This window comes from Labrenzia sp. PHM005, from assembly GCF_006517275.1.
GTDB lineage: Bacteria > Pseudomonadota > Alphaproteobacteria > Rhizobiales > Stappiaceae > Roseibium.
In genome coordinates, this window is sequence record NZ_CP041191.1 from 862501 (window position 1) to 1315603 (window position 453103).

447 protein-coding genes and 3 tRNA genes (1 of these 450 cut by a window edge) are annotated in these 453103 nt (G+C 55.5%); 235 read left to right on the forward strand and 215 right to left on the reverse strand.

What is annotated here, in order from left to right; genetic code table 11:
- Positions 1–180 precede the first annotated feature (180 nt).
- The 6 genes from FJ695_RS03690 to FJ695_RS03715 form a co-directional block, all read right to left on the reverse strand.
- Positions 181–1350 carry a thiolase family protein gene (locus FJ695_RS03690; RefSeq protein WP_141184181.1) on the reverse strand — a complete coding sequence of 390 codons (1170 nt, stop codon included), beginning with the start codon at positions 1348–1350 and terminating at the stop codon, positions 181–183.
- Entirely contained in the window at positions 1347–2828 is a 1482-nt protein-coding gene (locus FJ695_RS03695) for an AMP-binding protein (RefSeq protein WP_141184182.1), read from the reverse strand. Before FJ695_RS03695 ends, FJ695_RS03690 begins: the two co-directional genes overlap by 4 nt.
- A gap of 28 nt (positions 2829–2856) precedes the next feature.
- Positions 2857–3411 carry a biotin transporter BioY gene (locus FJ695_RS03700; RefSeq protein ID WP_141184183.1) on the reverse strand — a complete coding sequence of 185 codons (555 nt, stop codon included), beginning with the start codon at positions 3409–3411 and terminating at the stop codon, positions 2857–2859.
- 138 nt (positions 3412–3549) lie between these two features.
- Entirely contained in the window at positions 3550–4161 is a 612-nt protein-coding gene (locus FJ695_RS03705) for an energy-coupling factor transporter transmembrane protein EcfT (RefSeq protein ID WP_141184184.1), read from the reverse strand.
- Complete coding sequence (locus tag FJ695_RS03710; RefSeq protein ID WP_141184185.1) at positions 4158–4934, reverse strand: energy-coupling factor ABC transporter ATP-binding protein; 777 nt, start codon at positions 4932–4934, stop codon at positions 4158–4160. The genes FJ695_RS03705 and FJ695_RS03710 overlap by 4 nt, the downstream gene beginning before the upstream one ends.
- A 156-nt stretch (positions 4935–5090) precedes the next feature.
- Positions 5091–6500 (reverse strand): PLP-dependent aminotransferase family protein, encoded by a 1410-nt coding sequence (locus FJ695_RS03715; protein WP_209010903.1) that lies wholly within the window; start codon positions 6498–6500, stop codon positions 5091–5093.
- Positions 6501–6594: 94 nt separating this feature from the next.
- Between FJ695_RS03715 and FJ695_RS03720 the strand changes: the two genes are divergently transcribed.
- The 3 genes from FJ695_RS03720 (at position 6595) to FJ695_RS03730 (ending at position 9504) form a co-directional block, all read left to right on the forward strand.
- Positions 6595–7191, forward strand: coding sequence for a LysE family translocator (locus tag FJ695_RS03720; RefSeq protein ID WP_141184186.1), 597 nt, complete (start codon positions 6595–6597; stop codon positions 7189–7191).
- Positions 7192–7501: 310 nt separating this feature from the next.
- Entirely contained in the window at positions 7502–8185 is a 684-nt protein-coding gene (locus tag FJ695_RS03725) for an ABC transporter substrate-binding protein (protein ID WP_141184187.1), read from the forward strand.
- Between the two features lie 389 nt (positions 8186–8574).
- Entirely contained in the window at positions 8575–9504 is a 930-nt protein-coding gene (locus FJ695_RS03730; protein WP_141184188.1) for a LysR family transcriptional regulator, read from the forward strand.
- A 28-nt stretch (positions 9505–9532) separates the two neighbouring features.
- Here the strand turns inward: FJ695_RS03730 and FJ695_RS03735 are convergent, their stop codons facing one another.
- Entirely contained in the window at positions 9533–10342 is an 810-nt protein-coding gene (locus FJ695_RS03735) for a 3-keto-5-aminohexanoate cleavage protein (RefSeq protein WP_209010904.1), read from the reverse strand.
- A 2-nt stretch (positions 10343–10344) separates the two neighbouring features.
- Positions 10345–11661 carry an aspartate aminotransferase family protein gene (locus FJ695_RS03740; RefSeq protein ID WP_141184189.1) on the reverse strand — a complete coding sequence of 439 codons (1317 nt, stop codon included), beginning with the start codon at positions 11659–11661 and terminating at the stop codon, positions 10345–10347.
- A 190-nt stretch (positions 11662–11851) separates the two neighbouring features.
- Here FJ695_RS03740 and FJ695_RS03745 point away from each other — a divergent pair, with 190 nt between their 5' ends.
- On the forward strand, positions 11852–12268 hold the full coding sequence (locus FJ695_RS03745; RefSeq protein ID WP_141184190.1) for a D-Ala-D-Ala carboxypeptidase family metallohydrolase: 417 nt from the start codon (positions 11852–11854) through the stop codon (positions 12266–12268).
- A 158-nt stretch (positions 12269–12426) separates the two neighbouring features.
- Here the strand turns inward: FJ695_RS03745 and FJ695_RS03750 are convergent, their stop codons facing one another.
- Positions 12427–12786 (reverse strand): ArsC family reductase, encoded by a 360-nt coding sequence (locus FJ695_RS03750; RefSeq protein ID WP_141184191.1) that lies wholly within the window; start codon positions 12784–12786, stop codon positions 12427–12429.
- Positions 12787–13277: 491 nt separating this feature from the next.
- Between FJ695_RS03750 and FJ695_RS03755 the strand changes: the two genes are divergently transcribed.
- The 11 genes from FJ695_RS03755 to FJ695_RS03805 all read left to right on the forward strand — a co-directional run bounded on the left by FJ695_RS03755 (position 13278) and on the right by FJ695_RS03805 (position 31639).
- Positions 13278–14711 (forward strand): adenylate/guanylate cyclase domain-containing protein, encoded by a 1434-nt coding sequence (locus tag FJ695_RS03755; RefSeq protein ID WP_209010905.1) that lies wholly within the window; start codon positions 13278–13280, stop codon positions 14709–14711.
- Positions 14712–14725: 14 nt separating this feature from the next.
- Positions 14726–15886 carry an acetylornithine deacetylase gene (gene argE / locus FJ695_RS03760; RefSeq protein ID WP_247653787.1) on the forward strand — a complete coding sequence of 387 codons (1161 nt, stop codon included), beginning with the start codon at positions 14726–14728 and terminating at the stop codon, positions 15884–15886.
- Between the two features lie 132 nt (positions 15887–16018).
- Entirely contained in the window at positions 16019–17602 is a 1584-nt protein-coding gene (locus FJ695_RS03765) for an ABC transporter substrate-binding protein (protein WP_141184192.1), read from the forward strand.
- A 72-nt stretch (positions 17603–17674) separates the two neighbouring features.
- A complete protein-coding gene (locus tag FJ695_RS03770) occupies positions 17675–18649 on the forward strand; it encodes an ABC transporter permease (RefSeq protein WP_141184193.1) in 975 nt (324 codons plus the stop codon).
- 12 nt (positions 18650–18661) lie between these two features.
- A complete protein-coding gene (locus FJ695_RS03775; RefSeq protein ID WP_141184194.1) occupies positions 18662–19606 on the forward strand; it encodes an ABC transporter permease in 945 nt (314 codons plus the stop codon).
- Between the two features lie 9 nt (positions 19607–19615).
- On the forward strand, positions 19616–21337 hold the full coding sequence (locus FJ695_RS03780) for an ABC transporter ATP-binding protein (protein WP_141184195.1): 1722 nt from the start codon (positions 19616–19618) through the stop codon (positions 21335–21337).
- Positions 21338–21963: 626 nt separating this feature from the next.
- Positions 21964–23544 (forward strand): HAD family hydrolase, encoded by a 1581-nt coding sequence (locus FJ695_RS03785; protein ID WP_209010906.1) that lies wholly within the window; start codon positions 21964–21966, stop codon positions 23542–23544.
- A gap of 86 nt (positions 23545–23630) precedes the next feature.
- The gene (locus tag FJ695_RS03790; RefSeq protein ID WP_141184197.1) at positions 23631–25427 is read left to right on the forward strand and encodes an IlvD/Edd family dehydratase; all 1797 of its coding nucleotides are present in this window, start codon (positions 23631–23633) and stop codon (positions 25425–25427) included.
- A gap of 162 nt (positions 25428–25589) precedes the next feature.
- Positions 25590–28052, forward strand: a complete 2463-nt coding sequence (locus tag FJ695_RS03795; RefSeq protein ID WP_209010907.1) for a PAS domain-containing hybrid sensor histidine kinase/response regulator — start codon at positions 25590–25592, stop codon at positions 28050–28052.
- 247 nt (positions 28053–28299) lie between these two features.
- Complete coding sequence (locus tag FJ695_RS03800; protein ID WP_141184198.1) at positions 28300–29223, forward strand: GNAT family N-acetyltransferase; 924 nt, start codon at positions 28300–28302, stop codon at positions 29221–29223.
- Between the two features lie 139 nt (positions 29224–29362).
- Complete coding sequence (locus FJ695_RS03805) at positions 29363–31639, forward strand: transglycosylase domain-containing protein (RefSeq protein ID WP_141184199.1); 2277 nt, start codon at positions 29363–29365, stop codon at positions 31637–31639.
- Between the two features lie 17 nt (positions 31640–31656).
- On the opposite strand, the gene FJ695_RS03810 is transcribed toward FJ695_RS03805, so the two are convergent.
- The 9 genes from FJ695_RS03810 to rph form a co-directional block, all read right to left on the reverse strand.
- Positions 31657–32502 (reverse strand): dienelactone hydrolase family protein, encoded by an 846-nt coding sequence (locus FJ695_RS03810; RefSeq protein ID WP_141184200.1) that lies wholly within the window; start codon positions 32500–32502, stop codon positions 31657–31659.
- Positions 32503–32684: 182 nt separating this feature from the next.
- Positions 32685–33557: a dienelactone hydrolase family protein gene (locus FJ695_RS03815; protein WP_168206257.1), complete on the reverse strand. Its 873-nt coding sequence runs from the start codon at positions 33555–33557 to the stop codon at positions 32685–32687.
- A gap of 13 nt (positions 33558–33570) precedes the next feature.
- On the reverse strand, positions 33571–33993 hold the full coding sequence (locus FJ695_RS03820) for a hypothetical protein (RefSeq protein WP_209010908.1): 423 nt from the start codon (positions 33991–33993) through the stop codon (positions 33571–33573).
- 63 nt (positions 33994–34056) lie between these two features.
- The gene (locus tag FJ695_RS03825; protein WP_209010909.1) at positions 34057–34788 is read right to left on the reverse strand and encodes a M48 family metallopeptidase; all 732 of its coding nucleotides are present in this window, start codon (positions 34786–34788) and stop codon (positions 34057–34059) included.
- 145 nt (positions 34789–34933) lie between these two features.
- The gene (locus tag FJ695_RS03830) at positions 34934–35359 is read right to left on the reverse strand and encodes a DUF2852 domain-containing protein (protein WP_141184203.1); all 426 of its coding nucleotides are present in this window, start codon (positions 35357–35359) and stop codon (positions 34934–34936) included.
- 165 nt (positions 35360–35524) lie between these two features.
- Complete coding sequence (gene phaZ, locus FJ695_RS03835) at positions 35525–37084, reverse strand: polyhydroxyalkanoate depolymerase (RefSeq protein ID WP_141188559.1); 1560 nt, start codon at positions 37082–37084, stop codon at positions 35525–35527.
- Between the two features lie 282 nt (positions 37085–37366).
- Positions 37367–38530, reverse strand: coding sequence for a radical SAM family heme chaperone HemW (hemW, locus tag FJ695_RS03840; RefSeq protein ID WP_141184204.1), 1164 nt, complete (start codon positions 38528–38530; stop codon positions 37367–37369).
- Between the two features lie 6 nt (positions 38531–38536).
- A complete protein-coding gene (gene rdgB, locus FJ695_RS03845; RefSeq protein WP_141184205.1) occupies positions 38537–39175 on the reverse strand; it encodes an RdgB/HAM1 family non-canonical purine NTP pyrophosphatase in 639 nt (212 codons plus the stop codon).
- A 13-nt stretch (positions 39176–39188) separates the two neighbouring features.
- Complete coding sequence (gene rph / locus FJ695_RS03850; protein ID WP_141184206.1) at positions 39189–39902, reverse strand: ribonuclease PH; 714 nt, start codon at positions 39900–39902, stop codon at positions 39189–39191.
- 173 nt (positions 39903–40075) lie between these two features.
- Here rph and hrcA point away from each other — a divergent pair, with 173 nt between their 5' ends.
- The 5 genes from hrcA (at position 40076) to trpB (ending at position 44277) form a co-directional block, all read left to right on the forward strand.
- Positions 40076–41143 carry a heat-inducible transcriptional repressor HrcA gene (gene hrcA / locus FJ695_RS03855; protein ID WP_141188560.1) on the forward strand — a complete coding sequence of 356 codons (1068 nt, stop codon included), beginning with the start codon at positions 40076–40078 and terminating at the stop codon, positions 41141–41143.
- Positions 41144–41205: 62 nt separating this feature from the next.
- Positions 41206–42015, forward strand: a complete 810-nt coding sequence (locus FJ695_RS03860; RefSeq protein ID WP_141184207.1) for a molybdopterin-synthase adenylyltransferase MoeB — start codon at positions 41206–41208, stop codon at positions 42013–42015.
- Positions 42016–42105: 90 nt separating this feature from the next.
- A complete protein-coding gene (locus tag FJ695_RS03865; RefSeq protein WP_141184208.1) occupies positions 42106–42336 on the forward strand; it encodes a DUF2798 domain-containing protein in 231 nt (76 codons plus the stop codon).
- A gap of 56 nt (positions 42337–42392) precedes the next feature.
- Positions 42393–43058, forward strand: coding sequence for a phosphoribosylanthranilate isomerase (locus tag FJ695_RS03870; protein WP_141184209.1), 666 nt, complete (start codon positions 42393–42395; stop codon positions 43056–43058).
- A gap of 13 nt (positions 43059–43071) precedes the next feature.
- Positions 43072–44277, forward strand: a complete 1206-nt coding sequence (gene trpB, locus FJ695_RS03875; protein WP_141188561.1) for a tryptophan synthase subunit beta — start codon at positions 43072–43074, stop codon at positions 44275–44277.
- A 48-nt stretch (positions 44278–44325) separates the two neighbouring features.
- Here the strand turns inward: trpB and FJ695_RS03880 are convergent, their stop codons facing one another.
- On the reverse strand, positions 44326–44514 hold the full coding sequence (locus FJ695_RS03880) for a hypothetical protein (protein WP_141184210.1): 189 nt from the start codon (positions 44512–44514) through the stop codon (positions 44326–44328).
- Between the two features lie 241 nt (positions 44515–44755).
- On the opposite strand from FJ695_RS03880, the gene FJ695_RS27945 reads away from it, so the two are divergent.
- From FJ695_RS27945 to FJ695_RS03900, 5 genes are all read left to right on the forward strand, one after another.
- Positions 44756–44926, forward strand: a complete 171-nt coding sequence (locus tag FJ695_RS27945) for a hypothetical protein (RefSeq protein ID WP_168206259.1) — start codon at positions 44756–44758, stop codon at positions 44924–44926.
- 168 nt (positions 44927–45094) lie between these two features.
- A complete protein-coding gene (gene trpA / locus FJ695_RS03885; protein ID WP_141184211.1) occupies positions 45095–45928 on the forward strand; it encodes a tryptophan synthase subunit alpha in 834 nt (277 codons plus the stop codon).
- A gap of 181 nt (positions 45929–46109) precedes the next feature.
- Entirely contained in the window at positions 46110–47069 is a 960-nt protein-coding gene (accD, locus tag FJ695_RS03890; protein WP_141184212.1) for an acetyl-CoA carboxylase, carboxyltransferase subunit beta, read from the forward strand.
- A gap of 139 nt (positions 47070–47208) precedes the next feature.
- Complete coding sequence (locus tag FJ695_RS03895) at positions 47209–48525, forward strand: folylpolyglutamate synthase/dihydrofolate synthase family protein (RefSeq protein WP_141184213.1); 1317 nt, start codon at positions 47209–47211, stop codon at positions 48523–48525.
- Between the two features lie 34 nt (positions 48526–48559).
- Positions 48560–49822, forward strand: a complete 1263-nt coding sequence (locus FJ695_RS03900) for a hypothetical protein (protein WP_141184214.1) — start codon at positions 48560–48562, stop codon at positions 49820–49822.
- A gap of 330 nt (positions 49823–50152) precedes the next feature.
- Here FJ695_RS03900 and FJ695_RS03905 read toward each other — a convergent pair whose 3' ends face one another.
- Positions 50153–51070, reverse strand: a complete 918-nt coding sequence (locus FJ695_RS03905; protein ID WP_141184215.1) for a bifunctional helix-turn-helix domain-containing protein/methylated-DNA--[protein]-cysteine S-methyltransferase — start codon at positions 51068–51070, stop codon at positions 50153–50155.
- A 78-nt stretch (positions 51071–51148) separates the two neighbouring features.
- Complete coding sequence (locus FJ695_RS03910; protein WP_141184216.1) at positions 51149–51610, reverse strand: Lrp/AsnC family transcriptional regulator; 462 nt, start codon at positions 51608–51610, stop codon at positions 51149–51151.
- Positions 51611–51744: 134 nt separating this feature from the next.
- Here FJ695_RS03910 and rocF point away from each other — a divergent pair, with 134 nt between their 5' ends.
- Both rocF and FJ695_RS03920 read left to right on the forward strand, forming a co-directional pair.
- Positions 51745–52680, forward strand: coding sequence for an arginase (gene rocF / locus FJ695_RS03915; RefSeq protein ID WP_141184217.1), 936 nt, complete (start codon positions 51745–51747; stop codon positions 52678–52680).
- Between the two features lie 10 nt (positions 52681–52690).
- Positions 52691–53782: an ornithine cyclodeaminase gene (locus FJ695_RS03920; protein WP_141184218.1), complete on the forward strand. Its 1092-nt coding sequence runs from the start codon at positions 52691–52693 to the stop codon at positions 53780–53782.
- Positions 53783–53871: 89 nt separating this feature from the next.
- On the opposite strand, the gene FJ695_RS03925 is transcribed toward FJ695_RS03920, so the two are convergent.
- The 3 genes from FJ695_RS03925 to pyrF form a co-directional block, all read right to left on the reverse strand.
- Positions 53872–54816, reverse strand: a complete 945-nt coding sequence (locus FJ695_RS03925) for an ABC transporter substrate-binding protein (protein ID WP_141184219.1) — start codon at positions 54814–54816, stop codon at positions 53872–53874.
- A gap of 21 nt (positions 54817–54837) precedes the next feature.
- Positions 54838–55680 (reverse strand): ABC transporter substrate-binding protein, encoded by an 843-nt coding sequence (locus FJ695_RS03930; RefSeq protein WP_141184220.1) that lies wholly within the window; start codon positions 55678–55680, stop codon positions 54838–54840.
- Positions 55681–55908: 228 nt separating this feature from the next.
- Complete coding sequence (pyrF, locus tag FJ695_RS03935) at positions 55909–56634, reverse strand: orotidine-5'-phosphate decarboxylase (protein WP_141184221.1); 726 nt, start codon at positions 56632–56634, stop codon at positions 55909–55911.
- A 237-nt stretch (positions 56635–56871) separates the two neighbouring features.
- On the opposite strand from pyrF, the gene hisB reads away from it, so the two are divergent.
- From hisB to coaA, 8 genes are read left to right on the forward strand one after another with little or no spacing between them, the layout of a single operon-like run.
- Positions 56872–57465, forward strand: a complete 594-nt coding sequence (hisB, locus tag FJ695_RS03940) for an imidazoleglycerol-phosphate dehydratase HisB (protein ID WP_141184222.1) — start codon at positions 56872–56874, stop codon at positions 57463–57465.
- Positions 57466–57494: 29 nt separating this feature from the next.
- Positions 57495–57998 (forward strand): DUF2628 domain-containing protein, encoded by a 504-nt coding sequence (locus FJ695_RS03945; RefSeq protein ID WP_209010910.1) that lies wholly within the window; start codon positions 57495–57497, stop codon positions 57996–57998.
- Positions 57995–58648: an imidazole glycerol phosphate synthase subunit HisH gene (hisH, locus tag FJ695_RS03950; RefSeq protein ID WP_141184223.1), complete on the forward strand. Its 654-nt coding sequence runs from the start codon at positions 57995–57997 to the stop codon at positions 58646–58648. The genes FJ695_RS03945 and hisH overlap by 4 nt, the downstream gene beginning before the upstream one ends.
- 17 nt (positions 58649–58665) lie before the next feature.
- Positions 58666–58953 carry a DUF1330 domain-containing protein gene (locus tag FJ695_RS03955; protein WP_141184224.1) on the forward strand — a complete coding sequence of 96 codons (288 nt, stop codon included), beginning with the start codon at positions 58666–58668 and terminating at the stop codon, positions 58951–58953.
- A 6-nt stretch (positions 58954–58959) separates the two neighbouring features.
- The gene (gene hisA / locus FJ695_RS03960) at positions 58960–59703 is read left to right on the forward strand and encodes a 1-(5-phosphoribosyl)-5-[(5-phosphoribosylamino)methylideneamino]imidazole-4-carboxamide isomerase (protein ID WP_141184225.1); all 744 of its coding nucleotides are present in this window, start codon (positions 58960–58962) and stop codon (positions 59701–59703) included.
- Positions 59700–60479, forward strand: coding sequence for an imidazole glycerol phosphate synthase subunit HisF (gene hisF, locus FJ695_RS03965; protein ID WP_141184226.1), 780 nt, complete (start codon positions 59700–59702; stop codon positions 60477–60479). The genes hisA and hisF overlap by 4 nt, the downstream gene beginning before the upstream one ends.
- 35 nt (positions 60480–60514) lie before the next feature.
- Positions 60515–60838 carry a phosphoribosyl-ATP diphosphatase gene (locus tag FJ695_RS03970; protein ID WP_141184227.1) on the forward strand — a complete coding sequence of 108 codons (324 nt, stop codon included), beginning with the start codon at positions 60515–60517 and terminating at the stop codon, positions 60836–60838.
- 50 nt (positions 60839–60888) lie between these two features.
- A complete protein-coding gene (coaA, locus tag FJ695_RS03975; protein ID WP_141184228.1) occupies positions 60889–61854 on the forward strand; it encodes a type I pantothenate kinase in 966 nt (321 codons plus the stop codon).
- Between the two features lie 74 nt (positions 61855–61928).
- Here coaA and FJ695_RS03980 read toward each other — a convergent pair whose 3' ends face one another.
- From FJ695_RS03980 to FJ695_RS04000, 5 genes are all read right to left on the reverse strand, one after another.
- Complete coding sequence (locus FJ695_RS03980; protein WP_141184229.1) at positions 61929–63617, reverse strand: methyl-accepting chemotaxis protein; 1689 nt, start codon at positions 63615–63617, stop codon at positions 61929–61931.
- Positions 63618–63936: 319 nt separating this feature from the next.
- Positions 63937–65625 (reverse strand): methyl-accepting chemotaxis protein, encoded by a 1689-nt coding sequence (locus FJ695_RS03985; protein ID WP_141184230.1) that lies wholly within the window; start codon positions 65623–65625, stop codon positions 63937–63939.
- Between the two features lie 161 nt (positions 65626–65786).
- Complete coding sequence (locus FJ695_RS03990) at positions 65787–67601, reverse strand: hypothetical protein (protein WP_209010911.1); 1815 nt, start codon at positions 67599–67601, stop codon at positions 65787–65789.
- A 113-nt stretch (positions 67602–67714) separates the two neighbouring features.
- On the reverse strand, positions 67715–68272 hold the full coding sequence (locus FJ695_RS03995; RefSeq protein WP_141184231.1) for an ActR/PrrA/RegA family redox response regulator transcription factor: 558 nt from the start codon (positions 68270–68272) through the stop codon (positions 67715–67717).
- A gap of 78 nt (positions 68273–68350) precedes the next feature.
- Entirely contained in the window at positions 68351–69697 is a 1347-nt protein-coding gene (locus tag FJ695_RS04000; protein WP_141184232.1) for an ActS/PrrB/RegB family redox-sensitive histidine kinase, read from the reverse strand.
- 183 nt (positions 69698–69880) lie between these two features.
- Here FJ695_RS04000 and secB point away from each other — a divergent pair, with 183 nt between their 5' ends.
- A complete protein-coding gene (gene secB / locus FJ695_RS04005) occupies positions 69881–70384 on the forward strand; it encodes a protein-export chaperone SecB (RefSeq protein WP_141184233.1) in 504 nt (167 codons plus the stop codon).
- Positions 70385–70550: 166 nt separating this feature from the next.
- Here secB and FJ695_RS04010 read toward each other — a convergent pair whose 3' ends face one another.
- Complete coding sequence (locus tag FJ695_RS04010; RefSeq protein ID WP_141184234.1) at positions 70551–72833, reverse strand: NADP-dependent malic enzyme; 2283 nt, start codon at positions 72831–72833, stop codon at positions 70551–70553.
- 235 nt (positions 72834–73068) lie between these two features.
- Here FJ695_RS04010 and mutS point away from each other — a divergent pair, with 235 nt between their 5' ends.
- Complete coding sequence (gene mutS / locus FJ695_RS04015) at positions 73069–75789, forward strand: DNA mismatch repair protein MutS (RefSeq protein WP_141184235.1); 2721 nt, start codon at positions 73069–73071, stop codon at positions 75787–75789.
- Between the two features lie 346 nt (positions 75790–76135).
- On the opposite strand, the gene FJ695_RS04020 is transcribed toward mutS, so the two are convergent.
- Positions 76136–77407 carry a hypothetical protein gene (locus tag FJ695_RS04020; RefSeq protein WP_141184236.1) on the reverse strand — a complete coding sequence of 424 codons (1272 nt, stop codon included), beginning with the start codon at positions 77405–77407 and terminating at the stop codon, positions 76136–76138.
- A gap of 250 nt (positions 77408–77657) precedes the next feature.
- Here FJ695_RS04020 and FJ695_RS04025 point away from each other — a divergent pair, with 250 nt between their 5' ends.
- Positions 77658–78842, forward strand: coding sequence for an MFS transporter (locus tag FJ695_RS04025; protein ID WP_141184237.1), 1185 nt, complete (start codon positions 77658–77660; stop codon positions 78840–78842).
- A 23-nt stretch (positions 78843–78865) separates the two neighbouring features.
- On the opposite strand, the gene FJ695_RS04030 is transcribed toward FJ695_RS04025, so the two are convergent.
- Together FJ695_RS04030 and FJ695_RS04035 are read right to left on the reverse strand one after the other, a co-directional pair.
- Positions 78866–79510, reverse strand: a complete 645-nt coding sequence (locus tag FJ695_RS04030) for a DUF2799 domain-containing protein (RefSeq protein ID WP_141184238.1) — start codon at positions 79508–79510, stop codon at positions 78866–78868.
- A gap of 172 nt (positions 79511–79682) precedes the next feature.
- Positions 79683–80204: a DUF2244 domain-containing protein gene (locus tag FJ695_RS04035; RefSeq protein WP_141184239.1), complete on the reverse strand. Its 522-nt coding sequence runs from the start codon at positions 80202–80204 to the stop codon at positions 79683–79685.
- A 22-nt stretch (positions 80205–80226) separates the two neighbouring features.
- On the opposite strand from FJ695_RS04035, the gene nth reads away from it, so the two are divergent.
- Both nth and FJ695_RS04045 read left to right on the forward strand, forming a co-directional pair.
- On the forward strand, positions 80227–81051 hold the full coding sequence (gene nth, locus FJ695_RS04040; protein WP_141184240.1) for an endonuclease III: 825 nt from the start codon (positions 80227–80229) through the stop codon (positions 81049–81051).
- Positions 81051–81566 (forward strand): GNAT family N-acetyltransferase, encoded by a 516-nt coding sequence (locus tag FJ695_RS04045; protein WP_141184241.1) that lies wholly within the window; start codon positions 81051–81053, stop codon positions 81564–81566. Before nth ends, FJ695_RS04045 begins: the two co-directional genes overlap by 1 nt.
- A gap of 18 nt (positions 81567–81584) precedes the next feature.
- Here the strand turns inward: FJ695_RS04045 and irrA are convergent, their stop codons facing one another.
- Positions 81585–82016 carry an iron response transcriptional regulator IrrA gene (gene irrA, locus FJ695_RS04050; protein ID WP_305778399.1) on the reverse strand — a complete coding sequence of 144 codons (432 nt, stop codon included), beginning with the start codon at positions 82014–82016 and terminating at the stop codon, positions 81585–81587.
- A 341-nt stretch (positions 82017–82357) separates the two neighbouring features.
- Between irrA and fabA the strand changes: the two genes are divergently transcribed.
- The 3 genes from fabA to fabI all read left to right on the forward strand — a co-directional run bounded on the left by fabA (position 82358) and on the right by fabI (position 85039).
- Positions 82358–82864, forward strand: a complete 507-nt coding sequence (gene fabA / locus FJ695_RS04055) for a 3-hydroxyacyl-[acyl-carrier-protein] dehydratase FabA (protein WP_141184242.1) — start codon at positions 82358–82360, stop codon at positions 82862–82864.
- A gap of 128 nt (positions 82865–82992) precedes the next feature.
- Positions 82993–84216: a beta-ketoacyl-ACP synthase I gene (gene fabB, locus FJ695_RS04060; protein ID WP_141184243.1), complete on the forward strand. Its 1224-nt coding sequence runs from the start codon at positions 82993–82995 to the stop codon at positions 84214–84216.
- Positions 84217–84226: 10 nt separating this feature from the next.
- Entirely contained in the window at positions 84227–85039 is an 813-nt protein-coding gene (gene fabI / locus FJ695_RS04065) for an enoyl-ACP reductase FabI (protein WP_141184244.1), read from the forward strand.
- Positions 85040–85104: 65 nt separating this feature from the next.
- On the opposite strand, the gene FJ695_RS04070 is transcribed toward fabI, so the two are convergent.
- A complete protein-coding gene (locus FJ695_RS04070; protein WP_209010912.1) occupies positions 85105–85644 on the reverse strand; it encodes an SH3 domain-containing protein in 540 nt (179 codons plus the stop codon).
- Between the two features lie 247 nt (positions 85645–85891).
- Between FJ695_RS04070 and FJ695_RS04075 the strand changes: the two genes are divergently transcribed.
- Positions 85892–86878, forward strand: coding sequence for a D-glycerate dehydrogenase (locus FJ695_RS04075; RefSeq protein WP_141184245.1), 987 nt, complete (start codon positions 85892–85894; stop codon positions 86876–86878).
- 230 nt (positions 86879–87108) lie between these two features.
- On the opposite strand, the gene dnaQ is transcribed toward FJ695_RS04075, so the two are convergent.
- From dnaQ to FJ695_RS04100, 5 genes are all read right to left on the reverse strand, one after another.
- Positions 87109–87828 (reverse strand): DNA polymerase III subunit epsilon, encoded by a 720-nt coding sequence (gene dnaQ, locus FJ695_RS04080; protein WP_141184246.1) that lies wholly within the window; start codon positions 87826–87828, stop codon positions 87109–87111.
- Positions 87829–87939: 111 nt separating this feature from the next.
- Complete coding sequence (gene coaE / locus FJ695_RS04085; protein ID WP_141184247.1) at positions 87940–88527, reverse strand: dephospho-CoA kinase; 588 nt, start codon at positions 88525–88527, stop codon at positions 87940–87942.
- Entirely contained in the window at positions 88524–89372 is an 849-nt protein-coding gene (locus tag FJ695_RS04090) for a shikimate dehydrogenase (RefSeq protein ID WP_141184248.1), read from the reverse strand. Before FJ695_RS04090 ends, coaE begins: the two co-directional genes overlap by 4 nt.
- Positions 89369–89962, reverse strand: coding sequence for a Maf-like protein (locus FJ695_RS04095; protein ID WP_141184249.1), 594 nt, complete (start codon positions 89960–89962; stop codon positions 89369–89371). The genes FJ695_RS04090 and FJ695_RS04095 overlap by 4 nt, the downstream gene beginning before the upstream one ends.
- Positions 89963–89985: 23 nt before the next feature.
- The gene (locus tag FJ695_RS04100; protein WP_168206260.1) at positions 89986–90840 is read right to left on the reverse strand and encodes a pyruvate, water dikinase regulatory protein; all 855 of its coding nucleotides are present in this window, start codon (positions 90838–90840) and stop codon (positions 89986–89988) included.
- Positions 90841–91265: 425 nt separating this feature from the next.
- Here FJ695_RS04100 and hemE point away from each other — a divergent pair, with 425 nt between their 5' ends.
- From hemE to FJ695_RS04150, 10 genes are all read left to right on the forward strand, one after another.
- A complete protein-coding gene (gene hemE / locus FJ695_RS04105; protein ID WP_168206261.1) occupies positions 91266–92294 on the forward strand; it encodes a uroporphyrinogen decarboxylase in 1029 nt (342 codons plus the stop codon).
- A 4-nt stretch (positions 92295–92298) separates the two neighbouring features.
- On the forward strand, positions 92299–92727 hold the full coding sequence (hemJ, locus tag FJ695_RS04110) for a protoporphyrinogen oxidase HemJ (RefSeq protein ID WP_141184250.1): 429 nt from the start codon (positions 92299–92301) through the stop codon (positions 92725–92727).
- 310 nt (positions 92728–93037) lie between these two features.
- Complete coding sequence (rho, locus tag FJ695_RS04115; RefSeq protein ID WP_141184251.1) at positions 93038–94303, forward strand: transcription termination factor Rho; 1266 nt, start codon at positions 93038–93040, stop codon at positions 94301–94303.
- A 114-nt stretch (positions 94304–94417) separates the two neighbouring features.
- Entirely contained in the window at positions 94418–95005 is a 588-nt protein-coding gene (locus tag FJ695_RS04120) for a GNAT family N-acetyltransferase (RefSeq protein ID WP_141184252.1), read from the forward strand.
- Between the two features lie 412 nt (positions 95006–95417).
- A complete protein-coding gene (gene mnmE / locus FJ695_RS04125; protein ID WP_141184253.1) occupies positions 95418–96761 on the forward strand; it encodes a tRNA uridine-5-carboxymethylaminomethyl(34) synthesis GTPase MnmE in 1344 nt (447 codons plus the stop codon).
- A gap of 297 nt (positions 96762–97058) precedes the next feature.
- On the forward strand, positions 97059–98945 hold the full coding sequence (mnmG, locus tag FJ695_RS04130; RefSeq protein ID WP_141184254.1) for a tRNA uridine-5-carboxymethylaminomethyl(34) synthesis enzyme MnmG: 1887 nt from the start codon (positions 97059–97061) through the stop codon (positions 98943–98945).
- Positions 98945–99601, forward strand: a complete 657-nt coding sequence (rsmG, locus tag FJ695_RS04135; protein WP_141184255.1) for a 16S rRNA (guanine(527)-N(7))-methyltransferase RsmG — start codon at positions 98945–98947, stop codon at positions 99599–99601. The genes mnmG and rsmG overlap by 1 nt, the downstream gene beginning before the upstream one ends.
- 19 nt (positions 99602–99620) lie before the next feature.
- A complete protein-coding gene (locus tag FJ695_RS04140) occupies positions 99621–100445 on the forward strand; it encodes a ParA family protein (RefSeq protein ID WP_141184256.1) in 825 nt (274 codons plus the stop codon).
- A 105-nt stretch (positions 100446–100550) separates the two neighbouring features.
- A complete protein-coding gene (locus tag FJ695_RS04145; RefSeq protein ID WP_141184257.1) occupies positions 100551–101456 on the forward strand; it encodes a ParB/RepB/Spo0J family partition protein in 906 nt (301 codons plus the stop codon).
- 109 nt (positions 101457–101565) lie between these two features.
- Positions 101566–102045 (forward strand): GNAT family N-acetyltransferase, encoded by a 480-nt coding sequence (locus FJ695_RS04150; protein ID WP_141184258.1) that lies wholly within the window; start codon positions 101566–101568, stop codon positions 102043–102045.
- Between the two features lie 67 nt (positions 102046–102112).
- Here FJ695_RS04150 and FJ695_RS04155 read toward each other — a convergent pair whose 3' ends face one another.
- The 7 genes from FJ695_RS04155 to FJ695_RS04185 form a co-directional block, all read right to left on the reverse strand.
- On the reverse strand, positions 102113–102745 hold the full coding sequence (locus tag FJ695_RS04155; RefSeq protein WP_141184259.1) for a LysE family translocator: 633 nt from the start codon (positions 102743–102745) through the stop codon (positions 102113–102115).
- Positions 102746–102838: 93 nt separating this feature from the next.
- Positions 102839–103879 (reverse strand): DNA polymerase III subunit delta, encoded by a 1041-nt coding sequence (gene holA, locus FJ695_RS04160; RefSeq protein WP_141184260.1) that lies wholly within the window; start codon positions 103877–103879, stop codon positions 102839–102841.
- Positions 103880–103897: 18 nt separating this feature from the next.
- Positions 103898–104464, reverse strand: coding sequence for an LPS assembly lipoprotein LptE (lptE, locus tag FJ695_RS04165; protein ID WP_141184261.1), 567 nt, complete (start codon positions 104462–104464; stop codon positions 103898–103900).
- Positions 104451–107075, reverse strand: a complete 2625-nt coding sequence (gene leuS / locus FJ695_RS04170; RefSeq protein ID WP_141184262.1) for a leucine--tRNA ligase — start codon at positions 107073–107075, stop codon at positions 104451–104453. The genes lptE and leuS overlap by 14 nt, the downstream gene beginning before the upstream one ends.
- A gap of 151 nt (positions 107076–107226) precedes the next feature.
- The gene (locus FJ695_RS04175; RefSeq protein ID WP_141184263.1) at positions 107227–107967 is read right to left on the reverse strand and encodes an ABC transporter substrate-binding protein; all 741 of its coding nucleotides are present in this window, start codon (positions 107965–107967) and stop codon (positions 107227–107229) included.
- 104 nt (positions 107968–108071) lie between these two features.
- Positions 108072–108806 carry an ABC transporter substrate-binding protein gene (locus FJ695_RS04180; RefSeq protein ID WP_141184264.1) on the reverse strand — a complete coding sequence of 245 codons (735 nt, stop codon included), beginning with the start codon at positions 108804–108806 and terminating at the stop codon, positions 108072–108074.
- 139 nt (positions 108807–108945) lie between these two features.
- Positions 108946–109263, reverse strand: coding sequence for a hypothetical protein (locus FJ695_RS04185; protein ID WP_141184265.1), 318 nt, complete (start codon positions 109261–109263; stop codon positions 108946–108948).
- A gap of 43 nt (positions 109264–109306) precedes the next feature.
- On the opposite strand from FJ695_RS04185, the gene FJ695_RS04190 reads away from it, so the two are divergent.
- The gene (locus FJ695_RS04190) at positions 109307–109978 is read left to right on the forward strand and encodes a YggS family pyridoxal phosphate-dependent enzyme (RefSeq protein WP_141184266.1); all 672 of its coding nucleotides are present in this window, start codon (positions 109307–109309) and stop codon (positions 109976–109978) included.
- 221 nt (positions 109979–110199) lie between these two features.
- A complete protein-coding gene (locus FJ695_RS04195) occupies positions 110200–110430 on the forward strand; it encodes a hypothetical protein (protein ID WP_141184267.1) in 231 nt (76 codons plus the stop codon).
- 105 nt (positions 110431–110535) lie between these two features.
- On the opposite strand, the gene FJ695_RS04200 is transcribed toward FJ695_RS04195, so the two are convergent.
- Positions 110536–111696 (reverse strand): pyridoxal phosphate-dependent aminotransferase, encoded by a 1161-nt coding sequence (locus FJ695_RS04200; protein ID WP_247653789.1) that lies wholly within the window; start codon positions 111694–111696, stop codon positions 110536–110538.
- 94 nt (positions 111697–111790) lie between these two features.
- On the opposite strand from FJ695_RS04200, the gene FJ695_RS04205 reads away from it, so the two are divergent.
- From FJ695_RS04205 to FJ695_RS04225, 5 genes are all read left to right on the forward strand, one after another.
- Positions 111791–112438: a GntR family transcriptional regulator gene (locus FJ695_RS04205; protein ID WP_141184269.1), complete on the forward strand. Its 648-nt coding sequence runs from the start codon at positions 111791–111793 to the stop codon at positions 112436–112438.
- 295 nt (positions 112439–112733) lie between these two features.
- Positions 112734–113726 (forward strand): TRAP transporter substrate-binding protein DctP, encoded by a 993-nt coding sequence (dctP, locus tag FJ695_RS04210; protein ID WP_141184270.1) that lies wholly within the window; start codon positions 112734–112736, stop codon positions 113724–113726.
- A 287-nt stretch (positions 113727–114013) separates the two neighbouring features.
- The gene (locus FJ695_RS04215) at positions 114014–114508 is read left to right on the forward strand and encodes a TRAP transporter small permease (protein WP_141184271.1); all 495 of its coding nucleotides are present in this window, start codon (positions 114014–114016) and stop codon (positions 114506–114508) included.
- On the forward strand, positions 114505–115779 hold the full coding sequence (locus tag FJ695_RS04220) for a TRAP transporter large permease (RefSeq protein ID WP_141184272.1): 1275 nt from the start codon (positions 114505–114507) through the stop codon (positions 115777–115779). The genes FJ695_RS04215 and FJ695_RS04220 overlap by 4 nt, the downstream gene beginning before the upstream one ends.
- A gap of 10 nt (positions 115780–115789) precedes the next feature.
- A complete protein-coding gene (locus tag FJ695_RS04225) occupies positions 115790–116662 on the forward strand; it encodes an oxaloacetate decarboxylase (RefSeq protein ID WP_141184273.1) in 873 nt (290 codons plus the stop codon).
- 111 nt (positions 116663–116773) lie between these two features.
- Here the strand turns inward: FJ695_RS04225 and rplT are convergent, their stop codons facing one another.
- The 3 genes from rplT to FJ695_RS04240 all read right to left on the reverse strand — a co-directional run bounded on the left by rplT (position 116774) and on the right by FJ695_RS04240 (position 118232).
- The gene (gene rplT, locus FJ695_RS04230) at positions 116774–117133 is read right to left on the reverse strand and encodes a 50S ribosomal protein L20 (protein WP_141184274.1); all 360 of its coding nucleotides are present in this window, start codon (positions 117131–117133) and stop codon (positions 116774–116776) included.
- 27 nt (positions 117134–117160) lie between these two features.
- Positions 117161–117358 carry a 50S ribosomal protein L35 gene (gene rpmI / locus FJ695_RS04235; protein ID WP_023002610.1) on the reverse strand — a complete coding sequence of 66 codons (198 nt, stop codon included), beginning with the start codon at positions 117356–117358 and terminating at the stop codon, positions 117161–117163.
- A 256-nt stretch (positions 117359–117614) separates the two neighbouring features.
- Positions 117615–118232: an FMN-dependent NADH-azoreductase gene (locus tag FJ695_RS04240; protein ID WP_141184275.1), complete on the reverse strand. Its 618-nt coding sequence runs from the start codon at positions 118230–118232 to the stop codon at positions 117615–117617.
- Positions 118233–118330: 98 nt separating this feature from the next.
- Between FJ695_RS04240 and FJ695_RS04245 the strand changes: the two genes are divergently transcribed.
- On the forward strand, positions 118331–119236 hold the full coding sequence (locus tag FJ695_RS04245) for a LysR family transcriptional regulator (protein ID WP_141184276.1): 906 nt from the start codon (positions 118331–118333) through the stop codon (positions 119234–119236).
- Positions 119237–119250: 14 nt separating this feature from the next.
- Here the strand turns inward: FJ695_RS04245 and FJ695_RS04250 are convergent, their stop codons facing one another.
- From FJ695_RS04250 to FJ695_RS04270, 5 genes are read right to left on the reverse strand one after another with little or no spacing between them, the layout of a single operon-like run.
- On the reverse strand, positions 119251–120243 hold the full coding sequence (locus tag FJ695_RS04250; protein ID WP_141184277.1) for an MDR family oxidoreductase: 993 nt from the start codon (positions 120241–120243) through the stop codon (positions 119251–119253).
- A gap of 14 nt (positions 120244–120257) precedes the next feature.
- Entirely contained in the window at positions 120258–121892 is a 1635-nt protein-coding gene (locus FJ695_RS04255; protein WP_141184278.1) for an acyl-CoA synthetase, read from the reverse strand.
- 1 nt (position 121893) lies between these two features.
- Complete coding sequence (locus tag FJ695_RS04260) at positions 121894–123015, reverse strand: dimethylsulfoniopropionate demethylase (protein ID WP_141184279.1); 1122 nt, start codon at positions 123013–123015, stop codon at positions 121894–121896.
- Positions 123016–123026: 11 nt separating this feature from the next.
- The gene (locus FJ695_RS04265; RefSeq protein ID WP_209010913.1) at positions 123027–123653 is read right to left on the reverse strand and encodes a DUF1326 domain-containing protein; all 627 of its coding nucleotides are present in this window, start codon (positions 123651–123653) and stop codon (positions 123027–123029) included.
- Positions 123654–123665: 12 nt separating this feature from the next.
- Positions 123666–124454 carry a DUF2182 domain-containing protein gene (locus FJ695_RS04270; protein WP_209010914.1) on the reverse strand — a complete coding sequence of 263 codons (789 nt, stop codon included), beginning with the start codon at positions 124452–124454 and terminating at the stop codon, positions 123666–123668.
- Between the two features lie 167 nt (positions 124455–124621).
- Between FJ695_RS04270 and FJ695_RS04275 the strand changes: the two genes are divergently transcribed.
- Together FJ695_RS04275 and FJ695_RS04280 are read left to right on the forward strand one after the other, a co-directional pair.
- On the forward strand, positions 124622–125347 hold the full coding sequence (locus FJ695_RS04275) for a FadR/GntR family transcriptional regulator (RefSeq protein ID WP_209010915.1): 726 nt from the start codon (positions 124622–124624) through the stop codon (positions 125345–125347).
- An 86-nt stretch (positions 125348–125433) separates the two neighbouring features.
- Positions 125434–125802, forward strand: a complete 369-nt coding sequence (locus FJ695_RS04280) for a thiol-disulfide oxidoreductase DCC family protein (protein WP_141184282.1) — start codon at positions 125434–125436, stop codon at positions 125800–125802.
- A gap of 9 nt (positions 125803–125811) precedes the next feature.
- On the opposite strand, the gene FJ695_RS04285 is transcribed toward FJ695_RS04280, so the two are convergent.
- Positions 125812–126402 carry a glutathione peroxidase gene (locus FJ695_RS04285; protein ID WP_141184283.1) on the reverse strand — a complete coding sequence of 197 codons (591 nt, stop codon included), beginning with the start codon at positions 126400–126402 and terminating at the stop codon, positions 125812–125814.
- A 263-nt stretch (positions 126403–126665) separates the two neighbouring features.
- Positions 126666–127379, reverse strand: a complete 714-nt coding sequence (locus FJ695_RS04290) for a DUF3299 domain-containing protein (protein ID WP_141184284.1) — start codon at positions 127377–127379, stop codon at positions 126666–126668.
- 109 nt (positions 127380–127488) lie between these two features.
- On the opposite strand from FJ695_RS04290, the gene FJ695_RS04295 reads away from it, so the two are divergent.
- The 3 genes from FJ695_RS04295 (at position 127489) to FJ695_RS28230 (ending at position 129340) form a co-directional block, all read left to right on the forward strand.
- Positions 127489–128313 (forward strand): methyltransferase domain-containing protein, encoded by an 825-nt coding sequence (locus FJ695_RS04295; protein WP_168206262.1) that lies wholly within the window; start codon positions 127489–127491, stop codon positions 128311–128313.
- Positions 128314–128397: 84 nt separating this feature from the next.
- Entirely contained in the window at positions 128398–129039 is a 642-nt protein-coding gene (locus FJ695_RS04300) for a septation protein A (protein ID WP_141184286.1), read from the forward strand.
- An 82-nt stretch (positions 129040–129121) separates the two neighbouring features.
- Complete coding sequence (locus FJ695_RS28230; RefSeq protein ID WP_141184287.1) at positions 129122–129340, forward strand: GDCCVxC domain-containing (seleno)protein; 219 nt, start codon at positions 129122–129124, stop codon at positions 129338–129340.
- A gap of 7 nt (positions 129341–129347) precedes the next feature.
- On the opposite strand, the gene FJ695_RS04310 is transcribed toward FJ695_RS28230, so the two are convergent.
- From FJ695_RS04310 to FJ695_RS04325, 4 genes are all read right to left on the reverse strand, one after another.
- On the reverse strand, positions 129348–129773 hold the full coding sequence (locus FJ695_RS04310; RefSeq protein WP_141184288.1) for a hypothetical protein: 426 nt from the start codon (positions 129771–129773) through the stop codon (positions 129348–129350).
- Between the two features lie 292 nt (positions 129774–130065).
- On the reverse strand, positions 130066–130251 hold the full coding sequence (gene rpmF, locus FJ695_RS04315) for a 50S ribosomal protein L32 (protein WP_008193743.1): 186 nt from the start codon (positions 130249–130251) through the stop codon (positions 130066–130068).
- Positions 130252–130432: 181 nt separating this feature from the next.
- Positions 130433–131155, reverse strand: a complete 723-nt coding sequence (mtgA, locus tag FJ695_RS04320) for a monofunctional biosynthetic peptidoglycan transglycosylase (protein WP_141184289.1) — start codon at positions 131153–131155, stop codon at positions 130433–130435.
- The gene (locus tag FJ695_RS04325) at positions 131142–132362 is read right to left on the reverse strand and encodes a cyclopropane-fatty-acyl-phospholipid synthase family protein (protein ID WP_141184290.1); all 1221 of its coding nucleotides are present in this window, start codon (positions 132360–132362) and stop codon (positions 131142–131144) included. Before FJ695_RS04325 ends, mtgA begins: the two co-directional genes overlap by 14 nt.
- Before the next feature lie 145 nt (positions 132363–132507).
- On the opposite strand from FJ695_RS04325, the gene FJ695_RS04330 reads away from it, so the two are divergent.
- A complete protein-coding gene (locus tag FJ695_RS04330; RefSeq protein ID WP_247653790.1) occupies positions 132508–133413 on the forward strand; it encodes a polyprenyl synthetase family protein in 906 nt (301 codons plus the stop codon).
- A 96-nt stretch (positions 133414–133509) separates the two neighbouring features.
- Here FJ695_RS04330 and FJ695_RS04335 read toward each other — a convergent pair whose 3' ends face one another.
- The 4 genes from FJ695_RS04335 to FJ695_RS04350 all read right to left on the reverse strand — a co-directional run bounded on the left by FJ695_RS04335 (position 133510) and on the right by FJ695_RS04350 (position 137317).
- A complete protein-coding gene (locus FJ695_RS04335; RefSeq protein WP_141184292.1) occupies positions 133510–134433 on the reverse strand; it encodes a prephenate/arogenate dehydrogenase family protein in 924 nt (307 codons plus the stop codon).
- A gap of 17 nt (positions 134434–134450) precedes the next feature.
- Positions 134451–135593, reverse strand: coding sequence for a histidinol-phosphate transaminase (gene hisC / locus FJ695_RS04340; protein ID WP_141184293.1), 1143 nt, complete (start codon positions 135591–135593; stop codon positions 134451–134453).
- Complete coding sequence (locus FJ695_RS04345; RefSeq protein WP_141184294.1) at positions 135590–136462, reverse strand: chorismate mutase; 873 nt, start codon at positions 136460–136462, stop codon at positions 135590–135592. The genes hisC and FJ695_RS04345 overlap by 4 nt, the downstream gene beginning before the upstream one ends.
- An 84-nt stretch (positions 136463–136546) precedes the next feature.
- Positions 136547–137317 carry a class I SAM-dependent methyltransferase gene (locus tag FJ695_RS04350; RefSeq protein WP_141184295.1) on the reverse strand — a complete coding sequence of 257 codons (771 nt, stop codon included), beginning with the start codon at positions 137315–137317 and terminating at the stop codon, positions 136547–136549.
- A 158-nt stretch (positions 137318–137475) separates the two neighbouring features.
- On the opposite strand from FJ695_RS04350, the gene gloB reads away from it, so the two are divergent.
- The 4 genes from gloB to FJ695_RS04370 all read left to right on the forward strand — a co-directional run bounded on the left by gloB (position 137476) and on the right by FJ695_RS04370 (position 139919).
- Positions 137476–138258: a hydroxyacylglutathione hydrolase gene (gene gloB, locus FJ695_RS04355; RefSeq protein WP_141184296.1), complete on the forward strand. Its 783-nt coding sequence runs from the start codon at positions 137476–137478 to the stop codon at positions 138256–138258.
- Positions 138259–138397: 139 nt separating this feature from the next.
- Entirely contained in the window at positions 138398–138604 is a 207-nt protein-coding gene (locus FJ695_RS04360) for a hypothetical protein (RefSeq protein WP_141184297.1), read from the forward strand.
- A 217-nt stretch (positions 138605–138821) separates the two neighbouring features.
- On the forward strand, positions 138822–139445 hold the full coding sequence (locus FJ695_RS04365) for a hypothetical protein (RefSeq protein ID WP_141184298.1): 624 nt from the start codon (positions 138822–138824) through the stop codon (positions 139443–139445).
- Between the two features lie 30 nt (positions 139446–139475).
- Complete coding sequence (locus FJ695_RS04370; protein WP_141184299.1) at positions 139476–139919, forward strand: cupin domain-containing protein; 444 nt, start codon at positions 139476–139478, stop codon at positions 139917–139919.
- A gap of 194 nt (positions 139920–140113) precedes the next feature.
- On the opposite strand, the gene ftsY is transcribed toward FJ695_RS04370, so the two are convergent.
- From ftsY to dapF, 3 genes are read right to left on the reverse strand one after another with little or no spacing between them, the layout of a single operon-like run.
- The gene (gene ftsY, locus FJ695_RS04375; RefSeq protein ID WP_141184300.1) at positions 140114–141511 is read right to left on the reverse strand and encodes a signal recognition particle-docking protein FtsY; all 1398 of its coding nucleotides are present in this window, start codon (positions 141509–141511) and stop codon (positions 140114–140116) included.
- A 27-nt stretch (positions 141512–141538) separates the two neighbouring features.
- Positions 141539–142807 (reverse strand): tRNA (N(6)-L-threonylcarbamoyladenosine(37)-C(2))-methylthiotransferase MtaB, encoded by a 1269-nt coding sequence (mtaB, locus tag FJ695_RS04380; protein ID WP_141184301.1) that lies wholly within the window; start codon positions 142805–142807, stop codon positions 141539–141541.
- Positions 142804–143715, reverse strand: coding sequence for a diaminopimelate epimerase (dapF, locus tag FJ695_RS04385; protein WP_168206263.1), 912 nt, complete (start codon positions 143713–143715; stop codon positions 142804–142806). The genes mtaB and dapF overlap by 4 nt, the downstream gene beginning before the upstream one ends.
- 332 nt (positions 143716–144047) lie before the next feature.
- Here dapF and FJ695_RS04390 point away from each other — a divergent pair, with 332 nt between their 5' ends.
- From FJ695_RS04390 to FJ695_RS04400, 3 genes are all read left to right on the forward strand, one after another.
- Positions 144048–145043, forward strand: a complete 996-nt coding sequence (locus tag FJ695_RS04390; RefSeq protein ID WP_209010917.1) for a LacI family DNA-binding transcriptional regulator — start codon at positions 144048–144050, stop codon at positions 145041–145043.
- 149 nt (positions 145044–145192) lie between these two features.
- Positions 145193–145627, forward strand: coding sequence for a YHS domain-containing (seleno)protein (locus tag FJ695_RS04395; protein ID WP_141184302.1), 435 nt, complete (start codon positions 145193–145195; stop codon positions 145625–145627).
- Positions 145628–145735: 108 nt separating this feature from the next.
- The gene (locus FJ695_RS04400) at positions 145736–146893 is read left to right on the forward strand and encodes a Xaa-Pro peptidase family protein (protein ID WP_141184303.1); all 1158 of its coding nucleotides are present in this window, start codon (positions 145736–145738) and stop codon (positions 146891–146893) included.
- 28 nt (positions 146894–146921) lie between these two features.
- Here the strand turns inward: FJ695_RS04400 and FJ695_RS04405 are convergent, their stop codons facing one another.
- Positions 146922–147827: a LysR family transcriptional regulator gene (locus FJ695_RS04405; RefSeq protein WP_141184304.1), complete on the reverse strand. Its 906-nt coding sequence runs from the start codon at positions 147825–147827 to the stop codon at positions 146922–146924.
- 111 nt (positions 147828–147938) lie between these two features.
- On the opposite strand from FJ695_RS04405, the gene FJ695_RS04410 reads away from it, so the two are divergent.
- Genes FJ695_RS04410 through FJ695_RS04420 form a run of 3 tightly spaced genes read left to right on the forward strand, consistent with a single transcriptional unit; the run spans position 147939 to position 150075 of the window.
- Complete coding sequence (locus tag FJ695_RS04410) at positions 147939–148241, forward strand: DUF1330 domain-containing protein (RefSeq protein ID WP_141184305.1); 303 nt, start codon at positions 147939–147941, stop codon at positions 148239–148241.
- 35 nt (positions 148242–148276) lie between these two features.
- Positions 148277–149245, forward strand: a complete 969-nt coding sequence (locus tag FJ695_RS04415; RefSeq protein ID WP_141184306.1) for an LLM class oxidoreductase — start codon at positions 148277–148279, stop codon at positions 149243–149245.
- 8 nt (positions 149246–149253) lie between these two features.
- Entirely contained in the window at positions 149254–150075 is an 822-nt protein-coding gene (locus tag FJ695_RS04420; RefSeq protein ID WP_141184307.1) for an SDR family NAD(P)-dependent oxidoreductase, read from the forward strand.
- Positions 150076–150078: 3 nt separating this feature from the next.
- Here FJ695_RS04420 and FJ695_RS04425 read toward each other — a convergent pair whose 3' ends face one another.
- The 9 genes from FJ695_RS04425 to ispG all read right to left on the reverse strand — a co-directional run bounded on the left by FJ695_RS04425 (position 150079) and on the right by ispG (position 156863).
- Positions 150079–150627, reverse strand: coding sequence for a thioredoxin family protein (locus tag FJ695_RS04425; protein WP_141184308.1), 549 nt, complete (start codon positions 150625–150627; stop codon positions 150079–150081).
- 29 nt (positions 150628–150656) lie between these two features.
- Positions 150657–151463, reverse strand: a complete 807-nt coding sequence (locus FJ695_RS04430; RefSeq protein WP_141184309.1) for a lytic transglycosylase domain-containing protein — start codon at positions 151461–151463, stop codon at positions 150657–150659.
- Between the two features lie 74 nt (positions 151464–151537).
- A complete protein-coding gene (queF, locus tag FJ695_RS04435; protein ID WP_141184310.1) occupies positions 151538–152005 on the reverse strand; it encodes a preQ(1) synthase in 468 nt (155 codons plus the stop codon).
- Between the two features lies 1 nt (position 152006).
- Positions 152007–152735 carry a 7-carboxy-7-deazaguanine synthase QueE gene (gene queE, locus FJ695_RS04440; RefSeq protein WP_141184311.1) on the reverse strand — a complete coding sequence of 243 codons (729 nt, stop codon included), beginning with the start codon at positions 152733–152735 and terminating at the stop codon, positions 152007–152009.
- Entirely contained in the window at positions 152732–153118 is a 387-nt protein-coding gene (queD, locus tag FJ695_RS04445; RefSeq protein ID WP_141184312.1) for a 6-carboxytetrahydropterin synthase QueD, read from the reverse strand. Before queD ends, queE begins: the two co-directional genes overlap by 4 nt.
- The gene (gene queC, locus FJ695_RS04450) at positions 153111–153800 is read right to left on the reverse strand and encodes a 7-cyano-7-deazaguanine synthase QueC (RefSeq protein ID WP_141184313.1); all 690 of its coding nucleotides are present in this window, start codon (positions 153798–153800) and stop codon (positions 153111–153113) included. The genes queD and queC overlap by 8 nt, the downstream gene beginning before the upstream one ends.
- A 146-nt stretch (positions 153801–153946) precedes the next feature.
- Positions 153947–154684 (reverse strand): DUF429 domain-containing protein, encoded by a 738-nt coding sequence (locus FJ695_RS04455; RefSeq protein ID WP_141184314.1) that lies wholly within the window; start codon positions 154682–154684, stop codon positions 153947–153949.
- Complete coding sequence (gene pdxY, locus FJ695_RS04460) at positions 154677–155579, reverse strand: pyridoxal kinase (RefSeq protein WP_141184315.1); 903 nt, start codon at positions 155577–155579, stop codon at positions 154677–154679. The genes FJ695_RS04455 and pdxY overlap by 8 nt, the downstream gene beginning before the upstream one ends.
- 21 nt (positions 155580–155600) lie before the next feature.
- Positions 155601–156863 (reverse strand): flavodoxin-dependent (E)-4-hydroxy-3-methylbut-2-enyl-diphosphate synthase, encoded by a 1263-nt coding sequence (gene ispG / locus FJ695_RS04465; protein WP_141184316.1) that lies wholly within the window; start codon positions 156861–156863, stop codon positions 155601–155603.
- A gap of 226 nt (positions 156864–157089) precedes the next feature.
- Here ispG and FJ695_RS04470 point away from each other — a divergent pair, with 226 nt between their 5' ends.
- The 5 genes from FJ695_RS04470 to FJ695_RS04490 all read left to right on the forward strand — a co-directional run bounded on the left by FJ695_RS04470 (position 157090) and on the right by FJ695_RS04490 (position 162002).
- A complete protein-coding gene (locus FJ695_RS04470) occupies positions 157090–157833 on the forward strand; it encodes a hypothetical protein (RefSeq protein ID WP_141184317.1) in 744 nt (247 codons plus the stop codon).
- Between the two features lie 55 nt (positions 157834–157888).
- Positions 157889–158788: a 4-hydroxy-3-methylbut-2-en-1-yl diphosphate synthase gene (locus tag FJ695_RS04475; protein ID WP_141184318.1), complete on the forward strand. Its 900-nt coding sequence runs from the start codon at positions 157889–157891 to the stop codon at positions 158786–158788.
- Positions 158789–158932: 144 nt separating this feature from the next.
- The gene (locus FJ695_RS04480) at positions 158933–159715 is read left to right on the forward strand and encodes a 3-hydroxybutyrate dehydrogenase (protein WP_141188571.1); all 783 of its coding nucleotides are present in this window, start codon (positions 158933–158935) and stop codon (positions 159713–159715) included.
- 40 nt (positions 159716–159755) lie between these two features.
- Positions 159756–160769 (forward strand): patatin-like phospholipase family protein, encoded by a 1014-nt coding sequence (locus FJ695_RS04485; RefSeq protein WP_141184319.1) that lies wholly within the window; start codon positions 159756–159758, stop codon positions 160767–160769.
- A 411-nt stretch (positions 160770–161180) separates the two neighbouring features.
- On the forward strand, positions 161181–162002 hold the full coding sequence (locus tag FJ695_RS04490) for a pentapeptide repeat-containing protein (RefSeq protein ID WP_141184320.1): 822 nt from the start codon (positions 161181–161183) through the stop codon (positions 162000–162002).
- A 72-nt stretch (positions 162003–162074) separates the two neighbouring features.
- Here the strand turns inward: FJ695_RS04490 and trpS are convergent, their stop codons facing one another.
- From trpS to FJ695_RS04525, 7 genes are all read right to left on the reverse strand, one after another.
- Positions 162075–163154 (reverse strand): tryptophan--tRNA ligase, encoded by a 1080-nt coding sequence (trpS, locus tag FJ695_RS04495; RefSeq protein ID WP_141184321.1) that lies wholly within the window; start codon positions 163152–163154, stop codon positions 162075–162077.
- A gap of 120 nt (positions 163155–163274) precedes the next feature.
- Positions 163275–164837 (reverse strand): murein biosynthesis integral membrane protein MurJ, encoded by a 1563-nt coding sequence (gene murJ / locus FJ695_RS04500; RefSeq protein WP_141184322.1) that lies wholly within the window; start codon positions 164835–164837, stop codon positions 163275–163277.
- 38 nt (positions 164838–164875) lie between these two features.
- Positions 164876–167710, reverse strand: a complete 2835-nt coding sequence (locus FJ695_RS04505; protein WP_141184323.1) for a [protein-PII] uridylyltransferase — start codon at positions 167708–167710, stop codon at positions 164876–164878.
- Between the two features lie 105 nt (positions 167711–167815).
- Positions 167816–168187, reverse strand: a complete 372-nt coding sequence (locus FJ695_RS04510) for a helix-turn-helix domain-containing protein (RefSeq protein WP_141184324.1) — start codon at positions 168185–168187, stop codon at positions 167816–167818.
- Positions 168188–168191: 4 nt separating this feature from the next.
- On the reverse strand, positions 168192–168758 hold the full coding sequence (locus FJ695_RS04515) for a Smr/MutS family protein (RefSeq protein ID WP_141184325.1): 567 nt from the start codon (positions 168756–168758) through the stop codon (positions 168192–168194).
- Positions 168759–168762: 4 nt separating this feature from the next.
- A complete protein-coding gene (locus FJ695_RS04520) occupies positions 168763–169974 on the reverse strand; it encodes a murein transglycosylase A (protein ID WP_209010919.1) in 1212 nt (403 codons plus the stop codon).
- Between the two features lie 4 nt (positions 169975–169978).
- Positions 169979–170716, reverse strand: a complete 738-nt coding sequence (locus tag FJ695_RS04525; protein ID WP_141184326.1) for a Tim44/TimA family putative adaptor protein — start codon at positions 170714–170716, stop codon at positions 169979–169981.
- A 192-nt stretch (positions 170717–170908) separates the two neighbouring features.
- Between FJ695_RS04525 and FJ695_RS04530 the strand changes: the two genes are divergently transcribed.
- Together FJ695_RS04530 and FJ695_RS04535 are read left to right on the forward strand one after the other, a co-directional pair.
- Positions 170909–171487, forward strand: a complete 579-nt coding sequence (locus tag FJ695_RS04530; protein WP_209010920.1) for an FxsA family protein — start codon at positions 170909–170911, stop codon at positions 171485–171487.
- Positions 171488–171605: 118 nt separating this feature from the next.
- Positions 171606–172640, forward strand: a complete 1035-nt coding sequence (locus FJ695_RS04535; protein WP_141184327.1) for an acyltransferase family protein — start codon at positions 171606–171608, stop codon at positions 172638–172640.
- Positions 172641–172683: 43 nt separating this feature from the next.
- Here the strand turns inward: FJ695_RS04535 and FJ695_RS04540 are convergent, their stop codons facing one another.
- Positions 172684–173442, reverse strand: coding sequence for a DUF1194 domain-containing protein (locus tag FJ695_RS04540; protein WP_141184328.1), 759 nt, complete (start codon positions 173440–173442; stop codon positions 172684–172686).
- A 208-nt stretch (positions 173443–173650) separates the two neighbouring features.
- Here FJ695_RS04540 and polA point away from each other — a divergent pair, with 208 nt between their 5' ends.
- Positions 173651–176620 carry a DNA polymerase I gene (polA, locus tag FJ695_RS04545; RefSeq protein WP_141184329.1) on the forward strand — a complete coding sequence of 990 codons (2970 nt, stop codon included), beginning with the start codon at positions 173651–173653 and terminating at the stop codon, positions 176618–176620.
- Positions 176621–176901: 281 nt separating this feature from the next.
- Here polA and FJ695_RS04550 read toward each other — a convergent pair whose 3' ends face one another.
- Positions 176902–177441, reverse strand: a complete 540-nt coding sequence (locus FJ695_RS04550; RefSeq protein WP_209010921.1) for a L,D-transpeptidase — start codon at positions 177439–177441, stop codon at positions 176902–176904.
- Between the two features lie 193 nt (positions 177442–177634).
- Here FJ695_RS04550 and FJ695_RS04555 point away from each other — a divergent pair, with 193 nt between their 5' ends.
- Both FJ695_RS04555 and FJ695_RS04560 read left to right on the forward strand, forming a co-directional pair.
- On the forward strand, positions 177635–178318 hold the full coding sequence (locus tag FJ695_RS04555; protein ID WP_141184331.1) for a response regulator transcription factor: 684 nt from the start codon (positions 177635–177637) through the stop codon (positions 178316–178318).
- Between the two features lie 68 nt (positions 178319–178386).
- Complete coding sequence (locus FJ695_RS04560; protein WP_141184332.1) at positions 178387–178884, forward strand: Crp/Fnr family transcriptional regulator; 498 nt, start codon at positions 178387–178389, stop codon at positions 178882–178884.
- A gap of 53 nt (positions 178885–178937) precedes the next feature.
- Here the strand turns inward: FJ695_RS04560 and FJ695_RS04565 are convergent, their stop codons facing one another.
- The 4 genes from FJ695_RS04565 to FJ695_RS04580 form a co-directional block, all read right to left on the reverse strand.
- Positions 178938–179555 (reverse strand): ATP-dependent Clp protease proteolytic subunit, encoded by a 618-nt coding sequence (locus tag FJ695_RS04565; protein WP_141184333.1) that lies wholly within the window; start codon positions 179553–179555, stop codon positions 178938–178940.
- A 39-nt stretch (positions 179556–179594) separates the two neighbouring features.
- On the reverse strand, positions 179595–179954 hold the full coding sequence (locus FJ695_RS04570; protein ID WP_141184334.1) for an SRPBCC domain-containing protein: 360 nt from the start codon (positions 179952–179954) through the stop codon (positions 179595–179597).
- Positions 179951–180265: a helix-turn-helix transcriptional regulator gene (locus FJ695_RS04575; RefSeq protein ID WP_141184335.1), complete on the reverse strand. Its 315-nt coding sequence runs from the start codon at positions 180263–180265 to the stop codon at positions 179951–179953. The genes FJ695_RS04570 and FJ695_RS04575 overlap by 4 nt, the downstream gene beginning before the upstream one ends.
- A gap of 81 nt (positions 180266–180346) precedes the next feature.
- Positions 180347–181168: a cyclase family protein gene (locus tag FJ695_RS04580; RefSeq protein ID WP_141184336.1), complete on the reverse strand. Its 822-nt coding sequence runs from the start codon at positions 181166–181168 to the stop codon at positions 180347–180349.
- A gap of 172 nt (positions 181169–181340) precedes the next feature.
- Between FJ695_RS04580 and FJ695_RS04585 the strand changes: the two genes are divergently transcribed.
- The 4 genes from FJ695_RS04585 (at position 181341) to speB (FJ695_RS04600) (ending at position 184900) form a co-directional block, all read left to right on the forward strand.
- The gene (locus FJ695_RS04585) at positions 181341–182867 is read left to right on the forward strand and encodes a YifB family Mg chelatase-like AAA ATPase (protein ID WP_141184337.1); all 1527 of its coding nucleotides are present in this window, start codon (positions 181341–181343) and stop codon (positions 182865–182867) included.
- Between the two features lie 95 nt (positions 182868–182962).
- Positions 182963–183280 (forward strand): heavy metal-binding domain-containing protein, encoded by a 318-nt coding sequence (locus tag FJ695_RS04590; RefSeq protein ID WP_141184338.1) that lies wholly within the window; start codon positions 182963–182965, stop codon positions 183278–183280.
- Positions 183280–183891, forward strand: a complete 612-nt coding sequence (locus FJ695_RS04595; RefSeq protein ID WP_141184339.1) for a GNAT family N-acetyltransferase — start codon at positions 183280–183282, stop codon at positions 183889–183891. The genes FJ695_RS04590 and FJ695_RS04595 overlap by 1 nt, the downstream gene beginning before the upstream one ends.
- Before the next feature lie 55 nt (positions 183892–183946).
- Positions 183947–184900, forward strand: coding sequence for an agmatinase (gene speB / locus FJ695_RS04600; protein ID WP_141184340.1), 954 nt, complete (start codon positions 183947–183949; stop codon positions 184898–184900).
- A 62-nt stretch (positions 184901–184962) separates the two neighbouring features.
- Here speB (FJ695_RS04600) and cysK read toward each other — a convergent pair whose 3' ends face one another.
- The 3 genes from cysK to dut form a co-directional block, all read right to left on the reverse strand.
- A complete protein-coding gene (gene cysK, locus FJ695_RS04605; protein WP_141184341.1) occupies positions 184963–185922 on the reverse strand; it encodes a cysteine synthase A in 960 nt (319 codons plus the stop codon).
- 142 nt (positions 185923–186064) lie between these two features.
- A complete protein-coding gene (locus tag FJ695_RS04610; RefSeq protein ID WP_141184342.1) occupies positions 186065–186724 on the reverse strand; it encodes an HAD family phosphatase in 660 nt (219 codons plus the stop codon).
- Between the two features lie 24 nt (positions 186725–186748).
- Positions 186749–187198, reverse strand: coding sequence for a dUTP diphosphatase (gene dut, locus FJ695_RS04615; protein WP_141184343.1), 450 nt, complete (start codon positions 187196–187198; stop codon positions 186749–186751).
- A 173-nt stretch (positions 187199–187371) separates the two neighbouring features.
- On the opposite strand from dut, the gene FJ695_RS04620 reads away from it, so the two are divergent.
- The 3 genes from FJ695_RS04620 to FJ695_RS04630 all read left to right on the forward strand — a co-directional run bounded on the left by FJ695_RS04620 (position 187372) and on the right by FJ695_RS04630 (position 189340).
- Entirely contained in the window at positions 187372–187791 is a 420-nt protein-coding gene (locus FJ695_RS04620; RefSeq protein ID WP_141184344.1) for a hypothetical protein, read from the forward strand.
- A 22-nt stretch (positions 187792–187813) separates the two neighbouring features.
- Positions 187814–188395 (forward strand): OmpA family protein, encoded by a 582-nt coding sequence (locus FJ695_RS04625; protein WP_141184345.1) that lies wholly within the window; start codon positions 187814–187816, stop codon positions 188393–188395.
- Between the two features lie 159 nt (positions 188396–188554).
- Positions 188555–189340, forward strand: a complete 786-nt coding sequence (locus tag FJ695_RS04630) for a class III extradiol ring-cleavage dioxygenase (protein WP_141184346.1) — start codon at positions 188555–188557, stop codon at positions 189338–189340.
- Positions 189341–189342: 2 nt separating this feature from the next.
- Here FJ695_RS04630 and coaBC read toward each other — a convergent pair whose 3' ends face one another.
- Positions 189343–190569, reverse strand: a complete 1227-nt coding sequence (gene coaBC / locus FJ695_RS04635) for a bifunctional phosphopantothenoylcysteine decarboxylase/phosphopantothenate--cysteine ligase CoaBC (protein ID WP_141184347.1) — start codon at positions 190567–190569, stop codon at positions 189343–189345.
- 30 nt (positions 190570–190599) lie between these two features.
- A complete protein-coding gene (locus FJ695_RS04640) occupies positions 190600–191817 on the reverse strand; it encodes a penicillin-binding protein activator (protein WP_141184348.1) in 1218 nt (405 codons plus the stop codon).
- A 203-nt stretch (positions 191818–192020) separates the two neighbouring features.
- Here FJ695_RS04640 and rsmI point away from each other — a divergent pair, with 203 nt between their 5' ends.
- From rsmI to gshB, 3 genes are all read left to right on the forward strand, one after another.
- The gene (gene rsmI, locus FJ695_RS04645) at positions 192021–192932 is read left to right on the forward strand and encodes a 16S rRNA (cytidine(1402)-2'-O)-methyltransferase (RefSeq protein ID WP_141184349.1); all 912 of its coding nucleotides are present in this window, start codon (positions 192021–192023) and stop codon (positions 192930–192932) included.
- Positions 192933–192936: 4 nt separating this feature from the next.
- Positions 192937–193323, forward strand: a complete 387-nt coding sequence (locus FJ695_RS04650) for a YraN family protein (protein WP_141184350.1) — start codon at positions 192937–192939, stop codon at positions 193321–193323.
- 109 nt (positions 193324–193432) lie between these two features.
- Positions 193433–194377 carry a glutathione synthase gene (gene gshB / locus FJ695_RS04655; protein ID WP_141184351.1) on the forward strand — a complete coding sequence of 315 codons (945 nt, stop codon included), beginning with the start codon at positions 193433–193435 and terminating at the stop codon, positions 194375–194377.
- Positions 194378–194406: 29 nt separating this feature from the next.
- On the opposite strand, the gene FJ695_RS04660 is transcribed toward gshB, so the two are convergent.
- Positions 194407–195006: a TetR/AcrR family transcriptional regulator gene (locus tag FJ695_RS04660; protein ID WP_141184352.1), complete on the reverse strand. Its 600-nt coding sequence runs from the start codon at positions 195004–195006 to the stop codon at positions 194407–194409.
- Between the two features lie 82 nt (positions 195007–195088).
- Between FJ695_RS04660 and FJ695_RS04665 the strand changes: the two genes are divergently transcribed.
- Positions 195089–195481, forward strand: coding sequence for a hypothetical protein (locus FJ695_RS04665; protein ID WP_247653791.1), 393 nt, complete (start codon positions 195089–195091; stop codon positions 195479–195481).
- A 37-nt stretch (positions 195482–195518) separates the two neighbouring features.
- On the forward strand, positions 195519–196286 hold the full coding sequence (locus FJ695_RS04670; RefSeq protein ID WP_371708973.1) for a DUF1772 domain-containing protein: 768 nt from the start codon (positions 195519–195521) through the stop codon (positions 196284–196286).
- A gap of 78 nt (positions 196287–196364) precedes the next feature.
- Here FJ695_RS04670 and hppD read toward each other — a convergent pair whose 3' ends face one another.
- A complete protein-coding gene (hppD, locus tag FJ695_RS04675; protein WP_141184353.1) occupies positions 196365–197477 on the reverse strand; it encodes a 4-hydroxyphenylpyruvate dioxygenase in 1113 nt (370 codons plus the stop codon).
- 125 nt (positions 197478–197602) lie between these two features.
- On the opposite strand from hppD, the gene FJ695_RS04680 reads away from it, so the two are divergent.
- Both FJ695_RS04680 and FJ695_RS04685 read left to right on the forward strand, forming a co-directional pair.
- Complete coding sequence (locus FJ695_RS04680; protein WP_141184354.1) at positions 197603–198070, forward strand: Lrp/AsnC family transcriptional regulator; 468 nt, start codon at positions 197603–197605, stop codon at positions 198068–198070.
- 138 nt (positions 198071–198208) lie between these two features.
- On the forward strand, positions 198209–198940 hold the full coding sequence (locus FJ695_RS04685) for a tellurite resistance TerB family protein (protein WP_141184355.1): 732 nt from the start codon (positions 198209–198211) through the stop codon (positions 198938–198940).
- A 102-nt stretch (positions 198941–199042) separates the two neighbouring features.
- Here FJ695_RS04685 and FJ695_RS04690 read toward each other — a convergent pair whose 3' ends face one another.
- Complete coding sequence (locus FJ695_RS04690; RefSeq protein ID WP_141184356.1) at positions 199043–200149, reverse strand: citrate synthase/methylcitrate synthase; 1107 nt, start codon at positions 200147–200149, stop codon at positions 199043–199045.
- A gap of 45 nt (positions 200150–200194) precedes the next feature.
- Between FJ695_RS04690 and FJ695_RS04695 the strand changes: the two genes are divergently transcribed.
- Together FJ695_RS04695 and FJ695_RS04700 are read left to right on the forward strand one after the other, a co-directional pair.
- Positions 200195–201394, forward strand: coding sequence for a citrate/2-methylcitrate synthase (locus FJ695_RS04695; RefSeq protein ID WP_209010922.1), 1200 nt, complete (start codon positions 200195–200197; stop codon positions 201392–201394).
- 109 nt (positions 201395–201503) lie between these two features.
- Entirely contained in the window at positions 201504–202367 is an 864-nt protein-coding gene (locus FJ695_RS04700; RefSeq protein ID WP_141184357.1) for an AEC family transporter, read from the forward strand.
- A 10-nt stretch (positions 202368–202377) separates the two neighbouring features.
- Here FJ695_RS04700 and FJ695_RS04705 read toward each other — a convergent pair whose 3' ends face one another.
- The gene (locus FJ695_RS04705; protein WP_141184358.1) at positions 202378–203220 is read right to left on the reverse strand and encodes an oxaloacetate decarboxylase; all 843 of its coding nucleotides are present in this window, start codon (positions 203218–203220) and stop codon (positions 202378–202380) included.
- Between the two features lie 282 nt (positions 203221–203502).
- Positions 203503–203973, reverse strand: coding sequence for a DUF1203 domain-containing protein (locus tag FJ695_RS04710; protein ID WP_141184359.1), 471 nt, complete (start codon positions 203971–203973; stop codon positions 203503–203505).
- Positions 203974–204150: 177 nt separating this feature from the next.
- Here FJ695_RS04710 and FJ695_RS04715 point away from each other — a divergent pair, with 177 nt between their 5' ends.
- The 13 genes from FJ695_RS04715 (at position 204151) to FJ695_RS04775 (ending at position 218679) form a co-directional block, all read left to right on the forward strand.
- Positions 204151–205761 carry a GMC family oxidoreductase gene (locus FJ695_RS04715; protein ID WP_141184360.1) on the forward strand — a complete coding sequence of 537 codons (1611 nt, stop codon included), beginning with the start codon at positions 204151–204153 and terminating at the stop codon, positions 205759–205761.
- 68 nt (positions 205762–205829) lie between these two features.
- Positions 205830–206591 carry a molybdate ABC transporter substrate-binding protein gene (modA, locus tag FJ695_RS04720; RefSeq protein ID WP_209010923.1) on the forward strand — a complete coding sequence of 254 codons (762 nt, stop codon included), beginning with the start codon at positions 205830–205832 and terminating at the stop codon, positions 206589–206591.
- Between the two features lie 44 nt (positions 206592–206635).
- Positions 206636–207343 carry a molybdate ABC transporter permease subunit gene (gene modB, locus FJ695_RS04725; protein ID WP_141184361.1) on the forward strand — a complete coding sequence of 236 codons (708 nt, stop codon included), beginning with the start codon at positions 206636–206638 and terminating at the stop codon, positions 207341–207343.
- A complete protein-coding gene (gene modC / locus FJ695_RS04730; RefSeq protein ID WP_168206264.1) occupies positions 207330–208427 on the forward strand; it encodes a molybdenum ABC transporter ATP-binding protein in 1098 nt (365 codons plus the stop codon). The genes modB and modC overlap by 14 nt, the downstream gene beginning before the upstream one ends.
- Positions 208428–208515: 88 nt before the next feature.
- Positions 208516–210252, forward strand: coding sequence for a sensor histidine kinase (locus tag FJ695_RS04735; protein WP_209010924.1), 1737 nt, complete (start codon positions 208516–208518; stop codon positions 210250–210252).
- Positions 210253–210256: 4 nt separating this feature from the next.
- Positions 210257–211591: a sigma-54 dependent transcriptional regulator gene (locus tag FJ695_RS04740; RefSeq protein ID WP_141184364.1), complete on the forward strand. Its 1335-nt coding sequence runs from the start codon at positions 210257–210259 to the stop codon at positions 211589–211591.
- A gap of 84 nt (positions 211592–211675) precedes the next feature.
- Positions 211676–212110 carry a carboxymuconolactone decarboxylase family protein gene (locus FJ695_RS04745; RefSeq protein WP_141184365.1) on the forward strand — a complete coding sequence of 145 codons (435 nt, stop codon included), beginning with the start codon at positions 211676–211678 and terminating at the stop codon, positions 212108–212110.
- A 1-nt stretch (position 212111) separates the two neighbouring features.
- Positions 212112–213029 carry an RNA polymerase sigma factor SigJ gene (gene sigJ / locus FJ695_RS04750; RefSeq protein ID WP_141184366.1) on the forward strand — a complete coding sequence of 306 codons (918 nt, stop codon included), beginning with the start codon at positions 212112–212114 and terminating at the stop codon, positions 213027–213029.
- 2 nt (positions 213030–213031) lie between these two features.
- On the forward strand, positions 213032–214255 hold the full coding sequence (locus tag FJ695_RS04755; RefSeq protein WP_141184367.1) for an MFS transporter: 1224 nt from the start codon (positions 213032–213034) through the stop codon (positions 214253–214255).
- Positions 214256–214512: 257 nt separating this feature from the next.
- Positions 214513–215520 carry a DctP family TRAP transporter solute-binding subunit gene (locus FJ695_RS04760; RefSeq protein ID WP_141184368.1) on the forward strand — a complete coding sequence of 336 codons (1008 nt, stop codon included), beginning with the start codon at positions 214513–214515 and terminating at the stop codon, positions 215518–215520.
- A 116-nt stretch (positions 215521–215636) separates the two neighbouring features.
- Positions 215637–216269: a TRAP transporter small permease gene (locus FJ695_RS04765; RefSeq protein WP_141184369.1), complete on the forward strand. Its 633-nt coding sequence runs from the start codon at positions 215637–215639 to the stop codon at positions 216267–216269.
- Between the two features lie 4 nt (positions 216270–216273).
- Positions 216274–217875 (forward strand): TRAP transporter large permease, encoded by a 1602-nt coding sequence (locus FJ695_RS04770; protein WP_141184370.1) that lies wholly within the window; start codon positions 216274–216276, stop codon positions 217873–217875.
- A gap of 156 nt (positions 217876–218031) precedes the next feature.
- Complete coding sequence (locus FJ695_RS04775) at positions 218032–218679, forward strand: MSMEG_1061 family FMN-dependent PPOX-type flavoprotein (RefSeq protein WP_141184371.1); 648 nt, start codon at positions 218032–218034, stop codon at positions 218677–218679.
- 104 nt (positions 218680–218783) lie between these two features.
- Here FJ695_RS04775 and FJ695_RS04780 read toward each other — a convergent pair whose 3' ends face one another.
- Both FJ695_RS04780 and FJ695_RS04785 read right to left on the reverse strand, forming a co-directional pair.
- Positions 218784–219065, reverse strand: a complete 282-nt coding sequence (locus tag FJ695_RS04780) for an SCP2 sterol-binding domain-containing protein (RefSeq protein WP_141184372.1) — start codon at positions 219063–219065, stop codon at positions 218784–218786.
- Between the two features lie 232 nt (positions 219066–219297).
- Positions 219298–220104 carry a MipA/OmpV family protein gene (locus FJ695_RS04785; RefSeq protein WP_141184373.1) on the reverse strand — a complete coding sequence of 269 codons (807 nt, stop codon included), beginning with the start codon at positions 220102–220104 and terminating at the stop codon, positions 219298–219300.
- A gap of 226 nt (positions 220105–220330) precedes the next feature.
- Between FJ695_RS04785 and FJ695_RS04790 the strand changes: the two genes are divergently transcribed.
- Entirely contained in the window at positions 220331–220627 is a 297-nt protein-coding gene (locus FJ695_RS04790; protein WP_141184374.1) for a YggT family protein, read from the forward strand.
- Positions 220628–220681: 54 nt separating this feature from the next.
- On the opposite strand, the gene FJ695_RS04795 is transcribed toward FJ695_RS04790, so the two are convergent.
- The 4 genes from FJ695_RS04795 to FJ695_RS04810 all read right to left on the reverse strand — a co-directional run bounded on the left by FJ695_RS04795 (position 220682) and on the right by FJ695_RS04810 (position 223340).
- Positions 220682–220873 (reverse strand): Trm112 family protein, encoded by a 192-nt coding sequence (locus tag FJ695_RS04795; protein WP_141184375.1) that lies wholly within the window; start codon positions 220871–220873, stop codon positions 220682–220684.
- 27 nt (positions 220874–220900) lie between these two features.
- Positions 220901–221578 (reverse strand): LON peptidase substrate-binding domain-containing protein, encoded by a 678-nt coding sequence (locus FJ695_RS04800; protein WP_141184376.1) that lies wholly within the window; start codon positions 221576–221578, stop codon positions 220901–220903.
- Positions 221579–221668: 90 nt separating this feature from the next.
- The gene (gene trxA / locus FJ695_RS04805; protein ID WP_168206518.1) at positions 221669–222613 is read right to left on the reverse strand and encodes a thioredoxin; all 945 of its coding nucleotides are present in this window, start codon (positions 222611–222613) and stop codon (positions 221669–221671) included.
- 208 nt (positions 222614–222821) lie between these two features.
- Positions 222822–223340, reverse strand: coding sequence for a prolyl-tRNA synthetase associated domain-containing protein (locus FJ695_RS04810; RefSeq protein WP_141184378.1), 519 nt, complete (start codon positions 223338–223340; stop codon positions 222822–222824).
- A gap of 242 nt (positions 223341–223582) precedes the next feature.
- Here FJ695_RS04810 and FJ695_RS04815 point away from each other — a divergent pair.
- The 4 genes from FJ695_RS04815 to FJ695_RS04830 all read left to right on the forward strand — a co-directional run bounded on the left by FJ695_RS04815 (position 223583) and on the right by FJ695_RS04830 (position 225743).
- Positions 223583–223657 (forward strand) — tRNA-Gly (locus FJ695_RS04815).
- Between the two features lie 520 nt (positions 223658–224177).
- On the forward strand, positions 224178–224549 hold the full coding sequence (locus FJ695_RS04820) for a hypothetical protein (protein WP_141184379.1): 372 nt from the start codon (positions 224178–224180) through the stop codon (positions 224547–224549).
- A complete protein-coding gene (locus FJ695_RS04825) occupies positions 224546–225106 on the forward strand; it encodes a TetR/AcrR family transcriptional regulator (protein WP_141184380.1) in 561 nt (186 codons plus the stop codon). Before FJ695_RS04820 ends, FJ695_RS04825 begins: the two co-directional genes overlap by 4 nt.
- 127 nt (positions 225107–225233) lie before the next feature.
- Positions 225234–225743, forward strand: coding sequence for a hypothetical protein (locus tag FJ695_RS04830; RefSeq protein ID WP_141184381.1), 510 nt, complete (start codon positions 225234–225236; stop codon positions 225741–225743).
- 51 nt (positions 225744–225794) lie between these two features.
- On the opposite strand, the gene ggt (FJ695_RS04835) is transcribed toward FJ695_RS04830, so the two are convergent.
- Positions 225795–227543: a gamma-glutamyltransferase gene (gene ggt / locus FJ695_RS04835; RefSeq protein WP_141184382.1), complete on the reverse strand. Its 1749-nt coding sequence runs from the start codon at positions 227541–227543 to the stop codon at positions 225795–225797.
- A gap of 186 nt (positions 227544–227729) precedes the next feature.
- Between ggt (FJ695_RS04835) and FJ695_RS04840 the strand changes: the two genes are divergently transcribed.
- On the forward strand, positions 227730–228077 hold the full coding sequence (locus FJ695_RS04840; protein ID WP_141184383.1) for a cytochrome c: 348 nt from the start codon (positions 227730–227732) through the stop codon (positions 228075–228077).
- 50 nt (positions 228078–228127) lie between these two features.
- On the opposite strand, the gene FJ695_RS04845 is transcribed toward FJ695_RS04840, so the two are convergent.
- Entirely contained in the window at positions 228128–229186 is a 1059-nt protein-coding gene (locus FJ695_RS04845) for an endonuclease/exonuclease/phosphatase family protein (protein ID WP_209010925.1), read from the reverse strand.
- Between the two features lie 27 nt (positions 229187–229213).
- Here FJ695_RS04845 and FJ695_RS04850 point away from each other — a divergent pair, with 27 nt between their 5' ends.
- Positions 229214–229606: a YchJ family protein gene (locus FJ695_RS04850; protein WP_141184385.1), complete on the forward strand. Its 393-nt coding sequence runs from the start codon at positions 229214–229216 to the stop codon at positions 229604–229606.
- A gap of 61 nt (positions 229607–229667) precedes the next feature.
- Here FJ695_RS04850 and FJ695_RS04855 read toward each other — a convergent pair whose 3' ends face one another.
- Positions 229668–230435, reverse strand: coding sequence for an SDR family NAD(P)-dependent oxidoreductase (locus FJ695_RS04855; protein WP_141184386.1), 768 nt, complete (start codon positions 230433–230435; stop codon positions 229668–229670).
- A gap of 110 nt (positions 230436–230545) precedes the next feature.
- Here FJ695_RS04855 and FJ695_RS04860 point away from each other — a divergent pair, with 110 nt between their 5' ends.
- Positions 230546–231109 carry a TetR/AcrR family transcriptional regulator gene (locus tag FJ695_RS04860; RefSeq protein ID WP_168206265.1) on the forward strand — a complete coding sequence of 188 codons (564 nt, stop codon included), beginning with the start codon at positions 230546–230548 and terminating at the stop codon, positions 231107–231109.
- Between the two features lie 6 nt (positions 231110–231115).
- Here FJ695_RS04860 and FJ695_RS04865 read toward each other — a convergent pair whose 3' ends face one another.
- The 4 genes from FJ695_RS04865 to FJ695_RS04880 all read right to left on the reverse strand — a co-directional run bounded on the left by FJ695_RS04865 (position 231116) and on the right by FJ695_RS04880 (position 238399).
- The gene (locus FJ695_RS04865) at positions 231116–234508 is read right to left on the reverse strand and encodes an error-prone DNA polymerase (protein ID WP_141184388.1); all 3393 of its coding nucleotides are present in this window, start codon (positions 234506–234508) and stop codon (positions 231116–231118) included.
- A complete protein-coding gene (locus FJ695_RS04870; RefSeq protein WP_141184389.1) occupies positions 234505–236214 on the reverse strand; it encodes a DNA polymerase Y family protein in 1710 nt (569 codons plus the stop codon). The genes FJ695_RS04865 and FJ695_RS04870 overlap by 4 nt, the downstream gene beginning before the upstream one ends.
- Positions 236096–237091 (reverse strand): ImuA family protein, encoded by a 996-nt coding sequence (locus FJ695_RS04875; RefSeq protein WP_141184390.1) that lies wholly within the window; start codon positions 237089–237091, stop codon positions 236096–236098. Before FJ695_RS04875 ends, FJ695_RS04870 begins: the two co-directional genes overlap by 119 nt.
- Positions 237092–237211: 120 nt before the next feature.
- The gene (locus tag FJ695_RS04880) at positions 237212–238399 is read right to left on the reverse strand and encodes a helix-turn-helix transcriptional regulator (protein ID WP_141184391.1); all 1188 of its coding nucleotides are present in this window, start codon (positions 238397–238399) and stop codon (positions 237212–237214) included.
- Between the two features lie 546 nt (positions 238400–238945).
- Here FJ695_RS04880 and rplS point away from each other — a divergent pair.
- Entirely contained in the window at positions 238946–239416 is a 471-nt protein-coding gene (rplS, locus tag FJ695_RS04885; protein WP_141184392.1) for a 50S ribosomal protein L19, read from the forward strand.
- A gap of 186 nt (positions 239417–239602) precedes the next feature.
- On the opposite strand, the gene FJ695_RS04890 is transcribed toward rplS, so the two are convergent.
- Both FJ695_RS04890 and FJ695_RS04895 read right to left on the reverse strand, forming a co-directional pair.
- Entirely contained in the window at positions 239603–240190 is a 588-nt protein-coding gene (locus FJ695_RS04890; protein WP_141184393.1) for an imm11 family protein, read from the reverse strand.
- Positions 240191–240380: 190 nt separating this feature from the next.
- Positions 240381–240968, reverse strand: coding sequence for an imm11 family protein (locus FJ695_RS04895; RefSeq protein WP_141184394.1), 588 nt, complete (start codon positions 240966–240968; stop codon positions 240381–240383).
- 1046 nt (positions 240969–242014) lie between these two features.
- On the opposite strand from FJ695_RS04895, the gene leuC reads away from it, so the two are divergent.
- The 6 genes from leuC (at position 242015) to FJ695_RS04925 (ending at position 250903) form a co-directional block, all read left to right on the forward strand.
- Positions 242015–243427, forward strand: a complete 1413-nt coding sequence (gene leuC / locus FJ695_RS04900) for a 3-isopropylmalate dehydratase large subunit (protein WP_141184395.1) — start codon at positions 242015–242017, stop codon at positions 243425–243427.
- Between the two features lie 293 nt (positions 243428–243720).
- Complete coding sequence (locus FJ695_RS04905) at positions 243721–244278, forward strand: HNH endonuclease (protein ID WP_141188578.1); 558 nt, start codon at positions 243721–243723, stop codon at positions 244276–244278.
- A gap of 380 nt (positions 244279–244658) precedes the next feature.
- Entirely contained in the window at positions 244659–246065 is a 1407-nt protein-coding gene (locus FJ695_RS04910; RefSeq protein WP_168206266.1) for a TadE/TadG family type IV pilus assembly protein, read from the forward strand.
- Between the two features lie 204 nt (positions 246066–246269).
- Positions 246270–247598, forward strand: a complete 1329-nt coding sequence (locus FJ695_RS04915; protein ID WP_141184397.1) for a pilus assembly protein TadG-related protein — start codon at positions 246270–246272, stop codon at positions 247596–247598.
- Positions 247599–247802: 204 nt separating this feature from the next.
- A complete protein-coding gene (locus FJ695_RS04920; RefSeq protein ID WP_141184398.1) occupies positions 247803–249209 on the forward strand; it encodes a TadE/TadG family type IV pilus assembly protein in 1407 nt (468 codons plus the stop codon).
- Between the two features lie 257 nt (positions 249210–249466).
- Positions 249467–250903, forward strand: a complete 1437-nt coding sequence (locus tag FJ695_RS04925) for a pilus assembly protein TadG-related protein (protein WP_141184399.1) — start codon at positions 249467–249469, stop codon at positions 250901–250903.
- Positions 250904–250976: 73 nt separating this feature from the next.
- Here the strand turns inward: FJ695_RS04925 and acs are convergent, their stop codons facing one another.
- The 14 genes from acs to FJ695_RS04995 all read right to left on the reverse strand — a co-directional run bounded on the left by acs (position 250977) and on the right by FJ695_RS04995 (position 261908).
- Positions 250977–252914 carry an acetate--CoA ligase gene (gene acs, locus FJ695_RS04930; protein WP_141184400.1) on the reverse strand — a complete coding sequence of 646 codons (1938 nt, stop codon included), beginning with the start codon at positions 252912–252914 and terminating at the stop codon, positions 250977–250979.
- 193 nt (positions 252915–253107) lie between these two features.
- Positions 253108–253506 carry a DUF1761 domain-containing protein gene (locus FJ695_RS04935; RefSeq protein WP_209010926.1) on the reverse strand — a complete coding sequence of 133 codons (399 nt, stop codon included), beginning with the start codon at positions 253504–253506 and terminating at the stop codon, positions 253108–253110.
- A 138-nt stretch (positions 253507–253644) separates the two neighbouring features.
- On the reverse strand, positions 253645–254352 hold the full coding sequence (locus tag FJ695_RS04940; protein WP_141184401.1) for a hypothetical protein: 708 nt from the start codon (positions 254350–254352) through the stop codon (positions 253645–253647).
- Positions 254349–254966: an urease accessory protein UreG gene (gene ureG / locus FJ695_RS04945; protein ID WP_141184402.1), complete on the reverse strand. Its 618-nt coding sequence runs from the start codon at positions 254964–254966 to the stop codon at positions 254349–254351. Before ureG ends, FJ695_RS04940 begins: the two co-directional genes overlap by 4 nt.
- On the reverse strand, positions 254963–255688 hold the full coding sequence (locus tag FJ695_RS04950) for an urease accessory protein UreF (RefSeq protein ID WP_141184403.1): 726 nt from the start codon (positions 255686–255688) through the stop codon (positions 254963–254965). Before FJ695_RS04950 ends, ureG begins: the two co-directional genes overlap by 4 nt.
- Before the next feature lie 171 nt (positions 255689–255859).
- Positions 255860–256360, reverse strand: coding sequence for an urease accessory protein UreE (locus FJ695_RS04955; protein WP_141184404.1), 501 nt, complete (start codon positions 256358–256360; stop codon positions 255860–255862).
- A 13-nt stretch (positions 256361–256373) separates the two neighbouring features.
- Positions 256374–256982 carry a glutathione S-transferase family protein gene (locus tag FJ695_RS04960; RefSeq protein ID WP_141184405.1) on the reverse strand — a complete coding sequence of 203 codons (609 nt, stop codon included), beginning with the start codon at positions 256980–256982 and terminating at the stop codon, positions 256374–256376.
- 63 nt (positions 256983–257045) lie between these two features.
- On the reverse strand, positions 257046–257816 hold the full coding sequence (locus FJ695_RS04965; protein WP_141184406.1) for a hypothetical protein: 771 nt from the start codon (positions 257814–257816) through the stop codon (positions 257046–257048).
- A 13-nt stretch (positions 257817–257829) separates the two neighbouring features.
- Positions 257830–259542, reverse strand: a complete 1713-nt coding sequence (gene ureC, locus FJ695_RS04970) for an urease subunit alpha (protein WP_141184407.1) — start codon at positions 259540–259542, stop codon at positions 257830–257832.
- A 34-nt stretch (positions 259543–259576) separates the two neighbouring features.
- Positions 259577–259990 carry a lysozyme inhibitor LprI family protein gene (locus FJ695_RS04975; RefSeq protein ID WP_141184408.1) on the reverse strand — a complete coding sequence of 138 codons (414 nt, stop codon included), beginning with the start codon at positions 259988–259990 and terminating at the stop codon, positions 259577–259579.
- A complete protein-coding gene (locus tag FJ695_RS04980) occupies positions 259990–260400 on the reverse strand; it encodes a lysozyme inhibitor LprI family protein (RefSeq protein ID WP_141184409.1) in 411 nt (136 codons plus the stop codon). Before FJ695_RS04980 ends, FJ695_RS04975 begins: the two co-directional genes overlap by 1 nt.
- A gap of 5 nt (positions 260401–260405) precedes the next feature.
- Entirely contained in the window at positions 260406–260717 is a 312-nt protein-coding gene (locus FJ695_RS04985) for an urease subunit beta (RefSeq protein ID WP_141184410.1), read from the reverse strand.
- A gap of 17 nt (positions 260718–260734) precedes the next feature.
- Positions 260735–261037: an urease subunit gamma gene (locus FJ695_RS04990; protein ID WP_141184411.1), complete on the reverse strand. Its 303-nt coding sequence runs from the start codon at positions 261035–261037 to the stop codon at positions 260735–260737.
- A gap of 16 nt (positions 261038–261053) precedes the next feature.
- A complete protein-coding gene (locus FJ695_RS04995; protein ID WP_141184412.1) occupies positions 261054–261908 on the reverse strand; it encodes an urease accessory protein UreD in 855 nt (284 codons plus the stop codon).
- Positions 261909–262280: 372 nt separating this feature from the next.
- Here FJ695_RS04995 and FJ695_RS05000 point away from each other — a divergent pair, with 372 nt between their 5' ends.
- The 3 genes from FJ695_RS05000 to FJ695_RS05010 all read left to right on the forward strand — a co-directional run bounded on the left by FJ695_RS05000 (position 262281) and on the right by FJ695_RS05010 (position 265605).
- Positions 262281–263684, forward strand: a complete 1404-nt coding sequence (locus FJ695_RS05000) for a D-alanyl-D-alanine carboxypeptidase family protein (RefSeq protein WP_141184413.1) — start codon at positions 262281–262283, stop codon at positions 263682–263684.
- Between the two features lie 196 nt (positions 263685–263880).
- Positions 263881–264183 carry a hypothetical protein gene (locus tag FJ695_RS05005; RefSeq protein WP_141184414.1) on the forward strand — a complete coding sequence of 101 codons (303 nt, stop codon included), beginning with the start codon at positions 263881–263883 and terminating at the stop codon, positions 264181–264183.
- Positions 264184–264366: 183 nt separating this feature from the next.
- Positions 264367–265605 carry a GTP-binding protein gene (locus tag FJ695_RS05010; RefSeq protein WP_141188580.1) on the forward strand — a complete coding sequence of 413 codons (1239 nt, stop codon included), beginning with the start codon at positions 264367–264369 and terminating at the stop codon, positions 265603–265605.
- A 110-nt stretch (positions 265606–265715) separates the two neighbouring features.
- On the opposite strand, the gene tesB is transcribed toward FJ695_RS05010, so the two are convergent.
- Complete coding sequence (tesB, locus tag FJ695_RS05015; protein ID WP_141184415.1) at positions 265716–266585, reverse strand: acyl-CoA thioesterase II; 870 nt, start codon at positions 266583–266585, stop codon at positions 265716–265718.
- A 133-nt stretch (positions 266586–266718) separates the two neighbouring features.
- Between tesB and FJ695_RS05020 the strand changes: the two genes are divergently transcribed.
- Genes FJ695_RS05020 through FJ695_RS05040 form a run of 5 tightly spaced genes read left to right on the forward strand, consistent with a single transcriptional unit; the run spans position 266719 to position 270471 of the window.
- On the forward strand, positions 266719–267957 hold the full coding sequence (locus FJ695_RS05020) for a ubiquinone biosynthesis hydroxylase (protein WP_141184416.1): 1239 nt from the start codon (positions 266719–266721) through the stop codon (positions 267955–267957).
- Between the two features lie 42 nt (positions 267958–267999).
- The gene (locus tag FJ695_RS05025; protein WP_141184417.1) at positions 268000–268872 is read left to right on the forward strand and encodes an SDR family oxidoreductase; all 873 of its coding nucleotides are present in this window, start codon (positions 268000–268002) and stop codon (positions 268870–268872) included.
- Between the two features lie 60 nt (positions 268873–268932).
- Complete coding sequence (locus FJ695_RS05030) at positions 268933–269130, forward strand: twin transmembrane helix small protein (RefSeq protein ID WP_209010927.1); 198 nt, start codon at positions 268933–268935, stop codon at positions 269128–269130.
- Between the two features lie 45 nt (positions 269131–269175).
- Positions 269176–269751 (forward strand): cob(I)yrinic acid a,c-diamide adenosyltransferase, encoded by a 576-nt coding sequence (locus tag FJ695_RS05035; protein WP_141184418.1) that lies wholly within the window; start codon positions 269176–269178, stop codon positions 269749–269751.
- 27 nt (positions 269752–269778) lie between these two features.
- Positions 269779–270471, forward strand: coding sequence for a rhomboid family intramembrane serine protease (locus tag FJ695_RS05040; protein ID WP_141184419.1), 693 nt, complete (start codon positions 269779–269781; stop codon positions 270469–270471).
- A 10-nt stretch (positions 270472–270481) separates the two neighbouring features.
- Here FJ695_RS05040 and FJ695_RS05045 read toward each other — a convergent pair whose 3' ends face one another.
- Together FJ695_RS05045 and FJ695_RS05050 are read right to left on the reverse strand one after the other, a co-directional pair.
- A complete protein-coding gene (locus FJ695_RS05045; RefSeq protein ID WP_141184420.1) occupies positions 270482–271621 on the reverse strand; it encodes an aromatic ring-hydroxylating dioxygenase subunit alpha in 1140 nt (379 codons plus the stop codon).
- Entirely contained in the window at positions 271618–272205 is a 588-nt protein-coding gene (locus FJ695_RS05050) for a TetR/AcrR family transcriptional regulator (protein WP_141184421.1), read from the reverse strand. Before FJ695_RS05050 ends, FJ695_RS05045 begins: the two co-directional genes overlap by 4 nt.
- 86 nt (positions 272206–272291) lie before the next feature.
- Between FJ695_RS05050 and FJ695_RS05055 the strand changes: the two genes are divergently transcribed.
- Both FJ695_RS05055 and FJ695_RS05060 read left to right on the forward strand, forming a co-directional pair.
- On the forward strand, positions 272292–273191 hold the full coding sequence (locus tag FJ695_RS05055; RefSeq protein WP_141184422.1) for a sterol desaturase family protein: 900 nt from the start codon (positions 272292–272294) through the stop codon (positions 273189–273191).
- A gap of 9 nt (positions 273192–273200) precedes the next feature.
- Positions 273201–273680, forward strand: coding sequence for a DUF2141 domain-containing protein (locus FJ695_RS05060; RefSeq protein WP_141184423.1), 480 nt, complete (start codon positions 273201–273203; stop codon positions 273678–273680).
- Between the two features lie 22 nt (positions 273681–273702).
- On the opposite strand, the gene FJ695_RS05065 is transcribed toward FJ695_RS05060, so the two are convergent.
- Both FJ695_RS05065 and FJ695_RS05070 read right to left on the reverse strand, forming a co-directional pair.
- On the reverse strand, positions 273703–274080 hold the full coding sequence (locus tag FJ695_RS05065; RefSeq protein WP_209010928.1) for an RT0821/Lpp0805 family surface protein: 378 nt from the start codon (positions 274078–274080) through the stop codon (positions 273703–273705).
- 18 nt (positions 274081–274098) lie between these two features.
- Complete coding sequence (locus tag FJ695_RS05070) at positions 274099–274869, reverse strand: hypothetical protein (RefSeq protein WP_141184424.1); 771 nt, start codon at positions 274867–274869, stop codon at positions 274099–274101.
- A gap of 156 nt (positions 274870–275025) precedes the next feature.
- On the opposite strand from FJ695_RS05070, the gene FJ695_RS05075 reads away from it, so the two are divergent.
- The 9 genes from FJ695_RS05075 (at position 275026) to FJ695_RS05115 (ending at position 281881) form a co-directional block, all read left to right on the forward strand.
- Entirely contained in the window at positions 275026–275568 is a 543-nt protein-coding gene (locus tag FJ695_RS05075) for an RNA polymerase sigma factor (protein WP_209010929.1), read from the forward strand.
- The gene (locus tag FJ695_RS05080) at positions 275565–276257 is read left to right on the forward strand and encodes a hypothetical protein (RefSeq protein WP_141184426.1); all 693 of its coding nucleotides are present in this window, start codon (positions 275565–275567) and stop codon (positions 276255–276257) included. The genes FJ695_RS05075 and FJ695_RS05080 overlap by 4 nt, the downstream gene beginning before the upstream one ends.
- A 276-nt stretch (positions 276258–276533) precedes the next feature.
- On the forward strand, positions 276534–277283 hold the full coding sequence (locus FJ695_RS05085) for an electron transfer flavoprotein subunit beta/FixA family protein (protein WP_141184427.1): 750 nt from the start codon (positions 276534–276536) through the stop codon (positions 277281–277283).
- Between the two features lie 23 nt (positions 277284–277306).
- Positions 277307–278239, forward strand: a complete 933-nt coding sequence (locus tag FJ695_RS05090; RefSeq protein WP_141184428.1) for an electron transfer flavoprotein subunit alpha/FixB family protein — start codon at positions 277307–277309, stop codon at positions 278237–278239.
- Between the two features lie 136 nt (positions 278240–278375).
- A complete protein-coding gene (locus FJ695_RS05095; protein WP_141184429.1) occupies positions 278376–279257 on the forward strand; it encodes a 3-hydroxybutyryl-CoA dehydrogenase in 882 nt (293 codons plus the stop codon).
- 9 nt (positions 279258–279266) lie between these two features.
- On the forward strand, positions 279267–280754 hold the full coding sequence (locus FJ695_RS05100) for an acyl-CoA synthetase (RefSeq protein ID WP_141184430.1): 1488 nt from the start codon (positions 279267–279269) through the stop codon (positions 280752–280754).
- An 82-nt stretch (positions 280755–280836) separates the two neighbouring features.
- Positions 280837–281040: a putative motility protein gene (locus FJ695_RS05105; protein WP_141184431.1), complete on the forward strand. Its 204-nt coding sequence runs from the start codon at positions 280837–280839 to the stop codon at positions 281038–281040.
- A 325-nt stretch (positions 281041–281365) separates the two neighbouring features.
- On the forward strand, positions 281366–281626 hold the full coding sequence (locus FJ695_RS05110; protein ID WP_141184432.1) for a hypothetical protein: 261 nt from the start codon (positions 281366–281368) through the stop codon (positions 281624–281626).
- Between the two features lie 42 nt (positions 281627–281668).
- Positions 281669–281881 (forward strand): hypothetical protein, encoded by a 213-nt coding sequence (locus FJ695_RS05115; RefSeq protein WP_141184433.1) that lies wholly within the window; start codon positions 281669–281671, stop codon positions 281879–281881.
- Between the two features lie 19 nt (positions 281882–281900).
- Here FJ695_RS05115 and FJ695_RS05120 read toward each other — a convergent pair whose 3' ends face one another.
- On the reverse strand, positions 281901–282563 hold the full coding sequence (locus tag FJ695_RS05120; RefSeq protein ID WP_141184434.1) for a TlpA disulfide reductase family protein: 663 nt from the start codon (positions 282561–282563) through the stop codon (positions 281901–281903).
- Positions 282564–282604: 41 nt separating this feature from the next.
- Here FJ695_RS05120 and argH point away from each other — a divergent pair, with 41 nt between their 5' ends.
- From argH to FJ695_RS05140, 4 genes are all read left to right on the forward strand, one after another.
- Positions 282605–283990, forward strand: a complete 1386-nt coding sequence (gene argH / locus FJ695_RS05125; protein WP_141184435.1) for an argininosuccinate lyase — start codon at positions 282605–282607, stop codon at positions 283988–283990.
- A gap of 117 nt (positions 283991–284107) precedes the next feature.
- On the forward strand, positions 284108–284335 hold the full coding sequence (locus FJ695_RS05130; protein ID WP_141184436.1) for a lipoprotein: 228 nt from the start codon (positions 284108–284110) through the stop codon (positions 284333–284335).
- Between the two features lie 49 nt (positions 284336–284384).
- Positions 284385–285659 carry a diaminopimelate decarboxylase gene (gene lysA, locus FJ695_RS05135; RefSeq protein ID WP_141184437.1) on the forward strand — a complete coding sequence of 425 codons (1275 nt, stop codon included), beginning with the start codon at positions 284385–284387 and terminating at the stop codon, positions 285657–285659.
- Between the two features lie 127 nt (positions 285660–285786).
- Positions 285787–288378 carry a TIGR02302 family protein gene (locus FJ695_RS05140; RefSeq protein ID WP_209010930.1) on the forward strand — a complete coding sequence of 864 codons (2592 nt, stop codon included), beginning with the start codon at positions 285787–285789 and terminating at the stop codon, positions 288376–288378.
- Between the two features lie 73 nt (positions 288379–288451).
- On the opposite strand, the gene FJ695_RS05145 is transcribed toward FJ695_RS05140, so the two are convergent.
- The 3 genes from FJ695_RS05145 to FJ695_RS05155 are packed head-to-tail and all read right to left on the reverse strand — an operon-like array spanning position 288452 to position 290378.
- Positions 288452–288847, reverse strand: coding sequence for a response regulator (locus FJ695_RS05145; protein ID WP_141184439.1), 396 nt, complete (start codon positions 288845–288847; stop codon positions 288452–288454).
- Between the two features lie 2 nt (positions 288848–288849).
- On the reverse strand, positions 288850–289410 hold the full coding sequence (hpt, locus tag FJ695_RS05150) for a hypoxanthine phosphoribosyltransferase (RefSeq protein WP_141184440.1): 561 nt from the start codon (positions 289408–289410) through the stop codon (positions 288850–288852).
- 2 nt (positions 289411–289412) lie between these two features.
- Positions 289413–290378 (reverse strand): zinc-ribbon domain-containing protein, encoded by a 966-nt coding sequence (locus FJ695_RS05155; RefSeq protein WP_141184441.1) that lies wholly within the window; start codon positions 290376–290378, stop codon positions 289413–289415.
- Between the two features lie 229 nt (positions 290379–290607).
- Between FJ695_RS05155 and ftsE the strand changes: the two genes are divergently transcribed.
- The 4 genes from ftsE (at position 290608) to FJ695_RS05175 (ending at position 293935) form a co-directional block, all read left to right on the forward strand.
- Positions 290608–291267, forward strand: coding sequence for a cell division ATP-binding protein FtsE (ftsE, locus tag FJ695_RS05160; RefSeq protein WP_141184442.1), 660 nt, complete (start codon positions 290608–290610; stop codon positions 291265–291267).
- 7 nt (positions 291268–291274) lie between these two features.
- Positions 291275–292321, forward strand: coding sequence for an ABC transporter permease (locus FJ695_RS05165; RefSeq protein WP_141184443.1), 1047 nt, complete (start codon positions 291275–291277; stop codon positions 292319–292321).
- A gap of 53 nt (positions 292322–292374) precedes the next feature.
- Positions 292375–293106 (forward strand): YdcF family protein, encoded by a 732-nt coding sequence (locus FJ695_RS05170; protein WP_141184444.1) that lies wholly within the window; start codon positions 292375–292377, stop codon positions 293104–293106.
- Positions 293107–293167: 61 nt separating this feature from the next.
- Complete coding sequence (locus FJ695_RS05175) at positions 293168–293935, forward strand: 1-acyl-sn-glycerol-3-phosphate acyltransferase (protein WP_141184445.1); 768 nt, start codon at positions 293168–293170, stop codon at positions 293933–293935.
- Positions 293936–293979: 44 nt separating this feature from the next.
- Here FJ695_RS05175 and FJ695_RS05180 read toward each other — a convergent pair whose 3' ends face one another.
- A complete protein-coding gene (locus tag FJ695_RS05180; protein ID WP_141184446.1) occupies positions 293980–294510 on the reverse strand; it encodes a gamma-glutamylcyclotransferase in 531 nt (176 codons plus the stop codon).
- A gap of 126 nt (positions 294511–294636) precedes the next feature.
- Between FJ695_RS05180 and FJ695_RS05185 the strand changes: the two genes are divergently transcribed.
- Positions 294637–295686 carry a DUF2125 domain-containing protein gene (locus FJ695_RS05185; RefSeq protein WP_168206267.1) on the forward strand — a complete coding sequence of 350 codons (1050 nt, stop codon included), beginning with the start codon at positions 294637–294639 and terminating at the stop codon, positions 295684–295686.
- Positions 295687–295706: 20 nt separating this feature from the next.
- On the opposite strand, the gene FJ695_RS05190 is transcribed toward FJ695_RS05185, so the two are convergent.
- A complete protein-coding gene (locus FJ695_RS05190; protein ID WP_141184448.1) occupies positions 295707–296168 on the reverse strand; it encodes a GNAT family N-acetyltransferase in 462 nt (153 codons plus the stop codon).
- Between the two features lie 152 nt (positions 296169–296320).
- Between FJ695_RS05190 and FJ695_RS05195 the strand changes: the two genes are divergently transcribed.
- From FJ695_RS05195 to FJ695_RS05205, 3 genes are all read left to right on the forward strand, one after another.
- Entirely contained in the window at positions 296321–297220 is a 900-nt protein-coding gene (locus FJ695_RS05195; RefSeq protein WP_141184449.1) for a DMT family transporter, read from the forward strand.
- Positions 297221–297295: 75 nt separating this feature from the next.
- Positions 297296–298180, forward strand: coding sequence for a CoA ester lyase (locus FJ695_RS05200; RefSeq protein ID WP_141184450.1), 885 nt, complete (start codon positions 297296–297298; stop codon positions 298178–298180).
- Between the two features lie 17 nt (positions 298181–298197).
- Positions 298198–298401, forward strand: coding sequence for a DUF1737 domain-containing protein (locus FJ695_RS05205; protein ID WP_141184451.1), 204 nt, complete (start codon positions 298198–298200; stop codon positions 298399–298401).
- On the opposite strand, the gene FJ695_RS05210 is transcribed toward FJ695_RS05205, so the two are convergent.
- The 4 genes from FJ695_RS05210 to FJ695_RS05225 form a co-directional block, all read right to left on the reverse strand.
- Positions 298395–299375 carry an ATP-dependent carboxylate-amine ligase gene (locus FJ695_RS05210; protein WP_168206268.1) on the reverse strand — a complete coding sequence of 327 codons (981 nt, stop codon included), beginning with the start codon at positions 299373–299375 and terminating at the stop codon, positions 298395–298397. The genes FJ695_RS05205 and FJ695_RS05210 overlap by 7 nt on opposite strands.
- A gap of 46 nt (positions 299376–299421) precedes the next feature.
- Positions 299422–300069: an outer membrane lipoprotein carrier protein LolA gene (locus FJ695_RS05215; RefSeq protein WP_141184453.1), complete on the reverse strand. Its 648-nt coding sequence runs from the start codon at positions 300067–300069 to the stop codon at positions 299422–299424.
- An 85-nt stretch (positions 300070–300154) separates the two neighbouring features.
- Positions 300155–302926 carry a DNA translocase FtsK gene (locus FJ695_RS05220; RefSeq protein ID WP_141184454.1) on the reverse strand — a complete coding sequence of 924 codons (2772 nt, stop codon included), beginning with the start codon at positions 302924–302926 and terminating at the stop codon, positions 300155–300157.
- Positions 302923–304146: an aminotransferase class I/II-fold pyridoxal phosphate-dependent enzyme gene (locus FJ695_RS05225; protein ID WP_141184455.1), complete on the reverse strand. Its 1224-nt coding sequence runs from the start codon at positions 304144–304146 to the stop codon at positions 302923–302925. Before FJ695_RS05225 ends, FJ695_RS05220 begins: the two co-directional genes overlap by 4 nt.
- Before the next feature lie 170 nt (positions 304147–304316).
- Between FJ695_RS05225 and FJ695_RS05230 the strand changes: the two genes are divergently transcribed.
- The gene (locus FJ695_RS05230; protein ID WP_141184456.1) at positions 304317–304976 is read left to right on the forward strand and encodes an SGNH/GDSL hydrolase family protein; all 660 of its coding nucleotides are present in this window, start codon (positions 304317–304319) and stop codon (positions 304974–304976) included.
- Positions 304977–304978: 2 nt separating this feature from the next.
- On the opposite strand, the gene FJ695_RS05235 is transcribed toward FJ695_RS05230, so the two are convergent.
- Positions 304979–305494 (reverse strand): hypothetical protein, encoded by a 516-nt coding sequence (locus tag FJ695_RS05235; RefSeq protein ID WP_141184457.1) that lies wholly within the window; start codon positions 305492–305494, stop codon positions 304979–304981.
- Positions 305495–305504: 10 nt separating this feature from the next.
- Positions 305505–305768, reverse strand: a complete 264-nt coding sequence (locus tag FJ695_RS05240) for a DUF1674 domain-containing protein (RefSeq protein ID WP_209010931.1) — start codon at positions 305766–305768, stop codon at positions 305505–305507.
- Positions 305769–305925: 157 nt separating this feature from the next.
- Between FJ695_RS05240 and htpX the strand changes: the two genes are divergently transcribed.
- The 5 genes from htpX to FJ695_RS05265 all read left to right on the forward strand — a co-directional run bounded on the left by htpX (position 305926) and on the right by FJ695_RS05265 (position 314382).
- On the forward strand, positions 305926–306885 hold the full coding sequence (gene htpX / locus FJ695_RS05245; RefSeq protein ID WP_141184458.1) for a zinc metalloprotease HtpX: 960 nt from the start codon (positions 305926–305928) through the stop codon (positions 306883–306885).
- A 145-nt stretch (positions 306886–307030) separates the two neighbouring features.
- Entirely contained in the window at positions 307031–308407 is a 1377-nt protein-coding gene (gene rsmB / locus FJ695_RS05250; RefSeq protein WP_141184459.1) for a 16S rRNA (cytosine(967)-C(5))-methyltransferase RsmB, read from the forward strand.
- Positions 308408–308627: 220 nt separating this feature from the next.
- On the forward strand, positions 308628–310418 hold the full coding sequence (locus FJ695_RS05255) for a heparinase II/III family protein (protein WP_247653844.1): 1791 nt from the start codon (positions 308628–308630) through the stop codon (positions 310416–310418).
- A 74-nt stretch (positions 310419–310492) separates the two neighbouring features.
- Positions 310493–312109: a bifunctional phosphoribosylaminoimidazolecarboxamide formyltransferase/IMP cyclohydrolase gene (gene purH, locus FJ695_RS05260; protein WP_141184460.1), complete on the forward strand. Its 1617-nt coding sequence runs from the start codon at positions 310493–310495 to the stop codon at positions 312107–312109.
- Between the two features lie 167 nt (positions 312110–312276).
- Positions 312277–314382, forward strand: coding sequence for a methyl-accepting chemotaxis protein (locus FJ695_RS05265; RefSeq protein ID WP_141184461.1), 2106 nt, complete (start codon positions 312277–312279; stop codon positions 314380–314382).
- A 36-nt stretch (positions 314383–314418) separates the two neighbouring features.
- On the opposite strand, the gene FJ695_RS05270 is transcribed toward FJ695_RS05265, so the two are convergent.
- Together FJ695_RS05270 and FJ695_RS05275 are read right to left on the reverse strand one after the other, a co-directional pair.
- On the reverse strand, positions 314419–315801 hold the full coding sequence (locus FJ695_RS05270) for an MFS transporter (protein WP_141184462.1): 1383 nt from the start codon (positions 315799–315801) through the stop codon (positions 314419–314421).
- A gap of 110 nt (positions 315802–315911) precedes the next feature.
- Positions 315912–320723 (reverse strand): NAD-glutamate dehydrogenase, encoded by a 4812-nt coding sequence (locus FJ695_RS05275; protein ID WP_141184463.1) that lies wholly within the window; start codon positions 320721–320723, stop codon positions 315912–315914.
- 92 nt (positions 320724–320815) lie between these two features.
- On the opposite strand from FJ695_RS05275, the gene FJ695_RS05280 reads away from it, so the two are divergent.
- From FJ695_RS05280 to leuD, 3 genes are all read left to right on the forward strand, one after another.
- Entirely contained in the window at positions 320816–321382 is a 567-nt protein-coding gene (locus FJ695_RS05280; RefSeq protein WP_141184464.1) for a peroxidase-related enzyme, read from the forward strand.
- A 96-nt stretch (positions 321383–321478) separates the two neighbouring features.
- A complete protein-coding gene (gene argC, locus FJ695_RS05285) occupies positions 321479–322429 on the forward strand; it encodes an N-acetyl-gamma-glutamyl-phosphate reductase (RefSeq protein ID WP_141184465.1) in 951 nt (316 codons plus the stop codon).
- 38 nt (positions 322430–322467) lie between these two features.
- Positions 322468–323073, forward strand: a complete 606-nt coding sequence (gene leuD / locus FJ695_RS05290) for a 3-isopropylmalate dehydratase small subunit (protein ID WP_141184466.1) — start codon at positions 322468–322470, stop codon at positions 323071–323073.
- Positions 323074–323245: 172 nt separating this feature from the next.
- Here the strand turns inward: leuD and FJ695_RS05295 are convergent, their stop codons facing one another.
- Positions 323246–324190 (reverse strand): alpha/beta fold hydrolase, encoded by a 945-nt coding sequence (locus FJ695_RS05295; protein ID WP_141184467.1) that lies wholly within the window; start codon positions 324188–324190, stop codon positions 323246–323248.
- Positions 324191–324278: 88 nt separating this feature from the next.
- On the opposite strand from FJ695_RS05295, the gene FJ695_RS05300 reads away from it, so the two are divergent.
- On the forward strand, positions 324279–324998 hold the full coding sequence (locus FJ695_RS05300; RefSeq protein ID WP_141184468.1) for a YafY family protein: 720 nt from the start codon (positions 324279–324281) through the stop codon (positions 324996–324998).
- Positions 324999–325005: 7 nt separating this feature from the next.
- On the opposite strand, the gene FJ695_RS05305 is transcribed toward FJ695_RS05300, so the two are convergent.
- On the reverse strand, positions 325006–325893 hold the full coding sequence (locus tag FJ695_RS05305; RefSeq protein ID WP_141184469.1) for a LysR substrate-binding domain-containing protein: 888 nt from the start codon (positions 325891–325893) through the stop codon (positions 325006–325008).
- A gap of 108 nt (positions 325894–326001) precedes the next feature.
- Here FJ695_RS05305 and FJ695_RS05310 point away from each other — a divergent pair, with 108 nt between their 5' ends.
- Positions 326002–327162 (forward strand): PLP-dependent aspartate aminotransferase family protein, encoded by a 1161-nt coding sequence (locus FJ695_RS05310; RefSeq protein WP_141184470.1) that lies wholly within the window; start codon positions 326002–326004, stop codon positions 327160–327162.
- Positions 327163–327530: 368 nt separating this feature from the next.
- Positions 327531–330323, forward strand: a complete 2793-nt coding sequence (locus FJ695_RS05315; RefSeq protein ID WP_141184471.1) for a bifunctional aconitate hydratase 2/2-methylisocitrate dehydratase — start codon at positions 327531–327533, stop codon at positions 330321–330323.
- A 138-nt stretch (positions 330324–330461) separates the two neighbouring features.
- Here FJ695_RS05315 and trmD read toward each other — a convergent pair whose 3' ends face one another.
- Positions 330462–331172, reverse strand: a complete 711-nt coding sequence (gene trmD / locus FJ695_RS05320) for a tRNA (guanosine(37)-N1)-methyltransferase TrmD (RefSeq protein WP_141184472.1) — start codon at positions 331170–331172, stop codon at positions 330462–330464.
- Between the two features lie 183 nt (positions 331173–331355).
- Here trmD and FJ695_RS05325 point away from each other — a divergent pair, with 183 nt between their 5' ends.
- On the forward strand, positions 331356–331877 hold the full coding sequence (locus FJ695_RS05325; RefSeq protein WP_141184473.1) for an antibiotic resistance protein VanZ: 522 nt from the start codon (positions 331356–331358) through the stop codon (positions 331875–331877).
- On the opposite strand, the gene rimM is transcribed toward FJ695_RS05325, so the two are convergent.
- The 5 genes from rimM to FJ695_RS05355 all read right to left on the reverse strand — a co-directional run bounded on the left by rimM (position 331823) and on the right by FJ695_RS05355 (position 335712).
- Complete coding sequence (gene rimM, locus FJ695_RS05330) at positions 331823–332380, reverse strand: ribosome maturation factor RimM (RefSeq protein ID WP_141184474.1); 558 nt, start codon at positions 332378–332380, stop codon at positions 331823–331825. The genes FJ695_RS05325 and rimM overlap by 55 nt on opposite strands.
- Before the next feature lie 43 nt (positions 332381–332423).
- Complete coding sequence (gene rpsP / locus FJ695_RS05335) at positions 332424–332810, reverse strand: 30S ribosomal protein S16 (protein ID WP_141184475.1); 387 nt, start codon at positions 332808–332810, stop codon at positions 332424–332426.
- 19 nt (positions 332811–332829) lie between these two features.
- The gene (locus tag FJ695_RS05340) at positions 332830–333153 is read right to left on the reverse strand and encodes a chorismate mutase (RefSeq protein ID WP_141184476.1); all 324 of its coding nucleotides are present in this window, start codon (positions 333151–333153) and stop codon (positions 332830–332832) included.
- On the reverse strand, positions 333150–334691 hold the full coding sequence (gene ffh / locus FJ695_RS05345) for a signal recognition particle protein (protein ID WP_141184477.1): 1542 nt from the start codon (positions 334689–334691) through the stop codon (positions 333150–333152). Before ffh ends, FJ695_RS05340 begins: the two co-directional genes overlap by 4 nt.
- 352 nt (positions 334692–335043) lie before the next feature.
- On the reverse strand, positions 335044–335712 hold the full coding sequence (locus FJ695_RS05355; RefSeq protein WP_141184478.1) for a DJ-1/PfpI family protein: 669 nt from the start codon (positions 335710–335712) through the stop codon (positions 335044–335046).
- Positions 335713–335792: 80 nt separating this feature from the next.
- On the opposite strand from FJ695_RS05355, the gene FJ695_RS05360 reads away from it, so the two are divergent.
- The 5 genes from FJ695_RS05360 (at position 335793) to FJ695_RS05380 (ending at position 339165) form a co-directional block, all read left to right on the forward strand.
- On the forward strand, positions 335793–336749 hold the full coding sequence (locus FJ695_RS05360; RefSeq protein ID WP_141184479.1) for a GlxA family transcriptional regulator: 957 nt from the start codon (positions 335793–335795) through the stop codon (positions 336747–336749).
- Positions 336750–336844: 95 nt separating this feature from the next.
- A complete protein-coding gene (locus FJ695_RS05365; protein ID WP_141184480.1) occupies positions 336845–337378 on the forward strand; it encodes an MAPEG family protein in 534 nt (177 codons plus the stop codon).
- Positions 337379–337413: 35 nt separating this feature from the next.
- Positions 337414–338046, forward strand: coding sequence for an exonuclease domain-containing protein (locus tag FJ695_RS05370; protein WP_247653793.1), 633 nt, complete (start codon positions 337414–337416; stop codon positions 338044–338046).
- Between the two features lie 285 nt (positions 338047–338331).
- Entirely contained in the window at positions 338332–338604 is a 273-nt protein-coding gene (locus tag FJ695_RS05375; RefSeq protein WP_141184481.1) for a hypothetical protein, read from the forward strand.
- 246 nt (positions 338605–338850) lie between these two features.
- On the forward strand, positions 338851–339165 hold the full coding sequence (locus FJ695_RS05380) for a hypothetical protein (RefSeq protein ID WP_141184482.1): 315 nt from the start codon (positions 338851–338853) through the stop codon (positions 339163–339165).
- Positions 339166–339177: 12 nt separating this feature from the next.
- Here FJ695_RS05380 and FJ695_RS05385 read toward each other — a convergent pair whose 3' ends face one another.
- The 3 genes from FJ695_RS05385 to ggt (FJ695_RS05395) all read right to left on the reverse strand — a co-directional run bounded on the left by FJ695_RS05385 (position 339178) and on the right by ggt (FJ695_RS05395) (position 343105).
- Positions 339178–340563: a multicopper oxidase family protein gene (locus tag FJ695_RS05385; RefSeq protein ID WP_141184483.1), complete on the reverse strand. Its 1386-nt coding sequence runs from the start codon at positions 340561–340563 to the stop codon at positions 339178–339180.
- A gap of 122 nt (positions 340564–340685) precedes the next feature.
- Entirely contained in the window at positions 340686–341390 is a 705-nt protein-coding gene (locus tag FJ695_RS05390; RefSeq protein WP_141184484.1) for a helix-turn-helix domain-containing protein, read from the reverse strand.
- Positions 341391–341509: 119 nt separating this feature from the next.
- Positions 341510–343105, reverse strand: a complete 1596-nt coding sequence (gene ggt / locus FJ695_RS05395; protein WP_141184485.1) for a gamma-glutamyltransferase — start codon at positions 343103–343105, stop codon at positions 341510–341512.
- Between the two features lie 137 nt (positions 343106–343242).
- Between ggt (FJ695_RS05395) and FJ695_RS05400 the strand changes: the two genes are divergently transcribed.
- Positions 343243–343674, forward strand: a complete 432-nt coding sequence (locus FJ695_RS05400; protein ID WP_141184486.1) for a heme-binding protein — start codon at positions 343243–343245, stop codon at positions 343672–343674.
- A 61-nt stretch (positions 343675–343735) separates the two neighbouring features.
- Here FJ695_RS05400 and phaR read toward each other — a convergent pair whose 3' ends face one another.
- Positions 343736–344320 (reverse strand): polyhydroxyalkanoate synthesis repressor PhaR, encoded by a 585-nt coding sequence (gene phaR / locus FJ695_RS05405; protein WP_141184487.1) that lies wholly within the window; start codon positions 344318–344320, stop codon positions 343736–343738.
- 312 nt (positions 344321–344632) lie between these two features.
- Between phaR and FJ695_RS05410 the strand changes: the two genes are divergently transcribed.
- Complete coding sequence (locus FJ695_RS05410) at positions 344633–345814, forward strand: acetyl-CoA C-acetyltransferase (protein WP_141184488.1); 1182 nt, start codon at positions 344633–344635, stop codon at positions 345812–345814.
- Between the two features lie 135 nt (positions 345815–345949).
- On the forward strand, positions 345950–346678 hold the full coding sequence (gene phbB / locus FJ695_RS05415) for an acetoacetyl-CoA reductase (RefSeq protein ID WP_141184489.1): 729 nt from the start codon (positions 345950–345952) through the stop codon (positions 346676–346678).
- A gap of 157 nt (positions 346679–346835) precedes the next feature.
- Here phbB and FJ695_RS05420 read toward each other — a convergent pair whose 3' ends face one another.
- The 7 genes from FJ695_RS05420 to FJ695_RS05450 form a co-directional block, all read right to left on the reverse strand.
- The gene (locus FJ695_RS05420) at positions 346836–347627 is read right to left on the reverse strand and encodes a carbon-nitrogen hydrolase family protein (protein ID WP_141184490.1); all 792 of its coding nucleotides are present in this window, start codon (positions 347625–347627) and stop codon (positions 346836–346838) included.
- A gap of 2 nt (positions 347628–347629) precedes the next feature.
- Complete coding sequence (locus FJ695_RS05425) at positions 347630–348427, reverse strand: ABC transporter permease (RefSeq protein ID WP_141184491.1); 798 nt, start codon at positions 348425–348427, stop codon at positions 347630–347632.
- Positions 348424–349284 (reverse strand): ABC transporter permease, encoded by an 861-nt coding sequence (locus FJ695_RS05430; protein ID WP_141184492.1) that lies wholly within the window; start codon positions 349282–349284, stop codon positions 348424–348426. The genes FJ695_RS05425 and FJ695_RS05430 overlap by 4 nt, the downstream gene beginning before the upstream one ends.
- A complete protein-coding gene (locus FJ695_RS05435) occupies positions 349284–350327 on the reverse strand; it encodes an ABC transporter ATP-binding protein (protein WP_141184493.1) in 1044 nt (347 codons plus the stop codon). The genes FJ695_RS05430 and FJ695_RS05435 overlap by 1 nt, the downstream gene beginning before the upstream one ends.
- Before the next feature lie 68 nt (positions 350328–350395).
- Positions 350396–351484: a PotD/PotF family extracellular solute-binding protein gene (locus FJ695_RS05440; protein ID WP_141184494.1), complete on the reverse strand. Its 1089-nt coding sequence runs from the start codon at positions 351482–351484 to the stop codon at positions 350396–350398.
- A gap of 89 nt (positions 351485–351573) precedes the next feature.
- Complete coding sequence (gene speB / locus FJ695_RS05445; protein WP_141184495.1) at positions 351574–352626, reverse strand: agmatinase; 1053 nt, start codon at positions 352624–352626, stop codon at positions 351574–351576.
- A 1-nt stretch (position 352627) separates the two neighbouring features.
- Complete coding sequence (locus FJ695_RS05450; RefSeq protein ID WP_141184496.1) at positions 352628–353896, reverse strand: aminotransferase; 1269 nt, start codon at positions 353894–353896, stop codon at positions 352628–352630.
- Between the two features lie 74 nt (positions 353897–353970).
- On the opposite strand from FJ695_RS05450, the gene FJ695_RS05455 reads away from it, so the two are divergent.
- The 5 genes from FJ695_RS05455 to FJ695_RS05475 all read left to right on the forward strand — a co-directional run bounded on the left by FJ695_RS05455 (position 353971) and on the right by FJ695_RS05475 (position 359920).
- The gene (locus tag FJ695_RS05455; RefSeq protein ID WP_141184497.1) at positions 353971–354927 is read left to right on the forward strand and encodes a LysR family transcriptional regulator; all 957 of its coding nucleotides are present in this window, start codon (positions 353971–353973) and stop codon (positions 354925–354927) included.
- Between the two features lie 126 nt (positions 354928–355053).
- Positions 355054–356055, forward strand: a complete 1002-nt coding sequence (locus tag FJ695_RS05460) for a Gfo/Idh/MocA family protein (RefSeq protein WP_141184498.1) — start codon at positions 355054–355056, stop codon at positions 356053–356055.
- Positions 356056–356058: 3 nt separating this feature from the next.
- The gene (locus FJ695_RS05465; RefSeq protein WP_141184499.1) at positions 356059–357633 is read left to right on the forward strand and encodes an acyl CoA:acetate/3-ketoacid CoA transferase; all 1575 of its coding nucleotides are present in this window, start codon (positions 356059–356061) and stop codon (positions 357631–357633) included.
- Positions 357630–358403: an enoyl-CoA hydratase/isomerase family protein gene (locus FJ695_RS05470; RefSeq protein ID WP_141184500.1), complete on the forward strand. Its 774-nt coding sequence runs from the start codon at positions 357630–357632 to the stop codon at positions 358401–358403. Before FJ695_RS05465 ends, FJ695_RS05470 begins: the two co-directional genes overlap by 4 nt.
- Positions 358400–359920, forward strand: a complete 1521-nt coding sequence (locus tag FJ695_RS05475) for an aldehyde dehydrogenase family protein (protein WP_141184501.1) — start codon at positions 358400–358402, stop codon at positions 359918–359920. Before FJ695_RS05470 ends, FJ695_RS05475 begins: the two co-directional genes overlap by 4 nt.
- Before the next feature lie 8 nt (positions 359921–359928).
- Here the strand turns inward: FJ695_RS05475 and FJ695_RS05480 are convergent, their stop codons facing one another.
- The gene (locus FJ695_RS05480; protein WP_141184502.1) at positions 359929–360978 is read right to left on the reverse strand and encodes a LacI family transcriptional regulator; all 1050 of its coding nucleotides are present in this window, start codon (positions 360976–360978) and stop codon (positions 359929–359931) included.
- A gap of 273 nt (positions 360979–361251) precedes the next feature.
- Here FJ695_RS05480 and FJ695_RS05485 point away from each other — a divergent pair, with 273 nt between their 5' ends.
- The 15 genes from FJ695_RS05485 (at position 361252) to FJ695_RS27950 (ending at position 377574) form a co-directional block, all read left to right on the forward strand.
- Entirely contained in the window at positions 361252–362496 is a 1245-nt protein-coding gene (locus FJ695_RS05485) for an ABC transporter substrate-binding protein (RefSeq protein ID WP_141184503.1), read from the forward strand.
- A gap of 53 nt (positions 362497–362549) precedes the next feature.
- Complete coding sequence (locus tag FJ695_RS05490) at positions 362550–363455, forward strand: carbohydrate ABC transporter permease (protein ID WP_209010933.1); 906 nt, start codon at positions 362550–362552, stop codon at positions 363453–363455.
- A complete protein-coding gene (locus FJ695_RS05495) occupies positions 363455–364327 on the forward strand; it encodes a carbohydrate ABC transporter permease (protein ID WP_141184504.1) in 873 nt (290 codons plus the stop codon). Before FJ695_RS05490 ends, FJ695_RS05495 begins: the two co-directional genes overlap by 1 nt.
- 4 nt (positions 364328–364331) lie before the next feature.
- Positions 364332–365441: an ABC transporter ATP-binding protein gene (locus FJ695_RS05500; protein ID WP_141184505.1), complete on the forward strand. Its 1110-nt coding sequence runs from the start codon at positions 364332–364334 to the stop codon at positions 365439–365441.
- A gap of 97 nt (positions 365442–365538) precedes the next feature.
- Positions 365539–367017: an FAD-dependent oxidoreductase gene (locus tag FJ695_RS05505; RefSeq protein ID WP_141184506.1), complete on the forward strand. Its 1479-nt coding sequence runs from the start codon at positions 365539–365541 to the stop codon at positions 367015–367017.
- Positions 367014–367775: a 3-ketoacyl-ACP reductase gene (locus FJ695_RS05510; RefSeq protein ID WP_141184507.1), complete on the forward strand. Its 762-nt coding sequence runs from the start codon at positions 367014–367016 to the stop codon at positions 367773–367775. The genes FJ695_RS05505 and FJ695_RS05510 overlap by 4 nt, the downstream gene beginning before the upstream one ends.
- Before the next feature lie 9 nt (positions 367776–367784).
- Positions 367785–369377: a GMC family oxidoreductase gene (locus FJ695_RS05515; RefSeq protein WP_141184508.1), complete on the forward strand. Its 1593-nt coding sequence runs from the start codon at positions 367785–367787 to the stop codon at positions 369375–369377.
- Positions 369374–369688 carry a Dabb family protein gene (locus tag FJ695_RS05520; protein ID WP_141184509.1) on the forward strand — a complete coding sequence of 105 codons (315 nt, stop codon included), beginning with the start codon at positions 369374–369376 and terminating at the stop codon, positions 369686–369688. Before FJ695_RS05515 ends, FJ695_RS05520 begins: the two co-directional genes overlap by 4 nt.
- 27 nt (positions 369689–369715) lie before the next feature.
- Complete coding sequence (locus tag FJ695_RS05525; protein ID WP_141184510.1) at positions 369716–370879, forward strand: dihydrodipicolinate synthase family protein; 1164 nt, start codon at positions 369716–369718, stop codon at positions 370877–370879.
- A 17-nt stretch (positions 370880–370896) separates the two neighbouring features.
- Entirely contained in the window at positions 370897–371913 is a 1017-nt protein-coding gene (locus tag FJ695_RS05530; RefSeq protein ID WP_141184511.1) for a LacI family DNA-binding transcriptional regulator, read from the forward strand.
- 236 nt (positions 371914–372149) lie between these two features.
- Positions 372150–373247, forward strand: coding sequence for a carboxynorspermidine decarboxylase (locus FJ695_RS05535; RefSeq protein ID WP_141184512.1), 1098 nt, complete (start codon positions 372150–372152; stop codon positions 373245–373247).
- A gap of 47 nt (positions 373248–373294) precedes the next feature.
- Entirely contained in the window at positions 373295–374533 is a 1239-nt protein-coding gene (locus FJ695_RS05540) for a saccharopine dehydrogenase family protein (RefSeq protein WP_141184513.1), read from the forward strand.
- A gap of 1224 nt (positions 374534–375757) precedes the next feature.
- Positions 375758–376738: a ParA family protein gene (locus FJ695_RS05545; RefSeq protein ID WP_141184514.1), complete on the forward strand. Its 981-nt coding sequence runs from the start codon at positions 375758–375760 to the stop codon at positions 376736–376738.
- A 13-nt stretch (positions 376739–376751) separates the two neighbouring features.
- Positions 376752–377276 (forward strand): hypothetical protein, encoded by a 525-nt coding sequence (locus FJ695_RS05550; protein ID WP_141184515.1) that lies wholly within the window; start codon positions 376752–376754, stop codon positions 377274–377276.
- A 43-nt stretch (positions 377277–377319) separates the two neighbouring features.
- Positions 377320–377574: a hypothetical protein gene (locus tag FJ695_RS27950; protein ID WP_168206269.1), complete on the forward strand. Its 255-nt coding sequence runs from the start codon at positions 377320–377322 to the stop codon at positions 377572–377574.
- 225 nt (positions 377575–377799) lie between these two features.
- On the opposite strand, the gene FJ695_RS27955 is transcribed toward FJ695_RS27950, so the two are convergent.
- Positions 377800–377961, reverse strand: a complete 162-nt coding sequence (locus tag FJ695_RS27955; RefSeq protein ID WP_168206270.1) for a hypothetical protein — start codon at positions 377959–377961, stop codon at positions 377800–377802.
- Between the two features lie 172 nt (positions 377962–378133).
- Between FJ695_RS27955 and FJ695_RS05555 the strand changes: the two genes are divergently transcribed.
- Positions 378134–378493 carry a hypothetical protein gene (locus FJ695_RS05555; RefSeq protein ID WP_141184516.1) on the forward strand — a complete coding sequence of 120 codons (360 nt, stop codon included), beginning with the start codon at positions 378134–378136 and terminating at the stop codon, positions 378491–378493.
- Positions 378494–378852: 359 nt separating this feature from the next.
- Here FJ695_RS05555 and FJ695_RS05560 read toward each other — a convergent pair whose 3' ends face one another.
- The 12 genes from FJ695_RS05560 to FJ695_RS05615 all read right to left on the reverse strand — a co-directional run bounded on the left by FJ695_RS05560 (position 378853) and on the right by FJ695_RS05615 (position 389158).
- A complete protein-coding gene (locus FJ695_RS05560) occupies positions 378853–379377 on the reverse strand; it encodes a 2,4'-dihydroxyacetophenone dioxygenase family protein (protein ID WP_371708974.1) in 525 nt (174 codons plus the stop codon).
- Positions 379378–379388: 11 nt separating this feature from the next.
- Positions 379389–380093 carry an SDR family NAD(P)-dependent oxidoreductase gene (locus tag FJ695_RS05565; RefSeq protein WP_141184518.1) on the reverse strand — a complete coding sequence of 235 codons (705 nt, stop codon included), beginning with the start codon at positions 380091–380093 and terminating at the stop codon, positions 379389–379391.
- Positions 380090–380722 (reverse strand): 2-dehydro-3-deoxy-6-phosphogalactonate aldolase, encoded by a 633-nt coding sequence (locus tag FJ695_RS05570; protein ID WP_141184519.1) that lies wholly within the window; start codon positions 380720–380722, stop codon positions 380090–380092. The genes FJ695_RS05565 and FJ695_RS05570 overlap by 4 nt, the downstream gene beginning before the upstream one ends.
- A complete protein-coding gene (locus FJ695_RS05575; protein WP_141184520.1) occupies positions 380719–381639 on the reverse strand; it encodes a 2-dehydro-3-deoxygalactonokinase in 921 nt (306 codons plus the stop codon). The genes FJ695_RS05570 and FJ695_RS05575 overlap by 4 nt, the downstream gene beginning before the upstream one ends.
- Complete coding sequence (locus FJ695_RS05580) at positions 381620–382291, reverse strand: RraA family protein (protein WP_141184521.1); 672 nt, start codon at positions 382289–382291, stop codon at positions 381620–381622. The genes FJ695_RS05575 and FJ695_RS05580 overlap by 20 nt, the downstream gene beginning before the upstream one ends.
- A gap of 18 nt (positions 382292–382309) precedes the next feature.
- Positions 382310–383338 (reverse strand): C-terminal binding protein, encoded by a 1029-nt coding sequence (locus FJ695_RS05585; RefSeq protein WP_141184522.1) that lies wholly within the window; start codon positions 383336–383338, stop codon positions 382310–382312.
- The gene (locus FJ695_RS05590) at positions 383331–383825 is read right to left on the reverse strand and encodes a lactoylglutathione lyase family protein (RefSeq protein WP_141184523.1); all 495 of its coding nucleotides are present in this window, start codon (positions 383823–383825) and stop codon (positions 383331–383333) included. The genes FJ695_RS05585 and FJ695_RS05590 overlap by 8 nt, the downstream gene beginning before the upstream one ends.
- Before the next feature lie 23 nt (positions 383826–383848).
- Entirely contained in the window at positions 383849–384637 is a 789-nt protein-coding gene (locus FJ695_RS05595; protein ID WP_141184524.1) for an SDR family NAD(P)-dependent oxidoreductase, read from the reverse strand.
- A 10-nt stretch (positions 384638–384647) separates the two neighbouring features.
- Positions 384648–385625 (reverse strand): ABC transporter permease, encoded by a 978-nt coding sequence (locus FJ695_RS05600; RefSeq protein WP_141184525.1) that lies wholly within the window; start codon positions 385623–385625, stop codon positions 384648–384650.
- Positions 385622–387157: a sugar ABC transporter ATP-binding protein gene (locus FJ695_RS05605; RefSeq protein WP_141184526.1), complete on the reverse strand. Its 1536-nt coding sequence runs from the start codon at positions 387155–387157 to the stop codon at positions 385622–385624. Before FJ695_RS05605 ends, FJ695_RS05600 begins: the two co-directional genes overlap by 4 nt.
- Positions 387158–387236: 79 nt before the next feature.
- The gene (locus FJ695_RS05610; protein WP_141184527.1) at positions 387237–388268 is read right to left on the reverse strand and encodes a sugar ABC transporter substrate-binding protein; all 1032 of its coding nucleotides are present in this window, start codon (positions 388266–388268) and stop codon (positions 387237–387239) included.
- A 20-nt stretch (positions 388269–388288) separates the two neighbouring features.
- Positions 388289–389158, reverse strand: a complete 870-nt coding sequence (locus FJ695_RS05615) for an SMP-30/gluconolactonase/LRE family protein (protein ID WP_141184528.1) — start codon at positions 389156–389158, stop codon at positions 388289–388291.
- Positions 389159–389643: 485 nt separating this feature from the next.
- Here FJ695_RS05615 and FJ695_RS05620 point away from each other — a divergent pair, with 485 nt between their 5' ends.
- From FJ695_RS05620 to FJ695_RS05650, 7 genes are all read left to right on the forward strand, one after another.
- Complete coding sequence (locus FJ695_RS05620; RefSeq protein ID WP_141184529.1) at positions 389644–390336, forward strand: GntR family transcriptional regulator; 693 nt, start codon at positions 389644–389646, stop codon at positions 390334–390336.
- Positions 390337–391878: a sugar ABC transporter ATP-binding protein gene (locus FJ695_RS05625; protein ID WP_141184530.1), complete on the forward strand. Its 1542-nt coding sequence runs from the start codon at positions 390337–390339 to the stop codon at positions 391876–391878.
- Complete coding sequence (locus tag FJ695_RS05630) at positions 391875–392864, forward strand: ABC transporter permease (RefSeq protein WP_141184531.1); 990 nt, start codon at positions 391875–391877, stop codon at positions 392862–392864. Before FJ695_RS05625 ends, FJ695_RS05630 begins: the two co-directional genes overlap by 4 nt.
- A 39-nt stretch (positions 392865–392903) precedes the next feature.
- Positions 392904–393899, forward strand: a complete 996-nt coding sequence (locus tag FJ695_RS05635) for a substrate-binding domain-containing protein (protein ID WP_141184532.1) — start codon at positions 392904–392906, stop codon at positions 393897–393899.
- A 56-nt stretch (positions 393900–393955) separates the two neighbouring features.
- A complete protein-coding gene (locus FJ695_RS05640) occupies positions 393956–394819 on the forward strand; it encodes a hypothetical protein (RefSeq protein ID WP_141184533.1) in 864 nt (287 codons plus the stop codon).
- A complete protein-coding gene (locus tag FJ695_RS05645; RefSeq protein WP_141184534.1) occupies positions 394816–395631 on the forward strand; it encodes an NAD(P)-dependent oxidoreductase in 816 nt (271 codons plus the stop codon). Before FJ695_RS05640 ends, FJ695_RS05645 begins: the two co-directional genes overlap by 4 nt.
- A gap of 162 nt (positions 395632–395793) precedes the next feature.
- Entirely contained in the window at positions 395794–396441 is a 648-nt protein-coding gene (locus FJ695_RS05650) for a GntR family transcriptional regulator (protein WP_141184535.1), read from the forward strand.
- Here the strand turns inward: FJ695_RS05650 and larB are convergent.
- The 4 genes from larB to FJ695_RS05670 are packed head-to-tail and all read right to left on the reverse strand — an operon-like array spanning position 396438 to position 399808.
- Positions 396438–397163: a nickel pincer cofactor biosynthesis protein LarB gene (gene larB / locus FJ695_RS05655; protein WP_141184536.1), complete on the reverse strand. Its 726-nt coding sequence runs from the start codon at positions 397161–397163 to the stop codon at positions 396438–396440. The genes FJ695_RS05650 and larB overlap by 4 nt on opposite strands.
- Complete coding sequence (locus FJ695_RS05660; protein ID WP_141184537.1) at positions 397160–397936, reverse strand: adenine nucleotide alpha hydrolase; 777 nt, start codon at positions 397934–397936, stop codon at positions 397160–397162. The genes larB and FJ695_RS05660 overlap by 4 nt, the downstream gene beginning before the upstream one ends.
- Complete coding sequence (locus tag FJ695_RS05665; RefSeq protein WP_141184538.1) at positions 397933–399120, reverse strand: LarC family nickel insertion protein; 1188 nt, start codon at positions 399118–399120, stop codon at positions 397933–397935. The genes FJ695_RS05660 and FJ695_RS05665 overlap by 4 nt, the downstream gene beginning before the upstream one ends.
- Position 399121: 1 nt before the next feature.
- Positions 399122–399808, reverse strand: coding sequence for a GntR family transcriptional regulator (locus FJ695_RS05670; protein WP_141184539.1), 687 nt, complete (start codon positions 399806–399808; stop codon positions 399122–399124).
- Positions 399809–399930: 122 nt separating this feature from the next.
- Here FJ695_RS05670 and FJ695_RS05675 point away from each other — a divergent pair, with 122 nt between their 5' ends.
- The 4 genes from FJ695_RS05675 (at position 399931) to FJ695_RS05690 (ending at position 404066) form a co-directional block, all read left to right on the forward strand.
- Positions 399931–400926, forward strand: coding sequence for a TRAP transporter substrate-binding protein (locus FJ695_RS05675; RefSeq protein WP_141184540.1), 996 nt, complete (start codon positions 399931–399933; stop codon positions 400924–400926).
- A 77-nt stretch (positions 400927–401003) separates the two neighbouring features.
- Positions 401004–401501: a TRAP transporter small permease gene (locus FJ695_RS05680; RefSeq protein ID WP_141184541.1), complete on the forward strand. Its 498-nt coding sequence runs from the start codon at positions 401004–401006 to the stop codon at positions 401499–401501.
- Positions 401498–402781: a TRAP transporter large permease gene (locus FJ695_RS05685; protein ID WP_141184542.1), complete on the forward strand. Its 1284-nt coding sequence runs from the start codon at positions 401498–401500 to the stop codon at positions 402779–402781. The genes FJ695_RS05680 and FJ695_RS05685 overlap by 4 nt, the downstream gene beginning before the upstream one ends.
- A gap of 4 nt (positions 402782–402785) precedes the next feature.
- Positions 402786–404066 (forward strand): lactate racemase domain-containing protein, encoded by a 1281-nt coding sequence (locus tag FJ695_RS05690; protein ID WP_141184543.1) that lies wholly within the window; start codon positions 402786–402788, stop codon positions 404064–404066.
- Positions 404067–404080: 14 nt separating this feature from the next.
- Here the strand turns inward: FJ695_RS05690 and FJ695_RS05695 are convergent, their stop codons facing one another.
- From FJ695_RS05695 to FJ695_RS05710, 4 genes are all read right to left on the reverse strand, one after another.
- The gene (locus FJ695_RS05695; protein ID WP_141184544.1) at positions 404081–405286 is read right to left on the reverse strand and encodes a lactonase family protein; all 1206 of its coding nucleotides are present in this window, start codon (positions 405284–405286) and stop codon (positions 404081–404083) included.
- Between the two features lie 86 nt (positions 405287–405372).
- On the reverse strand, positions 405373–407403 hold the full coding sequence (locus tag FJ695_RS28235) for an ABC transporter permease (protein WP_141184545.1): 2031 nt from the start codon (positions 407401–407403) through the stop codon (positions 405373–405375).
- A gap of 38 nt (positions 407404–407441) precedes the next feature.
- Entirely contained in the window at positions 407442–409019 is a 1578-nt protein-coding gene (locus FJ695_RS05705) for a sugar ABC transporter ATP-binding protein (RefSeq protein WP_141184546.1), read from the reverse strand.
- Entirely contained in the window at positions 409016–410140 is a 1125-nt protein-coding gene (locus FJ695_RS05710) for a sugar ABC transporter substrate-binding protein (RefSeq protein ID WP_141184547.1), read from the reverse strand. Before FJ695_RS05710 ends, FJ695_RS05705 begins: the two co-directional genes overlap by 4 nt.
- 239 nt (positions 410141–410379) lie before the next feature.
- On the opposite strand from FJ695_RS05710, the gene FJ695_RS05715 reads away from it, so the two are divergent.
- Positions 410380–410967: a MerR family transcriptional regulator gene (locus FJ695_RS05715; protein WP_141184548.1), complete on the forward strand. Its 588-nt coding sequence runs from the start codon at positions 410380–410382 to the stop codon at positions 410965–410967.
- Positions 410968–411199: 232 nt separating this feature from the next.
- The gene (locus FJ695_RS05725) at positions 411200–412288 is read left to right on the forward strand and encodes a site-specific integrase (RefSeq protein ID WP_141184550.1); all 1089 of its coding nucleotides are present in this window, start codon (positions 411200–411202) and stop codon (positions 412286–412288) included.
- Here the strand turns inward: FJ695_RS05725 and FJ695_RS05730 are convergent.
- Positions 412289–412365: transfer RNA gene (locus FJ695_RS05730), tRNA-Arg, on the reverse strand. It abuts the gene before it with no gap.
- A 270-nt stretch (positions 412366–412635) separates the two neighbouring features.
- Between FJ695_RS05730 and FJ695_RS05735 the strand changes: the two genes are divergently transcribed.
- Both FJ695_RS05735 and FJ695_RS05740 read left to right on the forward strand, forming a co-directional pair.
- Entirely contained in the window at positions 412636–413493 is an 858-nt protein-coding gene (locus tag FJ695_RS05735) for a hypothetical protein (protein WP_141184551.1), read from the forward strand.
- Positions 413494–413512: 19 nt separating this feature from the next.
- Positions 413513–414991 carry a M48 family metalloprotease gene (locus tag FJ695_RS05740; protein ID WP_247653794.1) on the forward strand — a complete coding sequence of 493 codons (1479 nt, stop codon included), beginning with the start codon at positions 413513–413515 and terminating at the stop codon, positions 414989–414991.
- A 76-nt stretch (positions 414992–415067) separates the two neighbouring features.
- Here the strand turns inward: FJ695_RS05740 and FJ695_RS05745 are convergent, their stop codons facing one another.
- The 5 genes from FJ695_RS05745 to FJ695_RS05765 form a co-directional block, all read right to left on the reverse strand.
- Complete coding sequence (locus FJ695_RS05745) at positions 415068–415943, reverse strand: RNA polymerase factor sigma-32 (protein WP_141184552.1); 876 nt, start codon at positions 415941–415943, stop codon at positions 415068–415070.
- 216 nt (positions 415944–416159) lie between these two features.
- On the reverse strand, positions 416160–416756 hold the full coding sequence (locus FJ695_RS05750; protein ID WP_141184553.1) for a CarD family transcriptional regulator: 597 nt from the start codon (positions 416754–416756) through the stop codon (positions 416160–416162).
- 454 nt (positions 416757–417210) lie between these two features.
- Positions 417211–417543, reverse strand: coding sequence for a ferredoxin FdxA (gene fdxA, locus FJ695_RS05755; protein ID WP_141188587.1), 333 nt, complete (start codon positions 417541–417543; stop codon positions 417211–417213).
- A 213-nt stretch (positions 417544–417756) separates the two neighbouring features.
- Positions 417757–418122 carry an RNA-binding S4 domain-containing protein gene (locus FJ695_RS05760; protein ID WP_247653846.1) on the reverse strand — a complete coding sequence of 122 codons (366 nt, stop codon included), beginning with the start codon at positions 418120–418122 and terminating at the stop codon, positions 417757–417759.
- A gap of 44 nt (positions 418123–418166) precedes the next feature.
- On the reverse strand, positions 418167–421247 hold the full coding sequence (locus FJ695_RS05765; protein ID WP_141188588.1) for a helicase-related protein: 3081 nt from the start codon (positions 421245–421247) through the stop codon (positions 418167–418169).
- An 822-nt stretch (positions 421248–422069) separates the two neighbouring features.
- On the opposite strand from FJ695_RS05765, the gene pyc reads away from it, so the two are divergent.
- Positions 422070–425510, forward strand: coding sequence for a pyruvate carboxylase (gene pyc / locus FJ695_RS05770; RefSeq protein WP_141184555.1), 3441 nt, complete (start codon positions 422070–422072; stop codon positions 425508–425510).
- Between the two features lie 13 nt (positions 425511–425523).
- On the opposite strand, the gene FJ695_RS05775 is transcribed toward pyc, so the two are convergent.
- From FJ695_RS05775 to FJ695_RS05785, 3 genes are all read right to left on the reverse strand, one after another.
- Complete coding sequence (locus FJ695_RS05775) at positions 425524–426033, reverse strand: GNAT family N-acetyltransferase (RefSeq protein WP_209010934.1); 510 nt, start codon at positions 426031–426033, stop codon at positions 425524–425526.
- Between the two features lie 48 nt (positions 426034–426081).
- Positions 426082–426837, reverse strand: a complete 756-nt coding sequence (locus FJ695_RS05780) for a glutamine amidotransferase (RefSeq protein WP_141184556.1) — start codon at positions 426835–426837, stop codon at positions 426082–426084.
- 83 nt (positions 426838–426920) lie between these two features.
- Positions 426921–427394, reverse strand: a complete 474-nt coding sequence (locus FJ695_RS05785; RefSeq protein WP_141184557.1) for a TerB family tellurite resistance protein — start codon at positions 427392–427394, stop codon at positions 426921–426923.
- Between the two features lie 310 nt (positions 427395–427704).
- Here FJ695_RS05785 and FJ695_RS05790 point away from each other — a divergent pair, with 310 nt between their 5' ends.
- From FJ695_RS05790 to FJ695_RS05810, 5 genes are all read left to right on the forward strand, one after another.
- Positions 427705–428967 (forward strand): imelysin family protein, encoded by a 1263-nt coding sequence (locus tag FJ695_RS05790; protein WP_141184558.1) that lies wholly within the window; start codon positions 427705–427707, stop codon positions 428965–428967.
- An 81-nt stretch (positions 428968–429048) separates the two neighbouring features.
- Positions 429049–430590: a di-heme oxidoredictase family protein gene (locus FJ695_RS05795; RefSeq protein WP_247653795.1), complete on the forward strand. Its 1542-nt coding sequence runs from the start codon at positions 429049–429051 to the stop codon at positions 430588–430590.
- Complete coding sequence (locus tag FJ695_RS05800) at positions 430590–431660, forward strand: imelysin family protein (protein WP_141184560.1); 1071 nt, start codon at positions 430590–430592, stop codon at positions 431658–431660. Before FJ695_RS05795 ends, FJ695_RS05800 begins: the two co-directional genes overlap by 1 nt.
- A complete protein-coding gene (locus tag FJ695_RS05805; protein ID WP_168206272.1) occupies positions 431641–432804 on the forward strand; it encodes a DUF1513 domain-containing protein in 1164 nt (387 codons plus the stop codon). Before FJ695_RS05800 ends, FJ695_RS05805 begins: the two co-directional genes overlap by 20 nt.
- A gap of 114 nt (positions 432805–432918) precedes the next feature.
- Positions 432919–435792, forward strand: a complete 2874-nt coding sequence (locus FJ695_RS05810; protein WP_141184561.1) for an AsmA family protein — start codon at positions 432919–432921, stop codon at positions 435790–435792.
- On the opposite strand, the gene phnN is transcribed toward FJ695_RS05810, so the two are convergent.
- The 10 genes from phnN to phnG all read right to left on the reverse strand — a co-directional run bounded on the left by phnN (position 435789) and on the right by phnG (position 443624).
- Positions 435789–436379 (reverse strand): phosphonate metabolism protein/1,5-bisphosphokinase (PRPP-forming) PhnN, encoded by a 591-nt coding sequence (phnN, locus tag FJ695_RS05815; RefSeq protein WP_141188591.1) that lies wholly within the window; start codon positions 436377–436379, stop codon positions 435789–435791. The genes FJ695_RS05810 and phnN overlap by 4 nt on opposite strands.
- A gap of 13 nt (positions 436380–436392) precedes the next feature.
- The gene (locus tag FJ695_RS05820) at positions 436393–437550 is read right to left on the reverse strand and encodes an alpha-D-ribose 1-methylphosphonate 5-triphosphate diphosphatase (protein WP_141184562.1); all 1158 of its coding nucleotides are present in this window, start codon (positions 437548–437550) and stop codon (positions 436393–436395) included.
- On the reverse strand, positions 437547–438296 hold the full coding sequence (locus FJ695_RS05825; protein ID WP_141184563.1) for a DUF1045 domain-containing protein: 750 nt from the start codon (positions 438294–438296) through the stop codon (positions 437547–437549). The genes FJ695_RS05820 and FJ695_RS05825 overlap by 4 nt, the downstream gene beginning before the upstream one ends.
- Before the next feature lie 268 nt (positions 438297–438564).
- Entirely contained in the window at positions 438565–439269 is a 705-nt protein-coding gene (phnL, locus tag FJ695_RS05830; RefSeq protein WP_141184564.1) for a phosphonate C-P lyase system protein PhnL, read from the reverse strand.
- A 2-nt stretch (positions 439270–439271) separates the two neighbouring features.
- Positions 439272–440060 carry a phosphonate C-P lyase system protein PhnK gene (phnK, locus tag FJ695_RS05835; protein WP_141184565.1) on the reverse strand — a complete coding sequence of 263 codons (789 nt, stop codon included), beginning with the start codon at positions 440058–440060 and terminating at the stop codon, positions 439272–439274.
- A complete protein-coding gene (locus tag FJ695_RS05840; protein WP_141184566.1) occupies positions 440057–440992 on the reverse strand; it encodes an alpha-D-ribose 1-methylphosphonate 5-phosphate C-P-lyase PhnJ in 936 nt (311 codons plus the stop codon). Before FJ695_RS05840 ends, phnK begins: the two co-directional genes overlap by 4 nt.
- Positions 440989–441417: a FosX/FosE/FosI family fosfomycin resistance hydrolase gene (gene fosX / locus FJ695_RS05845; protein ID WP_141184567.1), complete on the reverse strand. Its 429-nt coding sequence runs from the start codon at positions 441415–441417 to the stop codon at positions 440989–440991. Before fosX ends, FJ695_RS05840 begins: the two co-directional genes overlap by 4 nt.
- Entirely contained in the window at positions 441414–442535 is a 1122-nt protein-coding gene (locus FJ695_RS05850; protein ID WP_141184568.1) for a carbon-phosphorus lyase complex subunit PhnI, read from the reverse strand. The genes fosX and FJ695_RS05850 overlap by 4 nt, the downstream gene beginning before the upstream one ends.
- Before the next feature lie 4 nt (positions 442536–442539).
- The gene (phnH, locus tag FJ695_RS05855; RefSeq protein WP_141184569.1) at positions 442540–443151 is read right to left on the reverse strand and encodes a phosphonate C-P lyase system protein PhnH; all 612 of its coding nucleotides are present in this window, start codon (positions 443149–443151) and stop codon (positions 442540–442542) included.
- Positions 443151–443624, reverse strand: a complete 474-nt coding sequence (gene phnG / locus FJ695_RS05860) for a phosphonate C-P lyase system protein PhnG (RefSeq protein WP_168206273.1) — start codon at positions 443622–443624, stop codon at positions 443151–443153. The genes phnH and phnG overlap by 1 nt, the downstream gene beginning before the upstream one ends.
- A 136-nt stretch (positions 443625–443760) precedes the next feature.
- On the opposite strand from phnG, the gene phnF reads away from it, so the two are divergent.
- Positions 443761–444498: a phosphonate metabolism transcriptional regulator PhnF gene (phnF, locus tag FJ695_RS05865; protein ID WP_141184570.1), complete on the forward strand. Its 738-nt coding sequence runs from the start codon at positions 443761–443763 to the stop codon at positions 444496–444498.
- 18 nt (positions 444499–444516) lie between these two features.
- Here the strand turns inward: phnF and FJ695_RS05870 are convergent, their stop codons facing one another.
- Complete coding sequence (locus tag FJ695_RS05870) at positions 444517–445047, reverse strand: YdcF family protein (protein ID WP_141184571.1); 531 nt, start codon at positions 445045–445047, stop codon at positions 444517–444519.
- A gap of 242 nt (positions 445048–445289) precedes the next feature.
- Here FJ695_RS05870 and FJ695_RS05875 point away from each other — a divergent pair, with 242 nt between their 5' ends.
- Positions 445290–445775 (forward strand): twin-arginine translocation pathway signal, encoded by a 486-nt coding sequence (locus FJ695_RS05875; protein WP_141184572.1) that lies wholly within the window; start codon positions 445290–445292, stop codon positions 445773–445775.
- Positions 445756–446403, forward strand: a complete 648-nt coding sequence (locus FJ695_RS05880) for a ferric reductase-like transmembrane domain-containing protein (RefSeq protein WP_247653796.1) — start codon at positions 445756–445758, stop codon at positions 446401–446403. Before FJ695_RS05875 ends, FJ695_RS05880 begins: the two co-directional genes overlap by 20 nt.
- A 17-nt stretch (positions 446404–446420) precedes the next feature.
- Here FJ695_RS05880 and FJ695_RS05885 read toward each other — a convergent pair whose 3' ends face one another.
- Both FJ695_RS05885 and FJ695_RS05890 read right to left on the reverse strand, forming a co-directional pair.
- Entirely contained in the window at positions 446421–446948 is a 528-nt protein-coding gene (locus FJ695_RS05885; RefSeq protein ID WP_141184574.1) for a cytochrome b, read from the reverse strand.
- A 128-nt stretch (positions 446949–447076) separates the two neighbouring features.
- Positions 447077–448642, reverse strand: coding sequence for a CYTH and CHAD domain-containing protein (locus tag FJ695_RS05890; protein ID WP_141184575.1), 1566 nt, complete (start codon positions 448640–448642; stop codon positions 447077–447079).
- 313 nt (positions 448643–448955) lie between these two features.
- Between FJ695_RS05890 and FJ695_RS05895 the strand changes: the two genes are divergently transcribed.
- A tRNA-Leu gene (locus tag FJ695_RS05895) sits at positions 448956–449040 on the forward strand.
- A gap of 86 nt (positions 449041–449126) precedes the next feature.
- Here the strand turns inward: FJ695_RS05895 and FJ695_RS05900 are convergent.
- Positions 449127–450014, reverse strand: coding sequence for a LysR family transcriptional regulator (locus tag FJ695_RS05900; RefSeq protein ID WP_141184576.1), 888 nt, complete (start codon positions 450012–450014; stop codon positions 449127–449129).
- 131 nt (positions 450015–450145) lie between these two features.
- Between FJ695_RS05900 and FJ695_RS05905 the strand changes: the two genes are divergently transcribed.
- The 5 genes from FJ695_RS05905 (at position 450146) to FJ695_RS05925 (ending at position 452616) form a co-directional block, all read left to right on the forward strand.
- Entirely contained in the window at positions 450146–450625 is a 480-nt protein-coding gene (locus FJ695_RS05905) for an ester cyclase (RefSeq protein ID WP_141184577.1), read from the forward strand.
- Between the two features lie 128 nt (positions 450626–450753).
- The gene (locus tag FJ695_RS05910) at positions 450754–451332 is read left to right on the forward strand and encodes a YqaA family protein (protein ID WP_141184578.1); all 579 of its coding nucleotides are present in this window, start codon (positions 450754–450756) and stop codon (positions 451330–451332) included.
- A 14-nt stretch (positions 451333–451346) separates the two neighbouring features.
- Positions 451347–451871, forward strand: coding sequence for a disulfide bond formation protein B (locus tag FJ695_RS05915; RefSeq protein WP_141184579.1), 525 nt, complete (start codon positions 451347–451349; stop codon positions 451869–451871).
- Positions 451868–452122, forward strand: coding sequence for a hypothetical protein (locus FJ695_RS05920; protein ID WP_141184580.1), 255 nt, complete (start codon positions 451868–451870; stop codon positions 452120–452122). Before FJ695_RS05915 ends, FJ695_RS05920 begins: the two co-directional genes overlap by 4 nt.
- Before the next feature lie 59 nt (positions 452123–452181).
- On the forward strand, positions 452182–452616 hold the full coding sequence (locus FJ695_RS05925; RefSeq protein WP_141184581.1) for a metallopeptidase family protein: 435 nt from the start codon (positions 452182–452184) through the stop codon (positions 452614–452616).
- A gap of 39 nt (positions 452617–452655) precedes the next feature.
- Here FJ695_RS05925 and ppa read toward each other — a convergent pair whose 3' ends face one another.
- A protein-coding gene (gene ppa, locus FJ695_RS05930) for an inorganic diphosphatase (RefSeq protein ID WP_141184582.1) crosses the window boundary here: on the reverse strand, positions 452656–453103 show its 3' portion. Its footprint extends 92 nt past the window's final position; only the last 448 of its 540 coding nucleotides appear in the window; the start codon falls outside the window, past its right edge; the stop codon is at positions 452656–452658.

The window sequence follows — 453103 nt, forward strand, 5'->3', positions numbered from 1 at the left end:
GACCAGTTTTCCGGAATTTAGAGCGCAGCGCCCTCTCGCCAGCGACGTTGCCGCCGTCGATGGAGCGGGTTATACGCAGACCAATCGGAACGGTCAACAGCGGAATTCGAAAAAAATCAATTTTTGCGAAAAAAAATTCATAGATGGCATTATTCTCAATTATTACAGATAGTTATGCTTTCACCGATCACGCGACGGGTGACCTTCAACGAGAATTCCTGCAGATAGACCGCCAGCTGCCGCAATCAGCGCCATGCCCTGAAATTCATCAGCCAAGCCCTGCCTCTCTGCAAGCCGCATGGATTGAAACATCTGGACCATTAGGATGGCGCCGGACGCCCCTATTGGATGCCCACGGGCCAGACCGCCCCCCAGCGGGTTTAGAATCCGTGGGTCGACCGCCAATGTTTGAGCGGTGATCATTGCCTGGACAGCATAAGCTTCATGGATCTCGATTGCCGACAATTGTTCGATGCTCTTGCCCGTTTGAGCCAGAAGGTCTCGCGCGAGGCCGATCGGAACCAGTGCCGGATCGGCGGGATCGCCGCCGCGGCTTCCAGCTGCCATAATTTGAAGACCGGGCATCTGGAGGTCTCTGGCGAGGTCGTCACTGACCAACAGTACAGCCGCCGCAGCATCTGCTTCACAGGCGATTGTTCCGGCAGTCAGACCAATTGATTGATTTCCTGCGAGGACGGGGGCGCGCAGCGCTGTTCGGCTCGTAAGGCCGCGTGTAAAACTGTCAGTCTTTAGACCGCTGCCCGGACAATCCACCAGTCTCGCGCCAATGCTAGCGGCCGCAGCACGCGCTTTATCATGAGAACCAACGGCAAACTCCGCCTGAGTAGTCCGGCAAAGTTTATATTGGCCCGCAAGCGCGGCTGCGGCTTCTGTCAGGTCCGGATCGGAAAACGGAGGCGGCGCAAAAGGCGGGCGGCTATAGGCGACCGGCTCAGACACTGGCGCAAGGGGCCGATGCAGTCGCAGGGGTGCCCGGCTAAAACTCTCCGTACCTCCGGCTAAAACACAATCGGCAGCGCCCGATTCGATCAACCGGGCCGCCATGATGATCGCGTCCAGGCCGGAGCAGCATTGAGTATCGAGAGTTAAAGCGGGACCGGTTTCAGGTAATCCGGCACGAAGCGCGGCCATACGCGCCGGGTTGCCCCCAGCATACAGCGCATTTCCCAGAAGAACGTGGTCTACTGATGTGTGATCAAGGCCTGCGTCTTCAACAAGTTTGTCGAGGACTGGTGCTGCCAATTCATCGGCCTGAAGGTGACTGAGGCTGCCCCCCCTTGGGGCGACCGGAGTTCTACGTGCTGCAATGACAACGGCGCGGCGCGTCATAAGGCCTGGCTTTCCATCTGCCGGACCTCTGACTGTCCGCCGTCTAGACTGTCCTTTATCGCGGGAATGTCGGGTTTGCCGCCCGCGGTCAGAGGCAGTTTATCTCTGATGTGAAACCGCTTCGGACATTTGGCACGCCCAACACGTGCCCTGCAATGATCCGCCAGCGCGCGTTCAGGGTCTTCAAGAGTTGTTTTGAGTTCAACAACAGCTTCGAGCCTTTGACCACGCAATGAATCATCAAGACCCAAGACAACTGCCCCAGAAATATCCGGATGCTGGAGAAGGGCCGCTTCAATCTCTTCCGGATAGACATTCAGCCCAGAGGTAATGACCATCCGGTTCCCACGTCCGGATAAATACAAAAAACCATCCTCATCCAGAAAACCGTGATCTCCAAAGGTCAGCCAGCCGTCTTGCCACTTTGTTTCCGGCGCAGTGCCGCAAATATAGTCCCTGAAAAGAAGAGGGCTTTTCACCCAAACCGGTCCGGATACCCCGGCCGCTGCTGGATCAGCCGGATCACCAATGGCCGCTTCAACACCATCCGCCGGGCGTCCGACAGATCCAAGTGGCGTGTTTTCGCCGCTACGGGCAAAACTGATGAAACTTGTTTCAGACGCGCCGTAGAACTCTACCAACCTGGCATACGGGAACACTTTTCTAAGCGTGGCGCGGGCCTCTCCGGACCATTTGGCGCCGCTGCAAAAGACCAGGGGAACGCACTCCAGCGGCCCCGTCCTGCGCGCGGCTTCAACAATTAGCTGCAGTTGGGTCGGTGTTGCATAGAGCGCCGCGCCGCCGCCATCTGCCTGCAATTCGGCAAGAACCGTTCGCGGATCAAACCGCGGCATTAGCGTTACCGAGATCCCTCGATGAAGCCCATGCGCCGCGCCATAAAGATGGAGGGAATGGCTCACACCACCAGCAAGGACAATCCGGCGCGGGTGTATTTGGTCAAAATCAACATCACTCAGCCGGAAACTTTCCAGCCACGAGCGGTGCGACCTCACATACCCTTTTGGAAGGCCCGTCGAACCGGATGTGAAGCCGGCATAAAAATCGGAGCCTTCTGTTGGCGGAGTTTTTGGTTTAGGTGCCTTGGTCGGATCATTCGTGTCGGCCGCTTTTTGATTTTTTTGCCAGAGCGCCTGATATTCAGCGTCATCAATACAGAGGGTCGGCTGTGTTGCTGCGATCAACTCCTGAATTCGCGGCTTTGGCCAAGAAACCTCCATAATCATGGCAATCCGGCCAGCCCGCGCACAGGCAAAAAAACAAACGAGAGTTGCGGCGGGATCTGAAAGAAGAAGTGCCACGCGCGCGCCAGGCACAGTCTGCGCCAGGACAGCGGCCTCAAGCTTTTGGACCGCGTCAAAAAATCCGTTCCACGTCAAATTGGTGGACGCGCATTTCAGCGCGGCACTGTTCGGATGGTGCCACGCTGAAGTTTCCAGGTGTTCGCCGATATAGGCCATCCGGCGCTGGATCCCAAAGATCCCAGTGTTAAGACCGTGACAGGACTGCGCCTGGCAAACCACGTGCAATTGTCTGAGCAACGACGGCAGTAATCGCCACCTTGATCAAGTCGCCAGGAATGTAGACGGCGCTGCCCAAGGCCGCTTTAGCCAAAGACAAACCGGTCATGATCGAAATACCTGGAATGCCGAAGGCGTAGACAACCAGAATCCCGCCAACGGCCGCAGCGACTGCGGAGGACACCAGCATGCTGGAATTGGGTGTTGCGCGCATGATCAGTCCGGCAACAAACGCCCCAACCGGCCAGCCGATCAGGAAGCCGACGGACGGGCCGGCAAAAACCCCAAGACCGCCACGGCCACCAGCCAGGAATGGCGCGCCCAGCGCAACGAGGAACAGAAACAGAAGGACCGCAAGGCCGCCGCGGACCGGACCAAGCATCACGCCGGCGAGCATGACGCCGAGCGTTTGCGCAGTGATCGGAACACCACCAAGAAACGGAATTGCGACCGGCGGCAACAAACCAAGCGCCGCGATCAAAGCTGCATAAAAAGCAATGTGAACCAGAGAACGATCTGCCATGGGAGTTTTTACCTTCTTTCTCGACTTCGTTGTTTCATTGTTCAAGAACCCAGCACCCACATTTGCCCGGCTCCATTCCCTTTTCAGCTGGCCCATTGTCTTTGAATGATTGCGGCCTGCTAAATTTCTCCACACCCGTCAGCGGGGCGCCATTCCTTCCGATCCGCCCCGGGCTGCCAAAGCTTCGGACACATTGTCCGACATCTTAAGCGCCTGCAGCGCAAAAGGTGCAATCAACCGCCAAGATGTCTTTTGCCCGGTTCTCGCCTGGAAGGCTTCCCGCAACATCCCGAAAATCTCGATCAGGTGCGGCGCAAAGCGCAAAACCAGGGTCACCCCAAGTGCCGGCTTGCGGGCGGAAAACCCGAGCCACTCAAGCGGCCGGAAGAGCGGCATCACCGCAGCAAGCATATCATCCATACGCGTTGTCATCGAGACAAAGCTGGCCGCAAGCACCATAACGCAAAGCCGCAAAACAGCAGCGATGCCTTCCATAACCGTCCCAGACAACCAATGCAGCGCCAGAATAGCCGCCAGAAAGATCGAAAGCCCCTTGAGCAGCCGCAGCCGGTCGACACCGCCCCGCCCCAAGGACACATAGGCAGCGAGCACAGCTGCAAAACAGACCAGAAACACCCAGATGGTCTGGGTCTTGAACAACAAAAGACTGCCAATTGCCACTACAAGCAGCTTCAGCCCGGCAGGCAGGCGGTGCGCCCAACTTTGACCAGATAGGTAGACCGACATCATATTGCGGCCACCTCCATAAAGGTTCCGGACCGGCGTTCGATATCAGCCTGGTAAGCAGCAATCACCTTTGCAGCCGGACCATCCATCCTGACGCGACCGTCTTCCAGCCACAGTATCCGGTCAAACCCTTGAAGCAGGCTTATGTTGTGACTGACCATAACAATGCGCTGCGGCAGTGACATGAGCTTGTCAAAAATCCGGCGCGACGCAAGGGCATCCAGGCTTGTCATTGGTTCGTCCAGGACCAGGACACCGGGATTCATCACCAGAACCGCCAGAATACAAATCAGCTGCTTTTGTCCACCGGACAACTCGGCAAAGGGCATGGCGGCAAGGCCGCTGCAGCCATGCTGATCGAGAAATTCCAATGCTTGCGTCTGGGCTTCCTGTTTGGTGGCACCGAGCTGGGTTAGGCCGAAAGCAATTTCTTCTTCGACAGTTGGAAAAATTGCCTGATGATCCGGGTTTTGAAAGACAAAGCCGACATGGCGCGGCAGTTCGCTGCGCACGTCTGTTGCTTCGGCGCCAAACAACGTCACGCGGCCGCTGTCAGCCAAATGGAGCCCATTCAACAAACGCACAAAACTGCTTTTGCCAGACCCATTCAGACCAATCACCCCAATGCGGTGTTCATCAAGCGTCAGGCTGAGATCACGCAGGATCTCCCGGCCACCCAGCGTCAATCCGGCTTGATCGAACCGGGCATAGGGCGACGCGGTTGGATTGCAGGCTCCAGCAATTTTATCTTGTTTTTTTGAGCGCCAAAGCACCATCGGTTCCTGCCACGCACTAGCCGAGCGGCTGATATATTGCCGCTACGTTTGCGCCGCTTATCGTCTGGAACGCTATTGATGTCAAAACATCCACATCGATTCGGATGCAAACATCGCCGCTTTGACTAAGCCCTCCCCCTATAACAAGGCAGGTCGTTACCCCACAGGACGAGTAAGGTCCGGCGGCTCAGAAAACTCAGCAATTGTCGCTTTTATCCGCTCAAGTGCCCAGCGGAACCGCTCGTCGCTCTCTTCTGATCCGAAAGTGATGCGGATGTAGGGTGCAGGTTTTTGTCCTTTGGTTTGGAAATACCGGGCGGACAGCACCGAGATATCCTGATGCGACAGCGCGGCTTGAAGCGCATCGGGATCAACATCCGGTGGCAGAGCCAACCAGCCAAAGACCTTGTGACTGCCGCTTTGTAGGAAATGCGGTTCTAGAATCTTGCGGGCCATTTCAAACCGGACACTGTTAGCCCGCCGCTTTACACGCAAAGCCTTCGCCAGCTGACCTTCGCGGACCCAGCCCGAAATCAGCTCGGCCGTGATTGGCGATGCCATCCAGGTACTTTCACCGATTTTGTTTCGGATGGAAGCGCCGAAGGGTGCAGGAACGTGAACAAAACCGATCCGGCTGCCCGGAGAACAGACTTTTGAAATACTGGCAATGGAAGCGGTCCGCTCCGGCGCCAATGCGCCAAAAGCCGGCAAAGTTTCGGTGAGAAACGGAGTGTAGGGATCGTCTTCTATGATCTTCAGATCGTGCGCCCTTGCCACATCGACCAGGGCATTGCGCTCTTCGCAGGACATGGTGTGGGTTGTCGGGTTTTGCATATTGGGCATCAAAAAGACGCCCTTCACGAGGTGCAGGCTGGCTGCTTGCGCCAGGGCGTCCGGATCCATCGCCCCAAGACCTCCATCAGCCCGCTGCAAGGCAGGCACAGGAACAGCCTTCAAGCCGAGCGCTGCCAAGGAACTGAATATCGATGGATAGGTGAACTGATCGACCGCAACGGCATCGCCGGGCAGAAACAGCGCCTGACACGTAACCTGGATCCCGTGCTGAGCACCGCAAGTGACGGCGACCCGGTCCGGATCGGCATCCAGCCCATAGTCCTTAAACACCAAGACCCCGGTTTCCCGGTGCGCCATTAGCCCTTCCGACGGTACAAACCCATTGAGACGCTCAATCCCGTGCGTTTTCGCCATGCGAACCAACCCATCCGACAGGCTGGGATTGAGATGCGGATAGGCGAAATTGCGCGCTAAGTCACAACTGTCCGGTTCGCCTTCTTTCGGGATCAATGGCGAAATCTTCTGACTTTCCGGCGCCACATAAGTGCCGCGTCCTGTTTCACCTTTGACCAGCCGGCGGCGCTCCGCTTCGGCGTATGCTCGAGTCACCGTGCCCAGCGTTATGCCAAGTTGATAGGCAAGCTCGCGTTGCGGCGGCAGGCGGTCTCCTCGGGCCAAACTGCCCGCCAGAATATCCGCCTCCAGCGCATCGGCAATTGCCAGGTAAATCGGCCCAGAAGCCGTATCAATCGCAGGAACCCACATTGTCATGAGAACAATGTTATCATTGACCCATACATTTTTTCAAGTCAGTGGTTGTTTTGAGTACTTTGTATCGATTGTATCGAAATTGAATGAGTCCCTGATGGATATCGCCACCTTAACGGCCTTCGCCCTGTTTATCATCGTTATGACCGGCACGCCCGGCCCCGGAAACCTGACCTTCCTGGCCATTGGTGCCGCGGCTGGCTACCGTTCTGCATTCCCGGTTATTGTCGCATCACAAATCGGTTCGCTACCGCTAAAACTGAGTGTTGCGTATGGCCTTGGTCATGTGATGGCCAGTGGCGGGCCGATTGTATTGGCCTTCAAAGTCCTCAGCATGGCCTATATGACCTACCTTGCCTGGCGGATTGTGTCGTTGAGCGTAAAACCCAAAGGAGAAGTCTCTTTGCCCAGTTTCTGGGAGGGCCTTTTGATCCACCCGCTCAGTCCGAAGACTTGGGCCATGAACATGGTTGCCTTCACAACCTTTCTTGCTGGCAATGGTCTCAGCGTTCATGAAAATGCGATCATTCTGACCACCGGATTTGTACTCGGCGGGCTCGTGTTTCACTCTCTTTGGGCCCTGGCTGGGGTATCCATTCTGGCGATCGTCGGCGAAGGCCGTTTGATGCGGGCGATCACTGTGTTGATGGCCTTTACAATGCTCGCGGCGACCATTTGGGCGTTGATGCTGTAGTGTTCAGATCTTTGACTTGTCGGAGTCAACGGGAGCATAATCCAGTGTTACTCCGTCTGTCAGCTGAGGACTTAACTGCCTCGCGGACAGCTGGAGCATCTGAAGCCGATTGTTCGATATAGCAGAGACAATTCCAGTCGATTTTCAACGCTTCAAACGCCAAGTCCCGAAAAACTGCCAATTTATTGCGATCTGCACACATGCTCAAATACAGCTCTTCTGTCAGGTGTAGCTGAGGAACATTCAGTTGGGTCGCAAGCCTTGGTTCCAAACTCTTATTGCCGTTCCCGCAGTTTTTTTAACAGCGATAATGGCCACTGCAGACACTCGCACTCCAACGATCATTTTGGCGACAAACTACCCGCCGTTCGATATTGAGGAACCGGCAGATGGCCTGCACGGCTTTGATCATGAAGTCACAATGGAAGTCTTCAAACGCCAGAACGTAGATGCCAAAATCGTCTTTGTTCCGTGGTCACGCGCAGTCCATGAAACGGAAATCGGAAATCATCCCGGTTTGCTCACCTGCGCCCGCACCGAAGACCGGGCAAAACACTATCTTTTTAGCGACCCTATAAGCCAGGAAGCTTATGGAATATATTATCAAAACGGTTTTCCAGTAGATGAGATCATCGATATACCTGATCTTGCTGGCTACAGCGTTGCCTCTGTTTTGGAGTACGCACCGAATGCCACTCTGACAGACAATGGCGCAGTTCTTGTCGACATTCCCTCCGATGAAACAGGCTTCAAAATGCTGGAGCTCAGCCGTGTCGATTTTGTTTACACCGGCAAGGCAGCCGGGGACTACCTAATCAAGCAGCTCGGACTAAGAAATAAGTTTGCATTCAAGCCTTTTGTTGTCTGGGATTATCATCTTTGTTTTTCCCGCAAACACCCGCACTCAACCGAATTGAGGCAACGGTTTAATACCGGGCTGGCTGCAATCAAGGCCGATCAGACCTACACACGCATCCACGCCAAGTATCGCTAATCCAAGCCGCCTGACACCACCCCTGCGGGCATGTGCACCATCGGTTTTTGAGCCTTTACCGCCTCAGCCGGTCTATTTCCTGGTGCCATTTGTCTTCGAAACTGAGGCGCGCGCGGACGTCTGGTTCAAAGCCGATATCGCGGCGCAGGTCCGGCGGCAGGTCACAAATCTGGACCAGCTTCCGCCGCCCGGCCCAACTCGGTCCGAGGAGACTTTGAATAAGTCCGGTTAATACATTTTTCCTGTTTCCCTGGTCTTTCACAGGGATTGAATCTGCTCTAGGCATAGCTCAACTCGTTTTTTGAATTGCATTTGTACAATCAATATTGTTCCTCCATCATTGATTGACCAATGAAAAGACGATAGGCATGCATAAGGAGTATTTATGTATGGCACAGTCCCTTCCCCCTCTGCCCGCAATCCGGGCCTTTGAAGCCGTCAGCCGGCACCTGAGCTTCACCAAGGCAGGTGAGGAACTGGGCATGACCCAGGCAGCGGTCAGCTACCAGATCAAGCTTCTGGAAGAAAAACTCGGTTTTGCCGTGTTTGAACGGAAACCCCGCAAGATAGAACTGACGGCCAAAGGAGCGCAGCTTGCAGAAGGGGTTGTAGACGGTTTTGAAAGATTACGGACTGCGTTCGAGGATGTGCGCGGTACCCATGCAAACGAGCTGGTGATCAACAGCAACACGACCTTTGCAATGAACTGGCTGGGGTCACGTCTGTTTGAGTTCCAGATGCAAAACCCGGATCTGGCGGTCAGGATCGTTCCCTACGGGCCGTGGGAAAAACCAACCTTTGACTGTGCCGATGTGACAATATCGGCCTGTTTTCCGCCCCCGGAAGGTTCTGTCACCCTGCCGCTGGTCAAAGCTGAATTTACACCGCTGGTCGCGCCGGAACTTGCGGCCAGCATCGGCGGTATTCACACGCTAGAAGATCTTCTCAAAATACCGATCATCGATCCCGGCGATCCCTGGTGGCTCATGTGGTTCGCTGCTGCTGGAATGCCCGATCCCGATCTGAGCCGCTGGCCGGAATCCCGTATGGGATCTCAGGCGCTGGAGGCCAACCGGGCGCTGGCCGGGCAGGGGGCTGCGATCCTTACCCCCTATTTTTGCCGCGATGCCCTGCAGTCCGGACGGCTGATTCAGCCGTTTGAGCTGGTCTGCGAACACCCGAATGAATCTTGGTTGCTCAGTTATCCGCCGCAAAACAAAAACAGCCGGAAAATCCGGCTGTTCTGCGATTGGGTGGTCGCGGAGCTGAAAAAGGACGGACTTGCGCTTCCGGCAGGATCAGACGGACTGGCGGCGTAGCACCTACTCCTCTTGAATGAGGGAGGCCCTAAAGAACAGAAATATTCTTTTCTTCCAGCGCCGCCACCAGATCCTTGACCCTGTCAGCGTTGTCATTTGCACACGCGCCGTCGCGGTTCCAAAGACTGTTTTCAAATCCGATCCGTGCCTTGCCGCCCTTTTGAATGGCATGCACCAAACATTCTGTTTCCCGATGGCCGAAGGCACAAACCGCCCATTCGATCCTGTTGCCGTTGCGGCGGGCGTCCAGCAATTCCAGAAAAGGTTCCAAGTCCTCCGGCGTGCTTTGCTGATTGTCTGAATACCGGCCGAGGACGAGCAAAATCTGATGCCCATTTCCGGGAATGACGCCGCTTTCGACCAGATCAAAAAACCGGTCGAGATCCTCCGGACTATAAAGGATGTGCTGCACCGTACAGCCGTCCCTCAATACCTCTTCGTAAAAGGCTGCAGCGGCATCTGTGTTGTCATCCGGAATCATTTCTCGAACCGCGATCGAAACAAACGATGGCTTGACCGTCCGCACCAACTGCCGTTGCTCATCCGGCGTATATTTCCCGACGGCTTCTGTAGTGATTTGAACCTGCATATGCGGCGCAGCCGCTGCCAGCTCTGACAGCAATTCTTGATACCGGTCCGCGTCCAGAACATGGCCTCCGCTGTCATCACGGACATGCGCATGAATGGCGCCGGCGCCGGCCTTAAAACAAGCGACCGCAGTATCCACAGTATCCCGGATGGACATCGGCAAAGCCTGGTGATCGGCCTTCGTCCGGCGCGCACCATTTGGCGCCACCATGATCAATGGCAGCGGAGCCACTTGTTTCTCTAGTCTCATGATCAGAAAACTGCCTTGAACGCTGTTTGAAGTTTGTCAGTGATTTCGGAGATGTGGCTGTCGTCGATGATAAACGGCGGAGCCAGCAAGATGTGATCTCCGTTGACCCCGTCAATCGTACCGCCCATCGGATAACAGATCAGTCCGGCTTCAAAGGCCGCCTTCTTGAGCGCTTTGTTGATGCCACGCTTCGGATCGAAGGGGGCTTTTGATCCCCGATCTTCAACCAGTTCAATTCCCCGGAACAGTCCGCGTCCCCGGACGTCGCCGACATGGGGGTGCTGACCGAAAGCGTCTTTCAGTGCAGCATCCAGTTTGTCGCCGAGCGGTGCGACACCGGCGGCAACTCCACCGGTTAGTTTTTTCAAGACAGCGACAGCAGCGGCACAGGCTGTCGGATGGCCGATGTAGGTATGGCCGTGCTGGAAAAACCCGGTTCCATTCTCAATCGCTTCATAGATTTCTGAGGTACACAGCATGGCTCCGATTGGCTGGTAGCCAGCTCCAAGCCCCTTGGCGATGGTCAGGATGTCCGGAGCGATCCCGTCCTGTTCACACGCAAACAGTGTCCCGGTCCGGCCCATGCCGCACATGACTTCGTCCAGGATCAGAAGGATACCGTAGTGGTCGCAGATCTCACGGATCCGTTTGAAATAGCCTTCGACAGGAGCCACGGCCCCTGCCGTTGCGCCGACAACAGGTTCGGCGACAAAGGCCATGACATTTTCCGCGCCCAAACGCTGGATTTCGGTCTCCAGTTCATTGGCAACCCGTCGACCGTACTCATACGCTGTTTCGTCGTCTTGCCGGCCCCGGTACTCAAAACACGGAGAAATGTGAGATGTTTCAATCATCAACGGCGAAAATGGCTCCCGCCGCCATTGATTGCCGCCGGTCGCCAGCGCGCCGAGCGTATTGCCATGATAACTTTGGCGGCGGGCGATGACCCGGTGCCGGGAAGTCTCCCCCTTCTCCAGAAAATACTGACGCGCCAGCTTGAGCGCGGCCTCTACGGCTTCGGACCCCCCGGAAACAAAATAGACCCGGTCGAGATCGCCTGGCGCATGCTCAATCAATAAGTCAGCAAGCTGTTCGGCAGGTTCCGAGGTGAAAAAACCTGTGTGGGCAAATGCGATCTGATCCACTTGCCCCTTGATCGCCGCGATCACATCCGGATCGTTGTGACCGAGGCACGACACTGCGGCTCCACCAGAACCGTCAAAATACTTTTTGCCTGAATTGTCAGTGATGTAACAGCCTTCTCCACGCACTGCGATGGGCGGCTTGGCTTTGGTATGACGGGGAAAAACGTGAGACATTCTGGGGCACCTGACCAACAAAAGGCGCGCTGATAGAAAGCGCTTGTGACATTTGTATCAGAAATACATAGTGATTGAAACATTTGTTTCTAACGCCGGTTAACCACGTCTTTCATTAAAATTTTAATCAAATGCCCGGTAATTTTGCGGGTGGGGGACAGACATACATAAGATTGCAAGGCTGTTTGTTATGCGTCAGCGTTTTTTGGCCTGGACTGTTTTTTTGGGCTTGTCCGCCGTTTTGGTGGGCTGCGGCTCGGTTGCCGGTGTCACCGGATTGGGCTGGGCGACCGGCTCCCACAACTCCATCCACTACGACGATTCATCGTGGTGTGTTCCGCGCAAGCTGAAAAAAGTGTTGAATAAAGTCGCCAAACGGTACGGCAAGGTGACCGTGCATTCCACCAAACGCTGGTGGCTAGAAAACTGGTGGAAGGGGGGCGCCAAGGATTCCTACCATCTGAATTGTCAGGCGGTTGATTTCTCAGTTGGCGGCAATCCGTCGTCTGTGATCGCTTTTCTAAAGTCCCAACCGTCTGTTGGCGGTTACAAACACTATTCCTCAGGCCACTATCACATCGACACTGGTCCACGCCGGACCTGGTGAACGGTTCTGGCCTTCGCCCTGCCGTTTCCTCTATGCCTCGTAGGCATTTGCATTGACAGCACTTGCCGCTGTCCCGGCCTTGAGCCGGGACCACAATGCAATAGACCCCGGCTCAGGGCCGGGGAAGCCGTAGGTTTGAAAAGGCCGCAGCTTTTGCCTTATTTCAGCTCGCCCAACTCTAGAGCCATTTCCCAGGCCACAGCATCAAAGCCAATGAAGTTCTTAGACTCGCCTTCGACAATCGGCCGTTTGATCACAGACGGATTGTCGATCATCACTTCGAGCGCGCTTTTGGCATCCGTAACACCGTCCTGGGTTGCCTCATCAAGGCGCCGCCAGGTCGTGCCGCGTTTGTTCAAAACCGCGTCCCAGCCAAATTCACCAACAAAATTTGCCAGTTTGTCGGCGTCGACTCCCTCCTTCTTGTAGTCATGGAACGTGTAGTCCACACCCGCTTCTTCCAGGAATTTCCGCGCTTTTTTGACCGTATCGCAATTCTTGATGCCGTAGACCTTCATAGATCTCCATCCTGTAGCTGTTTGTTTGGCGGCACCTTTGCCTTTTGGCCGCACGGTTTCAAGGCTGCACGTCGACAATCCACGAACCGGTCACCATCTGCCTTGACGAAGGCGCTGCAAGCTGCACTCAATTGCAAACAATTTGCCGTTCACATCATCAGGCACCGATACAGGCATCCAAGTTCGTGACCGATTCTACTGCACTTTCAAAGCTGTCTCGAACAGTCAAAGCAGTATCCCGGCCCAGGCCCGGACAGGGAAACTGGCGTCAGAGGCTGAGGCTTTGGAGCGGTCTGATCCTGTTTTTGTTTTGCCTCAGCCATTTTTCCAATCACGCGTTGGGCATTGTCTCCGTCAATGCGATGGAGAAGGCCTCCCTTTGGCACTACTGGATTTGGCGCGGTCCAATAGGCGAGACAGTTCTTCTCATCGCCGCATTAACCCACGTCGTGCTAGCATTCTGGCGCACATTTAAACGGCGGACGTTAAAAATGCCGCCCTGGGAATTCACTCAGCTGGTTCTGGGCCTCTACATTCCCTGGACGCTGATCCCCCATGTGATTGTCACCATGGGACTGGCCAAACAAACGGGCTTCATTCCGAACTATCACCAGATGCTCACCATTCTTTGGCCGATGAACGCGTTCATGCAAGGCATTCTTCTGTTGGTGGTGTGGACCCATGCGATGATCGGGCTGCATTTCTGGCTGCGCCTTTATCCTATTTATCATCGGGTCAAATACGTGGCGCTTGCTGCGGCCATTGCCTGGCCGGTTCTAGCCTTGTGGGGGTTTGTCGAAGGGGCGCGGCGCCTCGCCTTGGCCAAAGACGTCAAAGTGAAAGTCAGTCAAGATCAATGGGATTGGGTATTCGTGCTGACAGATCAAGCCCGGGCGTTTTTCTTCAGCATTGTAATTTTCAGTCTTCTGGTGATCCTGGGCCGCTATCTGGCTGGCCGGTTTTCCCGAGGTGTTTCCATTTCTTATCCAGGCGGCCTGTCCGTCAAAGCGCAGCCCGGGGCATCGCTTCTCGAAATCAGCCGGATGCACGGTGTACCACTGGCCTCCGTCTGCGGTGGGCGCGCCCGGTGTTCAACCTGCCGCGTGAAAGTGATTGAGGGCCTGGATACCCTTCCGGAACCAAGTCCAGCAGAAACTACGGTTTTGAAACGGATCGGTGTCTCCGAAGATGTCCGGCTTGCCTGCCAAATCCGGCCGGCATCAAACCTTCAGGTCCAGCCTTTGGTGGCAGTCAAATCCCAAAATGGCCGTCAAACTCATATTCAAGACGCCTATTATTGGGGAGTTGAGCAGGATGTGGTCATCATGTTCGTTGACCTCAGAAATTTCACCAGCATGACCGAAGCGCAGCTGGCGTATGATGTGGTTTTTTTGCTCAATCAGTATTTGGACCGGGTGTCAGCCGTCATCCGCGCAGAAGGCGGCCATGTCGACAAGTTCATCGGTGACGGGATCATGGCGATATTCGGCATGCAGACCGGGCCGGAAACCGGCGCGCGCCAAGCTTTGAATGCGTGCCGGCGGATTGAAAAGGTGATGCAGGCTCTAAATGATGAGAAAGGCCCGCAGTTCCGCGACGCAATCCGGCTCGGTGTCGGTCTGCATCTCGGTCAGGCCATTTTGGGGCGGATCGGCGCCGCAGGAAGCGACGGTTCACGAGGTGGATTGACGGCCCTTGGTGATGTTGTGAACACAGCCAGCCGCCTGGAAACGGAAAACAAAAGCCACGGCAGCTTCCTGGTAGTTTCCAAGGCTGTAGTTGACGCAGCTGGCGCAACGGCACCTGAGGACAGCTTGTGTGAAATCAGCGTGCGCGGCAAAGAAAAACCGCTTGAAATCTTTGCACTTCAACAAATGGATGGTTTATTGCTGCCAGGTGAAGCGGGTACGGAAATACCCGTATAAAAATTGGGGCAAGCGTGCCGAATATCTATACGCCGAAGGAAATGCTGGCGAAACTTGTGTCGTTCAATACAGTTTCAAGCCACAGCAACCTCGAACTGATTGCTTTTGTTGAAGACTATCTTTCTTCGCATGGTGTTACATCTCACAAAGTACCGGATGAAACAGGCGAAAAGGCCGCCTTGTTTGCAACGGTTGGCCCTTCGGTAGATGGCGGTATCGTTCTGTCCGCACACACCGATGTGGTGCCCGTTGAAGGTCAAAACTGGTCCTCGGATCCTTTTACCGCCCGCGAAGAAGACGGCCGACTTTATGGGCGTGGCACAGCGGATATGAAAGGCTTTGCCGCGACTGTCCTCGCAAAGGTTCCCGATTTTCTCGCCGCGAGCCTCTCAAAACCGGTCCACATCGCGTTGTCTTATGATGAAGAAGTCGGCTGTTTTGGTGCGCCGCCAATGATCAAGTCGATGCTTACCAACGGGCCTCAGCCTGCCGCTGTCATTGTTGGCGAACCAACCAACATGAAGGTTGTCACAGGACACAAGGGCATCGCGGTTCTGAAAACCCAAGTTCACGGCCATCCAGTGCACTCCAGCCAGTTGCATCGGGGTGTTTCTGCGATTTCGGCCGCCGTTAAGCTGATTTCCTGGCTTGATGACCGCACAGCGGAAAACAAAGCCAAAGCCGATCCGGAATGCCCATTCGAACCGCCCTACACCACTTTACACTGCGGAACGATCCAGGGAGGCAAAGCCCACAACATCACGGCGCAGTCCTGCGAATTCATGACCGACATCCGGCTGCTACCGGGGGAAAACATCCATGACTGGATCAAAGCCTACCAGGATTTTGCAAAAACCCATGTTTTGCCGGACATGCAAGCCATCTCAAAAGATTGCAAGATCGACATAGATGTTCTGGCCACTGTTCCGGGCCTTTCCGAAGAACGTGATGGAACCGCTGAAGAATTGGTGCGCCGTTTAACCGGCGACAATGGTCATCATGTCGTGGTTTACGCAACCGAAGGTGGTCAATTCCAAGAACACGGACTTTCGACCGTGGTTTGCGGCCCTGGGTCTATTGACCAAGCACATCAGCCGGATGAGTTCATTGAACTTGCCGAATTGGACCGCTGTACAGTTTTTCTGGACGATCTGTGTGGAAAAGTTTTGCGCTAATGGGCTAAAACCGGTTTGATGGCTTTCGCTATCGCTGCCATAATTGGGATAATTTACGATCTCAATGGCCGTAAAGAGAAACCGAAGAACAAACAGTTCATGTAAGTGCTGAATAGCAACAAAGAGGGGACTATGAAAACCAAAACCAAAATGATTGCTGCGGCCGTAGCAACATTTGGCGTGGCATCTGCCGCGCAGGCGGAAACACTGAAGTTTGCGTTTCAAGGCACGCTGAATGCCCTGGACCCGTATAGCCTCAACGAAACATTCACGCTCTCCGCACTTGGCAACACCTATGAAGGTTTGACCCGCCGCGGCGCGGACCTTCAAATCGAACCGAGCCTGGCCGAGAGCTGGGAAGTTGTTGAGCCGAACCGCTGGCGTTTCCACCTTCGTAAGGGCGTCAAGTTCCACAATGGCAATGACTTTACCGCAGCTGACGTCGCCTTCTCTGTCGACCGTGTACGCTCTGAAGGTTCCGACCTCACCACCCGCGTTCCGGGTGATGCCAAAGTCGAAATCGTCGATGACTACACTGTCGATTTTGTCCTGACCGGTCCGAACCCGATCCTGCACTATGAGTGGGATACGTTCTACATCATGGACAAGGAGTGGACCGAAGCCAACGACGCGGTCAAAGTCACGTCTGCCTCTGACACCACACCGAACTATGCTGCACTGAATGCAAACGGCACTGGCCCGTTCAAATTGGTGAGCCATGAGCCGGGTGTTAAATCCGTCTATGAAAAGAACGACGGCTGGTGGGACACTGCATCTCACAATCTGGATACAGTTGAATTCACGCCGATCGGCTCCGATGCGACACGCGTTGCAGCACTTCTGTCCGGTGAAATGGACATGGTGTATCCGATCCCGATCCAGGACATCAAACGCATCAACGACAACGACGGCACAGTTGCTCTGACCGGTCCGGAACTGCGGACTATCTTCCTTGGTATGGACCAGATGCGCGATGAGCTGCTCTATTCCGACGTCAAGGGCAAGAACCCGTTCAAGGATGATAAAGTCCGCAAAGCGTTCTACCACGCGATCAACATCGAGGCGATCAAGCAGAAGGTGATGCGCAATCTTGCAACACCATCCGCCATCATGATCTCCCCGTTCATGTTCTCCAAAGCTGGTGACTTCGAACGGTATCCGTACGACCCGCAGGCTGCCAAAGACCTTTTGGCTGAAGCCGGATATGCCGATGGCTTCTCCGTTGGCATGGACTGCCCGAACGACCGTTACGTCAACGACGAATCGATCTGTCAAGCGGTTGCTGCGATGCTGGCCCGTGTTGGCGTCAAGGTTGACCTCAATGCCCAGCCGAAAGCGAAGTACTTCGCCAAGGTTCTGGCATCCGGCGGTTTTGACACTTCGTTCTACCTGCTCGGCTGGACCCCTGGTTCCTTCGACAGTTACAACATCCTGACCAACCTGATGCATTGCCGCGACGAAGCTGGCAAAGGCTCTCCGTTTAACCTTGGCGGTTTCTGCGATCAGAACATTGATGCGTTGACCGCTAAGATCCTGGTTGAAAACGATCCGGCAAAACGCGACGACATGATCGCGGAAGCCTACAAGATCTCCCATGACAACGCCTACTACATCCCGCTGCACCAGCAGGGTCTGGCGTGGGGCGTTGCCGACAACGTTGATCTTGTCCAGCGTGCGGACAACCAGTTCCACTTCCGCTTCGTCACAAAGAAGTAAGCGGTCTAAAACAATCGAGCGCCCCCGGTACTTCCGGGGGCGTCTTTTCTTGCCAAAATGTAAAGAGCCGAAATGATAGGTTTTGCAACACGTCGTTTGTTACAAGCGATGATTGTCATGCTGGTGGTGGCCCTGCTCGCCTTCACCATGTTCCGTTATGTCGGGGATCCGGTCAATCAGATGGTCGGGATCGAGACATCAATTGAGGAACGCGAAGCATTGCGCGAGCGGCTGGGATTGAATGATCCCGTACCGGTGCAGTTCTATCGCTTCATCAGCAAAGCCGTACAATTTGATTTCGGCACATCCTATCAGTTCCGCCAGCCGGTTTCCGAGCTCTTTGCCAAGCGCATTCCAGCGACACTTGAGCTCAGTTTCGCCTCCTTTATCTTCGCTCTCATCGTGGGGATACCAATGGGCATCTATGCCGGTCTCAACCGGGAATCGCCCATCTCAAAACTTTTCTTGTCCGTTTCGCTCGTCGGAATCTCGCTGCCGACCTTCTTCATCGGTATTTTGCTGATCTTCCTGTTCTCAGTGACTTTGCAGTGGCTGCCGAGCTTTGGCCGCGGCGACGTGGTTCAGGTCGGCTCCTGGTGGACGACCGGCTTTTTGACTGTATCCGGTCTGAAAGCCCTGATCCTGCCAGCGGTAACGCTTGGCATGTACCAGATGACCTTGATCATGCGTCTGATCCGCGCCGAAATGCTGGAAGTCATCCGGACCGATTACATCAAATTCGCACGCGCACGCGGCCTGCCAGATCGGCTGGTCAACTTCCGCCACGCGTTGAAAAACACAATGGTGCCGGTGATCACCATCACAGGTCTTCAGTTGGGCGCGATCATCGCGTTCGCCACCATTACCGAAACCGTCTTCCAGTGGCCGGGCATGGGACTGATGTTCCTGCAGGCTGTTCAGAACGTCGATATCCCGATCATGTCCGCATACTTGTTGCTGACCGCATTCCTGTTCGTTGCGATCAACTTCATCGTCGACATCCTTTATTTCTTCATCGATCCGCGTCTGCGGGTCGGCCGGCCATAAGGAGACTTGAAAATGGCTGATGTCTCCAACACAAACTCCGCACCGCAAGGCCGGCTGGCGAAGATGATCGACACCGATATCTTCCACTCGTTCCTGCGCTCGAAGGTAACCGTCGTCGCAGCGTTTATGACACTGCTGCTGTTCTTGTTGGCGTTTCTCGCGCCTTGGGTCGCCCCGCACAATCCGTTCGATCTGGCAACAATATCTATTCTGGACGCCCGGGTTCCGCCGGTCTGGATGGAGTTTTCCGATCCACGCTTCCTCTTGGGAACTGATGATCAGGGCAGGGATCTCTTGTCCGGCATCTTTTATGGTATGCGCATTTCGCTGATTGTCGGCTTCTGCTCAGTTCTCGCGGCAGCCGTCATAGGCATCACAGCTGGGCTGGTTGCCGGTTACATGGGTGGCCGGGTCGATGCCATCATCATGCGGATCGCCGATGTTCAGCTCACCTTCCCGGCAATTCTGATTGCGCTTCTGATCGATGGTGTCGCCGCCGGTATCTTTGGCGGAATCGACCGCGAAGTTTTTGCGTTCTACATCCTGATCGTGGCGCTCGCCTTGTCTTTCTGGGTGCAATATGCCCGGACGGTGCGCGGTTCGACGATGGTGGAAAAGAACAAGGAATATGTGCAAGCCGCCCGGGTGATCGGTATTCCGTCGGTTATCATCATGGCCCGCCATATCCTGCCGAATGTCATGGGACCGGTTCTGGTTATCGCGACCATCAATCTGGCCCTGGCCATCGTGACCGAATCCAGCCTGTCGTTCCTCGGTGTCGGTATGCCACCCACCCAGCCGTCGCTGGGAACGCTGATCGCGATCGGCAACGACTTCCTCTACTCCGGGGAATGGTGGATTGCGATCTTCCCGGGTATTGCGCTGGCATTGCTGGTGCTCAACGTCAACCTTCTGGGCGACTGGTTGCGTGACGCCCTCAACCCGAAACTGCGCTGAGGTGCTTCCGTGAACGTCCTAGATATCAAAGACCTTCGGGTCGAGTTCCCGGGCCGCAAATCAGTCTTTGTTGCGGTTGACGGGGTCAATTTGAGCGTTGAAGCCGGCAAGATCCTTGGTGTTGTCGGAGAATCTGGCGCCGGTAAATCCACCGTCGGCAATGCGGTGATCGGCCTCCTTCAGGAGCCAGGCCATATTGCCGGTGGTGAGGTCTACCTTCACGGCGACCGGATCGACGAGCTGCCTTATAAAAAAATGCGCAAACTGCGCGGCCGCAAGATTGGCATGATCTTCCAGGATCCTCTGACCTCGCTCGATCCGCTGCAGACGGTGGAATCCCAATTGGTGGAAACCATTCGGACCCACTTGCCACTCTCGGCCAAGGAAGCCCAGCAACGCGCCATTGAGCTCATTGATGCTGTCGGCATTCCCAATCCGGCGGAACGGATCAAACAGTATCCGCATCAGTTCTCCGGCGGGATGCGTCAGCGCGTTGTGATCGCGCTGGCACTCTGCGCCGAACCGGAACTGGTGATTGCCGATGAGCCGACCACGGCACTCGACGTTTCCATTCAGGCGCAAATTCTGGAGCTGATGAAAAAGCTCTGTGCTGAACGAAATGTCGCCATGCTGGTGATCACGCACGACATGGGCGTGATTGCCGACATCACCGACCATGTCGCGGTGATGTATCATGGTGAGCTGGTGGAATACGGTGAAACCAATCAGGTCTTGGGCGCCCCAGTCCACCCCTACACACAGAGCCTGATTTCGGCCGTTCCGCGCCCGGATATCAAAGTGGAGCGCTTTCCGGTGGTCAACTACATCGAAAAGGCTGGCACACCGCAAAAGCAGATCGACATCTCTACCCATTGGCTCGGACAGTCCCGGGACTACGAAAAGGTAAGCGGTCCGCTTGTCCAGATCCGTGACCTGGAAATGCGCTTTGAAACCAAGGGATCGATTTTCCCGTCACAGCGCCAGTATTTCCATGCGGTCAAAAAAGTCAGTTTCGATATTCATGAAGGCGAAACCTTTGGCGTCGTTGGCGAAAGTGGCTCGGGCAAATCCACGATCGCACGCGTGATTACTGGCCTTTATCACCCGAGCGGCGGATCGATCCTCTTCGGCAAGACGGAATTGACGTCACTGAAGAACCAGAAAGAAATTCTGGCGATGCGCCGTCAGATGCAGATGATTTTCCAAGATCCATATTCGTCGCTGAATGCACGCATGCGGGTCCGCGATATCATCGCTGAGCCAATCAAGTTCCACAAACTGGCCTCCAGCAACACGGAAGTTCGTCAAATCGTCGATGATCTGCTTGATCACGTTGGCCTTGGATCGGCGGCGGGTCAGAAGTTCCCGCACGAGTTTTCCGGCGGTCAGCGCCAGCGGATTTCCATTGCGCGCGCACTTGCGACCCGGCCCCGGTTCCTCATTTGCGATGAACCAACGTCGGCGCTCGATGTTTCGATCCAGGCACAGATCCTCAATCTTTTGAAGGATTTGCAGGAAGAACTCGGCCTAACAATGCTGTTCATCAGCCATGATCTCGCCGTCATCCGCCAGATGTGCAACCGCATCGGCGTCATGCGCAATGGCGAATTGTGCGAAGTCGCGGACTGCGATCAGTTGTTTGAGGCTCCACAGCACGAATACACGCAGCAGCTCCTCAACTTAATGCCGTCCATGGAACTGCTATCCCGGGCCAATCTGGAAACCGCCTAACCCGGCTTTTAGCAAGCGCTGTCCCGCGACCTCGTGGGACAGCGCATCTCACCTGTAAATCACTGATTCTGAGTCTTTTTTCAGATTCGCTCGAGTCGCTCTCTTGACTCCATCAGACCCGCCGATTCCCTCTTTCCCGGCTTTCGATAGTCACAATGGAGTGGCAGCCCGGCAATTCTTGCCGGTCAGAGTCACCGGGTCATATCAGTACTTTCCTTTTACATACTGAACACCGCTATCATTCCCATTTTTTTAATATTGTTTCTTTTCTTTTAGATTATTTCACTATAATTTTCGTATATTGACCATTTATTGACCTGTTATCAAAATAATTTTCCTGCTATTATTTGACCTTACTTTTTTTTGATTTGCCTTTTCTATTTCAAAAATAACTTCCACGAATTATGACTTATTTTCTGGATAGTTCTTCTTTGACCGAAAACCGCTGTAAGGTCTTCAATATCGATAATTATGCCGATGCAATCAGCGACTTAGAGATTGAGCCGCAGCTGGTCGCATTGCTCCAGCTCTAACCGTCCCGCATTTTTATTTCCTGCTCGCCAACCCGGCAGAAGTCTTCGGGAAGAGCGCAAATAACAGGGACGAAAATGCAACAGGTCGCGGCCATGCCAACTCAAACACTCATCGTGCTCTACCGGATGTTCTTTCTCGGCGGATCAGCATGTATTTTTGTTCTGGCAGCACTGATCTCAGATTTAACACCTGCTCTCCTGCCCGGCGGCACCCCTTTGAGCGGATCTATATCCGTTCCCGTACTTTGCGCTCTGTCATGCCTGCTTGCAGCTTTATGCCTTGCGTTTTCGTTCCCAGACCCGACCGGCCGCCGGCTGAGTTCTTTGACTTTTGCTGCAAGCTGCTTGCTTCTCGGTGCTTCGCTGAGCTTCTTACCAACTGCCATCGGCACAGCTTCCTCCGATCTGCTGGCTTTCAGTGCCGCCATTATGATGATCCTGCGCGTTCTGGCGGTTTGGGTTCTGCCGCCGCGCGGTGAACGGTGTGGCACACGGGAAGCATTCGTCTCTTCCCAATTGAGCATTTTATGCTGTGGTCTTTGGCTCGCGGTTGATCCGATCCAAGCTCCCGTAGCCGGCGCTGTCTGCCTCTTGCTGTCCTGGCCCTATCTGGCCGATGGCATCAATGCCTTTGCCGACAAGGTGTATCATGAGGCTGCCAAAGCCGCCGGACTTCGCAATGTGGCGCCGGGAACCTTTACCAAAGTTGCCACCGCACGTGACATCGTCATCGACAAGGCTGCCGTTATGTCTGGCCCGACCCTGACAGTGACGAATGTGATGGCCTTCGACAATGATCCGAGAACCCTTCTGGCTGTTGCAGCCTCTGCCGAAGCCGGCTCAGACCATCCAGTGGCCCATGCGCTCCGCCAATTGGCGGAGCAGTGGCAGGTCGACCTGAAACACCCGGACCGGATAGATCCGGCCCCAGGCCTGGGTGTTGTGGCTCTGCTGGGCGGTCAAACGGTTGTTGTTGGAACAACGGATCTATTGAACAAACTCAAGATCGACAGCTTTACGGCTGATGCCATTGCCAAATCGCTTGAAGCCGATGGCAAGACGGTTCTAAGGGTTGCCGTCGGTGGACGGGTCGTTGGTGTACTTGGACTAGAAGGCACGTTGCGCCAGGATGCAGGTGTTGCCGGAATGGCCTTGCGGGCTGAAGGATTGGTGCCTTGGCTTTATAGCGGTGATAGCGAAAAGACCCGGCAGGCCCTTGCTGAAATGCTCGGCCTGGAGCCCGTTGCGGACCCCAAACCCGGCGAATCTGCTAGCGAAGCGGCCTTCCGGACATTGGAAGACCACAACCCCCTGGTTCTTACCTTGTCACAGGACAGAACGTCCTTTGAACTCAGATCCTTCCGGCCCAGTGCCTCTGATGAAACCACTCCTGAAACCACATTGCTTGCAGTCAGCAGCACCGATGATATTGGCGCTTTTCCTGCGCTCAAAGAACTTGCCATGCGGCGAACGGCATTGGCAGTTCATGCCCGTCGGTTTTTGTCCGGCCTGTCCGTTATGTGCGGCATTTGCGGTGGCCTATTGCTGCTGCCTTTGTCGGCAACACCGGTGCTCTTTGCGGTGAATCTTGCCATTTTGTGGGGTTTTGCCCGCTTCTCAGTCGCCGACAGGTCCCAGCAAGTGGTCAATAATGCTTTGATTGCTGCGAATTAACTCGCACACCTTTCAAAAACCGCTGCCCCCTTGTATCTATCGGCTTAATATCTCCGCCGTAAGAAATACAGAGGGTGAGGCGCCAAATGAGCAATACCAAAAAGCCGAATTTCCGGTCCGCTGCCTGGTTCGACAATCCAGACAATCCGGGAATGACGGCGCTCTATATTGAGCGGTATCTCAATTTTGGCATTACCCGCGAAGAACTGCAGTCCGGCAAACCGATAATCGGTATTGCGCAGACAGGCTCCGACCTCTCACCTTGCAACCGCCACCATCTGGAGCTAGCCAAACGGATCCGGGAAGGCATCCGGGACGCAGGCGGAATTGCCTTTGAATTTCCAGTCCACCCCATTCAGGAAACCGGCCGGCGGCCCACAGCGACGCTTGATCGTAATCTTGCCTATCTTGGATTGGTTGAATTACTGCACGGCTACCCGATCGACGGTGTTGTGCTGACCATTGGCTGTGACAAAACCACACCGGCCTGTTTGATGGCCGCGGCCACCGTCAATATTCCAGCCATCGCACTCTCCGTTGGTCCAATGCTCAACGGCTGGCACAAAGGTGAGCGCACCGGCTCCGGCACAATCGTTTGGAAAGCGCGGCAAATGCTGGCAGCCGGCGAGATCGATTATCCTGGTTTCATGGATCTGGTCGCATCCTCCGCACCATCTGTCGGGTATTGCAACACCATGGGCACTGCAACAACCATGAACTCACTCGCTGAAGCACTCGGCATGCAGCTTCCAGGATCTGCTGCCATTCCGGCGCCTTACCGCGAACGCGGCGGAATGTCTTATGAGACCGGACGCCGGATTGTGGAAATGGCGTATGAGGATCAAAAACCCTCAGATATCATGACCCGCCAAGCCTTTGAAAACGCGATTGTTGTCAACTCAGCCATTGGCGGATCAACAAACGCACCAATCCATTTGAATGGCATTGCCCGGCATCTTGGAATTGAACTCACCAATGATGATTGGCAGGAAATCGGTCATGATGTGCCGCTGCTGGTTAATCTACAGCCGGCCGGTGACTACCTCGGCGAGGACTATTTCCACGCCGGCGGTGTTCCAGCAGTCATTTCCGAACTGCTGCGTAATGGAAAACTGCCGCATCCTGATGTCGTTACTGCAAACGGCAAAACCATGCGGGAGAATTGCGAAGGCATCACCACCGATCTACCGGACGTCATCAAGCCGTTCGAGACCCCGATGTTGGAAAAGGCGGGGTTCCTCAATCTGAAAGGCAATCTCTTCGACAGTGCGATCATGAAAACCAGCGTGATCTCGGAGGAATTCCGCAACCGGTATCTCTCCAATCCGGATGATCCTGAAGCCTTTGAGGGCCGGGCGATCGTCTTTGAAGGACCGGAAGATTATCACGATCGGATTGACGATCCTGCGCTGGAGATCGACGAGACTTGCATGCTCTTTGTCCGTGGCACCGGACCGATCGGATATCCGGGCGGTGCGGAAGTGGTCAACATGCAGCCGCCGACGGCCCTAATCAAACGCGGCATCACCGCCTTGCCATGCATAGGCGATGGACGCCAGTCTGGCACGTCCGGCTCGCCATCCATTTTGAACGCGGCTCCGGAAGCGGCGGCTATGGGCGGGCTAGCCCTCATCAGAACCGGAGACCAGGTCCGGATTGATCTGAACAAAGGAACGGCAAATATCCTGATTTCAGATGAAGAACTCACCCAACGCCGTGCTGATCTTGAAGCAAACGGCGGTTTTCAAGTTGCCGAGAGCCAAACGCCCTGGCAGGAAATCCAGCGTGGTCTGGTTGCCCAATTCGACAAGGGTATGGTTCTGGAACCTGCGGTCAAATACCAGGATGTCGCCAACAAAGGCCTGCCGCGGGACAATCATTAGTCTGCACGCAGCCAGGTTCGCCGAGCTCACCTGATGTCTAATCAGGTGAGCTCGGGATAATTCCTAGGGAGACATACGACCTCAGCATAACTGCCAATGAAACGTTTTTTCAAAGATTTACCTGCACTCTAGCTACAAATGAACTTGTAGAGAGTAGGGTTCTTGGGCAGTTACACCAGCAAGCAGGCAGCCAGCTCCGGGCAGGAAGCGGCTCCGATCGCGGAACAGAGCACCACCGAAGAAGCTGCTTTGAAGCACGCCGCAGTAGGTCCAGAAACTGACGCTGCGGACCTGGATGGGGCTGTCATCAACACCGGTTTAGACCGGACTGCTGAAATCGATGTAGATGAGGACATCGGGCCGGAGGTTGGACCCGGGCGGCGTGCCACGGACATTCCTGTCACCGCTCCGGCCAAAGCTCTGCAAACCCTTGCAACTGTGGGCCTGGTCGTCGGACTGATTGCTGCTCTCTTTCTCGTCGCAACCGATGGGGTTAACCGGTTCTTTGGTGTGGGACTGGCGTTTTTCGCGGGCGGATTGGCTGTATGGCGGCTGTTTGCCGACGACATGCACCGGTCCATCCGCTCTTTGCAGCACAAAGATGAAAAGATCCGCCGCCTGATGGCCCGCTGTGAGGAACTGGAGGACCGGGCCTGGGAATTGGGTGAATCCGATGAACGCCACGCCAGCATTCTCGGCACGCTTGGTGATGTGGTTATCCGCCGGGATCAGGACGGCACAATCACCTATGCCAATTCAGCAGCTGAAGATGTTTTCGGGCCGGACCATGCGCTTCAACCCGGCAGCTCAATGCAATTGCCGATCATTCATCAAGCAAGCCGTGAATTGTTTGACCTGGATGCACCGGAAGAGGTCAGCGAAGGGATTGGATTTGGCGACCTCCGCTTGAATACAGCGCAGGGCCAGCGCTGGTTTTCGCGGATCGACATTCCTGTTCGCGATACAGCCACCGACCGCCAGCTTGTTCAGACGGTTCTGCGTGATGTCACCGAGCGGCGCCTCATAGAAGAGGAGTTGCTGGCTGCCCGCCATTCGGCGGAAAGTTCCAATGAGGCAAAATCGCGGTTTTTGGCCACTGTCAGCCATGAGATCCGGACACCTTTGAATGGTGTTCTCGGCATGGCGGCGCTGCTGCGCGACACCCGGCTGACCAAGGAGCAAAGCGCTTATATCGAAGCTCTGGAAACCTCTGGCGAAACACTTCTTTTGCTCATCGATGAAGTTCTGGACTTTTCAAAGGTCGAGGCCGGCAAACTGGATATCCATGCGGTTCCGGTCAAGGTCGGAGCCCTTGCGGAAAGCGTCGTTGAATTGCTGGCTCCCAAAGCCCACGCAAAAGATCTCGAAATCGGAACGATGATCGACCCGCGCCTGCCGGAAAATGTCACGTTGGACGCGACCCGCGTCCGCCAGATTCTGTTCAATTTGATCGGCAACGGCGTCAAATTCACAGATACGGGCGGTGTTGCAGTCGAACTGTTCGGCCGGCAGAAACCGGAAGGTGGCAGTTTTATAGATCTTATTGTGCGCGACACCGGGATCGGCTTCGGCGCCGACGAGGCGGAAAGGCTGTTCCAGGAGTTCGAGCAAGTCGATCACGGTCCTGCACGAAAATTCGGCGGAACCGGCCTAGGTTTGGCGATTGCCCAGCGCCTTGCGCGTTTGATGGGCGGCGGCATAACCGCAAAACCAGCTGAGGGCGGCGGAGCGCTGTTTGAAGTCTCTTTGCCGATCCCCGAAAGCTTGAATGGCAGAGCGGATACAAGGCTCGACAAATTCGGCGACAAGGACATCGTTTTTGTCACCACCAGCCAGATTGAATGTCCGCTGCTTGCCCGGCGGCTTGCCAGCCACGATGCGAAAGTGTCGGTTTTGGCGCCTGGCAGTGAGGGGCTCGACGATGCACTGATGCGTGCTGATCTGATTGTTGTCGACAACGCCGCCTTGTCCGACAGCGCGGGCTGGCTTGCCACAGCCCATTTGAGTGGCTGTGCCGCTCCGGCCGTGGTTCTGATTTCACCGCCAGAGCGGGATCGTCTGGAACATCTGCGTGAAGCCGGCTACGCAGCCTATCTGATCCGCCCGGTGCGCATCGAATCGCTGGTTCAAGTCTTCTCCGGACTATTAGATGCAGAGTCGCCGGGCCATGCCTGGGATGTCAGCGCAGAACCGGTTCAAAATGGGTTCATGGCGAATCGCAATCCGGTGCCGAGCCGCCCCTTGAGACTGCTGGTCGCAGAAGACAACGATATCAACCGGCTTTTAAGCGAAGCCATGCTGCGCAAACTCGGTCATGTGCCGATTATGGTTGTCGACGGCGAAAAGGCTGTTGCCGAAGCAGCGACCGGATCCTTCGATGCAATCTTGATGGATTTGCATATGCCCGGCCTAGATGGCATCAGCGCAATCAAACAGATCCGGCTCGATGAGCATAAGACGGGCCGCCCGCAAGTCCCTGTTCTCATGGTAACAGCGGATGTCATGAAGGAGGCGCGCGATCGCGCTACTGAAGTCGGCGCTGCCGGATATCTGACCAAGCCGCTGTCTGTTGACGCCATCTCGGATGCCCTTGCCGAAATCAGCCGGATGAAAGCGACTGGCTGACAGCTCAAAAGCACCTATATGCCAATTGGATTCACAAGGTCCGCCTTGTGATATAGGCTGGTATTGAAAGACATGGGTCAAAACCCGATGTCATTCAGTTGTCGGAAAACTATGATCTACGGCATGACCAATCTATAGATTGCCGGAACACGAACGATATTCCGGCAAGAAAACCCGGTCGAGAACTCCCGCATCAAGGCGGCAGACGGGTTTCCAAATTGAAACGGCAAAGGGTGGACCGTCCAATATGCGCCAGAACCCATTTTCTCCCAGAAAACTGGTGCGGAAATTTACGCCTGCAGTGCGCCCGACCATAGCAATGCCGCGCAATGTTGTCAGGTTACCCGTAAAGACCGGCGAAACCCTTGGCCGAATTGGCTCTTTAGAGGTGCGCATGGCGCGCAACTTCAAGGAAGTCAAAAAAGCGCAGCGGCTGCGGTATGAAGTCTTCTATGAAGAAATGTCGGCCATTGCCGATGCGCAGGCTCTGGCAACCCGCAGGGATGCCGATCCCTTCGATGCCTATTGCGATCATCTTCTCGTCGTTGACCATGCCTCACTGAAGCGCAACAAACTCGGACGCCTGAAGCCGGAAATTGTCGGCACCTACCGGGTGCTGCGGCAGGAAATTGCGGATCAACATGGCGGATTCTATACGTCCGGTGAATATGACATCCAAGCCTTGATCGACGCCAATCCGGGCAAACGTTTCATGGAGCTTGGCCGGTCCTGTGTACTTAAGCCCTACCGGAACAAAAAAACGATCGAGCTGCTATGGCACGGACTCTGGTCTTATGTGCTGCGTCACAAGATCGACGTGATGCTCGGCTGTGCGTCGATTGAAGGGACCGATCTTGACGAAATCTCCGGCCAACTGTCTTTTCTCCATCACCATGCCCGAGCACCGGAAGAATGGCGGGTTCGGGCGGTCGAGGACCGGTTCGTGGACATGAACCGGCAACCTGCAAACGATATCAATCAAAAAGAAGCCTTGCGGGCTTTGCCGCCGCTGATCAAGGGCTACTTGCGCCTCGGGGCTTTCATTGGTGATGGCGCGGTCGTGGATCATCAATTCTGCACCACAGATGTCCTAATTGTCATGCCGGTTTCTGAACTGAACACTCGGTACGTCAACTACTACGGTGCCGACGCGAGCCGCTACGCCAGCTGAACACATACCGTGCGCTCGAATCGCTGATAATCCCTGCCAAAAACTGCAAGGCTTAACGCCCCCTTAAATTGCCGCATTCTAGGATCATGACCGGGGATATCTGGAGCTTTCCAGACACTTGGTTATGGGACGGTAATTGATGGCGCCACGGGCGAAACGCCAGGCACGGGTAGAGCCGACACTCGGCGCGGCCAGCAGCAGTCTGCTGGACCTGCGGCTGCGTCCGGACGACCGGCCCAGTGGCCCATCCGGCAAATCCCGGTCAAAGTCCAAATCCGGAACCAAGGCTAAACCGAAATCCAAATCCTCCGGATCTTCAAAGTCCAAAAAGCCGTCATCTGCCAAAGCCACCTCCCAGCGCGGCAAAGGTAAGGCGTCTGGCGGAAAATCCGGTGGACGCGGCGGCCGGTCCGGAGCCAAACGCCGGAGCCAGAAACGCAAATCCCGGTCGTCCTTTACACCGTTCCTCGGCCGGCTCATCAAGCGCGGCGTTTATTGGGGTGCTGTTCTCGGCATCTGGGCCACGATCGCCGTGGTCTGTGTAATCGGCTATTATGCCGCCTTCCTTCCGCCAACCTCGGAATGGCAGGTTCCAACCCGTCCGCCGAACATCAAGATCGTTGCCTCCAATGGCCAGCTGCTTGCCAACAGAGGCGATACCGGCGGTGAAGCTGTGCGGCTGGAACAACTGCCGCCGTATTTGCCGAATGCCGTCATTGCCATCGAAGATCGGCGGTTCCGGTCGCATTTCGGCATCGATCCCCTCGGTTTGACACGTGCGCTGGTAACCAACTTCACCACCGGACGGCTGGTCCAGGGCGGGTCCACCTTGACCCAGCAGCTGGCCAAGAACCTCTTCCTAGAGCCGGACCGGACGATCAAGCGGAAGATCCAGGAGCTGGTGCTCGCCTTTTGGCTGGAAGCTAAATACTCCAAGGATGAAATCCTGGAGATGTATATGAACCGGGTCTATCTCGGATCAGGTGCTTATGGTGTTGATGCTGCAGCCCGCCGCTATTACGGAAAATCCGCCCGGCTGATGACGATTGCCGAATCCGCGACAATTGCAGGCCTCTTGAAAGCACCATCGCGCTATTCCCCCGCGCGTAACCCGGATTTGGCTGAAGACAGGGCCCAGCTCGTTCTCGCAGCCATGCACGAAGAAGGTTACATCAGCGCCGAAGAAGCCAAGAACGCGCTCGCGGCCCCTGCAAAAGTCGTCCGCCGGCACACCACCGCCAGCGAAAACTATGCGGCCGATTGGGTTGTGGACGTGCTGCCGCATTTTGTCGGCTCAATCGAGGGCGACATCATTGTCGACACCACTATTGATCCGGCAATCCAAAGCGCTGCAGAAACCACGCTCCGCAATGCTTTGAAGGACTACCGCCAAACGTTCGGGGTTTCGCAGGGAGCGATTGTCACCATCGATACAGCCGGCGCCGTCAAAGCCATGGTCGGCGGGGCTGATTACTCCAAGAGCCAGTTCAACAGAGCCGTTTACGCCAAACGTCAGCCAGGATCTGCATTCAAACCGTTTGTCTATCTGGCTGCGCTGGAAAACGGCATGACCCCACAAACGGTGCGCCAGGATCAACCGATCACAATCGGCGGCTGGTCACCGAAAAACTATACCAAACAATACTATGGACCCGTGACCCTGACGCGCGCCTTGAGTCTGTCGCTCAACACTGTAGCCGCCCGGCTTGCCTATGAGGTTGGCGCCGGAAATGTGGCCTCCACGGCCAAACGGCTCGGTGTCAACTCAGATTTGAAGCGAAACCTATCGTTGTCGCTTGGAACATCAGAGGTCACACCACTGGAAATTGCCGCGGCCTATGTTCCATTTTCAAACGGCGGTTATGGTGTTCTGCCGCATATCATCCGGCGGATCAAAACCGTTGACGGTAAAACGCTGTATTCCCGGACCGGTGACGGACGCGGCCGCGTTGTCGAGCGGCGCGATGTCGGTAATATGAACCTGATGATGTCGGAAACGCTCCTGACCGGCACCGGGCGTAAAGCCAGACTGGAAAACGGTCGGCCCGCTGGCGGTAAAACCGGCACCAGTCAGGATTTCCGCGATGCCTGGTTCATTGGCTACACAGGCAACATGACCACCGCGGTTTGGTTCGGCAACGACGACAATTCGCCGACCAAAAAAGCTTCGGGCGGCAAATTGCCAGCCGTTGTCTGGAAAGAAGTCATGGACAAAGCGCACGCGAAACTGCCTGCCGCTGACCTCCCGGGCGTACCAAACGTGCCTGTCTCAGTGTCCGCGCCGAAACGTCCCGTTGCACCGCCGTCCAACACCGACGCAGAAAGTGGCCCCATTCCGCCAGCACCGCTTGGCGACAGCGGGGAACGAAGAGGTCCGCTGAACTTATTGCGCAACCTCTTCGGTGGTGGCGGTTAGAGCCTGGCGCTCTCGTTTTAGAGTTTTTCGTCGAAAAACACCTTAATGGTCTGGATGGCCGTTTGATGCGCGTCCGCCGCATATTTGAGCCAGTGCAAACGCCCGGTATCACCTGGAATACGGATCCCATCGCCCACATCCGGATTATCAAAGGCGTGGGTAGCACCAGGCAAAAGCGTCAAGTCGACTTCATGCTCGGTGTTTTCCGTTCCAGCCTTCAGCCTCTGGCAATCGGCCGCCGGGGTCCAGTCATCTTCTTCACCAATTAGTATTGAGACCGGACGGAAGAAGGTCCGTCCGGTAATGCAATACGGATAAAACGCCGCAACACTCTGGAATGTTTCTGGAAATCTTTCGCCAATACCGTTTTCACTGACAGCAGACAGTGCTGCGATGCCGCCATGGGACCAGCCGATCAAACCGATCCGGTCCGCATCGATGTCAGACTGTCTTGAAAGATACTGAAGTGCGCCATAAGCATCCAGCACACGGCCGGATGGAGATGCGGCTGCAATGCCACTGCCGCATTGGCGGACAATGCTGCGCGGGCGGAAACTGTCGACGATCAGCGCTGCAAACCCCGCATCATTTAGCTTATGCGCCCAATCGAAATGCGATTGCTGTATCCCGCTGCAGCCATGCATCAAGACGATGGCCGGATGCGGCCCTTGGCCAGACGGCAGCTTAAGATGGCCCCAAATCTGGTTCTCTGGCTCCGGTTTGGTGGTTTCACCGCCCGGCATTGCAGCAGCTGAAAAATGCACGACATCAAACCCGAAACCTGCCGATGCAGGCGCGGTTTGAAGGAAAAGGCCTGCAATAAGAGCAAAGCCAGCAGTTTTAATGATAGAAATGCGTTTCATGGGGGCTCCCAAACCTGCCCCCCAGCACGGTCTTTGGCGCGCCTCTCGCGCTTGGCAGATTTTACCAAATTGCGATCACTTGCTCAATCAAAGACGCAATTCCGGTTTATGCATCTTATAGGTGCAAATCCTTAAGCTTGGAGTATCACTCAGCAGTTGCTGTCCCGCTCTTCTGATCCTGATCACAGCCTCTCGCCAAGTAGTTGTTTTGTCCTTTGAACGGCTTTTTGGTGCGCCGCTCTATTGTATTGAAGCCAGTGTTTTTGCCCTGGGGCGCCTGGCACAAAAAAGCCCGATCCAAACATAGGATTGTCGAACCCATGAAACGCATCGGGATAAACTGTTAAATCCAACACATGCGAGTGGCTTTGAGTTTGTTTCTGTAAGTTCTCGCATGAGGCTGCTGAGGTCCAATCATCCGAAGCACCGATGATTACGGCCACCGGTTTCGTGAAACGCCGTGATGCAACACAGTGTGGATAGAGTGCGATCACTGTTTGAAATTCAGCAGGGAACGTCGCTCCGACACCATTGTCAGTAACGGCTGATAGCGCGGATATTCCGCCATGCGACCAGCCCATCAATCCGATACGGTCTGGATCGACGTCATTTTGCCCGCGCAGAAATTCCAGGGCACCATACGCATCTAATACACGTCCGGCTGGGGAAGCAGCCGTCGATCCGCCTCCACATTGTTGAATGAGACTGCGCGGCCGGAAACTATCAACGACCAGTGTTACATATCCATCCGCATTCAGCGTCTTGGCCCAGTCGAAATGCATCTGCTGAATGCCGCCGCATCCATGCATCAAAACGACGGCCGGGTGGGGACCTTTTCCTGCTGGACGTCCCAAATGTCCCCACAACGGATAGCCGTTACGGTCACCCTTTGTTTCTGAAGTCTTATTGACCTCTGCAGCAGGAAAATGAACAACGTCATAGTGTTCAAATGCAAATCCCTGCTGCTGTAAACCAACAAATGCAGCTACAAAAACTGCTAAGAAAAATAGATTTTTCACCCAAATCGAAAAACTCTTACGCAAAATTGTTCGCATATAATTTCCACCCTCAACACCTGTGACTATAGGTAAAGACCAGCGTATCAGTTGTAAAACGGCCAGTCGGCTGGCAACGGTTATAGACTTCCCGTGTGCCATGTACCGTCACTTGAAGCTGATCTTCCCGGACCGGACCTTCCACAAGATACTCCAAAGGTGTTCCGGGGCAGTATTTTGAGAATACCCGCGCGGTTCCTGAGTACCAATTTCCGTTTTTAATGCCGTTGAATAACAGTGTGCCCGGCTGAACACCCGCATTGGCTAGAACAGGTCTTGGAATTTCATAAGACAGCCAACGCTGATTTCCCTCCGCCTGCAGCCGCATAAGGGACCCATTATGGTTCCAGCAGCTGTCTGCGAGAGCGTCCGCCCCCGTGGCAAGCCCAACAGATAGAATTGCGCTGACAATCGCCGCATTTGCAGTGAACCGCATCTTTGCCTCCCAGCCATTTCCAGGATCAAGCGAACCACATATCCGGCAAAAAGCAACTGATTTTCAGCCGTAGCCGTGCAAGCGCAAACCGTGTTCTTTCAGCCAGACACGGGCCTCCGGCGTCTGCGGCGCAAGCTCTTCGCACAACCGCCAAAACCGGTCTGAGTGGTTCATTTCCTTCAAATGCGCCACCTCATGGGCGGCCACATAATCCAGGATGTCCGGTGGCGCCAGTATCAGGCGCCAGGAAAACGACAAACGGCCATTCGACGCGCAGGATCCCCAACGGCTTTTGGTGTCGCGAACACTGATCGCGGCGATTTTTTTGCCGATTTTGGCTGCATGTTCTTCCGCCCGGGCGGTCAGATCCGCTTTGGCTTCGCCCTTCAGCCAGGATGTGACTTTTCTTGGGATGTGGTCCTCGGCTCCGGGTACCAGAAGGGCGGGGGAACCGCAGTCCGCTTCACCTTTGGAAACAAGTCCGCGCAGCTTTCCGGTCGGCACAATCAGATGATCCTCACCGCGCAACGGCACAAAATCTCCCGGACTCAACGTGACTTGCTCCGGCCGGCCTTCAAGACGTTCGATCAGCCAACTAATGTGCTGGCGCGCAAAGCGCTCGGCCCGGGAAAGATCTCCCCCTTTTGGCACGGTCAATACCGGCCCGGAATGGTCAGCTGGAATGCGCAGCAAATACCGCTGTGCCCGTGCGTTAGCCCGCAGCCGGATCTTTACCGGCGTATCACCGGCATCAATTTCAATGTGGTCGGGCAAGGTGATTTTGCGGGCGCGCAATTTGGTTCCCATGGATGAAGAGCGAATCAGTTGCGGCTAGTTTATGCGAGAACACCGGCCGTTCAAAAGGACGAAAGCGGCGCCTTTGAAAGGCACCGCTCTCGGTCTGCCCGCCTGGGAGGAAGCGGGTCTGGGAGGATAGTTATCAGGCTGGATTTGCTTCTGCACCACCAGCCGGACGGCGGCGGTTGGCCATGAAGCGATCGAATTCTTCCTGATCACGCGCCCGGCGCAATTCGGTCATGAACTCATCGAACTCGGCGCGCATGGCGTCGATTTTCGCCCGTTCTTCTTCAAGACGTTTCAACTCACGCTCCCGGTACTCATCGAAAGCAAGATTGCCAGTCCGCCCATAAGAAGGTTTGTTCATTTGATCGAATGCTCCTTTCAGCGGGCTGCCCCGCCATTGATCTTTGGCATCGCGGGCCATGCCCTCGAACCGGTCACCCCACAAAATGTAGGCCAGCATGGCGAGGCCAAGCGGCCAGAATACCACAAACCCAAGCACCATCAGACCAACGGTCATCGGCGTCCAGGCGGGTTTAATCCTACAGCTTTTGGTCGTCGTCATAGTCCTATCCATTCAAGACATCCACGATTGAGACGTGGGGATTGATGGGCTGTCCTTCAAGGATTTGTGATCCAAATCACGTTGTGCGGTGCCGTCAAAACGAAAAAATCCCCGCTGTTGCCAGCGGGGATTCTTATGACCCCAACAAAAGATCTTTTTCTTTAGTCAGCTCACCGTTTCTGCAAGTGACTGCGCCTGAGCAATCCAGTTGTCCCGAGCCATACGGCCACGGAAATCCAATTTGGAATCAAGAGCTTCGATTTGCTCATCTGTCAACGACGCGATCTGCCAGTAATGAAAGATGCCGGCTTCGTTAAGCGCAGTTTCCAGCTTAGGTCCGACACCGCTGATCGCCTTCAGATCGTCTGCAACACCCTTCGGTTTTGCCAAAAGGATTTTTTCAAGCGACGCGCCGGCTGTTTTCGGCTTGGCGGAGGCCATTGTAGGATTGGCAGACGGTTTGGCCTTGGCAGGAGCCGATGGTGCTTCGTTGGCGCCTGCCCGGTTGGATTGAATAAAATCCATGACCCGTGGAGCAATCTCGGCTCGCCAGCGCGATCCGTTGAACACACCATAATGGCCGACATTCGGCTGCTCGTAGTGTGCCTTCATCTCATCAGACAGATTGACGCAAAGATCGTGCGCTGCCCGGGTCTGACCCCGGCCTGTGATATCGTCTTTTTCGCCCTCAACAGTCATCAACGCTGTCCGAGTGATCTTGGAACAGTCCACCAAACGGCCATTGTGCTGCATTTTGCCTTCCGGCAGGGAGTGGTCAATGAAAACCGTTTCGACCGTTTGCAGATAGAATTCCGCCGTCAGATCCATGACCGCCAGATATTCATCATAAAAATCACGGTGTTTTTCAGCGCTATCGCCGTCGCCTTCCACCAGATGCTGGAAGAAGTCCCGGTGTGCCGTCACATGACGGTCGAGATTCATGCCCATGAACCCGGAGAGCTGCAAAAATCCCGGATAAACATCCCGCATAAAGCCGGCGTGCGGGAATGGTACCTTCATGACAACGTTGTTCTTGAACCACTCTATGCCCTTGGATACGGCAAGATCATTCACCGCCGTCGGTTCGACCCGGGTGTCGATCGGCCCCCCCATCAAGGTCATGGTTGCTGGCACATAAGGATCTTCGCGATCCTCCATGACTGCAACAGCCGCCAAAACCGGAACGGACGGTTGGCAGACGCCCAAGACATGCGTGTCGGGCCCCAGGAAGTGCAACATCGAAATGATGTAGTCGATGTAGTCATCCAGATCGAACTTGCCTTCTTGGATTGGCACCATGCGGGCATCAATCCAATCTGTGATGAATACATCGGCATTCGGCATCAAGGCTTCGACCGTGCCGCGCAGAAGCGTGGCATAGTGGCCCGACATCGGCGCCACGATAAGGATCTTTGGATCGTTGCGGTGCGAAGTAACACCCCGCTCAAAGTGGATCAGATCGCAAAACGGACGGCCCCAAACAATGTTTTCCCTGACAGGAACACGGACACCACCGACGACGGTTTCATCCAAACCGAATTCCGGTTTTCCATAGCGCCGGGTGGTCCGCTCCAGAACTTCACAACCAGCTGCAATCGAGCGCCCGTAACTGGTGTGAGTCAGCGGATTCAGTGGGTTTTGGAAGTAGAGCCGGGTCATATCCGCCATTGCCCGCAGCGGTGCCATAGCGGCATGGTTCAGCTCATAAAGATGGTAAAACGGCAAAGGCGCATCTCCTTTGTTCACGCAGCCGCCGCCTGCCCCCTTATTGGCAAAACCTCAGCTGATTTGTTGCGGCCGGTTCTTCTTAACATCACCTATTGCATTGCAGCAGGATAGCCACAGTGGGCGCCTCCGGCAATAGTGCTATTTGGTAGGAGAGCGCAGAAATCTGCCAGTTTTCGCGTGAGTTGCGTGTTTAGCCGCCGAAATGACTGGTTACAGATGAAACAAGAACTGTATTTAAATCAAAGTGATAAATATAATTTAGCCGTTCAATTGTTTCGATCAAGCGGCCAAGTCCGCAACAACTGCATCCAAAACGAAAAAACCATCCCGTGTCGCACGCACACGGTTATCCCCGAGTTCCTCAACCATTCCATGATCGAGTAAGTCTTTCAGCCGCTTCGGATCAACGGATCTATGAGAGAAAGCCTCAAACCGTTTCAGGTCGATTCCCTCTGTAAGACGTAAGCCCATGAGCAAGAATTCGTCGCCCTGTTCCTCCTCGCTTAAGCCCGCAAACTCGATCATCCCGTGACCGTTCTGCTCGACTGCTTCCAGCCAAGTCTCCGGGTGACGCTCGATGGCGGTCGCCATCCGGTTGACACCCACTGTTAAGCGCCCATGGGCACCGGGACCGACACCGACATAATCACCGTAGCGCCAATAAACGAGGTTGTGGCGGCATTCCGCGCCTGGCCGGGCATGGTTTGAGACTTCATACGCGGGCAGTCCCTCCGCTTCCGTCACCTTCTGAGTCAGTTCATAAAACTGAGCGCCCAGTTCCGGGTCGGGCATCTTCAATTTGCCAGCGTGATAAAGATTGTAGAACGGCGTGCCTTCTTCGATCGTCAGCTGATAGAGCGACAGGTGATCGGCCGCCAGGCTGATGGCATCCTTCAATTCCGCTTCCCAACTGGCCAGCGTTTGATCTGGACGGGCGTAGATCAGATCAAATGACAGGCGCGGAAACGTCGACCGGGCAATCTCTATTGCCTTGCGGGCCGTATCCGCGTCATGCAAGCGGCCAAGGAGTTTCAAATCCGTATCGTGCAGAGACTGCACACCAAGCGAGACCCGGTTGACCCCAGCGGACCGGTAGCCTTTGAAGCGGTTGGCCTCGACCGACGTCGGATTGGCCTCCATGGAAATTTCCACGTGCTGGTCCAGTGACCAGCGATCGGAAATAGCAGTCAGGATCCGTTCGACCGTCGCCGGCTCCATTAAGGAGGGCGTACCGCCACCCAAAAACACTGACTGAACAGTTTTGCCCTGGGTCAGCTCTGCAAAATGGCTGAGCTCGCGCTCGAAAGCGGCCGCATAGCGGGCCTGATCCACTGGCTGATGGCGGACGTGAGAATTGAAATCACAATAGGGGCATTTGGCTGAGCAAAACGGCCAATGCACATAAATCCCAAATCCGCCCTCAGAAGCCGGGTTCGCCGCCACTTAAGTTTATCCTTTCAAACAAGCCTTAGAGAACATTTCAAACGCACGCGAGCGATGCGACAAAGCCGGTGTATCCGGCCCCCAGCCATGCTTTTCCTCAGAGGTCATTTCGCCAAAAGTGCGCTCATGCCCATCCGGCTGGAACACCGGATCATATCCGAAACCTTGAGTTCCGCGTGGCGGCCAGACGATTTGGCCGTCCACCTCTCCGCGGAAAAACTCTTTGTGGCCATCCGGCCAAGCAAGGCACAAAACCGCGACAAAGGATCCACGGCGCCGGTCCGGCGTTGTTGCCCCGGCAGACTGCAGCTTTTCCTCAACCGTGCGCATAGCCATCGCAAAATCTTTGTCCGGCCCAGCCCAGCGCGCCGAATAAATGCCCGGATCGCCGCCGAGTTCGGCGACACAAAAACCGCTGTCATCAGCAAGCGCCGGAAGGTTCGCCACCGTTGCTGCCGCAACGGCTTTGATTTCCGCATTGGCTTCAAAGGTCGTGCCGGTTTCCTCCGGCTCCGGCAATCCGAGATCACCGGCCGAGACCACCTCAAATCCATACGGTTCAAGCAACTCGTTGATTTCGCGAAGTTTGCCCTTGTTGTGACTAGCGACAACCAGCTTGCCAGGCTCCAGTTTGCGGTGGCTCATAACACTGTCATCCTCAGAGAATGCTCATCTTCTGCAAGTCAACCAGACGATTGATGCCTGCCTTGGCCAGACCGAGCAGTTGAGCGAACTCGTCTTCGGAGAACGGCTTGCCTTCCGCGGTGCCCTGAATTTCGACGATGCCGCCAGATCCGGTAATAACGAAATTGGCATCGGTTTCGGCGGTGCTGTCTTCATCATAGTCGAGATCGAGCACTGGTGTGTCCTGATAGATACCGCAGGAAATGGCCGCGATGTGATCCGTCAAAACATCGCCGGATACCATGTCCCGGGCCTTCATCCATTCGATGCAATCGCGCAAGGCTACCCAGGCACCGGTTATTGCGGCAGTCCGTGTGCCGCCATCGGCCTGGATGACGTCACAATCGACAGAAATCTGTACCTCGCCCAGTGCCTCCAAATCGACGACGGCGCGCAAGGATCGGCCAATCAGCCGCTGGATCTCTTGAGTCCGGCCAGACTGCTTGCCAGCACTTGCTTCCCGGCGCATGCGGCTGCCGGTTGCGCGTGGCAGCATGCCATATTCCGCCGTCACCCAACCTTTGTTCTGGCCGCGCAGCCAGGGCGGGACCCGCTCTTCAAGGCTGGCTGTGCACAAAACATGCGTGTCGCCGAATTTCACCAGGCAGGAGCCTTCAGCATGTTTGGATACGCCACGCTCAAGCGTGACAGCACGGAGTTCATCGGCAGCGCGTTTTGACGGACGCATGGCTCTCCCTTTCAACCTTTGAAATCGGCGAAGCAGCCAGCCCGCCTTATTTGTTAACGGCCTTGTAGACCTCATTTCCCGGCGGCGTAAAGGCCAAGCTTCACCTCTGGACCATTTTGCGCCTATATCTTGAAGAACAGGACTTTGGTTCGCCGGATCTCCCGGCCGCCGCGATGGAGACAAACACTTTGAGCCTCAGCGACCTCGACAGAAGATCCCGGGACATCTTCCGCTCGATCGTGGAAACCTATCTGGAGACCGGAGAACCCGTCGGCTCCCGCAATATCTCGCGCAATCCCAGCATTTCCTTGTCACCCGCCTCCATCCGCAATGTCATGTCGGACCTGGAGCACATGGGCCTTCTGCATTCACCGCATACCAGCGCCGGGCGTTTGCCGACCGAAATCGGTTTGAGATTTTTTGTCGACGCACTTCTGGAAGTTGGTGACCTCACCCAGGACGAGCGTCACCAGATCGATGTCCAGGTCAAAGCCTCCCAGCAGGCCAATTCAGCTGAACAGGTGCTGACCGAAGCCAGCCAGATGCTTTCGGGTCTTTCCATGGGGGCGGGTGTCGTTCTGACCCACAAGTCGGACATGCGGCTGAAACACATCGAATTCGTTCGCATCGAACCGTTGAAAGCGTTGGCCATCCTGGTCGGTGAAGATGGCACTGTCGAAAACCGTGTCGTAGACCTGCCGCCGGATTTGCCATCCTCCGCATTGGTCGAAGCGTCAAACTACCTCAACGCCAAAATTCAAGGCCGGACAATCGGTGAGATCCGGACCGAACTTGAAAAAGTGCGGGCCGCAGATCAAGCCGAGCTCAACCAGCTCAGCCAGAAGGTTATTGATGCCGGCCTGGCGGTTTGGAGTGGCGAGGACGGCATGAGCGATCCTGGAACCTTGATTGTCCGCGGCCGGTCCAACCTCCTGTCCGATCTGGAAGCGGCGGAAGATCTGGAACGGATCAAACTGCTCTTCGATGATCTGGAAAATAAAAGCGATCTGATCCAGCTTCTCGGACTTGCCGAACAAGGCGATGGTGTCCGGATCTTCATTGGCTCGGAAAACAATTTGTTCTCGCTTTCCGGTTCGTCTTTGGTGATCTCGCCCTACCGTGACAGCAATCAACGGATCGTCGGTGCGCTCGGTGTCATCGGCCCCACTCGGCTGAACTACGCCCGTGTCATTCCGATGGTCGATTACACCGCCCGCCTTGTGAGCAAGATTTTGGGCTAGGGCTTGAACAACCCCGCAACTCTCGCCCATTTAGTAATAAACTCCTCAAAACAGGCCTCACCATGCAGTCCTTATCGCCCGCCGAATTGGAACGTTATGCCCGCCATATTGTCCTTCAGGAGATTGGTGGCGCCGGTCAGCAGAAGCTAAAAGCGGCCAAAGTCCTGGTGATCGGTGCCGGCGGCCTTGGCGCGCCGGTCTTGCAATATCTGGCAGCAGCTGGGGTGGGCACGCTCGGTATTGTTGATGATGACACCGTGTCCCTTTCCAATCTACAGCGGCAGATCATCCACGACACCGGCCAGCTCGGCGAACCGAAAGTGGCAAGTGCGGCCGAAGCGATTGCCAAGCTCAACCCAAATGTCGAAGTGATGGTCTTCCCAACGCGGATCACCGGTCAAAACGCCATGGCGCTTGTCTCTGAATTTGATCTCGTGGTCGACGGCTCAGACAATTTTGACACGCGCTATCTCGTATCCGATGCCTGTTTTTTTGCCAAAAAACCCCTGGTGACGGCGGCGGTCGGCCAGTTTGACGGTTCGATCACGACCCTCAGGCCCTTTGAAACGAACGCGGACGGCGAACTTAACCCGACCTACCGTTGCTTGTTTCCAAAAAAACCGCGCGCGGGCCTCCTTCCAACCTGTGCGGAAGCCGGGGTGCTGGGTGCGCTCACGGGGATCCTGGGTACGATGCAGGCGATGGAAGTCTTGAAAGAACTGACCGGGACAGGCGAGGGGCTCACCGGCCGATTGATGATGTTCGACGCCAAAGCCTTCCGGATGGAAACCATCCGTTACAAACGCTCCCCGAAAAATCCGCTCAATGGTGACAATCCCAAAACCTGGGTCGAGCTGCTTGAACAAGGATAGGCACGCGTTGCGCTAAATTTGATCATTCCAAACACCCAGTTTTGACGCATAGTTCATCCTGAACTTCAAAAATCCGGATTCAAGAATATCATGCACCCAAGATTTGCCCCTTATCTCTTCGGCGCCATGCTGTCCGGATCGATGTCGTTCATTGTGTCCGGCATTGCCACCTTCCGCGCGATTGGTCCGCATCCTGAGTTTTTCAGTTTCTGGATTGAATCCTGGCTTTTTGCCTGGGCGGTCGCCTTTCCGGCGGTCCTGGTTTTGGCACCAATTGTCCGGAAAATTGTCGCCAAACTGGTCAAGGCGCCAGAAGAATAAGCGCCCCAGCCATCATCCTTTGACAAAGCCTTCCCCAGCGGCGATACCTCGAAGCCATGTCGGATATCAAAGTTAAAATCTGCGGTCTGTCGACCGAAGACACCATGGAAGCGGCGCTGGAGGCGGGAGCGGATATGGTCGGGCTGGTGTTTTTCCCAAAAAGCCCGCGCCATGTGAGCCTCATGGATGCTTGCAAGCTGGCCGATATGGCGCGAGGCAAGGCAGACATTGTCGCGCTGACCGTCAATATGGATTTGGACGGGCTATCGCGCATCAATGAGCTGGTGGCGCCGGACTATTTCCAGTTTCATGGAAGCGAAGCCCCGGAATCCCTGGCCGCAGCCAAAGTCATGCACGGAAAAAAAGTGATGAAAGCTATTTCGGTTGCCGGTAAATCGGATCTGGAACAAGCGCTTTACTACTCTATTGTTGCAGACAAGATCCTCTTTGATGCCAAACCGCCCAAGGGATCAGACATTCCCGGCGGCAACGGCGTTTCGTTTGACTGGACGATCCTGAAAGATCTTGACCTGAATAAGCCGTTCATGCTTTCGGGGGGATTGAATATGGACAATGTGGCGGACGCAATCCGTTTGAGCGGCGCCAAGGAAATCGACCTGTCGTCCGGCGTTGAACGCGAACGCGGTGTCAAGGATCCTGAATTGATCCGGTCGTTCCTGGCCAAAGTAAAAGATATTCAGGCGGAAGCGGGTAAGGAGTAAACGCGTGAACGATATGGCGAACAGCATCCGGACAGGTCCGGACGATCGTGGGCATTTCGGCATTTTCGGCGGCCGCTATGTGGCGGAAACCCTGATGCCGCTGATCCTGGATCTGGAAGCGCATTATAAAGCTGCCAAGAACGATCCGGAGTTTCATGCCGAAGTCGAAAAGCTGAACACGCATTATACGGGCCGCCCGTCGCCGCTCTATTTTGCCGAGCGGCTGACTGAAGAACTCGGCGGCGCGAAGATCTATTTCAAACGCGATGAGCTGAACCACACCGGATCCCACAAGATCAACAACTGCCTTGGCCAGATCCTTTTGGCCAAACGCATGGGTAAAACCCGGATCATCGCGGAAACCGGTGCAGGCCAGCATGGTGTGGCGACCGCCACCGTTTGTGCCCGCTTTGGATTGCCATGTGTTGTTTATATGGGTGCGACAGACGTTGAGCGGCAGAAGCCGAATGTCTTCCGCATGAAACTTTTGGGCGCCGAAATCGTTCCGGTAACCGCCGGTGCCGGCACCTTGAAAGACGCCATGAACGAGGCGCTGCGCGATTGGGTGACCAATGTCGACAACACCTACTATCTGATCGGCACGGCGGCAGGCCCGCACCCATATCCGGAGCTGGTGCGCGACTTCCAGTCGGTGATCGGCAAGGAGTTGCGCGACCAGATTTTGGAAGCTGAAGGCCGTTTGCCGGACGCACTCGTCGCCGCTGTTGGCGGCGGATCCAATGCGATTGGCCTGTTCCATCCGTTCCTCGACGACAAAGACGTGAAAATTGTCGGCGTCGAAGCAGGTGGACGTGGCCTGACCGGTGAAGAGCACTGCGCTTCTCTCAACGCAGGGAAGCCGGGGGTTCTTCACGGCAACCGCACCTATCTGATGCAGGATGACGACGGCCAGATCCTGGAAGGCCATTCGATTTCAGCCGGTCTCGACTACCCGGGTATTGGACCGGAGCATTCCTGGCTGAAGGAAATCGGCCGGGCGGATTATGTACCGATCATGGATGACGAGGCGCTGGAAGCCTTCCAGATGCTGACCCGGGTTGAGGGTATCATTCCGGCATTGGAACCAGCCCACGCCCTCGCTCAGGTGGCCAAAATGGCGCCGCAGATGGACAAGGATCAGATCATTGTCATGAATCTCTGCGGCCGCGGCGACAAGGACGTCTTTGCCGTTGGTGAAATGCTGGGCTTCGATCTCTGATCTAAATAGACTTACGAAATGATGGGCTGGGCACGTCAGTGCCTGGCCCTATTTTTTTTGCGCAGCAAATGCTTCTTCCAATAGCAATTGCCGGCCACGGGCATCCAGGTTTTGCATGTCCGTTTGCCGTACTGGGAAATGAGATCCCGCGAATGGCGTCTGTTTCAGACTTTTCACATGACGCCAGAGTTTTTCAGACAGTGGTTCCGGTGCAGGTTCGAACAGGGAATGGGCCATTTTCAGCTCCTTTTTCCGTTTGGCTCTTCACTCAACATAGGCGCACATAGTGCGCATTTCCAGATCAAATATCGAAATGAAGACCTGATCGGTGTTGAATGCATTTCTACGGGGCAGCTTTGCCCGAGTTCAGCAGCCACAGCATTGCTGCAATGCAAAAACAGCACTCGTGTCCATATCAGGGAAGATTATATTGAGCTCAAATAGGCAGGAGCCATGCCTACTTTGAAAGGATCTTCCAATGGCACTCCGTTCAGTTTCGCATTTTCTACATCAGGTCGGTCAGGCCCAACGTATGTCAGCTGATTATGATCGCTTACGCCAAATGAGCCCGGAATGCCTGTCGCGTATGGGTGTGGAGCGCAACGATATCGCAACCCATCTCTACAACAAGTACTTCGGCAACCGCTGATCCGATAGGACTGCGCGAAACGCCCGAAATTGCCGCGACGTCGACAATATGCAGCTTCTGAAAGCCATATCGGCAGTTCTTTGATTGACATCCCCTTGCCCGCTCCCCTACATCGCTTGGATGTTTTGCAGACGGACCCGTCTGCTGTATGGGCAAGAGGACAGCTGAATGACGGAAACGCGTATCGATCGCCGGTTTAAAGCCTGTGCCGAAGCGGGCCGCCCCGCATTGGTCACCTTTATTACAGCTGGCGACCCGGACCTTGAGACGTCACAAGCGATCTTGAATGCCCTCCCGGCCGCCGGTGCCGATGTGATAGAACTGGGCATGCCGTTCTCCGACCCAATGGCTGAAGGTATTCCGATCCAGCTCGCCAACCAGCGTGCGCTCGCCGCCGGGCACACAATGGATAAAACGCTGGACATGGTCCGCGCGTTTCGTAAACAAGATCAAGACACGCCGATCATTCTGATGGGCTACTACAATCCGATCTATGTTCGTGATCCGGTGAAATTCGTTCAGGTCGCCAAGGACGCCGGTGTTGACGGCTTCATTATTGTCGACGTGCCTGCTGAAGCGGATGACGAGTTCTGCATTCCAGCTCTGGACGCCGGACTGAACTTCATTCGTCTGGCAACCCCCACCACCGATGACAAGCGCCTGCCGGCCGTTCTGGCCAATACCTCCGGTTTCGTCTATTACGTCTCCGTGACCGGTATTACGGGCGCAAAAATCGCTGATACGGGCCGCGTTACGGCCGCTGTCAACCGGATTAAGGGTCATACGGATCTGCCGGTTGCGGTCGGATTTGGCGTCAAAACCGCAGAACAGGCTGCAGACATCGGCAAGGACGCGGACGGCGTCGTGGTCGGTTCTGTTCTTGTAAATGCAGTCAAGGACAGCCTGGATGCTAACGGAAAGGCAACGGACCGGACCGTAAAAGCGGTCGCCGATGTGGTTGCTGACCTGGCTTCTGGGTGTGCGCGGGCCCGCGCGGCCTAAAGCTAGATCAGCGGCTTTTCAGGTTGAATCGCTTGAACAGCCAAAAGCTGATCGATTTTAAGGTGGTAGAGCATCTTGTCTGCGTTCGCCTGAACACAGGATGCTCTAGGCCTTAAAAATGTACCTTTTCCAGCGGACACAGTCCGTTGTTGTGTAACTTTAGTAGACGGACGCGTTTGACGTGAACTGGATCAACTCAATTGTGCGCCCCAAGATCAGTGGTCTTTGGAAGAAGCGCGAAGTTCCGGAAAACCTCTGGATCAAATGCCCTGAAACGGGCGAAATGGTGTTTCACCGGGATCTCGAGGCCAATCTTTGGGTCATTCCAAGTTCTGGCCACCATATGCGTATGCCGGCACGCAAACGGTTGGACTCCTTCTTTGATGAAGGCAACTACACGCGCCTCGAAACACCGGATGTTACCGCCGATCCGCTCAAGTTCCGCGACAGCAAACGCTATACCGACCGGTTGAAGGATGCCCGTTCCAAAACCGGCGAAGAAGAAGCCATTCATGTAGCGCAAGGCAAAGTCAACGGTATGGACCTGACCGTTGCCATTCAGGATTTCGCCTTTGTCGGTGGATCTTTGGGCATGGCCGTTGGCGAAGCCATCCTTTCCGGAATGATGAAGGCGGTTGAAGACAAAACACCTTTTGTGATGTTCGCAGCTTCCGGCGGTGCGCGCATGCAGGAGGGGATCTTGTCGTTGATGCAGATGCCGCGCACCACAGCTGGTATCCAGATGTTGCGCGAAGCCGGCCTGCCATACATCGTGGTTCTGACCAACCCGACAACCGGGGGTGTCTCAGCATCTTATGCGATGCTCGGTGATGTGCACATTGCAGAGCCGGGCGCCATGATCGGTTTTGCCGGCCGCCGCGTCATTGAACAGACCGTGCGGGAAAAGCTGCCGGACGACTTCCAGACCGCTGAGTACCTACTTGATCATGGCATGGTCGACATGGTTGTGCCGCGTCAAGAAATGAAAGACACGATTTCCCGGGTTTGCGGTATCTTGATGAAACGCGAAGTCGAATTGCCAACAGTGGCGTTGGAAGCCCCGAAGGCTGAAAACAACAACGTGGAAGAGCCGACGCAGGACACCCAAGAACCGGAAAAACAGCCTGAAGTCGCTGAATAAGTGTAAGAATCTGACTGGCTGATGTCGCTTTTCAGCCATGGTCAGTCAGATCCGGGTGCTTTTTCGATTTCGCCTGCTGCTATGTCCTGCAGATGGCAAATAGCTAAAGCACGAAGTACAGGACCCTGCGGAGGGCCCCTTGGATCAAATCACAAGAATACTCGACCGGCTGCTAGCGCTGCATCCCAAAGAGATTGATCTCTCCCTGGGACGTATGCACCGCTTGCTCGACGCGCTCGGCTCGCCCGAAAAACGCCTACCACCGGTCATTCATATCGCCGGTACCAATGGTAAAGGCTCGGTGACGGCAACGTTGCGCGCCATTCTGGAAGCCTCCGGAAAACGCTGTCATGTCTATACGTCCCCGCATCTGGTCTCTTTCAACGAGCGGATCCGCCTGGGAACAGACGGAAAATACGTTTCTGATCCAGTGCTCTTTGATGCCTTGCAACGCTGCGAAGAAGCCAACGGCGGCGAAGAAATCACCTTTTTTGAGATCACAACGGCAGCGGCATTGTTGCTCTTTGCCGAACATCCGGCCGATGTCGTCCTTCTGGAAGTTGGCCTGGGCGGACGCTTAGACGCCACTAATGTCATCAATGAGCCGTTGGTGTCGGTGATCACGCCTGTCTCCATGGATCATGAGAAATTCCTCGGTGACGATCTCACCGTGATTGCAGCCGAAAAAGCAGGCATCATCAAACCGGGGGTTCCGGTGGTATCCGCTGAACAGGATCCGGACGTGCTCAAGGTGATCGAACGCCAGGCCGCGAGAAACAAAACCCGTGTCGATGTCTTTGGTCAGGACTTTGTTTCCCAGCTGGACCAAGGACGGATGACCTTTCAAGACGAAGACGGATTGCTGGATTTGCCGCAACCGGTTCTTGGCGGAAGCCACCAGTTCGCCAATGCTGCTCTGGCGATGGCCGCACTCAAAACAACGGGGTTGCTGCCAGACGAAGATGTCATCAGCACTGGGCTTAAATCCGTCAATTGGCCTGGTAGACTGCAGCCGCTTACGCACGGTCCGCTCGTCGATATGTGCCCGGAAGGGTCGGAAGTCTGGCTCGACGGCGGGCACAATCCCGGTGCTGGTGTTTCTATCGCCCAATTTATGGGCGAACAGGAAGAACGAGCTCCCCGGCCGCTGTATCTGATTGCCGGAATGCTCACGACAAAAGATCCTAGCGGGTTTTTCCGTCCGTTCGATGGGCTGGTCCGCCATGTAGGTACGGTGCCGATTGCGACCACCAACACGGCCCGTTCTCCCGAAGAATTGGCGGACCTGGCACGCTGTGCTGGCCTTGAAGCCACGCCGTTTCCCTCCCTAGACGCAGCCATAGCCGATGTGGCAGCTTGTGCCGCAGACGATGGCGAAGCCCCGCGGATACTGATTTGCGGCTCGCTTTATCTTGCCGGTGAGGCCCTTGCCCGGAACAATATGGCACCGGACTAAGCCTCACCCTCCGGTATATGGTGGAGGTTTTAGTATGCTTTTGTCCGGTCCGGCGCTCAAACGGGTCGCTGCAGGTTTGATGTTTGTAGGTTTTTTGACCGGACCTGCTCTTAGTCTGTCTGATCAATATGAAACGGCGCCAGAACAGGCTCCAGCTACGCTCCTTAACGGTAAAGACTTTGGCCCCGGCTATGCCATTCTTCCGCCGGTTCGCAGCAACGGCTTTTTCTATGCCTATCAGCTCCAAGCCAGCCAAGGTGTCGAAACGGTTCAAGGAACCGGACTTCTCAACCTGCGGCTATCGGAAATCAAAGCCTATGTCGCTTTGGAAAGCCTAAAAAAAGATACGAGCTTTCTCGAAGGCCTGAAACAATCGGCGCAAAAACCAGTCGATTTTGTTGAGAGCACCATTAGCGACCCGGTCGGCACAGCAAAAAACACCGTGTCAGGCGTCGGGCGCGTATTCGGCCGGCTCGGCAAGGGGGTGGAAGCCGCTGTGACCGGACAAGGCGGGTCTGCGACAGACATTGCAAAGTCTATCACCGGGCAGGCAAAAGCACGGCGCGAGTTGGCGGTTGAACTGGGGGTGGACCCTTATACCTTCGACAAGCTTCTGTCGGCCAAGCTCGATGAAACCGCCAGTGTGACCGCGGCAGGCAGCTGGACCGTGACTGCGATCACGGCGCTGATCCCCGGAGGGGTGTTTGTAAATGCGACCCGGACGGCTGATGATTTTCGGAATGTGATCGTCGACAGCACCGAAAATGAACTGCGCGAGCGGACAGCGGAGACTTTCCGCTCTGCTGGGATCTCTGAAACCAATATCCTGAAGATCGAAGCCAACCCACACTATACAGCGTCTGAAAAAGCTGCGATCGCCTATCAGCTGGCCGCAATGCCCGGTGTTCAAAACTTGGATCTGATTGCCGAAGACGTTGCAAAAGCGGCAGAGCGCAGTCCGGCCTATTTCCAACTACGCCGCGTCGTGCTTCTCGAAAACTACAACAGAACCATCTCCGGACTGGGCCAAATCCGTGACGTCGCCGGACTTTCAGTCGCTATCCGGCGCGACGGCATGGCGGCAATCGTGATGCCCTACGACATCGTTGCCTGGACACAAACAACGGCAATGACGTTTTCAAGCCTGCAGGAAGGGCTCAACCAGCTCCCCTTTCCGCCAACCGGTGTTGACTTGCTGATCACCGGAGATCTCACCCAAATGGCCGCGGAGCGCCTGACTGCCTATGGATGGCAGATCACTGGCAACTTTCCGATGCCGGACGGCCCGGTGCATTAGGCTGTTTTGCGTTATTACTTAGCCTCCCCGGCCTTGAGCCGGGGAAATCGCAGATTTGGCGAACTGCGCTCAGACCAAGATTTCTGATCGGACTTTAAGGGTCATCCCCGCCCCCGAGCGGGGATCTACTCGCGATCCCACTTGCCGCAGGTTATGCGTATTTGCGCAAAAGCTCTGCAAACGAGTGGATCCCCGGTCTCTGCTTCGCGACGCCAGGGATGACTGTCGCGAGTATGGTTACAATCCATCTCTTTCGGCACTCGTATGTATCACGAACTCCATTCGCCTCTCGCGCCGCAGTCTTCAACCATGACGGCCAACAAAGTTGTTTCAAACACACTCCAGAACCGGTCCGGAAAGGCCGGTTTCCCAGCCCAAAATGGCGCGTTTGCGGGTGAGGCCCCAGTGATAACCGCCAAGCTTTCCGCCTTTGGCGAGCACCCGGTGGCAGGGCACCACAAAGGAAATCGGATTACGCCCGACCGCAGATCCGACCGCCCGGGAGGCCTTCGGACTTCCAAGGCAAGCGGCAATATCGGAATAGGTGGTCGCTTTGCCCATCGGGATCTTTAAAAGCGTTTGCCAGACCCGGATCTCAAAGTCGGTGCCAATCATAACGATGTTCAGCGGCTGATCTTCCTGCCATTTCTCCGGATCAAACACACGGCCCGCATATTTGGCTGTTTCTTCTTGGTCTTTATGAAACGCGGCTGCCGGCCAGCGTTCACACATATCAGCAAGTGCGGTGCCTTCTTCGCCCGGATCGGCAAATCCCAACCCTGCCAAGCCCTTGTCTGTTGCCATGATCAGGACCTGACCGAACGGGGAGGGATGAAATCCATAGGCAATCTTCAACCCGGCACCCCGGTTTCTATAATCGCCGGGCGTCATGGCTTCATGGGTTACAAACAGATCATGCAGCCTGGAGGACCCAGACAAACCGACTTCGTAAGAGGCATCAAGCACGCTGGCGGTATCGCGCAACAACGCCTTCGCATGATCCAACGTGATCGCCTGCAAGAATTGCTTGGGGGTGAGCCCAGCCCAGCGTGCAAAAACCCGCTGCAGCTGGATCGGTTGCAATCCAGCTTCCTTGGCCAGCAACTCCAGCGTCGGCTGGTCCCGCCAATCCTCGGTGATCCGCTTCAAGGTCTGCCGGACGACCGCATAATTTTCCGCTGCTTCCTCACCAACTGAAATCGGCTGCGGATCTGAAGTGAACTGGGAAAGATCGAGTGCTTTGGTCATTGAAGAACCGTCTGTTTCTAAATCTGGTGCCACTATACTCTGCGCTAAACGCGGCAGCGACCCGATTTGCGAGGCAGATTACCCCAGCACATCCTTAAAAAGGTCTGCAGAGACGGCTGGTCCTTTCCGGGTGCTCAACAGTATGTTTGTTTCCGACCCTGAAATACCGTCTATCAACCGGATGCGGTGAAGGGCATCGTCAAAGGCCGCCAAGTCCCGCGTCGCAATTTCCAGGATCAAGTCCCACTTGCCGTTGGTGGAGTGGATCGCCCTGACTTCCGTCATGGCGCCCAGCGCCCTGGACACCGGATCGGTGTTCTGACCATCCACCTCGACCAGCGTAATCGCGCGGATCGGCAGGTCGCGCCAATCATCACGCAAAACCGCCGTGAACCCCAAGATCTCTCCATTGTCGGTGAGCTTCTCCATTCGGGACCGAACCGTTGCCCGCGAGACTTTGAGATCGCTTGCCAAATCGGACACGGACCGGCGGCCATCATGGCGTAAGAGCGAGATGAGACGGGTATCAAGATCATCCATTTTATCAATCCGGGAAACATGACTTATCAAATTGATAATTCTGACCGCACTTTTGATCAAGTGACTGGATTTACTCCGCCGCGTCAAATTCGCACAGTCCCCGCAATAAAACCTGGCGCAAAGGCACGCGGATCGTGGAGCAAAAGAATATCGTACTGGTCGGAGCACCGATTGAGGAAGGCGCAGGCCGGCGCGGCTGCGTGATGGGCCCTGACGCCTACCGAACCGCCGGCCTTGCCGATACGCTGGAAGCGCTCGGCCACTTGGTGACTGACGCAGGCAATCTCTGGCCTGAGAATGCCGAGGACGCCACACCGCCGAACGGTACAGTCAAAAACTTTGAAGCCTATGCCGGCTGGACCCGAGCGCTTTATAGGAAAGCCGCGGATCTGGGTTCTGGCGACAGTTTTCCGATCTATATGGGCGGCGATCATGCGATGGCTGCCGGTACCGTTGCCGGACACGCCAAATCGGCCGCCGAAAACGGTCGGCCTCTATTTGTACTCTGGCTCGATGCCCATTCTGATTTTCATACCCTCGACAGCACTGGAAGCGGAAATTTGCACGGCACGCCTCTCGCATTTGCCTGCGGATTGCCCGGGTTTGATGCACTTTTAGGGGCACCTTTACAGTATCCGGTGGCGCCAGAGCGGGTGGAAATCATGGGGGTGCGCTCCATCGATGACGCGGAGCGGGAGTTTCTTTTGAAACACGGCGCCGGTGTCTCGGACATGCGCCAGATCGATGAAGACGGGATCGGCGCCCTTCTTGAACCGTTTCTGGAGCGTGTGCGCACCGTCAATGGCCTTTTGCATGTCAGCCTGGACGTCGATTTCCTGGATCCTGACATCGCACCCGCTGTCGGCACTACCGTGCCGGGAGGCGCAACCTTCCGCGAAGCCCATCTTGTCATGGAAATGCTGCATGACAGCGGCCTCGTGACGTCGCTCGACCTGGTTGAGCTCAACCCGTTTTTGGATGAACGCGGCAAGACCGCTCGCCTGATGGTGGATCTCGCCGGCAGCCTCTTTGGCCGCCGCGTCTTCGACCGTCCGACACGTAGCTATTAAAGGGAATACCATGGCTGAGATCCGTCACAACCCGAACCCGTCCGACTTGGCATTTGTGCCCTTTGTCAGTGTCGACCACATGATGGCCAATGTCCGCGCTATCGGTCCGGAAACCTTCATGCGCGGCATCGCGGATTACATCGAACAGGATTTCCGCCGCTGGGAGAGTTTCGACAAGAAGCCGCGCATTCCGGCGCATGCACCGCAGGGTGTGATCGAGTTGATGCCGGCCAGTGATGATGAGTATTTCGGTTTTAAATATGTGAATGGGCATCCGGCTAACACCCGCACCGGTATGCAGACCGTCACCGGGTTTGGCGTCTTGTCTGAAATGTCGACCGGATATCCTGTTCTGTTTACAGAAATGACTATTCTGACTGCCCTGCGGACAGCAGCGAATTCGGCGTTGGCGGCCAAATACTTGGCACCGAAGGGATCAAAGACCATGGCCATCATCGGCAATGGCGCCCAATCTGATTTCCAGTGCCTGGCGTTCAAAGACATGCTCGGCATTACCGAAATCCGCGCCTATGACATCGAACCGGCTGCAAGCCTACGCCTTGCACGCAACCTGGCAAACTCCGGTTTGAACGTCACCATCTGCAAAACACCGGAAGACGCCATTGAAGGTGCAGAGATCATCACAACAGTGACTGCCGATAAACGGTACGCCACGATCCTGACCGACAACATGGTCGGCGCTGGCGTCCACATCAACGCGATCGGCGGCGATTGTCCGGGCAAGACGGAACTTCACAAAGATATTTTGCTGCGGTCGGATATCTTTGTCGAATTGACCGAACAGACCCGCGAAGAGGGTGAACTTCAGCAGCTCGATCCGGATCATCCAGTCACCGAGCTCTGGCAAGTCTATGCCGGCAAGGCCGAAGGCCGGACATCGGACAATCAGATCACGCTATTCGACAGCGTTGGTTTTGCGATCGAAGATTTCGCGGCCCTGCGCTATGTGCATGATCTTTTGCCGAGCATGGGCCATTACGAAAAACTCGATCTGCTGGCCGACCCGGATGATCCGCGCGATCTCTTTGGTATGGTGCTGCGGTCTGGCGCGACCAACGGTGATCAAGCCGCTGCTGGCTAAATCGAAAAAATTCTGCCACCGCATCTGCGGTGGCTTTTTTGTGATCTAAAGGCCCAGGGATTTAACGGCACCTCAACCAAAGTGAAAACTCAATTCAACTGGGGACCGCCTTTGCCGTCATAAACGCCGTTCGCCAGATCTTTCTGCATGGCATCGAAGCGGCCGCTTTCTTTCAGCTTCTTAAATCCTGCATTGAATTTTTCGATAAAATACTCTGCCTTGTCGCATTGTTTCGATACGATTAGGTGCAGGGTAGATTTTTCGAATTCCTTGGGATGGTACGTAATTGAGCCGGCTTCGTCTGGCGACAACGAAGCCCGAATTTGCGCCAGTCCGACAGTCAAATCATTTGGAAAGACATCTATTCGGTTCGCGGCCAATTTCCTGAAATTCGTTTCATCGTCCGCTACCCATTCAACATTGAGCTCATAGTTCTCAATACGGCTCATGAAATCGGTGCCGTAATCGTATTCCAGTGTTGTCCCAACCACGAGACCATAGAGATCGTCGAAGGTTTGCCATTTGAACGGCCTATCCTTGCGATGGAAAAACACAAAAGAGGTTTCACTGACCGCGTCTCCCAGAAGAAAACTCTCCAGCGTTTCTTGTGCAGGCCACCACGTTGCTGACGCATGCCAACTCTGACAGGTTTTGGCGATTTGATATGAGCGTTTCCAGGGAAAGAAGCCCCACTCAACATCAATTCCTTCCATTCTGAAGGCTTCGGCAACAATGTGCGAGTTCACCCCGAACTGATAACTGTGTTCCGACATAAACGGCTGCCACTCGCCGTTGGTTATCCGGATCGTTTCGGCGGAAAGTGGGGAACGCTGTACCTCCGCCGCACTTAGCAGCAACAGAGCGAAAACAACTCCCACCGTCCGCCGTACACAGCCTGTAACGTATCTAAGACTGGAATTGTCAAATGCCTTCATTTTCTGTCGGCCATACATATAGAACTCCAGCCTCTTCAGCGGGAAACTACGTAAGTAGCGCTTCCTGTGAATAGGACAACTTGCATTCGTACATACCAATGACTGCGATACTTAATTTCTTTAGTTCGTCCAGATGGACTCCTGACGGTCATATTTGCCGTTGGCCAAGTCTTTCATAATTTGATCAAAGCGCCCGCTTTCTTTTAGTTTTGCTAAGCCGGAATTGAACTTATCGACAAAGTGATCCGCGTTTTCGCATTTCTTTGAAACAATTAGGTGCAGCGTGCTGGCTTCGAATTCTTTTGGGTGATGCGTGATTTTTGCAGCATCTGCCGGGTCAAGTGCAGCCCTGATCTGCGCATAGCCGACCGTCGGATCATTTGGGAAAACGTCTATCCGACCAGCGGCCAGCTTTTTGTAACTGGTTTCATCTTCTGCAGCGGAATCTGCTTTTACCCTTTTGTCGTCCAAAAGGGCCGTAAGGTCGGCTCCGTAATCATAACCAAGCGTGACGCCAACCTTAAGCCCGGCAAGATCGTTAAAGTCGGCCCAGTCAAACTGCTTGCCTTTTTGATAAAAAAGGACAAAGGACGTTTCACTGATGGCATCTCCGAGATGGAAACTCTCCTTGGTTTCTTCTGTAGGCCACCAGGTCGCGGAAGCGTGCCAATCGTTGCAGGACTTGGTTGATTCAAAGGCCCGTTTCCAAGGAAAGAAGCCCCATTCAACAGTGATACCTTCTGCCTTAAAAGCCTCCGAGATGACGTGAGAGTTTGCCCCATATTGGAAACTGTATTCGGACATGAATGGCTGCCATTCGCCGTTCGTTATCCGAATTGTGTCCGCTGCGTCCGCCGAGCCGGTAAACGATGCAAGAAGACCCCCAGCAGCAATCGAAACCGCCAGTTTTGACGAAATGGTTTTGATCAACGTGCGTTGCGGAGCCGTTTTGACATAGTTCATTATTACTTCTCCCTGCTTTCCTTGAATTTGTAACCGCGTCCCGCACAGGCACTATTTGGCCATGCCAGCCGGAAGGGTGTCCGGCGGGCTGATGCTTGCGGAAAGGATAAATTCTTGGAAACAAATGGTTACGCCATGAAGCTGAAGATTCAGCCCTACGTGACGCTACGTAATCATTATCTACAGGGATATGTAAAATACGTTAAACCAATCGTAGACTCAGAGGCACTAAATCGAATTTTCGATTTCCTGAACTACGGCTTCCGCAGCTGCTTTCGGGTCATCGGCCTGCGTAATTGGACGGCCAATGACCAGATAATCACTGCCGGCCTTGATCGCATCAGCAGGCGTCATCACCCTGCGCTGATCACCGGCGGCGCTGCCGGCCGGACGGATTCCCGGTGTGACGATAACCAATTCATCACCAAGGATCTTGCGCATGTTTTTCGATTCCGTTGGTGCGCAGACAATGCCGCCCATGCCCGCAAGCTTGGCATCCTTTGCTCTGTCTTCGACGACACTTGCAATCGGACCTTTGTAGCCCGCGGCAACCAGATCGGCCTCATCCATGGAGGTCAGGACGGTCACTCCGAGGATGCAGAGATCCGGATTGCCTTCTTCCGCCAAGCCCTTCAAAGCTGCACGCATGGTTTTTGGATAGGCGTGGACCGTCATGAAGGTCATGCCCATCTTGGCTACGTTGCGCACCGCTTTGGTAATGGTGTTGTCGATGTCGTGTAGTTTGACGTCCAGAAAAATTTTATGGCCGCTTTCGGCAAGCTCGCGTGCGAACTCCAGCCCGCCTGCAAATTGAAGCTCCATACCGATCTTGTAAACACCGACTGTGCCTTCGGTTTTCTTGACCAAATCTTCCGCTTCGCAGACGGTTGGAACATCCACCGGCAACATCAGACGGTCGAGGGCAGATTTCGGGGCAAAGCGGCTGGTCGGCATGTCTATCTCCTGGCTACGGAATTGCCCGTTCCTATCACCAAGTCCCAGGCGGAACTACCGAATAAACGGAACGCCCCCGTGAGCTGTCTTCACGGATAGGCTGCTCGATATCCGATCAAAAGCTGGTCAGTCAAAGGAATATCGCGGCGTCGAAGCTTGGCTATTTTCTTAAAAGGTTCAGCCTGCTACAACAGCGCCGCCGGACAGCTTTGACGGCTCAAGAGGAGACTGCCTTTCATGCGCACAGCGAGCGTATCGCGCGATACCAAGGAAACCAAAATTTCGGTCGATATCAATCTGGACGGAACGGGCGCTTATGACGTTCAAACCGGTGTCGGATTTTTCGATCATATGCTGGAGCAACTTGCGCGACATTCGCTGATTGATATCAAAGTGCGCGCAGATGGGGACACGCATATCGATTTCCACCATACGGTGGAAGATACCGGTATTGCTCTTGGCCAGGCCTTGTCTCAGGCGCTGGGAGACATGGCCGGAATTACCCGTTATGCCGACACGCACCTTGCCATGGACGAAGCTCTGACCCGCTGCGCTCTCGATGTGTCTGGACGGGCGTTTCTGGTCTGGGACGTGACCTTTGACCGGGACAAGGTCGGCGACTTCGATACCGAGCTGTTTCAGGAGTTTTTCCAGGCGTTCGCCATGAATGCCGGGATTACCCTTCATATCGCCAATCTTTATGGGTCCAATTGCCACCATATTGCCGAAACCTGCTTCAAGGCCGTTGCCCGGTCCCTGCGCAAAGCGGTCGAGATCGACCCGCGTCAGGCTGACCGCGTGCCGACGACCAAAGGCCAACTGGGCGGCTAACGCCCGTATTCCAAGGAACGGACCGGCCCATGACCAGCTATGTTGTGATGGCTCCGCCCGAATTTGAAACCCTGGGCGGCGATCCGGAAATCACCGGTGACCTGCAATTCGTGCCGGACAGGTTTTCGGCGCTTGCCTTCCTGTTCTCAATTCCCTGGATGCTGGTCCATCGTATGTGGCTGGTGTTGCTTGGTTATCTTACCATCACACTGGTTATTGAAGCCACGGCCCTGTCGCTGGGCGGACCAGCTGCCGGCATAGCAGCCCTTGCTATTGCTTTTCTATTTGGCTTTGAAGCCCAGACGCTGCGCTGCTGGTCTTTGCAGCGCAAGGGCTGGCACATGCTGGGCGTTGCAGAAGGTGTGGCCAAAGAAGAGGCCGAACTCCGCTTTTTCCGCAATCGTGCGGACTTTGAACAAAATCCCATCAAGAGTGACCGGCAGAGCTCCCGGCCCGCCGCTGAACCGATTGTCCCAAGGATCGGCAGCGAGCAGGTCGTCGGCCTGACCCTTGGTCCGGAGACCCGTCAATGACAATTGCGATCATCGATTACGGCTCGGGCAATCTGCGCTCGGCCGAAAAGGCATTCGAGCGCGCGGCCCGCGCTCATGCCCATGTTCCTGATGTGATCGTCACCGCAGATCCCGAGCGCGTTTTGAAAGCCGACCGGATTGTCCTGCCCGGCGTCGGCGCCTTTGCCGACTGCAAGCGCGGCCTTTGGGCCGTTGACGGCATGCCCGAAGCCCTGGAAGAGGTGGTTCACAAACAGGGCAAACCGTTTTTTGGCATCTGTGTCGGCATGCAGCTGATGGCCAGCCGCGGCCTGGAATTTGAAACCATCGACGGTTTCGATTGGGTCAGCGGTGATGTCACCGAAATGAAGCCGACCGATCCAACCTTAAAAATCCCGCACATGGGCTGGAACACCATTGACGTGCGCCCGGAAAGCCATGCTGTGTTCAAGGGAATTGAAACAGGGCCGAACGGTTTGCACGCCTATTTTGTGCACTCTTACCACTTTTCCTGCGCCAATGACGCGGACCGGCTGGCGACCTTCGACTACGCCGGGACGTTCACCGCGATGGTGGCCAAGGACAATATGATCGGAACACAGTTCCACCCGGAAAAAAGCCAGCGGCTCGGCCTTGAGCTGATCGGCAATTTTCTGGACTGGACGCCATAACAAGAGGGGAGAAAACTATGGCAAAGGGGTATTGGGTCGCACGGGTCGACGTTCGCGACGCAGATCGTTATCCGGATTATGTGGCAACTGCAAAACCGGCCTTTGAGCGCTTTGGGGCCAATTTCCTCGCCCGGGGCGGAAACGCCAACACGATCGAGGGGCCTGGACGGGCGCGGAACGTTATAATCGAATTTCCAAGCTTCCAAGATGCCGTCGATTGTTATAACTCGCCGGAATATCAAGAGGCGGTCAAAATCCGCCAGTCATGTGCCGATGGCGAGATCGTCATCGTGGAAGGAATTTGAGATAAAATGATCCTGTTTCCCGCCATCGATTTGAAAGACGGCCAATGCGTGCGCTTGAAACTCGGCGACATGGACCAGGCAACTGTGTTCAACGACGATCCGGGCGCTCAGGCCAAAGTTTTTGAAGATCAAGGCTTCGAGTGGCTGCATGTGGTTGACCTCAATGGCGCCTTCGCCGGAGAAAGCGTCAATGGCGCTGCGGTCGATGCCATTTTGAAGTCGACGAAAAACCCGGTTCAACTCGGCGGCGGGATTCGGACGCTGGACCATATCGAAGCATGGCTGGACAAGGGCATCAGCCGAGTAATCCTCGGCACCGTTGCGGTCCGGGATCCAGACCTGGTCAAACAAGCCTGCAAAAAATTCCCGGGCAATGTTGCCGTCGGGATCGATGCCAAGGGTGGCTATGTCGCCGTTGAAGGCTGGGCGGAAACGTCTGAGCTAACGGCTGTCAGCTTGGCGAAGCAGTTCGAGGATGCAGGCGTTTCGGCGATCATCTATACGGACATCGACCGGGACGGCATCTTGAAAGGCCTCAACATCCCGTCGACCTTAGAACTTGCCCAAGCCGTCTCCATTCCTGTGATCGCTTCCGGCGGTCTGGCTTCCATCGACGATATCCATCAGCTGTTGGAACCCGAGTGCGCCATCCTGGAAGGCGCAATTTCCGGCCGCGCGCTCTATGATGGCCGCCTCGACCCAACAGAAGCGATGGACCTGATCCGCACCAGCCGGAGCAAAGCCTCATGACCCTCAAAGCCCGTGTCATACCCTGCCTCGATGTCAAAGACGGCCGTGTCGTCAAGGGCGTCAATTTCGTGGACCTCGTGGATGCCGGAGATCCGGTGGAAGCGGCCAAGGCCTATGATGCAGCCGGGGCTGACGAGCTCTGCTTTTTGGACATTACCGCCAGCCATGAGGGCCGGGACACGATCTATGACGTTGTGCGGCGGACCGCTGAGGCGTGTTTCATGCCGGTGACTGTCGGCGGCGGCGTGCGCACCGTGGAGGATATCCGCAAACTCCTGATTGCCGGGGCAGACAAGGTGTCGATCAACACGGCCGCGGTCAATAATCCGGAATTCGTCAAGGAAGCGGCAGAAAAATTCGGCGCGCAATGCATCGTCGTTTCCATTGATGCCAAGCAGGTCAATGAGCCCGGCGAACCGGAGAAATTCGAGATCTTTACCCACGGCGGGCGCAATCAAACCGGAATTGACGCCATTGAATTTGCCAAGAAGGTGGTCGCGCTGGGAGCAGGCGAACTTCTTGTGACGTCCATGGACCGCGACGGCACAAAGTCTGGCTATAATCTGGCGCTGACGCGGGCGATCGCCGATGCTGTGCCCGTTCCGGTCATTGCCTCTGGAGGTGTTGGCAACTTGGAGCATATGGTGGAAGGGATCCGGGATGGCCATGCAACAGCTGTTCTGGCCGCGTCGATCTTCCACTTCGGCGAATACACCATTCACGAAACCAAACAGCATATGACGGACGCAGGCATTGCCATGCGGATGGACGGCTGAATGCCGCATAAAAGTTTCCGCAAGGACATAGACCAATGACGAAGTTCACACTGGAAGACCTCGACGTCATTATTGCTGCACGTGCGAAGAGCGCGGACGAGATGTCCTATACGCGCAAGCTCGTCGGCAAGGGCGTTGCCAAATGCGCTCAGAAACTGGGAGAAGAAGCAGTGGAGGCGGCGATTGCCGCCGTCAAAGAAGACCGGAAGGAACTGACCTCAGAAGCCGCAGATCTGCTTTACCATTTGCTGGTGGTTCTGAATGTCTTAAATGTTCCGCTCGATGATGTCATGGCAGAGCTTGCAGGGCGCACGGGACAAACCGGTCTTGAGGAAAAGGCATCCCGCCAACAGGAGTGATTCCTGATAGGCTATTGCCAACCGGCCGCTGCAGCAGGGACAAAGTCACCATGGATCAAAAAGTCGCCACTGCGCTGGACATGGATTTATCCCCCTACCGGGTGTTCACAGAACGCCAGTGGTCACGCTTGCGGGCGGACACGCCCATGACCTTGACCGAACAGGAAGTTGCCCAGCTTCAAGGCCTCAACGCCCCGGTTTCCATGGAACAAGTGGAAGCGATCTATCTGCCACTGTCCCGCCTTCTGGCTTTTTATGCAGAAGCCACCGTTGGCCTTCACCAGGCGACCCAGGACTTTCTTGGAACACGGGACGGCAAGACGCCATTTATCATTGGTGTTGCTGGATCTGTTTCCGTTGGAAAATCGACCACCAGCCGCGTTTTGCGCGAACTTCTGGCCCGCTGGCCGGCCAGCCCGAAAGTCGATTTGATTACAACGGACGGATTTCTGTTTCCCAATGCCATTCTGGAATCCGAAGGCCTAATGTCCAAAAAGGGTTTTCCGGAAAGCTTCGACCGGCCGCGTCTGCTGAAATTCCTCTCCGATATCAAAGCCGGCAAACGCAATGTCCGCGCACCCGTCTATTCGCACTTCTATTATGATGTCATGCCAGGCCACACGGTCACCGTCGACAAGCCGGACATTTTGATTGTTGAGGGTTTGAACGTATTGCAAACGCGCGAATTGCCGAGGGATGGCCGGGCGGTTCCGTTTGTGTCCGACTTCTTCGACTTTTCTGTCTACATGGACGCCGATGAGGAACTGCTGCGGCAATGGTATGTCGACCGCTTTATGCGCCTCAGAGAAACCGCCTTCCGCGATCCCGGCTCTTACTTCCATAAGTATTCCCGCATCACGGACGAAGAAGCGGTCGAAACTGCCAATAAAATCTGGGCTGAGATCAACTTGTTGAATCTTCGGGAAAACATTCTGCCGACCCGCCCGAGAGCGGACCTGATCCTGACAAAAAATGCGAGTCACCGCATTTCCAAGGTGGCGCTGCGCAAGGTCTGAATACATCGACAGCTTACAAAAAACCCGCGAAGCCATGCCACGCGGGTTTTGTCTGTTTTGAGAGCTGAGGCGCTCTATGCCGCTGAACGCTTGCGCACTTCGCTTAAGAACGTCGCCACTTGATCACGCAGCATGCCGGCGTTCTGCTCTAGTTGCTGGGCTGATGCTTCAACGTTGCCGGCCGTGTCTTTGGTGTTTTCCGCAGCTGAGGCCACCGATTCAATGCTGGTCGTCACTTCAACCGTGCTGCGCGAGGCTTCCGTCGCGTTGGTCGCGATTTCCTGAGTCGCGACACCTTGCTCTTCGACCGATGAGGCAATGGAGGACGCAATCTCGTTCATGTTGTTGATGATCTCGGTCACCGAGGAAATCGCGCTCGCCGCATGGCCGGTCTCGTCCTGGATCGCCGTGATCTGGCTGGAGATCTCTTCCGTTGCCTTGGAGGTCTGGGTCGCCAGTTCCTTCACTTCCGATGCAACAACTGCGAAACCTTTGCCCGCTTCACCGGCACGGGCGGCCTCAATGGTCGCATTCAGTGCCAGCAAGTTGGTCTGCTCGGCAATGGCTTGAATGAGCGTGACAACCTCGCCAATTCGGCCGGCCGATTCAGACAGACCATCCATCCGCTGGTTGGTTGCTTCCGCTTCGCTGGCTGCTTTGGCAGCAATCTGGCTGGAAGATTGTACCTGGCGGCTGATTTCGCTGACCGACGCCGATAATTCTTCCGCTGCTGCTGCCACCGTCTCAACATTATGGGAAGCCTGAGAAGAAGCATTGGAAACAAATCCGCTTTGTTCGGTCGTCTGAGCTGCAACACCGGTCATGTCCGCTGACGCCGACTGGAGGTTCTGGACTGAGCTGTCGATCGTGCTCATCATTTCCATGATTTGCTGATCAAACTCACCGCTGAGTTGCTGGATTTCCGCACCTTTGCGCGCCGCATCTTCCTGGCTGGCATTTTGTTGTTGTTCAAGGTTACGGCGCTCAGTCTCGTTCTGGACGAAGATTTCCATCGCAGACGCCATCTGACCAATCTCATCGCCCCGGCCGGCGCCTTCAATGTCTATACCAATTTCACCCTCTGCCAGGCGATTCATGCTGTTTGTCAATTGCTTGAGCGGACGAACCGTTGCACGCACCGCAATGACCGCTATCGAAATGGCAATCGCTGCCCCAACAAGCCCAAGCGCGATGATGACCATGGCTGCATTCCAGTAGGCCGCGTCCAGATCGTCCATATAGACGCCTGTTCCAACCCACCAGTTCCACGGGGAGAAATCGGCGCCCCAGCCATATTTGGCGACAGGTACTTCGCTGTTGGCGCGCGGCCAATAATACAAAACAGAACCTCCGCCGGCCTTCGCCTTGCTGGTCAATTCCGCGATGATCCGCACGCCAGTTTTATCTTTGAAATCCATCATGTTGGTGCCCACAAGGGAAGCCTTAGGGTGCACCAGGTTGATGCCGTTGTAGTTGTAAGCAAAAACGTAATTGTTGCCTTCGAAGCGGATGGCGCCAATCGCCGCCTTTGCAGCCGCTTGAGCATCTTCGCGGCTCATCGCGCCGGTCGTTTCTTGCCCGTGATAATATGCAGCGATCGATACGGCGCTGTTCGAGATATCCTCGATTTTGGCGATACGTTCTTCAAACATTGCCGAATAAAGGCTGTTGAGACTGATCACACAAATCGCAAACGTGAAGAGCAAAATCGTAGCAATTGGGAGACTTATCTTCCAGGTGATGGGCCAGCGCGCAAAGGACATAACGAGCGTTTCCTATTTATCATATCTTCCCTTAAGGAAACTCGTTATCGTTGACTAAATGATTAATTCGCCCGCCAATTTATCAATATTATCTTTAGCTTGCGTAATATTACCTATGTAGTTTTGACATTTATCTCTGATCTATAGGTAAAACCAATCATAGGATGTTTTGTTATTATCTATGGTTGCTAATGTTTAAGCGACTATGACATCAATCTTATAGAATTAATGCGTATCGTCTGCCTTTAAATCGGAAAAACCCGCAAAGCTTGGCTTCGCGGGTTTTGACTGTGCCGATTTTGTTGAAAGCTGAGGTACGTTAAGCAGCCGAACGCTTGCGCACTTCGTTCAAGAACGTCGCAACCTGATCACGCAGCATACCAGCGTTCTGCTCCAGCTGCTGGGCCGACGCTTCAACGTTGCCAGCCGTATCGCGAGTATTTTCCGCCGCAGACGCCACTGATTCAATGCTGGTTGTCACTTCAACCGTGCTGCGCGAGGCTTCTGTCGCGTTGGTCGCGATTTCCTGAGTCGCGACACCTTGCTCTTCGACCGATGAGGCAATGGAGGACGCAATCTCGTTCATGTTGTTGATGATCTCGGTCACCGAGGAAATCGCGCTCGCCGCATGGCCGGTCTCGTCCTGGATCGCCGTGATCTGGCTAGAAATCTCTTCCGTTGCCTTGGAGGTCTGAGTCGCCAGTTCCTTCACTTCCGATGCAACAACTGCGAAACCTTTGCCCGCTTCGCCGGCACGGGCGGCCTCAATGGTTGCATTCAGTGCCAACAAGTTGGTCTGCTCGGCAATGGCTTGAATGAGCGTGACAACCTCGCCGATCCGGCCCGCAGCTTCCGACAGGCCATTCATGCGCTGGTTGGTCGCCTGGGCCTCATTGGCAGCTTTCGCTGCGATCTCACTGGAGGCCTGCACCTGGCGGCGGATTTCATTGACAGACGCCGACAGTTCTTCTGCCGCAGCCGCCACCGTTTCCACGTTATGAGCCGCCTGGGAAGAGGCGTTGGAAACAAATCCGCTTTGCTCGGTTGTTTGAGCTGCAACACCGGTCATGTCGGCTGAGGCTGACTGCAGGTTCTGAACGGAACTGTCGATGATGCCCATCATCTCCATGATCTGCTGATCAAACTCGCCACTCAGGCTCTGGATTTCCGCGCCTTTGCGGGCTGCGTCTTCCTGGCTGGCGTTCTGCTGAACTTCCAGGTCCCGGCGTTCGGCTTCGTTCCGAACGAAAATCTCCATTGCGGACGCCATCTGGCCAATCTCGTCGCCCCGGCCAGCGCCTTCAACCTGGATACCAGTTTCACCGTCCGCCAGGCGGTTCATGTTAACTGTCAGCTGTGTGAGCGGACGAACCGTTGCACGCACCGCAAACACTGCGATTGAAATCGCAATCAAGGCGCCAAAAACAGCAAGCGCAATGATAACGGTTGCAGAGTTCCAGTACGCCGCATCGAGATCATCCATATAAACGCCGGTTCCCATCCACCAGTTCCAGGCAGAAAAATCAGCGCCCCAGCCGTATTTTGCGATAGCAACTTCGCTGTTTGCCCGTGGCCAGTGATACAGAACGGAACCGCCGCCAGACTTTGCTTGTTTCGCCAGCTCCTGAGTGATTTTCAATCCGCTTTTATCGGTGAAGTTCGACATGTCCGTACCGATAAGCGCGGTTTTTGGATGAACCAAATTGATACCGTTGTAATCATAGACAAAAACATAGTTGTTGCCTTCGAACCGGATTGCACCAATCGCTGCTTTGGCTGCAGCTTGGGCTTCTTCTCGGCTCATCTTCCCGGCTTTTTCCTGGCCATGATAGTGCTTTGCGATGGCAACAGCACTGTTTGAAATGTTTTCAATCTTGCTGATGCGCTCTTCAAACATGGCCGAGTAAAGGCTGTTGAGGCTAACCGCACAAATCGCAATCGTGAACAGCAAAATAGTGGCAATCGGAAGACTGATCTTCCATGTGATGGGCCAGCGAGCAAAGGACATGGCGAGTGATTCCCTAAGTTGAACTGAATATTCACTAATTCAGAACAACTGACCAAAACCTTAAATTTTTTAGCCGGATAATGGTAAAAATACCAATATAATCAAAAATTTGCACCGATGTTTTGCTTGAAGGGAAGTTTCCTACACGTCAGTTTTGGATATTACCGGCGTGCACAGAACACATCCCGCAAACCAGGCCGGGACCAAGTCGCATTTTGGATTTGACCTTTGAGCACGTGTCCTTGTGATTCGAAGTAAAATGTATTTGCACTTCCCTGGCGCTGCAGGGTAACGGCGCCATACCCCATCTCGGCAACTGTGGCCGTCCGGCCATCGGGTGAAAACACGACATTCAGATCGATACCGGCGGTACATAGATAATCGGCAACATTGGCCCGGCCGGCCTGCTGCGGATAGATTTGCTGGTTTGCCCCGCCAACACTTCCTGGGGGAACAGGGCCTGAAGGAAATTGCCCACCCGCCGGCCCTGAAAGACCATTGGGATTGGCGAACCCGCGTGGAGCACCTTTCAGAACAACTTCCCGGTAGGGTGTCTGGCTGACATAGATCCCGCGGCATTGACCCGAGGCGCCCCGGACTGTCCAAGCGTGGGACATGTAGGTTTGCTGTTCCAGGATCTGGCCGGGCTCAAGGCGGGCATAACGCCGTTCGCCGCCGCGATAGTCCACCCAATTGATATCGACTGCTTCCTGACTTGCATTCCTGAAGACGATTTCACCCGGTCGTTCTGCCTCGACTGAGCGGATCCGGCCAAGCTCTGTGCATGCAAGATCCGATCCCGGATCCTGGCCTGGCGGCAAACCATTGTCGGAAACAATCTGTTGGGCAAGCGCACAGGTCGCCACAAACAGGCGCACTGGCGTTGCACTGCCTTTCAGAGAAACTGTGTACGCAGGCATACTCTCGACAGTGATCGACAATTCCGATTGCTGGATCAATGCCTGCCAAAGCGGGTCGGTCATCTCCAATGTGATTTCCGGTAAGGAAACACCCGCCTCGTTATTACTCGAGGACCCGAATGCATTGTAGGTGGCCGAAAAATCACCTGCTGTGATGAACACAGTCTGTGGCATGCCTTCTGTCAGACCAGCCGGGGCCTGCTGGAAAGTTACCGCCGCATAGCCCGACTGCGTGCCACATTGCGCCCGGAAGTCCCGGTCATCCGTCTGTGGCACCGTGTGCTGTAACAAAGAAAGAGCGCCAGGCTGACTGCCGGGCTCGGCAATCCAAGTGCGGGCATCGGATGCCGGAATCAACACCGGCTGAGAATTGGCCTGCCCAGGAGATCCAGTCTGATCAAGCCGGTTCTGGACAGCCGTTTCCAGACTGCCTGGCAAAGCCGCCGTATCGGTTTGGCCGCTTGGAACGGAAATTGGTGTGTCAACTTGTTCTAATGGTTCCAATCCGCCAGGTTGCGCGTCAACCGGGTCGAGACCAGAAGAGACGGTACCCTGATCTTGGCTATCAGACTGTCCAGACGGAACCGCAGTGACGGCTGGCGTCGACGTGACCGGTTGATCCGGCGCACTCGTCGACGGCCCAGCAGCAACACCAGACCCTGTGCCCACCACCCGCGCAACAGCGCCGGGCTTTTCATTGCTCGTCACATCAACGAGAAGAGTGCTGCCACTGCAAATATCTGCATCGCGGTGCAAGACACGGCTGTTTTCCAGCGTGATTTCAAGCTTGATTTCACAGGGCGGCAGCGAATTGCTGCTTCCCATGGTGTCGATGACAACACCTTTGTCGTCCCGATTGATAATCGGCCGGTACTTTTTGTTGAGCGTCACGGACCGGATTCCGGGCTCGGCCGGTTCAACATTGATCCGAAGTGTTTCAGGCGCCGATTGCGCCAACGCCGCGGTCGCAGCACCAATTGCCGCTAACCCGGTGAGAGCAAGAACACTGGACCGGAAGTACAAGGACATATCAGAACGGACAGCCAAACGCCGCATGAGCGATCTCCGTTGGAGCGCGATGGATGATCAAGTGCCGTTACTTAGTCAAAGTGGCGCCGAAAGGGCAAGCCTGCGTTCTTCTGCCAAGGCAACTTGGATCGAAGTCTTGCTTAGCGGGGCGCACGTTTTGCCAGAATACGCTGCAAGGTCCGCCGATGCATGTTTAGACGGCGTGCCGTTTCGGAAACATTGCGGTCACACAGCTCATACACCCGCTGAATATGTTCCCAGCGCACCCGGTCGGCCGACATGGGATTTTCCGGCGGCTCGGCTTTTTCCTCCGGCTTGCGGGCGAGTGCGGCAACAATATCATCAGGATCGGCGGGCTTTGCCAAATAATCGATAGCGCCCATTTTAACCGCTGTGACCGCAGTTGCGATGTTGCCATAACCAGTCAAGATTATTGCCCGCGAGTCCGGTCTGCGGGCCCGGATTTGCTGAATTACATCCAGGCCATTGCCATCTTCCAGCCGCATATCGACGATTGCAAACGCCGGTACTTTCTGGCTGATCTTGACCACTGCGTCCTGCAAGCCGTCGGCCGTTTCAGTAATAAATCCGCGTTTTTCCATAGCCCGTGCCAGGCGTTGCTGAAAAGGCTTGTCATCGTCGACAATAAGGAGGCTCTTGTCCTCTATAGTATCAAGCGAAGCAGTCGGATCTGTCATATTGCGCAACCGTTTTTTCTTTTACGCTAGTTTGTACCGGGTCGGATGACTCCATGCCCTAACACGTACAGCTGAACTCTATTTCGTGTGGTTATGGTCCGAAATCGCCATTTCGTCTACTGCCGGATGATTTTCATAGGTCTCGCGCGGCCAACTGATGCGGATATGAGCGCCGCTGTGGGCCGGAGTGCGGTTTTCCAACTGCACCCGTGCGCCGGTTCGTTCCAGCAATGTTTTGGCAATGAATATGCCGAGCCCAAGGCCTCCACCCGTACTGCCACTGCCCGATTTTCCGCTCCGGACTGAGACATAAGGGTCGCCGATTTTTCCCAGAACTTCCTGAGCGAATCCGGGACCATCATCCTCGATCGTGATGTTGAGCATCTTATCATCCCAATCAGCCGATACCGTAACACTGGATTTAGCGAAATCGATGGCATTTTCAAGCAAGTTGCCAAGACCATAGCGAATGGCGGCATTCCGGGTTCCGATCGGCTCTTGGCCCCTGCCGTCCAGAACCGTATGAATAAGCAAGCCTGTTCCGCGGTGAGGATCGATCACTTCTTCCAGAAGCTGAGACACCGGCATACTTTGATAGGTTTTATCCTCATCACTCGACAGACTGGTGAGCCTTTTCAGGATTGTGCGGCACCGTTCAGCCTGCGAGCGGATCAATTCAACGTCCTCGCCGCGCGGATCCTTCTCCTCAAATTCATCGGAGAGTTCCTTGGCGACCAAATAGATCGTCGCAAGCGGTGTTCCAAGTTCATGAGCTGCGGCTGTCGCCAATCCATCCAGCGCATTGAGATGCTGTTCGCGTGCCAGAACCAACTCCGTTGCGGCCAGCGCATCGGCCATCTGCCGGGCTTCATTTGCAACTCGGAAGGCATAAATCGCCATAAAACCAAGGGTCAGAACCAAGGCCACCCAGATGCCAACCGAGTAGACCACCGGCAATCGGAAGTCTTCACCAACAAGCCAGGGAAGGGGTAAATGATAGACCGCCAAAATGCTTGCGCAAATTGTCGCCAGCGCGCCAAGCAACATTGTGTGGCGGGCCGAAAGGCCGGCGGCAGATACCATCACCGGGGCCATCAACAAAAACGCAAACGGATTGCCCAGGCCGCCGGTCAGATACAAGAGGCCACTCATTTGCAGAATGTCGTAACCCAGCTGAAAAAGCGCCCCCCGTTCCGATAGTCTGGTGACCGCCGGAGCCCGGATCTTCAAGAAAATGTTGAGCCAGGCAGACAATGCTACCAGTGCAAACGCAGGACCTGCAGGCAACGGATAACCGAGCCCAACGTGCACCACCAGCAAGGCGATGCTCTGTCCGCCGATGGCAAGCCAGCGAAGACGGACCAGGGTATCGAGTTTCAAGCGCCGGTGCGGCAAAATGATAGTAGAAGCGGGATCGTCAGCCATATGTCCCTTTTGATACGGTTTTTCAGGGCTTGCAAGCCGCAGGAAACCGAGCAGCCCTTGTATCCGGCCCAGCGAAATGGTAGCCAGCCGTCAACAGCGGTTGTGGGCAGACGCGGACCTGCAGCCTAGCGGGCCTCAAGGCCCTCACCTATGAACAGCACCGCGCAACGGAATTAAGACACGATGACCGACACCAATGACGGCGGCGCAGCCCCGCAGGCGGAAGGCGCCGATGCTGCACCGGGCATGAACATCCTTGGCCAGTACATCAAGGATCTTTCGTTTGAAAACCCGAATGCACCGCGCTCCCTGATCCAGGGCGACCAGCCGAAACTCGACATTAACGTGAATGTCGGCGCTCAACAGGTCGGCGATGATCAATTCGAAGTTTCGCTGACATTGTCAGCCAAAGCTGAACGTCCGGATATGGTATTGTTCAACGTCGAACTGGTCTATGCAGGTCTCTTCAAGATCACTGGTGTGCCGGAAGACCATATGCATCCGTTCGTTATGATCGAATGCCCACGCATGATCTTCCCATTCGCACGCAACATCATGTCGGAAGCAACGCGCAACGGTGGTTTCCCGCCGCTGATGCTCGACCCAATCGACTTCGCCCAGCTGTACCGCCAGAACATGGAACAGCAAGCAGCGGCGCAAGGCGCTGGCGAGCAGAAGCCGAACTAAATTTTTTGCGATAGCAAAAACAAAGAACCCGCACCGGCTTAGCCAGTGCGGGTTTTTTATGTTCATTTGGCTGGCGCAGTCCCGAACCTGATCGGGGATTAAAAAGCAACGCCCGCAGATCCCGGCTCGAGGCCGGGAAAGCAGAGAAATTTCGGCGGCTATTTCTTTACGTCACATTGAACGCGGCAATTGCGGCCATGTTGACGATGTCGCTATCCTTGGCGCCAAGCGGCACGATCTGAATCGATTTGTCGAAGCCGACCAGAAGTGGCCCAATGACCGTGGCACCGCCCAACTCCTGCAACATCTTCGTTGAAATCGACGCAGAGTGGAACGCCGGCATCACCAGGACATTGGCCGGTCCGGTCAGCCGGCAGAATGGGTAAGCCGCCATACGGTCTGTGTCGAGGGCCACATCGGCAGCCATTTCACCGTCATATTCGAAATCAACCCGGCGCCGGTCGAGGATCTTCACTGCCTCAATAACCTTTTCCGAGCGCTCGCCCCGCGGGTGGCCAAAGGTGGAATAAGCGAGCATGGCGACGCGCGGCTCATAACCGAGCTTGCGGGCAACATGGGCTGCTTCTTCAGCGATATCCGCCAGCTCTTCCGAATTCGGCATATCGATTACCGCCGTATCGGCAACCAGAACGGTGCGCCCACGAGCCAACGCCAGAGAGACGCCAATCACGCGGTGACCCGGTTTCGGATCAATGGTCGCCCGAACCGTATCTAGCGCCACCGAATAATTCCGGGTGAGACCAGTCACCATGGCGTCGGCATCGCCACGCGCCACCATGATCGCACCCCAGAAATTCCGGTCGTTGTTTACCATGCGCTGACAGTCCCGCAGCAAGTAACCGCGCCGCTGCAGACGACCATAGAGATACTGGGCATAATCGGAATTTCGGTCCGATATCCGGGCATTCTGGATAGTAATACCCGGCCGGTTGATATCAACACCTGCCTGATCGGCCATCGATTGGATTTCGTCTTCGCGGCCAATGAGAATAGCTTCGCCCAACCCCTGACTGACGAAACTTGCTGCAGCCCGGATGGTCGGCTCTTCCTCACCTTCTGCAAACACAACGCGCTTCGGCTGTTGGCGGACCTTGGTAAAGATCCGCTGCAAAGTGCCAGCAACCGGATCTCGGCGGGCCGAGAGCTGGTGTTTGTAAGCTTCCATGTCGACGATTGGACGCTGGGCAACACCAGAATCCATTGCTGCCTGAGCAACCGCAGGTGGGATCGCGTGAATGAGGCGCGGATCGAACGGGACCGGGATAATGTATTGCGGGCCGAATTTCGGCCGGTTGCCGCGGTAAGCCGCCGCCACTTCATCGGGCACTTCTTCGCGGGCAAGTTCCGCCAAAGCAGTGGCACAGGCAACTTTCATATCGTCGTTGATGGTTGTTGCCTGAACATCCAGCGCACCGCGGAAAATGTAAGGAAAACCAAGGACGTTGTTGACCTGGTTCGGATAGTCCGATCGTCCAGTGGCAACAATGGCATCGTCCCGAACTTCCGCAGCTTCTTCCGGAGTGATTTCCGGATCCGGATTGGCCATGGCAAAGATGATGGGGTTCGGTGCCATCACGCGCAGCATATCCGGGGTCAGCGCTCCTTTGACCGAAACGCCGAAGAAGACATCTGCACCCTTCATGGCGTCATAAAGCGAGCGGGCCTTGGTTTCGACGGCATGCGCCGACTTCCATTGGTTCATGCCCTCTTCACGGCCTTTGTAGATCACGCCTTTGGTGTCGCACAGCGTGACATTCTCATTCGGGACGCCCATTGCCTTGATAAGTTCGATACAGGCAATCCCGGCCGCGCCAGCGCCGTTACAAACAACCTTGGCATCCTTCATGTCCCGACCGGTCAGATGCAGGGCATTGATGAGGCCTGCCGCCGCGATGATTGCCGTGCCATGCTGATCGTCATGGAACACTGGGATGTCCATCAACTCGCGCAAACGCTGCTCGATGATGAAACAATCCGGTGCCTTAATATCTTCCAGATTGATGCCGCCGAAAGACGGGCCCATGTAACGCACCGAATTGATGAATTCATCGACGTCTTGGGTATCCAGTTCCAGGTCGATGGAATCCACGTCTGCGAACCGCTTGAACAGAACTGACTTGCCTTCCATCACGGGTTTGGAGGCAAGCGCACCAAGGTTTCCGAGGCCCAGAATGGCTGACCCGTTGGAAATCACCGCGACCAGGTTGCCCTTGGTGGTGTAGTCGTAGGCACGGCTTGGGTCGTCCGCGATCGCCAGCACCGGCACCGCCACGCCAGGTGAATAGGCCAGCGACAAATCGCGCTGGGTCGCCATTGGTTTGGTCGGAGTGATTTCCAGCTTTCCGGGCCGTCCTTGCTGGTGAAATTGCAAGGCTTCCTGATCGGTAAAACTGACGTTTGTCTTTGATGACGGTTTATCGGCGGACATGTTGCGGGCGTTTCCTTATTTTTTGGCGCGTCTGACGGCGGGGTATGACCTTATCTCCGGAAAATTGAAGCCTCAACCCAGGGGATCTAATCCCTTATGCGGATCAAGGCTGGCAGACGGGTAACCGGAACCCGTCGGTCTCTATTCACAACAAACTCTTTCTCCGGCACGGCATTGAGCCAGTTAGACCGATCTGGCGCTTTCACTTGGGTGCGGCTTGTTCTAGGTATCGGGAATGACCCAGACGAATGCGCAAAAACCGGCTCCGGCAGACACCAAAGTCACGCCGATGATGGCTCAATTCATCGAGATCAAAACCGCCAACCCGGATAGTCTTTTATTCTATCGGATGGGCGATTTTTATGAGCTTTTTTTTGAAGATGCTGAAGTCGCAAGCCGGGCATTGGGCATCACACTGACCAAACGCGGCAAACACAAGGGCGAAGACATCCCAATGTGCGGCGTTCCCGTCCACGCTGCTGATGACTACTTGCAAAAGCTGATCGCGCTGGGCCACCGTGTCTCCGTTTGCGAACAGACCGAAGATCCGGCGGAAGCAAAAAAGCGCGGCTCAAAATCCGTTGTCCGGCGCGATGTGGTGCGCCTCGTCACACCCGGTACGCTCACCGAAGAGCGGCTTTTGGATGCGGGCACCAACAACTATCTGATGGCGCTCACCCGGCTGAAAGGCGGATCTCTGGCGGGCGATGCGGTCTATGGATTGGCTTGGATCGACATGTCGACTGGCTCGTTTCAAGTGTCTGAGACAGACCACCAGCGTCTTGCAGCCGATCTCGCCCAGGTCAGCCCCAAAGAACTGATCCTGGCCGACAATCTCTTGCAGGAACAAGAGCTGCGCCAGCAAGCCGAACTTTCCGGCGGAGCACTCTCACCGGTACCGCGCGCTTTTTTTGACAGTTCGACGGCGGCAGACCGACTGGCCCATTATTTCGGCGTCAAAACCCTCGACGGGTTCGGAACCTTTAGCCGCGCGGAACTTTCTGCCGCGGCCGGAATCTTGTCCTACATCGAAAAAACTCAGCTCGGCGAACGCCCGCCGCTCGACCCGCCAGTGCGAGAGGCGGGTGCCGGCCGCATGCTCATCGATCCGGCCACCCGCGCCAATCTGGAACTTGCGCGCACGCTGTCCGGCGAAAAACAAGGCTCGCTGCTTTCGACCATCGACCGGACTGTGACCGGCGGCGGCTCGCGGCTGCTTGCCAGCCGGCTCGCCGGGCCGCTCGTCAATGTCGACGCCATCCAGCGACGACACGATGCAGTTGCGTTTTTCCTTGAAAACGAAATCATGCGCGAGGGCCTGCGCCAGACCCTAAAAGGCGCGCCGGATATGGCCCGCGCGCTGTCCCGTATTGCTTTGAACCGGGGTGGGCCGCGTGACATTCTGTCGATTGCACAAGGATTGGCGGCCGCGCGGGCGGTTCTCGACCAAACCGGCGCAACGCCCTCCGAAATCCCTGCGGAAATAGCTGCTGCCCGGGCGAGCCTGGATCAGGCCCCGCACGATCTCGGCGCTGAACTTGTGGCTGCGATCAAGGAAGAACCACCGCTTTTAAAACGTGACGGCAATTTTATCGCCACCGGCTACAACGCGGATCTCGATGAATTACGCGCGCTGCGCGATGAAAGCCGCAAGGTCATTGCTAAACTGCAGGCTGATTACTCCGAAGAACTCGGTCTCCGGTCGCTAAAGATCAAGCACAACAATGTGCTCGGCTGGTTCATCGAAGCCCCGACCGCACAAACCGAAAAGCTGACGGCAGATCCCTCCCGCTTCATTCACCGGCAGACCATGGCAGGCGCCATGCGCTTCACCACGACGGAATTGGCGGATCTGGAATCGAAGATCGCCAGCGCCGGCGAACGGTCGCTTGCCATCGAACTGGAGATCTTCGACCGCCTGTCACAGGCGATCATCGATGCCGGCGATGCCATCAAGTCCGCGGCTCAGGGCCTGAGCATCCTGGATGTTTCTGGCGCCTTGGCCAAACTCGCCCAGGACGAAAACTATTCCCGGCCACAGGTCGATGACAGCCGCGCTTTTGACATCAAGGGAGCCCGGCATCCTGTCGTTGAACTCGCGCTCAAAAAAGCGGGCGGGGAGAGTTTTGTCGCCAATGACGCCAATCTCGGGCCTGAGGCCGACGAAGATATCGGCCATATCTGGTTGATTACGGGTCCGAACATGGCCGGTAAATCGACTTTTCTGCGCCAGAACGCACTGATTGCTGTTCTCGCTCAGATGGGGTCGTTTGTTCCGGCGATTTCCGCACAGATTGGTGTTGTTGACCGGCTCTTCTCCCGTGTTGGTGCGGCCGACGATCTGGCGCGTGGGCGCTCGACCTTCATGGTGGAGATGGTCGAAACCGCCGCGATCCTCAATCAGGCCGGTGACCGCTCGCTGGTGATTTTGGACGAGATCGGCCGGGGCACGGCGACCTTCGACGGGCTCTCCATTGCCTGGGCGACCATCGAGCACCTGCATGAGGTCAACAAGTCCCGCGCCCTCTTTGCCACGCACTATCACGAATTGACCGCGCTTTCCGGCAAGCTGGAACGGCTGTCGAATGCCACGGTGTCTGTGAAAGAGTGGAACGGTGAAGTGATCTTCCTGCACGAGATCGTGCCGGGTGCCGCCGACCGGTCCTACGGCATTCAGGTCGCCAAGCTGGCCGGCCTTCCGGCAACGGTCGTCGAACGCTCCAAACAGGTGCTTTCCCAATTGGAAGAACAGGACCGCAACGCGCCGTCACAAAACCTGATCGACGAACTGCCGCTCTTTGCAACGCTCGCCCCGCCGCCCAGCGCGGCAGCAGCCAGCCAAGAGGCAGACCCGATCCACGAAGCCCTCGGCGGCTTCGACCCCGACGACATGACCCCGCGCGAAGCTCTGGAAGCCCTTTATAAGCTGAAGGGATTGCAGGTCAGCGAGGGGTAGGGCCGTAACCAATCAACGCTGCCAGGAACAAACGGACTAAGCCATTGATCGGCTCTTGCCGGGCTGCAAAAGCCAAAAGGTCGTCTTTCATCATTACCTACTTGATCCGGCATGACGGGGGAAAGGGCGGAGCGCATCCTCTTTATTCACGCCGTCATCCCTGGCGCAGCGCAGCTAAGACCGAGGACCCACTCGTTTGCAGAGCGCCCTTGAATTGAACTCAAAATCTGCAGCAGGTGGAAAAGCGAGTAGATCCCCGCACGGGGGCGGGGATGACACACAGACGAATGTCGGTGCCCCTCGGTCAACTTATTGGCTGCGAAATGGCTATGTCCAGATGTGCCACCTATCCCGCCTGAACCGCTTGAATAATCTCCGCCAAAGCTTCGTCGTGGATCGGGGTGCCGTCTTCGCCCAGCGCGTCGAGCAGGGTCCAGTCGCCGTTGCCGGAAACTGCCAGGCACAGGGTCGCCGCCGGATGTCCGTCCCAATGATAAAAATAAAGATCCCCGGCCAGAATATCCGGCAGAAAGCGGGCAATGTTGTTGCGCATCCGCCGGTTTTCTTCTTCCAGCGCAGCACCGGTCTGAAGCGGGGATAGCTGAGAGGCTGCCGGAATAGGCGGTGGTGGAAACTCCCGGCTGCGTGTCGCGATGGTCGTCCAATGTGTCGACCACCAATTCAGGCTTTGCGGAGCTTTGGCGTCCCTTAGTGCTTTCAAAGCCGCCGGGCGCTCCGATAAGGTCAGGTTTCTGAGGCCAAAGTGTACCGTGTGCAGGATGCGGGCGAAGGAAAGACCCTTGCCCAAAAGCGCGCGTATATCGGCCTTTTCCGGCCAACCTGTCTCACTAAGTATCGCCTCGGTGACCTCGTCCTTTAATCGGACAAGGTCTTTGAGGTCCAAAGATCCGTTTTTGCTGTTGAGCGCGGATTTGATGGCCCGCCGCTCCAAAATACCGGATCCCGGCGGTATCTGCTCCAGGAGTGCCAGTATGGGTGCTTCGGGACACCGGCCGAGATACCGGCGCAGAACGGTTTCCCGGGTTGTCTCATCCAGAAAATTCGCAAATTGCTGACGCTGTTGAGGGCGGATCCGGCCAGCAGCACAAAACAATTCCAGCATCAAAGAAAGTGTGCCGAGGCGGCCAAGTGCCGTTTGCTGATGCACCTTGCGCCACAGTCCAGGCGCGCGGCGGAAAAGATCCATCAGCAGCCATTGCTGGTTGCCAAATGGGGCCGCCAGCCGGACCAGGATCCGAGGCAAGGTCGCGATGAATTCTTGAAGCGCCGTATCTGCGCCCGGTCCTGCGGCTATACCGGTGCCCAGTGTTTTTGGGTGATGGGCAAGAACACTTCTCAGCCCGGTCGTGCGGCCATAATCTGGCGCCTCAAAAACCGGCCAATCCGGCAGGAAATCCTCCGGGTCCCGATGCTGGCGCTGGATCTTGCAGCCAAATGGCTGATCCCAATAGCAATAGACGACCGCATTCTCGCCCGACCGCTCGGCCAGGCCTTCGTTGGTCCAGTCATAACTTGCATAGGTCGGCGGCAACGCCCGTTCCGGTTTTTCATCCAGCGCAAGCTGCTGCTGATCCGCCAAGCTCTCCTTTAATGCCATGTCGCTCTCTTCAGCGCTTATTCGATCAGGTAAACCCTGATCAAGCAGAGCCCCTACGGCAACGCTGCGGACGGATTCGTTTCCCGATATGCACAAGGCACCCCTGCGGTCGGCAAATTTTGCCGAGTTCAACCATATGAGAAGGTTGCTTCAGGGCGAAATGCTACTCCCAGTGATGACAGGCCTCTTGGAGTGCGCTAGAATTCGGATCTCTTCTTGGATTGCCTGACTAATTTCAGAAGGCGTTTTCGTGTTCAAATTCAAACCTTTGCCGCGTCAGGCCGCGCTGATCTTTGCGCTGCTTCTGACAAACAGCATTTGTATTTCCGCACTTGTTCCAATGATGGGCTTTTTCATCGTTGAAGGACTTGGGCAGGCACCGTGGCAGATCGGGCTTTATTCCGGATTGGTGTTGCCTTTGACGCTTGTTGCCAATCGCTGGTGCGGCGAGAGGTTGGATCACGGCGTTGCGATCAGAAAACTGCTTTTGATCTCTGTTTGCTCTTTTTTGGCCCTGACTGCGGTCCTGATACAGACGGCTAGCTTTTACGTTCTACTCGCCATCGCCCCTTTGATGAGCCTTGCCAACATGGGCTCTGGAACCATTTTCACATTCGGCCGACTTTATGCTGAAAAGCACGGTCTGGATATTGGCAAACTCAATTCGTGGCTGCGTATGGCGGTTTCGCTCGCTTGGATGATCGGCCCAGCCGCCGCCTTCAGCCTGTCTGCCACTTTCGGATTTACTACCGCTTTCGCGATCTCATTTGTTCTTGGTGTCTGTTATCTCATTCTCTGGCACGTTGTTGTTCCCAAAGAATTCCGGGCGCCACCGCGGCCGAAAAAAGACGCCCAGACTGACCCGATGAATTGGGGTCTGTTGATCGCCGCCACCATCTGCCTTGGTTTTGTGATCACCAATTCCCTGTTTCTATCGGCGATGCCGCTGTATTTTGTTCAGGAAACCGGACTGCCGGGTTCAACACCGGGTTTCGCCTTGTCGGTCAAGTGCCTTGTCGAAGTGTTCGTAATTTTCGGCTCCGTCCGATTGGCAGAACGGGTGGGGGTTCGTCCGGTGCTGTTTCTCGCCGCAGTTCTGGCCGTCATCAGCATGGTCTTGTTCTCCCACGCCACCACCTTGTGGCAGGTGCTCTCAATCGCCGTTTTGGAAGGAACCTATTATGGCCTGTTCGCGGGACTTTCGATCACCTTTGTGCAGAGCTTTGCGCCGGACCGGCCGGGCCGGGCAACAGCCGTCTACATGAACAGCTTGTTTTTTGGCGGGTTTATCGGCAGCGTTTCGATGGGTTTCATCGCAAGCGCCACCAATTTCAAAGTGGTCTTATATGTTGCCGCTGCCGCATCGCTTGTTTCCATGATCGTTCTTCTGGCAACAGCGCGGGTCCAGCCGAAAACTATCGAAGAGCGGGCCTGAGGCGAGCGGAGTGCTGTTAAAAACTATCCGCCGTAACCCGGTATGACCGCTGCGGCTTGCGCGTTTACTGCTTCGAGCGTCTCTTCATATTCGCGTTGCCGGTCCCGCAACCGCCATTTTAGATCCTGCTCCTCGAAACGGGCGTTCTGGAGATCTTGGCGTTTGTCGTTCCGGTCATTGCGGCAGTTCTGCAAATCCTCGCCGGATTTGCCGCCGCAACTGAAATCATCCAGTTCAGACCTCAGGCGCGTGATTTGCCGTTCTTTGGAGGACAACAGTGTTTCAAGATCGCGCACCCTGTCTTCTGCGGTCCAGATCCGGCGACCGAGTGCGTGACTGCTTTCAAAGGCGGCTGCCAGCTGTACAGGACAAATATTGTTCAATCGCTTGCCTTGGCGGCCAAGCGAAAATCCATTTTGCGGCGTGCAATAAATGAGGACGCCCTGGTTCCACCCGTTTCGATACAAAGCTGCATCCGGCGTTACTCCGTGGCGGCCGCAATCCTTGACGATTTTTTCAAACCGCGACAAATCATGACCGTTGGCAGCATCAGCTTGTCCAAGGGCTTCCCAGTCTCCAGCCACACACTGTTCTTGAGAAACGGTTTCACATCCGGCCAGCAGCAACAATGCGCCGAGAGCGCCAAGTATCCAGAAGCATTTTTTCATGAGCCAATTCCAGGAAGAACCCTAAAAAACAGTTTTTCAAGACTGCCGAGCTCTAGGGCATCCATGCCCGGAAAAACAATGGCTTGAGATGGCAAATACCAGAAATCTCACAATGTGTGTTCTGTGCACAACACAGGATAGCTCGGCTCATAGTCAAACAGGTGCCGGGTACTCAGACACCGCCGGACTTCGCCGTCGCCAATGCATTCGCCATCGCGCCAGCAAAGCTAGTGCGGTCTTCCGGATTGAGGAAGTTGCCCAAATCCACTGTTTCACCGCGGCTGGTGAGGGAAATCTTCGTTACGCCTTCGTCTTCGATCTTGTCGACAGACATGCGCACCCACAAAGGATTGAACCGGTATTCCAGCTGCCGTTTGCCAGGACCAACTTTGCGGATGAGAATTTCATGCCGCGAGAGGCGGATTTCTTCAAACTGACGGGCGGCCGCATAGTTTAGGCGGAACGCCAGCCAAATCAGTGCCATATCGAGACCGAAAAAACCAAAGACCGGCCAGGCGCCAATGCTCCAGAACAAGATGCCAGCAACAAAGCTGACCAGCCCCAGACACAGCATGAGGATCAAAAACCCGTTTGGCCCAAGCGAACGGTATGGCGTCAAGACAGCGGTAAAAAACGGCCGGTCGTCGCTTTCTGTATTGTCAAAACTGCTCTGATCTGGATTGTTCGGGGTCATGGAGAGGAATTATAGAGAGAAGATGACGCAAGCAAAGAGCCCGATTTCCGGCAAAACAGGCAAACGTTCCAGCCAAACCGCAAAACCCCGCAAAAAAGCGCCATCCGTCGACAACCCCGGCAAGGTTTTAAAACGCTCCCGCTATTCCAAGGCGGAGACCTACGAAATCTTCCAAAGGTTTCATGCGGACAATCCTGAACCGGAAGGGGAACTGGATTACACCAACGCCTACACGCTGCTGGTGGCAGTTCTCTTGTCGGCGCAGGCAACCGATGTCGGTGTGAACCGGGCGACCAAACATCTTTTCCAGATTGCCGATACGCCAGAAAAAATGGTCGCGCTTGGCGAAGACAAGGTGCGCGAGGAAGTCCGCACCATTGGGCTGTTCAAGACCAAAGCCAAGAACGTCATTTTGATGTCGCAGCAGCTGATCCGCGACCATGGCGGAAAGGTGCCGGAGGACCGCGAAGCGCTGGAAGCCTTGCCTGGCGTTGGCCGCAAAACAGCCAACGTGGTTTTGAACATCTTCTTCGGCCATCCGACGATTGCGGTCGACACCCACCTTTTCCGGCTCGGCAACCGGATCGGCATTGCGCCTGGCAAAACGCCGCTGGACGTCGAAAAGTCGATGGAAAAAGCCGTGCCGAAAGAGTTTTCCCTACACGCCCACCACTGGCTGATCCTGCATGGACGCTACATCTGCAAAGCTCGCAAACCGGAATGCAAACGCTGTGTGATCTATGACCTGTGCCGCAGCCCGGAGAAAGAAAAGTTCGATGCCGTGCCGGATATTGCAGAACGCACTGCGGTGATGGTCGCTCATGGAAAGACGAGGCTGACAGCTTGATGAAGGTTCCCGCGCCAACAGAACGGCTGCAGTTTCGTGAGGCTAGAGAAGCAGACGCTGCGTTCTTTTTCGAATTGATGAATCAGGAAAGCTATATTCGCGGGATCGCTGATCGCGGCATTACTTCGCAGGAAAAAGCTGCGGAGCATATTCGTGAAAAACACACTGCAAGTTATGAAAGAAACGGCTTTGGCCTTTGGCTTGTAGAAAAAACCGGCTGTAGAACACCCATTGGCATCTCAGGGCTCGTTGATCGTGAGGGCTTTGACATTCCCGATCTTGGCTATGGATTCCTGGACGCTCATACAGCTAAGGGGTATGCGCGCGAAGCCGCTTTGAGTGTGCTGGAATTTGCTGAAAATACTCTGAAATTGAGTGCTCTGTGCGCGATTGTGTCTCCAGATAACACCCGATCAAGTCATCTGCTGAAGATGGTTGGATTTACCTTCAGCAAACAAAACAGTTATCCGCCAACCGGCGAACCCATTGATGTATATCTCTGGAATGCACGCTAGCAGCGCGCAATTTGCGCCTTACCGCTTCTTGCGCAGCCGGACGACGACGTCAACGTGAACAACTTCCATGCCTTCCGGGATTTCCGGCAGCTGGCCAATGCTCACTTCGTCGCTTGGAATATCGATCACCTCATTTTCACCTTCGATGAAGAAGTGGTGGTGATCGGACACTTTGGTGTCGAAATAGGTCTTGGTGCCTTCAATGGCGACTTCGCGCAAAAGGCCAGCTTCCGTGAACTGGTGCAGCGTGTTGTAGACCGTTGCCAAAGACACCGGAACATCGGCCGCAACGGCTTCTTCATGCAGAAGTTCGGCAGACAGGTGCCGGTCGCCCTTTGAATAGAGCAACTCAGCCAGCGAGACCCGTTGCCGCGTTGGCCGCAAACCAGCGTCACGCAACATGTTGGTTACATCTTTCCCGGCCGTTTCGGTCATCATCTCGATCGTCATTCAGATCCGGTCCAAGTCTCGTTTGCCAGCTTTCAGCGCATCCCAGCCCGCTAGAGCGCGGTTTCGCTCAAGGTAAAAACCCCGGTACTGGCCTATATCTGCCATTTCTTGCACCTAACATGCAAGTTTTAATGACAAAGCCACTTTTGGCCTTGTCGTCACAAATCATGCAGCGCAGCAATTAATAAGTTCGAAAAACCGCAGAAAAAGGGGCAAACTTCACGCAAACGACATCTTTCGGTCATGGTTCCCCTGTGTTAGGAAGGCGCCACAATCGAAACGAAAACAAACCCATAACAAGCTCTGTTCAAAGAGACTTGCGGAAAAAAGACGGAAATTGAATGACCGATCGCCGCTCCAGCTACGACTACGAAGCTCTTCTCGCCTGCGGCCGCGGCGAGCTGTTTGGCCCGGGCAATGCGCAATTGCCTCTCCCGCCGATGTTGATGTTCGACCGGATTACGGAGATTTCCGAAACCGGCGGCGAATATGACAAGGGTTATGTCCGGGCAGAATTCGATATCAAGCCGGACCTGTGGTTCTTTCCGTGCCACTTTCAGGGCAATCCGATCATGCCAGGCTGTCTGGGTTTGGACGCCCTGTGGCAGCTGACTGGTTTTCATCTGGGCTGGCAGGGGCTTGAAGGCAAAGGCATGGCGCTCTCCACCGGTGAAATCAAGTTTAAAGGCATGGTCACGCCGGAAACAAAGCTCGTGGAATATGGCGTTGATTTCAAACGCGTCATGAAAGGCCGCTTGGTTCTGGGCATTGCAGACGGCTGGCTGAAAGCTGACGGCGAGCAAATCTACAAGGCAAAAGATCTGCGTGTGGGCCTGTCCACCGCATAAATGTGCCCAACAGGGCATCAAAAAGTTCCAGCCGGCGCTCCTGAATTGGGAGGCGCCGGTTCATCCATTCTAAGGGCCGGGCCATTTGGCCAGATATCTAAAGCCCATCGAAATGTTAGGAGACCGCAATGAGACGCGTTGTCGTCACCGGGATCGGAATCGTGTCATCCATCGGTTCCAATGCACAAGAAGTTCTGACAAGCCTGCGCGAAGGCAAATCCGGGATCAGCTTTGCGCCAGATTACGCCGAGCACGGCTTCCGCAGTCAGGTGCACGGCATGCCGGACGTGGATATTCCGTCGCTGATCGACAAACGTCAGCTCCGCTTCATGGGCGATGGCGCGGCTTACAACTACATCGCCATGCAACAGGCGATTGCCGACAGCGGTTTGGAAGAAAAAGACATTTCCAATGAGCGCACCGGCTTGATCACCGGATCGGGCGGTCCGTCCACGAAGAACCTCTTTCAAGCACATAAGATCGTCATAGAAAAAGGCTCACCGAAGCGCATGGGCCCGTTCATGGTGACCCGCGGCATGAGCTCGACAAACTCTGCCTGCCTGGCGACACCATTCAAGATCAAGGGCATCAACTACTCCATCACGTCAGCCTGCTCGACATCCGCGCACTGCATTGGTGCTGCGACCGAACAGATCCAGTTCGGCAAGCAGGACGTGATGTTTGCTGGCGGTGGTGAAGAACTCGACTGGACCCTGTCCTGCCTGTTCGACGCCATGGGCGCCATGTCCTCCAAATACAACGACACACCGGAAACCGCGTCCCGCGCGTATGACGCAACCCGCGACGGGTTTGTCATTGCAGGCGGCGGTGGTCTTGTTGTTCTGGAAGAACTCGAACACGCTAAGGCGCGCGGTGCAAAGATCTACGCCGAAGTCACCGGTTATGCGGCCAACTCCGACGGCTACGACATGGTGGCGCCGTCCGGTGAGGGCGGTGAGCGTTGCATGCGCCTTGCGACCTCCACTTTGGGCGACCGCAAAGTCAGCTACATCAACACCCACGGCACCTCCACGCCGGTTGGCGATGTTGGCGAAATCGAAGCGATCCGTCGTGTGTTCGGTGAAAACCAGCCGCCAGCGTCCTCCACAAAATCACTGACCGGCCACAGCCTCGGCGCAACCGGTGTTCAAGAAGCGATTTACTGCTTGCTGATGCTGCAGAATGACTTCATCACCGCGTCCGCCAATGTCAACGAGCTCGACCCGGCCCTGAAACCGGAAGAGATCGTAACAACCCGAGTCGACAACGCCGGTCTCGACACGGTTCTGTCCAACAGCTTCGGTTTTGGCGGCACCAACGCATCGCTTGCGATGTCGCGCTACCACGGCTGAGGAGCACCTGATGTCTAATTTGATGAAGGGCAAACGCGGCCTAATCATGGGCGTTGCCAACAATCACTCGATTGCCTGGGGCATTGCCAAAACCCTGTCCGAACACGGCGCCGAACTTGCCTTCACCTACCAGGGTGATGCCTTTGGCAAACGCGCCAAACCATTGGCCGACTCCGTCGGCTCGGACATTCTGCTGCCATGTGATGTTGAGGACATTGACTCGGTCGATGCGGTCTTCAACACCTTGAAGGAAAAGTGGGGCACCATCGATTTCCTGGTGCACGCTATCGGCTTTTCCGACAAGAACGAACTTGCCGGCAAATACGCTGACACCTCCCGGGAGAACTTCTCCCGCACCATGGTGATTTCCTGTTTCTCCTTTACCGAAATCACCAAACGCGCAGCTGAACTGATGCCCAATGGCGGATCAATCATCACCTTGACGTATGGCGGATCGACCAAAGTGATGCCGAACTACAATGTCATGGGTGTCGCAAAAGCGGCTCTGGAATCATCGGTCCGCTACTTGGCCGCCGACTATGGTTCTCAAAACATCCGTGTCAATGCGATCTCCGCAGGACCGGTCCGCACGCTGGCCGGTTCAGGTGTGTCCGATGCGCGGTTGATGTTCAACTTCCAGAAGCGCAATTCTCCGCTCCACCGGACTGTTTCGCTCGAAGAAATCGGTGGCACAGGGCTTTACCTTCTGTCGGAGCTTTCCGGCGGTGTGACCGGCGAAGTGCATTTCGTCGACAGCGGCTACAACATCATGTCCATGCCACAGCTTGAAGAGCTGAAAGCGCAAGAAACCAGCGCGGATTGATTTGGAACTTGCCTAGAAACAACAAAGGCGGCCGATTGGCCGCCTTTTTTATTGCTCGATTGTGATCAATCCTCGATCAGTTCGTCTGGATAGACACCGAACAACCTCGTCTGATCGAGCCAACCGTTGAACTCTTCACCGCTGACCCGGCACCAGCCGCCAGCGCATTCGCCGACGGTTGCCAGAACAAACGGCTCCAATTCCGCTACAATGTCCGCATCGGATTTGGACCGAACCCGAAGCGGCGTCCGGTTGTCCTTTTCCCAAGGGGTGACCAAAGCGGTCCGCCGGCCGGACAGGAGTGAGTGGAACACCCAGCCTTGTTTGCCTTCCCAATCGCGGATCCGGCGCCAGTTTTCAAATTCCTGGATGATTTCCACCGGAAGGCCCGACTGAACGAACGTCCAGGCAATGTCATGTTCGCGCGATGGGCCGAGCCGGACATTGACCCGATCCGATTTCAGACTGACGAACCGGGGAACCGGAAGCCCGGAGGCACCTGTCGTCGTGCCCTGCGCGAAGGCTTGCGACTGAAAAATTGTCGCACCAAAAACTACCAGCCCCAGGAAAAGCAATGAGTACGCGGTCGGGATTGAACGGGCCATATTATCGGTAAGTCCAATTGTTATCGGGCATCTGTTTAAGGCACACCTCTACAGAAAAGTGAACGCGAAAACCAGCTCGGCGAATTCAGCTCATCTGTTTGGCTGAGGATTACGCCATCTCCCTTGTTTCTGACGGATCATCTGTTATGGAAAAGGGAGTGGTGTCATCCGCTTGCGCCTCGCGCAGCGTCAAGGTGAATCCGTTGGGGTTAAGGATTCCTCAACGTAGCCCGAAAGGCAGTTAAGTATGGCGAAAAAGAAGCCTGTCGTCGTTGTGACCCGGAAACTTCCGGATGTGGTCGAAACCCGGATGCGCGAACTTTTTGAAACGCGCCTCAATGAAAATGACAGGCCCTTTAGTCAGGCCGAGCTGGTCGAAGCCGTCAGAACAGCGGATGTGCTGGTCCCGACGGTGACAGACCGGATCGATTCCTCGGTCCTGTCGCAGGCTGGTGAAAATCTCAAGCTGATCGCCAACTTCGGTAATGGTGTCGACAACATCGATGTGGTGACGGCCAACAACCGGGGCATCAATGTCACCAACACCCCAGGTGTTTTGACCGAAGACACCGCCGACATGACCATGGCGCTGATGCTGGCCGTGCCGCGGCGCCTGTCTGCTGGGATCCACGCGCTGGAAAGCGGCGACTGGGCTGGCTGGTCCCCAACATGGATGCTGGGTCACCGGATCTGGGGCAAACGCCTTGGCATCATCGGCATGGGACGGATCGGTCAGGCGGTCGCCCGGCGCGCCAAAGCCTTCGGCATGTCGATCCACTATCACAACCGCCGCCGTGTTCCTGCAGAGATCGAAGAAGAACTCGAAGCTACTTATTGGGAAAGTCTCGATCAGATGCTGGCCCGCATGGATGTGGTGTCTGTGCACTGCCCGCACACGCCAGGCACGTTCCATCTTTTGTCCGCACGGCGCCTAAAGCTGCTCAAGCAGGACGCCTATGTGGTCAACACTGCCCGCGGCGAAGTCATCGATGAAAACGCCTTGATCCGTATGCTGGAAGCCGGTGAGCTGGCAGGTGCAGGTCTTGACGTGTTCGAGCACGAGCCGGCGGTCAATCCAAAGCTCGTGAAACTCGATAATGTTGTCCTGCTGCCGCACATGGGTTCAGCCACAATTGAAGGCCGGATCGAGATGGGCGAAAAAGTCATCATCAACATCAAGACCTTCATGGACGGCCACCGCCCGCCGGACCGCGTCTTGCCGTCGATGCTGTGAGGCTCCGGCAATTCAGTGACTGCAAGTTCCGACCCCGGCCCAGCGCCGGGGTTTTTTGTTTGAGACTTGCGTCATTTACTCTGAAATTATGCCGGTCAAGCGAAGCGCGAACCGGTACCCACTCGTTTGCAGAGCTTTGAAAGGTATTACAAATTCTTTATGCAAACGGGTATGGGAGTAGATCTTGGATCTCCCTTTGGTCGGCCAGGACGACAACAAGGCAGCAATACTCAACCGCCGTATTTCTTCCAAAGCGCGCTGTCGCCCATGCCTTCGATGAAGGCTTGATGGGCAGCAAATTCATCACCCTTCAAAAGAGCTGCCAACGGCGCCGGACGTGGCCGGGCGTTGAAGGACCCGAGTTCTCCGGGTTCACTGGCGCCTTCAGCACTTGCTGACAAGACGTCTTCTTCATCCGGATCGAGGATCAAGGCCCGCTGTTTGCCGCCGATCATCTCCAAATAGACTTCGGCGAGAATTTCCGCGTCGAGCAATGCGCCGTGTTTGACGCGCTTGGAGTTGTCGATTCCATACCGCGAGCAGAGCGCGTCAAGGGAGTTAGGGCCAGTGGGGTGTTTGCGGCGGGCTATTTCCAGAGTGTCGATCACCTGGGTATTTGGAATACTCCGCCGGCCGCAGCGTTCCAGCTCAAAGTTTATGAAGCCCATATCGAAGGCTGCATTGTGGATCACCAGCGTCCCATCGCCGACGAATTCCAGAAATTCATCGGCAACTTGCTCAAACAGCGGTTTGTCGGACAAGAACTCTGCTGAAAGACCGTGGACCCGGAAGGCTTCTTCCGGCATATCCCGCTGGGGGTTAATATAGACATGATAGACGTTTCCGGTCGGAACGTGATTGATCAGTTCCACACCGCCGATCTCAACCAGCCGGTCACCGGTCCGCGGATTCAGACCCGTGGTTTCCGTATCGAAAGATATTTCACGCATTTTGCCGCCTATGTGCCTCTCATCCCATCTGCGCAAGCCCATGGCAGTTCCGCAAGATCAGCTAAGGGTTTTCCCCGGTCTTCAGCGATTTCCGGTCAAAACACCAACTTATCAGCCGATGTCAGTGACAGCTTTCAAAATGGTTTCGACGGACCGGCGGGCGGACTCCATTCCCAATCCGGTGTCGATTAGAAAATCCGCCCTGCGGCGTTTTTCTGCATCCGGCATTTGCTTGGCCAAGATCGCATTGAAACGTTCTTCGGTCATGCCGGGCCGGGCCAGCACCCGCTCTCTTTGAACGTCCGGATCCGCGGTCACGACGACAGATCTGGCTACGCGTTCGTCACCGTTCGTTTCGAACAACAAAGGAATGTCTAGAACAACAACAGCGTGGCCTTTGGCACGCGCCTTATCCAGGAATTTGATTTCTTCTTCGCGAACCAGCGGGTGAACGATTTTTTCAAGCCGTTTCATTGCGTCCGGTTTTCCCAGCACATGCGGCGAGAGCAGAGATCGATCGACGACACCATCAACGACCGTGCCCGGGAAGGCGGCTTCAATCAGCGGTGCAGCGCGGCCGGAATAAAGTGCATGCACGGTGGCATCAGAATCGTGGACAGGCACTCCGCATTCGGAGAACATTTTGGCCGTTGTCGATTTGCCCATGCCGATTGAGCCGGTGAGGCCAAGTATGATCACACCTTAACTCCCAAGTCTTCCAGCACCAAGGCCCTTAAGCCATCGTCAACTTCAGGCCGGACGCCAAACCAGCATTCAAACCCAGGCACAGCCTGATGGAGCAACATGCCAAGGCCATCAACTGTCGGGTTGCCGCGGCTGGCTGCCTGTTTCAATAAATCGGTTTCGAGAGGCACATAGACGATATCTGTCACAAGAGCTGATTTCGGCAGCGGATCGAGATTGATCTCCAAAGGCGCTTTGCCCGCCATTCCGAGAGCTGTCGTGTTTACAAGAAGATCCGCGTCTTCCAGAAGTGTCCCCAGTTTATCCCAAGGATGTGCTTTCGTTTTTGAACCAAATTGATCTTCAAGAACCTTGGCCTTTTCAAAGGTCCGGTTGACGATATGCACGGCTGTGATTCCACGGGATAACAACGCCCAGATGATCGCACGGGCGGCACCGCCAGCTCCCAAAACCACTGCCGTTCTGCTTTCAGAATCCCATCCAGGGGCAAGTTGATCGAGGTTTCCCAAAAACCCCAGACCATCAGTATTGGCGCCGCATAAAGCTCCGGTTTCATCGAGCCAGAGTGTATTAGCCGCGCCCATCGCCTTTGCTGCTTCGTCCAGATGATCACACGCCGCGAATGCCACTTCTTTGTGCGGGACCGTCACATTGGCCCCAACCAGGCCGGATGTTTTAAAGTCATTGAAAAAGGTTTTCGCTTCCTCCGGCGGCACGGCGACCCGGCCATACGCGCCGTCAAGGCCGTGTTTCTTCAGCCAATAGCCATGAACCAGTGGTGAGCGGGATTGATCGACCGGAAATCCGGTGATGGCTGCTTTTCTTTTTTGACTGCTCATGCCTCGATCTCTCCGAGCTCGCGCAGCTGTCCCAAGAGCGGAAGCATTGGCAAACCGAGGATGGTGAAATAGTCCCCGTCAATCTTTTCAAAGAGTTGCAGGCCAAGGCTTTCCAGTTGGTAGGCACCGACACTCGACAGCACAACATCACCGGCGGCGGCCAGGTAGTGCCCAACAAATTGAGGGGTGAGCGTTCGCATGGTCAGGCGCGCAGTGGACACATGCCGCCAGATGGCTTCGCCGTCCTTAGAAATCACAACAGCTGACAGAAGCTCATGGGTTTTGCCCGAAAACGCCAAAAGCTGGCGGCGGGCTTCTTCCATGTCGTCCGGTTTGGTCCGGCGCTCGCCTTCAAAAGCAAGGATCTGATCCGCTCCAATAACCAGATCTCCCGGCCGGCGGGCGCTGACGTCATTTGCTTTGGCTTCGGCCAAAACACTTGCCAGGTCTTCCGGCGGAAATCCGGCTTGCAACAAAGGCTCTTCAACAGCCCGTTCATCGACATCAGCCGGGTCCACGTCGATTGCGAGACCGGCGTTTTTCATAAGTTCTGCGCGGATCTTGCTGCCGCTTGCCAAAACCAGTGCCATAAATTCCTCTTGAACTGAAAGGCTTACTGTTGCTCTGCAACCCCGTTTTCGCGGGCTGTTTTATAATCTTTGAACAAGGTCATGATCTCGGCGGCTGTTTCTTCAACAGAGCGCCGGCTGACATCAATCAACGGCCACTGGTGTTCAGAACACAGACGCCGGGTCATATTGATCTCCTGGGAGATTTCCTTTCGATCGACATATTGATCGTTATAACCTTCTGAATTCAAAGACAAAACTCTATTTCTGCGAATTTGTTGGATCCGTTCTGCCGAAGCGATCAGGCCGACCACCATCGGATTTTTCAAGGATTTGACATTGTCCGGTAAGGGAATGCCGGGCACCAGAGGTACATTTGCAGCCTTGATCCCCCGATTGGCGAGATAGATGCAGGTCGGTGTCTTTGAGGTTCGCGAAATACCGAGCAGAACAATGTCAGCCGATTCCAAATCATCCCAAATCTGACCATCGTCATGCATCATGGTGTAGTTGAGAGCTTCCATGCGGCTAAAATACTCCGCATCCATCGCATGCTGGCCACCAATCCGATGTGTTTGCGTGACATTCAGATAGGACTGAAATACCGCAAACACCGGATCGAGAATGTTGACGAAGGGTGTTCCCAATTCGCGGCATTTTTGCTCAAGGCGGTGTGCAATCTCTTCATCGACCAGCGTATAGAGCACTATTCCCGGCGCTTTCTCGATTTCGCTGATCACCCTGTCCAACTGCTTGTGCGACCGCACTAGCGGATAAACGTGTTCGATTTCCTGGACATTTTCGTATTGAACCGTTGCCGCGCGGGCCACTGTCATCAATGTTTCACCGGTAGAATCTGAGACAAGATGCAAATGAAAATAGTGTCTCGTCTTATTCACGCTTTCATCCCCAGGCTTGTTGATGATTTGGGAGTTAATGTCTTTGTCTCCTGCCTAGCACGATTTTATACCCGCTCTGCCGAATTTATTAACAATGTCTAAACGCGCGGATAAGGTTTGCCGGCAGGCTGTGGGCTTGTGTGGATCAACAAGTGCCCTGTGACATTTCGACAGGCTGTCCACTGACGGCCAAATTCCTAACGAAAGGTAAACATCCTTTTAAATAGCTGTAATTGCGTTGTAAATTTTGTTATCGACTCCTGGGGAGTATCTGACGCCGGTTTCTGCTTGGAGTTTTCCCTGATTAGAAATTGAGCTAACGCATTGTGGATGAAAAAGGATCCCGGTAATCCACGCCCTAATAGAAAAAACAGATTCAAATATAGAATCTTATTAGATTTGAAATGTGGGAAAGGCGCGACCGAATGAAGTCCAAAGATAGAGCCGTGATGAAGGTTCTCTCCGGAGAAGAAATCTGGCCGCCACCCATTTGGATGATGCGCCAGGCAGGCCGCTATCTTCCCGAATATCGCGAAGTTCGAGCCAAGGCGAAAAACTTCCTCGACTTCTGCTATTCCCCAGATCTTGCAACTGAGGTCACTCTCCAGCCGATCCGCCGGTATGGCTTTGATGCAAGCATTTTGTTCTCGGACATCTTCGTCGTGCCGGACGCGATCGGATATCCTGTGAGGTTTGAAGAAGGACGAGGTCCTGTTTTGGAACCTCTCTCTTCAAAGCTGATCGATAGTCTCGAGCAGGATAAAGCTGAGGATCATCTCAAACCGGTCATAGAAACGGTATCGCGCCTCAGAGCGGATCTGCCTGAGGAAACGACGCTCCTCGGCTTCTGCGGCGCTCCCTGGACAGTTGCGTGCTACTCGGTGGCTGGTCACACCACACAAGATCAGATTGCGGCCCGCGTCGGCGCTTATCGCGATCCGGATTTGATGCAGCGGTTCATCGATGAACTAGTAACGGCGTCTATCCGTTATTTGATCCGCCAGCTGGATGCGGGTGCTGATGCGCTCCAGATCTTCGACACGTGGGCTGGCGTTTTGGACGACGCAGGCTTCAAGCGCTGGAGCATTGAGCCGACACGCAGAATTGTTGAAGGCGTGAAAGCTGCCCGGCCGGAGGCAAAGATCATCGGCTTCCCGAAAGCCTCATCTGCCAGAATGATGGCCTATATTGAAGGCACTGGTGTCGATGCGGTTGGCTTTGATTGGACAGCCCCCGATCACTTGGCTCTGGAAATTCAGAAGAAAGTTCCAATCCAAGGCAATCTTGATCCTATGCGGTTGGTTGCCGGCGGCAAGGCTCTGGAAGATGGCGTGCGCCATATCCTGGACACCTTCGACAAGGGACCCTTCATCTTCAATCTTGGTCATGGCGTGACACCGGATGCGGATCCGGAAAATGTGGCGCGTATGGTTGAGATGGTGAAGAAGGGCTAACCGGATGGATCTGTTTCTCTGGATCAAATCCCTTCATGTCATTTCGATCATCGCGTGGATGGCCGGGATGCTCTATTTGCCGCGGCTGTTTGTCTATCACGTCGACGCGGAAATCGGATCGGTTCAGTCAGAAACCTTCAAGGTGATGGAACGCCGGCTGTTAAAGGCGATCATCAATCCGTCCATGATTGCGGCCTGGGTGTTTGGGCTCTGGATGGCTTATGAACTGGAAGCCTGGACCGACGGTTGGTTTCACGCCAAATTTGCTTTGGTGTTTCTGATGTCAGGAGTTCATGGTCATTTGTCGAAATGTGTGAAGCAATTTGCGGCCGATGAAAACACCCGTTCGGCGCGCTATTACCGGATCCTCAATGAAGTGCCGACAGTTCTTATGATCTTCATTGTGATTCTGGTTATCGGCAAACCCTTCTAGGTTTAGGTTTGTAAGTCTGATCCGGAAAATTACGTAAGGAAAGGCAGTGTTCAAAAGAACGGCTGCCTTTTCTTTTAATCTATACAATGTGCCTAAAGAACTGGCAGAAATCCCGGCTTGCGCTTGCAAAAAAAAAAACGTATCTTTCGCGCACTTCGAATTGGTGACGCAACGTAGGTTATCATTCCGCGCTCACCGACAATCTGGACACAGCTAGACGTCTTTCAGATTCTTCCGGGCCATCCCATCTCCTTGGATCCGGAACGACCTTCCAAACCAATATCCATATCAACGTTAAGACCCCAACTCGATGCGGGAAATGAAACTTAAAGACCTAAAAGAAAAAACACCGACCGAGCTCCTGCAAAAAGCGGAAGAGCTTGAAGTCGAAAACGCCAGCACCATGCGCAAGCAGGAGCTGATGTTCGCAATCTTGAAGAACCTCGCGGCTCAAGATGTAGAGATCATCGGCGAAGGCGTCGTGGAAGTGCTGCAGGATGGATTCGGTTTCCTGCGCTCTCCAGATGCCAACTACCTTCCGGGACCGGATGACATTTACGTCTCTCCATCCCAGATCCGCCGTTTTTCCTTACGCACAGGGGATACCGTCGAAGGCCAGATCCGTAGCCCGAAAGAGGGCGAACGGTATTTTGCGCTTTTGAAGGTCAACACAATCAATTTTGAAGACCCGGAAAAAGCCCGGCACAAGGTACATTTTGACAACCTGACCCCGCTTTACCCGGATGAAAAATTCAAGATGGAGATCGAAGATCCGACCATCAAGGATTTGTCTTCCCGGGTGATCGATCTGGTTGCCCCGCTCGGCAAAGGTCAACGTGCTTTGATCACCGCGCCGCCGCGGACCGGTAAGACCGTCTTCCTGCAGAATATTGCAAAGTCGATTACCAACAATCATCCGGAATGTTATCTGATCGTGCTTCTGATCGATGAGCGTCCGGAAGAAGTGACGGACATGCAGCGGACGGTCGATGGTGAGGTTGTCTCCTCGACGTTTGACGAACCGGCATCCCGGCACGTGCAAGTCGCCGAGATGGTGATCGAAAAAGCCAAGCGTTTGACCGAGCACGGCCGCGATGTGGTTATTCTGCTGGATTCCATCACCCGCCTTGGCCGCGCCTATAACACGGTGGTTCCATCCTCTGGTAAGGTTCTGACCGGTGGTGTTGATGCCAATGCCCTGCAACGCCCAAAACGCTTCTTCGGTGCAGCCCGGAACATTGAAGAGGGTGGCTCGCTGACAATCATCGCGACGGCTCTGATCGATACCGGAAGCCGCATGGATGAAGTGATCTTTGAAGAGTTCAAGGGGACAGGTAACTCTGAAATTATCCTGGACCGGAAGATCTCCGACAAGCGGGTTTACCCGGCGATCGATATTCAACGCTCCGGCACCCGGAAAGAAGAACTTCTGGTTCCGCCAGAGCGGCTCAAGAAGACCTTTGTTTTGCGTCGGATCCTCAATCCGATGGGCACGGTCGATGCAGTTGAGTTCCTTCTCGACAAGCTCAAGCAGACGAAGTCGAACGACGATTTCTTCGACAGCATGAACACCTGATCATCTGTCATCGATTGAAAATACTGGCAAAGGCGCGGCTCATATCGGGACGCGCCTTTACCTTTTGTTAAGACCTGTTTCACGTGAATCCAACTTTGATTCGGATCCGAATTCATGCCGCCTGAAATCCACCTAGAAACCGACCGCTTGATCTGCCGGGGCTGGCAAGACGAGGACTTGGATCCTTTCGCCGAGATGTGCGCTGACCCGGAGGTGATGCGGTATTTCCCGGAGCCGATGACAAGAGAAACAACTGCTGCATTAATCGGTCGGGCGAAAGCGAAACAGGAAAGGGATGGGTTTTGCTTTGGTCCTGTCGAGACAAAAGCCGATGGTGAGTTCCTCGGTTTTGTGGGCTTAAGCATTCCGGCCTATGAGAAGCCTTTGCCGTTCGATCCTTGTGTCGAAATAGGCTGGCGGCTGAAACGTTCGGCCTGGGGAAAGGGTTACGCCAGTGAGGCCGCCGGGGCCTGGCTTCGATTCGGTTTTGAAACCATCGGCCTTAAGGAGATCGTCTCCTTCACCTCCAATAACAATCTGCCGTCACAGAAGGTGATGGAGCGGATTGGGATGCGTCGGGATCCTGCTGATGACTTTGTGCATCCAATGCTCGAGCCCGATCACCCTTTGGCGGCCCACGTACTCTACCGCTTGGATCGGCAACGTTGGGTGGGTGGCCAGGACAAGATTGAAAGCCGATAAGGTCGACCAATCGAAGTTTCGTAGATTCACGTGAAACATTTTTCTGGTGAGATTCGTTCAAGTCGACAGTTGATATGGGTAGGGCGGTAAAAGTGTTTCACGTGAATCTGAATTGAATCGGATACGGATCAAATCGACTAAATAGGACACTGCGGAATTCAGATGCCCTGAGATGTTTATGTCATTGCTAAAGACGGGTCCCACTATCGGCATGTTTGATTCACGTGAAACACGGCTAGTCTTCAAATTGAAGACGCTGAATTCGATTCGGCTTTGTAACGGTCTTTGTGTGTTTGGGATAAGGTCTCGCTATCTGCAAAGACACAACATCCTCTCTGTCCCCGGCTTTCGAACCTTTCGGCTTCTTGATAAAGAGGCGGGACAAAAACCGCTTTGAACATGGAAAGACTTAATGGCAGAGACAATCTATGCACTGTCCAGCGGCGCCGTCCCATCTGGAGTGGCGGTCATCCGGGTCTCCGGTCCTGAAGTCAAAACTGTTGTTGAAGCGCTGTGTGGGACACTGCCAGAGCCGCGTAAGACCTATCTTTCCAAACTCAAAGATCCAGAGACAGGGGATATCCTGGATGAAGCGCTGGTTCTCTATTTTGAAGGTCCGGCGAGTTTCACCGGAGAAGATGTCGCCGAGTTTCAATGTCATGGTGGCCGGGCTGTCGTGGCCGCCCTGTTGCGTGTCCTTGGCGGATTTGAGAACTGCCGGCCGGCGGAGCCAGGAGAGTTCACAAGACGGGCGTTTGATCGCGGCCGAATGGATCTTACCGAAGTGGAAGGCTTGGCGGATCTGATTGCAGCGGAAACGGAGAGCCAACGCAAACAGGCTGTCCGGCAGATGGGTGGGGCGCTCGGGTCACTCTACGAAGATTGGCGCAAGCGGCTCATTCACATGCGGGCAATGATCGAAGCCGACTTTGATTTTGCCGATGAAGAAGATGTGCCCGGCAGTGTCGCCGATGAAGTTTGGAAGGAAGCTGATCAGCTTCGTTTAGAAATTTCAGATCACCTGGAAAAATCCAAAAGCGGTGAGCGGCTTCGCTCTGGCCTGCAAGTGGTTTTGATGGGTGCTCCCAATGCTGGCAAGTCGAGCCTGCTCAATGCCATTGCCGGACGGGATGTGGCGATTGTCACCGAAGAAGCCGGAACCACGCGGGACGTGATTGAGGTTCATCTGGATCTCGGCGGGTATCCGGTCACGCTGGTTGATACCGCAGGTCTGCGCGAAACGGATGGGATCGTAGAGCGGGAAGGGATCCGCCGTGCCGAAGAACGGGGCCGTCAGGCGGATTTGATTCTGTGGGCAGTTGAGCCGGGCGGTGTGGAAGCGAATGTTGCCGGGCTACCGGCTGATGTAACCGAGTCGGTTCCGGTCTGGACAGTGCGGACAAAGGCTGATCTTGAGACTCTTCCGGAACAAGACTCTTCCGGAACAATCCAGCAAATTCCTGCATCCAGCAAATCTGAAGAGGGGATGAAAGCCTTGTTTGATGGCCTTACCCGTTTTGCAGAGGAAACAATCTCCCTTGGGGAAGCCCCATTGGCGACGCGGGCCCGGCATCGGCATTATCTCAATGATTGCCTGTCTGGCCTGCTTCAGGCCGTCACGGCGGACCATTTGCCGACTGAACTCAGAGCCGAAGATCTGCGCCGCGCCGCGGACAGCCTTGGACGGATCACTGGACGGATTGATGTTGAAGATCTTTTGGACGTGATCTTCCGGGACTTTTGCATCGGCAAATAGATTGTTTCACGTGAATCATTTCAGGCATTCTGAGGATCGATTCAGAACCGGAATATGTTTCACGTGAATCTGCCGATGTCATGAGTAAGCCGTTAGAGTGTTTCAGACTGCATGGCTGGCTCCCAGGCAAGAAAACCCTTTTGACCTTACGGCCCGGTCCGGCGTATAAAGGCCGCAAGTGAACCGGCTATAAGCTGTGTTGAAATCTCCGGCTAATGATCCGGATAAGATCCCGAAATTGAACAATTTAATTGCCGGTGAGCGCGGCGGGGCTGCGACCGGACAAGCGGTGAGACTATGAACGATCAGGTTCTATCGTTTGATGTGGTGGTGATTGGTGGTGGCCATGCCGGCTGTGAAGCTGCGGCCGCGGCTGCACGAATGGGTGCACGCACGGTATTGGTAACCCACAAGTTCGAGACGATCGGTGTGATGTCTTGCAATCCGGCTATCGGCGGACTGGGGAAAGGCCACCTGGTCCGGGAAATCGATGCGCTTGATGGATTGATGGGCCGGGTGGCTGATCAGGGCGGCATCCAGTTCCGCATGCTCAATCGGCGCAAGGGGCCGGCGGTTCGTGGCCCGCGGGCGCAGGCGGACCGCAAGCTCTACCGCGAAGCCATGCAGCGCGAGATTTCAGCTATTGAAAACCTCACGGTTGTTGAGGGTGAAGCGGACCGGCTTCGGTTCTCAGAGGAAGATGGTGGCAAATCGGTAACCGGCGTGATGCTTGGCTCAGGTCAGTTGATTGACTGTGGTGCGGTGGTTCTAACCAGCGGTACCTTTCTGCGCGGCCTTATTCATATCGGCGACAAGAAAATCCCGGCAGGTCGGTCGGGCGAAGCCCCGGCAATGGGCCTATCACAGTCCTTGGAAGAGATTGGCTTTGACCTTGGCCGTTTGAAAACAGGCACACCGGCACGGCTTGATGGCCGGACGATCCATTGGGACCGTCTGGATGAACAGCCGGGTGATGAGGATCCGATCCCGTTTTCCACGTTGACCGACAAGATCAGCACGCCGCAAATCCCATGTCATATCACACGGACCACACCGGAAACTCATCAGATCATCCGGGACAATCTTGACCGGTCAGCCATGTATTCCGGCGAGATCAAAGGCCGGGGTCCGCGCTACTGCCCGTCGATCGAGGATAAGATTGTCCGCTTTGGCGACCGGGATGGGCATCAGATATTCTTGGAGCCGGAAGGCCTGGACGACCACACGGTCTATCCGAACGGCATTTCTACATCGTTGCCGGAAGACGCTCAGATCGCTTTCCTCCGCACCATTCCAGGTCTGGAAGATGTGGAAGTGATCCAGCCGGGTTATGCCATTGAATATGACCATGTCGATCCGCGTGAATTGCGGGCAACGCTGGAAGCCAAACGTTGCCCTGGGCTTTATCTGGCTGGGCAAATCAATGGCACCACGGGATATGAAGAAGCAGGGGCTCAGGGTCTGGTCGCCGGTCTCAATGCGGCCTTAATGGTCGCCGGCAAGGCCCCCTTTGTTATTGATCGGTCTCAAGGCTACATCGGGGTGATGGTCGATGATCTCATCACACGGGGGATCACCGAGCCGTACCGCATGTTTACATCGCGTGCCGAATATCGCCTATCACTCAGGGCGGACAATGCGGATCAACGTCTGACGCCACTTGGCCAGGAAATCGGCTGTGTATCCGAGGAACGTCGTACTGCTTATAGTGCCAAGATGGCTCAGATAGAGGCGGCCCGGGAGTTGTTGAAAAGCCTGACGGTCACACCGAATGAGGCAACGAAAAAAGGTCTGCCGGTCAATCAGGATGGGGTTCGGCGGTCGGCCTTTGATCTTCTATCCTATCCTAATGTGACCTTTGACGGTTTGCTCGGCGTTTGGCCGGAGCTAGGTGAGATCGATCCGGCGATTGTTGAGCAGGTGACCACCGATGCGCTTTATGCGGTTTATCTGGAACGGCAGCTGGCCGACATCGAGGCCTTGAAGCGGGATGAAGCCTTGTGCATCCCAGATAGTTTCGATTACGAAGCGATCATCGGTCTTTCCAATGAAGTCAAACAAAAGCTCACCGACATTCGGCCGGCGACCCTTGGTCAGGCGTCCCGTATGGACGGTATGACCCCGGCAGCCCTGACATTGATCCTCTCGCATCTAAAGCGTCAAAGCCAGAAGGGGGCCGCTTAATGGCGCGCCCGGTGGTGTTGAATAGTTCTGGAGATGTTGTGCATAAGTTTGGGGATGTTTCACGTGAAACGTTGGAGCGTCTCCAGATCTATGTGGATCTGGTTTTGAAGTGGCAACCGGCACAAAACCTTATTGCGCCCTCGACTATTCCTGATATTTGGAGCCGCCATATCGCGGACAGCCTGCAGACTCAATGGAGTTATCCAGAGGCACGCACCTGGGTGGATATCGGTAGTGGCGGTGGGTTTCCGGGTATCGTGACGGCGATCCTACTGGCGGATGAACCAGATGCCCATGTCCATATGATTGAGAGCAATCAGCGCAAGGCTGCGTTCCTTCGAACAGCTCTTCGCGAGACCGGGTCAACCGGTACGGTGTATCCGGGCCGGATCGAATCGGTTGCGAAAGATTGGCGCCATGGTCCAGCCGACGCGGTTTCGGCGCGGGCCTTGGCTTCGCTAAAGCTTTTGTTTGAGCTTGCCGAGCCATTCACCAAACAAGGGGCAAAGGCTGTTTTCCACAAAGGTCAGGATTTCCAGCGCGAACTTGATGAAGCCGCTGACTCTTGGCAGTTTGATCTGGTAGAAAAGGAAAGTCTTGTTGATCCTTTAAGCCGGATGCTTGTCTTTTCAAATCTTTCAGCCCGGCCAAAGTAGCCAGGAAGGTGTCGTGGTAATGAGCTTGCTTCCCGATATGCCGCGCGTTCTCGCGCTTGCAAATCAGAAGGGCGGGGTTGGGAAAACCACCACTGCCATCAACCTCGGAACTGCCTTGGCAGCGATCGGGGAAAAAGTTCTGGTGATCGATCTTGATCCCCAGGGTAACGCTTCAACCGGTCTCGGCATTGAGCACCGGGATCGCGGTCTGTCGACTTATGAAATTTTGAGCGGTGATTGCTCGATGGATGAAGCCATCCGCGAAACCGCCGTGCAGCGGCTGTGGGTCGCGCCGTCGACCATGGACCTCTTGGGCCTGGAACTTGAAATCGCGTCGACCAGTGATCGGGCGTTCCGGCTGCGCAACGCAATCGAGAATCTGACCCATTCGCGTCTGTTTAAGGAAATCGGCTTCACCTATGTTCTGGTCGATTGCCCGCCATCCTTGAACCTTTTGACCATCAATGCGCTGTCCGCGTCGCACTCCATATTGGTGCCGCTGCAATGTGAGTTCTTTGCCCTGGAAGGTCTCAGTCAGCTTCTCAGCACGGTGGAGCAGGTTAAGTCCGCGCTCAATTCCGAACTCAGCATTCATGGCATTGTTCTGACCATGTACGACAGCCGGAACAATCTCTCCAGCCAGGTTGTTGCAGATGTCCGCGAGACCATGGGCGACGCTGTCTATGAGACGGTCATTCCACGGAACGTTCGTATCTCCGAAGCGCCATCCTACGGTAAACCAGCCTTGCTCTATGATCTCAAATGCGCAGGCAGTCAGGCGTATTTGCGGCTCGCCTCTGAAATCATTCAGCGTGAGCGGGAGCTGCGCAGCGTCGCAGCGTGACCCGAACCGAATCGGGTCCGAATTGACGTTTAAGAAGGGCCGGTCAGGCCACAATATTGGATCGATCCTTCTTAACTTATTGAAATAAAAAGAAAAAGGTGCGGTATGGCGGATAAGGACGTCAAAAACAAACGTTTGGGCCGGGGACTTGCGGCTCTGATTGGCGATTCGGCCCCGGAAGCGGCCGCACCACCGGAAAAAGTTACCCGTGACAGCCGCAAGGTTCCGATCGAGCACCTGGAACCCAATCCGCGCAACCCGCGCAAAACTTTCACTGAAAAAGATCTGGCAGATCTGGCTGAATCGCTCAAGGCCAAGGGCATTGTGCAGCCGATCCTGGTGCGTCCGGCTGCCGGCAAAACCAACCGGTTTGAGATTATTGCCGGTGAGCGGCGTTGGCGGGCGGCGCAACGGGCAGGGCTTCATGAAGCGCCGATCATCATCCGCGATGTGACCGATCAGGAAGCTCTCGAGCTGGCGATCATTGAGAACGTCCAGCGGGCAGATCTCAACCCGATCGAAGAAGCGATGGGTTATGAACAGCTGACCGCCGAGTTCAGCTACAGCCAGGGTGAACTTGCCAAGGTGATCGGCAAGAGCCGCAGCCACGTTGCCAACACCATGCGGCTTTTAAAGCTGCCAAATTCGGTAAAGGATTATCTGGCTGAAGGCTTGCTGACCGCCGGTCATGCGCGGGCGCTGATTACGGTTGAGGATCCAGCAGCTTTGGCCGAACTGATCGTCGAAAAAGGCCTCACAGTTCGCGATGCAGAGAAACTGGCGCAAGATCCGGACGCCCTTGCCAAACTCAAAGGGGATAAGGCGCCGAGTGAAAAGCCGCCAAAGGATGCCGACACCAAGGCATTGGAAAAGCGGCTCACTGACACACTTGGTTTGAAGGTCACCGTTGGTCACAAGCCAGGCAAGGAAACGGGCGACTTGAAGATCAAATACACCTCGCTCGAACAGCTCGATGAGATCTGTAAAAAACTCGGTGTTGAAGTCCGGTAAATTGCCTAAGATTTGAAACGTTGATGCCCTGTGGCTTAGCCGCAGGGCTTTTTTATTTGGCTCATCACGCTGGCAGTTTTTCAGCAAATTTATTCGCAGGGCAGCAAAATTGAACACCCAACGCATTTCCTATCGCCGGTCAAACGCTGACGACACGCAGGCTGTTTATAATCTCGTGATGGCCTCGGTACGACGGTTGGCACCCGTTCCTTATTCGCAGGAAGTTATTGATACCTGGATGGAAGGGCGCAGGGTGGAAGATTATCAGCCTGATTGTGCGCAGGGCCTAGTGTGGCTGGCTGAGGCCGGAGACCGGCCAGTTGGGTTTTCTCAAGGGGAGCCCGGTGCAGTTAAGCGGCTGTTTGTGGACGCCGATTTCGTCGGTTTGGGGATAGGTGCAGACCTCATGGAAAGGGCGCTGAAAGACGCCCTATCAGGTAACATGAAGACCATCGTAATAGAGGCGACCTTGAATGCGGTGCCGTTTTACAAAAAATGGGGTTTCGTCGAGGTCAATGAAGGCATTTTTCCCGGAAGGGAGGGGTTGCCTCCAATCCGGATTGTTCGCCTTACAGCTTGTTTTAATTAGGACTCTTGAGCCTCAACTTTCCTGTCCCATCGGCATTGCGGTTTGGCAAAGATGAACCGGGGTGGGATCAATTCCTTTCCGACAATGCCACTCGGATGGCCAGTCCGGCAAAGACCGATGCCAGAAGATACTGGCCGAGTTTTTTGAACCGGGTCTGGCGGCCGAAATGCTGGCGCAGACCATGGCTAAAAAGAACCACGGTTCCATTCACGATAAGCCCCGTTACATTCAAGACTGTTGCCAAGATAAGAACTTGTAAAAGAACCGGTCCAGCTTCCATGTGGAGAAACTGCGGGAAGAGGGCGAGCATGAAGAGCGCCATCTTCGGATTCAGTATGTTGGTCAAAAGTCCTTCAATGAATATGCGGCGGTGTGCGGTTTTTGAGATGGATTTGTCGATGGTAAAGGACGCTGCAGGGCTTCTGAAAGCTTTCCAGGCGAGAACTAACAAGTACCCGGCACCTGCCCAGCGAACCACCTCATAAGCCACTGGAACAGCAAGGAAAAGCTGCGACAGGCCGAGGCCCGCTGCAAGCGCGTGACAGTAACTTCCGGCCGCAATGCCGGCATAGGTTAGGAAACCCGATGACCGGCCCTGTGTGACGCTTCTGGAGGCGATGAGAAGCATATCCGGTCCTGGGGTCGCGGTCAGGACAAGGCAGGCGGTGGTAAAAACAATGAGCGTGGAGAGATCCGGCATCTGAGGTTCCTTCTGTGAAGCCGGATTCTCTGAATAACAGTTTTTCTCAGATAAGCAACGCGTTATGGCAAACCGCTGCACATTGGTTCGTGGCTATCGGCGCTGGCTGCGGACGCGGGCGGCCCGACCAACAGTTAGGAGTGCTTCGGAGAGAACCGGGACACCGAGATTGTCGTTCAGGCGGGAAATGCGAGTTGCTTCGCTCAAGATCTCCATCGCCCTTTCCAGATCCTTTAGGGTCCAGATGCGCAGCTGTTGGGTGAATTTCGGTTTGCGGCTGAAGAAGATCGGTGGGCGTTGACTGTCGACCACTTGCTGAGCGCTTCTTCCACCATCAATTTCGATTCGCATCCGGTGCAAATTCTGAAAATGTTTCAGCGCTTGATTGGCGATCACCGAAGCTTTTGACCCGGCATCGGTCAGCCGTTCGAGACCGTGATCCAGGGTCGACAGATCTCCGGCCGCGGCAGCGTCGATCAACTCGGAGGTTTCAAATGCCGATGCATCGCCGATGATGGCTTCGACATCTTCGCTGTCGATGCGTTCCTTTTGCATGGCATAAAGGCAGAGCTTCTTAAGCTCACCCCGGCTGGCCATGCGGTCACCGCCTAACAGACTGTGTAAAGCAGCGCGGGCTTCCCGTGAGATGGTTAGGCCAGCTTCCCGGGTCTCTTCATCGATCAAATGGTCAATGCCCCGGTCATTGTCGGAATAACATGGCAGGGCGACCGCGCGCCTGTGCGGTTCAATGAGTTTTCTGAGGCCGGCCCCTTTTTTAATGTCGCCAGCTTCCAGCACAACGAGCGTTTGCCAATCATCGAGCTTCAAGACTGGATCCACGGATGGGACAAGGTTTTTGCCGCTCGCATCCTTGACCCAGACAATCCGGCGTCCGCCGAACAACGGCACGGTCAGCACTTCGTCGATCAGCCGGTCGCTGTCGGAACTGAGCTCAGAGGCATCTATCTTGATCAGGTTGAACGGATCGCTGTCGCCTTCAGATGCTTTTGCCACAAGACGGCTGGCACGCTCAGAAACCAGACCTGTGTCTGGTCCAAAAATCAGCACAACACCGCCTGCGTCCGGGGGATTGGCGACAAACCGGTCAATCTCCGCGGCTTTTAGCGTGGACACAGGCTTTTGCCTCTCAGGTTAGGAGCCTTGATGGGTTGCGAAATAACCCGCAATCCGCGCCGTGATGTCTTCCGCGACTGCCTTTGCGACACGTTCTTCGGCATCCCGTGAAGCCCGCAAGTTGGCAAAGCGCTGGTTGGAGAAGTCGAACGAAGCCGATTGGAACGACCGGCCAGTCATCAGGGTTTTCTCGGTTGCCAGATCGCTCAGAACAAAAGACGCATTCATGGTGAGCGTATAGGCCGAAGGCACGTCGGAGAACTGTTCAACGGCGACAGAGGCCGTGCTTGTGTCTTTTAAGACAACGAGCCGGTATTTTTTCGAAGGAGCACTGGTTCCGCGTTCGAAATTGAACGTCAATTCATTGTAAAGGGTTCTGGCGGGCACATCGGTGCCGATGGAGGCAATGTCAATTGCCGCCATCTCATCGGAGACGACCGCTGAGCCGCTTCCAGCGGTTCCAACCGTGCCGTAGAGCGGGCGGATTTGACATCCGCCAGCGGTAAAGCCGAATGCAAGCAAGCCTGCCAGAACCAGGGTCCTAAAACCCCTGTCCGATTTGATAAACCGGTCAAACAACGACATTGACGATCCTTTGCGGCACCACAATCAGCTTCTTCGGCGACTTCCCGTCCAGCAGTTTCTGAACGAAATCCTGAGACAGGGTAGCTGCTTCGACCTCCTCTTTGGAAGCCTCTTTTGAAATAGTCAGCTCACCGCGTCGTTTGCCATTGACCTGAATCGGATAAGTAACTGTGTCTTCGGCCAGAAGCGCCGGATCTGCTTCCGGCCAAGCGGCTTCGGAAATCAGATTGTCATGGCCGAGCGCAGACCAGCACTCTTCCGCCAGGTGCGGCATCATCGGTGCCATCATCTGGACCAGGTAATCAACAGTTTCGCGAACCGCATATTCCTTACCTTTATCTTCAAGACCTTCATTGAACGCTTTGCTCAAGGTGTTGACCAATTCATAAAGCCGGGCCACCGCCCGGTTAAAACCGAGGCCTTCAAGATCATTGGAAACCGCTGCCAGCGTCTTGTGGGTCGCGCGGCGCAGATCTTCTGATTTGGCAGACATTGCCGGGACGGACGAACTGCGCGGCTCGGTCTTTTCCGTGATTTCACCTATCAAACGCCAGACACGCTGAACAAAACGCCATGCGCCTTGAACACCGTCTTCGGTCCAGATGACATCACGCTCTGGCGGGCTATCGGACAACATGAACCAGCGGGCGGTGTCTGCACCGTAGGTGTCGATAATGTCGGTCGGATCCACGGTGTTCTTCTTCGACTTCGACATTTTCTCGATCGAGCCGATTGCAACAGCGTCACCGCTGTCCAGCATGGAGGCGGTCCGTTTGCCGTCGATTTCTTCGATCTTGATCTCCGCCGGTGACACCCATTCACCGTTTGAACCATCACCGCCGCGGCGGTAGGTTTCATGGGTGACCATGCCTTGCGTGAAGAGACCTTTGAACGGTTCCTTCAAATCCAGCGCACCAACTTTCTGCATGGCGCGAGTGAAGAAACGCGAATACAGCAAGTGCAGGATCGCGTGCTCAATGCCGCCGATGTATTGATCGACCGGCAGCCAGCCAGTGGCCGCATCCGGATCGGTTGGTTGATCGCAGTCCGGAGCCGTGAAGCGGGCGAAATACCAGGACGAGTCAACAAACGTATCCATCGTGTCAGTTTCGCGCTTTGCCGGCTGGCCGCAGTTCGGGCAAGTGGTGTCGCGCCAGGTCGGATGCCGGTCGAGCGGATTACCGGGTTTGTCGAAATTGATGTCGTCCGGCAACTGAACCGGCAGGTTTTCATCTTTTTCCGGAACCACGCCACAGCTGTCACAGTGAATGACCGGAATCGGGCAGCCCCAATAGCGCTGACGGGAAATGCCCCAGTCCCGCAGACGGTAATTCACCTGGCGTTCAGCCTGCGGAGTGCCGTCGACACTGATCGCTTCCAATTTCTCCGCGACAGCATTCTTTGCATCAGCAATGGACATGCCGTTCATGAAATCGGAATTGAAGATGGTGCCGTCGTCTGTATAGGCCTCATCACCAACGTCGAAGGTCGCAGGATCGGCGTCCTTCGGCAGAACAACTGGTGTAACCGGCAGGTTGTATTTGCGGGCAAAGTCCAGGTCGCGCTGATCATGTGCCGGACATGCGAAGATCGCACCGGTGCCGTAATCCATCAGGATGAAGTTGGCCACATAGACAGGCAACTCGATAGAGGCGTCCAGCGGATGTTTGACCCGCAAGCCAGTATCGACACCTTTTTTCTCTGCTTTTTCAATAGCTTCTTCAGAAGTTCCGACACGTCGGCACTCCTCGATGAAGTCTTTCAGCTCCGGATTATCTTCCGCCAGTTTGACCGAGATCGGATGATCCGGTGACAGACCCATGAAGGATGCCCCGAACAATGTGTCTGGACGTGTTGTGAAGATTTCCAGTGTCTGATCACCAGTCGGTGCGGCCTCGATGAATTCAAACCGAACCCGCAGGCCTTCGGAGCGGCCAATCCAGTTCTTCTGCATCAGACGGACCTTGTCCGGCCAGCGGTCCAGAGTGTCGATCGCCTCCAGCAGATCTTCCGAATAATCGGAGATCTTGAAGAACCACTGGGTCAGCTCGCGTTGTTCGACCAAAGCTCCGGAGCGCCAGCCGCGGCCGTCAATCACCTGCTCGTTGGCCAAAACAGTCATGTCGACCGGGTCCCAATTGACCTTGGCGTTCTTGCGGTAAACCAGATCGGCGTCCAGGAACTTCAAAAACAGACGCTGCTGCTGTTCATAGTAAGCCACGTCGCATGTGGCGAATTCCCGGCTCCAATCTAAGGACAAGCCCATGATCTTGAGCTGTTCGCGCATGGCAGCGATGTTTTCGTAAGTCCAATCTTTTGGGTGGACCTTGTTCTGCATGGCTGCGTTTTCCGCCGGCATGCCGAACGCGTCCCAACCCATCGGATGCAAGACGTTGAAACCCTTTGCCCGTTTGTAACGCGCGACGACATCGCCCATCGCATAGTTGCGGACGTGCCCCATATGAATCCGGCCAGACGGATACGGGAACATTTCAAGCACATAATATTTGTCGCGGGGGTCGTCGTTGTGGGTGACAAAGACGTCCTTGTCGTTCCAGATTTTTTGCCAGCGCGCTTCAACTTCGCGCGCGTTGTACCGTTCCGTTGCCATCAAATGTGCCGTTTGTTCTTGCCGCCGGAGATCGCGGAAATCCTAGATATGTGCTTGCGGGACAGTCACCAGAATTCAAGCCCGCGGTCAACATGTCAAAAGTGAACTGTTTCTACCCAGCTGTTTAATCCGCTCAGCCGGACCCGTAAAGCTATTGTGTTTCGGAATTTGATCCAGAAACACTAAGCTTGGTCATGCCATCGTCCCAGATCTTCATCATGTGGGGCGCATCCGGGTGTTTCCGGCTAAACAGAATATATAAGGGAATGGTTCGAAACGGTTGGCTGCGGGTGATTTCTTCCGCCCGTTCGGATAAAAACTGCCGCTTTTGAATGTCGCCCGATATGTCGTTCTCTATATAGATATCAGCGCGGCCATGTAGCAGCATCTTCCAAGCTTGTTCTTCTGTGGCAACAATCTGAAAAACCACACCGTGCTTTTTCAAAACCGTTTCATACCAATAGCCTCCGACACCGACGACGGTGAGGGATTGTGATTTGAGTTCGTCGAAAGACATCGGTGTAAGTCCGGCTGGAAACCGGTCTTTTCGATAAAAGTAGACGTCATTGAGTTCATCGACGGGTTGTTTCGGGTATTGGTAGTCCACCTCTCGCTCTTGCAGATGAGACCAAGAAAAAGTTGCCGGAAATGTACCGGTCTTTGTCAGCTCCATCGACCGGCGCCATGGAAAAAACTGAAACGATACTTCATGTCCTTGAGAGCCGAATACGTCAGCGATTTTCTTGCTGTGCAGTCCGCCGCCCGGCAGTGTTTCCGAAACAAATGGCGGCCACTCACCAATAGCGAAGCTAAATTGTTCAGCCAAGACTGACTTAGCTGTTGTATTAGGCAAAACTAGCAATATAGCTAAAAGTGTCTTCTTTATTTTCATCGAGCCGACTCGGCTTATATTGTTTTATATTTATAATTATTTGAAATAAAAAAGTAAATCAATTGTGTATGTTGTTATCTGACTATTGTTCAGTACCAAGAAATCTAACGAACAGCAGGGTCTTCTGGATTTTCTTCAGACACTTGGCCATCCCATATCTCAAGCATTTTTTTGCCATGTGGATGGGTCTTACTGAACAGGATGTACAATGGGACCGTATGAATTGGCGGCGAATACGTTATTTCTTCTGCGGCGTCTCCCAGAAATTCTGCCTTTTGCCTGATACCGGCGTTATCGCCATCTATGAATATATCGGCCCGCTTATACTGGAGCATTGTCCAGGCTTGCGCTTCTGTGACCACTGTTTCGACGGATACTTTGGCCTCTTCTAGCGGTTTTTCGTACCAATAATTTTGAACTGCAACCACAGTCAGGCCGCGTTCGCGGATCTCGTCGAAAGTCAAGGCAGGTAACCCGTCTGGAAACCGGTCTTTCCTATAGAACATGACAAATTTGTTCGTTGTTATTGGTCGATCAGGTACAAAAAATCGTTTCGCTCGATCCTCAGTATAGACCCAGGGAAACGTCGCCGGTACAGATCCGCCTTCAACCACCTTCATGGCCCGCCGCCAAGGCATGAATTTGTACTCGGCAATGTGGCCAGCGCTCGCAAAGGCGTTGGTTATGATGCGGGCGTGTGTCCCGTAATGCGGCTCATCTGATCCGACGTAAGGTGGCCACTCACCGATAGCAAATGTGAATGTTTCTGCGCGAGCCGGGTTAGCCGATTGGATCAAAACCAGGGCAATCAACGCAAATATCCAAAACCGGAGCTTCATGGCAGCACCTACAACTTTGCTTCATATGTAGGGTACTGAAGAACAGTCGGTGAATCCACAATTTTGGAGATCAAACAGAGTAATCAATACTGTGAAGTTTAATTATGGTTATTGATACTCAGCCCTGTTTCTAATCCGTCTAATGCTCTGAAATGATGCATTTTATCGGACTAAAAATGCAGCCCCAAATGTCGAACATCTGTTTTCCATCTGAATGGGCTTTACTAAAGAGCATATGAAGCGGAACCTGATAAAATGGCGAGGAGCGAGATATCTCGGAAATGCTCTCGCCAAGGTGAGCTTTCATCTGCAATTTGCCAGTATCTGGGTTCTCGATCAGGATATCAAGCCGATCATGCAGCAACATAGTCCAGGCGTCTTTTTCTGTGATCGCTTGACGCACAGTGAGGGTCTTTTGTTTGCTTTCAAACAGTTGCGCCAGCCGCGTATCCGCCATATGGAAATCAAACTGTCACAACCGTGATTTCTGGGAGTATTTTATGAACACTGCTACGGACCGCCTTGCCAATGTCATGAACGATATTCGTGCAGCGGAAACCGAACACAGTCGTCCCACCGGCTCTGTGACATTGATCGCTGTTTCGAAGACATTCGATGCAGAGGCGATCCGTCCGGCTCTTGTTGCAGGTCACCGGGTATTTGGCGAAAACCGTGTGCAAGAGGCCATGGGTAAATGGCCGGGTCTGCGGGAGGAGTTTGACGGTATTGAATTGCACCTAATCGGACCGCTTCAGTCCAACAAGGCCAAGGAAGCGGTGCAGACCTTTGACGTCATTCATACTGTAGACCGGCCGAAAATCGCCAAGGCACTCAAGACAGAGATGGACAAACAAGGCCGCGATCTGCCCTGTTTCATTCAAGTCAATACAGGCGAAGAGCCTCAAAAAGCCGGCATCGCGCCAAAAGACGTTGACGCTTTTATAAAGGATTGTAAGGAAAACATTGGCCTGGCGATTGTCGGCTTGATGTGCATTCCGCCGGTTGATGAGGCGCCCGGTGAACACTTTGCGCTTTTGGAAAAAATCGCGGCGCGGAACGGCCTGTCTCAGATCTCCATGGGCATGTCCTCGGACTATCAGACCGCCGTTGGCTTTGGGGCAACCCATGTGCGCGTCGGTTCAGCGATATTCGGATCCCGCGATTATACTTGATCAGGTTGGCGCCGCATTCCAGGCAAATATCGCTATTTTTGACAATATTTTGACCTTGGAGTGACCAGACGGAAGGGTTGGTCACAACATTGCCCTGACACTTCCTTTACCCGGCCATTTCGCCGTCTGGTTTGGGACCGAGTGTTTCTCCCGCTCCGGTTCACCGGCCGCAGGGGTCTGGTGAAGCGACGGGGCGCACGACCAAAACTGGAGGTCAAATTATGTCCAAGACTTTTGCAGCTGCCGTTCTGATCGGCACTCTGACTGTGTCTTCTGCAGCTCTTGCAGAGGGCATTTCCTTTCAAAAGGCGGACAGCAACCAGGATGGGTTCTTAACCTTTGACGAAATCACCGTCGTAATGCCGGACATGTCCGAAGAGGTTTTCAAGACTGCTGACGTCAATCAGGACAATCTCCTGGACCCAGCAGAATTTGAGGCTGTTCAGCCTTAAGCGTTTGGGTGGGTAGCCCTTCTTAGACCGCGGAATGTGGTCGACCCGCCCATCACGGACCACCGCTGGAAGGTCACGCCGGCGGTGGTTCTGTTCTGAAGATCTTTAGACTTTCCAGGCTTTCCGGATGCGTTCGCGCAGATCCGTCATCCGGTCTACTGGTTCATTGGCAAAAACAAATCTCAAATACCGCCCAGCCCGTTCGTCCCGACCCCAGCCGGTCATGGGCGTTGCAGCAATGGCGCCGTCGTCGAACAGTTTTTTCGAAGCGTCATCAGGCTTTAATCCCAAAGCCATCGTGTCGATCAGCAGCGACCAGCCGCCATCGGGGATCAACACTGGAAGATCCTTCATTTCCGAAAGGATATGGTTTCGGCGGGTCCTCCATTCTGCGGTTGCAGCCGCAACGCCATCGTCGTCAGTTGTCAGGGCGGCGGCGGCACCGGGCATGGCGATGCCAACCTGGCAGACTACATTGGTCAGACTGACAAGGCCGATGTCATTCATGATTTCTTTCGGCCCAACCACCCAGCCGACCCGCCAGCCGATCATCCGGTATTCCTTTGATACAGACCCAACCGTGATCACGCGCTCAGCCATACCATCAAAAGATGCCGGATGGAGAACCGGTTCGCCGGTGAACAGGATCCGCTCCATGGCCGCATCATGTACGATCCAGGCATCGGCTATTTCTGCTGCCGACACGATCGCCTGCCATTCTTCCCGCGTATGAACGATCCCGCTTGGCATCGACGGGCTCATGGTGACGATCGCCTTGACTTTCGGATTAATGGCATCTTGCAAGGCATCGAGGTCGAGCCGCCAGCGGCCACTCGTAACAGTGAGCGGAATGAGCTTCGGGATGCCGCCGGACAAATGGATCCGGTTTAACAGACCAGCATAGGCCGGATCAGTGATAATCACTTCATCGCCCGGTTCAATCAAGGCCAGAAGAGAATTCAAAACACCGGAGAGGCCCCCGGCAGACACGATGCATTGGCTGTCGGGATCATAGGCAACGCCTGTTGTTTTCGAAACCCGGTCTGCTGCGGCTTGGCGCAGGTGATGGATTCCGAGAAACGGAAGATAGCTGTTTGCATCGTCCCGGGTAATGGCGGCGATTGTGGCGTCGATTGCTGCTTTTGGCGGAGCGATGTCCGTATCCAGATTTTCTAAGCGCAGCATTTCCGGATTTGCGGTCGCATCCGCCGCGTTTCCCATCCTGTCGACCCCGATACCCGGAATATTGGCCAGCCGTGAAACCATAATAGTATCCTTTATAGCAATTTGGATCCAATTAATGATATTGATAGGCAGAATGGAATTTGTGTGTCAAGCCGATGATTGCTAAAGGAGGCATATGAGCCAGGCACTTTTGAAACGCGGCGATCGCGCGCAGGACATTGAAAATAAAATCCGGGAGGGCATCATTTCCGGGACCTATGCGCCTGGAAGTGCACTGCGGCAGGAAGAACTTGCGCAACAATTTGAGGCAAGCCGTATGCCGATCCGTGAAGCTTTGCGCGCCTTGAGCGTAGAAGGCCTGGTGCAGCTGGTGCCGAACAAGGGAGCTGTCGTTGCACCGATCAGCGCAGCGGAACTCAGAGAAAATTTCGAAATGCGGGAGGCTGCGGAAACTCTCGCGATCCGCCTTTCGGTCCCCCATCTATCCAATGTTCAGATAGATAAAGCCGCACAGATCCAAAGGGACATTAAAGGTGCCGGAATTGCCGATTATGGGGCGCTCAACAAGACATTTCATTGCACTCTTTATGCTCCAGCCCAGCGGCCGCGTTTGTTGGCGCATATTCAAAGTCTGCACGATCTAGCTGAACGCTACCTGCGTTTCACTCTGAAATATTTTGACTATCAACCAAAATCGGCTGAGGAACATGACGCAATTTTGCAGGCCTGCTACCAGAGGGATGCGAAAGAAGCCGAGAGATTGACTTCCAAACACATCACTGAGGCGGGGAGTATCCTTGAAGAATATCTGGCCAATAATTAAATTTTTCGAATTTAATAAATAAGTTAAAATACTTGTAGGTCCGGTAAAAGCTACAAGGATATTGTTAAACGTCAGTATTTGTTCTCGATTAATCGAGTTTGATCTATAGTTTTAAAGAAACAATCGAAAGTTATTCAAAAGCAGAGTAAAGCTAAAGGGTCTAAAAACATTAGAAAAAATCAACAAACTTGGGTCAAAAGTACAACTGGAATAGGCTTGCAGTGAGTTGACCCCAACAAAACTGTTTGCAAAACTCCTTCCAAATAACAAAAAGAAATTTCAATGGGAGGAAAATATGAAAGCATTTACGTGGGCTCTTGGAGCCGCGATGGCACTTGGTTTGACTGCCGGGTCATCTTTTGCCGCAGATACCACCTTGCGGATATCGCTGCAGCTGCCGCTGAAAAGCCACCTCGGCCAGAACCTGGTTCTGTTCAAGGAAGAGGTGGAGAAAAACTCCAACGGTGAGATTGCGGTCGAAATTTACGATTCCGCGCAGCTTTATAAGGACAAGGAAGTTCCGGCCGCGGTCGGCTCCGGCGCCATCGAAATGGGCGTCGCGTCCCTCACCCGGTATGTGGGCGATATTCCGGCCGTCGACATTTTCTATCAGCCGTTCCTGTTTGACAGTGAAGAGAAAGTCCGCGCAGCTGTTGCTCCGGGGTCTTCCGTGCGCGGTCCGCTGGATGAAGCCATGAAGGGTACCGGATCAACCGTATTGTGGTGGCAGGCTTATGGCGGTGCGATCATGCTGTCGAACGGCGGTCCGATCAAAACCCCTGAAGATATGAACGGCAAAAAGGTCCGGGTTTTCGGCAAAACGCTGGGCGATTTTGTCACCGCGGCTGGTGGCGCGCCGACTCTGATTTCCGGTTCTGAGCAGTATCTCGCCTATCAGCGCGGCACGGTCGACATTGGCATGACCGGCGTTTCCGGTGTGAAATCCCGCAAGCTCTGGGAAGTGATGGACACCATCACCGTCACCAATCATGCAGACATTGAGTTCATCGTCGTCGTGAACACCGATTTCTGGAACGGTTTGTCCGACGCCCATAAGTCTGTCATTCAGGCCGCCGCCGTAACAGCGGAAAACGATGTCCGAGACCGCGTCTCTGACATCGAAGCCAGTGCCTATGCGGCCGCCGAAGAAAACGGTATGACGGTCTACAAGCCGACCGCGGAAGAAATTTCTGCGTGGAAAGCCGTCAGCCAGCCGGTCTACGACGCTTATGGCGAAAAGGCTGGAGATCTGGGCAAACAAGTCATGGATGCGGCCAGCAAACTTTAAGGATTGCTTCTAGTTGTTTGGTCGGGCTCGTCCCGACCAAACTCTTGGTAAATGGGGCTGAATAAAACTGGTCCCTGTGTTGTCATCCCTGCGTAGTCAGGATCCAGTAACCTCTTGAAGTGGTTATCTTCTCCGGTAATTCTTCTCACAGTGTACTGGATCCAAATCTTGGCTCCAGGGCGCCAAACCGGGATGACAATTGAGAAGCAAATGAACTTGGCAAACTATCTGGGCGGTCGATTTGCCGCCCAGTCTTTCCTTTGAATTCAAAGAATCTGGGAAATCTTATGAAGGCCTTTGCGACCCTCTTGATGGCGCTCGCCTGGATTGCTGCGCTCTTGTTTGTCCTTGCCGGCGGCATGCTCACTTTTGAGGTCACCGCTCGCTATCTGTTTGTCGCGCCGACGATCTGGGCAGCGGAATTATCTCAGCTCAGTCTGATCTGGGGGTCTATGATCGCGATGCCTTGGCTACTCGGCGCTGGGCGGCACATTGCCGTCGATGCCGTAACCAACCAGCTTAGCCCCGGCGCACAACGTATTTGCCAGGGCCTTGCTATGGTTTTCGTCGCAGGTTTCAGTGCAATCGTTGCCTGGAAAGGCGCCGGAATATTTTACGATTCCTTTGAGCGCGGGCGGACCACCGGCTCGATGCTGGACTTACCGACCTGGGCGTCGGAACTCGCAATCCCCGTCGGCTTTGGGCTTTTGTTTCTGCAGGCTGTGATTGAGCTGACAAAAGCGGTCAAAGGACCGGTTTCTCTAAGTGGAGCCGGACATTGACCACGATCCTTATTCTCGCAGCTCTTTTCACGCTGCTTCTCATCCGTGTCCCGGTCGCCTTCACACTTGGCGGTCTCGGTCTTGCCTTGCTTCTACTCGGCGGTTTCTCGCCGCTGATGGCGCCGCAGGCGATCCTGTCGACCCTCGATGGTTTCATCCTGCTCGCAGTGCCGCTGTTCCTCTTGATGTCCAACATTTTGCTGAAAGGCGGCGTCGGTAAAGATCTCTTTGCCGCTGTGCATGCCTGGGTCGGCCATTGGCCGGGTGGATTGGCGGTGGCAACCATTGTCTCTTGCGCAATCTTCGCGGCGATCTCCGGCTCATCGGTGGCAACAGCGGCCACCATCGGCACGGTTGCGATCCCGGAAATGATCAGCCGGGGTTATGAGAAGAAATTCGTCTATGGCCTTTTGGCGGCTGGCGGCACGCTCGGCATTCTGATCCCGCCGTCGATCCCGATGATTGTCTACGGCTTTGTCACCGAACAGTCTGTGATTGCGCTGTTCCTGGCGGGCATCGGCCCGGGTTTGTTGCTGGTGGCACTCTTCATCGCCTTTGCCATGATCTACGCCCGCTGGTTTGGCGGATACACGCCTGAACCGGCGGCAAGCGGCCGGGAACGTTTGGAAAGCACGATCCGTGCCCTGCCCTCTATGGTTTTGGCTGGGGTCGTGATCGGCGTCATCTACACCGGCATTGCCACCCCGACAGAGGCAGCCGCTATCGGCTTTGCGGTCGCGTTGTTGATCACAGGCCTTTACCTGCGCACCCTCACCTGGCAAGGCCTCAAGGAAGCCGCCTTTGAAAGCATGGTGACCACGGTTGCGATCCTTCTGATTGTCGCGGGTGCCAAAGTCTTCGGCAAGGCGATTACGCTTTATCGGATCCCGCAGGAGATTTCGGTGTTTATCGGCCAGAACATTGACACCCCGCTCGCCTTCATTCTGGTGGTCTCGGTCGTGCTTTTGATCATGGGGCTCGTTTTCGAAGCCCTCTCCATGGTGCTGATCATGACGCCGGTCCTGCTGCCGGCCGCGATGGCGCTGGGCTTTGATCCGATCTGGTTCGGCGTCTACATGGTGGTGATGGTTGAATGTGCGTTGATCACCCCGCCGGTGGGGCTCAATCTTTATGTCATCCAATCGGTCGCGCGCTCCAGCCTGTCGGATGTTTCCAAAGGGGTCCTGCCCTTCCTGGTTCTGATGTTATTGAGTGTTGTTGTGCTCTATCTCTGGACCGATCTGGCGCTCTACATACCGTTTAAACTCTAAAGGATGTTCCATGCCGTCTCCGGCTGACAAACTCCGCGCTCTTCTGGCGCAAGACATTCTCAATGTGATGCCCTGTTGCTTCGATGCACTGTCGGCAAAGCTGATCGAACAGGCAGGTTTTGGCCTGACCTTCATGTCCGGCTTTGCGACATCCGCCTCAAGGATCGGTCAGCCGGATCTGGGGCTCATGTCCTATGCCGAAGTGCTCGACCAGGCGCGTAATATCACCGATGCAATTGAGATCCCGCTGATCGCCGACGGCGACACCGGATATGGCAATGCGATGAACGTGCGCCGGACTGTGACCGGTTTTGCCAAGGCGGGTGCTGCAGCTGTGATGATCGAAGACCAGCTTGCGCCAAAACGCTGCGGTCACACGCCGGGCAAGGCCGTGGTTTCTCGTGAAGAAGCCTTTGACCGGATACGGGCAGCACAAGATGCCAAGGACGCCGGTGCCGACATTCTGATCCTTGCCCGCACGGACGCCCGTCATGATCACGGGTTACCGGAAGCAATTGACCGGGCTGCGAAATTCAAGGAGCTCGGCGCTGACATTCTGTTTGTCGAAGCGCCAAAGACAGTCGCGGAAATGCAAACCATCTGCCGGGAACTGCCCGGACCGAAGATGGCCAACATCGTGGAAGGCGGGGAAACTCCGGAACTCTCGCACAAGGAGCTTCGGGACATCGGTTTTTCGATTGCCGCCTACCCCCTCACCTTGATGGCGAGCGCCATGCAGGCGATGACCGGAACATTGGCCAAGCTGAAGGCAGACGAAGATCGGACACCGGATCTGATGAACTTCTCAGAGCTGCGGGAGCGCATCGGCTTCAACGACTATTATGACCTGTCTTCCAGGTACGAGACATCAAAGCGGGATTAGTATTCTAGGTTCCCGGCGTTGGCCGTTATTGAATGACAGTCATGTAGTCTCGAAAAGAAAAAAGCGCGGTCCCGGAAGACCGCGCTTTCAAAAAGTTGCTTTGCTTCAGCTTCAAGCAGCCAGAGCGCCTTGAGCCTGATCGACCAGAGCCTTGAAGGCTTCCGGCTGGCTGATGGCGAGGTCGGACAGAACCTTGCGGTCGACTTCAACGCCAGCCTTGTTCAGGCCGTTGATGAAGCTGCCGTAGGTCATGCCGTGCTGGCGGGTTGCCGCGTTGATGCGCTGGATCCACAAAGAGCGGAAGTTGCGCTTCTTGGCCTTGCGGTCGCGATAAGCGTATTGACCCGCTTTCTCGACGGCCTGCTTGGCGACGCGGATGGTGTTCTTGCGGCGGCCGTAGTAACCCTTGGCAGCCTTCAAAACTTTTTTATGACGAGCGTGGGCGGTAACGCCCCTTTTGACGCGTGACATCTAGGTGATCTCCTTAAAAGGCTGGCGTTATGCGTACGGCAGGAACTGCTTCACGATCTTTGCATCCTGATCGCTCAGCGTGGTGGTGCCACGGGCGTTCCGGATGAACTTGTTCGTGCGCTTGATCATGCCATGGCGCTTGCCGGCCTGTGCGGTTTTCACCTTGCCGGTTGCAGTCACTTTAAAGCGCTTTTTAGCGCCGGACTTCGTCTTCAGCTTGGGCATTTTGCATCCTTTCTTTGGTGTGCCTGCAAGCAGACACTTCATTGTTGGTGCATTCAGAGCCGACACGGCATGCCCTTGGTTGTTTCGACCTGGCCTTACATCAAGATGCAAAAAGACAGCCCAAAACGAGCCGGACGACTCTGGACCGGGCGCTTATATGGGAGGTTTTAGGCAAAAGCAACTGGAATCCCGGCAGAAACAAAGGATTCCTTATCGACCTGCCGGGCAATTTTGGTTCTGTCAGATTACAGCAAAGTTAGGCAGCCAATCTCGCAGTTTGTTTTGCCGACCTTAGCCGATCTTCAAACTGCTCCGGCGCTGCTGTTGCGGTGCCCTGAATATTGATGAACTCAATCTCCTTGATTCCGAGGAACCCCAATAGAAACTCCAGATAGGGCTGAACGAAATTTGCTTGAGAAAAGGGTTCACCGTCCAAATAGCCTTCAGATCCATAAGTGCAGATAATCACGGCGCGCCGGGCATTGACGAGGCCGTGAAATCCGGTCTCATCCATTGAGAACGTATGGCCAATCCTTGAAATCTGATCGACCCAGGCTTTCAGTGCAGCCGGAATGGTGAAATTGTAGATCGGAACGGCCAGAAGCAGGGTATCGGCGTCCTGCACTTCTTTGATGAGTTCATCGGACAGCTCAGTGGCGGCTTTTTGTTCGCCAGAAAGGTCATCCTGCGGCGCATAGAAACCTTCAATGGTTTCCTGAGCGATAAATGGGATCGAGCCATCGGCTACATTCCGGGTGATGACGTTACAGCCCGGGTTTTTCTGGCAGAACTCGGATTCAAACACATCGGCAATGGCCGACGAATGAGAGCCCTCCATACGGGAACTTGAATTGATGCGGAGTAATTGGGTCATGAAATTGTCTCCTGAGTGCGTGACAAAGACGACTTAGATTCATGCGACATTTTGAAAAATAGATCGAATTACACCGTAGCCGTGCATAATATGCATGAATGGAACTTTCGACACTCAAAACTGCGCTCTTGGTTCGTGACCTTGGAAGCTTTGCCGCTGTCGCCCGGCTCTTGGATCTGGATGCGTCCAGTGTCTCCCGTGTGATCGCACAACTGGAGCAAGACATCGGCTTCCGTCTGTTCCAGCGCAGCACCCGCAGTCTGGCCCCTACCGGCGAGGGCGAACTTTATCTCAACCGAATTGCACCCCTGGTGGAAGAGCTGGATGCGGCCGGTGATGAAGCGCGGACGACAGCGGTATCCCCACGCGGAACTCTGCGGATGACCGCAAGCATTTCTTTTGTTCAGGAGTGTCTGATCCCGATCCTGCCGGAGTTCCGGCAAAGATATCCCGATATCGACATCGAACTTCTGGCCTCTGATGCAAACCTTGACCTGCGGGCTGATGGCATAGATTTGGCCGTCCGCTTCGGGTCGATGCCCAAGGGTGACTGGATCGTCGCCAAGCTGATGACCACCAGCTATCGGGTTGTCGCATCACCGGGCTATCTGGAAACCGAGGGTCCAATTCCCCAGCCAGAAGACCTTTCAAACAGGGAATGCATCTGTTTTGCCATTCCGGGCTTCCGGACCACTTGGCAGTTCCGGAAAGACGGCATGCAGCCGGTTAGTGTGCCAGTTGGAGGTGCGACAGTGATCTCTAATGCCTTGTCGATCCGCTCCGCCACCCGTCTCGGCATGGGCGTGGCTCTGTTGCCCATCATGCTGGTTGAGAGGGATCTGAAGCGCGGGACCTTGGTGGATGTATTTCCGGACTATGCTTGCGCGGCCGCTACTTTTGAAACAGCGGCCTGGCTGGTTTATCCCAGCCGGTCCTATTTGCCCCAGAAAGTCCGGGTGATGATCGATTTCCTGAAAGAGCACTATGGGCGGCCAGTGGCCTGACCGCCCGAGTATTTTTAAGCGTTTACGTCAACGACGACGCGGCCCTTGACCTGGCCTTTCAGGATGTCCCTGCCGAGACCCGGAAGATCTTCCAGGGTTGCCGGCTGGATCATGCCGTGCAGTTTGTCGAGCGGCAGGTCTTTGGCGATCCGCTGCCAGGCGCGGACACGGTCGTCGTAAGGACGCATGACGCTATCGATACCAAGCAGGTTGACGCCGCGTAGAATGAACGGAATGACGCTGGCCGGAAGATTTGCCCCACCGGCAAGACCGATGGTGGCAACGGAACAACCGTATTTCATCTGGCCCAGGATGCGGGCGAGCATTTCGCCGCCAACAGCATCAATCGCGCCGGCCCAGACCTCTTTCTCAAGCGGGCGCTTGATGGTTTCAGATACGTCATCCCGCGGAACGATGGCGCTGGCGCCAAGAGACTTCAGGTAATCCCAAGTGCTTTCCCGGCCGGTAACTGCGTGTACTTCATAGCCAAGGTTGGCGAGAATGGCGACAGCGACGGAGCCAACACCGCCCGCAGCACCGGTGACCAGAACCGGCCCGTTTTCCGGTTTCAGGCCATGATCTTCCAGTGCCATGACGGCAAGCATCGCAGTGAAACCGGCTGTGCCGACCGCCATTGCATCGCGTGTGGTGAGGCCATCCGGCAATGGTACCAGCCATTCGCCCTTGACGCTGGCCTTTTGGGCATAGCCGCCCCACCAGACTTCTCCGACGCGCCAGCCGGTCAAAACGACCTTGTCGCCCGGTTTGTACCATTCGTCAGAAGACTCTTCGACAATGCCGGCAAAATCGATGCCCGGAACATGCGGATAGTCCTTGACGAGACCGCCACCTGGCCCGACACAGAGACCGTCCTTGTAGTTCAGCGTTGAATACTCAACGGCGACGGTGACATTGCCGTCCGGCAGCTGGTTCTCGTCGATTTCTTTGACGGCGGCGCTGGTTTTGCCTTCGTCGTTCTTGTCGACCACAAGGGCTTTGAAAGTCATGTGAAATTTCCTCGTTATACGGTTTCACTGGCGAGCGTCCGGGCTTCTTGCCGCAGGACAAATTTCTGGATCTTGCCGGTCGCCGTCTTCGGCAACTCGGTGAAGACGATTTTCTTCGGCCGTTTGAAGCCAGCCATGTTTTCCCTGCAGAAGGCGATCAGGCTGTCTTCGGTCTCTGGGCTGCCGTCTTTAAGTTCAACAAAGGCGCAGGGGACTTCGCCCCACTTTTCGTCGGGCAGGGCGACAACGGCCGCAAGAACTACATCCGGATGACGATGCAGAACCCCTTCGACCTCGACTGAAGAGATGTTTTCGCCGCCGGAGATGATCACATCTTTCAGGCGGTCGCGGATCTGCACATAGCCATTTTCATGTCGCACGGCGGCATCACCTGACTTGAAATGACCTCCGGAGAACGCTTCGTCCGTCGCGTCCCGGTTCTTGTAGTAGCCTTTCATGACTGTGTTTCCGCGAATGACGATCTCGCCCTGCGTTTCGCCGTCCCAAGGAACCGGTTCACCGGTCTCGCGATCAACGACATCGACGCTTTCGGTCATCGGGAAGCCAACGCCCTGCCAGGATTGCAGTTCCGCCTGTTCGTCAGCGGACAGGTTGTCCCATTCTTCGCGCCATAGGCACTGGGCAACATGGCCATAGGTTTCGGTGAGGCCATAGACCTGCATCACCTCAAAGCCGAGCGCCTTGGTGGCGGCGAGAACCGTTGCTGGCGGCGGGGCGCCGGCGGTCATGATTTTTACCGGACCTGGTAATAGTTTGCGATCCTCTTCCGCTGTATTGACCAACATGGAGAGTACAATCGGTGCGCCACCCAAATGGCTGACCCCATGTTCATCGATCAGGTCAAAGACCGCCTTTCCGGTCACTTGCCGGATGCAGATGATGGTCCCTGCCATTAGTGTCATGGTCCAGGCATGGCACCAACCGTTGCAGTGGAACATGGGCACGGAATAAAGATAGACCGGATGGCGCGGCAGTTCCCAGGCGATCGGTGTCCCCATCGCCATCAAGTAGGCGCCGCGATGATGGTAGACCACGCCTTTGGGCCTCCCGGATGTGCCGGATGTGTAGTTCAGCGCGAGCGCCTGCCATTCATCGGCCGGGCCTTGCCACGGAAATACCGGATCGCCGCCGTCAACCAGATTTTCAAAGCTCTCTTCACCGATCATCTCGCCGCCTGGCCCGTCTGGATCAGCAATATTGATGACCGGCAGAACCTTGCCGTTTATATCAAAGGCTTTTGAAATGACGCTACAAAACGCCGTATCGGCGATTACCAATTTGGCGTCGCTGTGATCGAGAATATAGGCGATTGTATCCGGTTCGAGGCGGGTGTTGATCGTGTTCAGCACCGCGCCGGTCAGAGGTACCGCATAATGCAATTCAAACAGTTCCGGGGTGTTGGCGGCCATGACCGACACCGTATCGCCAAGCCCAATACCCTTTTGTTTCAAGCTGGACGCAATGCGCTGGACACGATCCTTTACGTCTGACCACGTGTACCGCCGCTCGTTATAGACGACGGCGAGCCGGTCTGGAAACAGCGCGGCTGTACGCTCTAGAAATGACAACGGCGACAGAGGCACATGATTTGCTGTTTGTGGCGGTAGGGCGTCGTAGTGATCGCGCATATCAGTCGTCCTGATTTGAGAACGGCGTTTCCCAAACGGTCGCGGACCGTATTCCGTCCGGCGTTTCAACTTGAACTTTGGTGCCGTCGTCCCAATGAGTCATGCGTACCATGCCTATAGCGACATTCGTCCGGAAATCCGGTGAATAGGCGGCCGAACTGATGGTTCCGACTTTACGCCCGCCACCAATGATGGGCCAGAGCTCGTCACAAGACGGAACGGGATCGCCGTCAATGGCAAGGCTGCGGATTTGCCGAACCGGGCCTTCCACTGCAACACGCAGTAAAGCGTCCCGGCCAACACAGCCGATCGCTTTTTGGGTCTGACAGAATTTGCCCAAACCGCATTCATGGGGTGTGTTGTTGCGGGTCATGTCATTGCCATAGGACAACAACTGACTTTCAATCCGTTCAATTAGGTTTGGGCAACCGGCCCGGATGTTCATCTCCTCACCGGCATCCATGAAAGCGTCCCAGATCGGTTCGCCCCATTTGGTTCCATCGACATAGAGCTCAAAGCCACCCTGTTTGGAGTAACCAGAGCGGGCGAGAACCATCCGTTGGCCTTCAAACTCGACGTAGTCATAATGGAAGAAACGGATGGACCGGATGCGCTCGCCGAAAACTTTGGCGACCAGGTCTTCCGCTTTTGGGCCCTGAATTGCCAACGGCGAGACATCTGGCTCGTCGACATCGACCTCCAGACGGAAGGCATGGGCGAGACCCTTGATCCAGAACAGGAGGTCGCTGTCCGCGACCGAGACCCAATATTTGTCATCGGCCAGTTTGGTCGTGACCGGGTCGTTGAGCATGCCGCCCGTCTCGTCGACCATGGGTGTGTAGTAACACCTGCCCGGCGTCATCTCCGACAGGTCTCTGGGCGTCAGCATTTGCGCAAGACGCCCGGCGTCCGGTCCCCACAATTCGACCTGGCGTTCACAAGACACATCCCAAAGCTGGACATGATCTTTTAAATGCCGGTAGTCCTCTTCCACCGACTGAAAGACAGTCGGAAGAAGCATATGATTGTAGACGGTGTAAGCTTTAACACCGGCTTCGTGCACACGGCTGGAAAACGGAGTTTTGCGCGTGCGCCGGGAGATGGACAGAGACGGGACCTGCATGCCGGCTCTCCTTATGCGGCCTGTTCGGCCGCTGGGCCGGACCAGTCGATCTGGCAGATTTCCGCGCTGCGGCCGTCGAAATCCCAGACCCGGCCATAGGCGCGGACACGGCCCTGTGTCGCCGTTGCAACGGTGATGTCGGAGCCCATCCAGTATTCGGTGTTCTTCACCACGATGTCTTCGTCCGGATCAGACCCGCCGACCGGCACAACCTCGCCCTTGATCGCCTTGCCGACGATCAGACGGCGCTTTTTACCTTCGTTTTCGTAGGATACTGGTGCGCGTTCCGCGCCGAGGAATTCGCTGACCAGAACCTTGAAGAGGCCGGTTGTGCCCTTGGCCTGACCGGAGAAGATCTTCAGAAGACCGTCATAGGCAGCATCGGAAGCTCGATCGTCGATGTATGCAGCGGCTTTCCAGTTGCCACGCGCCATCAAGCCCGGGATTTCAAGTACCAGACCGACGTTCAGGCCAGATAGGTCCTCGCCCATATAATGGCCTTCATCGATGCGCACACCGGCCCACGCCTGACAGTAGCCTTCAGTCGGTGCGTGTTTGCCGAGCGACACCACGCAAGGGCAAAAAACGGTGCAGTTACAGTTGAGGATCAATTCCCCGCGGATGGCCCATCCGGTCATTTCTCTCTCCATTTATAGGTGTTTTATAAGTTCTGTTGTGAGTGTCAGGATTGCAGCTCCGAGCAGTGCGAAGCCGACGGGAGCGGTGAGATAGCGGCCGAGCTGCGGCAGCTTTTCAAACGTCATCAGCACCATCGCAAGGCCCATGAAGGCGAGGTTCATGGTGCCCGCGACAAAGGCGAGCAGCATCAGGGCCCAGCAGCAGCCGAGGCAGACGGCACCCAAATGCAGGCCCATGCTGACCGCGCCGGAAAGCCCGTCCTGCCATTTGCCCATGAAGAACATCAGCGGGCTATGGCACTGGTTGAGGCAGGCTTCCTTCAGTTTGCTGAACTGATATGCGCCGGCGAGCGCCAGAAGTGCGGCGGTTAGATAGACTTCAGAGCTGCGGCCGAACGGATCGAGCCAGCCTTGCGTATCCAGTGCGGCCTGAAGCAATGCGGCGGGGATCGAAAAGCCGATCCAGACAAGCAAGTATCCGGAAAGGAGAGCTGCAAAGCCAGACATGCTGGCGCCCTGCGTGTGGGTCAAATCCAGATAAGTTTTCAAGGCAGGGGCAATGGTCGGCGCCATCATCGCCAGCGACATCAATCCCCACATGGCGATCAGGCCTGGGAGGCTGGTTTCCGCCGCCGGGCGGCACAGCGAGGCAAGGTAATCAAGACCAAGCGCCTGCCAGCCCTGAGGCAGATCCAAATTTGGCTGCATCAGGAACAAGGCTGCCCACGCGCTCAAGACCGCAACAAAAAACGCGATCCAGGCCACTTGGCGCCGGTCAAAAGCGTGAAGGGCGATTTGCACCCAATGTCCTCCCAGTTTGTTGTCAAAAAGGCTGCTCGCATTGAATACAAAAGTCAAATATTTAATTGTCAGACATTTAAAATAATTACATTGACCCTGTTCCTGTGCGCGGCCTAGTCTTGTAGAAATGTCCGCAAATGGCTCGCGGGGCACAAAAGGAGACACCATTGGCAATCGAATACCAGGCGATCCGCAAGGAGGGGCTGTCGACCCAGATTGCCAATGCGATCCGCAAAGCCATTATGGATGGCGCCCTCAGTGTCGAAGAGCGATTGCCCAGCGAAACGGAATTGGCCGATAGATTTGGTGTCTCGCGGGCAACAGTACGAGAAGCCATGAAGCGGCTCGCAGCTCAAAACCTGATCCGCTCCGAACGCGGAGCATCAGGCGGGGCGTTCGTCAACCGGATCACCTTTGATGAAGCGCGTGACGATCTGGTCAGCACAACCCGGCTGTTGATCGGTATGAACGACATCCCCTTCGAAGATGCCATCGAAGCGCGTTACCTGCTGGAAGCATCTTGTCTGCCGCTTGCCTGCGAAAACCGCGGCAATGAAGAACTCAACGCAATGTCAGACGAGATTGCTCTCCAAGGCGGCGATCTTTCGGATGAAGATTTCTGCGATTCCGACGTCCGCTTTCATTCAACGATTGCTAAGGCGACTGGAAATCCGCTGCTGATGTTTCAGGTGGCCGGAGCCATTGAGGCCATGCAGCCCTTGATGAACATGCTCGTCTACCGCTTACGGGATAAAAAACACATTGCCGGCCTGCATGGCCAAATGCAGGCGGCGTTGAAAGAGCGAGATGCGGCGGCCGCCCAGACGATCCTTGATGAGATCGCCGCTTATACCCGTCAGCTAGCGGCTCTGCGGCGTAAACCGAAAGATTGATCCTTCCTAGTTTGAAGCCCCACCGCTAGTGATCCATTCAGCGGCCCATTCCGTAGACGGATCAGCACCTATTTGGGAGCAATAGGGTGATAACGGTCTACTACGATGGCAAGTGCGGCCAGTGTTCGAGAGAAATCAGTTTCTTCAAACGGCGCACGCCAAAACAATCAATCGTGTGGCATGACATTGCCAACGAGCCGGACCAACTGGCTGACACGGGCCTTAGTCAGGCGGATGCGCTGATGTTCATGCATGTGCGTGACGCGGATGGTGTGATGCAGAGCCAGGTTGATGCGTTCATTGTCCTCTGGCGGCAATTTCCGGGCTGGTCATTGCTTAGCCGGCTCGTCGCTCTTCCCGGCGTCTACCATCTAACCGGTGTTCTTTACCGCGCCTTCGCAGAAATTCGCTTCAACCGTTATCCGCATTGCCAGGCGAGCTTGGACCAGGCGTGAGCCTGCGGGCTACGTACTCTGATCAGCAGTCAGCTGGTCCAAATGTTTTTCGATCTCGGTGATCACCGCCTTGGACGTCGGCTTGGCCGGAGTTGCGAACCAGGAGACCAAAGCGCCGTCGGGTCCGATTAGATATTTATGAAAATTCCAATTTGGGCGGGCAAGAAACCCAAGTTCGCGGACGGCCCATTGATAAAACGGATGGGCAGCCTTGCCGCGTACAGATGTCTTTGCGGTCATCTGGAAGGTTGCACCGTATTTGGCTTCGCAATAGGCGGCGATGTCGCCGTCTTTCCGCGGTTCCTGGCCACCGAAATCATTGGACGGGACGCCCAGCACCACCAGTCCGCGGTCGGAATATCTTTCGTGAAGTTCCTGCAGTCCAGAGAGCTGGCCGCTGAAGCCGCAAGCCGTCGCTGTATTGACGACCAGCACAAGCTTGCCTTCAAACTCCTTCATTGGCAGGGATAAACCGTTTGCGAGCTCAAAACTATACTCATGGGCACTGCCGCTCTGAGATGCCGTATCGGCGGCAATGGTATTGCCTGTTAGGGCAAGAAAGCCGGTAAGAACTGCGGCGGCGGGGGCGAACCGGGGCATCGGCAATCTCCTCAACATGATTTCTCGATTGTCGTACGGCTGATCACCGATCTCAGTTCACCTGCCTGTGCTGGGCAATGAGTTTTCCGGAACAGTCTGCTGCTAATGGTGCCACAAAACAAATGGCTTTGCGGACTGAGCAATGATCGATTGCCCAGAAATGATTTTGTTCCAGTAACTTAAATTGGTGATAGCAAGTCGTCGCGACTTACAGCCTAAGACTCAGGCGTCTTTTGGGGCGCTATTTATGAATGTCAGATAGCCTAGTTTGGGCGTCTGAACGTGCGAAAACTGCGCTGATCGGCAGTGGAGCCAGTGTCATTGATCGGCCGGATCTCGGAGACGTCCATGTCGAAGGCCGCTGTGATTGTCACTTGGCCATCCAGCAAGGTGATCGTCTGACGGGATAGGTTCATATCGAGCCGGCCGCTTAAAAGGACAGGTTTATAGAGTTCGGCTTCGGACCAGTCGTCTTGAAGCTTATAATAGATCGTCTGATTGGGGGGCGGCGCCGGAACATGACTGCACATGCCATATCCTGAGACCAAATAGCCGTACTGGGCCGATCCATCTGCACCTATGACCGGGATAACATAGCCGGTGATTGCGATATCTTTGCCGACGAGATCCGGATTGCCCTTCAATAATGCTTCGGCCTTCTTTTTGGCGACAGCCTCCCGCTGCGCCAACAGAAGATCCGTTTCGATCCCCGCATCCGTCAGTTTCTGTTCTTCTTGCCTCAAGCGGGTTTCTGCCTTGGACCGGTCATCATCAGTGAGATCGCCGCGTTCAAGCAGTTTTCGTAGACGGTAGACCGCGGCGATCGATCGAAGGTCCGTGAGGAAAAGCGCTTCGAAAGGGTCTTCGAAGCGGGCGGCTGCCGGGTCTTTCAGGTCAATCCAATCAATTGGTGTCACCGCCACTGCTGGAAAAGCGGTAAGCACCGACATCAAAAGGATCAGTCCATATCTCATCATTCCTGTATTCTATCCGGGTCACTATGGACTCGCCAATCACATAATGAGTGGTGCAACTGCAATTAAGGATTGCGAAACCTATACAAACACTTCAATTCTCAGAGGGCTCATGAAATACTTCGCACACGCTTACCAAAACGCGGATGCCTCCTCCGATGCCGAGTTGGACGAGATGCGAAACCTCCTTGGTATCATGGCCGCGCATCCGGATTTTCAGGCGTACAAGAGAAATTCCTATGACGCCCTTGACCTGAAACCAGATGCCAAGGTTGCCGATGTTGCCTGCGGTCTGGGATTTGATCTGCCGTACCTTAAAGACCGTGTCTCTGAGGGGACCGTGACAGGGTTTGACCTCAGCGAGAAATTTCTTGCCGCGGCAGAGTCCCGGATAAATGCGGTGAATGGCAGGGCCGATCCATCGATCCTCTTTAAACAAAGTGATATCCAGACCATCGACAGCAAGCCGGGTGTGTTCGATGCCGTCCGCGTCGATCGCTCTCTTCAGCATGTATCCAGCCCGGAAACAGCAATATCGGAAATGCTGCGGATCGTAAGACCGGGCGGGATACTCTGCGCTGCTGAACCGGATTGGGGCAGTTTTGTCATAGGGTCCAGCTACCCGGAGATCGCCGATAAGGTTGTCAGTGCTTATGCGCAGGCCTTGATCAATCCACGGATCGGCCGGGATTTGATCGATTTGATTGGTTCGCGGACCGCTCTAACTCATCACAGTGTTCATCCGCTTTTGCTGAAAACACTGCCTGATGCCAGCCGGATCTGTGTTCTTGAGGACATTACCGCCCGGTGCCAAGAGGCGGGCACAATCACCTCAAAAGAAAGAACTGCCTTTTGGCAGGATCTTAAGGAGCGCGATGCTTCTGGCCGGTGTTTTGCGCTTCTGAACATTCATCTTGTCGCTGGGCGCAAACCCTGATTTCCGGCGTTCTTGACCTCTTGAGGCTTGACCCGGCCGCCCCCATGTCCCTATGTCCGGACATCGACATGCCGGAGAGCTTAGATGGAATTTGAACGCGCCCCGAACGACCCGACCCGCAAGGAGCTGTCACCGCTGCTAAAACTGGCGCTGGAGCTTGGGCCACTGGCCGTCTTTTTCCTGTTCAATTCCCGGGGCGAGCAGATCGCCGAAAATTTTCCGGTTCTGCAAATGATCGGTGAGCCGATATTTCTGGCGACCGCGGCCTTCATGGTGGCGATAACCGTTTCGCTGGTCGCTTCGCTGTACCTCACCAAACGTTTGCCGATCATGCCGCTGGTCTCCGGCGTGGTGGTCCTGGTCTTTGGCGCCCTAACCCTGTGGCTGCACGATGAGCTCTTCATCAAGCTGAAGCCGACCATCGTCAACTGCCTGTTCGGCGCTATTCTTCTGGGCGGCCTTTTGTTCGGCAAATCCCTGCTGGGTTATGTCTTCGACAGTGCTTTCAAGCTGACCGATGAAGGCTGGCGCAAGCTTACCTTCCGCTGGGGTCTGTTCTTCTTTGTGCTGGCGGCCATCAACGAGATCGTCTGGCGCAGTTTTTCGACGGATTTCTGGGTCAGCTTCAAGGTGTTTGGCGTCATGCCAATCACCCTGATTTTTACGCTCACACAGCTACCACTTATTCAAAAACACGCGATTGTTGAGGATGAAGAGGGCGCTTGAGTTTGCTTCACGTGGTAGGATCTGATCTTCCCATCGGCCTTGGAAAATTAATTCAAGGACTGGATCAGAGTGATACTGCTCCATGGACAAGCCAGATTGCCAATCGACAATCACGTGCCCCAAATGCGGGGACTCGCGATTGGAAACAATGCCTAAGAATGCGTGCCAGTGGTATTATGAATGCACTGCTTGCGGCGTTCTTCTGAAATCAAAATCTGGCGACTGTTGTGTCTTTTGTTCCTATGGAACGACACCCTGCCCACCCATTCAGGCAGGGAATGCCTGCTGTTTGAATCCTTAGTCGGTCTTCAGTGCATCTCCCCGTGATGACCAAAAGCAACGTCGCGGCGGGCGCCGGTGATGGAGATGGAAAAGCCGGCGATCACGTCGATCAGCGCGATCACCATCAAAATGAAAAAGACGGATGTGGCCGCTTGTGGAACGATCAGGAATTCCACCAGGAAGGCGACGAACACCAGCACCGACAGCATGTGATCGACGACGGCGGCCTTGCCAATCCGCGTGGCTTTCAGGATTTCGATGAACAGGAAGAATAGCCCGGCCGTGATCAGGAGATCGCTGGCGAGCAATTGGAACGTGGTACCCGACGCCATTCCGATCGAAAACACCGGATTTGACCAGAAACCTGGATCAGCAGCGCCGGAGGTAAAGGCAAAGCCGTTGTAAATGAGCAAGGCAAAAAGGGTGAATGGCAAAGCGGAAAGTAGGCGCATATTCGGTTTCCATCGGTTTTGATACCAAACATGGACCGTTGCTTTAAAGGCGGACCAAGCCGGGCAGTAAAAATTGTTGTGTGGCGGGAGGACGTGACCCCTCGCGGCCGCATTCGGCCGGCACTACCGACTTTGCGCCACCACATCAGAACTATAGTGTTATTGCGCAGCAGACCAAAAAAGAAAAAGGCCGGCCTGTCGGAACAAGGCCAGCCTCAATCTTGTTTTGCCATACGGCGATCCTGCCAGATCAAGTCATGCTTTCTAGGCGAAGCCTGAAAGCACAAAAATCTTAGGCGTCGTCCTTAGCGGACAGGATCTGACGGCCCCGGTACATGCCAGTCTTCAGATCAACGTGATGCGGACGGCGAAGTTCGCCCGAATCCTTGTCTTCGACATATGTCGGCTGCTTCAGGGCGTCCGAAGAACGGCGAAAACCGCGCTTCATGCGCGAGGTTTTTCTCTTTGGAACGGCCATTTTGTTTTTCTCCGTGGTCCATAACCATGCGGCCCGGACCGGGTAAGCCCGGGGCGTGGCTGCACGCAGGTGTTCGAATGCGCGGCGTTATACAGGCAACGCCAACGTTTTGCCACCCCATTGATGAAATTTTCTTTGGCTTTGATACGTCAGTCTTTTGCAGAGTGCCAGCCACCTGGCGTTATTTCCCCAGAACGCACTCAAAAATGGGTCCGGCGCTGCGGACTCTGGCGATGTTTTTTGACGATAACCGCCGGTGTCCGGCAGACGGGTTTGCCGGATTGCGGCCGCGCGGATTGGGCAAGGCCGTGGCAAGGCGGGCGGCTTGTGTCTGGCTTAGCCCCTTTGCCGGTTTGCCGAACCAGGCATGGGCGGCGGCTTCCGCGCCAAAGATGCCCTCGCCCCATTCGGCGATGTTCAAATAAATTTCCAAAATGCGTTTTTTGGTCAGAACCGCATCCAGCATCAAGGCGAGCGGTATTTCCATGCCTTTGCGGATGTAGGACCGGCCGCTCCATAAAAAGAGGTTTTTGGCTGTTTGCATGGTGATCGTGCTGGCCCCGCGCGGTCGCTCGCCGTCCCTCAAGGCTTCCACCTGGTTCTTCAGCGCGCCCCAATCCACACCATGGTTGAAACAAAATCCGCCGTCCTCAGATGCGATCACCGCTTTGATCAGATTGGGGGAGATGTCTTCAAGTGAAACCCATTGCCGGTCCACCCAAAGCAATTGCACATACCGAGCGAGCATCAATGTGCTGACCGGAGGGACCACGGAATACATCACGGTGAGAACCGGCGGCAAAAGGATGAAGATCACACCGAGCTGAATTATACGTCTGCGGACGGTTTTCCAGGAAAACCATCCGGACGTTCCCTTGCGTGTCTTGGCCTCAGCCCGTGCCATTCAATTCCCGTTCATTGTCGACGATGAAGTCCCGGATGACCGGTACGGCATCGCGTTCCTTGGACAGAAGAAGCTGCATAACCATGTTTGATCCATGCAGGAAGCCCAACTCGGCTGCGCAGAGATAAAACTCCCACATCCGGCAAAAGCGTTCGTCATAAAGATCCGCAGCTTCCTGCCACTTCTCTAAAAACCGGATGCGCCAATCCCGGCAGGTATAATAGTAGTGCAAACGCAAGATTTCTGCGTCGCAGACCCATAACCCAAGCCGTTCGGTGGATGCAAAGACTTCCGACAGCGCCGGTACATAGCCGCCGGGGAAAATGTATTTGCGAAAGAAGGGGCCGGTTGTTCCTGGAGGGGTCATGCGGCCGATAGAATGGATCACCGCAAATCCGGTGTCTCTCAGGCATTCCCGGACTTTCATGAAGTATTCGTCCTGATGGCCGATGCCAACATGCTCCATCATGCCGACAGATATCACCCTGTCGAATTGGCCTTTGAACTCGCGGTAGTCTTTCAGGACGAAGGTCACCTTGTCTTCGACCCCTGCTGCACGCACTCGTTCTTCCGCGATTTTCACTTGCTCCGGCGAGACATTGAGGGACGTTACTTTGGCACCTGCTTGGGCCATACGGATGGCGAGCGATCCCCAGCCTCCGCCAATTTCCAAAACCTCCATGCTGGGTTTGAGATCCAATTTGGCAACCAAGTGGGTCAGTTTGGCGTCTTGTGCCTCTTCCAGGCTGTCCTCAGGTGTTTTGTAGTAGGCACAGCTGTAGTTCAGCCCGTCATCCAGGAACAATCGGTAAAGGTTAGTCGATAGATCATAGTGATGCCGCGCCTGCTTTTTGGCCCGGTCGACGCTGTTGGCTTGTTGCCGCCGCCTGAAGGCCTTCCAACCCTTGCGCAGCAGTCCTTGAACCGGGTGGGCGCCAAGCGGGGCACGATTGATGGAAAACAAAAACAAGAAATCATAGCAGGTGGCGCCCTCTTCCATGGTGAGGGTCCCCTCCATATAGGCTTCGCCTGCCGCGAGCTCCGGGTTGAGAAACAAAGATCTATAAAGCTTCTTGTCGTGCAACCTGATCGTCACTGTTGGTCCGTTTTCACCGGATCCGAATTCGTGAAGCCCACCGTTCACATCATAGACCCGCATCCGGCCATTCTTGATGAAGGTACGGAGTAAGCTGGACAACAATTTCATACGTCAAATCTCCAGGAGAATGAGGCCTGGCGGCCAAAGAAAAGCAAAAGCGGACAAATTCCAAAGACAAGCCTTGACGATACAGCGAATTGGCTTCAGGGAAACCCCAAGTGTGAAGACTGTGAACTCGGCCTTGGAGCCTCGTGTGACATTTGACCTTAAAACCCATCTGGCAAATCAAGCCGGACGTGTGGAAACGGCCCTGGACACTCTGCTGCAAGAGGCGGTCAGCGACGGAGAGATTTCCAGACCGCAGCGCTTGATTGCCGCCATGCGCCACGGTGCGCTCAACGGCGGCAAGCGGCTCCGGCCGATATTGGTTATGGAAACCGCAAAACTCTTTGGTCGGTCGGACGATGGTGTGGTTCAGGCGGCTTCCGCACTGGAACTCATTCACTGCTATTCGCTGGTTCATGACGATCTTCCAGCGATGGACGATGACGATCTGCGCCGTGGCCAGCCGACCGTGCATAAGGCTTTTGACGAAGCGGCGGCCATTCTGGCCGGCGATGCGTTGCTGACGCTCGCGTTCGACGTCATCACAGAAGATGACATCCATAGTGATCCCGCTGTCCGCCTACGGCTGGCCCGGGAATTGTCGCGCGCAGCCGGGATCGGCGGCATGGCCGGTGGCCAGATGCTGGATCTGGAATCGGAGCACCGGGAGCGCTCTGAAACTGAAATCCGGCATCTGCAATCGATGAAGACCGGAGCACTGCTCCGCTATGCCTGCCGTGCCGGCGCCATTTTGGGGAATGCACCGGAGGACGATGTCGCACGGTTGACCCGGTTCGGTGAAATCATCGGCCTTGCATTCCAGTTGGCAGATGATCTTCTGGATGTGGAAGCCAGTCCGGAAGTCATGGGCAAGGCGACCGGTAAGGACGCGGAAGCCGGCAAAGCAACGCTCGTTGGTCTGATGGGCATTGAGAAGACGCGTGCGGAATTGCAGGCCTTGCTCAATGAAGCGCATTCACTGCTGGAAGCTTATGGCGATAGGGCGGCTGTATTGCATTCGTTGGCAGATTATGTGGTCAACCGGGACAGTTAAGTCGAGGTGCTAGCCTTCCCGGTCAAATGATGCGCAAACCGAGATCCACGTCTCACGACGACGGGAAAAGCGCAGTAGCCCCGCGTTAAAGCGTGCCTAATCGCCCGCGTGTCGGCCAAAGTCTGGCGCGTCGGTTTCCTGACCGGCTTCAATGATCGAGCGGCGGATGCTGCGGGTTCGTTCAAACATCTCAAACAGCTTGTCACCATCGCCCCAGCGGATCGCGCGCTGAAGGGCCGACAGGTCTTCTGAGAACCTCGACAGCATCTCCAGGATCGCCTCTTTATTGTTGAGGCACACGTCCCGCCACATGGTCGGGTCGGATGCGGCCAGCCGGGTGAAATCGCGGAAACCGGAGGCAGAATATTTGATCACTTCGGATTTGGTGACTGCTTCCAGATCATCGGCGGTGCCGACGATGTTGTAGGCAATCACATGCGGCAGATGAGAAACGATGGCCAGCACCAGGTCGTGGTGTTTGGGGTCCATCTGATCAACATCCGATCCGCAGCCCTGCCAAAACATTTTCAGTTTTTCTAGAGCTGCTGGGTCGGTGCCTTCCGGAGGCGTTAGAATACACCAGCGCTGGTCGAACAGCGTCGGAAAGCCGGCATCTGGGCCGGACTGTTCAGTACCCGCGATCGGATGGCCCGGAATGAAGTGCACGCCCTCTGGCACATGCGGGCCAATCTGCTCTACCACAGATCCTTTTGTGGAGCCGGCATCTGTCAGGATCGCACCTTTTTTCAAAGCCGGAGCAATCCATTTGGCGACAGCCTCATTGGCACCGACCGGCACACATAAGATGACAAGATCAGCGCCTTCGACCGCAACCGCCGCATCGAGTGAATAGCTATCGCCAAGGCCAAGTTCTTCCGCACGCCGAAGCGTTTCTTCCGACCGGGTCGAGATCGCAATTTCTTTCACAAGGCCACGCTGGCGCGCAACTTGGGCAAGAGATGACCCGATCAGGCCAATGCCGATCAGGGCCATACGCTCAAAAATGGGGGCGTCTGTCATAAGGTCAGTTTTTACCGTCAGGCTTGCGCCAGGAAGTCTTTGAGGTGGGCGACCACAGTCCGGTTTGCTTCTTCGCTGCCGATGGTCATACGGATTGCATTCGGCAATCCATAATTCCCCACCATCCGCAACACGCAGCCGCGCTCCAAAAGGTAGGCATCGGCATCGGTTGCCCGCTTTCCGTCTTCATCGGAGAAGTGGACCAGAACGAAGTTGCCGACGCTCGGCGTGACTGTGAGGCCGAGTTTTTCCAGTTCTTCTGTGACCCAAGGCAGCCATTTCTCATTGTGTTCGACAGAGTCGGCGACAAATGTCCGGTCGCGGACCGCGGCCGCTCCGGCGGCAATCGCTACACCGGACATATTGAACGGACCGCGAATCCGGTTCATGGCGTCAATGATATGGGCCGGGCCAAAGCCCCAGCCAATGCGCAGATTGGCAAGGCCATAAATCTTTGAGAACGTGCGGGTCATGACCACGTTTTCAGTGGTTGCCGCAAGTTCAATGCCGCTTTCATAGTCGTTGCGGCGGACATATTCGCCGTAAGCTGCATCGAGAACCAGGAGCACATTTGACGGCAGGCCTTCGTGCAGACGTTTGACCTCCGCGAATGGCAGATACGTGCCCGTCGGGTTGTTCGGATTGGCCAGGAAAACCATTTTGGTTTTTGGAGTCACCCGTTCCAGGATCGCATCGACATCGGTGGTCAGGTCCTTTTCGGGTGCAACAACAGGTGTCGCACCGGCGCCGCGGATCGCAATCTCATAGACCAGAAACCCATGTTCGCAGTAGATCGCCTCATCGCCTGGGCCAAGATAGGTATTGGCCAGCATGCTGAGGATTTCATCTGATCCGGCGCCGCAGATGATCCGGTCCGGGTTGAGGCCGTAGACTTCGCCGATGGCGTCACGCAATTCAGACGCATTGCCGTCCGGATAAAGTTCCAATGCCCCGGTCACGGTGCTGAGCGCGGCAGAAACGGTCTTGCTGGTGCCAAGCGGCGTTTCGTTGGACGAGAGTTTATGAAGCGTTTTACCGTTCGACCCTTTTGACTTGCCCGGAACATAAGGCGCAATGTCCAAGACGCCCTGTTTCGGCTGCGGGCGGTTTTCGGCACCTGCCGGATTTGCTTCATTCACTGCAATCGTCATGTCATTCATCCCAAGTCCCCGTTTTCTGCGGGGTCAAACACATCTTCCGGATCACTGCCGCTATCAATCGGTGCGGCATAGCCACCAACACATCTCAAGACATCCGGCGCGGCACCCGCTTCAAGGCAGGCCGCCAGGACAGCGTCTTCGGGCAAGTCTCCAGTTACGGCCAACAGCGCATCAACCCCGTTGGCTGACCGGTAGAAACTCAAAACCTCGATCCCTTGGTCCATCAATCTTCCTGGCAGACGGTCGGACCACCGCGCGTCATAAACCGCAATGTCCGGCTTGTCGATCATACTGTCGGACTTTGCCAGCACCAGAGCTGGTAAATCGGCAGGCCGTTCGTCCATCAACACGAACGGCAGACGTGCGCGGATTTGTGCGCCGCTGTCATTAAGCCCGCGCCACCAGGGCAATTCTGCCCGGTCACTTAAAGCCACCAGGCCGATGTCGGACGCAGAATCGGTAACGGCTCCCGCAACATCCGCCGCATCACTTCCTGGGACCAACTCAACGGCAAAACCGAAATAATAACGAGCAAGGTCCAGCATGCCGACAAGGTCTGCGGTGCCATCCAGATGAACGGTATTTTCCTTTGACAGTCTGGACCCGGCGGACAGGATCGACCGCCAGACCGCTTCCATGGTGGTCAATGGCAGATCGCCATGATGACGCTCGGCCAGATGCCGCATCACTTCGGCATCCCGATCCGGATCAAAGGCCTTCTCAACCAGACCGGCTTCGGACTGCAACGCGCGTAATTGCTCAGCTGCTTGATTGCGCTCCAGCACTGCTTCGTGAATCCGGGCGTCAATATCGTCTATGCGGGCACGGGCAGTTTCCCTTGATGCGCCGCTGTCCGGGCTCGGGGGCATGAAAACTTCCTCAGGATCGACCAACTGCGGCCGATAGTCATAGGCATCCGGCCGACCAAAGGCAAAAGAAAACGGAAGTGTCTTTTATCTGATATCTGATTGTGTCCGTCGCACCGGCTTCAACCCGGTTGCCGCACCATCTGGAATGAACACCGGACGCAAAACTCCAAGCCGACTTTTTTTTCCATCTGCGGGCAAGCTACGGAAAACGACTTTTTCCGCTTCCATAATCAAGATACCGGCAAATGCTGGCCAGAACCGGTGACCCAGTGCTTCCCAGGTCCGTGCCGCCCTTTGGATGCCAATCGAGCGCGATGGGGGCATGAACAAGGCTTCAGAATCGTCCGTGACATTGAATTGGCAGTTTTTCAAAAGCTCTTTGAGTTGGCGGCCAGAATATGGCCGGCCGTAGCCGAAGGGTGAGAGTTCCGAACGCGCCCAAAGGCCGCGCCGGTTGGGCACAACCGCGATCAAACGCCCGCCTGGGGCCAGAACCCGCCAGGCTTCTCTCAGCATGGCAGATGGATCGGAACAATGATCCAGCGCGTGCACCAGCATGATCCGATCAAAGGTTGCATCGTGAAACGGCAGTGCGCCGTCTTCGATTAGGGCACAGGCGTTGTCTTTTTCCCGCGGCCAGTGAATGGCGCCTTGCGGTGCAGGCATTGCTGCGACCAGCCGGTCGGCGGAACCAAGATATGGCCGCATGAACGGCCCTGCATAGCCTATCCCTAAAAGGCTTTGTCCCTTTATATCCGGCCACATGCGCTCCACTGGCGCGCCGATCAACCCCCGCAGCAACTGGCCCAGTGGTAAATCATAAAAGGCACGCAGATGAACAACGTCGAGATACATATAGTCCGCCCGAAGGATAAACGCGCCGCGATTGAACAGTGATCCGCGCCATAGCGCAAGACTTCTGATTAGGGTTGCCGTCCGCCTTCCACTCTTGCTCCGCGGTTCGGTCTTTGCCACTGTGCAGCGAAACTAAATATTCGGCCAAGGAGCCTTCCATGTCCCTCAGCGGCACCACAGAAATCCATCAGTTCACGTGTTTGGATGACAACTTCGGTGTTATGATTCACGATACCGGCAGCGGTACAACGATCGCAGTCGATGTCCCCGATGCCGCTGCCTATGAGGCCGCATTGGCGGAAACCGGTTGGAATCTGACCCATATCCTGATCACCCATCACCATTGGGATCATGTGCAAGGATTGGGCAAGCTCAAAACCCAAACAGGAGCGACCGTCATCGGGCCCGAGAGGTCACGGCAAAAGATCCCCGAATTGGACAAGACAGTCGAGGACGGAGACGACGTTCTGTGCGGGCCTTATGAAGTCAAGGCGCTTGCCACACCGGGGCATACGCTCGATCAGATCTCCTGGTACATTCCCTCGATCAAGGTGGCGCATACCGGTGATACTTTGTTCGCGCTTGGCTGCGGCCGGGTGTTTGAAGGCGACAAGGAGATGATGTGGGCTTCACTCGTAAAGCTTTTGCATCACCTCCCGGACGACACCACGATCTACTGCGGTCATGAATATACCGAGGCCAATGCCAAATTCGCTCTGACAATCGAACCTGAGAATGCCGCACTTCAAGCCCGTGTGAAAACTGTGTCCGGCCTCCGGGCCAGCGGGAAGCCGACCCTGCCGACGACAATGGCTGAAGAGAAGGCTACCAATCCGTTCCTGCGCGCTGGTGAAGCCTCTGTTGCCGCTGCGCTGGGCATGGCAGGGCAACCGGCCGAAGCGGTTTTTGCTGAAATACGCACCAGAAAGGACAATGCCTAATACGCGTGCATTGGTGCAATGACGTGTTTTGCAAACACATTTTTTAGCGGTTCCATCAAGATTCTTTGAGCGGACCGCTAAAAACCACAAAGACATGCCCCCATATCACATTTGTTGTGAACCTGTAGGGGCAGAAACCATGACGATTGACCGGTCTTTAGACCATTCCGGACGGACTCCGGAGCAGCGCGCCCAGGATGTGGTGCAAAGAATTGCCAGCCAGGCCGAACCGATTCCGCTCACTCAGGGCGGTGGCCACAAACTCGACATGCAAGTGCTTTACGCCGAAGTCGTTGCCGCCTTGCGCGAAACAGTCGACGACCTGGCTTTTTGTACGAAGAATTGAACTCTCGTTAATCGCGATTTGGTAATTGCAACAGCAATAGGGAACACCTATTGCTGGCAATTCGGCTATCTCGACGAAAACGAATAAAATGCGCCCGTATCAAAAGACGCTTCTAAAACTCTACCCAAATTATTTCGGCGTTACTTTTATTTTTCTAATATTTCTGTATCCGCCACCTGTTCTTATACATTATTTTCTCTATTCGAATATCGAGGAAATGGATAATTCTACAAAGTATATGTTTTTATATACGCCAATTGCGCTTCCTGTGCTCACTTACTTGCTTTATGTCATTATCACTCAAAGTAAGAAATTCTTGAAGTACCCTTCGCTTCTTGTGTTGGACGACGGTCTTCGCTTCATGACTGCACAAAGGAAGTATTTTTGGGCATGGGAAGACCTTAAAGAGTTCAAACTTCTCTCGCATCGGTCGAAACACAACGATCCCCGGAAACACTATTTTCTTCTAACCAATTTTAAAAACAATCGAGCGGACATCGACCTTGCGAGTTCTCATTCAATTTCGCGAGCTGATATTTATCTGGATCTCAGTGATTTTTTCCGCCAAAGGAACAAAAAACGGGCCTACCGATTGCTCAGCCTTTTGAACGAAAACATAAAAAAGAATTCTGCCAAACCATTTTCAAATAACCAACGACTTTTTGGAAACGGACCGTCCTATCAACCAGTTCCAAAGGTAAACGACCGGAGCCTGATCTATTTGTCGCTTCTGTTCATGGTCGGGCTACCAGTCTTGATTTTCTATCCGATGATCATTCTAAAATTTGATCCAAACTTATATTCGGTGCAAATCATTCGCGCCTTCTTGGGTGTCAGATGATCAATGGTAATTTCAAATCAGAGATGTGGAATGCGCATTCAACTAAGTCCTGAAGCTGACCAAATCAAAGACCTCCTGAAATTGCAGCCGCATCCTGAGGGCGGGTTTTACGCGGAAACATTCCGCGATGATGTGACGGACGCCAATGGCAGGGCGGCCTCAACCCTGATCTATTTTCTGTTGCCGGAAGGGGTTTTGTCGCGCTGGCATAAGGTGGATGCGGTCGAGACTTGGCATTTTTATGCTGGCAGCCCGCTGGAACTTTCCATCAGCACAGACGGCCAAACAAAAGAGATCTTCACCCTTGGCACAGATATTCTGGCCGGCGAACGCCCGCAAGGCATCGTGCCGCGTGACGGCTGGCAACAAGCCCGATCCCTCGGCGCCTGGACCCTCGTCGGCTGCACTGTTGCGCCAGGCTTTCAGTTCGAAGGGTTTGTGATGGCCCCGGAGGGGTGGGAACCGGGGCTGTGATTATTTTCCAGGCGTCATTCTTCGCCTGGTGTCATCCCCGCCTTGTGCGGGGATCCAGTTATTTCCAGAGCATCAGGAAATTATCCTGAACAGATTTCGGCTTTCACGGACTATCTCCAGCATAGGAGGCTGTTGATAGGTGGATTGGATCCCCGCACAAGGCGGGGATGACCGATACGGAAAAAAGCTCCGCCTTACGCCAGCCCGGCAATCGCCGATGCAAAATCCTTGGCCGAAAAAGGTTCGAGATCCTCAACGCCTTCGCCCACACCGATGAAATGGACCGGAAGGCCGTGTTTGGCGGCGATGGCCACAAGAATGCCGCCGCGTGCTGTGCCATCGAGCTTGGTCATGACGAGGCCCGTGACTCCAGCGACCTTGCCGAAGATTTCGACCTGATTGAGCGCGTTCTGACCAGTTGTGGCATCCAACGTCAAGAGACAGGTGTGCGGAGCGTCAGGGTCATGTTTTTTGATCACGCGGATGACCTTTTCCAGTTCATCCATCAGCTCGGCCCGGTTCTGCAGCCGGCCGGCGGTGTCGATCAGAAGCACGTCGACTTGCCTTTCGGTCGCTTCCTTCATGGCATCAAAGGCAAGCCCGGCCGCATCTGCGCCAGTATCGCGCGCAATAACTTCCGCTCTTGTGCGCTCACCCCAGATTTTGAGCTGTTCAACAGCTGCGGCCCGGAAGGTGTCGCCCGCCGCGAGCATCACCGTCTTGCCCTCTTCATGCAATTTCTTGGACAATTTGCCGATTGTGGTTGTCTTGCCCGTACCGTTGACGCCGACCATCAGAACCACATGCGGTTTTTTACCCGAATTCAGATCGAGTGGTTCAGCGACCGGGGCCAGAACCTTTTCGACTTCTTCGGAAAGAATTTCGCGGACATCTTCAGGAGAAATTTCTTTGTCATAGCGCCCATCCGATAGACGGTCGGTGATCGCCATTGCCGTATCAACACCGAGGTCGGCCTGGATTAAAATATCCTCCAGCTCCTCCAGCATTGCGGCATCAAGCTTGCGCTTGGTGAAGATCGACGAAATGCCTTCGGTCAGCGACGATGAAGAGCGCGAAAGGCCCTTTTTCAGCCGTTGGAACCAGGAGAGTTTCGGTTCTTCTTCTAAAGGGGCAGCCGGAACTTCTTCTGAAACTGATTCTGTTACCGGTTCGTTTTGAAGTTCAGGTTCTTCAGCTGTCGCCTGCTGTTCCTCAGTTGGATCTGTCTCGCCACCTGAAGGGGCTTCAGCGGCAGCAGGATCGGTCTCGAGTTCTTCCTCTGCAACTTGAGAGCCTTCGTCCGTCTCCGGACCAAGGTCAGCAGAGATCTCAACTTCAGGTGCGATCGGCGGAACCGGTGCCGGAATATCCGGTGCAAGCTCTGGGCCTGTATGTGCGGTTAGGACAGTATCCTCACTGCTCATCGCAGCAACAGGCGCCACTTCCATCTCGACAGATGCGGTCGTGTCATCGGTGGTTTCGGGAACAGCCTGGCCGTCGGCCTGCGTTTCAACGGCTGCAGTCTCCGGTTCTTCCGGCGTATCCTTGCCGCCAAAGAGCCGCCCAAAAAAACCGCGCTTTTTCTCGCTCATAAATCCGCCTTAAAACTCGGCCGCTGATTATGCTGCCTTTGAAAGGGCTTCGCCCAACAGATGGCGCCCGGTATGGCCGATAATCCTTGTTTGCACAATCTCACCGGCAGTGCCGCCAGGCAATTCGACTTGCGTAAACTGTTCGGTGCGGCCCAGACCTTCTTTTTCGATCAGAACCGGACGCAAGCGGCCAACTTCTGCAGCCAAGTGTTTCGCCAAAGCTTCCCCGCCTTTGGCGCGGAGCCGGGCACCGCGGTCTTTGATGATGGATCGATCCAGCTGCGGCATGCGCGCGGCTGGCGTACCCGGGCGCGGCGAAAATGGGAAAACGTGCAAATGGGTCAGGCCGCATTCATCGACGATCTTGAGCGAATTTAAAAACATCTCTTCAGTCTCGGTCGGGAACCCGGCGATAATATCGGCGCCAAAAACCACATCCGGACGCAGTTTGCGGACGTCTTCGCAAAAGCGGATCGTATCGGCGCGCAAGTGCCGCCGTTTCATCCGCTTCAGGATCATGTCGTCACCCGCCTGCAGCGACAGATGGAAATGCGGCATCAAACGGTGATCATCGGCGATCACGTGCATCAGATCGTCATCTGCCTCAATGGAATCGATGGACGACAGGCGCAGGCGTTTCAGATCCGGCACCATTTTCAGGATCTTCGCGGTCAGGGTGCCGAGTTTCGGTTCACCCGGCAAGTCAGCGCCATAGGACGTGATATCAACGCCGGTCAGCACGATCTCGTTGTATCCGTTGCCAACCAACCGTTTGATCTGGTCGATCACAACGCCCATCGGCACAGAGCGGGAATTGCCGCGGCCATAAGGAATGATGCAGAAAGTGCAGCGGTGATCACAGCCGTTTTGCACCTGGACAAACGCGCGGGCACGGCCGGTCAAACCATCAATCAAGTGACCGGCGGTTTCCTCAACGCTCATGATGTCGTTGACGCGCACCTTTTCGGTTTCTGAGATGCCAAAGGCAGCAACATCGGCGTAGGACTTGCGCTCCAGTTTCTCGGTGTTGCCTAGAACCAGATCGACTTCGTCCATATTTGAAAACGTGTCTGTTTCGGTCTGTGCGGCACACCCGGTAACGATCACTTTGGCGTCCGGATTGTCGCGCTTGGCCTTGCGCACCGCCTGGCGCGCCTGGCGGACAGCTTCATTGGTAACGGCGCAGGTATTGATGAGGATGGCGTCTTTGAGACCGGCGGCCTCCGCTTCACGCTTCATCACCTCCGACTCATAAGAATTGAGCCGGCAGCCAAAAGTTACGACATCAATGCTCATGAGGCCGCTTCCGCCTCTTGAACCGCATCCCCCTCGGCCGTTTTGCGCCAAGCGAGTGTTTCCAGATCAACTTCGCCTTCGAATTCAACTTCCGTTAGGCCAGTCATCAGGACGTGATCGTCACTTTCGCGCCATTCAATCCCGATCGGACCGCCGGGCAAATGGATCGTGGTTTTGCGCCCGGCTTTGCCGTCACGAGCTGCCGCAACACCCACGGCACAAGCAGCCGTGCCGCAGGCTAGGGTCAGGCCGACGCCGCGTTCCCAGACTTTTACCCGGATCTGATTGTCATCGTAGATGTGGGCCAGCGATATGTTCGCAGCTTCCGGAAACACTGGATGGTTTTCCAGAAGCGGGCCGACCTTCTCAAGGCCATAACCTTCAACATCGTCGACCCAGAAGATGGCGTGGGGATTGCCCATATTCACGGCGGCTGGCGTATGCAGTACCGGATCATCAATCGGTCCGATCTGCAGTTCGATCGCGCGGGTGTCGGCAAATTCTTCGGCCAATGGGATCTGATCCCACTCCAGGCGCGGCTTACCCATGTCAACCGTGACGCTCTGCGGAGCATCCGCATCAAACGCATGCAGCAGTCCAGCATTGGTCTCTATGGTGACAAAGTCCTTGCCGCTCTCTTCCATCAGCAAACGGCCGATACACCGCGTGGCGTTGCCGCAGGCATCGACCTGGCTGCCATCCTGATTGTGAATGCGCATGAAGGCATCGACACCGCATGTCGAACGTTCCACCGTGATCATCTGATCGAAGCCGATGCCGTTTTCCCGGTCGCCCAATTTGGCAATCTGACCCTTGGTCAAGCGCAGCGGTTTTTCGCGGGCATCCCAGACCACGAAATCATTGCCAAGGCCATTCATTTTCAAAAAGGGTCTGGTTTCAGACGCCATACCGGGTGCACTTCATCTTGAGGGTGTCGGGAACATGGCGTGATTAAACCCGCTCATTCCGCCTTATATGGCGGAATTCTAAAGAAATTACCAGATCTCTTACCCGAAAGGGTTAGCGGTGCAGACCTGCAACTGGAGCATAGATATCCTAGTTGGGCGCAGCATCTGCTTCTGTCCATCTTGTGTTGGTCAAAATGGCGGGTCATTCTGTTAACGGCCGAATTGAAATGCTTCTGGTCCGGTCTTGAATGCATCCCAAAAAGCGACATGTGTCCGAAAGACCGTCAAAGAGTGTATAAAACCGGGATGGGCATTTTTAAAAGCTGGTGGCCATGCCGAAATTGATAGACACAGCAGGAAACGCAATAAGCTATTTGATGGGCCGCTTTGGTGACCTGAAGAGCAGCGGATCGGCAAACGGCAGTTCCTCTATGGAGGATAACTACTCCAATGCCGGTCAGTCAGTGAGGCCGGACCCTGAGGAGCGCCCCAAGCGGCAATCACGCGGCAATGTTATCGGCCTGATAGTTCCCGACATTACCAATCCGTTTTTTGCGCATCTGGCGAAGAATATCGAGATGGAAGCCGCGTCACGCGGTGGGATGGTCATGCTCGCCAATTCGCACGATGATCCGGATATTGAACGTAAACAAGTCCGCGCCATGCATGATTGGCCAGTCACCGGAGTCATAGTCGTTGCAGTGTCCGACGCCAGCCGGCCCTATGAAGCCAGCATTCCGGTCATCTCTTTGGATCGCCGGTACGGCAGTTATCCTCTCGTCGCTACTGACCAGCGGGATGGGGGCCGAAAAGCCGCTGAGCATCTCTATGAACTTGGACACCGGACCATCGCCTACATCGCGGGGCCTGAGACCATGGAAGTTGCCCGCGAACGCCGGGACGGGTTCGTTGAACAGATCAATGATCTCTCCAGTCCTGAAGACCCGATCGATCTAACACTTCATTCAGGGGATTTTGCCTTTGCCGCTGGAGAAACGATCGCCCGTGGTATCTTTCTTAACGTACGAAAAGGTGACCGGACCACAGCCATAGCCACTGCAAGCGACCAGCAAGCAATTGGCGTGCTGCGATGTGCACGCGACCTCGGTATTCATGTGCCTCAGGACGTATCGGTTGTTGGGTTTGATGACATTACTCTGGCTTCACTGGTGGTTCCGCGATTGACTACATTGCGCCAGCCCATCGAAGCGATCGCCTCCCGGGCCGTCGACCAGGTTCTAGCGAAAACGCAACAAAAAACAGACTATGCCATTCGCGGATCTTTGATTGTCCGGGAATCGTCGGCGCAGGCCAGCCGTTGGGAATAACTGCTTGTTTTGCGTCGCATTGTTTCGAGGAATGTCGTCTTTGTTTTAGGCATCTTTTGGGTTTGTCATGGTTTCTCACAAGAATTTGGATTGCATGTCAGCAGTCTGCACGTCATCTGTTGAGCAGCATCTATTTTGGAAGACAGGCCATGACTAATCGCCGGCAGATTTTGGGGCTAGTTGCAGGAAGTGCAGCCACACTGGTGATTTCCGCTGGCCCCTCTTTTGCCAAAGATCCGTTGGCGCTCACCGGATATGATCCGGTGTCCTATTTTTCCGGCCGGGCTCCCGTTAAAGGTACTTCTGACTTCACGGCCAACCATCGCGGTTTGACCTACCGGTTTTCTTCAACTCAGAACCGGGATGCATTTACTGCTGACCCTAAGAAATATGCGCCCCAATATGACGGCTACTGCGCCTACGGCGTCTCGCGCGGCTACAAGGTTGGCGTCGATCCGCTGGCTTACAAGGTCGTAAAGGGCAAGCTTTACGTCAATTACTCCCGCTCCGTTCAGCGTACCTGGAGCCGGGACATTCCCGGGTACATTGCAAAAGCCGAAGAAAACTGGCCAAGTCTGAATTAGGTTTCACGCCGAACTAGGTCGTTGCCATATAAAAAAACTCGGTCAAGAGACTTTGGGCCTGTGGGCATCCTCCAGTCGCTAGACCTTGTAGCGCTGGAGGATACCAGAATGCTGGAGGAAGCAGTTGCCCGAACCACGGTTCTTCAATCCCGCATGGCGGACCTTGGCATTCACCACGCCGTATTCACCTCCGAAAGTGCTATCGCTTATCTTGCCGGGTTCTGGGGGTACCTGGGCATTGAATTCGGCCGCCCGACTTTGCTTGTTGTGCCATCTGATGCGACACCGATTGTCATTACACCGCTGATGGAAAACGAGATGGTGCGGGAAATGACCTGGATAGATGACGTCCGTACCTGGGAAGACACTGGATCACGTAGCTGGACAAAAGCACTTGCCGATGTGCTGCCAGAAAAACCTCCTGCGATCTGGGTGGAGGCGCTGGATTTGCCAGCCCGAGTAAGGACGTTTTTCGATGATCAATTTCCGGCGATACCGCTGCGCGATATTGGGCCGGTTTTGGGCGTCCAGCGGATGATCAAGTCACCCCTTGAAATTGAGGTGATGAAACAGGCTGGTGAAATTGCGGGCGCCATGATGCACGCAGCGCATGCGTCTTTGCACGCCGGCGCGCGGGAATATGAAAGCGCACTGGCCGTGATCGAGGCGGGCACACGGAAAGCGGCAGGGTTTCTGACAGATCGCGGTTGGGAGCGGTTTATCTCACCTATGATCCACGACCTGCAGATCCTGCAAAGCGGGAAAAACACCTCAATGGTTCATGGCCGGGCATCGGTCAAAGCGTATGAGCGTGGCAATCCGGTGTATTTCTGTTTTTGCAATATGGCACAGTTCAAGCAGTACAAGCTCGGATTTGACCGCATGTTTCATATTGCAGAAGCCACCGATGGCGCAGTCCGGGTTCAACAAGCAGCGATCGATGCGCAGCAAGCGGCTCTGGCAGCGATCAGGCCAGGGGTCCAGGCTCAGGACGTCGCGGCCGCGGCCAATGAGATTTATGCAGAACGGGGATATGTAACCGGATATCGCACAGGCCGCTCCATCGGTGTTGCCTACCTGGAAGCCCCGGAATTAAAGGCAGGCGATCAAACAATCCTAAAACCCGGCATGACCTTTGCCGTTGACGGCGGCATATCAGTAGAAGGCGAATCTGCCGGTCGGATTGGTGACAGCATCGTCGTGACGGAGACGGGCTTCGACTATCTCACAAACTATCCGCGTCATGTGATGGTCACTGACAGTTGACCAAACTGCCCTGATGTTACTGACAAATCTAATCCAGCCATGCTGGCGAACCGGCGATCTTTTCAAGAAGGAAATCGATGAAAACCCGCACCTTTGCGGTTAAGACGTTGGACTTGGGATAGAGCAGCCACAATACGGTTGGATCATCAACGATGTAGCCCGGCAAGACCCGGGCAAGTAATCCCGACTTCAGCTCTTGATGCACACTCCAAAGTGAATTGGCGGAGATACCAGCGCCGGCAACGGTCGCCAATTTCTGACTAAGACCGTTGTTCATCATCAGGCGGGTATTGCTGCCCCGTGTGTCGAAGACACCTTCGGCATTGTCCGGTCCGAGCAAGCGCTTTGAATTGCGGATGCCAAAGCCAATCAGTTGGTGGTGGTCAAGGTCTGTTGGTGTTTCCGGAACGCCGGCCTTTGCCAGATAATCGGGTGATGCGCACAGGATCCGGGTATCGTCGGCCAGTTTTCGTCCTTTGAGGCTGGTGTCTTCAATAGGCGCATTGCGCAAGGCGAGATCGAAGCTGCCCTCAATCAAGTCATACTTGGCATCGGACAAACGCAGATCGAGGCGAATGCCGGGATACCGCTCCAGAAATTCTGGCAGCAAAGGCACAATATAAAGCTGGGCGAAGGTGCTGGGAGCGGTAAAGCGCAAGGTGCCGGTCGCATCCGGTTTTCCGTAGCCAAGCGCCGCCCGGGCAGCCTCCTCCTGGGCCAGTATTTCCTTCGCATAGGGCAGAAATTCTGCGCCTTCTTGCGACAGAGAAACTTTTCGGGTCGACCGGTGCAGGAGATCAGCGCCAAGCGCTCGTTCCAGTTTGGCAAGGCGTGCGCTTGCGATCGACGGAGCTAACCCCAAAACCTTGCCGGCTGCGCTGATATTGTTTTTTTCCGCTGCCAGTACAAACAAGCGCAAGCACTCAGTATCCATCCAATTATCCTGAAAATCAGAATACTGAAGTCATTAATACCTAGTTTATATCAAAATCAAAAGAAATATCTTGAGCTCACCGAACACAAATCCGCTCAGGAGGTGATGGATATGAGTTTCTATTCCGTTTTGGCCGTAACCCCGACAACCGATGCATGGGTTGCCGACTACATCGGCCCAGCGAACAAATTGGTCGCCAAACATGGCGGTAGATACCTTGCCCGCACCGCAACTCATGAACAAGTTGAGGGAACAGAAGATCCTGCGGCGTTGCGGATCATTCTTGAATGGCCGTCCCGGGCGGCCGCCCTCGCCTTCATGAACGATCCTGAATACGTGCCACACTTGGAAGCGCGGACAAACGGATCAAAAAGCTTCCATTATTTGATCGAAGGAAAAGACGATCTCGCCTGAGATCTCAACTGTTCCATCATAGCTGGGTGCAAATCATGCTGAAGACGACCCATGACCGCGGATTTCGATCTCTGAACACGGCTTATAATCAAGTGTTTAAAGCGAACCGCTTGAGCCTTGGTCTGGTTTTGCCGATTGAGAACTACGGGATGAACCCGGTTCCAAGCATGACAATGCATCTTGAACGCGTCCGGCTGGCCGAGCGGCTCGGATTCGCTGCCATCTGGCTTCGCGATGTGCCGTTTAATGTGCCGTCTTTTGGCGATGCAGGGCAGTGCTTTGATCCGTTCGTCTATCTTGGGTACTTGGCCGCTGCGACGGATCGGATCGCATTGGGCGTCGCCAGCATCATTTTGCCGCTGCGCCATCCAGCTCATGTCGCAAAAGCGGCGGCGAGCGCCGATGTGCTGTCAGGCGGCCGGATGTTGTTGGGCATTGCATCTGGTGACCGGCCGGAAGAGTTTCCGGCACTCAACGTTCCATTCACAGACCGCGGGGCGGCCTTTCGGGAAAGCTACGATTACATCCGCAGGATGGGAGAGCATGCGCCCAGCTTTGAAAACAGGTTCGGTACACCTGGCGGCGATATTGATATGTTGCCTAAGCCTGTAGCCGGGCAATTGCCGATGCTGGTAACTGGCGGCAGTCAGCAAGATCCGGATTGGATTGCGCAAAATGCTGACGGTTGGATGACTTATCCCCGCAACATTCGGCAACAAGCCGAAGCAATTGAAGCGTATAGAGCACGGATCGAAGCCTCCTGCGAGCCGGACAAACCAGTGATGCAGCCTCTGTATGTTGATCTGCAAGACAACCCTGATGCGCCCGCGCGGCCAATTCACCTTGGTTTCAGCGCTGGAATACACGCTCTTCGGGCCTATCTGAAGTCCGTTGAGGCGGTTGGTGTAAACCATGTTGGTCTCAACCTGCGTTTTAACCAGGCAGATACCGAAACCACCTTGAAACGATTGGCGGATGAATTGCTGCCCGATTTTCAGTCATGAGGATCCCCATGCAAAAAACTATTCTCATAACCGGTGCCACCGATGGGATCGGACTTGAAACTGCCAGGCTACTCGTTGCCGGTGGTCATAAGGTGCTCCTTCATGGGCGCAATTCAGACAAATTAGCAAAGGTTGACAAGGATCTGAGCGCTTTGTCTGACGCAGGCCCCATCGAAACATATGTGGCTGATCTTTCAGATCTGGCACAGGTCGGCGTCCTCGCGGGGGAAATCGCCAGCCGGAACGACCAGCTGGATGTCCTGATCAACAATGCAGGCGTTTATCGCACCAATCAGCCATTGACCGATAACGGTATGGATGTACGTTTTGTGGTCAATACGATTGCGCCATATTTGTTAACGAGAAAACTGCTGCCGCTGATGTCTTCTTGCGGGCGGATCATAAACTTGTCGTCCGCAGCCCAAGCCCCAGTGAATCTTGATGCGCTTTCAGGCCGCCGTCAGGTTGCCGATATGGAAGCCTATGCACAGAGCAAACTCGCCATCACCATGTGGACGAGAGAACTTGCAAAAGAACTTGGTTCCAATGGCCCGGATGTTCTGGCCATTAATCCGGGATCTTTGCTTGCAACCAAGATGGTCAAGGAAGGATTTGGCGTCTCCGGCAATGATATCGGGATAGGCGCGGATATTCTGGTGCGGGCCGCCTTGTCAGAAGAGTTTGCCGGACGGTCGGGAAGCTACTTTGACAATGATTCCGGTCGGTTTTCTGATCCGCACCCAGCTGCTTTGAATGGACAGAAATCAGAAGATCTTGTGGCGACGATAAAGGCGTTGGTCGATGATTTGGTGATTGGCTCGCCTCAATGAATCTCAGGCCCACTTGATCGAGCATCCCATGGACGGGATTTGGTCCTTCGGTCCATTTCCCGTCTCGCCGATCAAACGCATGGCGGTCAGAAGCTCAGGCGACCGATTTGACGCATCTCCCATGCGGGCATCATCCAGACGCCCCCGGTATTGCAACTCACCTTCGGCGTTTAACCCGAAAAAGTCTGGGGTGCATACCGCACCATAAGCCTTGGCGACACTCTGGTCCTCGTCGATCAGATAGGGAAAAGAAAAGTCATGTTCCGCAGCGAAGCGGACCATGTTTTCAGGGCTGTCGTCTGGGGATGCCCGGTAATCATTGGACATGACAGCCAGAACTCCAAACCCGTCCGCCTGCAAAGCTTTGGCGTCGCTGGCCAGCCGCCCGGCAATTGCTTTGACATAGGGGCAATGATTGCAGATGAAGGCTATCAAAAGGCCTTTCTCCCCGGCTTGGTCCGACATGGTGATCGCCGTTCCTTGCGGATCCTTGAGAGTGAAGTCAGGGGCCTTCCAGCCGAAATCACATAGAGGCGTATCAAGTGCGGGCATCGCTGTCCCTTTCCAAGTCCTGAAGGAAGTCAGTTGCCGATTTTTTCGGCCATCACCGAAATGGTTTGAACGTACACACTTGCCTTGTTCCATTTCTTCAAAACATTGTAGTTCGCCGTACCCGGCCCCCAGCTTTGTCCGCGGCGCCAACCTTTTTTGGCTAGGTAGTTGGCAGTAGAGCCAAGCACGTCGGGCACGGAGCGGATGAGATCCCGACGGCCGTTGCCGTCATAGTCGATGGCGTATTTCATATAGGATGAGGCCAGAAACTGCGTCTGCCCGATTTCTCCAGCCCAGGCTCCGCGCATTTCAGACGGCTTCATGTCACCGCGCTGAACGATATGAAGGGCCGCGATCAATTCATTTGAGAAGAACTGTGACCGGCGGCAATCGTAGGCAAGGGTTGCCAGCGAGCGCATCACCGACATATTGCCGATGTAACCGCCATAATTGGTTTCAAGACCCCAGATCGCCAGAATGACCGGAGCCGGTACACCAAACTGTTTTTCAATCCGCCGGAAAATCCGGCCATAGGTTTGGCCCAGTTTCTGACCACGCCGGATCATCGCGTTGTTGACCCGCTTGGCGTAGAATTGTTTGAAGCTCAGCTTGAAAGACTTTTGGTTGCGATCAAGGCGGATGACCTTGGAATTGTAAGTCACGCCGCTCAGTGCCGATTTGGCCACTCTCGCCTTGATACCATACCGCTGAGAATTGGTGATTAGGTTATCGCGCCATTCGTTAAAACCGGCGGAACTGTTGCCGCACTTGGCATGGACGGCGGTTGTTGCAGATAGAATAAGTGTTGCGGCAAAAAAGAGTCGAAGCGGGCGCATGAAATTCTCCCAAACCAGATAGGCCTGAGAAAACGCTAACACACCCGCTCTATTTCCCTAAGGGCAGCTTTTGATTATCCACGCCCCCGGTATGGCTGAACGCCCTGCTCGGGGATCCAGACGCCTTCCGGAGCTGGTCCGGTCTGATAAAAAACGTCGATCGGGATGCCGCCGCGCGGGAACCAGTAACCGCCAATCCGCAGCCATTCCGGATCGAGCAGATCAACCAGGCGTTTGCCGATGGAGACGGTGCAGTCTTCGTGGAAGGCGCCGTGGTTGCGGAAGGAGCCGAGGAACAGCTTCAGCGATTTGCTTTCAACCAGAAACGCATTCGGCACATAATCGATCACAAGGTGGGCAAAATCAGGCGCGCCCGTGATCGGGCACAGGGACGTGAATTCCGGCGCAACAAAGCGGACCATGTATTTGGTGCCAGCCTGCGGGTTCGGAACTTTTTCAAGAACCGCCGTGTCCGGATCATCGGGCAGCTCGGTGGATGCGCCGAGCTGGGTGAGATTTTCGTAAATACTGTTGTTGCTCATCTCAAACGCCTCTCAAGTTGCCCCAGATCAGGGTGTGGAGCTGCGGCAGAACCGTCGGGGTGAACCAGCGGTCGCTGGAGACCTTGTCTATCAGCCAGCGCATGCGCTCCATGATGCCGTTGATGTCGATCGGATCATCGGTTGCTGTCGGGCTTGGCGGCGTGTGATTGCCGGGCTGCAGGTAGAGCGGCAGCTCGGGATAACGGGTTGCCAGATCCCGGGCATAGGCATAGTCCGCGTCATCGAAGATCACGGTTTTCAGCACTGTCTGTGTTTCAGGGCCAGCCGCCTCAACACATTCCGCAAGTTTTTGCCAATCGGTCTCCATGCCGCTGGACGGCGGTTTGGGGCTCAATGTCAGGACATCGAGTGCCGCAAACCAGTCCTTGGCGATGCTGCCCTGGGTTTCTAGAGCAAACCGGTAGCCGTCCCGCTTGCCCAGTTCAATCAAGGAACCAAGCGGCTGGATCGCCGGATTGCCGCCGGAGAGCGATATCATCAGCGGTTTGCCGCCGCTCAGGATGTCGATTTGCATCAAGATCGCCTGCGGTGTCATCGGGTGCCATTCGTCCCGGTAGGCGCTGTCGACGGCGTGCAGCGTATCGCACCAGGTACAGCGGTAATCGCAACCGCCAGTGCGCACAAAAATGGTTGGCTGACCGATCAGGGTGCCCTCACCCTGGATCGTCGGGCCGAAGATTTCATTGATGCGGATGGTGCCGATGGTCATGACCAAGCCTCCACAGGAACGTAGGAAATTGGCCGGTATTCGGCGCAAGTTTTTGGGGTTTCCCGAACACGGACCGCAGTCGTTTCGGCCCATTTTGCCGCACACCAGTCAAAGAGGTGTTTGGCTATCCGTTCGGCGGTTACACAGTCATCCCCCAAAACGTCGTTAAGATGCCGGTGATCGAGCGTGTCATCGATGTAGGTTTTCAGCGCTTTCAGCTCGTTATAGTCGCGCACAAAACCCACTTGGTTCAGCTCTTCCGACATCAGTTCCACTTCAACAATGTAGTTGTGTCCGTGGAACCGGGCGCAGGGGTGATCGTCAGGCAGGCCCATGAGCTGATGGGACGCGGAGAAGTGAAACTCCTTGGTGATCCTAAACATCACATGCTCCCTTCCAGAAATCGGGATCCGCATAGGTGGTCGGATCGTCGACCTTGGCCAGATGGAAGGCTTCCCGCCGTTCGACACAGGTGCCGCATCGCCCGCAATGGATCTCGCCGCCCTTGTAGCAAGACCAGGATTTGGTGTGGTCCACGCCGAGCCGCGCGCCCTCGGCGGCTATATCAGCTTTGCTGAGATGCACATACGGCGTGTAGAGCTTGATCTCGCCCATGCCTTCCAACGCATGGCGTTGCATGACTTCAAAGCTCTCGGTGAAGGCCGGTCGGCAATCCGGGTAGATGAAATGATCGCCGCCATGGACAGCCGTTGCGACAGCTTCTGCACCCCGGGCCGAAGCAATGCCATAGGCAATGGTCAGCATGATCGCGTTGCGGTTCGGCACAACGGTGATCTTCATGGTGTCTTCGGCGTAGTGCCCATCGGGCACATCGATATCATCGGTGAGCGCCGAGCCGGAGAGCTGGCGGCCGATATCGGAGATATCGATCAGGATATGTTCGGTGTTGAGCGTTTCGGCACAGGATTTCGCATAATCCAGTTCCTTCTTGTGGCGCTGGCCATAGTCGAAGGAAAGGAGGCCGATCAGCTCGTTTTCTTGCGCAACCTTGTGCGCAAGGGTGACGGAATCCATTCCGCCGGAACAGATGACAAGTGTTTTCAACGTTTGGTCCCTTGTTTTCGCTGTGGACGTTCGTTGAAACGCCCGTCACCGGGTAGGCTGCGACCGGTGGCTCACCATCACGGCAAGCGGCGCGCCTTATAACAGGCTTTTGCAAAAAGGGAAGGATTTTTGCGGGGTTTAGGACTTCACGCCCAGATCGCCATGCGGAGTCCCTTGCCGTCGCGCAGATAGTTTGCCGGGAAGGGTCTGGCCTCACCAAGCAAGATCCGTTCGGCAATCAGGCTGTTGGCGGCGGCATCCAGAAGATCGTCGCGGCCACAGCCTTTGGGTGGTTTTTGATTTAGAAAATCCTTCGGCAGGCCTTTGGAGACCAGAAGATCCCGGCGCTGGTCGAGACCGTCAGGATTGGCCCGGCTCTTTACCTTCTTCGGCAAGCTCATCTCGGCTTCGCCGTTGAGCCGCCAGAAGGCCAGTTCTGGATGAACTTCATAGATGCGGCTTTCAAGCTCCGGCGTCATCAAAGCGTCGATTTCCCGGATTTTGGGGAACAGATAAAAGCACTGCTTGGAGACTTTCCGGGGCGGCTGGGACGTGCGGAGTGAGATTGCGCAAGAGGCTTGGTAGTCCGTTTCATACACCGAAGTACGCGATGGCACCGAGAACACCGAAGACTGACGCATACCGAGATGTTTGCGGACCGCTTTTTCCGCACCGCGCCCATTGGGCCCGAGCATATCGGGCAAGCCGATCGGCATATCGACGGCAATGATCTTGAGCTCGGGCTGATACCTCAGCAGATCAGAAAACTCCGAGAAGAGGCGGAGTTTCAGGTTTTCAGCATCATTCAAGTTCCGTAGAACAGCGATCCAACCAGCCTTACAGCCGTCGACCCCGGCAACCCAAATTGGCGCGCCCTCAGGCACGAGCCCTTGCTTCCATCACCCGGCGTGTGTTGACCAAGGCCAGAGCCTGCACCACCGACTGCTGTTCTTCTGCAAACAGCAATTCATCCGCACCTTTTTTGACGCTTCTTGCGACCAGCTCAAAGACAGATGCGGAAGCGCGTTTCAGGGCTTCCTCATCGTCCAAACCTGCAAGGTGTCCGGCGAGGAACAACCCGGCCATCAGATCGCCCGTTCCGTGAGGTGGATTGGGAATGGCGGCATGTTCGGCAGCAACGGCACCCTTCGACCCTACCAGCAAATTGGCGATCGCATTACGCCGCAGCGCGGGGGACGACGTCACCAGCACCCGTTCGTTGCCCAGAGAGCGGGCTGCCGATAGGGTCTCCAGCTCACTGGTCACCTCCCGGCCGGTCAACCAGCCAAGCTCGAAGGCATTGGGTGTGACGATATCTGCCAGCGGCACAAGATCATCCCGGATCGCCTGTGCAGTGGCCTTAGGCACATAAAGCCCGCCGCCTGAAGCGCTCGTATGATCCCCAAGAACCGGATCGCACAAATACGGCGCGTCCGGATTAACCGCCTTCACAGCCTTGACCAGTTTGGCAATGGCATTGGCCTGCTCCGGGGCTCCGAGATACCCGGTTATGATCCCGCCGAGCTGGCCAAGTTTGCCGGAAGTAGTTAAATCTTCAGCAATCGCGTCAAAATCTGCTGTCGGCGGAACAATGCGCGTTGCCATTCCGTGGCCGGGATGCCAGGGCAACAGGATGGTGGGCAGGAACCAGACAACATGGCCGATCCGCTCCAGCGCAAAGGTCAGCCCCCGGCCAGAAATTCCGCCGCGCACCACTTGCGAAGTAATGACGAGGATCGGCTTTTTCACAGGCTCGGATCCGCCATGCGGCTGCATCATAGCAATCTCTTTCGGACTAAATCATTCGGCCGCGTCCGGCGTGGACGTTTTGCCAGTGCCATAGCGTTTTTCGATGTAATCGAGAACCATCTGCTTGAAGTCATCCGCGATGCCCTCACCGCGCAAGGTGGTGGCCTTTTCGCCGTCAATGAAAACAGGTGCGGACGGTGTTTCGCCAGTGCCAGGCAGGGAAATGCCGATGTCGGCATGTTTGGATTCACCCGGTCCGTTGACGATACAGCCCATGACCGCGACGTTCAGGGCTTCAACACCCGGATACTGCTCCCGCCATTTCGGCATGGAGTCGCGGATGTGATCCTGAATGTCTTGTGCCAGTTCCTGGAAGACAGTGGAAGTCGTCCGACCGCAGCCCGGACAGGCAGCCACCACCGGTACAAAGGCTCGGAACCCCATGACTTGAAGAAGTTCCTGGGCCACGTGCACTTCCCGGGTGCGGTCACCGCCTGGTTCCGGGGTCAAAGACACGCGGATGGTATCGCCAATGCCCTGCTGCAGTAAGATGCCCATGGACGCCGCGGAAGAGACGATGCCTTTGGTTCCCATACCGGCTTCGGTGAGGCCGAGGTGAAGCGCGTAGTCACAACGGCGGGCGAGATCTGCATATACGGCGATCAGATCCTGCACCTGGCTGACTTTTGCGGACAGGATGATCTTGTCCCGGCCCATGCCAAGGTCTTCGGCGCGCTGCGCAGACAGCAAACCGGACTGGATGATGGCTTCGCGCATGACCGCGCTGGCGGAGACAGGCGTGGCGCTCTCTGCGTTTTCATCCATCAGTTTGGTCAGAAGTTCCTGATCCAGAGAGCCCCAATTAACGCCGATGCGCACAGCTTTGTCGTGTTTTTGCGCGATATCGATGATTTGGGAAAATTGCGTGTCGCGTTTGGCCTTGAAGCCGACATTACCCGGATTGATCCGGTATTTATCGAGGGCTGCAGCGCAGTCCGGATAATCGGTGAGCAGCTTGTGGCCGATATAGTGAAAGTCGCCGACCAGCGGCACGGTCACCCCGATCCGCTCCAGCCGTTCCTTGATGTAAGGCACTTGGGCGGCCGCTTCGGCTCGGTCGACCGTGATACGAACGACTTCGGATCCGGCCCGCGCAAGGGCAGACACCTGCGCAACCGTTGCATCGGCATCCGCCGTGTCGGTGTTGGTCATGGATTGAACGACGATCGGCGCATCACCGCCCACCATGACGGAACCAACCTTCACGCCCACGGATTTGCGGCGGGGCAGTTGTTTTGCGAAATCATCAATCATGGCGGATTTGACCGGTTATCTATCTTAAGCTCCCATATGTGGAAGCGACCCTTGAATTTCCAGCGCATCAATAGGGGCTCTTCTGAAAAAGGGCAATGGCAGCGGGCGGCTTTGCCATATCGATCAAGCAATGGCCAGCCTTGCGTCAGGTTTGCCAGGCACTTATGACGAGTGCAGGTAGTGGCGGCTGATTGCACACCAGATATCTGAATAAGGCTCAGAACACATGTTGAAACGTTTGCTGGGTGACAGCGTCGCTCTTGTCTTTGGTAATCTCGAAACCGTCTTCAAGGTTTGCGGCGCCTGGTTCGTCGTTCAGATGATCGTCTTTGGGGCTGTAGCTGCCTTGGGGCTCCAAGGAACAGCGGCATTTGTTTTCGGATTGATACCAATTCTGATTGTGTCCTTGGCGGCCTCTGCCAGCATTGCTGTTGCCTGGCATAGGTTCGGCCTTCTCAGTGAATACCCAGGCTCAATTCATCTCAAATTGGGGCCACTAGAAGCCCGCTTTATTCTGAAGTCCCTGATGCTGACCTTGATGATGCTGGCTTGCGGGCTTGTACTCGGGATATTTCATGCGCTGACAGGGTCAGCCTCAGTGACCGGGGTGTTGGCAATCATTTTTTTGATCGTTGGATTGCCGGTTTTTCTTCGGTTCTCACTTATTTTGCCGGCCACGGCGGTTGATCACGACATTGGACTGGGCGATGCCTACCAGATGAGTGCAGGGCTGGGGTGGCGGATGTTTTGTGCGATTTTTTTGCTGTCGCTTCCGTTTGCACTGATCGGCGAAGCATTGGCTTATCTTTTGGAACTGTCAGAAGGCGGTCTACCGGTTGTTCTGATCCAATTGAAGGTCCTGATTTTGAATGTGCTCTCACAGATCATTCTAATGGTGTTGAGTATCTCAGTTCTCACAAGCGGTTTCCGGATTGCAATGGAGCGTGAAGCAACAATAGCTCAGGCCTAGCAGTTTCCGTGTGACTGACTATCTTGAGTAAGAACCGGCAATTCGGGGGTACGAGATGTTCATTACAGTGTTGGAACGGTCGCTGGCTTTAGCGCAGCACAATGTGGCGACACTGTTCAAAACTGGCTGGGCCTACATTCTTGTCCTGGTGGCACTCAATTTCTCGATTGGCTCGTCTCTAATGCCGGAGGAGGGCTTCAAGACCATCTCCTATATGACCGAACCAGTTGAAACTGTTGATGAAGGTGCGCTGCGGGCACTTGCCGGATTTGCCAATCTTCTGGTCGGTTTTTCCATTGCGATTGCCTTTGTGCGCCGGATCTTGATCGATGCCCGGGATTTCCCCCTCTATGTCGGGCCAAGGACGTTCAAAGTCATCATCAACCAGATCGTGTTGAACCTGATTGGCGGGCTGTCCTTGGTCCCATTGGCGATCCTCGCGACGATGCTGGCTGCGGTAACCGGTGGGTTCGGTCTCCTGGCATTTCTGGCCGCCCCTTTCATTGCCTTGATGGTGATGCAGAAATTCTCGCTTGTCCTCCCGGCCGCAGCGGTTGATGACCCTCTCACCTTCAAGGAAAGCTGGCGGGCCACCAACGGCCTGGGTTGGGCGATGGCCTTTGCGGCGCTGGTCATGAGCCTGCTGGCTGCAGTTCTGGTCGGCGCATGGGCGCTGTTTCTGAACCTCACAGAAATGGTTCTTGCGGCCGATGCGCTCTGGCAGCAGATCAGATCAGCGGTCTTTCCCATGGGCACCATGTTGATCCTTGTGTGGGTGTTCTCCAGTCTGCATGCCACTTTTTACGGCCTGATCCGCGAACGGTTTGCCACACGCATTGGATTGAAGGCCGAAGATCTCCAGCAGTTTGAGGAGACCCGGAGCGCAGCTGAGGTCCGGAACCGCTCCCGGGCGCGCAAAGCCTTGGCGGGTGCACGGCGGGTGCGCCGGCGCTGACGTGTAATTCAAACGGATCTGACGCCCAGTTGATCCTGTATTGCCCCGATTGGGGCCTTAACGCACATTCTCATGTTGCAGTGCGGTGAAAACTGGTCAAAAGTCCCGCCAGCACATTTCAATCAATTTCCGGAGGATTTCATGATGCTCGCCAACAAAACCGCCGTCGTAACAGGGTCTACATCCGGGATTGGTCTCGGCTGTGCCCGCGCTTTTGCCGAGCAAGGCGCCAATGTTGTCATCAACGGCCTTGGCGATGCGGATGAAATCGAAAAGACCCGGGCGGCGATTGAAGCTGATTTTGGTGTCAAATGTGTCTACTCGCCTGCGAATATGCTCAAGGGAGACGAGATCGCTGGCATGATCAATGATGCCCGGAAAGACTTCGGTTCGGTAGATATTCTGGTCAACAACGCCGGCATCCAGCACGTGTCTCCGGTTGACGAATTTCCGATCGACAAATGGGACGCGATCATTGCGATCAACCTGTCTTCCGCTTTTCACGCAATCCGCGCGGCTTTGCCGGGTATGAAGGAAAAAGGCTGGGGCCGGATTATCAACACTGCCTCCGCGCATGCATTGGTCGCCTCACCCTACAAATCAGCCTATGTGGCCGCCAAACATGGTATTGCCGGCCTCACCAAAACCGTTGCGCTGGAAGTCGCCGAACAGGGCATCACGGTCAACGCGATCTGCCCAGGATACGTCTGGACACCGCTTGTTGAAGCGCAGATCCCGGACACCATGAAAGCACGCAACATGACCGAGGAAGAGGTCAAGAAGGACGTGATGCTGAAAGCTCAGCCGACCAAACAGTTCGTGTCTATCGAACAAGTCGCCGGATATGCAGCGTTTCTGTGTTCGGACACTGCCTCTTCCATCACCGGCTCGGTTTTGCCGATCGATGGTGGCTGGACGGCGCAGTAAGTATTCGACCTAAATGTTGCCCGCAGGAGCCGGTTGACCCATGTCAGACCCAAAGAAAATCAATCTGGCCCTTCAAGGTGGAGGTGCTCACGGTGCCTTCACCTGGGGTGTGCTCGATTGGTTTCTAGAGGACAGCCGCTTTGTGCTGGACGGCATTACCGGCACATCTGCAGGCGCAATGAATGCGGTCGTTTTGGCCAGCGGTCTTGAATCGGGCGGCGAAGACGGCGCGCGGCAGCATTTGGAAACCTTCTGGCGCGAAGTCAGCGATGAAGCGCGCCATAGCCCCATACAGCGCTCACCGTTGGATGTGCTTCTGGGGCATTGGAGCCTCGATTACTCGCCGAGCTATCTTTATTTCGATGTGCTGTCCCGGTTTGCATCGCCGTATGAATTCAATCCGCTCAACTACAATCCATTGCGGGATGTGGTCGCTCGGATGGTGCACTTCGACAAGGTGCATTGTTGCTCCGGCCTCAAACTCTTTATTGCTGCGACCAATGTCTTTACCGGCAAAATCCGGGTGTTCAGTGAAAAAGAAGTGACGCTCGACGCGGTGATGGCCTCGGCTTGTCTGCCGCAGCTCTATCAGGCTGTTGAGATTGACGGTGAACCTTATTGGGACGGCGGATATATGGGCAACCCGCCGCTCTATCCTTTGTTTTACGAGACCGGCACGCCGGATGTGGTGCTTATTCAAATCAATCCGATCGAGCGCCGCGAAGTACCGCGTACGGCCCGGGAAATCGTCAACCGTCTGAATGAAATCACCTTCAATTCCACACTCCTTCGGGAATTGCGGGCGATTGATTTCGTCACCCGGCTGATCGAAGACGGTAAACTCGATCAGAACGAATACACCAAAGTGCATTTGCACCGGATTGCAGCTGATGAACTGAAACCGCTCCAGGCATCGTCCAAAATGAACGCGGAATGGGAGTTTTTGACACATTTGCGCGATGTCGGACGCCAAACGGCCAAAGATTGGCTCGACCGGCACTTTGATGACATCGGTGTACGGTCGACCATCGATCTACGCGAGGAAATCTCGTGAAGAACCTTTTCGCCACGGCCGGGGATTAACCGGCCATTAAGGCTGTTTGCACGCCGCCTCGCAAATTGCAATGCAGCACATCTGAACAATCTCTAAACAATTTCAGCATCTTGTGCTCGGTTATGCGTCCGAATCTATATCTTGCGCCGAATGGGCTGAAAACCAATTGGCAAGGCTTTTGCTCCATATAGGGCACGCTGATTGTCAGGTAGTGCGTCGTCAGCGATCTGAAAGATGGAAGAAGCAGGCACTTGCGACCCCGCCTGTTTCTTCCCTTTCGCCCAACGCGCATTAAATTCCCTTGATCTTATTGCCGTAATTTTAGACTTTTCCGAGTATCTGCTGGATTGTGGCCCTTCAACTGCGGTTGAGCGTGCTTATGTCTTAAGGAACGCGGATAAAGGATCTGGAATGACACATCTGGTTTCAAAATGTTTTGCGGGAAGTGTTGCTGTTCTGGCTGTTGCTGGATCTGCCTGGGCCTCTGACATGGATCCGCGCGCATCGGAAATGATGGTAAAGGGCGGTTGTCCGGGCTGTAATCTAAATCTGGCAGAGATGCGCGGGTTCTCACTTAAAGAAGCAGACTTCAAAGGCGCAAAACTGCGGGAAGTCGATCTGAAAGAAGCTAAAGTCCCAAACTCCAACTTCAGAGGTGCAGATCTCCGGCGGACTGAGGCCGAGCGGGCTGATTTTTCCTCGAGCGACTTTACAGATGCAGCCATGCGGGCTGTGGATCTGGAGAAAGCCAATTTAACGAGCGCGACATTTGAAGATGCGGATTTGCGTGATGCAGATTTGAATGCAGCGCAGCTAACAGGCGCAGATTTAACTGGCGCCGACTTGCGCAATGTCACACTGATCAGAGCGATTGCTCAAAATGTCTCCTTCGAGGGCGCCAAAATGGATGGCGCAAATCTGGAGCGTGTTGATCTGTTGAACGCCAATTTCCGCAATGCGCGGATGCGTAACGTTAAGCTGGATCGGGCAAAAGCGATCAATGCCGATTTTTCCGGCGCAGACCTTTCCGGCGTTCGGCTGGTGAGCAGCAATCTGGCTGGCGCCAATCTGACAAATGTAAATTTCGAGGGTGCGCTTTTGCGCAGAACCCGGCTGAAAGGAGCTGATCTGACCGGCGCTTACAATTTGGATCAGGACCGGATTCTTGGGGCTTGCGGCGATGAAACCACCAAGCTGCCTTACGGCATCACACTGGAAGCGTGTTCCTACTGATCCTGTCTAAAGTCTAGATAAAAAGGCCGGGCTCCTGTTTTGGAGCCCGGCCTTTTTCATTGCGTATCTTATTCAGCGGACGTCGAGAAAACCGATGATTTTCCGAACGTCCTTCAAGACCGGCTCGGCAATCGCAGACGCGTTTTCTGCGCCCTCTTTCAAAACCTGATCGATCTGTGCCGGATCGCTGGTCAGGCGGCGCATTTCATCAGTCATTGGAGCCAGTTTGGCAACTGCAAGGTCGGAAAGAGCCGGTTTGAAGGCGGAGAACTGCTGACCGCCAAACTCTTTCAGAACCTCTTCTTTGCCTGTTCCATTCAGAGCCGCATAAATGCCAACCAGATTGTCGGCTTCCGGGCGTCCTTCCAGACCGCCGGTTTCGCTCGGCAATGCGTCCGGATCGGTTTTGGCCTTCTTGATCTTCTTGGCGATGGCATCCGCATCGTCTTTCAGATTAATGCGCGACAGGTCCGACGGATCGGACTTGGACATTTTTTTTGTGCCATCCCGCAAAGACATGATCCGGGTCGCCGGGCCGGCAATCATCGGCTCAGTGATCGGGAAGTACAATTCGTCCGGCAATTCCGGCGACGGCGTCGGGTTCGGAATACCGATGCCAAGATCTTTAATCCGATCCCCAAAGTCATGATTGAACTTCGTGGCGATGTCGCGCGTCAGTTCCAGATGCTGTTTCTGATCGTCACCAACCGGAACATGGGTGGCCCGGTAGGCCAGAATGTCAGCGGCCATCAGGTTTGGATAGGCGAACAGACCAACAGACGCGTTTTCCCGGTTCTTGCCAGCCTTTTCTTTGAACTGTGTCATCCGGCTGAGCCAGCCCATGCGGGCGACGCAGTTGAAAATCCAGGCAAGCTCCATGTGCTCGCGAACCTGCGACTGGTTGAAGATGATCGATTTTTTCGGATCAATCCCTGCGGCTATATAGGCAGCGGTCACTTCGCGAGTGGCACTGGCCAGCTCGTCCGGATCCGGAAATCCGGCTGTGATCGCATGCGAATCCACGACACAGAAAATCGCCGGCATCTGGTCCTGCAGCGGAACCCAGCGCGAAACGGCGCCAAGGTAGTTGCCAAGGTGGAGATTGCCAGTCGGCTGAACGCCTGAAAAGACACGGGGCTGGAACGCCGTCATTTTTGTTCCCTTATTGGTGCGGCCGGTTGGAAGGGCGCTGTGAGTGTTTGGGCGCGACGGGTTTAGGCCCGACTGTGCATTGATGCAAGCGAAGAAGAGTGAATGTGTTGCGTTTGCGTCTTAGGTGTTGCGCCGCTTCAACGATTTAGCGAGGCCAATCAGATCGCTGCCGCCACTTACCTGGGCAAAGAGCGCGAACGTTAGAATCCCGGTTAGAACGAGAAGCCCGAGACTGACAACACGCAACAGAAGCCAGCCGTTGCTCAGGTATGGCGCCAGGATGTCAGCTGCAAAATGGATGACGACGCCCATTAAAAGGCTTGCCAGTAACACTAGAGCCAGCTTTTTCAGAACTGTGACATCCGGGGCAAAGTGACCCCGTTTCCATAATACGATGATCAGCAGCCCCGTGTTCACCCAGCCGGCTAGCGTGGTGGCGAGCGCGATGCCGACGTGTTGCAGATAGGGAAAGAAGGCGACCGACAACAAAACATTCACAATCATGCCGACGGCCGCGAATTTCATGGGGGTCTTGGTGTCTTCGCGAGCGAAATACCCAGGTGAAAACACTTTGTTGAGCACAAAGGCGGGCAGCCCGATCGAGAACGCCATCAGGGCCGCTGCTGTTCCCTCAACAGCAGTTTCATCGAACCGGACCCGCTGGAAGAGAACCGAGACGATCTCGTGGGGAATGACCGCCAGCGCAACAGCAGCAGGCAAGGTCAGCACCAAGGAAAACTCTAAGGACCGGTTGAGAGTTTTTTGATAGGCAGTCGTTTCACCAGATCGGAGTTGCCGGGTCAGGCTCGGAAGAAGAACGACACCAATGGCTATGCCGATCACACCGAGGGGCAGCTGATAAAGCCGGTCGGCATAATAAAGCAGCGCATTGGCGCCTTCCTGTAACGACGCGATAATCTGGCCAACAGCGATGTTGATCTGGGTGACACCTCCGGCAACAACGCCTGGAATGCCAAGGGCGAGCAGGCGTTTGGCCGATTTGGTGTAGCGGGGCCGGTAAACTGGAATTTTAAAACCAAGGCGCTTCAGATCAATGACGACAACAGTGAGCTGAACAATCCCACCCACTGTGATGCCAATTGTGAGGATTACGCCGAGTGTCGTGCTGTCCTCGACACCAAAATAAAGAACTCCTCCAAGCACCAGCCCCATCACGACATTCAGCATCACAGGGGCGAAGGCCGCTGCTGCAAAACGCTGATAAGTGTTCAAAATGCCGCCGATAAAGGCGAGCAAAGACATGAAGATCAGATAAGGAAAGGCGATCCGGGACATCAAAACCGTCAGATCGAATTTCTCCGGATCCGACGCGAACCCCGGTGCCAATCCCCACACAACAAATGGCATAAAGATTTGAGCCAGCGCCGTGAGGGCCAAAAGGCAGAATAGAAGTGCAGCGCCGATTTCCCCGGCAAAACGGCGGGCGCCCTCTTCACCTTCCTCTTCGACGGTCCGTCCGAAGAGCGGAATGAACGCGGAGTTGAAAGCCCCTTCGGCAAAAAGCCGGCGGAACAAATTGGGCAAACGGAACGCCACAACAAAGGCGTCGGCGACTGGTCCGGCACCGACTGCAGCAGCCAAGAGCACATCGCGGACAAAACCAAGGACGCGGCTCATCAAAGTGGCCCCGCCGACTGTCGCAAAATTTCGAACCAGGTTCATGCCTGCAAGGCTCCAGGGTGTTCAGATCTTGGCGGGATTTAAGATGCTTGTCGGCGGAGTTTGCGCGCAACGGGCGCTGCCGGATCCAGCTCGACAACACCGTCCACAGCTGCGCATAGCCGTTCGCGGATGATTTCCTGGCGGCCAATATTGGCGATTTTCTGACCCGTCAGATCAGTCACATAAAACACATCGACAACCTTTTCGCCGAATGTCGAAATATGAGCTGAGCCGATGTTGAGATTGAGCGTCGCGATCGAACGGGTGAGGTCATAGAGAAGACCTGGGCGATCCAGACCGGAAATCTCAAGAACCGTATAATCATCTGATAGCGTGTTGTTGAGCAAAACTTCGCTGGCAACCTTGAAGGCTCTCATCCGGCCTTTTACGGAGCTCTTCTTGGCCACGGGCTCCGGTATACGTTCCTCACCCCGCAAGGTTTTTTCAATCAATCCGGCTATGCGCTCACCGCGGCGCCGTTCATCCTCATCATCTGGCAACTCGCGGCCGATGAAAATCGTATCGAGAGCAAACCCGTCGGTGGTGGTGTCGATCTGGGCATCGACAATGTTGGCACCTGTCGAGTAACAGGCCCCGGCAATCACCGACAGAAGACGCGGGTGGTCCGGCGCCATGATCGTCAGTTCGGTAACGCCCTCAAAAGACCGTGGGGTCACATTGAACGACAGTTGTTCGCCCTTTTGATCGGCCTCGTGCAGCAATTCGGCATGCGCAACAAGCCGGTCATGTTCGGTTCGCAGCCAATAGGCTGGATAGTGGCGTTTGAGGTAGCTTTTCCGGCTTTTTTCCGGCCAGTGATCCAGTTTGGCGACCAGTTCTTCCTTGGCCTGTTCAATGGCCTGGCCATGGGACATTTTTGAATGACCGCCGGTTAAATGCGGCTCAGCGGCATAATAGAGCGTGCGCAACAATTGGCCTTTCCAGCCATTGAAGACGCCGGGTCCGACGGCTCGGATGTCGGCCACGGTTAGGATCAGCAGCAGTTTCAACCGCTCGTGAGACTGCACGGTATTGGCAAAGTCCTGGATCGCCTTGCGGTCGGACAAATCGCGAGACTGTGCAATCGTGCTCATGTCGAGATGGTGTTCAATCAGCCAGGCAACAGTTTCGGTTTCCGCACTGTTCAGGCCGAAGCGCGGGCACAGCTTGCGCGCCACTTTGGCTCCAGCGATGGAGTGATCTTCCGGCCTGCCTTTGGCAATGTCATGCAAGAACATCGTCACATAAAGCAGCTTGCGGTTCTGCAAAGAGCGGATCAACTCGGTCGAGAGGGGGTGATCTTCGCCGGAATCGCCACGCTCAATTTCAGACAGGACGCCAATTGAGCGGATCAAATGCTCATCCACTGTGTAGTGGTGATACATGTTGAACTGCATCATTGCGACAACCTTGCCGAATTCGGGCACAAACCGGCCAAGTACGCCGGTTTCGTTCATCTTGCGCAAGATCTTTTCCGGTGTGTTGCGCGAGGTGAGCACCGACAGGAACAAGCGGTTGGCTTCCGGGTCGTTGCGCAGATCGTTGTTGACCAGCTTAAGCGAATGCCGGATGAGCCGTGTCAGGCGTGGATGCATCTTGTAGTCGTGTTTGTCCGCCAGCTGGAACACACGCAGGATGTTGACGGGGTCTTTCTCGAAAATCGTATCGGCAGTGACGCTCAGCCGGTTGTTTTCTACGGTGAAACCCGATGCGCCTTTGACCGGCTTTGGCGCATGTTCCGAGCGGCCAACCCTCAGGCGGCGCATGATGCCTGAAAATCCACGTCCACGCGGATCTTTAACATGCTCGTCTTCCAAGGCCGCGCACAGGATCCGGGTCAGATCCCCAACTTCCTTAGCGACCAGGAAGTAGTGCTTCATGAAGCGTTCGACATCCTTCATACCCGGATGCTGGGTATAGCCAAGCCGAACCGCGATCTCCCGCTGGACATCAAAGGACAGCCGTTCTTCCGGGCGGTTGGTCAAGAAATGCAGGTGACAGCGCACGGCCCAGAGGAAATCCTCTGCCATTTTGAAACGGGATTTTTCGGCCCGGTTCAAGACACCGATCTTCACCAATTCAGACTGGCTGGAAACCTGGTAGTGGTATTTGGCGATCCAAAAGAGGGTGTTGAGATCGCGTAGGCCTCCCTTGCCTTCCTTGATGTTTGGTTCAACCAGATACCGCGACGTTCCCTGGCGCTGATGGCGCTCGTCCCGTTCTTTCAGTTTGGCCGCAATGAACTCAGAGCTGGTGCCCTCGACCACTTCCTTGTCATAGCGTTTGATCAGTTCATCAAAGAGCGGCTTGTCACCCCAGATGTAGCGAGCTTCCAGAATGGCGGTCCGGATCGTCATATCCGACTTTGACAAGCGGATACATTCATCGATGTTGCGGGTCGCGTGGCCGACTTTGAAACCGAGGTCCCAGAGCATGTAGAGGATATACTCAACAACCTGTTCGCCCCAGGGGGTTTGTTTGTAAGGCAGCACAAACAGAAGATCGATGTCTGAACCCGGCGCCAGCGTGCCGCGGCCATATCCGCCGACCGCCACCACGGACATGCGTTCCGCCGCAGACGGGTTTGTAATCCGATAAACATGATAGAGGGCGAAATCATAAATCACCCGGATCAACTCATCCTGGATGTGGGATAGGCGCCGGGCACACAAAAGTCCGCCACCGTCTTCTCCAAGCCGCTCTTCGGCAATCTTCCGGCTGTCCTTGACGACGGACTTCAGTTCACTGAGCACTGCCATGCGCACCTTTGAATCGGACCCATCCCCGTCTGTGGCTGCGGTGAGAGCGGTCAACCGGTTTCTAAGGCCGTCCGCATCAATCAATCCGGCGAGAGCGTCTTGAGTGGATTTCATACCGGTCAAAGTCTTTCGTTCAGTGAGGCAATTCGGCCATGCTGCGGGTTATAAAGCGCCGATCATAAGGACATGTAAACTCTTACAGGCATGGATAGCCATGCTTCAAATGTCATCTTTTACCGCCGCAACGCGCAATTGATGCAAAAGCGCGTTCAGAGATTCATCGGACAATCCGCCGATTTTTAAGGCAAGCTGATTGGCCAATTCCGTGGCCTTTGGGCTCATCCCGGCAGTATCGATGGTAATTCTCGGGTCAGACAGTTCGGCCAGCCGCTGGATCTCTTCCGCTTCGTCCCAAATCACGTTGAAATAGGCAATAATCCGTTGAACCAAAAACCAGGTCGGTTTACCGCGTTTGCCGTGTTCTAAAGCGGACAGATAAGCGCTCGACACGGAGAGAGCCGCAGCCATTTCCTTTAAGGAAACGCCTCGTTTGGTTCGAAGTTCGCGGATTTTGGCTCCAAGAGGTGTCACGTTTTCACCGCCGTTTTCTTATCCGCACATACAGCGCACCCGAACCGCCGTGGCGCACATGAGCTTCTTCATACCCAGCAACAAGGTGGCGCACATCCGGCATCGCCAGCCATTGCGGCACCATTCTGCGCAAAACACCGCGTTCGTCCATATAGGCATAACCCGGACCGCCGCCCTTGCCAGTGATCACAAGGATCAATTTGTGACCGCGGGCCTGGGCTTCATACAAAAAACCGCGCAAGCGGTCATGAGCCCTGTTTTGGGTCAGGCCATGAAGGTCAATGCGGGCATCGATCTGTTTGACCCCACGCACCAGTTTTTTCCGGTATCGGTATTCGAGCTGATGCAGCGGCGGCGGAGCTTTCGGCTTGAGCGGCTCCGGTGGATGAATGGCGGTTGCCGTCTTAATGCTCTTTCCAGTCTCCTGAGGCGCATCATCAACTGTGTGGAGCAGGTCTTCCATTTGCGCCTTGGCCCGCTCAGCATCTAGCGGTGTTGTTGTCCGGGTGACTTTGCCCCAGAGGTCCCGATCTTCGGGTGAGAGAACACCTTTTTTGCCGCGCTTGCTCATTTGGTCAGTCCGCCCGGCCTTTAAGCGATGCGGCAGCCGATTTGGGTACCAACACCGTAAAGACGGCTTTGTGACGGATTTCTCCGGCGATCCGGCCTGCAGCCTCACCTGAACCGATAAAGACATCGCCACGGCCGTGGCCTTTGATCGCTGAGCCTGTGTCATCGGCAAGCATCAGGCGCTGAAATGACAGGTCAGGTGCGTCCGGATCCTCAAAACCAGCACTGACGAAAACCGGCATTCCATATGGCAGTGAACTGTCGTCAATCGCGAGGCTGCGACCAGGGACAAGCGGTAGGCTGGCGGCGCCAATGGGGCCAAGGTCTGGGCCGGTTTCCGTGACCTCCCGGAAAAAGATGTACGACCGGTTTTCCTTGAACAGAGCGTCGCGTTTATCTGGATTCTCTTCCAGCCAGTGCCGCAGGCCCGACATCGTAAAGTCTTCCGGTGTGCCTTCGCCTCTTTGGACGAGAAGCTTGGCAATCCCGGAATAAGGATGGCCGGTTTTACCGGCATAGCCGACCCGCATGGTGCTGCCGTCCGTCAGTTTGAGCCGGGCCGACCCTTGAACGTGGATGAAATAAGCATCAATGGGGTTTAGCCAGACCAATTCCAGGGCTTCATCGACCAGAGCGCCGTCCATGATGGCCGCCCGGTCCGGCATTTCGTTCAATGTTCCTTCAAACAAACGGCCATGGCTGAGATGTTTGGGCCAGCCTTTGGGCTGTTCTTTCTCTGGCACATGAACCAAGCCATCCGGCTTTTGAAGCAGCGGAACGGAAAATCGGCCAGTCTTTTCCCGGGATGCAGAAACTTCCGGTTCGAAGTATCCGGTGACAAAGCCATTTTGGCGGATTTGAAAAGGCTCGAAGTGATTTTCGAAAAAGATACGGGCGTCGGTGGCCTCATGCGCCGCTGCACACAGGATCTGTTTTTTTTCCTGGTTCAACCGGAAAAGATCTTTGGAATCAACCGCCCGGGCATCCGGCCCGCAAAACCTTAAAAAAGCAGCAAGTGCCGCCTGATGATCGTCCTTGGCCCAACCGGCAAGATCTGCAAACCGGACCGGGGTCAGATCATCTGATTGAAGCGGGCTTTGCGCCATTGCAATTACAGGTCCTGCAACAAAAAGAGACGCGGCCAAAGCCGCGCCCTTCATACATCTTGCCACGCCGGACGGCTGCGGTTTCCCGGAGACGCCAGCCGGATATCTCACGGATTTACTCTGCGGATTCGGTCGCGACCAGTTTCCAGTTCGGATCCCGCGACGCGGTGTCGCGTGCAAAAGTCCAGATGTCGATAACTTCCGTGACCTTGGCCGGATCGCCGTCGACCACCTCGCCGCCTTTGTCGCGGGTCGCGGAAATCAGCTGGCTGTGGATCTTAACCGTCACCTGAGCCGTAGTGCCTTTCAGGGCCGCTTCAACTATTTCCGCCTTGTCGATACCGACGAAGGTGGATTCGATGGTTTCCCCTCGCTTAACCCGGTCATCAATGGCGGCGCTAAACCCATCATACACATCGCGCGACAGCAGGTTCTTGAGAGCCTTTTTGTCACCATCGGCAAAAGCCATGACGATCATTTCATAAGCGGCTTTAGCCCCTTGAATGAAGGGCTCCGGTTCAAAGCTGCGGTCAGCAGAAAGGATCTGCTTCAGCGCGCTGTTGAGGGCAGTCCCGGCCGGAGCCACTTTGTCGATGATGACTTCACCATCTTCTTCCTGGCGGGCCGCGCCCATATCATCATAGTCATCTGGGGACTGCTGGCCTTGGTTCGGCAATGGAATGACATTGTCCTGGCCATTGGCCTGCCCGTTCGGCTGTTCGGGCTTGGAATAAGGATCAAACGGCGGGCGCTCCTCGCCGGTGCGCTTTCCCAGGACAGAGCGCAGTCGAAACAAAATAAAGACCGCAAGTCCCAAGAGCAGTAGATTTAGGGGATCAAAAATTTCATTCATCTTCTGTTCCGGCTACCCTTTCAAGGGCTGCAAAGCCGCCCCCGACTTGTTTCGCAAGGCCCGCGTTCAACGCTTGGGTCTTAAACTTCCTATGTAGGAGGTTCTTCAATCAGCATCCAGACCCAAGAGCAAGACCGAAATTGGGACTAGTGCACATTCATTGCGACTGCCAGCTCGCATTTTTGTGACACAATGTCTACCTTCACGTATGAAACCGAGTTGTTCACCACCCTAGCAGACGATGGAGCTTCCGTGGGACTTTATATCATAGCAGGAATTATTCTCCTGCCGCTGATCGAAATCTCTGTTTTTATTTGGATTGGCGAAATCCTAGGTGTTTTGCCGACGATTCTGCTGACCGTGCTCACTGCTATGGCGGGCACGATCATGCTGCGTCATCAGGGCTTGTCACTTTTGATGCGCATGCAGCAGGAACTGGACGGTGGCCGCGCGCCGGGCAATGAGGTGATGCAAGGCGCAATGATCGTTTTGGCCAGCATTCTTTTGCTGATCCCGGGATTTGTGACCGATGCCATTGGCCTACTGCTTTTTATTCCCCCTATCCGGGAGGCTTTGGCGCAATTCATTATTGCTCGTTCCAATGTTGTCATCATGGAGGGCAGCAGCATGCACCGGCGGCCGGATGATCATGTTGTGGATCTCGATGCAGAAGATTGGACCGAAGCCCAAAACAGCTCGGGAAACGGAAATGAGGCCGGTCAACCGCGGATCAGCCCCTGGAATGACGGTTCTGAAAAGCCAAACTCTTAAGAAAATCCGGGAATTCTTGAACAAAATTCACTGAAATGTGACTGCGCTGTATGCGTAATTTTTACCAGTTGCGCGTTAGACCGGCTTTTCTTGCAGTTTGCGGAACAGGAAACCGGACATGATCCAGGCTCGGCGCGTCGATTGGGTAGATACAGCAAAAGGCATCTGCATCATCTTCGTTGTGATGATGCATTCCGTGCTTGGTGTTGAAGCAGCGGCTGGTGAAAAAGGCTGGATGCATGCCGTAATTGCATTCGCTGCGCCTTTCCGGATGCCAGACTTCTTTCTGATCTCCGGATTGTTCCTGTCGAACGTCATTGGACGTGACTGGAAGCTCTATGCCGACCGGAAAGTCGTTCATTTCGCTTACTTTTATGTGCTTTGGATGACTATCCAGTTCATTGTAAAAGCGCCGGTCTTTGCCGATGAAATGGGCGCAGCTGGTGCGCTCCAGTTCTATTTCGTGAGCTTCGTTCAGCCGTTTGGCACGCTGTGGTTCATTTACATGCTGCCGGTCTTTTTCGTGGTCTGCAAGATCGCCCATGACAAGGGCATTCCCTGGCAACTGATGCTCGGTGTTGCCGCCCTCTTGCAGATCGCACCGATCCACACCGGCTGGTTATTGGTCGATGAGTTCGCCTCGCGTTTCGTTTATTTTTATGCTGGCTACATTTTTGCGCCAAAAATCTTTGAGCTGGCCGATTGGGCGCGTGAGCGTGTGTCCTTGAGCCTGGTTCTGCTTCTGGCCTGGGGCTTGGTGAATGGTGCTCTGGTTTACATTGGCTGGTCTGCTTTGCCCTTTGTGTCTCTGGCGCTGGGCGCGGCTGGCGCCGGGGCGATCATCCTGACCAGCACATTGATCGTCAAAGCAGGCAGCATGGATTTCTTGCGCCACTTTGGTGCGAATTCGATTGTTATCTATCTGGCGTTTTTCTTCCCTATGGGTGTGTCCCGCGTGATCCTGCTGAAGCTCGGTATGTTGGACATCGGCACCATATCGCTGGTCGTGAATATCGTTTCAGTGATCAGTCCGATGATCCTGTTCTGGCTGATCCAGAAAACCGGGTTCGGCTGGTTCCTCTTCAAGCGGCCAAAATGGGCCTATTTAGGTGGAACTTTCGGGAAACAGCGCGTTCCGCAAGCCGCGGAATAGGTGCCTGAGACAGAATCCATGTGAAATCTGTGTCTCCAAATAGTCAGTCTGCGATCGGGTGGTTTCGGTCCGAGGCGTTTTGCGCCAGAAGTTTTGTGCCGATTTCTCTGAGCAGCTTGCGGGTCATGGCTGTCTGATAGTCGTCATAACTTGCTGTGACTTCGACAAAGGCGCCGGGCCCCCGAATGACCTTTTCGGCGAAATAATCGTCCGTGTGCTCGTCGTTCAAGATGACGAGTGCATTCACGGTGACATTTAGAAAGCTTGCATCCCGGTAGGCGATCTCCGGTTCAAAACCGGTGTTGTTGGCACCGTCTGATGAGACGTCAATGACGAGGCGCTGACATGGACTGGGCGCGTTTCTCAAGACTCTTGAGCCATGCGCAAGGGCATAGCCCAGGGCTGTCATGAATTCCTTGTGGCTGCGGGTATTGTCGGCCAATTCGACGGCCGCGGCTGCAACGGAATTTTCTCCAGTCAAAAACCGCCAGTCCAGCAGGGTCTTTTGCTGATAGTGACCGCTCCATTCAAAACTGGAAAACCAAATCCCGCCAACGGAGTTGATGGCTTCCACAACCAGTGGATCTTGAAGCGCGTTCGCCAGACCGGTCAGCTGGAGATCATATTCTCTCGCATCGACGCTGGCCGAAACATCCAGGGCAACAACAAGGGCTAGGGAACAGGGTTCTGCGCGGGCTTCTAAAGGAAAGATCAACAGGCTTGCGGCGGCAAACAGCCCCGCCAGCCGGTTCGGCCGGGAGCCTGGTGTTTTGGATCGGCGATTGGCTGGCGTATGGGCCATGACCGGGAAGCCTTCGTCCGGGCAAAATCTCACATTTTTGGAACTGAGGAACTTTACGGCGGGATCTCTGGCTTGGGCAAATCACAAGTCAGAAAGACGGGCAAACACCCATTGAAATCGGAGGCACGGACCTTTGAATGGCAGGAGAACTCTGAAAGCGGTGGATTAGCTCTTTTCACAAGGGCCTGGCGCGGGCAATATCCGCGCCATGTCGACACAAGAATCCTCCGCCGCCCTCACCGCTGATGACCACCTGATCCTGGTTGACGGCTCCACGTTTATTTTCCGCGCCTACCATGCGCTGCCGCCCCTGACGCGCAAACCCGACGGCTTGCCCGTTGGTGCGGTTTCCGGGTTCTGCAACATGCTGTGGAAGCTGCTTCAGGAAGGTCTGACGCCGGAAGAAGGCGATGAGCCGACGCATTTTGCGGTGATTTTTGATCATTCGGCACAGACGTTCCGCTCTGATATTTACCCGGAGTACAAAGCGCATCGGCCACCGCCGCCGGAAGATCTGGTGCCGCAATTCGGCCTGATCCGCGAAGCCACCCGGGCCTTTTCGACCCACTGCATCGAACAGAAAGGTTATGAGGCCGACGACCTGATCGCCACCTACGCGGCCCAGGCCGCAGGTCAAGGGGCGCGGGTGACGATTGTTTCCGGCGACAAGGATCTGATGCAGCTGATCGGGCCGACTGTTGGCATGATCGACACGATGAAAAACAAGATTTTCGGCGAGCCGGAGGTTTTTGAAAAATTCGGCGTTGGTCCAGACAAGGTCATCGAGGTTCAATCGCTTGCCGGCGACAGCGTCGACAATGTGCCCGGTGTGCCTGGTATTGGCTTGAAGACCGCCGCGCTCCTGATCAATGAGTTCGGCGATCTGGAGACCCTGCTTGCCCAGGCCGAAACCATCAAACAAAAGAAACGCCGGGAGAACCTGATCGAATTTGCCGATCAGGCGCGGATTTCCAAAGAGCTGGTGACTCTGAAACAGGATGTGCCGGTGGAAACACCGGTTGGCGATCTGTCGGTCAGCGATGTGGATGGCCCCAAGGCGGTCGGCTTCCTGAAAGCCATGGGATTCACCACGCTGACCAAAAAGGTTGCCGAAGTCACCGGCGCGGAATTGGCCAACATCGAACCGGTCGACTACCAGGTCCCCGGCTGGGATGTGCCGGACCGCAAGGGCCGGATGATGGAGCGCCCGGGCGGGGCGGCTGCCGCTGACCCCGCGGAGAGTGCTGAAGGTGCCGGCGGGCCGGACGGTTTGATGGTGCCGCAAACCGTTGCCGATGAGCGCGCGGCCAAGATCGGTGCGCTTCCGGTCGACAACAGCGCCTATGAGACCGTCACCACGCTGGAGCAGCTGCAACCGTGGATCGACGCAGCCTATGAGAAGGGGTATGTGGCCTTCGACACGGAAACCACCTCGCTCGATGCCATGCAGGCCGAACTGGTCGGCATTTCCTTAAGTTCTGAACCTGGAAAAGCCTGTTACATTCCGCTGACCCATAAGGACGGTGAGGGGGATCTGTTGGGCGGTGGCGGATTGCTGCCGGGTCAGATCCCGCTGAATGAGGCGTTCAAGGCCCTGAAACCAATGCTGGAAGACCGCGGCGTCCTCAAAATCGCTCAGAACCTCAAATACGACTGGCTGGTGATGACCCGCTATGGTGTCGACATCGGCCCGTACGACGACACGATGCAGCTCTCCTACACTGTCGATGCCGGCAAGGGCGGCAATGGCATGGATGAGCTCTCCGAGCGCTGGCTCGGCCACAAGCCGATCCCGTTCAAGGAGGTTTGCGGTTCGGGCAAGTCGATGATCACCTTCGACAAGGTGCCGATCGACAAGGCAACTGCCTATGCTGCCGAAGACGCCGATGTCACCTTGCGCCTGTGGTTGATCCTGAAACCGCGCCTTGCCAGCGATCACATGGCAACCGTTTATGAAACGCTGGAACGGCCCATGGTGCCGGTGCTGGCGCGCATGGAAAAGCGCGGTATTTCCGTTGACCGGCAGATGCTCTCCCGCCTCTCCGGTGATTTTGCGCAAGGCGCGGCGGCGCTGGAAGCGGAAATCTATGAGCTTGCCGGCGAAACCTTCAATGTCGGCTCTCCCAAGCAGCTTGGCGAAATCCTCTTCGGTAAAATGGGTTTGCCGGGCGGCAAGAAGACCAAGACCGGCGCCTGGTCGACGTCGGCTCAGGTTCTGGAAGATCTGGCCGCCGAAGGCCATGCATTGCCGTCAAAGATCGTTGAGTGGCGCCAGCTTTCCAAGCTGAAATCCACCTATACTGATGCCCTGCCCGGCTATATCCATCCGGAAACCAAGCGCGTTCACACGTCCTATGCTTTGGCGGCGACCACCACCGGACGTCTTTCCTCATCCGAGCCGAACCTTCAGAACATTCCTGTACGCACGGAAGCGGGACGGAAAATCCGCCAAGCGTTTATCGCCGAAAAGGGTCACAAGCTGATCTCGGCCGATTACAGCCAGATCGAGCTGCGTGTGCTTGCCCATATGGCGGATATTCCGCAGCTGAAAAAAGCCTTCGAGGACGGGCTCGACATTCACGCCATGACGGCCTCGGAAATGTTCGGAACACCGATTGAAGGCATGGATCCGATGGTCCGCCGGCAAGCCAAGGCGATCAACTTCGGCATCATCTACGGCATTTCCGCCTTTGGCTTGGCCAACCAGCTCGGCATCGGCCGGGGGGAAGCCAGCGACTACATAAAAACCTATTTCGAGCGTTTCCCTGGCATCAAGGAGTATATGGAAGCGATCAAGAAGCAGGTTCATGCGGACGGCTATGTCACCACGATCTTTGGCCGTAAGGCCCATTATCCGGACGTGAACACCAAGAACCCGAACATGCGCAACTTCTATGAACGGGCGGCGATCAACGCCCCGATCCAGGGCTCGGCGGCCGATATCCTGCGCCGCGCCATGGTGCGCATGGAAGATCGGCTGACCGACGCAAAGCTGAATGCACAAATGCTTTTGCAAGTGCACGACGAACTGATCTTTGAGGTGCCGGATGCTGAGGTCGAGGCGACCATTCCACTAATCAAGGACGTCATGGAGAACGCCTGCGATCCGGCTCTGAAACTCTCCGTCCCGCTGCAAGTAGACGCCCGCGCGGCCGACAATTGGGATGAGGCGCATTAGGGGATTTCTGACCTCAACCTGGCGCTGGACGGATACTTGTTCTGTCTGCGCGGTTATCCCTCGAGGCCGCGTTCGTAAGCGTCCGCAGGGCTAGAGAGTTTGCTTGGATGCCGCTACAGTACTCTCTGTTGTTGTCACCCCAGCGCAGGCTGGGGTCCAGTAACCTCATAAAATGGCGTTATTTTCCGACCGCTAACGACACGGAGTACCGGGTCTCAGCCGGAGTTTATGCCCGCGAAGGTGGGTGCTGGGACCACAATTCAAGGTGCTCAAGCGTTTTCCTACCCCCGCACCACCATCTGGCAGCCCGGTGCGATCTTGGACAGGATTAACCGCATGTGCTGCGGGTATACGGCGACACAGCCTTCGGTCGGCCGGTAATCCTCGCGGGCGATATGGAAGAAAATCGCGCTGCCCTGGCCCTTCACCGGCGGGTACATGTTGCAATCCAGCACAACGACGATGTCGTAGAGCCGGTCGTCCCGCCACATTTTTTCGTGACTTGCGGCGAACGGCAGATCGACCGGGCGGTTGTAGCGGCGATGGCATGGATCGTCGCACCAGCCCATGCCCGGCTTTAAAGTTTCAACTGGCAACGAGGTTTGCGGACGAGGACCACGGTCGCCGCGGTAATAAACGTGAAGCACTTCAAAACTGCCGAGTGGGGTTGCGCCGTCGCCCTCACGTTTGCGCCCAATCACGCCGGAGCGGCCCAAGGCACACGGGACCGTGATCGGCCCACAGCGCAGCACGCCCTTCGTTCTGTCTCTGGGAAGGGCATGAACCTCCAGGATCTCCGCCAGTTTTCCGATGCCTTGCATATGAATTTCCGATTTGGCCAATGTGTGCTTCAAAGCTCTTGATAAACCGGCGCTAAAGCCCGCGTGAAGAAGAATTGACGTGAGGCTGCTTGTAAGGCGACACTTTCCCGCGCACATAAGTGTGACAACGCGCTTGTGTTCATTACACAAACTGCCGTGATCACGAATAGAATTCTGGCGAGGACCCGACGAGATGACCGCCCGCACAATATTGATTGTCGATGATGATACCGAACTGCGCGAAGCGCTGGTCGAGCAGCTCTCGCTCTATGATGAGTTTGAGACGCTTCAGGCGGATTCGGCAACATCCGGCATCGCTATGGCCAAGGAAGAGCACATCGACCTTTTGTTGATGGATGTCGGCTTGCCGGATATCGACGGCCGCGAGGCGGTCAAATTGCTGCGCAAGAGTGGGTTCAAGGCACCGATCATCATGCTGACCGGCCATGACGGCGACAGCGACACGATCCTGGGCCTCGAAGCCGGTGCCAATGATTATGTCACCAAGCCGTTCAAATTCGCCGTTTTGCTGGCTCGTGTCCGCGCGCATCTGCGCCAACATGAACAAAGCGAAGACGCGACTTTCGCCATCGGCCGCTATTCTTTCCGCCCCGCCGCCAAGGTCATGCAGGAAGACAATGGTTCCAAAGTCCGCCTGACGGAAAAAGAAACCTCGATCTTAAAGTTTTTGTATCGTGCCGGTGAAAAGCCGGTGACCCGCGATGTGCTGCTGCATGAGGTCTGGGGTTATAACTCCGGTGTCACCACTCACACGCTGGAAACCCACATTTACCGCCTGCGCCAGAAAATTGAGCGGGACCCCTCCAGTGCAGAGCTGTTGGTGACGGAAGCGGGCGGCTACAAGCTGGTCCCATAGAACAAACTGTTGTTCTCAGCGTGCATAATCGCTTGTGCACGCATTGATAATCATCGTAAATCTTGGGCATGAGCCTTGCCCAAGACATAACGATTCTCAAAAAGATCCCGATGTTTTCGGACTTTCAGGACGATCAGCTGCGCCTGCTCGCGTTCAGTGCGGAAAGCATGGACTACGGCAAGGGCCAGCGTTTGTTCGATCAGGATGAGCGGGCTGATGGCGGGCTGGTAATTACTGACGGTCTTGTATCGCTGGCAACCCGCGGCGAAGACGGTTTTGAAGAAGTCGATCAAGTTGGGTCGGGCACACTTTTGGGCGAAAGCGCGCTCCTTGTCGAAACCAAACGTCCTTGCCGGGCCGAGGCCATTGAGCCGGTGCGCATCATCCGTATCCGCCGGGCGCTTTTCAAACGCATGATTTCCGAATATCCGGAGCTCGCGCAGCGTTTGTTTGATCAGCGCGCAGCCCGGTTCCGCACCACCATCGGCCGGCTAAAACCCATAGGTGATAAAATGGCTGAGCTGGAACAGCTCAACGCCGAACGCCGGGCGAAGGACGACGTTTAAGCCGGCCGTTCGCAAATCCAAATCTTTGGCCAGCGGATCCCTCCGCTTCGGTATTAGGCAGCTTCTTGAATCTCGTCGGCCTGAGGTTCCATAATCTGATCGATCAATCCCCATTCCATGGCCTCTTCGGCGGTCATGAACCTGTCCCGGTCCATGGCACTTTCGAATTCCTGATATGATGGGCCGCAATGATCGGAATAAAGCTGGGTCATCCGGTGTTTGGTGCGTTTGATTTCCTCAGCATGGATAACCATGTCGGACGCCTGACCTTGAAAGCCGCCGGACGGCTGGTGGATGAGAATGCTGGCGTTGGGCAAGGCTGCTCGTTCGCCCGGCTGACCCGCCATCAATAAGAATGATCCCATGGAGCGGGCAGTCCCCATGCAGAGCGTATGAACAGGCGGCTTGATATGCCGCATGGTGTCGTACATGGCGAACCCGCTGGTCACCATACCGCCCGGTGAGTTGATGTATAAACTAATCGGCTTTTTGGGATTTTCTGCCTCAAGGAAAAGCAGCTGCGCGCAAACCAATGCCGACACATCATCGTTGACTTCGCCGTTCAGGAAAATGATCCGTTCGCGCAAAAGCCGGGAGTAGATATCAAACGAGCGCTCTCCCCGGTTGGACTGTTCAACAACCATTGGAACCAATTGCATCATCGTGGACATGACAGTCTCCGTTGGTGAAAAACTTGAATTAGAAAGGCCTTATGCGGCCAGAAAAAAGCATTTGAAATTGTTGTTCGACGCCCGTTGGTGGAGTTGGTCGAACTTGGAGGCTGGCCGTGTGTGAACAATCTGCAACCGGGTCTTGCCGCCGGGTTCCGGGTGGATCTGGAAGGTCACGACGCTTTCTCCATTATAGGGTCCCGCGTCCCGCATCCGGTAGGATATGGCCTTGCCTGGCTCTATGTGGACCGCGTCCGGATCAGACAAGTCGCCCTCTGGCAGCCAGTGGTTTCGGAGCGCAGGAATTGTCAAAGCGCGCCAGACTTTTTCAGGCGGTTCATCGAGCTGATAGTCCTGCTCAATGGCCACGGATCCATGGCTGGCGCTCTTATCGGTCATTGATCCATATCCTTCAGCAAATCCTTAAGCGCATCTACCCGTTTGGGCCAATATGCGCGGTATTTTGAAAGCCACCCGGCAATCAGTGCCAATCCGTTCGGATTGACTTCATAATTCACAAACCGGCCGTCCCGCTCCTCAAGGATCAGCCCGGCATCTCTCAATACTTTCAGATGCTGGGAGACGGCGGGCTGACTGATGGCCAGTCCTTCACGCAATGTGCTGGCGTTGCTCGCACCTGACGCAAGTTTTTCATAGAGGCTGCGCCGGGTCGGATCGGCCAACGCACGGAATATGCTTGATTCGTCCATGGTCAATACATAAGCATTCACTTATGTATATTGCAACTATTTTATGTGTTGCCCGGAACAGCAACCTTGAGACTGACAGCCTTATACCATCGCCATGACGCGGCTGGGGCCACCGGTGCCGCCACGATGTTTCGGGGCGCCGACAATCAGCGTTGCACCAGATGCCGGAAGCGCGTCAAGATTGGCCATGCACTCCAATCCCCAACGGCCGGACGGCAGCCAGGCATAGTGAACCGCAAAATCCTGGGAGATACCATGATCGAGAGACAGGCTGTCGACTGCAATACCGACCACATCCGCGTCGTCCATCAGCATCTGCACCGCTTCGATATGAAATCCCGGAAAATGCATGACGCCGCCGTCATCGGCGTTTCGGAAATTATTGGAAGCGGCATGCGCGCTCCAGCCGGAGTTCATCGCAACGCAAGCGCCCTTGGGGATGTCGCCATGGGCAGAGATCCAAGCGTTCAGATCGTCTGGCGTTACCTGGGCGTCCGGGTTCTCCGCTGCCCGCGCCTTGATATCGATGACGCAAAGTGGAGCCACCAGGTTTTCGACTGGGATTTCAGCAACCGACTGTCCATCGGCGGAAAAATGCAAGGGTGCATCGAGGTGGGTGCCAGTGTGCTCGTTGATCGTGAGGTTATAAAGATTGTAGCCATCCTTGGCGAAATCAAAGACCTTCTCGGCTATAAAACCCGGGACGCCGCCAAAGGTTGGAAAATCCTCAGACAGCTCGTGCGTTAAATCCATGACCTTGGTGGGCGCCTGCGCCATGGCTGGCAGAGTACCGCTGAGAGATGCCGCTGCCACCGCGCCGGACCCAACCGCAGCGGCTTTGAACAGCCCCCGCCGGGACAGCATTTTTTCCTTAACGGATGTGATGACGCATAAATCGCACATGCTATGTCCTCCAAGATTATCTGGGTTTTCCAGTGTGGGGTATTGGTGTTTTCACATCAACTGCAGGCAACAAAGCTGTAAAACACCGACGCTGGGTAGATGAATTGTGTTCGCACCTTGCTCTCTCTCATAAATTGCAATAGCGTTTTCTTCAATCAGTAGAGGGAGCGATATGGTCAGCCGCGTGACCACGGTGGCCTTCCAGGGCATTGAAGCTGTTCCAGTCGACGTGCAGGTGCATGTCGGACCGGGCATGGTCGCCTTTATGATCGTCGGCCTGCCGGACAAGGCGGTTGCCGAAAGCCGGGAACGGGTCCGCGCCGCACTCTCTGCCTCCGGCCTCGCGCTTCCTGCAAAACGGGTCACGGTCAATCTCGCTCCGGCAGATCTGCCGAAAGAAGGCTCGCACTACGATCTGCCGATCGCTCTCGGCGTGATGGCCGCGATTGGCGCCATCCCGGCGGAGTTCCTGGAAAACTATGTCATTCTCGGAGAACTGGCTCTGGATGGCACTCTGGCGCCGGTCGCAGGTGTTCTGCCTGCGGCCATGGGCGCCAATGCGTTGGAAAAAGGCCTGATCTGCCCAGCTGAAAGCGGCGGCGAAGCAGCCTGGGCGGACAGTGAGATGGATATTCTGGCGCCGCGGTCGCTTATCCAGCTCGCCAATCACTTTAAGGGAACACAGGTGTTGTCCCGCCCGGCGGCCAAATTGCGCGGTGAGCCGGACGGTATTCCCGATCTCGCCGATGTGAAGGGCCAAGAAAGCGCCAAACGCGCGCTGGAGATCGCTGCGGCTGGCGGCCATAACTTGCTGATGGTCGGCCCACCTGGCTCCGGCAAGTCCATGTTGGCAAGCCGCCTGCCATCTGTCTTGCCGCCGCTTACCCCGCGCGAGCTTCTGGAAGTGTCCATGATCGCCTCGCTTGCTGGAGAACTGGCGGACGGCAAATTGTCTGACCGGCGGCCGTTCCGGGCACCGCATCATTCAGCTTCGATGGCAGCCTTGGTTGGGGGCGGCTTGCGGGCCAAACCCGGCGAGGTCTCGCTCGCCCACAATGGGGTCTTGTTTCTGGATGAACTGCCGGAATTTAATCCGCAGGTGCTCGACAGCCTGCGCCAGCCGCTGGAAACCGGCGAGGCGATCATTGCCCGGGCCAATCACCGGGTGACGTATCCGGCGCGGATCCAGATGGTCGCTGCGATGAACCCCTGCCGCTGCGGCCATGCCGGAGAACCCGGCCATCAATGCCGGCGCGGCGAACGGTGTGTCACCGAATATCAAACCCGGATTTCCGGTCCGTTTCTGGATCGAATCGATCTTCGGATAGAAGTTCCAGCCGTTACTGCCTCCGATCTAATCGGTCCGGCGGAGAGCGAACCCTCGTCCCAAGTGGCAGACCGCGTTTTGACCGCTAGAAAAATCCAGGAACACCGGTTTTTCGATCTCGGTGTTGCCGCCCGCACAAATGCGCAAGCACCTGCGTCCATCGTTGAGCAGATGGCGCAATCGGACGACAAGGGCCTTGCCTTCTTGCGAGAGGCTGCGGATACCTTGCAGCTATCTGCAAGAGGTTATCACCGGGTCTTGAAACTTGCGCGCACACTCGCCGATCTTGATGGCCTTGAAACGGTCGCTCGTATCCACCTCGCCGAAGCGCTCAGTTACCGTGGTCAGGATCTGTCGCGCCGTGCGGCCTGAAGAATACCAAGGCCTTTAACCAGCTGACCTTCCTTGCATTTGCCGCCGCGTCATCCCATGTCCTAACCGATACTCAAAGATATTGGAGGACAAAGATGCTGGTCACCACAACCCCAACCGTTCAGGGCAAAGATCTCGACTACAAAGGCCTGGTCACAGGGGAAGCGATCCTTGGTGCCAATATCTTCAAAGACCTTTTTGCCGGTATCCGGGACATTGTTGGCGGCCGCTCCGCCGCCTATGAAGAAGAACTCGCCCGGGCCCGGCAGATGGCACTGGATGAAATGTGCCAGCGGGCGCAGGCCATGGGTGGCAATGCGGTGATTGGTGTCGATCTCGATTATGAAACCGTCGGCCAAAACGGCTCCATGCTGATGGTCAGCGCCACTGGAACCGCTGTCTACATTCGCTGATGCCAGACTGCGGCTCCCAAACCTTTCAAATTGTGCCTGGGTTTCCAGAAGATCAAAGGGACGCAGCGGCTCGTCTTTTCTGGCAGGCCTTTTCCGGCAAACTCGGCAAGGTGCTGTCTCCCGAAGACAAGGCACTAGCTCTGATTTCGCGGCTGCTGGATCCGAACTATGCGCTCAGCGCTGTCACCGGAGACGGTCGGCTGTTGGGAATGGCGGGATACAAGACGGAAAATGGCGGCTTGGTCGACGGCGGACTGTCGGACATGATGGCGGTCTATGGTGTTTTGGGCGGTTTGTGGCGGGGACTTGTCCTGGATCTGTTGGAGAGGGACCCGGAACCTGGACTTCTGTTGATGGACGGCATCTTTGTCAGCCCGGACGCCCGGGGCCTCGGTATCGGGACGGCGTTGTTGGAGGCGGTTTGCGGAACAGCTGCTGCAAAGGGATGCAGCAAAGTCAGGCTCGATGTGATCGACACCAATCCACGGGCCCGGGCACTTTATGAACGATGTGGGTTTGCCGCCATCGAAACAGATGAAACCGGACCTTTGAAACATGTGTTCGGCTTTTCCTCAGCAACGAGAATGGAAAAGCATGTGACCCCGGCTTGACGGGCCAGCAGTTCACGCGGGAAGCTCCGGTCAGACAAACTACCTGGAGCGTTTCATGACATCTCACGGATATGAAAGCGGGCGGCTGAATCTGCCCTTTGTCGGTATTTGCACATTTGGCAAGTACCCCCATCAGCCGGATTGGGATGCGATTGATGCCGATGTCGCGGTTCTGGGCGCGCCGTTCGATTTTGGCACCCAGTGGCGCTCTGGGGCTCGCATGGGTCCAAGAGCCATCCGCGAAGCCTCGACCTTGTTTTCCTTCGGCCATGCCGGCGCTTACGATTTTGAAGACGATGTCACCTATCTGGCCGATGAAACCACAAAGATCGTCGATCTGGGGGATGCGGATATTGTCCACACGGACACGATCGAAAGTCACAAGCGCATCGAATTTGGTGTCCGGAAAATTCTGAAAGCTGGAGCCCTGCCCGTCGTGCTCGGCGGAGATCATTCGATCAATATCCCCTGTATCAACGCATTTGACGGCGAAGAGCCAATCCACGTGGTGCAGATTGATGCCCATCTGGATTTTGTCGATGAGCGGCACGGCGTCCGATACGGGCATGGCAATCCGATGCGCCGGGCGGCCGAAAAACCCTATGTGACGGGCCTCACCCAAATCGGCATCCGCAATGTTTCCTCAACGGCAAGGGATGGTTATGAAGCCGCCCGGCAAATGGGCTCGGACATTCAGTCGGTCCGGCAAACCCGTAAGCTTGGCACAGAGGGGCTGCTTGCCCGGATCCCGGAAGGAAAACGCTATTATCTGACGCTGGACATCGACGCCTTCGATCCGTCCATTGCGCCGGGCACCGGCACACCCAGTCACGGCGGGTTTCTCTATTATGAAGTGTTGGAATTGATCGATGGGCTGGCCAAACGCGGCGAGATCGTCGGCCTGGATCTGGTGGAAGTTGCCCCGGATTATGATCCAGCTGGCGTCACCAGCGTTTTGGCGGCGCAAATCCTGATGAACACCATCGGCCGGATCTTGCATCACCGGTAGGTGAAAGGAAAAACGCCGCGATCAACTCGTGGTCGCGGCGTTTTTGATGGTCGACAAAGAGTTCATAGACCTTCGAAAAGGGCTGTTGAGAGATAGCGTTCGGCGAAGGACGGAATGATCACCACGATGTTTTTGCCGGCCATATCGTCCCGCTGGCCTATCTTGACGGCGGCCGTCAGCGCAGCGCCTGAAGAAATTCCGACTGGAATGCCTTCTTTAGCGGCGACATCCCGGGCTGCGGCAAACGCATCTTCGTTTGCAACGGTGATCACTTCATCAAACACGTCGGTGTCGAGTACGCCTGGAACAAAACCTGCGCCGATTCCCTGGATCTTGTGTGGGCCAGGCTGGCCACCGGAGAGAATTGGGCTGTCCGCCGGTTCAACGGCGACGACATGAAGGTCCGGTTTGCGTTCTTTCAGGACTTGAGACACGCCGGTGATGGTGCCACCGGTACCAATGCCGGAGACGAAGGCGTCGACTTGACCGTCCGTGTCGTTCCAGATCTCCTCGGCGGTTGTGTTGCGGTGAATTTCCGGGTTTGCCGGGTTTTCAAACTGCTGCGGCATCACGGCGCCGTCGATTTCAGCCAAAAGTTCCTCAGCCTTGGCGATGGCGCCCTTCATACCTTTGGCACCTTCGGTCAATTCCAGCTCCGCACCCAGGATCTTGAACATCTTGCGCCGCTCAACTGACATGGTCTCCGGCATCACCAGGATGAGGCGGTAGCCTTTGGCCGCTGCAACAAAGGCCAGAGCGATGCCTGTGTTCCCGGATGTCGGCTCCACCAATGTTGTCTTGCCCGGCTCAATCGTTCCGGCTTGTTCCATGGATTCAATCATGGCGACCCCAATCCGATCCTTGACGCTGCCGATCGGGTTGAAGAATTCCAGTTTGCCAAGAAGGTTTGCCTTGACGCCATGAGCTTCTGCCAGCCGGTCCAGACGAACCAAGGGCGTATCGCCGATGGTGTCCGTGATCGAGGAATAAATCTTTCCGCGCCCATGCGTCTTCTTTGTCATGGCAGTCTCCCAGATAGGATGAGTGGTGTGCAGGCAGCACATGTCTTTGGTTGGCAGCTAAGATAGTACGGCAAACTCAGAGTTTTAAGGGGAAGAATGTTTAGATCAAAGCGGCTTGGGGAAACGTCTTTTCGTTAAATGTTCAAGACTTAGAAAACAGCAGTGCCGGAAGCTCAGACATATCTTCAAATAGCGTTGCTCCTGCGCGCGCAAGAGCCTCCCGGTCGCAGGACGGATCCTCGACAAACGCAAAAACTGCCATGCCGGCCGCCTTGGCCGCTTGCACACCTGGCAAGCTGTCCTCGATCACGACACAGCTTTCCGGTGCAAAGCCCATGGATTTGGCGGCCAGAAGAAACACATCCGGCGCCGGTTTGCCCTGAGCGCAATCTTCGGCCGAATAGAGTTTTCCCTCCAGGCGCGGCAACAGGCCGGAGCTGCCAAGGGTGGTCCGCATCTTGGCGTATTTTCCGGACGAGCCGACGCAATAAGGTACTTGGCGCGCATCGAGGTCATCCAGCACCTTAGAAACACCGCGAATGGCTGGAACACCGGCTTTGAACACTTCCAGATCGCGCGTTCGAACTTGATCGGGCCAATCCTCGGAAAGTTTAGAGCCGGTCAACTGTTCGACCATTTCTTTTACATTTTCCAAGGTTCGCCCCATGAAACGCCGTTGGCATTCCGGCCCGGTGATCGGATACCCGAGCTCGCTCACTATTTCCGCTAGGCTGGCGTTGACCATACGCTCGGTGTCCACCAGAACACCATCGCAATCGAAAATCACCAGACCCGGCTGCATATGATCGTCCTTGTAGGCGTTGCGTTAGCGTTGGCCGGTCGAGCCGAAGCCGCCTGCCCCGCGATCGGTTTCGGACAAGACGTCGACTTCTTGAATATCGGCCTGCAACACCGGCGCGATCACCATCTGTGCAATACGGTCGCCCCGGGCAATCTGGAAATCGCTGTCGCCGAGGTTGATCAGGATGACTTTAACCTCGCCTCGGTAGTCGGCATCGATCGTGCCCGGTGTGTTCAACACCGTAACCCCATGTTTGGCGGCAAGCCCCGAGCGCGGCCGGACTTGTGCTTCAAACCCGGCTGGAAGGGCCATCGCAAGACCAGTTGGAACCAGAGCGCGGGAACCAGGTGTCAGCGTGATCGCCTTTTCAACGGCTGCCAGCAGATCCATTCCTGCTGCCAAGTCACTTTGATAAGCCGGCAGCGGCAAATCCCGGCCATGATCCAGCCGTTTGAATTCAAGTTTGATGGTCATCGATCGTCCCTGACAATTGCCCAACCGGTTGACGATATTCGGCCGCGCCTGTCAAGCAAAGCACCTCCGGAGAGTGTTTGACGAAAAATATCAATCCCCTACTTGAAGCTGTTACGCTGTCCTGAAATGATCTTCCGTATCGGAATGCTGATTGAGCTGGGAGACCCGGAATTATGAATTATTTGAGAAGCATACTTGCAGTGACGTTTTTATTGGCGGGAGGCTGGGCCGCCCAGGCGCAGACGGTGGGGTTCGCCGATGCGATTAGTATCCTCGCGGTCAGCTGCGGTAAGGACATCGACAAACACTGCAAGTCGGCAACGCTGGCAAATAACGGCATCGGCCAATGCCTCGACAAAAACCAATCGAAGATTTCCCAGAAATGCAATGCGGATAGGGCTGTTGTTGCAAAACTCATTCAGGAGCGGCTTGCTGCACAGGCTGCGGCTCCGGAAATTTGTTCGCGCGATGCTGCTCAGCTTTGCCAGGGCGTCAAACCAGGCGCCGGCCATGTCCTGCGTTGCCTTTTGAAAGCACAACCCTCCGTCAGCAACAAATGCAATACCGCCATTGACCTCGCCGGTTACCGCTAAGCCGTCCATCCAGGAGATACTTATGAAAAACCTGTTATTTGCCGGTGCGGCTGTTTGTGCCTTTGCATTTTCGGCAGCCAGCGCGACTGCTCAAACTGAGCTCAGCCGTAACCAGATCATCAATTCGCTTCAAGGTGCTCAGCAGAAGGTTGAAGTGAGTGCAAGCGATCTACAGCGGGCGGCACTCGAAAATATCCAAAAATATCCTGGCGCGAATTCGCCGCAAACAATCCCGATGTATCAGCAACTTGCCTCTCTGCGCCAGTTTGTCATCGAGATAACGTTTGATTTCGATTCTGCCCGTATCCGTCCGGAGTCCTATGAGGCTGTAGGACTGATCGCTGATGCACTCCATACGCCGTATTTGCAAGGCCAGACGTTTTTCATTGTTGGTCACACCGATGCCAAGGGAGATCGGAAATACAATCTGGAACTGTCGCAAAGACGGGCCCAGGCCATCCGGGAAGCCTTGGTGACCACTTTCCAAGTGCCTGGCTCCAACCTTTTTGCAGTGGGCTTGGGTGAAGAGCAGTTGCGCGATCCGGCCAATCCGGAAGCTGCTGTGAACCGCCGGGTGCAGCTGATCAACATGGGGTATAAATAAGTTTGGAAGGTGTGGGCGGTCCCCGCTCACACCCTTCATTGTCCTTGTTTCTGAAACGATCCGTCAATTCCTCCGGCACTTCTCAAGAGGTCAGAACAGTTTATCTCCAATGAGGGCCAAGCGTTTAATCGCCATTGGCCACATAAATGGAGAACCTGCATGCCGGATCAACAAGAGACAATTCCTCCTGTCTTTTTTGCCCATGGCGCGCCGACGCTCGCCGTTCGTGATACACCGGCGAGCCGGTTCTTGAAGGGATTCAGCAAGTCTACGCCCCGCCCGCGCTTTATCTTGATCCTTTCCGCCCATTGGGAAACGCCAGACCTCAAAATGTCCGCACCTGGACCACTGCGCACCAATCACGATTTTGGTGGGTTCTCGCCCGATCTTTACGAGATTACTTATCCGGCCTTTGCCGAACCAAATGCTGTGGCTGAGGTCATGAATGCATTGGTCGGAGCAGGACTTTTCGCCAAACTGGATGATGACCATGGGCTCGACCATGGCGCATGGGTGCCACTGTCTCTGGCTTATCCAGAGGCTGATATCCCCGTTGTTCAGTTGTCCCTGCCATTCAACAGCACTTCGCAAACTGTTTATGATCTCGGAAAAGCTTTTGCCTCGTTAGCAAAAACTGGTGTTTTGATCGCCGGGTCCGGCAGCACGATCCACAATTTGCGAGCGATTGGCCCTGACCGAGGCAAGGCGCCCGATTGGGCAATCCGCTTCGATGCCTGGGTTGAAAAGGGCCTTGAAAGCGGATCGATTACGTATTTTGAGGATCTTGAGACGATTCCGGACTTCCGCCAGAGTCACCCGACAGAAGAACATCTATTACCACTGTTTTTTCCGTTTGGAGCGGCTGGTTCGGGTGCAAAACCGGAGCTGATGCACCGCAGTTATGAATATGGCTCCATCAGTATGAGCTATTTCCGGTTCGCTTAGTTTTATTTGCGATTTAAGACTTCCGCCGCCTGCTCTATGAGCTGGCGGGCAACGGCTTTTTTGTCCATCGCTGGCCAGTCTTCAACGCCCTCGGCGCTGACCAGGCGGATTGTATTGGCATCCCCGCCCATGATCCCGGTTTCCGGGCTGACATCATTGGCGACGATCCAATCAGCCCGTTTTCGCTCCAGTTTGGAGGTCGCGTTTTTGATGAGGTCTTGGGTTTCGGCGGCAAAGCCGATCAGGAGCGGAGGCCGCAGTGTGTCGTGGTGGCCAATTGTCTTCAAAATGTCCGGATTCTCGGTGAGTTCCAGGCCCGGCGGTTTACCGCTGCCGTCTTTTTTGATTTTTTGGGCGCCTTCCGACACCACCCGCCAATCAGCAACGGCGGCGGCCATGATCGCAATATCGGCCGGGAGATTTTCTTCAACGGCCGCCATCATTTCGGCAGCTGATTCCACATGAATTGTGGTCACATGGTCCGGATCGGGAATGGTCACGGGCCCAGACACGAGTGTTACACGGGCGCCAGCCGCATAGGCCGCTTCGGCCAATGCATGTCCCTGTTTGCCGGATGACCGGTTGGCGATGTAGCGCACAGGATCAATCGGCTCATGGGTCGGCCCAGAGGTGATCAACACATGACGTCCTGCCAAGGGCAGCGTGCCGCTCAAAACAGCCTGATCCCGGAAAAGCCTTTCGGAGGCGGCCACAATCTCCAAAGGTTCGCTCATCCGACCGACACCGGCCTCGCCTTTTTCAGCCATTTCGCCGGTTGCCGGACCAATAAACTGGACGCCGCGCTCTTTCAGCATTTCGACGTTTTTCAATGTCGCCGGGTTTTGCCACATTTTGGGATTCATTGCCGGCGCCGTCAGGACCGGTTTGTCTGTTGCCAAGAGGACAGCGGTCGCCAGATCATCGGCGATGCCATGGGCCATTTTGGCCATCAGATTGGCGGTGGCTGGCGCAATCAGAACAAGATCATGGTCACGCGCCAACCGGATATGGCCAACGTCATGTTCATCTTCCCGGTCAAACAGGTCTGAATAGACTTTTTCCGCGCTGAGGGCACCGACTGCGAGCGGTGTGACAAACTCCTGTGCGCCTCCCGTCATCACCGGGATAACCCGCGCGCCACGTTCCTTGAGGCGCCGGATGAGATCCAGCGACTTATAGGCGGCGATGCCTCCACTGATGATCAGCACAATCTGCTTGCCGTTCAGCATTGGCGCCTACTCCTGAAACTTCACTTGCTCTTAAAACCCGGACCGGAAGTCTCTTGGTGCTGCCGCGACAACCTGGCTGCCTGATCCGGTGACCTGATAAATAGCCAGACCGCGTTCATTGAGACCGTTGGCCTTGAAGCGGAACAGGCCATCGATCCCGAGGAAACCGTCTTTGTTGGTCAGGATGCGTGGCTGGAAGCGCTGCGGTCCCGCGGAACGGATAAGGCCCGCGGCCAATGTGACACCATCATAGACAAGGCTGGCATTGCGCGGTGGCGGAGACCCGTAGGTCTGTTGATAGCGCTGAGCAAAGCCATTGAACCCGCTGTTTTCCGGTCCCGTAAACCAGGCCCCTGTCAGGATTGGATTGTTTTTGATCTGCGGCGTGTCCCACTGGCCGGAGCCGAGCAGTTTGATATGGCCGATGTCCGCATTCAGGCCCATGAGGGCTTGCATCACCACACCAGGCACGGGACCGCCCGCCGGAACAAACAGGGCATCGATGCTATTGAGAGACCGTTGCAGCCCGGCTGCCTTGGCTTTCAAGTCAGACGTGTCAGAGCCGGTCGCCTGGTAGCGCTGAATAGTGGCTATCCGACCACCTGCCCGGCCAACTTCTTGGCGGAAGGCGGCTTCGACAACACCGCCGTAAGAATCGTTTGGCAGTAGTGCTGCAAAGGAGCGTTTTTGCTGGCTGCTGGCATAACCGATGATGCGTCTAACGTCGCTTTCCGGCAAGAAACTCAAGAGGTAGATACCCCTGGAGGCGACGGAAGTGTCGGTTGAAAAGGCGATGACCGGCACGCCTGATGCCCGTGCGGCAGCACCCGCACCAGAAACGGCCGGAGCAAAGACCGGGCCCAGCAACAACTCAGCCCCTTCTGAAATCGCCTTTTGGGCCGCTGCCCGTCCGCCTTCAGCCGTCCCGCCGGTGTCCTTGACCAGCAGCTGAACATCTGAGTTCGGGAAGTTTTGCAAGGCCAGAGCGGCCGAATTCTTAAACACTGTGCCAATGGCGGAGTTTCCGCCACTTGAGGACAATGGCAGCAGAAGTCCAACACGCACGGTACCGGTGCCGATCACATCGCCGGTGACCTCCGGCTGCGCACCTGGCTGGATCTGTTCGCCTGGTAAGGTTCCAAGTGAGGAGCCCAGACAGCCGGTGAGCGCAAATGCGCTTGCGCCGGCCAATGCCGTTTTCAAGAATATGCGTCTGCGATACCGTTTGACGGTGCCCGTATCATCCATGTGTCAGAATTCCATCCACCCTTTCTCAAAAGACTTACGGATTAACGAATGCGCTGTCCAGTTTTCAAGGATGTTTCAAAGCTCTAAGCCAACATGAATGGTGGATTTGCCTTGCATTGCGTGTGTCCGGCAGGTAGCGCAAGGAAAAGGACCTATCCTGCTGGATAAACGATTGGGGTCCAATGGGCGTGAAAGGAACAGCCATGGTGGCAGATACGGGCGACAGAAGCGGAGGCAAGAACCGCTACAGTCTCTCTGAACATGGTTTTACCGCGCCAAATCTAGAGCCGGCGCTTTATATTGTTTCAACGCCAATCGGAAACTTGGGCGACATCACCGTTCGCGCACTGCAGACCCTGGCCGCGGCCAGCGTAATCGCTTGTGAGGACACACGGGTCACAGCGACATTGACCCAAAAATTTTCTTTAAAAACACCGTTGCTCGCCTATCACGAACACAATGCCGACAAGCAGCGCCCCAAGATCATGCGTGAACTGGAAGCAGGGAATGCTGTTGCGCTGGTTTCGGATGCCGGAACTCCGCTGGTTTCCGATCCAGGCTACCGGCTGGTGCGCGATGTTGTGGCCGCCGGGTATAAAGTCATCCCAATCCCAGGCGCGTCCGCACCGTTGGCTGGTCTGGTTGCCGCCGGCCTGCCAAGTGATACCGTCCTTTTTGCCGGGTTTTTGCCGCAGAAAAACGGCCCCAAGACCAAACGTCTGGAGGAACTTGCCAGGACACCGGCCACGCTGATCTTTTTTGAATCGCCCCATCGGACGGGTGCAACACTTTCCCTCATGTCGGATGTTCTTGGTGAGACCCGAGAGGCGGTGGTGGCCCGTGAACTGACCAAACGCTTTGAAACTTTTGAGCGTGGCACGCTCGCCGAATTGTCCGAGAGGTTTGCCGATCAGACTGTAAAGGGCGAGATCGTGATTTTGGTTGGACCGCCGGAAGAAAAACCGGATGCGGACGCAGAAGATCTCGACAGCCTCTTGCAGGAAGCACTTGCAGATATGCCGGTGAGCAAAGCGGCAAAGCAGGTTGCCAAGGCGACCGGTCTGGACCGGGACGAAGTGTACAAGCGTGCGCTTGATCTGAAATCCGGGTCTTAAGGCCATGACGGAGCGGCCAGGCAAAGATACACATCGCCGCCGCAAAGCCTATTCGCTTGGACTGTCTGCGGAAAGTTACGCCGCCTGGTATTTACGGCTGACCGGCTGGCGGATCTTGAAACAGCGGTACAAAACCAAGGCTGGCGAAATCGATCTGATCGCCAAAAAGCGCAAGACGGTCGCCTTTGTTGAGGTGAAAGCCCGGAAAACGCGGCAAGCCGCTCTGGAAGCAGTCACGCCCGCGAGCCAAAAACGGATCGTGCGGGCTGCCAAGATATTTGTCTCCGAGCACCCAAAAGCTGGGTTTTTCACACTCCGGTTTGATGTGATTGTCATTCGCCCCTGGGCCTTGCCAGAGCGGATCGTGAGTGCGTTTGAGGCTAACGGCTGAACACGCCCTCTAGACAAACTGCCAGCGCAACCGCATATCTGCGGCTACTGATCCCTTTGTCCTCTTGCGCGATTGACTTCAATAATCAGCGCCCCGCCAGGAGTGGCCAATGCCGTTAAAAGTCGCGGTCCAGATGGACCATATTGAAAGCATCAACGTAGCCGGAGACAGCGCCTTTGCCATGATGCTGGAAGCCCAGACGCGTGGTCATGAGCTATATCACTACACGCCTGACCGGCTGGCGATGCGCGGCGATGAAGTCTTTTGTGCACTGGAACCGGTCACCGTGCGCGATGAAAAAGGCAATCACTTCACGCTTGGCGACAGGCAGCGGTTTAACATGCGGGACATCGATGTCGTCTTGATGCGCCAGGACCCGCCGTTCGACCTTTCTTACATCGCGGCAACGCATATCCTGGACAAGATCCATCCGGACACTTTGGTGGTGAACGATCCGACGGAAGTGCGTAATGCGCCAGAAAAGCTGTTCGTCACCGAATTTCCGGACCTGATGCCGCCGACCCTGATCACCAAAGACCGGGCGGAAATCGATCTCTTTCGTGAAGAATTCGGCGACATCGTCATGAAACCACTGTTCGGCCATGGCGGTGCGGCGGTGTTCCGGATCACCAAAGACGATCTCAACTACGGCTCGCTGTATGATTTCTTTGATGCGACTTTCCGCGAACCCTGGGTCATCCAGCAGTTCCTGCCGAATGTGAAACATGGCGACAAGCGTATCTTGCTGGTCGATGGCGAGTTTGCCGGCGCGGTCAATCGGGTGCCGGCCGAAGGAGATCTGCGCTCCAATATGGTGCGTGGCGGCGCCCCTACAGACAGTGATCTGACCGAACGGGAACGGGAAATCTGTGCGCGGCTCGGGCCATCCTTGCGTGAAAAGGGCCTGATCTTGGTTGGCATCGATGTGATCGACGGCATGCTGACGGAAATCAACGTTACCGCCCCAACCGGCATCCGTGCCATTCAGAACCTGGGTGGCCCGGATGTCGCGGCCCGGGTCTGGGATGTTCTGGAAGCGAAGGTTTCGGGGTAAGGCGGTCTGGGGATAGCCGTTGATTGCAGTTAGGCTTTGAGCAGCCTCTGCAAATACTTCAAGGCTCTTTCCGACCTTTCGTTGCAGAAGTCTTCTGTTGGCGCGGCCAGGCGTCCGATGACGCGGCGGATCTGAAGATCGCCGATCAGCAAATTGATATAAAGGGCGGCTGCCTCATCTGAACTGTCGTAAATCAATTCACCCTTTTCCCGGCCGTCCTCCAAAACCTTTGCAATCAAAGGAAAGACAACTTCCCGCCCCGATAAGGCTATGGCTTCGCTCAAATCTCCGGACGCGTCGGCGACGGCTGCCCGGTTGAGGGCAACGGCGCGGTCACCAAGAACAAGATTTAGCAGTCTTGGTCCGAGGTGCTCGAGTGTCTGAAAGGCGCTGGTGTTAGAGGAGAGGTCCGTCTCGAGCAGGGCTTTAACATCCTCGGTGTTGCGCTCAACCAGCGCTTTGAAGAGCCCTTTTTTGTCACCGTACCATTTGTAAAGCGTCTCATTGGACGCGCGTGCTGCGCGGGCGATTCCTTGCACGGATGTTCCGGCATATCCTTTTTTTTCAAGGACTTCATAGGCTGCTTGTTCGATCTGAGCCTGCCGACGCAGCCGGTTTTCTTCACGCATGGTCATTCCTCAGTGTTGACAATATCCGTAACTCGAATTACGGATATGTGCAACCGTAATCAAAATTACGCTTTTGGAGAAGATGATGCCAAACCCCGACCGGACCGCCGCCGCTGCCCTGACCACGCTGATTGTTTTGCAAATTGTTATGCTGATGTCGCTCTACGCTGGAGTGCCCCCGCATCCTCCAGTCTCAACGCCGTTTTTCGGAATCGGGCCCTTCATCGGTGCCGCCGTTTCAGCTGCAATGGCTGCCCTGATCCTTGGGCCGACATCGAAGAAGGCCAGCCGCTTTCTGTCTGGCCTGGCTGCCGTTCTCGCGCTCGTTTCTTTCGGTCCCCAGAAGTATTTCGATGCGCAAATCGGTTTGATTTGGCCAGCAGTCGTGACCGCACAAGCGGCCGTATTGGTTTTAGGCTTACAATTGTTCCGGTCCCCTCGAAATTCGAGCACCGCAGCCACCCAAACTGTTTGACGACCTAGGTCGTGCGGACGAATTGGAGACGCATTTCGTGAGACAAAGGGTGAAAGATGGCGTGGAAAGACCTGCAGAGCGTATCGGCGATACGGTCAAGGGGCAGTTCGCGTCAGATTGCTGCCCTTTGCCTCACCCGAAGGGCCGAGCCTGCAGCGTCCAATCCTCTGCGCAAATCCGCCTTGATGATGCACCAGCATCACCTGCGCCAGATCTTCTTGATCTTGACCGCAGCAGATCCCGGCGAAATACATCGCAAATTCGTCCACACGGCCTAGTGATGAAACACACGCTTTATCTGCTCTCATTTGCATCATTGGTGTTGTGCGGCGCGATTTTCGGATTTTTCTACGCTTGGTTTTGCTCCGTCATGTGGGGCCTAGATGCCGCCGCCCCGTCAGTTGCTATTGCAGCGATGCAAGCCATGAATGCTACGGTCCGCAATGCGGCGTTCGCTCCGGCGTTTTTCGGAACGCCGCTTGTCTTGCTGATAACCGCTTTTGTGGCGTCCAAGTCTGGTCGGCGCACAGCCAGTTTAGCCTTTTTAATCGCCGCTATAGTCTATCTGGGCGGGGCGTTTTTCCCGACAGCCCTGGTCAACGTGCCGATGAATGAAGCCCTGGCGGAGATCCGTATTTCCGAGGTTGCAGGATCCGTTGACACTGTTTGGAAAAACTATTCTGGGACTTGGCAGTTTTGGAACGGCGTTCGGACGATCGCCAGCGCTATTTGCCTGATGTTGACTGGCGCGGCTTTCCTGTTTCTTCGTGGCACCAAAATCGAACCGGCAAGTTTGCGATTGTGAAAACTGCGGCACAAAAAAAACCCTCACACTGATGTGCGAGGGCAAAGGTGTGTGCTTAGACAATGCAATAGAGGGGCCCTATTCGGCAGCCTCTGTTGTTAGAACACCCCGGCGGATCTGATCTTCCTCAATTGATTCAAAAAGCGCCCGGAAATTTCCTTCGCCAAAGCCTTCATCGCCTTTTCTTTGAATGAATTCAAAGAAGATAGGTCCGATTACGGTTTTGGAAAAAATTTGTAGAAGGATCTTTGTCATGCCGCCGTCGATGACCCCTTCGCCATCGATCAGGATGCCGTGACGCTTCATGCGCTCGATCGGTTCTTCATGTCCGTTCACCCGTTTGTGGGACATTTCGTAGTAGGTCTCCGGCGGGCCGGGCATGAATTTCAGTTCGTTCGCGGCCAGCTGATCCGTGCTTGGATAAATGTCGTCGGTTCCAACTGCGATGTGTTGAATGCCTTCGCCTTTGTATTTGCGCAAATATTCTTCGATCTGGCTGGTGTCGTCCTTGGATTCATTCAGCGGAATGCGGATTTTGCCGCAAGGCGACGTAATCGCGCGGCTGACAAGGCCAGTGATCCGGCCATCGATGTCAAAGAAGTGGATCTGCTTGAAATTGAAGAGGTCGCGATAAAAATCCCACCATTTGTCCATGTTGCCGCGATAGACGTTGTGTGTGAGGTGATCGAGATAATAAAAACCAACGCCTTCAGGTTTTGGATCGACCTTGCCCAGCCAGTCGAATTCTTCCGAGTAAGCTGATCCTTTGTCGCCATAGGCTTCTATGAAATAGAGCAGTGATCCGCCAATCCCCTTGATCGCGGGAACATTCAGGGTTTTGTCGTTGTCGGAATAAGGCTCTGCGCCTTTAGCTATGGCATGATCATAAGCTTTTTGCGCATCGACCACCCGCCAGGCCATGGACGGGGCGCAGGGGCCATGTTCCTCGACAAACCGCATAGCGTGACTGCCAAGTTCGGCATTGAGCACATAGGTGATGTCGCCCTGGCGATAGAGGGTGATGTCTTTGGTCTTGTGTTTGGCGACCGGCACATACCCCATCTTGCGGAACAGGGCGTCGAGTTTTTCCGGTTCTGGGTGGGCGAATTCGACGAATTCAAAGCCGTCAGTACCGGCTGGATTTTCTGGCGTGATTTGCGCGGGTGGCGCATTGTGCGGAAAGGGTCCCATGGTTGATCCTCCACTTGAATAAAAGTTGGGACTAGAATGCCCGGGAGGTTGCGCAGGTTGTGTGCAATTTGCGTGATATTCCGTATAGTGGCGCGCAAAACATGCATCAGGTTAGGGAATGCTGCATGACTGTTGCGCTGGATGCCTTTGACATAAAGCTGCTTGCCGCTCTTCAGGAGAACTCCGCGGCGACAAACGCCGAGATTGGCGAGACGATTGGCCTGTCGGCAAGCCAGGTTTCGCGCAGGCGTCAGAAATTGGAAGACAGTGGGACCATCCGCCGTTACCGCGCAGATCTGAACCCTGAAATCCTGGGATTTATGGTCACGGCTTTTGTCGGTGTGACACTAGGTGCTCATACCCGCGAGAATGCCCGAAAATTCCGCAATATGGTGAAAGCCATGCCGGAAGTGCAAGAAGCCCACACGCTGACCGGTGATGTCGACTATATGTTGAAGGTCGTGGTTCCGGATCTCAAATCCTTAAGCCGCATTATCAATGACGAACTGTTGCCGCAGGAACCGGTGCACCATGTCCGGTCTTCCATCGCCATGGAAACCTTGAAAGACAACAATCTGCTGCCGCTGACATAATCCTGTCGTCACTTGGAAGTTGTCCTGAAAAGGGAAAGGCTAAACTGTAATCTTTTGTCGCGTGATCTTGCGCAAAGGGACTAGAATCCCATGTGAAAGACCGATGATATCGTCCATTTGGGACATAGGGAGCCAAAGATGTTTGATGCAAAGTCCTTGCTGGATCAATTTCTGGGAAGCCAGGGGGGGCAAACTGGTCGCTCCCGTCAGGGCGGGTCTGGAGACCTCCTGTCCCAAGGCAAGGATTTTCTTTCTTCACAAGGCGGAGGGTTGGCCCTCGGCAGTCTTGCCGGTCTAATGCTGGGCACAAAAACTGGCCGGAAACTCGGTAGCAAAGCTGTAACTTATGGCGGCCTCGCATTGGTCGCAGGCCTTGCCTACAAGGCTTATCAGGGCCATCAAGCCAATAAGCAAAATGCGCCGCGCCCGACCTATCCGGATCATGAGCCTATTCCCGTAGAAGCTCCGCGCGGCACGGCCTTTGATCCGGCGCAGCAGCCAGGTGGCGAAAATCAGTTCGCGATCAATTTGCTGACCGCGATGATTTCCGCAGCAAAAGCTGATGGGCACATTGACCGGGACGAACAGGACCGGATCTTTGACAAGATTGATGAAGCTGGTCTCGATAGCGAAGCCAAAGCATTTTTGATGGACGAACTACGTTCACCGCTCGATCTCGACAAAGTCGTCGCGAGCGCGTCTTGTCCGGAATCTGCGGCTGAGATTTATGCCGCATCCCGCCTTGCGATCGATCCGGACCATCCGGCTGAAAAAGCCTACCTTCAGATGCTGGCCGCCCGGCTTGGCCTGGAAGAGGGTTTGATCAACGAGATCGAATTGGCCGTGCGTGAAGCAGAAATGGCAGGGTAACCCGCACAACGCTTCGCCGGCCCCGGACACCGATCCGGGACGGGTTGTGAGAAACATGGTCCCGGCTCAAGGCCGGGATTGCATGTTTGGCAAGGCGAAGGGCTATTTCTCGGCCTGCGGCCCGACATAAACGGATGCGGGGCGGATCAACTTGCCGTTGGCTTGCTGTTCCATCACGTGGGCGCACCAACCAGGGTTCCGGCCCGTGGCAAAGAGTGGTGTGAACAGGGTCCGGTCGATGCCGATCGCATCCAATAGCACTGCGGTGTAGAACTCCACATTGGTATCCAGCGCCCGGTCCGGTTTGGCTTTGCGCAGCGCAGCCAATGCCGCGGCCTCAATCTCTTCGGCCAATTGAACCTTTGGATTATTGGTGCCCAGTTTTTTCAATCCCGCTTTCAAGACATCTGCCCGCGGGTCGCGGGTCCGGTAGATCCGGTGACCAAACCCCATCAAACGTTCTTTGCGCAAAAGAGCGTCGGAAATCCATTTGTCCGCGTTTTCCGGACGGCCAATCGCGTCGATCATATCGAGAACCGGCCCGGGTGCACCGCCGTGCAAAGGCCCGCTCAAGGCGCCCATCGCACCGAGAACGGCCTGCTTCATCTCTGCTTCTGTGGAACCGATCACACGGGCTGTAAAGGTCGAGGCATTGAGGCCGTGATCGAGGATTGTCACCAGATACCGGTCAAGCGCTGCGACATGATCTGCATCAGGCTCTTCACCTTTCAACATCCTCAATAAATCTTCGGCGACGCTCAGCTGCGGATCCGGGGCAATTGGAGATTTGCCTTCAGAAATCCGATAAGCCGCAGCCAAAAACACCGGGAGTGCACCGCTGATCGTTACTGCTTGTGGCCGGTCCTTGGGAATGGACATTGCAGCCAAACCCAGCTGCATGCGCTCATACACGCCCAACCCCTCAGAGGCAGCTTCCATGACTGACACGACCGAAAATGCTGCCTGGCGGACACTGCCAAACGCGTGTTTCAGTTCGTCAATGTCGCTGAAAACATAAGAATGCCAGAGGTGTAAAACCGCTTCTTCGAACCAGACCCGTCCGGCCAGATCCTCAATTTGTTTGCCGCGTAGGATCAATCGGCCATTTTGGCCGTCGACATCACTTAAGCTCGTGTGAGCCGCAACAACACCTTCAAGACCCGCGATCGGATCGGCAGTCAAAGTGCCGGGATTGGGCGCTTTTGTCATAATCAACTCCTTTTTGTCGCCACCAGATAAGGAGATAGGCTTGCATTGATCAATCTTGATAAATACAATCAATATATGAACAAGCCGATCTATCTGTCCGCCAAGGAAGCTGCCGCCGAACTCGGTGTTCAGCCGGCAACGCTCTATGCCTATGTCAGCCGGGGCATGATTTCTTCCGTGGCCGGTGCAGGAAAGCAGCGCCGTTATGACGCGGCCGATGTCCGGCGGCTGAAAGGCCGGAGGGCCCTTGAAGAACCGGCCGGAACGCGTCCTTTGACTGGCGACCCGGTTCTGGAAACCGAATTGACGATGATTTCGCAAGATGGCGCGATTTACCGGGGACGGCCGGCTGTTGATTTGGCGGAAAATGCCACTTTGGAAAGCGTCGCCACACTGCTTTGGGGTTGCGCTCACGATCCTTTTGCGGATCCGGCACCACTGGCCCCGCCAGAGCTGCCCAACGGGCTTGGCCCACTGGACCGGGTGATGATGGCACTCGCTGCCTGGCCTTTACAGGATAAAGCAGCGCATACCCAATCCCCAAAATTGCTGCAGACAAAGGGCGCAGCTTTGTTGCGCTACGGCGTCGCCGCGCTTCTGAAGACCGACCCAAAAACCATTCCGGTTCATACCCAAATCGCGCAGGCTTTTGGCGTTTCCTCGAAAGCAAAACATCTGATCCGTGCAGCCCTGGTGTTGTCGGCAGATCATGAACTCAACACCAGTACGTTTGCCGCACGGTGCGCCGCATCTACCCGCGCGCCGTTACATGCTGCCCTTTTGTCTGGCCTTGGTGCTTTTTCTGGTCCCCGTCACGGGGCTGCCTCCGGACGAGCCGACGCCTGGATGGCCGAAATTACGCCGGAGACAGACGTTGAATCGCTGATCGCTGACCGGCTCGCGCGCGGTGAAACGTTGCCCGGATTTGGCCACAAGATTTATACTGAAAAAGATCCGCGCAGCCATTGGCTGCTCACCACTTTGATCGCCAGTGAACCGGATCATCCGTTCGTCCGGCAGCTGCCGGTGATCCTGAAAGCTGGCCGGGATCTCTTCGGTCTCTTTCCCAACATCGACTTCGCGCTTGCAGCCATGCAAAAGACTTATGAATTGCCCAAAGATAGCGGCAAAATCATTTTCTGTGCGGGCCGCATGGCTGGCTGGATTGCGCATGCCTTGGAACAATATGGTGCCCAGGAACAGATCCGGCCAAGGGCGACCTATATTGGGATCAGCGCATCCTGACCGGCGGCCATTGCATTGCGTCCCGCAGACCAGCTACCGTCGATACATTGGTTGATCAAAGCGTACAGGTCCGGTGTTGGGTGCAGTTTTTGGATACACGATAAATGTCATGCTGCCGGTCCTGCTGTGCGTGTTGCTCGGTTATGGACTGGCTGTTCTAAAGGCGCCCTATGACCGCAAGTTGTTCGGGGCTCTCGTTTCGAATGTCGGTTATCCAACCTTGGTCCTGTCGCATCTTGCCAAGGATCACATCGAGATCGGTGCATTTCTGACAATTCTGCTTGCTGCCGCGATGATGATTGCAATCTTCGGCACGCTGGGCTTTGTAGCACTCAAAGCGATGCGTTTGCCGATCCGATCGTTCCTGTCACCCATGATGCTTTCGAATGTCGGCAATATCGGCCTGCCCGTGTCAACGCTTGCCTTTGGCGCCGAGGGCGCAGCTGTTGCGATGGGATTTGTGGTCGTTGTGCTGTCAGCCATCTTTACGGTCGGGTATGCGTTGCCGATGGGAAAGGCAGACCTCAAGACACTTGCCCGCCAACCGGTCATCTACGCGGTCATTGTTTCCCTGATTCTGATGGACACCGGCTGGTCCCTGCCCGAACCGGTCGATCAGGCCATGACGATTCTCGGTGGTCTGGCCATCCCGATTATGCTCCTTACGCTTGGACACAGCTTGGCGACGTTGAAATTCGGACACCTCAAACGCGCTTTCTTGTTGTCTTTTTTGCATGTTTTCTTGTCGGCAGTGGCGGCCTTTGTATTAACTCATGGACTGTCTCTCAGCGCCATACAGGAGAAAACCATTATACTGCTGTGCTTCATGCCGCCATCGGTCGCGACTTATCTGGCCGTCCAGCAGCACAGGCCCGAAGAGGATGCAGCGGCAGTTGCCGGATTCATTTTTGTCTCGACTGTTTTGACCCTGGTTACATTGCCTCTGGTTCTGACCTACTGGGCCACGCCTTGACCGGGCCGATTCATAGCCTTGCTTTCATGAAGTCTTCGAAGTTTACCGGAGTTTCCGCAGTCTCTTCCCGGTCGAAACAGCCGAACGAACCCCCGTCCTTCATGTCTTCGGCGGCAGCTGTGAAGGTGCTGTAGGCTAGCCGGGCGAGACCGGCCCCAATGGAAATTCGGGCGACACCAAGGTCAGCCAATTCCTTACGGGTCAGATGGAAATTCTTGCGTCCGGCGAGAATGTTTAACGGTGCATCGACCTCGTTTAAGACTCTTGAAATCTGCGCTTTGTCTTTCAACATCGGCGCATAAACACAATCCGCCCCCGCCTCAACAAAGGCCTTCAGACGTTTGATGGTCATTTCGAGTTCATGATCCGATTTGACAGGCCCCTCGCTGCGCGCCGTCAGAACAAAATCAGGCGCTTCACGGGCAATGTAATCGCTGGCGGCCTTGATCCGCTCCACCGCGAGGTCGAGCGCATAAAAGGGGTGCTGCGGATCTTGCGAATAGTCTTCAATGGAACAGCCGGCTAGGCCGACTTCAATGGCTCCTTTGATCGTCTCCACGACATCATCCGGACTGTCGCCAAAACCATTTTCCAGATCGCCATTCACAGGTAGGCTGGTGACCGCAATGATATCAGCTGCATGAGCCAGCGCCTCATCCCTGGAGACAAGGCCTTCGGCGTCTTTCACCCCTTGCGCCCAGGCAAATCCTGCGCTGGAGGTTGCGATGGCATCAAAACGCATGCCGTCGAGTATACGGGCCGACCCGATGTCAAAGGGGTTCGGCATAAGAAAGGCTTTTCGAGTTTCATGGAGGGCTTTGAAAGCAGAACGGCGTTGTGCGGCAGTGACCATTGATGTTCTCCCGTACCTGTTAGACATCAACTATAGCCGATAACTGTGAGAAGCGGCGTGACAAGCTCCAGTTCTGACAAAAATGCCGCACCACTTCTTTGTTTTTTAGTGTGCCTAGTGGTTTGACACCAACATTTGCATCCGCGTGACGCACACTCATTCTTGCAAATGTTGGAGTCTTAAAAACCACTGGCCAAGTCTATGTTTCTAGTGGAGTTTTTGAATTTGACATTTGAAAAAGAGCTCACCCGCAAACGGGATTAAAATGTCGAATTCGATCCACTAAGTCCAAGCGTCCAGCCGTGTCACCTTCGCAGCAAAACACCCCCGTTTGGCATAGTGCAAGTGGATATAGTCCACCTTCGGGTTTTCGAAAAACTGCGAGATCGTGCCTTCCGCGTCTGTTCCTTCAACAACATCTGCATCGACAATTTCATGCCGGGAATTGAAAGCCCGAACCGACAGCAGACGGCTGATAATCGATGCCGGAATTTTACCGGGCTCAGGGTGACTTTCCTCTGCTCCGGCCTTCACAAAAATCGCATGGCGTGACTGGTAAGGTGACTTGCCGGGCTGGTGTTCGAAGTTGAGCAAATAAACACGTTCGCCCGCAGCAGCATCGGCCAGCGAAACACGGCAGGGAAAACCGCCATCAGAGATGTGGACCTGAATGTCCCGAGCGGCCAATTCTTCATCGGTAAAACCATTCAAATCGGCAAATTGATCTGCTGCGAGTGGTTGAATTTGAAACATGAACCTTGTCCTCTTGTGGTGTGAGAGGACACTAGAAACCCTGGAAAACAAACACGACCCGATTTGCGAGCGGTCAGAATAAATCCATCCGGACATATGAAGTCTTTTACCTTCCGGCTGACTTGACCGTTTGGTCAGTCCGTGCCTCCATCACCGGCAACAGTTGTGGGAGGAAAAATGCGCGACCTGGGTGCTTGGGACTACGTGATTGTTGGCGCAGGGACCGCCGGATGTGTTCTGGCCAACCGTTTGTCGGAAGACCCGGACGTCAAAGTCCTGCTTTTGGAGGCCGGCAAACGCGACAATTACATCTGGGTGCATATCCCAGTCGGCTATCTCTATTGCATTGGCAATCCGCGTGTGGACTGGGGGTTTACCACGGCGCCTGACAAAGGCCTGAATGGCCGCTCGCTGCTTTATCCGCGCGGCAAGGTGCTCGGAGGCTGTTCTTCCATCAACGGCATGATCTACATGCGCGGCCAGGCCTGGGATTACGATCACTGGCGCCAGCTTGGTCTTGCCGGATGGGGCTGGGACGATGTCCTGCCCTATTTCCGAAAATCTGAAGATCACTATGCCTGGGACAATGACCTCCACGGCCAGGGCGGAGACCTGAGGGTTGAAGAACAGCGCATCTCCTGGGAACTGCTCGACGCTTTCCGCGATGCCTGCGAAGAAAATGGCATTCCCAAAACCAAGGACTTTAACGGCGGCGACAATTTCGGGTCGGCCTATTTTCAGGTGACCCAAAAATCCGGCCTGCGCTGGAATGGGGTGAAGGCCTTTTTGAAACCGGCACGAAACCGGCCGAACCTGAGCATCCTAACCGAGGCCCATGTTGAACAGATCCAGTTTGAAAATGGACGCGCCAACACACTTGATCTGGAAGTTGCCGGCGAACCGGCCAAAGTGACGATCTCTGGCGAACTGCTTCTTGCTGCAGGCGCTATCGGCTCGCCGCAGCTGCTGGAACTCTCCGGCATCGGCAATCCGGAGGTTCTGACCAAAGCCGGTATCGAGACGCGCCATGCTCTGCCGTCCGTCGGAGAAAATCTTCAGGATCACTTGCAGCTCCGGCCGGTCTACAAAGTCAAGAACGCCAAAACTTTGAACAAGATGGCCAACAGCTGGACCGGCAAGGCCAAAATTGGTTTGGAGTATCTCCTGAAACGTTCTGGTCCAATGTCATCTGCCCCCAGCCAGCTCGGTGTCTTTGCCAAGACCGATCCGTCCTTTGAAACTGCCAATGTCGAATATCATGTGCAGCCGCTGTCGCTGACCAAATTTGGCGAACCGCTGCATGATTTCCCGGCAATGACCACAAGTGTCTGTAACCTTAGGCCTGAAAGCCGGGGTCATGTGCACATCACGTCGCCGGACAAAAGTACCCAGCCGGAGATCCAGCCAAATTACCTGTCTGCCGAGGCCGACAAACGCGTGGCTGCCGACGCCATCCGGCTCACCCGCAAACTCATGGCGTCATCTGCGATGAAAAAATATGAACCAGAAGAGTATTTGCCAGGCGTCGATTATTCCAGCGAAGATGAGCTCGTGAAGGCTGCGGGCAACATTGGCACCACGATTTTCCACCCGGTCAGCACTTGCCGGATGGGGATTGATGAGGGGTCCGTGGTTGATGACCGCCTGCGCTTGCGCGGCTTCGACAACATTCGCGTTATCGATGCCTCTGTGATGCCGACCATCACGTCCGGCAACACCAATGCTCCAACTGTCATGATCGCAGAAAAAGGCTCGGATATGATCAAAGAAGATCGGCGGAATAGGTAAAACTCCGCTTGTTTTGAACAGCACCATCCGTAGAGAGCGGAAAGAATGAAATCGAGAAGGACACCCTTTTGCGCCTAAGCGTTTTATTCGCAGCTGTTCTCTTGTTGGTCCAAACTGCGAATGTATTTGCCCAAAAGCCGCTGACTGTATTTGCTGCATCCAGCCTGAGTGAGGCGATGATGCAAATTGGTGCGGCCTTTGAAGCCGAAGCAGGCACGCCGGTGACGGTGTCTGTTGCCGGAACCGGAACCCTGGCTCGCCAAATCGAGGCGGGGGCGCCTGCGGATGTCTTTGTCTCGGCGGACGCTATTTGGATGGACTATCTGGTTGACCGGAGCGCGGTTCAACCGGAAACCCGGGAGACGATTGCCTCCAATCGGCTGGTCCTCATCGGTCCCGAAGATGCCCCTGATTTTGACTATTTGAATGAGGGTATTGCTGCGCGCCTCAAAGACGGCCGTTTGGCTATGGCCGATCCAGAGACGGTCCCGGCTGGGCGATATGGCCGGGAAGCTTTGAAAACATTGGGTCTTTGGGAAGATGTCGAATCCAGGCTCGCGCCGATGGAAAATGTCCGCGTAGCGCTGGCCTCTGCTGCCCGCGGCGACACGCCACTCGCCCTGGTTTATGCCACCGACGCTGCGATTGAGCCGGATGTCCGCGTCCTGGCGGTTCTGCCGGCGGAAAGCCATCCAGTTATTGAGTATCCAGCGGCCCTCACTCTATCGGCCGGTCACCCGCAAGCGGAAGCATTTCTGGCATTCTTAAAGGGGCCGGAAGCTGCGAAGATCTTGCGTTCCTTGAGCTTTTTGACCGATAAGGGGAGTTAAGCCTCCCCGGAGGGCGGGAGGAGCCGGATACGATCAGAGCGCGCGTGGATTATTTCACTCTTCAGCCTGCGGAATGGCAGGCCCTACTTCTTACCTTACGGGTTGCAGCAGCAGCGCTTCTTGTCGCATTGCCATTGGCCATTCTGACCGCCTATGGCCTTGCCCGCTTTCAGTTTCCGGGACATGGCATCGTCAATGCGCTGGTGCATCTACCTCTGGTTATGCCGCCCGTGGTAACCGGTTATGTTTTGTTGCTCGCCTTTGGTAGGAACGGTCCGGCAGGGTCTTTTTTGAGGGAGAACCTCGGTATCAGCTTTGCCTTCAACTGGACCGGCGCCGCGCTGGCCGCCGGCGTGATGGCCTTTCCGTTGATGGTCCGGCCGATCCGCTTGTCCTTTGAAGCGGTGGATCCGAAGCTGGAAGATGCGGCCCGGTCCCTCGGCGCCCGGCGTATGATCATCTTTCTAACCGTCACTCTGCCGCTTGCACTCCCAGGGATTCTGGGAGGGGCGATCCTCGGGTTTGCCAAAGCCATGGGGGAATTTGGCGCGACGATCACTTTTGTTTCCAACATTCCTGGTGAAACCCGCACGCTCGCCCTGGCGCTTTATACAGCCACCCAAAGCCCAAGTGGAGATCTGGCAGCTTACCGGCTGACAATCATCGCCGCCTGCGTCGCCTTCGGCGCGCTGATCGCTTCGGAAATGCTCGCACGCCGCCTAAAAAAACGGCTGGGAGGTGCGGATGCTTGATGTCGACATCACCGGCCGCGTCGGCGATATGCCGCTCACCGCCAAGTTTCAAAGCGAAGGTGGTGTGACGTCGCTGTTCGGGCAATCAGGTGCAGGCAAAACCAGCGTTACCAATATGATTGCCGGGCTGGTCCGCCCGCAATCGGGACGGATTAGCGTCAACGGAACAACGTTGTTTGATGCGGATAAGAACATCAATCTGGCGGTTCAAGCACGGCGCATTGGCCATGTATTTCAGGACGCCCGCCTGTTTCCGCACATGAGCGTCAGTTCCAACTTGACCTATGCGCGCTGGGCCGGGCGGCGCAAAACCAGCCGGTCCATGGACGAAGTTGTTGACCTTCTGGGGCTCAAACATCTGCTTCAGCGCAAACCGGCCACCCTTTCCGGCGGCGAACGGCAGCGGGTTGCCATTGGCCGGGCGCTCTTGTCTGACCCGCGCTTGCTGATTATGGACGAACCGCTCGCCAATCTGGATCAGGCCCGGCGCAACGACATCCTGCCTTATCTCGATCGTCTCTGCGCTGAGGCTGGCATCCCAATTCTCTATGTCAGCCACTCCATTGAAGAGGTCGCGCGCCTGTCGCAAACTCTGGTGATCCTGTCGGATGGGCAAACGCCAGCTTTTGGTCCGGTGGCCGACATGCTCGCCAGAACAGACCTCGGCAAAGCAACAGGCCGTCATGAAGCCGGGGCTCTTTTGGAAGGAACCGTCAGTCACACCGATGAACAATGGGGCCTGACCCATATCGATATCGGTGGCCCGGTCATCCAGATCCCGGACCTTGGCGCCAAACCGGGTGAAACGATCCGACTGCGGATCCGGGCAAGGGATGTCGCGCTTGCCAGCGAACCGCCGAAGGGCCTGTCGATCCGCAATGCGCTTGCCGGCACCATCCGCAGCATTTCGGAAGAAAGCGGTCCTTACGCGGAAATTCTATGCTCAGTTGGCGCCCAAACAATCCGCGCCCGTATTACCCGTGCTTCGGCGGCCGATTTGGACTTAGCCGAGGGCAAAGACGTTACCGTCTTGATCAAAAGTGTTGCCATCGACCGGCGTCAGAGAGCGCCGGTGATTGGATGAGGTTTCTTTTCCGGCAAAAATCCTTCGTTATACTGGTGCCATGAGACGTCCACATCAACGCCGCGGCTGGCGCCAGCTGAATTGGGGAATGGCAGTGGCCACACTTGTGGTTAGCCTCGCAGTTGTGTTCCTGACCGGCTTGGCCAGTTTGCGTTTCACTCTGGCGGAAATCGAAACGCGCGCTGACGCCAATTTGGCCGTTCAAACAGCTGTGCTGGAACGGCTTTTGGACAAGTTCCGGCTTCTGTCTCCGCTGCTGGCACGCGGCCCAGAAACTGGCCGAATGGTTGCTGGCGAAGGCACTGAATTCGACCGGAACATCGTTTCCGTGACCGCCGGGATGTCGGGCGCAGAGGAAATCTGGCTGATGGATCCAGGCGGCCGCACACTTTTGAGCAGCCGGGACAACGTGCCCAGCGGAGCCATCGGCGGCGGTTCGATGATCCCTGATGCCTTTTATCAGGCAACACAAGGCCAGCTCGGCCGGGAATTGATCCCAGGCACACCGGAAGTTCCGGCCAGTTATGTGTTCGCGTCGCCGCTCCGCAGCGGAAATGAACTTGCCGGTGTACTTGCGGTCCGGGTCAGCCTAGCCGATGTCGAACAGGCCTGGGCACTGAGCAAGGACCCGATTGTTGCGGTTGACGGCAAAGGACGTGTGGTTGTCAGCAACGTTCCCAATTGGCGCAATAAGGGATTTGCCTCTCTGGACCTGACACGCAACGCTGCAGATTTGACGCTTCTTGACCGTCTCGCACTTTTGTTGCCGACAGCAGGTCAACGGCCTGTGCATATGGAACTTGCGGCCAGTTTGCCGGTGCTAGGATGGCAGGTTCGAACCTTCGCAGATGTGGAATCTGCCCGCCGGCAATCCGGCTGGGCCATGTTGATTGCGCTGCTGGTCTGCGTCATTGCGGCTGGTGTCCTGTGGTTGATTGCCTTCCGGCGCCGCGAGCTGGATCGTCAGATCCGACGCGACAAGGCAGCCGCACTTCGTCTGGAACGGCGCGTTAAAGCGCGGACCGCCGAACTGCGCACTGCCAACAGGCAGCTGGAACAGGAAGTGTCCGAACGGCTCCAGGCCGAGGCAGACTTGCGCCAGATGCAGGCGGAACTGGTGCAGGCGGCCAAATTGGCAACACTTGGCCGGATGTCCGCCGCGCTCAGCCATGAATACAATCAACCGCTCGCCGCGATCCGATCGGACGCGGAAATTGCCGAAATGCTGATCGACCGGGGACGGGCCGATGAGGCCAAGGGCAACCTCACCCGGATTGGCGGTATGGTCAGCCGGATGGCGGAAATCGCCAAAACCCTGAAGGGCTTCACCCGGAAATCGGGCACGGACATCAAACCTGTCTCACTCCGCCAGGTGGTCGATGAGGCGATGCTCTTGCTGCAGCCCCAAATCAAACAGACCAAGGTCGACCTGGTGATCGACTTACCGAAGGAAAATCTGATTGTTGGCGGTGGCCGGATCCGGCTGGAACAAGTGGTCATTAATCTGCTCGCCAACGCTCTCGATGCCGTCAGTACAGAAGCCCAGCCGAAAGTGTGTCTGACGCTGGAACAGATTGGCGGCAAAGCGGTTATGAGGGTCCGCGACAATGGCACGGGCATCAGCGAAGATGTGCTGCCGCAGATCTTCGATCCCTTTTTCACCACCAAAGACGTAGGTGCCGGCCTCGGCCTGGGTCTATCCATTGCTTACAAGATCGTGCATGACTTCTCTGGATCGTTAAGCGCGGACAATCACGAAGACGGCGGGGCCGTTTTCACCATGAGCCTGCCGCTTGCGGATGAGACATTATTGGCAGCGGAATAGACGAATGGATCAGGCCACAGTCCTGTTGATTGACGATGAAGACGATCTGCGTACATCCTTGACGCAGGGCTTGGAACTGTCTGGTCAGGACGTCTTTGCTTCCAGCCAGCCGGAAGACGTTCTGGAACGGATCAACCGTGATTTCTACGGTGTCTTGGTCAGCGACATCCGGATGCCGGGGACCGATGGCTTTACGGTCATGAAACAGGCCTTTGAGATCGATCCGGCTCTGCCCGTCGTTCTGATCACCGGGCATGGAGATGTTCCGCTTGCGGTGGAGGCCATGCGCGCCGGGGCCTATGACTTCATGGAAAAGCCCTTCACCGTGTCGCATCTGGCATCGGTGGTTGAACGCGCGCTCGATAAACGCCGTTTGGTTCTGGAAAACCGCAAGCTGCGGGAAGAGCTGGCGGATCGCACCGGATTGGAAAGCCGCCTTGTCGGCCGGACCCCGGCGATGGATCTGCTGCGCCGGAATGTGTCCGCGTTGGCAGCGACCGATGCCGATGTCTTGATTCTGGGCGAAACTGGATCGGGCAAGGAAGTTGTTGCCCGTGCGCTCCATGACGAAGGCCCGCGCAAGGACAAACCGTTTGTTGCGCTCAATTGCGGCGCCTTGCCGGCTGAAATCATTGAATCGGAACTCTTTGGTCACGAGAAGGGTGCCTTTACCGGAGCCAGTGGCCAAAGAATCGGCAAACTGGAACATGCCCACGGAGGCACCGTCTTTCTTGACGAGATCGAATCCATGCCGCTCGATCTTCAGGTCAAGCTGCTGCGCGTGATCGAGACCCGCACGATTGAAAGGCTTGGTTCGAACAAGGCGATTGAGCTGGATGTCCGCTTTGTCGCCGCTACCAAGGATGACTTGGAAGCTGCTGGCCGGGAGGGCCGCTTCCGTCTGGATCTGTTTTACCGCCTGAATGTGGTCAATATCGAAATCCCGCCGTTGCGCGACCGTCTCGAAGACATTCCGCTGCTCTTCCGTCACCTTGCGATCGAAGCACGGGCCCGGTACCGGCGCGAGATCCCGGACATCACCGACAGTTATATAACCAGCCTGATGGCACGGGATTGGCCGGGGAACGTGCGGGAACTACGCAATGTCTCCGACCGGTTTGTCCTTGGCTTGGAACAGGATCCCGAGCAGCAAGCAGGCCCCGGAGCCACCTTGTTCGAGCAAGTGGCCTCTTATGAAAAGACACTGATTGCCGCGGAGCTGAAACGCAACAACGGCGCCATCAAACCGACCTATGAAACCCTCGGGCTCTCCCGGAAGGCGCTTTACGAAAAGATGCGCAAATACGGGCTGGAAAAAGAAGACATGATGTCGGTCTAAAAAAATTCTACTGCATGTCACAGCCGGAAAAGCTGCCTCGTCACCTTTGTATCGAACCTATTCGATCTAAACGAGGTATTTGAAATGACTGCAGCAACTGCACCTGTAAACCATCATCAGCAAATTCCGGCGATTGCCCAGACCCTTGGCGGTGTCTCAGCTTCCTTCGTGAAAGAAGGACTGGAGGCCAAACTTCAGCATCTTGTTGATCTGCGGGTTTCCCAAATCAACCAATGCGCCTTTTGCGTCAAAATGCACACAAAGGAAGCTCACGAGGCAGGGGAAACCAGTGAACGGCTCGAGCGTCTGATCGTCTGGCGCCATGTTCCTGATTTCAGTGAAAAAGAAAAGGCTGCTTTTGCCTGGGCCGAAGCGCTAACCTATGCAAATTCTGAAACGCAGTATGGACCACTGCGCGCGAACCTCAGACAGCATTTTTCAGAAAATGAAATCAGTCTGCTGACGGCCGCCATTGGTATGATCAATCTCTGGAACCGGGTTCAAATTTCGAACTATTAATATGAGTGAGCAAGACAAACTCGACAGGTTTGAATTGGCCAGGCCCCGCCTATTGGGGCTGGCCTACCGCCTGCTTGGGTCTTGGGCGGATGCGGAAGACGCCGTTCAAGATACCTTCCTGCGCTGGCAAGATACGGATGCCGGCGTGATCCACAATCCTGATGGCTGGCTGACGACCGCCTGTACCAACCGTTGTCTCGACATCTTGAAGTCCGCCGGACGCCAGCGTGTCGACTATGTCGGTCCGTGGTTGCCGGAACCCCTGCAGACCGAAACGGTCGCGGGCCCTGAGGAGCGGCTTGAATTGGCGTCGTCTTTGACCACGGCTTTCCTGTTGCTTTTGGAGCGGCTCAGCCCGAAGGAACGGGCAGCTTATCTGCTGCGCGAGATCTTTGATCACCCGTACAACCAAATTGCTGAAACACTGGATCTTTCTGAATCGGCTTGCCGTCAGCTGGTATCAAGGGCTGGCCGGGTCATTGGCAAGGACAGTGCACGCTATGTACCCAGCGAAGAACGGCAAAGTGAACTTTTGTCCGCTTTTCAAAATGCGATCCGCACCGGTTCGCTGACAACACTCAGTACCATGCTGTCAGAAGACATTGAGCTGCACACTGATGGCGGCGGTAAAGTCCGGGCTGCACTTCGGATTCTGAACGGCCGGGAAACGATCGAAATCTTTCTGCGTCAGGTTCTCTGCAAAGCCTGGCCTGGGTATGACCTGAACACAGCGGAGATCAATGGCCGGCAAGGGTTGATCGCATCGGAGAACGGCGAAATCACCGCTGTCTTGACCGCCGAATTTGGCGAAGATGGCAAAGCCCGTCAGATTTTCATCATGCGTAATCCGGAAAAGCTCCGGCATTTCATGACGCTCGCCCGGCATGAAGCTGGCAGTGGAGAACTAAAGGTCAACTGAGCATGTCGACAGAACGGAAAACCTTGTGTGTCGTCCTGTTGACGACGCTGACGGGATGGATTGGCTTTTCTCTTCCCTTCCCGATTTTCAGCCACATCTTTCTGGATCCGGCTCATGGCATCGTGACAGCGGACATGAGCACCGTGACCCGAACTATGCTGCTCGGGTCGGCGATGGCGCTTTATCCGCTGGGTCAGATGATCGGCGCCCCATTCCTAGGCCGTCTGTCGGATAAATATGGCCGCAAACCGGTGCTGGTTGCCTGCCTCTGGCTGACAACACTGGGCGCTTTGATTCTAGCCTTTGGTGTGGCAGCCGGATCCATCGCGCTGATCCTGATTGGCAGGCTGTTCACCGGTATCGCCGAGGGCAGTCTGGCCATTGTTCAATCAATCGCATCCGATATCAGTTCTCCGCGCACCAAGGCTCGCAACTTTGCCTACATCGGTATTGCGATTGATGTCGGTTTCATCATCGGTCCCATCGCAGGTGGTTTGTTGTCGGATTCAGCGCTTCATCCCATGTTCAATGTGGCCTTGCCGTTCTGGTGCGGAGCCGCGGTGTTTGGCGCAAATGCAATAATGGTGATGGCATTTCTGTCTCCGGCTGGACAGGCAGAAAAACAGACTGCACCTGCAAGAAGCCTGCGCGCAGCTTTGACGGACCGGTCACTGGTTCCAGTTTTTGCGCTGACCTTTGCGACCTTCTGGGCGATCATGATCTTCTTTGATTTCTCAGCCGTCTATTTCGTCCAGGTTTTTGACACTCAACCGGCCTTGCTGGGCGTCTTGACAGCCTTGATATCGGCGCCGTTGATCGCCTCGGGGCTGGTCGCCGGCAAGGTTGACGAGAAGATCGGACCGGTGAAAATGGCTTACCTGTCCCTTGGATTGCTTGCAGGCGGCACAGCGCTTTTCCTGATCCCGGACAGTCTGATTGGGCTCGCCCTTCCCGTGTGCATCATTTGCGTAGGGATCAATTTCGGCCAGACGGCCACGTCGGTGATTGCTTCTGATCGGGCAGGCCCGGGCGAACAGGGCCAGGTCATGGGCCTGTACCGGTCGATTACTGTTGCCGCTGCAGCGATTTCGGCAATCATCGGTGGTCTTCTGGCTGGTTTTACCCCGCAAGGACCGTTTTTGACCGCAATTCTGGCCGCTGGCCTAGGCTTTTTAGTTTTGAATGCCCTTCAAAGTACGCCTGCACCGGTAACGGAAGACGCCTAATCTCAGAAAAATGATGTTGCAGCTGCCGATGTGTCGAAACCGACCCATCGGTAGTTTTCCATGTGTCGCTTTCCACCCAGAATCTTAATCATTCGATTTCCGTGGCGGCAGACCATTCATTTCTCACCGACTGGTTTTGGCCATTTCCTGCCGGTTCCAGGCAATTGGCACAGGCTTTGCTGTTAAAGCTGCGACCCGCGCCTTGCGCTGTCCAGCCATAATGGCTGTCTTTTGAGAAATGTCTGGGAGGACATCCAATGAAAAAGTTTGTTATCGCCGCTGCTGCTGCGGCTTCTTTCGCCATGACATCTGGTGCTTATGCTGCTGACGAATGTGGCGACGGCGAAATCGTCATCAAGTTCAGCCACGTTGTGTCCGCGCAAGGCCACCCGAAAGGTGAAATGGCATCTGCTCTGGCGGATCGCATCAATGCGGAAATGGATGGTAAGGCCTGCATGCAGGTGTTCCCGTCTTCGCAGCTGTTTGACGACAACAAGGTGATGGAAGCCCTTCTGCTCGGTGATGTTCAGCTGGCCGCACCGTCGCTTTCCAAGTTCGAATCCTACACCCTAAAGTACCGCCTGTTCGACCTGCCGTTCCTGTTCTCCAACATGGAAGCTGTGACCACATTCACCAAGGGTGAAAAAGGTCAGGAACTGCTCGGCGCGATGTCCGACTACGGTTTCGTGGGCCTTGGTTATGTCTTTAACGGTCTGAAGCAGTTCTCTGCCAACAAGCCACTGGAAGTTCCGTCAGATGCCAAAGGCTTGAAATTCCGCGTTCAGACGTCTGACGTTGCGGTTGCCATGATTGAAGCCATGGGCGCAAACGCTCAGAAACTGGCGTTCAAAGAAGTCTACGGCGCGCTGCAGACCGGTGTTGTGGACGGTCAGGAAAACACCTGGTCCAACATCTACACCAAGAAGTTCTTTGAGGTTCAGGACGGCACCACTGAAACCAACCACCAGCTGCTGACCTACCTGGCAGTGACTTCTCAAGAATGGCTAGACAGCCTGGAAGCTGGTACCCGTGATCAGTTCCTGAAGATCTTCAACGAAGTTGCAGACGAGTACAACAACCGTTCCACCGAGATCAACGCTCAGAACAAAGCCAAGATCATCGAAAACGGCGGTGTTGTCCGTCAGCTGACACCTGAGCAGCGCGACGAGTGGGTTAACACCATGAAGCCGGTTTGGGGCAAGTTCAAAGACGACATCGGTCAGGACGTGATCGATGCTGCGGTTGCATCCAACCAAGCCAGCTAATTCTGGCTCATCGTGACCGGGCACAGCCCGGTCACACTTTTCATTTTCAAAAATCAGTTGCCGCATAAAAGCGGCTGGAAGCCGGCGCTGATCGCGCAGGTTATGGGGAGGCTTGCATGTCCCGCGTCGGACGGTTTGTCGATTCTTTGGAAGAAAACATCATCGCCATCATCCTGGCGCTGATGACCATCGTCACCTTCAGCCAGGTGGTCGCCAGATACGGGTTCAACTCCGGCTGGGGCGGTGCTTTGGAACTCACCCGCGTTCTGTTCGCCTGGCTCATCCTTTTCGGTATGAGCTATGGGCTGAAAATCGGCGCTCACCTCGGCGTGGACGCTGTCATCAATCTTCTGCCGCGTCCGCTGTTCCGTCTCGCCGCTCTCTTGGGCGCAGCGCTGACGGTCCTTTATGCCCTGCTGCTGTTTGATGCCACATGGTTCGGATCACTGTTTGGCTTGGACCACAAAGGAGCCACCGGCGGCGCTTACGCTTATGTGGCGAAGTTCTACAAGCTGCCCATCGGCATGGAAGATTTGAAATGGCCGGTGTTCATCCAGGAATGGTTTGATGTGAAAGAGCGTGTCCCGCGCTGGATTCCCTACATCATCCTACCAATTGGCCTTCTCCTGCTTGCCTTCCGCGCGGCCCAGGCTTTTGTCCTGATCCTCATGGGCAAAAAAGACGCCATCATCGCTGCCCACGAGGCAGAAGAGCTGGTGGCGGAAAACAAAGACGTCTTGAAGGACTGAGCCGATGGAAACCGCATTCTTATTTTTCTTCGTTTTCGGCTTTTTGTTCCTCGGGGTTCCGATTGCCGTCTCGCTTGGCCTCTCCGCCGTTCTTTACATCGCGCTCTTCAGTCACGATTCCATGAGCTCCGTGGCTGTGCAGCTGTTCAACGCCTCGCAGAACTTCACCCTTCTGGCGATTCCGTTCTTCATCCTGGCCTCCAGCTTCATGTCGACCGGTGGTGTTGCCCGTAGAATCATCCGCTTTTCAATCGCAACGGTGGGTTCGATTCGGGGCGGCTTGGCGATTGCGGGCGTTTTCGCCTGTATGCTGTTCGCAGCGCTTTCTGGCTCCTCTCCGGCAACGGTGGTCGCCATCGGCACCATTGCCATCGCCGGTATGCGTCAGGCGGGCTACACCAAGGAATTCGCAGCTGGTGTTATCGCCAACGCGGGTACTCTCGGCATCCTGATCCCGCCGTCCATCGTGATGGTCGTTTACGCTGCTGCCACCAACGTTTCCGTCGGGCGTATGTTCTTGGCGGGTGTTATCCCCGGCATCATCGCCGGTCTGATGCTGATGATCGCCATCTACATCATGGCGCGGGTCAAGAACTTGCCAGCACAGCCGTGGCCGGGGTTCAAGGAAATCTGGGGCGCCTTGTCAGAAGCTGCTGTCGGCCTTTTCCTGATGGTCATCATCCTCGGCGGGATCTATCTCGGCATCTTCACCCCGACGGAAGCTGCTGCGGTGGCCGCCGTTTATGCCTGCCTGATCGCCCTCTTTGTCTATCGTGACATGGGTCCGCTTTCAGGTATTGGCTGGGTCGAGGAAAGTGATAGCCCGCTGGCGCTTACTGGCTTCAAGGCAATCACTTATTCGGTCGTCTTGATGCTGGCCTGGTCTGGCATTGCCTATGGTGTGACCGACCGGACGGCGATGTTCGGTTGGGATAGCTTTGTGGTGCTTCTTGTTGCCCTTGTGGCCTATCCGCTGCTGCGCGCTGGCATCAGCCCTGCCCAGCTCACGCCGGCCTATGCCGCAGGTGGGAAGGTCTGGGGCCGGAACCTTGCAATCATCGGCTGGAAATTTCTACCGGCATTGTTCCACAAAGACACCAAGAAGGTTCTGACGGATTCGGCCAAGACGACCATCATGTTGATGTTCATCATCGTCAACGCGCTGCTCTTTGCACACACGTTGACGGCCGAACAGATTCCGCAGGTGATTACCGACTGGATGGTCGAAGCCGGCTTCAACTGGTTCACCTTCCTGATCGCGGTCAACATCTTGTTGTTGATCGGCGGCCAGTTCATGGAACCGTCGGGTCTGCTCCTGATCGTTGCGCCGGTGGTGTTCCCGATCGGTCTTGAGCTTGGAGTGGATCCGATCCACCTGGGTATCTTGATGGTCGTGAACATGGAAATCGGCATGATCACACCACCGATCGGTCTGAACCTCTTCGTGACATCCGGCATCACAGGCATGAGTCTGGTTCAGGTTGTGAAAGCGGCCGCTCCGTTCGTGCTGGTCTTGCTGGCCTTCTTGATCCTGGTGACCTACGTCCCGGCACTCTCCACATGGCTGCCGTATATGCTGATGGGTCCGGAGATCATCACAAACTAGGTCCGGCGTTAAACTCAATATAACGCTTCAAGCGGCGGGCTCGGGCCCGCCGTTTTCTTTTGTTGTGTGATGGCGTGCCCATTCTTTGAAAGAGCGCGATCGCTTTACCGCCGGATTTGAAGATAATGATCTCCGTATTGAAGCTAGGAGCAGCGAATGCCGTCCTCAACTGATCCATTTTCATCGCTGACTGAATTTATCACCACCCCGGAAGAGCTGGAGAACATCGGGGGGCATCCCCTTCCGCAAATTGCAGCCAAGGAATTGCCTGCTCTCGACGAGATTTGCCGTGATTTTATCTCCCGGTCCCCTTTTTGTTTTGTCGCCTCTGCCAATCCGGGTGGCCACATCGACATCTCGCCAAAAGGGGACGCGGCCGGCTTTGCAAAAGTCCTCTCGCCATCGCTGTTGGCCATTCCGGATCGTCCGGGCAACCGCCGTCTCGATACGTTTCACAATCTTCTCAAGGATCAGCGCGTGGGGTTGCTGTTTCTTCTGCCAGGACGGGGAGAAACCATTCGTATTCGCGGCGAAGGAAAATTGACCCGGGACCCGAAGCTCCTGAAAAGCTTTGAAGTTCAGAGCCGTTCTCCAAAGTTGGCTTTGGCCGTTCACGTGACGTCTGTCTTCATGCATTGTCCCAAATGCGTGTTTCGTTCTGGCCTCTGGCAGCCCGAGGCCTGGCCAGATGTAACCGGCCTTGCAGACATGAATGAAGCGATGGTCAAACACGCCCAAATCGGCCTCAGTCCGGAAGAGTGGTTCGAAACACTCAAACAAAAAGGCGAACTTGATCTCTGGTGACAGGGTTAGGCAAACCATTTGACTGCAGATGGCGGGCGCACAAAAAAACCGGCCTCCGAAGAGACCGGCTGCGAGGTATCTGCTTCTTTTTGGAAGAAGTCGGTTTAGACGACGCTACCCAGTTTCATGGCAACGCTCATGTCGCCTTCTACTTGCATCTTGCCGCCCATGAATGCTGCAGTCGGGTTCAAGTCTCCGGACAGCATGTCGGCCAGATCTTCAGCGGTCATCTTGATGGTGCAATCCGCCTCGTCATTGGCATTGCTGACGTCGGAACCTTGCAGAAAGATTGTGCCGGCATCGCCAAGATCGAATTTCACGCTTTCTTCGATACCGCCACCGGAAACCTTGTCGCGGATGTCGTTGGTGAGCTGTTCCAAGGACATAGAATTTTCTCCCATATGATTGAGGCGCTAGCCTCTCGTTGCTTCACTTGAAGCATGCCCTTTACGTAATCGTCAAGTGCAAAATGTCTTTTGAAGACTTCTTTGCCAGATTTTGACGATGCAAAATACAAACCTGCGCAGATACTCTCCGCTTTTCATCAGTTAGCCAATAAAAAACACGGGGCCATTGGACCCCGTGTCTTAAAAGTCAGTGTGACTGGGTAAATCCAGCTTATTTGAAAACATCGAAGGCAAAGCGGTACGTCACGCCCAAGCCAATGTTGAACTGGTCTTCGCTGCCAATCTTGGCAATCGGGCTGTCGGCCGCATCGCCGATCAGGCGTTCATAGCCACCCTGCAGATGGAGCCGGACATCATCGTTCCAGTCATAGCTGACGCGTGCAGCAAGCCCGACAGATTTGAAACCAGTTCCGCCTGGATCATATGCGGTCAAACGACCACCGCTGGCCGCAGCTTCTGCAGCGGACACGCCAAAATAAGTGTCCATGTAGTTGCCGGATGCAAATTCTGCGCGCGGGCCGATGCTCAGCTCCCACTTTTCTCCCGGATAGAGAATTCCGTCGAATCCGAGCTGGCCGACCTGGCCTGTGTGACCATTAAATCCCTGGCGCAGTTCTGCAAAGGCACGCCAGTGTTCGCCTCGAAAACCGCCGCCAAGGCCCAATTCCAAGGCCCAGTTGATCTTGTTGGTCCCAGTCAAATCTGTCGTATCGCTTGCTTCGCGCGAGCCGACAAACCCAAATGAGGGGTAGAAAAACACACCGCTGCGCCGGCGTCCGTCGACCACCTGACCGATGCCTGGAACATAGAAACGGCCAACTGAAATTAAAGGAAACGGATAAATAAGATAGGAATCCGATGCTTCATAGCGCGGTTTGATCATGGCTCCGACACCGAGATCGACCACAAACTGGCGGTTTGCGTCTTGTTCAGACAGACTGCCGCCCTGCGCAAAAGCTGCTCCGGAAACGGTCCCAGCCAGAAGGGCAACCATGGCCCGCGATATGATTTTTTTCATGTGGTCCACACAATACCGGAAATTGTCAGGCCGGAAGATAGCACGATCAGTGCTAACGCAAAGTGCGGGAGAGTCGGGTTTTGATTAACTGTTGCATTTTGGCACCGCGTTATCAGTGGGGAATTATCTGCCGTTTTCCCACGCAACACCCGGTTCGGCTTGCAGCCGGCAGTTCGGAAAGCTACATGAAGAACAACACCCGCTCATAAAGGCAACGGACCGGACCATGACAGCCCTTTTCACCGTGATCCTCATCGCACTGCAACTCTATGTCTATGTTGTGATCGCCAGTGCGATTTTCTCCTGGCTCTTTGCCTTCAACATTGTCAACCCGCGCAATCAGATCATCGCGATGATTGGGCAGGTTCTCTATAATCTGACGGAACCCGCACTGCGGCCGATCCGCCGGTTCATGCCGGATCTCGGCGGGGTCGATATTTCTCCAGTTGTGCTGCTGCTTGGCATCATCTTCATTCAGATGATCATTCAAACCAACTTGATGCCGCTCTTCCGCGGTTTCTAAATTCCAAAAAGAAAACCCGGGCACGACGCTCGGGTTTTCTTTTCTGAAGTCTTTTCACTCTTCGATTTTTCGCGCCTCGTCCGGCAGCATGATCGGAATGCCATTGCGGATTGGATAGGCCAATTTGGCCGTCCGAGAGATTAGCTCCTGCGCATCCGCATCGTATTCCAGCGTTGTTTTGGTGACTGGGCATACAAGAAGTTCCAAAAGTTTCCGGTCCACTGGCCGGTCAGGTGTTTCATTCATAAAAGATGCCGTTTCCGCTTTTAGGGCTTATTGCAGCGTTGCTCCGCCATCATTTTCGGAGCGCGCCAGATCCATTTCCGTGATCGCGATCAGGGTTTCAGCCCGTGTCTTGAGATCGTGAGCCTCCAACAGCGCCTGTTTTTCCTGCGGCCCGTAAGGGCACATCATACACAAGGCATTCACCAGAACTTCTGTTTCTGCCTCTGAGACACTATCCCAATCGGCTTCCAGGCTGTTGGCGTCGAGATATGCCCGCAACGTGTTCAATAGACCGTTGCGATCTACGTCTTCTTCGCCTTCTCCACATTTCAGGTCATCGGAAAAAGGCGCAAAATCGACCTCCACCTGCCGGAATTTAGTCAAAGCCGACAGCTCTTTGCCGATCTTGAAACGGGTGACCCCTTGAAGGGTGATCAGGTAGCGGCCGTCTCCAGTTTCCTGAAATCCGGTGAGACGCCCGGCGCAACCGACGCTTTCCAGAACTGGATTGTCCGGATCAGAGGCCGGGCGGCCTGCGGACGGCTGCACCATGCCGATCAGACGATTGCTGGCCAAGGCTGCGTCGATCATGTCGATGTAGCGCGGTTCAAAAATGTTCAGGGGCAGTTGGGTTCGTGGAAGGAGCAACGCACCGGAAAGTGGAAACACGGGTAGAACGGGCGGCAAATCCGCGATCGTTTCATAAATGGCATTTCCTGCCTGCATCTTTGGCCCTTTAGCTTGTCTTTATTGCCTTTGGCTATGCTGGCGCCAATCAGCCGTTACCGGCATATCTGTGGCGGCAGCAGGCAATCGTCAAGCGAACAGGACCGCGGAGAGTTTGCGCCGGCCATAAGCACTGGCCTCATCCTTGAAGCCCCAGGCTTCAAAAAATTGTAGCAGTTGCTTGCGCGCACCGTCTTCGTTCCACTCCCGGTCCCGGCGGACGATTTCGATGAGTTGATCGACAGCCGCTGTTTTCGCACCTTTGGCATTCAATCCGAGTGCAAGATCAAACCGGGCCTGATGATCATCCGGGTTCTGGGCAATGCGCTCTTCAAGACCTGCCAAATCGCCAAGAGAGGCGGCCTGTTCGGCCAGATCAACAGCTGCTTTGGCAGCCATATAAGCTTCGTCGGTCCGCTTGTCTTCAGGAGCCAGGTCCAACGCCTGTTTGGCCCGCTCCAGATCGTCTGCGCCGAGGTAACACTGTGCAAGGCCTGCAATCGCCTGAACATTGTCGGGCTCTGCCTGCATCAGAGCCCCGAAGAGCTGTGCGGCTTGCCCAAAGTCCTTATCAGCCAGCAAGGCTTGCGCTTGCTCAAGATAGGCTTCGGCCGGGTTGGCTTGCGCCGGACCGCCAACTTTTTCAATAAACGCCTTGATCTGGCTTTCCTGCTGGGCGCCCATAAATCCATCGACCGGCTGCCCGTCTTTAAACGCAATGACGGCCGGAATGGACTGGATGCCCATTTGCCCGGCGATTTCCGGGTGGTCCTCGATATTCATCTTGGCCAGTTTCACGGTGCCGCCAGCGGCTGTGACCGCTGCTTCGATCAGCGGTGTCAGCTGTTTACATGGGCCGCACCACGGGGCCCAAAAGTCTACAAGAACCGGTTGCTGCCGGGAGGCTTCCATAACCTCCGCCATGAAGGTTTGTGTCGTGACATCAAAGATCAGATCGCCGCCAGCTGCACCGCCCGGTCCGTTGCCGCCGGCGCCACCGCCGCCATTACCGCCTTGACCATAGCCGCCGCCCATACTGGCGCCGAAACCGCCGCCGACCTGGCCGCCAATGCTGTAGTCGCCGTTGCTCATAGATCTGCCTCTTGCTGTTCGGCTGGTGAAAACTTCAGCCACACATTTCGGATGCCATCACCTGCATCGAATCCGCTTCTAACATGGCGCGGCCGATAGGGGATTACAAATGTCTTTCAAAGGACTTCCAAAATGGAAGTCTGTGGCCGCCTTATTCTGCAGCTTGCGCCTGGGCGCTCACTGCCAGGATCTGAGGTTCGTGGCCACAAGCCTTGACGAAGGCGATCAGGTCGCCCGACGCGATGGAGGTGGTCGCATCGTTCTTGAGCGGATGATAGTTCAAAACATCATGCGCCATCATTGCGGCATCGAAGACCGCCGTTACCCGCTGGTCTTGACGGTCGTTGATCAAGGAGAACGGCGTCACCGATCCGGGCTCGACCCCAAGAACCTCCATCAAAAGGTCTGCATTGCCAAAAGAGACCCGGCCCTGTGCTCCAAGGATCTGATGGACTTTCTTCAGATCGATATCTGCATCATGCAAAGTGGTGATCAGGAACAGGCGGCCCTTCTTGTCTTTGACAAACAGGTTTTTGGTGTGTCCGCCTGGAATGCGGTCGTGCAGGTCACCGGATTCAGCAACGGTAAATACAGGATCATGATCCACAGTGGTTACATTGATCCCCAATTCCTGAAAGAAGCTCATGAGCTCATCGCGGCTGGCTGGCATGGTGTTTCCTGAAAAAATTTTGTCCTTTGGCAGCTCTCTAACGCGTTTTGCGTCCTTTCGGCAAGGCCAGGGCCGTCACGAAACCAGCCAAATTCCGCCATTTCCAGAGGTCTATTGAGCCGGAAATCCACAAAAAGACAGCTAAAAATTTTTCTGCAGATTCGGTGTTGCATTCTGTTTCGGCTTAGTCCATATACTGCGCCACCGACGACGGGGCAAACGCTCTCCAGTCGGGACACTATGCGGGTGTAGCTCAGGGGTAGAGCACAACCTTGCCAAGGTTGGGGTCGTGGGTTCGAATCCCATCGCCCGCTCCAATTTCACCGAAGGGTGCGAAAGCCAGTTGCAGACCATGCAGCTGGCTTTTTTCGTTTGTACTCTAATTTAGTGAAAATTTTCAATTTGATTGAGATAATTCCGGAATACAACTTTAGAGAAAGTTTATTTCCCTCATACTAGTTTCCCCGTGCAAACTGCGCATGGCGAATTTGTCAGTGGTTCTCCAGCAAGGCGCATATGTAACTGCTTCAAATGAAACTTACGCAGCGGATCCAATCGGTTCCGCTGCTTTTTCGTTTTGAGCTCCCTCGCGCCAGGTCTTCTGGACAAAGATTGCTGTCTGATCTCAAATAGATGCCTGAAAAAATCTCTCAACGAACTTATCTATCTGGCCACCAGTGAATTCGTGATTTTGCGGCCGGGCATTTTTTGACGAGACGAAGTTCAAGACGATTTCCTTACTAAACTGAGACCTGATGACGCAGCTATGAATAGCGCTTGCAGTTTCGATGACGATTAACATACCATAAGGTATGGTATGTAATTGGAGTGGATACTATGAATGTCTTTTTTGGGGTGGCGGCTTTTCTGTCGGCAGCTGTGTTTTTAATCCATACGTTTTTGGGTGGGCGGACGATCGCTGTGCCGTTACTGAAGGCACAGGATCTGCACCCGGTTCCCAAATTGACGAGCTACTACTGCTGGCACATTGTGACGATCACCCTTGCGATCGTTTCTGGCATGTTTGTCTATGCAGCTTATTCGCAAAGCGGCACCGATCTCGGATGGGCGGCGACGCTATTGACGCTTGGATACTGCCTTCTTGGTCTTTGGGTGCCGGTGGCGAAGAGTCAAACCTATAAAAATATGCCACAAGGCTGGTTGTTTCTGCCGATTGTGATCATGGGGGTTTTGGGCGGCAGCACATGACTCAAAAGAAGCGGTTTGGAAAAGATGATTGGATAACGCTGGGATTCCGCCAGCTGATCAAAGACGGGATCAATGGACTTACCCTTGATGCCCTTTGCCGGACTGCTGGCCGCACCAAAGGATCCTTTTATCATCACTTTAAGGATCACAACGCGTACCTGGTCGATCTCGTTGAAGCGTGGAAGCAGCAAAACACCCTGGATGTCGCGGCAGAAACGATGGCGGACGATCCGGCAACCCAGGCCCAAACGCTGGCGAACCTGGCAACGCACCTCGACCATGATCTTGAGCGGGCCATGCGCCAATTTGCGCAGGTTCATGAAACGGCGCGCCTTGTGGTCCGGCAGGTTGATCAGATCAGAACCAGCTTCATTTTCGGTCTATACCGGGCGCAAGGACTGGATAAAGAGGCTGCAGCGGATATTGCAAAAATCGAATATGCAGCCTTTGTCGGGGCCCAGATTGTCTGGCCTGAAATGACACCTGAAGACCGTCTTGCCTTGGATAAGCGGTTTGCCAAGATGGTTCAAAACTGCCAAAAATCCGATTTTCAGTAAGATCAAACGTCAAAAACCGAGATTTTCTCCTTGGCATCAGCACAAATGCGCTCAGGCGTAACCAAGTTGCAAGGACTCTCCTGTATAGAATTGCGGATGTAACCGAGTTCCTGAATAGAAGTTTGATATGGCTGCGTTTCGCCAACCTATTACCGCAATCGTGATCGCGTTCTGGTTCTGCTTTTGGCTGCTGAACGGGCTCGATAAGTTTTTCGCCCGCCAAGACGTCGGGTTTGTCCATTGGTGGGGCAATCATCGTGTCGAAAAGTTCACGATGTATTTTGACCGGCTGGCGATCGATCCGGCCTATGTAACTGGAACGCTCATCTTTGCCGGGATCATCGAATTCCTGGCAGCAGGTATGTTTCTTGTCGCAGGCATCCGGCTTGTTCAAGGCAGGCCGGGTGCGGCTTACCGAACAGACCTGGCGATCGCAGCGTCCGTCGCTGTGTTCTTGGGGTTCGCAATCTTCGACGTGATTGTGGGGGACCGGGCTGAACTGCTTGAGCATTCCACCTATATCGGCGTGTTGCTTGTGTCCTTCCTGGCGGTCGCGGCTGAAAGTTTCTTCCGCCATTTGAAGGACCTGGACGGTGACAGCACCATCAATCGCACCTACCCGCCCGAAACCCGATAGGTCGACAGGATCTGGGGCAGCCATTGGCGGCTGCCCCATTCTCTTTAGGGTTTAATACCCTGCCGTCAGAGCACCCTGTCGGCGCGGGTCGGAGGCGCCGGCCAGAACACCGCTCACTTTCATGATCGACTGGGTCGAGCCCATGACATTTTTGAGCGCAATCTTGTGGCCTCGGCTTTCCAGGATCCGGATCGTGTCTGGAGACAGGCCTTCTTCAATCCGGATTTCATCCGGGAACCACTGATGATGAACCCGCGGCGCGGCTGTTGCTTCCGCAATGTTCATCTGATGATCGATCACATTCAAGATGATCTGCAGCGTGGTCGTTATGATCCGGCTGCCGCCTGGAGATCCGGTAACCAAAAACAGGCCGCCATCTTTAAACACCAGAGTTGGGCTCATCGAGGATAGCGGCCGTTTGCCACCTTCAACGGCGTTGGCTGTTCCGCCGATCAAGCCGTAGGCATTCGCCGATCCCGGCTTGGCGGAAAAATCATCCAGCTCGTTGTTGAGCAAAACGCCGGTTCCATCCGCCGTCAGGCCGACACCGTAAGAAAAGTTGAGCGTATAGGTGTTGGACACCGCATTGCCGTCTTTATCGACAACTGAATAATGCGTCGTTTCGTTGCTTTCATAAGGGATAGGGTTGCCCGGTGCGACATCTGTTGATGCGGTGACAGCGCCCATATCGATTGATTGTGCCAATCCAGCCGCATAGGCCGGGTCTGTCAATCCTTTGACCGGAATGTCCGAGTAGTCTGGATCACCGAGATACTTCGACCTGTCCGCATAGGCCCGGCGTTTGGCCTCTGCCATCACATGAATGCTGTCGGCAGAATTCAAGCCGTACTCGCGCATCGGATAGGCTTCGAGCATGTTCAAGATCTGAACGATATGTATGCCACCGGAAGAGGGCGGCGGCATGGAGGCAATTTCATATCCCCGGTAAGCGCCGGTCACAGGGGTTCGCCAAACTGGCTCATAGGCCGCCAGGTCTTCGACCGTCATGCCGCCGCCGGAAGCTTTTACTTTCGCCGCAATTTTTTCAGCAACGTCGCCTTGATAAAAGCCGGTCGCTCCTTTTTCAGCGATCAAGCGCAATGTCTTGGCAAGATCGGATTGTTTGAGCGTTTCACCCGGAAGATAGGGAACAATTCCAGCTTTGAAGAAGATGGCTGCCGTCGCTGGATCTTTGCCGAGCCGTTTGATCCGGGCGGCGAGTGAGGAGGATAGATCGGGCGTCACTTCAATGCCGTCTTCAGCCAGTGCAATGGATGGCGCGATCAACTCTTCCCAAGTGACATTGCCGCTGCCGTGTTTTTCAAAGGCAGCTGCAAACCCGGCGACCGTGCCAGGCACACCAATCGCGAGCCCGGAAAATCGGGACTTTTGATTGTCCGGCTCCCCGTCTTCGCCCAAAAACATGTCACGAGTGGCGGCTGCCGGCGCTTTTTCCCGGTAATCAAGCGCGTCGGTTTCGCCGGTCGCGGCCTTGTGGATCATCATAAAACCGCCGCCGCCAAGATTACCGGCGCGTGGCAGAGTGACAGCGAGTGCAAATCCAGTGGCGATAGCCGCATCAATGGCATTGCCGCCTTTTTCCAATATCGCGACACCAACCTTGGTGGCGACGGCTTCCTGGCTGGCGACCATACCGTTTTGCGCGGTCACCGGATGGAACCTGTCCTTACCGGAATAAATCGGTGTTTCCTGCGCAAGTGCCGGTACACTGCCAGTCAGGGCCACTGCCCAGCTCAAGCTGGCGATAGCCGCCGCTTGGATCAGCTTATGATGGATCATCCAGACCTCCCCTAATTTTCAAAACATTCAACCCTCGAATGTGGATAAGGAATATTGCGCGCGCAACAAACAATTGTGAAAAGTTGCTTTCTGACATTTGGACATGATTTGATACAGGACAAGGTATCGAATCGCCTGGACAGAGACATTGGACAGCGAAGAGCTGTTTCTTTGGAGGGAGTGGACATGGGTGACTTTTCTGGAATTTGGCGGAAAAAACTGAGTGCGCTTGCCTTGCTTCTTGGGGTCGCCACAGTTTTGACGCCCGGCGATGCACTGTCCGCTGACACCGTTGCCGGTAAGGCGCTGGCCTTGCAGTGGTGCGCGTCCTGCCATTTGGTGTCCAATGATCAGTCGAGCGCTTCAAGCGTGTCTCTGCCAAGTTTTTTTGATATGTCCAAGGACCCAAGCTGGACGGCCGAAAAACTGGCGACCTTTCTTGCCAACCCCCATCCGCAAATGCCGGATATGACACTCGGCAATATCGAGATCACCAATCTTGCCGCTTACATTCAGTCGCTGAATTCGAACTGATCGCTTATCCAGTTTGTTTTCTCTGGATGGCGGTGCAATCACTGCCAGCCTCAGGAAAGATCAAAGTCGACGCGCATGGCGGCGTGATATGATCCGGCGTAGTTGGGGTTGTTGCCTTCAAAAACCTCGTCCGGAAGTGTGGAATTGAACACCTCAATATGCCGGACCCGGTCCGTCATTGATTGACTGGCGAGCACATGATCCAGCGTTTGCGCCCGGCCCTTGTGAAGCACTGTTTTGCGCTGATCTAACGGCAGGGAGGCATCCAGCTGGAAAAGCTGGCGGCCGGCAAGATGTGGAACGCCGGTGTCATGCGGATCGGCACGCAACAGCCGGAGCGCCCGGGTTTCTCCCGTCGCGTTAAAGTCGCCGGTCATGATAATTTGGGCTTCATTGTCAGCATCAAACAGAGCTTCGGCGGCAAGGCGCAGCTCCAGCGCCTGGGCCGTTTGTTTTAGAACCGCCAAATGATAACCTTCCGCCCAGGCGGACACAGATGCCCAGCTGTTGCCAGAGATTTTGCCGCCGCGGATTTGGGCCGCGATCGGGGCTCGCAAGTGCACATTGAAAAGATGCAGGGGCCGTGGCGCGCCGATATCGATTTCGAGCTTCAAGACCGGCCGGTCAAACGAGATCGTTTGCGGTTCATCATAGGCTGGATCCGCTGAGTTCGGCCGCCACAGCGGTGGTTCCGCGTGCCGGTGATAAAGACTTTCAGCAGATAAAACCGGATAGCGTGACAGCACCACCAGATTGTGCCGGTCGCCTGGGCCTTTTCCGGAGGGGCGTAGACTGCCAGCCCGATGGTAGTCCTGATAGGGCGTCCCCTGGATTAGATGGTCCAGATCATGAAATTGGCGGCTGGGGGCTCCTTTGATTTTCTGAGCATTGACTTCCTGAAGACACAGAATATCGGCGTCGAGTTCCAGAAGCTTCGGCCGGAGCGCGGCGATCCGGCGGGTCAGAATATCTTCATTGATCTTGTCGGAACCAAAGGATTCCAGATTAAATGTTGCCAGTTTCATGAAGCCGCCGCGCGTGATCAGGATCTTGATCCGGGCAGCATAGCGTCCCCCTGCCAAGGGTGATAGGGAAAGCGAGGCGATCAATTTTGACAGCGAGTTGGGAAATTTGAAATGGATGAGGCGGCGTGTCCGTGCGGATCTGGAACCGGGTATTTTGCCTGTTGTGGGCCCTATCTGGAAGGCAGTCAGTTCCCCAAAACCGCTGAGGCTTTGATGCGCTCGCGCTATACGGCCTATGTGCGCGAAGAGATCGCTTATCTGAAAGACACCCTCTGGCCGAAGTTTCAAGCCAAGTTTGATTTTGTCGGCACTGCCCGCTGGGCATCAGAAAACCACTGGACGGGCTTGCGTGTTCTGGAAACGGACCAAGGTGGTGAAGAGGACCGGGACGGGATTGTGGTGTTTGAGGCCAAATACCTCGCCGGCGGCACCTTGCACACCCACCTGGAAAAAAGCCGGTTCAAAAAGAAATCCGGCCGCTGGTATTATGTTGAGGCGATTTGAGTTTTATGGGTCCTGACCTTAGGGCCGCCCTCCGCGTGGCGGCCCTAAGGTTTTTATAGGGTTAGTTGCGGCCTGCCATAACGCCGCCATCGACATCCCAGATCGCTCCGGTGACCCAACCGGCTTGATCCGACAAGAGAAAGTCGACAGCTGCTGCAACGTCCTCGGCCTTCCCAATTCTGCCGATCGGATGAAAAGCGTTAAATCCGTCTTGCAACGTCTTCGAGATCTCGTTTTCTGGAATAAACGCGCTGTAGATCGGTGTATCCACGACTGCCGGTGCCACAGCGTTGACCCGAATGCCATTGTCACCGAGTTCCATCGCCAAATGTTGCGTCATGGCGTGCAAACCTGCTTTCGCCATGGAATAGGCAGACGATGGGGTCGCTTTAACCGCTTGATGCGCCCACATCGAACCGAGGTTTACGATCGAACCAGATTGATGTTGAACCATGTTGCGTGCGACAGCCTGAGTGATCAGGAATGTGCCACGGTTGTACTGGTGATAGAGATCATAATCGTCGCTCGAATGGTCCAAGAACGGCTTGGGGCTGAAATATCCGGCCGCATTGACCAGATAGCCGATTGGATGTGCAAACCCCTCGATCCGTTTGACCAAACCGGTGACGTCATCTTGGTTTGTCACGTCAGCTTGCCAAGTTTCGACCGGGACGTTGTCCGTACTTGTGATTTCTGATTGCGCTCGTGCCAGTTTGCTTTCGTTTCTGCCAATCAGGATCAGCGGTATGCCGCGGCTTGCCAGGTTTTTGGCGATCGCTAGGCCCATTCCGGATGTTCCACCTTGGATGACTGCGTAGGGGCTTTTCATTTCATTACTCCGTAATCTATCTACAGATAGGTAAGTTCGATTTGCCTGATATGGGATTGTGGGATTGTCTTTCAAGACCTATCTATCGATTGATAGATTGTGAGGGTGATATGAGCCGGAATGCTGCAGTAACCGAAGAGAAAATCTTGGATCTCGCCGAAAAGATGATCCGGGATAATGGTTATAATGGATTCAGCTTCCGCGAGATTGCGTCAGGCATTGGCGTGAAAAGCTCAAGCGTTCACTACTATTTTCCGGCGAAATCAGATCTTGGGGTCAAAGTCGCAAATCGGTATTCGGAACGGTTTATGGATGCGCTTGGGGATCCTGCGGACGCGCCAAAAACTGCCGAGGCGGTTCTGAACAAAGTCCATGGCCTTTTTGTTTCCGCGCTTCAAAAGGATGGCCAGATGTGTTTGTGCGGTGTTTTGGCGGCGGAAACCCCTGGTCTGCCCGTCGATGTCGCGATGGAAGCCAAGGCTTTTTTCGATCGCGTGACCAAATGGCTTGTTGTCAGTCTGAGCCGGACCGACTGGGGTAAGGGCCGCCCAGAAGACGACCTACAGGCGCAAGCGCTATCTACACTGGCTCTTCTGGAAGGCGGCATGATGGTTGCTCGCGTTCAGGGTCGACCGGATCTCCTTGCGTCGATGAAACCGCAGCTTGCCGATTGAGCGTGTTTAGTGAAAATTCCGCCCGCCGGGCAAGGCCTTCAAGGTTTGCTGCGTAACAGCCGAATCCGTGTGCGGCTTGAACTTGACGACATCCTGGCGGAGTTCGGGCACCTCCCGGACCAGCTGGACCAGGCGGCTGGCCGGTTTGATTTTTTCGGTGAGCTCAATCACAGGCCGTTTAACTTCATCAGCCCGGGCAAGGCCTGCATCATCGAGAGATTTGTCGGACAGGTCGGCCAAAAGATCTGTCACATCCTCAACGTGGTCGGCGACCACGTGAATGACCTCGGCTTCATTTTGTATGCGCCCTGTAACTTTCAAAAACCGCGCCCCCATGACCAGTGGCCGGTACTTCTCAAAAACCTTGGGCCAGACGATGATGTTGGCAATGCCGCCTTCATCCTCAAGGGTCAAGAAGATCACACCCTTGGCTGAACCTGGGCGCTGGCGGACCAGGACCAATCCGGCGACCGAGATCTGGCGGCCTTGGCGGATGTCCGGCAAGTGCATGCAAGGCACCACTTGGCGGTTTTTCAAGGCCGAACGGGCAAAGGCGACCGGGTGCGCCTTTAAAGACAAGCTGAGGCTCTGATAATCGGCCATGACATGAGCCCCCGGCAGCATCGGCGGCAAGTCAGCGTCCGGCTCAGGCCGCAGGTCACCAAGATCGGCCAGATCAAACAGCGGCAACCGGTCCTTTTGGTTGCCTGTTTCCAACCCTTGCGCGGCCCAGACCGCGGCCCGCCGGTCCAGTCCCAGCGAGCGGAAGGAATCGGCTTCGGCAAGGCGCAGGATGACCGGGCGGCTAAGGCCGGATCTGAGCCAGAGATCGCGGATGCTGTCATAGCCGTCGCCGCGCTGGTCGATCAGCTTGTCCATATCGTCCTGTTTGAGGCCTTTGACCGTTCGAAAGCCAAGCCGGACCGCGTGATCGGTGCGTACGATCTCGTCCATTTCCCGGTGGCGGGGGTGCAGATGCCGGGCCGCTTGCCAACCGGGTTCCAGCTTGGCATCCCAATCCGACAGGTTGATATCGACTTCACGCACATCAACGCCGTGTTCGCGGGCGTCCCGCACCAGCTGGCCGGGGGCATAGAAGCCCATGGGCTGGGAGTTTAACAGCGCGGCACAAAAAACATCCGGATAGTAGGCCTTGATCCAGGAGGAGGCATAGACCAACAGGGCGAAACTGGCCGCATGGCTTTCCGGAAAGCCGTATTCGCCAAAGCCTTCGATCTGGCGAAAACAGCGTTCGGCAAAGTCCCGGTCATACCCGTTTTTCGCCATGCCTTCGATCATCTTGGTCTGGAAGGTGCCGATGGTGCCGACCCGCCGGAAGGTTGCCATGGCCCGGCGCAGCCGGTCTGCTTCGCCTGGGGTAAAACCGGCCGCCACAATGGCGATCTTCATTGCCTGTTCCTGAAAGAGCGGCACACCCATGGTTTTGCCGAGCACCTCTTCCAACGCCTTGCTCGGATAGGTCACCTTTTCCTTGCCCTGCCGGCGGCGCAGATAAGGGTGCACCATGTCGCCCTGGATCGGGCCGGGGCGGACAATGGCGACCTCAATCACCAGGTCATAAAATTCTTGAGGCCTCAGCCGGGGCAGCATGGTCATTTGCGCCCGGCTTTCTACCTGAAAAACTCCAACGGAATCAGCCCGGCAGAGCATGTCGTAGACCGGCTTTTCCTCGGCGGGAATGGTCGAGATGGTGAGGTCCTGGCCATAGTTTTCCGACAGCATGGTGAGCGCCTTGCGGATCGCCGTCAGCATGCCGAGTGCCAGAACGTCGATCTTTAAGATCCCAAGGGCATCGAGATCATCCTTGTCCCATTCGACCACGGTGCGGTCTTCCATGGCCGCGTTCTGGATCGGGATGACCTCATCGAGCCGGCCGCGGGTGATGACAAAACCGCCGACATGCTGAGAGAGGTGCCGGGGAAAACCGATCAGCGTGCGGGCAAGGTCCAGCATTTGGGTGATCAAAGGATCAGACGGATCAAGCCCGGCTTCACGCACCTGGGCTTCTTCTGTTCCAGCCGACGAGCGTCCCCACACCGTGCCCGAAAGCGATGAAATTGCATCTTCTGACAGCCCGAATACCTTGCCAACCTCGCGCAGCGCAGAGCGGGAGCGGTAGGTGATAACGGTGGCAGCAAGCCCCGCGCGCTCGCGGCCATATTTGGCATAAATGTACTGGATAACCTCTTCGCGCCGCTCATGTTCAAAATCGACATCAATATCCGGAGGCTCACGCCGTTCCGGCGAAATGAAGCGCTCAAATAGGAGATCAGCGCGAGTGGGATCCACCTCAGTGATGCCAAGGCAAAAGCAGACGGCGGAATTGGCGGCTGATCCACGCCCCTGACACAGAATTCCTCTGGTGCGGGCAAAACGGACAATGTCATAGACGGTCAGAAAATATGGCGCGTACTCTAGTTCTGCGACGAGCTCCAGCTCGTGATCGATGGTTGTCTGGATTTTTTCAGGGACGCCGTCCGGATAGCGTCGCCGGGCGCCTACCGCCGTCAGCCGTTCCAGCTCTGCCTGGGGCGTGGCGCTCATCCCAGCGGGTTCTTCCGGATATTCGTAACGAAGATCATCCAGGGAGAAACCGACTTCTTCCAGGATTTTCAGGCTTTCGCGTAAAGGCGCGGGATCATCTTCAAAAAGCCGTAGGAGTTCACTGGCCGGTTTTAAGTGGCGTTCGGCATTTTGCTGCAGTTGCCGGCCGGCGGTTTCCAGACGTTCATGCAGACGGATGCAGGTCAGAACATCTTGCAAGGGGCGGCGCTCCGGCGCGTGATAGAGCGTGTCGTTGATGGCCAGCATTGGTACACCAGAAACTTCTGAAAGCTCACGGGCAAGGGCCAGCCGCCGCCGGTCTTCTGCCTGGCGGTGGAGCGCCACGGCGAGGCGCAAGGCTCGGCCAAAACGAGCCTTCAGCCTTGTCAGCACAACAAGGAGAGGGTCTTGATCTGGTAGTCCAGCCGGTAGGATCAGGGCTATCGGAGACTGAGCTTCAAGCATCTCCAGATCGTCCAATGTTAGATGACAAGATCCTTTTTCGGCCCGCCGGTTGCCAATGGTCAAAAGCCGCGTCAGTGCACCATAGGCCGCGCGGTCTTTGGGCCAATAGAGAAGATCCGGGGTATCGTCCAGAAAGGCCAGACGGCAGCCAGGCACAAATGGCACGGCGGTTTCCTTGGCCGCCATATGCGCCCGGACGACGCCTGCCATGGAGTTGCGGTCACACACGCCGAGAGCGGCGAGTTTCAAGTGCCCCGCCTGAAGCGCCAGTTCCTCCGGATGTGAGGCGCCATGCAGAAATGAAAAATTGGTGGCCGCACAGAGTTCCGCAAAGGCGGGCGGCTCAGCAATGGAGGTTCGGGCCGTCATGCGAAGAGGCCTTGCAGATACCAGCGCGGCCGGGCGGTTTCACGCTCATAAAGGCCTTCCCGGTACAGCCAAAACCGGCGGCCGTCTGTATCTTCGATGCGGAAATAGTCGCGGGTGACGCCCTCCTTGGCCTCCGATGGCCGGTCGGCAGCCCCAATCCACCAGGGCGGAGCAATGCGCTCCGGACCTTCGGAGCGTGCGACTTGATAAAGTCCGCGCCGCCAGCGGAACCTCAAAGGTGGGCCATCCGGCACCATGGCAAGGGCTTCGACCTCTTCGGCCGGATCGATCAACCGTAAGGGGCGGGTCATTAGGCCGGTATGCCAAAGCGCGTCTGCCGGCGGCCTGTAGACATCAGAAGCCTCTTCAGCAAAAGCGAGCTGGGCGCTGACGGTGTTGGGCTCCTGATGATGTTTGGGCAAAGCTGCGCTGCTCAGATATCCGGACCAGGCAAGCGCCTCTTCATGGGCGAGGGCCACAGGCACAAATCCGGTCTGGCTTTCCGGGATATGCCGGTCGATCGGCAAAAGCCGGGTGATGCGCTCAAGACCCAGGCGGGCGCCGAGCCGGTCGACCAGATCATCCAGGCTTGCGCCGGTTTCGGCTGTACCGGCCGCACACAAGGTGTCTTGAACCGCTGGGGCTTTATCGGCCATGAGGACGTCCAGACGGACGAGGTCAAAGCCAAAACCTGCATCCACGACGCTTTCATCGGCTTTTAGCTTTTCGGCAAACAGCCGGAGGATCCTTTGGGGAGCGCGCAAGGGGCTGCTGGTGCCGACTTTGAATTTTTGGACCGCACCATCGACCCGAAAGAGGGTGAGTTCAAACATCCGGCCGCCCTCAACCCGCCGCTCCAGCGCCTTGGAAACTTGGCCTGCCAACGACAATGCCACCGCCTTGACGTCATCGATCCTGGAAATGGGGTCGAAAAACCGCCGTTCAGCGGAAATCAGGGGGGCTTCGAAGCGGGGTGAAATTGCTTCTCCCTGAACCCCGAATGTCTGATCCAGCCGTAGGATCAATTGCGGACCAAAGCGATTGGTAAGTGGGGCCCGCGGGCGCTCGTAAAGCTGGCCAATGGTTTTGAGGCCGACCTGGTTCAGGCCGGAAATGACCCCTGGCGAGATTCGCAAGGCGGCCAGCGGCAGGGACGCGAGCGCCTCCCGCTCACCGCCGTCCTTCAAAACACCACCGGAACCGAAGCGGGCCATGCCCCAGGCAGCCCCAACAGTTCCGGCGATCGCACCGGCAACGCAAAACCCCTGCCGGTCCAGCCGCATTAAGACATCCCTCAAAAGTACGTCTTCACCGCCAAAAAGATGCGCGCAGCCGGTGATGTCCAAAAACAGGCCGTCCTTGCCATCCAGCGCCACCAGCGGCGTATAGCGGGCGCACCAATCGGCCAGGGTCCGCAGCAAGGCCGCGTCTTTGTCCGGCTCGGCGTCCTCGCACAGAAGATGGGGGATCCGGGCCCGTGCATCTGCCTCCGTTTCCCCGAGGCGCAAGCCGCAGGCCCTGGCGGTCTCGTTCAAAGAAACGATCCGGCGGGCATTCCGGATCTTGTCCAGAACAACAAGCGGTGGTTCAACCTGCCGGGCGGAAGGTGTGGAGTTGACCCGCAAGCGGCGCAGGATCCGGTCGCAGGGAAGATCCGCGATCCAGAGCGAGAGAATGCGCTGGCGCGGCAAATGTTCGTCTCGCATGGTCCCACTCCACGGTCAGGCGGCCGGGACGGCCCTCCCGGTTCCGCGTTAAATTTACAGTCCAGGCAGGCGCCCCAAGGCCTGCATGCGGTCCTTCTTCCAAGAACTCTGGCGGCCTGGAGGCGGCCGGAGCAATTTGCCAGCGGGTCAGCGCTGCTGTCGGCTCCTCCACCGCTCCATGACGGAGCAAAATGACCGGAACGGTGCTGCGGCCGCTGCGCAAGGCAATCCGGCGGCTTGCGGTCAGCCCAACCGGGCGCTGTTCGCCTTGAACCTCCCCAAAGACGGCGGCAAGGGCGGAACAGGAAGCGCCTTCCTCTAAACACCAAAGCAGCTCGTCCAGCCGCTTGGCCCGCACCACGATCAACCGGGCCGGATCAATGCCAAAAGCAAGCAGTCCGGCACCATGAAAGTGCCCGGATTCCTGAGTTGCCCTGACATCCTGAACAATCAGGGCCGGTCCCGGCCTTAAGTCCAGAATTCGGGCCAGCACGGCCAGAGCAAACCCGCTCAGCGCGCCGGCATTGCGGCTTTCGGCGCTGACCAACTCATGCAGCGCGCCTAGCTTTAAGCCGTTCCCGGAGCTGCCGCCTTCCGGCCGGAACAAGCTGTCCAAAGCCTCCAGGCCCAAAAGACACCGGCCGTCTGGTTGATACGTTTGCACTTTTGGTTGCCCGGCTGTTCCGGGCCGGTCTTGTGCCTCTGCTTCCCCTCCGGTGTCCGGGACGTGGGGAGAAAAAGTGTCCGGCCCCTGCGGGTTGGCGGCGGTCGCAGGGGCCGGACCAAACTGCGTCTCAAAGGGGAGGCGTCCCTCAAGATCCGCAATGCGGCGACGCAGCTCGGCAAGAGATGTGCTATGGTCTGATGCTGAAGACATTGTGCACGTTGGTTCCAATCACGGTTGTTTTTGTTCTCTATTTGTTCTTATTGATTCCGGAGAACGGCGCGAGAGTCAAGCAGCTTTTTGATGAAACATTCCCATGAGGGTGCCTCAGCGTCAGATCGTGTTGCCGCTTGAGCCTGACGGACTGCTAAAAGTCTCCAAAACAGCCGGACCGGACATGCGCGATAGAAGCTGGCTCGCCAAGCGGACGATTTCCGTTTGTGAGCGGGTGCCGGTCTTGGACGTGGCGCTGGCCAGCTGGTTGCGGGCCGTGTGATAGGAAATCCCAAGCCGGCCGGCCGTCTCCCGCAAAGAGCCACCATACATCAGCTCCTGCACCAGGCGGCTTTCGCCGTCCGTGATGCCGAAGGCCATTCGGAGCACCTCACTGGAGGGGCGCGGCGTATCGGCCGGATCGAAGATTGTCACCAGCAGGGGCATGGAGTGACTGAGAAAGGGGGCAAGTGAGGGATGGAGCTGGTCCTGGAGTTTGATCGGCAGGACAAACAGGAGAGGTCCGGCTTCCCTTCTTCTGGCCAGGCTGACTGGACCCACCGGCAGCTGGGCGAGATGCGCCTTGTGCACGCTCGCCTCCAGCACCTTTTGAACGGATCTGTCTGCCGCACACAGCTGGATGGACCGGTCGATATGAAACCTGCGGCCACCACTGGTCGCGCTGTCCGCATGGCTGTTCATATGCAGAACCTTACATTCCGGCGTCACGGCAAAGGCCGCTGCGGGGATCTGCTCCAGCCAGAAACCGCCCGCCTGCACCTGAATTTCGCGCTGTTTTACCTCCATCAGCAGACGGAAGGCGCCCTGCAAATGCGGCCGCAGAGTTTCGAACAGGCGCAACACATGATCTTCTTCGCGTTGTTTCATGCGCTTGGGCAAATTGGCGGCCACAAAGGCCGAATCCTCGCCCTGACGGTGTAAAATGACGCCGAAGGCCCGGTTGATTTCACCGTGTTTTTTTAAGTGTTCATCAAAAAAATCAGTCCGTTCAATATCTTCCGGGCGAAGAAACTCACTGGTGACCGCAACCCGCGATAAAGAGCATTTCAACGCTATGGGTGGGAAAGGGTTTGGAGATTCAGCTGCGGCAATCTCTTCAATGGCGTTGGGCCCGTAATTGAACATTGCTCCTTCATAGAGCGAATTCCGGTAAACGCATTGAGCCTGATAGGAGAGCGGCAAATCCGGATAGGTCTGCGCAAGATCCGCCAAGACACTGGAAAGTCCGCCGTCTAAAAGTGACGATGAGTAAAGTTTATAAAGCAGCGTCTCCAAATTTGCTGTCATTGCAATACAGCTCTCAAATTACCAAAGAATCAGGCCTTGAAAAGAAAACCATAGCGCAATTGCATCATGGGTAGAAGTCTCAGGTCATGTAAACTAGAGGTGTTCAAGAGCGGGAGGCCCGGCAAATCCACCGTTTCGGATCCCGGCCGGAGCTCACGCAGCCAACATGCTTTTGGAGGGCTGCCCGGTTTTGGGCATATGTTTGAAACTCTTTTTGTCTGACGGCGGTCTCCGGGCCGCCGTTTTTTTGGGCGCGCTTCCAAGTCCAATCTCAAGCACAGCGGTTTTGACGTGGCTCATCTGCAGAAAACCGCAGAATCTTCATGACAACGGCCCAATAATCCTGTATATGCCCGCCCAAGTTGGATGAATGCATATCTTCTGATCAGGAGATCTGTGTTCTGGGCTGCGTCTTTTGCAGGATGTCAAACCCCATAAAAATCCAGCGGATATGCAACATGGCCCAAAGCTGGTGAACCCGTTCTTGGCTCCGTTTGATGAGGCAGGACGCTCTGACCGCTTTGTAATTGAAAAGGGAAAAATGCCATGAACATCATCGAGCAGCTCAATGCTGAAGAAATGGAAAAGATCGAAGCTCAGCGTAAGCTTCCTGAATTTTCCCCGGGCGACACTGTCCGCGTTCTGGTGAAAGTCACCGAAGGCAACCGCACCCGTACCCAGGCGTACGAAGGTGTCTGCATTGCCCGTTCCGGCGGCGGCATCAACGAAAGCTTCACTGTCCGTAAGATCTCTTACGGCGAAGGTGTTGAGCGTGTGTTCCCGATCTACTCCCCGATGCTGGAAGGCGTAGAGGTTGTCCGCCGCGGTAAAGTCCGCCGTGCGAAACTCTACTACCTGCGCGACCGCCGCGGTAAGTCCGCCCGTATCGTTGAAAACACCAACGCCCGCTCCAAGCGCCTCAACGAGGAAGCCCGTGCGGAAGCAGCTGCAGCCAAGGCTGCAAAAGCTGAAGCCAAAAAGGCAGAAGCGGAAGCTGCTGAGAGCGCTGCTGAATAAGCAGCTCTCGACAAGAGTTTTAAAAGCGGCCCCCGGAGACATCCGGGGGCCGTTTTTGTTTATGCGAAGATGTCTTTGAGCCTTCACGCTCCTTCAATCCTGAGACGCCGCGAAAGCGGTGTTTCGAAGGAAAGAAGAACAACAAGAGGCCGTCTAGGGATAAGGGCGAGGCGGCAGCCAAGCGAACTACGGTGCGGTTTCCTCGTTGCAATCGAACAGTTGGAAACCTCGCCCCAGCCTAAGTTTTTTCAGAGTTTTGATAAGTTCGTTAGAAAAAAACGTATCTTGATAGCCGGCATATTTTTCTTTCCAGAGATGCTTACCCGCGATTTTCTCCCGGTCTAATGTCATCAAGTGATCGGTTTTCGGAAAAGTAACGTAGTGCTCGCCAGTCGCAGAAACTCCGCTGTTAAAAGCAGTGCGCTCGAAGATGACGGTATCTAGCGTCTGCCCGACCTGCAGAAAATAGTGCGGTTCAGGCACTCGTTTGCCATCGGCGTACACAAGGTCTGTCGGCAGCCAGTTATGAATACCTGGTTCCAGACTTTCCACAATGTCCTTGAATCGCTCCGAGACTATCCAGCTACCTCCCGCTCCCATAACGAATAAGGCAGTTTGAGAGATTTTTCCGCTAATGATTACACGCGGCGCGACTTGGTCTGGCGTCAAGCGTGGTTCAGAAACAGAAATCTTTCCCATCATCTCGGGACCTTTCGGCCCATATTCGTATTTCGTGCGGGCTTTACTCGGATATAGATCCACGCGCCAAGCCATCCCTCATGCCCTCCCGCGCTTGCCAAGGGTGGCGCGGCCAGCTCCCGCCCGGGGTCCCAAGGTGTCGTCCCGGTCTTGCGCCGGGATCCACTCACATGTCCGCTTGCCGCACCGGTTCAGTTTCACGCGCAAAGCTCTTGGAACGTGTGGATCCCGGATCTCCGCTCCGCTGCGTCCGGGACGACAGGGCTCATAAAAATACCTCGTCGCAAATCAGCGGCTGAAAACAGTCGCGATAGCCCAGTTCTTTGATTTTTCCGAAAAGTTCATTCGACAGAAAAAAGTCGCGATAACTGGCTTTTTTCTCTTTCCAGAGATGGCAACCTTTTGTTTTCGACTTATCCATCACCACCGAGTGGTTCTTGAAATTCAGAAGGAACGCTTTGCTGCCATCGTATCTGTCGATCTCCTTATGATCAGACCGATCGAGAGCAATAGAATCCAAATCCTGCCCGTGTTGCAGGAAGTGGTAGGGCTCTTTTGCCGGAGCCCCTTTGGAAAAGACAAGCTCCGTTGCGAGGAAATTGTTAACCCCGGGCTCAAGGCTTTCGACGAGATCCTTGAACCGTTGGGACACGATCCACTCACCGCCACCGATGGCAAGGACAAACCGAGCGCAATCGGAAATATCTCTGTCGAGCGTTACACGAACAGGAACATCATTTTTTGTGAACCTCGGTTCAGCGTGCGATAGGATTCCCTTTTTGGGTGGTCCGTCAGGCCCCCATTCCTCTTCTCTAATGAACTCTTCTATCGGCACGTCGACAAGCCAAGCCATGCGTCATGCCCTCCCGCGCTTGCCAAAGGTGGCGAGGCCAGCTCCCGGCCGGGGCGACGGCGCAGCCGGATCTGTCTGCTTCAGTGCGCGCAGGGTCATAAAACGGTCAGTCATCAAAAGTCTTTCCAAAAGTCCTGGCAAAATATTTGGGAGGCGCTGATCTGGGCCGTGCGGACGGGATTGAGAAAAGCTAGCCGCCAATCTGAAATCAACCGTAAATTGTTTTTGTGGCTTTTGAGGAAAGTGTTGTGTCCGAACGAGGCCTGTCCGGGTCAGCCGACAGGCCTTCTCCACCTGGTCATCAACGCACTGCTTTGATGACGGCTAAGGGGATGGCAAGCCTCTGCCACACGCACCGTCGTCATTGCCCGGCTTGACCGGGTAATCCATGCCGTGACGGAGCCGCAAACAGGGCCGTGCTGTTTGGAGACGCAACGGAATGGATCCTCGGGTCAAGCCCGAGGATGACGTCGTGAAAGTAGAAGCATTGCCGCGATGGTGGACCGTCATCCCCGACTTGTTCGGGGATCTACTCTCAGTTCCGCTTGTTGAAGGATTGGAAGGTTTTACTAACGCTCTGCAAACGAGTGGATCCCCGGTCTTCGCTTCGCTGTGCCGGGGATGACAGCCGGGAGGGTGGCCGCAGCGGCTTCGACGAAGATCTCGAAGCGGTGTTCCAAAGGACAGATGGAAAACAAGAGGCTGCCGCGGACTTGATCTTCCTTCTTGATCCGGGGCAAGGCCAGACGGGTCCCGGATCAAATCCAGGACGGCGCTGGGACGGATGCGGCGGTTCTTTGCTCCTTCACAGGATAAGAGGGAGACCCAATTCTCCGCTGAAAAATGAGCTTCCTCCGCTCCAAAACCGGCTCCGGTCAAACTCAGTTGAATTCAGCTCAACTTGGAATGCTTGACCTGAAGGCGGAGCTGCGCCATTGACTGGGCAGATTTTAAAAGTATCCCCTGTCCGGGAGAGGGCAGTGAGAGGATCAAGGCTAGCTGCGCGAACCAAAACGCGCATGGCCGGCCTGACTGAGGAGAGACCCATGGCCAAAGCACGGACGCTTTACGACAAAATCTGGGACGACCACGCGGTCGACATGCAGCCGGACGGAACCGGCCTGCTCTACATCGACCGCCACCTGGTCCATGAAGTCACCAGCCCGCAGGCGTTTGAAGGTCTGCGCATGGCCGGCCGCAAGGTGCGCCAGCCGCAAAAGACACTGGCCGTTGTCGATCACAACGTGCCGACCACCGACCGCCGCCATGGCATTGATGATCCGGAATCCGCGCTGCAGGTGGATACGCTGGCAAAGAATGCGGCCGAGTTCGGCGTCGAATATTATTCCGAGCTGGATATGCGCCAGGGTGTCGTTCACATCGTCGGTCCGGAACAGGGCTTTACCCTGCCGGGCATGACGATCGTTTGCGGCGACAGCCACACCTCCACTCACGGCGCCTTTGGCTCGCTCGCTCACGGCATTGGCACGTCGGAAGTGGAACACGTTCTGGCAACCCAGACCTTGATCCAGAAAAAAGCCAAGAACATGCTGGTCAAGGTCAACGGCCAGATCCCGGACGGCGTTACGGCCAAGGACATCGTTCTGGCCATCATCGGCAAGATCGGCACGGCCGGCGGCACGGGGTACGTGATCGAATATGCCGGGGAAGCCATTGAATCCCTGTCCATGGAAGGCCGCATGACGGTCTGCAACATGTCCATCGAGGGCGGTGCGCGCGCCGGTCTGATCGCGCCGGACGCAAAGACCTTCGAATACATCAAGGGCCGCCCGAAAGCACCGAAAGATGCGGATTGGGACAAGGCAGTTGCTTACTGGAAAACCCTGCATTCCGATGCAGAAGCCTATTTCGACAAGGTCATCGAGCTGGATGCGGCCAATTTGCCGCCGATCGTCTCCTGGGGCTCTTCCCCGGAAGATGTCGTTTCCGTTGAAGATGTCGTGCCGAACCCGAACGAAATTGACGACGAAAACCGCCGCAAATCCAAAGAACGCGCCCTGGAATACATGGGGCTGGAGCCGGGCACCAAGATCACTGACATCAAGATCGACCGCGCCTTCATCGGGTCTTGCACCAACGGCCGGATTGAAGATCTGCGTGCCGCTGCCGCGGTGATCGGCAATCACAAGGTTGCCAGCGGCGTCAGCGCGATGGTTGTTCCAGGCTCCGGCCTGGTGAAGGAACAGGCGGAAGAAGAAGGCCTTGATGTCATCTTCAAGGAAGCCGGGTTCGAATGGCGTGAGCCGGGCTGTTCCATGTGCCTTGCCATGAACGCGGACAAGCTGGCGCCGGGCGAACGCTGCGCGTCGACCTCGAACCGGAATTTTGAGGGCCGCCAGGGCCACAAGGGCCGCACACATCTGGTGTCGCCTGCCATGGCCGCAGCGGCTGCGATTGCCGGTCACTTCGTCGACATTCGCGATTGGACGGCGAACTGATTCGGCGTCAAATTGTGAAAAAATCGGAAAGGGCGCGTCAAAGCGCCCTTTTTTCTTTGTGAAGAAAAAATGCCTCGACGCGGGAAACCGGTTCTGGGTTCTTACTATAATTCATACAGTTATTTACCAAGCTCTCCTGGAAACCGGCAGGTCCAGGCAGCTTCAAGAAATGAAAGCACCGGTCTTCACAAGACTGTCACCTCGGCACTACAATACTCGCATCGCAAAAGGACATGATCCGTTGTTCCTTTGACCGAACACCGGACCATCCGAAGAAGCGTGAGGAGTGGAAGGTGACGATAGCGGTATCGCCGGGAACTCATCCGGCGTTGGTACTCAATGCAGATTACCGGCCATTGAGTTACTACCCCTTATCTTTATGGTCGTGGCAAGACACCATAAAGTCCGTTTTTCTGGACCGGGTGAACATCGTCGCAGAATATGACGCGGCGGTCCGAAGTCCGAGCTTCGAATTCCGATTGCCCAGCGTCGTCTCCCTAAAAACCTTCGTCAAACCCAGCCGGCACCCAGCCTTTACCCGCTTCAACGTATTTCTCCGCGACAGATTCCAGTGCCAATATTGCGGCACAAAAGAAGAATTGACCTTCGATCATCTGATCCCGCGCTCCAAAGGGGGCCTGACCACCTGGGACAATGTGATCACCGCCTGCTCCCCCTGCAATTTAAGAAAATCCAACAAGTCCTGCCAGCAGCTCAACATGTGGCCGATGCACATGCCGTTCCGGCCGACCATTCAGGATCTGCACAACAACGGCCGGGCCTTCCCGCCGAATTACTTGCATGAAAGCTGGATGGATTTCCTTTATTGGGACACCGAGCTGGAACCCTAAGGCCAGCATTTCTCAGATTGCTGCCCTTTGCCTCACCCGAAGGGCCGGGCCTGCGGCGCCCAATCCTCAGCGAAAACCCGCCTTGATGATGCACCAGCATCACCTGCGCCAGATTTTCTTGATTTTGAAGGCAGCAAATCCCGGCGAAATACATCTCCAATTCGTCCACACGGCCTAGTCCCTTTCACGATCAGATTGAAAGGCCCTATCCGCGTTCGGGGTGTCCCGGGCAAGCATTATTGTTGCCCTTAGGTAAACTAAAAATTGTCCTAACGTCAATTTACAACCCATTAACATGATGCTTTTTACAATGCTCTATCTGCCTATGGTGAAACAGATAGCGGTAAATAGTTCGCATGCGAATATTCCCAAGGGGAAGCTTGGATCGCTTCAGGAAGGATCAGGAAGGCGCCATTCTGCCGGTGTTCGCGCTCATGGTCATTGTTCTGGTGGTGATCGGTGGTGGGGCGATCGATGTTAGTCGTGCAGTAAACGCGCGAGAAAAACTTTCCTATGCGCTCGATGCTGCCGCTCTCGCAGTGGCAGTGGAGCTGTCTGGTAGGGAAATGACCGATGATCAGGTTCGGAGATACTTGCAAGACAGCTTCAATGCGAACCTTAAGGCTAGCGATTGGAAGCAGACGGCTATTAATAACATAGCCGTCGACATCAACCCAGATGAAGGCCAGGTGACTGTTTCGTCTCAGGCTTGGCTGAAAAACTATTTTATATCGATAGCCGGATACGGGATTGACCAGATTGGCCCAGAAAAATTCGCCTTTGGGACCAGCGCGACAGTGAACTACAGCCGGTTCAACGTCGAAATAGCCGTGGCTTTAGACGTAACAAACAGCATTGGCACTGTCCCAGGCGGACTTAATAGCGTGAAAAGTGCAGCACAACGCCTAGTCGATATACTAGTCCCAGAGCAAGGAGGACAGCAAAACTCGAAAGTTCGATTATCGGTTGTGCCCTATTCATGGGGTGTAGCTGCTCCAGGTTACGTTAATAAATTGATTGTGGAGGGTCGAAAAGACGGTTCCCGATGCATCACTGCCAGGGCGAACTCTGCACGCTTCAAAGAAGGCCCCTACTGGAACAATTTTGGTAACACGGGATTTAATCAGGGATCACAACGATTTTATTATATCTCATATGACAGGTGGTATGGGCCGCAAACAGACTGCCCATTCACGTCAGTCCAACCGCTTACGGCTGATAAGCGAGACCTGACAAACACAATCAGAAACTTGCAATTGGTTGGCGGAACAGCTGGTCAAGCCGGTGTGGCTTGGTCGTGGTACACTTTGTCACCAGAGTGGTCTCCAATCTGGCCAATTGAAAGTCAGCCACTACCATACCAAACTGGACCGAAAGCCAAAAATCGAAAGATTGCAATCTTAATGACGGACGGCGAAACCAATACTTACTGGGATTGGGAGCGCGTCGAAAGGCGGCAGTGTAGGTGGAGGGGCGGGAACAATTGGGATTGCACAGGCCAAGACCGCTGGGAATGGACCCAAAGGGGGTGGTATGCACTTCCATCCTACAATGTCCCACCTGTTCAGCGTGCATTGGAGTTCTGCCGTTTGATGAAAGCCAAGGGTATTGAAGTTTATTCCGTTTTTTTCCAAACGGGGACTGCTGCAACGCCTCACGGATTGCGATTGATGCAAGAATGCGCCAGTTCCACTGATCACTATTACCGGGCGGACAATAGGACAGAGTTGGAAGGTGCTTTCCAAAACATCGCAAAGAAGATCCAAAAGATCTATCTATCACGCTAGAAGGTCTTGAGTGCTGTAGGCTTAACCTTGATTCGGACGAATTGCCTGGGTATTTGAATTGGAACAAGTCCCTAAGAGCAGATTGAAAATCAGTAAAACTTTATGAAAAGTCGCCTTTTAATTTAAGGGCTTAGGTACTTTTCTTTAGCGGCAATCCCGTAGAATGCCCTTGGGGTATGTTTGGAAACGGGATCGCGTGGCTCAATGTTCAAGGCCTATCTAAAAAAACTCCTGCAGAACGAAAACGGCGCCATTCTGCCGATATTTGGTGTTTTGGTCGTTATTCTTGTGGTGGTTGCTGGCGCTGCCATAGATGTTTCCCGGGCTGTGAACGCGCGCGAAAAACTCTCTTACGCGATCGATGCAGCTGCACTTTCTGTTGCCACCGATTTGTCGACATCTGTTCTGACCAATGAGCAAATCACCGACCGGATAACGGCCTCGTTTCAGGCCAATCTCACAGGCGCTGAATTTCTGGATACAGCCATCGACAACCTAAATTTTGTTGTCGACAGTAATGAGGGCACTGTCACCGTTGCGTCGAGCGCGAGCCTTTCCAATTATTTTCTGAATATCGGCGGTCTAGGCGTTGCGGCATTTGGACCGGAGACATTTGCCTTCGGCACAAGTGCCCAGGTGTCTTATTCCCGGTTTGATGTCGAATTATCACTGGTTGTTGATGTGACCGGTTCCATGTCCGATGAAATCGATGATCTTAAAGATGCAGCTGAAGCCGTGGTCGACATTCTTATTCCGGAAACGACAACAAATTCCAAAGTTAAGATTTCCATAGTGCCATATAGCGTGGGCGTTAATCTGGGAGTTTACGCAAATACAGCAACCGCAGGATTAAGCGACCGCTGTGCAACGGAGCGTGATGGTGCCGAGAAATACACCGATGCAAGCTATTCCGATCAGCCGGTTGGAGACGGCTCTGGCACATATCGATCTAGAGAGTGTTCTGATTCTGAAATCCTGCCTCTAACAGACAACCGGACGGCGCTGCTCAACTCGATCAGTGCATTAGACACCGATGGATATACCGCAGGACAAACAGGGATTGCCTGGGGCTGGTACACTCTGTCGCCAAACTGGGCCGATCTATGGCCAGTGGGGTCCGAGCCGGAACTTTATACCAACGATGAAGTGCTCAAATTCTCTCTGATCATGACGGATGGTGCTTTTAACACCTATTATGATCTAGAAACCCTCACGAAAAATCAGTGTCAAAATCACAGTTATTATGACGACACTTGTTATAACGGAACCAACGACTATTGGATTGAATATCCCAGCTCCGGACTGTCCGGCGAGTCCTCACAGCGGGCAATTCAACTGTGTACACAAATGAAGGCCACCGATATTGAGTTGTTTACCGTCTATTTTGGAACAAATGGATCGTCCAATGGCGCTCAAGTGATGCAAGCCTGCGCCGATACAGGCAACTATTATCAGGCCTCGTCGTCCTCAGATCTTATTCAGGCGTTTTCAAACATCGCAAAAAAAATCCAGCAGATCTATTTGTCGCAATAGAAAGCAGACCGACGCGCGGCGGACCTCATAGAAAACACACTGCAAAATCAGATGAATGGGCCGGTGATGTTCCTCTCAAGAGGTGGAGTTATTTCAAAATTTAAGAAAATTAGAGTTTCGATTTAATGGTTTAGGTACTTTTATTTAGTAGCAATCTCGTAAGATGCCCTAGGGGCATTTCCGGAAGCGGGACTGCGTAGCTGTATGATATTAGCCTACTACAAAAAACTTCTGCGGAACGAGCGCGGCGCCATTCTGCCGATATTTGGCGTATTGGTGCTTATGATGGTTGTCATTGGCGGTGCGGCCATAGATGTTTCCAGAGCTGTGAACGCGCGTGAAAAACTGTCTTACGCGATCGATGCGGCTGCACTTTCCGTTGCAACAGATTTGTCGACGTCGGTAATGACCGATGATGAAATCACCCAGGCAATTGAAGACTCCTTTCGGGCTAATCTTGCGAATGCAGAGTTTCTCGACAAAGCTATTGAGAATCTTAGTTTCGTTTTGGATAGCGATGAAGGAACGATCAACATTTCCTCTTCCGCCAATCTCAGCAACTACTTTTTAGACATTGGCGGATTCGGACTTAGCTCCTTTGGTCCAGACACCTTTACTTTCGGTACCAACGCTCAAGTTTCCTATTCTCGATTTGATGTCGAACTGGCGCTTGTTGTCGACGTAACCGGTTCAATGGCTTGGAGCATCGGGTCGACAAGTACCGCTCGTATCACCGCATTACGCGCCGCCGGCGAAGAGCTTGTTAATATCCTGTTGCCAACTGGCGGGACGCCATCTGGGTCCAAAGTCCGGATATCTCTTGTCCCCTATAGCCAGGGCGTCAACCTGGCCAGCTATGCAAACAAAGTAAAGGGCGGCGACCACTACTCAGTGAGCGGTAACTGCGTTACCGAACGTCAGGATTACGCCAGCAATACAGTGATGCTCACGGACACGGCGTATAATTATGACACCGCAAACCCGCCGGCACTTGAATCCTTTTATGGCGGCGCCAGCACCAACTGCTCGTCATCCTCTCAATTCATTCCGCTTTCCAGCAATCGGACCACACTGATCAATGCGATCCGGGCACTCAACACCAATGGCGGCACCGCTGGTCAAACTGGAATTGTCTGGGGTTGGAACAGTATTTCCCCAAACTATGCAAACCTTTGGCCATCAGATAGCGCTCCAGAAGCTTACACGAATGACGATGTTTTGAAATTCGCGATCATCATGACAGATGGCGACAACAACCGGTACTACGAATATGTAGATACCGAACGGCGAAGAGTCCGGGTTTGCAATCGGTATTACTGCTGGCGAGAATGGCAGGATGTAGCTGTCAACGACTGGCGGGAACGCGGTGAAAGCGAGTCCTACAGCAACACATCATCAACCCGTTCTCGCGATCTCTGTGCTGCGATGAAAACTGCTGGTATCGAGATTTTTGGCGTTTATTTCGGGACCGATAACAGTTCGGCAGGTGCAAGAAATATGTCAGCCTGTGCCAGCACCGGAAACTATTACCAGGCGACGTCCTCCGAAGGACTGATCCAGGCGTTTTCCAACATTGCCAAAAAGATCCAGCAGATCTACCTGTCACAGTAACAGCAAAAAATACCGAGAACCCAAATAGGCCCGCCAATTGGCGAGCCTATTTTGTTTTGGGAACCTGGGTGATTTATGCACGGTTCTGGCGGTTGTCGATCAGATCAGCGGCTGCAGAGGTTTTATTTATCGTAGCACTTAACAATGTAATTTTTTGCAATATTTGATCTGAAACTTAAGAACTTAGGTACTATTCGCATATAGCAGTTTCCGCAGGGGTCCGGCGGGCATTTTTTGAAACGGGACTGCGAAGCTATATGGGAACGGTCTTTTATAAAAACTTTTTGCAGAACGAACGCGGCGCCATTCTGCCGATTTTTGGCGTACTGGTGCTTATGATGGTTGTCATCGGCGGAGCGGCCATAGATGTTTCCAGAGCTGTGAACGCGCGCGAAAAACTGTCTTACGCGATCGATGCTGCTGCACTTGCGGTCGCGACAGATTTGTCGACGTCGGTAATGACCGACGATGAAATCTCCGCGGCTATCGAAGATTCTTTTCGGGCCAATCTTGCGAATGCGGAATTTCTCGACAAGGCCATCGAGAATCTGAGCTTCGTCGTCGACAGCGATGAAGGAACCATCAACATTTCCTCCTCTGCCAGTCTCAGCACCTATTTTTTGGACGTCGGTGGGTATGGGGTGAGTGCATTTGGCCCCGATGCGTTTAATTTTGGGACCAACGCTCAGGTTTCTTACTCCCGCTTCGATGTTGAACTGGCGCTTGTTGTGGATGTTACAGGCTCTATGGGATGGTCGATCGGCTCCAGTAGCACGATTCGGATCGTTGCTTTGCGGGAAGCTTCAGAAGAGCTTGTCAACATTCTCCTGCCGGCAGACGCGCCTCCATCGACATCAAAAGTTCGGATCTCGTTGGTTCCTTACAGCCAGGGCGTCAATCTCGGATCCTATGCAGAAAAGGTGAAAGGTGGCGATTATCACTCTGTCAGTGGCGATTGTGTCACAGAACGCCAAGATTACGATGGCAACGAAGTGATGCTGACCGACATGCCTTATAATTATTACACCGATAGTTCGCCTCCACCTCTAGAGAGTTTCTATGGTGGTGGTACGGACAGGTGTTCATCTTCATCAGAAATGATGCCTCTGACCAATGACCGTGATGAACTGATCAGCGCAATTCAGGCTTTGAATGATGCAGGCGGCACAGCTGGTCAAACAGGTATTGTTTGGGGGTGGAACAGCATCTCACCAAGCTATTCGAATCTTTGGCCAACCGACAGCGCCCCAGAAGCCTACACCAACACCGACGTGCTCAAATTCGCGATCATTATGACTGATGGCGATAACAACCGTTATTATGACATGGTTGCGACCACTGAGTGGGAGCAAGTCGAAGTCTGCCGAATGGTCTACCGCAGAGGACGTTGGCGTGAGCGGTGCTGGGATGAGTGGCAGGAAGTCAGCACTTACGAGTGGGACGAAATTGGAGAAGGTCAATCCTACTCCAACACATCGTCCACCCGCTCCCGTGATCTCTGCACAGCGATGAAAAACTCCGGTATCGAGATCTTCGGCGTTTACTTCGGCACGGATGATGATTCTGCCGGAGCATTGAATATGGCCTCATGCGCTAGTTCAGGTAACTATTATCAAGCAACGTCCTCCGAAGGGTTGATCCAAGCGTTTTCAAACATCGCCAAGAAGATTCAACAAATCTACTTGTCGAAATAGTCTTCTCAATAGGTCAAAACAAAAAAAGCCCGCCAATCGGCGGGCCTTTCTCATTCCAAGAAAACCGGCTGAGTTATGCACGGTTCTGACGGTTGTCGATCAGGTCGTCAACCACGGCTGGATCAGCCAGGGTCGACGTGTCACCGAGATTGTCGAAGCTGTCCTCTGCGATCTTGCGCAGAATGCGGCGCATGATCTTGCCGGAGCGGGTCTTCGGCAGGCCTGGCGAAAACTGGATGAGATCCGGCGAGGCGATGGGGCCGATTTCTGCCCGGACATGTTTGACCAGATCTTTTTTCAGCTCATCCGTCGGCTCTTCGCCTTCCATCAAGGTGACATAAGCATAGATGCCCTGCCCTTTGATGTCGTGCGGATAGCCCACTACTGCGGCTTCAGAAACCTTTTCATGAGCCACGAGTGCGCTCTCGACTTCTGCTGTACCCATCCGGTGGCCGGAGACGTTGATCACGTCGTCCACACGGCCGGTGATCCAGTAGTAGCCGTCTTCATCGCGGCGGCAGCCGTCACCAGTGAAGTAAAGGCCTTTGTAGGTGGCAAAATACGTCTGCACGAAACGGTCATGGTCGCCATAAACCGTGCGCATTTGGCCCGGCCAGCTGTCGGTAATAACCAGATTGCCCTCGGTCGCTCCGTCCAGGAATTTGCCTTCCGCATCGACAATGGCCGGCTGCACGCCGAAGAACGGACGGGTTGCCGATCCCGGCTTCAGATCCGTCGCGCCTGGAAGTGGAGTGATCAAAATGCCGCCGGTTTCCGTCTGCCACCAGGTGTCCACGATCGGACAATTCTGCTTGCCGACCACATTGTAATACCAGGTCCAGGCTTCCGGGTTGATCGGCTCACCCACAGAGCCCAGCAGGCGCAATGTTGAGAGATCCGATTTGTTGACGTGATCATCGCCAGCGCCCATCAGAGCGCGGATCGCGGTTGGGGCGGTGTAGAAAGTGTTGACCTTGTGCTTTTCGCAGACCTGCCAGAAACGGCCGGCGTCCGGATAGGTCGGCACGCCTTCGAACATCAGCGTTGTCGCGCCGTTGGCCAGCGGGCCATAGACGATGTAGCTGTGGCCCGTGACCCAGCCCACATCCGCCGTACACCAATAGATGTCGCCGTCCTTGTAGTCGAAGACATATTGGTGGGTCATCGACGCATAAACGAGATAACCGCCGGTGGTGTGCACCACGCCCTTCGGCTGGCCGGTGGAGCCGGAGGTGTAGAGGATGAACAGCGGATCTTCCGCATTCATTTCTACCGGCTCACAGTGGTCGGACACCCTGTCGGCCTCGTCATGATACCAGACGTCCCGGCCGTCCTGCATTGAGATCTCGCCGCCGGTGCGCTTAACCACGATCACGCTGTCGACCGGTGCCTTTTCACACGCCTTGTCGACATTGGCTTTCAGTGGAACTTTGCGGCCACCGCGAAGGCCTTCGTCCGCGGTGATAATGCAGGTGCTCTTACAGCTCTCGATGCGCTGGGCCAGGCTGTCTGGAGAAAAGCCGCCGAAAACGATCGAGTGGATCGCGCCAATGCGGGTACAGGCCAGCATCGCGTAGGCTGCTTCCGGGATCATCGGCAGATAGAGCGTGACGCGATCACCTTTTTTAACGCCCTGGGCATGCAGCACGTTGGCGAACTTGTTCACCTCGTGGTGCAGTTCCTTATAGGTGATCACCTTGCTGTCGGCCGGATCGTCGCCTTCCCAGATGATCGCCGGCTGATCGCCGCGAGTTTCTAGGTGCCGGTCGATACAGTTTGCCGATACGTTCAGCGTGCCGTCTTCGAACCATTTGATCGAGACGTTGTGGTAATCGTAGGAGGTGTTTTTCACCTTGGTGTAAGGCTTGATCCAATCGATCCGCTTACCGTGTTCGCCCCAGAATCCATCCGGATCTTCCACGGAGCGCTTGTACATTTCGAGATATTTGGCGTTATCGGCGTGTGCCCCGGCGGCAACATCCGACGGAACCGGAAATACAGATGCGGACATAAGAGAACCTCCCAGAAACCACAATAAACCGGCGGTCGCGTGTCCTCTCCTCCCGCCAGCTAATTTGCCGGTGGCCATTATGCGTATGGCCTTCCCCAGCGTCTATATCGAAACTTTCGTACTTTCGTAGGCGCGACGATGGTCTAGGGTCGACCCTCTAATGCGTTCAAAAGTGGAATGAATTACGTTTGCGTCAGCTGAGCAATCCGATCACAACAGCCTGAGTGAGAAGCACCAGCAACCAGTGGCCACCGTCGATGAAGGTCAAGCTCCACGGCCGGCTTTGAAACCGGTGATTGATGATCTGAGTGGTCATGACGATGCCAACCCACACCATCACCGCGGAAATGATTCCGGACCGGATGCTCGTTTCGCCTGTGTGATAGATGATCCCCGCAAACACAACGGCCATCACCAGCTGGCAGATGAAGGCTGTTGCCATCGTGACGGGATCCGGTTTTGTCTGTTCTTCGCTGAGGCCCGCTGCTTTCATCCAGGCCTTGCCAAGGATGCCGTACCAAACCCCGCCGAGCACAAAAGAAGCAATGGCCGCAGCGCCCGCCGCCAGAAGATTGATCCCATCGAACATCATTTTATTGGCCCTCCCCAAAGCGCTGAAATCCAGCCCGCCGGCGACTGACAATGAGAGCAAATTTCTTCAAGATCAAGAACGGGCCGACGCAAATCACCGGGAAAAATAGCAATGCACATACTGCAATAGACAGCTGAGCTACAGCTTACGCCAGACAGTCAGTTTTCCCACCTCTTCAAACCCAAGCTGACGGTAGACCGGCAACAATTCGTCGTCGGTTTCATAAGTGCAGACCGGGCGGTGCGGATAGGGTTCCAGAAGGTCATGCAAGGCGCCAAAAAGCCAGCTTTTCCTTCGGAAAACATTGGATACTCCGATAATGTTTTTGCCGTCACAGGCCGGCCCATGATTGAGCACAGCTCCGGCCTTGAGGGTGCTATCCTGCAGGATGGAGGCGAAGTCGATCGCCTGAACTTCCAGGAGCTTTGCCGGAAAAATCTTATGCAAGACTTCCTTGTCGCTCCATCCCTCCAGCCACTTGCGCAGGCTCTCGACAGTCACAGCCTTATGCCAACTCGGAGGTGCGGGTGGTTTGCGGGCGCTCTGCGGCATCCGGAACAGCCAGGTTCCGGTCAAAAGCTCTTCAAAACCCGAGGACCTTAAGTTGAGACAATTGAAACTGTCTTTGACGGCCGCATTGGCAGGGAGTGCAGCAAGCGCAGACGTTAGGTCTGCCCCATGATCGTCCGTCACCGTAACGATGTTTGGAAACAACGGAACAGTGGTTCCTGACGCCTGCCAATAGCCGTGATGATAGCCGGTCTGCGCGCCGGCAGCCTTCAAGACTGCATCGCACCAGAGCGCATTATTCTGCGCGCACAACGAAACCACATCTTCTGGTTTCACGGTTCCAGGCCACCCTTCCCGACTACAAAGTCCACGATCTTATCTACACCATCACCGGTTTTCATATTGGCAAAGACAAATGGCCGGGTTTTCCGCATTTTTGTGGCGTCCCGGTCCATCACATCCAGATTTGCCCCAACATAGGGCGCCAGATCGGTCTTGTTAATCACCAGAAGATCGGACCGGGTGATACCTGGCCCGCCCTTGCGCGGGATTTCCTCACCTGCCGCGACGTCGATCACATAAATCGTCAGATCGGCCAGTTCCGGCGAAAAGGTCGCCGCTAGATTGTCTCCGCCCGATTCGATCAAGATCAGATCGAGGTCCGGAATGGTTTCATTGAGGTCCTTGACCGCCGCCAGATTGATCGAGGCATCTTCCCGGATCGCTGTATGCGGGCAGCCACCGGTTTCCACGCCGCGAATCCGGTCGCTGGTCAGCGCTTGAGAGCGCATCAGCGCCTCGGCATCTTCGGATGTGTAAATGTCGTTGGTGATGACAGCGAGCGAGTATTTGTCGCGCATGGCCTTGCACAGCTTGTCCGTCAGTGTGGTTTTACCCGCGCCGACCGGTCCGCCGATGCCTACGCGCAAAGGGCCATTAACTGAACTCATGAGCGGAATAACCTCGAATATTGTGTTTCGTGCGCCATGGAGGCGATGTCGGCAAGAAAGGTGGAGGTGCCAAGGTCCTCCAGGCCGGCCTCAGGAGCTTCTTCGGTCACTTGAAAAATCACCAGCTCCAATGCTGCCAGAACCCTTTGCCCATCATTCTGGCCGAGCGGGACGGCGCGGACGGCAACAGAGATCAGGTTGGCTGAGAAGGCGTGTAAAAACGCGGAGAGCGCGGCCGGCTCAGGCAAGTCGTGTGCCGCAGAAACCAGGCCCAGCGCAATCGGATAAGGCCAGTCTTTCAGCGCAGCCCCGGTTTCCGGATCCGTGAGTTCGGCAAACACGCCTGCGGCAGGGCTTTCAGTAACGGGCAGCCAGCTCGCCAGCACCGTTTCCATGAAGGCTGTACCCTGAGCGGACGTTTCCAGATGACGCTCCTTTGAGGGCTGAAGAGCCAAACCCAACTCGGCCAGCTCCCTGACTTTTGCACCATCTCCTGCTTGGGCCGCCCGATAAGTCTCGCTCATCAGGATCGCATCACTCCGGCCGGCACCAAATTTTAGGACATCTTCCACCCAGGCCTGAAGCTCTGCAGAAGAGGTTACCCCGCCCGCATCAATCACCTGTTCCAGCCCATGGGAATAGGTGAAAGCGCCGATCGGAAAGGCTGGCGAGAGGAACGTCAGCAGCCGGTAGAGGGCTGATTGGGACATGGAGGTAGTCATTGGTAACCACCCGAGGCCAGAGACATCACAGATGTCATCCCGGCCACCGAGCCGGGATCCACTCGCGATTCTGTTTGCCGCAACTTGGGAATTTCTGGATCAGCGTCTCTGCAAACGAGTGGGTCCCCGTACAAGGCGGGGAGGACACCCCAGGAATCGGCTAGAATAAACTCACCCATGAGAGTGCTCGTGGTCTCCATGGTGATGATGCCCGTGCCCGTGATCGTGGCCTTGGGTTTGACCATGCCCGTAGGCACCGCCTTCCGGATCAAAGGGTGCGACCAGCTCGCTCAGCTTGCCGCCGAGTTTTTTGACCATGTCCTCAATCACATGATCGCGGCGGATACGAAGCGTATCGCCCATCAGCTGGGTCGGCAAATGCCGGTTGCCCAGGTGCCAGGCGATCTTCACCAGATGCGCGGCATCTGTTGCCCGGATTTCCACCAGGTCTTCCGGTTCAGCGCGGACTTCGACAATCCGGCCATCGTCCAGCACCAACCCATCGCCATGATGCAGATAGACGGCGTGTGCCTCATCTAAGAGAAACGACAAGCCGCCACTGGCCGTCAGTACGGCGCGGCGGCGGTGCCGGTCCTCCCGGTCAAGGGCGATGGTATCTGCGGCCGGATCTGTCCACCCGCCGGCCGGTTTGATGCTGGCAACCCGGATCATACAGTCCTTCCAATCATGCAGCTGCTGCCATCACCTTGGCCATCATGGCTTTATAGGCCGGGCGATTGCGCAGGGTTTTGAAGTAATCGTAGATGCGGCCTTCTTTCGGCAGGTCGAATTTGGCGGTGACCGCCCAGCCGCCGCAATGGCCAATGATGATATCGGGAATGGTGAAGGTCTCGCCCATCACGTAAGGCCCTTCCCCCATACGTTCTTCCAAAACCCGAAGCCCTTCGGTGAATTCGGCTTTGCAGACCGGCTTGATTTCCGGAACCCGTATGTCTTTGGGGTGAATGAAGCTGTTTTTGGCTGCCGTCCACAGCGCCCCTTCCAGAACATCGACCGCGAGCTGGGTGAAACTGTCTTGAAGGGCCCGCTCCTTGGTTCCGGCCGGAAAGGTGAACTTGCCGTGTTTGTCGGCAAGATAGGTGCAGATGGCGACCGATTCCGGCAAAACCAGATCGTCATCGATCAACACCGGCACCTTGCCACCCGGGTTTACCGCACAAATGGTCTCTGACTGTGGCATCGCCGGGTCGATTTCGTACTGTTCGCCCAGCTCTTCCAGGAGCCACATCACGCGCATGGCCCGGGTCTGCGGAAATCCAACAATTTTGTACATAGAGTAACCGTTCCTGTATCCCAATTGACTGCAAAGCAGGCAAACCCTGAGCCAATTTCGAATTCAACTCAAGTCCAACTGGCGCCCTTCTATGCCACTGTCGCTTGCAAACCGTTCTCTACAGACCCCATCCATTTCGATTTCAAACCCGGCCGAAGCCAATGTCTTTTTCAGCCAGATCTTTTCCCGGACCTTGTAGGTGCAAAAGTGAATGTTGGCCCGGTGGCACAAGATCTGCACAATGTTGGTTCCCTCCGCGGATATCTGCAGCTTTGGGGCTCCTGCATTGCTGCGGACGATCCAAAAGAGATGCGGCAGCAGGTCCAGCAAGCCTTCAAGATCGCACTCAAAACCATCGCTTGAAGATCTGGAAAATCCCCGGTCAGCAAGATGTGCTTCAGCCTTCCGGACAGGGTCAAAGTCGTTTTTTTGATCCAAAAACGGGCGTTGGACATCTGTCAGGACCGCAAATCTTTGCCACTCCAGGTCTTTTGCAAGGGTCTCAAAGTGCATTGCAATTCGGGCTGCAAATGTATCCATATCCGCACAGGGCAGATAGCCAATAACCGTGCCCATTTCTGTTAGGTCATCAGCGGAAGTCAGGTCATCGCGAAGTGCGAAGAACTCTGCTCGTGACTTCGCGTTTATGTTCGCGGCCTGTTCTTCCGACAAAACCGTGGCAGCAGCATCGTCGAGTTCCAGCCACACCTTTTCTCCGGCCTCAACCGAGACATTTGCCGGGTCATAGGCGTCCGCTTGCCATCTTTTGAGATAACTTGCCAGTGCTGCGTAGCGGCCAAGAATGTCTGCGCGATTCACCTGTTGAATGTGCATTGGGACTCAAAACTCAGAACAGGAAATAGCGCTGTGCCATGGGTAGAACGTCGGCCGGCTCACATGTCAGCAATTCGCCGTTGGCACGGACTTCATACGTCTCCGGATGAACTTCGACCTCTGGGGTCGCATCGTTCAGAACCATGGATTTCTTGGAGATACCGCCGCGCACGTTTTTGACTGGTAGAACCAGACTGTCGAGCCCGGCCTTGTCCTTGACGCCGTTGTCATAGGCGGCCTTGGAGACGAAGGTCACCCGGCTCTGGGTCATGGCCTTGCCGAAGGCGCCGAACATCGGCCGGTAATGCACCGGCTGCGGGGTCGGGATAGAGGCGTTCGGATCGCCCATCGGGGCGGCGGCAATTGTGCCAAGCTTCATCACCATGTCAGGTTTGACGCCGAAGAATTTCGGATCCCACAGCACCAAATCGGCGAGCTTGCCGACCTCAACTGAGCCGATGTGTTCATCCAGGCCGTGGGCGATCGCCGGATTGATGGTGATCTTGGACATGTAGCGTTTGACGCGGAAATTGTCGTTTTCATCCGCTTCATCGCTGAGGCGGCCGCGCTGGACCTTCATCTTGTGCGCGGTTTGCAAGGTGCGGATGATCACTTCCCCCACCCGGCCCATCGCCTGGCTGTCGGAGGCGATGATCGAGAAGGCGCCCATGTCGTGAAGTATGTCCTCTGCAGCAATCGTTTCCTTGCGGATGCGGCTTTCGGCAAAAGCGACGTCTTCAGGGATCGAGCTGTCGAGGTGGTGGCAGACCATGAGCATGTCGAGATGCTCTTCCAGGGTGTTGACCGTGTAAGGCCGCGTCGGGTTGGTCGAGGACGGCAGGACATTCGTTTCGCCGCAGACCTTGATGATATCCGGGGCATGACCGCCGCCGGCGCCTTCGGTATGGAAGGCGTGGATCGTGCGGTCCTTGAAGGCTGCTTTTGTGTTTTCGACAAAGCCGGATTCGTTCAGCGTGTCTGTGTGGATCATGACCTGAACATCGTATTCATCTGCGACCGTCAGGCAGGTGTCGATGGCCGCCGGGGTGGTGCCCCAATCCTCATGCAGTTTCAGCGCGGAGGCCCCGGCGAGGATCTGCTCTTCGAGCGCAGCCGGAAGCGAGGCGTTGCCCTTGCCGGCAAACGCCAGATTCATCGGGAAACTGTCAGCTGATTGCAGCATGCGGGTGATGTGCCAAGGGCCCGGTGTACAAGTAGTGGCATTGGTGCCGGTTGCCGGTCCCGTGCCGCCGCCGAGCATGGTGGTGACACCGGACATCAGCGCGTCGTCGATCTGCTGCGGGCAAATGAAATGGATATGGACGTCGAGCGCGCCCGCGGTCAGGATCTTGCCTTCCCCTGCAATCGCTTCCGTGCCCGGGCCGACAACAATATCGACCTCCGGCTGCACATCCGGATTGCCGGCCTTGCCGATGCCGACAATGCGGCCGTCTCTCAAGCCGACGTCGGCTTTGACAATGCCCCAGTGGTCAACGATCAGCGCGTTGGTGATGACGGTGTCGACTGCGCCTGCGGACCGGGGTTCCTGGCTCTGACCCATGCCGTCACGGATCACCTTGCCACCGCCGAATTTCACTTCCTCGCCGTAAGTGGTGAAGTCTTTTTCCACCTCGATGATGAGATCGGTATCGGCAAGACGCAAGCGGTCGCCGGTGGTCGGTCCGAACATATCCGCATAAGCGGCGCGCGGCATTTTATAAGCCATTCATTTCTCCAATCAGCGATCAGAATGTCTGTTGTCAGCCGCCATAGTCGTCGACCATGGCGTTCAAATCGTCGGTGCGCTGCATGGTCATCACGATCATGCAGTTGCGATAAAGCTCAGTGCCCCGTGTCCCGCCTTTGAAGGGGAAGCTGTAGGCGGTGCAGTCCTTTTCGCGGAAATCCAGCCAGGCAATTTGCGCGGTTTCCAGCGCGTCCGGACTGCCTTTCAAATGATCCGGCAGGGTGCTATCCACTTCGGTCATCTTGGCAAGCGCCCGTGTCAGGGCAGCAGACATGTCGGCTTCGGCCTGTTCCAGAGCCTTTTCAGCGCAATAGCTGCGTTCGGCTTGGTTCAGCGGGTAGCCACAGTCGATGTTTTCATCGGCCTGCGCAGATCCGGCCATCAAGACAAAACCCAACGCGGTCAGAATACCCGTTACGAAACGCATTAGTTGCCGAACCCTTCAGCCAGGTCATTGAGTTCGCTCGTGCGTTTGCGGGTCAGATCTGCCCGGCAACCGAGAACGAGCATCGACTCCATCGATCCGCCCCGCGCCAGAAAACCGTAAGAATCGCAAGCCTTGTCGCGATAGGGGATCCAGGCGCGCTGGGCGTCCCGCAAGGTGTCGGCAGCGCCTTTAAGATCCTTGGGCAAATCCTTGTCCGTTTGCTTCATCGCTGCCATTGCCGCTTTATAGGCCGCGTTCAGCTCTGCATCCGCCGCTTCCCAATCCTTCTTGGCACACAAGGTCATATCAAGCTGGGTGACCGCGTTGTTGCAGTCGATGTCTTGTGCGTGAACCGGAGAAACGGCAATAAGGCTGGTAACGGTGCTGGCAATCAGACCAAGGAAACGCATCGGATCTATCCTTCCAATTTACCCATGACTTTCTGGTTGAAGCCATAGATTGTCCGGTTTCCACGGTAGGGCACAAGTGTCACAGACCGGGTCTGTCCTGGCTCAAAGCGCACGGCGGTTCCGGCGGGAATGTCGAGTCGCATGCCAGTGGCGGTTTCCCGGTCAAAGGAAAGTCCCGGGTTGGTTTCGGCAAAATGATAGTGGCTGCCCACCTGAATCGGCCGGTCGCCCGTGTTGGAAACCTCCAAGGTGACTGTTTCCAGGCCGGCGTTCAGTTCAATGTCTCCCTCGGCGGGAAAGAGTTCTCCAGGAATCATTGTTTTCTCCTAGACCTTCAGCGGATCGGTTCGTGCACGGTCACCAGCTTGGTGCCGTCTGGAAAGGTCGCTTCAACCTGAACATCGTGGATCATTTCCGCGACCCCTTCCATCACCTGGTCGCGGGTCAGCACTTTGGCACCAGCCGCCATCAAATCGGCAACGGTGCGTCCGTCCCGCGCTCCCTCAACGACAAAATCTGTAATCAGGGCAATCGCTTCCGGGTGGTTCAGTTTGACGCCGCGTTCTAGCCGCCGACGCGCCACCATGGCCGCCATGGAGACGAGCAGCTTGTCTTTTTCTCTCGGGGTCAGGTTCAAGGAAGATCCTCCAGAATTAACAATGCCAGACGCGCGGAAGGCGGGCAGAGCGGTAATGTTCGAGAAAGGCCATCAACGACAGACGCAAGATGCGGCTATCGGCGGCCAGAAAACGGATAACCAGATGCCCGTTCCAAGCACTTGCAGCACATTGGGCTGCGGGGTGTGGTAGGGGCTCCAGGAAGGCACGGGCCTTTGCCAGTCGGTCTTCTGCATCCGGGCAACAGTCCAGCAGCGTCGCCATCGCCTGACCGCCATCTCCTGTTGCAGATCCTTTAAAGAAGTCTTCCGGATTGCCTGAAAGACGGACATCATCTGCAAATACCAGCTGGCCATCCCGGCGGATCCGCCAGCAGTCCTTGAAGAACACCTTGTTGAGGCGTTCGCCCATGGCGGCGCGGCCAAGAACCACGCTTTCCAGAGCCAGAAGCCGGGCGTTTCCGGAGAGGTTCGCAGCGATTTTCCGGGAGACACCGGAGTTGTCGAACAGGATGGTTTCCTGAGGCAGCCATTCTAATATTGCGCCGGTGTCAACTGCGAGGCGATTTGAGACTTCCGCGCAGGTTCCAAGGCTCCGGTAAGCCCGTTCCGCCGCTTGCGTCGTCACAATGGCGTGAGCCTCTGCGCCAATCGTGACCTCATAGTCCAGACGGTCTCCACCGGTCAGACCACCGGCTGTGTTGATCAGAACGGCCGTGGCCGGCTCACCATAGGTTTTGGGCAGGCGGACTTTGGCAGATCCACTTTGATACAAATCCTGAAGGCGGGTCTTGCCGGAAACGTGCGAAAACCCAATACGCGCAGCACCGCGCACACGCTGCATAGCAGGCATACTCGTTACGATTTCTGATGCTGATCCAGCATCATACATTCAAGAAGCCTCCCTGCTTCCGGTTCTCATTGTTCTTTTTGCAGCACTGCCATCTTACACAGTAAATTTACCGAGGCACGATGGCACGCAAGTCAACCTTCCCGGAAAAGCAACAAACGGGCCAAAATGAACAGTTGCCGGGATTGGCGGCAATTCTCCACCGGAACCATAGTGATTTAAGAGGTTTCTTACCGGGTGGACATAAATCCGCCTAAAAAATAAGCACCTGCTCAAAAAAATGACGCTGGACTTCTTCGTCACAAGGGTTGCTCTTGAGCCGATGATCCGGTTTTTTAAGAAACAACCTTCCGTTAAGTTGGTTTTGACTTGAAGCAAGAGTGTCCGCCCGCGGGAAGACAGCGAGGGTTTCCGGTGTACGCAAGCTTTTTCGGCCGTCTTTCAATCGCGCCCGTTTTTGTGGCAGCAATCGGTCTGTTCATTTTATCTCAGTCAGCACACGCTGAGATCGGCGCGCATATCCTTGTCGATGCCAAATCCGGCGCGGTGATTGATCAGAAAAATGCCACGCGGAAGTGGTACCCGGCCTCTCTGACCAAATTGATGACGGCCTATGTCACCTTTAAGGCGATCCGCGCGGAGAAAATCTCTCTAAATTCCGCCGTTGTTCAGTCACAAAACTCCGCATCTGAGCCGCCCAGCAAAATGGGATTCAAGATCGGCACGAAGTTTACCGTCGACACGGCTCTCAAAATCATTTTGATCAAATCGGCCAATGATGTTGCCGTTGCTCTCGGTGAAGCTGTGGCTGGGTCCGAAGCTGGGTTCATTGCCATGATGAACGCAGAAGCGCGCCGCCTCGGCATGACCCATACACGGTTTTCCAACCCACACGGATTGCCGGACAACAGCCAAGTCACCACGGCGCGCGATATGGCGATCCTTGCGATGGCCCTGCGCCGGGATTTTCCGGAAAGCCGGGAGTTTTACAATCACCCGGGCATCCGTTTCGGCAAGAAGACACTGCGCTCTGCGAACCGCGAGTTCCTGCTCCGGGTTAAGGGCGCGAATGGCATGAAGACCGGATACATTTGTAATTCCGGATACAATGTTGCCGCGTCGGTGACACGGCGCGGCCGGACACTCATCGGGATTATTATGGGCGCGTCTTCCGGCCTCGAGAGAACGGCTTTTGCCCGCCAGCTGTTTGACGCCGGTTTCAAGAAGGGACGCGGTGGCAAGAAGGTGACCAGCCTCAGCGGTTATTCAGGAAATCCGCCCGCAAACGGCTATTGCCGCCGCAACAAAAAGCTGAGCTCCAAACAATACATGGCCCGCTATGACATGAAAAACACCCAAGGCGGCGGCCTGTTGTTCTTCGGCAAGCAAAAGACCAGAAATCCGGCCAAGGTCGATACCAGCAGCTTTACCAAATCGAATGGCAAACCGGATTGGGCAAAGATTCTCGACCGCACCCTTGGACCGCGCCGGATTGCCTATAAACCTTTGCCGGTCGGGTTGGGTAAACCAAAAGGGACGCCCTCTGTAAGTGCCTCCATTCCAGCTGAAAACATTCCTCTCCCGGTAGCCAATCCGATCCGCAAAGCGAAAATGGAAATGCGGACCAAACTGCAAACGGCGCAGACGGAGCCGGCGGCGGAGGTAACTGGCGCAAGTGCGGGAACCATTCCGCAAATCGAAGCGGCCGGCCAACGCCCTGGGTCCGCCGTTAACACCAGTAAGGCGGCACATGGATCAATTTTCCGCAAAGGGATGGACTTCACGGTGCCAGTCCCAGCGCCAAGCCCTTCGAAATAATAAGAAAATCCTACCGCAATATCATGACCAGTTAAGACATCGCTTGCATGCCTTAACTGTTTTTTAACGCTGTTCTTTAACGATGTCACAAGCGTTATTCCGAATAGGGACTGCCTTTTTGGTTTTACGCTGCGGCACAAGAGGTGCCGCCATAGGCAAAGAAATGCCGTCTTATTTAAGATCGAGAGATCAGCGCATGATAGAACCAAGATCGACCGCCACAATCCGTGCTCTGGCGAGCTTAGCAGAATTGTCCGCCGATCAGTTGGAAGACGGTGCATCGGTGGAAGACGTCATCGCCACACTTCGCAAAGCCGCAGAAGCTGTTCGCGGGGTGATCGACGAAACAGATGGCGAAGAAACGCGTGTTGAAGAAACGGACCTTGCGCAGGATCTGACCCCGATGGACCTCACCGTCGACAACACCGTCAGCGACGAAGCGGACAAAGACGACAGCGCCGAAACCGACGGCGATGTGCATGTTCTCAACGCAGGCTGACGCATTTCCGATTGCAAATCCAACATAGTTTTGCTGCAGCCCAGCTTTGCAGCACACTTCCGCTTTGACCTCTCCTCCCCACAAATGGTAGCCATGACCGCTCATGGAGCATTGGCCGTGGCTGACCCTCAGCTTGCCTAGCGCGGCGGCGGGTGGTGCTCCTGATTTGAGCGGAGCAACATGATGAGTATTGCGGACAGTTCTCAAGAATCTGGCCCAGAAACCAGCCGTCCGGCAAAAGGACCGAAGCCGCCTATCCCGGTGTCGGTGCTGACCGGCTTTTTGGGGGCTGGAAAAACAACGCTCCTCAACCGCATCCTTCAAGATCCGGCGATGGCCGACACTGCCGTTATCATCAACGAATTCGGCGAGATCGGGCTGGATCATCTGTTTGTCGATCAAGCGGGGGAGGGCATTGTCGAGCTCTCATCCGGGTGCCTGTGTTGCACCATTCGCGGTGATTTGGTGACCACGCTGGAAAACTTGCTGCGCCATCTCGACAACGGCCGGACCGAGCGCTTAACCCGGGTGGTGATCGAAACCACCGGCCTTGCCGATCCGGCTCCAATCCTGCACACGATCATGCTGCATCCTTATCTGGTGATGCGCTACCGGCTGGACAGCGTCGTTACGCTTGTGGACGCCGTCAACGGGGCTTCAACGCTGAATGAGCATGAAGAAGCCCGCAAACAGGCTGCCGTTGCCGACCGGATAGTTCTGACAAAGACCGACCTTTTGACGACAGACGACACCAAGGCCGGTTTTGCAGTTTTGAAAGACCGGCTTGCCGCTTTGAACCCGGGCGCAAAGGTCCTGGACACCCAAGCGGGCGAGGCAACACCGGAAAAGCTGTTCAACGCGGGGCTCTACAATCCGGAGAGCAAAATCCCGGACGTTGCAAACTGGCTGAACGCGGAAGCCTATGAGCCGAAACCGCATGATCATGGGCATTCCCATGACCATCATCACCATGATGGCCACTCCCATCACGGGCATGATCATCACCATCATGATCACCCGCATGATGTGAACCGCCACAGCGCGGCGATCCGCGCCTTTACATTGTCGACCGACCGGCCTGTGTCTGCGTCAGCTCTGGAGATGTTTCTGGATCTTCTGCGCTCGGCCCACGGCCCGAAACTGCTGCGCGTCAAGGGGATTGTGCAACTCGCCGAAGATCCGGAGCGCCCGGTAGTGATTCACGGCGTGCAGCATGTCTTTCATCCGCCGGCAACGCTAGAGGCCTGGCCGGACGACGATCGGCGCACCCGGATGGTCTTTATCACCAAGGATCTGCCGGAAGGTTTTGTCCGGAAAATATTCGAAGCCTTTTCCGGCGCGCTCCGCCCGGACACGCCAGACAGTCAGGCAATGCTCGATAATCCGCTGGCCGTCTCCGGCTTCACCAGCCCGCCTCGGTAATCATCTTTTTGCTGGAAATCTGAAGGCCGACATACGCCACGCCTCCCCGGCCTCCGAGCCAGGGTCTTTACTTCAGGTCCCGGCTCAAGGCCGGGACGGCGGATTCCCCCTCAAGCTTCTTCCTTCCTCAGCCGGATCAATCCTTCCTGCGCCGTCGAGGCCACCAGCCGGCCGCTGGTGTCGAACAGATTGCCGCGATTGAAACCGCGCGATCCGGAGCTGGACGGGCTGTCGCTGGCATAAAGAAGCCATTCGTCGGCTTTCACCGGCCGGTGAAACCACATGGCATGGTCGAGGCTGGCGCATTGAACCTTGCGGCTGAAGACCGACAGGCCGTGGGCATAAAGCGCTGTATCAAGCAGGGTCATGTCGCTGGCATAGGCCAGGACACATTGATGGATCCGCGGATCGTCCGGCAAGGCGCCCGTTGCCCGGACCCAGACATGCTGGACAGGGTCGCGTTTGTCCCGGCTGATATACTGGCGCATGTCGGCTGGTTTCAGTTCAATCGGCCGTTCCCGTTCGAAATACCGGCGGATTGCTTCCGGGGCATCCTTGAGGAACATGTCTTTCAGTTCCTGCTCGCTGGGCAGGTCTTCCGGCATCGGCACATCCGGCATGGCCGCCTGGTGATCCAATCCGTCCTCGTGCACCTGGAACGATGCCGACATGGAAAAGATCGCTTTGCCGTGCTGAATGGCCACGACGCGCCGGGTTGTGAAGCTACCGCCATCACGGATCCGGTCGACCTCATAGATGATCGGAACGGATGGATCTCCCGGCCGCATGAAATAACCGTGCAGCGAGTGAACTTGCCGCTCGTCGACCACGGTTCGCGACGCTGCCACCAGGGCCTGACCAATGACTTGCCCGCCAAAGACGCGTTGCCAGCCGACTTGGGGGCTGCGACCACGAAACAGATTGTGTTCAAGCGGTTCTAAGTCGAGTATTTGCAGAAGGCTATCAATGGCCGTATTCATCGGCGCGGTTCCTGTTTATGAGAGTACCAGGTGATTTGGCCAGTTGAACGGCCTGACTGATGAAGTCTTGGACGTGTGTTGACGTTAAAGTCAAGATGCCCCACGGGAAAGCGGGGCAAGGAGTTGTAAAACAATGGCAAGACCAAAAAAGAGCGACGAGATGTTTGATGTCGTCATTGCAGGCGGCGGATATGTCGGCCTGTCCTTGGCGCTCGCGCTCAAACAGGGGGATCCCGCCCTCAAATGCGCCGTTGTCGATCCCAAACCGATGAACACGCTCGACAAGGACCCAAGGGCTTCGGCGATCGCAGCGGCCGCGTCGCGTATGCTGACCCAGCTGGGTATTTGGGACAAGATTGCCGCCAAAGGGCAGCCGATCAACGAAATGATCGTCACCGACAGCAAGTTGCGCGATGCGGTGCGTCCAGTCTTTCTCACATTTGACGGCCAGGCCACCGAAGGTGAAGCCTTTGCCACCATGATGCCGAATGGTGTCATGATGCCGGCGCTTTACAAAGCAGCCAAAGCTCTCGGCACCAAGTTTTTTGCGCCAAACTCAGCAGATACGTTCCGTACGCATCCGGACCGGGTCGAGCTGGATCTCAAGGACGGTACGGTTCTCAAAACCCGCCTGCTGGTTGCGGCTGACGGGGTGCGCTCCAAACTGCGCGATCTTGCCGGTATCCGCACCGTTGATTGGGATTACAAACAGTCCGGTATTGTGACCACCGTCAAGCACGAGCGGCCCCACAACGGCCGCGCGGAAGAACATTTCCTGCCAGCCGGGCCGTTTGCAATCCTGCCGCTGCCGGGCAATCGCTCCTCTCTCGTCTGGACTGAAAAAACGTCTGACGCCGACCGGCTTGTCCGCTCCGATGACTTTACCTTTGAACTGGAACTGGAGCGCCGGTTTGGCCATCACCTGGGCACGCTGGAGCTCGATGGCCCGCGTCAGGCGTTTCCGCTCGGGCTGAAGCTGGCCCGGGAATTTGCCAAACCGCGTTTTGCGCTCATTGGTGATTCGGCTCATGGCATTCATCCGATTGCCGGGCAGGGGCTCAACATGGGTTTTAAGGATGTGGCTGCCCTTGCAGAAGTTCTGATTGAAGCCCGGCGCCTCGGCCAGGATATTGGCGGATTTGACGTGTTGGAGCGTTATCAGCGCTGGCGCAGGTTCGATACATTCCAGATGGGCGTTGTGACCGATGTGCTCAATCGCCTATTCTCAAATGACAATGATATCTTGCGGGCCGCCCGCGATTTCGGACTTGGGCTGGTTGACCGTATGCCGGGATTAAAAACACATTTCATCAAAGAGGCCGCTGGTTTTGCCGGGCCAGTACCCAGATTGCTTTCCGGTGATCCGATTTGATAGGAGACTGATCCCCCGCATGGCTTCCTGGATTTTTCCTGTATGAGCGATCTCCCGTCCAACTACTCTCAACACCGGTCGATTCTGATCACCGGGTGTTCGTCGGGTATTGGAGCGACCTCGGCGCGACTTTTGCGCGGCCGGAATTGGCGTGTGTTTGCAACGACGCGCAAGCAGGAGGACGCCGACCGCCTGAAGTCCTTGGGATTTGACGCCTACCGGCTGGATTACGAAGATCCGGACACGATCCGGATGACCGCAGATGCGGTTCTCGAGGCGACGGATGGCAGGCTGGACGCGGTCTTCAACAACGGCGCATATGCCATACCAGGTGCTTTGGAAGATTTACCGGTAGATGCCATGCGCGCCTTGTTTGAAGCGAATTTCATCGGCTGGCACGATCTCACGCGTCAGGTCATCCCGGCGATGCGTGCCCGGAAATCCGGCCGGATCGTGCAATGTTCATCCGTGCTTGGGTTTGTTGCCTTAAAATACCGGGGGGCTTACACGGCCTCGAAATTTGCATTGGAAGCCTATTCCGACACGCTGCGTCAGGAACTTTCTGGCTCCGGCATTCACGTTTCCCTGATTGAACCTGGTCCGATCGACACCAAATTCACTGAAAATGCGATTGCGAATTTCGACCGTTGGATCGGTGAAGACGGAACAAGCGTCTCAGTTCACGAGAAAACCTACAAGATCCGGCGGATCCGCATGGAAGCGGGCGAGCCGGGGCCGTTCAAATTGCCGCCCGAAGCGGTCACCAAAAAGCTCATCCATGCGCTTGAGGCCAAGCGGCCCAAAGCCCGGTATCATGTCACCGTGCCGACAAAGGTTATGGCTGTTGCCAAGCGGGTCCTGCCAACGCGGCTGCTTGACCGGCTCTGCATTTGGGCAGCGGATGGCGAAGAATAACCCCCCCGGCAGACCGGCCGGGACAAACGCTGGGCAGCCAGCGGAAATGACAAGGACACCATGATGGCTGAACTCATCAACATTCTCATTCCAATCGGCATGGCCGCCGTGGCCATCGTTCTGCTCGCCGGACTTTGGAACATGTTCCGCAACGGCCCGGCCAACCGGTCTCAGATGCTGATGCGCTGGCGGGTCGGTTTGCAATTTTTGGTCATTGTCCTGGTGATGGGTGGGCTCTACTTTTTCGGCACAGGCTAAGACAGTAGCCAAATTGGGACACGATTTCGGACGGGGCAGGACTTCATGGTCGTATTGAACAAGATCTATACAAAAACCGGTGACGACGGCACAACGGCGCTGGGGTCGGGCGAACGGCGGCCGAAGAATGATCTCAGGATCAACGCCTATGGCACCGTCGATGAGACAAATGCAGTTGTTGGCCTGGTGCGTCTGCATACGGAAAATACTTCGCCAGAAGTTGATGCGGTGCTGAGCCGGATTCAAAACGACCTGTTCGATCTTGGTGCAGATTTGGCGACACCGGAAACGGACCAGGATCTTGGTTACGAACCCCTCCGCATAACCGATGCTCAGGTCAGTGCCATTGAGGATGCAATTGATGTTCTCAACGCCGACCTGACTCCGCTGCGTTCCTTCGTGCTGCCCGGCGGCAGCGCGGCCTCGGCGCATTTGCATCACGCCCGAACGGTTTCTCGGCGGGCTGAACGTTTGATGGTTGAACTGTCGGCCCGCGAGAACATCAATCCGGCTGCCGTGAAGTACATGAACCGCCTCTCCGACTATTTCTTTGTCGCTTCCCGTTATCTAAACAACAAAGGCGACGCGGATGTTTTGTGGGTGCCGGGTAAAAACCGCTAATCATGTAGACAACCTCAGGACAGTGCCATGTTCCTTCCGCTTCATGATCACAACCAGCTGGAACATGTGCCCCGGCCCTATGTCAATCTTGCGCTGATTGCTGCCAATGTTCTGGTCTATGTCTTCGTTCAGGGCGCGGGATTTTCTGATGCAGCGAATGCGGCTGTCTATTCCTACGGGCTGATCCCGTCAGTCTTTTTTGATGTCCGGGAACTGGCGCCGCATCTCGAAGTATTGCCCGACTGGGCGGGTGTGGTCACCTATGCCTTCCTGCATGGGGATTTCATGCATCTTTTGGGGAACATGCTGTTTTTATGGGTGTTCGGCGACAACGTCGAAGATGCCATGGGACATTTCCGGTATTTGGTTTTCTATATTCTGTGTGCCGCGGCCGGCGGGTATGCCTACGCAATTCTTGATCCCAGTTCGGATGTTCCACTGATTGGTGCGTCCGGGGCTGTTTCCGGAATCGTCGCCGCTTATTTGATGCTGCATCCCAAAGTCCGCATCTGGGTGATTGCCTTCGGCCGCATCCCCCTGCGGTTGAGCGCTATGTGGTTGCTCGGCGCGTGGGTGATTTATCAATTTGTGCAGCTGTTAACGTCGTCCGGTGGTCAGGTTGCCTGGATTGCGCATATCGGCGGCATGGCGGCTGGCGCGGTCCTGATCATTTTCTTTCGCCGAAGGGGCGTGGTTCTGTTCGACCGGGATCTTCGGTAGGGTCCTCACTCTATTCGGGCATGTGCTTGATCATGAGGTCATGAAACCAGCTGATTGGATCTTCCGCACCAGCGCCCTTTGAGAGAGGGCCATGGACATAGGCCGGAGAGTTCAGGCCGCGTTGGACTTTTTCGCAGATCCAGACATCTTCAGTCTGGAAATCTCCTGTTTCCAAGGGCGGAACCGTCCAGAAGTCCGACGAAATTGTGTCCGTCTTTTTGTCGTAACCCGGAATATAGCGGCGCTCGTCCTTTGATTGCCACGGGCCAACCCAATGCCGGATTTTCATCCGGCAGCGCCCTGCCCGGATGGGCTCGAGGGTGGAAATCGAAATTCCATAAGGGGTTGGGACAATCAGAGTTGCTGGAAAGAGATAATAGACACCGCCGTATCCAGGTGTTTTAGCACTCTCGATCAGCCCAATTTTGCCAGCTTCATCGCGAATTTTCTTGGGCAACCGGTGTCTTATGCCGTCTTCTGTGGCGTACCAGATCATGTGCTCACCCGCGCGCACCCACTCATTTTGGTTGGGAACCGGACCACCAAGAGTGTTTTTGTGCAAATACGCTAGGTGATAACCGTCAATTGCGTTTTCAACGAAGACTTTCCAGTCGCATTTGAGATCATATGTGAGGGGTACTGCCTCACTGATGTCTGAAGCCGTTAAGTCATGCGGCCATTCCTTGCCGCGTAGTGGATTGATCCAGCTGTCAAAATCTGCGTCTTTGTTCGGATTGACGAAAACCAGGTCCTTGAAAATCCCGATGGCCGCTGGCAGGAGCCCATGGGCGGCCCGGTCTAAGTCGGCGAAACACTCCGTTCTATCCGGCACCCCGCGCAGGGCACCGTCGAGTCCATAGGTCCAGCGATGATAAGGGCAAACCATCGTGGATCCGCAATTTCCACTTCTACTCTCAAACAGTTCAGCGCCGCGATGGCGGCAGAAATTGTGAAATGCCCTCAGCTTTTCGTCCTTGCCTTTGACGACAAAAAGACCTGCACTGCCGCTGGCGACTGCCCGGTAGTCGCCGGGTTTCTGGAAATCATGAACGGTTCCGGCAAACGCCCATGAATTCATAAACAAGGATTGGCATTCCTTGTGAAACCAATCGGCATCCGTATAGGCCTCTCTGGGCAAACGTCTGGTCATGATGTTTTCTCCAGCGTGTCCAACAAAAGAAGCGCTGCCTGCTTCGAGGCTGTGGCCAACTGAGACATGTCACCAATCGGGTAAAGCGATTCCACATTGAAGTAGATGCCGGTTACACCGGCAGTGACAGCCTCCAGGACAGGTGCTTCGGCATTTGGAAACTCATCCTTGAGAATGCCGTTCACCGAAGCAAGAAACTCATTCGTCCATGTCTTCATCTGGCTGGCAAGCTCCGCATCCTCTGCAGAGGCGGCGATGAGGGCGGCAAAGACTTGCACGTTTTGTGTGTTGGCGTATTGAGGATCGAACAGCCATTCGATCAGGGTATGCGACGGTTTTTCAACTGGCAGAGCGGATCGGATAGCACCCATGCTGTCCCGGCTCCGTTTTAAAACCCGGTCGATAAGCGCCTTCAGCAAATCCTCGCGGTTGCCGACATTGTGCCGGACCAAGGGACGCGCCAATCCGGCAATCTCGGCGGTTTTGGCCAGGGTTGCCCCGGCTACACCATATCTCGACACGCAAATTTCAAATGCATCCAGGATCTGATCCCGGCGCTCATCTTTGATTTCGGGTCTCGCCATTTTTGTCCTGCGATAAATTACCAGACTTGACAATCAATCTAGTCAATCTTAGTTGATTGTCAATCTTGATAATTTTGGAGTGTGCTATGGATTGGCTTCTGACACCAGTAAGTGCTGGCTATCTGGAGTGGCTGGAACAATTCATTGATGATTGGTTTTTCGTCTTTGCGCTGGCTTTTCTCGGCTTTGAGTTCATCCGTTATGCCATCTACAAGAAGCTGTCCTGGACGCTGGTCGGAGATACGTTGACCAACTATGTCACGCTCGCATTCTTCATCGGGCTGACGATTCTGTTTCTGGGCGCGTTCTACATCGCGACCTTTTATTACGCTTTTCAGTTCGCCATCTTCGAGATTGAGATCAACTGGGCCACGGTCCTGATCTGCATCGTTCTGGCCGATTTGGCGTATTATTGGGAACATCGTTTCATGCACCGGGTCAATCTGGCCTGGGCGACCCACACGGTTCACCATTCCTCGCCGTTCTTTAATATTTCGGTCGCCTATCGGTTTGGCCCGATGGATTCCTTCTGGCCGGTCTTTTTCCACCTCCCGTTGGTCATCCTTGGCTTCAATCCGATCGTGGTTTTATTCGCTGAAGTGGTTGTGCAAGTGTATCAAACCGCCCTGCACACCGAGAGCATTCGAAAACTGCCCCGCCCGATCGAGTGGATTATGAACACGCCATCGCATCACCGGGTGCATCACGGCTCGAACACCAAATATCTCGACAAAAACTACGCGGGCATCTTCATCATCTGGGATCGCATGTTTGGCACCTTCGAGGAAGAACAAGAGGAAGTCGTTTACGGGTTGACCCAGCCGATCAACAGCATCAATCCATTTGTCGCTTTCTTCCATGGCTTCTACCGCCTGACATTGGAGACGTGGCGAATGAAAGGTCTTGGTAACAAGTTCGGTGTGCTTTTCGGACCTCCAGGCTGGCAGCCCAAGAAATCCCCTTCACAAAACAACTCCGTAGACTAGGAGCCCGCTATGCCAAGCAATGCGCAACGTTTTTTTGGCGTGATCACGTCAATAGCTATCACGGTCGGCGGAGCATGGGCCGCCAGCCAAATCCACTCACAACCAACACAGGCCGAGGTTTTATCGTCAACAAATGGGCTGACTGTCACTTTTGAAGATGTTCGAAACAAGAACGGCTATGTGATTGTCATGGTGTTTGATGATGCGGAAGCCTATGCCAATTATGATGTATCGAAAGTAGCGGGTTACAGGGAAGAACCGGCCAAAAGCGGGAGAGTTGTCGTTCGTTTTCCAGAATTAGACGCCGGACCTTACGCAGTCACAGCGTTTCACGATGAAAATGCGAACCAAGATCTGGATATGAACGGTCAAATGCCCAAAGAGGGTTATGCGACCAGCGGCGCCTCAGACGCCTATGACACTCCGCCCTTCAATAGAGCTGCCAATGTCCAGGGCACGGTCTCAATTCAGATGCATTATTTGGACTGAGAATAGGTCCGCATTCAGGTGTTCAGGCCGTTTGCCAGGTTCCGCCTTTGCTGCGGCAAGCCGAGCCTTTGTTGGTCTGGCTCTGGCCGGAGGCAAGCCGGATCCGTTCCCGGTACTCGCGGCAATAAACTCCGGCAGAGGTCTTCCAGGTTTTGACGGGAGTGATCGATCCGCTTGCTCCAGTCGCCGCATTTTTCCAGGTTACGCTTTTTCCGGACATGGACTTTTCAAGGGCATTTTGAAATGCGCCGCGCGCAAGCCTCTGGTCTTGATTGGTCAAAACTGTATTCGATTGTGCATCCGGTTTGACAGATGCCGTTGGAGAGCAAGCGGCAAGGATTGCGGAAAACGCCAAAACAGGCAGCCTGTTGGCTGCCTTTCCAAGTTTCCGACTGATCACGCTTTGTCTCCCCTCCAGTTATTGCCAGCCGCGATCAATGGCTTCCCTTTCCTCAGAAGCAGACAACGGCTCGCTCCCTGGCTCGCTGTCTCCCCGGAACTGGGATCTTTGTGGTGCCAGAGACACACCGGTATTTGGAGATCCCGGCGATTGTGCGGCACTTGAGGGATTATTCTCAGGACTGGCCGTTTGCCCGCTCCTGTCGCTCGACGTCCCTTCAGGTTCGTTGCCTTCCCGGTCCGACAAGCTTTCTTGGGCGCCACCATCTGGACCGCCGCCAGCACCGCCACGACCTCCGCCGCCTCGGCCTTCGCTATCGGAACCACCACGATCTCCGCCGCCTCGACCTTCGCCATCGGAACCGCCACGATCTCCGCCGCCTCGACCTTCGCTATCGGAACCGCCACGACCTCCGCCACCTCGGCCTTCGCCATCGGAACCGCCACGACCTCCGCCGCCTCGACCTTCGCTATCGGAACCGCCGCGGTCGCCACCGCCCCGGCCTTCACCATTGGAACCGCCGCGGTCTCCGCCTCCTCGGCCTTCGCCACCGCCACCACGGTCTCCGCCGCCCCGGCCGCCACCATTGCCGCCGCCGTCTCCGCCCCCCCGGCCATCAGATTCAGCGGCTGCGGCGATGGTTGTTTTCTGGTCGATCAAGGGGCTGAAGTAGACACAGGAAAACACCAGCACCGCAGCCACCACACCGGGCAGACGACGCACCATCGCAGAGAGGCGGTCATACGATGGCGTCTGGCGGGTGTGTTTCATATAGGTTTGATTTTTCAAGGCTTGCGTTCGCTCGCTTTAACGTGCCGGGTAGGCTTTCCTTTATAGAACCCTTAGATGACCCTGTTCCTTCCCTCAATGTAGTCAAATTTTTGCCGGGATCAAAAGCGTTACTCGGGTGTTGTAGTCTTCAAGAGAGGCCTGGCGGAGAACTTCTTGTCTGAAGAAACACTGAAAGCGGAGATGATCCGCCTGATACCGAAGCTCAGAAGTTTCGCCTTACGGCTGTGCCGGAACCCGGATCAGGCGGACGATTTGGTGCAAACAGCTTGTGAACGGGCGATCCGGTCGCTGGATCAGTTTGATCCGGCAACCCGCCTGGACAGCTGGATGTTCCGGATCTTGCAAAATCTCTATTTCAATACGCAGCGCGATACCGCCAACCGCGCCCGGCTGTTTGAGAAAGCAATGTTTGACTACGACGATACATTCGACGGTCAGCGGGCGGCCGTTTCCAGTTTGGAGCTGCAGCAAGTCCGGCGCTTTATCGAGCAGTTGGACGACGATAACCGCACGGTTTTGATGATGATCGCGGTGGACGGACGCACCTATAAGGATGTCGCGGAGGAGCTGCAGGTTCCTATCGGAACCGTGACCAGCCGTCTGGCGCGGGCCCGGCTGAAATTGCGGGACTGGCTAAACACCGGCAAGGCATCGGAAACAACATCTCAATCGGCATCTTCCGGGAGGGTGTCATGACATTTGACGAAAAAAAAGTTCAGGTCGATCTGGCCCAAGAAATCGGGCTCCTCTTGGATGGTGAAACGTCTCCTGAAGAACGTGAAGCCTTGTTAAAGCGCCTTGAAGGGTCGGCTGAAAGCGCCGACCTTTTGGATCAGATGGCCGCTGATCAGCGACTGCTTCAAGAAGCCCTGCCAGCCCACATTCCCGAATCGTCTCTCAAGAAGCTGGAAAACGTGATTGACCGGGAGTTCGAACGCCGACTGCCGCAAACAAAACCGGAAACCAACTGGACACGAGCGATCGTTTATCTTGCAGCGTCCCTTGTTTTGGTGGCCGGCACCTTTGCGTCCACGAATTTCTGGATGCAATCGCGTATGGATCAGGCCGTCGCATCCTTGGCTGCCCATATGGAGACGGAGCGACTGCTTCTGGCGCAAACGGTACAAGAAGCATTGGAAACCAAAGTCAGCGGCGAACCGGTCTATATCGGCCAGGATGGAAACTGGTCAGAAATTCTGACACCGATTCAGACCTACAAGAGCAAAAGTGGTCACTGGTGCCGGCAATATCTGCGTCAAACCCGCTTCGGAAAACTGGATATGACCATTCGCGGAACAGCATGCCGGGATGAAAATGGTGTTTGGACCACTGTGTTCGCCGAACCGGTTTCCGACAATTTTTCTCCGGAGACTCCCGGGATCTAGGATCCTTATTCCAAAATCCGGTCTTCTGACCGACTTCACCGCAACCTTTTGCCGCGCTGCCGTAATGTCATGTTTGCGACGCAACCTTGGCAAAGCACGGCAAATTACATGTTTAGACCTTTTGCTGCGATTGACAGCTGCCGCGCAGGTCAGTACCGTCCCGCGCCATGCGCCACGGTTGGCTTGTTTCCGCCGTTTGTGACGAAATGTTGCAAGATGGAGCAAGTCCTTTAATGCGGTGCGGTGAAAGCCGGCCCAGCAAGAGGTTGAGACCAAATGAAAATCCTCGTCCCCGTAAAACGGGTCATCGACTATAACGTGAAAGTCCGCGTCAAGCCGGACGGTTCTGGTGTGGATCTTGCCAACGTCAAGATGTCCATGAACCCGTTTGACGAAATCTCCGTGGAAGAAGCTTTGCGGCTGAAGGAAGCCGGCAAGGCAACCGAAGTCGTCGTTGTTTCTGTGGGCCCGCAGCAGGCAACTGAAACCCTGCGTACCGGCCTGGCCATGGGGGCTGACCGCGGCATTCTGGTCAAGACAGACGAAACCACTGAGCCGCTGGCCGTTGCCAAAATCCTAAAAGGTATCGTTGAAGCTGAAGAGCCGGGCCTTGTGATCCTCGGCAAACAAGCGATCGACGACGACTGCAACCAGACTGGTCAGATGCTGTCTGCGCTTCTCGGCTGGAGCCAGGGCACATTTGCGTCCAAGGTTGATCTTGGTGATGGTACTGTCGATGTCACCCGCGAAGTTGACGGCGGCCTGCAGACCGTCAAGCTGAAGCTTCCGGCCATCGTCACCACGGACCTGCGCCTCAATGAACCGCGTTATGCATCCCTGCCGAACATCATGAAGGCCAAGAAGAAGCCGATCGACGAGAAGACCCCGGACGATTTTGGTGTCGATATCGCACCGCGCCTGACGGTTGTCACCACAACCGAGCCGCCGGCACGTGAAGCAGGCATCAAGGTTGGCTCCGTGAGCGAACTTGTCGACAAACTCAAGAACGAAGCTGGTGTCCTTTAAGGACCGTCGCAGGAGGAAAGAAAATGACAACACTTCTTGTGGCTGAACACGCTGGCGGCGCTCTGAACGATGCAACCGCTAAAGCCATGACCGCTGCTGTAGCGCTCGGTTCTGACGTCCATGTCCTGGTTGCCGGTAAAGGCGTACAGGCTGTTGCTGAAGCTGCCGCGAAATTGACCGGCGCTGCAAAGGTTCTGGTTGCCGAAAGTGATGCTCTGGAGCACCAGCTGGCTGAGCCGACAGCTGACTTGATCGTCGGTCTTGCTGGCGACTATGACGCCATCGTTGCGCCGGCAACTGCCAACGGCAAAAACACACTGCCGCGGGTTGCTGCTCTGCTTGACGTCATGCAGATCTCTGACATCACCGCCGTTGTCGACGCTGAGACCTTTGAGCGTCCGATCTACGCTGGTAACGCCATCCAGACGGTCAAATCGGGTGATGCGAAAAAAGTTATCACCGTCCGGACATCTACTTTTGCTGCGGCAGAAGAAGGTGGCTCCGCTGCTGTAGAAGCTGTGGCAGGCACAGACGGCTCAGGCCTGTCCGAGTTTGTCGGTGAGGAACTGTCCAAGTCAGACCGTCCGGAATTGACTTCCGCCAAGATCATCATCTCCGGTGGCCGTGCACTCGGCTCTGAAGAGAAGTTCCAGGAAGTCATCATGCCGGTTGCCGATGCTCTCGGTGCCGCTGTCGGTGCGTCACGCGCCGCTGTGGACGCCGGTTACGCACCGAACGACTGGCAGGTTGGCCAAACCGGTAAGGTGGTTGCGCCAGATCTCTACATTGCCTGCGGCATCTCCGGTGCCATTCAGCACCTTGCTGGCATGAAGGATTCCAAAGTGATCGTCGCGATCAACAAGGACGAAGAGGCGCCGATCTTCCAGGTTGCCGACTACGGTCTGGTCGCGGATTTGTTCGAAGTTCTGCCGGAACTGAAGGCGTCCGTAGAATAACACCTGCGGCAAATTGATCACGGGCCCCGGGGTGAATGTCAGTTTTCGTCCCGGGGTTCTTGCTGTTCGGCTCAAGACTTGCCAAAAATAGCCGCAACAGGCCGTGAAAGGCATTTCATTTAGATCGGATATTCAGATGGCAGTCGAAATCAAAAAAATCGGCGTGATTGGCGCGGGTCAAATGGGCAGCGGTATTGCGCATGTATGTGCACTTGCTGGCTACGACGTCGGCCTAAGCGATATCTCCATGGAACGGATCGAATCCGGTCTGGCCTCGATCAACGGCAATATGGCCCGCCAGGTCTCCAAGTCGATCATTACCGAAGAAGAACGCACCGGCGCGCTCAGCCGCCTCAAGGCAGTTGAAGATGTCGATCTTTTGAGCGATGCGGATCTGGTGATTGAATCGGCTGTTGAGAATGAGCAGGTCAAACGCAAGATCTTCTCCCAGTTGTGCCCGATCCTGAAGCCGGAAGCCATTCTGGCAACCAACACCTCTTCCATTTCTATCACCCGGCTTGCGGCCACGACGGACCGTCCGGAACGATTCATCGGCATTCATTTCATGAATCCGGTGCCGATCATGGAATTGGTTGAGCTGGTGCGGGGCATTGCGACCGAAGACGAGACGTTCGAAGCGTCCAAACAATTCTGCGATCGCTTGGGCAAACAAATCGCAGTTGCTGAAGATTTCCCGGCCTTTATGGTCAACCGCATCCTGCTGCCGATGATCAACGAAGCGATCTATACCCTTTACGAAGGTGTTGGTTCGGTAGAATCCATCGACAAGGCGATGAAGCTTGGCGCCAACCACCCGATGGGTCCGCTGCAGCTGGCCGACTTCATTGGCCTCGACACCTGCCTGTCGATCATGCAGGTGCTTTATGAGGGGCTGGCGGACACCAAATACCGTCCGTGTCCGCTTTTGGTGAAGTACGTCGAGGCAGGCTGGCTCGGCCGCAAAACCCAGCGCGGTTTCTACGATTACCGCGGCGACGTTCCGGTGCCGACCCGCTAAGTCCGCCTCGTGAATCTTGCCCGCTACTGCCTGACCAACGCCGACCCAAATCCGGCCAAAACCGCGCTGGAAGTGGTTGGCGCATGCGGCGAGCGTTTAGAAACCTGGACATATGGCGATCTGACCCGGTCTGTTCTGGCTGTCGCGGCAGGTCTGAAGGCGGAAGGTTTTGAAACAGGCGACCGGGTTCTCTTGCGGATCGGCCACTCCAGCGATTTTCCGCTCCTGTTTTTTGGTGCCATTGCCGCCGGGCTGGTCCCCGTGCCGACATCCGCGCTGCTGACATCTTTGGAAACGAACACGATCCTCGCAGATTGTGGTGCAGCACTGGTGATCCATGATGGCAAAACTTCATTGCCAGATACCGGTGCCGCGAGGTTCTTTGGTCCAAATGAGATTGAAAAGCTCAAACAGGCAGCGCCTGCAGGTTTTGCCGAAACCCAGGCCGATGACCCTGCCTTTTTGATTTACACCTCCGGTACCAGTGGCACCCCGAAGGGCGTTTTACATGCTCAGCGATCCGCCCCGGCACGAGCGCCGATGTATCAGGGCTGGTATGGCATCAGCGCAGAAGACAGGTTGCTGCATGCAGGGGCGTTTAATTGGACCTATACCCTGGGTGTCGGTCTGATGGATCCCTGGGCCAATGGTGCGACAAGCGTCGTCTATGACGGGCCACGCGATCCACATGTCTGGCCGGAAATTCTTGAAACCAGTAAGGCCACATTGTTTGCGGCAGTTCCAAGCCTTTACCGGCGCATCTTAAAATATGCGGATGTCTCGCAAACCTCTTTTCCTGACCTGCGCCACGGGTTGACAGCGGGGGAAGCCCTACAGGCCGCGCTCTATCATGACTGGAAAGAGCGAAGCGGACGGGAGCTCTATGAAGCGCTCGGCATGAGCGAGATTTCTACCTATCTTTCCAGCAGTCCCGGCGTACCAGTCAAGCCAGGGTCTCCCGGCCGGCCGCAACCCGGCCGCAAAGTCGCTATTTTGGACGAGGGTTCAGAAGTGGCCCAGCCTGCGGCTGCAGATACACCAGGACTTTTGGCCGTTCATCGCGATGAACCGGGCCTCATGCTCGGCTATTGGAACCGCCCAGACGACACCAGTGCCGCATTTCTTGGCGACTGGTTCCTGACGGGTGATAGGGCCCGCGAGGATGCCGACGGCTACTATTGGTATGAGGGGCGCGCCGACGATCTGATGAATGCGTTTGGATACCGGGTTGCGCCGGAAGAGGTCGAACGAGCATTGGCGGCGCATCCAAGCGTCTCAGAAGTTGCCGTCACCGCCGTTCCCGCAGGCTCTGGGGTCGATCTTATTACCGCATTTGTGGTTCCCGCTGCGCCGGACAGTTTCAGCGAAGATGAGCTTGCCGCTTTTGCCGGGGAAAGGCTTGCTGACTATAAACGTCCGAAGGTCTACCGGCCTGTTGCCGAATTGCCGCGTACCCCATCCGGAAAGGTGCAGCGCAAAGCTCTGCGGAATGTTTAAAACCTTCTGAATTAAAGTAAATTTTCATTAACCTCTGCTTAAGCCCGCTCCGGTACAAGGGATCTACCTTCAGGAGACCAAGATGGACAGCGTTGGACTAGCCAACACCTTTGTAGCTATGAACCAGGCCCAAACCGGCCAGGCGATTCAGGCTGAAATGATGAAAATGGCAGCCCAACAAGACGCCAATCTCGTAGCACTCCTTCAGCAGGGCGCTGAGAATCTGCAAACCACCCAAGCAGCTCCACCTCCGGGCCTTGGCAGTCAGGTCGACGTTACCGCCTGAATTCCTGATAACAATTCCAATCTGTCGGCGGATCCATTACCGCTATTTGTTTCGTGCTTTGCAAGGCAATGGTGACTTTGCTTTGCGTTTCGCCCGGTGTTCAGCACTGCCGCAGCTAGTGCCTGAGGCCAATGACGGCCTGAGCTTTGTAAAAATGTATATAAAATCAGATGCTTGAGTAGAATTCATTCAAATTTTAATCAAATTGCTCAAGAAAAAGAAAACCCGCATCAACGCTGCTTATCAGTATTTCCCTCATTTTTCCTAGTTTCGCTAAAATTGAGCCTAAATAGCTAAGAGTCTGAAACCAAGAATTGGTAAGACGATGCCAGAAGGTATTGGATACGGATCAGCTTTGGCATTCCGGCCGTCTTTGCAAGTTCCGCGGATCGATCAGGTTGCGGAGCAGGCACAAACGATCAACGCCAAGCAGTCCGCAGCTGTTGCCGAGACTGTTCAACGGCAAGCGAATTTCAGCGCCAACAGAGCTGAAGCCTTGTCGCGTCAGGCCGAGCAGTTGCAACAACGCGCACAGCCTGCCGACCCTGGAGCAGGTTTGGGCAACCGGCTGGATATTTCCGTGTAACAGGAAATCCAGCCAAATCATTGCGCCAAAGGAGTATTGAGTATGGCGAGCGTATCTGACAGCACATCCTCGCAAGCGGCCTATAATACGGCCAATGTGCGCAGTGAGCTGGCGGCGAATGCGGTCCGTGATCAGAACGATCAGGAACGTCAAGTCGCACAGCGGCTTGAGGAGGCTCAGGCCACCAGTGAAGAGGACCGCCGCGAGCAGCGGCAGATCCCAGGCCTTGGCGAAGCCGTCGACATTACTGTCTGAGTGATTTTTGCGGAGGCGATTACGCCTCCGGTTTCCCCATCGCTGCGTTGATCAGCGCTTTGGCCTCGCCGGATGCCCATTCCGCGGGGCCATACATCGTTCCGACTTCACAGCCGTCGGGGCTGATCAAGATAGTTGTCGGCAGTCCGGTAGCGCGGGCGACTCTCCGCAAATCTTTCAAAAGCCCATTTGAAGCGTCTGAATAATAGGCGAGATGGCCGACGCCAATCTCGTCCAAAAAGGCTTTTGGTTTTTCTGGTCCACCACGGTCCAGATTGACCGCGACCACTTCAAAACCTTCATTGCCGAGATCCGCCTGAAGCTCATCCAGAGCAGGCATTTCCTTGCGGCAGGGTGCACACCAGGTAGCCCACAGGTTCAATAGAACGGTCCGGTCTTTAAAGCCGGCCATGGTGATCGGTTGATCATCTGGTCCCTTGAACGTTAGCCCGCTCAGGTCAAGCGGCTGGCTCGCCGGTAAGAAGGCCGCGACCTCCCCCTTGGCATGAGGGGTGGCCGCTTCTGCAGAAACCAGCGCAGCCGAACAGCTTTCGCCCCCAGCGTTGTTGCCATTTTGGCCGTTGATCACGTATAGAGCCGCTACAGCGGCCACGACACCCGCCAGCCCAGCGGCATAATAGCTTCGTCTGGAGGACTTGGCAGGTTCGGTAGGCTTCGTCATTCGTTCACACCTCGCAAGGGGCGCCTCTTAAAGGACAGGACATGAGCAATCGCATGTGGGGCGGCCGGTTCGCCGAAGGACCGGACGCCATCATGGAGGAAATCAACGCCTCCATCGATTACGACAAGAAGCTTTATAAGCAAGACATTGACGGCTCAAAAGCCCATGTGCGCATGCTCGCGGAAAAAGACATTGTGACGCGGGACGATGCCGACAAGATCGTTCAAGGTCTAGACACAATCCTGTCAGAAATCGAAAACGGCGACTTCAAGTTCTCCCGGGCGTTGGAAGATATTCATATGAATATCGAAGCGCGGCTCGCAGAACTGATTGGTCCGGCGGCAGGTCGCTTGCACACGGCCCGTTCGCGCAACGACCAGGTTGCGACGGATTTCCGCCTGTGGGTGCGCGATACGCTGGACACGCTTGATGATCAGCTGACGGAGCTGATGCAGGTGCTGGCTGAAAAGGCTGAGACGCATGCCGGGGATGTCATGCCGGGCTTTACGCACCTTCAGTCTGCTCAGCCGGTGACCTTTGGCCATCATTTGCTCGCCTATGTCGAAATGTTTGCGCGCGACCGCGGCCGGGTGCGCGATGCCCGCAAACGCATGAACGAATGCCCGCTGGGGTCTGCGGCCCTTGCCGGAACCTCCTTCCCGATTGACCGCAAGATGACCGCGGAAGCGCTTGGCTTCGACCGTCCGACCGCAAATTCGCTTGATGCCGTATCAGACCGGGACTTCGTCATTGAAGCATTGTCCGCTGCGTCCTTGGCTGCGATGCACTTGTCCCGTTTGGCGGAAGAAATCGTCGTTTGGTGCTCGGCACAGTTCGGTTTTGTTAAATTGTCCGACAAGTTCTCCACCGGCTCTTCGATCATGCCGCAGAAGAAAAATCCGGATGCGGCCGAACTGGTACGCGCCAAGACGGGCCGGATCTACGGATCATTGCAAGCGCTTCTGGTGATGATGAAAGGGCTGCCGCTCGCCTATTCCAAGGATATGCAAGAAGACAAGGAACAGGCCTTTGACGGACTTGCCAGCATTTCTTTGGCGCTGGCGGCCATGACGGGAATGATGCGCGATCTCGAGCCGGCGACAAAGTCCATGAAAAAGGCGGCCGGTTCTGGTTATTCCACCGCAACTGACCTCGCCGACTGGCTGGTCCGGGTGCTTGGCCTGCCGTTCCGGGATGCCCATCATGTCACCGGCGCGATTGTGGCGATCGCCGTTGAGAAGAACGTCGAGCTGCACAAGGTCACTTTGGAAGAAATGCAGGCCGTGGAACCGAAGATCACGGACGAAATCTTCTCTGTGCTGTCGGTCGACAAATCCGTCCGTAGCCGGGTGAGCTACGGCGGCACATCACCAGTGAATGTGCGCAAACAAGCGCGCCGCTGGCTCAAGGACCTGGCCAAAGCCTGATTGCCGCCCGCAAATCCCGCATGACAGGCGAGACTGGCCTTGCCCATTTCAGTCTGTCATGCGAGGAGAGAGCAGAATGATTTATTCGCCACAAGGGTTGAGCCAAAAAGGGCTGTGATGGTGACGACACGCCGCTTGAAGATATTTGCGATGACCGGCATTTGCCTGGGCCTGGTATTGGCCGGATGCGGGCGCAAGTCGGCACTTGAGGTGCCTGGCGCTGCAACTCAGGCACCGGCAAACACCGCTGCTTCAGAATCCAATGTTCCGGCAGCCGGGACATCCGAGCCTGCGGCCCCGGCATCTAACGGTGGCTTCATCTTGGATCCGTTGATCGGCCAATAGGGGCGAAAGTCCGAAAACTTCAGAACACCAAGCTGTACGGGGTATTCCCTTGCATCATTTCGACTATAAAGGCGGCGCCCTATTTGCTGAAGGCGTGGCCATTGAAGATATCGCCCGTGAAGTTGGGACGCCGTTTTATGTCTATTCAACGGCAACATTGACCCGGCACTACGAGGTGTTTTCCTCTGCCTTTGCCGATATCCCATCGCTGGTCTGTTATGCGATGAAGGCCAATTCCAACCAGGCTGTGCTTGCGACCTTGGCGCAGCTCGGTGCCGGCATGGATGTGGTCTCGGAAGGCGAATTGCGCCGTGCACGGGCAGCTGGCGTACCGGCAGAAAAGATTGTTTTTTCCGGGGTTGGCAAAACCGAAGCCGAACAGGCTTATGCGCTGGAAGAAGACATCCTGTGCTTTAACGTCGAATCCGAGCCGGAACTGCACCAACTCTCTCGCGTGGCAACACAAATGGGCAAGACGGCCCGGGTGTCCATGCGCATCAATCCGGACGTCGACGCCAAGACCCACGCCAAAATCGCGACCGGCAAAGCCGAAAATAAATTCGGCATTCCGTGGCAGCGCGCACGGGAAGTCTATGCAGAAGCTGCCAGCCTGCCCGGACTGAAAGTGACCGGCATCGACATGCATATTGGTTCCCAAATTACCGAGCTGGAGCCATTCGACAATGCCTTTGCCCGGCTCGGAGAGCTGATCACCGACTTGAGAGGCCAGGGCCACGCGATTGATCATGTCGATCTCGGTGGGGGGCTCGGAATTCCTTATGTCACCGACAATGACCCGCCACCGCACCCGGACGCTTATGCGGAAGTGGTGAAAAAGCACGTCCGGGAACTTGATTGTAAAGTCATGTTCGAGCCGGGCCGTATGATCGCTGGTAACGCTGGGATCTTGGTGACCAAGGTCATTTACGTCAAAGACGGTGCGGACAAGAAGTTCGTCATCGTCGATGGCGGCATGAATGATCTTATCCGGCCAACACTTTATGAGGCCTATCACGAAGTCCGCCCAGTGACGGAGCCTGACCCGGATTCGGATCGAATCACAGCCGATATCGTGGGTCCGGTGTGCGAAACCGGTGACTTTTTGGCTCAAAACAGGGATATGCCCAAAGTAAACGCCGGAGAAATGCTGGCTGTTTATTCCGCTGGCGCCTATGGCGCTGTTCAGTCCAGCACTTATAACTCCCGGCTTTTGGTGCCAGAAGTCCTCGTAAATGCTGATCAATTTGCGGTAATCCGGCCCCGGCCAAGCTTTCAAGAATTGCTCGATCTCGACAAAATCCCGGATTGGCTCAACAACTCGTGACAAAATCCTCCGGAAATTAGTTGTTTCAGCAACTTGCCGGACAGGCCGTGATGCCTCACTCTTATAGAGATGGGCAGATCAAGGTGTTGGTCGCTGTCGGCCATCAGCCTCTGCAGAGGATCCGGAGGTGCTTTTGCGCACGAGTGACGACAAACCGGGCCATTCCGGGCATGTGTCCGCGGAACACTTCGGTTGGCTGGCGGTCATCCAATCGCGGCTGAACCGGCTGGTCCGGCACAGCAAATGGGCACTGTTTGTTGAACGGTGCTGGCGGGCCCTCTTTCCGCTTCTGATTGTCATTGCACTCTTCGTCGGAGTGTCTTGGCTTGGTCTTTGGCTGATATTACCGGTTTGGGCCGGGCCGATCGGCGTTGCCCTCTTTGTCCTTGCCGCAATTTGGGTTTCTAAGGACCTGTTCCGCTTGTCCTGGCCGACCCGTGGTGAAGCGCTTCACCGGGTCGAGCAATCCTCTAAATTTGGCCACCAGCCGCTCACGACTTTGGAAGACGAGCTGTCCGTTGGAGCGGGTGATCGCAAAAGTGAAGCAATCTGGGCTTTGCATCAGCGGCGGACCGCGCAAGCTCTGGCCGAGATCAAGTCAAAAGGGCCCGATCCGAGAGCTTACCGCCGTGACCCGCTGGCTATCCGTGTCCTGGCGGTTTGTTTTATTCTGATCGGATATTTCGCGGCAGGGCCGCATCTCAACGATCGGCTCGCCTCAGCGTTCAGGAATCCATTCACGACAGTCGAACCGCCAAGCCGCCTGGATGCCTGGGTTACGCCGCCGCTCTACACCAGCGAGCCGCCGATTTATTTGACCGGTGAAAGTGCACAGTTGCGGGATGCCGGAGCACCCATTTCGGTTCCTGAGGGGTCTGTCCTCGTTGTCCGCACGCAAGGCGCCAAAGAACTCACCATGACCTTCTCTGAGGGCGCTGATGGTGAAGTCGAGACAATTGAACCGTCTGAAGCCGGCCTTCAATCAAGCACGCAATCCGGCATGGCCTTGCCGGAAGAGCGGCGTCTTACACTTGAGACCACCGGTGTTGTCGATCTGATCGCGGGTGAAGAGCCATTCTTAAGTTTTGTCTTTGCCGTGCGCCCGGATCACGAACCAGAAATACGTCTGACAGATGACCCGGAGGAACAACTCAGCGGTGCCCTCAAATTCTCCTATCTGGTCAATGACGACTATGGTGTCATTTCCGCTGAAGCCCGGATTGCGCCGCTGCCGGATCCGGATAAGGAAGGGCATGTGTCGCGGCCGCTGGTCGAGGCACCCATTTTCCCGTTGTCTCTGCCGCCGCAGGCAGGAACTGCGAAAACGGGCGAAACCATTCGCGACCTGACCTCTCATCCATGGGCGGGCTCGGAAGTGGACTTGACCCTGGCTGCAAGAGATCAGGCCGGGCAAGAGGGGCGGTCTCCAGATTACCGGATCACGCTACCGCAACGGCGGTTCGGAAAACCGCTGGCGAGGGCTGTTGTCGAACAACGGCGCAATCTCGCCCTCGACGCGCAAAGCCATCCTGGTGTGATTATGGCGTTTGATGCCATGATGATGGCGCCGGAAGTGTTCAAAGTGGAAGTCCGCACGTATCTGGGCATGGATTTCGCTTACCGTCAGCTTGTGAATGCCCAATCGGACGAAGAACTGAAGGCTTTGCTGCCGCTTTTATGGGACTTGGCGCTGTCAATCGAAGATGGCGATCTCTCGATGGCTGAACGCAAACTACGCGAAGCCCAGGAGGCGTTGCGCAAGGCCCTTGAGGAAGGCGCAAGCGATGAGGAGATCGCAAAACTCACCAAAGAACTGCGTGAAGCTCTGAACGAATACATGCAAGCGCTGGCAGAACAAATGCAGCGCAATCCGCAGACAATGCAGCCTTTTAACAGTGATCAGCAGACGCTCAGCCAGCAAGATCTGAGCGAGATGCTCGATAGGATCGAAGAGCTGGCCCGCACGGGATCCCGCGATGCTGCCCGGGAACTGCTCGCCCAAATGCAGCAGATGCTGGAAAACCTGCAGGCCGGACGGCCGCAGATGATGCCCAACAACATGTCCAGCGAAATGATGGAGATGCTCAATCAGTTGGGTGAGATGATCCAACGCCAGCAACAGCTGATGGACGACACCCATAATTTTAACCAGGATCAGCAGCAACAGCGCCGGAATCGCCAGCAGCAGGGTCAGCAACAGCAAGGCCAGGGACAACAGCAGCAGCTTTCAAAGGAGCAACTGCAGCAAATGCTGGATCAGTTGCAGCAGGGACAAGGCGAACTGGCGCAAAAGCTGCAAGAGCTGAGAGACCAGATGAACCAGAACGGCATGGGCGAGAATGAAGCGCTTGGCGAAGCTGGCGAGTCCATGGGTCAGGCTCAAGAATCCCTCGGCGAAGGCCAAGGCCAGCAAGCTCTTGGCCAACAGGGAGAAGCACTGGATGCCTTGCGCCGGGGTGCACAAGGGATGACCGAACAAATGATGGGCCAGGGCGAAGGTGCGGGCTCTCCGAGCGGTCCGTCCCCGATGGATGAAGATCCGCTTGGCCGGCCGCGCCGAACCGAAGGTCCGGATTTCAACAACCGGGTCCAGATCCCGGATGAGATTGACGTGCAGCGGGCCCGCCGGATCCTGGAAGAACTGCGCCGCAGGTTCTCAGATCCCTCCCGGCCCAAACTTGAACTGGACTATCTGGAGCGCTTACTCAAGCGCTACTAAGAAGCGTCGTCCTATCAGATACTAAAAAACCCCGCTCAAAGCGGGGTTTTTCATGAATTCTTGTTGGACCTGGTTAAGCGTAGCGCCGTGCCGCTTGAGGTTCAGATCCAGCGATTGCACCGCGGACCGCAGCGCGGATGTCTGAGAGCGAAAATGGTTTGGTGACCACATCATGCACCAGAGAATCCAAGCCACTTGCCCGTTCGCGCTGATCTGCAAAACCGGTCATCAAGAGGATCGGTAACTCCGGATAGTCGCGGGCAGTGTGGAGTGCGAGGGCAATCCCGTCCATAACCGGCATCTTGATATCAGACAAAAGGAGGTCGTAGCCGCCTTTTTCCCGGGTCAGGATTTCCACCGCTTCGCCGCCGTCTTCAGCCGGATCCACCGTGTGGCCATCCAGTTCCAGCGCCCTCTTTACGAAGCTGCGCACTGCTTCATCATCTTCAGTAAGAAGAATGCGAGCCATGCTCACTCTCCTGTATTGCCGTCCGCTGCCGCCGCCTCCGGGGCAACCACGTATCCTATAAAAGGCAACTGCCGCCAGGCGTGCCCCATGTCCATACCGTATCCGACGACAAACTTATCAGGACAGGTAAATCCAACGTAATCTGCAGATATGGCAGCTTTACGGCGCTCGGGTTTATCAAGCAAAGCTGCGATCTGCACCGACTTGGCGCCCCTGTTTATCAACCGGTCCTTTGCAAATGCCAAGGTCCGGCCGGATTCCAGGATATCATCTACCAGAATTATGTCCCGGCCGTTAACGTCACTTTCGACATCGCGCAAAATACGAATATCCTTGCTTTCCGTGCCAGCGCCATAACTAGATAGATGCATAAACTCCATCTCCGGTTCAAGGCCGACACGGTGCATTGCGCGCACCAAATCAGCGGCGAAGATGAAACTGCCCTTCAAAACGGCAACCACCAGCAGCCGTTCCGGCTGGGCCTTGGTGATTTCACCGGCAAGCGCCCCAACGCGCTCTGCAATGGTGGTTTCGTCGTAAAGTGTATGGATGTTGGCTGTCATGGTCACTCAAGAACAATATTGCGCTGGCCGCGGTCAACAAACCGCACCTGAATGTCAGAAGCTCCTGTCGGCGGATCTGCAAGGATGGTCCTAAACCGGGTTTCATCCAAGCCGTTAAGCTTCTGGGTGCGGGGTTCGACAGTCCAAGCATAGACTTCTTGTAAATCTGCGCTTCTGATGGACAACCGGACTGCTGGTACGCTGTTTGTTTCTTCCTGTAGATTTCGGATAGAGCCTTCTACAACAAGAACCCGCTTGCCGTCTTCTACTTCCATGAAGGTTCTTAGATTTCTGAACTCCAGCCCGCGCAAATTCACTTCCATCCCCACCATCTGGTAGAGACTTGCAAGATCCGGCGACTGTTTGACCAGTGTATCGCGCATTAAGACGAGCAAAGCCGTCAAAGCCACCGCGCTGCCAAAAAGAGCGACGCCACCAATGCGCCGGAAGTTCCGCCGGAATACCCAATCTATGAGGGCGCCAATTCTGTTTTTTCGGAACTTGTTCGGATTGACCTTGATTTTGGGACGCTTGGCCAGGGTTTCGATGTCAGCGGCATTAGGGTCTGTTGGCGCCTCGTCCTCGGCCGTTTCGGCGGCAAATGCAGCCTGTTCCGCACTAGACTCTTGACTGGAAGATGGTGGAGTGCTGGCTACTGGTGGCTCTTCTTCGAGGCTTTCACTCTCGTCACCGGCAATTTCAGCATCATCTTGATCGTCACCATCATTGGCCGCATCTGCAGCCCAATCAGCTTCGTCCTTTGCGGGGTCATCTGCCGCCGCGGACTCTTTTGCAGGTTTTTCGTCGGCTGCATCAGCTTCGAAAGCTGCCGTGTCATCGCTCTCTTGTTTGGGGGCGACAAACCAGCGGTTTCCGCATTTGGCGCATTTCACACTGCGCCCTTCGGCCCCGAGAGCTTCAGGCTTGATCTCGTAAGATGTGCTGCAGTCCGGACAGGTGATCTTCATTTGTGAAGACCTTTCGCCTTGGCTTCCTTAGGCAACCCCCACATAAATGAAGGCGTGGCCTCAAACTGTGTCACAGTGTAATCGATTGGCATGAAATCCGGCATGAAATATTGGACAACGGCCAGTGCGTTCGATCACGGACTTTCCTGTGCACAGTGGACCTTTATATGATTAATGCTTCGTTAACGGCGCGCGGATAGCGTGCGCTCCATCAACAGGAGTTGCGGGTGTGATCCGTTTTGAAAATGTCGGATTAAGATATGGCATGGGTCCAGAGATCCTACAGGATTTGACCTTCCAGATTGAGCCGCAATCCTTTCAGTTTTTAACTGGCCCATCCGGCGCTGGAAAAACCAGCTTGATCCGGCTTTTGTTCATGTCGCTCCGGCCGACCCGCGGCTTGATCAACGTTTTTGGCCGGGATATGAGTATCATTGGCAAGGATGAACTGCCTGCGCTCCGGCGCAAAGTCGGTGTGGTTTTTCAAGATTTCCGGCTTCTAGACCATCTGACAACCTATGAAAACGTCGCTTTGCCGCTGCGGGTTGCGGGAAAAGACGAAGCAGACTATCGCTCGGATGTGATTGATCTGCTCAAATGGGTCGGTCTTGGCGATCGGATGCATGTTCTGCCCCCGGTCCTCTCCGGCGGTGAAAAACAGCGCGCGGCAATTGCCCGTGCCTTGATCACGCGTCCAGATGTTTTGTTAGCGGATGAGCCCACTGGTAACGTCGACCCGCCGTTGGCGCGCCGGTTGTTGCGTCTCTTTATTGAATTGAACAAACTTGGAACGTCGGTTGTTATTGCAACGCATGATGTCGCCCTTCTGGAACAGGTGGATGCCCGGCGCATGGTCTTGGCAGACGGCCGTCTCACGATTTTTGATTAGGCAAATAATGGCAGACACCGACAAACCTCAGAAATCGAAAGCACCGGATATTTCCGTCCGGCCGCAAAAACGTGCTGAGAAGTCAAAGCGGCCGAAACGCAAGCTCGCACCCAAAGCCAAAGCAAAACCTGCTCCGCAAGGGGAAGATGCCAAACTGCGCCCGGCCGCAGCAATCGTTCCACCACAATCAGTCGCAGGTCGGGCGTTGACGCTGGTGGTCGCAATCATGAGCTTCCTCGCGTGCTTGACCGTTGGTGGGGTCTCGGTGGTTTGGGATGCGGCCGATGCCTGGCAAAACGACCTGGTGCGTGAAATTACCATTCAAATCCGGCCTGCCGAGGGCGTCGACATGCTGCGTGAGATCGACAAGGCCGTTGCGCTCGCCCAAGAATTTTCTGGAATTGGGTCCGTGCGTGCGCTCTCCGATGCAGAGACTAAAGCGTTGCTGGAGCCTTGGCTTGGAGACGGCCTGCAACTGGAGGGGTTGCCAGTTCCGCGCCTTATTCAAATCACGCTCGCCGATCCAGCCCTTCTGAATTTGGATCAGCTTCGTGCCACCATCAGGCAAAATGTCACAGGAGCGAGCGTCGATGATCACTCCGTGTGGACATCTCGTCTGTCTGCAATGGCTGGGACCGTGGTCGCCGGCGGCTTTGCAATCATGGTACTCGTTCTCGGGTCTATGGTTTTAAGTGTCGTATTTGCCACCCAAGCGGCCATGGCGGGCAATAAGGACGTTGTCTCTGTGCTGCATTTTGTGGGGGCAGAAGACTCGTTTATAGCCCGGGAATTTCAACGGCATTTCCTGGTGCTTGGCTTAAAAGGAGGTGTTTCCGGCGGGCTTGTGGCGATCGTTTGTTTTGTTCTTTTGGACACGATGACACGGCAGGGAACCGGACAAGTCAGCTCTGATCAGTTGTCTGCACTTTTTGGATCGGTGTCAGTTAGCCTACCCGGCTATTTCGGCGTCTTCGGTGTTGTCTTCCTGGTTGCTGTGCTGACTGCGCTGACGTCCGGGCTTGCAGTCAAGGCACATCTTGCAAAAGTAGATTGATTTTTTTGTGAAAATGCCGCGAAATTGGCCGAATCATTTTCTATGGTCACCTTATGACGCAAGCAAACTCTGCTCTTGGAGCAGATGGCAATGAAGGGACAACCCTACCGGTTAGCCGGCGTGAGCCTGAGGTGCACATGCCTGCACGGGAGCGTGCGGCCAAAAACTCATCTGAAGATCCAGGGAAAAAGAAACGCTTTGGCTTGCGTACCTTGGCTGTTGCTGCGGTAACGGCGCTTGTTGCGGGAACCCTCCTGCAATTTGCCCACTTCGCGCATCAAGTGGCGACAACGGAAGTTCCGGCAAGTGTGCAGGCAGATGCAATTGTGGTGCTTACCGGCGGCCAAGAAAGGGTGAGCGAAGCGGTGCGCTTGCTGGAAGAAGGCCGCGGCGAACGTCTTCTGATTTCTGGTGTGCATCCGGGTACGACGCGAAAACAGCTTGCTGCAGTTACTGAGTCTGCCAAGCCGCTGGAGGCTGGCAGTGTTGAACTGGATCGGGAAGCCCTCAACACAGCAGAAAATGCGACTGAAACGGCAAGCTGGGTTCGCAAGAACGGTTTCGATTCCTTGCTGGTGGTCACCAGCGCATATCATCTGCCTCGAGCGACTGCAGAACTATCCGGTGCCTTGCCGGATGTGCAGTTGATCGGCTATCCGGTCTTTGCCAAGGACCTCCAGCTGGACGCTTGGCACACCAAACCGGCTACGATCCGTCTTCTCATCCGTGAATATGTGAAGTATACCGTCGCTCGGCTAAGAATTGCTATGCGCGGTATGAGCTGAAGCCTCAGGTCGTTTGCAGCGCAATTCCCGGCAAGTGATCCCGCCAAGCTTCACAGGTCCCATGCTGCTTTTGCGTTCTACGGTTTTTCAGATCCTCTTTTATTCAGTCACGCTTGTGCAAATGCTGCTGTATTTGCCGGTGCTTTTGTTGCCACGAAAATATGGCTGGTGGATTCCGAACATCTGGGCAAAGTCGCTGGTGTTGTTGATGCGCTATATCGTCGGCTTGAAAGTCGAATTTCGCGGCCGCGAGAACTTGCCGAGTTGTGGTTACATTGCCGCCATGAAACACCAGTCGGCTTGGGAAACGGTTGGCCTTATTCAGTTGTTTCCAAGGCCCGCGTTCATCCTGAAGCGGGAACTCAACTGGCTCCCGCTTTTTGGCTGGTATACGACAAAATATGATCAGATCCCGATCAATCGCGGCAAGCGTTCTGAAGCTCTCGCAGCCATGATGGAAGCAGCCAAAGAAAAAATTGACGACAACCGGCAAATTCTGATTTTCCCGGAAGGTACGCGCCGTCCGGCAGGTGCTGAGCCGAAGTACAAGTTCGGGATCGCGCATCTTTACAAGAAATTGCAGTGTCCCGTTGTGCCGATTGCGCATAATGCCGGTGTCTACTGGCCGCGTGCATCCTTCGTCGTTCACCCGGGAACCGTGATAGTCGAAATTCTTCCGCCAATTGAACCTGGTCTGTCGCCGGACGAGTTTTACGAAAAGATGGTTTCCGACATTGAGGCCGCGAGTAATCGTCTCATTGAAGAAGCCCGGTCTGAGGCCAATCCATCTCCCGTTCTAGAGAGTATTCCTGCCACCAAAGGCGTCTAGAGCGCCGGGCGTAAACATTTCCACGTTTTCGTCCGGTGCTCAAATCAGCTGCTTGTATCGGACTTGAGCCGGTCCGCCAGCCAGGACAGGCCGGTGTCGGTGATTTTCATTTCGTCCAAATGGGCTGCTGTGTTGATGACATATTCTGGATTGGCACCTGATTTGCCGACAGCACCGTTGACGATTTTCAGCTGTTCTTCCAAAGGCAGAGCGCCCGCATATTGCGGATGACCGTGATCGACCATGTAGACCAACGCCTCGACTTTCCGGCCGCTGTCGAGAGAAATATTGTGCCAGTGTTCCTTGTAGACCATCGTGGTCTGTTCCCGCGCGCGTAAATACTCAAGCGTATCAGGCCAAAGGTCAGTTGCGACCTGATAAGCCATTCCGCGGCAGGTGCCGCCATTGTCGAGACCAAAGACAAGGCCGGGACGTTCTTCGGTTCCCCGGTGGACCCAGGAATAGACACAAAGCGACCGATGAGCGCCATGTAAGAGGGCCGGTTCGGCATGCAGATGGTCAAATCCCGGGTTCCACATCAGTGACCCGTAGCCAAATACCCAAAAATCGCTCATATCACCCTGTCTCTTTGTTCAAGCGCAGTTTGCCAGTTCGAACATCAGACTTGCCGGGATAGCAAGCGGCGCGAGTGGTTTCAATGCTGTTGCCTCGAGATGAAAGACTTAAGGAGATTCTGCATCGTGTCTTCCGATACGCCTATCAAAGAAAAATCGTCGAAAAGAAAATACCTCCTGCTTCTCGCTGCCATATTCGTGGTGGCCGCCGGCTGGTCCGGCGCCTGGGCCTATGGCCGGTCGGTGCTGGCCAGTCAGATTGACCGACAACTCGCACAAATTTCCGACTTGGGCACAGAGGTCAATTGCCGCGATCTTGATATCGGCGGTTATCCGTTTCGCTACGAGATCTACTGCAAGGACCTGCGTGCCGCCGACCTGTCAGGGGCGGAGAGCACCGTTGCGGGTCTGAATGCAGTCGCACTGGTCTATAATCCCTGGCACGTTATTTTGGAGGCTAAAACTCCTGCAGCCGTAAGCGTGCCTTTAAAAGGGGTTGCCGGAGAGCTCTCCTGGAAAACGGCGTGGGCCAGCGCCAAATATTCAATGGACTCCTTGGGTGATGTCGACGTCGTTCTGACTCAGCCGGAACTTAATATCCAGAACCCCCTGGCCTCAGGACGAGCGGGCTCGGCCAAGGTTGAACTTCATTTGCGCGCATCACCCGATGAAACAGGTGCTGTCGACGGGTTTGTGTCGATTGATGGTCTGACATCAGAGCTGATGCCGTCCCTGGCAAGCCCGGTAGACACGCGGTTTCATGTGCGGGTCAAGGACGCTGCGCCGTTGCTTGCGGGCGCTGACTTGCGCTGGATTATTCAGGAAAAGGGGGGCGAACTGCCGGTTCGTCTGGAACTGGCGGAAATAGCCATGGGCATGAGCCGTTTTGGTGCAAGCGGTGACCTGACCGTTAACGATGCCGGGGCCTTGTCAGGTACCCTTACGCTGACCCTTGTTCAGCCCGATGGGTTTCTTAAGACCATCCAGCCGTTGTTCCCTGTCGGCAGCAATGAATTCAGCATTCTGGAAAGCCTGCTGACCAGTCTTAAACCAACAGGAACTGACCATCGCGGCGACCCGGCAATCGAATTCCTGCTTATCCTTGATCATGGTCTGATGCGCGTGGGTTTCATCACGCTTGGCCGGATCCCACCATTGTTTCAAGCGGGATCCTGAGCTACGGGCTGCGAAAACGCTCAGTCGCCGGCAATCCGGTCGATCGGAATGACATAGCTCTTGCGATGGTCCGGTTCGGCGATCTTTTCATAAAGCGCCACTGCCGGGGTATTCTTGCCAGGGACGATCCAGCGCAGGTGCAGCCAACCCCGTTTTTGACCTTCCGCGACCAGAGTCTCGATCAGCTTCCGGCCGGTGCCTTTGTTACGATGGTCGGGATGGACATAAATGTCATCGAGCTGGCCGATACGAAGCCCAGTAATCAGTTCTGGCAAATCGAAATAGACGGCAAAACCGATCAGTTTGTCGCCTTCAAATGCACCAAGCACCTCTGCGGTTTTGTCGCCAAGGATCCGTTCAGCGTAATAGTCGTCTGGCCGGCGCGGCGCGCCGCGGACCAGCGCCTGTGCGTTTTCGGCAATGAGCGGGGCCAGCTGATGGGCGTCATCCAGCCCGAGAGCCTTGATATCCGTCTTGCTCATGAAATCTCCGGGAATGAGGGAACAGAAGAGATGCCCAACATGTCCCAAAAGGCGATCCCTGATCAAGGACATGAATCAAATTCTCCGAAAGGACTTCAGAAGTCTGCCCAAACGTGCCATCACGCCAAGGATTGGAAGGATGGATTATTCGCATGATCAGTGACAATCGGGTTCGGGCGACGGTAATTGGACTAAGCGCGGTGTTGATGTGGGCAACCCTCGGTCTGTTTGGTGCTGGGTCTGGCGAGGTGCCGCCATTTCTGCTGAACGCCTTGTGTTTTGGTATTTCCGGTATTTTGGCATTAATCTTGGTGACCGCGACTGGAAAACTGGAGCGGCTCAAGCAGCCGCCAAAAATCTGGGCATTTGGTACTTTGGGCCTGTTCGGCTTTCACTTTTTTTATTTCACAGCCATCCGGAATGCGCCCCCAGTTGACGCCAATCTGATCAACTACACCTGGCCACTGCTGATTGTGGTGTTTTCTGCCTTTCTGCCGGGTGAGCATCTGCGCGTTCATCATGTTATCGGAACAATTTTGGGTCTGGCCGGTGCCGCCCTTTTGATCACCGGCGGAGACGGGATCAGTTTTTCCGGTGGTTCGGCGCTTGGATATGGAGCCGCCGTCCTATCTTCGCTGTTCTGGTCCAGTTATTCGGTGCTCTCCCGCCGCCTCGGACAGGTGCCGACCGAAGCAGTTGCAGGCTTTTGTGTCATGACCTCACTTCTGTCGGTGCTCTGCCACCTTATTTGGGAAGAGACGATCTGGCCGCAAAACATCCTGGAATGGGGATCGGTGATTGCCTTGGCTCTGTTCCCTGTCGGTCTTGCGTTTTTCACCTGGGACATCGGCGTCAAACGCGGCGACATTCAGGTTCTCGGCGCGGCTGCTTATTCCGCTCCGCTGTTGTCGACCTTGCTTCTGATCGCCTTCGGATTTGGTGCTTTGACCCTGCCGGTTATCATAGCCTGCCTGGCCATCACACTGGGCGCGGTCATTGCCGCCAAGGACATGCTGTTCAAAAAGACTGCTGCCGGTAACGCTGCGGAGTGATCCAAAAGGCGAGTGGATTCCTTCTCAGCTTGCCGTTAGCGTGCTGCACAGCAACAAAAACCACGGACGCCTTTCATGAGTGAGACCTTCAAACCCCGCCGTTCTGCCCTTTACATGCCCGGCTCAAACGCTCGCGCGCTGGAAAAAGCCAAAACGCTGGATGTCGATTGCCTGCTTCTGGACCTGGAAGATGCCGTGGCACCCGATGCAAAGGAAACAGCCCGCCAACAGATCGTGACTGCCGTTTCAGAAGGCGGGTATGGCCAACGCGAAGTTGTTATCCGCATCAACGGATTGGACACCGCTTGGGGTGAAGACGATCTCAAAGCCTCAGTGAAAGCCAATCCGGATGCGATCCTGGTCCCTAAAGTCAATTCACCTGCTGATCTTCAAAAAGTGGCTCACCTCTTGTCCATGCATGGGGCTTCCAACTCCATCAAGCTGTGGGCGATGATGGAAACCCCAGAAGCCATGCTGAATGTCGCTGCCATTGGCGCTTGCGGTAGAGACCCGGAAGTGCGCCTGTCCTGTTTTGTCATGGGCACAAACGATCTGGCCAAGGAAACCCGCGCGGCTCTGGTGCCTGGCCGGGCGGTGATGATGCCGTGGCTGATGACCTGTCTGGCTGCGGCCCGGGCAGGCGGCATCGACATTCTGGATGGTGTCTACAACGCCTTTCAGGATGAAGAAGGGTTTGCTTCCGAATGTGCGCAAGGCGCGGAGATGGGCATGGATGGCAAGACCTTGATCCACCCAAAACAAATCGCGGCCTGTCATGCTGCCTTCAGTCCATCGGAAGAGGAAGTTGCCTGGGCGCGCAAGATCAACGATCTCTTTGATCAGCCGGAAAATGCCTCCAAAGGCGCAATTCAGGTGGACGGCAAGATGGTTGAACGGCTACATGCGGACATGGGTAAGCGGGTGATTGCCATCGCTGACGCGATTGCCGCCCGCGCGTAAAAAACAGAGAGACAGCCATGAAATTGTACCGCTTCATCACCAATGTCGACAGCAGCGAATTCTGCCACCGGGTTACCGAAGCGCTTAATAAGGGCTGGGAGCTCAGCGGTTCGCCGTCGCTCACCTATGACGCGACCAAGAGTGAAACAATCTGTGGTCAGGCGGTGACCAAGGAAGTGGACGGCGATTATTCGCGGGACATCAAACTCGGCGATTACTGAGAATTATGGCCAGTGAGCGCGTCGAAGACGCGCTCATAGACTTCGATAACTTGCTGCAGTTCTGTTTCGCCCTGAGCTGCATAGCGGTTGAGGCCTGGCGCAGCGTTCACTTCCAGAACGGCGTAAGACCCGCCAGTCTGTTCCGGGGTCTCCGAGATCAGGTCAATGCCCGCATATCTGTGGCCGAGCGCCTTGCAGATGGCAATTGCCGTTGCTTTCAGATCGTCGGAGATCTGATCTGTCACGTCGTGCGCAATTGCCCCTGCCGATAGGTTTTTGTTGGGCAGCAGTTCGACCGTCTGTCCCTCCTCTGGGATTGAGGCCGGGCCAAGGCCTTGCCGGGTCAGCTCTGGTTCTACTCTGGGGTCGCGGAAGTTGATGCCTGTTATGCTGAAGGCCAGTTCCTCAACTGATCGCTCACCATCGCCTGTGACATGCACGGGCTGACGGTGAAGTGCCAAAAGAACCTCGCCGTCCAGAACCAGAATACGAAGATCTGAACCTGGGATTGCCTTTTGAACCAAAAGGGACGAATGGCGCATAAGAAGATCGGTGAGGGCGCGTTCCAGATTGGCGCGCGCATCCAGGCGCACCACATCTTCGCCTTCCTGACCGCTGTTCGGTTTGACAAACACCGGATAGCCTGTGTTTTCAGCAAATTGCAGTGCATCTTCGGCAGAATGCATATGCTCTGCTATCTCCGGCTTTTGCACCCGTAATCCGGCGAGAACATCAAAGGCATGGATGAGCAGGCTGTCAGGAACGGAATATCCGTCCCGTTTCAGGAAACCAAGTGTGTAGGCTTTATCGTCTGCGATTTCTGCTGCACCGAGCGGGTTTAGGTCGAAATGACTGCCACGGAAAAACCGCCGGGTGCCATCTTCAAGCTGGATAAATCCGGCCTGGCCGGAGCTCTCGTCACAAATGAGCGGCAAGCCGTGCCGGGCGCAATAACCGGCAAGTATCCTCTGCACAAGAGGTCGGGGCGTCGCCTTTTCCATCGTTTGACACGGCCGTTTCTCAGTTTCGCGATTGCCGTGAATTTGCCAGATAATCGATTTTGAAGAGGTCCGGATTTGTCGGGCCATTCGAGACGACATTGTAGACGGCAACGGAGGTATCGTACCCCTGCTGATCGGTCACTGTCCATTGCTTAAGCGCATAGTCGTTGGCGTCGAAAATCAGGGTCAAAGTGCCCGAATTGAACTTTGTCTTGTCGAAGATCGTCACCGTGACCAGATCTTCTTCTACCATCACATTGGTGACATTGGTGTCTTTTTGCAGATCAATCGTATCCGACAATAGGAAACGCAGCGGCGTTTGACCCAATGGCCAGATGTCCTGGGTGTTCAGTTTGCGGTCGCGTACGGACACAGATTTGCCATCGGCGACAATGTCGAGCACGGAGGGTTTGTTGTAGTAAAACCGTACCTTTCCCGGACGCGCCATATAAAACTTGCCATCGGACTGACTGCCATCCGGGCCAAACTGGATGAAGTCCCCGTGCATGGTCTTCACCGAGTTGAAATAGGAATTGAGGTCCTGAAGCGTCTTTTCTTCAGTTTCACTCAGTGCAACAGCAGGCCCCGCAACTGAGATGGCCAGAACCAGTGCCATGACTGGCCGGCCAATGAACTTGCCAAGGCGGGAAGCGAAGTGTGTCAGCATAATTGAGTGTCCTAAAACGGTGCCGGTACCTGAGCGTTAGACCGTAAATAGAAAATGTCTATGGCAAAGCTTGGGCGCAAGAGGGTCAGAAATCCTCATCAAGGCCGTTTTGCACCAGTATTTCACGTTTACCCGCATGATTTGCCGCGCTGATCAGACCTTCCTGCTCCATGCGCTCGATTAACGAGGCGGCGCGGTTGTAGCCGATCGACAGACGCCGCTGGATGTAGGAGGTCGATGCTTTCTTGTCTTTAAGAACGATCGCGACCGCCTTGTCGTAAAGATCATTGCCATCTCCGCCACCGGACGGAGCGCCGTCATAAGGACTTTCGGCTTCCTCGTCCTCTTCGGTCACTGCTTCCAGATACTGCGGTGTGCCCTGAACCTTGAGGTGTTTGACGATTTCTTCAACCTCGTCGTCTGAGACAAACGGACCGTGGACACGCTGGATCCGGCCGCCACCGGCCATAAACAGCATATCACCCATGCCGAGCAGCTGTTCGGCGCCCATTTCGCCCAAGATTGTGCGGCTGTCGATCTTCGACGTCACCTGGAAGGAAATACGGGTCGGGAAGTTCGCCTTAATCGTACCGGTGATGACATCCACGGATGGACGTTGGGTTGCCATGATCAAGTGGATGCCGGCGGCACGGGCCATCTGTGCCAGGCGCTGGATCGCGCCTTCAATGTCTTTACCGGCCACCATCATCAGGTCGGCCATCTCGTCGACGATGACGACGATATACGGCATGGTTTCCAGAGGCAGCTGTTCTTCTTCGTAGATCGGCTCCCCGGTATCCCGGTCAAAGCCCGTCTGCACGGTCCTTGTGAAGCTTTCGCCCTTCTCCAGCGCCTGCTTGATCCGGGTGTTGTAGCCGTCGATGTTGCGGACACCCATCTTGGACATCTTCTTGTAGCGGTCCTCCATCTCGCGGACGGTCCACTTCAAGGCGACAACAGCTTTTTTCGGATCGGTAACAACCGGGGTCAGAAGATGCGGAATGCCGTCATAGATCGACAGTTCCAGCATTTTCGGATCGATCATTATCATTTTGCACTGGTCCGGCGTCAGCCGGTAAAGCAGCGACAAGATCATGGTGTTAATGGCAACCGATTTACCCGAACCCGTGGTACCGGCAACGAGCAAGTGCGGCATGCGGGCGAGGTCCGCAACAACACCTTCGCCATTGATCGTCTTGCCAAGGCCGAGCGCCAGTTTGGACTTTGATTTCTCAAAGTCCTGAGAGGCCAGCATTTCCCGCAAATACACTGTTTCACGGCGGGCATTCGGCAGTTCGATGCCAATGGCATTCTTGCCCGGGATCACGGCAACACGGGCGGAAATCGCGCTCATGGAGCGTGCGATATCGTCAGCAAGGCCAATGACGCGGGACGACTTGATGCCCGGCGCCGGTTCCAGCTCATAAAGCGTGACCACAGGGCCCGGGCGCACTTCGATGATCTCGCCGCGAACGCCAAAATCCTCTAGAACGCCTTCCAGAATGCGGGCGTTTTGCTCCAGCGCATCAGCTGAGAGACCCGGAACTTTGCCACCTGCTTTGGCTTCGGCCAGAAGGCGCAATGGTGGCAGTTCATAGTCTTCCGGTGCGCCTAAGAAGGACGGCTGTGCCTCTTCCATCGCGCGCTTGCTTTGCTTCGGCTTCGGCGCTGGCGGAATTACCCGCCCTGTCTGCATTTGTTGCGGAGCCGACCGGGCAGACGCGGCCGGAGCAGGCTCCGGAGAGGCAATGCCGACCGGCATCGCGATGTCGCCAGGCAGAGGCTCACCAGAAACGGGCCCCTTGTCGATCAGGAACTCGTCCGGAGCAAACCCTTCACCTTCTTCGTCAAATGGGTCCTGGAGGTCATGCTCGCCCGAATCCTGAAGGTCTCCGCGTTCATAGAATTCATCCAGCCCGTCATCGTCCTCCGGCATCAAACGCCCGGCAAGTGCCCGGCGGAAGGATTTCAGGCGATTTTTCTGAGCGGGTTCTTCCGGCGCGTAGTCTTCATCTTCAACAACACCATCCCAGTGCTGATCATCATCATCGTAGACAGGTGCCCGTTTGAATCCGGCCATCCGGCGAACTTGGGTGGCTGCCAGCAGACCGAGATGGCTTGCATGACCGGCAACGGCGGTCGCCATCAGGCTGAGGCGGCTTTCACCGTCCTCGTCATCGTCGAGGCCGAGTTCTTCTTCTACCGATTTGCCGTGTCCGCTTGGCGCCCGGCGTGGTTCGACCGGTTCAACAGGTGCGCCGGCCCGGCCAAGCCATCCGGCTGAGGCAAGCAGGAGAAGCCCGGCCGGAACGCCGAGCCCCAAACCGCCAATTATGGTGGCAGCGCCGCTGGTTAGATTGCTGGTCAAAACAGCAGGAACGCTGTGGATCATGTCGCCCAGAAAACCGCCGAGGCCTGTTGGCAGTGGCCAGCTTTGCGGAACCGGCAGTGCGGCAAGTGCGCCTCCCGCCAGAGCAGACCCAAGAACCCAATACAAAAGCCGCTTACGGCCAATGCCGAGGGTGTGCCCGGTCAGGAGCCGCCAGCCCCAGAGAACCAGCGGAATGAGAAAGACGGCCGTGGCAAGGCCAATCGTCTGCATCAAGACGTCGGCGACAATCGCGCCAGGAGCGCCAAGCGCATTGCGGACCGGTCCGCCGGTGGCATGGTTGAAGCTTGGGTCGTTGACAGACCAGGTGGCAAGGGCGGCGGCCAGAGCTGCGGTGAGCGCGATGACGCCGAGACCGGCCGCTCCTGTCAGATTGCGGCGCAAAAAGCGTTTGGCCGGACTTTCTGTATCCAGCAGATCAGCCGCGGAGCGGCGATTGGTCCCACGAACAGCACTGGCCCGTCTCATGCCTTATCTCCCAACCAATTTGCCAATCGTTCAAGAGCGATTTCTGTTTGTGCGAGAGGTGCCACAAGTCCCGCGCGGATATAGTTGCGTCCCGGATTGCTGCCATCGGACTGATCGGATGCTAAATAGCTGCCCGGAAGCACTTTCACGCCGGTGTCGCGCCACAGAGATTGTGTGACCGAAACACCATCGCCCCATCTGGCGACATTGAGCCACAGGAAGAAACCGGCGTCTGCGGTCACTGGCCCCATGATCGGGCCAAGCAGACGCTCGGCCACTTCGTATTTCTCGTTGTAGAGCCTGCGGTTTTCTTCAACATGCGCTTCGTCGCGATAGGCACGGACGGCCACAGCTTGTGCCGGTAGCGGCACTTGCGGCGCGGCCAAACCGCGGAATTTTGCCCATTTTCTCAAGAAGACCGGATCACCCGCGGCAAATCCACAGCGCAGGCCTGCGAGATTGGACCGTTTCGACAGCGAATTCAGGACTACAATGTTGGAAAAATCAGTGCCCATCGCATGAGCAGCTTCCAGAACACCCGGCGGCGGCGTGGACCGGTAGATCTCCGAATAACATTCATCGGCAAAGATGATGAAGCGGTGCTTGCGGGCTAAATCAATCAGTATCTGCCAATAGGCAAGCGTGGCAATAGATCCTTCCGGGTTGGTTGGCGATGCGACGTAAAACGCCACTGTTCGATCCAGAAGATCCGGATCGAGACTATCCAGATCCGGCAGGAAGTGGTGTTCGCTGACGGCATCCAGAAGGATCGATTCACCATCGGCGACATGAGCCGCGGCTGCATAGGTCTGGTAAAATGGATTCGGCAGGATCACGGCCGGATGGTCCAGGCCTTTGTCCAGCTGGTCGCGGGCGGCAATGGCGCCAAACGACAGGCCTTCACGCGAGCCGTTCAGGGGTAATACGCCAAATTCTGCGTCGATCTTTCCATCCAGGCCATATCGTTTGTCGAGCCAGCTTGCGATGGTTTCGCGGAACTCGGCCGTGCCATTGATCGGCGGATAACGGCGGAAATCAGCCATGTTTTCCGCCAGAACCTCAGCCGTAAAATCGGGAATCGGATGTTGCGGTTCGCCGATCGTCATCATGATCGGGTCGAAACCGGGTGTCTCCCCGGCGAGCAATTCGGCGAGGCGCTGAAATGGATTTGAGCCCGGCAGAGATGCGCCGCGCTGATAGGTGGTTTGGCTGGCAGTCATAAAAGATCCGGCAGTCGTTACGCAGTACTTTTGCCAGACCCTATCCCGGTCTTGGTAAATCTCTTATTAACCAAGGGCGGCCATCTGCCGATCACGGATGGATTGCGAAGACATTTTCGAGCCACTAGGGTTCGGCAGCATAGAGACCTTAACGACCAAGCAGGGCATCCATGCGTTCAGAAAAAGACCCAATTTCCGTTGTCTGCTTCGGAGATTCGCTGACTTGGGGGTTTGTGCCCGGCAAAAAGTCCCGCTATGGCCATGACGTCCGGTGGACCCGGCTTCTGCAAAAGGAGCTGGGGCCGGAGTTCTATGTCATCGAAGACGGCGTCAACGGGCGCACAACTGTGTTCGAAGACCCGGTCCGGGGCGACAAGAACGGATTGGAGCATCTGAAAACAGTACGCAAAACGCATATGCCGATCGATATTCTGATCATCATGCTCGGCACCAACGATCTGCAAGACCGGTTTCAAATGAGTGCGGATGCGATTGGTCTGGCGATGGGGCGGATCCTGTTTGCCGCAACCCAGCCGACCGATGATGTCGAAGGTCGTGCGCCAAAAGTTCTTCTGATGGCCCCGCCGCCGCTGGGTGATTTTACCGGCAAAGAATACGAAGGCATCTATTCCAATGCTCATGGCAGCGAACAGTCAAAGCGTCTGGCGGATGTGTACCGGCAACTGACTGAAACCTACGGCGTTGCCTTTTTTGATACGGGCTCCGTGGTGTCGGTCAGCAATGTGGATGCGGTGCATTTGGAGGCTGAACCGCAGAAGGATCTGGCTAAAGCGATTGCGAGTGAAGTGCGTTCACTTGTTTCCGCTTGATTTCAGATTGGCAGCACTTCAAATGCCTTGCGCAATCGTACCTTGACCGATCCCGCTGTTTCGGTCTGTTCCGCCCGTTTGAAAATTGCAAGCGCTTCTGTTTTGAATTCCGGAAACTGCTTGGCCAGGATGGAAAAGGCATAGTAGCCCCACGCTCGGATCAGCTTGGCATCGGAGATCATGGACTCTTTGATGAAAGCATAGAGCAGCCGTTTGACCGCTTCGGTCAGTTCAAGACGATCCAGATACTGCAGCACATGCAGCTTGGCTTCCCAATGGGACAGCGGCGCCAGATTGCAGAGATGTTGGCGCGTCAGATCTGCCGGGAGACTAAGTCCGCTTTCCAGGGAATGTTTCAGCAGCCAGGTGGCGGCGCGATCACAGGTTGGCTCGGAACTCAGCTGAACCAGTGAAGCTAACCAGTCGTCCGTATGCGTCGTGTCCGCATAAAGATCCAGAAGCGGTTGCGTGTTCTTGCCGTCCCACGCAGCCAATCTTGCTTTCAGATCATCAAACATGCTGCGGGTCTCAAAAATCCACCGTCAAACCCTTGATTTCCCAGTCGTCATAGCGCGTCGGTTCCAGGCCGCCGCGGCCATCGACTTCTTCCGGCATGGCGTCCTGTTTGGCGTCGATCTCCTTGCGCCGGTCTTCGGCTTCTTTCAAAGCGCGCTGGGCGGCGGGAGGCAGATCTTCAAATTTCCGTTTTGGCGCTTCGGCCACATCCGTTTTAAGGGACGGGACTTCGGTGGCCGTGAAATCGGCGGTCGATGTATCTTTGGTATCGGTCATGGTTTGGCGGTCGCAGCTTGGCTGTCAGGCGGATTTCAAAACTCTGGTGTTATATAGGCTAAACTTGCCAAGATTGGCAGTCATACCCATGTTGAAGGCCGGATAATGTTATCGGGCGCATTTGCCTAAACAATCAAAGGAAACGGATCAAACGACGATGAATTACGTTCGCACAGCCATGCTGCTGGCAGGAATGACCGCTCTCTTTATGGGCGTCGGCTTCATGATCGGCGGACAAGGGGGCATGATGATTGCCCTTGCGATTGCGGCCGCAATGAACCTGTTCAGCTATTGGAACGCGGACAAGATGGTTCTGCGCATGCATCATGCTCAGGAAGTCGATGAACGCTCCGCGCCAGAGTATTACGGCATGGTCCGCCAACTGGCACAGAATGCCGATCTGCCGATGCCGAAAGTTTTTATCATCAACAACCCGCAGCCAAATGCCTTTGCCACCGGCCGGAATCCGGAAAACGCAGCTGTTGCCGCGACTACGGGCCTGCTTGAGATGCTCAGCCAGGAAGAAGTGGCCGGCGTGATGGCGCACGAGCTCGCGCACGTGAAAAACCACGACACGTTGATCATGACGATCACAGCGACGATTGCCGGTGCCATCTCCATGCTGGCGAATTTTGCCTTCTTCTTCGGCGGCAACCGCAACAATCCGCTCGGCATAATCGGCGTGATCCTGATGATGGTGGTCGCGCCGATGGCCGCGATGGTCGTGCAAATGGCGATTTCCCGGACCCGTGAATATGCTGCTGATCGCATGGGCGCGCAGATCTGCGGTGAACCGATGTGGCTCGCTTCTGCCTTGGCCAAGATCTCAGGAGGCGTGGAACGGATCCACAATCCGGATGCAGAAGCCAATCCGGCGACAGCCCACATGTTTATCATGAACCCGCTGTCCGGTGAGCGGATGGACAATCTGTTCTCTACTCATCCGAACACGCAGAACCGGATCGACGAGCTGCGCAAATTGTCTGAGGCCGGATTGGGCACCGCTGGCCGGGGTACTTATGCCCAAACAAGCGCTCCGCACTCCGGTCCCTGGGGCGGTAAATCCGGTACCCGGTCCTATGATGAACCGCCGCGCTCGAAAGGCCCTTGGGGCTGAGGAATCAACAGAGACTTCGAAAATCCTTGGCGATTGCCAGGCCAAGATCTAGAATGAATTTAGACGCGCCGCAGCCGGATCCCGGACTGCGGCGCTTGATTTTGACACCGGCAGCGTCTCATCGGCTGCCTATCAGGACTGTTCCGTGACCAAAACTCCGCTAAAAAAGAATAAAGCCCCAAAGGGCAATCCGGCCGATAAAAAAGACAAGCCGGGGTTTGCGGCTCGTAAGGTTGCCGCGGATATCCTTGGAAATGTGGTTCACAAAAAGCGTCCTTTAGACGGCGAATTGGACATGGCCTCTGGTCACTCCGGTTTCCGGGATTTAGCCGCCAATGACCGCGCACTCGTGCGGGCAATTGCTGGAGCCGCCCTTCGGCACCGCGGCGAAATCGCGGAGATCCTGAGCCGTTTGCTGGATCGGGATATTCCAGAGAAAACCGGCCGGGTGCTCGATATTCTTCACGTCGCCATCGCGCAAATGCAGTTTCTGGATATTCCGGACCGGGCCGCTGTCTCGATCGCCGTCGATCATGCGTCGATGGACCGGCGCGCACGGCCCTATAAAGGTCTTGTGAACGGTGTTTTGCGCCGTCTTGGCCGAGAACGTGACGAGATCACAACTGATATTGATGCGGCCCGGATCAACACGCCGGACTGGCTCTGGGAGAGCTGGCAGGAGGCTTATGGGGAAGAGGGAGCCGCTGCCATTGCCAAAGCGCATGAAACAGAAGCTGCGCTCGATCTCACCGTAAAATCCGATCCGGATGGCTGGGCTGAAAAACTTGAGGGCACGATCGTTGGCGCGGGAAGTGTCCGGCTGACCAAAAAGGGTGCCGTTGATGCTCTGGAGGGATTTGAAGATGGAGCCTGGTGGGTTCAGGACGCGGCTGCAGCCCTGCCAGCGCGGCTGCTAGGTGATGTTTCCGGTTTGAAGGTCGCAGATCTTTGTGCTGCTCCGGGTGGTAAAACCGCACAGCTGGCTGCTGCCGGAGCAAACGTGACCGCCGTTGATATTTCAAAGGGCCGTCTCAAGCGGCTTTCAGAAAACATGACCCGTCTTGGTTTGTCCGTCACAACGGTCGCCTCAGATCTCAGGGCGTATGAACCGGACGAACCTTTTGATGCCATCCTGCTTGATGCGCCGTGCAGCGCGACCGGAACGATCCGTCGCCATCCGGACGTGCCCTGGATCAAGAAGCCATATGACATTGAAAAACTGGGTGAAATTCAACGGGAATTGCTCGACCGGGTGATCTCCTGGGTCAAGCCCGGTGGACTTCTGGTTTATTGCACGTGTTCCCTAGAGGCGGCAGAAGGCGAACAGCAAGTGGCGCAGTTCCTGGAGCGGAACAAGGATACGGTTGTTATGTCACCCGTCGATCCATCGGAGATCGGCGACCTGGTCAACAGCGTCACAGCGGAAGGCTTTCTTCGCTGCCGTCCGGATCATCCAGCCAGACCGGATGACAGCCTTTTCGGCATGGATGGTTTTTTCGCAGCCCGTTTCAAGAAGCTTTAACGCAGAATAAACACTTCAACTGTCATGATTCTCTAAAGCAATTGCTAACCTTAATAGTCGGTTTAAGAACTGGTTCTTGGCCACTTGAATGGAGAATACCGATTATCACGCTTAGACCATCAGTATTGGAGATGGTCCGGTGACGAATGCCACCTTCTCGGAACGCGGGCGTATTTGGGGCCTGGTGGTGTCGTATTTCTGGCAACGGACCCGAAAGTGGATGCATGGCGGACCAATCTCCCGCTTGCAGCCATTTTCTGCCGTGCCTGAACGCTTGCTGATCGCACCGCAGGATTTAAGAACGGCAGACGCGACCAATGCCGCGGATATCTATGGTGGGCGGTTTCTCTTTTCCGGTCACCTGGTCGAGACACAAGGCCGCTCTCCCTTTGAGTTGCAAGCTGTCCATGAAGATTGGCAACGCGAATTGCACAGTTTCGGCTGGCTCCGGGACTTGCGCGCGGCCGACAGCCAGATTGCCCGCCAGAACGCTCGGGCCTTGGTGGAAGACTGGATTCGCTATTGCGGCCGCTGGCATCAATATGGCTGGGAAGCTCCGGTGGTCACCCGCCGGATCCTGTCCTGGCTGGCCCATTCGCCGTTTATTCTGCAGGATGGTGAGCACGATTTTTATCGGGCCTTCATCAAATCTCTGGCCCGTCAGGTTCACTATCTGCGCCAAACCATCAACGAAACCGAAGACGGTGTCGAACGGCTACATGCGGCGCTCGCCATCGCGTCTGCCTGCATCTCCATGGCCGGGCAGGGAAGATTTGCCCGTCAGAGTATCCGGCGGCTGGATCAGGAACTGGCCCGCCAGATCCTTCCCGATGGCGGCCATATCTCCCGCAATCCCCGGGCGCTGATCGATATTCTCGCCGATCTTCTGCCGGTCCGACAGGCCTTTGTCGCTCAAGGGCTTGAAGTGCCGGCGGCTATGGTTCAGTCGGTCGATCGGATGATGCCCATGATGAAATTTTTCCGTCATGGCGATGGGGCGCTCGGCCACTTCAACGGTATGGGCTCCACACCGAGCGATCTGGTGGCAACAATCCTGGCCTATGACGATGCGCGCGGTGCACCGCCGTCTAACGCACCGCATTCCGGATATCAGCGGCTCAGCGGCGGATCGTCCGTGGTGCTAATGGATGCTGGTCCGGCTCCGGAGATTTCGCTCTCAGGCGATGCCCATGCAGGCTGTTTGTCGTTCGAGTTTTCCTCCGGCGTGAACAGGATCATCGTCAATTGCGGGGTTTCTCCAAAATCCAATCCGGTGTGGCGTAAAGTCAGCCGGTCTACAGCGGCTCATTCCACAGCCTCGATCGACGACACATCATCCTGCCGGTTCTTGTCCGAAAAGCCGTTTGGTCATCTGCTTGGCGCTCCGATTCTCTCCGGTCCAAGGAACGTTGAGCTGGCTCGGGAAGATGATGCTGCTGGAAGCCGCCTAATTGCGTCCCACGACGGCTATGCGGCCGATTTCAATACAATGCATGAACGCGATCTACGCTTGTCCGCGGATGGAACAGTCCTTGATGGCATAGATACTTTTCAGGCAACCGGTTCGGTGGACCCTGATACCCTTTATACCATCCGGTTCCATTTGCATCCGGCACTTAAAGCTTCTCTGATCCGGGCGGGGTCTGCGTTGCTTCTGGTTTGCCGCGATGGGGAAGCTTGGGAATTCGAAGCGCCAGGCATCGAAATCGCATTGGAAGAGAGCATTTATCTCTCAGATGTCTTTGGTCACCGGAAATCGGAACAAATTGTTCTTTCCGGACCGCTGGAATCGGCTCCGTCTGTTGGATGGCAATTCCGGCGGACTGCGACTGCTAAACTGAGCCGCCGCGGCACCAATGATTTTGATGAAACAGAAGAATTGCCGTTAGAGGAACCAGCGTCAGAGGTTGCAGAACCAGCTGAGGGTACTGATGTGGAAACTGGAGAAACACCGGACGATACCTCTGCAAATCAGACTAAGGACGAAGAGGGACGCCAAGATCCCATCTGAAACCTTCCGCTTTTCAGCAAGACGTGTTAGGGCGGCGCCACATTCCGCACCGTTCCAGCTGAGAGGCAGTCCAGATGGCCATCGTGTCCAAAGCCGTTCCCGTTCCAGAATATGTTCCTGTCAAACGCGCCCTTTTGTCTGTTTTCGACAAAACCGGGCTCGTGGACTTCGCCAAGGCTTTGGCCGATCGCGGCGTGGAACTGGTTTCGACTGGCGGCTCCTATAAGGCGCTGAAAGACGCTGGCCTCGCCGTCCTTGATATCTCTGAAGTCACCAATTTCCCGGAAATCATGGATGGCCGGGTGAAAACGCTGCACCCGAATGTCCATGGTGGTCTGTTGTCTATCCGCGACGATGAAGACCACCAAAAGGCCATGGCCGACCACGGAATAACCGGAATCGACCTTTTTTGCGGCAATCTATATCCTTTTGAGGAGGTGGTGGCCTCTGGCGCGGACTACGCGACCGGGATTGAAAACATCGATATTGGCGGTCCGGCCATGACCCGGGCGGCGGCAAAGAACCACGCTTATGTGACCGTCGTTACGGACCCTGCCGACTATACGTCTGTGATAGAAGCGCTCGACGCCAACGATGGAAAATCACCAATTGCTCTTCGCAAAAAACTGGCCTTGAAAGCCTTTGCCCGCACGGCCGCATATGATGCGGCTGTTTCCAACTGGATGGCGGATCAATTGGAAGAAGCTACCCCGGCTCACCGCGCGGTTGGTGGTGCGCTTTCGGAAGTCATGCGTTACGGCGAAAACCCGCACCAGACAGCTGGATTCTACAAGACCGGCGAAAAGCGCCCGGGCGTTGCCACCGCAACTCAGCTTCAAGGCAAGACGCTCTCCTACAACAACATCAACGACACGGATGCTGCCTTCGAACTGGTCAGCGAGTTTGACCCGTCCCGCACAAGCGCTGTTGCCATCATCAAGCACGCAAATCCTTGCGGTGTAGCCGAAGGCTCCAGCCTCAAAGATGCTTACGAAAAAGCCTTGCGCTGCGATCCAGTTTCAGCTTTTGGCGGTATCGTTGCTTTGAACCAGACCCTTGATGCGGCGGCAGCGGAAGAAATCGTCAAGGTTTTCACCGAGGTCATTATTGCGCCGGACGCCGATGAAGCGGCCCGCGAAATCATTGCAGCCAAGAAAAATCTGCGGCTGCTGACGACTGGCGGCCTCGCCGATGCCCGGGCCGAGGGGCTGTTTGTGAAGTCCGTTGCAGGTGGTTTGTTGGTTCAGTCCCGGGACAACGGTGTGGTCGATGACTTGGATCTTAAAGTCGTGACCAAACGCGCGCCGAGCGATCAGGAAATGCAGGACCTGAAGTTTGCATTCCGGGTGGCCAAACATGTGAAATCGAATGCCATCGTTTATGTCAAGGACGGAGCGACGGTCGGGGTCGGTGCCGGTCAAATGAGCCGGGTGGATTCTGCCCGTATTGCTGCGCGTAAGGCGCTGGACGCCACAGAAGCCGCGGGGCTTTCCGAGCCGCTCACAAAGGGCTGTGTTGTGGCATCCGACGCCTTCTTCCCCTTTGCTGATGGCCTGCTTTCTGCGGCAGAGGCGGGCGCCACGGCTGTCATTCAGCCAGGCGGTTCCATGCGTGATGAAGACGTCATCAAGGCGGCCGATGAGGCCGGCCTTGCCATGGTCATGACCGGGATGCGTCATTTCCGGCATTAAGTTTGGAAATATTGCAGCTTTTACTATTGGGACAAACTGCATTTCTTTGTGGGTGCAAATATTCCGTAGGCCTTTGAATATCTTGTTAATCTCCGGTGGCTAACTTGACCAAAACAGCGGCAGATCACTTCTGCCGTTGTGATTCGGTTGGTCAGCGGAGAATAGCCGTGTTTAAGAACGCAAAGGTCACAACAAAACTTGTTGGTGTGAGTGTCGCCACCCTTGCTGTCGCTCTGGTTGGGGGCATCGGCGTCATCGGCTGGCAAGCCTCTGAAATGACGCATTCCCTGGCGGTTGCGCAGGCTGATGCGGTTGCCGAAGATCAGGCTCAGCTTGTCCAGCGTACGATGGAAAACGGGCTGGTGACCGCCCAGTCTCTGGCGGCAGCTCTTACAGGCCTCAAAAGCACCGGCAATCAAGATCGCGCGCAGTGGATGGCGATCGTTGAAGAGACACTTCATAAAAACGTCGACTTCTCAGGCACCTGGGGCGCAATTCCCCATGATGGCCTCGACGGCAAGGACACCGAGTTTGTCAAAGCAGACAAGCACGACGACAGCGGCATGTGGCGGCCGTATTTTTTCCGCCTGGCCGATGGCAAACTGGGCTACCGCCCGATGGGCGATCTGGAGATGGACCAGCCCGGCAAGAGCCTTTGGTTCAACGTTCCCTACAAGTCCGGCAAAGACTACGTAACCGAGCCCTACAGCTGGGAAGCCGATGGCAAAACGGTTACAGGTGTTTCCTTCGGTATTCCAGTCAAAGAAGGTTCCAAGGTCATTGGTGTTGCCGGCGGCGATATCATGCTGACGCCTCTGTCCGACGCTCTTGGTGAACAAAAGCCACTTGGAACCGGGTCCGTACATCTTCTGTCCCAGAACGGGGCCTGGATTGCACATCCGGATGCGGCAGTTCTTGGAAAAGAATGGGCCGAAGGCCGGTCCGAGATGGATCTTGCCGTTCAAGATCAATTGCTGGCTGCAATTAACAAGGGGGAAGCTTTCTCCTATCACGGCTATTCAAACACGCTTGGCGCAGATGTACTGCGCATCGTGAAGCCGGTCAGCATTGGCCGGACTGACGCCAAACTGGCGGTCGTGGTCAATGTTCCTGAAGCAACCCTCTACGCCGCCCGTGCTCAGATCATCACAATGATCGCCGGTGTTGGCCTCGTTCTGCTGCTGGTGGTTGCTGCCTCAATCTATATTGTAGGCACCAACATAGTCCGCCGGCCGCTGGAGCGTGCTGTCGGTAGCATCCAAGCTTTGATTGACCGTCGCTACGAAGAGCCAATTCACGACACCGATCGCAATGACGAAATCGGCGAAATCAGCCAGGCCCTGGAAGTTTTCCGTGACAAGGCGCAACAGGCGGAAGCCTTGGCCGCCAAACAGGAAGAAACCCAACGCCAGCAATTGGCACGTGCTCAAAAAATCAGCGAAATCTCGCAAGACTTCGACCGCCAGATCACCGAACTGACGGGCACCGTTATGTCTCAGGTCGAAGATTTGAATGGTGCGTCTGTGACACTTACCGCTGGTGCTGATGATACCAGTGAGAAGAGCACCACCGTTGCGGCCGCCTCCGAGGAAGCCTCCTCGAACGTTGAAACGGTTGCATCCGCTGCTGAGGAACTGATGGCATCGGTCGGCGAAATCTCCCGGCAGATGACACAGTCGACTGAAATCGCTGCTCACGCGGTTGAGCAGGCGCAAACGACCAACTCCAAGATCGAAGGTCTCGCCGAAGCGGCTCAGCGGATTAGCGAAGTCGTTAAACTGATCACAGACATTGCTGAACAGACCAACCTTCTGGCACTGAACGCTACCATCGAAGCAGCCCGGGCAGGAGAAGCGGGCAAAGGCTTTGCGGTGGTTGCTGCCGAAGTCAAGGAACTGGCGAACCAGACGGCGAAAGCGACGGAAGAAATCTCCACACAGATCCAGTCTGTTCAGTCTGAAACCGCGGGTTCGGTCGATGCCATCAAGGGTATTTCGGAAACCATCGAGAAGATGAACGACATTTCTTCGTCCATTCAATCTTCTGTTGAGCAGCAAGGCATGGCGACTGAAGAAATCGCCCGCAACATCCAGGAAGCTTCTAACGGCACTCAGGAAGTTGCGCAGAATATCGTCAAGGTCGCAGCGTCAGCCGATGACACCGGCAATGCGGCGCGTCAGGTCAGCCAATCGGCCAATGTTCTGCAAAGTGAGGCTGTCCGGCTGAAACAGGAAGTCGACAGCTTCCTACAGAACGTGCGCGACGTCGCTTGATCGAAGATTATCAATGAAATGAAAGAACGCGCCGCCTTAATGGATGGCGCGTTTTTCTTTGACTAATAGCAGCAGGGCCAAACCGGCAGCAAAAAACACCAGGATGACCGACATTCCGGCCGGTTGACTGTTTGTTGCGGCAGTCACCAGCGCCACGGCCAGCGGTGCTAGAAAACTCGTAACCTTTCCGGACAACGCCAGTAGGCCGAAGTATTGGGTGATTTGTTCCTTTGGTGCGAGCTGGATCAAAAGACTGCGGCAAGAGGCCTGCAAAGGGCCAGACGCCGCACCTATGATCCCACCAAGCGTGATGAAAATCTGTTCCGGCAAGGATGCAAACAATCCGCCGTCCGGTGCGGCCGCGGTTTTGATGACAAAAAAGACCGTTGTCTTATCGACTGAGATCATGCCCAGACCGCAGATCATCAAAACGATCAACGAGAAAGCGATGACCAGTTTAGGTCCAAATCGGTCGTCCAGTTTACCGCTCAAGATTAGGCCAAGTGTTCCGGTGATTGTCAGGATGATGCCAAAGGATCCAATTTGTAGGGAGCCCCAGCCGAGTTGGCCGGCGGCATAAATTCCGCCAAAGGCAAACAGCGCAACCAGACCGTCCTTGAACACCATATTGGCCAGTAGAAACAGAAAGACGTTTCGCTGTGCCCGCGCGTGCTTGAGGCTTTCGATTAAGTCTGCAAGACCCTTCTGGATGGCAGGTCCCAATTTCTGCCGGTGATTGCTGTCCGGAACGAACAAAAACAGTGGCAGCACAAAAATCACGTACCAAATGGCCGAAAAAGGCCCGGAAGCCTGATCGCCTTCACTGGTCGTAGGATCGAGCCCAAAGAGTGGAACAAAACCCAACAATGTCTTGCCGCTGTCAGGGCTGGCCGCCAGGAAACCAAGCACAATCACCAGGGAGACAAGGCCGCTGGCATAACCGAGCGCCCAGCCGAAACTGGACAAGCGGCCGATATGTGTTGGCGGGACAAGTTGCGGCATCATGGCATTGTTGAAAACTGTGGCGATCTCGATCGACAAGGTTCCGAGCGCAAAGGCACAGAGCGCGATCACAACGCCGTTTGGGTTGCCGGGAGCCGCATACCAGAACGCCCAGCAGCACAGAACAAAGGGGACCGAAAAGCAAAATATCCAGAGTTTGCGGCGGCCTGTCGCGTCGGCGATTGAACCGAGGATTGGCGCGAGAAGAGCAATTCCGAGCCCTGCTGCCGCGGTCGCGTAGCCCCAAAGACTTTGGCCTTGTTCAGGCGTATCCGCCAACACAGAAGCGAAATAAGGCGCGAAGACAAATGTCGTGATCAGAGTGAAGAATGGCTGCGCGGCCCAATCGAAGAGACCCCAAGAGACCACTGCCCGCCGATCCGGTCTTTCAATGTCAGTTTCAGAAGCGGCAGTCATTTAGGATCAGATCTCCAAACTGTGTTTTTAATAAGAATGGCCGGCAACGGAACTGCCGGCCATTCTCACTTTAAGTGGATCTTGTGACAAACAAACCCGATTTAATAAAATCAGGTTCCGTCACAGATTTCTGCAAGCAGGCTGGCGGCGACCGAAAACTTGGATACGCTCAGGCCACCGTCCAGAATTTCAGCGACCGCCTGTGTGGTGCGCGATACCAGGGTTTCCTTTTTCTCCAGCCAGTTGCCAAAACCTTCCGCCCGGATCGCAGAGATCGCGATTGCCCGATGTGCAGAGGCAAGCGTTGCGCGGGCGCGGTCAAGAGCAAGGCCATCGTAGTAATCGTGCACTTCAAGGTCGCCGGCCATCTCGTTCATGGCGCCAAGACGGAAGTGATAGGCGACATCGAAGAAGGCGACAGCGGCTTTGTCGAGATCTGCACCGGTTTCCTCCGAGACGATGACGATGTCCGGAATGGCGCTTTCAACCGGCAGCCAGGCGATCCGGCGGGCAAGCCCCTCCGGCACACCCTTTTTGACATAGGCTTCTGCGCGGCTTCTCAGTTCTGTAGCCGGTTCCTCCGGAAGAAGTGTTTCGACACGATCGCGCAGGTCGGAAATACCAGACCGGAACCGTTCCACCACGGCGGACAGACCTTTATCAAAGGACACATTGCGTTTGAACCAGACGACTCGTTCCAAAAGCAGAGTTTGGACTTCTGAATAAAGATCCAGCTGCAGTGTCCCGTCGATCTTGGTGTCCAGGCCATCGATTTCAGAGTTGAGATCTGTCAGGTCATAGCTGTTTCTAACCGCCACAAAACCTTGGGCGATTTCTGTTGGCGTCGCCCCGGTCTGATCCATCAAACGGGTGATGAAGGTTGCGCCACCACGGTTGACCATGGAGTTCGCCAGCATCGTTGCGATGATTTCCCGGCGCAGACGGTGACCGTTGATTTCGTTCTCATAGTCATTGGCCATTTGATCCGGGAAATAGCGGAACAGTTCCCGGGCCAAGTAGTCGTCATCTGGCACTGTGCTTTCCAACAGCGCGTCGTAAAGCGTGATCTTGGCGTAGGCCAGCAAGACACCCAATTCGGCGCGGGTCAGCAATTGGCCGGCATGGTGCATTTCCTCAAGCTGAACATCATCCGGCAGCTGCTCAACAACACGGTCCAAAAGATCTTCCTGCTCCAGCTGGCGCATCATACGCACCTGGTAGCCAAAATCCTCTGGACCGCGCAGTTGGGTCATGGAGATCGCCAAGGTCTGCAGGTAATTGTTTCGCAGTACGAGAGAGGCGACTTCATCCGTCATATCGGCGAGCAGGGAATTCCGCCCATGAAGGTCGAGTTTTCCAGCTTTCACAGCCGCGCCCAGGGCAATCTTGATGTTGACCTCCATATCCGACGAGTTCACGCCGGCGGAATTGTCGATCGCATCTGAATTACAGCGGCCGCCCTTTTTGTTGAACTCGATCCGGGCCAATTGGGTCAGCCCGAGGTTTGCGCCTTCGCCGATGACTTTGGCGCCGACCTCTGGTGCGGTGATCCGGATATGATCATTGGCCCGGTCGCCCGCGTCCGCATCGGTTTCCGTGGTTGCGCGGATGTAAGTACCGATACCGCCAAACCAAAGCAGATCGACCTGCATCCGCAAAATGGCCATCATGACCTCTTGAGGTGTCGCGGAGGACTTCTGCAGGTTCAAAAGTTTGCGGATTTCCGCTGATAGCGGAATCGATTTCAGCTGGCGCGAGAACACCCCGCCGCCCTTGGAAATCAGACTGGTGTCATAGTCTTTCCAAGAGGACCGGCCCATGTCGAACAGGCGCTTGCGTTCTACCCAGGTCTTTGCCGGATCCGGATCGGGGTCGATGAAGATATCCCGGTGGTCAAAGGCCGCGACGACTTTGGTTGCCTTGGACAAGAGCATCCCATTGCCGAAGACGTCCCCGGACATGTCGCCGACACCAGCTGCCGTGAATGGTTCGGTTTGGATATCCCGGTTCTGTTCGCGGAAGTGGCGCTTCACCGCCTCCCATGCGCCGCGTGCCGTGATGCCCATTTTCTTGTGGTCGTATCCGGCTGATCCGCCAGAGGCAAAAGCATCGCCCAGCCAGAAATCACGGCCCTCGGAAATCGCATTGGCCGTATCGGAAAAGGTTGCTGTTCCCTTGTCAGCCGCGACAACCAGGTATGGATCATCGGCATCGAACCGGTTGACCCGCGCCGGTGGCAGGATCTTGTCTTCATCCAGATTGTCGGTGACATCCAGAAGCGCATTGATGAAGATCTTGTAGCTTTCGGTACCTTCTTTGAACCAGGCTTCCCGGTCACTTGCGGGTGGAAGCTGTTTGGGGACAAAGCCGCCTTTTGAACCAACCGGAACAATCACGGCGTTCTTAACCTGCTGAGCTTTCACCAGGCCGAGAACTTCGGTGCGGAAATCCTGCGGCCGGTCCGACCAGCGCAGGCCGCCACGGGCAACCATGCCGAAGCGTAGATGAACCCCTTCCACACGCGGGCTGTAAACAAAGATCTCGCGGAACGGTCGCGGTTGCGGCAGTTCGTCAATCTTCCGGCTTTCAATTTTGAAGGCAACGGTCGCCTTGGGTTGTCCAACATCATCCAATTGATAAAAGTTTGTGCGCAGGATCGATTCAATCGCATTTTGGAACCGCCGCAGAATACGGTCATCGTCGAGGCTCGAAACATCTTCCAAGGCGGCTGAAAATTCCGGCAGGAGCCGATCAGTGCCGGAATTTCTGTCTTTTTCCGAGACATCAGGATTGAACCGGAGATGGAACAGTTCCACCAACTTAGCGGCGATCGCAGGATAGTTGTTGAGCGTCGACCACATGTAGTCTTCAGAGAAGCGAATGCCGGCCTGCCGCAGATATTTGGACAGCGCCCGCAAGATCGCAACATCGCGCCAGGCCAGTCCGGCGGTCAGAACCAGACGGTTGTAGCCGTCATCTTCCGCCCGGCCGCTCCAGATCGCCATATACATGCTTTCCAGACGGCTCTGCATCTTGTCATCGAAGTCCAAGTCCTCGCCGGACCGCGCTTCCAATGTCATCTCGTGCAGGTAAGAGAACGGTGCATTGGTCGGGGTGACGCGGTAGGTCCGTTCGTTGATGACTTTGAAGCCCATGTTCTCCAGAAGCGGCACACGGGATGACAGTGGGATCGGTGCGCCCCGATGATAGACCTTGAGCGCCAATCGGTTGTTTTCCGACCCTGCCGGACAGTGAAATGTAATGGTCGTATCGCGGGTGTCGCTCAGTGTTTCCAGCTGAACAATGTCGAAAAGAGCCGACTGAGCGTTATAGACCTCTTTGTAGCCGCCATGGAATGACAAGGCGTAGCGATCGGCCAGCTTGCGGGCCTGCGCCGGGGAAAACTCCGCCTTAAGGGCGTCCCGTACAGCATCCGGCCAGTTGCGCACCATATCGGCGACAGCCGCTTCCAATTCGTCCTGATCCGGTGTTGGTGTTTCACCCTTGTCGCGGCCGACGATGTAATGAACCCGCGCAAGCGGGCCCTCGGGGTAGGTCACGTACCAGGCAGACAGACGGCCTTCATAAATAGCTGCGAGATAAGTGCCGACATTCAGGCGGACTTCTGTGCTGTAGCGATCGCGTGGCACAAACACCAAGATTGAGACATAGCGGTCGAATTTATCTGGACGGGACAAAACCCGGATACGTGGCCGTTCATCCAGCTGCAGAATTGCAGTTGAGAATTCAAACAGGCGTTCACGTTCGATCTGGAACAGTTCGTCTCTCGGAAAAGCTTCTAAAACATTCCGGAGGGCCCGGCCGGAATGGCTTTCGGAGTGATAACCGGCCCGGGCCAGAACACTGGCCACCTTACGGCGCAGGAACGGGATGGTGCTGGTTGGTTCCGTGTAGGCGGTGGAGGCGAACAGTCCGACAATTCGAAGTTCGCCGACCATTTTGCCATCATCGTCGTAGAGCTTGGCACCGACGTAATCCATATGCACCCGGCGGTGAACGGTGCTCTTTACGTTCGCCTTAGCAATGATCAGCGGTTCCGGCTTTTGCAGGAATTCCCTGATTTCCGGTGTTATCTGAACGAATTCGGAGCCGCGGCGCAGAACGCGGACGTCCGGATCCGACAGAAGGCCAAGCCCGGTGCCTTCGTGCGGTGACAGTTCGCCTTCTTCAACGCCGCCCTCGAATTTGTATTCCCGCATGCCGAGGAAAATGAAGTTGTCTTTTTCCATCCACTCCAGGAAATGGATGGCTTCCCAAAGCTCGTCACTGCTGCCCAGGATTTGTGTGGTCTTATATGTGTCGATCGCTTCGCCGAGCCGCTCTTGCATCGGTTTGAAGTCGGTGACCACTGCCCGGACGTTGTTCAATACTGTGTTCAACCGCTCATCCAGAGCCTTGCGCTGCTCCGCATCATCTATGCGGGTCACATGAATATGGATGAGGCTTTCCTGTCGGTCTTTGCGTTTGGCCGGTTTTTTTCGGGCGACGGCCGAAGTCAACACGCCTTTGTCGTCGCGTTCGACAATGAAAATCGGATGCAGAACCAGATGCACTTCCAGCTTGCTGTCCTGCAATTCATCCATAACAGAATCGACCAGGAACGGCATGTTATCATTGACGATTTCAATCACCGTCAGGTTCTTCGCCTTGCCGCCCTTTGCCCTAAAACCCGGATCTGAAATGCTCACCCGATGTGTGCCGAGGTCGTGGTTCTTGAAGTCCTGCCAAGCGTCACGAGCAAACCCGGTCAGTTCTTCTTCCGAGTAGGTCACGAGATCTTCAGCCGCGCCACGGTCATAAAAGGCGCTTGCAAAGTCCGCGAGGTCGGGATCTGCCTCGGCTAGTTTTGTGTGAACCGCGTCGATCAGTTTCAGTTTCTCGACGTCGTACTTGTCGGGCATTTTTTTCCCCTTGGGCGATCTTGGGTGTGGCTCTGTTGCGAATTATGGTTTTATTGCCGCAACATCATTGTTTTCAGGACGGGAGGATTAAATTGTCAAGTAAAGTCACAGCCTTGCAGATGAGTGAAAGTGAAACATTTAGTGAAAAGACACAGGCCTATTTTGATTTGTGTCAGGAGAAGCTCGGTCTGGTCCCCAACGTGCTCAAGGCCTATGCCTTCGACGACACCAAGTTGCGTGCCTTCACGGACATGTACAACGACCTCATGCTGGCCGACAGCGGCCTGACAAAGCTTGAGAGGGAGATGATTGCCGTTGCGGTATCCTCCGTCAATCACTGTTTTTATTGCCTCACAGCTCATGGGGCGGCGGTGCGCGAATTATCCGGTGATCCGATGCTCGGTGAACTGATGGTGATGAACTACCGTGTCGCGGATTTGACAGACCGTCAGCGGGCCATGCTCGACTTTGCAGTCAAACTGACCGAAAAACCGGCCGAGATCTTGGAAAGCGACCGTCAGGCGCTGCGCGATGCCGGGTTTAGTGACCGGGATATCTGGGATGTTTCCAACGTGGCAGCCTTTTTCAACATGACCAACCGGGTGGCGGCAGCAACGGATATGCGGCCGAATGATGAGTATCACTCAATGGCCCGTTGAGCTCTTGGGCCATGCGAAACCGGTGACAAGCACAGTGTTTGGGTGTATGACCCAAGGCGTTTTTTGGAATCTCGCACATGAGGAGAGGAGCGGGTCATGACCGCGCGCGTATTTATTGATGGTGAAGCTGGCACGACGGGTTTGCAGATCCGCGAGCGCCTCGCCATGCGCCATGATCTGGAACTGCTCTCTATCCCCGAAGAAAGCCGCAAGGACGCTGCCGCCCGGGCCGAGTATCTGAACAAGGCCGATGTTGCGATCCTGTGCCTGCCGGATGCTGCGGCCAAGGAAAGCGTTGCACTGATTGAAAACGACACCACGCGGGTGATCGATGCGTCAAGCGCGCACCGTGTGGCCGATGGCTGGGCCTATGGTTTTGCTGAAATGGATGCCGATCAGGCGGACATCATTGCTGCTGCCATGCGGGTTGCCAATCCGGGTTGCTGGCCGCAAGGCCTGATCGCCGCAGTCCGGCCGCTGATAGCAGGCGGTCTGCTGCCTTCGGACTATCCGCTAACCTTTCACGGAGTCTCCGGCTATTCCGGCGGCGGCAAGGGCATGATCGCAGACTATGAAAGCGCGGATGCCAGTGCAAACAGGTTCGCGCCTTATGCGCTAGGCTTCAATCACAAGCATCTGCCGGAAATGACCGAATACACCCTGGCGGAGGCAGCGCCGCTGTTTTCGCCGGCTGTCGGCAACTACTACAAGGGCATGCTGACCGTGGTGCCGCTCAATCTGGCAAAGCTGGACAAGGTCCCGACCGGTGAGCAGATCCATGCAGCTCTGGCCGATCATTTCGCGAGTTCAGCCGGCGGGTTTGTCGATGTCGCACCCCTCGAGGGCCTAGAACGCTCTGATGAGCTGGATCCGCAGGCGCTCAATGAGACCAACCGCTTGCGGTTGCATGTCTTTGCCAATGATGCGCGGGCACAGGCGGCCATCATCGCGGTCTATGACAATCTCGGCAAGGGCGCCTCTGGTGCTGCCGTACAAAATCTCAATCTCATGCTCGGTGTTGATCAGACCACAAGCCTTGCTGCTTGAGGTGATTGGGCCGGAACCCGTTTTCAGGAGAGGAAACCATGGAAAAATTTGAGACCCTCACCGGGGTCGCAGCGCCGCTGCCGATCGTCAACATCGACACCGATATGATCATCCCGAAGCAGTTCTTGAAAACCATCAAGCGCACGGGTCTCGGTACCGCATTGTTTCATGAAATGCGCACCAATGATGACGGCTCTGAAAACGTTGATTTCGTTCTGAATAAGGCCGCGTATCGTGACGCCAAGATCCTAATTGCAGGCGACAATTTCGGCTGCGGTTCCTCCCGCGAGCATGCGCCTTGGGCCCTGCTTGATTTTGGTGTCCGCTGTGTGATCTCAACGTCCTTTGCCGACATTTTCTACAACAACTGCTTCAAAAACGGAATTCTGCCGATCGAGGTCTCCGAAGACGAGCTCGACACGCTGCTGCATGCGGCTGAGCGCGGCGCCAATTTCACCCTGACGATCGACCTGGAAAACCAGGAGATCAAGGGTCTGGAAAGCGGTGACATCGCTTTCAAAATCGACCATTTTCGCAAGCATTGCCTGATCAATGGCCTTGACGACATTGGATTGACGCTGAACAAGTCCGCCCAGATCGACACCTTTGAAGGTGAAATCAGCGAAAGCCGCCCTTGGGTTTAAGCTGATAGCTGATCAATTGAGAATTTTGGAAAACCCGGTGCTCTGCGCCGGGTTTTTCTTTGTTTGGGCCACACATTAACAAATGGCTATTTGTAGTGTGCGCGCGGCACGCAGTCCAAGACTCCTATAAAAGAAGCGTTCTGCGTTCTGTTCAATTTGAACCTGTACGCGGCTACCCAGCGTCCGGGCTCTTTAGCCAATTCAAAATCACCGCAGTTGTTTCTTCAGGCATCTCTTGTTGCACCCAATGGCCGCAATCGAGACTAACAACGTCAACATTGGGAACGAATTCTGTTAGATTTTCAGACTTCGGGATCAAATCACGATCACCATAAATCATGAGCGCAGGCTGTCGGATGATGGGGTCGGCATCAGCCAAGATGTGCCAGTTGCGATCAAGGTTCCTGTACCAGTTAATGCTGGCGGTGAACCCTGTTTCTTCGAAAGCGGAAACAAAAACGGCCAATTCGTTGTCACTCATCAAGGGCTCGCCAAGGGGAACTTTTGCTCTAGCGAGATTGATCATCATCATACCGGGTTCCGGCGGAGCAGCGGGAATCTTCTTGCGGAACATGTTCCGAAGGAATTGGGATGTGTTTTCATTTAACACCGCGTCCGCAACGCCCGGCTGCCGATTGAAGTGAACGAAATAATGGTCGCTTCCAAGAAATTCTTCCATGGATTCGATCCATGGTTTTTCTGTCCGCTCTTGATAAGGCAAGGCCAGATTGATCACCCGTTTAACCCGCTCTGGATGCAATAAGGTCAGCCCCCAAACGACCATCGCGCCCCAGTCGTGGCCGACGAAGGTTGCCTCTTGGTATCCGTAGTGATCGAGAAGTGCGGTGAGATCTTCCGTCAGATGTTTGATGTCGTAGTCTGTAACTTCGCCCGGGCGCGATGATTTGCCATACCCCCGCTGGTTCGGGGCGATTACGTGGTAGCCTGCGGCCGCTAGCGCCGGGATCTGATGGCGCCAGGAAAAGGCATGTTCCGGCCAGCCGTGGCAGAAAACTATCGGGTTGCCGGCATTTTCCTGCCCGGCTTCAAAGACTTCGAGGGTCACGCCGTTGACTGAAACAAGACTGGGTCTGGGGAAAATGGCTGGGGTGGACATTACATAGTCTCCTTGTTTGACATGTACTGCCGCTGCCTAAAACTATATGGTGCCAAAAATTGGCACCTTTATTTGGTAACCCCGAAACATGAATGTTCGTCACCGACAAGACGCTATCGTGCGCTGCCTTCGCCGCAACGGGACCACGACCGTCGCTGATTTGGCGGAAGCGGTTGGTGCATCCAGGCGCACAGTGTTGCGCGACATCGGCGCTTTGCGTGATGAGGGATTTGTCATTCAATCTGAACCCGGGCGCGGGGGCGGCCTGTCCCTTGATCCGCGATCTGTTCAGACCACCGCGCGGCTCTCGGTCGCCGAAGTCTTTGCACTCCTTATCAGCGTTGCGTCGATGCGGGCTGCTGGGAACCTCCCCTTTTCTGGTCTTGCAGATGCAGGGCTTGCCAAAATCGAAAAAGCCCTGCCGCCGGATAAGATCCGCGACTTGCGCCGGTTTCTGGATTGCCTGTACATCGGACAGTTGTCACCGCTAGTAGATATCTCAGATATGGGGCAGATGGAGCCTGCGCTGCTGCCCGAATTCGAGACAGCTTTTCTCCAGCGGTTACATTTGCGCTTCCAATACCGTGACGCAAAAGGGGCGGTCACCAGCCGGAAAGTTGAACCGCAAGCTATGCTGATCTTGCCGCCGCTATGGTACCTGGTGGCCTGGGACCCTGAGCGTAATGACTTCCGTCACTTTCGAATGGACCGGATCAGCAGGCCGGAATATATAAAAGACGCGCCATTTCGTCGACGGAAGGTGCCCTTTGAGGATAACGTCCATCCCATTCGGCGTTTGCCGAGCTGATTTTCGGTTAAGCCATTGAATTCCTGAGTTCAAACAGGCTCTTCGTGAAATCCCTGACCAGCTTGGACCTTTGAATATCTGGCCGGAACAAGAGGAAAGAGCGGAAATTAACCGCAGGTGCAAAGGGGCGGATCACCAAGCCTCTTACAACAAACCCGTCCACAACAAGCGGATTGACGAGACCGATTGCATCGCCGGACAGTGCCAAGGCGCATGTTGTTGTTGAGGATGGTGTCTCAACCACATACTCAGGCGTTACACCAGCTTCTTCCAATATGGCGTCAAACCTGTGACGCGCCCGGTCTTCAGGGGCGAGACCGATCATCGGTTGCCCGATGAGGTCTTCAGGACCAAGGCTGTCCCGCTGTGCCAATGGGTGACTTGGGGGCATTGCAATAACGCCCGAAAATCCGCCGAAGTGGGTTGTGTCTACTCCAGAGCGATCGATTTCATCGGCGGCCAGGCCGATGTCAAAGTTTCCGTCGACGACCTGATTGCGGACTTGCGCTGAGGGCAGAATCTGAAGCGTTACCCTGACACGCGGGTTATTCTTTCTAAATGCTTGGATCGCCTTTGGCACCACTTCAGCGCCCAGAGCCGAAAGCGATGCGATCTTCAGGTGTCCGGAGCCGAAATCCCGGATCGCAGCCGCAGCAGAGCGCAACCGGTCCATGCCCTTAAAACTTTCGGAAACCTCACGGAAAAACAGCTGACCTTCTGTTGTCGGAACCATGCGCCCCCGCACGCGGTCAAAAAGCGTGAACCCCAGAGATGCTTCCAGTTCGGCGATGCTTCGGCTGACGGCGGGCTGGGTGATCTGCATGAGTTCTGCCGCGCGGACCGTTGAGCCTGAGATCATCATCGTGTGAAAGGCTTCCAGCTGCCGGAACTTCATGGTCTATGCTTTCTAGATATAAGTTTTAGGCATAGAATTATGCCGAACTATTAATTGTTTGCCAGGTGGAATTTTGGTGTAGTCCGCAAAACTCTCAGAGGAAAACACATGCGTGACGCTACACATTGCACGATCCATCCCGCTGTTGATCTTACGGAATTCTCCAGCCTGACCGTCCCGACTTATCGCGCATCGACAATAGTGTTTGAAGATGCAGAGGCCTATGCAACCCGCGGAGAGCGGGACCTCGACAGCTATATGTACGGCTTATACGGAACGCCGACGACGAAGACGCTGGAAGCACAGATAACAAAGCTGGAAAATGGTGTGCGGTCTGTCATCGTGCCGTCCGGACAAGCTGGAGCGACGATCGTTTTTCTCAGCGTGCTGTTGCCAGGGGAGACAGTTTTGATCCCTGATAGTGTCTATCCGCCGGTCTTGGATTTCTGCGTCAATTATCTGCAACCACGCGGTATCTACCATAAAATCTACCAGCCTGATGGCACCGGGATTGAGGACCTGATCGATCCGTCGGTGAAATTGATCTGGACGGAAACGCCCGGGTCAACGACCATGGAATTTCAGGATTTGTGGGCGATAGCAGCGCTCGGCAAGAAATATGGGATCTTGACCGGGGCCGACAACACCTGGGCGACACCCTTGCATTTGAAACCTTTAGACCTCGGCATCGACTTTTCCATGCAGGCCCTGTCGAAATATGCTGGCGGGCATTCCGATCTGCTGCTTGGGTCAATTTGTGTCAATGATTTGGAGTTGCGCAAAAAACTGCGCGATACCATGCGCATGCTGGGCATCGGTGTTAGCCCCGATGAAGTTGCACTGGTCTTGCGTGGGATTGAGACGATGGCCGTGCGGCTTGCCCATGTGGAACAGGTCGCGCGGAACCTGGCCGAAGAACTGGCGTCCCGCCCGGATGTTGGACTTGTTCTGCACCCCGCGCTGGCCGATTTCCCCCAGCACGCACTTTGGAAGCGCGATTTCTCCGGTGCGAGCGGTGTTTTCAGTGTCGTTTTGACAAAAAGCCAGGAAGGCAATCTTGAGGACGGGCTGAACCAGCTGAAAGTCATCGCAATCGGAGCAAGTTGGGGCGGAACGCGCAGCCTGATCGCGCCGATGTCGGTCAAAAAGGGCCGAAAGTTCGCAAAACCGGAACACCAACGGACAATTCTGCGCATCAATGTCGGCTTGGAAGACCAAGAAGACTTGCGCAGCGATCTCAAGACTCTGTTTGACATTCTCTCAAGATGAGGTGATTGCCCGGCCTTCGGGGGAGTTTCTCGTGTTTGTTGGCCATCGGGAACGGATGGTCCGCGAATGCACTATTGGGTAAATCTATTCGGAGTGCCAAAATGTGGTGCAGCTGAGCTATGATTGGTCCGGCAAAAACAGATCCGCCCCTATTTCTTTAGGCTGTGGTACACTCCCCGCCGCGCGGCGCGGACAGCCTTGACGGGCAGGCGCAGCCAACGCCGCCAGTGCGGAAATTAAAAGGCGGGAAGATATTGCATACCATTGTATACTGAACTATGTAGTGGCCAGCAAGCTTGTCCCGGCTAGCCTTTTTCTCCGCGACCCGGCGTTCAAGCTACTCCCAACACCAGGACGCCAGAACCATCATGAGCTTGTATCAAGACTACCTGAAAGAGATCGCTACTCGAAAAGAGCAGGGGCTCCACCCCAAGCCAATCGAAGACGGCGCACTTGTCAGCGAGATCATTGCGCAGATCAAGGATCTGAACAACGAACACCGGCAAGAGTCCTTGAAATTCTTCATCTATAACACCCTGCCGGGCACAACGAGTGCGGCGGGTGAAAAGGCGAAGTTTTTAAAAGAGATCATTCTGGGCGAAGCGACTGTCGCGGAAATCACTCCGGCTTTTGCCTTTGAACTGCTGTCTCACATGAAGGGCGGCCCGTCCGTTGAGGTTCTGATTGATCTGGCTTTGGGAGAGGACCAGTCAACTGCAGAGCAGGCATCAGATGTTTTGAAGACACAGGTTTTCCTCTATGACGCCGATACGGATCGTCTGAAAGACGCCTATGAAGCTGGCAATGCCATCGCCAAAGACATTCTTGAAAGCTACGCCAAGGCGGAGTTCTTCACCAAGCTTCCGAACGTCGACGAAGAGATCAAGGTCGTCACCTACATTGCTGGTGAAGGCGATATCTCCACTGACCTTCTGTCACCAGGCAACCAGGCGCACTCCCGTGCTGACCGTGAGCTGCACGGCAAGTGCATGATTTCGGAAAAGGCGCAGAAGGAAATCGAGGCGCTGAAGCTTCAGCACCCGGACAAACGCGTCATGCTGATTGCCGAAAAAGGCACCATGGGCGTTGGTTCTTCCCGTATGTCTGGCGTCAACAACGTGGCGCTTTGGACCGGCAAACAGGCGAGCCCTTACGTTCCTTTCGTGAACATTGCCCCAGTTGTTGCAGGCACCAATGGCATTTCGCCGATCTTCTTGACCACTGTTGGCGTGACCGGCGGTATTGGTGTCGACCTGAAAAACTGGGTCAAGAAAACGGACGCCGATGGCAACCCGATCCTGAACAATGACGGCAATCCGGTTCTGGAACAGAAGTACTCTGTCGAAACTGGTACCGTGTTAACCATCAACACCAAGACCAAGAAACTCTTCAGTGAAGATGGCAGTGAAGAACATGCTGACCTGGCATCTTCCTTCACGCCGCAAAAAGTCGAGTTCATGAAGGCTGGCGGATCCTACGCTGTTGTCTTCGGCAAAAAGCTGCAGACATTGGCAGCCGAAACGCTTGGCATTGAAAAGCCGCAGGTCTTTGCTCCGTCAAAAGAAGTCTCGCATGAAGGCCAGGGCCTGACCGCAGTTGAAAAGATCTTCAACAAGAACGCTGTCGGCACGACCCCGGGCAAGACCTTGCACGCAGGCTCCGATGTCCGTGTGAAGGTCAACATTGTTGGCTCGCAGGACACCACCGGCCTGATGACCTCCCAGGAACTGGAAGCAATGGCTGCGACCGTCATTTCCCCGATCGTGGATGGCGCTTATCAGTCCGGCTGTCACACAGCGTCTGTTTGGGACTTGAAGGCACAGGCCAATACACCGCGCCTCATGAAGTTCATGCACAAGTTCGGTTTGATCACCGGCCGGGACCCAAAAGACGTCTACCACCCGATGACGGACGTGATCCACAAGGTGCTCAACGACATCACTGTAGACGACTGGGACGTTATCATCGGCGGCGACAGCCACACCCGCATGTCCAAGGGCGTCGCCTTCGGTGCGGACTCAGGTACTGTTGCGCTGGCTCTGGCAACCGGTGAAGCCACCATGCCGATCCCGGAATCTGTGAAGGTGACCTTCAAGGGCAAAATGGCTGACTGGATGGACTTCCGCGACGTCGTGCATGCCACACAGGCACAGATGCTCAAGCAGCATGGCGACAACGTCTTCCAGGGCCGTATCATCGAGGTTCATATCGGAACACTGTTGGCCGACCAGGCCTTCACCTTCACCGACTGGACAGCTGAGATGAAAGCTAAGGCTTCCATCTGTATCTCCAACGATGAGACGTTGATCGGCTCCCTGGAACTGGCCAAAGGCCGCATCCAGGTGATGATCGACAAGGGTATGGACAACGACAAGAAGGTCCTTCAGGGCCTGATCGACAAGGCGGACAAGCGCATTGCCGAGATCAAGTCGGGTGAGAAGCCGGCTTTGACCCCGGACTCCAATGCCAAGTACTTCGCCGAAGTTGTTGTTGACCTTGATGAAATCATCGAGCCGATGATTGCGGATCCGGACGTCAACAATGCAGATGTTTCCAAGCGGTACACCCACGACACCATTCGCCCTGTGTCCTTCTACAACGGCGAGAAAAAAGTCGATCTCGGCTTTGTCGGCTCCTGCATGGTGCACAAGGGTGACATGAAGATCGTTGCCCAGATGCTGAAGAACCTTGAAAAAGCCAAAGGCAAGGTTGAGTTCAAGGCGCCGCTCGTTGTGGCAGCTCCGACCTACAATATCATTGATGAGTTGAAGGAAGAGGGCGACTGGGAAGTTCTGGAGAAATACTCTGGCTTTGAGTTCGACGACAATGCGCCGAAGACGACTGCCCGGACCGAGTACGAGAACATCCTCTATCTGGAGCGCCCGGGCTGTAACCTTTGCATGGGCAACCAGGAAAAGGCTGCCAAAGGCGACACCGTTCTGGCAACCTCCACACGTCTCTTCCAGGGCCGTGTTGTGGCAGACTCCGAGACCAAGAAAGGTGAGTCTCTGCTGGCCTCCACTCCGGTTGTTGTCTTGTCCGCCATTCTCGGCCGGACACCGGACCTGGAGGAGTACAAGGACGCTGTTGAGGGCATCGATCTGACCAAGTTCGCGCCGCCGCTGCAAAAGCCGCTGGACAGCAGGTCCGTACACTTCTAAGCGGATCCCCGGTTTAAACCAATGAGAAGGGCGCGGCTGAATTTAGCTGCGCCCTTTTGTTTTTGCTTATTCAGATTTTGATGGGATGTGGCGAACGCAGAAAGGCGGTCGTTTCAAAAACACCCTTGTTCAAAAAATTCAATCGACGTCGTCGTCATCGGCCATATAGGCGTCCCACAGATCCGGACGCCGTTCACGGGTAAGACGTTCAGCTTCCGCGAGGCGCCAATCATGGATCTTTTTGTGGTTGCCGGAGGTCAGCACCTCCGGAATGGTTTGGCCCTCAAACTCTGCAGGCCGGGTGTAATGCGGATGTTCTAGAAGTCCGGTCTCAAAACTTTCGGTATCCGCACTTTCCATATTGCCCATAACCCCGGGGATCAGGCGGATAACAGCGTCCAGCATTGTGATCGCGCCGATTTCGCCGCCGGAGAGGATATAGTCACCAATAGAAACTTCTTCCAGCTGACGCGTATCGATCACCCGTTGGTCGATGCCTTCAAACCGGCCGCAGACAATGATCGCACCTGGGCCTTCGGCCAGCTCATGGGCGCGTTTCTGTGTGAAGGGTTTACCCCGTGGGCTCATCAGGATGCGCGGACGGGGATCATCTTCTGGTGCCGCTGCATCAATCGCTTTGGCCAAAATGTCGGCCCGCAGCACCATACCAGCCCCGCCGCCGGCCGGGGTGTCGTCTACGGAGCGGTGTTTGTCCGTTGCAAAATCTCGGATCTGGCTGGTCTCCAGGTTCCACAAGTCCTTATCCAATGCCCGGCCGGACAGGCTTTGCCCAAGGGGGCCCGGAAACATGTCTGGGTAAAGCGTGAGAATGGTTGCCTTGAAGGCCATGAGTGCACCGTTTGTTGAACCGGCCGACCGGTTTGTGGTGTTTGGACGCGCCGGGCAGCTTTAACCGATCATTTACCAAATACCCCGGTATTTAGCAGTCATTTGCCGGTCTAACTAATATGAAAGCTCTGATTAATCGTCACCGTGGTAAGTGACAAGGAGATATCAGTCAGGTGGTCTGCCGTGTTCCGTTTCCCGAGATCCAAATATAAGTTTCCAGACTTGCTGCTGTTAAGGTCAGACCCGCATTTTCTAGATATGTCGTTCAGCCGGGTTTTGCCGCTGGCTGTCCTGGTCGTATTCGGTGTTATGGTCGGGCTGGTTTTCGAAACAGGTGTGAGCCACCCCTACGACAAGATTCTCCACATCGGTTTTTTTGCGCTGCTGACGCTATCCATTCACGCATTGTTTTGCTGCCGCCTGCGCATTTCCGCTTTGGTCGCAATGGGAATGGGCATTGCCGGGGAAATCGTTCAAGGGATGCTACCGCATCACCAAATGTCCGTGCCGGACATCATCGCCAATGCAATTGGGGTGTCTTTGGTGGTTGCGCTGATTGCCTTGATCCGATCTGAAACCAGACAGGCTTTGGAGGATGAACCGGAAGACATAGATCTGGGGGAAATGGGTCTGAAGCCAGTGGCGACCCGTTATTTATCCGGTGAGGCCCCGGACGAATCTGACGGCTTTTCGTCGGACAAATAGTCTTCAGGTAAGTCCACCGTTACGAACCCGGCTTCCAGATTGATTTCCGGAACGAAGTCCTTGGTAAACGGGATATAGAAGGTTTTGCCGCGCTTAGGCCGGATTTCCAGAAGATCGCCGGCACCAAAATCCTCGACAGCCACAATTTTGCCCATGGCTTTGCCATCGGGATCCTGGACAGTCAGTCCGTTCAGGTCTGAATAGTAAAATTCATCGTCTTCTGTGTCAGGCAGCTGATCCCGGTCGATGTAGAGTTCGACGCCGTTCAGTTCTTCCGCCCTGTTGCGGTCGGTCACTTCCTTGAATTTGGTGACAACGACCGTCTTTTGCACCCGCGCATTCTGTACCTCAAACGACTGTTTGCCGTCCTTGGTGGTCAAAACACCGTAGTCGGTGAAGGAAAGCGGGTCATCGCCAAAGGGCTTGACCCGCACTTCCCCGCGAACGCCATGCGCCGCGCCAATCTTGGCCATCAGCACCTTTTGTGTCTCATTTGAGCTCATTTCAAAAGGCCCTCAAACCGTCAGCTGCGCGGTGCCGTCAATCTTACTCAGCCGCTGCTTCTTCGGAAGCGGCTGCAGCGGCGGCTGCAGCTTCTTCTTCAGCTGCTTTTTTCTCGTCGAGACGTTCTTGTGCCTTACGGCCGAGCTGAGCTTTTTTCGGGTTGTTGCGCGGCTCGCGCTTCAAAAGGCCTTCAGCGTCGAGGAAACGGGCAACACGGTCGGTCGGCTGTGCGCCGGTGCCGAGCCAGTACTTCACACGCTCAACGTTCAGCTGAACGCGGTCTTCGGAATCCTTCGGCAGCATCGGGTTGTAAGACCCGACCTTTTCGATGAAGCGGCCATCACGCGGTGCGCGGATGTCAGCGATCACGATGCGGTAGTACGGGCGTTTCTTGGAACCGCCGCGCGCCAGGCGAATTTTCGTAGCCATTTTGTTTCTCCAGTTTGTTTCAGTTGCCGGCTTCAGCGGCAATGGCTTCATGGTGCCGGATCACTTCGCGAACGATGAAGTTCAGGAATTTCTCGGCAAAGTCAGGATCGAGATTGGCTTCGGCTGCCAGCGTGCGCAGCCGCTCGATCTGAATTTTCTCCCGCGCCGGATCAGCCGGCGGTAGGTCGTTGGTGGCTTTCAAAACACCCACTTTCTGGGTGCATTTGAAACGTTCTGCGAGCATGTGAATGAGCGCTGCGTCGATGTTGTCGATCGATCCGCGCAGGGACTTCAGCTCTTCAAGAGCCGCGCTCTGGCCCAATTGGCTTTCCGCATGGCTCATCGTTTTTTACCTTTTCCCATGCCCGGAAGACCCGGCATTTTCGAGCCGCCGAGCCCCGGCAGGCCAGGCATACCCGGCATCCCAGGGGCGCCCAGACCCGGCATTCCGCCCGGCAGGCCTTTCGGCAGTTCCATTCCGTCGGGCAATTGGCCGGACTTGGCCATTTCTTCAAGCTGTTTCGGATCGACATCCGGCATTCCGCCGCCCATGCCGCCCATCAGCTTGCCGAGCATGCCTTTGCCCTTGCCCATCTTCTTCATCATGTCCGCCATCTGGCGGTGCATTTTCAAAAGTTTGTTGACCTCGGCCACCTGCACACCAGAGCCGGCTGCGATGCGTTTCTTGCGGCTGGCTTTCAAGAGGTCGGGCTTTTTGCGTTCGGTCGGCGTCATCGACTGGATGATCGCGACCTGGCGCTTGAACATCTTGTCGTCGAGACCGGATGCCTCGATCTGCTTTTTCATTTTGCCAACGCCCGGCAGCATGCCCATCATGCCGGACATTCCACCCAGCTTTTCCATCTGCTTCAGCTGCTCGGCGAGATCATCCAGGTCAAAATGACCTTTCTGCATCTTCTTCGCCATCTTTGCGGCCTGTTCCGCATCAATGGCTTCAGCCGCTTTTTCAACGAGCGAAACAATGTCGCCCATGCCGAGGATGCGGTCGGCGATCCGCTTTGGATGGAAGTCTTCCAGTGCGTCGGATTTTTCACCGGTACCGATCAGCTTGACCGGTTTGCCGGTCACCGCCTGCATGGAGAGCGCCGCACCGCCGCGTCCATCGCCGTCCATTCGGGTCAGCGCAATACCGGTGATGCCAACCCGCTCGTCAAAGCTTTTGGCCAGATTGACGGCGTCCTGACCGGTGAGGCTATCGGCGACCAGAATAATTTCATGCGGATTGGCAGCGGATTTCACCTCCGCCATTTCCACCATCAACGGCTCGTCGATGTGAATGCGGCCGGCAGTGTCGAGCAGGACCACGTCGTAACCGCCGAGCTTGGCCGCGGACATGGCCCGGTTGGCGATCTCTACCGGACCCTGGCCTTCGATGATCGGCAGCGTGTCGACGTCGTTCTGCTCACCCAGAACCTTGAGCTGTTCTTGCGCAGCCGGACGGCGGGTGTCGAGCGAGGCCATCAGCACCTTGCGCTTGTCGCGCTGGGTAAAGCGGCGGGCGACCTTGGCGGTGGTAGTCGTTTTACCGGAGCCTTGCAAACCGACCATCATTATCGCGACCGGTGCCGGTGCATTCAGGTCAATCGGCTGAGCGTCCTCGCCGAGCATCTCGATCAGTTGGTCATGAACGATCTTCACAACCATCTGGCCCGGCGTCACGGATTTGACGACTTCCGCGCCAACCGCACGGTGGCGGACTTTATCAGTGAAAGAGCGTACGATCGGCAGGGCGACGTCGGCTTCAATCAGCGCGCGGCGGATTTCGCGCATCGCTTCATTGACGTCGTTTTCCGACAGCGCACCCCGGCCGGTCAGCTTGTCGAAAACGCCACTTAGTCGATCTGATAGGCTTTCAAACATCAAAAGTCCTCAAGGTCACACTTATCGGGAAATCTCCCGAACCATATGGGGAACCGGCGCCCAAATCCAACCGAATGCGGTAACGCAAAGCAGTTTCGCACCCGAGGGCGCATCGCGCTGTCGGGTGTGAACCTCCGGGATCTCTTTACACCTTTGCGGGTCCCGGTCGGCGGATTGAATTGTCAGTCACTCATATGGAGTTCGCGGGTGTATGCCGGAAACCTCAGGAAGAGTCAAGGATGGGCGGGGTTTCTGGCCGCAGTGTGCCTGTTAAAAATCGCTTTCCCGGCTTTGGGCCGGGAAGACGACATCTGAGTCCCGCTTCAAGACCGGGACGGCGCAGGCTTTGAAACTACGCCGCTTCACCAAACAGCTTCAACCGTTCCTGCCGCGAATGCTCCATCCGGCGCCGGGCTTCGGCTACAATATCTTCCGGCGCTTCTTCCGGTGTGCCGCAGGAAAATGGCGGGGCCGGGGCATATTCCATCGCCAATTGGATAGTTTTGGCCTCTTCTTCGCCTAAGAGGTCGGCCAGGATCTCAAGCCCAAAATCAATGCCGGATGTGATGCCGCCAGCGGTGTAGATGTTGCCGTCCTTCACCACGCGGTCCTTGATCGGGATGGCGCCCATAGCAGGCAAAAAGTCGACAGCATTCCAGTGGCAAGTCGCCCGCTTTCCTTTCAAAATGCCGGCCATGCCGAGCACCAATGATCCGGTGCAGACGGATGTGATGTACTTCGCGCTTGCTGCCTGCTTTCGGACAAACGCCAGCACTTCTCCATCCTGAAGCAAGGGATTGACCCCGCCGCCGCCCGGAACACACAGGACATCGAGGTTGGGGCAATTTTCGAACGTCGTATCCGGCCGGATCTCCATGCCGCTTGTTGTTTTGATCGAGTCGCGTGATTTCCAGATCAGGTGGACCTTGGCGCCTGGAACACCGGCAAAAGCATCATTAGGACCCGCCACATCCAGCAATTGGACGTTTGGAAAGATCAATAGGCCAAATGTAAGGTTCATATCGGTCTCCTTGTTGACAAGGAAAGACTTAGCAGTCCACTGTTTGGCGATCTGGTCATTCACCCCAAGGTTTTCGCCAAATGACGCGCCGGATCGAATTCCTGGCATATGAAGCCGTTCAAATCCTGGACATTACGGGTCCTCTGCAGGTGTTCGCCTCTGCCAATGACCTCCTGCAGACCCAAGGAAAACCAACAGCTTACGACCTTGAAACGGTCGCCAAGCCTTCAACAGTGAAAAGCTCCAGCGGCCTGGCCTTGATTGCCAATCCTTTGCCTCAAGCCGGAACGGCGGTTGATACTGTGCTGGTTCCGGGTGGGTTCGGTATCGACAAGGTTTGCGAAGATCGCGAGCTGATAAGTTGGCTGACCTCCCGTGCGGCAACCGCGCGGCGTGTGGCGTCCGTGTGCAGTGGAGCCTTTCTGCTGGCAACCGCCGGATTGCTCGACGGCAAGTATGCTGCGACCCATTGGCAGCGCTGCGCTGAATTCAAGGAACGGTTTCCGGACGTCCGGCTCAAGTCAGATCCGATCTATGTTCAAGACGGCAATCTCTGGACTTCTGCTGGCATCACCGCTGGGATTGATCTCGCGCTTGCTCTTGTTCAGGAAGATCTTGGCCGGGAAATCGCTCTTGGCGTTGCCCGCCAGCTGGTGGTGTTTTTAAAGCGGCCCGGAGGGCAGTCTCAGTTCAGCGCGGCACTGGATCTTCAAAACGACAGCGGTCGCTTCGATCAGCTGCACAGTTGGATGATGCAGAACCTTCAGCAGCCCATCACCTTGAACGACATGGCCGAACAGGCAGTCATGAGCCCGCGCACCTTGTCGCGCCATTACAAAAAGGAGACGGGCCGCAGCCCGATGCGCACCCTGGAAGAAATGCGGCTGGATCGGGTCCGGCATTTGCTGGAGCAAGGACGCCCTGTGGCTCAGGCAGCAACACGCAGCGGCTTTGGAACCGAGGAAACCCTGCGCCAGGCGTTCCATCGGCGCTTCGGGGTTAGTCCGCAGGCTTATCGGGAACGGTTTTCAAACTAACGCCAAACGTTAGCTTTTCCGGCAGCGCTTTCATTCCTCGCTTGAGTGTGGTCCCCTAGCGGCGTTCCGAAGATGCTAACCAGAGAGCAAACACAATGCGGTTGTCGGAGAAACAACGGGGTGTCCTGAAGGGTATGGTGTCTGCCCTGGTTGTTGCTGTGATGGTTCTTGCCGCTGGAAGCCAATTTCTATTGGTCGAGAATTTCGGAGAGACACAGGGGTCAATAAGGCTGCAGGTCGCCGCAGTGGCACTGGTTCCTGTTGCTCTGGCCTTGATGATATCCATCGGCACCCTGGCGCGGCACCGGTTTTTCACACCCGAAGACATTGATGGCAGTGGTTTGACCCAAGGAACGGCTCAAGCGCATACATTGCAAGCCGTCTTGCAAAACACCCTTGAACAATCGGTTCTGGCGTTCCTGACCTACTGCTGTTTTGCAGCTCTCGCACCGCTGTCCCTTTTGGGCGCTGTCCCCGCGGGTGCGCTGTTGTTTGTCGCCGGCAGGGTCTTTTTCTGGATAGGATATTCAAAAGGCGCGCCTGCCCGTGCCTTTGGCTTTGCGCTGACTTTTTATTCCACCAATCTGCTGTTGATTGCATGCGCCATATTTGCCGTGACCGCAATCTAAGTCGATAATTCCGGCCGGCTCGGATAGGGGACAAAGTGGAGAAGTTTCGAACCGCGACGATTTTTGATTGCGAATATCTGACGGCCGACGGCGCCATGAAACGGTATTGGGCGGGGCCAACCGATCCAGATCCTGTCGTGGCACAAATCGGTGCGGTCAATCTGTCCTTAGGTGGGGACTATCCGGTTGTTGGATCCAAACGGATTTACATAGGTCCATTAGATCGAAACGGCAAAAAGCAGAAACTTGATCCCTATTTCACGGACCTCACGGGCATTTCACAAGAGGAGATGGATCAAAACGGTGTGGATCTGGCGGAGGCGCTCGGCCAATTCGACCGCTTTTCCAATGGCGGTACGTTTTGGTCCTGGGGCAAGGATGAACTGAACCTTCTTGGCATCAGCTGCTTTGTGGCTGGGGTTGCACCGCCAATCTCCGCCCACCGTTTTGGCAACGCGAAATCTTTGATGGTACGGGCAGGGATGTCTCCGGAAGACATTGAAATGACCACCAGTGGCCAGCTCGCCCAGCGTTTTGAAATTCCCCATGACAATCAGCGTTATCACGATGCCTTGGATGACGCTCTATCGATCGCGCTCACGCTGCAGCACTTTCTGCGCGGCGGGCAATTGTCCCAATCTGATTTTCATTTTCCGAATCACACCTGAAAAATACGATTTTGAAGTTTCAAGGCGGGACATCAGTTACCACCAATATCCTCATTATTCGCTTCAAATGTCCGAAAATCTACCAATCCGTTAACTTTTGTGAGGGCGAATTGCCGGTTTTCTGCGGACAAAAGGTTAACGCCTCGTTAAACTGGCACGAGTGTTGCGAAGTCTAAGCAAGGGCCGCGACAAGCGTGCCATTCTGAGACAACGAGGCGTAAATACGTGCGAGTGAACCCTGTTACATCTGCTGGCCGTGCCAATGTGAGGCGCAAGCGTCCTTCTGTGGGAGAGACGGAAAGCGAACGCCAGTCCACGTTTGCTGCACATTTGCCGGTCCCGCTCGAACCTGTTCTTGAGCGGCGGCAGGAAGCTTTTACTGGCCGCTACCGCCCGAATTCGATTTTCCTAGCCCACCTGCTCGCCACCCGCGATGGCGAGCCTCAGACAAGGTCCCGTAGGCAGACAGAACCTCTCATCGGGGTCAACACTTACCGGGCGACCGCTGCTCTTCCCCGCCAGCGGGGCGCTGGGCATGTTCTGAAGACCGAACGGTGAGCTGACCATAATTTCCAGAGTACCACTGGATACCTTGGCCCGGAGCATCAAGCTCCGGGCTTTTTTCTTGGCGGCATGCATGCGGAATTTGCTCTGAGTTTGTGGTTGTTGGCAACAAAACCGAAAAACTGTGACGCGCAACACAGTTCCAAACCGGAGCATTTTCTAGTTTGATTCCGGATCCGGTGCCTTTCCGGACCTCCGAAAAGATTGGCCATGGACTGGCCCACACCGGAGATCAGACTGATGCAAGTTCAACCGATTGCGGCCATACGGCCGATAAAAATTCAACCCAAACCGGTGGGAGAGGTCCCAGAGGTTTACGAGCGGGACGCGCGGCCGCACCCTGAATTTATCCCAACTGCCAACAACGACCCGCAGACATCAGATGCTGAGCAGACTGACAAGTCCCGGCATGCGGTTTCAGATTATACGGCGCACTTGCTGATCACTCATCAAACCGCAACACAGACTGTCATGGATCGAACGGCACAAATGGCGCGATATGCTACCAAGACCGGAGCCATACCGGTACAGCCGCAGATTTCCTTGTCTGTCTGAGTTTTCTTGCCCTCAGCTCTCAATTCGAAGAAACCCGGCAAGACCAGTTTTCTGGTGCTCAATGACATGGCAATGGAACGCCCAATCCCCCGGATTGTCGGCCACCAGAGCCACTTCCAGAGTTTCTTCTTCCAATAAGAGGGCCGTGTCGGTGACGAGTGGCGGCAGTCTGCGTTTGTTGGATCTAAGCAGTTTAAACGAGACCCCGTGCAAATGGATCGGATGGTCGTTCGGCGATTCATTGCGTAGCCGCAGGATATAGGATTTGCCGAGCTTCATTCGAGCCAGTGGATCCAAGGGTCCGGGCACATCGCCTGGCCAAGCCTCCCGGTTGATCGACCAGAAGGTATAACCGAGAGACCCACAAATGCTGGCTTGCGGTGCATCGCCTTCCGGTGACCAGCCAAAGACAAAATCAATCACCTCCGCATTGGCAAGATCAGGCATGGGAACCGGATTGACCGGCAGGGGTTTCAATTCCGTCAAGCTGCGCCGGGCACTTGGTCCGATTGCCCGGAACCGTGCCAGCGATTTGTCGCCATTCGGACGCCGCAGCAAAAGCGTTACTTCTTGCCCCTCGTCATCAGGTACACGCACCGCGACATCGGCGCGTTGGCCCGGTGACAAGAGGATAGTGTCGGCGGGCATCGAATGAGGTAGCGGATTGGAATCGAGCGCGATGACTTGCGCTTCTGCATCCTCGACACCAAAAGTGCCGACCCGGGTGACGTCGGTAATCGCCAAACGCAACCGCACAAGTCCTCCTGCCGGAACTTCATAGACCGGATTTACGTCCCAGTTGACCGTCGAAACTGTTCCGTAAGTGCCGCCACGGGCGGCATTGCGCGCTTTAAACAGTTCGATGAACTGGCCATCGCCACCCAGGCGGAAATCCCGGATGTTCAGAGGCAAATCTAGATCGAATCCCGGGTCTTCGTCTTCATCGACAATCAAGACCCCAGTCAGGCCGCGCGCCATTTGCTCCAGTGTATTGCAGTGGGGGTGGTACCAGAAGGTGCCGGCATCGGGAGGGGTGAATTCATAGCGGTAGGATTGGCCCGCCTCGATTGGATGCTGAGTGAGATAAGGCACGCCATCCATGGCATTGGCGATCCTGAGGCCATGCCAATGAACCACGCTTGCCTCGTCCAAATGATTTTTGACATCGATGGCGGTTTTTTCTCCGCGTTTCATCCGCAAAACCGGCGGCGGACCATCGGGCAAAAAACTCATCATATTCTGTGTAACGGTGCCGGGCAGGAAGCTGTGATCATATGCCGACATGACCAATTCATGATTTGCTGCATTGGCTGCACGGGCTGCAAGGCCGCCAACGGCAAATGCCGATCCTGTTGCCGCTGATCCGATCAGCAGCTCGCGCCGGGACACTCCCACCATACTTTTTTGCTCCAAGATTTCTTAAGCGCGTCCGCGCGCACATTTGCACCTGAGTTCTATTCTCTTCAAGACTAAATGTGCGGATCCGAGACAGCTGGTAAGGCGGCTGTTTATGCAAGCGATCATAATTTGGAGGAGGGCAAGGCGTTTAAGACAGAAACGCCTTTGGACGTCACCTTGAAACGCAGGTTTCCGGTTTTTGGAGATGTGGTTCTTTCCGCCAGACCCTTGGAAATCAGATCGTCCACCACTTTGGCAGCTTCGGTGCGCGGCATTTCTGCACTTCTGGCGATCCCAGTCGCGGTCCGCATCGTCAGGCCGCCGGTGGCCTGCAGAACTTTCTTCTGGTCATCGTTGAGGTCCGATACAATCGTGTTCAGCACCTCACCTTGAATATTTGCGTCCGGAGCGACTGGGGTTGCTTCTTCGGCAATGACCCGGCGCAGCTCTTCAACTTCTTCACTGCTGTCTTCGGCGATCTGTTCGGCTTCCCGCGTTTTCTCCTTCAGTTCATTCAGAACTTTTTCCGAGATGGAGCTGAGGAAGGCCCGCGAGGAAAAACCAGCGACAAGGCAAAACCCGGCAAACACGAAGCCATCACGGAGATTGGCAAACCCGCCAGACGTATCGATCAGATTGGATTCTGCCATTGACAGGAACAACGGCACGGCCACGGCTGCAATGATCCCGACGACGATATAGCCGAAGCCTTTGTAACGGATGTCGTTCCCTTCGTTTTCAAAGCCAGGAGACAAGAGCCAGGCTCCAAATCCCCCTAATCCGCCGCAGACAACCATAATTGAAACGATCAAGACGATACCGGACATGCCATTCCCTCCCGTGCCGCTCCATTTTTGCCCGGACAGGTCATCCGGGCAAAGTTGGTCCTTATGATTCATCTCAATCTAAAGATGAGTCAATCCAGGTGGTACAGGATAGGGTTGGGTTAGTAGCCCGCCGCGTGGCCGTCCTTGCGTGGATCCGATCCAGCCGTCAACACGTGACGGGCCTTATCGATCATGATCGCCTGGCTGCCACCGATGGCTCCCGGAGCTGCGACCACGGAATGGCCCAGTTTTTTGAGGCCCTCGACGGTTGCGGGAGGCACAAGCCGTTCGGCCTGCAAGGCGTGGGTTTCTAAATCGAAGAACATGCGCGGGAAATCGATAGCCGCCTGCACATCCATGCCATAATCAATAATGTTGGTGAGAAGATGCGCATGACCGCAGGCTTGATAGTGACCACCCATGACGCCGAACGAGAGCCACGGCGCACCGTTTTTCAAGGCCATCGCCGGAATGATCGTGTGCATCGGCCGTTTGCCGCCATCGATCGAATTGGCAAATCCGGCTTGCGCCTTAAAGGACCGCCCGCGGCAATGCAGCAGGACACCGCTTTCCGGCGCCACGATGCCGCTGCCGAAATCACTGAAGAGCGAGTTGATGAAGGAGACCGCCAGTCCGTCCTTGTCGACAATGCTGAGATAGACCGTATCGGTCTGTGGCGCGAGGCTGGCATCCGGGATGGTGTCCAAACGTTTGTCGACCGAGATCATCTGCGCCAGCTGGTCAATGTAATCTTCGCCGATCAGGCGCGTATGGCAGACGTTCATATACCCCGGATCGGTCACGAACTTGTCGCGCACAGCGTAAGCGATGCGGGCAGCTTCCATTTCCAGGTGGAAGCGTTCGGCCCCGAAGGGATCAAGGTTTTCAAGACCGAAACGCTCAAGAATACCGAGTATGATGAGGGCGATTACGCCTTGCCCATTTGGTGGCAATTCAGCAATCGTATGGCCCTTGTAGTCGCGGACTACCGGTGAAACTGCTGTCGTGTGGCAGGCCGCCAGATCGTCCGTGGTCATTACCCCGCCCTTGGCGGTGACAGCGGCAACGATATCTTCTGCAATCGGTCCGGAATAAATTGCATCCGCACCTTCTGCTCCGATCGCTTCCAGCGTTTCTGCAAGATGCGGAAACTTGAGGACTGCACCGGTTTCAGGAGATGACCCGTTGATTAAATATCTGGCTGCAGACACTGGATCTTCATTGAGCTTGTCAATGTTATTGGCCCAGTCAGCCGCGACACGCGGTGCGACTGGAAAACCGTCCCGAGCATAATTAACCGCGCGTTTCAGCAAGGTCTTGAAGTCTTGCGTGCCATGCGCTTTCAGCAAGGTTTCCCAAGCTCTGACAGCGCCAGGGACGGTTACCGCATGCGGGGAGGTGTCCGTGATTTCAGAAACACCGAGTTCCGCGAGTTTTTCCGGTGTTGCGGCACGGGGGGCTGCGCCCGACCCATTGAAACCCGTGAGCCGGCCGTCGGGTTCTGTCACGATGGCGAAACAATCGCCGCCAATTCCGGTCATATGCGGTTCAACAACACATTGGACGGCAACCGCTGCGATTGCTGCATCAACCGCATTGCCGCCGTCCTGAAGAACTTCTATTGCCGCGCTGGTCGCAAGGGGGTGCGAGGTTGCCACGGCAGCTTCTCGTGCAAATACCGGTGATCTGCCTGGCGCTTGAAAGTCTCGCTTCACTGAATTCCCCCCATGGCGGCCATTTGATTGTTTCCTCCTGGCCGCAAATGCTTGTTGAAGAAACACCCTATTCCTCTTACCGCCGCTCTGTTAGCAAGCGGGCAGTTCTGGCCAGCACATTAAGGAGAAGTGGCGAAATGCGCAAACTCACACTTTCAACCGCAGAGACCATCATTTCTGCCGCACAAGAAAAAGCGAAAGAGCTCAATCTCAAGCCGTTGACCGTTGTGGTTCTGGATGCCGGCGGCCATGCCATCGCACTGAAACGCCAGGATGGTTCTTCCATCATGCGTCCTCAAATCGCCACTGGCAAAGCCGTTGGTGCCTTGGCCGTTGGCACCGGCACTCGCTGGCTCAACGCCAATGCGGAAACGCGCCCGCACTTCGTCAACGCTTTGAACGGCGCGTCCGGTGGTGCGATCATTCCAGTTCCCGGTGGCGTTCTGGTGAAAAACGATGAAGGTGAAACACTCGGCGCGGTCGGTATCACCGGCGACACTTCAGAAAACGACGAGGCTTGCGCCGTTGCTGGCATTGAAGCTGTAAAACTGGTCGCCGACTGCGGCTAATCCGCTTTGAATTAATGCGGCAGCCTTAAAGACTGCCGCATACGGCCGGTTTTTCATCCAGTTAGGATTTGTCCGTCAGCTTGTTGATGGTCTTTTGCATCTCTTCAAGCTGACGTTTCATCTCGTCCAGATCGCTGGTATCTGTTGTTTGAGCCTTTTTCGGTTCGCTGGCTTGCGGCGTTGAGCCGCTTTCGCCGGCCGGGAACGGCATGAACATCTTCATCGCCCGTTCGAACATTTCCGAATTGCGCTTGACCTGGTCTTCGATGGCATCGAACGCGGTGGCGCCAAAAGCTTCGCTCATTTGAGAACGTAGTTTTTCCTGTTCCTTGGTCAGCGAGGTCATGGAGTATTCCAGGAAACTCGGCACCAGGCCTTGCATGCTGTCGCCATAAAACCCGATCAGCTGGCGCAAGAAGGAAACGGGAAGGAGGTTCTGGCCCTTGCTTTCCTGCTCGAAAATGATCTGTGTGAGTACGGACCGGGTGATGTCGTCGCCAGACTTGGCGTCATAAACAACGAAGTCTTCCTCTCCCTTCACCATCACCGCCAGATCTTCCAAGGTCACATAGGTGCTGGTGCCGGTATTATAGAGCCGCCGGTTGGCGTATTTCTTGATGATTGTCGGCTCATTGGTCTTGGCCATCAGATGTATCCGCCTTTCGTTCCGCAGCTGCCTATCTGCAGTGGCTGTTTATCATTTGACGACAAGACTTTGCAGACCTGTCATCTCCTCCAACTATGAGACTAAGCCAATCGTATTGCTTCGTGCCAGCCTTTTTATGTGCAGTGACGAAAGGATAATGCCGCAATAGCGAAAACAAGACCGTCATACGGATTATCGCGGTTGACACATTTGGCGGCGCAAGTTCTAGTCCCTTCATTGTCACGGTTCACGTGAATGCCGTGAAAGGTGTCACCCATCCTGGGCCCGACGGCCAGAAGTTTGGAGAGTAATATGAGCGCTTCCACCGACGTCGTTATTGTCAGTGCGACCCGCACACCGGTCGGTTCCTTCAACGGTTCCTTTGCAAATACGCCAGCTCATGAGCTCGGCGCCCACGTTATCAAAGCCGCTCTTGACCAGGCCAAGGTCGATGGCGCAGACGTCGACGAGGTCGTGTTCGGTCAGGTGTTGACCGCAGGCCAGGGTCAGAACCCCGCCCGTCAGGCAGCCATCAACGCCGGCATTCCCGATAGCGCCACCGCTTGGGGGCTCAATCAGGTGTGCGGTTCAGGCCTGCGTACCGTTGCTATCGCAGCGCAGCAGATTCAGACCGGTGACGCGTCCATTATGGTCGCTGGTGGCCAGGAAAGCATGTCCTTGTCACCGCACTGCGCACCGATGCGCACTGGCTACAAAATGGGCGACTACAAAATGGTCGACACCATGATCAAGGACGGCCTTTGGGATGCCTTCAACGGCTACCACATGGGTCAGACTGCTGAGAATGTTGCTGAGAAATGGCAAATCACCCGCGAACAGCAGGACGAATTTGCTGTTGCCTCTCAGAACAAAGCCGAAGCTGCGCAAAAGGCTGGCAAATTCAAGGACGAAATCACACCGTTCACTGTGAAAACCCGCAAGGGCGACATTGTGGTCGAGGATGATGAATACATCCGCCATGGTGCCACGCTGGAGAGCATGGCCAAGCTGCGCCCTGCGTTCACCAAAGAGGGCAGCGTCACGGCCGCCAACGCCTCTGGCATTAACGACGGTGCCGCGGCCCTTGTTGTCATGAGTGCTGAAGAAGCCGAAAAGCGCGGGCTCAAGCCGCTGGCGCGCATCGCTTCCTGGGCAACAGCTGGTGTTGACCCAACCATCATGGGCTCTGGTCCGATCCCAGCCTCACAAAAGGCACTGGAAAAGGCCGGCTGGACTGCTGAAGAGCTGGACCTGGTGGAAGCCAACGAAGCCTTCGCGGCCCAAGCCTGCGCTGTCAACAAGGACATGGGCTGGAACCCGGACATCGTCAACGTCAACGGCGGTGCGATTGCGATCGGTCATCCGATCGGCGCGTCCGGTGCCCGCATTTTGTGCACGCTTTTGCATGAAATGAACCGCCGCGACGCCAAAAAAGGTCTCGCCACGCTCTGCATCGGCGGCGGCATGGGCGTTGCCATGTGCCTGGAGCGCTAAGTCGAAGGCACTCGGGAATTACTGCGGCCGGACCTGAGGAGGATCGGCCGCAGCGGACATCAAAGTCCGGTTGGAACTTGAAGTACCCACAAAGAGCCCGAAGGGCCCGGAGTTGGAAGTCAGGAGGAATGTGGAATGAGTAAGGTCGCATTGGTAACTGGGGGCACCCGCGGAATTGGCGAAGCAATCTCCCGCGGTTTGAAAGACGCGGGTTATACCGTGGCGGCCACATACGCTGGCAACACTGAAAAAGCGGAAGCGTTTAAGGCTGAGACCGGCATTCACGTCTACAAATGGGATGTTTCCGATCCTGAAGCATGTGCGGCTGGCATTGCCCAAGTTGAAAGTGAACTCGGCCCGGTTGAAGTTCTGGTCAACAACGCCGGTATCACCCGCGACGGCATGTTCCACAAAATGGATTTCGATCAGTGGCGCGCCGTGATGTCCACCAACCTCGACTCCATGTTCACGATGACTCATCCAGTGATCAACGGCATGCGCAGCCGTGGCTCTGGCCGTATCATCAACATTTCTTCGATCAATGGCCAAAAGGGTCAGATGGGTCAGACCAACTATTCGGCCGCCAAGGCCGGTGTGATCGGTTTCACCAAAGCACTTGCCCAGGAAAATGCCTTCAAAGGTATTACCGTCAACTGCGTGTGCCCAGGCTACATCAACACCGACATGGTCGCCGCGATGCCGGAAAAAGTTTTGGAATCCATCGTTTCCGGTATTCCTGTCGGTCGCCTCGGCAAACCGGAAGAAATCGCACAGACCGTTGTTTACCTGGCATCTGATGCCGCTGGTTTCATGACCGGTGCCGTCATGACCATCAACGGTGGCCAATACGTCGCCAATGGCTAAGGTCAAGCCATAGGTGCTTCTGTTTGAAGTAACTCAGCTACTGTCTCGGAGAACCGGCCCGGCTTCGGTCGATTGACCGTTCTTCGAGACACAGCGTTTTGGGATTGCCCGAGCGCTATGCGTTTCCAGTGACCTTGAAAGCCGTTCGGTCGGCTGCTCAGTCTGGGCGCCCCGGAAACATTCTTGTTTCTTCCAGGTAAGGATTCTGGGCTCGGCAGGCCTCAAAATTACCTGGCATAATATCAGCGAAAATCAGCTCAGAAGTGACCGCGGAAGCCTGCGCTAAAAAGGTGCCGTCCGGTGCGGCGATGCAAGATTGGCCTTGATAGGCAAACCGGGCGTCTTTACCGGCGTGGTTGGCATAGGCGACAAAAACCTGGTTTTCAAAGGCGCGTACCGGAATGACATTCTGTGCAATGAAGGCGCCGCCGTCACTTTTTGGCAATGCCGTTGGCACGAGCACAGCTTCCGCGCCGCGGAGCGCTAGATCTCGGACCCTTTCGGGAAATTCCACATCAAAACAAACCAGAAGTCCAAATTTCAGGCCTTCGAATTCAAAAATTGGAGAATGCTTGGTTCCGCGCGAAAACAGCGATTTTTCGTAATCGCCGTAAAGATGGATCTTATCGTAGGTGGCGGATATGGCCTCCGGCGTGACAAACAGGGCCGAATTGAAGACTTGTGCGTCACGCTGCATTGCCAATCCGGCAACCAGAGCAGAGCCGGTGTCTGTCGACAGCTCGTTTAGCCAAATTGCGTCCGCGTCATCTGCCTCATTCGCATGATCTGTGATCGTCGAACCAGCACCATATCCGGTGAGCGCCAGCTCCGGGAGAACGGTGATCCGGCTGCCCTGGGCTGCAGCTTCCCGAACGGCTGTCTCGATGGCGGATTTCCGCTCCTCAATCGAAGTAACCGCGGCGTTCAGCTGGGCAATGGCGATTTTCATAGCTATTCCCCCTTGCTCCAGGCGCCGAGCAGTTTCGGTAGATCGCCAAAGCGGGCAACCAGACCAAAGACAACAACGGCAACCAGAATGAAGAACACCGAAACAGCGGCCATGGTTGGCGTATAGCCGTAGCGCAACGCATTGAAGACCTTGATTGGGATCGTCTCCAAAGTGAAGCCGACGGTCATGTAAGCCACAATGTATTCGTTCAGCGACAAGACAAAGGCAAAGGCAAAGCCGGAGATCACATACGGCCGGATCAGCGGAAAGATCACCGTTTTCATGAGTGTCTTGTCATCGGCACCCATGGTCATACCGGCCTCGATGATCTCCCGGTCGATGGTGGCAAAACCAAGCGTGATTGTGACCAGTGGCAGGCTGACAAAGAAGATGCCGTGGCTGATAACGACAGTCCAAGGCTGGCCGTAAAACCCGGTGGTTGCCCAGAAGCTGAGCGCGCCGAGCGCGGTGATGACCGGCGGCAATATGAAAGGTGAGAACCCGAGCATTTGAACAAACCGTGCCCAGGGCGCGACCCGGCGCCACAAAAACCAGGAGAGCGGCAATGCAATTGCAACGCTGATTGCGGAAGCCGTTGCGGCCACCATCACCGAATTCAGCAAGGCGGACCGCCAGGCCGGATCTGTCAAAACACTCAAATACCAGTCGGCGGACAGGCCTTGTGGCGGGAAGGCCAGTGTCTTTTTGGCGTTGAGCGCCACCCCGGCAATAACAATGACTGGAAGCGCCATGAAAAGCGCCATGGCGGCAAAGAACAGTTTTCCGGCTGCTTTGCTCATAGCTCTCCCGCTCCTTTCCGGCCCGAAATCATCACGGACAAACCAACCAGAAGCAGGCTGGCGATTACCAGGAAGACGGCCATGGCTGCGGCGAACGGCATGTTGGACTGGTAAATTGCCTGATCTGTGACCAGGACCGACAATGTCCAATGCTGCGGCCGTCCCAATATCTGCGGCAGCAAATAGGCGCCGAGCGCAAAAATGAAAACGATAATGAAAGTCGCCAGCAGGGTTTTGCGCATGACCGGCAGGACGACGTTCATGAAGGACCGGACCGGCGAACAGCCAAGTGTGCGGGCGGCTTCCATCAGGGACGGGTCTAGCCGCGAGAACGCGGGATAGAGTACCAGAACCGTATAGGGAAAGGCTTGATAGATGAGACCTGTCAGGACAGCGCCAAAGCCGGGCGCCCAGGCTTCCGGTTTTTCCATCAGGCCGAGCCAGACAAAGAAATTGCTGATGCCGGCCGTGCGGCTCAACAGCGTCGACCAGGCAAAGCCGATGATTACTTCTGAGAGGGAAAGAACCCCTAAAAGCGCGATCAGCCACAGCACCTGATCCCGGCGGCGAAGTTTGGTCAGCAGGTAAGTGAAGGGAACTCCGATCAATAAGCAAAAAGCCGAGACGAGCGCTGCCAAACCGAGGGAAAAAGCCAGGACTTCGCCGAAAAACGGTGTCAGAAACCGGGCGTAATTGGCAAAGTTAAAGGCCGGTTCATAAAAGCCGCCTTGAACCCGCTTGAAGACGGAGATGGCGACCATGATGCCGAAGGGGACGACAAAGAACATCCCCAGCATGGCGGCAGGAAAAGCGATCGGCAGATAATCGCTGAGTTTCTGGGGGGGGCTGCGGCGCATCAGTGTGCCCCTTCAGGACCAAAAACCACACACGCTTCCGGCGGTAGTGTCAGGGATACAGATGTCCCGACATGAAAGTCACAGTGCGATTTGGGCGGCGCCAGCGCAATGACCCGGTCGCTGCCGGCATTCAGATGGATTTCTATGGTCGATCCCATTTCCCGGATGAAGACGATGTCGGCTTTGACAGGACCATCTTCACCCTCGGCCACGACGACATCTTCTGGCCGAACGGAAATCAATGCCTGGCCGCTCGAAGGAATATCCAGGCCGGGGATAAGGCCGCCTGAAAAGGCTGCGCCGCCGTCTGCCTTTGTCACCTTGATCAAATTCGCCTGGCCCAGAAAGTCCGCAACAAAAGGGCTGGCCGGTCTTTTGTAAGCCTCGATTGGGGACGCCATCTGCTCAACCTTGCCGTTGGACATAACGACGATCTGGTCGGACATGGACATGGCTTCACGCTGGTCGTGGGTGACGACGATGGTGGTGATGCCAAGGCGTTGCTGTAGCTGCCTGAGTTCCACCTGCATGGCTTCGCGAAGTTTGGCGTCTAGTGCAGACAGGGGCTCGTCAAGCAGGAAAAGCTGCGGTGAGACCGCAAGGGCCCGGGCAATGGCCACCCGTTGGCGTTGGCCGCCTGAGAGCTGAGTGATCGCCCGGTTTTCGATGCCGGGCAACTGCACCATATCGAGCAACTCACGCACCCGGGCTTCGCAGTCAGCGCGGTTTGCGCCGCGGATTCTTAAGGGATAGGCGATGTTTTCGCCTATGGTGAGATGTGGGAACAATGCCAGGGACTGGAACACCATGCCAAGATTGCGCTTGTGTGCTGGCGTGTCGTTGATCCGGTCGCCCTGCAGGCGGATGTCGCCGGAGGTCGGGTCTTCCAGACCTGCGATCATGCGCAAGAGCGTTGTTTTTCCGCAGCCGGACGGACCGAGAAGACACACGAACGTGCCGTCGTCGACATTGAGCGAGATACCATCGACAGCGGTCACCGCGCCAAAGCGTTTGGTGATGTCGGCGAGTTGAAGACCGGACATATGTTCTTCCCGAAACGTTTAAAAACTCCGGACCGGAAACGGGATCGCCTCCGGTCCGGATAAAGGGCTTAGCCGACGATTAGTTCCGTCCACTTCTGGTTCAACCAGTCGGACTTAGTGGAATAAAGATCATAGCGCGGGATGACCGGATCAATATCGGAGGAAACAGATGCAAATTCTGCGTCGGTCATGTCGAGCGTGTCCCGCTTCAAGGTCGGGGCGGTGCCGACTTTCAAGGACATCAGCTTCTGCATCGACGGCTGGGTCATGAAGTTGATGAATTCATGGGCTTCGTCGCTCTTCTTCGACGCACGGGACAGGGCCCAGCAACCCGAATCCAGGATGCCGCCTTCTTTCGGGAAAGTGGAGCGGACCGGGAAACCGTCCGCAGCGGCAAGGCCTGTTACGTCGTGATAATACTGGCCCATCGGAATTTCACCGGACTTCAGAGCCTGTTCGAACTGGGCCTCGTCCCGGTACCACAGCCGGACGTTTGGCTTCAGCTCCGCCAGCTTGTCCATCACCTTCAAAATGCCCTCATCCGTGTCGAGGATCTCTGTGCCGCCGAAGAAGGTTTTGGCGGTGACTTCCAGAAGGAAGGAGTTGGAGACGAGCGCCAGAAGACCGAGTTTGTCGGCGTTTGACGGATCCCACATGAACGCCCAGCTCTCCGGCGCTTGCGGGTAGCTCTCGGTGTTGGAAACCAGGGTGATGTACCAGGCCACCGCACCAACACCTGCGACCTTGCCGTCGTCATAGCGGTTGATGAACTGCGGCAGCACCTTGTCGGCATCGGCGATCTTGGCGAGATCCAAAGGCGCCCAAAGGTTGGTCGATTGGCCTTTCAGCATGGCAACCTGGGACATCATGGAAAGATCCGCTGGAGCTGCGCCGGCACGGGCGGCCTGTTCCAGCTGGACCAGCCAAGCTTCGCCGGTCGGCTCTGCAATGGACTCAACGGCAATGCCGGTCGCCTTTGTGAATTCCGGAAAGATGTGCTTGTCAAAGCTGTCTTTGAAGTAGCCGCCATAAACGCCGACTTTCAAAGAGCGATCTGCGGCCTGCAAAATCGATGGCATGGCCAAGGTGGAGACGCCTGCAAGGCCAGTGGCCAAAACTGAGCGCCTTGAGAGTTTGAACTTCGTTGTGTCAGTCATTTTCAATTCCCCTCGTTGGTTGACCGTTTGCTGCGGTCAGGGACAAGGCGGACAGCCCGTTCTATGCGGGCTTGCCGGCCGTGTGAGCTTTAAGTTCCGGTGGCCACGGATGGGCTGAACACCATCAGCGACAGAATTTCGAACAGCATCTGTGCGCCGGCATGTGCGGTGTTTGTGGTTGAGTCATATTGCGGCGCGACCTCCACAACATCGCCGCCGATCAGATTAATGCCTTTTAGTGCCCGTAGGATTTCCTGGGCTTCGCGTGTTGTCAGGCCGCCGATTTCCGGTGTGCCGGTGCCTGGCGCATAGGCTGGATCCAGGCTATCGATGTCGAAGGAGAGATACACCGGACCGTCGCCGACCTTTTCACGGGCAAGTTCCGCGATTTTTTCGCAGCCGAGCTTGGAGATCTCTTCGGCGTGGATCACGCTCATGCCAGTGTCTTTGGAAAACTCCCAGAGATAGTCGGAAGAGCCCCGGATGCCGATTTGGATTGTGCGGTCTGGGTCCAGCACACCCTCCAGCACAGCCTGACGGAACGGGCCGCCATGATGGAAACGGCTGCCGTCGAAGGGGCCTGAGGTATCGCAGTGGGCATCGATATGGATCATGCCGACCGGTTCATCGCGGCCGAGCGCTTTTAAGATTGGCAGGGATATCGAATGATCGCCGCCAATTGAGAGCGGTACGACGCCAGCGGTCACGAGTTTTGCAATCGCCGCCTCAATGTCTTCATGGGATTTCACCAAGTCAAAGCGGCTGCGGAACGGCACGTCACCGATGTCTTCGGCCCGCAAGTCCGAACCCGGCATGCACTCCAGCACATGGTTGAACGGGCCGACCCGTTCGATGGCCCGGATCGCGCGCGGGCCAAAGCGGCAGCCATTGCGGTTGGTGATGCCAAGATCCATCGGCGCCCCGATCAGCGCCACATCGAGATCTGAGAAATCCGGATCCGACCAATCAACGGTGCGAAAGGGAAGGTCAAGAAAGGTCGGAATGCCGGCATATGGCGCAACCCGTGTGCCGGACGGGTCAAAAAGCTTGTCCGCCACCGCCTTGAACGTCGGATCATAGATCGTGCTTTCATTGTCGCCGCCGAATTTGGCGCGAATGGCTGCCAGCTTATCCTTATCCATATCACTCCTCTTTCCACTGAACGTCGGCAGCAAATGCCGATCTTGAAAGGGCTGCCAGCCTCTCGGGGATCCGTTCGATTTCCTTGCGGCTGACATTGGCAAAGGCGAGCCGCAGATGCTGATCCTGGTTAGGGCCGAAATAGCTGCCGGGCAGAGCCAGGAGGCCGCAGTCCTTTGCCAGCCGTTCGGCAACTTCCGTTGCCGCTATTCCCGGGAATGGATGCCGTACATAGGCAAAGTAGACGCCGATCTGATCGACCTGCCAGTTGGGCGCCTGCACCATTGCGGTTTGAAATGCTTCGGCCCGTCCGTTGATCTCTGCGGTAACGCCCTTGCGCCAATCACCAAGCGTTGTGATTGCGTTGGGAAGTGCGATCTGCGTGGCCCGCGCCGGGCAAATCTGGATGCAGTCCAGGACTTTACCAATTTCTTCAAGGATCGGCGCGCCGGCGATCAATGCGCCAAGTCGGTGGCCGGGAATGGCGAAGCTTTTTGAAAAGCTGTAGAGGCTGATCACTCTATCCCGCCAGCGTGGGTCGCTGAACAGCCCATGCGGTGCTGCGCCGTCTGGCCGAAAATCCCGGTAGGTTTCATCGATGATCAGTGTGACGTTATTTTCATGGGCCAAGTCCAGAAAGGCTTTGATCACGTCCGGCGGATAGATCGCGCCGGTCGGATTGTTGGGCGTCACCAGAACAATTGCCTTGACCTTGTCATCAATCAACGCGGCCGCATGTTCAACGTCTGGAATGAAGCCGGCCTTGGCGGAAAGTGGCAATGGCCGGGCTTCGATGCCCAGCATGTCCAGTGTCATTTTGTGATTGAAATACCAGGGCGTCGGCAAAAGGACCGCGTCGCCGGCAGCTGCCAAAGCCAAAACAGATACAAAGAAGGCCTGATTACAGCCGGCTGTGATCGCGACTTCGTCGAAGCCAATAGGGGCTTGGTAGACACTTGCGCATTCTGTTGCAAAAGCAGCACGCAAAGCGCCGTCCCCAAAGATATTTCCATAGCGGGTCGCTTCCGCAGATTTAGCCGCGTTTGCAATGTGTTCCAAAAACTCGGCTGGGGGCGGATCGCCGGGCACTGCCTGGGCAAGGTTCAGCGCTGGGCCGTGCTGACCTTGATAGGCGGGTAGCCAGTTTGCGGCCTCCGGAATGGGCGGTGTCGCCGTATCAATTAGGTTTTGGTTCAGGCTGAAGGCCGTCACGCTTGCATCCACTTCAATGATCGCTCGCACACCGATTGGGCACGCGCAAAAAATGATCATAGAAATTTCGAAAGCTTGTAAAATAGGATAGTTTCAATCAATACATTGAGAATATCAAATGTAAGGGAGGGTGCATGCGCCCGTCTGGAAGTGACCTCCGCCTGCTGCAGGTGTTTGATGCTGTTGTCCGTCATGGCGGCTTTTCGGCAGCTGAAGGAGAGCTCAATCTCAGCCAGTCGACGATTTCCAATCACATGGCCGCGCTGGAAGAGCGTTTGGGGGTTGTCTTGTGCCGGCGGGGGCGGGGAGGTTTTCAGCTCACAGAAGAGGGGCGGTCGGTTCATGAGGCCGCTACCCGCCTGAATGCGGCCTTGCACGACTTTTCCGCCGACGTCGGCTCTGTGCAGGGCAAGATCAGTGGTGAGTTGCGTATCGGTGTGTTGGATGCAATTTGCGATGATCCGCAGAACCGTTTGCCGGAAGCGCTTGGCGCTTTTCATGAACTTGCCGGCGATGCCAAGGTATTGCTTGCGCAGGAAGCGGCGCAAGATCTCCAGCAGAAAGTGCGGGACGGCACCTACCATTGTGGCATTGGTGTTGATCTGACCCCGGTCGAGGGCCTTGACCAAGTGCTGCTGAATACGGAAATGCACAGTCTTTATTGTGGCCGCGGCCACCCGTTGTTTCACATGCCGGTGGCGGATTTGGTGCGTGAAGAACTGCTGGCGTTGCCTTTTGTTAAACGCGGTTACTGGTGCACGGAAAAATCCCGGCAGAATGTTTTTCGAAATGTGGCTGCGACAGTCCTGCAGATCGAACCGCAGCTCTTGTTGATCCGCTCAGGTCATTATGTCGGGTATCTGCCGGATCATTATGCAGCGCGCTGGTGCGCCAACGGGGAATTGCGACGATTTGAAGTGCCGGAATTCAGCTATTCGGCCCAGTTTTATCTGTTCACCGCCCGCGACAACCGAAAATCCACCACGGTCACCGCGATCACCCAGGCTGTCCGATCTGCCTGGGCCAAAAATGCAGACTGTGATCAGGATGATAAGTCTCAGAAAAAGCAGAAGTATTTAGAAAGCGCCTGACCGGAATCTATCCTATTGCGTCTTGTCGTCGGTCGGAAAATGTCATCTACGTCTTGACAAAATGGAACGTTCCAGTTTTTATGGATCAAAATTTGGAACGTTCCAATTATTGGTTTGGAGGAATGCATGCGTTGGGGACTGATAGGCGCGAGCCGGATTGCGTCCAGTTATGTCATTGACGCCATCCGGGCGCAGGCGGGATCGGAAATCCAATCCGTTCTGAGCTCCGATGAGGCGCGTGGCCAAGCCTACGCGCAGGATCACCAGATCCCGGACAGCTATACTGATCTGGATGCCCTGCTCGCCGATGACAGCGTCGACGCGGTTTACATCTCGACCACAAATGAAAAACACCACCCGCAGGCCATGGCAGCGATTGCCGCCGGTAAACATGTCCTGTGCGAAAAACCGCTCGCGATGACCTTAGGCGAAGCTGTTGAGATGGTGAGGGCTGCGGCGGACAAAGACGTGACCTTTGCGACCAATCACCATCTTCGCAATGCCGGTTCCCACCTTGCCATTCGCGATCTGATTGCCTCAGGCCGGATCGGCAAGGTTTTGAGCGCCCGGGTGTTTCATGCAGTCAATCTGCCGGAGCACCTACGCGGTTGGCGGATCAATGATGCCTCTGCTGGCGGTGGCGTTATTCCGGATATCACGGTTCACGATGCTGATACTGTTCGGTTTCATCTGGCTGAAGACCCGGTCGATGTGGTTGCCAAGGCTGGCGTATCCGGCATGGGTGAGGGTGTTGAAGACAGTGTCATGTCGGTCTGGTCCATGCCATCTGGCGTGATGGTTCAGTCCCACGAGAGTTTTACCCATGGATACGCCGGTACCGGGGTCGAATTCCACGGAACCGAAGGGTCGATCTTTGCACGCAATGTCATGACCCAGGAGCCTGTCGGCGAGATTCGGCTGGTCGATGCGTCAGGAGAAAGCCAAGTCCCTTACGAGACGCACAATCTCTATCACCGCGCGATAGGCCTTTTTGCCGGAGCTGCTGCGGGCAAAGGTGCACCGTCAGCGGATGGTGTTGATGGCGTGAAGTCTTTGGCGGTTGCGCTCGCCGTACGCGAGGCGGCCCGTTCGGGCCAGGCAACGCACGTCGACTATGGAGGGCTTTGAGCCATGACCTCCAAGATCGTTTCCATGGAAGATGCTGCCGCCCGAATAAAGGATGGCGCGGTTGTCACCGTTTCTTCTTCCTCCGGCCTCGGATGCCCGGACAAGGTGCTGGAAGCCATTGGCGACCGGTTCGACAAAGAAGGGCATCCGAGGAACCTGACCACGCTGCATCCGATCGCAGCGGGCGATATGTACGGCATCAAAGGCATCGACCACATCGCCAAGGATGGTCTGCTTTCGACCATCATCGCCGGATCCTATCCCTCCGGTCCGTCTTCGATGCCGATGCCGGATATTTGGAAGATGCTCGTTGAAAACCGTGTTGCGGCCTACAACGTCCCTTCCGGCATCCTGTTCGACATGCACCGAGATGTGGCCGCCCGCCGTCCGGGTGTGATGACCAAAGTGGGTCTGGAGACCTTTGTTGATCCGGTTCTCCAGGGCTGCGCCATGAACGAGGTTGCAGCTGAAAAACCGATTGTCTCCAGGATCGACCTTGGCGGAGAAACCTGGCTGCATTTCCCGAACATCATTCCGGATGTGGCCATTATCCGGGCAACCACGGCGGATGAACGCGGAAATCTTACTTACGAGCATGAAGGCGCCTATTTGGGCGGTCTGGAACAGGCGATTGCAGTTCGCAACCACGGCGGTCTGGTGATTGCCCAGGTCAAACGGATCACGGCTTCCGGTTCGCTTCGGCCGCACGATGTCCGGGTCCCGGGGCACCTGGTTGATCTGATCGTTGTTGATCCTGGCCAGCGGCAGACCACGGAAACCGACTATGATCCGGCCATCTCAGGCGAAATCATGCGGCCGTGGGATAGTTTTTCGCTTGCCGACCACAGCGTTGAGAAAATTGTCGCGCGCCGCGCGGCCATGGAACTGAGTGCTGGCCAGACAGCCAATCTCGGCTTTGGTGTGTCGGCGATGGTGCCACGGGTCCTTCTGGAAGCCGGGCAGGAACAGGCCGTCACCTGGGCCATTGAGCAGGGTGCGACCGGTGGCATGCCGCTGACCGGTTTTGCCTTCGGTTGTGCATCCAACGCCGATGCCTATATGCCGTCGCCTCAGCAGTTTACCTATTTCCAGGGCGGAGGTTTTGACGTCTCGTTCCTGTCCTTCCTGGAGATTGATCTTGAAGGCAACGTCAACGTTTCCAAACTCGGCAAGAAACCCTATCTGACAGCAGGCTGCGGCGGGTTTGTCGACATTACAGCCAATGCCAAAAAGATCGTCTTTTCCGGCCTCTTTGAGGCGGGTGCTGGTCTTGAGCTGACCGATGAAGCCTTGCGGGTGAAGGCGCCTGGCAAGTTCACTAAGATGGTCGACAATGTCGAGCACGTGACGTTTTCCGGCCGCCGCGCACGGGAGCTCGGTCAGGAGGTGCTCTACGTTACCGAACGCTGTGTGATCAAACTGACCGAAACCGGCCTGATGGCAACGGAAATCATGCCGGGAGTTGATGCGCAGCGCGACATCGTTGATGCTTCCAAAGGCCGGGTTCGGCTGGCAAACACCTTGACCGAAATGCCGGTAGCGCTCCTTAAAAAAGAAGCCATGGAGTTGCAGCTGTGAGCGGACTTCATTTGATACGCCACGGCAGCATTGCCGAATTGCAGTTGGACAATCCCTCCAAGCTGAATGCCTTCACGGTAGAAATGCTGGAAGCGGTTGAACCGGCTTGTGCCGAAATCGAAAGGGATGCTGCCGTTCAGGCTGTTGTTGTGACAGCTGCAGACAGCAAGGCCTTTTGCGCCGGTGCGGACATCCTGGCTTGGTCGCAATTGGAGCCCTGGGAATTTGCACGCAATTGGGTTCGTTATGGCCATCGCATTTTTGATCGATTGGCACGGCTTTCAAAGCCGAGCATCGCTGCGCTGAACGGGCATGCCTTTGGCGGCGGCCTGGAATTTGCGGCCACGGCGGACATTCGGGTGATGGCGCCACAGGCGACCCTCGCTCTCCCGGAAGCTGCTGTCGGGATCGTCCCCGGTTGGTCGGGTACGCAGCGGCTGATCCGCCTGATGGGGGAGCCTCTTGTCAAAGAGATGGCTTTGTTCGGCCGCAGGATCTCCGCTGATCGTGCCCATGCGGCCGGGTTTGTCGCAGAAATCTCTGACGATCCCAAACAAACGGCGTTCGAAATCGCAGAAGCGCTGATGGCCAAGTCGCCCTGCTCGATCGAAGTTGCCAAATACATGATCCATGCGGCCGCTGGCGAAGACCGCGGCGCGATGATTGAAGCGCTGGGCGCGGGCATGATCGGCCCAACCGCCGATCGGGATGAAGGCGTCACAGCCTTTCGCGAAAAACGCAAACCGAATTTTCCTGGAACGAGACCATGAGTGAATTGAACGTCGTTGCCATTTCAAATGCAAAGCTCCCAGACGACCCTTTTGTCGCTCGTCACCTGATCGACGGGGCGTGGAAAGACAGCGCTGAAGGCGAAACTTTCGAACGGGTATCTCCCTCCCATGGTACGGTGGTGACCCGGGCGGCACAAGGAAACGGTGCAGATGTGGATGCGGCCATTTCCGCAGCGCGCAAGGCATATGATGCGGGAGCTTGGCGAGCCACCACCGGCAAGGACCGGGCAACTTTGTTGCTGAAAGTCGCAGATCTGATTGATCGTGAACGGGATCGGATTGCGTTGCTGGAGACCCTGGAGTCCGGCAAACCGATCAGCCAGGCCCGTGCCGAAATCGAAGGCGCTGCGGATATATGGCGTTTTGCGGCCTCATTGGCCCGAACCATCCACGGGGAAAGCCATAACACTCTGGGCAACGATTTTCTTGGGGTGGTTCTGAAAGAACCGGTTGGCGTGGTGTCGATCATCACCCCCTGGAATTTTCCATTCCTGATCGTTTCCCAGAAACTTCCCTTTGCGCTTGCTGCCGGCTGCACCGCCGTGATCAAACCCTCCGAAATGACCCCGGCTACCACCGTCATTCTCGGCGAATTGCTGATCGAAGCTGGTTGTCCGGCCGGTGTGGTCAACATTGTGCTGGGATATGGCGATCCGGTCGGGATCGCTATGACCACCGACAAGCGGGTCGACATGGTGACCTTCACCGGGTCGACCGCGGTCGGCAAGGGGATCGTCAAGGCCGCGTCCGAAACATTGAAGAAGGTTTCGCTTGAGCTCGGCGGAAAAAATCCGCAGGTCCTCTTCCCGGATGCGGATCTGGATAGCGCGATCGATGCGATTGTGTTCGGCGTCTATTTTAACGCGGGCGAATGCTGCAATTCCGGCTCCAGAATAATTGTGCACGAGGATATTGCTGAAGAAGTTGTTTCGCGGACAGTTGCCTTGTCTCGGGACGTGCCCTTTGGCGATCCACTGGACCCATCGACCAAAGTCGGGGCGATCATAACGCCGGACCATCAAAAGAAAATCGACACCTATGTGCAGCAGGCCGCCAATCATGGTGGAGACATCCGGCTCGGCGGCGCGGCCCTGGATGTTCCTGGGTTGAAAGGCCAATTTTACCAGCCAACGGTGATTTCCAACGTGACGGGAGAGATGCCGATTGCCCGCGACGAGGTGTTCGGGCCGGTGCTTTCAGTCCTGACCTTCAAGACGCTGGATGAAGCTATCGCACTCGTAAACGATGCAGACTATGGCCTCTCCGCCGGGGTTTGGAGCGAAAACGTCCACACCTGTTTGGAGTTTGCGCGCCGGGCGCAGGCCGGCACTGTTTGGACGAACACCTGGATGGATGGTTTTGCCGAACTGCCGTTCGGCGGCTTGAAAGAGAGCGGCCAAGGCCGGGAGCTTGGAAAATACGGTCTGGACGAGTTCTTGGAAGCCAAAACCGTGACCATGCGGATCGGCAAAACCCGATCGCCTTGGGTGGCGTGATGCCTGGCTTAGTCCGAAATCGAGAACTGCCCTTCGGGTTTCAGGAGAATTTGCATCTCGGACATCGGGGCGCCGGAAATCCTGGCCAGAAGAACTTTGGCCATGGCCCTGCCCGTGGCGCGCAGGTCTTCACGAATGGTCTCGATCCGCGGGCGGAAGTGCTTGGAAATCGGCGACGCCCATTTGGCAACAACGTCAATGTCCGTGCCCGGCGTCAATCCCATGTCGTGCAGATAGGCAAGAGTCACCAGAGTGTTGACTTCACCAACACACACATAGCCGTCCGGCGGATTGGGTCCGGTGTGAAGCTCTCGAAGTTTCGCAGCAATTTCATCCGGATCACTGTCCAGGTCGACATCGCCCGGAATAGTCAACTCGATCCCGTGCGCAATCGCCGCCTGGCGGGCGCCAAAACGCAGGTGCTGACCAAAGGTGTACCGTTCATTCGGCATGATAATGCAGACATGCCGCCGGTCCTTTTGGGTGAGGCGCTCAATGGCCATGTGAACGAACATCTCGTTGTCGAAGTCGACAAAGGGATGCGGCGTGGTGAAGTCCGTCCGTCCGTGGGTCGCAAACGGAAAGTCGTGCTCGAGCAGGTAACGAACCCGCTCATCGAAACATTCGGTCCGGGTGAAGACGATGGCATCGGCGAGCGAGTGTTTGCGGATGTGCCGGATCTGTTCGAGGCGGTCGTCGTTCAGGCTGTCGGCGGTGATGTTGATCGCATAACCGGTTCCCGAAAGCCCTTCACTCATGCCGGTGAGAAACTCGGATGTGAAGCTGAGAAACTCATGTTTCGGGTTGAGCAGAAGGCTGATCACCTTGGTCTGACCGGTACGCAACCTTTGGGCAGCCCTGTTGGGAACATAGCCTTGTTTACGGGCAACATCCGCAACGCGCTTACGCGTACCTTCCGCAATCTGCGGATCGTTAGCCAGAGCACGCGACACTGTTGTAACCGCAAAACCGGCCTCAGCGGCCACGGTCCGCAAAGTCGGGCGCCCCGGTCTGTCGATCGCGTTGTCTTCTGCTGTGTCCAAAGTCTTTCGAGACATGCCCGTCTGTTTCAGTTGCTGCCTTGTAATCCAAATTCCAGTTTTAGTCTAATCAGCACTTTTAAAACGTTACAACAAAAAAATATGCTGCAGTGCGGCGAGTGGAGATTTCTGGAAAGCTTTGAAAAAACAGATGGAAAGCTAGGTCGAAGTTTTTTGCAAAAAACATTGACATCAATCAGGTTTGTAACGTTACAATAGACGCTGTCTAATTATCGGGAGCCCGCTTTGGGCGCTCGAGGCGCCAATAGGCACTAAACGGGAGGAATATCGATGTCATTGAAGTCTTTGAAGCTGGGCGTCGCAGCCCTGGCGATGAGCACGAGCCTGGCGGCTGCCAGCGAGGTGGAGGTCTTGCACTGGTGGACATCCGGTGGTGAGGCGGCAGCATTGAACGTGCTGAAGCAAGACCTTGAAGGTCAAGGCATCGGCTGGCAGGACATGCCGGTGGCCGGTGGCGGCGGTACCCAAGCCATGACCGTGCTGCGTGCCCGTGTTACCTCAGGTAACCCACCGACCGCGGTGCAGATGCTTGGGTTCGATATTCTCGACTGGGCGAAAGAGGGCGCTCTGGCGGATCTGAACATTCAGGCTGGCCTGGAAGGCTGGGACGATGTGGTGCCGGAAGCGCTGCAGGCATTCGCAAAGCATGACGGCAAGTGGGTCTCTGCACCGGTGAATGTGCACTCCACCAACTGGGTCTGGGCGAACAAGGCAGTTCTGGATGAGCTCGGCATTGCCGTACCGACGACTTGGGATGAGTTCGTGGCTGCACTGGAAAAAGTGAAGGCCGCAGGTAAGACCCCGATCGCACATGGTGGTCAGGCTTGGCAGGACGCCACTGTTTTTGACGCCGTTGCCATGTCAACCGGCGGGCCGGACTTCTATAAGGCTGCCTTCATCGATCTTGATGAAGACGCGCTCGGCTCCGACACGATGAAGGAAGCCTTCGATCGTATGGCTGTCATCCGCTCCCATGTGGACGACAATTTCTCCGGCCGTGACTGGAACCTGGCAACGGCTATGGTCATCAACGGCGATGCCGCTTTCCAGATGATGGGGGACTGGGCGAAGGGCGAATTCCTGAATGCTGACAAGGTTCCGGATCAGGACTTCCTGTGCTTCCGTTTCCCGGGCACACAGGACCAGGTGACCTTCAATGCCGACCAGTTCGCAATGTTCTCGCAGGGCTCTGAAGTCGGCAAGGAGCAGGCCGCGCTGGCGACCGCGATCCTGTCACCAACATTCCAGTCCGCGTTCAACGTGGTCAAAGGTTCTGTGCCGGCACGTACGGATGTGTCCGACGAAGCATTCGATGCGTGTGGCAAAAAGGGTATGGCTGATCTGAAGAAGGCTGCAGGAAGCGGCAACCTCTATGGCTCCATGGCACATGGTCATGCCAATCCGGCATCGGTCAAAAACGCCATGTATGATGTCATTACCGCGCACTTCAACGGAGAATACGACAGCGCGACTGCTGTCGATGAGCTGGTGACGGCTGTTCAGATCAACAAGTAATCCACCAAGGGAGCGGCGGCTGCCGCCGTTCCCCCAACTCCTGGCGACAGAATATGTCTATCTCTGAAACGGCGAGCCCGCGCGGTTCTGTTGTTGACAGATTGCGTGATGCCTTGCCCAAACTCGTGTTGAGTCCGACGGTCGCCATTGTCGCGATCTTCGTCTACGGCTTTATCTTCTTCACGCTGTATCTGTCCTTTACCGACAGCCGCATCCTGCCCTCCTTCGGATGGGTTGGCTGGCAGAACTTTGAAAACCTGTTCAAGATCCGCGCGTGGGACATTGCCGTTTCCAACTTGGTGGTCTTCGGCTTTCTCTACATAACCATCTGCTGCGCGCTCGGCCTGCTCCTGGCGATCCTTTTGGACCAGCGGATCCGGGCCGAAGGTTTTATCCGCACAATCTACCTCTATCCGATGGCGCTCAGCTTTATCGTCACCGGGATCGCCTGGAAGTGGTTTCTGGATCCGGGCATCGGCATTGAAGCGGTGGTTCGCGGCTGGGGCTGGGAAACCTTTACCTTCAACTGGATCAAAGACCGGGAGATGGCGATCTACACCATCGTCATTGCTGCGGTCTGGCAGACGTCCGGGTTCGTTATGGCCATGTTTTTGGCCGGTTTGCGCGGGATCGACAGCGAGATGATGAAGGCAGCGCAGATCGATGGCGCATCCACCTTCGCGCTCTACCGCCGGATTGTCATTCCGCAGCTGCGCCCGGCCTTCATGTCCGCCTTTGTTGTACTCGCACATATGGCGATCAAGTCCTACGACTTGGTCATCGCCCTGACCGGTGGCGGCCCTGGAACAGCAACCGAATTGCCTGCGACCTTCATGTATTCCTATACGTTCACCCGAAATCAGATGGGGATTGGTGCCGCTTCGGCCGTGATCATGCTGATGACCATTGCCGCGATCATTGTGCCGTATCTGTGGTCCGAACTGAGGGAGAAAAAGTGATGGCGAGCGCGACCAAATCCTCTTCTCTCAACCTGGGCCGCATTGTCCTATATGCGCTGCTGGTCCTGTTCTGTCTCTATTACCTGCTGCCGCTCTATGTGATGGTGGTGAACTCGCTGAAACCGCTGTCTGAAATCACGGCCGGCGGCATGATGGCGCTGCCTGGTGAGTGGACAATTGCTCCGTGGTCGAGTGCCTGGTCGAGTGCCCAGGTGGGTGTCGAAGCAACGGGTCTGCGGCCCTACTTCCTCAATTCCATCATCATGGTCGTCCCGGCCGTCGCTCTGTCGACCTTGGTTGGGGCATTGAATGGGTATGTTCTGACCAAGTGGGCGTTTCGCGGGTCGACCGTTTTGTTCGGCTTGCTGCTGTTCGGCTGCTTCATCCCGTTCCAAATGGTGCTGATCCCGATGGCGCGCATGCTGGGCCTGATGGGTCTCGCCGGATCCGTGCCCGGATTGATCTTCGTTCACTTCGTTTACGGTATCGGCTTCTCAACGCTTTATTTCCGCAACTACTATGCGGCCTTCCCGACGGAACTCGTCCGTGCCGCCCAAATCGACGGAGCCGGTTTCTTCCGGATCTTCTGGCGCATTCTGCTGCCGTCCTCCGGACCGATCGCTGTGGTCTGCATCATCTGGCAGTTCACCAACATCTGGAACGACTTCCTGTTCGGGGCTTCCTTCTCGGATTTCGACAGTCAGCCGATGACGGTCGCACTCAACAACCTGGTGCAATCCTCGACTGGGGTGAAGGAATACAACGTTCACTTTGCGGGCGCGATCATGGCCGCCCTGCCAACGCTCTTTGTGTACATCGTCGCCGGTCGCTACTTCGTCCGCGGCCTGATGGCTGGCTCAGTAAAAGGATAATCCCATGGGCTTTCTCGACATCAAACAGGCGACCAAGTCCTATGGTGCCGTTCAGGTTCTGCAAGAGACGGACATCTCCATTGAAGAAGGCGAGTTCCTGGTGCTGGTCGGCCCGTCCGGCTGTGGCAAGTCCACGCTTCTCAACATGATCGCCGGCCTCGAAGATATCACCACCGGTGAGATCGCAATCCGCGACCGCAGTATGAATGGGGTCAAGCCGGCCGACCGGAACATCGCCATGGTGTTCCAGTCCTACGCGCTTTATCCGAACATGACTGTCAAAGGGAACATCTCCTTCGGCATGGAAATGCACGGCATTGAAAAGCCTGAGCGGGAAAAACGGATCTCGCAAGTTGCAGATCTCCTTCAGATCAGCCATTTGCTCGACCGCAAACCAGGCCAATTGTCTGGCGGTCAGCGGCAGCGTGTTGCCATGGGCCGGGCTCTGGTCCGGGAGCCGGATGTGTTCCTATTTGATGAGCCGTTGTCGAACCTCGATGCCAAATTGCGCGTCGACATGCGGACGGAAATCAAGAAGCTGCACCAAAAGCTCGGCACAACGATTGTCTACGTGACCCATGACCAGATCGAGGCGCTGACGCTGTCGACACGGATCGCGGTCATGTTCGGCGGGTATGTCCAGCAGCTCGGCACACCCAAGGAGATCTATGATGATCCGGCGAACATGTTCGTCGCCGGGTTCATGGGATCCCCGTCCATGAACCTGTTCCCGGCCAAGGTTGTGTCGGCCGATGGCAAACCGGCAGCGGAGATTGCGCTCGCCAATGGCAAGACGGCGGCGCTTCCTTTTGCCAACGACACTTTGGCGTCAAGTATTGGCCGCGACATTGTGCTTGGTCTTCGCCCCGAGGCGATCACAGACAAGGATGGCGCCGACCGTAATTCTAAGGCCGTTCACCTGGTTGAAGCACCTGTCGAGGTCACCGAACCTGCCGGATCTGACACGTTTGTTGTCACGCAGATCGGCGGCAAAGATGTCACCGGTCGTTTCCGGGCTGATGTCTCCGTTAGTGCGGGAGAAAGCTTCCCCTTTGCCTTCAACATGGACAAGGCGGTTGCGTTCGATCCGCAAACGGAAGACCGAATCCGATAATACCTTTGGAAAGCGCGGCAATGCGTCCGCGCTTTTCTTTTGACACAAAATTGGAACGTTCCATAAACTGAAGTTGAGCGAATTGGGTGGGTAGAAAATGTCTCCGGATGTGGTGATCATTGGCAGCGGTATGGGGGGAGCGAGCCTGGCGGCGGGCCTTGCGCCGTCCGGTGCACGGATCACGATTTTGGAGCGGGGCACTCAAATTCCGGATGATGCGCCGGCCCGTGATCCCTGGCGGATTTACACCAACAGCGCCTTCCGCTCCAAAGAGACCTGGCTGGATGGGACTGGCACGGAGTTTGAGCCGGGCAACTACTACAATGTCGGTGGCAACTCGAAGCTCTACGGCGCTGTGCTGATCCGCTACCGGGAAGAAGATTTCGGCGAGTTGGAACATGAAGACGGGATCTCCCCGGCCTGGCCAATCAGTTATAAAGACCTCGCTACCTGGTATGAAAAAGCCGAACACCTCTACAACGTCCGGGGTGACGTGACATCTGACGTCTGTGAGCCGCCGCACGACGGACCTTATCCGTTTCCACCGGTTCCGGATGAACCTGCCTTAAAGGTCGCCCGGCAACGTCTTGAAGACGCCGGTGTTCAACCGTTTTCTCTTCCTTTGGGTGTCGATATCGAAAGATGGCTGGCCGCCGGGCAAACGGGCTGGGATGGATATCCGGACCAGCGCTGCGGCAAGATGGATGCTGAGACCTGCGGCCTCGCGGCAGCCTTGCAACATGACAACGTCGACTTGATCACAAGCGCAGAAGTCCAAACGCTTCAGGCTGATCCCAAAACCCGGCGTATCACATCCGTCACCTATAAAAAGGGCGGCGAAGAGCACCAGCTCAAACCGGCTGTTGTCGTTGTCTGTGCCGGGGCCGTCCAATCAGCGGCACTGCTGTTGCGGTCGGGTCTTGCCAACAGCTCGGACTATGTTGGCCGCTGTTTCATGAACCACAACGCAACCGCAGTCATTGCCATTGATCCCCGGTTTCACAACGATTCCATCTACCAAAAGACTTTTGGGATTAACGACTGGTACTTGTCAGACGGAAACGGCGGCAAACCGCTGGGCAATGTCCAGCTTCTTGGCCGGGTGACCCCGGACATCTTGAAAATCCAGGTGCCGCAGCTGCCCAAATTCCTTGCCAAGTGGTTGTCGGATCATGCGCTGGATCTTTATCTGATTTCTGAGGATTTGCCTGATCCCGAAAGTCGGGTGGTTCTAAAAAATGGCCAGATCCAGCTCCGCTGGCAGCGGTCGAACATGACTGCGCATCAAAAGCTGGTTAGCAAAACCAAACGCACGCTCCGCAAGGCCGGATTTCCGATAGTCCTATCCCGGCTCTTTGATGGCCGGGTGCCATCACATCAATGCGGTACGGTCCGCATGGGCGGTGACCCCAAGACCTCGGTGCTCGACCCGGATTGCCGGTCTTGGGACCATCCCAATCTATACGTAAGCGATGCCGCAGCCCTGCCGACATCGGCCGCGGTAAATCCTGCGCTGACAGTCGCAGCGCTTGCCCTAAGAACAGCAGATACTATTCGCAAGGAGTTGGCCCAATGAGCAAGATCGCCCTTGTCACGGGTGGCCAGAGGGGGATTGGGTTTGGCATTTCCCAAGCGCTGATTGCAGCTGGTTACAAGGTTGCCATCGTTGCCCAGCTCGACCCAACCGAACCGGAGGTCGCCGGAGCACTGGAGGCTCTGGGAGATGACGCGGTTTATTATCGCCATGACCTTCAGAATATCGACGACCACGCTGAGGTGCTGGACCGGATCGAACAGGATCTCGGCCCAATTACGACGTTTGTGTCCAATGCGGGCGTTCCGGCAAAAATCCGCGGTGACATGCTCGATCTTCATCCTGGCAGCTTCGACTTCGTCATGGGTGTTAATCTGCGTGGCGCGTTTTTCCTGGCTCAAGATGTCGCCCGCCGCATGTTGTCCCGCCCGGAATGCACTGATTACCGGTCGCTGATTTTCATCACCTCGGTCAGTGCGGAGATGGTGTCCATCGAGCGCGCGGAATACTGCATGTCGAAGGCGGGGGCGGCGATGATGGCAAAGCTCTTCACCGTGCGTCTGGCGCCCCACGGCATTGGCGTTTTTGAAATCCAGCCGGGCATCATTGAAACGCCGCTGACGGCCGGAGTGAAAGATCAATACACGCAACGGATTGCGGGTGGGCTTGTCCCGGCTGAACGTTGGGGCCTGCCCGGCGATATTGCGGACACACTGGTTCCGCTGGCCGAAGGCAAGATGGCGTTTGCTACCGGCTCAACCCTTGCCGTCGACGGCGGCCTGTCGATTTCGCGTCTTTGAGAGACTGTTATGACCCAAGGCTATGATTTCATCATTATCGGTGGCGGCAGTGCCGGTTCAGTGGTTGCGGCCCGGTTGAGCGAGAACCCGGATATCCAGGTTTTGCTTTTGGAAGCCGGCGGTCGTGATTGGCACCCGTTTTACCATCTGCCTGCCGGCTTTGCGAAGATGACCAAGGGCATCGGCTCCTGGGGTTGGCATACCGTTCCGCAAAAGCACATGCAGGACCGCGTTTTCCGTTACACCCAAGCCAAGGTGATCGGCGGTGGGTCGGCGATCAATGCGCAGATTTATACACGCGGCAATGCCCAAGACTATGATGAATGGCGTCAGCTCGGCTGTGAAGGCTGGGGCTATGAAGATGTCCTGCCTTACTACAGAAAGGCTGAGGACAACGACACGTATGACAATAGATATCATGGAAAGGGCGGCCCGATGGGCGTCTCCAAACCGTGTGCGCCATTGCCGATCTGTGAGGCCTATTTCGAAGCTGCTGCGGTGCTCGGCATTCCGAAAAACGAGGATGTCACTGGTGAGAAACAAGATGGCGTTGCCTATTATCAGCTGACCCAGCGCAACGCGCGCCGCTCGTCAGCCGCCATGGCCTATTTGGCGCCCAACCGGTCGCGGCCAAACCTCCACGTTAGAACCGGAGCCAATGTCCGCAGGATCACCGTTGAAAATGGCAAGGCTACGGGCGTTGAGCTGATGAATGGCGAACGCCTGACGGCAACCACTGAAGTCATTCTGTCATCTGGTTCAATTGGCTCACCGCGCCTTTTGCAACTCTCCGGGATCGGCCCGGGCGAAGAACTGCAAAAGCTTGGCATTGATGTGGTTTTGGACCAACCGAATGTCGGCGCCAACTTGCAGGACCATCTGGATCTTTATTGCATTTGTGAAGTCAGCGGACCACACACCTATGACCGCTTTGCCAAACCGCATTTGTCGGTGTTAGCTGGTTTGCAATACATCTTCACCCGCCGGGGTCCGGTCTCTTCCAGCCTCTTTGAAACAGGCGGCTTCTGGTATGCCGATCCGGACGCCAGGTCGCCGGACTTGCAGTTTCATTTGGGACTTGGCACCGGGATTGAATCCGGTGTGGCTGCGATGCCGGATGGTGGCGTGACCCTCAATTCCTGTTATTTGCGCCCGCGCTCACGTGGGTCCGTACGCTTGCAAAGTGCCGACCCGTCCGTAGCGCCGTTGATCGATCCGAACTACCTGCAGGACCCGCGCGATAAGGAAATGTCGATCCGTGGTCTGAAGCTGACCCAGGAAATCATGGCGCAAGCGCCCTTGAAGCCTTTCATCAAAGCGCAGCGATTGCCCGGGCCGGATGTCCAAACAGACGAAGACTACTTCCAGTTCATCTGCGAGCACTCCAAGACATCCCACCATCCGGCGGGCACCTGCCGGATGGGCGTGGATGAGGGCGCTGTTGTCGACCCGCGGCTCCGTTTCAACGGGATTGATGGCCTGCGTATCGTTGATGCCTCCATCATGCCGAATGTCATCTCCTCCAACACCAATGCCGCGGCCATCATGATCGGCGAAAAAGCCTCCGACATGATCCGCGAAGACCATGGGAAAAAATCATGATCCGCCACATTGTTTTGGTCAAATTCGAACCAAGCGTTTCGGAAGGCACCATCAGCGCGCTCTTTGAAGAACTTCGTGAGATCGAAGCGCACGTTCCGGGCATTCTCGATATCAAATCCGGCCGCAGCGAAAGCCCGGAAAGAATTGAACGCGGCTATATGCATGGGTTTACGGTCGATTTTCAGAATTGGGCCGCGCTAGAGGCCTACCAGCAGCACCCAGCGCACAAGGCGCTTGGTGCCCAGCTGGTCGCCAACGCCATCGGCGGTCTCGACGGCATTCTGGTTCTCGATATTCCTGTAACCGTTTAAGCGCTCTACGCTTTTCTGGAGTTGTTCATGTTGAAACTGCCGACCTACTCGAACACGCTTAAGGACTACAGCCTTTCCGGAAATGCGCTGACACCGCGTGCTCCGCGCACGCCCCTGACACGGACAGCCTTCGCTGCGGCCCATGTGGTTTCCGACCCGCTTGCAGAGCGGGATCCCTGGGAGGGCCGGCCGGCTGTTGATTGGGAGAACACGCTCCGGTTTCGACACTGGCTTTGGGACCAGGGGCTCGGTCTGGCCGAAGCCATGGACACCGCTCAACGGGGCATGGGGGTTGATTGGCTGACAGCCAAGGAACTCATTGAGCGGACCATGGCTGAGGCAAAAGCCCATCCTTTAAAGCCACGTGTCGCTTGTGGAGCTGGGACCGACCAGAAAGCTCTCTCCGACCTTAAAACCCCGGCAGACATTGTCAGCGCCTATTCGGAACAGATGGAGGCGATTGAGGCCGCAGGCGGCCAGGTAATCTTGATGGCATCGAAGGCGTTTCCGGCCATTGGTGCGGCGGCTGATGACTATGCTTGGGCCCATGGCAAGCTGCTGGAGCAGGCGGCAGACCCTGTCATCCTGCATTGGCTTGGCGACATGTTTGATCCGGCTCTGGCAGGCTACTGGGGCTCGGCCGATGTTGGCGAAGCGACTGATGCGGTGCTGGCCATCATCAATGCCCATGAAACCAAGATTGATGGCATCAAGATTTCACTGCTCGACAAAACTCACGAAGAACACTTCCGCGCCCGGCTTCCGGAGAGTGTCCGGCTCTACACCGGTGATGATTTCAATTATGCGGATTTGATCGAAGGCGACGGAACCCGGTATTCTCACGCACTTCTGGGAGCATTTGCGGCAATAGCGCCGGTTGCCAGCCACGCGCTGGAAGCACTGGCCGAAAACGATCTTGATACCTACCACGAACTCTTTGCACCGACTGTGCCGCTTAGCCGGGAGATTTTTAAGGCGCCGACCCGGTTTTATAAGGCCGGCATTGCTTTCCTGGCCTGGCTCAATGATGCGCAAAGCCACTTCATCATGCCCGGCGGGTTTCAGTCGTCGCGCGAGATCGTGCATTACGCGGAAGTTTTCAGGCTTGCAGATCAGGCGCGATTGTTGTCAAAGCCAGACATTGCCGTTGAACGCATGACGTTGTTGTTGCGGTTGCACGGCCTGGGGTGAGCTGGATCGGGGAGAGAATGAAGAAGAGACCGACTATACTGGATGTGGCCAAGAAGGCTGGCGTGTCCAAGTCAACGGTGTCGCTCGTTCTCCAGAATTCCCCGTCGGTCAAAATAGCCACGCGGGACACGGTCAACGAGGCGATTAAAGACCTCGGGTATGTCTACAACCGATCCGCTGCCGGACTGCGCGGGGCGGCTTCTGGTCTAATTGGCCTGATCATCAATGATCTGCGCAACCCGTTCTTCACCGAATTCGCCGCGAGCGCCCAGATGGAATTTGCCCGCAAAGGCTATGCCACGGTGATCGCGAACACCGATGAAGATCCGGATGTTCAGGCTCAAGTCATTGAATCCATGATCGAACATGGGGTTTCGGCTTTTGTTATTTCGCCAACCTATGGCGAGGATACCTCTGCCTTCGACCGGATCCAGCGCGCTAATATTCCAACGATGCAAGTGTTGCGTCAGACCGATAAAAGAACGGATCTCTTTCCCTTTGCGTCCCACAATTATGCCGCTGGTGGTGTTCTGGCGACAGAACACTTGATTGGTCTTGGGTGCCGGAAGATCGCATTTGTCGGTGGTTTGGAAAATCGCCCGATCACTTTGGAGCGCATGACCGGATATTCAGAGGTGATGGCAGCCCGGGGATTGCAGGTAACCGCATTTCATGACCGCCCGTCGCGAGCTTTTGGGCGGGAGATCGCTCTACACATCGCCGCCGAACATCCTGGCATTGACGGAGCGGTCTGTTTCAGCGATCTGGTGGCACTTGGAATGATGTCGGGCTTTGCGGAGGCTGACATCCGGACTGGAGAGGACATCCGGATTGTCGGATTTGATGACATTGAAGAAAGTTGCTTGGCCTATCCGGGCTTGAGCTCCGTGCGCTGTGATACCGCGTCCTTCGGCAAAAAAGCTGCCGAGGCTATGCTTGCCTGGATCGTGGACGGCACACGCCCGCCCGATACCCAGCGCTATGATGTTGAACTGATCGCACGCCAATCCAGCACTGGTTTGAAGCGGCCGTGATCGGACCGTAAAAGAATTAAAATGGCTTCTTGCCGCATCCGGCATTGAGACGGTATCTGTCATGCAAACGGCAAGCCTTATTGGTTGCGATAGGTTCTAACATCCTGGAAATCCGGCTGAAGATTTGATACCGGCTTGCAAGCAGGTCTCATGAGACCAGGAAACTGAGGCATACTCATAAAAATCTGAACGAATGGCCGGTGTTTCGGCTGCCGAGATGCTGGAAATGGATGACCATGATCGAGACACCCTATTACCTGATCGACAAAGCGGGTCTGCTCCGCAATCTGGAAAAAATCGCCTACGTCAGGGAGCGCTCGGGAGCCAAGGCACTGCTTGCGCTGAAATGCTTCGCCACATGGTGCGTCTTTGATTTCATGCGCGACTATATGGATGGCACGACGTCGTCATCGCTGAATGAGGTTCGTCTGGGGCATGAACGCTTCGGCAAGGAGACACATGCCTATTCGGTGGCTTATGCCGATTACGAGATCGACGAAGTGATTTCCCACGCGGACAAGATTATTTTCAATTCGATCAGTCAGCTGGAGCGATTTGCCGATAAAGCCTCGGGCATCGTTCGCGGACTGCGCCTCAATCCGCAGACCTCCTCGTCCAGTTTCGATCTTGCCGATCCGGCCCGCCCGTTTTCGCGGCTTGGCGAATGGGACGTTGCGAAGGTTGAAAAGGTCATGGACCGGATCAGCGGCTTCATGATCCACAACAACTGCGAAAACAGTGATTTCTCGCTGTTTGATCGCATGCTTGGCGAGATCGAAGAGAAATTCGGTACGCTGCTTGCGCGCGTGGAGTGGGTCAGCCTTGGAGGTGGTATCCATTTTACCGGCGAAAACTATCCGCTTGACCTCTTCTCCGACCGTCTCAAGGCCTTTTCCGAAAAATACGGTGTTCAGGTTTATCTGGAGCCGGGAGAAGCATCGATCACGAACTCGACCACACTTGAAACCACCGTGCTCGACACGCTGTTCAATGGCAAAAACCTCGCCATTGTCGACGCATCCATTGAAGCGCATATGCTGGATCTGCTGATCTACCGGGAAAACGCGAAAGTGGCGCCGGATCAAGGAGATCACCCTTACATGATTTGCGGCAAATCCTGTCTCGCCGGCGACATTTTTGGCGAATTCCGGTTTCCAAACGCACTGAAAGCCGGTGACCGTGTTTCCATTCAGGACGCAGCCGGATACACGATGGTCAAGAAGAACTGGTTCAACGGCGTGAAAATGCCTGCGATTGCCATGAAGGAACTGGATGGCACGGTCGTCCCGGTCCGCGAATTCACCTATCAAGATTACGAACAAAGTCTCTCTTGAGACCTGACACGCACACAGCTCACGTTCCAAGGAAGGTAGAGGAACACATGAAAAAGAATGTTCTCATCGTCGGCGCCGGCGGCGTTGCCCAGGTCGTGGCGCATAAATGCGCGCAGAACAACGATGTTTTGGGCGACATAAACATCGCATCGCGGACCAAATCCAAATGCGATGACATCATTGCCTCTGTGAATGAAAAGAATGCCTTGAAACAGCCGGGGGTGCTAGAAGGTCATGAGCTCAACGCGCTTGATATTGAGGCGACGGCTGACCTGATCCGCAAGACGAAGTCAGAAATCGTTATCAACGTCGGAACAGCGTTCTTGAACATGTCCGTCTTGAGCGCGTGTTTGAAAACGGGTGCGGCCTACATCGACACCGCCATTCACGAAGAGCCGGGCAAGATTTGTGAAACACCGCCCTGGTACGGAAATTACGAGTGGAAGCGGGCAGAAGAGTGCGAAAAGGCTGGTGTGACCGCCGTCCTCGGGGCCGGGTTTGATCCAGGTGTCGTCAACGCCTATGCCCGGCTTGCAAAAGACGACTATCTCGACAAGGTGACCGAGGTCGATATCGTCGACATCAATGCGGGCAGCCACCAGCAGTATTTCGCCACCAACTTCGATCCGGAAATCAATTTCCGCGAGTTCACCGGCACGGTATATTCCTGGCAGAAAGGCGCGTGGCAGTCGAACAAGATGTTCGAGATCGGCAAAGAGTATGACCTACCGGTTGTCGGCAAGCGCATGGCCTATCTCTGCGGCCACGACGAAGTGCATTCGCTGGCCAAAAACATGGACGGCGCCGATGTCCGTTTTTGGATGGGCTTTGGCGAGCATTACATCAACGTCTTCACCGTTTTGAAAAACATTGGCCTGTTGTCAGAACAGCCGGTCACCACAGCTGAGGGGCTCGAAGTCGTGCCGCTTAAGGTGGTGAAGGCCTGCTTGCCGGATCCGTCCTCACTGGCGCCGGAATACGAAGGCAAGACGTGTATCGGTGACTTTGTGAAGGGCATCAAAGACGGCAAGGACCACGAAGTCTTCATCTATAATGTTGCCGATCATGCTGAAGCTTATGCAGAAGTCGGCAGCCAGGGCATTTCCTATACCGCAGGTGTGCCGCCGGTCGCCGCGGCCATGCTGATCGCGACGGGCGAGTGGGACGTGAAGAAGATGGTCAATGTGGAAGAGCTGCCGCCACATCCGTTCCTCGGCATATTGAACCGGATCGGCTTGCCAACCCGGATCAAGGACTCAAACGGCGACCGCGCAATCGAGTTTTAAGCGCGGGCTTGAGATTAAACGAAAAAACCGGCGGTACGGATCACTCCGTACCGCCGGTTTTTTGGGCGAATAGCACATAGTATATCGAGACTTTTGCCGTGATTCCGAACATGCGCGGCGCAATCATCCCTCCGATGTTGGCCACATTCTGCTGGGTCTCCAGGAAAGCAGAATGAGCTTATCAAACATGTCGGTCACGCAGTCATGAATCAGGAATTTGTCATCACTATAGGACACCGTGAGGACTTTGGAGATCGGCCATTAACGATCCAGTTCGTTAATCCCATGCTTGCCAGAGCGCCGTTTTGAATCGAAAAATTCACTGAGATTCGCTATAGAGCATTGAAATTATTGATGATTTCGACAGAATTCGAACTTGAGTCCCTTAGATTTAGAAGCTGTTGTATGTGGGGATGGCATTATATAAGACAGCAAAACTTGCCTATCTAATGATAGATCAATTTCGGCATGTCCGACTTTGGACAACCCAGTTTGCAACCATCCGGGGTTTCAACATGCGGGTGCTGTGTGACGAAGAGCGCATCCGCACTGAAGGGCAACAGCTTTAGCTCCGGCTGGGCTACCGATGGGGACATCCGGCACCAGGTTCGACCGGGTTCTCCCTCGCCGGTATCGGAACCATCGCCCGCAAGGACGGTGTGAAAATTTCCGCGTGCGGGATGTCACAGACGCCTCACTCAAAACTACCAAACACCGGCCTTTGCCGGCGTCCCGCACACCTCTCATAACTTCAGGGCAAACACCCCGTGGAAGGGGTGGGGCTGGACGCCTTTCCTCCCCATGTCATGGCGGGGTGGCTCGACGCGGCTTGGCCGAACCTCCCACTCCCTAGGGTCGGGGAGAGGGGGGCAACGCCGTCTTTCGCCCTTACGGCTCGCACCGGGCTTTCCCCCTCATCCGCCGCTTCGCGACACCTACTCCCCAAGGGAGAAGGACGTTCGACGTCATCCCGGCGGAGGCCGGGGTCCCGATCGAAAGGGCGGTTAGCGCGAAGCTATACGACACCCTCCCCATTATCACTAACTGCCCGCTCCCTCAGCGGCCCAATCCGCCGCGTCTCCTGCGTAATTGATTAAAATCTGGGTCGAATTCGCCTCAAAACCACACTTCTAGTTTATCGGACTGGCAAGACATCCCTGCTTTCATTGCCCATGGATGCACCAGAGGACCGGCTGCAATGGGCGCCGGCAGGAGAGGTGAAACATGTCCAGTGACGACAGGGCAGGACCAGCCGCACAAGTGGTGGTTTTTGCTTCGCAAAAGGGCGGATCGGGCAAGACCACGGTCTCGGCCCACATGGCGCTGGAAGCCGAACGGGCCGGCTATGGTCCGGTGGCGCTGATCGATACCGACCCGCAGGGCTCGATGGCCAAATGGTGGAATGCCCGGGCCAGCGCCACCCCGGCCTTTGCCCAGATTTCCGTACCCGATCTGGCCCGCGACATCGCGGTGCTGGAGGAGGCCGGCTACCGGCTGATCGTTATCGATACGCCGCCGGCGGTGACCTCGACCATCGCTGAAGTGATCACCCATGCCGATCTGGTGGTGATCCCGACCCGGCCCAGCCCGCACGATCTGCGGGCGGTGGGCCCGACGGTGGATATCGTGCAGATGCAAAGCAAGCCGCTGGTATTTGTTGTCAATTCGGCCACGGCCCGAGCCCGGATTACCGGCGAGACGGCGGTGGCCCTGTCCCAGCACGGCACCGTAGCGCCGGTCACCCTGCACCACCGGGTCGATTTCGCCGCCTCGATGATCGATGGCCGCACCGTGGGCGAGGTCAATCCCGATAGCCGTTCAGCGGTGGAGACCGCCCGGTTGTGGGCCTATTTCCAGGACCGGCTGATGCGGATGCAGGGCGACCGGCTGGACCTGATCGGCCGGCCGCCACGGCGCACCTTCGAGGATGATATTCTCAGCCCGGCCACGGCGGGAATGTCGTCCCATGCCGAGGATGAGGACGAGATCCCGCTGGAAGACCGGCCCGGCTATGCCCTGCCGGGCCTGGCGCCGCGCTTAGGCACCGGCGCCGGTGTCGCAGTCACCGAGCCCGGTCCGCCCGCCGAGGCGGTGAATTCCAACTGGGACGGGGTGGAGCGTCGGCGCGCCGATACGGGTCCGCCGCGCGGCCAGCCCGATCGCCGCCGCTCCCATCAACCCTTCGGCCGCCGGCATCTTGCATAAGGAGACCGATACTATGAGCCGCTACGCCAGTCTTCATGCCGGGCTTCTGGCCCGCAAGGGCGAGGCCTCGCCCGCTCTGCCCTCGGCCTTTGCCGGTGCCAACTATGTCGATGCACCCGCGCCGGAACCATCGGGTCCGGGCGAACGCCGCGACGCCACCGGTGCCGACCTGCCGGCCCGGGCCGTCCTGCTGCGAAAAGCTCCCGCAATCGATGCGGCCAGAGCCCAAGCCCGTGAACCCGCACAAGCCACACCGGTTGCGGAGCCCCTCCCCGCGGACGCCGCCGACGGCGGCTGTTGTCAAGGCGCTGAGGTGACATGGCCCGCCGATCCCCATGCCGGCATGGACCGCCTGCACCGGGTCGAAGCGCGGCTGACGGCGGAACAGAAGCGCCGGCTTCTGACTGTCGCCGTACAGAGCGGGCACAGTCAGCAGCGCATCCTGTCCGATGCGCTCGACGCCTGGCTGGATGCGCTGTGCGCCGGAGACATGCAGGGATGCGCCTGTCTGAAAGCCCGCGTGCCAGCGTCACGGTGATATCATCCGCCAAGCCGGATGAGGCCTTACGCAACCAGCCCGCATGGCCGGTATGCAAATCCAGGATGCAAATGCGGCCTGCTCGCCACATTACGGGCACGATCAGCCGCCCTCCCGACCTTACCGGCAAAGCGGGCGACCGGCTGTGGTGCGTGCCCATTCAATGCATGGTTTCGACCTCCGCTTCGAGGGCGGCATTCTTGAAATGCGGACTGAAGGCGAGCGAACGGCTGCTGCCGGGCAGGACCCAGGCCTGGTCTGGCTGCGCCGAACCATCGACAATACTGCCCTGATTTGAACGGGTAGTACAGGTGGCCATCAGACAGCTCATATTTTTGAGCCCTATGTCTCACCGTCCTTCTCGCGGCAGGTATAGCCGTTTCAATATTCCAAAGTGCAAGGCTGAATGTGATTGGATGGCGGTCTGATTAAAGAAATTGCTTATTGGGGGATGTGTAACCTCAAACCTCCCTTGATCCACTAATCTACACCCCCTTTTTGTTTTATGCGGGGGTGGGAGGGGCTAGTACCAGGCGTAATTATCATCGATCATTTCAACAAATGCACCGGTCAATGTGACCCGAGCATTGGGAGGCTCATTAAACTTCTGAAGATCAGCCGCGCCGCTGTGATCCGGGCAACGAATGAGCTTGATGAACTCGGGCTGATCGAAAAGAAAAGCCATGGCGGTAAATCCCACCGTACGGCTTACTTGCCGAATTGGTCGAAATTTCGGGCTTTTGTCAAAGATTGGGATGAAGGTATGAAGTCTGGAGAGGGACCTGCATGCGAGCTTGAAACGGTCCCAGATCTGCGACCTTTAAAGTCTCAATCTTGCGATCTTGAAGGTCGCAATAATGAGATCCAAACCCATCGAAGCTGACCGTTCTGAAATGCCTCCATTTCAGCACGTCAAACTGAACAAGCGGACAGGCACCAACCGGCTCTTGAAGGGAACAAACCAACAAAGACAGCAATCCTTTCTACTTCCTCTTAAAGGTGGACGATCTCAATCCCGGTTTGAAGTTTTTAGAAAGAAAGCGCAACAACGTTGGGAGAATGACCTCATGAGACTAGGCATAGAGCGAGCCAAGGTGGTCATGGATTGGCTTACGACTGAAACAATAGAGCGGGCAACCGAAGCTGAGTTGACCAAACCGGGAGGCGGGTTGGAATTCATCCTCAGTGAAATGGGTAGTCAACAAATCAGCGCCTGACCAGGATCCTTTTAGAAAGGCCCTGTCTTACGGGGCTATTCGCGACCGCAAGACACGGACCTGCGCGCTGCAGGAATGTGTGTCAGGATCATTGTCAAGGTCATGTTCACAACAACGAACCTCTGTCTTCCAGCTCTTGGACTTCACCAAAAACTGCGCGGGTCCTTTCAGAGGCTCTCCATCCCACGGGTATATTCGCGACCGCGGGACATGGACATACGTGGTGTTTTCCGAGCACGTTAGGATGTTGATTATGTTTATTTTTCAGATGTTCATAGCATCAAGTTTGCTTGCATACGCTCACCAAAAGGAGAGCAGCAGAAATCTATTTGTCTCTTAAGGTCGCCATTTTCTTGCACCTATCTTAGGAAGTGCTCGACATAATCTTCGCCGAGACCAACCTCCGCAAAGTGTTTGCGGCACATGTCGATCTTGGTGAAGACGTCTTCATAACCGAGAACTTCACCGTAGGGGTCGACGTAACACATGACACCGTTCACCTGGAAGAAGGTGATCATTTCTTCGACGTCTTCGGGAACAACAAGCGTGTGGGTTTCTCCTGGCGGTTCGTAGACATAACCGCCCGCCTCAGCCACCCAATCATGTTCCAGATAATGCCAGCGGCCTTTCAAGACGAAACCATGAACCGGTTGCGGGTGCCGATGGCGGGACAGAACCCCGGCCTTGCGCACCTTCAAAAGGTTCATCCAATAGCCTTGGGATCTGTTGAGGCACAGAGGGCGGAACCAGACGTTTTCCGCCTGCGGCACCCAGAGCCGGTCATCTTCCGGTATGGCGTCGGGAATGACGATTTCCTGCAAGGCGTCCTTGGGAAACGGCAGCTGGTAGGGTGTGCGCGGATCTGTATCTTTTTCTATTGGCAATTGCTTTCTCCTCAAACGGCAAGATAACCGCCATCGACCGGGTAAACCGCACCGGTGACAAAACTTGCTTCCGATGACAGCAACCATTTCACCAGGTTGCCAACTTCTTCCGGCTGTCCCCAGCGGTTTAGCGGTGTTCGGTTCATGATCGCCGAATTGCGATCCGAATTGTCACGCAGGCCTTGTGTCATTTCCGTTTCGATCCAGCCCGGTGCAATCGCGTTGACACGAATGTTGTCTGCGGCCCATTTGGCGGCAAGTGCCTTTGTCAGCTGCGCGACACCGCCCTTGGAAGCCGAATAGGCTGGAACCAAAGGGCCACCAAAGGTGCTGAGCATGGACGCGGTGTTGACAATGGCACCGCCTGATTTGCCCAAAAGCGGATGGGCGGCCAGACAACAGCGCATGGTGCCGGTCAGGTTTACCTCAAGGACCTTTTGAAAGACGTCGAGTTCGTACTCTCTGTCACGGACCAGGATGCCGGCGCAGTTGACTAGGGCGTCCAGCTTATCGATCGAGGAAAACACCTGCGCAACAGAGCTGTCATCGGTGACGTCAAGCAGACGCAAGTCGATGTCCGGGCTCCCCTTAAACTCGGCAATCTCCGTTTCCGAGACGCCAGCCGCTATGACTTTCCAGCCGGCCCGCACGAGAACTTCTGCGATACCAGCGCCGATACCCCGCGTCCCGCCCGTGATCAAAACAGTTTTGGTCATGTTAATGCCATCTCCCGGTAGGCTGCCACAAAGGCTTGCGCACGCTTGGCAATATTATTCACCGAGTAGCTTGGCTTATATAGTGCTGAGCCGAGGCCGAAACTGTTGGAACCTGCTTTGAAATAGCTCTCCATTGTTTCCGGCGTTATGCCCCCGACCGCAGCAACGATTGCGTCTTTTGGAAGAACAGCGCGCATGGCTGCAATTGCCTTGGGTGGAACCAGTTCAGCTGGAAAAAATTTCAAGACGGATGCGCCAATTTCCAAGGCATCGAAGGCCTCGGTCGGAGACAAGACGCCCGGACACCATTTGGCACCCAGCTCCACGGCTCTTTCTCCAACGGTGGGCTTCATGTTCGGAGCAACAATGATTTTCCCGCCGGCATCAACGACCGCATCCACGTTGCCCGGTGTCAGTACAGTCCCTGCTCCAATGACAATCCGGTCGCCATATTTCTTGGCGATCAGCGAAATTGACGTAAGCGGATCCGGAGAATTGAGCGGAACCTCAATGATCCGGAACCCCGCATCAACGAGCGCGTCGGCAACATCCAGCGCCTGTTCGGGCGCCAGGCCGCGCAGGATCGCGATCATTGGATTGTCGGATATGGCCTCTTCCCACAAATTCATGAAATCAATCCTGCAGATTTTGCGATCAAGAAATGACCGCGAGCGACAATATTGTCCGGTGCCCTGCGGCTGCTGATGCCAGCGACGGCCAGTGCGATCTCATAACGGTCCGCCAGATCACCTCTGCCCACAATCGTCACCTGCTGATCGGCATCGACTTCTCTTGCTGCATATTTGACTTCAGCACCAATCAGCATGCCGGAAAGGTAATCGGCCGACATGTCCTCGGAGATCTTTCCAAAAAGCGGCATGGTCCGCACATGGAAAAGTTCATGCAGCAGATTGTCCCCTGATGTCAGGCCCGCCTGAACACCCAAGCGGAAACCGACCTCATTGAAAGGGCCGTCTTCCATCAGAGTGCCGAGGATGGTGTGCGACTTCAGCGTGCCGAAGAGCTCCCCGGTCATATAGGTCATATAGTCGTCGATCCGGTCACCGGTGACCGTGATCCACTTGTTGTGGGTGCCTGGCATGACATAAACGCCATCACCAAGTCCGGCGGCGGACGCCCCGACGATCTGAGTTTCCTCGCCGCGCATGACATCAGGAGCGCCATTGTGCTCGGTCGTCATGCCGGTAACGAAACACAGTTGGACGCCTTTGGACGTTTCGAACGGCACCAGGGCGCTGGCGAGATCATCGGGCCCAGAGGGGACATTTACATAAGGCGTCTCAAGCCAGCCGTTGCGGCTAGTGATCATACCGGATGCGATGACCGGCAAGGATCTGGTGGCGGTCCATGGCTGGATAAGGTCGTGGAAGACCGAGTCAAAATCCCGGTCTTCCACGTGCATGATCCCCTGGGAGGTGGAAATCACATCCAAAACTTCGCCATCAGAGCCGATCAGAAAGGCACGGAGTGAAGAGGTTCCCCAATCCATGCCGATCAAGACAGGATCAGATGCGGCCGAATTCATTGAGAAGGTCCTCGACGGTTTTGCCTTGGGCAACCCACTTACGGGTTTCCTCTTCGCGGTCAGCCTGCTCCTGAGCGAGCTTGACGATTTCCTCGGCCTTGGCCAGCGGGATGACGGTGACACCCATCAGGTCCGCAACGATAAAGTCGCCTGGGTTGACCACAACACCGCCGCAAGCGATCGGCACATTGATGGACAGTTCTTCTTTGCGGCCGGAGAACATGGTGTGCGTACCACGCGGGGTGATCGCACGGGTCCAGATCGGCCAGTTGATGTCTTCCAGCTCGTCCGTGTCGCGGCCCGCACCGTCAACGATCATTGCGCGGATGCCGCGGTTTTGGGCCAGACCGCCCATCAGGCCACCACACACAGATGTGTTCACGTCGCCGCCAGCGTCAACCACGATGACATCGCCCGGGTGCCCCATTTCAAGCGCCTTGAGCGGGTCGACGAGATCGCCCTTGGACAACTGAACCGTGATCGCCTGTCCGGTGACTTTTGCCTTGAAAGCAGGTTTGATGCCGCTGTCCATGACGCCAGTTCGGTACTGAACGTCAGCGAAAATGGCCGTTGCGGAGTAAGCCTGGATGACCTTGTCGAATTTTTCCAGAAGGTCTGGACGGCGTTCAAAGTCGTTGAATTCTTTAAGCATTACTAGTCAGTCCTAGGGTTAAGCAGATTGCTTGAGAGCGTCTGCGTTCACCGGGTAATCCGGCGTTTGTTTTGTGAGAACTTTGGCAACTTGTGTTGCTGCGGTGGTGCGGGCCGCCAGGATTGACTCCTCGGAGTAGTAAGCCGAATGCGGGGTCACCATGACGTTTGGCAGGGTAAAGAGCGGATTGTCAGCAGGGTTCCAGTTCACCCGCTTTGCCGGTTCTTCTTCCGGGTCATCCAGACCGGCTGCGGCGAGGTCGCCATCCGTTAGAGCACGGTACAGCGCTGCATTGTCGACAGTTGGACCACGGCCGGTATTCACCAGAATTGCCCCCGGTTTCATGGCAGTAAACTCTGCATCAGACAGGAAGTGGCGCGTTTCCGGCGTCATCGGCGCCTGCATCAGGATGTAGTCGCTGCGTTTCAAAAGCTCGTCTTTGGAAACCAGCTCGACCCCATGCTCTTTTGCAATTGCTTCTGGAAGGAACGGGTCATAGGCAATGACTTTCGCACCGAAGGCCTGGGCCCGGTGTGCAATTGCCTGACCTATTTTTCCAAAAGACACGACACCCATCGTGCGGCCGCGGACACGGTTCACCGGTTGCCCGCTCTGCCAGCGCCAAATGCCCTGATGGGTTGCACGATCATAATCCGGCAGCTTCCGGGCCAGCGTGAGCCAGAGCGCGATGGCATGATCAGCAACTTCTTCGGTGCAATAGTCCAGAACGTTGGTCACGAGAATGTTGCGCTGTGTTGCCGCCTCGACGTCAACAATGTCGACGCCAACGCCGTAGCGGGCGATCACTTCGCATTTTTCCATGCGCGAAATCGTGTCACGTCCGACCCGCGCATACTGGTTGATCATGGCAGCGCAGTCGCGCGCGGCTTCAAAGAGGTCTTCCTCTTTCTTGCTCTGGAGGCCGATGACTTCGGCCCCCACAGCTTCCAGGATTTCCCGCTCAACGTCGATGTCACCGAAATCATAGTCGGTGATTACGACTTTGGGCCGGTCATCCCGCCAGAATTTGCCGAGCGTATTAGACATACGCGCCAGCCGAGTAAGTCAGTTCATAAGAATGGCTGTAGAGTTCGAAGATGTTGCCGAATGGATCTTCCATGTAGACCATCCGGTACGGCTTTTCGTCCGGGTAGTATTTGCGGACCTGGTTCATGCGCTGCTTGCCGCCAAGTTCCTCGATGATCTTGACACGCTCTTCCAGATTCTCGTCCTGAACACAGAAATGGAACAGGCCGCGGCGCCAGTATTCGAAGGGACGCTCTTCCTCGACCGTGTTGGGGAATTCGAACAACTCGATCCCGACACCGTCACCCATGGCAAGGTGCGCGATCCGGAAAGAACCCCAGCCTTCGCCAAAGACGTCGTCGCACATTTGACCGATCGCGCTTTCATCGTGCTTGATCTCGGTTGGTGGCATGATGACGTAAAGGCCAAAGGCTTTAGAATAGAATTCGACGGCCTTTTCCAGGTCGGGAACGGTGATGCCGATGTGGGAGAAGGTAAGTGCAGGCATGGTTTGCTCCGTTTATTTCAGTGTTAGAGAATGCTTCTGATGATGCCGCCTTCGATGCGGTACCCCGCGCCGTTTGCAGCTTTTGAGGACGCGACAAAAGCAATCATCCGGGCGACTTCGTCCGGTTCGATAAAGCGCTGGATGAGGGATGTCGGTTCGTCATTCTTGAAATAGTTCGAGACGATCTCGTCGATCGGCTCAGACTTTTGTTCGGCAAGGCCTTCAAAATAGCTTTGAACACCTTCCGTCCAGGTTGGGCCAGGCAGGACCGAGTTCACCCGGACGCCTGTCCCTTTGGTCAATTCCGCAAGGCCGCGCGTGAGGCCAAGCATCGCTGTCTTGGTGACAGAGTAGTGAACCATTTGGGGAAGAGGTTTGACTGCAGCTTCGCTGGCCAAGTTCACAACTGCTCCGGCATTGCGGGACAGCATATCCGGCAAGACTCTCCGCGCCAGGCGAACGGCGCTCAACACATTGATGTTGAAGTAGGAGAGCCACTCATCGTCGGTCAGGTCTTCGAATGGTTTGACCGAAAAGATCCCGACATTATTGACCAAAACATCAATCGAACCTTCCGCGGTGGCAAAGTCGTACAAGGCTTCGGCGTCCGGCGTTTTGGAAAGGTCAGCAGCAAAGCCGTTGACTTTTCCAAAGGGTTCCAAATCCGCAACACAGGACGCAACTTCCGCCTCCGTCAGACCATTGACGATGACTTCAGCCCCGTCTTGCAAGAACGCCTTGGCGGTTGCTTTGCCGATACCGGCACCAGAACCTGTGACAAGAATACGTTTGTTTTTGAGATCGAGATCCATTGGCCGGCTCTTACTGATTGACTTGCGGAAAAGAGAACAGGCAGCGGATCCGGCTGGAGAGTTCATTGCGCCACATGTCGACACCGACCGCCGCTAGAATAATCACACCGAGCACGATGTTCTGAACGGAGGTCGGAACAGCATTGAGGTTCAGGGCGTTTTGAACCACTACGATGGTTAGGGCGCCGATCAAAGTTGCCAGCACATTGCCGCGCCCCCCTGCCAAAGAAGCGCCACCAACAACGGCTGCCGCAATGGCCTGAAGCTCCAGGGTCTGGCCGTAGTTGGGAGATCCGGAATTTAGGCGGGCAGCCATCAGGATGGCGCCAACCGCCGTCATGAAGCCTGCAATAGCAAAGGCGTAGGTCTGAACGCGTTTAACGTTGATCCCAGAAAGGGCAGCAGCCGAAGGATTGCCGCCAATGGCGTATATCTCGCGGCCAAGCTTGGAGTAATTCATGAGAATGGCGGCAAGGCCAAAGAAGAACACCAGATAATAGAACGGCAGTGGAATACCCAGGAACGAACCGTAAAACAGTGGTTCCAGATTCGGATCGAGCGAAAACACGGGCGATCCATTGTTGAACATCAAAGCCAAACCGCGGAAGGCTATTAACCCGGCAAGTGTGGTGATGAACGACGGAATTCTGAGGTAAGCGCTCAAAACACCATTGAGAAGGCCGAAGGCAACACCGCAGCCCAGGACCATCACTATGGCGATTGGAAGCGGAAGCCCGAGAAACTTCAAGAATTCCGCCAAGATCAAGGTGAGAAGCGCCACCATTGAGCCGGAGCTTAGGTCGATGCCTGCGGTGATGATGACTACAGTTGCGCCGATCGCAATCAAAGCGACGATGCTAACCTGCAAGGCGAGGTTCGACAGGTTCCCTGGATTTAGGAAGCGGTCTGTCGTCAAGGCTACAAGCAAGACGACGGTTATCAGAGCGAAGAGAGGCCCGAGCAGCTGGGCGTCGAAAATACGTTTCATGCCGCTGTCTCCTGAATTTCAATAGAGTTCTGGTCAGATGAGGCCTTGACGAGATCGGCGTGCGTCAAGTTGGCGGCATCTGAGATAGCTGTGACTTGTCCATGGTGAACCGTTGCAATGCGGTCGCTCATTGCGAGCAATTCGTCATGGTCGGAACTGATCAAAATGATCGACTTGCCTTGAGCAGTGAGGTCATTGATCAACCGGTAAACGGCGAGCTTTGCACCAACGTCGATGCCCTGAGTTGGTTCATCGAAGATCAAAATGTCAGCGTCCGAAAACAGCCAGCGGGCGAGAATGACTTTTTGCTGGTTACCGCCGGACAGAAGAGCGATTGATTTGCTGTCGGCTTGCTTTGAAATCTCCAGGTCCCGAATGTAGTCTGTGGTGACCTGAGCTTCGCGTGGAAGGTCAAGAAACCCGGCCTTGGTGATCTTTCCAAGCCCTGCGGTCGTGACATTTCCACCTGCAAAGAAGTTCGGGAAGAGGCCGTCGAATTTCCGATTTTCAGAAACCAGGGCCATGCCTGCTTTGATGGCGTCTTTCGGGCTCCTGATTTTGACCCTTTTGCCGTGAATCAGAACTTCTCCGGCGGTCAATCGGTCAACCCCGAAAAGGCCGAGCGCAATTTCCGTCCGGCCGGAACCTAGCACTCCGCCCAGCCCCAAGACTTCGCCAACGCGCACCGAAAAGCTTGCGCCGTTTACACCGCGGTCGGTCGAAAGGTCCTTGGCTTCGAGGATGATTTCCTCGCGGGAATTGTTGATCTTCGGATAGTGTTCTTCGACATCCTCGCCGATCATCGCTGCAACAATATCGCCGACGGTTACTTCTGTTTCTCCGCTGGCGCGCACGACCTTGCCGCCACGCAGAATGGTGACTTCATCGACAATCCGTTCAACTTCATCTAGGCGGTGGGAGACATAAAGGATCGCACACCCACGCTCGCGCATACGGCGTAAAAGCTTGTGAAGGTGATCGATTTCCGGCAAGCCAAGAGCGGCGGTCGGCTCGTCCAAAATGATCATCTTCGCGTCGGAGGCCAATGCCTTTGCGATCTCTACAAGCTGCTGCTGAGCAACCGATAGGTCGCCCGTTATTTGCTCCGGATCGAGATTAACATCCATGTCCTCCAAGACCGCTCGTGTCTCGCTGTACATGGTTTGCCAATCGACTGTTCCTAGAGCTGTTTTTGGGAGCCGCCCCAGGAAAATGTTTTCGGCTACCGTCAGTGAGGGAACGATAGAGAATTCTTGAAAGACGGTGGCAATACCTTTTGCCCGGGCGTCGATGGGGCTGTGCAACTGGACTTGGCTGCCTTTGCACAGGATACGGCCGGTGTCCGGTTGCTGGACGCCGGACAGCATTTTGATCAAGGTCGACTTGCCACAACCGTTTTCTCCAAGCAGGCCGTGGATTGATCCTTCAAAGAGTTTGAGCGAGATGCGGTCATTGGCGAGGACGCCTGGATATTGTTTGACCAGGTCGACCACTTCCCAAAGAGGCTGTGATTTTCGTTCTTTAGCAGTCATCGCTTTGGCCTGTCTTGGTGGCTTTCGCTTGTCTGTCGAGAACCGGCGGCGCAATCAGCGCCACCGGGCAGAGCAGGTCTCAGTACTCTTTTGACGGTTTCGGGTAGAGGCTGTCCGGGTCCTGCAAAAGATCCAGCACATTGGTCTCGTCTGTAATCATGGTTGAGGTCTGAACGAACCCGCCAGGGAATTCACCCTTCAAGGTATCGAGGGTCACTTCCAATGCGATCTCGCCCATGATGAACGGCAGCGTATTTACGGTTGCTTTGATCTTGCCGTTGCTGATCTCTTCGAGAGCGGCTGTATCGCCGTCGTTGCCGAGAAGGATAAGATCGGATTTTCCAAGCGCCTTGGACGCAAGAGCCGCGCCCATGATCATGTAGTCATTAGCTGCAAAAAGAACGTCGACATCCGGGTTTGCCTGAAGCAAATCCATTCCGGCGATATTACCGCCCTCAACATTCCACCCACCTGCGATAGAGGCAACAACTTCAATGTTTTTTGAGGTTTCAATACCGTCAAGGAAGCCGCCGACACGCTCGGTAGAGTGATAGCCGGGCTGGCCCTCAATCACCCCAACTTTTAGCGGGCTGCCTCCGGACATTTCACTTAGATATTTGCCAATCTGGCGGGTGCCTTCCCGTTGCGAATAACCGACCACGCCGTGAACGGGAGTCGGGAAGTCCGCGATATCGGAATTGACAATGACAACTGCGATACCTTTTTCCACTGCACGCGAAACAAGCGGAGCTGCTGCGGCTTCATCGTGCGTCGACAGGATGATGGCATCAACATCTTGCGTGATGACATCCTGGATCATGCCCATCTGACCGTTGATGTCTGCGCCTGATTGTGGGGCCAGCATAAACACTTCGATGTCTTCACTTTCAGCGGCTGCTTTGATGCCTTCCCCGATGGCGATGTAGTAGTTGAATTCTGTTGCCGGCGGCATATAGGCAATACGCAAGTCACCGTCGTTTTTCAGATCGGCGATTGAGGCCTGAGATCCGTCTTTCATAGGGACCGGATCTTTGTAGGCCGCAGACCATGCAACGGACGCTGACATGCTTAGCGCAAGCGTTGCAGATAGAATTTTGGAATTGGTTTTCATTTCTTTTCCTCCAGGTAGTTTCATCCGGAAAAAGGCGCATCCTCAACGCCATTCACTCCGGGTTTGACGGCAAAAAGACCGCCGGATGCCGGCTCGCGGTCCAGGACATCCTGCGGGCTTGCCAAGCGAGAAGTTGTGATAAAGAGCGTGTCGAGATTTTCGCCGCCAAAGGCGCAGCAGGTCGGCTTCCAGACCGGGACTTCGAATACGCGATCGATTGTTCCATCCGGCGCAATGCGGATGACCCGCCGCCCTTCCCATTCGGCATTCCAGACCCCACCCTCTGCATCGACGCAAGAGCCGTCCGGCAGACCGGGCTCACCGCTCATGTCGCAGTGAAGCGACATTGGACCAAGCGAACCATCAGTGACATTGTACGGGTAGGCTCGGATCGTTTTTTCCGGTGTGTCGGTGAAGTACATGGTGCTGCCATCGACACTGAAGCAGGTCGAATTGGCGCACGACACACCTTCGATGATGGGGGTGACAGTGAGATCGTGATCAATGCGCAGAACAGTTGAATTGGCATCGCCTGTGCCTTCGTTCATGCCACCTACGATAAGCCTGCCCTGACGGTCCGTTCGGCCATCGTTCAAGCGGGTGTTGGGATTGTCCGGCTCAAAATCATGGATGGTGTCCAGAGCGCCTTTGTCCAGATCGAACAAAACTATGGACTGAGCGAATGCCACGATCAGCCCCCCGTTTTTGCGAGGAGCAAAACAGGCAACGCGGCTTGGCATGGAGTGGTTCTTTGCATCTCCGGAAATCGGGTCGTACGACAACAGCATTTCGCCATGGATGTCTGTCCACCATAGACGCTTGTCCTGCGGGTTCCAGAAAACACCCTCACCGTGATGGTTTTTGCAATCGAGCACCAACTCGGCCTGCATTGCGATTTACCTCCCAGAATTCGCAACTGCGGTGACACCTACTCAAGCATCATCCATTTTCTTTGGCATCTGATATACCAGATTTGGTATTTGAGCAAGCTCCGATTTTTCTCCAGCGGATAATTCAAAGTAATTTGATGTTTGAAAATCCGAACGCAACAGGCGGCGACTCCTAATAAACAATTGTAATAATTATTGAATATAGCCACCACGTTTAGAGGCGCAGTTTGAGTCCTGTTCAGAAATAAATATATACTGCGCCGTAAAAAGAATAATATTTCCGCGTTACTGTATCAGTTTTTCTTTCCTTGAAAAAATTACAAGTTTACAAATAACAATTGTTTTATAGCCCGCGACATCAGAGAAAAAACGGAGTAATATCAGTAACATTCAAGTTTTTACATAAGAGCTCACATATTTTCGATTGACATCTGATATACCAGATTACATATTTCGACACACCTCGATTTAGAGGAGGGAGGAATATGACTGGTTTCAAAAGGCCGAAATTGCTTGCGCAAACGGTGCTGGACCACCTACGCAATTTGATCGTGCAAGGGGATCTTAAGCTCGGAGAGGCGATCTCTGAGCGGCAGCTCGCCGAGCGATTGCAAGTGTCCAAAACGCCGGTACGAGAAGCTCTCGCGCAATTGCGCTCAGAAGGTCTGGTGCAGATCTTTCCGCAAAAAGGTGCTTTTGTTTTCACGCTTGGAGGCGATGAGGTTGCCAAGCTTTGTGATTTCCGGCTTCCCATCGAAATCGCAGCGGCAAAGCTGGCATGTCAGCGCGATCTTCACGGTGTTCGCGATGAACTTGCAAAAGTTGTTTGTGAGATGCGCGACGCGCTTTCACGAGGGGACACGAGAGCTTACCTCGATCTCGATACCGCCTTCCACAGCGTGTTCCTAAATCACTGCGGCAATCCCTATTTGGTTGATACTTATAAGCGGTTTGCCGGAAAAATCGCTGCGTTACGCACGCACCTTGCCGTGAAGCCGTTCCACACAAAGCTGTCGATGCAGGAGCATGAAGAAATCCTGGAATCATTGGACGGCGGCTCGATAACACAAACCATTAACATCCTCAGTCATCACATCGACCGCACCCGCGTGACCTATTCGGTCGGAGTGCATGACATTGCAGCTGCGGATTTTGTTGATGTTGGGAAGGCCAGCTAGATGATCGCCACAGAACCTCTTATCGAATTGAAGGGCGTTGCCAAGAGTTTTGGCTCCAACAAGGTCATTCATCACATCGATTTCGACCTTCAGCCAGGTGAAATTCACGCGCTTGTAGGTGAAAACGGTGCTGGAAAATCGACTTGCCTCGGCATGATGTATGGCTTGCACCAGTCGGATGCCGGTTCGGTATATTTGTCAGGCAAACAGACCATTATCGAAAATCCCGCGCATGCCCAAAGGCTTGGTATTGGCTGTGTGTTCCAGGAATTAAGCCTTGCGGGCGGCCTGTCGGTCGCTGAGAACATCTATGCAGGCCACGCGCCATCGCGCGGTGGAATTGTGGACTGGAAGAAACTGCGCAAGAGTGCAGCCGATCTTTTGGCCGAATTCAATCTTGATATCGATGTCAAGATGCCGGTGGACCGGCTGCCCATAAGCTCCCGCCAAGTCGTCGAAATCGCCAAGGCCTTATCACTGAGTTCTCAGGTCATTCTGCTGGATGAGCCAACATCCGCTCTGACACCGGATGAAGTGAGTTCGCTCTTTACGATTTTGCGCAAGCTGACCGAGCGCGGTATCGGCATTGTATATGTTAGCCATCATATGTCGGAGATTTTCGAAATCTCGGACCGCATCACGGTGCTGCGGGACGGCCGGAAAATCAGCACGCGCAAACCTTCCGAAACGAGCGAAAACGAGATTGTCACGGAAATGATCGGGGGGCAGATGCCGACCGGCGGAGAAGCGTCCGGCTCGGCATTGGGTGAGGTGGTTTTGGAAGCCAAGAACCTTTCGTTTCCAGGTGTTTATGAAGATGTCTCCTTGACCCTGCGAAAGGGAGAAATTGTCGGCCTCGCTGGATTGATGGGCTCCCGCCGCAGCGTTATTGCCAAGGCATTGACTGGCCTGTTTTCTTCCAGAAGCGGATCGCTGAACGTGAAAGGCAAGGACGTTCATTTCTCGTCCCTCCCCCAAGCTATGGCCGCGGGCCTTGGGTACGTTCCGGAAGAACGCAAAACGGATGGTTTGTTTCTCGATCACTCTGTCCGCGACAACTTGATCGCGGCCAGTCTCGGCAAGCACACATCAAACGGTTTATTCAAACTCGCATCTGCGCGAACGGCAACGTCCGAGGCGATCAAGAGGTTCTCGGTAAAAACCAAGGATCAAGACACTGCAATTCGGTACTTGTCCGGCGGCAACCAGCAAAAAATCATGCTGGCTAAGTGGCTGGAAACGGACCCGGATATTTTGATCATCGATGAACCGACGAAGGGCGTTGATGTCGGTGCGAAGTTCCAAATTCATGATGAACTGCGCAAGCGGGCCGAGGACGGTATGGCGATCCTAGTTGTGTCCTCTGACTTTCCCGAACTTGCCGCATTAACCAACCGGATTGTTGTTGTCCGAGAGGGCAAGCTTGCCGGGGAAGTCAGGGCGGAAAACGCCACAGATGAATCAATTCTCAGACTAGCCGCGGGCGTGGATGCCTCTTCGGCAACCACTTTTACCCAAGATGCGGAGGCCGCACTCCAATGAGCCTACAAACTTTAAATGAAACTGCCAGTCCTTCGCTGACCGGCCGTATCCTCTCAGCGTGTCTTCACACCCGTGAAGTGACATTGATCCTAATGATCCTGGCGATCGTCGTCGTGATGTCCTTTGTGTCGCCGTACTTCCTGAGCGCCAGTAATTTCCGCGCTGTCGCGGTTGGGATGACGCCGACTGCAATCATTGTGATCGGTATGGCCATCTTGCTGGCGTCCGGCGGCTTCGACTTGTCGGTGGGCTCGGTAATGGCCTTGTCGAGTACAGTTGTTGCTTTACTTCTGCTGGCCGGTGTTCCAATTCCAGTTGCCATTGTTCTCGGACTGGTCCTCGGGGCGGTTGCGGGGCTGGTCAACGGCATCCTGATCACGGCGGTGGGCATCAACCCGCTGGTCGCGACCTTGGGCACCATGTCGATCGCCCGCGGCATTGCGCTTGTCTTGACCGAGGGTTTTTCCGTAAGCAGCCTGCCGGCAGCCTTCGGTTATGCAGGCAAAGCCAGCGTTTTCGGAATTCCGCTGCTGGTTGTTCTGACCTTGTCGCTGATTGTCCTTTTTGACCTGGCAGTCCGGCACACCCGCTTCTTCCGCCAGATCTACTTCATCGGGGCCAATGAGAAGGCCGCTATGCTGTCGGGAATTGCCGTCAACCGGGTGCGCATCATCGCTTATGTCCTGACCGGCATTCTTGCTGCACTGGCCGGCGTACTCCTTGCGTCCCGCTTGATGAGCGGGACACCGACGGCGGGCAACGCGTTGGAGCTGCAGGTATTGGCAGCAGCTGTGATCGGCGGAGCCTCCTTGCGCGGCGGTGAAGGCACGATCCTCGGCGCGTTCCTCGGGGTCGTCTTTGTCGCGTTGATCAACAACGCCATGACCATGCTGGCTGTCTCCATCTACTGGCAGATGATCGTCATTGGCGCCGTGCTCGTCTGCGCCGTCGCCCTCGACATGCTGGTCCGGCGCAAAGTCACCTAATCCCAAATCTCAGTTGGTCCAATCACTCGGGAGGAACCCATGACCAATATTATACTGAACCGTAGAAAACTTCTGGCAGGTGCCGGTGGCTTAAGCCTTGCCGGTATGAGCCTACCGCATATTTCCAGTGACGCGCTGGCCGCTGGTGCAGGGAAGGAATATGTTTTCCTGTCCATCGTAACCCAGGTGCCGTTCTGGGCGGATCACCGGGCGGCTCTTAAAGACCTTGAGGAAGTCCTCGACATCAAAACGACCTTCACCGGTCCTCTGGACTTCGATACCGCTGCTCAAGCGCGCCAGCTTGATGAACTGATCGCCCGCCGTCCGGCCGGCATCCTGATTTTCCCGGGAGATCCGGCGACACTCGCGCCAGGCATTGAGCGGGCAGTTGAGGCCGGTATTCCGATCACCACATGTATTGGCGATGTGCCGCAAAGTCCGCGTTCGTCCTTCCTTGGTATCAACGGCTTTGAAGCCGGCAAGGTCGGCGGCGAGCTCCTGGCTGAAGCCATTGGCGGCAAGGGCAAGGTACTGCTGGGCACATTCCCGGCGCCATCCACTTTGGAACGTGTGGAAGGCTACAAAGCGGTCTTCAAAGAAAAATATCCGGACATCGAAGTTGTTGACGTGGTCAACGACCGCGCCGACCCGTCCTATGCTCCGACCGCCTACCTTCAAGGCATCCAGGCCCACCCGGACATCGTTGGTATTGGCGGCACGGACGGCGACAGTGGCAAGGGGGCTGCAATCGCAGTTCATGAGGCTGGCCGGGCTGGCGATATTAAGATCGTCGCAATGGACCGCAATGACGACATGCTGCCGTACATTGAAGATGGCACCATCCATGGGGCGGTCGCCCAAAAATCCTACCTGGAAGCCTATCTCGCCGTTCACATGATGCACTGGCAGAACACGGAAGGCCTCAAAGTTGTTCCGGATTGGAAATCGGCCAACATCAACCCGTTGCCGGAGCAGGTGGTCACCGGTGTGATGACAATCACCAAAGACAACGTGAACCAATTCAAACACGTTTAAACATACCCAAAGGCGCACAGTCTCCCTCCTGTGCGCCGACTTCTTTCCGGATTGTCATGTCTTCCAGCTCCCTTTGGCAACGCCTGCCGTTGACCGCCGGAGATCTTGAACTCAGCCTGCTGCCTGGCATCGGTGGTCGGGTGATGGATGTCTGTTACCGCGGCCAGTCCCTGCTTTTTGAAAACCCTGATTCAAAAGAAATCTTGCCGGACTTGGACGCACTGGAGAAGGTCCCGAGCCGGGCAAAACACTTGCCGTTCCCGTTGTGGGGTGGAGAAAAAACATGGGTCGCGCCTCAAGCCAATTGGCCGCAAGAGGCCCCTCATCCAGTCTTGGACTCAGGCGTTTATTCCCATGAGTTCATGTCATCATCAAAAGTGAAGATGGTGAGCGCAGTTTGTCCTTTGAGCGGACTGCAAGTGACCCGAGTCGTTTCTATTGGTGAATACGGCACAACGTGGACCGTTGAACATCAGCTTACCAACCGTTCCGATGCCTCTGTAACAACCGGGATCTGGTCTGTGATGATGATCGAAAGGCCGGTAAGTATTCGCTTTCAGGCGCGGGCTGCGGAAGAGTATACGGCCATGATGGGGGATCCTGCGCTGTTCCTTTCCAGCGCAACGCAATTTGATGAAATCCGCTGCGAAAACGCTCAAGAATTTAAACTGGGTGTCCATCTCATGTCTCCTCGCGCTGCAGTTCATATTCCAGTTTCCGGCAACGTCATCGTCTTGGAGACACAGATATCGGAATTGAGATCCGCCGATTGCTATGCGCATGGCCATGCACTCGAAGTCTACAATTCCGGGCACTACAACTACGCCGAACTGGAATGGCACAGCCCCTTGGCCGAATTGGCACCTGGTCAGTCAGTGGCTGTCAGTATCATCCATTCAATCAGGGAGTTTGCTTCATGAGCAAGCGGGTTATGATCACCGGAGCGTCAGGGCACCTTGGAGGCAAGCTCTTTGATCACCTGAAAACAGAGACCGACTGTCATCCAATTGGATTGGATATCCGCGAAACCAACAGGCCCGATTGCCACGTAGCGGATTTCTCTGCACCTGGAGATTGGATCGAGCTTCTTGACGGTACAGATGTCATCGTCCATTTGGCAGCCGATCGCAGCCCGGATGCCAGTTGGGGCTCGTCTATCGAAAACAACATGAATGCCACTCTCAATCTTCTCCATGCTGCGGCCAAGCATGACGTAAAACGATTTGTTTTTGCGAGTTCCAACTGGCTGCATGGCGGATACCGGTTTTCAAAGGAGCTGCTGACACCGGATTTGGAGCCAAAACCGGTCAATGCCTACGGCGTCTCCAAGCTGTTTGGAGAGCGCCTTGGCGAATATTTCTCGCGTGAATATGGGCTTTCTTTCATAAGCATGCGGATTGGCTGGACACAGTGGACCCACGGCAACCGGCCTGGCCGGCATATGGCCATGGGACGGTGGGGCCAGGAAATGTGGCTCAGCGACCGGGATTATCTCAACGGCATGACATGTGCCGTTCAGGCCGAAGATGTGAATTATGCTGTCCTCAATTTAATCTCGGACAACGCCGGTATGCGCTGGGATCTTGAACCCACGCGCGCCGTTATTGGTTATGTTCCGATGGACAGTTGGAAAGCCGATGTACCGGCGGCGATGGCCGCAAAATCCTGGCTTTTGAAACAGGTAACAACAACATTTCCCGCGTGGTTCAAGGCGCGGTTTCCGGATTGGTAAAACCCATCGAATGCGGCTGTACAAGTTTCGCGTCACACTGATTCTACGCTTCAGGGAGAGCTGCATTTCCACATAGCAAGTGCTTTGTGCCTTTTCAAAAGTCTGAATCTGGCATACCAGATAGCCAGTTACCTTGTGTTGGATTGGTTTGAGGCATTTGAAATGGTGATTGAGCGCCCAAAATCACTGCGAGATCTGGTTTTGGATAATTTGCGCCGTCGCATCGTCAGTGGGCAGCTGGCAATGGGGCAAGCCTTGTCTGAACGCAAGATCTCAGACGATCTACAAGTGTCCAAAACGCCAGTCAGAGAAGCACTCGCCCAGTTGCGTGAAGAAGGTCTCGTTGAGATTGAGCCTCAAAAGGGAGCCAAGGTCTTCACACTGACGGGCGATGAAGTCGACCAGATCTGTGATTTCCGGCTAACCATTGAGCTGGCTGCATTCAAACATGCCTTGTGGAACGACCGGGACGCGCTGGTTGAGGATATGAGCAAAATTGTAGCGGATATGCACGAGGAACTGTCCAAGGGTGAGGTCGAATCCTACTTGGATCTGGACACAGAATTTCACCGCTTGGCCTTTAAGTACTGCGGCAACGAGTATCTCGCTTCGAGCTATGAGCGATATGAAGGCAAGATAGCGGCGCTGCGTACCCATATGGCGGCACTTCCAGATCACACCATCAAATCAATGCAGGAGCATCGTGATTTGCTCGAAGTGTGCAGAAATCGCGATTTGGACCGGCTCCAGGACGTGTTGAAAACTCACTTCAATCGGACCCGGGATTGCTACGCTCAGACACTCGGCTAGTAAGCGGTTTCTTGATTGGTAATCCGAATCTTATCCAATTTTGCTGCGGTCGCAGGGGTATTGTTCAGCATGTTTAGAGCCCGCATTGCGGCGCAGGCCGCGCCATAGCCGTTGTCAATATTGGTGACCGTCAATCCGGGAGAGCAGCTGGCCAGCATGGCGTTCAGTGCGGTTTCGCCGCCGCGTGCAGCGCCGTAACCTGTTGAGCTGGGGACGCCAATAACGATTGAGGGAATAAGCCCCGAAAGGACTGTTGGCAGGGCTGCGTCCATTCCGGCTACGGCAATCACAACAGGCATGGCGGCAATATCCTTTACCCGTTCCAGTAAACGCCAGAGACCTGCCACGCCGACATCCTGAATCAACAGGCTGGAATGGCCGTGAAAGGCCAGCGTTTCTTGAACCTCCAAGGCGACGGGGGCATCCGAGGAGCCGCCGGAAACAATGGCGGTTTGAGGTGGGCCGGGTATATCCGCAACCTCGCCTTGAACAGCAATGCAGGCGTCCCGGCGGTACCTCAGCAGATCTCTCTGGGGCGCAGGAATGGCGTCAAACTTCTCAAACGACAGACGGGTGTAGAGCCGCCGAATGTTCTCCGCTTGGCTCATCCGGATGATATCTCCGATCTGGTCAACCGTCTTTTGCTCGCACAAGACAGCTTCTTCGACACCCGTGCGGGCACGGCGCTGTTCATCCATGATGATGGCTGGGAAATGGGTCATCCTGTTTCCGTCAAGAATGCGCTGCCGCGCTGATAAGGAATGGTGGGCAGAAGCGTGTCTCCGGGACCAAGAAACGGCTGGGCCAGGCTCGAGAGGGTGGACGAGCAGATAGTCGCCAATTCTTCTGCATCAAACTCGATCTGATATCCTTCAGGCCTCAATCGGCACCGAACATCAATGCCCGGATAAACCGCATGGAGTGCCGCCTCTATCTTTTCGATACGGTTCAACTGGTCCGGTTCTATCCGGAGACCTGTGGTGATCCGGCTGGACAAACAAGGCGAAGCTGGAAGATCCGCCAGGTCCCCAAGACCAGCTTTGCGGGCCAGCTCGCGGATCTGGTCTTTGCCGATACCGGCTTCCACGAACGGGTGCCGGACATTTTTTAGTGAGGCAGCTTTGAGACCAGGCCGGAAATCTTGCAAGTCATCCAGGTTTGTGCCCGACAAAATAGGCAGGCTGGAGTGCTTCGACAAAGCGTTGTAGAGGTTGTTTTTACAATAAAAACAGCGATTTATCGGATTGCTCCGGTAGTTTGAGTTTGAAAATTCCTTGGCGTCCAGGATGGTCAAAGGCCAACCCAACTGCATGGCAAGTTGACGGACGCGTTCTGTCGCCGCACGGGGGACTGCAGGCGACACTGCATGAAACACCCTGCTTTCCGGCGACTGCGGAACAGCGATTGCAGCCAATGTCAGGCTGTCGATTCCGCCACTGACAGCCAAAGCAGCAGGACCGATTTCTGTAAGAATTCCAGTGAGCAGTGGCGTCATTTGTTTAGACCTGCCACGTCTCTGACGGCATTAAGGCGCGCGCTGTCGGATAAAGCCTGGCGCTCAGCATGATTGTTGCCGTTTGCTTTCAGGTCATCCATTTCCGCTTTGACAGTCAAAACCCCGCCAGGACGTTCAGCGAGTTTCACACCGATACCATCGAAAAAGGCTTCTTTGCGCATTAGGGTGGTGCGTTCCAGAATATGCCGGCGGACAGCCAAAGTGGTTGTTTGTGCAAAACATGCTTGGGTGACCATGTGTTCGTCCGGCAAGTCGCACAGGATGCGTATGCCAGACGCCTGGCGCCCCTTTTTTCCGACAATCGGTACGCTCATAACGTCTCGGACTCCCTGTGTCTGACGGATTTCGTCCAAACCGGCGGCAAGGTCCTCAGGAGTTTGATCGTCGATTTCAAAGGCCAGCTGCACTATCGTTTCGCGTTGAGGCGCGTTCATACTGCCAAGCTGTATGGCCCTGACAATGTTGGGAATAGTGTCCAGTTTCCGTGTGCCAAAGCCGGTCCCGGAGTGCTGTAAATGAGTTGGATTCTCAGGCCAGCCAGTTCCCGGTTGAAGGTGGGCCAGGATAGCCGCTCCGGTGGGGGTAATCCGTTCGCCCGGAACTCCGTCATCAAACACGGGCAATCCAGATAAGAGGATCAATGTTGCCGGAGCGGGAATTGGCAAGATGCCATGTTGGGTCTTCACCCGGCCAGAGCCGACCGGAACTGGTGAACACGACCAGCTTGCAGGGCTGAGAGCATCAATCAAAACGGCTGCAGCGACAATATCAATGATGGAATCCAGTGCACCAACTTCATGGAACGCGACCTTGTCAACCGAGACACCATGGACCTGTGCTTCTGCTTTGGCCAAGAGGCAAAAGATGTCCAAGGCCCGGGAATGGACATTAGCGGCGAGCCCGGATGTTTCCAAAAGGCAGCGGATGTCTTTGAAATGTGTATGCGCGTGTCCCAATGCTGCGTCTTGACACTCTATGCCGAGACCAGAACCGGTCAGAACGCCGTCACCCCGGCTTTCCCGCCAAACCCTCCCAGGTTTGTTCAAAGGCAAAGAGGCGATTGCGTTTTGAACGAGAGGTTCCAGTCCCGGGCGCATGTCCAAAAGAGCTCCGGCAAACATATCTCCAGAAAGACCGCCGACTAAATCCAGATGAATATGCAAGTCAGTTTCCCTTGCGCTCTGATGCGGGGATCAGCTCCTCGTAGACTTCGACTCCGCGGAAAATGTGCCGCCGAAGAACAGATTTCGCCTTGCGCGTCTGATTGTTCTTGAGGGCTTCCAGTATCGCGCTGTGTTCTTCAACCACATAGTCAGTCCGCTTGTTTCCTTGTGAGAGATGGGTCCTGAGTGTTGCTACCTTGCTGGCCGCCATTTGATAGGACGCTGACACATAGGCGTTGCCTGCATGATGGAAGAGACAGTCATGAAAGGCCGTGTCTAACGCTGTGAAACGCTTGAAATCAGCGGTGTCATAGACCTCTAGCATGTCTCGCAGATTATCAGCCATGTCTTCCAACAGCTGCTGCCGTGCGCGGTCGAGTGCCATATCCATAGCGACACTCTCCATGGCGTAGCGAAAGGAGCACAGTTGAACGATACAGTCCCGCGTCATGGAGAAAACAAAAGCACCCCGCTGAGGGTAGGTAACGACCAGCCCTTCTTTCTTCAGCAACGACAATGCTTCGCGAATAGGCGTTTTACTGATACCCAAGCTTTTCGTCAGCTTCGCTTCCGGCAAAGCTTCTCCTAGGTCGAAATCACCCTCGATAATCGCTTTGCGAATCTGTTCGGCTGCGCTGTCGCTCAGTGCCGTCGGACGTTTTATCGCCCCTGAAATACTCTCGCTCACAATTTGCCTCCCTTGTCAGCGGCGAACATAGCAGAAAAATATTTGCAGCGCCATATTCGATCTGGTATACCAGATTTCAGAGCGTATCTTTGATGCGCCTATCTCAACATTGGGAGGATACCTTGATTAGGAAATTGGCAATTGCTCTGGGTGTGGCTGCTGTAGGTTTCAGCACCGTCGCGTCCGCGGAAACGTTGTTGCGTATCGGTCATGGCGCCAACGAACAGTATCACATGCATCGCGCTTTGCTTCATTTTGAGAAGCTTGTTGAAGAAGGATCCAACGGGGAGATCGACGTTCAAATCTTTCCGTCTTCGCAGCTTGGACCAGACCGTGAAATGATCGAAGGCGTCCAGTCCGGCGTTCTTGAAATGGCGGTTTCGCCGTCTTCTTTTTTTGCTGGTTGGGACCCTGCTTTTGCAGTGATTGAACTCCCCTACATGTACGCCAGCAAGGACATCGCGTTAAAGGTTCTCAACAGCGAAGCCGGTGACGACATGCTGGCAAGATTGAACGATCAGGGTGTCGTAGGTCTGGGTTGGTTGGAAAATGGCCTACGCCATGTGACCAACAACGTCCGCCCGATCAAGGCTCCAGCCGACCTTGATGGTGTGAAGCTACGGACAATGAAGGTTCCGGCGCATGTTGCAACGTTCAAGGCGCTCGGCGCGAACCCAACACCGATGAACTTCGGCGAAGTCTATTCCGCGCTGCAACAGGGTGTGATTGACGGGCAGGAAAACCCGATCGCATTGATCGACAGCCAGCGCTTCTATGAAGTTCAAAAGCATGTGTCCCTGACCGGTCACGTGTTTACCGTGTACATTCCGGTCGTCAGTCAATCTTTCTTCTCCAGCTTGTCTGCCGAGCATCAGCAATTGCTTCGAGATTCAATTGCTGCAGCTGAAGCCCATCAGCAGCAATTGGTCAATTCCGAAGAAGCTGGTCAGCTTGAAAAGATCAAGGAAGCCGGTGTGAACGTTGTTGATCTGAGCGAGGAGCAGCGTCAGGTCTTTTCTGAGCAAACCAAAAGTGTTCGTGCAGAATACCGCGACCAGGTTGGTGCAGAAGCCTTTGATGCCTGGGTTGCCGCAGTGACCGCAAACACCGGCAATTAAGCCGATCTCATCTGCATAAGTATTTGAATTGGCCGGACCATCAGTCCGGCCAATTTTGAAAAAATCGGGAGGGTAATATGACGGTGCTCCGTTGGATGGACGCCAATGCTGAACGCTACTTGGCCGCAGCTCTGCTTGCATTCATCGTGCTGTTAATCAGCTTCAACGTCGTCATGCGGTATGTTTTTAACGCGTCGCTATCCTGGGGCGAGGAGCTGACCTTATGGACTTTTGTCTGGTTCATTTGGATCGCGGTCAGTTACGGCTTTCACAAGCGGGAGCATATCCGGATTACTGTGTTAAAGGACCAGCTTCCGGACCGCGTTCAACTGATGCTGGACATGCTGGTTGATGTCCTAATCCTGATGTTCTTGACCCTCCTGACCTATGAGTGCCTGAAACTCATTCAGTTACCCTATGTGGCAAAGCAAAAGTCGGTGGTGCTCGGGCTTCCCATTCCAATCCTCTATGCATCAGCGCCGGTTGGCGCTGCGCTTTCATCCATTCGCGTTGTCCAACACTTGTTGAGCACTGTGTCTGAGTTCCGGGGTTCCAGCAGCGGGCAAGTCTCATGATTGCGGCAGTTCTTTTTATCTCCCTCATCGTCCTGTTGTTTATGAGTGTTCCAATCGGAATTTGCCTTGGGCTGGCAACGATGATCGTCATGCTGTTTGTGGACGGTGCGCCGCCTCTAGTCTTGCTGGCCCGGTCTGTCGTGACCGGGGCCGACTCCTTTCCTCTGGTTGCCGTGCCGCTGTTCGTTCTGGCGGGGGATCTGATGCAAAGCGGGGGCATGTCGCGTCGCCTGGTTGCCTTCGCGAATGCTTTGATTGGTCATATTCGGGCCGGTCTTGCGTATGTGAACGTTTTGGCCTGTGTTTTCTTTGCAGCCATCTCAGGCTCCTCGCCTGCAACAGTCGCTGCCATCGGATCAAACATGATCCCTGAAATGGAGAAGGTCGGCTACAGCCGCAGGTTCAGCAGTGCGCTGACGGCCTCTTCCGGAATGATTGGAGTGATGATCCCACCAAGCATTCCTTTCATCATCTATGGTGTGACTGCTGAGGTTTCCATCGGAAAGCTGTTCCTCGCGGGCGTCATTCCGGGGCTCATGTTCGCTGTCATGTTTATGTTCGTGGCCCGCTTCCTTCTGCGCAAAGAAGAAGCGGCACTGGATGCCAAGCAGACTTTTTCGCCAGCTTCCGTGGCGTCCACCTTCCGGAAGTCCTTTTGGGCCCTCTTGGTTCCTGGGATCATTCTGGGTGGTATCTACAGCGGTGTATTCACTCCGACTGAAGCGGGTGCTGTTGCCGTTGTATATGCGGCGTTTGTCGGCATCTTTATCTACAAGGACATCAAAGTGTCAGAACTGCCGGGTGTTTTGGCGCAGAGTGCCTTGACCAGTGGCACCATCCTGGTTCTGGTGGTAATGGCTGCCGCCTTTGGCCGTCTGGCAACCTTGGCTCAAATTCCGGCACAGTTGGCCAGCGGGCTGACCAGCATTTCAGACAACCCGATCTTGATCCTTCTCCTGATCAACTTGCTGCTCCTGCTGATCGGCATGTTCATGGAGACCATCTCCTCGATCATAATCATGACGCCGATCTTGCTCCCGGTTGCGGCTGCAATCGGAGTTGATCCAATCGTATTCGGCGTGATTTTAACTGTGAATCTGGCCATTGGGTTCTGCACGCCGCCGCTCGGGGTGAATCTGTTTGTGGCCAGCGGAATTTCTGGGGTGTCGATCGAACGCCTCAGTGTTGCAGTGCTGCCGTTTTTTGCTGGTATGTTGCTACTGCTGATGGCAGTTACCTATGTTCCAGCACTTTCTTTGACGCTCCCGTCCTTGTGGTAGCGTCATGGATCTTGGACCTATTGATGTAACCATTGAGGGCGGGATGGACTATCCCTTTCCGCCTCTCATTCCGGTCGCCCAGAGGTTTGCAAGGCCGCGTCTTACGGATGTGGAAGGGGTGATCCGGTCCGAAGTGGCGCGTATTGTAGCGGCAGATCTGGCAGGGAAACGGATCGCGATTACAGTTGGCAGCCGGGGTATCGCTGAGCTGCCCAGAGTTATCAAAGCCCTGATTGTTGAACTTCGCTTACGGAACGCTGAGCCGTTCATTGTTCCGTCAATGGGCAGCCATGGCGGCGCAACAGCGGCGGGCCAGGTCAAGGTTCTGGAGGGATATGGAATAACCGAAGCCTCGGTTGAGGCGCCGATCCATTCGTCCATGGATGTGGTTCTGGTCGATCGTTTGGAAGATGGCACACCGCTTTATCTCGACAAATACGCCTATGAAGCCGATGGCATCGTCATCGCCAACAAGGTCAAACCGCATGCCGATTTCAAGGGGCAATATGAGAGCGGCTTAGTCAAGATGCTCTGTGTTGGCCTTGGCAAACACAAGGGCGCTGTGGCGCTCCACGATCACGGATTTGGCAGGTTTCACAACCTGTTGCCAAAGGCAGCCGAACGCCTTCTGACGAAGGTCCCGGTTCTGTTTGGTCTTGCTGTTCTGGAAAACGCCTATGACGATCTGATGCATCTGGAAGCTATTCCAGCTGATCAAATCATGCACCGTGAAAAGGACCTTCTGGAAACAGCCAAAGCCTCCATCGGCCGGCTGCAGTTTCCCGAAATTGATGTTCTGATTGTGGACGAGATCGGCAAAAACATCAGTGGCGAGGGCATGGATCCCAATGTCACGGGTCGCCCGGGATCGCGCCTGCCAGGGTTCGATGCGCCGGACATTCAGAAGATCGTTGCGCTGGATGTCACCCCTCAGTCCTACGGAAATGGGGTTGGGATTGGCAGTGCTGACCTTACCACCCGGCGCTGTGTCGAGAAGATCAATCTGGGTGCTATGTACACGAACGCCATCACAGCGACCATCTTGGAACCGGCCAAACTTCCGATGATCTTGAACTCGGATCGCGATGCCATTTGTGTGGCTTTGAAAACCTGCAACCGGATCACGCCTGACACTGCAAAAATCGTGCGGATCAAAAACACGCTTGAGGTGGAAAAAATCTCCGTTTCCCCGGCACTTTTGCCTCATGTGCAGACAAGCGGCGACTTTGATGTGCTGGGTCAACCCGAAACGATCAAGTTCGATCATTCCGGTAGAATTATCTAACCGGCCTTTGGCCATCAGATTTCTTGTTTCTTTTTGGCGCCGAACAGGATCGCAGTTGGTGTCGGAATGTTCGAAAGGCACTCTGGCCCGCATAACATTCCATTGCTCTGATCAATCTTGAAAACCGCGACGGTTCCGCTGTTTTGATTGCCAACACACAGGAACCTGCCGGTTGGGTCAATTTCCATCGTTCTTGGGATTTCGCCGCCCGTGCTAACCCAGTCCAGCACAGAAAGCTGGCCGGTTTGCTGATCAATGGAATAGATAACAATCGAGTTCATGCCGCGATTGCTTGCGTAGAGCCATTTTCCAGTTGGATGGATGGAAATTGCGGCTGCAGTGTTTGTTCCATCCGGCACTTTTCCAGGATTGATGGGGTCTGAAACAGCTCGCTTAAAGGCTGTATCCGCCGGCAAGGTGGATGCAGTCTGCCGCCACAAAAAAGAGCCGCGTTTCAGGTCACAGTCAAAAACGTCAATCGAAGATGATAGTTCGTTCAAAAGATAGGCCTTTCGGCCTTCTGGATCGAAGGTCATGTGGCGCGGCCCATGGCCGCTGGCAGTCGGTATGAAAGGCAGGTCGGATGTTTCCAGCGAACCTGTTTCGTGATCCAGCTTCCAACTCCAGACGCGATCCAACCCCAAATCAACTCCGAAGACCCTGAGCCTGTGGGGATCGCTCGCGATCATATGTGCGTGCGGCCCTTCTTGCCGGCCGGCATCATGGCCTTGCATGTGCAGCCCAGGATTTGCCCGAAAACACATCTCCGACAGACTGCCGTCTTTATGAATTTCAAAGACTGCAAAAGAACCTGAGCCATAATTGGCTGCCATCAAGTATTTGCCAGAAGGGTGAACACTGCAGTGGCAAGGCCAGGTTCCGTTGGTTTTTTGTGTGTTCAAAAAAGTTAAACTGCCAGTCGACGGATCTATCCGGTATGCGCTGACCCGGCCGAGCGGAGAGCCGTTTTCATCTTCGCCAAGTTCATTGACACTATAGAGAAACGTCCTGTTGGGATGGAGTGTCAAATAGGACGGGTTTTCGGCTTCCACCACATGAAATGGCGTGAGCGTACCGGTGTCCGTCATACAGCAAATATAGATGCCCTCCGCTGTTGAAGGTGCCAGCCCGCCTGGCGCTGTGTGAGGAGCGGTAAACGTACCCACGTAGACAAACCGGTTCTCTTGGGAGGGAGACGGAAGAGAGGAATTGTCTGGCATCCAAAATCGCCTGCTGGTTGCTTCGATGAAATAATAAGACCATGCAACACCGGAACACGGCGCCGCGCCTGTTTAAACCTCAATATCTAGCTGGATGCCAATTCCTTCTTGCGGCTCAACCAAAAACTGATCAAGTCAGAAGATTGCGCCAGAAGAATAGTGAGCAAGATGCCGCCATAGAGGATCTGCCGCCAGGATGACGGGATCTGGATGACCGCCAGTGTGCTTTGCAAGAGCGTTACAATCAGCACTCCGATCAGAACGGCCAGAATCTGTCCACTGCCGCCTGTGATCCGTGTGCCGCCAAGAACGACAGCTGCAATTGCCGGCATCAGATAGACGCTGCCCATGTCCTGAAACGCCTTGCCGGAAAAGCCTGTCAGCATCGATGCTCCGAAGCCATAACACATGCCTGCGGCCATAAAGACGCCGATGATCACGAACGGCGTGCGGACGCCGGAGAGATAGGCTGCCCCTTCTGAAAAGCCGATGGCCTCAATTTCCCGGCCAAGACGAGACCGCTTGAGCAGAAGCGCCAGCAGCAAAATCGCGGCAAGGGCTGCAAGCACGGAGTTGGGAATAAAGGGCAGCGCGCTTTGTGCCCCTAGAAATGTCATTGCACCGGTTGCTTGGGACTGCGGAGCAAATCCGCCCGTAAGCAACACCATCAGGCCCATCAGGATCGAGTTAACACCAAGAGTGAAAATGATTGAGGGGATGCGCATCAGCGCGACTCCAATGCCGTTGAAGAGGCCAATCAAGGCACCGACCGCAATTGCAATCGGGATTGCCATCGGGCCGCCGATTGTGGTTGCCAGCATGGCGCAGGTTGTGATCGCCCAGGGCAGAGAGAGATCGATCTGACCGATCTTAATCACCAGAAACGCTCCGACCGCAAACATTGCCAGGAAAGAGGCGGACTGAAGCTGAAGAAGCAGGAAGTCAGGTGACAGGAATGGCGGTGTTTCGCCCCTCGAAAGCAGAATGCCGCTGGCAACGATCAGAAGAACGGAGACAACCCCGCAACTCAGCCAGACTGAACGCCAGATGTCATGGGTTTCCCGCGACCGGGTGGCTTGGCCGAGGACATTTAGCCGGTTCTTGGTCCGAAGCGCCTGGGCTGCTCCGATCGAGATTGCGGCCAGAAGTACGACACCCTCAAACAAAGGCTGGATCAACGGGCTTGCTTCAATGATCCAGAGAATATGATCGGTCACCCGGATGATGCTGCCCATCATGGATAGAAGATAGGAGCCGAAGACGGCCCCGATGATGCTGCCGACCCCGCCAGCAAGCGATGTTCCGCCAATGACCGAGGCGGCCAGCGAGTTTAGCGTGTAATAACCGGACTGAATGGCATTAGCATCGCCAGTCAGCGTCAGAGCGGCGAGGAAGATCCCGCCAAAGGCCGCAAACAATCCGCCAATCGCATAGGCAAGGACACTTGCCTGCTGAACCGGGAGACCGGATATCTGGGCGGAATTCTTGTTGGATCCGACGGCTATGATCGTCCGGCCGAGCATGCCGTATCGGATTGGCGCCCAGACAAAGAAAATAACGGCGGCAATTGCAATCAATGCGCTTGGAATATTGCCGAGAAAGGTACTGGCCAGCGGTTCGGGCAGCCAGACATCGGCTTCATAGGTCAGATAATCTGCAAAGGCTTCATTGACGTCGCCGCCCGGGCGGGGGCGGATCGCAAGAGCTGCGCCGGAAAAGGCCGCGCCCGTTGCCAATGTACCAATCACCGGCTGAATCCGGCCGTAGACAACGATCCAGCCATTCAACAAACCCGCAAAAAAGCCTGTCGCCAGGCACAAGACCAAACCAAGAAAAATCCCGAACGGCGAACCGTCCATGACGTGGGAGGCAACCGCGCGGACCAGAACCAGAATGGCGCCGGCTGATAAATCAATGCCGCCGGACAACAACACAATGGACTGGCCGATCGCTGTTAACGCCAGGGCGCCGCCCTGGTTGGCGTTCGTCGTAATTGTCGATGTGGCAAAGCCGCTTGGATGGAGCGCGGTATAAATCCCATAGGCCACCATCAGAAGGATGGCTGCCGTAGTTCCGCGCCCAAAAACCTGGAGCGCTTTGTCAGCAAGGTTTTTCATGTCAAATAGTCCGCTAATTTCAACAGGTCAGGCAGCGTTTAAGGTGCCTGTAGCTCCAGATTGAATGCCGCGTTGATCAAATTGTTTTCGCTCAGCATCGCGCCTTGCAGCTCGTGGCTGATCTTGCCTTCGTAAAAGACAAGAACCCGGTGGCAGCAATTGCAAAGCTCCTGATAATCGGAGCTGTAGAGCAGGATGGCGCAGCCTTGTGCGACGAGTTCCTGCAGAAGTTCAAAGATCTCCTGCTTGGTGCCAACATCAATGCCGCGGGTCGGATCATCGAGCAAAAGCACATCTGGAACATCAGCAAGCCACTTGGCCAATACGACCTTCTGCTGGTTGCCTCCAGACAGCGCGAAAGCCGGCTGTTTGGGCGAGGACACCTTGATTTTCAGCTTCTTGATTGCCGCATTAAGCCGATCTTTTTCCTGCGTAGGATGGCGCCAGAAATCGTCGTGATACGTTTCCTTGTCGACAAGCAAGATGTTATCGCCGACCGACATCTGCTGAACGAGGCCGTGGGTTCCCCGGTCTTCGGGGACATAGGCCATGTTCGGTTTTTTGCGGATGCGCGCAGACGGCGATTGCGGCTGGACTTCCTGGCCGTTCAACCGGACTATTCCTTCCAGTCCCTTCAAAGCGCCGAACAACGCCATCAGGAACTCGTGCTGTCCCTGCCCATCAAGACCGCCGATCCCAACAACTTCGCCTTTTTTGATCGAGGCGGTGATATTGGTCAGAACACCGTCCCAGGCCAGGTTCTCAATTTCGATGACCGGCTTGGTATCAACTGCAACTGTGGCCAGCGGTGGAAAGGAGGCTTCAATGCTCCGGCCCAGCATCATCTCGACAATCTCGTTGTCTGTATGATCATTGGCTGCAAAGGATTCGATTTTTTGCCCGTCGCGAAAGACAGAACATTCGTCCGCAAGTTCCCGGATTTCGCCCATACGGTGAGAAACATAAAGGATCGCCAGACCTTCATCGCGCAACGTCTTGACCATCTGCAACACATGTTCGGTGTCGCTGTTGGTCAGGGCGGACGTGGATTCGTCCAGGATCAGCAGCTTGGGGTCGGACGCAAGACCCTTTGCGATCTCAACCAGCTGGCGTTTTGACAAGGCCAGATCCCGAACCATGGTGTCCGGGTCCATATCCGCTGCGCCAACCCGCTGCAGCAGTTCCAAAACCCGGCTGCGCTGCGCTGACCGGTTTACCAGACCAAAACGCCGCGGCGGATTCACCAGCAAAATATTATCGGCAACACTCAGGTCGGGAATGAGAGACATTTCCTGAAAAACGCAGGAAATCCCAGCTATCATTGCCTGATGGGCGTTGGAAAACTCTAGTTTCCTGCCGTCCACTTCAATGTGGCCCTGTGATGGCTTTCGAATCCCCGCCATGGTTTTTAACAGCGTGGATTTTCCAGCGCCATTTTCACCGATGATGGCATGGATGCTGCCAGCGCGAACACTGAGGTCGACACCCGACAACGCTCTGACCGGCCCGTAGTTTACGGACAGGTTGCACATCCGCAGAATTGGCTCAGCCGCGAACTCGGAGGACGTGCGGGGCGCAGCCTTTACGGCCGCACCCACTGCACTTTGGACGTTCATTTTACGTCTTGAGACATGATTTCTTCGGCCGTGAAGTTCACGTTGCACGGCGGGAATTCATTCGGGGTGAAGAAATTGTCGTCAAGGTTGGACCAGAAGTTCTGACCGTCTTTCAGGCTGCCGCTGTCTGCAACGGGCAGCGGGATCGACATCAGCTGCGGCAGAGCATTGCCCTGGAGCGCGGAAACGGCGGCTTTCACCGCGATTGCGCCAAGTGCCGGGGAATAGCCGACAGAAATAACGTCCAGGCCTTCACTCTTGAGTTCTGCTGCCATTCGGCGGAAGCCGTTTTCCGCCTCAGCGGCGATCGGCACCAGCGGATGTTTGGCGTCCATGATCGCGCGCAAGGCGCCGGTGGAGCCAGCCTGAACCGCAAAGCCATCAAACTGGCCATGAGTCGCTATGGCATCTGCAACGACTTTTTGCGCCGTGCCATCATCCCAATTACCGACAACTTCGATGACCTCGATATCGCTATGTTTGTCGAGGATTGCCCGCAGGCCGTTATGCCGGTCAAGGTCAACAGAGATGCCCGGCAGGCCGCGGACTTCCAGAACTTTGCCCTTCGTGCCCATCTTCTCGATCAAGAACTCTGCCTGAAGGCGACCGAACTCGATGTTGTCGGAGCTGAGCTGCATGACCTTGTCCGTGTCGAGAACGTTGTCGAAGGTCATGACCAGCGTTTCGTTTTTCTTGCCGGCGCGGATCACACGGTTGAAGCCGTCTGTGCTCATGGCGTTTGCCAGAACCGCGTCATAACCCTGGTTGATGAAGTCTTCCATGGCCGCGATCTGCGCGGAAACGTCTGTGCCGGTGGAGATCACTTTCAATTCGGAAATGTTGCCCGCCATCTCAGGCGTTTCAGCAAAGGCCTGAAGCGTCTTCAACATTTGAATGCGCCAGGTATTGCCGGTGAAACTGTTGACGACCGCGATCCGGTATGGGCCGTCCTTGGCTTCATGCTGCCACAGCGCGGTCTCTTCGTTCCAAGACCGGAAGCACTCCGGCTCAGCACTGGCGCCGGAAACGGTCGTACGCCAGTCGGCCTGCGCCGTTCCAGTGACAGCAGCCAAGAGGGCAAGTGCCGCAGACGCACGAAGGGTGTTCTTAAAAGATAGCATTCAATTTCCTCCCCAAAACAAAATATCAGATCTGATATACCAGATTGCATAGGAAGACAACTTTGAATTTTTTGCTGTTGGTGAGTGTCTGACATCACAACAATGGCGCAATGCGCTGCAGACATTTGCGTTGTTCGTCCTGTTTTTTGGTTAGTGAAGTTGGATGCAGATATTCAAAGCATAGCCTCAAGTGAGTTTCTGCATTGACATATTGCAAGCCTCGTGCGAGGTTTTTTTGTGTGAGTAATCGAGTCGACATTGAAGTTCCTGAGTACACCCAGGCGGACGTCATTCGCATCACTTCGGTGAGTGCGAAAACGCTCCAGAATTGGACAGACCCCGCTCGTGGGATCCTGCGTCTCAGTCAGGAAAGTGTCGGCAAGGGGCGCCGGCGTTTGTATTCGGCGCTCGATATCATGGCGGTGACAATGATCGCGCACCTGAGTGCGCTCGGGGTCTCGCCAAACCTCGTTTCGCAGTTGTTTTACGAACGGGATACAAAGGTTGGCGATTGGCTAACAGCGGCGGCTGAAAACCTGGACAAGGAATACATCTGCAGAATCTTTTTTGACGCAGATGGGCTGTTTGCAAGATTGATTGCTAGCCCCAAAGACAATGACAGGTTTGTTTATGACGATGATTGGGCCGACCAGCGGTTTGCCTTCATTCAGGTGTCTCTGACCCGCATCGCGTCCTTTGTAGCGCACGGAATAAATGACATCCGGTTTGACGAAACTCCGGACGATCAGAAGTCCGAAACGGACAAGGCAATTCGGGCAGCCAGAGACGACTTATTCAAAGACAGAAAGAAGGCAAAGCTTCCTTAGGTTTCGAGTGTCGCTTGCCATTTATCGGGAAATGACATGGCACAGCGAAAAAGGACCATACGCCCCTCCGAGACCAAAAGTTATCTCAAGGCAATCAAGAACTCCGGTTTTCAAAGTGGGCGGCTGATTGCGCATCCTGATGGCCGCTTGGAAATCATCGCCGAAGATCGACCATTCCAGACCGAAACAGAACGTCCGTCCCTATCACCATTTGAACAGTGGGAGGTAGACAGTGCGAACACATCTTAAGGGCATCAATACTATCACGCGCAAACTCGCCACCGGCGAAGTGCGAACCTACTATTACCACAGGGCAACGGGTAAGCGCCTGCAGGGTGCGCCAGGGTCTTCCAAATTCTTGGCTTCAATTGCGGTTGCCGAACAGGCGACGCGACAACGGGACAAGGGAACACTCGCAGGTTTGATTCGGGAGTTTCAACAAACCGCCAAGTGGCGACGATTGGCAGATTCCACCAAGGCTGAGTACCGGCGCATCTTTACGTTCTGGGAAAATCAGTATGGCACATGCCCTTATGCAGCCTTGGAGGATAAGGCTTTTCGCAGAGCGGTCATCAAATGGCATGATGCTTTTTCTGAAGTTAAGCCGCGGGAGGCGGACAACCGGGTAACCGTCCTTGCTCGTGTTCTTTCCTGGGCAACAAGGGATGGTCCTCTAAAACGCAATGTCATGGACGGATTCGAGCGAGCCTATCAGAGTGATCGTTCCGACAAGATTTGGCTGCCGGTACATGTCGAAGCTTTTATGGCGGTGGCGACACCCGAAATGAAGCTGGCTATGGTGCTCGCGCTGCATACCGGACAACGGCGCGGAGACCTGCTTCAGCTGAACTGGAACAACTATGACGGGGAGCGGATATCGCTTCATCAGGGCAAATCGCGACGCGGGAAACTCAAAGGCCGTCTGGTGACAATCAAATGCACCAAGGCGTTGAAGGAAACCCTGGACGGTCTCAAACGGCAATCGACATTGATCCTAACGACCAAAACAGGGCGTGCTTTTCAAAAACGCTACTTTGCCAATCAATGGGAAAAGACCTTTAAAGAGGCTGGGATTGAAGGCCTCCACTTTCACGATATCCGAGGAACGACTGTGACGATGTTGTTTCAGGCAGGCTGCAACCTCGGTGAAATCGTATCCGTGACTGGCCATTCGCTGCGACGTGCGCAGGACATTCTCGACAAATATCTCGCCAGAACCTCTCAGATGGCTGACAACGCAATCGCCAAGTTTGAGAACGTTTTGGAAACAGATTCTGCAAAACACACTGCAAAACAGGATAGGCAAAACCATGCTAAGTAGTGGTGACCCCGACAGGATTCGAACCTGTGACCCTCAGATTAGGAATCTGATGCTCTATCCTGCTGAGCTACGGGGCCGGTAAATGCGTCGATTATCATGATTTTGGGGGCTTTGCGAGCCTAAAGACTGAAGCAGTAACTGTGATCCTCGGAAAATCTGCCAATCCTGCCATCGTGTCTTAGCACTGCCGCAATTGCTGCTTAGCCCCTATTTTTAAGGGAACGATTGACCGGTTGCAGGCATTTTATTTTGATTGGACTTGGACAGGCGTGGTCAGGCGCCGAGCCAAAGAGCCAAGATTGCTGCGATCAAGCAAGGGGCGAGCTTTCGGCCAATAGGGGAGGCCAATGACGCGGCACGTAGGGCAGGTCCGGGGAATGCAGTGGCTGATACCTGTTTGGTCTGCCATCTTATTGTCTGCAGCTGTGCCGACCGCAGCAGGGGCAGATCAAGCAAATGTCCTATCAGCATGCCTGTCTGGAACTGGCATTCAGGTGTACAATAGGACGACGGATCTAAACTCCACTTTCCATGATGCGGCCGGCCGTGGATATGCTGCTGCAGAGATTTATTCCAGCGCTTTTGAAACTTTTGCGCCTGAACCGTTGTCAAATGCCGACGCACACCTAACCGCCTTTCCGATTGGTTCTCTCAACCGCTGGAAGCTTGTGCCAGCCCTGATCGTTTACCAATCCGAAAATGGCGCCCGTTTGCTGCAGCAGGACCGTCTTGAGAGGGGGCAGGCGATCTATATGCCCAAACAAACAGCCGGACCTTGTGCGGACCAGTTGCGGCAAGCCGAAATGAAAGCCCGGCGGTCTGCGCTTGGTATCTGGGGGGAGGGAAATTCACCGCCGGTCTATGCGGCGGCGGGTCTTCAACGGTTGGTGGCCGCCGCCGGACAGTATGGGATTGTCCGCGGGCGCATTGTTTCCCTTGGAAAAACGCGTAGTACCCGCTATCTCAACTTTGGTAGGTATTGGAAAAAGGACTTTACGGTCACCTTAGCCTCCCAGGATGCAGATATTGTACTGGCGGGTCTCGGTAGAAAAGGCTGGTCGTTTGAAGATCTGGACGGTCAGCCGGTGGAAATCCGTGGTGTCATCGAGGTGCAGGATGGACCTTTGATCACCTGGAGCCACCCGGAGCAACTGATTGTTTTGGAAGAAAAAAGGGCAGGGCGTGACGGCCAGAACCAAAACTGATTATACGGCGAATGAGCGCATGCCTTCCCTTGTTCGGATGACTGGCCGGATCTGGCGGAAACTGGTGCGGTCCGGTGTGTTGGCTGGGGCGGCACTTGTTCTTGCGGCCTGCCAGCTGCTCGGTGATGGCACGTCTGTCGGCACCGTCGCGCCGGGAACCTTGCGACCCAGTCTCGCGGCCGACATTGGTGCCCGTGAACATCCGCGTGTGGTGGCGACTTATGGTGGGGTTTATAATGACCCCGGTGCGGAGCGGGCAGTTGCCAGCGTTGTGGGCCGGTTGGTGGCCGCGTCCCAAGATCCTTCCCAAAGTTACAAGATCACCATTTTAAACTCGCCGGCGATCAATGCTTTCGCGCTGCCAGGCGGCTATCTTTATGTCACCCGCGGATTGTTGGCGCTTGCCAACGACACATCCGAAGTCGCTGCGGTTTTGGCTCATGAGATGGCCCATGTGACCGCAAACCACGCGATTAAACGCCAGCAACGGGCAGAGGCTCGTGAGCTCGCTGACCAAATTCTGAACGATGTGGTTCAAGATACGGAAGCTGCGCGCAAGGCAATTGTATCGTCTCAATTGTCCTTTGCCCGTTTCAGCCAGGTGCAGGAGCTGGAGGCGGATGCGATTGGCGTGAAAACCCTGGCGAAAGCGGGATTTGATCCATACGCCGCCGCGCGGTTCTTAAAGTCTATGGCGAAATTCGCGAAATACCAGTCAGCAGGCAAAGGCGGCAGTTCTGCGCCCGACTTCCTGTCGTCCCATCCCTCGACCCCTGAGCGATTGCAAATTGCAGTGCGCTCCGCGCGGCAGATCGGCGCTCCTGGGATTGGCGAACGCGACCGGGACCGTTTCTTGAGCCAAATCGACGGAATGCTGTTTGGGGACGATCCGCTGGAAGGGTTCGTGCGCGGCCGCTCGTTTCTGCATAAGGCGCTCGGAATCGGGTTCACAGTTCCCTCCGGCTATATCTTAGAAAACTCACCGGAGGCGGTCTTGGCCAGCAATGGCGGGGGAACGGCAATCAGGTTCGATGGCGCCGATGTCAGCAGCTATACCAATTTGGCGGATTACATGACCTCGGGTTGGATCAATGGCCTCCTGCCGCAGAGTGTACGTGAGACCACGATTAGCGGTTTGCCGGCAGTCACCGGGGCCGCCATCACACAGGGCTGGTCTTTCCGCATAGCCGTTGTGCGGATCGGTAAGACCGGATACCGATTTATTTTTGCAAGCCGGTCGCCAAATGACGGGTTTGATCAGGACTTCCGTAAAACCATCGACAGTTTCCGCCAGCTGACCCCAACGGAACGGGCGCGGTTGCGCTCCCTCCGGCTCAAGGTCGTTAAGACAAAGGCTGGCGACACACCTCGGAAACTGGCGATTGGCATGAGCGGGGTTGAGCCGTCCCGGCGGCTGGAGTTCTTTTCTATCCTGAATGATTTCAGCCCGAACAAACCGATCCCGGCCGGAACCTCGATCAAGCTTGTCGTGGATTGAGATCCGGTAGAGTTTCACAGACTGACGCTGGATACTATTTTGAGAAGAAAAAGCCCGGCTATGCCGGGCCTTTTTGTTACATGGAGACGGCGTAAACCGATTGATCCGGTTGGGTGTTCAAAAGGGCCGTTTTCAGCTTTTGCAGGGCACGGCTTTCGATCTGGCGTACCCGTTCTTTAGAAATTCCAAGCTTTTGGCCAAGCGATTCCAGCGTTGCACCGTCCTCTGACAAGCGCCGCTCGCGGACAATCTTGAGTTCGCGCTCACTCAAAACAGTCAGCGCCGATGAGAGCCAGCGGTTGCGGCGCTCTGAATCGATGTTGACGGTGACAATCTCGTCCGGCTGTGGTGCTTCAGACACCAAGAAATCTTGCCGGTCGGCACTGGAGCCTTCACTGTCGGTAATTGGAGCATTCAAGGATGTGTCGGGCCCGGACAGGCGCGCATTCATCACCGCAACATCTGATTGCTTGACCCCAATCGCATCGGCGATTTTCTGGTGCAACTCGCTGTCGGTAAGCGGTGTTTGATTGTTTGACAGTTTTGCCCGCAGGCGGCGCAGGTTAAAAAACAAAGCTTTTTGAGAGGAGGATGTGCCGCCGCGAACAATCGACCAGTTGCGCAAGATATAGTCTTGGATGGAGGCTCGGATCCACCAAGTGGCATATGTGGAGAAACGGACTTCTCGTTCCGGTTCAAAGCGAGCGGCCGCTTCCAGAAGCCCCACATGGCCTTCCTGAATCAAGTCGCCCAGGTTCAGTCCAAAATTCTTGAACCGGGAGGCAACCGCAATGACCAGGCGCATATGGGAGAGGGATAGCTTTTCAAGCGCTTTCTCGTCTCTGTGGTCCCGCCATCGCAAAGCAAGCTCATACTCCTCTTCGCGTGTGAGGTATGGCGCTTTCATCGCCGCTTTGACCAAATGCCGTTTTTCACTCATCGATGTGGACATGCATGACACTCCGGGGTGATATCCGTATCTCTACGGACCACCTTTCAGATTAGATCACTTTCCCACGGAGCGCGGGCACGATTGAGCACATCTTTGTGATGTAATTGGCAATTATTCTTAGAGCGTTGGCGGCATATTGCTGACGGCCGACCGAAAAAAAAGGGCCTGGATTGCTCCAGACCCTTTCGTATTTTTAGTGTGCGACTTAAAGCAGGCTTATGCAGCTTCTTCCGCGTCGTCGTCACCGTCTTCTTCTGCGGCAGCAGCAGCTGCTGCTGCGGCTTTGATGCGGCTCGGCGATTTGGCCAAGTTCTGCTCAATTTCCTTGATGGCTTCGGTTTCCGAGCATTTGTTTACAGCGGCAATTTCGCGTGCCATGCGGTCAAGCGCTGCTTCATAAAGCTGGCGTTCGGAATAGGACTGCTCCGGTTGTGTTTCAGAGCGGTACAGGTCACGGACGACTTCGGAGATTGCAATCAGATCGCCGGAATTGATTTTCGCTTCATATTCCTGGGCGCGGCGGCTCCACATAGTGCGTTTGATCCGCGGACGGCCCCGGACGGTTTCCAGTGCTTTTTTAACTGCAGCCGGGTCGCCCAGCTTACGCATGCCAACAGATGCAATTTTTGCAACTGGCACACGAAGGGTCATCTTGTCCTGTTCAAAAACAATAACGAGCAACTCCAAAGAGTGACCGGCTACGTTTTGTTCTTCAATGGCGGTAATCTGGCCGACACCATGTGCCGGATAAACGATGTATTCGCCTGTTTTGAAACCTTGACGCTGCGCGGTCTTTTTGGTGCTTGTTGCCATACTTGTAGTCTCTCCTGCGCAGTTAGCGGTCTTTTGTCAGACCGGAAATGGACCGCTGTACGGTCCTTGTTTGTGCGGCACGCGATCATCCCGGCGTCCAAATTCTGGAACGCCTGTTGATATGCGGCGTGTCGGGCTAGTCAGTCGTTGAATTCCACTCTAGAACCTTGCTTAGATACAAAAGCTGCCGGGATCTCTCGTGGCCCGGAAAGATGGATCACGGGGCACGTAAGCGAAGACTCCGTTTTTGGGGTTATTCTCGTGGTTGGCGACTATCGAAACAAAGTAACACACTTTTGTGGAAAATTAAAGTGCGTCAAATTTATTGCGGCGCAAAAGGTTAAAGCACCTGAAAGCTGCAAGCATCCAGGTGTCTGAATTACCAAATGAATTTCTTTATCTTAAGTTGTATTATTTAAATTGCTCGCGCTATTGGCGTCTGTGGGTAATCCAATCACGCAGGTGGATTAGGTGAAAAATACTTATCCAGCTTGTTTTCTTCGCCGTCATGTTTTTCAGCATCGGGCATTGGATCTTTTTTCTCGGTAATATTCGGCCATTTTTCCGAATACTCGGCGTTCAATTCAATCCATTTTTCCAGGCCTGGTTCGGTATCCGGCAGGATGGCCTCGGCAGGACATTCCGGTTCACATACGCCGCAGTCGATGCATTCGTCCGGATTGATCACGAGGAAATTTTCGCCTTCGTAGAAACAGTCTACCGGGCAGACCTCAACACAGTCTGTGTATTTGCATTTAATACAGTTGTCCGTGACGACGTAGGTCATCTCTATCCTCACTAGGCACGGCAGGGGCGGTTCTCTTTGCGCCCGCATGCGGCAATCCGGCGGTCAATTCTATAGCGTAGGTCGCAAAACCCACGGTCAAGTTCAATGCTGTTGGGTATCGCTTTTAATGAGCCGGTGCAAGCGTTCAAGCAGTCGCATCTGGGCGCTGGTGGAGAATGCTATTCCGTTTTTTTGCGAAACTGCGAAAAGTGCCTAATCTTCTTGGCGAAAGGCGTCCATCTTGCGCCGGTCACGTTTGGTCGGCCGGCCGGAGCCTGGCTCACGTTGTCCAGGAGGGGGTGGTGGGGCTTCTGGTTTTGGTGGCGGCGGCGGAGACAAGTCTTCGTAAAGAAGTTTCGCTTCCTCGTATGGGCCACGCCGGGTGCCAAGGGCAACGACTTTCAAAACAAGCACCCGCCGATCAAGGACAATGGTTAGGACATCGTCCGCCTTGACGGTCTTGCTTGCCGAAGAAATCTTGTCCTTGTTGACCCGGACATGTCCACCGGCTGCCAGTTTTTGCGCCAAAGACCGGGATTTCGTGACCCTGGCGTACCAGAGCCACTTGTCGACGCGCAGGCTGCCCTGAGATTGTGGAGCAGCTTTTGGATCTGACCCCGGAATTACTTCTTGTCCTTGCCGTCCATATTCTCCTTCAGCGCCATCAGAGCGGCGAAAGGTGAATTTGGATCGATTGGCTTGTCTTTTTGCGGCTTGTCACGGCGATTGCCGCCCTCGAAGGACTTTTGGCCACCTCGGCCCTTGTGCTGACCACCTTTGCCGGGTTTGCCGTGTCGCCGCTCACCGGACGCGCCTTTCGGCCCTTGGTGTTTGCGGTTGTCTCCCCGGCGCTGATCCTGTCGGCCGCGCGGACGGCGGTCGTGACGGCCCGGGCGCCAGATCTCAATGGTAACCGTTTCCATTTCCGGTTCGCCGGATGGAGCGGCCTCTTCGGATGCAGAAGGTTCTGCCGTCTCTGTGTCAGCTGTTTCTGAACCTGCGTCCGCTGCGTCAGCGGTTGCTCCCGGTGTTTCAGTTGCCGCAGGCGCTTCGGCGCTGCTGTCTTCAGCAGCCTTATCTTCCAGCACCCCAGAAGCTTCCGTTTCCGTTGCAGGGGCGGCGGTTTCGGCTGCTTCGCTTTCTGCAGGGGAGGCGGTTGCGGACGTTACTTCTGGTGTCGCCGCGCTGTCTGCAGGTGTGGTTTCCGTGTCCGGTTTCACAACGACGGGACGCTGAACCTCTTTGGTTTCGAGCCGGTAGCCGAGGGATTTCAGAACAGCCGAGAAATCCTCGCCGGCGCAACCGAGCAGGGACGTCATGGCAACTGTGACCGTAAAGCCGCCGCCCGTTTCGATTGCACCTTCTGGTGGTGCGACCTCTGCGTCGAGCGGTTTCCAGGCAATCAGTGGCCGGATCAGATCCGCCAGACGTTCCAGAATATCGACCCGGACAGCCCGCGGGCCGCAGACCCGAAAGCCAACGACTTTGTAAAGCGCCTGGTTGATCTCGGGATTAACCGGGATAGAGGTGCGGCCGGAAGCGGACAGCTGCGGCAGTTCTTCCATGCCGTTCATGTCCAGAGACCCGTGCTTCAAAGCCCAGAGTTGGGCGAGCAGCTGGCTAGGAGCCGGTTTCAAGAGTGCAGGAACAAAGATCGTGTAAGCGCCGAAGCGGATGCCGTGTTTACGCAAAGATGCGCGCATATCCTGATCGAGCTGGCGGATTTCGTCGGCAGCATCTTGCCGTTCCAAAATGCCAAGACCTTCGACGATCCGGAATGCGATGCCGCGGGCCAGACCCTCGAGGCCTTCCCCGGTCTTTAAATCTGCAAGCGGTTTGAGCAGTGTTTCGATCTGCGCTTTGACCCAGAGGTCCAAACGGTTTTGCACGGTGTCGCGGGCCGGTCCGGTCAAGTGCTCGTCGGCGAGCAGCAGAACGGTTGGTGCCAACACATCGTCACTGGCTGACAATTTGGCCACCGGTTCTCCGCGCCAGCGGATGGCACCTTCTGAAGTCAGGACAAAATCACTGTTTTCAGATTTGCCAAGCTTGTCTGCACGGGACTCGATTTCCGTGGTCAGGGCTTTTTGTGCGGCAGCACGAACCGTCTTTTCGTCCGGGCCTTCGGCCGCCGCATCAGGGGCAAACCGGAAGCCAAGCAGATTTCCGATGTGCTGACCTTCGACGAGCACATCCCCACTCGATGTAATTTCCGCTTCCAGCATTGCGTTCTCTCTCAAACGTCGCATCAATACACTTGTCCGCCGATCCACGAACCGCTGAGTCAGCCGGTCGTGAAGGGCGTCAGATAGTTTATCTTCTATGCCTCGGGTCACGCCCTGCCAATGGGCCGGATCGGCCAACCAGTCCGGGCGGTTCGCGACATACGTCCAGGTCCGGATATGAGCGATCCGGTTCGCGAGTGTGTCGATATCACCATCTGTGCGGTCTGCGAAGGCCAATTGACGGGCGAACCAATCATCTTCAATCGCATTTTCGCGTATCAGGTGGGTGTAGATCGTGGCCAAAAGGTCCCCGTGGTTGGCCGGTGCAATCTTGCGGTAATCCGGCACCTGACACACATCCCATAGCAATTCGACCGCTTTTGCCCCCCTTGCCATGTCATTTATTGCGCTGTCGCGCAACAAATGTTCAAGGGCGGTGATGTCGTCACCGGTTGGCGCCCGCGCCAAACCGTCCTCTTTCGGGGGTAAATCAAGGCTTCGGCGCAGATTGGCTGAGGACGAAAAATCCAACGAACTGTTGCGCCATTGCAGCACTTTTAGGCTGGCGAAGTGATGGCTTTCGATCTGTTCGATCAAATCATCGTCCAAAGGATCGACTCGGCCTGTTACGCCAAAGGTGCCGTCTTTGGTGTGACGGCCGGCGCGGCCGGCGATCTGGCCCATCTCCGATGGAGTTAGCTGACGATACTGATAGCCGTCATATTTGCGGTTGCCGGCAAAGGCGATGTGGTGGACATCCAGGTTCAATCCCATGCCAATGGCGTCGGTGGCGACCAGGTGATCGACATCACCGTTCTGGAAGAGTTCCACCTGGGCATTACGGGTGCGTGGGCTTAGCGAGCCAAGCACCACCGCGGCGCCGCCACGCTGGCGCCGGAGCAGCTCGGCAATCGAATAAACCTCATCCGACGAAAAAGCGACGATAGCCGACCGGGCTGGCAGGCGGGAGACCTTTTTGGATCCCGCATAAGACAGGATCGACATGCGCGGACGGGTGATGACATTGAGGCCCGGGAGGAGTTTTTCCAACAGCGGCCGGGCAGTCGCCGATCCCAAAAGCAGGGTTTCAGAACGGCCACGCAAATTCAGGATCCGGTCGGTGAAGACGTGGCCGCGGTCGAGATTTCCGGCCAGTTGGACTTCATCGATAGCCACGAACTCGGTGTTGAGATCGAGTGGCATGGCTTCGACCGTCGACACCCAAAAGCGGGGCTTCTTCGGAATGATCTTCTCTTCGCCGGTAATCAGCGCGACAGACTCAGTTCCGGAACGTTCGGCAATGCGTCCATAGACTTCCCGCGCCAGCAATCGGAGAGGCAGGCCAATCAAGCCGGACGGCTGGGCCAGCATGCGCTCGATTGCCAGGTGGGTTTTCCCGGTGTTGGTGGGCCCTAGGACGGCGGTAACCGTGCGGGATCGAGCGCTAGGGGGTAACGGCAGAGTATGGGGGCGGAGCATGGAGCTGGTGCGATCAGAATTCTTCATAATTCGGCAGGCCTGGATTGGCCGCCGTGTCTCTCAGGAATAAAACCCAGAACATCATGGCGCGTGTCTACCATAGGCCAGGTGGGCCTGTCCTGCCCTTTTTCGCCGCGCCCATGTTTCCGTAGGTGCAAAAATGAGATTGAAATTTTCTGTGGAGAACGACTCTGGAACAAATCGAAACCGAATCGCGGACTCTTTTGGATTCAGGATTTGTTCCCTACGAAATGTGGATCTGAAACACCCTAGCGCCACGAAATGCTGAATCTGGCCAGTTATTTATGGCAAGTCACCTTGGTTTTCGGTTTAGAGTGCAGAAGTGTGTCAATCATTAATTTCCGGTTTTTTGATTGGGGAGCACAAACTGCAGTCCCATTTACCTAAGTACACAGGCAGAACGAATCGCTGACGAATCGCTGACAGGGTGATGTTTGCGGTTTGTTCCTACTGTATCTTGTATGTATAAGGGCGGAGAGGCCCAAGAGCAGTATTCAAAATTCTCCTCGATTTTAACAATACGAACGCTGTATTTGAGCGTCTGTGTCAGATTGGGCCAGTCATGGTTTTGCGGCAATGCGGTAAAACTGGACGCCAGTTTCGAAAATTTTTTGCCAATTCGCCTCGTCCCTAGGGGTAAAGAATGTCCAGACTTTTCTATGGATTATGGCCTTTTCGGAAAAAATATTTCTCCAAATAAAAAAAGGACAAGCATCCTGCCCCTTTTCAATTTGCTCCGACCAAAGTAGAAACTTGCCGAAATCGACGTAATTTTTGCGGGAAATTAGGGGGAGTGGGCGTTTGGCGATAACAAAAATTCTCGTTGCAAACCGTTCGGAAATCGCAATCCGGGTTTTCCGGGCCGCCAATGAGCTGGGCCTCAAAACCGTCGCGATCTATGCTGAACAGGATAAATTGGCGCTGCATCGGTTCAAAGCCGATGAAGCCTATCAGGTTGGCAAGGGGCTTGGCCCAATTGAAGCCTATCTGTCCATCGACGAGATTATCCGTGTTGCCAAACACGCCGGTGCTGATGCCATCCACCCTGGGTATGGCCTTTTGTCCGAAAGCCCGGAATTTGTTGATGCCTGTGAAGAAGCGGGCATCACCTTTATCGGTCCAAAGTCTGAAACCATGCGCCGTCTCGGCAACAAGGTTGCTGCCCGCAACCTGGCGATTGAAGCCGGTGTTCCGGTTATGCCGGCGACCGATCCGCTGCCGGATGATCTGAACGAGATCAAAAAACAGGCTTTGGAGATCGGGTATCCGGTGATGCTCAAAGCCTCTTGGGGCGGCGGCGGCCGGGGCATGCGCGTGATCCCCGATGAAGCGACGCTGGAAAAGGAAGTTTTAGCGGCCAAACGGGAAGCGAAAGCGGCCTTCGGCAAGGACGAGATTTATCTTGAAAAGCTGGTTCAGCGTGCCCGCCACGTTGAAGTACAGATCCTCGGAGACGGCGAAAACGTCGTCCATCTTTATGAGCGCGACTGCTCCATCCAGCGCCGCCACCAGAAAGTGGTTGAGCGTGCACCCGCGCCCTACCTGGAAGAGGAAAAACGCAAAGAGCTGTGCGAATACGGCCTGAAAATCGGCCGGGCTGTGAACTATCGCGGTGCCGGTACCGTTGAATTCCTGATGGATGCTGATACGGGCGCCATCTACTTCATCGAGGTGAACCCTCGCGTTCAGGTCGAGCATACGGTGACGGAGGAAGTCACCGGCATCGACATTGTTCAGGCGCAGATCCACATCGCGGACGGCGAAAAAATCGGCACGCCAAAAAGCGGTGTCCCGGCTCAAGAAAACATTCGTCTGAACGGTCATGCGCTGCAGTGCCGCATCACCACGGAAGATCCGGAACAGAACTTCATTCCCGATTACGGTCGCATCACCGCCTATCGCGGCGCGACCGGGTTCGGTATTCGTCTCGATGGAGGCACCGCCTATTCCGGCGCTGTGATCACGCGCTTTTACGATCCGCTTCTGGAAAAAGTCACGGCCTGGGCTCCGACGGCGGAAGATGCTCGTAAACGCATGGATCGTGCCTTGCGCGAGTTCCGGATCCGCGGCGTTGCAACCAACCTGGTGTTTTTGGAAAACATCATCGATCACGCCGATTTCCGTGCGCAGAACTACACGACCCGATTCATTGATGACACGCCAGCGCTGTTCGAACAGACGAAACGTCAGGACCGCGCGACCAAGCTTTTGACTTACATCGCAGATGTGTCGGTCAACGGCCACCCGGAAACCAAAGACCGCGTACGTCCGCCGAAGGATGTGGCCGCACCGATCGTTCCGGATTTCGGTGACGACAAGCCGAAAGGCACCCGCGAGCTTTTGGACGAGCTGGGCCCGAAAGGCTTTGCCGACTGGATGAAGGATCAAAAGCGGGCGCTGATCACTGATACCACCATGCGCGACGGTCACCAGTCCCTGCTGGCGACCCGTATGCGGTCTCATGACATCGTCAACATCGCCGAAAGCTACGCCACCGGCCTTCCAAGCCTGTTTTCGCTGGAATGCTGGGGCGGTGCGACCTTTGATGTGTCCATGCGCTTCCTGACGGAAAGCCCCTGGGAACGGCTGCATCAGATCCGTGAAAAAGCACCGAACATCCTGCTTCAGATGCTGCTGCGTGGCTCCAACGGCGTTGGCTACACCAACTACCCGGACAATGTGGTCAAGTACTTCGTCCATCAGGCGGCAGAAAACGGCATTGACCTTTTCCGCGTGTTCGACTGCCTGAACTGGGTGGAAAACATGCGCGTTTCCATGGATGCGGTCCAAGAAACCGGCAAGCTCTGTGAAGGTGTGCTCTGTTATACCGGCGACATGCTGGACAGCGCCCGGCCGAAATATGACCTCAAGTATTATGTCGGCCTTGCCAAAGAGCTGGAAGCTGCTGGCGCTCACATCCTCGGTATCAAGGATATGGCTGGCCTCCTGAAACCTCAGGCGGCCAAGGTTCTGGTCAAGGCATTGAAGGACGAGGTCGGCTTGCCGATCCACTTCCATACGCACGACACCTCCGGCATTGCGGCTTCCACCATTCTGGCGGCAGTGGAAGCCGGGGTTGATGCAGTCGATGCAGCCATGGATGCGCTCTCCGGCCTGACATCTCAGCCGTGCCTTGGCTCCATTGTTGAAGCCTTGCGCGGAACCGATCGGGATACAGGTCTCGATGCCAAGACCATTCGGCAGATTTCCTTCTATTGGGAAGCTGTGCGCACGCAGTACCGGGCCTTTGAAAGTGACCTGCGCTTTGGAGCCTCCGAAGTCTACCTCCATGAAATGCCCGGTGGTCAGTTCACCAACCTGAAGGAACAGGCCCGTTCGCTTGGTCTTGAAACCCGCTGGCATGAAGTGGCGCAGGCTTATGCGGATGCCAACCAGATGTTCGGCGATATCGTCAAGGTGACACCGTCATCCAAGGTGGTGGGCGACATGGCGTTGATGATGGTCAGCCAAGGCCTCACCGTTGCCGATGTTGAAGACCCAGCCAAAGACGTTGCCTTCCCGGACAGTGTTGTGAAGATGCTGCATGGTGATCTTGGTCAATCTCCGGGCGGATGGCCGAAGGCTCTACAGGATAAGGCTTTGAAGGGTGACAAGCCGATCGCGGTTCGCCCGGGCTCTCTGCTCGATGACGCGGATCTGGACGAAGAACGGTCCGATGCGGCGGCAGCCACCGGCCATGACATCGACGACACCGAGCTGGCGTCCTATCTGATGTACCCAAAAGTCTTCACCGACTTCGACAAGGCGCAGCAGCAGTACGGCCCGACGTCTGTTCTTCCGACACCGGTCTATTTCTACGGCCTAGAGCCGGGTGATGAGATCTTTGTCGACCTGGAGCCGGGCAAAACCCTTGTTGTGCGCTGTCAGGCAATTGGTGAGACGGACGAGAAGGGCGAGAAAAAAGTCTTCTTCGAACTCAACGGTCAGCCGCGCAACGTCAAGGTTCCGGACCGCGCCCATGGCGCTGTCGGCGCTGCTGCCATGCGCAAGGCTGAAGACGGCAATGCGTCTCATGTCGGTGCGCCGATGCCGGGCGTGATCTCCACGGTCGCGATTGGCGCCGGTCAGGAGGTAAAGGCCGGCGACGTGCTCGTCTCCATCGAAGCCATGAAGATGGAAACTGCACTTCACGCCGAGCGGGACGGCAAGGTCGCAGAGGTTCTGGTCACTCCCGGTGCGCAGATTGATGCCAAAGATTTGCTTGTGGTGTTTGAGGCTTAAGAGGTGTTGAGGGTCAGGCCATAGCTTCTATGGCCTGACTTAGCTTCTTTTTCATACCAACTTTTTCCAGGTGGATTTCCAAGATCGGATCTTTTCGGCGCTCCTGCCATACAATCTGGTAACCCAGATGCTGGTAGAGGCCGAGGGCCCGAGTGTTTTGAGCAGCTACTTGGATTTCACTTACAGAAAACCCTTTAGCGGCGATTGTGGCTTCGAGTTTTCTTATGAGCGCTGAGCCAATACCCCGGCCTTCAATTTCCGGATCCACCCAAAGATCACTGATGTGATTGTTGTGGTCTTCGCAGGCGGCAAATCCGGCAATTTTCCCGTTGACATCGGCGACCAGGACCGTTTCTCCCATTGTTTTCAGAAATGGTAGGAAGGGATTGTCCTTGCAGATCCGCGCGTAGACATTTTTAGGCACCAGTGGGCCGACACCCTTTTGCCAAGCCCGCAGACCAACATCTGCAAGGCTTTCTATTTCTGACGTGTGGGCTGGGCGGAGAACGAGCGTTTTGGTCAAAGATCTAAACTGGTTCGAGGCTGACTGGAGTATTGAGTGCCAGCAAGCCTACTCCGCAGCTTTCAAGCGGGAGCGTTGGGCGGGGGCTTCGGCGGTGCCAATCCACAGATCCAGGAACCGGTCCAGCCATGTCCGGACCGCTGCGTCGTAGACAAAACGTCCAGCAAAATGATCGCGCCGCTGCTGCGCACCGGGCAGTTCCATGCGTGGAGCGCCCTTGGTGGTCCATTTGACCATCATCTGATGGGTGAGTTCTGGGTGGAACTGGATGCCGTAGGCGGCGGGGCCAACGCGGATAGCCTGGTTCGGGTAGGTCGGGCTGGTTGCCAGAAGCTCGGCTCCGGCCGGGCAATCGAAGCCTTCGCGATGCCACTGATAAACCTTTTGCGGCCAGTCCATCAGGTCTTTGCCAGCATCCGTCGGCTGCAGGGGATAATAGCCGATTTCGACCATCTCCTCCTTGTGGCCGGCGACTTTACCGCCAAGGTGTTTGACCATCATCTGCGCGCCCAGGCAGATGCCGAGAAACGGCGCCTCTTCTTTCAAGGGCACGTTGATCCAGTCAATTTCCTTGTGAACGAAGCCATCCGGATCGTTGGCACTCATCGGGCCGCCAAAAATAACGGCGCCTGCATGATCGCGCATGGTATCGGGCAAGCTATCACCGAAGCGCGGTTTGCGGATGTCGAGCGAAAAGCCCCGTTTTATGAGTTCCTGACCAACACGTCCGGGTGACGAGTGTTCCTGGTGCAGGACGATCAGCACTTTCGGTCGGGGAGTTGCAAAGTCAGACGTAAAATCCATGAGATTCAATATGGGCGAGCGCTCTGAAAAAATCGAGTCCTTTGCAAGTCTGGATTGTAGAAATCCAAATTTCTCGAATTTGACTACGCTTCATCCGGTTCTGGCGCGGTTTTAGCCACCTTGTGGCGCAGCACCATCCGGTCGCGGGAAGAAACGCCGAGAAGCTCGGCTACTCGCCAGATGGTGTTGTCCTCAAATTCGTGGACATGGCCGTCGGCGTAGACGATCTCCCACATCATTTCGATGATGGCGAGGCGTTCGTCTTCATTGGTGGTGCGTTTCAAAACGGATGTGAAGCCATAAAGATCGACAGCTTCTTCATCGCGCTGTTTGGCAGCTGCAATCAGTTCGCTGGTGTCTTCATCACTCAACTCGTAATGGGCTTTCAGAATCTGCCGGAGTTTTTCGCTCTCGCTGTCTTCGATCACGCCATCGATATCGACCAGGTGAAACAGGAGTGCTGCGGCCGCGAGACGTTTGTCGTCATCGGCAAAGGTCTTTTTGCCACTGTCTCCGAATGTGATTTCCCGGACAAAGCTCTTCAGCGCGTTCAACATGCGTAGTTTTCCTAATCAGCCAATCTGCAGTAATTGCCTAATGTTGCGACCAGATCCAATCCCTCTTTAGCATCAAAGAGTTGGCAGCGCATTAAAGCACTTTCAAGGTATGTGAAAAGTTGTTTTTTTGAGTCATGTTTTTTGAATCGTTCTAAAGTATTGATTTTTTTAGACTTTATAACTTGACTTTTTGTCTCATGAAATGTTTCACCAAGTCGGACGGCGCGTCGAGCGCTGTAAGACCTCATAATTTTGCAAGTAGTCAGTATCGACCGGCTGACCGCATTGCCTTGGTTTTAGGAACGACCCTATGAAATCCATCAAGCTCGCTCTTTTGGCAGCAACAACCCTTTTGGCAACTCCGGCTATGGCCGCAGCTCCCGCCGATGTTCTTTCCACGTATGGCGACATTGCGCATGCCAAGTTTGCCGACTCTCTGGCAACGGCAAAATCTTTGAAAGCAGCAGTCGACAAGCTGATTGCCGAGCCGAGCGAAGCCAACCTAGAAGCGGCCCGCGCTGCTTGGGTTGCAGCACGTAATCCTTATCAGCAGACCGAAGCCTACCGTTTTGGCAATGCGATCGTCGACGATTGGGAAGGTAAAGTGAACGCCTGGCCGCTGGATGAAGGCCTGATCGACTATGTCGACGTTTCTTATGGCGATGAATCAGAAGAAAACGATTATTATGCTGCCAATGTGATTGCCAATCCGACCCTGAAAGTTGGCGGCGAAACCATTGATGCCAGCAACATCACTGCATCGCTTCTGTCTGAAAAACTGCAGGAAGCCGGCGAAGTGGAAGCCAATGTGGCCACTGGTTACCACGCGATTGAATTCATGCTGTGGGGGCAGGACCTGAACGGCACGGACAAAGGCGCTGGCAGCCGTCCGGCAACCGATTTTGACACTGCCAACTGTACTGGCGGCAACTGCGAGCGCCGGGCTCAGTATCTGGCCGCTGCAACAAACCTGCTGATTTCCGATCTGGAAGAAATGGTTGTGGCCTGGGCGCCGGGCGGAGCAGCCCGCGAAGACCTTGGCGGTAAAGGGGAGGCTGGCGGTCTGGCAACGATCCTGACCGGCATGGGCTCCCTCTCTTATGGTGAGCTGGCTGGCGAGCGCATGAAGCTCGGCCTGATGCTGCATGATCCAGAAGAAGAGCATGACTGCTTCTCCGACAACACGCATATGTCGCACTACAACGATGTTGTTGGCATCCGGAACGTCTACTTCGGCGAATACAAGAGCCCGCTCGGCAACGATGTCAAAGGTGCATCTCTCGCCGACATGGTTGCCGCCAAAGACGCTGCGCTTGCGGAAGAAATGAAGACCAAACTCGACGCGACATTGGCAGCATTCGAAACCATGAAAGCGCGGGCTGAAGGCGGCGAAGCCTATGACCAGATGATTGGTGAAGGCAACGCAGAAGGCAACGCTGTTGTTCAGGCAGCCATCGACGCACTTGTTGATCAGACCGCTTCGATTGAGCGTGTCGTGAAGGCACTTGAGCTTGAAGAAATTGCCTTTGAAGGCTCCGACAGCCTGGACAATCCGTCCGCTGTTTTCGAATAGGACCACTCTTGGCGGGCAGTTCAACTGCCCGCCATTATTATGACCAGCTGGAATTGGGGCTCCGGCAGGACGGATACTAGGATGCGAATTTTGGACAAGGTCCCAGGACTGAGCGCCCTCGCTGGCGCTTGTATTGTTTTTGCCGGTTTGTTTTATGCACCGGCTGTGGCCGACGAATTGTTGAGCCACCGCGAGGATCTGTCGGAAGAAGACAGGGCCAAGGTCTTGAACGTGCTGCCGCTCGCCACGGACTTTTCCAAGGCCGAAGGTTTTGAGCGGATGCAGGGCGGTGCGGGAACCTCCCGGAAGCGGATCAACCGCGACGCCTTTTCCCACTCCAACGCAAATCTGACGTTCGAGCAGGAGCGGGACTTCAAACTCGGCAACGGCCTGTTCAAAAAACTCTGGGCGTCTTCTCCGGCCTCGACAAAGGCATCGGACGGTCTGGGCCCACTTTACAATGCCCGCTCATGCCAAGGTTGCCATTTGAAAGATGGCCGCGGACGGCCGCCGCGGCCAGGTGATGAAGCGGTTTCTTTGTTCCTGCGTCTCTCCATTCCGCCGCAAACTGAAGAGCATCAGAAGGCCTTGGCCGATAAGACGCTTTTGCGGATCCCTGAACCAACCTATGGCGGTCAGTTTCAGGCGTTTGCCGTTACAGGCCTGCCCGCGGAAGGCCGCTTCGATATTGTTCACGAGGAGATTGAAGTACCGCTGAATGGTGGTGAAGTCGCCGTTCTGCAAAAACCGGTTTACAAGATCCGGGATCTCGGTTTTGGCGACATGCACCCGGAAACGCTGATCTCGCCGCGGGTGGCGCCGCCAATGATTGGCTTGGGTTTGCTTCAGGCTATTCACCCTGGAGATCTCGAAGCTTTGGCGGACCCGAACGATCTGGATGGCGACGGAATTTCAGGAAAAATCAGCCTTGTGCGGGATGGCCGGACAGGAGATCTCATGATCGGCCGGTTCGGCTGGAAGGCTTCCAATCCGAACATTCGCGATCAAACAGCTGGCGCCTTTTCAGGCGACATCGGGATCAGTTCCCCGGACAAACCGGACAATTATGGTGATTGCACAGAGCGTCAGGTTGCGTGCCGGTCCATGCCCCATGGCGAACAGACCAATCTGGGTGTTTCCGAAATACCCGATCCGGTGATGGATCTCGTCACCTTCTATTCTGAGAACCTGGCCGTTCCGGCCCGCCGGGATGTTTCCGATCCGGACGTCTTGCGGGGCAAGGAACTTTTCTATGAGATCGGCTGCACCAAATGCCATCAGCCGAAATATGTCACCCGCCGGAATGCGGAAACGGAAGCGCATCAGTTTCAGCTGATTTGGCCGTATACGGATCTTCTGCTCCACGATATGGGCGAAGGGTTGGCCGATGGGCGTCCCGTTGGTGATGCCACAGGCCGGGAATGGCGCACCCCGCCGCTATGGGGGATCGGCTTGACGGAGACGGTCAACGATCATACCCGTTTCCTGCACGATGGCCGGGCGCGCAACCTGCTCGAAGCTGTTTTGTGGCACGGCGGGGAAGCGGAAATGGCACGCGATCAGGTGATTGCAATGGAGCCCGGAGAGCGTAAGTCCTTGGTCCGGTTTTTGGAGTCGTTGTAATGCTGCGCATGTTTGGAATTTGTCTGGCGCTGGTGGCCAGTTGGCCGGCACTGGCAACAGACTACCGGAAACCGGTGGACGCGTTGATTTCCGGATATATCCGGCCCGCAACGCAGACATTTGCCGAAACTGCGACCAAACTACCAGCGGCCGTCCAAGCGGTATGTTCTTTACCCCATGAAACAAGCATCGCGGCGTTTCAAAATGCCAATGCAGACACCATTCGGGACTTCGCAAAAATCCATTTTCTGCGATTTGGCCCCCTCGTCGAAGAGGATCGTCTAAGCCGTCTAGCGTTCATGCCAGATCCGAGGGCGACAGCACAGCGGCAGATCCGCAAGTTGGTCGCAGCGCAAGACACTGGCGTTCAAAACGCCGATACGTTGGCCGGCAAGAGCGTTGCTGTCCAGGGTCTGACGGCGCTGCAGCTGATCGCCTTTGATAAGACTGGGGGCGTGACACTTGGAAAAGACGGGCCGGACAGTTTCGCCTGCAAGTACAGTCAGGCGATCGCAGAAAATGTGGCCATGATTGCCAATGAGACTGCTGCTGCCTGGCAAGATCCGAAGGGATATAGTCAGGTTCTGCTCGAAACTGGGGCTAAAAATGCGCGGTTCAAATCCTCAAAAGAAGCGCTGGAGTCGGTGTTCAACGTTCTTGCGACCGGGCTAACCGTCGCGCGGGATCAGAACGTATTGCCTGCCTTGGGCAAATCGGAAGAAAAGGCAAAACCGCGCAGAATTCCATTCTCCAGGTCCGGTAATGGCGTTTTGTTCCTCTCCAGCGAGCTGTTGGGGCTGGAGCAAGCCTTGGTGAGCATGAATTTGAAGCCGATGTCGTCCTCCGAACATGAATGGCTGTTCGACACGCTAGGATTTGAATTTAAAAACGCCCAAAGCCTTTTAAGTCAGCTTCAACCGCCCCTGCGCCAGACATTTGAGGAGAGCGGCGCGTATTCCAAACTTAAGGTTCTCACGATCACGCTTCAGTCAATCCGCGAACTGGTTTCGCCGGAAATTGCCGGTGCATTGGGTCTGGCCGGAGGCTTCAATGCCCTGGACGGCGACTAACACCACTACCTTTTCCCGCAGGGGAGTGTTGGCGGCGCTGGGCGGTCTTGCCACTTTGCCACTGTTTGCAAAGACAGGTTTTGGCAACAGCCTATTGAGCGTACCGGTCGACACCCCGCTTTTTGCCAGTGCTTTCAAGGATGCATCTGGCGGATACGGCATTGCGATCCTCGATGATACTGGGCAGATCCAGGCCCAAGTAACTCTGCCGGCCCGGGGGCATGGTATCGCTGTTTCCGGCGATGGGCAGTGTCTTGCCGCCTTTGCCCGCAGGCCCGGGACTTTCGCGGTTATTGCCTGGCCGTTTTCAGAAAGGCCCCTTCAGACTCTCGTAGCTTCCGAGGGCCGGCATTTTTATGGGCACGGATGTTTCTCAAAAGACGGCCGCTTGCTTTATGCGGTTGAGAATGACTTTGAAAATGCCCGCGGTGTGGTCGGGATCTATGATGTCAGCGGCGCAGATGTCGCCCGGCTCGGCGAAATCGACAGCCGCGGCATAGGCCCTCACGAAGTGCTGATGAGCGCGGATGGCCAGACCCTGATCGTCGCCAATGGCGGGATAGAAACCCACCCGGACCGGGCGCGTGAAAAGCTCAATTTGAAGACCATGTCGCCGTCCGTGGTGTTTCTGGATGCTGGAACCGGCGATCTGCTGGCGGAACACCGGTTGGACCGGTCGCTGCATCAACTCTCTTTGCGCCACATGGCTTTGGATGGACAAGGCCGCGCCTGGGTGGGGGGGCAGTTTGAAGGCCCGGAAGACGATACCCCGCCACTTGTGGCTGTGATTTCCCGGGATGAGGCTCCCGTTTTGACTGGATTGCCTGCTCATCTGATGGGCAAGCTTCAGAACTACATCGGCTCTGTGACCGCCAATGCCGAAGGCAGCGTAATCGCAACGTCCGCGCCCCGGGGTGGTAAGGCACTGTTCTGGAACGCCAAAAACGGCACTTTCTTAGGGCATCAGGACATTCCGGACGGATGCGGCGTTGCGCCGATCGATCAAGGCAGTTTTCTGATTTCCGATGGCAACGGCGGCGTGTCCTATGTCGCGGATATGCTGGATGGCGCTGAGATCCTGGCGCGGCCACCCGGTTTTGCCTGGGACAATCATTTGACACGGCTCGGCAGGACGCCGGTCTAACAAAGCCTAATTTTACGCGAAAACGGCTCTTTTCCACCTTTTGTCAAAATCTACCGGCATGCTCTTGCTCGGATTGGTCTACATTGTGGCGATTCGCCATTGGGAGACACTGAAATGAAACGGCTTTTGGTCGGTCTGGGCAGTCTGCTGTTTGTGATTGTCACTGCGCTTCTCGTGGTGCCCTTTTTCCTGCCCAAAGATCAGATCAAACAACAGGTGGTTCAACAGATCGACAACCGGTTCGGTTGGCGGATCCGGCTGGATGGCCCTGTTTCCTTGTCTTTGCTGCCGGGGTTCCAGCTGACAGCAGAAGACATTGGTATCTCTGGTGAGGCAGGCGCGGACGGTATTGAGTTTGCAAAAGCCAAGCAGATGGAATTCGGTTTGGCCTGGGCGGGCTTGTTGTCCGGCAATATCCAGGTCACCGGGATCACCTTGATCGAACCTGATATCTACTTGGAGAAAAGTGCATCTGGAGCAACAAGCTGGGAGCCGCGCAAAGCCTTGCGTGCTCAGCCAATCGGTTCCGACAGTGGCTCCTCGGCAACGGAACCCGCTTCTCAAGCGCAAGATGGTTCGGATACGCTGGCTGTTTCCAATCAAGGATATCTGGAAAGCATTGGTGTTGACCGTGTCGAGATTTCTAACGGCAAACTCACCTATATTGATGGGGGCTCAAACCAGAACCTCTCCGTTCAAGATCTTAATCTCACATTGAATGCACCGGACCTTGCTGGAAGGGCGGAACTGGCATCCAGTTTTCTATTCCAAGACATTCCGCTTGAGATTGCAGGATCACTGACCAATCCGCTCGGACTTGTGTCTGGTGATCAAGTGCCGGTCGACCTTTCCTTCAGCACCTCAGACAATGTGGTATCTATCAAAGGAACCACAGGACTAGAGCCTCCACGTGCTGATTTGGCGCTGGCGGCCTCCGGTCCTTCTCTAAAAGCTCTGGCAGCGCTTGGCGGACAGCAACTGGATGCGGACCCAGGCGCGTTCAAGCTGGATGCACAGCTGGCGGGCTCGGAAGCCGCCGTGTCGATCGCCGATCTTCATCTCGTGCTTGGAGCGCTGTCACTTGGCGGGGCCGCAGATGCGGATTTGACCGGCTTGGTTCCGGAAGTATCCGGTCGCCTTGTGCTCAAAGACGGATCAATTGCGGATCTCTTGCTGCTCGCCGGACAGGATTTGCCAGCGAGTGGTCAATTGAGCGCCGATCTGGCCTTTGAAACCGTTGGCATGAGCGGCGAAGAGCTGGTCGCGGGGCTCGACATGAATGGCTCGGTTACCATTTCCGATGGCGAAATCGGCGGCCTTGGTCTCGCCGATGCAGTTGGCGGTGATCCGGAGGCCGACCGGATTACAGGTCTTTCTCTTGATATTGAGATGCAGGGGCTTGAGTCCCCTCTGGCTGCACGCGGCGCATTAAACTGGCGCGGCGAAGGTTTCAGCGTAACGGGCGAGGCAGACACGTCCAAATTGCTCGCTGGAGATCCCGGTGCGGTCTCTGTCTCGGTGAAAGGCAACCGGGTGACGGTCGGGTTTGATGGCTCGGCTCAATTGCCCGCCATGATCGACGGCGCCGCTCGGGTCAAAACCGCCGATCTCAGGGGCCTGATGGCCTGGATGGGGCAGCCATTGGCAGATGGCGGCGGGTTGAAAGCGTTCAGTGCTTCGGGAATTTTTGGGTTCCAAGGCGACACCGTATCCTTTGAGGAAACCCGCTTTACTCTCGATGAGACCTCCGGCGAGGCCAATGGCAAAGTGACCCTAGGCGGTAAACCCACAGTCACTGCACGCCTTGACCTCAAGGAGCTTGTGCTAGATCCGTATTTCGGCAGCGGGACTTTGATAGGCAATGCGGCGGCAACGCAATCAGGAACAGGCGGTGCCGCGGCCCCGGCGCCACAACAAGCTGCCGGCGGCCAATGGAGCACAGCTCCCGTCGACTATTCCGGTCTCAAAGCCGCCAACGTCGATTTCAAGGCAACAACTCAGGAAATTCGCCTGCACAAGGTCCGGATTGGCGAGAGTGCATTGGCTGTTGCCATCAAGGACGGTGTTCTGAATGCTGATCTTCAGAAACTCAGCCTTTATGAAGGCTCAGGCACGGGCTCCGTCCGTCTGGATGGCGCTGCCGCCACCCCGGCCCTGGCGGCCCGGTTTGATCTTGCCGGACTGAATGCCTATCCGCTCTTGCGGGATGCAGCTGACTTTACCTGGATCGAAGGCAAGACCCGCATCAATCTGGATGTGAGTTCCTCGGGCGCAAGCGAGCAGCAGATGGTGCAGAATCTCAAAGGCACCGCTGGGTATGTCTTTGAAGACGGTGCGATCCGCGGCATCAACATTCCACAAATGGTGCGTGGGCTCTCGGTAGAAACCTTGCTGGGCTGGCAGGCGAACCCATCCGCCAAAACCGATTTTTCATCGCTGTCTGCGTCGTTTCGGATAGAAAATGGATTGGCCCATTCCAACGACCTGTCCCTTATCGGTCCGCTGCTGCGCATGACGGGTCAAGGCACCACGGATATGCCCAATCGACGTATATCCTGGCGGGTGGAGCCTAAAATCGTGGCGACACTGGAAGGTCAGGCGCCGATGCCGCGCCGCAAGGGAACGGACAAAAAACTCGCCAGTCTTGGCGTCCCGATCATGATTGAAGGGACGTGGGCTGATCCGCGTATCTACCCGGATATCGCAGGGATCTTGGAAGATCCTGAAGCGGCCTACAAGAAGCTTCAAGAAGTTGGTGGGGAGCTGATCTCGATCTTGAATGGTGAAGCGAATGTGCCCGAAAGCCTTGCCGATACGGCAAACCAGGTGATCGAGCGGGCGACAGGCGGACAAACCCAGATCAACATTGAGAAAGTCATAGAAGGCGACGTCAATGATGAAGACGTGCTCAAGGCCGTCGAAGAAGGTTTTGGCCTGCCCGAAGGCTTGTTGGGCAACGTGTTTGGCGGCAAGAAAAAAGAAAACTAAAGGTCCAACGCCGCCATCATCGCTTTGACAGCAGTGTCCACCGTGCCGGTGTTCTCGATCCGGATGAGGTTGGGAACATTTTGCGGCTCCAGATCCGCCCGCTTCAAACGCGCCTCAATATCTTCGCGGCTTTCGCGGCCGCGAGCTGACAGGCGTTCGGCAAGGACATCCACCGGAGCGGTGATCAGAAGCACAATGGCGGTCTCATACTTTTCCGATGCGCGCTGCAGGACTTTGCGGGAGCCGTTAGCGATGACTGTTTTGCCGCTTTGGATGGCAGAATCGTAGGTTTTGGGAATGACATACCCAAGCCCATGAGCTTCCCAGGACAGAGCTACGTCTCCAGCTGAGACGAGTGACTGGAAGTCTTCGCGGCTGAGCGTGTCGTGATCTTCGGCATTGGCATCCGCTTGCCGAGTGATCGCCCGCCGGGCAAACACAACACTCTCACTGGCGCTCAGTTTGTCCTTAAGGGCACCCATCAAAGTGTCCTTGCCCGCGCCGCTGGGTCCTACGACAAGAACCATGCGGCCGGGGGCAAGTTTGCCGGCTTCGGCACTCGATTCGGTTTGAAATACGTCGTTCATCGCAGAACCGGAACTAGGCAACGCGGCGGCCTTCGCGCCAAACGCCGCGGACGATCGGAACATTTCCAACCAGCTTGACCTGCACGAGATCTGCCCGTTTGCCCGGTTCCAGAACGCCGCGGTCGGCAAGGCCGATGGCCTTGGCCGGAGTTGAAGTCACTTTAGCGACCGCTTGAGGTAAAGTGATGCCGTCAATCTCGTCGGCGAGTTGGAACGCGGCCTGGAGGAGGGAAGCCGGGATGTAGTCGGACGACAAGACGTCGAGATGTCCGGCTTCGGCCAACTCACGAGCTGACACGTTCCCGGAATGCGAACCACCGCGCACAACATTAGGGGCGCCCATCAGGACTGCCATGCCGGCTTCGTGGGATGCCTTGGCTGCTTCAAGTGTTGTGGGGAATTCGGCGATTTTGGTGTTTAGCGATACAGCCTCGTCGACATGATCAACCGTCGCATCGTCATGGCTGGCAATGGCGATGCCATTTTCCTGCGCGTAGGCGGAAATGGATTTGCGGTTGCCTGGTGTGTTTTTGTCGGCTCGCGCTTTGCGTTGCTCGATGAACTCGGCCATTTGCTCATCGTTAAAGCCGCGCTTGCCTTTGTAGTAACTGATGTAAGAATCGAGCGAAACGAACTGGCGCTGACCCGGTGTGTGATCCATCAGCGAGATGAGGCGCACGCGGTCGTCACCGTCGAAATATTCAAAGGCCCGGATAACATCCGGTGCAGAAACCTCGCAGCGCAGGTGGATGTAGTGATCCGCCCGCAGGCGATGTTCGTCCTGACCGGTTTCAACTGCATCGGCAAGTGCACGCATGTCGGCGACTTTCAGGGTGTCCGTGGACGGGTCATCGTCATCCATACCAACCCGCAATGCATCAAAAACGGTGGTAATGCCGGCACAGGCAATCTGGGCATCATGAGCCTGAACCGCAGCAACCGGATTCCAGCGCACCTTTGGCCGCGGCGCATAATGTGTTTCCAGGTGATCGGTGTGCAGCTCGATCAGTCCCGGCAGCAGAAAGTCGCCTTCACAGTCGTGGCCCGCGGTCTCGGACGGAGAGCCAATGTCAGCAATCAGACCATCCTGGTCGACGGTCAGCGAGCCGCTGGTCACGTCTTCAGCCAAAACCAGCCGGGCATTTTTGAAGAGTTTCGGATGCGTGCTCATGAGACTTCCTCATTGGGGTTTGCCAGCGCCATTTTAAGCGCTGTGATCGGGCTCTCCGAGCCTGTCAGTTCAAAAATGCGATGGACGTCAAACGGAGCGCCGCGCTCCGGTTCGACATAAAGGCCGAAGTGGCGGCACATGAGGGCCGAATTGGTGACCGCTGAAAAATGGGATTTAGCACCCAACGCCATCGTTTCTGTCTCCGCTTCGTTTTCCAGTTTGTTGGAAAGCGTCATGTGGAAACGGAATTCGTCGAAGATGTAAGGATAGCCCCAGTCTTCGACATAAGCGTCCTGTTTCGGGGTAAGATTGGCCTGGCGCCGCCGGTCCAGATCTTCAGCGTTTAAGGGTGCGCGAAAGGGGTCGAAGTGGCGCACGCATAAAGACGCAAAGGCCTCAAGGTCCGGTTCGGTCTGACCCGGCGTCAGTGCCAGGAATTTGCCCAGCCGATTAACACTGAGACCTTTCAGATCGAACGGAGCGATCATTTGTGCAAAGCTGGTACAGGCCGCGAACAGTGCATCCTCAGTCGCGCTTTCCGCAAGAGAGAAAGGTGCCTTGAGCGTGCCATGAAATCCATACCGCCGCGGGCTTGTCGTCAAGTCGGCAAAGCGCGCCGGATCCAGGCCGTCCACATTGGGTTGTTGGACGGAGGTTCCAGAAAAGGGATCGCGCCCCAACCAGGTGGTGCCCAGTTGCATCAACGGAGTGTCGGCGTCAGCGGCAAAATAGATGGCGTAGCGCATGGTTGAAATCTTGGATCAAGAGGGGCAAAGCCAGAGCGAAGGCCTTACCGGGGAGGGATGACTGTTCTGTGACATTCTGTTCGCACCAGCAAGTCTTTTGGAGGCGCTCATTAGATTAATGCGTCTCCAAATAGCCTTTCCCACTGAGAGAAGTTGCCGAAAAGACCGGGTAAGGGGGAGACACGCTCGTAACTCCCCCTTACCCCGGCGCTCTCCCCGTGGGAGAGGGAGCAGATGTCCTTTGTTGGTTTTCCGCGTTCCAAGATCATCAAGCCGCGGCCTCGGCGCTAAAGCTGGTGACATCGATGATGCGGTCTGCAATTTCTTCACGCACATCCTGGTCGTGCAGGATACCGACCATGGCAACGCCCTTGGCCTTCTTCTCTTCCACCAGGCGGACCACAACAGCACGGTTGGCCGCATCGAGAGAGGCCGTCGGCTCATCCAGAAGCAGGATCGGATAGTGCGCGATGAAACCCCGGGCAATGTTGACCCGCTGCTGTTCGCCGCCGGAAAAGGTAGCCGGTGGCAATTTCCAGAGCCTTTCGGGGACATTCAGCAGGGAGAGAAGGCTGCGCGCCGTATCGAGCCCTTCTGCTTCGCTGGTGCCTTGGGCCACCAATGGTTCGGCGACCACTTCCTCGGCAGAAACGCGCGGGATCGTGCGCAGGAACTGGCTGACATAGCCGATTGTGTTTTCCCGCAGCCGCAAGACCTGGCGCGGCTCCGCATCTGCAACGTTGATGATCTCCTCGCCAACAGTCACCAGGATCTGGCCCTGATCGCAGCGGTAGTTGCCGTAGATCATTTTCAGGATCGAGCTCTTGCCCGCTCCGGAGGGACCGCCAAGGACCACGCATTCGCCGGCCTCGACAGAAAACTCGACGCTTTCGACAACCGGGATCACCGTGCCGCCCTGAAGGTGCATGGTGAAGGACTTGCCGACACTGTTCAGATAAAGACGCACTGGCATGATCAGACCTGCAAAATGGAGGAGACAAGCAACTGGGTGTAAGGCTCGCGCGGATCGTCCAGAACCTGATCGGTCAATCCCGCTTCAATCACCCGGCCGTGGCGCATCACCATGATCCGGTGCGACAGCAGACGGGCAACTGCCAGATCGTGGGTGACGATGACGACCGATAGCCCGAGATCAGCGACTAGACGGCGCAGAAGATCGAGCAACCGGGCCTGGACCGAAACGTCCAGACCGCCGGTCGGTTCGTCCATGAAGACCAGCCGCGGATGGGTTACGAGATTTCGGGCAATCTGCAGCCGTTGCCGCATGCCGCCTGAGAACGAGCGCGGATCATCGTCGATCCGGTCGCTGGCGATCTCTACCCGCCCCAGCCAATCATCTGCCGTCTCGCGGATCTTGCCGTAGTGCCGGTCGCCGACCGCCATCAGCCGCTCGCCGACATTGGCACCAGCCGAGACGTTCATGCGCAGGCCGTCGGCGGCATTCTGATGCACAAATCCCCAGTCGGTGCGCATCAGCAAGCGTCGTTCCGCTTCCGAGAGCTGATAGAGATTGCGCATCGACCCGTCGCGCATGCGGTATTCAATGGCGCCTGCGGTGGGTGCAAGTCGTGTCGACAGGCAGTTCAAAAGCGTGGTCTTGCCAGAACCGCTCTCTCCGACAATGGCCAGCACTTCGCCAGGCCAAAGATCGAAGGAGACGTCGGTGCAACCAATCCGGTCGCCGTAGTAGCGGGTCACGTTATGGACCTGCAGCAGAGGGTCGTCAGCCTGAAAGACACTCATCGGGAGGCCTCCTGTGTGGTCGAGCCTTGTACGCCAATTTGCTGAGCGGCTGGGTTTGCAGCCATCGGTCCGACATGCCCTGCGGCACGCCGTTCTTCGCAATAGTCGCTGTCCGAGCAGACGAACATGCGCCCGCCCTTGTCATCAAGAATGACCTCGTCGAGATAGACATGCTCTGCGCCGCACAGCCCGCATGGCTTGTCGAACTTCTGAACCTCGAATGGATAGTCCTCGAAGTCGAGGCTCTTCACTTTGGTGTAGGGCGGGATCGCATAGATGCGTTTTTCCCGGCCCGCGCCATAGAGCTGTAATGCGGCCATTTCGTCGATTTTCGGATTGTCGAATTTCGGCGTTGGCGAGGGATCCATCACATAGCGGTCATTGACCATCACCGGATAGGCGTATGTGGTGGCGATGTGGCCGTTCTTGGCGATGTCCTCGTAGAGTTTTACGTGCATGAGACCGTAGTCTTCGAGGGCATGCATCTTGCGGGTTTCCGTTTCCCGCGGCTCCAGAAACCGGAGCGGTTCGGGGATCGGGACCTGGAACACCAAGACCTGGTCCTCACGCAGGTCCTTTTCGGGGATTCTGTGGCGGGTCTGGATGACGGTTGCCTCAGACGTTTCGTAGGTCGTGCGCACGTTTGCCGTCTTTTCGAAGAACCCGCGCAAGGAAACGGCGTTGGTTGTGTCGTCCGAGCCCTGGTCGATCATCTTCAGGCAATCATTCTTGCCAAGGATCGAGGCGGTGACCTGAACCCCGCCGGTGCCCCAGCCGTAGGGCATCGGCATCTCGCGCGAGGCAAACGGTACCTGGTATCCCGGGATCGCGATGCCTTTCAGGATCGCGCGGCGGATCATGCGTTTGGTTTGTTCATCGAGATAGGCGAAATTGTATTCACCCTGATCGAAAATCTGAGCCGTGGCGTTCATTGTGCGGCCCTCCGTTCATCGAGAATTTTGCGATAGTTTTCGAGCCGCATTTCCAGTGTGCCGGTGTGAAGCTCGAACAAATGATTGTCGGTGTCGTAAAAGTAGATGGATCGGCCTTCGCCTTCGACGCGGTCGCGCGGCGGCTTGAACTCAAGGCCGAGCGATTGGATCGCGGCAAGCCGGGCATCAAAGTCTTGTTCTTCAATCTTGAAGGCAACGTGATTGTAGGTGCGCCCGGGCAGCGGCGCGCCTTTCATGATCGCAATCCAGACATCACCGACCAGGAAGAACTTTTCCTCCGACAAGGAGAAGGTGTCCTGGCCGCTGTCGTAGACTTCTTCTGCTTTCAAGACATCCGTCAGGATCCGGGTCATCTTGTCCAGATCACTGACGATGAAGGTCATATGGCTGAGGCCACTGCTCATTCCGCAGCCTCTTTGGCAGTGGTTTCGGCTTCTTCGCGGGCCCGTTTTTCAAACCACTCCCCGCGCATGCGACGCACCAGATCGAGTTCGGCCTGGAAGTCGACATAGTGCGGCAGCTTCAGGTGTTCGACGAACCCTGTTGCTTGAATGTTATCGGAGTGGGAGAGGACAAATTCACCGTCCTGGGCCGGGGCAACCTGTTCTTCGCCGAGTTCTTCCCAGCGCAAAGACCGGTCGACCATCGCCATGGACATGGCCTTGCGCTCGACTTGTCCGAAAACGAGGCCGTAACCACGCGTAAAGGCGGGCGGAGCCTTTGCCGATCCCGCAAACTGGTTGATCATCTGGCACTCGGTCACCTTGATTGTGCCAAGCGTGACAGCAAAGCCGAGTTCTTCCGCAAAAAACTCCACTTCGACCTCACCGTACCGAATTTCACCGGCAAAGGGGTGCGTCCGGCCGTAACCGCGCTGCGTGGAGTAGGCGAGCGCGAGCAAGAAGCCCTCGTCGCCCCGGGCAAGGTTTTGCAGACGCAGATCCCGGCCTGCCGGAAAAGACAGCGGATCGCGGGTGAGATCGCCCACCGGAGCGTTTTTATCGGCTGCCGGGTCCGGCTCGATCAGGCCTTCATCTCCAAGGAGATCTGTGACGCGTGGCATCGGCTCGTCTTCGACCGGAGCCGTTTCCGCGTCGAAGCCCCCGCTCTCGCCTTCTGCAGCAAGGGCAAAATCCAGGAGGCGGTGGCTGTAGTCAAAGGTCGGGCCAAGCATCTGGCCGCCTGGCAAGTCCTTGTAGGTGGCCGAAATCCGGCGTTCGACAAGCATCTTGGCCGTGTCGACGGGTTGGCTGTAGCCGAACCGCGGCAGCGTTGTCCGGTAGGCACGCATCAGGAACGCGGCCTCAATTAGGTCACCGCGCGACTGTTTTATCGCCAATGCGGCGAGGGTTTCGTCATAAAGCGAGCCTTCCCCCATCACGCGGGCCACCGCGTGTGACAGCTGTTCGGCTATTTGCTCCAGAGTGAGCGAGGGAACGGAGGTGTCACCGCGGCGCCGCTTGGCGGTCAGCTTGTGGGCATTGCGGATGGCCTTTTCGCCACCCTTTACAGCAACATACATGGGCTCAGGCCTCCTTTAGAGTGACTGAGGTGGAGCGGGGAAGGGCTGCGATGGTGTCCTTGCCGGAAAAGATCAGGTCGACACCGCGCGGGAACTGGGCGTTGTTGGCAATGACCTGATCCCAGAACACTTGCGGCACAGGGCCTGTTGCAAACGCCTGTTTGTCCTTGATGCCGGGCCCTTCGAGCACAACACCGTCTTTGCCGTCCAGGTTTTGGCCTGTCAGGATGAGTGTCGTGGACGTGTCCGGATACTCGGCCGAGCCCTGATTGAAGCTTGCAAGCGGCAGCATGTTGGCCGGATCTGCGATTAGGGCAAAGGCTGCCTCGACGGGCTCACTGACAATTGGTGCGCCTGTGTGAAAGCGGAGAAAGGCCTTCACGCTCTCGGATTGTGCAAGCTGTTTGTCGAGCCAAACAGGTGTGTCATAGTCGAACAGGGTGAGCGCGATCGCGGCAGCTGCCGGTGTCAGCGGTGCAGGGGGCGTGAGGTTGGTTTGACCAAGTACCTGGAGGGTTCCGGGTCGCGCCATGGCGTTCATAATGGTCCGGAAACACCCCTGTGCGTCGTGAACCGGATCGGCAAAACCGGCGGCAAGTGCAGCGTTTGCGGTCATCAGTTGTCTCCCCGCACCATCGTGAAGAAATTGACCCGCGTTGCCTCGGTTTCCTCGCGGACGGTGGATTTGCGCTCTGTTTGGCTATTCGAAAGCGGGGCAAGGACGTCTGCCTCGATTTGTGCCCGCGTCTCACCGCGCTGCCAAAGGGCATCAATGACGGCGGATTGCAGGGCCTTGGTCTTGTCGCGGCCAAGGGCGTAGGCGCTGCCCGTCTCACCGCTGTCCAGGCGGACAACACAGCGGGTGACTGTGACCTCGCCAAGGTTGAATGGGCTGCCCGTCCCGCCCATTCGGCCGCGGACCATCACCAGACCGGTTTCCGGTTGTCGCACCAGTTCGTAAGGCGGCGGCGCCAGGGCGTTGAATTTATCTTGCAAAACATCGGCCGGGGCTTGGGCGAGAATGGCAAGGTTCTTCTGCCGGGCGGCTTGATCGCCAGCAATGGTGGAAGACGGTGTGGGCTCGGTCATGAACACGCCTTTGTGTTGGTCGGCCATTTATCGGCAACTAAGGCCGGTGCGTGAGCAGGTTGTAGACTTAATTTGTCTATTTGTATAGACAAATAATATGATTGACTCTGAAGTAGCGAAATTTGATGACGGGCGCATGACAGGCCAAACCAAACTCGACCGGGCTGCTGGCATTGCCGTGTGGCGCCAGATCATGGAGATGCTGAAAGCGGAAATCGCTGGTGGCGCCTATGAAAAGGGCAGCCGCTTGCCGACGGAATCGGAAATTGCGTCCCGCTTTGGTGTCAACCGGCACACCGTCCGCAGGGCGATCGCGGCGTTGACTGCGGAAGGTCTGTTGCGCGCTGATCAGGGCCGGGGAACTTTCGTGGCCAATGCGCCACTCAATTATCCGATCGGTACGCGCACAAGGTTTTCTGAAATCGTCTCAGGCCAGGATCGTGCCCCAAGCGGCCGCTTGATCGGCTCTGAAATTGAAGATGCCGATGCGCTGCTGGCACAGCATCTGGATGTGCCGTTGGGTACACCATTGATCCGTCTCAAGACCTTACGTGTCGCCGACAGTGTGCCAATGATGGTGGGGACCAGTTGGCTTGAGCAGGCAAGAGTTCCCAATCTGGTGGCCGATTACGCGGAATGCGGCACCGTTACCGAAGCTTTGCGCCGTGGCGGCATCAAAGACTATTGTCGGCGGGAGAGCCGAATTTCTGCGGAACTGGTCGATACCGAAGACGCTCAGCAGCTTGGCATCGCTTTGGGTCAGCCGGTTGTGGTGATAGAAAGTGTCAATGTCGATCCCGATGGCCGTCCGCTGCAGTACACCCGTACGCGTGCTGCCGCTGACAGGATCCAACTGGTCGTGAATGGAGAATGACGCGCGCGGCTGGCTGGATCAAAAGCCCGACCGTTTTCGTATCGTACGCAGTTTGACCAGATAGAGCGGATAAGCTGCCGTCTCTCGAAGACAGGCAAAGAGCCATTTGTTGAGCGGAGTCTTTCCAACGGACCGGCCAGGTCCAGACCCTGTCGCCGAAAATCCGAGCGTTTGGAAACACAAAACCGCCCGGGGCAGATGATACCGGTCAGAGACGATCAGAATATTTTCGAGCTTCTCCTGTCGCAAGATCCGCGCGGAAAAGACAGCGTTCTCCAATGTGTTGCGTGACCGGGTTTCGGTGCGGATAACGCTTTCTGGAACACCCAAAGTGATCAGCTCGCGTTTCATCACATTAGCTTCTGCAGGGGGATGGTTTCCAAGGCCGCCGCATCCAACGATAATTGGCGCAGCACCGGCATGATAGAGCGCAGCGGCGTGTTTGATCCGCCGGAGGAGTGTTGGGCTGGGACGCCCGCCTGTCCAGACGGCAGCTCCGAGCAAGACAATTGCGTCGGCTGGGGTCTGTGGATTTTGCAACGGTTGCATCTTTGTCTGCTTACAGTGGACGCGAACATTGGGCAAATTTGTGTGAGGTCAGTTTGCTGACTTTCCTTCGTCTCTTAAATCTGAGGGCACTGTTCGGCTCTTGCTCACGAAACCGTGAGGCTCACGAATAGCTCAAGTCTCGGCCTTGGCCTCGGAAATGTCCTGATCTGCATTATATCCTGCGGTGAAGCGCTGCTGGTGCGGGCGGCGCAAGGTTCTTTCTGACCGATAGGAGGATGTCCATGGCAGCCGATTTCTCCCGCCGGACCATTCTTGCAGCTGGCGGCGCGGCGTTGGTGACCGCGGCTTCTGGACTGATTGTTCCGGCGCAAGCGAAGGGTGTTGCGCCAACGCCATCGATGCGCGGCGGCTCCAACAATTACCGCCCTGGAGCCCCGATCGTGAAACGGATCGGCGGTGGCGGGTTCTGGATGTCCGGCACGGTGCGCCGGGCCGGAGATGGTGCTCCGCTTGCCGGTCAACGCATTCAGATCTGGGCGCATACAACGGAAGGCCATGAACGGGACTCTCGCAGCCACGGCGCCACGCTAACAGATGCTGACGGTGTATTCCGGCTAGAAATGCCGCAGATCGTGCCTGCATTCGGTCAACCTCACGGCCACCTTGCTTATGACAGCGGGGACTTTGAAACCGTCTTCCTGCGCCCTGTTATGCCCAGTTCAAAGGATACCAGCCTGGAAGCGCATTTTGTCCTTCAGCCGGTCTGATCAGACTGGCGCCGGTGGCAGCTGGTTGCGCAGCGCCGTGATCTGGGCGGTTGTTTTGTTGGTTGTCATCGCTCCTCTGGTCGCAGCTGCGATGAGCCCGCTGCTGCAATGGCGGCAACCCGTCTATATTTTAGCCGGGTTTGCAGGTGTCATCGCTCTGGCGCTTTTGCTTTTCCAACCTTTGCTGGCAGGCGGATACCTTCCGGGTTTCCCCAGCCTTCGCGGCCGATCGTTGCACAGATGGGTCGGTGCAGGCTTGGTATTTGCGGTCATCGTTCATGTCACAGGCCTATGGATCACCAGCCCGCCGGATGTGATCGATGTTCTTCTCTTCAGATCACCGACGCCTTTCTCCCTTTGGGGAGTTGCCGCGATGTGGGCGGTGTTTGCCGCTGCGCTTGTTGCCGCCTTGCGAAAGCGCCTCCGCATTCGGCCAAAGGTTTGGAGGCGGGTGCATACGGCACTTGCCCTCGTGATTGTTGTCGGCAGCGTGGTGCACGCCTTGTTGATTGAAGGCACGATGGAGCCGGTTTCCAAGGCGATCCTTTGCGTGCTGGTTCTGCTGGCGACCTTAAAAGCAGTGAATGATTTGAAAATATGGGCACTCTTGCGGCGCAGGCAGGCCTAACTCTCGTCCCTTTCTTCTCAGAGGATCCGGTAGAGGGTGTCGTCTTTCCGGATCACGTGGTGCATCAGCACGGCGCCCATGTGCACGGTGAAGAGGCCCAACAGGATCCATGCACTCCAGAAATGAATGGCTGAAAAGATCGGCGCGATATCCGGGCTTTTGCCGATAGGGCTCCAAACCTGGATCAGGTTAAACCACTTCAGCGGAAATCCATGCGCGTTGGTCGCCAGAAACCCGGAGACCGGCATGATGATCAAAAAGAGATAGAGCAGTCCATGAACCGTGTGGGCGGCGATTTGTTCGATGGCCGGGCCATCTTGCACCGGCGGTTTTATGATCAGGCGATTGCCCACTCTGACCAGCATCAGCCACAACACCAGAAAGCCGATGCTTTCGTGAACCAGATAGAAATTGAGAACAACATCTTTCTTGGCAAAGTCGATCATCAAACCAAGTGGCCAGGTAAGCAGCACCAGAATGGCGATGGTCCAATGCAGCAGCCGTGACGGTGCCGCGTATCGATTGTGTGTGCCAAAGCCTGCCATTCCGTCCCCTCCAGCACTAATGCGCGCCAACGTGTCCCTCGGAATAGATGTTTGCCGGTTCCCAAAAATTTTTCAATCAAAACGGGCGTTGAGAGAAGCCAATTGGGCCGTAATGTCAATCGCGCGCGTTAGACCCAGAATTTTGGAACTTCTTTGGTGGCCTGCCAATAGCCCTTCGCGTGTTGCCACATGGATTGGCTTTGGGCTTCATGCCAGCCGATGGCAAAGCCGATTGCCTGAGCGGCTGCAAGGGCGTCTTTGCCAGTCACCTTACTGATTTCAGGAAGGCGCTCGGCCATGGCGACATCGTTGAGATAGCCAAAGATGTCTTGCAGCCGTTTCATCCGTTTCAGCAGCGGTTTCACGCTGGTCTTTGGATAAAGGCATTCGAAAAACTCAATGCCATACCGCATCTTTTTCATCGCCTTGCGCATGTCGTGACGCTCAGGGATGGAGAGTTCATCTATGCGTTTTCCGGATCGGTTGACCTTGTTCCATTGTTTCGCGAGCGCCTTTGCCGCGAATATCTCAATCGGTTGAGCCAAAAGTGCAGTCTGGTCGAAATTTTCCGGATCGAGCCAGCCGCGCCCTTCCGTGTAGGCGGCAAGGTCTAAAAGGAAGGCGTTGACGTCGGCCGATTTCAGATGAGCTACCAAAGCCGCCTTGGCGGCGGTGTCCCGGGTGGTGATCAAATCGGTCAGAAGGGCGTCAAAGGAAAGACCCTCTGGGGCTATGCTGGTCAGCGGCTGGACAATCTCGTCAATCAGGACATCCAAATCCCGCAAGGCGCCGGCTTCTGCGGCAATTGTACGGGCCAATTGATCAAGTGGAGCCATCGTTTCCGGATTGAGAGCCGGCCGGAACAGCCGGAAAGCGCTGCGCAGGCGGCGCAATCCGATGCGCAGCTGGTGCGGGCCTTCTGGATCATCGCTGGCCAAGATCGCCAGGCGGTTTTCTGCAATTTGTGTAAGGCACGAACGGAGCACATCGCGGAATACATGTTCTACAGTTATGCCTTTTTCAAAGACCACAGCTTCAGCGAAATAGGGGACTTTTTTGTCGTCCGGGCGGCCTTCCGCAAAGCGGTATCCGCGTTCGGCTTTGCTGAAAGGTGAAAAGCGGAAGGGGACGTCCTTTAAGAGCTGTTTGGCTGCCTCAAAAAGCGCGGAACTTGGGCCGGATTTCAGCTCCATTTCCAATTCCACCAGCGGATGGCTTTCCGGGCCCGCCAGAATGTTGCCGGTATCGAAGGCCAATTCGATATGCGTGCCGTCGGCTTCTCGGGTGAGCTGCCGGGTGGTACGTTTCATCACCGTTTCAAAACATTCTGAAACGCCCGCGTCGCCGATGGTTCTGGTCAGCTTGTCGCGTACATCCGGATCTTCTATCACCGAAAAATCAAGCGCCCGGCCTTGGACTGGATGTTCCGCCTCGATGGGGGAAGACAGGCCTCCCATCACCCCGGTTCCGAGTTTGGCGGTTTGCAGCCAGCTGCGTCCGGATTTCCGTACTCTGAGTGAGATCTTGGCTTTCCGAAGCGCCTGATCCGGTGTGTCGAAATAGATGGATTGCAGGGTCTTGGTGACGGCTCTGGAAGCGCTGAAGCCTTCGATCATTCCGGATCGTTTCATGGCATCCTGGGCGGCTGGGTCCAGTTCGAGCTTAAGCTCGATCTCACGTGCTGATTTGCTCATGAAAAAGACTTAGCCAATCCAATTTCTACTGTCTAGAAAAAGCGCACAATTTGCGCCTTCCTTCATCTGCAAAGTGTTCCGGATCGAAAACCTAAGCACCTATCCGGTCAGGCAGCGCTCCTTTCGACATCCCGATCCAACAATTGTTACAGGTGTTTGGGACACCTAAGATCATGAGTAGATACCAGTGAACCGGCTTCCTTCCGGCTGGCGGTAGGAGATGTGCAAGCCAGTGGATATGTAAGCAGTAATAAACGTCTAACCGCTTGCATCGTTTAAGGTGCAGTGATATTCACCCTCCTCGGTGTCAGTTGCCCCTCTGGCGGAACTGGTAGACGCGCGGGATTCAAAATCCCGTTCCTTCGGGAGTGCCGGTTCGATTCCGGCGGGGGGCACCACTTAATTCTCTAACCGGCAATATGATTGAAAACTGTGTTCACCTGGACATGGGCAGTGTCGGTCGTGACAAGTCAATCAAAAGAGATCAGGTGGATAATTGTCCTGATATCTTGTCCACGAACAGTCGGCTTAGTCCTTGTTTCGGGACATTTGGCGGCCACACGGCATAAACGCCGACCGGTTCGACGGACCAATCAGGCAAGACCCACTCCATAGAACCGTTTGCCAAGTCTGCTTCCGCTAAAAAATCGGGCACGACTGCAAGGCCAGCACCACAATAAGCAAGCCGGTACAATGCATGCGCATCGTTTACCGTAATGTGGCCTTTCGGTCTGACGGTAGTAGGATCAGATCCAGTCTTCTTAAACTCCGTCTTTCTAGATCGCGCTGGTGCCAGAATGAGCCATTCCCAATCCTCTAGTTGCTCTGGGGCCTTTGGGCTTGGCTTCCGTTCTAGATATTTTTTTGAAGCGACCAAATTGCGGGGCACATCATAAAGCTTCTTGGATATGAGAGAGCTATCCTTGAGCCACCCCATGCGAATAGCAATATCAAACCCGTCACCAATCAACTCCCGGCGTGTGTCCGAGAAATCCAGCGTCAAATTGACCTTCGGATAGACAGCTGAAAAGGCCGCTATTCTGTCGACGAGCCCGGATTGTGCAAGGGTGGCAGGTATCGTGACGCGAAGATCACCTGAGGGCGCTTGTCCAATATTTGACACTGCCTGAAGGCCAGTTTCTGCCGCAGTGATCATGTCATGTGCCGCAGCAAGAAGCTGTTCGCCATCCGGAGTTAAAGACAGTTTTCGCGTCGAGCGGTAGATCAGTGCGACACCAAGCTGTTTTTCCAGTTCTGAGACATGGTGGCTCACCACAGATGCAGACAAATTCAATGCCTGTGCAGCCGCTCGGAACGAGCCGTGATCAACTGTCTTGGCAAAGATTGCGATTGCACGAAGTTGGTCAATCATTATTCAACTATTCCAAACACTGAAATCTAATTGGCCAACCTAATCGAGTTTAGATCGAGAATCTATCTTGTGTGACAGGCCGTATGCCGGTTCGGCTTTTCGGCGGCCAGTTCACGACAAGAGGAAAAACCATGCGTCTCTTCAGATCTTTTTTCGCCGCCATCGCATTGGCAACAATTTCACTGAGCGGTGCCGCGATGGCCGATGACAAACAGGTCGTGCAAACCCTTTATGACTTTCTAAGCAATCCGGCATCAGAAGAGCATGCCGCCGCTTTCGAGGCCGCGGCATCTGAGGACTGGGCCAGTCTCGGTGACTATTCCGGCAAAACAAAATCCCGGGATGCGTTTGTCAAACAGGTTGGCGGCTTTGCAAAACTGATCCCAGACCTCAACTGGTCGGTTGAAGAAATGCTGCAGGACGGCAACCAGATTGCAGTACGCAGCCGCGCGACAGGAACACCGTCAGGCCCATTCTTTGGTGTGGATGGGAAAGGCAAGAGTTTCGATATTCTGGCGATCGACATCCATACAGTCGAAAACGGTCAGATTGCCCGGACCTTCCATGTTGAAGATTGGGCGGGAGCGCTTCGCCAATTGAGCAGCCAATAACAGTTTATTGCGGCAGAAGGCTCAGAAGAGCCTTCTGCTCCGTTCGGGTCTCATATTTCCGCGATGATTGAGCGCGTTCCCCAAAACGTTTGGTGACTTTTCTGACTGCAGAGGCTATGGGGTCTCGCATGATCAGACGCCTTTACGACTGGACATTGTCCCTTGCCGCCGGACCGCGCGCACCCGCCGCGCTTGGATCGGTTTCTTTTGTTGAAAGTTCGGTATTTCCAATCCCGCCGGATATTCTTTTGATCCCCATGGTAATCGCCCGGCGCGAGAAGGCCTGGTGGTATGCGCTGCTGTGTACGCTGACGTCGGTTGCCGGTGGAGTATTGGGCTATTTGATCGGCATGTTCCTGTTTGAGCAGGTGGCCGAGCCGATTCTCGCGTTCTATGGCAAGATGCATTACGTCGCCGAATTCAAATCCATCTTTGCTGAGTGGGGCTGGTGGTTCGTCTTCATCGCCGGTTTGACGCCATTTCCCTACAAGGTGATCACAATTGCATCGGGGGCAGCCGGTCTCAGTTTGCCGGTTTTTGTTGCGGCAAGCATAGTGTCCCGCGGTCTGCGGTTTTTCATAGTGTCCGGCTTGCTCTATTTCTTTGGCCCGCCGATCAAGGATTTCATTGAAAGGCGTCTGGGCCTTATGTTCACCCTTTTTGTGGTGCTCTTGGTCGGCGGATTTGTTCTGCTGAAGTTTATTTGAGGAACGAGAACAGAATGTCGAGCGAACGAATGGCTCAAGGATTGACTGCTTTGCTGCTTGCGGGCGGCCTGGTGGTGATCGCGACTGCCTGGGGATACCAGCTGATCGGCGGTTATGTGCCTTGCAAACTTTGCCTGGAACAGCGTGTTCCTTATTACATTGGTCTGCCAATGGCGGCGCTCGGGTTGCTCTTATTGTTCAGCGGCCGCAATGGCTTGGCAGCTCTGGTTCTCCTGGGTGTCGCTGTGGTGTTTGCCTATGGCGCCGGGCTTGGCATTTACCAAGCGGGGGCCGAATGGCAGTTCTGGGATGGCCCTAATGACTGCGGCGGCGGCAGTGCGGCGCCAGCATCGGCTGCAAACATGCTGCAGGCCCTGCAGTCCACCCGGGTGGTCAGCTGCACCGAAGCAAGCTGGCGTATGTTTGGCTTGTCGTTTGCCGGCTGGAATGCGGTTGCTTCAGCCGGTCTCGCTCTGCTTGCGCTTCTGGCGGCGGGCGTTTTGAAATTGCGTGGCAGCATGGCAAAGTCTCCGGCATGAGCGGATCAAAACACCACCAGGACAAACGGCGCGACGACGCGCTGAAAGCGATCGACCGGGTTCAGAGCGAAAGCGAAACCGTTGGCACATCGTCTTTTGTGCGCATGGCGGAACGCGCCAAAGACCATATGAGCGCCGCGGACAAAGACGACGACGATCATATTGAGGTATGGGGCACCCGCATCGGCCGGGGCCTTGGTCTGATTTTCGCTGTTTGTCTGGTGATTTACCTCGTAGTCACCTACCTTTAAGTGGTGTGACCTAGAGTCAGTGCGGAAATTTTGGCTCCTGTGAGCCTGGAACAAGAATTATGGCTTCTATCCACCCGATCAGCCGCAGTCACTGGTCTGATCTCAAAGCGCCGGACCTGAAAGCATTTGAGGCGATGGCCAGCGAGACACTGGCAACCTTGCCGGATGATCTTCTGCTGCGCTGTGGGAATCTGCAGATCCAGCTTGCCGAATATGCGCCCGACGATGTGCTTGATGCCCTGTCGATTGAGGATCCGCACGACCTTCTAGGCTTGTTTGAAGGACTGGGCTTGAACGAGGGCGAAGATCTTTCGCACACCGGGCAGATGCCAAACCGGATCTGGCTGTTCCGCCGTCCAATCCTTGATTATTGGGCAGCGATGGACGAGACACTCGGTGAGGTGGTCGCTCATGTATTGATCCACGAGATCGGCCACCATTTCGGCTTAAGCGACCAGGACATGGAACGCATTGAGGCCGCAGCCGACCGGTAAGGGACTGGCTACGGCCTCAACAATCAAAAGCGGTTCGCCTTAACCGGCAGCTTCCGTTTTGGCGCGCTCGATTGATTCCAGGATCATCCGCTTGGCAGCTTCAGCGCCTTCAACACCGGTGATCTTCACCCATTTGCCCGGCTCCAGATCTTTGTAGTGTTCGAAGAAGTGCTTCACTTGTTCGATGGTGATCTGCGGCAGGTCGGTGATGTCCGAGACGTTGTCATAGCGTTTGGTGATCTTGTGGCTCGGAACCGCAATGACCTTTTCGTCCTGGCCGGATTCATCTTCCATCAAGAGAACGCCGATCGGACGGCAGTTCATAATGGCACCTGGTACCACCGGGCGCTGGTTGACCACGACAACGTCGATCGGATCACCATCGCCGCACAAGGTGTGCGGAACAAAGCCGTAGTTGCCCGGATAGCGCATCGGTGTGTAGAGGAAGCGGTCGACATACATCGCACCGGCATCCTTATCCATTTCA

What these genes read in the sequence shown, in the direction of transcription:
- FJ695_RS05410 (WP_141184488.1), top strand. Translation starts at nt 344,633, where the DNA reads ATGAGCGCTTCCACCGACGTCGTTATTGTCAGTGCGACCCGCACACCG.
- FJ695_RS03695 (WP_141184182.1), bottom strand. Translation starts at nt 2,828, where the DNA reads ATGGCCTATATCGGCGAACACCTGGAAACTTCAGCGTGGCACCATCCG.
- FJ695_RS04300 (WP_141184286.1), top strand. Translation starts at nt 128,398, where the DNA reads ATGGAATTTGAACGCGCCCCGAACGACCCGACCCGCAAGGAGCTGTCA.
- FJ695_RS03775 (WP_141184194.1), top strand. Translation starts at nt 18,662, where the DNA reads ATGGCTGATGTCTCCAACACAAACTCCGCACCGCAAGGCCGGCTGGCG.
- FJ695_RS05460 (WP_141184498.1), top strand. Translation starts at nt 355,054, where the DNA reads ATGCGTTGGGGACTGATAGGCGCGAGCCGGATTGCGTCCAGTTATGTC.
- fosX (WP_141184567.1), bottom strand. Translation starts at nt 441,417, where the DNA reads ATGAGCAGTGGCCTCAGCCATATGACCTTCATCGTCAGTGATCTGGAC.
- FJ695_RS03735 (WP_209010904.1), bottom strand. Translation starts at nt 10,342, where the DNA reads ATGAGACTAGAGAAACAAGTGGCTCCGCTGCCATTGATCATGGTGGCG.
- FJ695_RS05440 (WP_141184494.1), bottom strand. Translation starts at nt 351,484, where the DNA reads ATGACTGACACAACGAAGTTCAAACTCTCAAGGCGCTCAGTTTTGGCC.
- FJ695_RS05510 (WP_141184507.1), top strand. Translation starts at nt 367,014, where the DNA reads ATGAGCAAGATCGCCCTTGTCACGGGTGGCCAGAGGGGGATTGGGTTT.
- rsmI (WP_141184349.1), top strand. Translation starts at nt 192,021, where the DNA reads ATGGTGGCAGATACGGGCGACAGAAGCGGAGGCAAGAACCGCTACAGT.
- FJ695_RS04795 (WP_141184375.1), bottom strand. Translation starts at nt 220,873, where the DNA reads ATGAATGAAACACCTGACCGGCCAGTGGACCGGAAACTTTTGGAACTT.
- dut (WP_141184343.1), bottom strand. Translation starts at nt 187,198, where the DNA reads ATGACCATCAAACTTGAATTCAAACGGCTGGATCATGGCCGGGATTTG.
- FJ695_RS04855 (WP_141184386.1), bottom strand. Translation starts at nt 230,435, where the DNA reads ATGAAAAGCCCCTACGCAGTCATCCAAGGTGGAACATCCGGAATGGGC.
- FJ695_RS04895 (WP_141184394.1), bottom strand. Translation starts at nt 240,968, where the DNA reads ATGGCTTGGCTTGTCGACGTGCCGATAGAAGAGTTCATTAGAGAAGAG.
- FJ695_RS05680 (WP_141184541.1), top strand. Translation starts at nt 401,004, where the DNA reads ATGACGGTGCTCCGTTGGATGGACGCCAATGCTGAACGCTACTTGGCC.
- rpmI (WP_023002610.1), bottom strand. Translation starts at nt 117,358, where the DNA reads ATGCCCAAGCTGAAGACGAAGTCCGGCGCTAAAAAGCGCTTTAAAGTG.
- hisH (WP_141184223.1), top strand. Translation starts at nt 57,995, where the DNA reads ATGACAATTGCGATCATCGATTACGGCTCGGGCAATCTGCGCTCGGCC.
- fdxA (WP_141188587.1), bottom strand. Translation starts at nt 417,543, where the DNA reads ATGACCTACGTCGTCACGGACAACTGTATTAAATGCAAATACACAGAC.
- FJ695_RS03900 (WP_141184214.1), top strand. Translation starts at nt 48,560, where the DNA reads ATGCTTTTGTCCGGTCCGGCGCTCAAACGGGTCGCTGCAGGTTTGATG.
- leuS (WP_141184262.1), bottom strand. Translation starts at nt 107,075, where the DNA reads ATGGCAACGGAACGGTACAACGCGCGCGAAGTTGAAGCGCGCTGGCAA.
- FJ695_RS05360 (WP_141184479.1), top strand. Translation starts at nt 335,793, where the DNA reads ATGACGCGCCGGATCGAATTCCTGGCATATGAAGCCGTTCAAATCCTG.
- rplS (WP_141184392.1), top strand. Translation starts at nt 238,946, where the DNA reads ATGAACATCATCGAGCAGCTCAATGCTGAAGAAATGGAAAAGATCGAA.
- argH (WP_141184435.1), top strand. Translation starts at nt 282,605, where the DNA reads ATGAGCAATCGCATGTGGGGCGGCCGGTTCGCCGAAGGACCGGACGCC.
- mutS (WP_141184235.1), top strand. Translation starts at nt 73,069, where the DNA reads ATGACCCAGACGAATGCGCAAAAACCGGCTCCGGCAGACACCAAAGTC.
- hisA (WP_141184225.1), top strand. Translation starts at nt 58,960, where the DNA reads ATGATCCTGTTTCCCGCCATCGATTTGAAAGACGGCCAATGCGTGCGC.
- FJ695_RS05010 (WP_141188580.1), top strand. Translation starts at nt 264,367, where the DNA reads ATGAGTATTGCGGACAGTTCTCAAGAATCTGGCCCAGAAACCAGCCGT.
- FJ695_RS04985 (WP_141184410.1), bottom strand. Translation starts at nt 260,717, where the DNA reads ATGATTCCTGGAGAACTCTTTCCCGCCGAGGGAGACATTGAACTGAAC.
- FJ695_RS04035 (WP_141184239.1), bottom strand. Translation starts at nt 80,204, where the DNA reads ATGACCCCGAACAATCCAGATCAGAGCAGTTTTGACAATACAGAAAGC.
- FJ695_RS04020 (WP_141184236.1), bottom strand. Translation starts at nt 77,407, where the DNA reads ATGGCATTAAAGGAGAGCTTGGCGGATCAGCAGCAGCTTGCGCTGGAT.
- cysK (WP_141184341.1), bottom strand. Translation starts at nt 185,922, where the DNA reads ATGACAAAGAAGACGCATGGGCGCGGAAAGATTTATTCCTCGATCACG.
- FJ695_RS04810 (WP_141184378.1), bottom strand. Translation starts at nt 223,340, where the DNA reads ATGCCAGCCAGCCGCGATGAGCTCATGAGCTTCTTTCAGGAATTGGGG.
- FJ695_RS05635 (WP_141184532.1), top strand. Translation starts at nt 392,904, where the DNA reads ATGACCAATATTATACTGAACCGTAGAAAACTTCTGGCAGGTGCCGGT.
- FJ695_RS04650 (WP_141184350.1), top strand. Translation starts at nt 192,937, where the DNA reads ATGACGGAGCGGCCAGGCAAAGATACACATCGCCGCCGCAAAGCCTAT.
- FJ695_RS03725 (WP_141184187.1), top strand. Translation starts at nt 7,502, where the DNA reads ATGGCCACTGCAGACACTCGCACTCCAACGATCATTTTGGCGACAAAC.
- FJ695_RS04075 (WP_141184245.1), top strand. Translation starts at nt 85,892, where the DNA reads ATGGCGAAAAAGAAGCCTGTCGTCGTTGTGACCCGGAAACTTCCGGAT.
- FJ695_RS04960 (WP_141184405.1), bottom strand. Translation starts at nt 256,982, where the DNA reads ATGTACAAAATTGTTGGATTTCCGCAGACCCGGGCCATGCGCGTGATG.
- trpB (WP_141188561.1), top strand. Translation starts at nt 43,072, where the DNA reads ATGGCGAACAGCATCCGGACAGGTCCGGACGATCGTGGGCATTTCGGC.
- FJ695_RS04310 (WP_141184288.1), bottom strand. Translation starts at nt 129,773, where the DNA reads ATGCGCCTACTTTCCGCTTTGCCATTCACCCTTTTTGCCTTGCTCATT.
- FJ695_RS04090 (WP_141184248.1), bottom strand. Translation starts at nt 89,372, where the DNA reads ATGAGCAGTCAAAAAAGAAAAGCAGCCATCACCGGATTTCCGGTCGAT.
- FJ695_RS04205 (WP_141184269.1), top strand. Translation starts at nt 111,791, where the DNA reads ATGAGCCAGGCACTTTTGAAACGCGGCGATCGCGCGCAGGACATTGAA.
- FJ695_RS04755 (WP_141184367.1), top strand. Translation starts at nt 213,032, where the DNA reads ATGTCGACAGAACGGAAAACCTTGTGTGTCGTCCTGTTGACGACGCTG.
- fabA (WP_141184242.1), top strand. Translation starts at nt 82,358, where the DNA reads ATGACCGATCGCCGCTCCAGCTACGACTACGAAGCTCTTCTCGCCTGC.
- FJ695_RS05615 (WP_141184528.1), bottom strand. Translation starts at nt 389,158, where the DNA reads ATGCAGGCCGAGTTGGTGCTCGATTGCAAAAACCATCACGGTGAGGGT.
- FJ695_RS05095 (WP_141184429.1), top strand. Translation starts at nt 278,376, where the DNA reads ATGGCAGTCGAAATCAAAAAAATCGGCGTGATTGGCGCGGGTCAAATG.
- FJ695_RS04145 (WP_141184257.1), top strand. Translation starts at nt 100,551, where the DNA reads ATGGCGGATAAGGACGTCAAAAACAAACGTTTGGGCCGGGGACTTGCG.
- FJ695_RS05735 (WP_141184551.1), top strand. Translation starts at nt 412,636, where the DNA reads ATGACGCGGCACGTAGGGCAGGTCCGGGGAATGCAGTGGCTGATACCT.
- FJ695_RS04745 (WP_141184365.1), top strand. Translation starts at nt 211,676, where the DNA reads ATGACTGCAGCAACTGCACCTGTAAACCATCATCAGCAAATTCCGGCG.
- FJ695_RS04000 (WP_141184232.1), bottom strand. Translation starts at nt 69,697, where the DNA reads ATGGCTGACGATCCCGCTTCTACTATCATTTTGCCGCACCGGCGCTTG.
- FJ695_RS04200 (WP_247653789.1), bottom strand. Translation starts at nt 111,696, where the DNA reads ATGGTTTCACGGCTGGCCAATATTCCGGGTATCGGGGTCGACAGGATG.
- FJ695_RS04700 (WP_141184357.1), top strand. Translation starts at nt 201,504, where the DNA reads ATGCTGCCGGTCCTGCTGTGCGTGTTGCTCGGTTATGGACTGGCTGTT.
- FJ695_RS05875 (WP_141184572.1), top strand. Translation starts at nt 445,290, where the DNA reads ATGGCAGCCGATTTCTCCCGCCGGACCATTCTTGCAGCTGGCGGCGCG.
- FJ695_RS28235 (WP_141184545.1), bottom strand. Translation starts at nt 407,403, where the DNA reads ATGAAAAACCTTGCTGACAAAGCGCTCCAGGTTTTTGGGCGCGGAACT.
- FJ695_RS04175 (WP_141184263.1), bottom strand. Translation starts at nt 107,967, where the DNA reads ATGAAAATAAAGAAGACACTTTTAGCTATATTGCTAGTTTTGCCTAAT.
- FJ695_RS03910 (WP_141184216.1), bottom strand. Translation starts at nt 51,610, where the DNA reads ATGGATGATCTTGATACCCGTCTCATCTCGCTCTTACGCCATGATGGC.
- mtgA (WP_141184289.1), bottom strand. Translation starts at nt 131,155, where the DNA reads ATGGCACGGGCTGAGGCCAAGACACGCAAGGGAACGTCCGGATGGTTT.
- FJ695_RS03750 (WP_141184191.1), bottom strand. Translation starts at nt 12,786, where the DNA reads ATGAAGGTCTACGGCATCAAGAATTGCGATACGGTCAAAAAAGCGCGG.
- FJ695_RS04620 (WP_141184344.1), top strand. Translation starts at nt 187,372, where the DNA reads ATGAATTATTTGAGAAGCATACTTGCAGTGACGTTTTTATTGGCGGGA.
- FJ695_RS05905 (WP_141184577.1), top strand. Translation starts at nt 450,146, where the DNA reads ATGCGTCTCTTCAGATCTTTTTTCGCCGCCATCGCATTGGCAACAATT.
- dapF (WP_168206263.1), bottom strand. Translation starts at nt 143,715, where the DNA reads ATGGCGTCTGAAACCAGACCCTTTTTGAAAATGAATGGCCTTGGCAAT.
- FJ695_RS04630 (WP_141184346.1), top strand. Translation starts at nt 188,555, where the DNA reads ATGCCGGATCAACAAGAGACAATTCCTCCTGTCTTTTTTGCCCATGGC.
- FJ695_RS04555 (WP_141184331.1), top strand. Translation starts at nt 177,635, where the DNA reads ATGACCGCCCGCACAATATTGATTGTCGATGATGATACCGAACTGCGC.
- FJ695_RS05515 (WP_141184508.1), top strand. Translation starts at nt 367,785, where the DNA reads ATGACCCAAGGCTATGATTTCATCATTATCGGTGGCGGCAGTGCCGGT.
- FJ695_RS04420 (WP_141184307.1), top strand. Translation starts at nt 149,254, where the DNA reads ATGCAAAAAACTATTCTCATAACCGGTGCCACCGATGGGATCGGACTT.
- FJ695_RS05420 (WP_141184490.1), bottom strand. Translation starts at nt 347,627, where the DNA reads ATGAAAATCGCCATTGCCCAGCTGAACGCCGCGGTTACTTCGATTGAG.
- FJ695_RS05005 (WP_141184414.1), top strand. Translation starts at nt 263,881, where the DNA reads ATGATAGAACCAAGATCGACCGCCACAATCCGTGCTCTGGCGAGCTTA.
- FJ695_RS05840 (WP_141184566.1), bottom strand. Translation starts at nt 440,992, where the DNA reads ATGAACGCCACGGCTCAGATTTTCGATCAGGGTGAATACAATTTCGCC.
- FJ695_RS05230 (WP_141184456.1), top strand. Translation starts at nt 304,317, where the DNA reads ATGCGTTCAGAAAAAGACCCAATTTCCGTTGTCTGCTTCGGAGATTCG.
- secB (WP_141184233.1), top strand. Translation starts at nt 69,881, where the DNA reads ATGACCGACACCAATGACGGCGGCGCAGCCCCGCAGGCGGAAGGCGCC.
- rho (WP_141184251.1), top strand. Translation starts at nt 93,038, where the DNA reads ATGCGGGAAATGAAACTTAAAGACCTAAAAGAAAAAACACCGACCGAG.
- FJ695_RS27945 (WP_168206259.1), top strand. Translation starts at nt 44,756, where the DNA reads ATGGCACTCCGTTCAGTTTCGCATTTTCTACATCAGGTCGGTCAGGCC.
- hisC (WP_141184293.1), bottom strand. Translation starts at nt 135,593, where the DNA reads ATGAATGACATGACGATTGCAGTGAATGAAGCAAATCCGGCAGGTGCC.
- FJ695_RS04965 (WP_141184406.1), bottom strand. Translation starts at nt 257,816, where the DNA reads ATGCACATTCAACAGGTGAATCGCGCAGACATTCTTGGCCGCTACGCA.
- FJ695_RS05885 (WP_141184574.1), bottom strand. Translation starts at nt 446,948, where the DNA reads ATGGCAGGCTTTGGCACACACAATCGATACGCGGCACCGTCACGGCTG.
- FJ695_RS04585 (WP_141184337.1), top strand. Translation starts at nt 181,341, where the DNA reads ATGGTCAGCCGCGTGACCACGGTGGCCTTCCAGGGCATTGAAGCTGTT.
- FJ695_RS04530 (WP_209010920.1), top strand. Translation starts at nt 170,909, where the DNA reads ATGTCTACCTTCACGTATGAAACCGAGTTGTTCACCACCCTAGCAGAC.
- FJ695_RS05820 (WP_141184562.1), bottom strand. Translation starts at nt 437,550, where the DNA reads ATGAGCACGCATCCGAAACTCTTCAAAAATGCCCGGCTGGTTTTGGCT.
- FJ695_RS05920 (WP_141184580.1), top strand. Translation starts at nt 451,868, where the DNA reads ATGAGCGGATCAAAACACCACCAGGACAAACGGCGCGACGACGCGCTG.
- FJ695_RS03990 (WP_209010911.1), bottom strand. Translation starts at nt 67,601, where the DNA reads ATGCGGCGTTTGGCTGTCCGTTCTGATATGTCCTTGTACTTCCGGTCC.
- FJ695_RS04155 (WP_141184259.1), bottom strand. Translation starts at nt 102,745, where the DNA reads ATGCCGGATCTCTCCACGCTCATTGTTTTTACCACCGCCTGCCTTGTC.
- FJ695_RS05205 (WP_141184451.1), top strand. Translation starts at nt 298,198, where the DNA reads ATGAAATTGTACCGCTTCATCACCAATGTCGACAGCAGCGAATTCTGC.
- FJ695_RS05170 (WP_141184444.1), top strand. Translation starts at nt 292,375, where the DNA reads ATGACGCAAGCAAACTCTGCTCTTGGAGCAGATGGCAATGAAGGGACA.
- ggt (WP_141184382.1), bottom strand. Translation starts at nt 227,543, where the DNA reads ATGATCCATCATAAGCTGATCCAAGCGGCGGCTATCGCCAGCTTGAGC.
- FJ695_RS04705 (WP_141184358.1), bottom strand. Translation starts at nt 203,220, where the DNA reads ATGGTCACTGCCGCACAACGCCGTTCTGCTTTCAAAGCCCTCCATGAA.
- FJ695_RS04825 (WP_141184380.1), top strand. Translation starts at nt 224,546, where the DNA reads ATGACTCAAAAGAAGCGGTTTGGAAAAGATGATTGGATAACGCTGGGA.
- tesB (WP_141184415.1), bottom strand. Translation starts at nt 266,585, where the DNA reads ATGAATACGGCCATTGATAGCCTTCTGCAAATACTCGACTTAGAACCG.
- FJ695_RS05485 (WP_141184503.1), top strand. Translation starts at nt 361,252, where the DNA reads ATGTCATTGAAGTCTTTGAAGCTGGGCGTCGCAGCCCTGGCGATGAGC.
- phnL (WP_141184564.1), bottom strand. Translation starts at nt 439,269, where the DNA reads ATGCCAGTGCGTCTTTATCTGAACAGTGTCGGCAAGTCCTTCACCATG.
- FJ695_RS05890 (WP_141184575.1), bottom strand. Translation starts at nt 448,642, where the DNA reads ATGAGCAAATCAGCACGTGAGATCGAGCTTAAGCTCGAACTGGACCCA.
- FJ695_RS05575 (WP_141184520.1), bottom strand. Translation starts at nt 381,639, where the DNA reads ATGAATTCGGCCGCATCTGATCCTGTCTTGATCGGCATGGATTGGGGA.
- FJ695_RS05555 (WP_141184516.1), top strand. Translation starts at nt 378,134, where the DNA reads ATGAGATCCAAACCCATCGAAGCTGACCGTTCTGAAATGCCTCCATTT.
- FJ695_RS04290 (WP_141184284.1), bottom strand. Translation starts at nt 127,379, where the DNA reads ATGATGAGATATGGACTGATCCTTTTGATGTCGGTGCTTACCGCTTTT.
- FJ695_RS04560 (WP_141184332.1), top strand. Translation starts at nt 178,387, where the DNA reads ATGAGCCTTGCCCAAGACATAACGATTCTCAAAAAGATCCCGATGTTT.
- FJ695_RS04925 (WP_141184399.1), top strand. Translation starts at nt 249,467, where the DNA reads ATGGGAACGGTCTTTTATAAAAACTTTTTGCAGAACGAACGCGGCGCC.
- acs (WP_141184400.1), bottom strand. Translation starts at nt 252,914, where the DNA reads ATGTCCGCATCTGTATTTCCGGTTCCGTCGGATGTTGCCGCCGGGGCA.
- rsmG (WP_141184255.1), top strand. Translation starts at nt 98,945, where the DNA reads ATGGCGCGCCCGGTGGTGTTGAATAGTTCTGGAGATGTTGTGCATAAG.
- FJ695_RS05915 (WP_141184579.1), top strand. Translation starts at nt 451,347, where the DNA reads ATGTCGAGCGAACGAATGGCTCAAGGATTGACTGCTTTGCTGCTTGCG.
- FJ695_RS05610 (WP_141184527.1), bottom strand. Translation starts at nt 388,268, where the DNA reads ATGAAAACCAATTCCAAAATTCTATCTGCAACGCTTGCGCTAAGCATG.
- FJ695_RS04950 (WP_141184403.1), bottom strand. Translation starts at nt 255,688, where the DNA reads ATGACTACCTCCATGTCCCAATCAGCCCTCTACCGGCTGCTGACGTTC.
- FJ695_RS03860 (WP_141184207.1), top strand. Translation starts at nt 41,206, where the DNA reads ATGCAGTCCTTATCGCCCGCCGAATTGGAACGTTATGCCCGCCATATT.
- FJ695_RS05745 (WP_141184552.1), bottom strand. Translation starts at nt 415,943, where the DNA reads ATGTCCACATCGATGAGTGAAAAACGGCATTTGGTCAAAGCGGCGATG.
- FJ695_RS03770 (WP_141184193.1), top strand. Translation starts at nt 17,675, where the DNA reads ATGATAGGTTTTGCAACACGTCGTTTGTTACAAGCGATGATTGTCATG.
- FJ695_RS05355 (WP_141184478.1), bottom strand. Translation starts at nt 335,712, where the DNA reads ATGAACCTTACATTTGGCCTATTGATCTTTCCAAACGTCCAATTGCTG.
- FJ695_RS05020 (WP_141184416.1), top strand. Translation starts at nt 266,719, where the DNA reads ATGGCAAGACCAAAAAAGAGCGACGAGATGTTTGATGTCGTCATTGCA.
- FJ695_RS03710 (WP_141184185.1), bottom strand. Translation starts at nt 4,934, where the DNA reads ATGGTGCTTTGGCGCTCAAAAAAACAAGATAAAATTGCTGGAGCCTGC.
- rplT (WP_141184274.1), bottom strand. Translation starts at nt 117,133, where the DNA reads ATGTCACGCGTCAAAAGGGGCGTTACCGCCCACGCTCGTCATAAAAAA.
- FJ695_RS05620 (WP_141184529.1), top strand. Translation starts at nt 389,644, where the DNA reads ATGACTGGTTTCAAAAGGCCGAAATTGCTTGCGCAAACGGTGCTGGAC.
- FJ695_RS04770 (WP_141184370.1), top strand. Translation starts at nt 216,274, where the DNA reads ATGGAAACCGCATTCTTATTTTTCTTCGTTTTCGGCTTTTTGTTCCTC.
- FJ695_RS04255 (WP_141184278.1), bottom strand. Translation starts at nt 121,892, where the DNA reads ATGCGCGATCACTACGACGCCCTACCGCCACAAACAGCAAATCATGTG.
- FJ695_RS04515 (WP_141184325.1), bottom strand. Translation starts at nt 168,758, where the DNA reads ATGAGCAAGCGCGGCAAAAAAGGTGTTCTCTCACCCGAAGATCGGGAC.
- FJ695_RS05535 (WP_141184512.1), top strand. Translation starts at nt 372,150, where the DNA reads ATGATCGAGACACCCTATTACCTGATCGACAAAGCGGGTCTGCTCCGC.
- FJ695_RS05785 (WP_141184557.1), bottom strand. Translation starts at nt 427,394, where the DNA reads ATGTTGAACGCGCTGAAGAGCTTTGTCCGGGAAATCACATTCGGAGAC.
- FJ695_RS05115 (WP_141184433.1), top strand. Translation starts at nt 281,669, where the DNA reads ATGGCGAGCGTATCTGACAGCACATCCTCGCAAGCGGCCTATAATACG.
- FJ695_RS04850 (WP_141184385.1), top strand. Translation starts at nt 229,214, where the DNA reads ATGGATGAGGCGGCGTGTCCGTGCGGATCTGGAACCGGGTATTTTGCC.
- FJ695_RS05570 (WP_141184519.1), bottom strand. Translation starts at nt 380,722, where the DNA reads ATGAATTTGTGGGAAGAGGCCATATCCGACAATCCAATGATCGCGATC.
- htpX (WP_141184458.1), top strand. Translation starts at nt 305,926, where the DNA reads ATGAATTACGTTCGCACAGCCATGCTGCTGGCAGGAATGACCGCTCTC.
- coaBC (WP_141184347.1), bottom strand. Translation starts at nt 190,569, where the DNA reads ATGCTGAACGGCAAGCAGATTGTGCTGATCATCAGTGGAGGCATCGCC.
- FJ695_RS03920 (WP_141184218.1), top strand. Translation starts at nt 52,691, where the DNA reads ATGGCTGAGATCCGTCACAACCCGAACCCGTCCGACTTGGCATTTGTG.
- FJ695_RS05155 (WP_141184441.1), bottom strand. Translation starts at nt 290,378, where the DNA reads ATGAAGATCACCTGTCCGGACTGCAGCACATCTTACGAGATCAAGCCT.
- queE (WP_141184311.1), bottom strand. Translation starts at nt 152,735, where the DNA reads ATGACCATCGGCACCATCCGCATCAATGAAATCTTCGGCCCGACGATC.
- FJ695_RS04640 (WP_141184348.1), bottom strand. Translation starts at nt 191,817, where the DNA reads ATGGATGATACGGGCACCGTCAAACGGTATCGCAGACGCATATTCTTG.
- FJ695_RS04260 (WP_141184279.1), bottom strand. Translation starts at nt 123,015, where the DNA reads ATGCAGGTCCCGTCTCTGTCCATCTCCCGGCGCACGCGCAAAACTCCG.
- FJ695_RS04915 (WP_141184397.1), top strand. Translation starts at nt 246,270, where the DNA reads ATGTTCAAGGCCTATCTAAAAAAACTCCTGCAGAACGAAAACGGCGCC.
- FJ695_RS04325 (WP_141184290.1), bottom strand. Translation starts at nt 132,362, where the DNA reads ATGAAATTGTTGTCCAGCTTACTCCGTACCTTCATCAAGAATGGCCGG.
- FJ695_RS28230 (WP_141184287.1), top strand. Translation starts at nt 129,122, where the DNA reads ATGGACAAGCCAGATTGCCAATCGACAATCACGTGCCCCAAATGCGGG.
- FJ695_RS04425 (WP_141184308.1), bottom strand. Translation starts at nt 150,627, where the DNA reads ATGCCCGCACTTGATACGCCTCTATGTGATTTCGGCTGGAAGGCCCCT.
- FJ695_RS04995 (WP_141184412.1), bottom strand. Translation starts at nt 261,908, where the DNA reads ATGTATGATGCTGGATCAGCATCAGAAATCGTAACGAGTATGCCTGCT.
- FJ695_RS05035 (WP_141184418.1), top strand. Translation starts at nt 269,176, where the DNA reads ATGGTCGTATTGAACAAGATCTATACAAAAACCGGTGACGACGGCACA.
- FJ695_RS05625 (WP_141184530.1), top strand. Translation starts at nt 390,337, where the DNA reads ATGATCGCCACAGAACCTCTTATCGAATTGAAGGGCGTTGCCAAGAGT.
- FJ695_RS04185 (WP_141184265.1), bottom strand. Translation starts at nt 109,263, where the DNA reads ATGGCGGATACGCGGCTGGCGCAACTGTTTGAAAGCAAACAAAAGACC.
- FJ695_RS05530 (WP_141184511.1), top strand. Translation starts at nt 370,897, where the DNA reads ATGAAGAAGAGACCGACTATACTGGATGTGGCCAAGAAGGCTGGCGTG.
- speB (WP_141184340.1), top strand. Translation starts at nt 183,947, where the DNA reads ATGACATCTCACGGATATGAAAGCGGGCGGCTGAATCTGCCCTTTGTC.
- FJ695_RS27955 (WP_168206270.1), bottom strand. Translation starts at nt 377,961, where the DNA reads ATGGCTTTTCTTTTCGATCAGCCCGAGTTCATCAAGCTCATTCGTTGC.
- FJ695_RS04045 (WP_141184241.1), top strand. Translation starts at nt 81,051, where the DNA reads ATGAAGGTTCCCGCGCCAACAGAACGGCTGCAGTTTCGTGAGGCTAGA.
- FJ695_RS03815 (WP_168206257.1), bottom strand. Translation starts at nt 33,557, where the DNA reads ATGCGAACAATTTTGCGTAAGAGTTTTTCGATTTGGGTGAAAAATCTA.
- FJ695_RS03785 (WP_209010906.1), top strand. Translation starts at nt 21,964, where the DNA reads ATGCCAACTCAAACACTCATCGTGCTCTACCGGATGTTCTTTCTCGGC.
- FJ695_RS04475 (WP_141184318.1), top strand. Translation starts at nt 157,889, where the DNA reads ATGTTCATTACAGTGTTGGAACGGTCGCTGGCTTTAGCGCAGCACAAT.
- FJ695_RS04880 (WP_141184391.1), bottom strand. Translation starts at nt 238,399, where the DNA reads ATGACAGCAAATTTGGAGACGCTGCTTTATAAACTTTACTCATCGTCA.
- FJ695_RS05045 (WP_141184420.1), bottom strand. Translation starts at nt 271,621, where the DNA reads ATGACCAGACGTTTGCCCAGAGAGGCCTATACGGATGCCGATTGGTTT.
- FJ695_RS05545 (WP_141184514.1), top strand. Translation starts at nt 375,758, where the DNA reads ATGTCCAGTGACGACAGGGCAGGACCAGCCGCACAAGTGGTGGTTTTT.
- queF (WP_141184310.1), bottom strand. Translation starts at nt 152,005, where the DNA reads ATGAGCAACAACAGTATTTACGAAAATCTCACCCAGCTCGGCGCATCC.
- FJ695_RS04870 (WP_141184389.1), bottom strand. Translation starts at nt 236,214, where the DNA reads ATGCGAGACGAACATTTGCCGCGCCAGCGCATTCTCTCGCTCTGGATC.
- coaA (WP_141184228.1), top strand. Translation starts at nt 60,889, where the DNA reads ATGGATCAAAAAGTCGCCACTGCGCTGGACATGGATTTATCCCCCTAC.
- FJ695_RS05435 (WP_141184493.1), bottom strand. Translation starts at nt 350,327, where the DNA reads ATGTCCGGTCTTCAACTCGCCGACATCACCAAACGCTTTGGCGCGGTG.
- FJ695_RS05055 (WP_141184422.1), top strand. Translation starts at nt 272,292, where the DNA reads ATGGATTGGCTTCTGACACCAGTAAGTGCTGGCTATCTGGAGTGGCTG.
- FJ695_RS05850 (WP_141184568.1), bottom strand. Translation starts at nt 442,535, where the DNA reads ATGTATGTTGCTGTAAAGGGTGGCGAAAAGGCCATCCGCAATGCCCAC.
- dctP (WP_141184270.1), top strand. Translation starts at nt 112,734, where the DNA reads ATGAAAGCATTTACGTGGGCTCTTGGAGCCGCGATGGCACTTGGTTTG.
- hppD (WP_141184353.1), bottom strand. Translation starts at nt 197,477, where the DNA reads ATGGGACCCTTTCCGCACAATGCGCCACCCGCGCAAATCACGCCAGAA.
- phbB (WP_141184489.1), top strand. Translation starts at nt 345,950, where the DNA reads ATGAGTAAGGTCGCATTGGTAACTGGGGGCACCCGCGGAATTGGCGAA.
- rimM (WP_141184474.1), bottom strand. Translation starts at nt 332,380, where the DNA reads ATGAGCTCAAATGAGACACAAAAGGTGCTGATGGCCAAGATTGGCGCG.
- FJ695_RS03820 (WP_209010908.1), bottom strand. Translation starts at nt 33,993, where the DNA reads ATGCGGTTCACTGCAAATGCGGCGATTGTCAGCGCAATTCTATCTGTT.
- FJ695_RS05925 (WP_141184581.1), top strand. Translation starts at nt 452,182, where the DNA reads ATGGCTTCTATCCACCCGATCAGCCGCAGTCACTGGTCTGATCTCAAA.
- FJ695_RS05565 (WP_141184518.1), bottom strand. Translation starts at nt 380,093, where the DNA reads ATGACCAAAACTGTTTTGATCACGGGCGGGACGCGGGGTATCGGCGCT.
- nth (WP_141184240.1), top strand. Translation starts at nt 80,227, where the DNA reads ATGACGCAAGCAAAGAGCCCGATTTCCGGCAAAACAGGCAAACGTTCC.
- FJ695_RS05295 (WP_141184467.1), bottom strand. Translation starts at nt 324,190, where the DNA reads ATGTCCACCCCAGCCATTTTCCCCAGACCCAGTCTTGTTTCAGTCAAC.
- FJ695_RS04120 (WP_141184252.1), top strand. Translation starts at nt 94,418, where the DNA reads ATGCCGCCTGAAATCCACCTAGAAACCGACCGCTTGATCTGCCGGGGC.
- FJ695_RS04790 (WP_141184374.1), top strand. Translation starts at nt 220,331, where the DNA reads ATGACAGCCCTTTTCACCGTGATCCTCATCGCACTGCAACTCTATGTC.
- FJ695_RS05425 (WP_141184491.1), bottom strand. Translation starts at nt 348,427, where the DNA reads ATGAGCAAAGCAGCCGGAAAACTGTTCTTTGCCGCCATGGCGCTTTTC.
- FJ695_RS03690 (WP_141184181.1), bottom strand. Translation starts at nt 1,350, where the DNA reads ATGACGCGCCGCGCCGTTGTCATTGCAGCACGTAGAACTCCGGTCGCC.
- hemE (WP_168206261.1), top strand. Translation starts at nt 91,266, where the DNA reads ATGAAGTCCAAAGATAGAGCCGTGATGAAGGTTCTCTCCGGAGAAGAA.
- FJ695_RS04245 (WP_141184276.1), top strand. Translation starts at nt 118,331, where the DNA reads ATGGAACTTTCGACACTCAAAACTGCGCTCTTGGTTCGTGACCTTGGA.
- FJ695_RS05505 (WP_141184506.1), top strand. Translation starts at nt 365,539, where the DNA reads ATGTCTCCGGATGTGGTGATCATTGGCAGCGGTATGGGGGGAGCGAGC.
- FJ695_RS05025 (WP_141184417.1), top strand. Translation starts at nt 268,000, where the DNA reads ATGAGCGATCTCCCGTCCAACTACTCTCAACACCGGTCGATTCTGATC.
- FJ695_RS05175 (WP_141184445.1), top strand. Translation starts at nt 293,168, where the DNA reads ATGCTGCTTTTGCGTTCTACGGTTTTTCAGATCCTCTTTTATTCAGTC.
- FJ695_RS05310 (WP_141184470.1), top strand. Translation starts at nt 326,002, where the DNA reads ATGCGTGACGCTACACATTGCACGATCCATCCCGCTGTTGATCTTACG.
- FJ695_RS03755 (WP_209010905.1), top strand. Translation starts at nt 13,278, where the DNA reads ATGCCGCCCTGGGAATTCACTCAGCTGGTTCTGGGCCTCTACATTCCC.
- FJ695_RS05220 (WP_141184454.1), bottom strand. Translation starts at nt 302,926, where the DNA reads ATGAGACGGGCCAGTGCTGTTCGTGGGACCAATCGCCGCTCCGCGGCT.
- FJ695_RS05780 (WP_141184556.1), bottom strand. Translation starts at nt 426,837, where the DNA reads ATGGATTTTACGTCTGACTTTGCAACTCCCCGACCGAAAGTGCTGATC.
- FJ695_RS04760 (WP_141184368.1), top strand. Translation starts at nt 214,513, where the DNA reads ATGAAAAAGTTTGTTATCGCCGCTGCTGCTGCGGCTTCTTTCGCCATG.
- FJ695_RS04395 (WP_141184302.1), top strand. Translation starts at nt 145,193, where the DNA reads ATGACTAATCGCCGGCAGATTTTGGGGCTAGTTGCAGGAAGTGCAGCC.
- FJ695_RS05110 (WP_141184432.1), top strand. Translation starts at nt 281,366, where the DNA reads ATGCCAGAAGGTATTGGATACGGATCAGCTTTGGCATTCCGGCCGTCT.
- FJ695_RS05385 (WP_141184483.1), bottom strand. Translation starts at nt 340,563, where the DNA reads ATGGTGGGAGTGTCCCGGCGCGAGCTGCTGATCGGATCAGCGGCAACA.
- gshB (WP_141184351.1), top strand. Translation starts at nt 193,433, where the DNA reads ATGCCGTTAAAAGTCGCGGTCCAGATGGACCATATTGAAAGCATCAAC.
- FJ695_RS05650 (WP_141184535.1), top strand. Translation starts at nt 395,794, where the DNA reads ATGGTGATTGAGCGCCCAAAATCACTGCGAGATCTGGTTTTGGATAAT.
- FJ695_RS05705 (WP_141184546.1), bottom strand. Translation starts at nt 409,019, where the DNA reads ATGAACGTCCAAAGTGCAGTGGGTGCGGCCGTAAAGGCTGCGCCCCGC.
- FJ695_RS05750 (WP_141184553.1), bottom strand. Translation starts at nt 416,756, where the DNA reads ATGGCAACAAGCACCAAAAAGACCGCGCAGCGTCAAGGTTTCAAAACA.
- FJ695_RS05480 (WP_141184502.1), bottom strand. Translation starts at nt 360,978, where the DNA reads ATGTCTCGAAAGACTTTGGACACAGCAGAAGACAACGCGATCGACAGA.
- mnmE (WP_141184253.1), top strand. Translation starts at nt 95,418, where the DNA reads ATGGCAGAGACAATCTATGCACTGTCCAGCGGCGCCGTCCCATCTGGA.
- FJ695_RS05605 (WP_141184526.1), bottom strand. Translation starts at nt 387,157, where the DNA reads ATGACTGCTAAAGAACGAAAATCACAGCCTCTTTGGGAAGTGGTCGAC.
- FJ695_RS04070 (WP_209010912.1), bottom strand. Translation starts at nt 85,644, where the DNA reads ATGGCCCGTTCAATCCCGACCGCGTACTCATTGCTTTTCCTGGGGCTG.
- FJ695_RS04505 (WP_141184323.1), bottom strand. Translation starts at nt 167,710, where the DNA reads ATGAAATCCACTCAAGACGCTCTCGCCGGATTGATTGATGCGGACGGC.
- FJ695_RS05060 (WP_141184423.1), top strand. Translation starts at nt 273,201, where the DNA reads ATGCCAAGCAATGCGCAACGTTTTTTTGGCGTGATCACGTCAATAGCT.
- FJ695_RS05145 (WP_141184439.1), bottom strand. Translation starts at nt 288,847, where the DNA reads ATGGCTCGCATTCTTCTTACTGAAGATGATGAAGCAGTGCGCAGCTTC.
- FJ695_RS05080 (WP_141184426.1), top strand. Translation starts at nt 275,565, where the DNA reads ATGACATTTGACGAAAAAAAAGTTCAGGTCGATCTGGCCCAAGAAATC.
- FJ695_RS03995 (WP_141184231.1), bottom strand. Translation starts at nt 68,272, where the DNA reads ATGACAGATCCGACTGCTTCGCTTGATACTATAGAGGACAAGAGCCTC.
- pdxY (WP_141184315.1), bottom strand. Translation starts at nt 155,579, where the DNA reads ATGATGCAGCCGCATGGCGGATCCGAGCCTGTGAAAAAGCCGATCCTC.
- FJ695_RS05640 (WP_141184533.1), top strand. Translation starts at nt 393,956, where the DNA reads ATGTCTTCCAGCTCCCTTTGGCAACGCCTGCCGTTGACCGCCGGAGAT.
- murJ (WP_141184322.1), bottom strand. Translation starts at nt 164,837, where the DNA reads ATGAACCTGGTTCGAAATTTTGCGACAGTCGGCGGGGCCACTTTGATG.
- FJ695_RS04470 (WP_141184317.1), top strand. Translation starts at nt 157,090, where the DNA reads ATGTTGAAACGTTTGCTGGGTGACAGCGTCGCTCTTGTCTTTGGTAAT.
- FJ695_RS05255 (WP_247653844.1), top strand. Translation starts at nt 308,628, where the DNA reads ATGCATGGCGGACCAATCTCCCGCTTGCAGCCATTTTCTGCCGTGCCT.
- FJ695_RS04785 (WP_141184373.1), bottom strand. Translation starts at nt 220,104, where the DNA reads ATGAAAAAAATCATATCGCGGGCCATGGTTGCCCTTCTGGCTGGGACC.
- hrcA (WP_141188560.1), top strand. Translation starts at nt 40,076, where the DNA reads ATGGAGACAAACACTTTGAGCCTCAGCGACCTCGACAGAAGATCCCGG.
- FJ695_RS04980 (WP_141184409.1), bottom strand. Translation starts at nt 260,400, where the DNA reads ATGCGTTTCCTTGGTCTGATTGCCAGCACCGTTACCAGCCTTATTGCC.
- FJ695_RS05380 (WP_141184482.1), top strand. Translation starts at nt 338,851, where the DNA reads ATGCAAGTTCAACCGATTGCGGCCATACGGCCGATAAAAATTCAACCC.
- FJ695_RS04535 (WP_141184327.1), top strand. Translation starts at nt 171,606, where the DNA reads ATGATCCAGGCTCGGCGCGTCGATTGGGTAGATACAGCAAAAGGCATC.
- FJ695_RS04920 (WP_141184398.1), top strand. Translation starts at nt 247,803, where the DNA reads ATGATATTAGCCTACTACAAAAAACTTCTGCGGAACGAGCGCGGCGCC.
- FJ695_RS04225 (WP_141184273.1), top strand. Translation starts at nt 115,790, where the DNA reads ATGCCGTCTCCGGCTGACAAACTCCGCGCTCTTCTGGCGCAAGACATT.
- FJ695_RS05765 (WP_141188588.1), bottom strand. Translation starts at nt 421,247, where the DNA reads ATGCTCCGCCCCCATACTCTGCCGTTACCCCCTAGCGCTCGATCCCGC.
- FJ695_RS04735 (WP_209010924.1), top strand. Translation starts at nt 208,516, where the DNA reads ATGGCAGTGGCCACACTTGTGGTTAGCCTCGCAGTTGTGTTCCTGACC.
- FJ695_RS04975 (WP_141184408.1), bottom strand. Translation starts at nt 259,990, where the DNA reads ATGCGTTTCGTAACGGGTATTCTGACCGCGTTGGGTTTTGTCTTGATG.
- FJ695_RS05630 (WP_141184531.1), top strand. Translation starts at nt 391,875, where the DNA reads ATGAGCCTACAAACTTTAAATGAAACTGCCAGTCCTTCGCTGACCGGC.
- FJ695_RS05525 (WP_141184510.1), top strand. Translation starts at nt 369,716, where the DNA reads ATGTTGAAACTGCCGACCTACTCGAACACGCTTAAGGACTACAGCCTT.
- trxA (WP_168206518.1), bottom strand. Translation starts at nt 222,613, where the DNA reads ATGGGCGGCGGCTATGGTCAAGGCGGTAATGGCGGCGGTGGCGCCGGC.
- hpt (WP_141184440.1), bottom strand. Translation starts at nt 289,410, where the DNA reads ATGACAGCCAACATCCATACACTTTACGACGAAACCACCATTGCAGAG.
- leuC (WP_141184395.1), top strand. Translation starts at nt 242,015, where the DNA reads ATGGCCAAAGCACGGACGCTTTACGACAAAATCTGGGACGACCACGCG.
- FJ695_RS05550 (WP_141184515.1), top strand. Translation starts at nt 376,752, where the DNA reads ATGAGCCGCTACGCCAGTCTTCATGCCGGGCTTCTGGCCCGCAAGGGC.
- FJ695_RS05495 (WP_141184504.1), top strand. Translation starts at nt 363,455, where the DNA reads ATGGCGAGCGCGACCAAATCCTCTTCTCTCAACCTGGGCCGCATTGTC.
- FJ695_RS05695 (WP_141184544.1), bottom strand. Translation starts at nt 405,286, where the DNA reads ATGCCAGACAATTCCTCTCTTCCGTCTCCCTCCCAAGAGAACCGGTTT.
- phnN (WP_141188591.1), bottom strand. Translation starts at nt 436,379, where the DNA reads ATGAACGACGTATTTCAAACCGAATCGAGTGCCGAAGCCGGCAAACTT.
- FJ695_RS05805 (WP_168206272.1), top strand. Translation starts at nt 431,641, where the DNA reads ATGCCCTGGACGGCGACTAACACCACTACCTTTTCCCGCAGGGGAGTG.
- FJ695_RS04190 (WP_141184266.1), top strand. Translation starts at nt 109,307, where the DNA reads ATGAACACTGCTACGGACCGCCTTGCCAATGTCATGAACGATATTCGT.
- FJ695_RS03700 (WP_141184183.1), bottom strand. Translation starts at nt 3,411, where the DNA reads ATGGCAGATCGTTCTCTGGTTCACATTGCTTTTTATGCAGCTTTGATC.
- rpmF (WP_008193743.1), bottom strand. Translation starts at nt 130,251, where the DNA reads ATGGCCGTTCCAAAGAGAAAAACCTCGCGCATGAAGCGCGGTTTTCGC.
- FJ695_RS05800 (WP_141184560.1), top strand. Translation starts at nt 430,590, where the DNA reads ATGCTGCGCATGTTTGGAATTTGTCTGGCGCTGGTGGCCAGTTGGCCG.
- pyrF (WP_141184221.1), bottom strand. Translation starts at nt 56,634, where the DNA reads ATGCCGACCAGCCGCTTTGCCCCGAAATCTGCCCTCGACCGTCTGATG.
- FJ695_RS05130 (WP_141184436.1), top strand. Translation starts at nt 284,108, where the DNA reads ATGGTGACGACACGCCGCTTGAAGATATTTGCGATGACCGGCATTTGC.
- FJ695_RS05105 (WP_141184431.1), top strand. Translation starts at nt 280,837, where the DNA reads ATGGACAGCGTTGGACTAGCCAACACCTTTGTAGCTATGAACCAGGCC.
- hemJ (WP_141184250.1), top strand. Translation starts at nt 92,299, where the DNA reads ATGGATCTGTTTCTCTGGATCAAATCCCTTCATGTCATTTCGATCATC.
- larB (WP_141184536.1), bottom strand. Translation starts at nt 397,163, where the DNA reads ATGACCCATTTCCCAGCCATCATCATGGATGAACAGCGCCGTGCCCGC.
- FJ695_RS04030 (WP_141184238.1), bottom strand. Translation starts at nt 79,510, where the DNA reads ATGAAAAAATGCTTCTGGATACTTGGCGCTCTCGGCGCATTGTTGCTG.
- FJ695_RS05870 (WP_141184571.1), bottom strand. Translation starts at nt 445,047, where the DNA reads ATGCAACCGTTGCAAAATCCACAGACCCCAGCCGACGCAATTGTCTTG.
- FJ695_RS04550 (WP_209010921.1), bottom strand. Translation starts at nt 177,441, where the DNA reads ATGCAAGGCATCGGAAAACTGGCGGAGATCCTGGAGGTTCATGCCCTT.
- FJ695_RS05740 (WP_247653794.1), top strand. Translation starts at nt 413,513, where the DNA reads ATGCCTTCCCTTGTTCGGATGACTGGCCGGATCTGGCGGAAACTGGTG.
- FJ695_RS05390 (WP_141184484.1), bottom strand. Translation starts at nt 341,390, where the DNA reads ATGTCCGGTATCGTCTTGATCGTTTCAATTATGGTTGTCTGCGGCGGA.
- FJ695_RS04660 (WP_141184352.1), bottom strand. Translation starts at nt 195,006, where the DNA reads ATGCGTGAAGAAAACCGGCTGCGTCGGCAGGCTCAGATCGAACAAGCA.
- FJ695_RS05030 (WP_209010927.1), top strand. Translation starts at nt 268,933, where the DNA reads ATGATGGCTGAACTCATCAACATTCTCATTCCAATCGGCATGGCCGCC.
- ftsY (WP_141184300.1), bottom strand. Translation starts at nt 141,511, where the DNA reads ATGAGCGAGAAAAAGCGCGGTTTTTTTGGGCGGCTCTTTGGCGGCAAG.
- queD (WP_141184312.1), bottom strand. Translation starts at nt 153,118, where the DNA reads ATGTTTAGGATCACCAAGGAGTTTCACTTCTCCGCGTCCCATCAGCTC.
- FJ695_RS05400 (WP_141184486.1), top strand. Translation starts at nt 343,243, where the DNA reads ATGCGCAAACTCACACTTTCAACCGCAGAGACCATCATTTCTGCCGCA.
- FJ695_RS04215 (WP_141184271.1), top strand. Translation starts at nt 114,014, where the DNA reads ATGAAGGCCTTTGCGACCCTCTTGATGGCGCTCGCCTGGATTGCTGCG.
- FJ695_RS04480 (WP_141188571.1), top strand. Translation starts at nt 158,933, where the DNA reads ATGCTCGCCAACAAAACCGCCGTCGTAACAGGGTCTACATCCGGGATT.
- FJ695_RS04265 (WP_209010913.1), bottom strand. Translation starts at nt 123,653, where the DNA reads ATGACCGGATGGGCCATCCGCGGGGAATTGATCCTCAACTGTAACTGC.
- FJ695_RS03955 (WP_141184224.1), top strand. Translation starts at nt 58,666, where the DNA reads ATGGCAAAGGGGTATTGGGTCGCACGGGTCGACGTTCGCGACGCAGAT.
- FJ695_RS05825 (WP_141184563.1), bottom strand. Translation starts at nt 438,296, where the DNA reads ATGCGCTACGCCATCTATTTTGCCGCTGACGCCGACACTCCGTTGATG.
- FJ695_RS04010 (WP_141184234.1), bottom strand. Translation starts at nt 72,833, where the DNA reads ATGTCCGCCGATAAACCGTCATCAAAGACAAACGTCAGTTTTACCGAT.
- FJ695_RS05590 (WP_141184523.1), bottom strand. Translation starts at nt 383,825, where the DNA reads ATGCCTGCACTTACCTTCTCCCACATCGGCATCACCGTTCCCGACCTG.
- phnF (WP_141184570.1), top strand. Translation starts at nt 443,761, where the DNA reads ATGACAGGCCAAACCAAACTCGACCGGGCTGCTGGCATTGCCGTGTGG.
- FJ695_RS05215 (WP_141184453.1), bottom strand. Translation starts at nt 300,069, where the DNA reads ATGCTGACACACTTCGCTTCCCGCCTTGGCAAGTTCATTGGCCGGCCA.
- FJ695_RS04575 (WP_141184335.1), bottom strand. Translation starts at nt 180,265, where the DNA reads ATGGACGAATCAAGCATATTCCGTGCGTTGGCCGATCCGACCCGGCGC.
- FJ695_RS04935 (WP_209010926.1), bottom strand. Translation starts at nt 253,506, where the DNA reads ATGATGTTCGATGGGATCAATCTTCTGGCGGCGGGCGCTGCGGCCATT.
- FJ695_RS04800 (WP_141184376.1), bottom strand. Translation starts at nt 221,578, where the DNA reads ATGCAGGCAGGAAATGCCATTTATGAAACGATCGCGGATTTGCCGCCC.
- gloB (WP_141184296.1), top strand. Translation starts at nt 137,476, where the DNA reads ATGTCCCTCAGCGGCACCACAGAAATCCATCAGTTCACGTGTTTGGAT.
- phnG (WP_168206273.1), bottom strand. Translation starts at nt 443,624, where the DNA reads ATGACCGAGCCCACACCGTCTTCCACCATTGCTGGCGATCAAGCCGCC.
- FJ695_RS04180 (WP_141184264.1), bottom strand. Translation starts at nt 108,806, where the DNA reads ATGAAGCTCCGGTTTTGGATATTTGCGTTGATTGCCCTGGTTTTGATC.
- FJ695_RS04485 (WP_141184319.1), top strand. Translation starts at nt 159,756, where the DNA reads ATGTCAGACCCAAAGAAAATCAATCTGGCCCTTCAAGGTGGAGGTGCT.
- FJ695_RS05795 (WP_247653795.1), top strand. Translation starts at nt 429,049, where the DNA reads ATGCGAATTTTGGACAAGGTCCCAGGACTGAGCGCCCTCGCTGGCGCT.
- FJ695_RS03730 (WP_141184188.1), top strand. Translation starts at nt 8,575, where the DNA reads ATGGCACAGTCCCTTCCCCCTCTGCCCGCAATCCGGGCCTTTGAAGCC.
- FJ695_RS05195 (WP_141184449.1), top strand. Translation starts at nt 296,321, where the DNA reads ATGATCAGTGACAATCGGGTTCGGGCGACGGTAATTGGACTAAGCGCG.
- FJ695_RS05200 (WP_141184450.1), top strand. Translation starts at nt 297,296, where the DNA reads ATGAGTGAGACCTTCAAACCCCGCCGTTCTGCCCTTTACATGCCCGGC.
- phnH (WP_141184569.1), bottom strand. Translation starts at nt 443,151, where the DNA reads ATGACCGCAAACGCTGCACTTGCCGCCGGTTTTGCCGATCCGGTTCAC.
- FJ695_RS04370 (WP_141184299.1), top strand. Translation starts at nt 139,476, where the DNA reads ATGCGCATTCAACTAAGTCCTGAAGCTGACCAAATCAAAGACCTCCTG.
- FJ695_RS04875 (WP_141184390.1), bottom strand. Translation starts at nt 237,091, where the DNA reads ATGTCTTCAGCATCAGACCATAGCACATCTCTTGCCGAGCTGCGTCGC.
- FJ695_RS03805 (WP_141184199.1), top strand. Translation starts at nt 29,363, where the DNA reads ATGGCGCCACGGGCGAAACGCCAGGCACGGGTAGAGCCGACACTCGGC.
- FJ695_RS03865 (WP_141184208.1), top strand. Translation starts at nt 42,106, where the DNA reads ATGCACCCAAGATTTGCCCCTTATCTCTTCGGCGCCATGCTGTCCGGA.
- FJ695_RS04195 (WP_141184267.1), top strand. Translation starts at nt 110,200, where the DNA reads ATGTCCAAGACTTTTGCAGCTGCCGTTCTGATCGGCACTCTGACTGTG.
- FJ695_RS05190 (WP_141184448.1), bottom strand. Translation starts at nt 296,168, where the DNA reads ATGAGCAAGACGGATATCAAGGCTCTCGGGCTGGATGACGCCCATCAG.
- FJ695_RS04780 (WP_141184372.1), bottom strand. Translation starts at nt 219,065, where the DNA reads ATGTCCTTGGAACAGCTCACCAACGACATCCGCGACAAGGTTTCCGGT.
- FJ695_RS04410 (WP_141184305.1), top strand. Translation starts at nt 147,939, where the DNA reads ATGAGTTTCTATTCCGTTTTGGCCGTAACCCCGACAACCGATGCATGG.
- FJ695_RS04840 (WP_141184383.1), top strand. Translation starts at nt 227,730, where the DNA reads ATGGGTGACTTTTCTGGAATTTGGCGGAAAAAACTGAGTGCGCTTGCC.
- FJ695_RS05240 (WP_209010931.1), bottom strand. Translation starts at nt 305,768, where the DNA reads ATGACCGATACCAAAGATACATCGACCGCCGATTTCACGGCCACCGAA.
- FJ695_RS04680 (WP_141184354.1), top strand. Translation starts at nt 197,603, where the DNA reads ATGACTGTTGCGCTGGATGCCTTTGACATAAAGCTGCTTGCCGCTCTT.
- FJ695_RS04580 (WP_141184336.1), bottom strand. Translation starts at nt 181,168, where the DNA reads ATGTGCGATTTATGCGTCATCACATCCGTTAAGGAAAAAATGCTGTCC.
- FJ695_RS05455 (WP_141184497.1), top strand. Translation starts at nt 353,971, where the DNA reads ATGCGCCCGTCTGGAAGTGACCTCCGCCTGCTGCAGGTGTTTGATGCT.
- FJ695_RS05120 (WP_141184434.1), bottom strand. Translation starts at nt 282,563, where the DNA reads ATGACGAAGCCTACCGAACCTGCCAAGTCCTCCAGACGAAGCTATTAT.
- FJ695_RS04240 (WP_141184275.1), bottom strand. Translation starts at nt 118,232, where the DNA reads ATGACCCAATTACTCCGCATCAATTCAAGTTCCCGTATGGAGGGCTCT.
- FJ695_RS03905 (WP_141184215.1), bottom strand. Translation starts at nt 51,070, where the DNA reads ATGACCAAAGCACTCGATCTTTCCCAGTTCACTTCAGATCCGCAGCCG.
- FJ695_RS05500 (WP_141184505.1), top strand. Translation starts at nt 364,332, where the DNA reads ATGGGCTTTCTCGACATCAAACAGGCGACCAAGTCCTATGGTGCCGTT.
- FJ695_RS03930 (WP_141184220.1), bottom strand. Translation starts at nt 55,680, where the DNA reads ATGAACTATGTCAAAACGGCTCCGCAACGCACGTTGATCAAAACCATT.
- FJ695_RS04860 (WP_168206265.1), top strand. Translation starts at nt 230,546, where the DNA reads ATGAGCCGGAATGCTGCAGTAACCGAAGAGAAAATCTTGGATCTCGCC.
- fabI (WP_141184244.1), top strand. Translation starts at nt 84,227, where the DNA reads ATGTCTAATTTGATGAAGGGCAAACGCGGCCTAATCATGGGCGTTGCC.
- FJ695_RS05300 (WP_141184468.1), top strand. Translation starts at nt 324,279, where the DNA reads ATGAATGTTCGTCACCGACAAGACGCTATCGTGCGCTGCCTTCGCCGC.
- fabB (WP_141184243.1), top strand. Translation starts at nt 82,993, where the DNA reads ATGAGACGCGTTGTCGTCACCGGGATCGGAATCGTGTCATCCATCGGT.
- dnaQ (WP_141184246.1), bottom strand. Translation starts at nt 87,828, where the DNA reads ATGCGTGAAATATCTTTCGATACGGAAACCACGGGTCTGAATCCGCGG.
- FJ695_RS04335 (WP_141184292.1), bottom strand. Translation starts at nt 134,433, where the DNA reads ATGACAGACGCCCCCATTTTTGAGCGTATGGCCCTGATCGGCATTGGC.
- FJ695_RS03740 (WP_141184189.1), bottom strand. Translation starts at nt 11,661, where the DNA reads ATGTCTCACGTTTTTCCCCGTCATACCAAAGCCAAGCCGCCCATCGCA.
- FJ695_RS04590 (WP_141184338.1), top strand. Translation starts at nt 182,963, where the DNA reads ATGCTGGTCACCACAACCCCAACCGTTCAGGGCAAAGATCTCGACTAC.
- hisF (WP_141184226.1), top strand. Translation starts at nt 59,700, where the DNA reads ATGACCCTCAAAGCCCGTGTCATACCCTGCCTCGATGTCAAAGACGGC.
- FJ695_RS03745 (WP_141184190.1), top strand. Translation starts at nt 11,852, where the DNA reads ATGCGTCAGCGTTTTTTGGCCTGGACTGTTTTTTTGGGCTTGTCCGCC.
- FJ695_RS05810 (WP_141184561.1), top strand. Translation starts at nt 432,919, where the DNA reads ATGAAACGGCTTTTGGTCGGTCTGGGCAGTCTGCTGTTTGTGATTGTC.
- FJ695_RS05660 (WP_141184537.1), bottom strand. Translation starts at nt 397,936, where the DNA reads ATGACGCCACTGCTCACTGGAATTCTTACAGAAATCGGTCCTGCTGCT.
- FJ695_RS05910 (WP_141184578.1), top strand. Translation starts at nt 450,754, where the DNA reads ATGATCAGACGCCTTTACGACTGGACATTGTCCCTTGCCGCCGGACCG.
- FJ695_RS05365 (WP_141184480.1), top strand. Translation starts at nt 336,845, where the DNA reads ATGCGGTTGTCGGAGAAACAACGGGGTGTCCTGAAGGGTATGGTGTCT.
- FJ695_RS03720 (WP_141184186.1), top strand. Translation starts at nt 6,595, where the DNA reads ATGGATATCGCCACCTTAACGGCCTTCGCCCTGTTTATCATCGTTATG.
- FJ695_RS05165 (WP_141184443.1), top strand. Translation starts at nt 291,275, where the DNA reads ATGGCAGACACCGACAAACCTCAGAAATCGAAAGCACCGGATATTTCC.
- FJ695_RS03810 (WP_141184200.1), bottom strand. Translation starts at nt 32,502, where the DNA reads ATGAAACGCATTTCTATCATTAAAACTGCTGGCTTTGCTCTTATTGCA.
- FJ695_RS04955 (WP_141184404.1), bottom strand. Translation starts at nt 256,360, where the DNA reads ATGATCCGGGTTGCCAGCATCAAACCGGCCGGCGGGTGGACAGATCCG.
- sigJ (WP_141184366.1), top strand. Translation starts at nt 212,112, where the DNA reads ATGAGTGAGCAAGACAAACTCGACAGGTTTGAATTGGCCAGGCCCCGC.
- FJ695_RS04140 (WP_141184256.1), top strand. Translation starts at nt 99,621, where the DNA reads ATGAGCTTGCTTCCCGATATGCCGCGCGTTCTCGCGCTTGCAAATCAG.
- FJ695_RS05305 (WP_141184469.1), bottom strand. Translation starts at nt 325,893, where the DNA reads ATGAAGTTCCGGCAGCTGGAAGCCTTTCACACGATGATGATCTCAGGC.
- FJ695_RS04295 (WP_168206262.1), top strand. Translation starts at nt 127,489, where the DNA reads ATGAAATACTTCGCACACGCTTACCAAAACGCGGATGCCTCCTCCGAT.
- FJ695_RS04415 (WP_141184306.1), top strand. Translation starts at nt 148,277, where the DNA reads ATGCTGAAGACGACCCATGACCGCGGATTTCGATCTCTGAACACGGCT.
- FJ695_RS04890 (WP_141184393.1), bottom strand. Translation starts at nt 240,190, where the DNA reads ATGGCTTGGCGCGTGGATCTATATCCGAGTAAAGCCCGCACGAAATAC.
- FJ695_RS04565 (WP_141184333.1), bottom strand. Translation starts at nt 179,555, where the DNA reads ATGTCCACGATGATGCAATTGGTTCCAATGGTTGTTGAACAGTCCAAC.
- FJ695_RS27950 (WP_168206269.1), top strand. Translation starts at nt 377,320, where the DNA reads ATGGCCGGTATGCAAATCCAGGATGCAAATGCGGCCTGCTCGCCACAT.
- FJ695_RS04350 (WP_141184295.1), bottom strand. Translation starts at nt 137,317, where the DNA reads ATGTATCTCGACGTTGTTCATCTGCGTGCCTTTTATGATTTACCACTG.
- FJ695_RS05585 (WP_141184522.1), bottom strand. Translation starts at nt 383,338, where the DNA reads ATGTCTAATACGCTCGGCAAATTCTGGCGGGATGACCGGCCCAAAGTC.
- mnmG (WP_141184254.1), top strand. Translation starts at nt 97,059, where the DNA reads ATGAACGATCAGGTTCTATCGTTTGATGTGGTGGTGATTGGTGGTGGC.
- FJ695_RS04665 (WP_247653791.1), top strand. Translation starts at nt 195,089, where the DNA reads ATGATGCCAAACCCCGACCGGACCGCCGCCGCTGCCCTGACCACGCTG.
- argC (WP_141184465.1), top strand. Translation starts at nt 321,479, where the DNA reads ATGACCGCGCGCGTATTTATTGATGGTGAAGCTGGCACGACGGGTTTG.
- FJ695_RS04830 (WP_141184381.1), top strand. Translation starts at nt 225,234, where the DNA reads ATGGCTGCGTTTCGCCAACCTATTACCGCAATCGTGATCGCGTTCTGG.
- FJ695_RS04345 (WP_141184294.1), bottom strand. Translation starts at nt 136,462, where the DNA reads ATGCCCCCGAGCCCGGACAGCGGCGCATCAAGGGAAACTGCCCGTGCC.
- FJ695_RS05475 (WP_141184501.1), top strand. Translation starts at nt 358,400, where the DNA reads ATGAGTGAATTGAACGTCGTTGCCATTTCAAATGCAAAGCTCCCAGAC.
- mtaB (WP_141184301.1), bottom strand. Translation starts at nt 142,807, where the DNA reads ATGAGCATTGATGTCGTAACTTTTGGCTGCCGGCTCAATTCTTATGAG.
- FJ695_RS04710 (WP_141184359.1), bottom strand. Translation starts at nt 203,973, where the DNA reads ATGTTTCAAATTCAACCACTCGCAGCAGATCAATTTGCCGATTTGAAT.
- trmD (WP_141184472.1), bottom strand. Translation starts at nt 331,172, where the DNA reads ATGGCCTTCAAGGCAACCATTCTCACGCTTTACCCAGACATGTTTCCG.
- phaR (WP_141184487.1), bottom strand. Translation starts at nt 344,320, where the DNA reads ATGGCCAAGACCAATGAGCCGACAATCATCAAGAAATACGCCAACCGG.
- FJ695_RS05540 (WP_141184513.1), top strand. Translation starts at nt 373,295, where the DNA reads ATGAAAAAGAATGTTCTCATCGTCGGCGCCGGCGGCGTTGCCCAGGTC.
- FJ695_RS03830 (WP_141184203.1), bottom strand. Translation starts at nt 35,359, where the DNA reads ATGACGACGACCAAAAGCTGTAGGATTAAACCCGCCTGGACGCCGATG.
- FJ695_RS03980 (WP_141184229.1), bottom strand. Translation starts at nt 63,617, where the DNA reads ATGTCCTTTGCGCGCTGGCCCATCACCTGGAAGATAAGTCTCCCAATT.
- FJ695_RS04865 (WP_141184388.1), bottom strand. Translation starts at nt 234,508, where the DNA reads ATGACGGCCCGAACCTCCATTGCTGAGCCGCCCGCCTTTGCGGAACTC.
- FJ695_RS05710 (WP_141184547.1), bottom strand. Translation starts at nt 410,140, where the DNA reads ATGCTATCTTTTAAGAACACCCTTCGTGCGTCTGCGGCACTTGCCCTC.
- FJ695_RS04400 (WP_141184303.1), top strand. Translation starts at nt 145,736, where the DNA reads ATGCTGGAGGAAGCAGTTGCCCGAACCACGGTTCTTCAATCCCGCATG.
- irrA (WP_305778399.1), bottom strand. Translation starts at nt 82,016, where the DNA reads ATGACGATCGAGATGATGACCGAAACGGCCGGGAAAGATGTAACCAAC.
- FJ695_RS04595 (WP_141184339.1), top strand. Translation starts at nt 183,280, where the DNA reads ATGCCAGACTGCGGCTCCCAAACCTTTCAAATTGTGCCTGGGTTTCCA.
- leuD (WP_141184466.1), top strand. Translation starts at nt 322,468, where the DNA reads ATGGAAAAATTTGAGACCCTCACCGGGGTCGCAGCGCCGCTGCCGATC.
- FJ695_RS05690 (WP_141184543.1), top strand. Translation starts at nt 402,786, where the DNA reads ATGGATCTTGGACCTATTGATGTAACCATTGAGGGCGGGATGGACTAT.
- FJ695_RS03945 (WP_209010910.1), top strand. Translation starts at nt 57,495, where the DNA reads ATGACCAGCTATGTTGTGATGGCTCCGCCCGAATTTGAAACCCTGGGC.
- FJ695_RS04365 (WP_141184298.1), top strand. Translation starts at nt 138,822, where the DNA reads ATGGATAATTCTACAAAGTATATGTTTTTATATACGCCAATTGCGCTT.
- ispG (WP_141184316.1), bottom strand. Translation starts at nt 156,863, where the DNA reads ATGATTGATGATTTCGCAAAACAACTGCCCCGCCGCAAATCCGTGGGC.
- FJ695_RS04405 (WP_141184304.1), bottom strand. Translation starts at nt 147,827, where the DNA reads ATGGATACTGAGTGCTTGCGCTTGTTTGTACTGGCAGCGGAAAAAAAC.
- FJ695_RS04775 (WP_141184371.1), top strand. Translation starts at nt 218,032, where the DNA reads ATGCCGTCCTCAACTGATCCATTTTCATCGCTGACTGAATTTATCACC.
- FJ695_RS05790 (WP_141184558.1), top strand. Translation starts at nt 427,705, where the DNA reads ATGAAATCCATCAAGCTCGCTCTTTTGGCAGCAACAACCCTTTTGGCA.
- FJ695_RS05040 (WP_141184419.1), top strand. Translation starts at nt 269,779, where the DNA reads ATGTTCCTTCCGCTTCATGATCACAACCAGCTGGAACATGTGCCCCGG.
- FJ695_RS05430 (WP_141184492.1), bottom strand. Translation starts at nt 349,284, where the DNA reads ATGCGCCGCAGCCCCCCCCAGAAACTCAGCGATTATCTGCCGATCGCT.
- FJ695_RS03705 (WP_141184184.1), bottom strand. Translation starts at nt 4,161, where the DNA reads ATGATGTCGGTCTACCTATCTGGTCAAAGTTGGGCGCACCGCCTGCCT.
- FJ695_RS03970 (WP_141184227.1), top strand. Translation starts at nt 60,515, where the DNA reads ATGACGAAGTTCACACTGGAAGACCTCGACGTCATTATTGCTGCACGT.
- FJ695_RS03800 (WP_141184198.1), top strand. Translation starts at nt 28,300, where the DNA reads ATGCGCCAGAACCCATTTTCTCCCAGAAAACTGGTGCGGAAATTTACG.
- FJ695_RS05685 (WP_141184542.1), top strand. Translation starts at nt 401,498, where the DNA reads ATGATTGCGGCAGTTCTTTTTATCTCCCTCATCGTCCTGTTGTTTATG.
- FJ695_RS04095 (WP_141184249.1), bottom strand. Translation starts at nt 89,962, where the DNA reads ATGGCACTGGTTTTGGCAAGCGGCAGCAAGATCCGCGCAGAACTTATG.
- FJ695_RS05270 (WP_141184462.1), bottom strand. Translation starts at nt 315,801, where the DNA reads ATGACTGCCGCTTCTGAAACTGACATTGAAAGACCGGATCGGCGGGCA.
- FJ695_RS05490 (WP_209010933.1), top strand. Translation starts at nt 362,550, where the DNA reads ATGTCTATCTCTGAAACGGCGAGCCCGCGCGGTTCTGTTGTTGACAGA.
- lptE (WP_141184261.1), bottom strand. Translation starts at nt 104,464, where the DNA reads ATGTCGTTGTTTGACCGGTTTATCAAATCGGACAGGGGTTTTAGGACC.
- FJ695_RS05595 (WP_141184524.1), bottom strand. Translation starts at nt 384,637, where the DNA reads ATGGATCTCGATCTCAAAAACAAACGTATTCTTGTCACAGGTTCTGGT.
- FJ695_RS05275 (WP_141184463.1), bottom strand. Translation starts at nt 320,723, where the DNA reads ATGCCCGACAAGTACGACGTCGAGAAACTGAAACTGATCGACGCGGTT.
- FJ695_RS05520 (WP_141184509.1), top strand. Translation starts at nt 369,374, where the DNA reads ATGATCCGCCACATTGTTTTGGTCAAATTCGAACCAAGCGTTTCGGAA.
- FJ695_RS04360 (WP_141184297.1), top strand. Translation starts at nt 138,398, where the DNA reads ATGACGATTGACCGGTCTTTAGACCATTCCGGACGGACTCCGGAGCAG.
- FJ695_RS05235 (WP_141184457.1), bottom strand. Translation starts at nt 305,494, where the DNA reads ATGTTTGATGATCTGAAAGCAAGATTGGCTGCGTGGGACGGCAAGAAC.
- FJ695_RS04765 (WP_141184369.1), top strand. Translation starts at nt 215,637, where the DNA reads ATGTCCCGCGTCGGACGGTTTGTCGATTCTTTGGAAGAAAACATCATC.
- FJ695_RS05225 (WP_141184455.1), bottom strand. Translation starts at nt 304,146, where the DNA reads ATGACTGCCAGCCAAACCACCTATCAGCGCGGCGCATCTCTGCCGGGC.
- FJ695_RS04715 (WP_141184360.1), top strand. Translation starts at nt 204,151, where the DNA reads ATGCGCGACCTGGGTGCTTGGGACTACGTGATTGTTGGCGCAGGGACC.
- phnK (WP_141184565.1), bottom strand. Translation starts at nt 440,060, where the DNA reads ATGAGTGTCTTTCAGGCTGACGACCCTCTGCTGCAGGTCCATAACGTG.
- hisB (WP_141184222.1), top strand. Translation starts at nt 56,872, where the DNA reads ATGCGCACAGCGAGCGTATCGCGCGATACCAAGGAAACCAAAATTTCG.
- FJ695_RS05315 (WP_141184471.1), top strand. Translation starts at nt 327,531, where the DNA reads ATGAGCTTGTATCAAGACTACCTGAAAGAGATCGCTACTCGAAAAGAG.
- rdgB (WP_141184205.1), bottom strand. Translation starts at nt 39,175, where the DNA reads ATGAGCCACCGCAAACTGGAGCCTGGCAAGCTGGTTGTCGCTAGTCAC.
- rph (WP_141184206.1), bottom strand. Translation starts at nt 39,902, where the DNA reads ATGCGTCCGTCAAAACGCGCTGCCGATGAACTCCGTGCTGTCACGCTT.
- FJ695_RS04390 (WP_209010917.1), top strand. Translation starts at nt 144,048, where the DNA reads ATGCCGAAATTGATAGACACAGCAGGAAACGCAATAAGCTATTTGATG.
- FJ695_RS03985 (WP_141184230.1), bottom strand. Translation starts at nt 65,625, where the DNA reads ATGTCCTTTGCTCGCTGGCCCATCACATGGAAGATCAGTCTTCCGATT.
- FJ695_RS05600 (WP_141184525.1), bottom strand. Translation starts at nt 385,625, where the DNA reads ATGAAACGTATTTTCGACGCCCAGCTGCTCGGGCCTCTCTTCGCTCTG.
- trpS (WP_141184321.1), bottom strand. Translation starts at nt 163,154, where the DNA reads ATGACGGCGTTCCAGCCCCGTGTCTTTTCAGGCGTTCAGCCGACTGGC.
- ureG (WP_141184402.1), bottom strand. Translation starts at nt 254,966, where the DNA reads ATGAGTTCAGTTAATGGCCCTTTGCGCGTAGGCATCGGCGGACCGGTC.
- FJ695_RS03880 (WP_141184210.1), bottom strand. Translation starts at nt 44,514, where the DNA reads ATGGCCCATTCCCTGTTCGAACCTGCACCGGAACCACTGTCTGAAAAA.
- FJ695_RS04490 (WP_141184320.1), top strand. Translation starts at nt 161,181, where the DNA reads ATGACACATCTGGTTTCAAAATGTTTTGCGGGAAGTGTTGCTGTTCTG.
- FJ695_RS04610 (WP_141184342.1), bottom strand. Translation starts at nt 186,724, where the DNA reads ATGCAGCCGGGTCTGGTGATTTTCGATTGCGATGGTGTTCTGGTGGAC.
- FJ695_RS04525 (WP_141184326.1), bottom strand. Translation starts at nt 170,716, where the DNA reads ATGAATGAAATTTTTGATCCCCTAAATCTACTGCTCTTGGGACTTGCG.
- FJ695_RS03715 (WP_209010903.1), bottom strand. Translation starts at nt 6,500, where the DNA reads ATGACAATGTGGGTTCCTGCGATTGATACGGCTTCTGGGCCGATTTAC.
- FJ695_RS04685 (WP_141184355.1), top strand. Translation starts at nt 198,209, where the DNA reads ATGTTTGATGCAAAGTCCTTGCTGGATCAATTTCTGGGAAGCCAGGGG.
- rpsP (WP_141184475.1), bottom strand. Translation starts at nt 332,810, where the DNA reads ATGGCTACGAAAATTCGCCTGGCGCGCGGCGGTTCCAAGAAACGCCCG.
- FJ695_RS05090 (WP_141184428.1), top strand. Translation starts at nt 277,307, where the DNA reads ATGACAACACTTCTTGTGGCTGAACACGCTGGCGGCGCTCTGAACGAT.
- FJ695_RS03765 (WP_141184192.1), top strand. Translation starts at nt 16,019, where the DNA reads ATGAAAACCAAAACCAAAATGATTGCTGCGGCCGTAGCAACATTTGGC.
- FJ695_RS05465 (WP_141184499.1), top strand. Translation starts at nt 356,059, where the DNA reads ATGACCTCCAAGATCGTTTCCATGGAAGATGCTGCCGCCCGAATAAAG.
- polA (WP_141184329.1), top strand. Translation starts at nt 173,651, where the DNA reads ATGTCGACACAAGAATCCTCCGCCGCCCTCACCGCTGATGACCACCTG.
- FJ695_RS04250 (WP_141184277.1), bottom strand. Translation starts at nt 120,243, where the DNA reads ATGACTTTCAAAGCCCTTGTGGTCGACAAGAACGACGAAGGCAAAACC.
- FJ695_RS05340 (WP_141184476.1), bottom strand. Translation starts at nt 333,153, where the DNA reads ATGAGCCATGCGGAAAGCCAATTGGGCCAGAGCGCGGCTCTTGAAGAG.
- FJ695_RS04570 (WP_141184334.1), bottom strand. Translation starts at nt 179,954, where the DNA reads ATGACCGATAAGAGCGCCAGCCATGGATCCGTGGCCATTGAGCAGGAC.
- FJ695_RS05180 (WP_141184446.1), bottom strand. Translation starts at nt 294,510, where the DNA reads ATGAGCGATTTTTGGGTATTTGGCTACGGGTCACTGATGTGGAACCCG.
- FJ695_RS05085 (WP_141184427.1), top strand. Translation starts at nt 276,534, where the DNA reads ATGAAAATCCTCGTCCCCGTAAAACGGGTCATCGACTATAACGTGAAA.
- FJ695_RS05645 (WP_141184534.1), top strand. Translation starts at nt 394,816, where the DNA reads ATGAGCAAGCGGGTTATGATCACCGGAGCGTCAGGGCACCTTGGAGGC.
- FJ695_RS04820 (WP_141184379.1), top strand. Translation starts at nt 224,178, where the DNA reads ATGAATGTCTTTTTTGGGGTGGCGGCTTTTCTGTCGGCAGCTGTGTTT.
- FJ695_RS05450 (WP_141184496.1), bottom strand. Translation starts at nt 353,896, where the DNA reads ATGATCATTTTTTGCGCGTGCCCAATCGGTGTGCGAGCGATCATTGAA.
- FJ695_RS04625 (WP_141184345.1), top strand. Translation starts at nt 187,814, where the DNA reads ATGAAAAACCTGTTATTTGCCGGTGCGGCTGTTTGTGCCTTTGCATTT.
- FJ695_RS05050 (WP_141184421.1), bottom strand. Translation starts at nt 272,205, where the DNA reads ATGGCGAGACCCGAAATCAAAGATGAGCGCCGGGATCAGATCCTGGAT.
- FJ695_RS05900 (WP_141184576.1), bottom strand. Translation starts at nt 450,014, where the DNA reads ATGATTGACCAACTTCGTGCAATCGCAATCTTTGCCAAGACAGTTGAT.
- FJ695_RS03870 (WP_141184209.1), top strand. Translation starts at nt 42,393, where the DNA reads ATGTCGGATATCAAAGTTAAAATCTGCGGTCTGTCGACCGAAGACACC.
- FJ695_RS04540 (WP_141184328.1), bottom strand. Translation starts at nt 173,442, where the DNA reads ATGGCCCATACGCCAGCCAATCGCCGATCCAAAACACCAGGCTCCCGG.
- FJ695_RS04430 (WP_141184309.1), bottom strand. Translation starts at nt 151,463, where the DNA reads ATGCGCCCGCTTCGACTCTTTTTTGCCGCAACACTTATTCTATCTGCA.
- ureC (WP_141184407.1), bottom strand. Translation starts at nt 259,542, where the DNA reads ATGGCTTATAAAATGCCGCGCGCCGCTTATGCGGATATGTTCGGACCG.
- speB (WP_141184495.1), bottom strand. Translation starts at nt 352,626, where the DNA reads ATGGATAAGGATAAGCTGGCAGCCATTCGCGCCAAATTCGGCGGCGAC.
- FJ695_RS05580 (WP_141184521.1), bottom strand. Translation starts at nt 382,291, where the DNA reads ATGCTTAAAGAATTCAACGACTTTGAACGCCGTCCAGACCTTCTGGAA.
- FJ695_RS04285 (WP_141184283.1), bottom strand. Translation starts at nt 126,402, where the DNA reads ATGCCCCGGTTCGCCCCCGCCGCCGCAGTTCTTACCGGCTTTCTTGCC.
- FJ695_RS03790 (WP_141184197.1), top strand. Translation starts at nt 23,631, where the DNA reads ATGAGCAATACCAAAAAGCCGAATTTCCGGTCCGCTGCCTGGTTCGAC.
- purH (WP_141184460.1), top strand. Translation starts at nt 310,493, where the DNA reads ATGGCCATCGTGTCCAAAGCCGTTCCCGTTCCAGAATATGTTCCTGTC.
- trpA (WP_141184211.1), top strand. Translation starts at nt 45,095, where the DNA reads ATGACGGAAACGCGTATCGATCGCCGGTTTAAAGCCTGTGCCGAAGCG.
- ffh (WP_141184477.1), bottom strand. Translation starts at nt 334,691, where the DNA reads ATGTTTGAAAGCCTATCAGATCGACTAAGTGGCGTTTTCGACAAGCTG.
- FJ695_RS04690 (WP_141184356.1), bottom strand. Translation starts at nt 200,149, where the DNA reads ATGACAAAAGCGCCCAATCCCGGCACTTTGACTGCCGATCCGATCGCG.
- FJ695_RS04740 (WP_141184364.1), top strand. Translation starts at nt 210,257, where the DNA reads ATGGATCAGGCCACAGTCCTGTTGATTGACGATGAAGACGATCTGCGT.